The organism is Sphingobium xanthum (genome assembly GCF_019737615.1).
Classification (GTDB): domain Bacteria; phylum Pseudomonadota; class Alphaproteobacteria; order Sphingomonadales; family Sphingomonadaceae; genus Sphingobium; species Sphingobium xanthum.
The window spans coordinates 100,001-512,481 of sequence record NZ_JAHKKS010000003.1 but is presented as its reverse complement, the minus strand read 5'-3'; the positions used below and the strand labels follow the sequence as shown (position 1 = coordinate 512,481).

405 protein-coding genes, 1 tRNA gene and 1 pseudogene (1 of these 407 cut by a window edge) are annotated in these 412,481 nt (G+C 65.8%); 172 read left to right on the top strand and 235 right to left on the bottom strand.

The features are described from left to right. From KM135_RS19735 to KM135_RS08385, 5 genes are all read right to left on the bottom strand, one after another. A partial coding sequence (locus tag KM135_RS19735; protein WP_343228165.1) for an RHS repeat-associated core domain-containing protein occupies positions 1–452 on the bottom strand: 452 nt, incomplete at its 3' end. Further along, positions 449–703 (bottom strand): RHS repeat domain-containing protein, encoded by a 255-nt coding sequence (locus tag KM135_RS08400; protein ID WP_221713530.1) that lies wholly within the window; start codon positions 701–703, stop codon positions 449–451. The genes KM135_RS19735 and KM135_RS08400, both read right to left, overlap by 4 nt. Before the next feature lie 93 nt (positions 704–796). After that, entirely contained in the window at positions 797–1,546 is a 750-nt protein-coding gene (locus KM135_RS08395; protein ID WP_221713529.1) for a tetratricopeptide repeat protein, read from the bottom strand. After that, on the bottom strand, positions 1,546–1,863 hold the full coding sequence (locus KM135_RS08390) for a hypothetical protein (protein ID WP_221713528.1): 318 nt from the start codon (positions 1,861–1,863) through the stop codon (positions 1,546–1,548). The genes KM135_RS08395 and KM135_RS08390 overlap by 1 nt, the downstream gene beginning before the upstream one ends. Before the next feature lie 780 nt (positions 1,864–2,643). Continuing rightward, positions 2,644–2,982: a hypothetical protein gene (locus tag KM135_RS08385; RefSeq protein WP_221713527.1), complete on the bottom strand. Its 339-nt coding sequence runs from the start codon at positions 2,980–2,982 to the stop codon at positions 2,644–2,646. A 26-nt stretch (positions 2,983–3,008) separates the two neighbouring features. On the opposite strand from KM135_RS08385, the gene KM135_RS08380 reads away from it, so the two are divergent. Further along, positions 3,009–4,112, top strand: coding sequence for a serine hydrolase domain-containing protein (locus KM135_RS08380; RefSeq protein WP_221713526.1), 1,104 nt, complete (start codon positions 3,009–3,011; stop codon positions 4,110–4,112). 9 nt (positions 4,113–4,121) lie between these two features. Here KM135_RS08380 and KM135_RS08375 read toward each other — a convergent pair whose 3' ends face one another. The 3 genes from KM135_RS08375 to pdxH are packed head-to-tail and all read right to left on the bottom strand — an operon-like array spanning position 4,122 to position 6,507. Further along, positions 4,122–4,913, bottom strand: a complete 792-nt coding sequence (locus KM135_RS08375; RefSeq protein WP_221713525.1) for a PhzF family phenazine biosynthesis protein — start codon at positions 4,911–4,913, stop codon at positions 4,122–4,124. Next, the gene (locus tag KM135_RS08370) at positions 4,910–5,890 is read right to left on the bottom strand and encodes a cation diffusion facilitator family transporter (RefSeq protein WP_221713524.1); all 981 of its coding nucleotides are present in this window, start codon (positions 5,888–5,890) and stop codon (positions 4,910–4,912) included. Before KM135_RS08370 ends, KM135_RS08375 begins: the two co-directional genes overlap by 4 nt. Next, entirely contained in the window at positions 5,887–6,507 is a 621-nt protein-coding gene (pdxH, locus tag KM135_RS08365; protein ID WP_221713523.1) for a pyridoxamine 5'-phosphate oxidase, read from the bottom strand. The genes KM135_RS08370 and pdxH overlap by 4 nt, the downstream gene beginning before the upstream one ends. Positions 6,508–6,654: 147 nt before the next feature. On the opposite strand from pdxH, the gene KM135_RS08360 reads away from it, so the two are divergent. Continuing rightward, the gene (locus KM135_RS08360) at positions 6,655–7,362 is read left to right on the top strand and encodes a DUF4136 domain-containing protein (protein ID WP_221713522.1); all 708 of its coding nucleotides are present in this window, start codon (positions 6,655–6,657) and stop codon (positions 7,360–7,362) included. Between the two features lie 123 nt (positions 7,363–7,485). After that, a complete protein-coding gene (locus tag KM135_RS08355) occupies positions 7,486–8,424 on the top strand; it encodes a DnaJ C-terminal domain-containing protein (protein ID WP_221713521.1) in 939 nt (312 codons plus the stop codon). 297 nt (positions 8,425–8,721) lie between these two features. On the opposite strand, the gene acs is transcribed toward KM135_RS08355, so the two are convergent. From acs to KM135_RS08295, 12 genes are all read right to left on the bottom strand, one after another. Then, entirely contained in the window at positions 8,722–10,665 is a 1,944-nt protein-coding gene (gene acs / locus KM135_RS08350; protein ID WP_221713520.1) for an acetate--CoA ligase, read from the bottom strand. Between the two features lie 156 nt (positions 10,666–10,821). After that, positions 10,822–11,331, bottom strand: a complete 510-nt coding sequence (locus KM135_RS08345) for an MmcB family DNA repair protein (RefSeq protein ID WP_221713519.1) — start codon at positions 11,329–11,331, stop codon at positions 10,822–10,824. A gap of 64 nt (positions 11,332–11,395) precedes the next feature. Beyond that, a complete protein-coding gene (locus KM135_RS08340; protein WP_221713518.1) occupies positions 11,396–12,034 on the bottom strand; it encodes a cell wall hydrolase in 639 nt (212 codons plus the stop codon). A 174-nt stretch (positions 12,035–12,208) separates the two neighbouring features. Further along, positions 12,209–12,550 carry a DUF1491 family protein gene (locus KM135_RS08335; protein WP_221713517.1) on the bottom strand — a complete coding sequence of 114 codons (342 nt, stop codon included), beginning with the start codon at positions 12,548–12,550 and terminating at the stop codon, positions 12,209–12,211. Continuing rightward, entirely contained in the window at positions 12,543–13,094 is a 552-nt protein-coding gene (locus tag KM135_RS08330; RefSeq protein WP_221713516.1) for a PaaI family thioesterase, read from the bottom strand. The genes KM135_RS08335 and KM135_RS08330 overlap by 8 nt, the downstream gene beginning before the upstream one ends. Beyond that, on the bottom strand, positions 13,042–13,509 hold the full coding sequence (locus tag KM135_RS08325; RefSeq protein ID WP_221713515.1) for a PTS sugar transporter subunit IIA: 468 nt from the start codon (positions 13,507–13,509) through the stop codon (positions 13,042–13,044). Before KM135_RS08325 ends, KM135_RS08330 begins: the two co-directional genes overlap by 53 nt. A gap of 164 nt (positions 13,510–13,673) precedes the next feature. Next, positions 13,674–14,279: a ribosome hibernation-promoting factor, HPF/YfiA family gene (gene hpf / locus KM135_RS08320; protein ID WP_221713514.1), complete on the bottom strand. Its 606-nt coding sequence runs from the start codon at positions 14,277–14,279 to the stop codon at positions 13,674–13,676. 74 nt (positions 14,280–14,353) lie between these two features. Beyond that, a complete protein-coding gene (gene dnaQ, locus KM135_RS08315) occupies positions 14,354–15,052 on the bottom strand; it encodes a DNA polymerase III subunit epsilon (RefSeq protein ID WP_221713513.1) in 699 nt (232 codons plus the stop codon). A gap of 28 nt (positions 15,053–15,080) precedes the next feature. Further along, positions 15,081–15,686 carry a dephospho-CoA kinase gene (gene coaE, locus KM135_RS08310; protein WP_221713512.1) on the bottom strand — a complete coding sequence of 202 codons (606 nt, stop codon included), beginning with the start codon at positions 15,684–15,686 and terminating at the stop codon, positions 15,081–15,083. Positions 15,687–15,690: 4 nt separating this feature from the next. Further along, on the bottom strand, positions 15,691–16,515 hold the full coding sequence (locus KM135_RS08305; protein ID WP_221713511.1) for a shikimate dehydrogenase family protein: 825 nt from the start codon (positions 16,513–16,515) through the stop codon (positions 15,691–15,693). After that, positions 16,512–17,114, bottom strand: coding sequence for a Maf family protein (locus KM135_RS08300; protein ID WP_221713510.1), 603 nt, complete (start codon positions 17,112–17,114; stop codon positions 16,512–16,514). Before KM135_RS08300 ends, KM135_RS08305 begins: the two co-directional genes overlap by 4 nt. Continuing rightward, entirely contained in the window at positions 17,111–17,956 is an 846-nt protein-coding gene (locus KM135_RS08295; RefSeq protein ID WP_221713509.1) for a pyruvate, water dikinase regulatory protein, read from the bottom strand. Before KM135_RS08295 ends, KM135_RS08300 begins: the two co-directional genes overlap by 4 nt. Before the next feature lie 292 nt (positions 17,957–18,248). Here KM135_RS08295 and hemE point away from each other — a divergent pair, with 292 nt between their 5' ends. The 3 genes from hemE (at position 18,249) to KM135_RS08280 (ending at position 20,591) form a co-directional block, all read left to right on the top strand. Beyond that, positions 18,249–19,286, top strand: a complete 1,038-nt coding sequence (gene hemE, locus KM135_RS08290; RefSeq protein ID WP_425517012.1) for a uroporphyrinogen decarboxylase — start codon at positions 18,249–18,251, stop codon at positions 19,284–19,286. A 189-nt stretch (positions 19,287–19,475) separates the two neighbouring features. After that, positions 19,476–19,916, top strand: a complete 441-nt coding sequence (locus KM135_RS08285; RefSeq protein ID WP_221713566.1) for a CopD family protein — start codon at positions 19,476–19,478, stop codon at positions 19,914–19,916. 9 nt (positions 19,917–19,925) lie between these two features. Then, positions 19,926–20,591, top strand: coding sequence for a nitroreductase (locus tag KM135_RS08280; protein ID WP_221713507.1), 666 nt, complete (start codon positions 19,926–19,928; stop codon positions 20,589–20,591). An 8-nt stretch (positions 20,592–20,599) separates the two neighbouring features. Here KM135_RS08280 and KM135_RS08275 read toward each other — a convergent pair whose 3' ends face one another. Beyond that, complete coding sequence (locus KM135_RS08275; protein WP_343228163.1) at positions 20,600–22,210, bottom strand: peroxidase family protein; 1,611 nt, start codon at positions 22,208–22,210, stop codon at positions 20,600–20,602. A 38-nt stretch (positions 22,211–22,248) separates the two neighbouring features. Continuing rightward, entirely contained in the window at positions 22,249–22,422 is a 174-nt protein-coding gene (locus KM135_RS08270; RefSeq protein ID WP_221713505.1) for a hypothetical protein, read from the bottom strand. A 165-nt stretch (positions 22,423–22,587) separates the two neighbouring features. Here KM135_RS08270 and rho point away from each other — a divergent pair, with 165 nt between their 5' ends. The 8 genes from rho to KM135_RS08230 all read left to right on the top strand — a co-directional run bounded on the left by rho (position 22,588) and on the right by KM135_RS08230 (position 30,571). Next, positions 22,588–23,844, top strand: a complete 1,257-nt coding sequence (gene rho / locus KM135_RS08265) for a transcription termination factor Rho (protein WP_221713504.1) — start codon at positions 22,588–22,590, stop codon at positions 23,842–23,844. A gap of 15 nt (positions 23,845–23,859) precedes the next feature. Continuing rightward, complete coding sequence (locus tag KM135_RS08260; protein ID WP_221713503.1) at positions 23,860–24,537, top strand: YjbE family putative metal transport protein; 678 nt, start codon at positions 23,860–23,862, stop codon at positions 24,535–24,537. A 115-nt stretch (positions 24,538–24,652) separates the two neighbouring features. Beyond that, a complete protein-coding gene (locus KM135_RS08255) occupies positions 24,653–24,913 on the top strand; it encodes a DUF6489 family protein (RefSeq protein WP_221713502.1) in 261 nt (86 codons plus the stop codon). A 24-nt stretch (positions 24,914–24,937) separates the two neighbouring features. Continuing rightward, on the top strand, positions 24,938–26,233 hold the full coding sequence (gene mnmE / locus KM135_RS08250; RefSeq protein ID WP_221713501.1) for a tRNA uridine-5-carboxymethylaminomethyl(34) synthesis GTPase MnmE: 1,296 nt from the start codon (positions 24,938–24,940) through the stop codon (positions 26,231–26,233). Between the two features lie 84 nt (positions 26,234–26,317). Then, positions 26,318–28,180 (top strand): tRNA uridine-5-carboxymethylaminomethyl(34) synthesis enzyme MnmG, encoded by a 1,863-nt coding sequence (gene mnmG / locus KM135_RS08245; protein ID WP_221713500.1) that lies wholly within the window; start codon positions 26,318–26,320, stop codon positions 28,178–28,180. After that, a complete protein-coding gene (locus KM135_RS08240) occupies positions 28,177–28,878 on the top strand; it encodes a 16S rRNA (guanine(527)-N(7))-methyltransferase RsmG (protein WP_221713499.1) in 702 nt (233 codons plus the stop codon). Before mnmG ends, KM135_RS08240 begins: the two co-directional genes overlap by 4 nt. After that, positions 28,875–29,657: a ParA family protein gene (locus KM135_RS08235; RefSeq protein ID WP_221713498.1), complete on the top strand. Its 783-nt coding sequence runs from the start codon at positions 28,875–28,877 to the stop codon at positions 29,655–29,657. The genes KM135_RS08240 and KM135_RS08235 overlap by 4 nt, the downstream gene beginning before the upstream one ends. Further along, on the top strand, positions 29,654–30,571 hold the full coding sequence (locus KM135_RS08230) for a ParB/RepB/Spo0J family partition protein (RefSeq protein WP_221713497.1): 918 nt from the start codon (positions 29,654–29,656) through the stop codon (positions 30,569–30,571). Before KM135_RS08235 ends, KM135_RS08230 begins: the two co-directional genes overlap by 4 nt. A gap of 15 nt (positions 30,572–30,586) precedes the next feature. Here the strand turns inward: KM135_RS08230 and kdsA are convergent, their stop codons facing one another. Genes kdsA through KM135_RS08215 form a run of 3 tightly spaced genes read right to left on the bottom strand, consistent with a single transcriptional unit; the run spans position 30,587 to position 33,174 of the window. Continuing rightward, positions 30,587–31,417, bottom strand: coding sequence for a 3-deoxy-8-phosphooctulonate synthase (gene kdsA, locus KM135_RS08225; RefSeq protein ID WP_221713496.1), 831 nt, complete (start codon positions 31,415–31,417; stop codon positions 30,587–30,589). A 49-nt stretch (positions 31,418–31,466) separates the two neighbouring features. Further along, entirely contained in the window at positions 31,467–32,474 is a 1,008-nt protein-coding gene (locus KM135_RS08220) for a KpsF/GutQ family sugar-phosphate isomerase (RefSeq protein ID WP_221713495.1), read from the bottom strand. 16 nt (positions 32,475–32,490) lie between these two features. After that, a complete protein-coding gene (locus KM135_RS08215; protein ID WP_246605853.1) occupies positions 32,491–33,174 on the bottom strand; it encodes a class I SAM-dependent methyltransferase in 684 nt (227 codons plus the stop codon). A gap of 162 nt (positions 33,175–33,336) precedes the next feature. Here KM135_RS08215 and KM135_RS08210 point away from each other — a divergent pair, with 162 nt between their 5' ends. After that, complete coding sequence (locus tag KM135_RS08210) at positions 33,337–34,338, top strand: threonine aldolase family protein (protein WP_221713493.1); 1,002 nt, start codon at positions 33,337–33,339, stop codon at positions 34,336–34,338. Then, positions 34,335–35,252, top strand: a complete 918-nt coding sequence (locus KM135_RS08205) for a DMT family transporter (protein WP_221713492.1) — start codon at positions 34,335–34,337, stop codon at positions 35,250–35,252. Before KM135_RS08210 ends, KM135_RS08205 begins: the two co-directional genes overlap by 4 nt. On the opposite strand, the gene KM135_RS08200 is transcribed toward KM135_RS08205, so the two are convergent. Next, on the bottom strand, positions 35,190–36,020 hold the full coding sequence (locus tag KM135_RS08200; RefSeq protein ID WP_221713491.1) for a Rossmann-fold NAD(P)-binding domain-containing protein: 831 nt from the start codon (positions 36,018–36,020) through the stop codon (positions 35,190–35,192). The genes KM135_RS08205 and KM135_RS08200 overlap by 63 nt on opposite strands. 176 nt (positions 36,021–36,196) lie before the next feature. Beyond that, positions 36,197–37,921 (bottom strand): FkbM family methyltransferase, encoded by a 1,725-nt coding sequence (locus KM135_RS08195; RefSeq protein ID WP_221713490.1) that lies wholly within the window; start codon positions 37,919–37,921, stop codon positions 36,197–36,199. A gap of 359 nt (positions 37,922–38,280) precedes the next feature. Here KM135_RS08195 and pepN point away from each other — a divergent pair, with 359 nt between their 5' ends. Further along, positions 38,281–40,881 carry an aminopeptidase N gene (pepN, locus tag KM135_RS08190; protein WP_221713489.1) on the top strand — a complete coding sequence of 867 codons (2,601 nt, stop codon included), beginning with the start codon at positions 38,281–38,283 and terminating at the stop codon, positions 40,879–40,881. Between the two features lie 3 nt (positions 40,882–40,884). On the opposite strand, the gene KM135_RS08185 is transcribed toward pepN, so the two are convergent. From KM135_RS08185 to KM135_RS08170, 4 genes are all read right to left on the bottom strand, one after another. Continuing rightward, on the bottom strand, positions 40,885–41,523 hold the full coding sequence (locus tag KM135_RS08185) for an ABC-type transport auxiliary lipoprotein family protein (RefSeq protein WP_221713488.1): 639 nt from the start codon (positions 41,521–41,523) through the stop codon (positions 40,885–40,887). After that, positions 41,520–42,482: an MlaD family protein gene (locus KM135_RS08180; RefSeq protein ID WP_221713487.1), complete on the bottom strand. Its 963-nt coding sequence runs from the start codon at positions 42,480–42,482 to the stop codon at positions 41,520–41,522. Before KM135_RS08180 ends, KM135_RS08185 begins: the two co-directional genes overlap by 4 nt. A 71-nt stretch (positions 42,483–42,553) precedes the next feature. Next, positions 42,554–43,363, bottom strand: coding sequence for an ABC transporter ATP-binding protein (locus KM135_RS08175; RefSeq protein WP_246605822.1), 810 nt, complete (start codon positions 43,361–43,363; stop codon positions 42,554–42,556). Beyond that, positions 43,360–44,466 (bottom strand): ABC transporter permease, encoded by a 1,107-nt coding sequence (locus KM135_RS08170; protein ID WP_221713485.1) that lies wholly within the window; start codon positions 44,464–44,466, stop codon positions 43,360–43,362. The genes KM135_RS08175 and KM135_RS08170 overlap by 4 nt, the downstream gene beginning before the upstream one ends. Positions 44,467–44,581: 115 nt before the next feature. On the opposite strand from KM135_RS08170, the gene KM135_RS08165 reads away from it, so the two are divergent. Continuing rightward, the gene (locus KM135_RS08165; RefSeq protein ID WP_221713565.1) at positions 44,582–45,226 is read left to right on the top strand and encodes an HAD family hydrolase; all 645 of its coding nucleotides are present in this window, start codon (positions 44,582–44,584) and stop codon (positions 45,224–45,226) included. 23 nt (positions 45,227–45,249) lie between these two features. Here the strand turns inward: KM135_RS08165 and pgeF are convergent, their stop codons facing one another. Genes pgeF through lgt form a run of 3 tightly spaced genes read right to left on the bottom strand, consistent with a single transcriptional unit; the run spans position 45,250 to position 47,883 of the window. Further along, positions 45,250–46,014, bottom strand: coding sequence for a peptidoglycan editing factor PgeF (gene pgeF / locus KM135_RS08160; protein WP_221713484.1), 765 nt, complete (start codon positions 46,012–46,014; stop codon positions 45,250–45,252). Further along, positions 46,011–47,021 carry a class I SAM-dependent methyltransferase gene (locus KM135_RS08155; RefSeq protein ID WP_343228162.1) on the bottom strand — a complete coding sequence of 337 codons (1,011 nt, stop codon included), beginning with the start codon at positions 47,019–47,021 and terminating at the stop codon, positions 46,011–46,013. The genes pgeF and KM135_RS08155 overlap by 4 nt, the downstream gene beginning before the upstream one ends. Then, positions 47,011–47,883, bottom strand: a complete 873-nt coding sequence (lgt, locus tag KM135_RS08150; protein ID WP_221713483.1) for a prolipoprotein diacylglyceryl transferase — start codon at positions 47,881–47,883, stop codon at positions 47,011–47,013. Before lgt ends, KM135_RS08155 begins: the two co-directional genes overlap by 11 nt. 67 nt (positions 47,884–47,950) lie before the next feature. Between lgt and KM135_RS08145 the strand changes: the two genes are divergently transcribed. Further along, a complete protein-coding gene (locus KM135_RS08145; RefSeq protein WP_221713482.1) occupies positions 47,951–49,645 on the top strand; it encodes a class I adenylate-forming enzyme family protein in 1,695 nt (564 codons plus the stop codon). Positions 49,646–50,034: 389 nt separating this feature from the next. Here KM135_RS08145 and KM135_RS08140 read toward each other — a convergent pair whose 3' ends face one another. Continuing rightward, on the bottom strand, positions 50,035–50,559 hold the full coding sequence (locus tag KM135_RS08140; protein ID WP_425517009.1) for a sterol desaturase family protein: 525 nt from the start codon (positions 50,557–50,559) through the stop codon (positions 50,035–50,037). A 29-nt stretch (positions 50,560–50,588) separates the two neighbouring features. On the opposite strand from KM135_RS08140, the gene KM135_RS08135 reads away from it, so the two are divergent. Further along, entirely contained in the window at positions 50,589–51,365 is a 777-nt protein-coding gene (locus tag KM135_RS08135; protein ID WP_246605821.1) for a peptidylprolyl isomerase, read from the top strand. Positions 51,366–51,455: 90 nt separating this feature from the next. On the opposite strand, the gene KM135_RS08130 is transcribed toward KM135_RS08135, so the two are convergent. The 3 genes from KM135_RS08130 to sseA all read right to left on the bottom strand — a co-directional run bounded on the left by KM135_RS08130 (position 51,456) and on the right by sseA (position 54,580). Next, positions 51,456–52,172, bottom strand: coding sequence for a TorF family putative porin (locus KM135_RS08130; protein ID WP_221713481.1), 717 nt, complete (start codon positions 52,170–52,172; stop codon positions 51,456–51,458). Positions 52,173–52,511: 339 nt separating this feature from the next. After that, entirely contained in the window at positions 52,512–53,738 is a 1,227-nt protein-coding gene (metC, locus tag KM135_RS08125; RefSeq protein ID WP_221713480.1) for a cystathionine beta-lyase, read from the bottom strand. Beyond that, a complete protein-coding gene (gene sseA / locus KM135_RS08120; protein ID WP_221713479.1) occupies positions 53,735–54,580 on the bottom strand; it encodes a 3-mercaptopyruvate sulfurtransferase in 846 nt (281 codons plus the stop codon). Before sseA ends, metC begins: the two co-directional genes overlap by 4 nt. Before the next feature lie 76 nt (positions 54,581–54,656). Here sseA and queF point away from each other — a divergent pair, with 76 nt between their 5' ends. Next, the gene (gene queF / locus KM135_RS08115) at positions 54,657–55,103 is read left to right on the top strand and encodes a preQ(1) synthase (RefSeq protein ID WP_221713478.1); all 447 of its coding nucleotides are present in this window, start codon (positions 54,657–54,659) and stop codon (positions 55,101–55,103) included. A gap of 118 nt (positions 55,104–55,221) precedes the next feature. On the opposite strand, the gene KM135_RS08110 is transcribed toward queF, so the two are convergent. The 4 genes from KM135_RS08110 to hflK all read right to left on the bottom strand — a co-directional run bounded on the left by KM135_RS08110 (position 55,222) and on the right by hflK (position 60,712). Further along, entirely contained in the window at positions 55,222–56,838 is a 1,617-nt protein-coding gene (locus KM135_RS08110) for a helicase HerA-like domain-containing protein (protein ID WP_221713477.1), read from the bottom strand. Between the two features lie 288 nt (positions 56,839–57,126). Beyond that, positions 57,127–58,623, bottom strand: coding sequence for a Do family serine endopeptidase (locus tag KM135_RS08105; protein ID WP_221713476.1), 1,497 nt, complete (start codon positions 58,621–58,623; stop codon positions 57,127–57,129). Positions 58,624–58,775: 152 nt separating this feature from the next. Next, positions 58,776–59,621: a protease modulator HflC gene (gene hflC, locus KM135_RS08100; protein WP_221713475.1), complete on the bottom strand. Its 846-nt coding sequence runs from the start codon at positions 59,619–59,621 to the stop codon at positions 58,776–58,778. Continuing rightward, positions 59,618–60,712 carry an FtsH protease activity modulator HflK gene (hflK, locus tag KM135_RS08095; RefSeq protein ID WP_246605819.1) on the bottom strand — a complete coding sequence of 365 codons (1,095 nt, stop codon included), beginning with the start codon at positions 60,710–60,712 and terminating at the stop codon, positions 59,618–59,620. Before hflK ends, hflC begins: the two co-directional genes overlap by 4 nt. A gap of 138 nt (positions 60,713–60,850) precedes the next feature. Between hflK and KM135_RS08090 the strand changes: the two genes are divergently transcribed. Genes KM135_RS08090 through KM135_RS08070 form a run of 5 tightly spaced genes read left to right on the top strand, consistent with a single transcriptional unit; the run spans position 60,851 to position 66,172 of the window. After that, positions 60,851–61,870 carry an Mrp/NBP35 family ATP-binding protein gene (locus tag KM135_RS08090; RefSeq protein WP_221713473.1) on the top strand — a complete coding sequence of 340 codons (1,020 nt, stop codon included), beginning with the start codon at positions 60,851–60,853 and terminating at the stop codon, positions 61,868–61,870. Then, on the top strand, positions 61,863–64,148 hold the full coding sequence (locus KM135_RS08085) for a xanthine dehydrogenase family protein molybdopterin-binding subunit (protein ID WP_246605818.1): 2,286 nt from the start codon (positions 61,863–61,865) through the stop codon (positions 64,146–64,148). Before KM135_RS08090 ends, KM135_RS08085 begins: the two co-directional genes overlap by 8 nt. After that, entirely contained in the window at positions 64,145–65,158 is a 1,014-nt protein-coding gene (hemH, locus tag KM135_RS08080; protein ID WP_221713471.1) for a ferrochelatase, read from the top strand. The genes KM135_RS08085 and hemH overlap by 4 nt, the downstream gene beginning before the upstream one ends. 19 nt (positions 65,159–65,177) lie before the next feature. Further along, positions 65,178–65,900 (top strand): acetoacetyl-CoA reductase, encoded by a 723-nt coding sequence (phbB, locus tag KM135_RS08075; protein WP_221713470.1) that lies wholly within the window; start codon positions 65,178–65,180, stop codon positions 65,898–65,900. Continuing rightward, positions 65,897–66,172 (top strand): ribbon-helix-helix domain-containing protein, encoded by a 276-nt coding sequence (locus KM135_RS08070; RefSeq protein WP_281422143.1) that lies wholly within the window; start codon positions 65,897–65,899, stop codon positions 66,170–66,172. Before phbB ends, KM135_RS08070 begins: the two co-directional genes overlap by 4 nt. Positions 66,173–66,267: 95 nt before the next feature. Here the strand turns inward: KM135_RS08070 and KM135_RS08065 are convergent, their stop codons facing one another. Continuing rightward, complete coding sequence (locus KM135_RS08065) at positions 66,268–67,263, bottom strand: adenosine kinase (protein WP_221713469.1); 996 nt, start codon at positions 67,261–67,263, stop codon at positions 66,268–66,270. Between the two features lie 114 nt (positions 67,264–67,377). Between KM135_RS08065 and KM135_RS08060 the strand changes: the two genes are divergently transcribed. From KM135_RS08060 to rnk, 3 genes are all read left to right on the top strand, one after another. Beyond that, entirely contained in the window at positions 67,378–68,043 is a 666-nt protein-coding gene (locus KM135_RS08060) for an EI24 domain-containing protein (protein WP_221713468.1), read from the top strand. Positions 68,044–68,192: 149 nt separating this feature from the next. Continuing rightward, positions 68,193–68,573, top strand: a complete 381-nt coding sequence (locus tag KM135_RS08055) for a hypothetical protein (RefSeq protein ID WP_221713467.1) — start codon at positions 68,193–68,195, stop codon at positions 68,571–68,573. A gap of 271 nt (positions 68,574–68,844) precedes the next feature. Then, the gene (gene rnk / locus KM135_RS08050) at positions 68,845–69,207 is read left to right on the top strand and encodes a nucleoside diphosphate kinase regulator (protein ID WP_246605817.1); all 363 of its coding nucleotides are present in this window, start codon (positions 68,845–68,847) and stop codon (positions 69,205–69,207) included. Here rnk and queG read toward each other — a convergent pair. Beyond that, the gene (gene queG, locus KM135_RS08045) at positions 69,179–70,276 is read right to left on the bottom strand and encodes a tRNA epoxyqueuosine(34) reductase QueG (protein ID WP_221713465.1); all 1,098 of its coding nucleotides are present in this window, start codon (positions 70,274–70,276) and stop codon (positions 69,179–69,181) included. The genes rnk and queG overlap by 29 nt on opposite strands. An 88-nt stretch (positions 70,277–70,364) precedes the next feature. Between queG and msrB the strand changes: the two genes are divergently transcribed. Next, positions 70,365–70,859, top strand: a complete 495-nt coding sequence (gene msrB, locus KM135_RS08040) for a peptide-methionine (R)-S-oxide reductase MsrB (RefSeq protein WP_221713464.1) — start codon at positions 70,365–70,367, stop codon at positions 70,857–70,859. On the opposite strand, the gene KM135_RS08035 is transcribed toward msrB, so the two are convergent. The 6 genes from KM135_RS08035 to purH all read right to left on the bottom strand — a co-directional run bounded on the left by KM135_RS08035 (position 70,860) and on the right by purH (position 78,050). Then, positions 70,860–72,653: a hypothetical protein gene (locus KM135_RS08035; protein WP_221713463.1), complete on the bottom strand. Its 1,794-nt coding sequence runs from the start codon at positions 72,651–72,653 to the stop codon at positions 70,860–70,862. Next, positions 72,650–73,072, bottom strand: a complete 423-nt coding sequence (locus KM135_RS08030; protein ID WP_246605816.1) for a GtrA family protein — start codon at positions 73,070–73,072, stop codon at positions 72,650–72,652. Before KM135_RS08030 ends, KM135_RS08035 begins: the two co-directional genes overlap by 4 nt. Further along, the gene (locus tag KM135_RS08025; RefSeq protein ID WP_221713462.1) at positions 73,069–74,595 is read right to left on the bottom strand and encodes an NAD(P)/FAD-dependent oxidoreductase; all 1,527 of its coding nucleotides are present in this window, start codon (positions 74,593–74,595) and stop codon (positions 73,069–73,071) included. Before KM135_RS08025 ends, KM135_RS08030 begins: the two co-directional genes overlap by 4 nt. Before the next feature lie 111 nt (positions 74,596–74,706). Next, on the bottom strand, positions 74,707–75,456 hold the full coding sequence (locus tag KM135_RS08020; RefSeq protein WP_221713461.1) for a hypothetical protein: 750 nt from the start codon (positions 75,454–75,456) through the stop codon (positions 74,707–74,709). Positions 75,457–75,888: 432 nt separating this feature from the next. After that, a complete protein-coding gene (locus KM135_RS08015; RefSeq protein WP_221713460.1) occupies positions 75,889–76,242 on the bottom strand; it encodes a DUF6152 family protein in 354 nt (117 codons plus the stop codon). 218 nt (positions 76,243–76,460) lie between these two features. Then, positions 76,461–78,050 (bottom strand): bifunctional phosphoribosylaminoimidazolecarboxamide formyltransferase/IMP cyclohydrolase, encoded by a 1,590-nt coding sequence (purH, locus tag KM135_RS08010; protein ID WP_221713459.1) that lies wholly within the window; start codon positions 78,048–78,050, stop codon positions 76,461–76,463. Between the two features lie 164 nt (positions 78,051–78,214). Between purH and KM135_RS08005 the strand changes: the two genes are divergently transcribed. Then, entirely contained in the window at positions 78,215–78,376 is a 162-nt protein-coding gene (locus KM135_RS08005) for a hypothetical protein (protein ID WP_221713458.1), read from the top strand. 64 nt (positions 78,377–78,440) lie between these two features. Here the strand turns inward: KM135_RS08005 and KM135_RS08000 are convergent, their stop codons facing one another. The 3 genes from KM135_RS08000 to KM135_RS07990 all read right to left on the bottom strand — a co-directional run bounded on the left by KM135_RS08000 (position 78,441) and on the right by KM135_RS07990 (position 82,242). Next, positions 78,441–80,192: a heparinase II/III family protein gene (locus tag KM135_RS08000; RefSeq protein ID WP_221713457.1), complete on the bottom strand. Its 1,752-nt coding sequence runs from the start codon at positions 80,190–80,192 to the stop codon at positions 78,441–78,443. After that, the gene (gene rpe, locus KM135_RS07995; protein ID WP_221713456.1) at positions 80,189–80,851 is read right to left on the bottom strand and encodes a ribulose-phosphate 3-epimerase; all 663 of its coding nucleotides are present in this window, start codon (positions 80,849–80,851) and stop codon (positions 80,189–80,191) included. Before rpe ends, KM135_RS08000 begins: the two co-directional genes overlap by 4 nt. 77 nt (positions 80,852–80,928) lie before the next feature. After that, on the bottom strand, positions 80,929–82,242 hold the full coding sequence (locus tag KM135_RS07990; protein ID WP_221713455.1) for an RsmB/NOP family class I SAM-dependent RNA methyltransferase: 1,314 nt from the start codon (positions 82,240–82,242) through the stop codon (positions 80,929–80,931). A gap of 125 nt (positions 82,243–82,367) precedes the next feature. Between KM135_RS07990 and KM135_RS07985 the strand changes: the two genes are divergently transcribed. Both KM135_RS07985 and KM135_RS07980 read left to right on the top strand, forming a co-directional pair. Then, complete coding sequence (locus tag KM135_RS07985; RefSeq protein WP_221713454.1) at positions 82,368–82,532, top strand: DUF1674 domain-containing protein; 165 nt, start codon at positions 82,368–82,370, stop codon at positions 82,530–82,532. Between the two features lie 233 nt (positions 82,533–82,765). Beyond that, a complete protein-coding gene (locus KM135_RS07980; RefSeq protein WP_221713453.1) occupies positions 82,766–83,338 on the top strand; it encodes a hypothetical protein in 573 nt (190 codons plus the stop codon). A 9-nt stretch (positions 83,339–83,347) separates the two neighbouring features. Here the strand turns inward: KM135_RS07980 and ssb are convergent, their stop codons facing one another. From ssb to KM135_RS07960, 4 genes are all read right to left on the bottom strand, one after another. Then, positions 83,348–83,863 (bottom strand): single-stranded DNA-binding protein, encoded by a 516-nt coding sequence (ssb, locus tag KM135_RS07975; protein WP_221713452.1) that lies wholly within the window; start codon positions 83,861–83,863, stop codon positions 83,348–83,350. Between the two features lie 185 nt (positions 83,864–84,048). Further along, positions 84,049–85,914 carry a ferrous iron transport protein B gene (feoB, locus tag KM135_RS07970; RefSeq protein ID WP_221713451.1) on the bottom strand — a complete coding sequence of 622 codons (1,866 nt, stop codon included), beginning with the start codon at positions 85,912–85,914 and terminating at the stop codon, positions 84,049–84,051. Further along, the gene (locus KM135_RS07965) at positions 85,914–86,207 is read right to left on the bottom strand and encodes a FeoA family protein (RefSeq protein WP_221713450.1); all 294 of its coding nucleotides are present in this window, start codon (positions 86,205–86,207) and stop codon (positions 85,914–85,916) included. Before KM135_RS07965 ends, feoB begins: the two co-directional genes overlap by 1 nt. Before the next feature lie 106 nt (positions 86,208–86,313). Further along, on the bottom strand, positions 86,314–87,003 hold the full coding sequence (locus KM135_RS07960; protein ID WP_246605815.1) for a COQ9 family protein: 690 nt from the start codon (positions 87,001–87,003) through the stop codon (positions 86,314–86,316). A 211-nt stretch (positions 87,004–87,214) separates the two neighbouring features. Between KM135_RS07960 and KM135_RS07955 the strand changes: the two genes are divergently transcribed. Then, positions 87,215–88,285 (top strand): alkene reductase, encoded by a 1,071-nt coding sequence (locus KM135_RS07955; RefSeq protein WP_221713449.1) that lies wholly within the window; start codon positions 87,215–87,217, stop codon positions 88,283–88,285. Positions 88,286–88,446: 161 nt separating this feature from the next. On the opposite strand, the gene KM135_RS07950 is transcribed toward KM135_RS07955, so the two are convergent. Then, on the bottom strand, positions 88,447–89,529 hold the full coding sequence (locus KM135_RS07950) for an aromatic ring-hydroxylating dioxygenase subunit alpha (protein ID WP_246605814.1): 1,083 nt from the start codon (positions 89,527–89,529) through the stop codon (positions 88,447–88,449). Between the two features lie 60 nt (positions 89,530–89,589). Between KM135_RS07950 and KM135_RS07945 the strand changes: the two genes are divergently transcribed. Both KM135_RS07945 and KM135_RS07940 read left to right on the top strand, forming a co-directional pair. Then, positions 89,590–90,156 carry a TetR family transcriptional regulator gene (locus KM135_RS07945; RefSeq protein WP_221713448.1) on the top strand — a complete coding sequence of 189 codons (567 nt, stop codon included), beginning with the start codon at positions 89,590–89,592 and terminating at the stop codon, positions 90,154–90,156. Further along, positions 90,153–90,893: a hypothetical protein gene (locus KM135_RS07940; RefSeq protein ID WP_221713447.1), complete on the top strand. Its 741-nt coding sequence runs from the start codon at positions 90,153–90,155 to the stop codon at positions 90,891–90,893. Before KM135_RS07945 ends, KM135_RS07940 begins: the two co-directional genes overlap by 4 nt. Before the next feature lie 160 nt (positions 90,894–91,053). Here KM135_RS07940 and ribH read toward each other — a convergent pair whose 3' ends face one another. The 9 genes from ribH to gltX all read right to left on the bottom strand — a co-directional run bounded on the left by ribH (position 91,054) and on the right by gltX (position 98,767). Further along, positions 91,054–91,476 (bottom strand): 6,7-dimethyl-8-ribityllumazine synthase, encoded by a 423-nt coding sequence (gene ribH, locus KM135_RS07935; protein ID WP_221713446.1) that lies wholly within the window; start codon positions 91,474–91,476, stop codon positions 91,054–91,056. 25 nt (positions 91,477–91,501) lie between these two features. Then, on the bottom strand, positions 91,502–92,353 hold the full coding sequence (locus tag KM135_RS19995; RefSeq protein ID WP_221713445.1) for an EamA family transporter: 852 nt from the start codon (positions 92,351–92,353) through the stop codon (positions 91,502–91,504). A gap of 2 nt (positions 92,354–92,355) precedes the next feature. After that, the gene (gene ribB, locus KM135_RS07925) at positions 92,356–93,648 is read right to left on the bottom strand and encodes a 3,4-dihydroxy-2-butanone-4-phosphate synthase (RefSeq protein ID WP_221713444.1); all 1,293 of its coding nucleotides are present in this window, start codon (positions 93,646–93,648) and stop codon (positions 92,356–92,358) included. Positions 93,649–93,706: 58 nt separating this feature from the next. After that, positions 93,707–94,306: a YdeI/OmpD-associated family protein gene (locus tag KM135_RS19725; RefSeq protein WP_246605813.1), complete on the bottom strand. Its 600-nt coding sequence runs from the start codon at positions 94,304–94,306 to the stop codon at positions 93,707–93,709. Positions 94,307–94,320: 14 nt separating this feature from the next. Then, a complete protein-coding gene (locus KM135_RS07915; RefSeq protein WP_221713443.1) occupies positions 94,321–94,929 on the bottom strand; it encodes a riboflavin synthase in 609 nt (202 codons plus the stop codon). 134 nt (positions 94,930–95,063) lie between these two features. Further along, positions 95,064–96,041 (bottom strand): bifunctional diaminohydroxyphosphoribosylaminopyrimidine deaminase/5-amino-6-(5-phosphoribosylamino)uracil reductase RibD, encoded by a 978-nt coding sequence (ribD, locus tag KM135_RS07910; RefSeq protein ID WP_221713442.1) that lies wholly within the window; start codon positions 96,039–96,041, stop codon positions 95,064–95,066. A gap of 1 nt (position 96,042) precedes the next feature. Beyond that, the gene (locus tag KM135_RS07905; RefSeq protein WP_221713441.1) at positions 96,043–96,609 is read right to left on the bottom strand and encodes a hypothetical protein; all 567 of its coding nucleotides are present in this window, start codon (positions 96,607–96,609) and stop codon (positions 96,043–96,045) included. Then, the gene (locus tag KM135_RS07900) at positions 96,609–97,286 is read right to left on the bottom strand and encodes an energy transducer TonB (RefSeq protein WP_221713440.1); all 678 of its coding nucleotides are present in this window, start codon (positions 97,284–97,286) and stop codon (positions 96,609–96,611) included. Before KM135_RS07900 ends, KM135_RS07905 begins: the two co-directional genes overlap by 1 nt. A 128-nt stretch (positions 97,287–97,414) precedes the next feature. Continuing rightward, positions 97,415–98,767, bottom strand: a complete 1,353-nt coding sequence (gene gltX, locus KM135_RS07895; RefSeq protein WP_221713439.1) for a glutamate--tRNA ligase — start codon at positions 98,765–98,767, stop codon at positions 97,415–97,417. A 146-nt stretch (positions 98,768–98,913) separates the two neighbouring features. Here gltX and KM135_RS07890 point away from each other — a divergent pair, with 146 nt between their 5' ends. Next, positions 98,914–99,585 (top strand): hypothetical protein, encoded by a 672-nt coding sequence (locus KM135_RS07890; protein WP_221713438.1) that lies wholly within the window; start codon positions 98,914–98,916, stop codon positions 99,583–99,585. Between the two features lie 21 nt (positions 99,586–99,606). On the opposite strand, the gene KM135_RS07885 is transcribed toward KM135_RS07890, so the two are convergent. Next, complete coding sequence (locus tag KM135_RS07885; protein ID WP_221713437.1) at positions 99,607–101,271, bottom strand: NAD+ synthase; 1,665 nt, start codon at positions 101,269–101,271, stop codon at positions 99,607–99,609. 192 nt (positions 101,272–101,463) lie between these two features. On the opposite strand from KM135_RS07885, the gene KM135_RS07880 reads away from it, so the two are divergent. Next, positions 101,464–102,399, top strand: coding sequence for a ribose-phosphate pyrophosphokinase (locus tag KM135_RS07880; RefSeq protein ID WP_221713436.1), 936 nt, complete (start codon positions 101,464–101,466; stop codon positions 102,397–102,399). A 27-nt stretch (positions 102,400–102,426) separates the two neighbouring features. Here the strand turns inward: KM135_RS07880 and KM135_RS07875 are convergent, their stop codons facing one another. Together KM135_RS07875 and KM135_RS07870 are read right to left on the bottom strand one after the other, a co-directional pair. After that, positions 102,427–102,600 (bottom strand): hypothetical protein, encoded by a 174-nt coding sequence (locus KM135_RS07875; protein ID WP_221713435.1) that lies wholly within the window; start codon positions 102,598–102,600, stop codon positions 102,427–102,429. Between the two features lie 141 nt (positions 102,601–102,741). Then, entirely contained in the window at positions 102,742–103,431 is a 690-nt protein-coding gene (locus tag KM135_RS07870; RefSeq protein WP_221713434.1) for an NnrU family protein, read from the bottom strand. Positions 103,432–103,550: 119 nt separating this feature from the next. Here KM135_RS07870 and pabB point away from each other — a divergent pair, with 119 nt between their 5' ends. The 5 genes from pabB (at position 103,551) to msrA (ending at position 107,858) form a co-directional block, all read left to right on the top strand. Then, entirely contained in the window at positions 103,551–104,729 is a 1,179-nt protein-coding gene (gene pabB / locus KM135_RS07865; protein WP_221713433.1) for an aminodeoxychorismate synthase component I, read from the top strand. A gap of 58 nt (positions 104,730–104,787) precedes the next feature. Next, positions 104,788–105,393, top strand: coding sequence for an aminotransferase class IV (locus KM135_RS07860; protein ID WP_246605847.1), 606 nt, complete (start codon positions 104,788–104,790; stop codon positions 105,391–105,393). Between the two features lie 62 nt (positions 105,394–105,455). Next, positions 105,456–106,658 carry a pyridoxal phosphate-dependent aminotransferase gene (locus KM135_RS07855; protein ID WP_221713431.1) on the top strand — a complete coding sequence of 401 codons (1,203 nt, stop codon included), beginning with the start codon at positions 105,456–105,458 and terminating at the stop codon, positions 106,656–106,658. 165 nt (positions 106,659–106,823) lie between these two features. After that, complete coding sequence (locus tag KM135_RS07850) at positions 106,824–107,105, top strand: hypothetical protein (protein ID WP_221713430.1); 282 nt, start codon at positions 106,824–106,826, stop codon at positions 107,103–107,105. Between the two features lie 78 nt (positions 107,106–107,183). After that, complete coding sequence (gene msrA / locus KM135_RS07845) at positions 107,184–107,858, top strand: peptide-methionine (S)-S-oxide reductase MsrA (RefSeq protein WP_221713429.1); 675 nt, start codon at positions 107,184–107,186, stop codon at positions 107,856–107,858. A 6-nt stretch (positions 107,859–107,864) separates the two neighbouring features. Here msrA and KM135_RS07840 read toward each other — a convergent pair whose 3' ends face one another. The 6 genes from KM135_RS07840 to cobT all read right to left on the bottom strand — a co-directional run bounded on the left by KM135_RS07840 (position 107,865) and on the right by cobT (position 115,155). Next, entirely contained in the window at positions 107,865–108,944 is a 1,080-nt protein-coding gene (locus KM135_RS07840; protein ID WP_221713428.1) for a glycosyltransferase, read from the bottom strand. Then, positions 108,941–109,789, bottom strand: coding sequence for a polysaccharide pyruvyl transferase family protein (locus KM135_RS07835; RefSeq protein ID WP_221713427.1), 849 nt, complete (start codon positions 109,787–109,789; stop codon positions 108,941–108,943). Before KM135_RS07835 ends, KM135_RS07840 begins: the two co-directional genes overlap by 4 nt. 13 nt (positions 109,790–109,802) lie before the next feature. Continuing rightward, positions 109,803–110,612, bottom strand: a complete 810-nt coding sequence (locus KM135_RS07830) for a hypothetical protein (RefSeq protein WP_221713426.1) — start codon at positions 110,610–110,612, stop codon at positions 109,803–109,805. A 50-nt stretch (positions 110,613–110,662) separates the two neighbouring features. Then, entirely contained in the window at positions 110,663–111,649 is a 987-nt protein-coding gene (locus tag KM135_RS07825) for a polysaccharide pyruvyl transferase family protein (protein WP_221713425.1), read from the bottom strand. 44 nt (positions 111,650–111,693) lie between these two features. Further along, entirely contained in the window at positions 111,694–113,187 is a 1,494-nt protein-coding gene (locus KM135_RS07820) for a lipopolysaccharide biosynthesis protein (protein WP_221713424.1), read from the bottom strand. A 141-nt stretch (positions 113,188–113,328) separates the two neighbouring features. After that, positions 113,329–115,155: a cobaltochelatase subunit CobT gene (gene cobT / locus KM135_RS07815; protein WP_221713556.1), complete on the bottom strand. Its 1,827-nt coding sequence runs from the start codon at positions 115,153–115,155 to the stop codon at positions 113,329–113,331. A gap of 237 nt (positions 115,156–115,392) precedes the next feature. On the opposite strand from cobT, the gene KM135_RS19720 reads away from it, so the two are divergent. The 3 genes from KM135_RS19720 to KM135_RS07800 all read left to right on the top strand — a co-directional run bounded on the left by KM135_RS19720 (position 115,393) and on the right by KM135_RS07800 (position 117,854). Further along, on the top strand, positions 115,393–116,019 hold the full coding sequence (locus tag KM135_RS19720; protein ID WP_246605812.1) for a PEPxxWA-CTERM sorting domain-containing protein: 627 nt from the start codon (positions 115,393–115,395) through the stop codon (positions 116,017–116,019). Between the two features lie 263 nt (positions 116,020–116,282). Then, on the top strand, positions 116,283–116,900 hold the full coding sequence (locus KM135_RS07805) for a PEPxxWA-CTERM sorting domain-containing protein (RefSeq protein ID WP_221713423.1): 618 nt from the start codon (positions 116,283–116,285) through the stop codon (positions 116,898–116,900). A 591-nt stretch (positions 116,901–117,491) separates the two neighbouring features. After that, positions 117,492–117,854 (top strand): PEPxxWA-CTERM sorting domain-containing protein, encoded by a 363-nt coding sequence (locus tag KM135_RS07800; protein ID WP_221713422.1) that lies wholly within the window; start codon positions 117,492–117,494, stop codon positions 117,852–117,854. A gap of 103 nt (positions 117,855–117,957) precedes the next feature. On the opposite strand, the gene cobS is transcribed toward KM135_RS07800, so the two are convergent. The 3 genes from cobS to KM135_RS07785 form a co-directional block, all read right to left on the bottom strand. Further along, complete coding sequence (gene cobS / locus KM135_RS07795) at positions 117,958–118,965, bottom strand: cobaltochelatase subunit CobS (protein WP_221713421.1); 1,008 nt, start codon at positions 118,963–118,965, stop codon at positions 117,958–117,960. 69 nt (positions 118,966–119,034) lie between these two features. Further along, positions 119,035–120,333, bottom strand: a complete 1,299-nt coding sequence (locus tag KM135_RS07790; RefSeq protein WP_221713420.1) for an Hsp70 family protein — start codon at positions 120,331–120,333, stop codon at positions 119,035–119,037. Positions 120,334–120,536: 203 nt separating this feature from the next. Next, positions 120,537–121,160, bottom strand: coding sequence for a J domain-containing protein (locus KM135_RS07785; protein WP_221713419.1), 624 nt, complete (start codon positions 121,158–121,160; stop codon positions 120,537–120,539). Between the two features lie 51 nt (positions 121,161–121,211). Between KM135_RS07785 and KM135_RS07780 the strand changes: the two genes are divergently transcribed. From KM135_RS07780 to KM135_RS07765, 4 genes are all read left to right on the top strand, one after another. Then, positions 121,212–121,496 carry a BolA family protein gene (locus KM135_RS07780; RefSeq protein WP_221713418.1) on the top strand — a complete coding sequence of 95 codons (285 nt, stop codon included), beginning with the start codon at positions 121,212–121,214 and terminating at the stop codon, positions 121,494–121,496. Positions 121,497–121,626: 130 nt separating this feature from the next. Continuing rightward, the gene (locus KM135_RS07775) at positions 121,627–122,088 is read left to right on the top strand and encodes an NUDIX hydrolase (RefSeq protein ID WP_221713417.1); all 462 of its coding nucleotides are present in this window, start codon (positions 121,627–121,629) and stop codon (positions 122,086–122,088) included. Continuing rightward, positions 122,085–122,993, top strand: coding sequence for a tyrosine recombinase XerC (locus tag KM135_RS07770; RefSeq protein WP_221713416.1), 909 nt, complete (start codon positions 122,085–122,087; stop codon positions 122,991–122,993). Before KM135_RS07775 ends, KM135_RS07770 begins: the two co-directional genes overlap by 4 nt. Continuing rightward, positions 122,990–123,328 carry a GatB/YqeY domain-containing protein gene (locus tag KM135_RS07765; RefSeq protein WP_221713415.1) on the top strand — a complete coding sequence of 113 codons (339 nt, stop codon included), beginning with the start codon at positions 122,990–122,992 and terminating at the stop codon, positions 123,326–123,328. Before KM135_RS07770 ends, KM135_RS07765 begins: the two co-directional genes overlap by 4 nt. Positions 123,329–123,463: 135 nt before the next feature. Here KM135_RS07765 and KM135_RS07760 read toward each other — a convergent pair whose 3' ends face one another. The 4 genes from KM135_RS07760 to rsmI all read right to left on the bottom strand — a co-directional run bounded on the left by KM135_RS07760 (position 123,464) and on the right by rsmI (position 126,490). Beyond that, a complete protein-coding gene (locus tag KM135_RS07760; RefSeq protein ID WP_221713414.1) occupies positions 123,464–124,072 on the bottom strand; it encodes a DedA family protein in 609 nt (202 codons plus the stop codon). 69 nt (positions 124,073–124,141) lie between these two features. Further along, entirely contained in the window at positions 124,142–125,107 is a 966-nt protein-coding gene (gshB, locus tag KM135_RS07755; RefSeq protein ID WP_221713413.1) for a glutathione synthase, read from the bottom strand. Positions 125,108–125,282: 175 nt separating this feature from the next. Next, the gene (locus KM135_RS07750; protein ID WP_221713412.1) at positions 125,283–125,654 is read right to left on the bottom strand and encodes a YraN family protein; all 372 of its coding nucleotides are present in this window, start codon (positions 125,652–125,654) and stop codon (positions 125,283–125,285) included. Further along, a complete protein-coding gene (gene rsmI / locus KM135_RS07745; protein ID WP_221713411.1) occupies positions 125,651–126,490 on the bottom strand; it encodes a 16S rRNA (cytidine(1402)-2'-O)-methyltransferase in 840 nt (279 codons plus the stop codon). Before rsmI ends, KM135_RS07750 begins: the two co-directional genes overlap by 4 nt. 49 nt (positions 126,491–126,539) lie before the next feature. Here rsmI and KM135_RS07740 point away from each other — a divergent pair, with 49 nt between their 5' ends. Further along, positions 126,540–127,700, top strand: coding sequence for a penicillin-binding protein activator (locus KM135_RS07740; protein WP_221713410.1), 1,161 nt, complete (start codon positions 126,540–126,542; stop codon positions 127,698–127,700). Between the two features lie 16 nt (positions 127,701–127,716). Here the strand turns inward: KM135_RS07740 and KM135_RS07735 are convergent, their stop codons facing one another. Next, positions 127,717–128,079 (bottom strand): DUF7079 family protein, encoded by a 363-nt coding sequence (locus tag KM135_RS07735; protein ID WP_221713409.1) that lies wholly within the window; start codon positions 128,077–128,079, stop codon positions 127,717–127,719. A 128-nt stretch (positions 128,080–128,207) separates the two neighbouring features. Further along, positions 128,208–128,861, bottom strand: coding sequence for a fructose-6-phosphate aldolase (gene fsa / locus KM135_RS07730; RefSeq protein WP_221713408.1), 654 nt, complete (start codon positions 128,859–128,861; stop codon positions 128,208–128,210). Between the two features lie 125 nt (positions 128,862–128,986). Between fsa and KM135_RS07725 the strand changes: the two genes are divergently transcribed. From KM135_RS07725 to KM135_RS07710, 4 genes are all read left to right on the top strand, one after another. Next, positions 128,987–130,147: a low temperature requirement protein A gene (locus tag KM135_RS07725; protein WP_221713407.1), complete on the top strand. Its 1,161-nt coding sequence runs from the start codon at positions 128,987–128,989 to the stop codon at positions 130,145–130,147. Between the two features lie 119 nt (positions 130,148–130,266). Further along, positions 130,267–130,914 carry a cytochrome b/b6 domain-containing protein gene (locus KM135_RS07720; protein ID WP_221713406.1) on the top strand — a complete coding sequence of 216 codons (648 nt, stop codon included), beginning with the start codon at positions 130,267–130,269 and terminating at the stop codon, positions 130,912–130,914. 9 nt (positions 130,915–130,923) lie between these two features. Beyond that, positions 130,924–131,457: a helix-turn-helix transcriptional regulator gene (locus KM135_RS07715; protein WP_221713405.1), complete on the top strand. Its 534-nt coding sequence runs from the start codon at positions 130,924–130,926 to the stop codon at positions 131,455–131,457. A 41-nt stretch (positions 131,458–131,498) separates the two neighbouring features. Continuing rightward, positions 131,499–132,146 carry a VIT1/CCC1 transporter family protein gene (locus KM135_RS07710; RefSeq protein WP_246605845.1) on the top strand — a complete coding sequence of 216 codons (648 nt, stop codon included), beginning with the start codon at positions 131,499–131,501 and terminating at the stop codon, positions 132,144–132,146. 27 nt (positions 132,147–132,173) lie between these two features. Here the strand turns inward: KM135_RS07710 and KM135_RS07705 are convergent, their stop codons facing one another. Continuing rightward, complete coding sequence (locus KM135_RS07705; protein WP_221713404.1) at positions 132,174–132,866, bottom strand: DUF4197 domain-containing protein; 693 nt, start codon at positions 132,864–132,866, stop codon at positions 132,174–132,176. 117 nt (positions 132,867–132,983) lie between these two features. Here KM135_RS07705 and KM135_RS07700 point away from each other — a divergent pair, with 117 nt between their 5' ends. Next, positions 132,984–135,152 (top strand): primosomal protein N', encoded by a 2,169-nt coding sequence (locus tag KM135_RS07700; protein ID WP_221713403.1) that lies wholly within the window; start codon positions 132,984–132,986, stop codon positions 135,150–135,152. A gap of 109 nt (positions 135,153–135,261) precedes the next feature. Here KM135_RS07700 and KM135_RS07695 read toward each other — a convergent pair whose 3' ends face one another. The 3 genes from KM135_RS07695 to KM135_RS07685 all read right to left on the bottom strand — a co-directional run bounded on the left by KM135_RS07695 (position 135,262) and on the right by KM135_RS07685 (position 137,943). Then, a complete protein-coding gene (locus tag KM135_RS07695) occupies positions 135,262–136,332 on the bottom strand; it encodes a hypothetical protein (protein WP_221713402.1) in 1,071 nt (356 codons plus the stop codon). A gap of 79 nt (positions 136,333–136,411) precedes the next feature. Next, the gene (gene ada / locus KM135_RS07690) at positions 136,412–137,473 is read right to left on the bottom strand and encodes a bifunctional DNA-binding transcriptional regulator/O6-methylguanine-DNA methyltransferase Ada (protein WP_221713401.1); all 1,062 of its coding nucleotides are present in this window, start codon (positions 137,471–137,473) and stop codon (positions 136,412–136,414) included. 2 nt (positions 137,474–137,475) lie between these two features. Then, positions 137,476–137,943: a DUF1203 domain-containing protein gene (locus tag KM135_RS07685; protein ID WP_221713400.1), complete on the bottom strand. Its 468-nt coding sequence runs from the start codon at positions 137,941–137,943 to the stop codon at positions 137,476–137,478. A 138-nt stretch (positions 137,944–138,081) separates the two neighbouring features. Between KM135_RS07685 and KM135_RS07680 the strand changes: the two genes are divergently transcribed. After that, on the top strand, positions 138,082–139,656 hold the full coding sequence (locus tag KM135_RS07680; RefSeq protein ID WP_221713399.1) for a S1C family serine protease: 1,575 nt from the start codon (positions 138,082–138,084) through the stop codon (positions 139,654–139,656). Positions 139,657–139,674: 18 nt separating this feature from the next. On the opposite strand, the gene KM135_RS07675 is transcribed toward KM135_RS07680, so the two are convergent. From KM135_RS07675 to KM135_RS07655, 5 genes are all read right to left on the bottom strand, one after another. Beyond that, entirely contained in the window at positions 139,675–140,607 is a 933-nt protein-coding gene (locus KM135_RS07675) for a DUF808 domain-containing protein (protein WP_221713398.1), read from the bottom strand. 92 nt (positions 140,608–140,699) lie between these two features. Next, positions 140,700–141,428, bottom strand: coding sequence for a uracil-DNA glycosylase (ung, locus tag KM135_RS07670; protein ID WP_221713397.1), 729 nt, complete (start codon positions 141,426–141,428; stop codon positions 140,700–140,702). Between the two features lie 248 nt (positions 141,429–141,676). After that, complete coding sequence (locus KM135_RS07665; protein ID WP_221713396.1) at positions 141,677–142,066, bottom strand: flagellar export chaperone FliS; 390 nt, start codon at positions 142,064–142,066, stop codon at positions 141,677–141,679. A gap of 63 nt (positions 142,067–142,129) precedes the next feature. Then, a complete protein-coding gene (gene fliD, locus KM135_RS07660) occupies positions 142,130–143,506 on the bottom strand; it encodes a flagellar filament capping protein FliD (RefSeq protein WP_221713395.1) in 1,377 nt (458 codons plus the stop codon). 101 nt (positions 143,507–143,607) lie between these two features. After that, the gene (locus KM135_RS07655; RefSeq protein WP_221713394.1) at positions 143,608–143,976 is read right to left on the bottom strand and encodes a hypothetical protein; all 369 of its coding nucleotides are present in this window, start codon (positions 143,974–143,976) and stop codon (positions 143,608–143,610) included. 286 nt (positions 143,977–144,262) lie between these two features. On the opposite strand from KM135_RS07655, the gene KM135_RS07650 reads away from it, so the two are divergent. Then, positions 144,263–145,633, top strand: a complete 1,371-nt coding sequence (locus KM135_RS07650) for a hypothetical protein (RefSeq protein ID WP_221713393.1) — start codon at positions 144,263–144,265, stop codon at positions 145,631–145,633. 20 nt (positions 145,634–145,653) lie between these two features. Here the strand turns inward: KM135_RS07650 and KM135_RS07645 are convergent, their stop codons facing one another. The 16 genes from KM135_RS07645 to KM135_RS07570 are packed head-to-tail and all read right to left on the bottom strand — an operon-like array spanning position 145,654 to position 159,667. Continuing rightward, on the bottom strand, positions 145,654–146,799 hold the full coding sequence (locus tag KM135_RS07645; protein WP_221713392.1) for an EscU/YscU/HrcU family type III secretion system export apparatus switch protein: 1,146 nt from the start codon (positions 146,797–146,799) through the stop codon (positions 145,654–145,656). A 3-nt stretch (positions 146,800–146,802) separates the two neighbouring features. Beyond that, positions 146,803–147,579, bottom strand: coding sequence for a flagellar biosynthetic protein FliR (gene fliR / locus KM135_RS07640; protein WP_221713391.1), 777 nt, complete (start codon positions 147,577–147,579; stop codon positions 146,803–146,805). After that, a complete protein-coding gene (gene fliQ, locus KM135_RS07635) occupies positions 147,576–147,848 on the bottom strand; it encodes a flagellar biosynthesis protein FliQ (protein WP_221713390.1) in 273 nt (90 codons plus the stop codon). Before fliQ ends, fliR begins: the two co-directional genes overlap by 4 nt. A 16-nt stretch (positions 147,849–147,864) precedes the next feature. Further along, on the bottom strand, positions 147,865–148,713 hold the full coding sequence (gene fliP / locus KM135_RS07630) for a flagellar type III secretion system pore protein FliP (RefSeq protein ID WP_221713389.1): 849 nt from the start codon (positions 148,711–148,713) through the stop codon (positions 147,865–147,867). Further along, positions 148,706–148,978 carry a flagellar biosynthetic protein FliO gene (locus KM135_RS07625; RefSeq protein ID WP_221713388.1) on the bottom strand — a complete coding sequence of 91 codons (273 nt, stop codon included), beginning with the start codon at positions 148,976–148,978 and terminating at the stop codon, positions 148,706–148,708. Before KM135_RS07625 ends, fliP begins: the two co-directional genes overlap by 8 nt. Next, the gene (fliN, locus tag KM135_RS07620) at positions 148,975–149,304 is read right to left on the bottom strand and encodes a flagellar motor switch protein FliN (RefSeq protein ID WP_221713387.1); all 330 of its coding nucleotides are present in this window, start codon (positions 149,302–149,304) and stop codon (positions 148,975–148,977) included. The genes KM135_RS07625 and fliN overlap by 4 nt, the downstream gene beginning before the upstream one ends. A 13-nt stretch (positions 149,305–149,317) precedes the next feature. Continuing rightward, a complete protein-coding gene (locus KM135_RS07615) occupies positions 149,318–150,202 on the bottom strand; it encodes a flagellar motor switch protein FliM (RefSeq protein WP_221713386.1) in 885 nt (294 codons plus the stop codon). Positions 150,203–150,234: 32 nt separating this feature from the next. Further along, complete coding sequence (locus KM135_RS07610; RefSeq protein WP_221713385.1) at positions 150,235–150,861, bottom strand: flagellar basal body-associated FliL family protein; 627 nt, start codon at positions 150,859–150,861, stop codon at positions 150,235–150,237. A 12-nt stretch (positions 150,862–150,873) separates the two neighbouring features. Next, on the bottom strand, positions 150,874–152,853 hold the full coding sequence (locus KM135_RS07605; RefSeq protein WP_221713384.1) for a flagellar hook-length control protein FliK: 1,980 nt from the start codon (positions 152,851–152,853) through the stop codon (positions 150,874–150,876). Further along, positions 152,850–153,239: a hypothetical protein gene (locus tag KM135_RS07600; protein WP_343228161.1), complete on the bottom strand. Its 390-nt coding sequence runs from the start codon at positions 153,237–153,239 to the stop codon at positions 152,850–152,852. Before KM135_RS07600 ends, KM135_RS07605 begins: the two co-directional genes overlap by 4 nt. 35 nt (positions 153,240–153,274) lie before the next feature. Then, complete coding sequence (locus KM135_RS07595) at positions 153,275–154,603, bottom strand: FliI/YscN family ATPase (RefSeq protein WP_221713382.1); 1,329 nt, start codon at positions 154,601–154,603, stop codon at positions 153,275–153,277. Continuing rightward, entirely contained in the window at positions 154,600–155,265 is a 666-nt protein-coding gene (locus KM135_RS07590; protein WP_221713381.1) for a FliH/SctL family protein, read from the bottom strand. The genes KM135_RS07595 and KM135_RS07590 overlap by 4 nt, the downstream gene beginning before the upstream one ends. After that, positions 155,258–156,271 (bottom strand): flagellar motor switch protein FliG, encoded by a 1,014-nt coding sequence (fliG, locus tag KM135_RS07585; protein WP_221713380.1) that lies wholly within the window; start codon positions 156,269–156,271, stop codon positions 155,258–155,260. Before fliG ends, KM135_RS07590 begins: the two co-directional genes overlap by 8 nt. Continuing rightward, complete coding sequence (fliF, locus tag KM135_RS07580; RefSeq protein ID WP_221713379.1) at positions 156,264–158,021, bottom strand: flagellar basal-body MS-ring/collar protein FliF; 1,758 nt, start codon at positions 158,019–158,021, stop codon at positions 156,264–156,266. The genes fliG and fliF overlap by 8 nt, the downstream gene beginning before the upstream one ends. A 6-nt stretch (positions 158,022–158,027) precedes the next feature. Beyond that, a complete protein-coding gene (gene fliE / locus KM135_RS07575) occupies positions 158,028–158,384 on the bottom strand; it encodes a flagellar hook-basal body complex protein FliE (RefSeq protein ID WP_221713378.1) in 357 nt (118 codons plus the stop codon). A 17-nt stretch (positions 158,385–158,401) separates the two neighbouring features. Then, positions 158,402–159,667: a sigma-54 interaction domain-containing protein gene (locus KM135_RS07570; protein WP_221713377.1), complete on the bottom strand. Its 1,266-nt coding sequence runs from the start codon at positions 159,665–159,667 to the stop codon at positions 158,402–158,404. 382 nt (positions 159,668–160,049) lie between these two features. Between KM135_RS07570 and KM135_RS07565 the strand changes: the two genes are divergently transcribed. Beyond that, positions 160,050–160,877 (top strand): flagellin N-terminal helical domain-containing protein, encoded by an 828-nt coding sequence (locus tag KM135_RS07565; protein WP_221713376.1) that lies wholly within the window; start codon positions 160,050–160,052, stop codon positions 160,875–160,877. A 213-nt stretch (positions 160,878–161,090) separates the two neighbouring features. Here the strand turns inward: KM135_RS07565 and dnaA are convergent, their stop codons facing one another. The 8 genes from dnaA to KM135_RS07525 form a co-directional block, all read right to left on the bottom strand. Further along, a complete protein-coding gene (gene dnaA / locus KM135_RS07560) occupies positions 161,091–162,485 on the bottom strand; it encodes a chromosomal replication initiator protein DnaA (protein WP_246605811.1) in 1,395 nt (464 codons plus the stop codon). A gap of 435 nt (positions 162,486–162,920) precedes the next feature. Continuing rightward, positions 162,921–164,396 (bottom strand): efflux transporter outer membrane subunit, encoded by a 1,476-nt coding sequence (locus tag KM135_RS07555; protein WP_246605810.1) that lies wholly within the window; start codon positions 164,394–164,396, stop codon positions 162,921–162,923. Positions 164,397–164,401: 5 nt separating this feature from the next. Further along, entirely contained in the window at positions 164,402–165,517 is a 1,116-nt protein-coding gene (locus tag KM135_RS07550) for an ABC transporter permease (protein ID WP_221713374.1), read from the bottom strand. After that, positions 165,514–166,680 (bottom strand): ABC transporter permease, encoded by a 1,167-nt coding sequence (locus tag KM135_RS07545; protein ID WP_221713373.1) that lies wholly within the window; start codon positions 166,678–166,680, stop codon positions 165,514–165,516. The genes KM135_RS07550 and KM135_RS07545 overlap by 4 nt, the downstream gene beginning before the upstream one ends. Then, complete coding sequence (locus KM135_RS07540) at positions 166,677–168,431, bottom strand: ATP-binding cassette domain-containing protein (protein WP_221713372.1); 1,755 nt, start codon at positions 168,429–168,431, stop codon at positions 166,677–166,679. Before KM135_RS07540 ends, KM135_RS07545 begins: the two co-directional genes overlap by 4 nt. 5 nt (positions 168,432–168,436) lie before the next feature. Further along, positions 168,437–169,438 carry an HlyD family secretion protein gene (locus tag KM135_RS07535; RefSeq protein ID WP_221713371.1) on the bottom strand — a complete coding sequence of 334 codons (1,002 nt, stop codon included), beginning with the start codon at positions 169,436–169,438 and terminating at the stop codon, positions 168,437–168,439. 4 nt (positions 169,439–169,442) lie between these two features. After that, positions 169,443–170,069, bottom strand: a complete 627-nt coding sequence (locus KM135_RS07530; protein WP_221713370.1) for a CerR family C-terminal domain-containing protein — start codon at positions 170,067–170,069, stop codon at positions 169,443–169,445. Between the two features lie 120 nt (positions 170,070–170,189). Next, positions 170,190–170,339: a hypothetical protein gene (locus KM135_RS07525; RefSeq protein ID WP_221713369.1), complete on the bottom strand. Its 150-nt coding sequence runs from the start codon at positions 170,337–170,339 to the stop codon at positions 170,190–170,192. A 113-nt stretch (positions 170,340–170,452) separates the two neighbouring features. On the opposite strand from KM135_RS07525, the gene KM135_RS07520 reads away from it, so the two are divergent. From KM135_RS07520 to KM135_RS07505, 4 genes are all read left to right on the top strand, one after another. Next, positions 170,453–170,527: transfer RNA gene (locus KM135_RS07520), tRNA-Thr, on the top strand. 313 nt (positions 170,528–170,840) lie between these two features. After that, entirely contained in the window at positions 170,841–171,248 is a 408-nt protein-coding gene (locus KM135_RS07515) for a DUF4168 domain-containing protein (RefSeq protein ID WP_221713368.1), read from the top strand. A gap of 155 nt (positions 171,249–171,403) precedes the next feature. Continuing rightward, positions 171,404–172,381 carry a helix-turn-helix domain-containing protein gene (locus KM135_RS07510; protein ID WP_221713367.1) on the top strand — a complete coding sequence of 326 codons (978 nt, stop codon included), beginning with the start codon at positions 171,404–171,406 and terminating at the stop codon, positions 172,379–172,381. Between the two features lie 129 nt (positions 172,382–172,510). Continuing rightward, on the top strand, positions 172,511–173,665 hold the full coding sequence (locus KM135_RS07505; RefSeq protein WP_221713366.1) for an iron-containing alcohol dehydrogenase: 1,155 nt from the start codon (positions 172,511–172,513) through the stop codon (positions 173,663–173,665). A gap of 91 nt (positions 173,666–173,756) precedes the next feature. Here the strand turns inward: KM135_RS07505 and KM135_RS07500 are convergent, their stop codons facing one another. From KM135_RS07500 to KM135_RS07480, 5 genes are all read right to left on the bottom strand, one after another. After that, positions 173,757–174,332 carry a hypothetical protein gene (locus KM135_RS07500; protein ID WP_221713365.1) on the bottom strand — a complete coding sequence of 192 codons (576 nt, stop codon included), beginning with the start codon at positions 174,330–174,332 and terminating at the stop codon, positions 173,757–173,759. Continuing rightward, positions 174,329–175,603 carry a sensor histidine kinase gene (locus KM135_RS07495; RefSeq protein ID WP_221713364.1) on the bottom strand — a complete coding sequence of 425 codons (1,275 nt, stop codon included), beginning with the start codon at positions 175,601–175,603 and terminating at the stop codon, positions 174,329–174,331. Before KM135_RS07495 ends, KM135_RS07500 begins: the two co-directional genes overlap by 4 nt. A gap of 80 nt (positions 175,604–175,683) precedes the next feature. Next, complete coding sequence (locus KM135_RS07490) at positions 175,684–176,370, bottom strand: response regulator transcription factor (protein WP_221713363.1); 687 nt, start codon at positions 176,368–176,370, stop codon at positions 175,684–175,686. A 361-nt stretch (positions 176,371–176,731) separates the two neighbouring features. Next, positions 176,732–178,831 (bottom strand): malate synthase G, encoded by a 2,100-nt coding sequence (locus KM135_RS07485; protein ID WP_221713362.1) that lies wholly within the window; start codon positions 178,829–178,831, stop codon positions 176,732–176,734. Between the two features lie 15 nt (positions 178,832–178,846). Continuing rightward, positions 178,847–179,275, bottom strand: coding sequence for a GlcG/HbpS family heme-binding protein (locus tag KM135_RS07480; protein WP_221713361.1), 429 nt, complete (start codon positions 179,273–179,275; stop codon positions 178,847–178,849). A 220-nt stretch (positions 179,276–179,495) separates the two neighbouring features. On the opposite strand from KM135_RS07480, the gene dapD reads away from it, so the two are divergent. The 3 genes from dapD to KM135_RS07465 all read left to right on the top strand — a co-directional run bounded on the left by dapD (position 179,496) and on the right by KM135_RS07465 (position 183,525). Continuing rightward, a complete protein-coding gene (gene dapD / locus KM135_RS07475; RefSeq protein ID WP_221713360.1) occupies positions 179,496–180,338 on the top strand; it encodes a 2,3,4,5-tetrahydropyridine-2,6-dicarboxylate N-succinyltransferase in 843 nt (280 codons plus the stop codon). Positions 180,339–180,477: 139 nt separating this feature from the next. Further along, positions 180,478–180,924 carry a GNAT family N-acetyltransferase gene (locus KM135_RS07470; protein ID WP_221713359.1) on the top strand — a complete coding sequence of 149 codons (447 nt, stop codon included), beginning with the start codon at positions 180,478–180,480 and terminating at the stop codon, positions 180,922–180,924. A gap of 228 nt (positions 180,925–181,152) precedes the next feature. Beyond that, positions 181,153–183,525, top strand: a complete 2,373-nt coding sequence (locus tag KM135_RS07465) for a ribonuclease R family protein (protein ID WP_221713358.1) — start codon at positions 181,153–181,155, stop codon at positions 183,523–183,525. A 57-nt stretch (positions 183,526–183,582) separates the two neighbouring features. On the opposite strand, the gene KM135_RS07460 is transcribed toward KM135_RS07465, so the two are convergent. The 4 genes from KM135_RS07460 to KM135_RS07445 form a co-directional block, all read right to left on the bottom strand. Beyond that, positions 183,583–184,257 (bottom strand): hypothetical protein, encoded by a 675-nt coding sequence (locus KM135_RS07460; RefSeq protein ID WP_221713357.1) that lies wholly within the window; start codon positions 184,255–184,257, stop codon positions 183,583–183,585. 155 nt (positions 184,258–184,412) lie between these two features. After that, positions 184,413–185,321: a prephenate/arogenate dehydrogenase family protein gene (locus KM135_RS07455; RefSeq protein WP_221713356.1), complete on the bottom strand. Its 909-nt coding sequence runs from the start codon at positions 185,319–185,321 to the stop codon at positions 184,413–184,415. 4 nt (positions 185,322–185,325) lie between these two features. Continuing rightward, positions 185,326–186,450, bottom strand: coding sequence for a histidinol-phosphate transaminase (gene hisC / locus KM135_RS07450; protein WP_221713355.1), 1,125 nt, complete (start codon positions 186,448–186,450; stop codon positions 185,326–185,328). A gap of 111 nt (positions 186,451–186,561) precedes the next feature. After that, the gene (locus KM135_RS07445) at positions 186,562–187,335 is read right to left on the bottom strand and encodes a PEPxxWA-CTERM sorting domain-containing protein (RefSeq protein WP_246605809.1); all 774 of its coding nucleotides are present in this window, start codon (positions 187,333–187,335) and stop codon (positions 186,562–186,564) included. 296 nt (positions 187,336–187,631) lie between these two features. Here KM135_RS07445 and metX point away from each other — a divergent pair, with 296 nt between their 5' ends. The 5 genes from metX (at position 187,632) to KM135_RS07420 (ending at position 192,465) form a co-directional block, all read left to right on the top strand. Then, entirely contained in the window at positions 187,632–188,777 is a 1,146-nt protein-coding gene (gene metX / locus KM135_RS07440) for a homoserine O-acetyltransferase MetX (RefSeq protein ID WP_221713354.1), read from the top strand. After that, entirely contained in the window at positions 188,774–189,208 is a 435-nt protein-coding gene (locus KM135_RS07435; RefSeq protein ID WP_221713353.1) for a GNAT family N-acetyltransferase, read from the top strand. Before metX ends, KM135_RS07435 begins: the two co-directional genes overlap by 4 nt. Next, positions 189,205–189,795 carry a methionine biosynthesis protein MetW gene (gene metW / locus KM135_RS07430; RefSeq protein WP_221713352.1) on the top strand — a complete coding sequence of 197 codons (591 nt, stop codon included), beginning with the start codon at positions 189,205–189,207 and terminating at the stop codon, positions 189,793–189,795. The genes KM135_RS07435 and metW overlap by 4 nt, the downstream gene beginning before the upstream one ends. A gap of 143 nt (positions 189,796–189,938) precedes the next feature. Next, a complete protein-coding gene (locus KM135_RS07425; RefSeq protein ID WP_246605808.1) occupies positions 189,939–191,162 on the top strand; it encodes a multidrug effflux MFS transporter in 1,224 nt (407 codons plus the stop codon). 160 nt (positions 191,163–191,322) lie between these two features. Next, the gene (locus tag KM135_RS07420; protein ID WP_221713350.1) at positions 191,323–192,465 is read left to right on the top strand and encodes a 5-methyltetrahydropteroyltriglutamate--homocysteine S-methyltransferase; all 1,143 of its coding nucleotides are present in this window, start codon (positions 191,323–191,325) and stop codon (positions 192,463–192,465) included. 349 nt (positions 192,466–192,814) lie between these two features. Here KM135_RS07420 and KM135_RS07415 read toward each other — a convergent pair whose 3' ends face one another. The 8 genes from KM135_RS07415 to hisB form a co-directional block, all read right to left on the bottom strand. After that, complete coding sequence (locus KM135_RS07415) at positions 192,815–194,353, bottom strand: amino acid permease (protein ID WP_221713349.1); 1,539 nt, start codon at positions 194,351–194,353, stop codon at positions 192,815–192,817. Between the two features lie 126 nt (positions 194,354–194,479). Further along, positions 194,480–194,857, bottom strand: coding sequence for a histidine triad nucleotide-binding protein (locus tag KM135_RS07410; protein WP_221713348.1), 378 nt, complete (start codon positions 194,855–194,857; stop codon positions 194,480–194,482). A 2-nt stretch (positions 194,858–194,859) separates the two neighbouring features. Next, entirely contained in the window at positions 194,860–195,177 is a 318-nt protein-coding gene (locus KM135_RS07405; RefSeq protein ID WP_221713347.1) for a phosphoribosyl-ATP diphosphatase, read from the bottom strand. Between the two features lie 31 nt (positions 195,178–195,208). Continuing rightward, a complete protein-coding gene (locus KM135_RS07400; RefSeq protein WP_221713346.1) occupies positions 195,209–195,502 on the bottom strand; it encodes a hypothetical protein in 294 nt (97 codons plus the stop codon). Between the two features lie 78 nt (positions 195,503–195,580). Continuing rightward, positions 195,581–196,345 carry an imidazole glycerol phosphate synthase subunit HisF gene (gene hisF, locus KM135_RS07395; RefSeq protein WP_221713345.1) on the bottom strand — a complete coding sequence of 255 codons (765 nt, stop codon included), beginning with the start codon at positions 196,343–196,345 and terminating at the stop codon, positions 195,581–195,583. Continuing rightward, a complete protein-coding gene (hisA, locus tag KM135_RS07390; RefSeq protein ID WP_221713344.1) occupies positions 196,342–197,097 on the bottom strand; it encodes a 1-(5-phosphoribosyl)-5-[(5-phosphoribosylamino)methylideneamino]imidazole-4-carboxamide isomerase in 756 nt (251 codons plus the stop codon). The genes hisF and hisA overlap by 4 nt, the downstream gene beginning before the upstream one ends. Next, entirely contained in the window at positions 197,097–197,711 is a 615-nt protein-coding gene (gene hisH, locus KM135_RS07385) for an imidazole glycerol phosphate synthase subunit HisH (RefSeq protein WP_221713343.1), read from the bottom strand. The genes hisA and hisH overlap by 1 nt, the downstream gene beginning before the upstream one ends. A gap of 2 nt (positions 197,712–197,713) precedes the next feature. Next, complete coding sequence (gene hisB / locus KM135_RS07380; RefSeq protein WP_221713342.1) at positions 197,714–198,307, bottom strand: imidazoleglycerol-phosphate dehydratase HisB; 594 nt, start codon at positions 198,305–198,307, stop codon at positions 197,714–197,716. A gap of 137 nt (positions 198,308–198,444) precedes the next feature. On the opposite strand from hisB, the gene KM135_RS07375 reads away from it, so the two are divergent. Then, complete coding sequence (locus tag KM135_RS07375) at positions 198,445–198,924, top strand: SspB family protein (protein WP_221713341.1); 480 nt, start codon at positions 198,445–198,447, stop codon at positions 198,922–198,924. Positions 198,925–199,088: 164 nt separating this feature from the next. Here KM135_RS07375 and KM135_RS07370 read toward each other — a convergent pair whose 3' ends face one another. The 3 genes from KM135_RS07370 to KM135_RS07360 all read right to left on the bottom strand — a co-directional run bounded on the left by KM135_RS07370 (position 199,089) and on the right by KM135_RS07360 (position 204,578). After that, positions 199,089–201,941: a CHAT domain-containing tetratricopeptide repeat protein gene (locus KM135_RS07370; protein ID WP_221713340.1), complete on the bottom strand. Its 2,853-nt coding sequence runs from the start codon at positions 201,939–201,941 to the stop codon at positions 199,089–199,091. A 206-nt stretch (positions 201,942–202,147) separates the two neighbouring features. After that, entirely contained in the window at positions 202,148–203,440 is a 1,293-nt protein-coding gene (locus tag KM135_RS07365; protein ID WP_221713339.1) for a YceI family protein, read from the bottom strand. A gap of 256 nt (positions 203,441–203,696) precedes the next feature. Next, on the bottom strand, positions 203,697–204,578 hold the full coding sequence (locus KM135_RS07360) for an MBL fold metallo-hydrolase (RefSeq protein WP_221713338.1): 882 nt from the start codon (positions 204,576–204,578) through the stop codon (positions 203,697–203,699). A gap of 173 nt (positions 204,579–204,751) precedes the next feature. Here KM135_RS07360 and KM135_RS07355 point away from each other — a divergent pair, with 173 nt between their 5' ends. Then, positions 204,752–206,296 (top strand): tannase/feruloyl esterase family alpha/beta hydrolase, encoded by a 1,545-nt coding sequence (locus KM135_RS07355; RefSeq protein ID WP_221713337.1) that lies wholly within the window; start codon positions 204,752–204,754, stop codon positions 206,294–206,296. A gap of 297 nt (positions 206,297–206,593) precedes the next feature. Here KM135_RS07355 and KM135_RS07350 read toward each other — a convergent pair whose 3' ends face one another. After that, on the bottom strand, positions 206,594–208,309 hold the full coding sequence (locus KM135_RS07350) for a methyl-accepting chemotaxis protein (RefSeq protein ID WP_221713336.1): 1,716 nt from the start codon (positions 208,307–208,309) through the stop codon (positions 206,594–206,596). A gap of 447 nt (positions 208,310–208,756) precedes the next feature. Between KM135_RS07350 and KM135_RS07345 the strand changes: the two genes are divergently transcribed. The 8 genes from KM135_RS07345 to KM135_RS07310 all read left to right on the top strand — a co-directional run bounded on the left by KM135_RS07345 (position 208,757) and on the right by KM135_RS07310 (position 217,112). After that, entirely contained in the window at positions 208,757–209,311 is a 555-nt protein-coding gene (locus KM135_RS07345) for a F0F1 ATP synthase subunit delta (RefSeq protein WP_221713335.1), read from the top strand. 64 nt (positions 209,312–209,375) lie between these two features. Then, positions 209,376–210,905, top strand: a complete 1,530-nt coding sequence (gene atpA, locus KM135_RS07340; protein ID WP_221713334.1) for a F0F1 ATP synthase subunit alpha — start codon at positions 209,376–209,378, stop codon at positions 210,903–210,905. A 9-nt stretch (positions 210,906–210,914) separates the two neighbouring features. Continuing rightward, positions 210,915–211,535, top strand: a complete 621-nt coding sequence (locus tag KM135_RS07335; protein WP_343228159.1) for a LysE family translocator — start codon at positions 210,915–210,917, stop codon at positions 211,533–211,535. Positions 211,536–211,538: 3 nt separating this feature from the next. Further along, positions 211,539–212,411: a F0F1 ATP synthase subunit gamma gene (locus tag KM135_RS07330; protein WP_221713333.1), complete on the top strand. Its 873-nt coding sequence runs from the start codon at positions 211,539–211,541 to the stop codon at positions 212,409–212,411. A gap of 55 nt (positions 212,412–212,466) precedes the next feature. Then, entirely contained in the window at positions 212,467–213,915 is a 1,449-nt protein-coding gene (gene atpD, locus KM135_RS07325) for a F0F1 ATP synthase subunit beta (RefSeq protein WP_221713332.1), read from the top strand. Positions 213,916–214,239: 324 nt separating this feature from the next. Further along, positions 214,240–215,094: an FkbM family methyltransferase gene (locus KM135_RS07320; RefSeq protein WP_221713331.1), complete on the top strand. Its 855-nt coding sequence runs from the start codon at positions 214,240–214,242 to the stop codon at positions 215,092–215,094. 36 nt (positions 215,095–215,130) lie between these two features. Continuing rightward, entirely contained in the window at positions 215,131–215,385 is a 255-nt protein-coding gene (locus KM135_RS07315; protein ID WP_221713330.1) for an ATP synthase F1 subunit epsilon, read from the top strand. Positions 215,386–215,567: 182 nt separating this feature from the next. After that, entirely contained in the window at positions 215,568–217,112 is a 1,545-nt protein-coding gene (locus tag KM135_RS07310) for a flavin monoamine oxidase family protein (protein WP_221713329.1), read from the top strand. Positions 217,113–217,123: 11 nt separating this feature from the next. On the opposite strand, the gene KM135_RS07305 is transcribed toward KM135_RS07310, so the two are convergent. Next, positions 217,124–218,704: a peptide chain release factor 3 gene (locus KM135_RS07305; RefSeq protein WP_221713328.1), complete on the bottom strand. Its 1,581-nt coding sequence runs from the start codon at positions 218,702–218,704 to the stop codon at positions 217,124–217,126. 93 nt (positions 218,705–218,797) lie between these two features. Between KM135_RS07305 and KM135_RS07300 the strand changes: the two genes are divergently transcribed. Next, positions 218,798–219,316: a hypothetical protein gene (locus KM135_RS07300; protein ID WP_221713327.1), complete on the top strand. Its 519-nt coding sequence runs from the start codon at positions 218,798–218,800 to the stop codon at positions 219,314–219,316. Between the two features lie 63 nt (positions 219,317–219,379). Here KM135_RS07300 and KM135_RS07295 read toward each other — a convergent pair whose 3' ends face one another. After that, entirely contained in the window at positions 219,380–220,249 is an 870-nt protein-coding gene (locus KM135_RS07295) for an aldose 1-epimerase family protein (RefSeq protein WP_221713326.1), read from the bottom strand. A gap of 129 nt (positions 220,250–220,378) precedes the next feature. On the opposite strand from KM135_RS07295, the gene KM135_RS07290 reads away from it, so the two are divergent. Both KM135_RS07290 and KM135_RS07285 read left to right on the top strand, forming a co-directional pair. Then, complete coding sequence (locus KM135_RS07290; RefSeq protein WP_221713325.1) at positions 220,379–220,678, top strand: hypothetical protein; 300 nt, start codon at positions 220,379–220,381, stop codon at positions 220,676–220,678. A 90-nt stretch (positions 220,679–220,768) separates the two neighbouring features. Next, positions 220,769–221,290, top strand: a complete 522-nt coding sequence (locus tag KM135_RS07285; protein ID WP_221713324.1) for a hypothetical protein — start codon at positions 220,769–220,771, stop codon at positions 221,288–221,290. 6 nt (positions 221,291–221,296) lie between these two features. Here KM135_RS07285 and KM135_RS07280 read toward each other — a convergent pair whose 3' ends face one another. From KM135_RS07280 to rpmI, 6 genes are all read right to left on the bottom strand, one after another. Further along, a complete protein-coding gene (locus tag KM135_RS07280; protein WP_221713323.1) occupies positions 221,297–221,734 on the bottom strand; it encodes a hypothetical protein in 438 nt (145 codons plus the stop codon). Positions 221,735–221,755: 21 nt separating this feature from the next. Further along, positions 221,756–224,155 carry a phenylalanine--tRNA ligase subunit beta gene (pheT, locus tag KM135_RS07275; protein ID WP_221713322.1) on the bottom strand — a complete coding sequence of 800 codons (2,400 nt, stop codon included), beginning with the start codon at positions 224,153–224,155 and terminating at the stop codon, positions 221,756–221,758. Then, on the bottom strand, positions 224,152–225,264 hold the full coding sequence (gene pheS / locus KM135_RS07270) for a phenylalanine--tRNA ligase subunit alpha (RefSeq protein WP_221713321.1): 1,113 nt from the start codon (positions 225,262–225,264) through the stop codon (positions 224,152–224,154). The genes pheT and pheS overlap by 4 nt, the downstream gene beginning before the upstream one ends. Before the next feature lie 86 nt (positions 225,265–225,350). Next, complete coding sequence (locus tag KM135_RS19715) at positions 225,351–225,980, bottom strand: choice-of-anchor C family PEP-CTERM protein (RefSeq protein WP_246605806.1); 630 nt, start codon at positions 225,978–225,980, stop codon at positions 225,351–225,353. Positions 225,981–226,169: 189 nt separating this feature from the next. Beyond that, the gene (gene rplT, locus KM135_RS07260) at positions 226,170–226,532 is read right to left on the bottom strand and encodes a 50S ribosomal protein L20 (protein WP_221713320.1); all 363 of its coding nucleotides are present in this window, start codon (positions 226,530–226,532) and stop codon (positions 226,170–226,172) included. Positions 226,533–226,545: 13 nt separating this feature from the next. After that, positions 226,546–226,749: a 50S ribosomal protein L35 gene (gene rpmI / locus KM135_RS07255; protein WP_014078133.1), complete on the bottom strand. Its 204-nt coding sequence runs from the start codon at positions 226,747–226,749 to the stop codon at positions 226,546–226,548. Between the two features lie 268 nt (positions 226,750–227,017). Here rpmI and KM135_RS07250 point away from each other — a divergent pair, with 268 nt between their 5' ends. Both KM135_RS07250 and KM135_RS07245 read left to right on the top strand, forming a co-directional pair. Then, on the top strand, positions 227,018–227,815 hold the full coding sequence (locus KM135_RS07250) for a universal stress protein (protein ID WP_221713319.1): 798 nt from the start codon (positions 227,018–227,020) through the stop codon (positions 227,813–227,815). 111 nt (positions 227,816–227,926) lie between these two features. Beyond that, entirely contained in the window at positions 227,927–228,496 is a 570-nt protein-coding gene (locus KM135_RS07245) for a nitroreductase family protein (protein ID WP_221713318.1), read from the top strand. A 189-nt stretch (positions 228,497–228,685) separates the two neighbouring features. Here the strand turns inward: KM135_RS07245 and KM135_RS07240 are convergent, their stop codons facing one another. Together KM135_RS07240 and mutS are read right to left on the bottom strand one after the other, a co-directional pair. Further along, positions 228,686–231,463, bottom strand: coding sequence for a [protein-PII] uridylyltransferase (locus tag KM135_RS07240; protein WP_221713317.1), 2,778 nt, complete (start codon positions 231,461–231,463; stop codon positions 228,686–228,688). Between the two features lie 6 nt (positions 231,464–231,469). Further along, complete coding sequence (mutS, locus tag KM135_RS07235; protein ID WP_221713316.1) at positions 231,470–234,088, bottom strand: DNA mismatch repair protein MutS; 2,619 nt, start codon at positions 234,086–234,088, stop codon at positions 231,470–231,472. 171 nt (positions 234,089–234,259) lie between these two features. Here mutS and KM135_RS07230 point away from each other — a divergent pair, with 171 nt between their 5' ends. Next, a complete protein-coding gene (locus tag KM135_RS07230) occupies positions 234,260–236,533 on the top strand; it encodes an NADP-dependent malic enzyme (RefSeq protein ID WP_221713315.1) in 2,274 nt (757 codons plus the stop codon). 70 nt (positions 236,534–236,603) lie between these two features. Here the strand turns inward: KM135_RS07230 and KM135_RS07225 are convergent, their stop codons facing one another. Both KM135_RS07225 and KM135_RS07220 read right to left on the bottom strand, forming a co-directional pair. Continuing rightward, positions 236,604–237,386 carry a Clp protease/crotonase-like domain-containing protein gene (locus KM135_RS07225; RefSeq protein WP_221713314.1) on the bottom strand — a complete coding sequence of 261 codons (783 nt, stop codon included), beginning with the start codon at positions 237,384–237,386 and terminating at the stop codon, positions 236,604–236,606. A 97-nt stretch (positions 237,387–237,483) separates the two neighbouring features. Continuing rightward, entirely contained in the window at positions 237,484–237,987 is a 504-nt protein-coding gene (locus KM135_RS07220) for an outer membrane protein assembly factor BamE (protein WP_221713313.1), read from the bottom strand. Positions 237,988–238,142: 155 nt separating this feature from the next. On the opposite strand from KM135_RS07220, the gene KM135_RS07215 reads away from it, so the two are divergent. Further along, the gene (locus KM135_RS07215) at positions 238,143–238,658 is read left to right on the top strand and encodes a ubiquinol-cytochrome C chaperone family protein (RefSeq protein ID WP_221713312.1); all 516 of its coding nucleotides are present in this window, start codon (positions 238,143–238,145) and stop codon (positions 238,656–238,658) included. A gap of 7 nt (positions 238,659–238,665) precedes the next feature. Then, positions 238,666–239,211 (top strand): YceD family protein, encoded by a 546-nt coding sequence (locus tag KM135_RS07210; protein WP_221713311.1) that lies wholly within the window; start codon positions 238,666–238,668, stop codon positions 239,209–239,211. A 36-nt stretch (positions 239,212–239,247) separates the two neighbouring features. Here KM135_RS07210 and KM135_RS07205 read toward each other — a convergent pair whose 3' ends face one another. From KM135_RS07205 to secB, 6 genes are all read right to left on the bottom strand, one after another. Further along, on the bottom strand, positions 239,248–240,867 hold the full coding sequence (locus KM135_RS07205) for an AMP-binding protein (RefSeq protein ID WP_221713310.1): 1,620 nt from the start codon (positions 240,865–240,867) through the stop codon (positions 239,248–239,250). 150 nt (positions 240,868–241,017) lie between these two features. Further along, a complete protein-coding gene (locus KM135_RS07200) occupies positions 241,018–241,500 on the bottom strand; it encodes a nuclear transport factor 2 family protein (RefSeq protein WP_221713309.1) in 483 nt (160 codons plus the stop codon). A 189-nt stretch (positions 241,501–241,689) separates the two neighbouring features. After that, positions 241,690–242,412 (bottom strand): hypothetical protein, encoded by a 723-nt coding sequence (locus tag KM135_RS07195; RefSeq protein ID WP_221713308.1) that lies wholly within the window; start codon positions 242,410–242,412, stop codon positions 241,690–241,692. Between the two features lie 28 nt (positions 242,413–242,440). After that, the gene (locus tag KM135_RS07190) at positions 242,441–242,854 is read right to left on the bottom strand and encodes a DUF6152 family protein (protein ID WP_221713307.1); all 414 of its coding nucleotides are present in this window, start codon (positions 242,852–242,854) and stop codon (positions 242,441–242,443) included. A gap of 94 nt (positions 242,855–242,948) precedes the next feature. Continuing rightward, positions 242,949–244,526, bottom strand: coding sequence for a murein biosynthesis integral membrane protein MurJ (gene murJ / locus KM135_RS07185; RefSeq protein ID WP_221713306.1), 1,578 nt, complete (start codon positions 244,524–244,526; stop codon positions 242,949–242,951). 30 nt (positions 244,527–244,556) lie between these two features. After that, entirely contained in the window at positions 244,557–245,039 is a 483-nt protein-coding gene (gene secB, locus KM135_RS07180) for a protein-export chaperone SecB (RefSeq protein WP_221713305.1), read from the bottom strand. A 349-nt stretch (positions 245,040–245,388) separates the two neighbouring features. On the opposite strand from secB, the gene KM135_RS07175 reads away from it, so the two are divergent. Genes KM135_RS07175 through KM135_RS07165 form a run of 3 tightly spaced genes read left to right on the top strand, consistent with a single transcriptional unit; the run spans position 245,389 to position 247,932 of the window. Continuing rightward, a complete protein-coding gene (locus tag KM135_RS07175; RefSeq protein ID WP_221713304.1) occupies positions 245,389–246,042 on the top strand; it encodes a Tim44/TimA family putative adaptor protein in 654 nt (217 codons plus the stop codon). A 53-nt stretch (positions 246,043–246,095) separates the two neighbouring features. Next, positions 246,096–247,403 (top strand): murein transglycosylase A, encoded by a 1,308-nt coding sequence (mltA, locus tag KM135_RS07170; RefSeq protein WP_246605841.1) that lies wholly within the window; start codon positions 246,096–246,098, stop codon positions 247,401–247,403. After that, entirely contained in the window at positions 247,378–247,932 is a 555-nt protein-coding gene (locus KM135_RS07165) for a Smr/MutS family protein (RefSeq protein WP_221713302.1), read from the top strand. The genes mltA and KM135_RS07165 overlap by 26 nt, the downstream gene beginning before the upstream one ends. A gap of 6 nt (positions 247,933–247,938) precedes the next feature. Here the strand turns inward: KM135_RS07165 and KM135_RS07160 are convergent, their stop codons facing one another. From KM135_RS07160 to dapE, 3 genes are all read right to left on the bottom strand, one after another. Continuing rightward, positions 247,939–248,310 (bottom strand): hypothetical protein, encoded by a 372-nt coding sequence (locus KM135_RS07160; RefSeq protein ID WP_221713301.1) that lies wholly within the window; start codon positions 248,308–248,310, stop codon positions 247,939–247,941. A 55-nt stretch (positions 248,311–248,365) separates the two neighbouring features. Continuing rightward, on the bottom strand, positions 248,366–248,755 hold the full coding sequence (locus tag KM135_RS07155; RefSeq protein WP_221713300.1) for a hypothetical protein: 390 nt from the start codon (positions 248,753–248,755) through the stop codon (positions 248,366–248,368). A gap of 61 nt (positions 248,756–248,816) precedes the next feature. Next, positions 248,817–249,971 (bottom strand): succinyl-diaminopimelate desuccinylase, encoded by a 1,155-nt coding sequence (dapE, locus tag KM135_RS07150; RefSeq protein WP_221713299.1) that lies wholly within the window; start codon positions 249,969–249,971, stop codon positions 248,817–248,819. 138 nt (positions 249,972–250,109) lie between these two features. Between dapE and KM135_RS07145 the strand changes: the two genes are divergently transcribed. Both KM135_RS07145 and ruvA read left to right on the top strand, forming a co-directional pair. Next, complete coding sequence (locus KM135_RS07145) at positions 250,110–250,574, top strand: cupin domain-containing protein (RefSeq protein WP_221713298.1); 465 nt, start codon at positions 250,110–250,112, stop codon at positions 250,572–250,574. 131 nt (positions 250,575–250,705) lie between these two features. Continuing rightward, positions 250,706–251,314, top strand: a complete 609-nt coding sequence (gene ruvA, locus KM135_RS07140; RefSeq protein ID WP_221713297.1) for a Holliday junction branch migration protein RuvA — start codon at positions 250,706–250,708, stop codon at positions 251,312–251,314. An 11-nt stretch (positions 251,315–251,325) separates the two neighbouring features. Here ruvA and KM135_RS07135 read toward each other — a convergent pair whose 3' ends face one another. Continuing rightward, positions 251,326–251,832 (bottom strand): heme-binding protein, encoded by a 507-nt coding sequence (locus KM135_RS07135; protein ID WP_221713296.1) that lies wholly within the window; start codon positions 251,830–251,832, stop codon positions 251,326–251,328. A gap of 128 nt (positions 251,833–251,960) precedes the next feature. Between KM135_RS07135 and ruvB the strand changes: the two genes are divergently transcribed. The 7 genes from ruvB to pal all read left to right on the top strand — a co-directional run bounded on the left by ruvB (position 251,961) and on the right by pal (position 257,621). Further along, positions 251,961–252,980, top strand: a complete 1,020-nt coding sequence (ruvB, locus tag KM135_RS07130; protein WP_221713295.1) for a Holliday junction branch migration DNA helicase RuvB — start codon at positions 251,961–251,963, stop codon at positions 252,978–252,980. Between the two features lie 181 nt (positions 252,981–253,161). Further along, positions 253,162–253,620 carry a tol-pal system-associated acyl-CoA thioesterase gene (gene ybgC, locus KM135_RS07125; protein WP_221713294.1) on the top strand — a complete coding sequence of 153 codons (459 nt, stop codon included), beginning with the start codon at positions 253,162–253,164 and terminating at the stop codon, positions 253,618–253,620. Between the two features lie 22 nt (positions 253,621–253,642). Beyond that, on the top strand, positions 253,643–254,365 hold the full coding sequence (tolQ, locus tag KM135_RS07120; protein WP_221713293.1) for a protein TolQ: 723 nt from the start codon (positions 253,643–253,645) through the stop codon (positions 254,363–254,365). Then, positions 254,362–254,826 carry an ExbD/TolR family protein gene (locus KM135_RS07115; RefSeq protein ID WP_221713292.1) on the top strand — a complete coding sequence of 155 codons (465 nt, stop codon included), beginning with the start codon at positions 254,362–254,364 and terminating at the stop codon, positions 254,824–254,826. Before tolQ ends, KM135_RS07115 begins: the two co-directional genes overlap by 4 nt. A 9-nt stretch (positions 254,827–254,835) precedes the next feature. Beyond that, positions 254,836–255,642 carry a TonB C-terminal domain-containing protein gene (locus KM135_RS07110; RefSeq protein WP_221713291.1) on the top strand — a complete coding sequence of 269 codons (807 nt, stop codon included), beginning with the start codon at positions 254,836–254,838 and terminating at the stop codon, positions 255,640–255,642. Continuing rightward, positions 255,639–256,982: a Tol-Pal system beta propeller repeat protein TolB gene (gene tolB / locus KM135_RS07105; RefSeq protein WP_221713290.1), complete on the top strand. Its 1,344-nt coding sequence runs from the start codon at positions 255,639–255,641 to the stop codon at positions 256,980–256,982. The genes KM135_RS07110 and tolB overlap by 4 nt, the downstream gene beginning before the upstream one ends. A gap of 123 nt (positions 256,983–257,105) precedes the next feature. Continuing rightward, positions 257,106–257,621 (top strand): peptidoglycan-associated lipoprotein Pal, encoded by a 516-nt coding sequence (pal, locus tag KM135_RS07100; RefSeq protein ID WP_221713289.1) that lies wholly within the window; start codon positions 257,106–257,108, stop codon positions 257,619–257,621. A gap of 54 nt (positions 257,622–257,675) precedes the next feature. Here pal and KM135_RS07095 read toward each other — a convergent pair whose 3' ends face one another. Together KM135_RS07095 and KM135_RS07090 are read right to left on the bottom strand one after the other, a co-directional pair. Continuing rightward, on the bottom strand, positions 257,676–257,978 hold the full coding sequence (locus tag KM135_RS07095; RefSeq protein ID WP_221713288.1) for a hypothetical protein: 303 nt from the start codon (positions 257,976–257,978) through the stop codon (positions 257,676–257,678). Between the two features lie 28 nt (positions 257,979–258,006). Continuing rightward, on the bottom strand, positions 258,007–260,862 hold the full coding sequence (locus KM135_RS07090) for a M16 family metallopeptidase (protein WP_221713287.1): 2,856 nt from the start codon (positions 260,860–260,862) through the stop codon (positions 258,007–258,009). A 500-nt stretch (positions 260,863–261,362) separates the two neighbouring features. On the opposite strand from KM135_RS07090, the gene KM135_RS07085 reads away from it, so the two are divergent. Then, positions 261,363–262,319, top strand: a complete 957-nt coding sequence (locus tag KM135_RS07085) for a hypothetical protein (protein ID WP_221713286.1) — start codon at positions 261,363–261,365, stop codon at positions 262,317–262,319. A gap of 131 nt (positions 262,320–262,450) precedes the next feature. After that, positions 262,451–264,163 carry a M28 family metallopeptidase gene (locus KM135_RS07080; RefSeq protein ID WP_425517002.1) on the top strand — a complete coding sequence of 571 codons (1,713 nt, stop codon included), beginning with the start codon at positions 262,451–262,453 and terminating at the stop codon, positions 264,161–264,163. A 27-nt stretch (positions 264,164–264,190) separates the two neighbouring features. Here KM135_RS07080 and KM135_RS07075 read toward each other — a convergent pair whose 3' ends face one another. The 14 genes from KM135_RS07075 to KM135_RS07010 form a co-directional block, all read right to left on the bottom strand. Then, positions 264,191–264,727 (bottom strand): DUF4199 domain-containing protein, encoded by a 537-nt coding sequence (locus KM135_RS07075; RefSeq protein WP_221713285.1) that lies wholly within the window; start codon positions 264,725–264,727, stop codon positions 264,191–264,193. A 112-nt stretch (positions 264,728–264,839) separates the two neighbouring features. After that, positions 264,840–265,265, bottom strand: a complete 426-nt coding sequence (locus tag KM135_RS07070) for a response regulator transcription factor (RefSeq protein ID WP_246605804.1) — start codon at positions 265,263–265,265, stop codon at positions 264,840–264,842. Positions 265,266–265,403: 138 nt separating this feature from the next. Continuing rightward, on the bottom strand, positions 265,404–265,658 hold the full coding sequence (locus KM135_RS07065) for a hypothetical protein (protein WP_221713284.1): 255 nt from the start codon (positions 265,656–265,658) through the stop codon (positions 265,404–265,406). A gap of 34 nt (positions 265,659–265,692) precedes the next feature. Next, a complete protein-coding gene (locus KM135_RS07060) occupies positions 265,693–266,742 on the bottom strand; it encodes a chemotaxis protein CheB (protein ID WP_221713283.1) in 1,050 nt (349 codons plus the stop codon). 24 nt (positions 266,743–266,766) lie between these two features. Further along, on the bottom strand, positions 266,767–267,207 hold the full coding sequence (locus tag KM135_RS07055) for a chemotaxis protein CheW (protein WP_221713282.1): 441 nt from the start codon (positions 267,205–267,207) through the stop codon (positions 266,767–266,769). Between the two features lie 31 nt (positions 267,208–267,238). After that, entirely contained in the window at positions 267,239–267,601 is a 363-nt protein-coding gene (locus KM135_RS07050; RefSeq protein WP_221713281.1) for a response regulator, read from the bottom strand. A gap of 23 nt (positions 267,602–267,624) precedes the next feature. Further along, complete coding sequence (locus tag KM135_RS07045; protein WP_221713280.1) at positions 267,625–268,176, bottom strand: chemotaxis protein CheD; 552 nt, start codon at positions 268,174–268,176, stop codon at positions 267,625–267,627. Next, positions 268,173–269,228, bottom strand: coding sequence for a protein-glutamate methylesterase/protein-glutamine glutaminase (locus KM135_RS07040; RefSeq protein ID WP_221713279.1), 1,056 nt, complete (start codon positions 269,226–269,228; stop codon positions 268,173–268,175). Before KM135_RS07040 ends, KM135_RS07045 begins: the two co-directional genes overlap by 4 nt. Beyond that, on the bottom strand, positions 269,225–270,088 hold the full coding sequence (locus tag KM135_RS07035) for a CheR family methyltransferase (RefSeq protein ID WP_221713278.1): 864 nt from the start codon (positions 270,086–270,088) through the stop codon (positions 269,225–269,227). The genes KM135_RS07040 and KM135_RS07035 overlap by 4 nt, the downstream gene beginning before the upstream one ends. Beyond that, complete coding sequence (locus KM135_RS07030) at positions 270,085–272,400, bottom strand: chemotaxis protein CheA (protein ID WP_221713277.1); 2,316 nt, start codon at positions 272,398–272,400, stop codon at positions 270,085–270,087. The genes KM135_RS07035 and KM135_RS07030 overlap by 4 nt, the downstream gene beginning before the upstream one ends. A gap of 20 nt (positions 272,401–272,420) precedes the next feature. Further along, positions 272,421–272,678: an STAS domain-containing protein gene (locus KM135_RS07025; protein WP_221713276.1), complete on the bottom strand. Its 258-nt coding sequence runs from the start codon at positions 272,676–272,678 to the stop codon at positions 272,421–272,423. 27 nt (positions 272,679–272,705) lie between these two features. Beyond that, positions 272,706–274,154, bottom strand: a complete 1,449-nt coding sequence (locus KM135_RS07020) for a methyl-accepting chemotaxis protein (protein ID WP_246605803.1) — start codon at positions 274,152–274,154, stop codon at positions 272,706–272,708. Positions 274,155–274,347: 193 nt separating this feature from the next. Next, on the bottom strand, positions 274,348–274,689 hold the full coding sequence (locus tag KM135_RS07015; protein WP_221713275.1) for an energy transducer TonB: 342 nt from the start codon (positions 274,687–274,689) through the stop codon (positions 274,348–274,350). A gap of 125 nt (positions 274,690–274,814) precedes the next feature. Further along, on the bottom strand, positions 274,815–276,674 hold the full coding sequence (locus KM135_RS07010; RefSeq protein WP_221713274.1) for a methyl-accepting chemotaxis protein: 1,860 nt from the start codon (positions 276,672–276,674) through the stop codon (positions 274,815–274,817). Positions 276,675–276,880: 206 nt separating this feature from the next. Here KM135_RS07010 and KM135_RS07005 point away from each other — a divergent pair, with 206 nt between their 5' ends. The 6 genes from KM135_RS07005 to KM135_RS06980 all read left to right on the top strand — a co-directional run bounded on the left by KM135_RS07005 (position 276,881) and on the right by KM135_RS06980 (position 285,876). Then, on the top strand, positions 276,881–277,975 hold the full coding sequence (locus KM135_RS07005; RefSeq protein WP_221713273.1) for a cytochrome-c peroxidase: 1,095 nt from the start codon (positions 276,881–276,883) through the stop codon (positions 277,973–277,975). Positions 277,976–277,995: 20 nt separating this feature from the next. After that, positions 277,996–278,316 carry a cupredoxin domain-containing protein gene (locus KM135_RS07000; protein ID WP_221713272.1) on the top strand — a complete coding sequence of 107 codons (321 nt, stop codon included), beginning with the start codon at positions 277,996–277,998 and terminating at the stop codon, positions 278,314–278,316. Between the two features lie 4 nt (positions 278,317–278,320). After that, positions 278,321–280,489: a methyl-accepting chemotaxis protein gene (locus KM135_RS06995; RefSeq protein ID WP_221713271.1), complete on the top strand. Its 2,169-nt coding sequence runs from the start codon at positions 278,321–278,323 to the stop codon at positions 280,487–280,489. Positions 280,490–280,720: 231 nt separating this feature from the next. Next, positions 280,721–283,297: an ATP-dependent chaperone ClpB gene (gene clpB / locus KM135_RS06990; protein ID WP_221713270.1), complete on the top strand. Its 2,577-nt coding sequence runs from the start codon at positions 280,721–280,723 to the stop codon at positions 283,295–283,297. Between the two features lie 32 nt (positions 283,298–283,329). Beyond that, positions 283,330–284,829 carry a tetratricopeptide repeat-containing sulfotransferase family protein gene (locus KM135_RS06985; protein ID WP_221713269.1) on the top strand — a complete coding sequence of 500 codons (1,500 nt, stop codon included), beginning with the start codon at positions 283,330–283,332 and terminating at the stop codon, positions 284,827–284,829. A gap of 21 nt (positions 284,830–284,850) precedes the next feature. Further along, positions 284,851–285,876 (top strand): hypothetical protein, encoded by a 1,026-nt coding sequence (locus tag KM135_RS06980; protein ID WP_221713268.1) that lies wholly within the window; start codon positions 284,851–284,853, stop codon positions 285,874–285,876. Positions 285,877–285,960: 84 nt separating this feature from the next. On the opposite strand, the gene KM135_RS06975 is transcribed toward KM135_RS06980, so the two are convergent. From KM135_RS06975 to KM135_RS06960, 4 genes are all read right to left on the bottom strand, one after another. Then, complete coding sequence (locus tag KM135_RS06975; protein WP_221713267.1) at positions 285,961–286,200, bottom strand: hypothetical protein; 240 nt, start codon at positions 286,198–286,200, stop codon at positions 285,961–285,963. Positions 286,201–286,326: 126 nt separating this feature from the next. Further along, a complete protein-coding gene (locus KM135_RS06970; protein WP_221713266.1) occupies positions 286,327–286,590 on the bottom strand; it encodes a hypothetical protein in 264 nt (87 codons plus the stop codon). Positions 286,591–286,637: 47 nt separating this feature from the next. Further along, positions 286,638–287,834, bottom strand: coding sequence for an aspartyl/asparaginyl beta-hydroxylase domain-containing protein (locus tag KM135_RS06965; protein WP_221713265.1), 1,197 nt, complete (start codon positions 287,832–287,834; stop codon positions 286,638–286,640). 77 nt (positions 287,835–287,911) lie between these two features. Continuing rightward, on the bottom strand, positions 287,912–290,935 hold the full coding sequence (locus tag KM135_RS06960) for a TonB-dependent receptor domain-containing protein (protein ID WP_221713264.1): 3,024 nt from the start codon (positions 290,933–290,935) through the stop codon (positions 287,912–287,914). 528 nt (positions 290,936–291,463) lie between these two features. On the opposite strand from KM135_RS06960, the gene KM135_RS06955 reads away from it, so the two are divergent. Continuing rightward, positions 291,464–291,955: a hypothetical protein gene (locus KM135_RS06955; RefSeq protein ID WP_221713263.1), complete on the top strand. Its 492-nt coding sequence runs from the start codon at positions 291,464–291,466 to the stop codon at positions 291,953–291,955. 9 nt (positions 291,956–291,964) lie between these two features. Here the strand turns inward: KM135_RS06955 and KM135_RS06950 are convergent, their stop codons facing one another. From KM135_RS06950 to xseA, 3 genes are all read right to left on the bottom strand, one after another. Continuing rightward, positions 291,965–292,870, bottom strand: coding sequence for a M23 family metallopeptidase (locus KM135_RS06950; RefSeq protein ID WP_221713262.1), 906 nt, complete (start codon positions 292,868–292,870; stop codon positions 291,965–291,967). 61 nt (positions 292,871–292,931) lie between these two features. Then, positions 292,932–293,255, bottom strand: coding sequence for a DUF1905 domain-containing protein (locus tag KM135_RS06945; RefSeq protein ID WP_221713261.1), 324 nt, complete (start codon positions 293,253–293,255; stop codon positions 292,932–292,934). A gap of 8 nt (positions 293,256–293,263) precedes the next feature. Then, a complete protein-coding gene (gene xseA / locus KM135_RS06940; RefSeq protein WP_221713260.1) occupies positions 293,264–294,739 on the bottom strand; it encodes an exodeoxyribonuclease VII large subunit in 1,476 nt (491 codons plus the stop codon). On the opposite strand from xseA, the gene purD reads away from it, so the two are divergent. The 4 genes from purD (at position 294,738) to KM135_RS06920 (ending at position 297,987) form a co-directional block, all read left to right on the top strand. After that, positions 294,738–296,018 carry a phosphoribosylamine--glycine ligase gene (gene purD / locus KM135_RS06935; RefSeq protein WP_221713259.1) on the top strand — a complete coding sequence of 427 codons (1,281 nt, stop codon included), beginning with the start codon at positions 294,738–294,740 and terminating at the stop codon, positions 296,016–296,018. The two genes, xseA and purD, sit on opposite strands and share 2 nt — an antisense overlap. 116 nt (positions 296,019–296,134) lie before the next feature. Further along, positions 296,135–296,761 (top strand): OmpA family protein, encoded by a 627-nt coding sequence (locus KM135_RS20145; RefSeq protein WP_221713258.1) that lies wholly within the window; start codon positions 296,135–296,137, stop codon positions 296,759–296,761. 82 nt (positions 296,762–296,843) lie between these two features. Beyond that, the gene (locus KM135_RS06925; protein WP_221713257.1) at positions 296,844–297,500 is read left to right on the top strand and encodes a hypothetical protein; all 657 of its coding nucleotides are present in this window, start codon (positions 296,844–296,846) and stop codon (positions 297,498–297,500) included. Between the two features lie 28 nt (positions 297,501–297,528). Then, the gene (locus tag KM135_RS06920) at positions 297,529–297,987 is read left to right on the top strand and encodes a GNAT family N-acetyltransferase (protein ID WP_221713256.1); all 459 of its coding nucleotides are present in this window, start codon (positions 297,529–297,531) and stop codon (positions 297,985–297,987) included. 7 nt (positions 297,988–297,994) lie between these two features. Here the strand turns inward: KM135_RS06920 and KM135_RS06915 are convergent, their stop codons facing one another. Then, positions 297,995–299,311 (bottom strand): hemolysin family protein, encoded by a 1,317-nt coding sequence (locus tag KM135_RS06915; protein ID WP_221713255.1) that lies wholly within the window; start codon positions 299,309–299,311, stop codon positions 297,995–297,997. Between the two features lie 185 nt (positions 299,312–299,496). Here KM135_RS06915 and KM135_RS06910 point away from each other — a divergent pair, with 185 nt between their 5' ends. Continuing rightward, on the top strand, positions 299,497–300,177 hold the full coding sequence (locus KM135_RS06910) for a YiaD family glycine zipper/OmpA-like lipoprotein (protein ID WP_221713254.1): 681 nt from the start codon (positions 299,497–299,499) through the stop codon (positions 300,175–300,177). A 130-nt stretch (positions 300,178–300,307) separates the two neighbouring features. Here the strand turns inward: KM135_RS06910 and KM135_RS06905 are convergent, their stop codons facing one another. Genes KM135_RS06905 through KM135_RS06885 form a run of 5 tightly spaced genes read right to left on the bottom strand, consistent with a single transcriptional unit; the run spans position 300,308 to position 303,199 of the window. After that, positions 300,308–300,928 (bottom strand): MarC family protein, encoded by a 621-nt coding sequence (locus tag KM135_RS06905; protein WP_221713253.1) that lies wholly within the window; start codon positions 300,926–300,928, stop codon positions 300,308–300,310. Next, positions 300,925–301,689, bottom strand: a complete 765-nt coding sequence (locus tag KM135_RS06900; protein WP_221713252.1) for a Cif family virulence factor — start codon at positions 301,687–301,689, stop codon at positions 300,925–300,927. The genes KM135_RS06905 and KM135_RS06900 overlap by 4 nt, the downstream gene beginning before the upstream one ends. After that, complete coding sequence (gene folD, locus KM135_RS06895) at positions 301,686–302,579, bottom strand: bifunctional methylenetetrahydrofolate dehydrogenase/methenyltetrahydrofolate cyclohydrolase FolD (RefSeq protein WP_221713251.1); 894 nt, start codon at positions 302,577–302,579, stop codon at positions 301,686–301,688. Before folD ends, KM135_RS06900 begins: the two co-directional genes overlap by 4 nt. Further along, the gene (locus tag KM135_RS06890; RefSeq protein ID WP_221713250.1) at positions 302,576–302,899 is read right to left on the bottom strand and encodes a DUF167 family protein; all 324 of its coding nucleotides are present in this window, start codon (positions 302,897–302,899) and stop codon (positions 302,576–302,578) included. The genes folD and KM135_RS06890 overlap by 4 nt, the downstream gene beginning before the upstream one ends. A 3-nt stretch (positions 302,900–302,902) precedes the next feature. Then, positions 302,903–303,199: a YggT family protein gene (locus tag KM135_RS06885; protein WP_221713249.1), complete on the bottom strand. Its 297-nt coding sequence runs from the start codon at positions 303,197–303,199 to the stop codon at positions 302,903–302,905. 519 nt (positions 303,200–303,718) lie between these two features. On the opposite strand from KM135_RS06885, the gene KM135_RS06880 reads away from it, so the two are divergent. Further along, positions 303,719–304,081, top strand: a complete 363-nt coding sequence (locus KM135_RS06880; RefSeq protein WP_221713248.1) for a response regulator — start codon at positions 303,719–303,721, stop codon at positions 304,079–304,081. Positions 304,082–304,084: 3 nt separating this feature from the next. On the opposite strand, the gene argB is transcribed toward KM135_RS06880, so the two are convergent. Together argB and KM135_RS06870 are read right to left on the bottom strand one after the other, a co-directional pair. Next, a complete protein-coding gene (gene argB / locus KM135_RS06875) occupies positions 304,085–305,002 on the bottom strand; it encodes an acetylglutamate kinase (RefSeq protein WP_221713548.1) in 918 nt (305 codons plus the stop codon). Positions 305,003–305,034: 32 nt separating this feature from the next. Then, positions 305,035–305,598: a TetR/AcrR family transcriptional regulator gene (locus KM135_RS06870; RefSeq protein WP_221713247.1), complete on the bottom strand. Its 564-nt coding sequence runs from the start codon at positions 305,596–305,598 to the stop codon at positions 305,035–305,037. A gap of 94 nt (positions 305,599–305,692) precedes the next feature. Between KM135_RS06870 and KM135_RS06865 the strand changes: the two genes are divergently transcribed. Next, complete coding sequence (locus KM135_RS06865; RefSeq protein ID WP_221713246.1) at positions 305,693–306,355, top strand: glutathione S-transferase family protein; 663 nt, start codon at positions 305,693–305,695, stop codon at positions 306,353–306,355. Positions 306,356–306,502: 147 nt separating this feature from the next. Here the strand turns inward: KM135_RS06865 and KM135_RS06860 are convergent, their stop codons facing one another. Further along, entirely contained in the window at positions 306,503–307,159 is a 657-nt protein-coding gene (locus KM135_RS06860) for a queuosine precursor transporter (protein WP_221713245.1), read from the bottom strand. A 132-nt stretch (positions 307,160–307,291) separates the two neighbouring features. On the opposite strand from KM135_RS06860, the gene KM135_RS06855 reads away from it, so the two are divergent. The 3 genes from KM135_RS06855 to KM135_RS06845 all read left to right on the top strand — a co-directional run bounded on the left by KM135_RS06855 (position 307,292) and on the right by KM135_RS06845 (position 310,446). Next, complete coding sequence (locus tag KM135_RS06855; protein ID WP_221713244.1) at positions 307,292–308,614, top strand: amidohydrolase; 1,323 nt, start codon at positions 307,292–307,294, stop codon at positions 308,612–308,614. Positions 308,615–308,719: 105 nt separating this feature from the next. Beyond that, positions 308,720–310,048 carry a NupC/NupG family nucleoside CNT transporter gene (locus tag KM135_RS06850; RefSeq protein ID WP_221713243.1) on the top strand — a complete coding sequence of 443 codons (1,329 nt, stop codon included), beginning with the start codon at positions 308,720–308,722 and terminating at the stop codon, positions 310,046–310,048. A gap of 17 nt (positions 310,049–310,065) precedes the next feature. After that, positions 310,066–310,446 carry an MAPEG family protein gene (locus KM135_RS06845; RefSeq protein ID WP_221713242.1) on the top strand — a complete coding sequence of 127 codons (381 nt, stop codon included), beginning with the start codon at positions 310,066–310,068 and terminating at the stop codon, positions 310,444–310,446. A 16-nt stretch (positions 310,447–310,462) separates the two neighbouring features. Here the strand turns inward: KM135_RS06845 and KM135_RS06840 are convergent, their stop codons facing one another. Next, a complete protein-coding gene (locus KM135_RS06840; protein WP_425517017.1) occupies positions 310,463–311,170 on the bottom strand; it encodes an SIMPL domain-containing protein in 708 nt (235 codons plus the stop codon). Positions 311,171–311,290: 120 nt separating this feature from the next. Between KM135_RS06840 and KM135_RS06835 the strand changes: the two genes are divergently transcribed. From KM135_RS06835 to gloB, 4 genes are read left to right on the top strand one after another with little or no spacing between them, the layout of a single operon-like run. Further along, complete coding sequence (locus tag KM135_RS06835; RefSeq protein WP_221713547.1) at positions 311,291–311,722, top strand: VOC family protein; 432 nt, start codon at positions 311,291–311,293, stop codon at positions 311,720–311,722. A 5-nt stretch (positions 311,723–311,727) separates the two neighbouring features. Then, on the top strand, positions 311,728–312,135 hold the full coding sequence (locus KM135_RS06830; RefSeq protein ID WP_221713240.1) for a VOC family protein: 408 nt from the start codon (positions 311,728–311,730) through the stop codon (positions 312,133–312,135). 12 nt (positions 312,136–312,147) lie between these two features. Beyond that, the gene (locus KM135_RS06825; RefSeq protein WP_221713239.1) at positions 312,148–313,212 is read left to right on the top strand and encodes an NAD(P)H-dependent flavin oxidoreductase; all 1,065 of its coding nucleotides are present in this window, start codon (positions 312,148–312,150) and stop codon (positions 313,210–313,212) included. After that, a complete protein-coding gene (gene gloB / locus KM135_RS06820; protein ID WP_221713238.1) occupies positions 313,205–313,933 on the top strand; it encodes a hydroxyacylglutathione hydrolase in 729 nt (242 codons plus the stop codon). The genes KM135_RS06825 and gloB overlap by 8 nt, the downstream gene beginning before the upstream one ends. Before the next feature lie 26 nt (positions 313,934–313,959). Here gloB and KM135_RS06815 read toward each other — a convergent pair whose 3' ends face one another. Next, the gene (locus KM135_RS06815; RefSeq protein WP_221713237.1) at positions 313,960–314,385 is read right to left on the bottom strand and encodes a GFA family protein; all 426 of its coding nucleotides are present in this window, start codon (positions 314,383–314,385) and stop codon (positions 313,960–313,962) included. Positions 314,386–314,581: 196 nt separating this feature from the next. On the opposite strand from KM135_RS06815, the gene KM135_RS06810 reads away from it, so the two are divergent. Further along, positions 314,582–314,944, top strand: a complete 363-nt coding sequence (locus KM135_RS06810) for a c-type cytochrome (protein ID WP_221713236.1) — start codon at positions 314,582–314,584, stop codon at positions 314,942–314,944. A gap of 32 nt (positions 314,945–314,976) precedes the next feature. Here KM135_RS06810 and KM135_RS06805 read toward each other — a convergent pair whose 3' ends face one another. The 3 genes from KM135_RS06805 to KM135_RS06795 all read right to left on the bottom strand — a co-directional run bounded on the left by KM135_RS06805 (position 314,977) and on the right by KM135_RS06795 (position 318,133). Continuing rightward, on the bottom strand, positions 314,977–315,873 hold the full coding sequence (locus tag KM135_RS06805; RefSeq protein WP_221713235.1) for a VOC family protein: 897 nt from the start codon (positions 315,871–315,873) through the stop codon (positions 314,977–314,979). Positions 315,874–315,898: 25 nt separating this feature from the next. Continuing rightward, on the bottom strand, positions 315,899–317,812 hold the full coding sequence (locus KM135_RS06800; protein ID WP_221713234.1) for an outer membrane protein assembly factor BamB family protein: 1,914 nt from the start codon (positions 317,810–317,812) through the stop codon (positions 315,899–315,901). A 147-nt stretch (positions 317,813–317,959) separates the two neighbouring features. After that, the gene (locus tag KM135_RS06795) at positions 317,960–318,133 is read right to left on the bottom strand and encodes a hypothetical protein (RefSeq protein ID WP_221713233.1); all 174 of its coding nucleotides are present in this window, start codon (positions 318,131–318,133) and stop codon (positions 317,960–317,962) included. 155 nt (positions 318,134–318,288) lie between these two features. Here KM135_RS06795 and KM135_RS06790 point away from each other — a divergent pair, with 155 nt between their 5' ends. From KM135_RS06790 to KM135_RS06760, 7 genes are all read left to right on the top strand, one after another. After that, positions 318,289–321,504 (top strand): autotransporter outer membrane beta-barrel domain-containing protein, encoded by a 3,216-nt coding sequence (locus tag KM135_RS06790; RefSeq protein WP_221713232.1) that lies wholly within the window; start codon positions 318,289–318,291, stop codon positions 321,502–321,504. 256 nt (positions 321,505–321,760) lie between these two features. Continuing rightward, positions 321,761–322,282: a sigma-70 family RNA polymerase sigma factor gene (locus KM135_RS06785; RefSeq protein WP_221713231.1), complete on the top strand. Its 522-nt coding sequence runs from the start codon at positions 321,761–321,763 to the stop codon at positions 322,280–322,282. Beyond that, complete coding sequence (locus KM135_RS06780; protein ID WP_221713230.1) at positions 322,272–323,210, top strand: FecR family protein; 939 nt, start codon at positions 322,272–322,274, stop codon at positions 323,208–323,210. Before KM135_RS06785 ends, KM135_RS06780 begins: the two co-directional genes overlap by 11 nt. Beyond that, positions 323,192–325,660, top strand: coding sequence for a TonB-dependent receptor (locus KM135_RS06775; protein ID WP_343228158.1), 2,469 nt, complete (start codon positions 323,192–323,194; stop codon positions 325,658–325,660). Before KM135_RS06780 ends, KM135_RS06775 begins: the two co-directional genes overlap by 19 nt. Before the next feature lie 94 nt (positions 325,661–325,754). Then, positions 325,755–327,920 carry a TonB-dependent receptor gene (locus tag KM135_RS06770; RefSeq protein ID WP_221713229.1) on the top strand — a complete coding sequence of 722 codons (2,166 nt, stop codon included), beginning with the start codon at positions 325,755–325,757 and terminating at the stop codon, positions 327,918–327,920. A 16-nt stretch (positions 327,921–327,936) separates the two neighbouring features. Beyond that, positions 327,937–329,019 carry a PepSY-associated TM helix domain-containing protein gene (locus KM135_RS06765; RefSeq protein ID WP_221713228.1) on the top strand — a complete coding sequence of 361 codons (1,083 nt, stop codon included), beginning with the start codon at positions 327,937–327,939 and terminating at the stop codon, positions 329,017–329,019. Between the two features lie 180 nt (positions 329,020–329,199). Continuing rightward, positions 329,200–329,760, top strand: coding sequence for a YkgJ family cysteine cluster protein (locus KM135_RS06760; protein ID WP_221713227.1), 561 nt, complete (start codon positions 329,200–329,202; stop codon positions 329,758–329,760). A gap of 28 nt (positions 329,761–329,788) precedes the next feature. Here the strand turns inward: KM135_RS06760 and KM135_RS06755 are convergent, their stop codons facing one another. Further along, positions 329,789–330,340 (bottom strand): carboxymuconolactone decarboxylase family protein, encoded by a 552-nt coding sequence (locus tag KM135_RS06755; protein WP_221713226.1) that lies wholly within the window; start codon positions 330,338–330,340, stop codon positions 329,789–329,791. A 321-nt stretch (positions 330,341–330,661) separates the two neighbouring features. Between KM135_RS06755 and KM135_RS06750 the strand changes: the two genes are divergently transcribed. From KM135_RS06750 to KM135_RS06740, 3 genes are all read left to right on the top strand, one after another. Continuing rightward, complete coding sequence (locus KM135_RS06750; RefSeq protein WP_221713225.1) at positions 330,662–331,459, top strand: IclR family transcriptional regulator; 798 nt, start codon at positions 330,662–330,664, stop codon at positions 331,457–331,459. A gap of 134 nt (positions 331,460–331,593) precedes the next feature. Further along, positions 331,594–332,943, top strand: a complete 1,350-nt coding sequence (locus KM135_RS06745) for an MFS transporter (RefSeq protein ID WP_221713224.1) — start codon at positions 331,594–331,596, stop codon at positions 332,941–332,943. A gap of 150 nt (positions 332,944–333,093) precedes the next feature. After that, positions 333,094–334,866, top strand: coding sequence for a flavin-containing monooxygenase (locus KM135_RS06740; RefSeq protein ID WP_221713223.1), 1,773 nt, complete (start codon positions 333,094–333,096; stop codon positions 334,864–334,866). A 13-nt stretch (positions 334,867–334,879) separates the two neighbouring features. Here the strand turns inward: KM135_RS06740 and KM135_RS06735 are convergent, their stop codons facing one another. Further along, positions 334,880–335,587, bottom strand: coding sequence for a hypothetical protein (locus KM135_RS06735; protein ID WP_221713222.1), 708 nt, complete (start codon positions 335,585–335,587; stop codon positions 334,880–334,882). A gap of 197 nt (positions 335,588–335,784) precedes the next feature. Between KM135_RS06735 and KM135_RS06730 the strand changes: the two genes are divergently transcribed. After that, positions 335,785–337,116, top strand: a complete 1,332-nt coding sequence (locus tag KM135_RS06730; RefSeq protein ID WP_221713221.1) for an AAA family ATPase — start codon at positions 335,785–335,787, stop codon at positions 337,114–337,116. Here the strand turns inward: KM135_RS06730 and KM135_RS06725 are convergent. After that, positions 337,103–337,612: a phage regulatory CII family protein gene (locus KM135_RS06725; protein ID WP_221713220.1), complete on the bottom strand. Its 510-nt coding sequence runs from the start codon at positions 337,610–337,612 to the stop codon at positions 337,103–337,105. The genes KM135_RS06730 and KM135_RS06725 overlap by 14 nt on opposite strands. 126 nt (positions 337,613–337,738) lie before the next feature. Between KM135_RS06725 and KM135_RS06720 the strand changes: the two genes are divergently transcribed. Together KM135_RS06720 and lon are read left to right on the top strand one after the other, a co-directional pair. After that, the gene (locus KM135_RS06720) at positions 337,739–338,155 is read left to right on the top strand and encodes an Hsp20/alpha crystallin family protein (RefSeq protein ID WP_246605802.1); all 417 of its coding nucleotides are present in this window, start codon (positions 337,739–337,741) and stop codon (positions 338,153–338,155) included. Next, positions 338,155–340,551: an endopeptidase La gene (gene lon / locus KM135_RS06715; RefSeq protein ID WP_221713219.1), complete on the top strand. Its 2,397-nt coding sequence runs from the start codon at positions 338,155–338,157 to the stop codon at positions 340,549–340,551. Before KM135_RS06720 ends, lon begins: the two co-directional genes overlap by 1 nt. Positions 340,552–340,680: 129 nt before the next feature. Here the strand turns inward: lon and KM135_RS06710 are convergent, their stop codons facing one another. After that, complete coding sequence (locus KM135_RS06710) at positions 340,681–341,070, bottom strand: nuclear transport factor 2 family protein (protein WP_221713218.1); 390 nt, start codon at positions 341,068–341,070, stop codon at positions 340,681–340,683. Between the two features lie 85 nt (positions 341,071–341,155). Between KM135_RS06710 and KM135_RS06705 the strand changes: the two genes are divergently transcribed. The 3 genes from KM135_RS06705 to KM135_RS06695 are packed head-to-tail and all read left to right on the top strand — an operon-like array spanning position 341,156 to position 344,447. Further along, positions 341,156–342,778, top strand: coding sequence for a GMC family oxidoreductase (locus KM135_RS06705; protein ID WP_221713217.1), 1,623 nt, complete (start codon positions 341,156–341,158; stop codon positions 342,776–342,778). Continuing rightward, the gene (locus KM135_RS06700; protein ID WP_221713216.1) at positions 342,775–344,031 is read left to right on the top strand and encodes an MFS transporter; all 1,257 of its coding nucleotides are present in this window, start codon (positions 342,775–342,777) and stop codon (positions 344,029–344,031) included. The genes KM135_RS06705 and KM135_RS06700 overlap by 4 nt, the downstream gene beginning before the upstream one ends. Then, positions 344,028–344,447, top strand: a complete 420-nt coding sequence (locus KM135_RS06695; protein ID WP_221713215.1) for a DUF1810 domain-containing protein — start codon at positions 344,028–344,030, stop codon at positions 344,445–344,447. The genes KM135_RS06700 and KM135_RS06695 overlap by 4 nt, the downstream gene beginning before the upstream one ends. An 83-nt stretch (positions 344,448–344,530) precedes the next feature. On the opposite strand, the gene KM135_RS06690 is transcribed toward KM135_RS06695, so the two are convergent. From KM135_RS06690 to otsB, 3 genes are read right to left on the bottom strand one after another with little or no spacing between them, the layout of a single operon-like run. Next, positions 344,531–346,003, bottom strand: a complete 1,473-nt coding sequence (locus tag KM135_RS06690; RefSeq protein WP_221713214.1) for an alpha,alpha-trehalose-phosphate synthase (UDP-forming) — start codon at positions 346,001–346,003, stop codon at positions 344,531–344,533. Further along, the gene (locus KM135_RS06685; protein WP_221713213.1) at positions 346,000–347,796 is read right to left on the bottom strand and encodes a glycoside hydrolase family 15 protein; all 1,797 of its coding nucleotides are present in this window, start codon (positions 347,794–347,796) and stop codon (positions 346,000–346,002) included. The genes KM135_RS06690 and KM135_RS06685 overlap by 4 nt, the downstream gene beginning before the upstream one ends. Next, positions 347,793–348,488 (bottom strand): trehalose-phosphatase, encoded by a 696-nt coding sequence (otsB, locus tag KM135_RS06680; RefSeq protein WP_246605801.1) that lies wholly within the window; start codon positions 348,486–348,488, stop codon positions 347,793–347,795. Before otsB ends, KM135_RS06685 begins: the two co-directional genes overlap by 4 nt. Before the next feature lie 165 nt (positions 348,489–348,653). Between otsB and KM135_RS06675 the strand changes: the two genes are divergently transcribed. Beyond that, on the top strand, positions 348,654–349,145 hold the full coding sequence (locus KM135_RS06675) for a low molecular weight protein-tyrosine-phosphatase (RefSeq protein ID WP_221713211.1): 492 nt from the start codon (positions 348,654–348,656) through the stop codon (positions 349,143–349,145). A gap of 41 nt (positions 349,146–349,186) precedes the next feature. Here KM135_RS06675 and KM135_RS06670 read toward each other — a convergent pair whose 3' ends face one another. Then, positions 349,187–349,741: a nuclear transport factor 2 family protein gene (locus KM135_RS06670; RefSeq protein WP_221713210.1), complete on the bottom strand. Its 555-nt coding sequence runs from the start codon at positions 349,739–349,741 to the stop codon at positions 349,187–349,189. Between the two features lie 490 nt (positions 349,742–350,231). Here KM135_RS06670 and KM135_RS06665 point away from each other — a divergent pair, with 490 nt between their 5' ends. Next, positions 350,232–350,648 (top strand): DUF6491 family protein, encoded by a 417-nt coding sequence (locus KM135_RS06665; RefSeq protein ID WP_221713209.1) that lies wholly within the window; start codon positions 350,232–350,234, stop codon positions 350,646–350,648. Between the two features lie 114 nt (positions 350,649–350,762). On the opposite strand, the gene KM135_RS06660 is transcribed toward KM135_RS06665, so the two are convergent. Further along, positions 350,763–352,532, bottom strand: coding sequence for an AMP-dependent synthetase/ligase (locus tag KM135_RS06660; protein WP_221713208.1), 1,770 nt, complete (start codon positions 352,530–352,532; stop codon positions 350,763–350,765). Positions 352,533–352,767: 235 nt separating this feature from the next. Between KM135_RS06660 and KM135_RS06655 the strand changes: the two genes are divergently transcribed. From KM135_RS06655 to ggt, 3 genes are all read left to right on the top strand, one after another. Continuing rightward, the gene (locus KM135_RS06655) at positions 352,768–354,225 is read left to right on the top strand and encodes a PAS domain-containing protein (RefSeq protein WP_221713207.1); all 1,458 of its coding nucleotides are present in this window, start codon (positions 352,768–352,770) and stop codon (positions 354,223–354,225) included. Further along, complete coding sequence (locus KM135_RS06650) at positions 354,222–354,569, top strand: response regulator (RefSeq protein ID WP_221713206.1); 348 nt, start codon at positions 354,222–354,224, stop codon at positions 354,567–354,569. The genes KM135_RS06655 and KM135_RS06650 overlap by 4 nt, the downstream gene beginning before the upstream one ends. A gap of 112 nt (positions 354,570–354,681) precedes the next feature. Next, positions 354,682–356,418, top strand: coding sequence for a gamma-glutamyltransferase (gene ggt, locus KM135_RS06645; protein WP_221713205.1), 1,737 nt, complete (start codon positions 354,682–354,684; stop codon positions 356,416–356,418). A 3-nt stretch (positions 356,419–356,421) separates the two neighbouring features. Here ggt and KM135_RS06640 read toward each other — a convergent pair whose 3' ends face one another. Next, positions 356,422–357,453: a quinone-dependent dihydroorotate dehydrogenase gene (locus KM135_RS06640; RefSeq protein WP_221713204.1), complete on the bottom strand. Its 1,032-nt coding sequence runs from the start codon at positions 357,451–357,453 to the stop codon at positions 356,422–356,424. A gap of 381 nt (positions 357,454–357,834) precedes the next feature. Between KM135_RS06640 and KM135_RS06635 the strand changes: the two genes are divergently transcribed. The 12 genes from KM135_RS06635 to KM135_RS06580 all read left to right on the top strand — a co-directional run bounded on the left by KM135_RS06635 (position 357,835) and on the right by KM135_RS06580 (position 366,271). Further along, a complete protein-coding gene (locus KM135_RS06635) occupies positions 357,835–358,713 on the top strand; it encodes a helix-turn-helix domain-containing protein (protein ID WP_221713203.1) in 879 nt (292 codons plus the stop codon). 340 nt (positions 358,714–359,053) lie between these two features. Continuing rightward, positions 359,054–359,518 carry an RrF2 family transcriptional regulator gene (locus KM135_RS06630; protein WP_221713202.1) on the top strand — a complete coding sequence of 155 codons (465 nt, stop codon included), beginning with the start codon at positions 359,054–359,056 and terminating at the stop codon, positions 359,516–359,518. Further along, positions 359,515–360,990, top strand: a complete 1,476-nt coding sequence (gene sufB, locus KM135_RS06625; RefSeq protein WP_221713201.1) for a Fe-S cluster assembly protein SufB — start codon at positions 359,515–359,517, stop codon at positions 360,988–360,990. Before KM135_RS06630 ends, sufB begins: the two co-directional genes overlap by 4 nt. Before the next feature lie 120 nt (positions 360,991–361,110). Further along, positions 361,111–361,527, top strand: coding sequence for a hypothetical protein (locus KM135_RS06620; protein WP_221713200.1), 417 nt, complete (start codon positions 361,111–361,113; stop codon positions 361,525–361,527). 46 nt (positions 361,528–361,573) lie between these two features. After that, complete coding sequence (locus tag KM135_RS06615) at positions 361,574–362,017, top strand: hypothetical protein (protein WP_221713199.1); 444 nt, start codon at positions 361,574–361,576, stop codon at positions 362,015–362,017. A 20-nt stretch (positions 362,018–362,037) separates the two neighbouring features. After that, positions 362,038–362,784 (top strand): Fe-S cluster assembly ATPase SufC, encoded by a 747-nt coding sequence (sufC, locus tag KM135_RS06610; RefSeq protein WP_221713198.1) that lies wholly within the window; start codon positions 362,038–362,040, stop codon positions 362,782–362,784. Beyond that, positions 362,781–363,125 carry a hypothetical protein gene (locus KM135_RS06605; protein ID WP_221713197.1) on the top strand — a complete coding sequence of 115 codons (345 nt, stop codon included), beginning with the start codon at positions 362,781–362,783 and terminating at the stop codon, positions 363,123–363,125. Before sufC ends, KM135_RS06605 begins: the two co-directional genes overlap by 4 nt. Then, the gene (locus KM135_RS06600; RefSeq protein WP_221713196.1) at positions 363,122–363,877 is read left to right on the top strand and encodes a SufD family Fe-S cluster assembly protein; all 756 of its coding nucleotides are present in this window, start codon (positions 363,122–363,124) and stop codon (positions 363,875–363,877) included. Before KM135_RS06605 ends, KM135_RS06600 begins: the two co-directional genes overlap by 4 nt. After that, positions 363,874–365,094: a cysteine desulfurase gene (locus KM135_RS06595; protein ID WP_221713195.1), complete on the top strand. Its 1,221-nt coding sequence runs from the start codon at positions 363,874–363,876 to the stop codon at positions 365,092–365,094. The genes KM135_RS06600 and KM135_RS06595 overlap by 4 nt, the downstream gene beginning before the upstream one ends. Then, complete coding sequence (locus KM135_RS06590; RefSeq protein WP_221713194.1) at positions 365,091–365,576, top strand: SUF system Fe-S cluster assembly protein; 486 nt, start codon at positions 365,091–365,093, stop codon at positions 365,574–365,576. Before KM135_RS06595 ends, KM135_RS06590 begins: the two co-directional genes overlap by 4 nt. A gap of 11 nt (positions 365,577–365,587) precedes the next feature. Further along, positions 365,588–365,947 (top strand): HesB/IscA family protein, encoded by a 360-nt coding sequence (locus KM135_RS06585; protein ID WP_221713193.1) that lies wholly within the window; start codon positions 365,588–365,590, stop codon positions 365,945–365,947. Continuing rightward, positions 365,948–366,271: a low molecular weight protein tyrosine phosphatase family protein gene (locus KM135_RS06580; protein ID WP_221713192.1), complete on the top strand. Its 324-nt coding sequence runs from the start codon at positions 365,948–365,950 to the stop codon at positions 366,269–366,271. Between the two features lie 10 nt (positions 366,272–366,281). On the opposite strand, the gene KM135_RS06575 is transcribed toward KM135_RS06580, so the two are convergent. The 17 genes from KM135_RS06575 to KM135_RS06495 form a co-directional block, all read right to left on the bottom strand. Beyond that, positions 366,282–368,582 (bottom strand): S8 family serine peptidase, encoded by a 2,301-nt coding sequence (locus tag KM135_RS06575; RefSeq protein WP_221713191.1) that lies wholly within the window; start codon positions 368,580–368,582, stop codon positions 366,282–366,284. Positions 368,583–368,640: 58 nt separating this feature from the next. Next, on the bottom strand, positions 368,641–369,639 hold the full coding sequence (locus KM135_RS06570; RefSeq protein WP_221713190.1) for a DUF2891 domain-containing protein: 999 nt from the start codon (positions 369,637–369,639) through the stop codon (positions 368,641–368,643). Further along, on the bottom strand, positions 369,636–370,577 hold the full coding sequence (locus KM135_RS06565; protein WP_221713189.1) for a DUF979 domain-containing protein: 942 nt from the start codon (positions 370,575–370,577) through the stop codon (positions 369,636–369,638). The genes KM135_RS06570 and KM135_RS06565 overlap by 4 nt, the downstream gene beginning before the upstream one ends. Continuing rightward, a complete protein-coding gene (locus KM135_RS06560; protein WP_221713188.1) occupies positions 370,574–371,260 on the bottom strand; it encodes a DUF969 domain-containing protein in 687 nt (228 codons plus the stop codon). Before KM135_RS06560 ends, KM135_RS06565 begins: the two co-directional genes overlap by 4 nt. Before the next feature lie 89 nt (positions 371,261–371,349). After that, positions 371,350–374,952, bottom strand: a complete 3,603-nt coding sequence (locus KM135_RS06555) for a hydantoinase B/oxoprolinase family protein (protein ID WP_221713187.1) — start codon at positions 374,950–374,952, stop codon at positions 371,350–371,352. A 342-nt stretch (positions 374,953–375,294) separates the two neighbouring features. Then, positions 375,295–376,698, bottom strand: a complete 1,404-nt coding sequence (locus KM135_RS06550) for an RNB domain-containing ribonuclease (protein ID WP_221713186.1) — start codon at positions 376,696–376,698, stop codon at positions 375,295–375,297. Beyond that, entirely contained in the window at positions 376,695–377,612 is a 918-nt protein-coding gene (locus tag KM135_RS06545; protein ID WP_221713185.1) for a LysR family transcriptional regulator, read from the bottom strand. Before KM135_RS06545 ends, KM135_RS06550 begins: the two co-directional genes overlap by 4 nt. Before the next feature lie 443 nt (positions 377,613–378,055). Then, positions 378,056–380,506: a TonB-dependent receptor gene (locus KM135_RS06540; protein WP_221713184.1), complete on the bottom strand. Its 2,451-nt coding sequence runs from the start codon at positions 380,504–380,506 to the stop codon at positions 378,056–378,058. 104 nt (positions 380,507–380,610) lie between these two features. Next, the gene (locus tag KM135_RS06535) at positions 380,611–380,790 is read right to left on the bottom strand and encodes a YezD family protein (protein ID WP_221713183.1); all 180 of its coding nucleotides are present in this window, start codon (positions 380,788–380,790) and stop codon (positions 380,611–380,613) included. 362 nt (positions 380,791–381,152) lie between these two features. After that, entirely contained in the window at positions 381,153–381,593 is a 441-nt protein-coding gene (locus KM135_RS06530; RefSeq protein WP_221713182.1) for a nuclear transport factor 2 family protein, read from the bottom strand. After that, the gene (locus KM135_RS06525) at positions 381,590–382,039 is read right to left on the bottom strand and encodes a nuclear transport factor 2 family protein (RefSeq protein ID WP_221713181.1); all 450 of its coding nucleotides are present in this window, start codon (positions 382,037–382,039) and stop codon (positions 381,590–381,592) included. The genes KM135_RS06530 and KM135_RS06525 overlap by 4 nt, the downstream gene beginning before the upstream one ends. A 35-nt stretch (positions 382,040–382,074) precedes the next feature. After that, the gene (locus KM135_RS06520) at positions 382,075–382,575 is read right to left on the bottom strand and encodes a nuclear transport factor 2 family protein (protein WP_221713180.1); all 501 of its coding nucleotides are present in this window, start codon (positions 382,573–382,575) and stop codon (positions 382,075–382,077) included. Next, complete coding sequence (locus tag KM135_RS06515) at positions 382,572–383,165, bottom strand: nuclear transport factor 2 family protein (protein WP_221713179.1); 594 nt, start codon at positions 383,163–383,165, stop codon at positions 382,572–382,574. The genes KM135_RS06520 and KM135_RS06515 overlap by 4 nt, the downstream gene beginning before the upstream one ends. Then, positions 383,162–383,707 (bottom strand): nuclear transport factor 2 family protein, encoded by a 546-nt coding sequence (locus KM135_RS06510; protein ID WP_221713178.1) that lies wholly within the window; start codon positions 383,705–383,707, stop codon positions 383,162–383,164. Before KM135_RS06510 ends, KM135_RS06515 begins: the two co-directional genes overlap by 4 nt. Continuing rightward, positions 383,704–384,261 carry a nuclear transport factor 2 family protein gene (locus KM135_RS06505; RefSeq protein WP_221713177.1) on the bottom strand — a complete coding sequence of 186 codons (558 nt, stop codon included), beginning with the start codon at positions 384,259–384,261 and terminating at the stop codon, positions 383,704–383,706. Before KM135_RS06505 ends, KM135_RS06510 begins: the two co-directional genes overlap by 4 nt. After that, the gene (locus KM135_RS06500; RefSeq protein WP_221713176.1) at positions 384,258–384,839 is read right to left on the bottom strand and encodes a nuclear transport factor 2 family protein; all 582 of its coding nucleotides are present in this window, start codon (positions 384,837–384,839) and stop codon (positions 384,258–384,260) included. The genes KM135_RS06505 and KM135_RS06500 overlap by 4 nt, the downstream gene beginning before the upstream one ends. A 2-nt stretch (positions 384,840–384,841) precedes the next feature. Beyond that, positions 384,842–384,982: a hypothetical protein gene (locus KM135_RS06495; protein ID WP_221713175.1), complete on the bottom strand. Its 141-nt coding sequence runs from the start codon at positions 384,980–384,982 to the stop codon at positions 384,842–384,844. Positions 384,983–385,126: 144 nt separating this feature from the next. Here KM135_RS06495 and KM135_RS06490 point away from each other — a divergent pair, with 144 nt between their 5' ends. The 3 genes from KM135_RS06490 to KM135_RS06480 all read left to right on the top strand — a co-directional run bounded on the left by KM135_RS06490 (position 385,127) and on the right by KM135_RS06480 (position 390,155). Then, positions 385,127–386,131, top strand: coding sequence for an aldo/keto reductase (locus tag KM135_RS06490; RefSeq protein WP_221713174.1), 1,005 nt, complete (start codon positions 385,127–385,129; stop codon positions 386,129–386,131). After that, a complete protein-coding gene (locus KM135_RS06485; RefSeq protein WP_221713173.1) occupies positions 386,131–387,018 on the top strand; it encodes a hypothetical protein in 888 nt (295 codons plus the stop codon). Before KM135_RS06490 ends, KM135_RS06485 begins: the two co-directional genes overlap by 1 nt. Positions 387,019–387,257: 239 nt before the next feature. Further along, entirely contained in the window at positions 387,258–390,155 is a 2,898-nt protein-coding gene (locus KM135_RS06480; protein ID WP_221713172.1) for a TonB-dependent receptor plug domain-containing protein, read from the top strand. Positions 390,156–390,235: 80 nt separating this feature from the next. On the opposite strand, the gene KM135_RS06475 is transcribed toward KM135_RS06480, so the two are convergent. Both KM135_RS06475 and KM135_RS06470 read right to left on the bottom strand, forming a co-directional pair. After that, the gene (locus KM135_RS06475; RefSeq protein ID WP_221713171.1) at positions 390,236–391,558 is read right to left on the bottom strand and encodes a sensor histidine kinase; all 1,323 of its coding nucleotides are present in this window, start codon (positions 391,556–391,558) and stop codon (positions 390,236–390,238) included. Next, positions 391,548–392,948, bottom strand: a complete 1,401-nt coding sequence (locus KM135_RS06470; protein WP_221713170.1) for a sigma-54-dependent transcriptional regulator — start codon at positions 392,946–392,948, stop codon at positions 391,548–391,550. Before KM135_RS06470 ends, KM135_RS06475 begins: the two co-directional genes overlap by 11 nt. A gap of 149 nt (positions 392,949–393,097) precedes the next feature. On the opposite strand from KM135_RS06470, the gene KM135_RS06465 reads away from it, so the two are divergent. From KM135_RS06465 to KM135_RS06450, 4 genes are all read left to right on the top strand, one after another. Continuing rightward, the gene (locus tag KM135_RS06465; RefSeq protein WP_221713169.1) at positions 393,098–393,319 is read left to right on the top strand and encodes a hypothetical protein; all 222 of its coding nucleotides are present in this window, start codon (positions 393,098–393,100) and stop codon (positions 393,317–393,319) included. An 11-nt stretch (positions 393,320–393,330) separates the two neighbouring features. After that, entirely contained in the window at positions 393,331–394,635 is a 1,305-nt protein-coding gene (locus tag KM135_RS06460; protein WP_246605800.1) for an efflux RND transporter periplasmic adaptor subunit, read from the top strand. Positions 394,636–394,648: 13 nt separating this feature from the next. Further along, the gene (locus tag KM135_RS06455) at positions 394,649–395,329 is read left to right on the top strand and encodes an ABC transporter ATP-binding protein (protein ID WP_221713168.1); all 681 of its coding nucleotides are present in this window, start codon (positions 394,649–394,651) and stop codon (positions 395,327–395,329) included. A gap of 151 nt (positions 395,330–395,480) precedes the next feature. After that, positions 395,481–397,988, top strand: coding sequence for an ABC transporter permease (locus KM135_RS06450; RefSeq protein WP_221713167.1), 2,508 nt, complete (start codon positions 395,481–395,483; stop codon positions 397,986–397,988). 24 nt (positions 397,989–398,012) lie between these two features. On the opposite strand, the gene gyrB is transcribed toward KM135_RS06450, so the two are convergent. Then, positions 398,013–400,553 carry a DNA topoisomerase (ATP-hydrolyzing) subunit B gene (gyrB, locus tag KM135_RS06445; RefSeq protein WP_221713166.1) on the bottom strand — a complete coding sequence of 847 codons (2,541 nt, stop codon included), beginning with the start codon at positions 400,551–400,553 and terminating at the stop codon, positions 398,013–398,015. Between the two features lie 260 nt (positions 400,554–400,813). Beyond that, the gene (locus KM135_RS06440) at positions 400,814–401,200 is read right to left on the bottom strand and encodes a hypothetical protein (RefSeq protein WP_221713165.1); all 387 of its coding nucleotides are present in this window, start codon (positions 401,198–401,200) and stop codon (positions 400,814–400,816) included. Between the two features lie 197 nt (positions 401,201–401,397). Between KM135_RS06440 and KM135_RS06435 the strand changes: the two genes are divergently transcribed. Then, a complete protein-coding gene (locus tag KM135_RS06435) occupies positions 401,398–401,826 on the top strand; it encodes a hypothetical protein (RefSeq protein ID WP_221713164.1) in 429 nt (142 codons plus the stop codon). A 141-nt stretch (positions 401,827–401,967) separates the two neighbouring features. On the opposite strand, the gene ppa is transcribed toward KM135_RS06435, so the two are convergent. Together ppa and KM135_RS06425 are read right to left on the bottom strand one after the other, a co-directional pair. Continuing rightward, the gene (ppa, locus tag KM135_RS06430; protein WP_221713163.1) at positions 401,968–402,519 is read right to left on the bottom strand and encodes an inorganic diphosphatase; all 552 of its coding nucleotides are present in this window, start codon (positions 402,517–402,519) and stop codon (positions 401,968–401,970) included. 20 nt (positions 402,520–402,539) lie between these two features. Next, complete coding sequence (locus tag KM135_RS06425) at positions 402,540–404,507, bottom strand: M61 family metallopeptidase (RefSeq protein ID WP_221713162.1); 1,968 nt, start codon at positions 404,505–404,507, stop codon at positions 402,540–402,542. A gap of 204 nt (positions 404,508–404,711) precedes the next feature. Between KM135_RS06425 and KM135_RS06420 the strand changes: the two genes are divergently transcribed. Next, entirely contained in the window at positions 404,712–405,821 is a 1,110-nt protein-coding gene (locus tag KM135_RS06420) for an LLM class flavin-dependent oxidoreductase (RefSeq protein WP_221713161.1), read from the top strand. A 111-nt stretch (positions 405,822–405,932) separates the two neighbouring features. Here the strand turns inward: KM135_RS06420 and KM135_RS06415 are convergent, their stop codons facing one another. Continuing rightward, complete coding sequence (locus tag KM135_RS06415; protein WP_221713160.1) at positions 405,933–406,343, bottom strand: GFA family protein; 411 nt, start codon at positions 406,341–406,343, stop codon at positions 405,933–405,935. A 101-nt stretch (positions 406,344–406,444) separates the two neighbouring features. Here KM135_RS06415 and hisS point away from each other — a divergent pair, with 101 nt between their 5' ends. From hisS to KM135_RS19705, 4 genes and pseudogenes are all read left to right on the top strand, one after another. After that, the gene (gene hisS, locus KM135_RS06410; protein WP_221713159.1) at positions 406,445–407,686 is read left to right on the top strand and encodes a histidine--tRNA ligase; all 1,242 of its coding nucleotides are present in this window, start codon (positions 406,445–406,447) and stop codon (positions 407,684–407,686) included. A gap of 220 nt (positions 407,687–407,906) precedes the next feature. Further along, positions 407,907–408,986 carry a peptide chain release factor 1 gene (gene prfA, locus KM135_RS06405; protein ID WP_221713158.1) on the top strand — a complete coding sequence of 360 codons (1,080 nt, stop codon included), beginning with the start codon at positions 407,907–407,909 and terminating at the stop codon, positions 408,984–408,986. 184 nt (positions 408,987–409,170) lie between these two features. Further along, positions 409,171–410,025: a peptide chain release factor N(5)-glutamine methyltransferase gene (gene prmC, locus KM135_RS06400; protein ID WP_221713543.1), complete on the top strand. Its 855-nt coding sequence runs from the start codon at positions 409,171–409,173 to the stop codon at positions 410,023–410,025. A 277-nt stretch (positions 410,026–410,302) separates the two neighbouring features. Beyond that, positions 410,303–410,500: pseudogene (locus KM135_RS19705) on the top strand (DUF4167 domain-containing protein); the annotation flags it as partial. Positions 410,501–410,557: 57 nt separating this feature from the next. On the opposite strand, the gene KM135_RS19700 reads toward KM135_RS19705, so the two are convergent. Together KM135_RS19700 and KM135_RS06390 are read right to left on the bottom strand one after the other, a co-directional pair. Beyond that, complete coding sequence (locus KM135_RS19700; RefSeq protein WP_246605858.1) at positions 410,558–411,094, bottom strand: hypothetical protein; 537 nt, start codon at positions 411,092–411,094, stop codon at positions 410,558–410,560. A 172-nt stretch (positions 411,095–411,266) separates the two neighbouring features. Next, on the bottom strand, positions 411,267–411,581 hold the full coding sequence (locus KM135_RS06390) for a hypothetical protein (protein WP_246605799.1): 315 nt from the start codon (positions 411,579–411,581) through the stop codon (positions 411,267–411,269). 135 nt (positions 411,582–411,716) lie between these two features. Between KM135_RS06390 and KM135_RS06385 the strand changes: the two genes are divergently transcribed. Further along, on the top strand, positions 411,717–412,145 hold the full coding sequence (locus KM135_RS06385; protein ID WP_221713156.1) for a CBS domain-containing protein: 429 nt from the start codon (positions 411,717–411,719) through the stop codon (positions 412,143–412,145). Between the two features lie 22 nt (positions 412,146–412,167). On the opposite strand, the gene KM135_RS06380 is transcribed toward KM135_RS06385, so the two are convergent. Further along, positions 412,168–412,481 carry the end of a lipopolysaccharide biosynthesis protein gene (locus KM135_RS06380; protein ID WP_221713155.1) on the bottom strand. It continues 1,216 nt past the right edge of the window, so 314 of the gene's 1,530 nt are visible here — the last part of the coding sequence; its start codon lies off the right edge, out of view; its stop codon occupies positions 412,168–412,170.

Genomic DNA, 412,481 nt, shown 5'->3' with positions numbered 1-412,481 from the left:
CTCGACGTGGCGATCGGCCCGGCGGTCACGCCTTGAAGCTGCTCGCGAAGCTCGCGGCGCCACGTGAAAAGCTGCGACGGTACGATATCGTGCCGCCGGGCGACCGCGCTCACGCTCTCGAGGCCAGCCAAAGCTGATTTTGTCATTGATTGGATTGCGGGACCATAAGGTGTCAATACACTGACAGGTTTGATTGCTCCAACTGCACCAAGCATGTTCATCGCGACCTCGCCTACGGTCTGCTGCCGAACGGTATAGTTAGGATCAAAATACGGACTGGTCTGCTCGTAGAAGCCAGGAGCAGGAGCATTCCAAACCTTCCCGACCGCCTCGGCCGCCAGTCCCGTCGGGTCCGTTCGGTTACTCGGATCATTGCCGACATAGGCGTAGAGGTTCGAGCCGTCCGCGGTACCGATGGGATCGGTCTGGAGGAACCGTCCGAGCTTGGTCACCTGCAGGGCGCGGTTGTAGCGAACGCCTGGTTGATCGCCGCGCCGCCGCCCAAGGCATGGCCCAGCGTGTCCAGCGCTCCCGTATCCTCATAGCCATAGCTCGTGTTCGCCCCGCTCGGGCGGGCGATCGAGGTCAGCCGCGAGAGATCGTCATAGCTGTACGCCGCCAGCCGCCCGGTCGTGGTCGAACAGTCCGCCGCCTCCTTGACCTGCGTCACCCGACCCAGCGCATCGGTGCAGCTCAGCATCATCCCCGCCGAGGACGGCCAGCTCAGCGTGCGTGACAGGCCCTGTGCGGGCGTGCCGTAGCTGTAACCCTGCGAGGTCTGCCGGCCGATTGATCTCTACCGCTTTTTCAATCCGACCTCATGTCGTGCCAGATACCAACAAATGGAGTCGGTCTGGTAACCAAGAGCGAACACCTCTTGCATTCGAGCGATACAACTTAGTTCATTGCCATTGGCGCGGCCTATCACGCCATCGTGAAACAAGGCTTGTCCCAACGCCAATTTTATTGAACGATCTCTCTCGGCCACGCGATAAGCAGCAGCAAGAGTTCGCTCGCCGGTTGCTCCTTCCAGCGCATCCTCAAAAGATCGCTCGCCCAGAAGCTGTTTGACCGTGGCAACCGGGTAACGGAACAAGCTCGGACGCTTGTCATATTTGACATTGAGCTTTTGCAAATAGCTCAGCGCATAATCCCGCTCTGCCCCATCGCCTGCTGTCAACGCCATATAGTGCAGGATGAGTCCGAAAGTTGCGCCTCCCGCGAGATCCGGGGCCATACTCACCGTCCGGTTCAGAATTGCGGCACAAAGCCCATGAACTAGCTCAATAGCACGCTGGTGATCTTCAAGGCACCAATAGGCGGTCGAAAGATAAAGCTGTTGCCCGGGATGGTCGGGATTTTGCTTTTGATGTTCGTGAACACGCTCCATCAGGGGGATCGCGGCCGTGTAATTTCCAGTTGCTTGATAAGACTTCGACAATCCGTCGATTGATCCGATATCATTTGGATATTGGGACAGCTCAGCTTTATACGCGACAATCGCTTCCTTAAATTGACCAGCCATGAAAAAATCGAGAGCTGCCATCAGAAATCAAAACCCCAGCGAAGATTACCCTGTGCGTCATAGGTGACAGCGCTAACCGTTGCAGGGTCGTAACCCCAATTTTTCACCTGAGTGTTGAACGATTTCAAACCCGATGCAGTGTTGGGCTTAATCTCAATATGCTCAAAGCCTAGCCGATTAGCATAGATGGGATCGACGGAAATATCTACTCCGGTACGCCCAGGTGCAGTCCGATTTATGACGCCCCACGCGCCCAATTGTGTTTGCAGCCTCGCGCCGGCTTGCACATGCGCTTCTTGCCCGAAGGTCGTCGTGCCAAATTTCAGGTTGGAGGGCACAGAGATTCTGCCGAGACTGGCTGCGTGAAAAACGCGGCTTCAATTGTGAGTTCCATTCGCTTACCATTACCCTCGCCGGTTAGAGTTCGGGTCTTTCGTCGCTAATAGAAAGCCCGAAGCTTGAAATCGGCGAAAAACGCGATTTGCTGAATTTGATCACATCGAACCTGCGCGCAGACCGCAAAAAGCTCCTGTTTGATTGGAAAAAGAGCTTCCTGCCACTGCTCGAAAAGAGAGAAACACCCAAAGGGGTGGAGCATGGGACTCGAACTTTAAGGTGATTTCTAGCCCACCTTTTAGCCCACCTTCAGTTGAGTGAAAAGGCGAGTTAGTATGTTCTACCCTGAGAAGGCGCAGCACAGGAAATTCCCAGAATTCTGCCGAAAATGAGCCGCCATGTTCCGGCAGGAGCAGGCGACTTCCGGCACCTAAGCGGCACCATTTTCCTACTGCATCTTTCACAAGAAAAACTGCGGGCGTCCGACGAAGCGGCGGCCCGCAAATGGGGCCTGTCTGGGTCAGCTTCGGGCACTTCGGGGAACGGGTGGGGTGGCCCGCGCCATGCCCATTTGTATTGATGCCAATGGGCCCAAATGGATTTGCGCGTCATATTGATGGGGCCTTGATGATGCCGAATCGCCGCACCGCCCTCCGGCAATTCTGCCGGCTATGCGCCGAGCGATCTCCGCCGCTCCCGCGCATCCGCCGCCAATCCTGTGTCCGCATCACCGCGAACTCATCGCGCTGAAAATCTGCCGAAGTAGCCCCGGTCGGCACAGATCACTCCCGCTCGGGCAGGCAGCCGAAGCCATCCTTGAGCCGGGACGATCGCTCCGCGATGAGCGGGACGGAAGCGGTGACGCGGCGTGCCTGCGGATCGTCGGTGTAACGAACGAGGGCCATCCACGGCATGCCGGCCAGGTCCCCCGCGCAACTGCCAGGCGCGCGCCCCTCGACATAGCGGCAGGAGCAGGCGATGCGCGCGCCGAGGCCCGCGGCCTGCGCGGCCTGCCGCTGCCAGCCGGGCCAGTTCACCGCGATGGCGAAGGCGACGATCGCGCCGATCCCCCACAGTACCGGCCGGATCAGCCGAATCGCAATCTTGCCGTCCCCTTTCATGGTCGGGCGTGATAGGGCGAGGCTCGATGAAGATCAAAATGCTTTGCCGCTGGCTCGGGGTGCTGACGTCCGTTGCGCTGGTGGCCGGCGCGAGCGCGTCACAGGACGTGCCGGCAAGCCGCTATGCCGTGCTCAAGGACAGCGACGGCGTCTCCGCGCTCGCGCTGCGCGAGGCGATCGACCCGCTGTTCGACCCGGCTTTGGGTGAGACGCGGGCGGTGATCGTGATGCGCGGCGGGAGTATCGTGGCGGAACGCTATGCGCCGGGCTTCGGGCCGCAGAGCCGGCTGCACAGCTGGTCGATCGCCAAGACGGTGACCGGGCTGCTGGTCGGCATCCTCGTCTCGGACGGGCGGCTGGCGCTCGATGATCCCGCGCCCGTCCCTGCCTGGCACCAGCCGGGCGACCCGCGCGCGCAGATCACGCTGCGCCAGCTCCTCCAGATGCGATCGGGCCTGCAGCACCGTGAATACTGGATCTCGCCCGAGCCCAGCGACCTCGTTGACATGATGGTCGGCGAAGGCGCGCGCGATCAGGCGGCGTTCGCGCGCTCCAAGCCGCTGGTCCAGAAGCCGGGCAGCACATTCGGCTACAGCACGGCGACCAGCATGATCCTCTCGGGCATCGTCACCGACCAGATCGCCGGGGCGGTGCAGGGCGCACAGGCCCGGCGCGACGCGACCGCCCGCTTCCTCGCCGCGCGCTTCACCGGCCCGCTCGGCCTCACCGGCTTCATGCCCGAATATGACGAGGCCGGCACCTTCGAGGGCGGCGCGATGATGCACATGACGGCGCGCGACTATGCGCGTGTCGGTGAACTCATCCGGCTGCGCGGCAAGGCGGGCGAGCGCCGGCTCGTTTCGGACCAGTGGTTCGACGTCATGCTGGCGCCCTCGCCTGCCAATCCCGCTTATGGCGCGCATATCTGGACCAACCGGGCGAGCGACCACAGCGCGCTCTTCCCGGGGCAGGCGCTGCCGAGCGTCGTCGGCGCGGTCGGCCATCGCGGCCAATATATGCTGGTCTCGCCGCAGCAGGGCCTGACCATCGTCCGCCTCGGCGTCACGCGCGATGAGCAGATGGGGGCGTTGGCGAATGCGATGGCGCGGCTGGTGCGGCGGTTTCCGTGAGGAACACTCCTAAACCAGAAATCGCCCCTCGATCACCGTGCGGCACTGGCCGGACAGGACGGCGCGATCTCCCGCCAGTTGGCAGCCGACATAGCCGCCGCGAGCGCTGGCCTGATAGGCCGTGAATGACTCGCGGCTGAGACGTGCGGCCCAATAAGGGGTGAGCAGGCAATGCGCCGATCCGGTGACGGGGTCCTCGTCGATGCCGGCGCCGGGGGCGAAGACGCGGCTCACGACATCGGTCTCGGTCCCCGGTGCAGTGGCGATCGTCAGCACGTCACCGAGCTTCGCCAGCGCCGGGAAGTCCGGGGTGAGCGCGCGAACCGACGCCTCGTCAGCATAGGCCAGCAGCGCATAGCCGCCCTCCCGCCAGAGCATCTCGGTCGGGGCCGGGCCGCCGAGCAGGGCGGCGATGTCTGCCCGGTCGGCGGGCTGCATCGTCCAGGCCGGCAGATCGAGCGCATAGCCGCTGCCGGCGCGGGTCACGATGAGATCACCGGCCTTGCGCGTGCGGAAGCGGATGCTCGGCGCATGGCCCATCAACACGTGGCCGCTCGCCAGCGTGGCGTGGCCGCACAGCGCGACCTCGACGGCGGGCGTGAACCAGCGCAGCTCATAATCCGCCCCCGCGCCCTCCGGCAGCTTCACGGTGAAAGCCGTCTCGGCGAGGTTGTTCTCCTCCGCGATGGCCTGAAGCGTCGCATCGTCCAGCCAGTTCGCGAGCGGCATGACGGCGGCTGGATTGCCGGTGAATGGGGCATGCGCGAAGGCATCGACCTGCGTGAAGGGTATGGCGGTCATGCGGGCTTCTCCTCGGCAGTTTTCTGACCGACGACCAGATCTGCGACGAGCTGGACGGCATCCTGCTCCGCGATCGGATCGTCGGTGTCGATCTGTCCTTCGGGATCGGGATGGATGAGAATCTCGACGCCCGGAAATTCCTTGGCCAGCCGGGCCTCGACCTCGTCCATGATTCGGTGCGCCTGCGCGACCGTCAGGTTTGGATCGACATCGACGTGGAACTGCACGAAATCCTGCGTGCCGCTGGAGCGGGTGCGCAGATCGTGAATGCCCTTGAGTTCGGGATGGCGCGCGGCCACGGCGAGGAAATGTTCGCGCCGCTCGACCGGCCATTCCCGGTCCATCAGCTGATCGATGGCATGAGCAGCAGTGCGCCACGCGCTCCAGCCGAGCCAGACGCCGATGGCGAGGCCGAACAGCGCATCGGCGCCATGCAGGCGCAGCACCGTTTCCAGCAGCAAGGCGGCGATCACCGAGAGATTGAGCGCGAGGTCGCTGCGATAGTGGAGATTGTCCGCGCGGATCGCGACCGATCCTGTCGCCCGGATGATGCGGCCCTGATACCAGACCAGCGCGAGCGTCAGCAGCATGGCGAAAACCGACACGGCGATGCCATATTCGACATCGCCGGGCGCATTGCCTCCGCCGAAGCGTTGCACCGAGCGCACGATGATGCCCAGCGCGGCCATGCTGATCAGCAAGACCTGGAACAGCGCGGCGAGTGCTTCCGCCTTGCCATGGCCGAAGCGATGCTCCGAATCTGCCGGTTGGGCGGCGACATGCACGGCGATCAGCGTGACGATGCTGGCGACGAGATCGAGTCCCGTGTCTGCCAGCGAGCCGAGCATCGCAATCGAGCCGGTTCGCCACACGGCATAGACCTTGAGCGTGGCGAGGATGAGCGCGACGCTGACGCTGGCGAGCGCGGCTTTGCGATTGAGCGCCCCGCTCGCGGCGAGAGGCTCGCCGCCGGTCATGGGTAGAGCATCCCCGCGCGCCAGCCGCCCGCGCCGTCCGCCTCGTAGCGGCTGCGCTCATGCAGCCGGAAGGCGCGGTCGAGCCAGAATTCGATCGCGCGCGCCGTCAGCCGATAACCGGACCAGTGCGGCGGGCGCGGCACCGGGCTGCCGGCAAAGCGCGCTTCCTCCTCCGCGAAACGGCGCTCGAAGGTCTCGCGGCTGTCGAGCGGGCGCGACTGGTCTGACGCCCAGGCACCCAGTTGGGAATCACGCGCACGACTGGCGAAATAGGCATCAGCCGTCGCGTCATCGACGCGGCTCACCGATCCCTCGATACGCACCTGCCGGCGCAGCGACTTCCAGTGGAACAGCAAGGCCGCGTTCGGATTGCTCAACAGGTCGTTCGCCTTACGGCTTTCGAAATTGGTGTAGAAGATGAAGCCGTCCGGCCCGTGTCCCTTCAACAGCACCATGCGCACTGACGGGCGACCCATGGCATCGACGGTCGCCAGCGCCATCGCGTTGCTGTCATTGGGCTCGCTGGCCCGTGCTTGTGCGAACCAGATCCCGAACAACGAAAAGGGATCTTCCGTAACGGTCGTCGGCTCTGCCGGATCGGGAAGCGTGCTGGTCATGGCCGCCTCCTACGCGCGGACTCGCGGGCTGTCGAGCCGAGGTCCGCCGTGTGCGCCATTCATCTGCCATCAAGCCCGCTGAGCCTAGGCCGGACTCGGGCGGGCACGAGCAAGACCATGCACGACCGCGTGCCGAGGAGTTTCCCGATGCCGATCCACCCGCTTTCCCGCTCGCTCCTGCTGCTGACGGCGCTCTCCGGCGGCCTGTTGTCGGTCTCGGTGCCGGCCTCTGCCCAGCCCGGCTGGGGCCATAGCCGGCTCGATGGCTGGCGCTCGCCGCGCCTCTCGTCCTCGTCTTCCAGCCGGGACGACAGCCGCGAAGGCAAGGTGCAGGTCGAGCAATTCGCGGCCGACGATGCAGCCGGAAAGCTCGGCCATGGCCCGATCAGCGTCGCCTCGGCCCCCGGAACGACCAGCGATGCGAGCGATACGGCTGCCTATGAGGCGGCGGTCGTCGATCAGCTCGTCAAGGTGGGCTATGACACGGTAACGCCGGACCCTGACGGCGGGCAGATCGTCGAGCTGCGCATCGTGCGTGACGTACTGGTGCCGCAGGAGCAGAAGCGCAAGCCGGTGAGCGGCGAAGTGACGGTCGGCGCGTCCAACTACGGCACCTTCACGGGCATGGCTATCGCCGTCGATCTCACCAAGCCGCGCAAGGCCCTACTCTCCACACGGCTGGAAGCGCGCGTCAAGGACCGCGCGACCGGCGCGGCGCTCTGGGAAGGCCGGGCGACGATCGCGACGCGCGACGGCAGCGATCGCTGGACCGAACAGGCCATCGCGACGCGGCTGGCTGCAGCGCTGTTCGAGCATTTCCGCGAGAGTGCCGGGGCGAAGGTAGCGAGCCGATAAGGCCGCGCCGAAGGCACAGCGGCCTGCGCCACACGCACTGTAACCCAATGCGGCGTGATCGGGCGGCGCGTGGCGATGCGATCTCCCTTGCGGCGAGGCGCGACAATCGCCAGATGAACGAGCATGGCAGATCCCTATACCTTGCTCGGTGTGTCGCGCGGCGCGGACGATGCGGCTATCAAATCCGCTTATCGCAAGCTCGCCAAGGAGCTGCATCCGGATCGCAACAAGGACAATCCCAAGGCGGCCGAGAAGTTCGCCGAGGTGACGAACGCCTATGATCTCCTGTCCGACAAGGACAAGCGCGCCCGCTACGACCGGGGCGAGATCGACGCAGAGGGCAATCCGACGCATCCCTTCGGCTTCGGCGGCGGGGGTGGTGGCGGCCACACCTATACGCGCAGCGGCGGGCAGGGCGCCGAGTTTGATTTCGGTTCCGGCGGTGGGGATTTCGGCGATATTTTCGAAGGCCTGTTCGGTGGCGGGCGGCGCAGCGGTGGTCCGTTCGGCGGCGGTGGCTTCGGCGGGCGATCCGCCCCGCCCCAGCGCGGCGGCAACGTCACCTACCGACTCGCGGTATCCTTTGTGGATGCGGCGACGCTCGCGCCCCAGCGCATAACGCTCGCGGACGGGAAGACCATCGACCTCAAACTCTCGCCCGGCGTCGAAACCGGCACGCAGATGAAGCTCGCCGGCAAGGGTCAGCCAGGCCCTGGCGGCGCGGGCGACGCGATCGTCACGATCGAGATCGGCACGCATCCCTTCTACACACGCGACGGCGACAATGTGCGGCTCGACCTGCCGGTGACGCTGAACGAGGCCGTGAACGGCGCGCGGGTCAAGGTGCCCACTGTGGATGGGCCGGTGATGCTGGCGGTGCCGGCCGGGGCGCGTTCGGGCCAGACCCTGCGCCTCAAGGGCAAGGGTTTCACCCGCAAGGGCGGCGAGCGCGGCGACCAGCTCGTCACCCTGCTGATCGATGTGCCGGCGGACGACGCGGCGCTCAAGAGCTTCGTCGAGGGCTGGACGGACGTGCGGGACGTGCGGGGCAATCTGGTCTGAATAGTTCCTCTCCCCATTCTGGGGCGAGGATACGGAGCCTTGTCGCAAAGCGACCAGGCGACGTTGGAGAGGGGTGAGACCATTGCCCTCTCTCCGAGGTCCACCAGCCGACTAACGTCGGCAGGCTCCCCTATCTTCATCAGGCACACAGAACCCCGCGCTGTTTAGGTCATGCCGGGGGCATGACCGACCTGATGAACCCCAAAAGGGGAGAGGAACCCTCTGTCCTTCGTTATGGCTCTTCGACTTTGCTCAGCCCTTACTCAGGACGAACGGTGTCATCAGCGGATCGTTCGCCTACGCCGTCACCCGCTGCCGGTTCGCCACCAGATTATCGACAACGCTCGGATCGGCCAGCGTCGAGGTGTCACCCAGCTGATCTACCGCGTCCTCGGCGATCTTGCGCAGGATGCGGCGCATGATCTTGCCCGAGCGGGTCTTGGGCAAAGCCGGCGCGAACTGGATGATGTCCGGCGTCGCAATCGGCCCGATTTCGTGGCGGACCCACTGGACCAGCTCCTTGCGCAGCGCCTCGTTGCCGTCCTCGCCGGCATTCAGGGTCACATAGGCATAGATGCCTTGCCCCTTGATGTCGTGTGGCATGCCGACGACGGCGGCCTCGGCCACCTTGGCATGAGCCACCAGCGCGGATTCGACCTCGGCCGTGCCCATGCGGTGCCCGGAGACGTTGATGACGTCATCGACGCGGCCGGTGATCCAATAGTCGCCATCCTCGTCGCGCCGGCATCCGTCACCGGTGAAATATTTGCCGGGATAGGTCGAGAAATAGGTCTGGAAGAAGCGCTCATGATCGCCCCAGACGGTGCGCATCTGGCCCGGCCAGCTGTCGGCGATCACCAGATTGCCCTCGGTCGCGCCGTCCAGCACCTTGCCGTCGGCATCCACGATCTGCGGCACGACGCCGAAGAAAGGCTTGGTCGCGCTGCCGGGCTTGAGGTCGGTCGCACCGGGCAGCGGCGTGATCATGTGCCCGCCGGTCTCGGTCTGCCACCAGGTGTCGACGATCGGGCAGCGCGTGTCTCCGACCACGCGATAATACCATTCCCAGGCTTCGGGATTGATCGGCTCGCCGACCGATCCGAGAATGCGGAGCGTCGAGCGGTCCGTCTTCTTCACCCACTCGTCGCCCTCGCGCATCAGCGCGCGCAGCGCGGTCGGCGCGGCATAGAAGGTGCTGACCTTGAACTGGTCGACCACCTGCCAGAAGCGGCTGAAGTCGGGATAATTAGGCACGCCCTCGAACATCACGGTCGTCGCGCCATTCGTCAGCGGACCATAGACGATGTAGCTGTGGCCGGTGACCCAGCCGATATCGGCCGCGCACCAGTAGATGTCGCCGGGCCGGTAATCGAACACGGCATGATGCGTCAGCGAGGCCCAGACGAGATAGCCGCCGGTGGTATGCAGCACGCCCTTGGGCTTTCCGGTGGAGCCGCTCGTGTAAAGGATGAACAGCGGGTCTTCCGCGCCGATTTCCTCGGCCGGGCAATCGGGCGAGGCCGCGTCGCGCAGATCATGATACCAATGGTCGCGGCCGTCCCGCATGCTGATCGCGCCGCCAGTGCGCTTGACCACGATCACGGAGGTGACGGCGGGCGCTTGCAGGAGCGCTTCATCGACATTCGCCTTGAGCGGGATCTTCTTGCCGCCGCGCAGCCCCTCGTCCGCTGTGATGACGATCGTCGAATCGCAGTCAGTGATGCGGCCGGCGAGGCTGTCCGGCGAGAAACCGCCGAACACCACCGAGTGGATCGCGCCGATCCGCGCGCAGGCCAGCATCGCCATCGCCGCTTCGGGGATCATCGGCATGTAGATGGTGACACGGTCGCCCTTCTTGACGCCCTGCCCCTTGAGCGCATTGGCAAAGCGGCAGACATCCTCGTGCAGCTCGCGATAGGTGATCGTCCGGCTCTCGGACGGATCGTCGCCCGCCCAGAGGATCGCCGGCACGTCGCCGCGCTCGGCCAGATGCCGGTCGAGGCAATTGGCGGCGATGTTGAGCGTCCCGTCCGCGAACCACTTGATGCCGAAGCTGTCGGCATCGAAGCTCGTCTCCTTAACCTGCGTGAATGGCTTGATCCAGTCGATCCGCTGCGCCTGCTCGCGCCAGAAGGCATCCGGGTTTTCGACCGACTGCGCGTACATGCGCGCATAGTCCTCCGCTTTGACATAGGCGCGCTCGCGCCACTCGGCGGGGACGGGATAGACGGTCTGGCTCACGGGGACTCTCCCAAACTTGCTGGCCTAATCTTGCTTGGGATCAGTCCTTAGCGGGAGTCTTTGCGCCGTGCCAAGTCAGATGCTGGGAGAGACAATCGCGAGCTTTCCTGAGTCATATCCCAGGCTCATGCTGAACATGGGCAGCATCTGGTTCGCTCAGCGCTCGTCGCCCCACAGCACTTGCCCGTCCGGATCGGATATCTGCGAGAGCCGCCGGGCCGCGCGCCGGGCGAGGCGCTGGACCTCCGCCTTGCGTCGTGGGGCCGCCAGCGGCTCACTGGGGGCAGAGCGGACGATCTCCGCATCATATTGATCGGCCACGATGAGGCCCGTGCGCGCCGGCCACAGCGCATCGCTTTCGAACAGCGCCAGATCGAAGCCGGACGGCACCGCCCAGAAATAGCGATCGCAATAGTCGAAATAGTCCGGCCACTTGCCGTCGCCGAGCAGGTCGGCCTTGCTGCACTTGATCTCGACCGCGATGATCATGCCACGCGCATCGACCGCCATGATGTCCAGCCGCCGGCCATTGGGCAGCGGCACTTCCGCAACTCCGAAAATATCATGCCGGGCAAAGAGCCGCATGACGCCGCGCGTCACGGCAAGCGCCGTGCCGTCGCACAGCAGCGATCCGGGCGCGAGATCGGGAAGGGGCGACGACTCCATCACGTCACCCTAGAACAAGTCGTGAACGTGCTCAAGGGTCGGGACAGGCCTGACCCCGAAGCACTCACCGATAGAAGACGTGACCGCCGATGCGCGTCACGCGCGGACGGCCCCAACCGGGCTGCACACGCGCGGCATGGAAGTAGAGCGCGCCCTCGACCGGGTTTTCCCAGCTGCCGTCGAGCGCGATCTGGGCGATCGCGCGCGCCGTGCGCCACTGGCCAGCATGCGTCGGCGTGGTCGGCATACGGCCGCCGCGCACGAAGCTGAACTGGCCCGGCTGCGTCACGACGCCGCACAGGCTGCTCGGGAACCGGCCGGACTTGGCCCGCTGCAACACGACATGCGCTACCGCGAGCTGGCCTGCGAGGCTCTCGCTGCGCGCTTCATAATAGACGGCGGTGGCGAGGCATTTTTCATCGGCCGTCAGCTCGCCCACGTCGGATTCATCGACCAGCTCGGCGAGCGTGTCAGGATCGTCGATGATGGCGGCGGCATGCGGCGCACTTTCAGCGGACGGATCCATGGAATTCTGGGTGCCGGACTCGACCGCCACGGGAGCCGCGACGGACTCGACGACGACAGCGGGAGCCATCAGGGCTTTGGGATCGATAACAGAGTCTTCGGAGACTTCTGCCAGGGCTAGAGTGGAGGACAGCATACCGACCGTCGCGACCGCGGCGATCATAAGATTCTTCGACATTCTTTTTCTGGTCTGTGCGGTGGGTCGGTTGGCGAGGCACCAGCCGCATTGTCATGCGGTCATGCGGTGCTTCGGTCCGCCCCCCGTCTGCGTGTTTGCGTCAACGGACCCCCATGATCCGTCATGCGCAACCTGCGCGAGGTGGGGGGCCATTGGCCGCTCGGGAACTTTAAGTCAACCCGCGCAAAGCACTTCGGCGGCGAGTTGTTCCCCCTCTGCGACATCCAGTTCCAGGACCCAGATGTCGGGGTCTCGAGCGACTCGGCGCTCAATATATCGCGAATTTTCCGTATCTTGGTCCCTGGTTTGCGGACCGCAGGGCGCCAATTGCGCTGTGCCATTCAGGGCCGTAATGCGTTCGAAAAAGCCGAGATTCCGACCGCGTTCAAGCAGTTGCACGATGATGCTTCCGCCGATCGACTCGCCCTTGTGGAGCACCATGGCCGTGCCGCCCTGCGCCTGGGTGCGGCGGATCAGCGCGCCGACGAGCAGGTGACTCGTCAGCCGGTCACTCATGTCGCGTCGGGTCCCCTTCGCCCATCGCTCCGGCATAGCCGGGCAGTCCGCCAAGCGGGATGGTCGAGCGCATGAACGTGCCCGTCCCGCGCCCGACTTCCTCGCCATCGCCATCGATCAGACGCGCTTCGGCGACATAGACGCGGCGCTTGCCGCTCAGCCAGCGCCCCTCGGCGATGATCGGGCCGTTCTTGAGCGGCTTTGTGAACAACAGGTTGAATGCAGTGGTGAGCAGGAAGCGATCGCTCACCAGGCTGTTGGCCGCATAGAATGCGGCATCGTCCATCATCTTGAAATAGAGCGTGCCGTGCGTCGCGCCGGCCGCATGGAAATAGGCCGGCGCGACATCGAATTCGATGCGCGCTTCGCCTGGAACCGGGATATGCAGGCGCGAGGGGAAAAGCCGATTGATCGGCGCCGAGGCATAGAGCCGCTCGAGCGCCCGGAAATGCGCGGTTTCGCCTGACGGTGCGCCGTCGTTCACGTCATCCTCAAGCGGCGTCCCGCGTCTCGCCACCGGCAAGCAGCGCGTAAAGCGCCGCATCCGATCCGACGCCGCGGATCCGGGCAAGATTGCGCTCGTTACGCAGCAGGCGCGAGACCCGCGCCAACATCTTCAGATGCTCGGCACCACTGTCGGACGGGGAGAGCAGCATGAACACAACATCGACCGGCACATCGTCGATCGCGTCGAAGGCGATCGGCTCGGCCAGCAGAATGATGGCGCCATAGACCTTGTCGAGATTGTCCAGCTTGGCATGGGGGATCGCGATGCCGCCGCCAAAGCCGGTCGAGCCCAGCCGTTCGCGTTCGGTGATGCGCTCGATGACGTCCTCCGGCGCGAGGCCATAGGCATCAGCCGCGAGCTGGCCCAGCTTCTGAAAAAGCTGCTTCTTGTTCGAAACCGTCACGGCCGACGAAACAGCGTCCGCCGCGAGCAAGTCGCTGAAATTATCCATATTCTACCTGTATCCTGCGACCGCCTGCGGATCTGTTGCGTCTTGCGTGAAGACGCCCATTGCAATCGCCTGGAAAAAACCGTGGCGCCCCATAGGGCCAAAGGGGGACGCGGTCAACCAGCGACCCGTCCGGTTGCGCCACGCCGGCGCGGAAAAGCTGGCGTTTAACGCGGGGGTTCGACCCAGCCGATGGTCCCGTCATTGCGGCGATAGACCATGTTAAACGCCTGCGTGCCGCTGTTCACGAACATCAGCGCGTTGGTGTTGCGCAGATCGAGCATCATGACCGCGTCCGAGACGCTTGCCTTGGGAATATCGACGCGCATTTCCGCGATGATCGCGGGTGCGTCCGCATCGATGTCGCTGTCCTCTTCATAGCCGCTTCCTTCGAAGACGACATAATTAGCATTGTCGATGCCGTTGATTGCGACGTCGGGAACGTCGCGCTGGGCCTCGGCGGCCGCGCTCTGCTCGTGGCGATCCTTGAGACGGCGCATATAGCGCCGCAATTGCTTCTCGATGCGCTCCGCCGCCTGATCGAAGGCCACATGCGCGTCCTGCGCCGCGCCTGCCCCCTTGAGGATCAAACCCGACATCACATGGCAGACAATGTCGCAGCGAAAGGCACCATGCGGCGCGTGGCCGAAGGTCACATGCGAGGAAATGGCGCGGGAAAAATACTTGTCCGCAATCCCCTGCAGGCGCGTGGTGACATGCGTTTGGAGGGCTTCACCGGTCTCGACCTGGTGTCCCGATACGCGAATGTCCATCAGCTGATCTCCTTTTCTTGGGCCTTAGACCTATGTAGGCGACGCGATGCCCATTGCCAGTTTCGGCTGGCTTTTCAGGCTCGAGGATCGCGCCACAGTGGATTGTCGAGTTTCTCCACAAAGGCTGAATGGCGAGCGAGTTCCGCTACGCTGGGCGTGAAAATGCGCATGGGACGGACAGCCCGTGGCGCCGCGTCGATGACAGGCATATCGCTGACGTCCGCCATGACGACGATGTCGGCATCGAGCGTGAGGCCGATCTGCCGGCCACCGGTCAGCTCGATGTAAAGCTGGGCCAGCAGCTCCGCATCGAGCAAGGCGCCGTGCTTGATGCGGTGGCTGCGATCGATGCCATAGCGCGAGCAGAGCGCATCGAGGCTGTGCTTGGCGCCGGGATGCAGGCTGCGCGCGATGGTCAGGCTGTCGATCATCCGCCCCATATCGACGATTTCGAGGCCGCAACGCTCAAGCTCGGCATTCAGAAAGCCGAAGTCGAAGCGCGCATTATGGGCGACCAGCATGGCATCGCCGAGAAAATCAAGCAGTTCGCGCGCCTTCTCCTTGAAGCGCGGCTTGTCCGACAGGAAGCGATCCGAGAGGCCATGCACAGCCTCGGCCGCCGAGGGCATCGTCCGCTCAGGATTGAAATAGGCGTGGAACGTCGCACCCGTCGGGATGCGGTTCATGAGCTCGATGCACCCGATTTCGACCAGACGGTCCCCGGTTAGGGGGTCCAGCCCGGTGGTTTCGGTATCGAAAACGATTTCGCGCATCGTGGATCGTGACTCGCTCAAGGACTTATTATCGGACCAGCGACCGGCGAAGGCAAGTCACCAGGCGCTCGATTTCGGCAAATGTCTGCCATTTTGGACGGGCCGTGCCGATGATGACGTCCGCGCGCGCTCGTTTGACATGGTCCGGCATCTGACTGGCGCGCAGCCGGGCGAAGCGCTGCGACGTCATGCCCCGCCGGCGAAGTACCCGGCGCCGCTGGAGAAAGAGCGGTGCGGAGACCACCACCACCAGATCCATCTCGGCCTCGCCGCCCGTTTCGAACAGCAGGGGGATGTCAAAAAGCAACATGGCATGCCCGCCGTGCCGGCGCAGAAATGCCTGGCGCGAAGCCCGCACAGCCGGATGGACGATCGCTTCGAGCGCTTTCAGCTCCTCGGCTTTGCCGATGACCCGTCCGCCGAGCGCCGCACGATCCACTCCGGCCCCTCCCGTCGTGCCGGGAAAACGCGCCTCGATCGGCCCGAGCAGCGCGCCGCCCGGTCCCTGCAGCCGATGCACCTCGGCATCGGCATCGAACACCGGGACGCCCAGCCGCGCGAACATCCTGGCGGCCACCGATTTTCCCATGCCAATCGATCCGGTAAGGCCGATCCTGAGCGGGCGATGCGGCATCGGATCAGGCCGGCGCGAGCAGCAACTCGCGCAGCTCGGCGTCCTTCTCGCGCGGCGCCTGCGCATCGAAGAAGATATCGAACGCCAGCGCCGCCTGGCCGATCAGCATGTCCAGGCCGTCGATCGTCTCCAGCCCCCGAGCCTTCGCCGCCGCCAGCAACGGCGTCTCGAGCGGCGCATAGACGATGTCATAGACCATCGCGCCGCCCGGCAGAGCCGAGAGATCCGGCGCGTAGGCGGGCTGCCCCGTCATCCCGAGCGAGGAGCTGTTGACCAGCAGGTCCGCCGCCGGCAGCGGCGCGTCGAAATCCTGCACGATGCCGTCCATGCCGAGCTTGTCCAGCAAGGCGCGGCCCTTGGCGGCATCGCGCACCACCAGAGTCAGTTCGGTCACGCCGACCGAGCGCAGCGCGAAGCCGATTGCCTGCGCCGCGCCGCCAGCGCCCGCCATGATCGCGCGCGTGCCTTGCCATTTGCGCGCCATCAGCGGCTGGAGAAAGCCGCCGGCATCCGTGTTCGTGCCGATCAGCGGCCCGCCGGTCTCGCACGCGACCGTGTTGATCGCGCCGATGCGCTCGCGCACGCCGCCCGGATCATCGACATAATCCAGCGCAGCGATCTTGTGCGGGATGGTGATGTTGCAGCCCAGCCAGTCGGGGTCGGCGCGGCGCATCAGGAAATAGCCGGCAAGCTGGCCTGCGGTCACATGCGTCTTGCGATATTCCGCATCGATGCCGAGCTCTTCCAGCCAGAAATTGTGGATGACCGGCGATTTGCTGTGCGCGATCGGGTCGCCGATGACTTCGGCATAGGGGCGATTGTCACTCATGCCGGCAGAATAGAGCGCACGCGCAAATAGTCGAGCAAAGGCAGCAGAGGCAGTCCCTGCACGGCAAACAGGCTCCCCGTGATCCGCGCGAAAAGCTGCGCGCCCGGCCCCTCGATCCGGTAGCAGCCGACGCACCAGCGGCAATTCTCCCAATCGAGATCGAGATAATGATCGATGAACGCCGGGCTGAGCGGTCGCATCTGCAAGGTCACGCTCTCGATATGCCGCCAGATCGGCTCGCCGCCCTGCGCGATGACGGCGGCGCTGTGTAGCTTGTGAGAACGGCCGCCCATGCGCATCAGCAAGGCCGCGGCCTCGTCGCGCGTCTCCACCTTGTCGATCCGGCTGCCGTCGTCCAGCTCCAGTGTCTGGTCGCAGCCAAGCACCAGATCGGTCGGATTGCGCATGGACGGCTTCTTGGCTTTCCATTCCGAGAGCGCATCGGCGAGATCGCGCGCGCTCACGCCTTCGTCATCCAGCCCGGCCTTGATCGCGTCCTCATCGACCCCGGCATCAACCGTCTCGAACGGCACGGCAGCTGCGCTTAGCAAACGGCGACGGCTCGCGCTTTGCGAGGCAAGCAACAGACGCACGCTCATGCCGGCCGGCCGCTGCCAAGGCCGTTGGTGAGGCTCTTCAAACGCTCCTGATAGAGATGCACGATCGCCGCCGCCGTCTCCTCAATCGAGCGGCGTGTCACGTCGATGACCGGCCAGCCCTGATCGGCGAACATGCGCCGCGCATGCGCCACTTCGCTGTTGACCCGCTCCAGATCGACATAGGCAGTCTCAGGCGCCTGATTGAGCGAGAGCAGCCGGTTGCGCCGCACCTGCACCAGACGCTCCGCACCTGCGGTCAAGCCGACGACCATCGGATGCTTGAGATCGAACAGGCTGGTCGGCGGCGGCGATTCCGGCACGAGCGGGATATTGGCCGTCTTGAAACCGCGATTGGCGAGATAGATGCTGGTCGGCGTCTTGGACGTGCGCGAGACGCCGGCCAGCAATATGTCCGCTTCTTCCCAGTTCTCCCAGCCGACGCCATCATCATGCGCGATGGTGAACTGGATCGCATCGATGCGCGCGAAATAGGCCTCGTCCAGCACATGCTTGCGGCCGGGGCGATTGCGCGTTTCCTGACCGAGCAGGTTGGACATCGCATCCGTCACCGGATCGAGGGGCGCCACGAACGGAATGCCAAGTGCCCGGCAGCCATTTTCCAGCTTCTTGCGCAGCGACTGATTGGCGAGCGTGAACAACACCATGCCGGGATTGCGCGCTACTTCCTCCAGGATACGCTCAAGATGCTGCTCGGAGCGGACCATCGGCCAGAAATGGCGGATCGTCTCGACATTCTCGAACTGTGCGATCGCCGCTTTGCCGATATGTTCCAGCGTCTCGCCGGTCGAGTCCGAGAGCAGATGCAGGTTCAGCCGGTCCATCGGGATCGTTCTGTGGACAATTCACGGATAATTCAAGGGACAGAAGCGTGGACAAACGCAGAGACGGAATCCATGCCCGATCGCGTTCCGGAACCGGCTCCCTTATCCACAGAGGTGATGCTGTGCACACAGGCTGTGGGTAGCGTGGACAATGATCGGGACTCGCCCGCGTTTGTGTGACCGGCCCGGGTCAAGCTGTTGGCAAAATGATGACAAGGCAATAATGCCCAGCATCCACGCCCCCAACAGACTCCAACAATCTTCTATTAACTTCTTATTAGGATATTGGCCCGTGGACGTTTCCAGTGTCACTGCCCCGCTGCTTGGGGTCCTCCACGGTCATCGACCTGCACGCCCGCCATTGTGGCTCATGCGCCAGGCGGGCCGCTATCTGCCGGAATATCGTGCGTTGAGAGCCGACAAGGGCGGGTTCCTCGACCTGTGCTATGACAGCGATGCCGCAGCCGAAGTCACGCTCCAGCCGATCCGGCGCTTCGGTTTTGACGGCGCGATTCTCTTCTCGGACATTCTGGTGGTGCCTCATGCACTCGGCCAGACTCTGTGGTTCGAGACGGGCGAAGGACCGCGTCTGGCACCGCCTCTGGTCGATGCCAATCTCAAGGATCTGACACCTCAGCCTGATCGGCTGGCGCCTGTCATCGAGACGGTGCGCAAGGTCAAGGCTGCGCTGGCGCCGGAAACGACCTTTCTGGGCTTTGCCGGCAGTCCGTGGACGGTCGCGACCTATATGGTCGCGGGGCAGGGCAGCCGCGATCATGCTGCCGCGCGGCGCCTCGCTTATGGCGATCCGGTGCGCTTTGCCGGCATCATCGAGGCGATCATCGGCGCGACGATCGACTATCTCTGTGCCCAGATCGAGGCGGGTGTCGATGCCGTGCAATTGTTCGACAGCTGGTCGGGCTCGCTCAGCCCCGAGCAGTTCCGCCAATGGGTGATCGCGCCCAATGCCACGATCGTGGCGGGCGTGCGGGCGCGACATCCGAACACGCCGATCATCGGCTTTCCGAAGGGTGCCGGTGCCAAGCTGATCGATTATGCTGCCGGGACATGTGTGGATGCGCTCGGGCTCGACGAGACTTTGGACCCGGTCTGGGCGAACCGCGAATTGCCGAAGGACCTGCCGGTGCAGGGCAATCTCGATCCGCTCGCGCTCATTGCGGGCGGGGCGACTCTGGACCGGGCTGTGGACAATATCCTCGATGCACTTTCCGGCCGGCCGCATATCTTCAATCTCGGCCACGGCATCCTGCCGGACACGCCGATCGCGCATGTCGAACAACTCGTGGCGCGGGTGCGGGGCGAGCAGTAACCGACCGTTCGTGTCGAGCGAAGTCGAGACACGCGGAGCGCGGCGCTGAACACATCTCGACTTCGCTCGATATGAAAGGGGAACCCGCGAACACACCCCGTTCCAATTTCCAGAGCGCCCGCCTAAAAGGCCCCCAGTCGCGCACGGCTCAAGAACGAGGAATAGTCCCCCATGTCGATTCTGCCGGGCATCGGTTTTCTGGGCGCCGCTTATCCTTGGGTGCTCGCCGGCCATGTCATCTTCGTCATCTTCCTGATGGCCAGCCTGTTCATGATGCCGCGTTTCTTCGTCTATCATCACCAGACCGTGGTCGGATCGCCCGAGGATCTTGCCTGGATCGATCGCGAGAACCGGTTGCGGCGCATCATCATGAATCCTGCCTTGATCATCGTATGGATTTTCGGGCTGCTGCTTGCCTTTCACATCGGTGCGTGGAGCGAGGGCTGGTTCCATGCCAAGCTGCTGCTTGTCATCATTCTCTCCGGCTTTCACGGCTGGATAGTCGGTTATGCGAAGAAGCTGGCGCGCGGCGAGCGTCCCTGGCCCGAGAAGCGCCTGCGCATGATCAACGAAGTGCCGGCGCTGCTGGTCACTTTCGTCGTCATTCTCGTCATCGTCCGGCCGTTCTGATCCATGGATGTGAGCAGCGCACTCGCGCGCCGTCGTTCGACGCGCGCCTTCCGTCCCGATCCGGTCGATCCGGTCCTGCTGGAGACTATCCTCAAAAAGGCGCTGCAAGCCCCGTCCAACAGCAATGTGCAGCCTTGGCATGTCTGGCTCGTCACCGGGGCACGTCTGGCCTCTCTGCGCGCCGCAACGGCTGCACGCAGCACTGTGCCGCCCCAGTTCGACGAGCGGGAATATTCCGTCTATCCCGATCCGCTCGAGGAGCCCTATGCCGGACGGCGTTTCCAGTGCGGCGAGCGCCAATATGCCGCGCTCGGCATTGCACGTGAGGATCATGACGGGCGGCTGCGTTACGTCTACAACAACCATCAGGCGTTCGGTGCGCCGGCCGCGATGTTCCTGTGCATTGATCGCGCCGCTGGACCGTCGCAATGGGCGGATTTGGGGATCTATCTCCAGAGCGTGATGCTGCTCCTGACCGAAGCAGAGATCGACAGCTGCGCGCAGATCAGCTGGACGGCCTTCCACAGCATCGTGCGTCGGGAGCTGGCGATTCCCGATAATCTGATGCTCTATTGCGGTCTCTCGATCGGTTATGCGGTCCCGGACGCGCCGGTAAACGCCGTCATCGCTGACCGGGCGGACGCTGCCGACATACTCCACATATTGAACGACTGAGCTGTGCGTCAGGACTGGTTGCGCGCCCAGTCCTGACGCGTCATCCCCACGAACGCATCATCCAGCCCGGCGCTGTTGCGCCTAAGAATGTCGCGCAGGCTGTTGGTCTGCGCGATGATTGCGAGGCCTTCCGGCGAGAAAGCGACACGGCTGGTGGCATCGTCTCCATAGACATGCTGGGAGAGCAGGGGATTGGTCAGCGCCTGCGAGAAGGCGTCCATCGCGACCATCACCATCACCAGCCTCGGTAGCGGTCCGTTGGCGCCCGGCGCCTCGGCGAAGAGTCCGGTGAAGAACTCGACATTGTCGATGTCGCCGTAAAGGCGTTCCATTTCCGCGGCGAGGGCATCGCGCCGCTCCTGCTCGTCCTTGCGTTTCGACGTGCCGACCAGCTCCTTGAAATCGCGCAGCGGCTTCAGTTTCATTGCCTGGCGATAGTCATTGTAGGTGGCGACATTGTTGAGCCGGCCTTGTGCGATCGCGTGCGAGTCCGCGCGGACGAGGAAATCCGCGCTGTTCTGGAGGCCAAGCGCGGTCGCATGATTGCCGGAGACATCGATGAAGCTGCCGACCAGCCCGCGCTCGATCAGCAGCGTATTGTTGAGCGAGAGCGCACTACCATCGATGCGCTTGCCACCCCAGTTGAGGGTCTGCGGGATCAGCGAATGCCAACGGTAAAGCAGGCTGAACTCGGTGGTCATCCAGTTGGTGCGGTTCCAGCCCGCGTTCCAGCAGACGGTCGGATTGGCGGAGAAGGGGATGACCGCCGTGCTGATGTGATTGATATATTCCTCGACCACCAGCTTGATGAACATGACGATGATGATGTTGCGCGCCGTCTCGAACACGCGCTCGTCGTCCCAATGCGGATAAGCGAGCTCCAGCAGGCCGGCGAGGCGGTTATGCTCGCGCAGCCAGAGCGTGTTCATCATCGCCACATAGGGCGTCGCGTTCACCCGGTCGCCGCCGACGGCGAAGATATGATTGTACCGGTCGGAGCCGACCGGGAGATTGTTGATGCCGAGCGGGAAATCGAGGATCGGCCTGCCTGCCGCATCGCAGAATTCCTCTTTCACCTTGTGGGTCACCGGGTCGAACAGGAATTCGGGAAATTCTTCCTTGCCGATCCATTGCGACTTGAGCTTGCCCTTCTGGCCGGGCTCTTCACTCATCCGGCGCAGCACGCTCGTCTGCGCCGGCGTGCGGCCATAGAGCGGACTCATGTCGATGTCGTGATTGGACGTGGTGCGCCGCCGGTCCTCGGGGAAGCTGTCGAAGGGCGCCACATTGGAGACCTGTGTGCGCAGGAAGCCGTCGGTCAGATATTGTGCGAAGGCCGGGAACAGCAGCGTCGACTTGCGGCAGGGACGCTGACCACTGGCCGGCGCTGCGAAGAGCTGCGCCGTCTGGTCGAGTGGCGGGCGCCGGGTGCCGAGCTTTTCCTCCTCCGGCAGCGGCATAGCCGGGAGCAGCCGCGCGCTGTAGCTGCGGTCGGTCAGGCCGCTCCAGCTGATATAGTCATGCTTGGTCGACCAGGGATGCGGCCGGTTGCGGCCACTCTGCACGATCTTGTTGATCAGCAAGTCGCTGACCCGCGCCTTGCCGATAAAGAATGCCACCGCCTTGAGAGCGAAGTCTTCGAGCCATCCCGGCATATCTATGCCTCCCTGTGATCAGCATTGGATCCGGCGGCCCGCTTGTCTTTTCTTTGAGTTCCCATATCCCGCCCGGCGCGATCTTCAAAACCGTTAGTGACGTAACCGGAGAGGTCATCTTGAATTTTGCCGGGTACGCGATCATCTTTGACCCGGCTGGCGACTGGGCGGCTCATCGCCTGCGCCTTGACTCGGCTCCGGGCACGGCCTAATCCGGGCCATTCCCTTTCACCGGGGCGCATGACCAGCGCTTGCAAGCCTCGCCAGTGCGGCGGCCCCGGCACCATCTGACCATCACCGCATTCTCATGATAACACGCCAAGAGTCGGACTCGATTTTCCATGCATCTCAAAGAATTGAAGCGCAAAGCACCCGCTGACCTCGTCGCCATGGCCGAGGAGCTGGGCATTGAGAGCGCCTCCACCCTGCGCAAGCAGGACATCATGTTCGCGATCCTCAAGGTCGAGGCCGAGAACGGCACCGAGATCATCGGCGAGGGCACGATCGAGGTTCTGCCGGACGGCTTCGGCTTCCTGCGCAGCCCGGAGGCCAATTATCTGGCCGGTCCCGACGACATCTATGTCTCGCCCAATCAGGTTCGCAAATTCGGTCTGCGCACCGGCGACACGGTCGAAGGCGAAGTCCGCGCGCCCAAGGATGGCGAGCGCTATTTCGCGCTGACTCGCCTCGTCAGCGTCAATTTCGACGATCCCGAGGCCGTTCGCCACCGCGTCAATTTCGACAATCTGACGCCGCTCTATCCCGAGCAGAAGCTGAGCCTCGATACGCTCGACCCGACCGTCAAGGACAAGTCGGCCCGCGTGATCGACATCGTCTCGCCGCAGGGCAAGGGCCAGCGCACGCTCATCGTCGCCCCGCCCCGCGTCGGCAAGACGGTGATGCTGCAGAACATCGCCAAGGCGATCACCGATAATCATCCGGAAGTCTTCCTGCTCGTGCTGCTCATCGACGAGCGCCCCGAGGAAGTCACCGATATGCAGCGCAGCGTGAAGGGCGAGGTCGTCTCCTCGACCTTCGACGAACCCGCCACCCGCCACGTCCAGGTCGCCGAGATGGTGATCGAGAAGGCCAAACGTCTCGTCGAGCACAAGAAGGATGTCGTCATCCTGCTCGACTCCATCACCCGCCTCGGCCGCGCCTATAACACGGTCGTCCCCAGCTCCGGCAAGGTGCTGACCGGCGGTGTCGATGCGAACGCCCTGCAGCGCCCCAAGCGCTTCTTCGGCGCCGCGCGCAACATCGAGGAGGGTGGCTCGCTCTCCATCATCGCCACCGCGCTGATCGACACCGGCAGCCGCATGGACGAGGTCATCTTCGAAGAGTTCAAGGGCACCGGCAACTCGGAAATCGTCCTCGACCGCAAGGTGGCCGACAAGCGCATCTTCCCGGCGCTCGATGTCGGCAAGTCCGGCACGCGCAAGGAAGAGCTGCTCGTCGAGAAGGCCACTTTGTCCAAGATGTGGGTGCTTCGCCGCATCCTCATGCAGATGGGAACCGTCGATGCGATGGAATTCCTGCTGGACAAGATGAAGGATTCGAAGACAAACGAAGACTTCTTTGCTGCCATGAATCAGTAAGTTGGCCGGGGACGCATGACCGAAATCTGGGCGCACATCGTCAGCGACATCGGCAATCTGTTCACGGGCAGCACCAGCGCCTGGTTCGCGTTCGGCCAGGTCCTTCTGATCGATATCTTCCTGGCCGGCGACAATGCGATCGTAATCGGCGCGCTGGCGGCGGGCTTGCCCGCCGAGCAGCGCAAGAAGGTGATCCTCATCGGCATCATCGCGGCGCTGGTGCTGCGCATCGGCTTCGCGCTCGTCGTCACTCAATTGCTCCAGCTCATCGGGCTGATTTTCGCGGGCGGCGTGCTGCTGCTCTGGGTTTCGTGGAAAATGTATCGCGAGATCCGGCAAGGCGCGGATAACAGCCACGGCTCGCCGGAGATCGAGGGTGACGAGCATAGCGGCGTCAGGGCGGCCAAGAGCTTTGCCGGCGCGGCCTGGGCCGTTGCCGTCGCGGACGTCTCGATGAGCCTCGACAATGTCCTTGCGGTCGCAGGCGCGGCGCGGGATCATCCCGGCATCCTGATGATCGGCCTTGTCTTCGCCGTCGGGCTCATGGGCATCGCCGCGAACGTCATCGCCAAATATATCGATCGCTATCGCTGGATCGCCTGGATCGGCCTGCTGGTCATCATCTATGTGGCGTTCTCGATGATCTATACGGGCATTGTCGACAAGGATATCGGGCTTCTCCAGCTCGTCTGAGGCTGGGGCCCGATATCCGTCCCGGGGGGACATTCGTTCAAATCTGTGGCAAATGCGATCCCGATGCGGCATGGCAGGCCGGTCCCCGAGGGGATCAGCATGGAGAAGCGCCGCGATGAAATTCACAGTCGACGTCGATTGCACTCCCGAAGAGGCGCGGACCTTTCTGGGCCTGCCGGACATGAAGCCGATCCACGATCTCTACCTTCAGGCAGTGGCGGACACGATGAGCGGCCAGGCCAATCTTGAGCAGATGGAGCGCATGTTTCGCAGCATGTCGCCGCTCGGCGACGCAGGCATGAAGCTGTTTTCGAGCTTCATGGACCTCGGCATCAGCGCGGCAGGTGCTGGCGGGACGACCAAGAAAGACGGCTGAACATATTTCACGTGAGCCGATGATGTGAGCAATCCTGAAAAGCCGACCATTTTCGCCTTGTCGAGCGGGCAACCGCCGGCGGCGATCGCAGTCATTCGACTCTCCGGCCCCTCTGCGCTGCGTGCCGCGCGGGCGCTGACCACGCGGGATTTGCCCGAGCCGCGCCGTGCGGCCCTTCGTCGCTTCGTCGATCCCGAAGCCGGCGATCTTCTCGACGAGGGACTGCTCATCATCTTTCCCGGTCCGCGCACGGAGACCGGCGAGGACATGGCCGAACTGCATTGCCACGGCTCGCGCGCCGTTGTTCGGAGCGTCGAGGCGGCACTGGCCCGATTGCCCGGCATGCGGCTCGCCGAACCGGGCGAGTTCACGCGGCGCGCGTTTCTGAACGGTCAGATGGATCTGGCCGGCATCGAGGGGCTGGGCGATCTGCTGGCGGCCGAGACCGCGCTTCAGCGGCGCGCGGCCATGGCCATGATGGGCGGTGGCCTCAGTCGCCGGATCGAGGGCTGGACGACGGCGCTTCGCAAGCTGGCGGCGCAGGTGGAAGCGCGGATCGACTTTTCCGACGAGGGCGATGTCGAGGAATCGGGAACGATCGAAGGTTTGGCGGATGCCTGCGTCGAGATCGCGGCCGCCATGGAGAGCGATCTCGCCAAGCCAGGTGGGGAGCGGCTGAAGGACGGGATACGAGTTGCCATCGGTGGGCCGCCAAACGCCGGAAAATCCACCTTGTTCAATGCGCTCGTCGGTCGGGACGCAGCCATCGTCTCGCCGCATGCCGGAACGACGCGGGACGTGATCGAGGCGACGATCGCGATTCGCGGCGTGCCATTTCTTCTGTCTGATTCGGCCGGGTTGCGGGATGCGCAAGACGATGTCGAGCGGATCGGGGTCGATCGCGCCGAGGCCCTGTTGGCGCAGGCCGATATCGTGTTGTGGCTTGGTGCAGCTGATATGAAACCGCCCGTTCACGGGGAGCTGATCCAGCTTCACGCGAAGGCGGACGTGAATTCCTCCGGTCAGGGTCTCGCCATATCAGCGCGGACGGGGCAGGGGATATCGGACCTCGTCGACAGGCTCTGCATCGTCGCAGAATCACTGCTGCCGGTTCCCGGTGACTATGCTTTATCACAGCGCCAGAGGGCGGTCCTTCTGCGCAGCGCTGCCGCTGTACGTGATGCGGTAGACGAAACTGACGAAATCCTCATTGCCGAGAATTTACGGCACGCGCTGAGCGCGCTCGATGAACTCACCGGCCACGTCACGACCGATGCCGTTCTGGACGAACTTTTCTCCGGCTTCTGCATCGGCAAATAGCGTCGGCGCGCCGACGTTCCACGTGGAACACTCGCGCATCGAACAGGCTTTGACCACTTGGGGCGCCCGGAGTAGGGCGGGCCGATGAGTACATCCTATGATGTCATTGTCGTTGGCGGCGGGCACGCCGGTACCGAGGCTGCTGCTGCTGCTGCACGGCGCGGCGCTCAAGTCGCGCTCGTCACGGCTGACCCTGCGCGTATCGGCGAGATGTCCTGCAATCCGTCGATCGGCGGGCTTGGCAAGGGGCATCTGGTCCGGGAGGTGGACGCCCTTGACGGCCTGATGGCGCGGGCGGCGGATCGCGCGGCCATTCACCGGCGCATGCTGAATGCGAGCAAGGGCGCTGCCGTTCGCGGCCCTCGCGTTCAGGCGGACCGTACACTCTATCGCGCGGCGATTCAGCAGATGGTCCGGGATCAGCCTGGCCTCGACGTGATCGCCGGAGAGGTGGCGGCGCTCCGCCTCGGCGCGGGACACAGGATCGAAGGCGTAGAACTGACGGACGGATCGACGCTCCGGGGCAGGGCTGTGGTCCTGACGACAGGCACCTTTCTGGGCGGCATCATGTTCCGGGGCGAGGAGCGCGTTACGGGCGGCCGCATCGGCGAGCATGCTGCCAGTGCGCTGGCCGCGCAGCTCCGCGCGCTGGACCTGCCGATGGGCCGGCTCAAGACCGGCACGCCCGCGCGGCTCGATGGCCGCACGATCGACTGGGCACGACTCGAAGCGCAGCCGACTGACCCAACCTTCTGGAGCATGTCCTTCCTCGGACTGGCAGACCGCTCGCGGCAACCCCAACTTGCCTGTGCCATCACGCGCACCACTGCCGAAACACACGACATCATCCGCAGCAGTCTCGACCGGTCGCCGCTCTTCTCGGGCGACATCGAAGGGCGCGGCCCGCGCTACTGCCCGTCGATTGAGGACAAGGTGATTCGCTTTGGCGATCGGGACGGCCACCAGATCTTTCTCGAGCCCGAAGGACTCGATACGCCGCTGGTCTATCCCAATGGACTCAGCACGTCGCTGCCGGCGGACGTCCAGCTGACACTCCTGCGGACGTTGCCCGGTCTCGCGCAAGTCGCAATGATGATCGCGGGCTACGCGGTCGAATATGACCACATCGATCCGCGCGCCCTGGATCGCCGGCTCGCGCTCCCTGCCATGCCCGGTCTGTTCCTTGCCGGTCAGATCAACGGCACCACCGGCTATGAGGAAGCGGCTGCACAGGGGCTGGTTGCGGGCGCAAATGCAGCGGCCTGCGCACTCGATCTCGCGCCGCTCATCCTCGATCGCGCCGAGAGCTATCTCGGTGTGTTGATCGACGATCTCTGCCTTCAGGGGATTACTGAGCCCTATCGCATGCTGACCGCCCGCGCGGAGTTTCGGCTGCGGCTGCGCGCCGACAATGCCGCGACTCGCCTGACGCCGATTGGCCTGTCGTTTGGTCTGGTCGGGGAAGAGCGGGCGCATTGGTGGGAATTGCGGGAGCAGGCCCGCCAGTGGACGGAATCCGGCTGGGAGCGTGTCACGACCGGTGAGTCATTGCGCAACGTCGGCGCTGATGTGCGCGAGGACGGGGTGCGCCGCTCCCTGCGCGAATGGGCACGCTTTCCGGCGATCGTTCGGGAACATCTTGCGGCGCTGGCTCCGGAACTGGCGGGAGCCGACGATTCCGACCTGATCGCGGAACAACTGCAGGATGCCATCTATGCCCCCTATGTCGAACGGCAGGAGGCAGAGGTTCGGGCGCTGCGCGCCAATGAAGCGATTGCGTTGCCGCTCGCGCTCGACTTCGGATCGATCGGCGGCCTGAGCGCGGAGATGATCGAGCGTCTGAGCCTCGCGCGCCCGGAGACGCTGGGCGCCGCGGCCCGCATTCGCGGCATCACGCCGGCCGCCCTTGCGGCGTTGCTCGTGGCGACGCGGCAGCACGCGGCATGACCGAGGAGGAGGCCCAGGGCTGGCTGCGCGAGAGAGGCTGGTGGGAGGGGACCATCGGCAATCGCTTACGCCAGCTCGTCGGTCTGGTTCTCGAGGAAGCTGATCGGCAGAATCTGATTTCTGCTGCCAGTCGCGATTCGATCTGGGCACGGCACCTCGTTGATTCGGCGCAATTGTTCCCAATGATCGACGGTGCCCGGATCGACGAGGCAGCACCGTGGGTCGATCTTGGAACGGGCGCGGGCTTCCCTGGCTTGGTCATTGCGTGCCTGAGTAATCGGCCCATGAAGCTGGTCGAAGTGCGTCCGCTTCGCGTGGACTTTCTCGCGCGCTGTGTAGACGCGATGGGACTGACACATGTGGAAGTTTGCGGCGTGAAGGTCGAGAAGGCGTTGTTCGAGGTACCTGCCGGCATCATCTCGGCACGGGCCTATGCGCCGCTTGACCGTCTGCTCGCCAGTGCGAGTCATTTATCGGATGAAAATACCCTCTGGTTGCTGCCAAAGGGCCGTCAGGGCGAGAACGAACTGGAAATCGTGCGCCATGACTGGCAAGCTGTGTTTCACGTGGAACAGAGCATCACCAGCCCTGAAAGCGTGATCGTGACCATCCAGCAACTTCGCCGCGCCGCGCCGCCGAATCGCCAGGGCTCACACGCAGGAAGAAAGAGAAGTTTGCGCGCCAGGAACCGACCATGATCAGCATCGCCATTGCCAATCAGAAGGGCGGCGTCGGCAAGACCACGACGGCGATCAATCTCGCGACCGCACTCGCGGCGACAGGTCATCGCACGTTGCTGATCGACCTCGATCCCCAGGGCAACGCCTCCACCGGCCTCGGCGTGAGCCAGCGCGATCGCGCCAGGTCGAGCTATGATCTTCTGATCGGCGACTGCACGCTCGACGAAGCCGTAGTCCATAGCCTCGTCCCCGGCCTCGATATCATCCCCGCGACGCAGGACCTCTCCGGCGCCGAGATCGAACTCATCGACATCGAGCAACGCACCCATCGCCTGATCAACGCCCTTGCGACGGGTGGCGATCACCGCTGGAATGTGTGCCTGATCGACTGCCCACCGTCGCTCGGTCTTCTCACCGTCAACGCGATGGTCGCGGTCCAGTCGGTGCTGGTCCCGCTGCAATGCGAGTTCTTTGCGCTCGAGGGCCTCTCGCAGCTTCTCCAGACCGTCGAGCGTATCCGCGCCCGTTTCAATCCAGGCCTGTCCATTCTCGGTATCGCGCTGACCATGTATGACCGTCGCAACCGCCTGACCGATCAGGTTGCGGATGATGTGCGCGCCTGCCTCGGTGATCTCGTCTTCAAGACCGTGATTCCGCGCAACGTCCGCCTGTCCGAGGCGCCCAGTCACGGCGTTCCTGCTCTCATCTACGATATGCGCTGCGCCGGATCGGAAGCCTATATGGCGCTCGCACGTGAACTGATTGATCGGCTTCCGCGAGAAGAGGTGGCCGCATGAGCGACAATGACAACAAGGCACATGTCCGCCGCCCGCTTGGCCGCGGCCTCTCCGCACTGCTGGGCGAGGTCAACAGGGACGTGCCGACGGAGGCATCTACCGAGGTCGGCGTCGCCAACCCCAATCGTTCGGTCCAGCTCCTCGAAATCGCCCGCATTGCGCCGCATCCGGAGCAGCCGCGCCGTCAGTTCGACGAGCAGGCTCTGGAGGAACTGGCCGAGAGCATCCGTGCCCGCGGCGTGATCCAGCCGATCATCGTGCGGCCGTCCGGCGGCGAGCGGTACCAGATCGTGGCGGGCGAGCGCCGCTGGCGCGCGGCCCAAAAAGCGCAGCTTCACCAGATCCCTGCCATCGTCCGCGACTTCACCGAGGGCGAGACGCTGGAAATCGCGCTGGTCGAGAACATCCAGCGCGAGGATCTCAATCCGATCGAGGAAGCGCTGGCCTATCGCCGCCTGACCACGCAATTCCAACACAGCCAGGAAGCGCTGGCCCGCATCGTCGGCAAGTCGCGCAGCCACATTGCGAACCTCATGCGCCTGCTCGATCTGCCGGCCGACGTGCAGGACCTCGTCATGGAGGGCAAGCTCAGCATGGGCCATGGGCGTGCGCTGATCGGGGCACCGGGCAGCGTCGCGCTCGCGCAGGAAATCGCCGAGAAAGGGCTATCGGTCCGCGAGACCGAGCATCTGGTTCGCGTCGCGCGCGAAGGTAAATCGCCACGTGGCGCCAAGCCGGCATCGACCGGCTCGCGCGATCCCGATCTCGTCGCGATGGAGCAGCATCTGTCCGATCTGCTCGGCCTCAAGGTCGGCATCACTTTCGAGAGCGGCAAGGGGACGCTGACGCTGAACTATTCCAGCCTCGAACAGCTCGACATGATTTGCCAGAAGCTGACAGGCGGCGGCTTCTAGTCCGCCCGCAACAGTTCAGCCGCGCTTGGCGAGCGCGTCGAAATCCCGCAATGTTGAGAGCAGCGCCGGCAGTTCGCTGAGCGGCACCATGTTCGGCCCGTCACTCGGCGCATTGTCCGGGTCTTCATGCGTCTCGATGAACACGGCCGCTACGCCGATGGCGATCGCCGCGCGCGCCAGCACCGGCACGAAGCGCCGCTCGCCGCCCGAGCTCGTCCCCTGACCACCCGGTTGCTGCACGCTGTGCGTCGCATCGAACACCACCGGGCAACCGGTCTCGGCCAGGATCGGCAAGGCGCGCATATCGCTCACCAACGTGTTGTAGCCAAAGCTCGCGCCACGCTCGGTCAGCAGCACCTTGTCGTTGCCGGTGCTCATCACCTTCTTCGCGACATTGGCCATATCCCACGGAGCCAGAAACTGGCCCTTCTTCACGTTGATCGTCCGGCCGGTCTCGCCCGCCGCGAGCAGCAGATCGGTTTGGCGGCAGAGAAAGGCCGGGATCTGGAGCACGTCGACGATCTCGGCGACCGGCGCGCACTGGCTGGCCTCATGCACATCGGTCAGCACCGGGCAACCGAAGCGCTGCTTGATCTCCGCGAAGATATCGAGCGATTTGGCGAGGCCAATGCCGCGTGCGGCCGAAACGGACGTGCGGTTCGCCTTGTCGAAGCTGGTCTTGTAGATGAGCGGCATGCCAAGTGTGCCAGTCATCTCGGCAAGCGCTTGCGCCGTCTCCAGCGCATGATCGCGCGACTGCATCTGGCAGGGGCCGGCGATCAGCGTCAGCGGCCGGTCATTGGCGATGGCGATCTCGCCGACGGTGACGGTGCGGGGTGCGGTCATGGCCGCTGTCATAGACCCGCTGTGGCCTCACGGAAACCCGCCCCGGCCATCAGGAGATCCCGAGCCGGTCGAGATCGTGGATATGGATGAGGCCGACCGGCACGTCCGGCGCCTCCGCGTCCATGACGAACAAGGCCGTGATCCTGTTCACGGCCATGATTTCCAGCGCATCCTCGGCATAGATGCCGTCCGCAATCGTCTTGGGATTGACGGTCATGACGTCGCCCGCCGTGCGCGCGAGCAGCCCGTCGATTTTGCGGCGCAAGTCGCCATCGGTGATCGTGCCGAGCAGCTGTCCGGCCTCGTCGAGCACACCGGCAATGCCGAAGCTCTTCTCGGTCATCGTCACCAATACGTCCGGCATCGGCGTGTGTGCGGCGACGAGCGGAAGCTGATCCCCCTGATGCATGATCTTGCCGACCGGCAGCAGCCGCGATCCGATCGCGCCGCCCGGATGCAGCAGCTCGAGCTGCGTGCGCGAAATGCCGTGCGCCTGCATCACCGTGACGGCCAGCGCATCGCCCAGCGCGAGCATCAGCGTGGTCGAGGTCGTCGGCGAGATATTGGCCGGGCATGCCTCGCGCACGCGTGGCAGGGTGAGGCACACGGTCGCGACCTGGGCCATGGGCGATCCGCGCTGCGAGGTGATGCCGATCACCGGGCAGCCAAGCAGCTTCGCGTGGTTCATGATGGGCTTGAGCTCGGGCGTCGCGCCGCTGTTGGAAAGGGCGACGAGCACATCGCCCGGCGTGATCATGCCGAGATCGCCATGCGCTGCTTCGCCCGGATGGACGAAGAAGGCGGGAAGACCCGTAGAAGAGAAGGTCGCCGCCATCTTGCGCGCGATATGGCCGGATTTGCCCATGCCGCTGACGATGACGCGCCCGCTCGTGCCGAGCAGCAGCTCGATCGCGCGGGGAAAGGCGTCGTCCAGCGCATCGGCCAGCTGGGCGATGGCGTCGGCCTCGGTCTGGAGGACCGTGCGGCCATGCGCCAGCATCTGTTCGGGGCTGAGCTGGCGCTGAAGGCCGAGACGCTGCTTGACGTCCTGAAACATGGTGCTCGCGTCCCGCTCAGGGCTTCATCGCGAACCAGGTCGGATATTTGGAGTTCCAGCTGTCCGCCTCGCCGCAATCGATCACGTGAAGCTCCAGGCCGTTTTCGGCCACGAACCGGTCGACTGCCGCCACGACCAGCGGCCAGTCGGCATGATAGTCGTCGCCCGAGATGATCCCGCCGCTCTTGAGCTTGGGGAACCAGTCGCGGAAAGTCGCACCGTCCAGTTCGCCGTCATGGGCGTAGCCGTCGACATAGATGAAATCGAGGCTGTGGTCCGGGAAGAGCGGCAGGGCTTCGTCGAAGCGCATGCGCAGGATGGCGTTGCGGTCGCGATAGGCCGAGAGCCGCGCAATCGCCTCGCGATATTGCTGCATGTCGTGGCCGCGGTCGCCTTCCCACATGTCGATGCTGTAGAGATAGCCCACCTTCGAGCGGTTCAGGATGCGCTCGGAGAAGTCGCCGCCGGCAACGCCCAGCTCCACGCCGCTGCCGCCTTCGCGGAACAGAGTGGCGACATCGTCGCGCTTGGTGAAGGTCCCCGCGAGCAAGCGCAGCGCTTCGCTGATCTGCGCATCATACACATCGTTGATGATGTGCGTGGGGGCGGGCGAGGCGGAAACCGGCGCGTCCGGCGCGATCGTTGACGTCATGCCGGCCACTGCCGTGTCGGAGCGTCCGGTGTCGAAGCCCATAGCCATGTCGTTCAAAGTCAGTCTCCTGGCATTGGCCGGCTGCGCCCCTGTTCAGCGCAGCTTTACGCCATGAACGGGAAGTATCGGGATATGCCTAACAGAGTGTTAATCGCGTAATGCCATCCACGCCCGATTGACGGCGTTCACCAAGCTGGCCATGCGGGGCGCATGCAGTTTTTCTCGGACAATACGGCGCCTGTGCATCCTGCCATCTGGCAAGCGCTCGCCGCTGCCGACGGCGTGGATTCTGCTTATGACGGCGATGCGCTGAGCCAGGCGCTCGACGCGCGTTTCTCCGAGCTGTTCGAGCGCGAGGTCGCGGTCGTCTGGAGCTCGACGGGCACGTCGGCAAACGCGCTGGCGCTCGCTCTGCTGTGTCCGCCTTATGGCGGCATCCTCGCGCATGACGAAGCGCATATCGTTGTCGACGAATGCGGCGCTGTGGAGCTGGCGACCGGCGGCGCGCGATTGCTCACCTGCCCTGGCGACGGTGCGAAGCTCAATGTCGCGGAACTTCAGGCGCGGATTGCCCGGCTGGGCAAGGCCGTCCATCATACGAAGCCCTTCGCCGTCTCGATCGCTAATGCCACCGAATATGGTCTGATCTACCGCCCGGACGAGGTCGCCGCGATCGGCGCCTTCTGCCGGGAGCACGGCCTTTCGCTGCACATGGATGGCGCGCGCTTCGCCAATGCGCTGGTGCGCCTCAACGCGACACCGGCGGATCTGAGCTGGCGGGCGGGCGTCGATGCGCTGAGCTTCGGATTCACCAAGAATGGCGCGATGAATGCCGAGGCGCTGATCCTGTTCGATCCGGCGCGCGCCGACGAAGCCAAGCGCCGCCGTAAGCGCGCCGGCCATCTACTCTCCAAGGGGCGCTATATTGCTGCGCAATTGCATGCGATGCTGGAGGGCGATCTCTGGCTCGTCAATGCCCGCACCGCCAATGAGGCGGCCGTCCCGCTCGCGCAGGCGGCGGGCGATCGCCTGATCCACCCGGCCGAAGCGAACATGCTGTTCGTCCGCTTCTCGCCGGCCGAGGCGGCGCATCTGCGCGCGCAGGGCTTCGGCTTCCATGATGCCGGGCCAGGCGCCGCACGGCTTGTCACGAGCTGGCATCACCGCGTGGAGGACGTCGCCCCGTTCGCGGCCGCCATCGCTGCCTTATGAAAGCGAGCCAGCTCGCCAGCGGCGTCGTCATGCCGTTCGCGATCATCACGCTCATCTGGTCGTCGACCTGGATCGTCATTCGCGATCAGCTGGGCGTTGTCCCGCCGAGCTGGTCGGTCTGCTATCGCTTCGCCATTGCCGCGCTCGGCATGGCAGTGCTGGCGCGCATCAACGGCGTGTCGCTGCGGCTCGGGCGGCGCGAGGCGATCTTCTGCGGGCTGATGGGCATCTGCCAGTTCGTGCTGAACTTCAATCTGCTCTACCGGGCCGAGGCGCACATCACCTCCGGGCTGTGCGCTCTGGTCTATGCGCTGCTCATCATCCCCAATAGCCTGATGGCGCGGCTGTTCTTCGGCGAGCGCGTCACCGGCGGCTTTCTGGCCGGCTCGTTTGTGGCGATCGTCGGCATCGGCTGTCTGTTCGTGAACGAATATCGCGCGAGCGTCACCGCCGCGCCGGCGGATGTCGTGCTGGCGCTCGGCCTCTGCACGCTTGCCGTCCTGTTCGCGTCGATCGCCAACGTGATGCAGGCCGCGCCGATGGCCCGCACCATTCCCATGGCCACGCTACTCGTCTGGTCAATGGCGATCGGTGCGTTCGTGGATGGCGCCTATGCCTGGGCGACAGTTGGGCCGCCCTTGGTTGATCCGCGCTCCGGCTATTGGCTGGGAGTGCTCTATCTCGCCATCGCCGGTTCGGTCGTCACGTTCCCGCTCTATTTCGGCCTGATTCAGCGCATCGGCGCAGGTCCGGCCGCCTATACGAGCGTGCTGATCCCGATTCTCGCCATGGGCATTTCAACCATCTTCGAGGATTATCGCTGGACGCCGCTCGCCATCGCGGGGGTGGTGCTAGCGCTCGGCGGCATGGTCATCGCCATGCAGGCCCGTCTCCGCCGCAAGACAAGCAGCTAGGCCGCTGCGATAATCGGGATAGAGTGGCCGCCAGCCAAGCAGTCGCTTTGCCTTGCCGTTCGCGACCCGGCGATTCTCCGAATAAAAGGCCAAAGCGGCAGGCGAGAGATCGGCCTGCTCCAGCGTCTGCAGCGGCGGCGGTGCCACGCCAAGCAACGCGCTCGCACAGGCGATCACCTCGTTTTGCGGGCAGGGCCGGTCGTCGGCGAGATTATAGACGCCCGGCGGGCCATCCATGCCTGCCACCGCGCCCGCAACGATGTCGTCGATATGTACGCGACTGAAGATCTGCGCAGGCAGATCGATCCGTCGCGCCGCCCCCGCGCGCAGACGATCCAGCGCACTCCGTCCTGGCCCATAAATGCCGGGAAGGCGGAACACATGCACTGGCCGTCCCAATCCCTGCCAGGCGAGATCGGCGGCCGCCCGCGCACTGCGTCGCCCCAGCCCCACCGGCGCGCTCTCGTCCACCCACGCCCCGCCGGTATCGCCATAGACGCCCGTCGATGAGAGATAGCCGATCCATGCTGCAGGCGCCGTCGCGATCGCCGCGCCATAGGTGGTCAGCACCGGATCGCCGGACTCACCCGGCGGCACCGAGGAGAGGATATGTGTTGCGCGGCGCAACGCCGCTTCGACCGCCGCGCGATCGTCGAAGCGCATCGATCCTGCCGATCCTGTTCCCTCGATCGTCCATCCCTCGCCCGCCAGCCGCCGTGCCAGCCGTCCGGCGCTATAGCCGAGCCCGAAGATAAGAAGATGCGGCATGAGACATCGGCCTCGCTACGATCATGGATCGCGCGGCTTATCCTGCTTTTGATATTTTTCCGAGCCGTCATTCTCGAACCAGACAGGGCCTAGGGAGTGCGCTTGGTCAGCCCCGGATCGCCAGGGTTGGGCACGGGAACAGGAAAGGCGCCGTCGCCTTTGCCCGATCGACACTGTCAGGCTGCCCGCAAGGTGCCGCCATTCCGATCGAGCTGCATTTGCACGGGATGTGCCGGATGGACCGCCAATATTTCCCGTCCGAATTTCTCAAAGCGATATCCCAGATCGCTCAGGAACTTGACAGTCTTCTGCGCCTTTTCTTCATACCAGGGCATTCCTTCCCACAGTTCGAAAACAATGGGCGGAAAGCCATTATGTCTTATTGTTTCGACGGCGCCTTGGAAGAATTCCAGCTCATAGCCTTCCACGTCGACCTTTATGAAAGCGACGGATGAGAATATCTCCAGCATGTCGAGCGGAATTTTCTCCACCCGATACTGTTTGATATCATTCCTGCTATGATTGAGAAAATAGCCCTTCTTCAGGCAGGTTTCCCGCAGATTTTCCCTGATAGTTTCATCGATTGAGAAGCCACCAATATTCTCGCTCGTCCGGAAATCGAGTTCCGGTATCGAGAGTATCTCGCTTACCTCTCCGACAGCGGCATTATATGTATAGACGTTATTCAGCCTATTCATGAAAATATTCGCGCAGAGCTGCTGATGAACGATTCTCTGCGGTTCAAACGCATAGAGTGTGCCATCAGATTCCGAAAGTATTTTGGCGATGGGTATCGTGAACCCGCCAATGTTCGCCCCCGCATCGATCACGATACAATTGCTTCGGCCGGCTATGAACATTTTGCAGATGTCTGCTTCCGTCCGTCCCCAGAATCCGTTCTTCCGGATGAAATCCGATATATGGTCCGGGGAGTTCAGAAGCAGCCAATCGGCCTCTTCCGCTCTGATGATGTCCACCCGGGGCAACATGTCCGGCTGCATTGATCGGGCAGGTCGGTCGGTCTGCGCCTGGTCAACGCGCGACGGGCTGCCTGTGCCGATGTCCGTGTTTTCCCGCGCCTGGTGAAACCGGCTGTAGCGCCGCGCTTCCTTCAACGCTTCTGGGATTTCGGGTTTCGGCCGGGCCACGCCGCCGCTCACCAGCGCCTTATTCTCGCGCGAGGCCTGCCAATGGGTGATGACCGGGGCCGACTGCCCGACCTCGTCGAAAATGTGGAGATAGGATTCAGGCAGCCATTGGGTGATGAGTGGTTCGCTGCTGGCGATATCGGCCCAGGCCGCGTCGAGATGCATCTGGTCCCAGATCAGCGGATCGGCCTCACACCGCGCGACCCAAGAGTCGAGCAGGCGGCCGGCGGCCGGTGTGGCGTTGAAGAACAATGTGCCGGATCCGAATTCCCAGCCGTCATATTTGCAGACCGCAAAATCGGCGCCGCAATGGCGCAGCAGCACCGGATCGCTTTCGACCGTCGCGTCGGCGTCCAGCCAGACGATCGGCCGGCCGAGCGCATGCCACTGATCACGGACGAAGCGGGCCTTATAGGCGCAATTATGTTCCCAAGCGCCAAGACTGTCGATCCCGACGATCTGGTGATCGAGTCCGTGGGCATCAAGCGTGTCTCGCAGCCGCATTGCCAGCGGTTCATAAGCGGTGTCGCGCGTGTAGAAGCAGATGAAGACCGGTTCCTGCCCGCCGGTGTCGCCAATCTGCAGCTGTTCCTCGGACCCGATCCAGTAGGATGGATCGCCGCCGATATGGGCGACTTCGTGGAACTGGCGCTTGGTCTCGTCATGGGCGGGATCATTGGCATCCGCGATGGCGACAACCTCGCCCAGGGTCGCCACATAGGCGTCAATACGATCCATGTCTTCTTGTGCCATGCCCTCATATTGGAGCAAACATGGTTAAAGAATGGCTAAGGCGCGAACGGGGGACTGGGTTTGCCGAGCGCCGCGCGATCGTCGAAGCGCATCAATCCTGCCGATCCTGTTCCCTCGATCCCCGAAGATCAGGAGATGCGTTATCGGAATGCCGCTGTCCTACAGCATCCGGGCTATGGCAAGAGCGAGGCGCCATGCTCCGTTTTCCCGCCGAAACCCGAGTCGAACCCTTCAACATTTGAGCCGACCCCATAACCTTCATAACCTTCGTAAGAAAATTACGTCGGTATGAAGCGCTTAACGCCTTGCCCAGCCCCTGTGTGGTTGTGCCATTCCGCCCCGCACCCTAATTGAGAGCTATGGATACCCAGACCACTCAGGCCCCGGCCACGCCGCCCGCCATCCGCCGCGAAGATTATCGCCCGCCGCTCTGGCTGGTGCCGGAGATCAGCCTCGATTTCGATCTCGATCCGCAGGCCACCCGCGTGCGTGCGCGCCTGACCGTCGAGCGCGCCGGCAGCCATGACCGCCCCCTGCGCCTCGATGGCGATGGCTTGACGCCGCTTGCCGTGGTGGTCGATGGCCAGCCGCTTGCCGAAGGCGACTGGCGCCTCGATGACGGCGTGCTGATCGTCGCGCTCGCCGGCAATACGCATGTCGTCGAGACCGAAGTCGAGATCGCGCCTGCCGCCAACACGCAGCTCATGGGCCTCTATGCCTCGGGCGGCCTGCTCTGCACGCAATGCGAGCCCGAGGGCTTCCGCCGCATCACCTTCTTCCCGGACCGGCCGGATGTGCTCTCGCGCTTCGACGTGACGATGCGCGCCGACAAGGCCGCCTATCCCGTGCTGCTCGCTAACGGCGATCCCGTCGAGCAGGGCGAGGGCGCTGACGGCACGCATTGGGCGCGCTGGGTCGATCCGTTCCCCAAGCCCAGCTATCTGTTCGCCCTGGTCGCGGGTAACCTTGCCTGCAATGCGGACAGCTTCACGACGATGAGCGGCCGTGAGGTCAAGCTCGGCATCTGGGTTGCGGAGAGCGACCTGCCGCGCACCGGCCATGCCATGACCGCGCTCAAGAACAGCATGGCCTGGGACGAAAAGGCCTATGGCCGCGAATATGATCTCGACGTGTTCAACATCGTCGCCGTGGCCGATTTCAATTTCGGCGCGATGGAGAATAAGGGCCTCAACATCTTCAACTCGCGCTACATCCTCGCCGATCCGGAAACGGCGACGGACCCGGACTATGACGCGATCGAGAGCGTCGTGGCGCACGAATATTTCCACAATTGGTCGGGTGACCGGGTCACCTGCCGCGACTGGTTCCAGCTCTCGCTGAAAGAGGGCTTCACCGTCTATCGCGATCAGGAATTCTCGGCGGACATGGGCTCGCGCGCGGTCAAGCGCATCGAGGATGTCCGCGTGCTGCGCGCCGCGCAGTTCCAGGAGGATGGCGGTCCGCTCGCGCATCCGGTGCGCCCGGAATCTTATATGGAGATCAGCAACTTCTACACGGCGACGGTCTATAACAAGGGCGCCGAGCTGATCCGCATGATGGCGCTGCTGCTCGGGCCGGAGCGCTTCCGCAAGGGGACGGATCTCTATTTCGATCGGCATGATGGGCAGGCCGTCACCTGCGAGGATTTCGTGAAGGCCATGGAGGAAGGCGGCGGGATCGATCTCGCCCAGTTCCGCCTCTGGTACAGCCAGGCCGGCACCCCGCGCGTCACCGCGCGGCCGAACTATGATCCGGCGACGGGTAGTGTGACCATCGCGATCCGCCAGACGGTCCCCGCGACGCCGGGCCAGGACGACAAGGCGCCGATGGCAATCCCGCTCAAATTCGCCCTGTTCGATCCCGCGACCGGGACGCATCACGGTGAAGAGGTCTTCCTGCTGGAGCATCAGCAGGCCGAACTGCGCAAGGAGGGCTTCACGCAAGCGCCGGTCCTGTCGATCAACCGCAGCTTTGCAGCGCCGATCATCGTCGAGGCCGAGCAAAGCGCGGAGGAACTGGCCTTCCTGGCGGCGCGGGACGACGATCCGTTCAGCCGTTACGAGGCGATGCAGCAGCTCATGATCAACGGGCTGCTCGGCCATATCGCCGGCGGGCCGCTGGAGAGCGATGTCATCATCGACTCGATCCGCCGCACGATTGCCGATCCGTCGCTGGACCGGGCCTTCGTCGCCGAAGCCGTGCGTCTGCCGAGTGAAGCCTATCTTGGCGACCAGATGCAGATCGTCGATCCCGATGCCATCCACGCTGCCCGCGATTCGCTGCAACAGGCGATCGGCCAGGCCCTGGAGAGCGACTGGCGCACGGTGCATGCCGAGTGCGCGCGCAATGGCTTCTCATTGTCGGCCGATGCGCGGGAAGCGCGCAAGCTGCGCACGGTCGCGCTCAATTATATCGTGGCGTCCGGCGCACCGGATGGCGCCGCGCTCGCGTTCGACCAGTATGACCGCGCCGACAATATGACGGAGCGGCAGGCGGCGCTGGCGATCCTGGCAAGCGGCGCGAGCGACGAACGGGCGCAGGCGCTCGGCAAGTTCTACGATCGCTATGCCGGCAATGCGCTGGTCATCGACAAATGGTTCCAGACGCAGGCGCTGGCTTTCCATCCCGAGACGGTCGAGATCGTCGAGGCGCTGGAGCAGCATCCCGACTTCACCCTGACCAATCCCAACCGGGCGCGCGCACTGTTCGGCGCCTTCTCGGCCAATCAGTGGGCGTTCAACCGCAAGGACGGGAAGGGCTATCGCATGGTCGCGGACACGATCATCGCGCTCGACAAGCTCAATCCGCAGACCGCGGCGCGGCTGGTGCCGCCGCTCGGCCGCTGGCGCCGGTTTGATGCGGCGCGCGGCGCCCTGATGCGCGCGGAGCTGGAGCGGATCGCCGTCACGCCGAACCTCTCGAAGGACGTGCTCGAGCAGGCCAGCAAGAGCTTGGCCTGAAGGTCAGCCGGCGGATTGAGCCTTGACCCAGTCCGCCACGCTCTCGGCGACCTGATTGGCCGCCTTGCTGATCGCCGGGGCGACGCTCTCCGCGTCGATCGTGGCGACCGGCACGCTGGCGGAGAAGCGCTGCCGCTTCACGCTCTGGCCGTCCATCGACATGAGGCTGGCGTCGTAAGTGACGACGGCGCGGCGATTGATTGCATCGATGCCGAACTCAAGAAGATTGCCTTCCAGCATCTGGCCCCGACGTGCGAGATACTGGCCCGGATCGAGCACGAGGCGGCCGGCGCGCGTGCGGATCGTCTCGGCGAGCACGCCCTGGAACTGGCGGCCCGGCGTATCCGCCCAGAGCGCGTCCTTCACATAGGCAAAGCTGTTGTTGCTGTCCCGCACGGCGACACGCAGCGTCGCGATCGCGCGCGGCACGACCGGCATGTCGACGAACAGCGCGTCGCCCGTGGTGCCGGAAAGCATTTCGCCGGCCGGCGCCGGCGCCGCGCTTGATATGGTCAGCAGCCGCTCCGGAGGTTTGGCGCCAATCCGCACGCAGGCGGGGAGCGTGACAATCACGGCGGCGAGGCCCAGGCAAGGGATGATGCGGCGGACAGCATGCTGGCCCATGGTTTGGCTTTTCCTCATGGCTTGTAGTCCGGCAGTGCTGGCGATCCGATGAGCCCACTCGCGCCCTGCTGGTCGATCTTCTCGGTCACGGCGAGGATCGCGCGAGACATCTGGCGAAGGTCGCGGACGAGCAGGCCGATCTGCGGCATCGTGTCGCGCGTGAAGGTCTCGACGCCCGGCTTCGCATCCTTGAGCGTGGTGTCCAGGCTGTCGAGAGTCGTCTTCGCCGAGCGGATGGTCTGGCGCAGGTCGGCGATCAGCGGCTTGCCCTCGCTGTTGACCAGCTCGTTGGTGCTGTTGGCCGCCTGGGCCAGAGCATCGGCCGCCTTGGAGGCGCTTTCCAGCGTGACCCGCGCCTGCACGATCGTCGCGGCAAGCTCCGGACCGCGCGCGGCGAGATCGCGCGAAAGGCGGTTCACATTGTCGAGGATGCCCGAAATGTTGCGCTGATTGTCGTCATCGAGCAGTTCGGTCAGCCGCTCGGTGAGCGTGGTCAGGCGCTCGAGCAATTGCGGCGCATTGCTCAACAGCTCGCCGAGGGCGCCGGGCTTCGTGGGGATGACGGGCACGCCTTCGGGGCAGACCGCGTCGGCGTTCTCGTCGGGGCAGGCAATGGGCGGTGCGCCGCGCACGGCGCCGTCGAGCTGGATTTCGGACACACCGGTGAAGCCAACGCCGTTGATCGTGGCGGTCGTTCCCTGCAGGACCGGCGTTTCGCGCTCGACCACGATGCGCACGCGCACGAATTCGGGGTCCTTGCGCCATAGCTCGATCGACTGGACCTGGCCCGAAGGCACGCCCGAATAGGTGACGGCCGATCCCTTGGCCAGGCCGCTGACCGAGGTCTTGAAGAAGATGTCATATTCGCGCTTGTCGCCTTCACCGACGCGCGAAAACCAGAAGGCAGCACCGATGGTCACCGCCAGCAGCAAGAGGACGACCGCGCCTACGAACACATTGTTGGAACGTGTTTCCATCTATCCCCTGCACCCCCGAAACCCGTTTATGGCGGGCTGGTTCCAGCCTGTCCACGTTTCCCGACTGCACCTCATGCCGGTGCCTTGCCCGCCGACGCAGCGTGGCCATGCAGCATGCGCCCGCGCGGACCGTTGAAATATTCCTGGATCCACGGGTGATCGAGAGCGAGCAGCTCCTCGATCGTGCCGACTGCGATCACCTTCCTGTCGGCCAGCACGGCGACACGGTCGCAAATGGCGTGGAGCGTGTCGAGATCGTGCGTGATGAGGAAGACGGTGAGGCCGAGCGTCTGCTGCAGCTCGCGCGTCTGCTCATCGAAAGCGGCCGCGCCGATCGGGTCGAGGCCGGCGGTCGGCTCGTCGAGGAAGAGCAGCGCCGGGTCGAGCGCCAGCGCGCGCGCCAGGCCGGCACGCTTCTTCATGCCGCCGGACAGTTCGGAGGGGTATTTCGGCCCGGCATTGTCGGGCAGGCCGGTCATCAGGATCTTGTAGGAAGCGATTTCCTCGCGCAGGTGCGCGGGCATGTCCGGATAATATTCGCGCAACGGCACCTGGACATTCTCGGACACGGTCAGCGTTGAGAACAGCGCGCCGTTCTGAAAGAGGATGCCCCAGCGCTTCTGGACGGCGAGCAGGTCCGGATCACCCGGCTCCGCGTCCAGCATCGACTGATCGAATACGGTGATCGAACCGGCCTGGGGTTGCTGGAGGCCGATGATCGAGCGCATCAGCACCGATTTGCCGGTGCCCGAGCCGCCCACGACGCCCAATATCTCGCCGCGATAGACATCGAGGTCGAGACCGTCATGAATGGTCTGCTCGCCAAACCGGTTCACGAGCCCGCGGATCGTGATGACGGGCGGCGCCTCGCTGCCCGTCATGTCCACCCAATCCATGTGAAGAACACCGCAAAGATCGCATCGATCACGATGACGAGAAAGATCGCCTGCACCACCGCGGCGGTCGTGCGCAGACCGACTTCCTCGGCATTGCCACGGACCTGCAGACCCTGGAAGCATCCCGAAATGCCGATGATGAGGCCGAAGACCGGTGCCTTGACAAGACCGACGTAAAGATCGGTGATCGGCACCACTTCGCGCAGTCGCTGGACGAAGGTGACGGGCGGAATGTCGAGACTGACGGCACAGAGGAAGCCGCCGCCGATGATGGCGACGATCGAGGCATAAAAGCCCAGCAGCGGCATCATGATGACGGCGGCCAAGATGCGCGGCATGACCAGCGCTTCCATCGGCTGCACGCCGATCGTGCGCATCGCATCCACTTCCTCGTTGAGCTGCATCGTGCCGAGCTGGGCGGCGAAGGCGGAGCCGGAGCGGCCGGCGACCATGATCGCGGTCATCAGCACGCCGAGCTCGCGGAACGTCAGGCGGCCGACCAGGTTGACCGTCAGCACTTCCATGCCGAACTGCTGGAGCTGCACCGAACCCTGCTGCGCGATGACGATGCCGACAAGGAAGCTCATCAGGCCGATGATGCCGAGCGCCGAGACGCCGACCACTTCGAGCCGCTGGACGATGGCATTGATGCGGATGGATCCGGGGTGCCGGATGAGATGGCCGAGGCTGATGACCGTCGCGCCGAGGAAGCCCAGCATGCCGATGAGCGTCGTGCCGGAGAGCTTCGTGGCGGCGCCGATCTGATCGAGCACGCGGCTGATCGGATGGAGCGGTTGCGGGCGGGTGTCGATGGCCTGGTCGTTTCGAGCCACGACGTCGAGCAAGCGGTTGGCATCCTCGTTCGCTCCGACGACTTGCGCCTGCGTGCGGGCAGCGAGCCGGTGGACGATCCATGCACCGATCGTGTCGATATGATCGATGCCGGCAAGGTCGATGCTGGCGGCGCTGTCGATCGCGTCGATGCGCTGCGGCAGGTCGCCAAGATGCGCGAGCGACAGGTTGCCGGACAGGATGACTGTCCGCCCCGTCGCGTCGTCACGTTCGATGAGGTCGGCGGCCTGCGTCATCTTGCACGCACCCTGTGCCAGTTTGAATTGCGCGGCAAGCCGATTTGGCCCATGCGCCCACAACGCTAGAAGCGGGGGATGGATGCAGACGGGGCCGCGCATCGCCATTTACGACATGGATCGCACGATCACCGTGCGGGGCACCTATGCGGCTTTTCTCGTGCATATGGCGGTTTCTATCGCTCCGTGGCGGCTGATCCTGCTGCCGGTCGTCGGGTTGGTGATGCTCGGCTATGTGCTGCGCTTCGTGGATCGCAGGCGCGCCAAGGAGCTCAATCAGGCATTGCTGATGGGCCGGCGCGTGAGCCGGGCGCGAATCCTGCCGGCGGTCGAGGCCTATGCGGACAAGGTCGTCACGGGCAACATCCGGGCGGGCGCGCTGGCCCAGATCGCGCAGGATCGCGCCGATGGCTGTCAGCTCATGATCGCTTCAGCCTCGTACCGGCTCTATGTCGAGCCGATCGCGCGGCGGCTCGGTTTCGATCATGTCATCGCCACCGATCATTTCACGCAGGGCATGGATTATGTCCGCGCCAGGATTGCCGGCGAGAATTGCTACGATGTCGCCAAGCTGCGGATGATCCGGGCCTGGATGGCGGCGCAGGGCATCGATCGGGCACAGGCCTTTGTCCGCGCCTATAGCGATCATGTCACCGATGCGCCGATGCTCGACTTTGCGGACGAGGGCCACGCGGCCAATCCGCATGGGCCGCTTCGCGCCCTGGCGGCCGAGCGCGGCTGGCCGGTCCTCGACTGGTGAAAGTTGCGCGGCGCGACTGAGGGTCAGCCGGGCAGGCCGATAAGCGAGATCTGCCGGCCATAGCCCGGCTCGCCCTGATGGCAGGCGCGGCGATAGCTGTAGAAGCGGTCGGGCTGGTTGTAGGTGTCCTCGTCGAGCATCGTGATCGTGCCGACACCTGCCGCGGCGAGGCGCGCGGCGACATAGCCGGCGATGTCGAACTGGAAGTGACCGGGGCGCCCATCCGAGAAGAAGCGTGCATCCTCGGGATTGCGCTCCAGGAATGGGCGCTCAAAGCCGTGGCTGACTTCATAGCTTGCCCGGCCGATGCATGGGCCGATCGCGCAGGCGATCGCGCCGCGCTCTGCGCCCAGTGACGTCATGGCATTGATCGTCGCTTCGCCGACCCCGCCAAGCGCGCCTTTCCAGCCGGAATGCGCCGCGCCGACGACGCCGTGCGCCGTGTCCGCGAAGAGGATCGGCACGCAATCGGCGGCCAGCACGCCGAGCAGAAGGCCCGGCCGGTCGGTGACCATGGCGTCCGCCTTGGGGCGCTCGTCGAGCGGGATCGCCGCGTTGACGCGGATAACGTCGGCCGAATGGACCTGATGCACCGTGACGAGAGTCGAGCCGGGCAGGACGGCATCGCGGGCGAGATCGCGATTACGCAGCACGGCCTCCTGCTCGTCCTCGGAGCCGAGACCGACATTGAGGCCGGCGTGGATGCCGGTCGAGACGCCGCCGCGCCGTCCGAGAAAGCCATGCGGCACGCCTTCGAGCGGCCCGGCGCGCAGGACCTCGACGCTCATGCGAAACCTGCCGGCTCGGGCCAGACAGCATGGCGCAGAGCCAGCACCTTGAACAGGCGACCCATCTGCTCCGGCATGACGAGCCGGTCCCGGTCTGTCCGAAGGTCTTCCATCCGGGCTGGATTGGACCGCGCCAGCGACGCGACGCGCGCGTCGATGCCGAGGGCAGTCAGGAATGCGCCTTGCGTCACGCACGGGCTGGGGCGAAGGCCTCGTGCCCGGCCTGTGGCTGCGAGCATGGCGAAATCGACATGGGCGGTGAGATCCCGCGTGCCCGGCGCTTGGAGCGGATCGGCATAGCCATGAGCAGTCATGGCCTGCAGCGTATCGCCGGTTGCCGGGCCCTCATAGCCATAATCTACGACCAGAAATGCGCCGCCTTGCCGGGCTAGCCGCTCAGCCAATTCTGCCATGATCGCGTCGCCGACGGGGCAGCGCTCCACGATCGAACCGAAGGGGGCATCAGCAAGCTGCGCGGGGATCTCGTTGGCGCATTCGGCGTCACCCAACGCGAAGCACGCCCGACCCACCATCCGCTCGCGCCAGCCCCGGCCGGTGCGCTCATATTGGCGGATGGGGAGGGCGTCGAAAAACTCGTTGGCGACGATGATCAGCGGGCGATCGTCGGGCAGGTTGTCGATTGTGTCGTGCCAGTGCGCCTGTGGCACGGCTTCACGCTGTTTCTCGCGCAGGACCGGGCTGGTCTCGACGAAATGGATGGGCGGCGCGATCCGCGCTTGCGCCATGGCGCGCAGGGCGTCGGCAGCGAGCGTCCCGCGGCCCGGGCCGAGTTCGACATAAGCGAAGTCGGGAGCGTCGGCGCGCAAGGCGAGATCGGCGATCCACAACCCGATGAGCTCGCCGAACATCTGGCTAATCTCGGGCGCGGTGATGAAATCGCCGGCCGCGCCGAGCGGATCGCGCGAGGCGTAATAAGCGGCGTTGGCGGCCGCCATATAGTCGTGCAGCGATTGAAGTTCGTCGCTGCCTCGCGGCTCAGGAGACACTTTCCGTTCCGGCAATCGGCTCGACGCGGGTGCGGCGTCCCTTAGCGGTGATGACGAGATAGAGGCCGAGCACCAGCAGCGGAATGGTCAGCCACTGGCCCATATGCAGGCCGGTGCGCTGCGCGAACTCCATGAGCTGGGCGTCCGCCTCGCGGTAGAATTCGACATAGAAGCGTGCCGCGCCGTAGCTGAGCGCCGCAATGCCGAAGAGCTTGCCCGGCTCGTAGCGCGCATTGGTCTTCCAGAAGAAGAACGCCAGGATCGCGAACATGACCGGCCCTTCGAGAATCGCCTCGTAGAGCTGGCTCGGATGGCGCGGCAGGTCGCCGGGGGCGTTAGGGAAGATGATGGCCCAGGGCACGTCGGTCGCCTTGCCCCAGAGCTCGCCGTTCACGAAATTGGCGAGGCGGCCGAAGAACAGGCCGAAGGGAACGACGCAGGCGACATAGTCGCAGACGCGCAGAAAGCTGAGCTTTTCGCGCCGGGTCATCAGCCAGATGGCGAAAATGACACCGATCGTCCCGCCATGCAGCGACATGCCGCCTTCCCACAGCTTCAAGATGTCGAGCGGGCGCAGGAAGATGTCCGGCTGGTAGAAGATGATGTAACCGAGCCGTCCGCCGACGATGATGCCGAGCGTCGCATGGAAGATGAAGTCATCAGCGTGGCGCCGCGCCATCGGGGCGCCGGGCTGACGGGTCAGCACGGTCAGATACCAGTAGCCGATGAGGATCCCGGCCAGATAGGCGAGGCTGTACCATTTGATCGAGAAGAAACCGAGATCGAGGGCAACGGGGTCCAGGCCGAGGCTGTCGAACTGGATGGGCTGGGCAGTCGCGGCCGCAAGCATGCTGAGTATCAAGTCTTTTCCCCGGCGGTTTTGCGCTGCATAGTGCAAGTCGCAAGCGAGACCAAGGGCGGAGAGAATTGTGGCACATCCCTTTGACGAAGCTGTCGATGCCGTTCGTCTGGGGATCACGAGCGCCCCGGGCCTGCTGCATGTCGGCACGATCGAAGCGCACGGCGCGCGCTGGCCGGGGTTCGATTCCGCGCCGGCCGATCTGCCCGCGCTGTTCGAGGCCTGCTGCGCGCTCTACGCGGACCGCGAATGCCTGGTCGACGGGGCCGATCGGCTGACGTTCGCCCAAGCGCATGTCCTTGCCCGGCGCATGGCGGCGGGGCTGACCCTGACCCATGGCGTGAAGGCCGGCGATCATGTCGGCCTCGCCGCGCGCAACGGGGCGGGCTGGGTCGTGGCCTATATGGGTATCGTCATGGCCGGCGGCGTGGCTACGCTTGTCAACAGCTTCTGGACCGGACAGGAAATGGCGCAGGCCATAAGCGACGTGGATTGCGCGCTCGTCCTGGCGGATCGTTTCCGCCACGATGCATTGCGCACCCATTCCGACATGCAGGCGCGGCTGGTGCTGCTCGATCTCGATCTGCCGATCGATGCCTGTCTGGCGCCACTGCTCGGCGATCCGGACGCCCTGCCGCTGGTCTCGCCCGGCCCCGATGCGCCCGCGACCTTGCTGTTTACCTCCGGCTCGACCGGTCAGTCCAAGGGTGCGCTCTCCGATCATCGCGCCAAGGTGCAGGCCGCTCTGCATTTCGCCAGCGCCGCCTCGGCTGTGTCGGCGCTGGCCCAGCGGCAGGGTGCGCCCGAGCCGCCGCCGCCCGCGACCTTGCTCAATCTGCCTTTGTTCCACGTCACGGGCGAAGTCGTGGTGATGCTGCAGAGCTTCGTGATCGGCCGGAAGATGGTGGTCATGCGCCGCTGGGATGCGCTCGATGCGCTGCGGCTGATCGAGCAGGAGCGAATCACTTATGTGACCGGCGTGCCGCTGATGGGCATGGAACTCGCCACCCATCCCCAGCGCGGCGAGTTCGACCTCTCCTCGCTCAGCGACCTTGCCGCCGGTGGCGCACCGCGCCCTGCCGAGCAGGTCGAGCGGCTGCGCGCCGGCCTGCCCGGCACCTGGCAATCCTTCGGCTTCGGCCTCACCGAGACCAATGCGGTGGGCACGGGCATCATGCGCGACGCGGTCTATGCCTATCCCGGCAGTCCTGGCCGGCCGACACCGCCGCTGGTCGAACTGGCGATCATCGATGAGGATGGCGTGCCGCTGGAGGCAGGTCAGGAGGGCGAGATCGGCGTGCGCTCGATCAGCAACATCAGCGGCTACTGGAACCGGCCGGCGGACAACGAAACGCTTTTCTCCCCCGCCGGGCATGTGTTGACCGGTGACATCGGCTTTCTCGACGAGGATGGCTATCTGACCATCGTCGGCCGCAAGAAGGACATCATCATTCGGGGCGGGGAGAATGTTGCCAGCCCGGAAGTGGAAGCCGCGCTCTACGCCATTCCGCAGGTGATCGAATGCGCCGTGTTCGGCGTGCCGGATGTGCGCTTCGGCGAAGTGCCGATCGCCGTCATCCGCGCCGATGCCGACAGCGGACTCGATGAAGCGCGGATCGGGGAGGCCCTGGCCGGTCGTCTGGCTTCTTACAAGCGGCCGAGCCAGATCCTGTTCCAATCGACGCCATTGCCGCGACTCGGCTCGGAGAAGATCGACAAGCGCGCGATTCGCGACGCCTATCTTGCCGTGGACGCGACGGTCTGACGCGGTTTCGACCTTCAAGAGCGTAACCGTGACATCTTCCTGCCGTTTCCGGGCGAGGTGGTGGCCGAAGAAACGACGCATTTCTGTGGTTTTCGGACCTTATTTTCGCTAACTTCCCTCATATCGCGCATGGTAACATGTGAAAGCTAGCCGCATGCTGGTAGCAAGCTGCTGTTTTAAAAGAACTTTACGAGATCAAAGATCAACGGCGCGGGTGCGCGCCGTGCAATTGTCATGGCATTTCGGGCGGTCTGTAGGACAGGGCGTTTGAACAACGCTCCATTTCAAAATCGTCGTCATGCTGAAACCAGCTCAGCATGACGTGTGCGGGTGAGACGCGCCCCTCTGGCGCGGAATTTCGATGCAAGCCAAGGTTATGGGGCAACGGTCTAGCGCGGCCCGCGCGCATCGCGGATGCGGCCATGCTCCATCTCGGCGAGCTGGCGCTTGAGCACCTCCGGCGCCGGCGCGACGAGGAAGCCGAAGCTGACATTGCCTTCCCGCGTTTCCACCACATGATGCAGCCGGTGCGCCTGCACGATGCGCTTCATATAGGCCGAGCGCGGCACGTAGCGGTGATCGACCCGCTTGTGGACGATGATGTCGTGGAAGCCGAGATAGATGGCGCCATAGGCCGCGATGCCCGCGCCGACCGCCGTCGCCCAGTCGCCCCAGCCGAGCTGCACGCCGCCGAGCAGCAGCAGGATGGATGGCGCGGCGAAGATCACGAAATAGAGGTCGTTCCATTCCCACAAGCCCGTGCGCGGCCGGTGATGGCTCGCATGGAGGAACCAGCCGGGCCCATGCATCACCCAGCGGTGCATGACATAAGCGAAGCCTTCCATCAGTGCGACGGTCAGCAGGAACAGGACGAAAAGGCCGAACGGGGACATGGCGAGTCCGGCTATAGGCATGCCGGGCGGACGGCGCTAGCATGTGTGCCATGTCGATCTGGTCCCCAAGCCGCTTCGCCTTGCCCCTCGCTCTGCTGGCAGCGCCGCTGCTGTTTGTGGCGCCCAGCCAGGCTGCGCCGTCCGAGGCGGAAATACAGGCAAGGATCGAGGCCGAGCTTGCCAAGCAGGCCAAGGCCGACGAGGAGGCGCGCGCCGCCAGGGCCGCCGCCGATCTCGAAGCGCAGCGCAAGGCCGAAGCGGCAGCTGCCGCTGCCCCGCCGGCGCCGCCCGATCCGGCCTATCGCACCGTGATGGTGGTCGTCACTACCAGCCTCGGGCCGTTCACCCTTGCGATCGAGGAGGAGCGCGCGCCGGTCACCTCCGCAAATTTCCTTGCCTATGTCGATCAGAAGCGGCTCGATGGCACGGCCTTCTACCGCTCTTTCAAATGGGACAACGGGATGCCCGGCGGCTTCATCCAGGGCGGCACGCAGAACGATCCCAAGCGAATCCTGAAGCCCGTGCCGCACGAGCCGACCAGCAAGACCGGCCTCAGCCACACCAATGGCGCGATCTCCATGGCGCAGGCGGCGCCCGGCACGGCGACAGGTGATTTCTTCATCATCGTCGGTGAAATGAAGGGCTTCGACGCCACGGCCACCGAGCCGGGTTTTGCGGCTTTCGGGCGCGTCGTGCAGGGCATGGAGGTGGTCCGCCAGATCGCCGATGCGCCGCGCAGTCCGACCAAAGGCGAAGGTGTGATGAAGGGCCAGATGCTCGAGCCGCAAGTGAAGATCATCACAGCGCGGCGGGCGCTGGCTCAATAATCCCGCACAAGAAAAGGGGCCGCGGCATGTGCCGCAACCCCTTCAGACAACCTGCCCTTTCCCACAAGGGCGGTGTCTTGTCCGGTGGTTTTAGAAAGCCGCCGTGAGCGAGAAGACGACCGCAGCGTCCGAACCGCGGATCTGGCCCGGCTCGTCGGTGTCGACATAGGACACGCCGAAGGTCAGGTTCTTCCAGGTCGCGGTTGCGCCGAGCGACCAGTCCCAGACCTCGCCGTCGAAGCCGCCCGGGAAGGCGTCGCTGCTGGCATAGCCGAGGTGACCGTTGAGGCCGAACGGCGTGCCGGGAATCGCGATCGAAGGCTCGGCATGCAGGTAGATGGCGTCATTGTCGCCGAGCGCGCTCTGCGACCATGCGTAGTTGGCGCCGACCTTGATCGTCGCCGGACCGACCGTACCGATCAGGTTGATATAGGGCTCGAAGAAGTCGGTGTCGCCACCGCCATGCTTGGGATAGAGATAATAAAGCAGGCCGACATCGACGGTCATGCCCTCGGCAACCGCGCCGGACCAGCCGCCGAAGATATCGACTTCCGAGCTGCCGGCAAAGCTGATGCTCGAGCCCCAGGTGCCGACATAGAAGCCGCTCTCATGGGTTGCGGTGATACCCGCCTGCACGGCGACATTCTGGCTGGACTGCGAGAAGCCACGGAAGCGGTAGTCGGAAACGAGCGCGGCGGAGCCGGTGATGGTGATGGGCTCGGCGGCCTCTTCCTCCTGTGCGAGGGCGGGCGTCGACATGGACGCAAAAAGAGCGACGGCCGAGAGACCGAGAATGGACTTGCGCATTGGGAATTCCCCTTATCGAGACAAATCGGACAAAAAACCTTCGATCGTCCCATCCTGCGGTTGCGGCGATTGCGTCATTTTTCCGCTCTGGGCGGCCGCGCTACCTGTCCGTCAAACCAACAACAAACTGCCCGTGCATGGTGCGCCGCACAAGAGAAAATTGTTCGGTGTCTGTTGCGACGCGCAATCCTGTTGCAGCTTTGCAACGCAGGGGGAAACGATGTTCCGCTAGGGAAAGCTGCTCCATTGGGCTTGAAAGCCGCAGGAAACCGCCAAAGTGGGACGCGGTGCAGCATTGATCGATCCCGCGTCGCGCCGTCGATCAAAATGGGACAGGTTTCACGTCGTGCGGCTTTTTTGCCAGATTGCGAAGGCCCGATCGAGGTCGGCGATCAGATCCTCGGGGTCCTCAAGGCCGATATTGACGCGCACCAGCGGGCCGCGTCCGGACCAGCGCGTCGCGGAGCGCAGGTCCGCAGGATCGACCGGCAGGGCGAGGCTCTCGTAGCCGCCCCAGCTATAGCCGATGCCGAAGAGCGCGAGTGCATCGATGAAGACCGCGCGCTCCGCCTCGCCGCCGCCTGCCAGCTCGAAGGAGAAGAGGCCGGTCGCCCCCCTGAAGTCGCGGACAAAGGCGTCGTGCCCGGGGCAGGAGGGCAAGGCGGGATGCAGCACGGCGGTCACCTCCGGGCGCGTTTCCAGCCAGCGGGCGACGGTCAGCGCATTGGCGCCCTGCTCCTTGAGGCGGATCGCGAGCGTACGCAGGCCGCGCAGAGTGAGCCAGGCGTCGTCCGGGCTCACCATCTGGCCGAGCATATGGCCGCGCCGGGTGATGCGGGTCCAGAGCGCCGCATTGGCGCTGACCGCGCCCATCATGACGTCGCTATGGCCGCAGATATATTTGGTGCAGGCGACGATGGAGACATCGACGCCGAGACCGAGGCCGGGCAGCAGCAGAGGCGTGGCCCAGGTATTGTCGAGCAGAGTGATGATCCCGCGCGCTTTCGCGACCGCGACGATGGCGGGCACGTCCTGCACCTCGAAAGTGAGGCTGCCCGGGCTTTCGAGAAAGATCGCGCGAGTCTTGTCCGTGCAGAGCGCGGCGATGTCCGCGCCGATCAGAGGATCATAGTAGCGCGTGGTCACGCCGAAATCGCGCAGCAGCCCGTCGCAGAGCGTGCGGGTCGGCCCATAGGCGCTGTCGACCATCAGCAGCTCGTCGCCGGGCTTGAGCACGGCAAGCATGGCGCCCGCAATGGCGGCGACGCCGGAGGGAAAGAGCATCGTGCCCGCCGCTTCGGGCTCCATCTGCGTGATCGCCTCGGCCAGCGCCCAGCTCGTCGGTGCGCCGCGGCGGCCATAATAGAGCTTGTGCGGCGTGTGCATGTTGCCGGCGCGCAGATGGGCGACATCCTCGTAGAGGATGGTCGAGGCGCGCCAGACCGGCGGATTGACGATCGTGCCGGCGTCGCCCGGCATGCCGGTCCATTCGGCGCGGCGCCCGGCCTGGACGAGGCGCGTCGCGGGCTTCAGCGGCCGCTCGTCGTCGCTTCCCTGTTTGCTCATGCCGGACCCGTCGCCTTGGGCGTGTCCGGATCGGCGCCCCATTCCGACCAGCTGCCGTCATAGATGGTGACGTCATGCTTGCCGATCAGCGCCGCGCCGAACAGGAGATTGCAGGCGGTGACCCCGCTGCCGCAGGTCATGATGAGCGGCTGGTCGAGATCGACGCCAGCCTGCGCAAAGGTCGCGCGCATCGCTTCGCCGCGCTTCCAGAGGCCATCGGCGTCCAGCATCTTGCCGGTCGGCAGGTTGCGCGAACCGGGGATATGGCCCGAGACCATGTCCGGGCGCGGCTCGGGATCCTCGCCGGTGAAGCGCGTCGCCCCGCGCGCATCGACGACTTGCGCGGCGCAACTCTCGATATTGGCGATCAGGTCGGCCTTTGTGCGGACCTGCGCTTCATCCTTGCGGGCGGCGAAGCTGGCCGGTGTGGGCGCGGGTCCCTCGCCGCTCTCGGTCGGCCGTTGCTCGGCGAGCCAGCGCTGCATGCCGCCGTCGAGAATCGCGATCTGTGTCGCGCCGAACAGCCGCAGCAGCCACCAGGCGCGGCCGGAGCTGGTCAGCGGGCTATTGTCATAGACGATGATGCGATCGTCCTTTCCGACCCCGAGCTGCGCCATGCGCGCCGCGAACTGCTCGTTGGTCGGCACCATCGAGGGGCGCGGATCGGAATCGTCCTTGAGATTGGAGAGATCGAGGAACAAAGCGCCGGGAATATGCGCGGCGAGATACTCCGCTTGCGGGTCGCGCGGCGTGCCGGGCAGGAAGCTCGTGGCATCGAGAATGCGCAGATCGGGCGCGCCCAGCGCCTCGGCGAGCCAGTGCGTGGAAACGAGTTGGTCCATGGCCAAGCCCTCGCGCCAATCGACGGCCCATGCAAGGGGGTTCGCGCGGGCCCGGATTCATATTAAAGGCGCGGCCATGACACTCAAGCATCTCGGCCAGTCCAGCACGCTCCCCGCCAGTCCGGAAGAAGCGGTGCTCGATTATGTGCCCAATCCCCGCCCCGGCTCGCCCTATCTGATCCGCTTCTCGGCGCCGGAATTCACCTCGCTCTGCCCGATCACCGGCCAGCCCGATTTCGCGCATCTGGTGATCGACTATGTGCCCGGCGAGACGATTGTCGAATCCAAGGCGCTGAAGTTGTTCCTGAGCAGCTTTCGCAATCATGGCGCGTTTCATGAAGATTGCACGGTCGGCATCGGCCAGCGGCTGTTCGACGAGATGAAGCCGCTCTGGCTGCGCATCGGCGGCTATTGGTATCCGCGCGGCGGCATTCCCATCGACGTGTTCTGGCAGTCGGGGCCGCCGATCGAGGGCGTGTGGGTGCCGGATCAGGGTGTGCAGGGCTATCGCGGACGGGGGTAATTCTACTCCTAGCCCCTCCCCTTCAGGGGAGGGGTTGGGGTGGGGCTTGGGCCTCGCTCCGATCGCTTCGCGACACCCACCCCCAACCCCTCCCTTGAAAGGGAGGGGCTAAGGAACGCTATTTGAACAAACTCCCCAGTACCCCGCGCACGAGGCTGCCGACGATCCCGCCGCTCTTGCGGCTGGTGCCGCCGAAGACGGCGCGGCCGATCTCGTTGGCGACCTGACGGCCGACCGAGGAGGCGGCGGAGCGGGTCGCGGACTGGACGGCACGATCGAACGCGCCGGGCTTGGCGGCCTCACGCGCGGCGGCGGCATCGGCGCGGGCCTGTTCCTTGAGTTGCGCCTCGCGCTGTTTGGCCTCGACCTTGGCCTGCGCGGCGGCGGCCTTGTCGGCTTCGACCTGCGCCTTGGCGGCTGTCGCGGCGGCAGCGGCGGCTTCGCCGCGCGCGGCGAGGATTTCCTCAGCCGATTCGCGATCGATTTCCTCGTCATATTTGCCGTCGCAGGGCGAAATGGACTTGATGATGGCGCGCTCCTTGGGCTCGAGCGGGCCGAGCCGGGAGCGCGGCGGCGCGATCAGCGTGCGCTGGACGATCGAGGGTGAGCCGTCTTCCTGCAGTAGTGACACCAGCGCTTCGCCGACTTTCAATTCGGTGATGGCCGTCTCGACATCGATGTCGGGATTGGCGCGGAACGTCTCGGCCGCGGCCTTCACCGCCTTCTGGTCGCGCGGCGTGAAGGCGCGCAGGGCATGCTGGACGCGATTGCCGAGTTGCCCTGCCACTTCCTCGGGAATGTCGATCGGGTTCTGCGTGACGAAATAGACGCCGACGCCTTTCGAGCGGATGAGGCGCACGACCTGCTCGATCTTGTCGACCAGCGCCTTGGGTGCGTCGTCGAACAGCAGATGCGCCTCGTCGAAGAAGAAGACCAGCACCGGCTTGTCGGGATCGCCGATCTCCGGGAGCGTCTGGAACAGTTCGGAGAGCAACCAGAGCAGGAAGGTCGCGTAGAGCTTGGGACTCTGCATCAGCTTGTCGGCGGCCAGCACGTTGATATAGCCGCGGCCCTTCTCGTCCACCTTGATGAAATCGTGAATGTCGAGCGCCGGCTCGCCGAAGAACCGGCCACCGCCCTGGCTGTCGAGCTGGAGCAATTGGCGCTGGATCGTGCCGACGGTCGCCTTGGTGACGTTGCCGTACTTCGTCGTCAGCGCATCGGCATTCTCGGCGCAATAAGCCAGCATCGATTGGAGATCGTCGAGATTGAGGAGCAGCAGGCCCTGTTCGTCCGCGAAGCGGAAGGCGATGGTGAGCACGCCTTCCTGCACCTCGTTGAGGTCCATCAAGCGGGCCAGGAGCAGCGGCCCCATTTCCGAGATGGTCGTGCGGATCGGATGGCCCTGCTCGCCATAGAGATCCCAGAACATCGCCGGATTGTCGGCATAGGCATAATCGGTGAGGCCGATTTCCTGCGCGCGGGCGGTCAGCTTGTCGGCGTTCTTGGCGGTCGGCGATCCGGCCATGGAAATGCCGGCGAGATCGCCCTTCACGTCCGCCATGAACACTGGGACGCCGCGCGCGGAGAAGCTCTCGGCAATGCCCTGCAAGGTCACCGTCTTGCCCGTGCCCGTCGCGCCGGCGATGAGCCCGTGCCGATTGGCCCGGCGCAGCACGAGATTTTGCGGTTGCCCGCCACCCAGGCCGATGAAGATGCCGGTGTCGTCGCTCATGCTGATCTCCTTCGCGAGGGTTCCCGACGGGAAATACCAGCTTCCGCCGCGATGACGAGCCTTCTCTTTAGCCCCTCTTCTTCAGAGGAGGGGTTGGGGTGGTGCTTCGGCGTTGTAGATCGCTGCGCGACACCCACCCCGCATCAGGTAAACAGTGCCCCGCACTGTTTAGGTCATGCCGGGGGCATGACCGACCTGATACGCCCTCCCTCGAAAGGGAGGGGCGACTTAAAAAAAAGGGCGCGGATTTTACGCCGCGCCCTTCCTGTATTCGATTGTCGACCGGCCTTACTGGCCGCGCAAGCGGATCGGCACGAAGGCGGCCGGGGCGCCGCGACGCAGGACCTGCAGCAGCACGGCGTTGCGCTTGGCGTCCTTGGCCGCCTGCGCCGCCTTGCCGAGATCGGCTTCGCTGGCGACGGGCGCGCCATTGGCCATCATGACCACGTCGCCGCGACGCAGACCCTTGGCGCCTGCGTCGGTCGAAGGATCGACCGCCGAGATCACCACGCCCTTGGTCTCGGCCGGGATGCCGAGCTGCTGGGCAATCGTGGGCGTCAGCGCCTGCACGGCGAGGCCAAGCAGTTGCTGGGACGCCTGGCGCGTGCTCTGCGCATCCTGATCGGAGAAATCGTCCTCCGAGGGCTGCGCGAAATTGGCGAGCTGATCCTCGGGCGGCCGCTCGCCGATCAGCGCGCGGACGGTCATGGACTTGCCGTTGCGCATCAGCTCGATCGGCACGGTGGTGTTCACCGGCAAACCTGAGACGATGTAGGACAGCGTCTCGTCCGGCGTCACCTCGACATTGTTGACTTTGACGATGACATCGCCTGCCTTGATGCCGGCCTTGTCGGCGCCCTTGCCGGCCTCGACCGACTGGACGAACTCGCCGCGATTCTTGGGCAGGCCGAGCGAATCGGCCAGATCCTCGGAGACCGGGCTGATCTGGATGCCGAGATAGCCGCGCTTCACGCTGCCGCCGGAGCGCAGGGTCTCGATCACCGAGACGGCCTGCTCGGCGGGAATCGCGAAGCCGATGCCGACATTGCCGCCGGTGGGCGACAGAATCTGCGAATTGATGCCGATCACATTGCCATTCATGTCGAACATCGGGCCACCCGAATTGCCCTGATTGATCGAGGCATCGGTCTGGATGAAGCGCTCGGCGCCACCGGTGTTGCGGTGAAGCGCGGAGATGATGCCTGCGGTCACCGTGCTGCCGATGCCGAAGGGATTGCCGATCGCCACAACCCAGTCGCCGACGCGCGACTTGGTGGAATCGCCGAACTTGACGAACGGCAGCGGCTTGTTGGTGGTGATTTTGAGCACGGCAAGGTCGGAGCGCGGATCGGTGCCGACCAGCTTCGCCTCATATTCGGTGCGATCCGGCAGGGTGACGGTGATCGCATCGACAGATGCGCCGCGCGCGCCAGGCGCCACGACGTGATTGTTGGTCACGACATAGCCGTCGGCCGAGATGATGAAGCCGGAGCCGAGCGATTGCGCCTGGCGAGTCTGCGGCTGGTCACCGCCGAACAGGCCGCCGAACGGCGTTCCGGCGAAGGGATTCTGGACCTGCACGCGCTGGCGGGTCGAGATATTGACCACGGCGGGTTGCAGCTTTTGGACCATGTCGGCAAGGCTGACCGGGGCGCCGCGCGGAGCGGCGGCGGCCATGCCTTCATTCTGGGCAGTCTGGGCGATCACGCTGGTCGAATTGGACGTCAGGGCCAGCGTGGTTCCGCCGACAAGCAGGGCTGCTGTGATGGCGTAAGCGTAGCGCACGAAAAACCTTCCTCTCATCAAATGTCCGTCATCAGGCCCCTCGCGGTCCCGACCGGAAAATTGTCGCGACCTTGTCCGGGCCATGGCGCGTGCCGGATTAACCGGCATTGAATGAGCGGCGGCGCTGGACGTTCCAGCGCCGGCCCACGAAATCAGCGCCCCCTGAACTGGCGGAGATAGTCATTGTCCGCGGACAGCACCGCGCTCGTTTCGCCTTCATTCTGCTGGGCGAAGCTGATCCGATAGGACTGCATGGCCCGGTAGAAATCATAGAATTGCGGGTCCTTGCCGAAGCTGGCGGCATAGACGCGCGCGGCGTCGGCATCGGCCTGGCCGCGGATTTCCTGCGCACGCCTGGCGCCTTCTGCGCGGATGGTTAGCGCCTCCTGCTCGCGCGCCGAGCGCATGCGCTGGAAGGCGCTCTGCAGCGGGGCGCCGTCCGGCAGGTCTGTGCGCATGATCCGCACATCGACGATCTCGGCGCCATATTGCGCGGCGACACGATCGAGGCTGCGGCGAATGTTGGTCATCACCTCGCCCCGCTCGGGGCTGAGCAGCAGATCCGCGCGACGCTTGCCCAGCTCGTTACGCAGGGCCGAGCCGAGGATCGGGCGGAGTGCATCCTTGACGCGCTCCTCGTTCCCTGCGGCGATATACATGCGCTGCGGATTGACGATGCGGTAGCGCGCGAAGGCATCGACCTGCAGGCGCAGCTGATCGGTCGAGAGCACTTGCTGGCGCTCCATGGTGACCGACTGGACGCGCTTGTCGATCCAGACCACCTGATCGAAGAACGGGATGCGCACCTTGAGCCCGGCGCCGGTCGCGCCGAACACTTCGTTGGGCTTGTACGGATTATAGATGCGTTTCACTTCGCCGAGCCGCAGTACGACGGCCTGGCGCGTCTCGGGCACGATCGAGAAGGTGCTGCCGATCAGGAACAGCGCGATGGTCGCCAGAACGGCGAGCGCGATGGGGTTGCGGGCCGAGAGGTTCACTGGCCGCCTCCCTGCCGAGGCTGCGGCTGGGCTTCTACCGTGGTCGTGCGATTGGCGCGCACGGCGGGGAGCGGCAGATACGGCGTCACGTTACCGGTTTCGACGATCGTCTTGTTCACGCCGGAAAGCACCTTTTCCATCGTCTCATAATACATGCGCCGCCGGGTCACGTCGGGCGCGAGCCTGTACTGCTCATAGACCGCGTCGAACGCGGCCGCCTCACCCTGCGACTGGGCGGAGAGCTGCTGGGCATAGGCCTGCGCCTGGTTGATGTATGTTTCGGCCGCCTGCTGCGCGGCGGTCACTTCCTTGAAGGCGTCATTGACCTGATCCGGCGGGTCGGCCTGCTTGATCGCCACGCCCTGGATGCGGATGCCGGCGCGATAGGTGTTGAGGATGTTCTGCATCCGCTCCTGCACCTGGCTCTCGATCGCGTTGCGCCCGGCGCCCATGGCGTCGGTCAGCGACACGGTCGCGATCACGGCGCGCATGGCGGATTCGGCGACTTCATTGAGCGTCGCGTCCGGGTCGGCGATCTGGAAGGCATATTGCGTCGGATCGCTGATGTTCCAGCGCACCGAATAGCCCAGATTGATGATGTTCTGGTCGGCGGTCAGCACCAGCTTTTCCGCCTCGTTGCCGGCCGATCCGAGATCGATCGTGCGAATTTCCTCGATGTCGACCACGGTGACGCTTTCGAACGGTGCCGGCAGCGTGATGCCGATGCCCGGCTCGAGTGTCTTGCTGTAGCTGCCGAGCAGCGAGACGACGCCGCGCTCCTGCGGGCCGATGCGATGGAAGCTGGTCGTGCCGATCCAGATGAGCACGACGGCACCGGCGATGAACGGCCAGAGCGCGCGACCACGCGGGCCGTTCGGCAAGCCGCCGCCGAAGCTGTCCCGCGCGCGGCGCAGCAGTTCGTCGATGGCGCTGGGGCCGCGTGGGCCGCGTCCTCCCGGCTCGTCGCCGCGCGGCGGCGGGTTCCACGGATTGCGGGGGCCGCCTTCGCCCTTGCCGCCATTGTCCTCGTCCCTGCTGCCCCACGGGCCGCCTTCGCTCATCGCCGAGGCCTGGCCGGGGCGCTGCGTCATGTCAGTGTCCATGCCGCTTGTATAGGGACGCTATCCGAGGAAATACAGGGCCGTGCCCCCAATAATATCGCGCACATGTCACAAAAACCGCCTTGCGGCGCTTTGCGCGGCGGCACCGATCAGTTTAAAGCGCGCCCCATGAGTGACGCAGCGAGAGAGGCCGGGACGGCCGTGGATGCAGCTTTGGCCGCACGGATCGACGCCATCGCCCCCGGGCGTGTGAGCGGCCTGCGCCAGAAGGACGGGGTGCTGAGCCTCGTCCTCGACGTGAGCGAGCTGGAAGCGGCCGAGCGCGATGCCTTCGCGGCGCGCATCAAGGCGGCGGGCGAGATCGAGCCCGGCATATCCGACGTGCGCATCGCGATGACCGCCGAGCGATCGGCCCGGCCGCTGATCGTCGCGGTCGGATCGGGCAAGGGCGGCGTCGGCAAGTCCACGCTTTCGGTCAATCTCGCCGTGGCGCTCAAGCGCCTCGGCAAGAAGGTCGGCATGGTCGATGCGGACATTTACGGTCCTTCGCTCCCGCGCTTGCTCGACAGCGAAGGTGTCAAGCCGCAGGCCGAGGGCAGCCGGCTCATTCCCGTGCCGAACGAGCATGGCGTGCCGATGCTTTCCATGGGGCATCTCGCCAAGCCCGGCCAGGCGATCGCCTGGCGCGGGCCGATGGCGGGCAATGCACTCGGCCAGCTCATCGATGCAGACTGGCGCGGCACGGAGATCCTGATCGTCGATCTGCCGCCGGGCACGGGCGACGTGCAGCTGACGATGATCCAGAAGTACAAGCCGGCCGGCGCGGTGATTATCTCGACCCCGCAGGATCTGGCGCTGATCGATGCCGCGCGCGCGATCAGCTTCTTCGATCAGGCGAAGGTGCCGGTGATCGGCATGGTCGAGAATATGTCGGGCTATGTCTGCCCGCATTGCGGCGAGGTGTCGGACCCGTTCGGCAGCGGCGGCGCGGAAGCGGATGCGGCGCGGCTCGGCCTGCCGTTCCTTGGCCGCGTACCGCTCGACATCGCGGTGCGCACGGCATCGGACAACGGCATGCCGCCGGCCGCCGAAGATGGCGTGATCGGCCAACCCTTCCGCGCCATTGCCGAGCGCGTGGCGCGCTGGCTGGATGGCGGCGCGGGCCGCGCGAGCCCCGCCTTTGGCTGAGAGGCCGGACAGGTACCTTGACGAGAAGGGCGGCGGCCTGCGCCTGAGCCGCCGGACATTGCTGACGGGCGCCGCGGTCGGCGGAGGCCTTGCCCTCGCCTGGGCGCTCTGGCCGCGCAGCTACGATCAGCAAGCCGATACCGCCGAGGGCGAGACCGCGTTCGGCGCCTTCGTGAAGGTGGATCGCGGCGGACAGGTGATCGTGATGGTGCCGCAGGCTGAGCTCGGCCAGGGCGTCTTCACGCTGTTCGCGCAGATCGTGGCGGACGAGCTGGGTGCGGACTGGCGTGCAGTCGCCGTGCAGCCCGCGCCGCCAGGGCCACTCTATGCCAATCGCCTGCTCGCGCGGGAGTGGTTCGACGGGCCGGTGAAGCGCAGCTTCGGCAACTGGGGCGACCGCTTCATCGACGATCGCGCGCGCAGCTCGATGCTCATGCTGACCGGCGGATCGACCTCCGTGCCCAGTTTCTACGAGGATCTGCGCGCGGCGGGCGCAGCAGCGCGCGTGCTGCTCTGCATGGCGGCGGCGGCGCGCTGGGACGTGACCTGGGAAAGCTGTGACATCGAGAATGGCATCATCTCGGACGGCACAAACAAGCTGCGCATCGGCGAAGTGGCGCATGAAGCGGGCGCCTTCAAACCGCCGGTTGTATTGCCCTATCGCCCGGAAGGGCGCGACGAAGCGCTGATCGGCAGCGAAGTCACGCGCCTCGACATTCCCGCCAAGATCGACGGATCGGCCAATTATGCCGCCGACATTCGCCTGCCGGACATGATCTATGCGGCGATCCGGCAAGGCCCGGTCAACGCCTTGCGGCTCAAGTCGATCAACGAGGCGGCGGCGCGCAAGGTGCCCGGCATGATCGGCGTGATCCGCCCGGAGGGGACCGGCTGGGTCGCGGTGACGGCGCGCAACTGGTGGGCGGCCAATCAGGCGCTCGACCGGCTGGATCCGGTGTTCGAGCTGGCCGGCCCGGCGGTCAGCGATCGCTCGATCGCGGGCGCGCTGGACGCCGCTTTCGAGGGCGATGACGGCGGGCGCTATTTCAGCCGGGGCGATCTCGCGCCGGTGTTCGATGGCGCGCGGATCGTGCGCGCAGATTATGTGGTCGCGCCCGCGCTGCATCTCGCGCTCGAACCGATGGCGGCGACGGCACGCATCCGCGACAATGACATCGAGCTCTGGATGCCGACCCAGGCGCCGGTGCTGGCGCGCGAAGCGGTGGCCCGAGCGCTCGGCGTCAGCGAGACGTCGGTGACGATCTATCCACTGTTCGCGGGCGGCTCGTTCGGCATCAAGATGGAAGTGGATGCCGGCGTGCAGGCGGCGCTGATCGCCCGCGCGGCGAAGGCGCCGGTGCAGCTCATGTGGTCGCGCTCGGAAGATATCATTCGCGACTGTCCCCGACCCCCGGCGAAAGCGCGCATGGCCGCGCGGCTCGAGGCGGGCGGCTTTGTCGAAGGCTGGTCGGCCAAGGTGGCGACGCCGCCCGCGCTCGCGCAGCTCTGGCGCCGCATCGGCCATGGCGAGAGCCGGAAGGAAGCGCTGGTCTCGACGGCGGGGGAGACGGATGAGCTGGCGGTGGCGGGCATGGACCTGCCTTATGCCATTCCCAATTTCGCCGTGGATCATTTCCCAGCCGATATCGGCCTGCCGGTCGGCCGATGGCGCAGCAATGCGGCGAGCTACGGCACGTTCTTCTCGGAAAGCTTCATCGACGAGCTGGCGATCGTCGCCGGCGTGGAGCCGCTCTCCTTCCGCATCCAGATGCTCGGTGGCCATCCCCGGCTGGCGCAATGCCTCACGAATGTGGCGGCGCTCGGCGGTTGGTCGGGCGGCGTGCGCGGCAGTGGTCAGGGTATTGCCTGCTGCGCGATGAAGGGCGGTTACATCGCCGTGCTGGTGGAAGCGGGCTTTGCGGGCGGGCGGGTCGCGGTGAAGCGACTGGTCGCGGTCGCCGACCTCGGCACGATCGTCAATCCGGGCATCGCCCGCCAGCAGATCGAGGGCGGGCTGATCTTCGGCCTCGCCATGGCGCTTGGCGGATCGCCCAATTATCGCAATTCGCTGCCGGGGAAGATGCGGCTCGCCGATTATGGCCTGCCGCGCCTTGCCGATGTGGGTGACGTCATGGTCGAGTTTCTGGACAGCGCTGGCGGACCGGTCGGCTTCAGCGAGATGGGCGTGCCGGCCGTGGCGCCCGCGCTCGCCGGTGCGCTTTCGACCATTACCGGCAAGCGCTACCGTTCGCTGCCGATCCTGGGCGAAGCGGCATGAGCGCGGCGCTGCCGAGCGATCATCCGCCGGTCGTGACCGGCAAGGTCGCGGTGCTGATCGTCAATCTCGGCACGCCGGACGCGCCGACACCGGCGGCGGTGAAGCGCTATCTGCGCGAGTTTCTCTCGGACCCGCGCGTGGTCGAGATCCCGGCCCTGCTCTGGCAGCCGATCCTGCGCGGCATCATCCTCAACACGCGGCCCCGCAAGTCCGCCCATGCCTATGAGCAGGTCTGGACGCCGGACGGCTCGCCGCTCGCGGTCAACACACGCGATACGGCGCGCGGACTCGGCCGGGCCTGGGGCGAGGACATCACGGTCGACTGGGCGATGCGCTACGGCAATCCCGCCATTGCCGACCGGCTCGCTGCGCTGAAGGCGAGCGGCCATGACCGCATCCTGATCGCGCCGCTCTATCCGCAATATTGCGGGGCGACGACGGCGACAGCGATGGACGAGGTCGCCCGCGTGCTGGCGGGCATGCGCTGGCAGCCGGCGCTGCGCATGCTGCCCGCCTATCATGACGATCCCGCCTATATCGAGGCGCTGCGCGCCCGCACCGAGCGGCAGCTGGCCGCGCTCAGCTTCGTGCCGGATCGGATCGTGGCCAGCTTCCACGGCATGCCGCGGCGTACGCTCGATCTCGGTGATCCCTATCATTGCCAATGCTACAAGACCGCGCGCCTGCTTGGCGAAGCGCTGGGGCGCGAGGTCATGGTGACGTTCCAGTCGCGCTTCGGCCGCGCGAAGTGGCTGGAGCCCGCGACCGACGCCACGCTCGCCGCGCTTCCGGGTCAGGGCGTCGCTTCCGTGGCGGTGATGACGCCCGGCTTCTCGGCCGATTGCCTCGAAACGCTTGAGGAAATAGCCTTGCGCGGCAAGGAGACATTCCTGGCCGGAGGCGGGCGCAATTTCGCCTTTTTGCCCTGTCTAAACGCGGAAGGCGACGCTATCGTCCTGTACCGCCAGCTGCTCGGGCGCGAGCTTGCCGGCTGGGCGAACCTACGGTGAGTCAACAGGAGAGAGTTGCATGAGCAGAGTGGCGATCGTGACCGGCGGCACCCGGGGCATTGGCGAAGCGATCAGCCTGGCGCTGCGCGACATGGGCTATACGGTCGCGGCCAATTATGCGGGCAATGAGGAGAAGGCGAAGGCCTTCACCGACAAGACCGGCATCCGCGCCTATAAGTGGGATGTGGGCGATCATCAGGCTTGCCTCGATGGGTGCGCGCAGGTTGCCGCCGATCTCGGGCCGGTCGACATCGTCGTCAACAATGCCGGCATCACGCGCGACGGCGTGCTCATGAAGATGAGCTTCGAGGACTGGAACGAGGTGATGCGCATCAACCTCGGCGGCTGCTTCAACATGGCGAAGGCGACGTTTCCCGGCATGCGGGAGCGCGGCTGGGGCCGCATCGTCAATATCGGCTCAATCAACGGGCAGGCGGGCCAATATGGCCAGGTCAACTATGCCGCCGCCAAGTCGGGCATTCACGGCTTCACCAAGGCACTCGCGCAGGAAGGCGCCAAGTTCGGCGTCACCGTGAATGCGATCGCGCCGGGCTATATCGACACGGACATGGTGGCGGCGGTGCCGGCGCCGGTGCTCGAGAAAATCGTTGCCCGCGTGCCGGTCGGCCGCCTTGGCCATGCCGATGAGATCGCGCGCGGCGTCGCTTTCCTGTGCAGCGAGGATGCCGGCTTCGTCACCGGATCGACTATGTCGATCAATGGCGGCCAGCATATGTATTGAGCGCTCGGGCGGTGGAGTCTGAGCCGCCGCTCTATGCCGGGCCGGTCAAGCGCAGCATGACCATCGCCGGGCATACCACGTCGATCAGTCTCGAACCGGTCTTCTGGCGAGCGCTGGAGGACCGGGCGCGTGCCGAGGGCCTGCCGTACAGCGCGCTGGTCGCGCGCATCGATGCCGAGCGGATCGGGCAGGAAGAGCCGCCGAATCTGGCGAGCGCGATCCGCTGCTGGTTGCTGGTGGAGGCGGGGCGGGAGGATGAGCCTCGTTCTTAGCCGTCATCCCAGCGAAAGCTGGGATCTCGTGCGGTGGCCGCGCTACCTCGCCTGAGATCCCAGCTTTCGCTGGGGTGACGGGACGAAGGCCGGATTCAGTCCAGCAGTCCGCCCAACAACCCCTTTAAATCCTTCTCCGGCCGCGCGCCATAATGCGAGATGACCTCGGCCGCGCACAGCGCCCCCATTTCCAGGCACTGCGTCGGGGCCTTGCCGCGCACATAGCCCGCCAGGAAGCCGGCGGTGAACAGGTCGCCCGCCCCGGTCGTGTCCAGCACCTTCTCGACCGGTGCGGCGGTGACGGTGTGGCGCTCACCGTCCCGGATCGCGATGGCGCCCTTCTCGCTGCGTGTCACGACGAGCGTGCGCAGCCTGGGCGCGAAGGTCGCGATGGCCTTCTCGACGTCGTTCGTCCCGGCGAGCGCCGTGATCTCGCTCTCGTTGGAGAACAGGATATCGATCTGACCTTCCTCGATCAGCGCGCGGAAATCATCGCCATGGCGGGCGATCACGAAGGCGTCGGAGAGGGTGAAGGCGACCTCGCGGCCGGCCTCGCGCGCGGCGGCGATGGCGCTGCGCATCGCGGCGCGCGGCTGCTCGGGGTCCCACAGATAGCCTTCCAGATAGAGGATACGCGCCGAGCGGATCATGTCGAGATCGAGCGCCGAGGGCGGCAGAAACTGCGAGGCGCCGAGGAAGGTGTTCATCGTGCGCTGCGCGTCGGGCGTCACCATGATGAGGCAGCGCGCCGTGGGCGGGCCGTCAGTGGCCACAGCCGTCTCGAAGCTTATGCCGAGCGCGCGAATGTCATGCGCGAAGATGTCGCCAAGCTGGTCGTCGCGGACCTGGCCGATGAAGGCGCAGGAACAGCCGAGCGCGGCCATGCCGGCCAGCGTGTTGGCGGCCGATCCGCCAGAGATCTCAAGGCCGGAGCTCATCGCCGAATAGAGCAGCTCGGCCTGCTCGGTATCGACCAGCTGCATCCCGCCCTTGGTCAGCGCATGGCTGGCGATGAAGGCGTCATCCTCCTGCGAGATGACGTCGACAATGGCATTGCCGATGGCGACGATGTCGAGAATGGGCTCGGACAAGCAGGTTTCCTTTCGGGGCAGGGAAGTGGCGCCGTTCTATCGGCGGCGGCAGGGCGCGGCAAGCTTGGGCATGGCTGGCTTGACCCTCAACGGCCGGTGCGCGAGACGGGACGGATGATCGTCACGGCTTTCCTGCGCGCGTTGCCTCAGATCGCCTTGCCCAGCGTGCGCGGAGTCCTCTGGCGCACGCTGGCGCTGACGTTGCTGGTCCTCGCGGCGCTTGGCGCAGCCATGTGGTGGGGGCTGCATATGGCCTTCGCGTGGATGGGGCAGTGGCAACCGGACGGGCTGATCGGCGCGCTGCTCTCGGCGGTGGTCATCGGCATCGGCAGCTGGGTGCTGTTCCGCACCGTCGCGGTGGCCGTTGTCGGCCTCTATGCGGACCGGATCGTCGCGGCGGTCGAGGAAGCAAGCTATGGCGAGCGGCATGCGCTGGCGCGCGTCGTGCCGGTGACCGAGGGCATGCGGGTCGCGGTCCGATCGGTGCTGCGCGCGATCGGCTGGAACATCGCAGCCTTGCCTCTCTATCTTCTGCTGGTCGTCACCGGCATCGGCGCGCCTTTGCTGTTCCTCGTCGTGAATGCCTATCTGCTCGGACGGGACATGGCGGAGCTGGTCGAGGGGCGGCATCCCGATCTTCCGCCGTTCCGCGCGAGCGAGCGCTGGCAGGTCGGACTCGTTTCGGCGCTGCTTTTCCTGCCACCCGTCGTTAATCTGTTTGCGCCGATCTGGAGCGTGGCTATGGCCGCGCATATGTTTCACGGGCGCAAGACGGGCTAGGTTGTATGGACATTCAGCCCATGCCGGCCTGCAAATGGCGGTTTCGCGCGCTTCCGGTGCTCACGTACTGTGAGTACGCTGCGCTCCGGGTCACGCAAGACCACCATTTTCGGTTCGCCCTGATCTGAATGTCCACACAACCTCACGCCATGGCCGCCCGTTCTCCCATTTCCGCCGCGATCCTGTCGCTGGCGCTGCTGTCGCTCGGCGGTTGCGGCGCGAGCATCGTGCCGCCCGCGACGACGCCGGCCCCGGCGGCGGGTTTCACGCCGGCGAGTCGGCCCGAGCCGGTCGGCGTCATGGGCGCCGATGCGCGCGGTCTTGTCCGCCTGTTCGGCGAGCCGCGCCTCGATATACGCGATCCCGCCGCGCGCAAGCTTCAGTTCGCCAACGGCCAGTGCGTGCTCGACACCTATCTCTATCCGCCCGCTACCAATCGTGAGCCGATCGTGACGCATGTCGATGCGCGTAACAACGCAGGCACCGACATGGACTGGAATGCCTGCGTCAAGCTGCTGCGGGAACGATGAAAAGCGGGCATAACAGGCCCTGGTTGACTTGCCCGCCCGGGGGTGAGACTCTGGGTTCATGATCGAGCATTCCGGTCCTTCCCGGTTCAGATATCATGGGGGTCAACTTCTCGCGGGCATCTAGCCCCGGGGTTCGGCGCTTTATGCCCCGAACGCCGGGGTCACGCTTCGCTAGCTGACTGTCGCCGCCGCACGCCGCGACAACCCCATCTCTCGCGAGAAAGCCCGCACAATGACCGATATGATCGCCGCTCGACGGCCACCGATTCACATGATCGATACAGAAGCCGATGCGCTCGCCGCACTGGCGCTCAGCGTCGAGGACAAGCTGCCGGATGTCAGCGCCTTGCTGCTCGACGAAATCACGCGAGCAAGGCTCTATGCACATGATCGCATCGCCGAGGATGTGGTGACGATGATGTCGACCGTCGACTTCACGATCGAGGCGACGGGGACCGACCGGGTCGTTCAGCTCGTCTATCCGCAGGATGCCGACATCGCAGCGGGGCGTATCTCGATCCTCACGCCGGTCGGCGCGTCGCTGATCGGGCTGCGGGAGGGGCAGTCGATTGCCTGGCCCGATCGTTCGGGCAAGGAGCGGCGGCTCAAGATCCTTGGGGTGCGACAGGCCTGACAGGCGCCCGGCCGTCGTTTGCGCCCAGTTGCGCGAGCGCCCAGCTGGCCGCCTCGGCGACAATCGGATCGTCGTCATTCCTCAAACGCGCCAGTACCGGAATGAACGCGGTATCGCCGCTATTTCCGGCGGCGATGGCCGCGTTGCGCACCATACGATTGCGGCCGATGCGCTTGATCGGCGATCCGGCGAAGACCTCGCGAAACCCCGCATCGTCGAGCGCGAGCAGATCGGCCAGCGCCGGCGCGACCAGTTCCGCGCGCGGCAGAAAGGCCCGGTTGGCTCGCGCAACTTGCGCGAACTTGTTCCACGGGCAGACGGCGAGGCAATCGTCGCAGCCATAGATGCGGTTGCCGATGCCGGGGCGCAGCGCCTCGGGGATCGGGCCCTTATGCTCGATGGTGAGATAGGAAATGCAGCGCCGCGCATCGAGCTGATAGGGCGCGGGGAAAGCGTTGGTCGGGCAGGCGGCCTGGCAGACGTTGCAAGAGCCGCATCGGTCGCCGCTTGGGGCATCAGGCGCGAGTACAGCGGTCGTGTAGATAGCTCCGAGGAACAGCCAGCTGCCTTCGCTGCGGCTGACGAGGTTGGTATGCTTGCCCTGCCAGCCGAGGCCGGCCGCCGCCGCCAGCGGCTTTTCCATCACCGGCGCCGTATCGACGAAGACCTTGAGCTGCTCGCCTTCCTGCTCCGCCAGCCACCGGCCGAGCGCCTTCAGCGCGCGCTTGACGACGTCATGATAGTCCTGCCCCTGCGCATAGACCGAAATGCGGCCGATCTGCGGATGGTCAGCATGCGCCAGCGGATCGATCAGCGGCGCATAGCTCATGCCGAGCATGATGACCGATCGGACCTCGGACCAGAGTGCTTGCGGGTTGCCCCGCTGATCGGCGCGGCTTTCCATCCACCCCATCTCGCCATGGCGCCCCTCGGCGAGCCACGCATTCAGCCGCTCGGCGGCCTGCGGGATCGCATCGGCGCGCGTGATCGCACAGGAGGTGAAACCGAGCGCCCGGGCCTCCGCCTTGATCCGCTCTTCCAGTGTGGGTGATGATACCGCATCCGTCATTGCCCCGCGTGCGTATCTGAAGGGTACAAATCTTGCGAACCCGTTTTTCGCACCCACATCAGAGGCGGTTCGGGCAGAGGAGAGACCTATGACGACGATGTTCGACCGCAGAAGCCTGCTTGGCGGCGGTGCCGCGGCGGCGATTGCCCTGTGGATCGGTGCCGCGGAAGCCGGCGAAGGCGGGCCGCGCCCGAAAGCGCCTTTTCAACTGGCCGATGCGGAGTGGCGCAAGCGTCTCAGTCCGCAGGCTTATGCGGTTTTGCGCCAAGCGGCGACCGAGCGTGCGTTCACCTCACCGCTTAACAAGGAAAAGCGGCGGGGCACGTTCATCTGCGCCGGCTGCGACCAGAAGTTGTTCGATTCGCGGACGAAATATGAGAGCCACACGGGCTGGCCGAGCTTCTGGCGGCCGCTGCCCAAGGCGATCGGCACGAGCATCGATCGCGATATCGGCGTCGCACGGACGGAAGTGCATTGCGCGCGTTGCGGCGGGCATCTCGGCCATGTCTTCAATGACGGGCCGATGCCGACGGGCCTGCGCTACTGCATGAACGGCGTGGCGATGAAGTTCGTGGCGGCCTGATCAGTCGGCCGGGCGCACGATCCGGTAAACCCGGATGGATTCGCCGGGACGCATCGCCACCGGCTCCAGCCAGACAGGCGTGCGCCCCGCCGCCAGATCGGCCATGAGGCTACGCGGATAGAGGCGCGTATAGCGTGCGATCTCGTTCTCGCCCCGACAGAATGCGAGATAGCGCGCGCCCGATCCGGTCACGATGGCGCGGGCCTCGGCCGTCGGCGCCGTCAAGCCGGTCAGGACGGTCTTCATGCCGCCGGCGTTGCGGTGATGCCCCGTCGCGACGACGCTGTGTTGTGTGTAGACGAGGAGGTGGGCGCCTATGTCGAGGGGGGTGTAGATGAGTGTTGACGGCAGGGCATCCAGTCCGCGCAATGTCCCGGCCGTGGTGCAGCGATAGCGGTCGGGCACGGCCGATCCGGCGGCGTTGGCCGGCTCCTCGTCGATCAGGCCGGCGGTGATCCACGAGGCGCCGATCGGGGTCGCCAGCAAGCAGGCGGACGTGCCGAGCACGCGCGCCGTCGCCACTTTCATCCGTTGCGCGGCAGCGACCAGCATGACGACGAGCATCGTGTTGCCGGGCAGGGACATGAGGTGCGCGAACCCCATTGCGCGCATCACCGACAGCGCCACGAGAAACGCCATGACCTGCATGGCGAAGAGCACGATCCAGGCCTCCCGGACGCGCGGTTCGTCGGCGCGACGAATGGCCATCGCGGTGCCGACGAAGCCGAGTATGGCTGGCGCGATGATGATAGCCTGCAAGTCCAGTTTCTGCGCGGTGAGGGGCAGGCCTTCGCGCACGGCCAGATACCAGAGCTGATAGACGATCGGGTCCAGAGTCTCGAACGGGCCGGCGAGGCACTCGCGCGACAGGGCAATGAACAGGGCCGCGCCCGCGCCGCCGGCAATCGCCAAGGGGATGGCGCGAAGCAGCGGCGTCTTTCCGGGGCAGAGCTTCTGGCCGACCAGCAGGAGGAGCGACACGACGCCGAGAGGGCTGAGATAGGCCGGCGAGAAGGAATCGCACCAGGGAATCATCGCGTCGGCGGGATAGCGCGTGCCGACGAGCAGCGCCGCCGAGACCAGCGGCAGGGCGAGCATATAATCCTGGAAATCCGCCCAGCGCTCCGCCCGGTAGACATAGCTCGCGGCGAGGATGCCGCCGATGGCTACGGCATAGGGCAGGCCCTCGAACGAGATTTGAAGCCAGCAGGCCATCGCCACGCCGGCGATGAGCCCCCGCCGGCCGTCGCTGCGCGGCGCGCTCACCACGGCCAGCATCGCCGCCGCTCCGGCAATCATCTGCATCGCGTGATGATCGATGCGCAGCGGCGCGAACTGAATCAGGATCGAGAGCGTGCTGAACAGCATGGCAACCGCGAGCAGGGACGCCGCGCGGGACAAGGCGAGCGTGCGGTTGATCCTGTAGAGGAGGAGAGCGAGGATGAGGAGTGCGCCGAGTGGTACGGCGACGAGCACGATCCGCTCGGCCAGGGCCTGGCCAAGCAGCGGATTGAGCAGCCACAGCAGCAGAGCGACTGGCGCATCGACGAGGCGCGACCAATGCATCGGCACACCTTCCGGCGGATAGATGCGATGCTGGGTGAGATCGAACCAGCTCTGGCCGGCGAGAAGATCACGCACCTGGACAAGGCGCAGGGCATCGTCCGGATCGCGGAAATTGAGCGGAACGATGAAGTGCCAGGTCGTGGCGATCAGCGCCGCGCAGGTGGCGAGCCACAGGCCGAGCAGGATCAACCGGCTCGCGCGCTTCGAGATATTCGGTCCCGCCGTCATGGCGATGTCGCGAATACGATCGTCTTGCGCAGGATATAGGTCGTCTGGAAGCTCACCGCGATGGCAATCAGCTTGGAGGCGACCGGCACGAGGCCAAGGAAGCTGCCGAGCGCGACGATGCCGGTGGTGATGGCGAGCCCGATGATGGCCGAGCCCACGAAGAGCGCCTTCTGGCGAGTCCGCTCCGGCCCCTTGGGCGCGGCGCCTTCCGCAAAGACGAGGCGTGACGAAATGAGCCAGTGGACCAGGATGCCGACGCTGTAGCCGAGTGCGGAGGCGGGCGCGGGATCGAGCCCGGCGCTCATGAACAGCAGGAACAGGCCCATATCGCTGCCGAGCGCGACGGCGCTGGCAATGCCATAGCGGACGTAGCGCTGCCGGAGCAGCTCCATGCCCGCGGACCAGAGCGATGCAATCATGCGCGCACGGCCATGGGAACGGCGCGCTCGCTCTCAAGTGCCGCGCGTTCGCCCTCTGTCAGGGCGCCGTCATGGCCGGCCTCGTGATATTCGGCGTCCTCGTTGACGCCCCAGATGTCGTAGACGCGCGTGCCCGAGACGATGTTGCGGACGGTCAGCATCGCCGTCATCATCGCATGGTCCTGATTATTGTAACGGTGCATGCCGTTGCGGCCGACCAGATGCAGCGTCGGATATTTCTCTTCGAGCTCGGCGCGCATGACGGCGACATTCTGCGCATAGGTCTCGTCATAGACCGGATAGGCCTTTTCCTGCCGGACGACGGCGCCGCCGACGACCTGCTCGCCCTTGACCAGGCCCATCAGCTCCATCTCGCTGGTGGCGAGCTTGATCAGATCCTCGTCGCTCGATGCCCAGAGGCCATCGCCCTCGAAGCAGAAATATTCGAGGCCGACGCAGGCGATGTCGGGATCAGGCACCATTTCAGGCGACCAGCTGCGGAAATTCTGCACACGGCCGACCTGCACGCGCGGATCGTGAATGTAGATCCAGTTGTCCGGAAAGAGATCTTCCGAGCGAATCATCAGCGCCACCGTGAGGAAATCGCGATAATTGAGCGACAGCGCATTGCCGAGCGTGGCCGGCGCGGGATGCAGGCGGCCGGCAAGCTCGCGCATCGGCGCGGAACTGATGACGTGCGCGGCGCTGATCGAAAGAGTCTCGCCCGCTTCATCGGTCGCTTCCAGCGTCCAGCGATCGGTCACCTGGTCGAGGCTGAGGCGCTTGAGGCCATGGCCCATCAGCACCTGATTGCCGCCGGCGACGACCTGGTCGCGCGCGGCGTCCCACATCATGCCCGGGCCGAGGCGCGGATAGCGGAAATGCTCCAGCAGGGTCTTGGTGCCCATGCCGTCATTGGGCTTCTTGTTGAGGCCGAGGCTGCGCTTGAGGCCGTCGAGCACGGCGGCGCCGAGGCTCAGCCCCTTGATGCGCTGCGCCGCCCAATCCGCCGACATTGTGTCGCAGGGCATGCCCCACACCTTCTCGGTATAGGTCTTGAAGAAGATCGAATAGAGCTTGCGGCCGAACTGGTTGACCACCCAGTCCTCGAAGCTCTTCACCTCCTTGATCGGGAACAGCTTGGCCTGCGCATAGCTCAGCATGCACATGGCCGAGCGGAAGAGGCCGAGATTGCGCAGCGCCTCGAACGCGCGCAGCGGATAGCTGTAGAACTTGCCCTCATAATAGATGCGGCTCATCCGCGGCCGATCGATGAAATCGTGCGGCAGGATCTCGTTCCAGAGATCGACCACTTCCTTCGACTTGGAGAAGAAGCGGTGGCCGCCAATGTCGAAGCGGAAGCCCTTGTGCTCCACGGTTCGGCTGATGCCGCCGACATGCACCGGATCCTTCTCGATCACGGTGACGCTGTGACCGGCCTTGGTCAGCAGATAGGCAGCGGTGAGGCCGGCTGGCCCCGCACCGATGATGGCCACATCGACGGGCTGGTCAGGACGCGACATTCAGGCAGTTCCCCCGGGAGGTATGACTGCCCGAGGGAATGAACGAAGTCACCTAAAAAACCGTTAAACCAGCCGAGGTTCGGCCTCCTTATGAACGGGGCCGAACCCTCATCAGCTTGCTTCGTTAACCGTGCCGTATGTGATGCGGATGCGCACCCACGCGCCGATGACGGGACGCCCGTTGACGCGGGGCGGCAGCACCTGAAATTGCCACGCAGCTTCGCGCACGGCTCGGCCGAAGCCCGAGCCGGCCGGATATTCGCCGAGCGTGCGGCAATTATCGACGCGGTTGCGCGCGATGGTCTGGCAGGCGATCAAGCCCCAGCCTTCGCGTGGCATGCCGGCATTGAGATAGCCGCCCAGCTCCGTGCTGGTCGGACGGCGGAACCAGTCGGGATCGTAAAGCTGTGCGCCACCCGGCCCTTCGCCGGGGCCTTGGGCGGTGCTGCTGTTCGCGCCGTTGCCCTCATTGGCCCTGCTCTTGCTGTAGGATTGCATGTTGGCGATGTTCGAGGCGGCGAACTCCGCCCGGGTCATCGTGAGGTAATTGGGGGCGGTGACCACCGGCGGCTCGGGTGGCGCGACCGCCGGTGGCTGCTCGACGGGAGTCTCGCGCTCCTGCGGCGTTTCGCTGTCCTTCTCCCTGGGCTGCTCCTTGGTCTGCGCCTTGGCGGCCTCGGCATCCTCGGCCTGTTTGTCCGGCACGAAGAAGGTGCTGAGCGCTCGCTCGGCCTGACGCGGGATCGGCGATGACCTATAGAACACGAACAGCGCGACGACGAGCACATGCAGCGCGATCGTCAGCGCCAGAGGCCCGATCTTGACCCGCCGGTCCGCGCCGTAGCGGGCACGCCCCGTCATCGGCGCTGGTCCATCGGACGCGCGGAAAACGGAAAAGGGAAATGCACCTGCCAGCACGCCTCGCGGATTATCGCGTCAGCGACCTGAGCGCATCCCCCTTAACGCTGGATGAGCGGGGACGGATCGATAAATTCGGGATGGCTGTTTGCGACGACTTTCCCGACCTTCTCCCCCTGTGGGAGAAGGATACGCAGCCTTGGCGCCGGTAGGCGCCTAGGCGCAGTTGGATGAGGGGGGTGCGGATCAGAGATCCGCGCGATCCTGCGGATCGCTTACCCCTCACCCAGCTCCGACTAGGCAGCACGCTGCCAAGTCTGCGCAGCCCTCTCCCGCAAGGGGAGAGGGATTCAAGAATGTCAGCTCTCCACCCCAAATCGGCCATTGCGGGAGCGGCGCGTGTCGTCGATGTCGCAAAGAGAGTGACCGTCGAACTCAGCGCAATTCGTAGGTCTTGCCTTCGACGATCACGCGCTCGATTCGCATTTCGGGCGTGCCGTCGCTTCGGGGATAGCCGACGAGCGTGATCTTCCTGCCCGGCTTGATGAGCGCCTCGGAGAGGCCGCGCGCTTCCATGCGGGTGACCGGCGCGAGGATGACATCCCAGCTTTTGCCCTCGTGGCGCACCGTGGCGGCGCCATGGGGATTGGCCCAGCGCAGCGAGACGAGCGGGCCTTCGATGGTCAGGGTCCTGGCGGCATCATAGCTGCTCCAGCCATGATGGGATTCGGCCGGGGTTGTGGGCACGAGGCTGAGCAGCACGACAGCGGCAATCAAGGACAGGCGCATGGCAACGGACCCTCTCGCAACAGAGTGACTCGGCCCCCTTGAACACTGAATTTACCGTATTTTCCCGAAATGACCAAGCGCGCCTTCCATTTCTTCTCCATCTGACGATGGAGGCGGGCGAAGGCGGCGGAGGTGAAGTCTCTCTGGCGACCGGGGAGCGCTATTTCCCCTCCACCACTTGGTGGTCCCCTCCCCAAGTAAGCTTGGGGAGGAATATGTCAGTGCCGGAAATGCCGCATGCCGGTGAACACCATGGCCAGGCCAGCCTCGTCAGCCGCTGCAATGACGTCGGCATCGCCCATCGAACCGCCGGGCTGGATGACCGCCGTCGCGCCAGCTTCCGCCGCGGCGAGCAGGCCATCCGGGAAGGGGAAGAAGGCGTCGGACGCCACGGCGGAACCGACCGTGCGCGGCTCGCTCCAGCCTGCTGCTTCCGCTGCTTCGCGGGCGCGGATGGCGGCGATGCGCGAGGAATCGCGGCGGTTCATCTGCCCCGCGCCGATGCCGGCGGTGGCGCCGTCCTTCGCATAGACGATAGCGTTGGACTTCACATGCTTGGCGATAGTCCAGGCGAAGAGGCAATCGGCCAGCTCCCGTTGCGTCGGTGCGCGTTTGGTGACGACCTTGAGCTCTTCCGGTGTGATGCGGCCGTTGTCGCGCGTCTGCACCAGTACGCCGCCGGCTATGGTCTTGAGCGTCATCCCGCCGCGTGCCGGATCGGGGAGGTCGCCGGTCAGGATCAGGCGAAGGTTTTTCTTCTTCGCGAACACGGCCTTCGCGGCCTGGTCGGCATCGGGCGCGCAGACGACTTCGGTGAAAATCTCGGTGATCGCCTCGGCCGTGGGACCATCGAGCGGCCGGTTGACCGCGATGATGCCGCCAAAGGCCGACACGGTGTCGCACAGGAAGGCCGCGCGATAGGCTTCGATCAGGGTCTCGCCGGTGGCGACGCCGCAGGGATTGGCATGCTTGATGATCGCGACGGTCGGCGGGCCATCGCGGAAGTCGGCGATCAGCTCCAGCGCGGCGTCGGCATCGTTGAGATTATTGTAGGAGAGCTCCTTGCCCTGCACTTGCACATGATCGGCGATCGTGCGGCCGGGCGCGAAGGCAGGCAGGTAGAGCGCGGCCTGCTGATGCGGGTTCTCGCCATAGCGCAGGGACTGGCCCCGGCGCAGCGGCACGGAGAGCGAGGGCGGGAACATCTCGCCCTGATCGGCGGAGGCGAACCAGCTGGCGATCATGGCGTCATATTCGGCGGTCGCCGCATAGGCCTTGGCGGCGCACAGGCGGCGGAAATCATAGCTGGTGGCGCTGCCCTTGGCGTCCATCTCCTCGATCAGCCGGGCATAGTCGGCCGTGTCGGTGACGATCGTGACGCTGGCATGGTTCTTGGCGGCCGAGCGGACCATGGAGGGGCCGCCGATGTCGATATTCTCGATGATCTCTTCGCGATCCGCGCCCTTCGCCACGGTGGCCGCGAAGGGATAGAGATTGACGACGACGAGATCGATCGCGCCGATCCCGTGCTCGGTCATCGAGGCGACATGCTCCGGATTGTCGCGCACCGCGAGCAGACCGCCATGCACCTTGGGGTGCAGCGTCTTGACGCGGCCGTCCATCATCTCGGGGAAACCGGTGAGGTCGGAAATATCCCGCACGGGCAGGCCGGCGTCGCGCAGCGTCCTGGCCGAGCCGCCGGTCGAGACCAGTTCCACGCCATGCCGGACGAGTGCGGAAGCGAGATCGATCAATCCGGTCTTGTCCGACACGGAGAGCAACGCCCGCTCAATTTTCACGTCCTGCATGGTCTCGTCCCCGTGCCTGTTTCACGATCCTGGCGATGTCGCAGCCCCGGCGCTTTCGGCCTCGGTTCGACGGGCGGACCCCTCGACTGTCAGGCGAGTCCCGTCAAGCGGCAAACCGCTGTGGATATCTTGGTCGAGCGCCCCGCACATGCTAAATAATCGCCATGGAATGGCGCAATGCCGAGCATTATGCCGAGCTTGCCAAAGCGACCAGGCAACGAGCGGACACGAGCGATGATCCGGACCTGGCACGTCGTCTTCGCGAGGTTGCCGTCAAGCATGAGGCCCATGCTCGCAAGCTGAAAAGGCTCGCCACCAGTTCCTGAAAGCGGGAGCCGGAAGAAACGGCTCCCGTCACAAGAGCTTAGACGAGCGGCTCTGGCGCCGGCGCTATCCCGATTTCTTGAGCAGCCAGCCGATGTTCGTGCCGCCGGAGCCCGTCGTGCCGTTGACGACGAGCTGTTGCGTCGGGTGCGGACGGCCGTCGCCATCGACCCAGAGGCTGTCCTCGACACTGAGTTCTCCCGCGCCGACGCGGAATTGCCAGAGCGCCCCGTTGGAAAGGCGCAGCAGCGCGCCCTGCTTGTCGGCCGTCAGGGTCGGCTCGACCTCGACCCCGAGATGGAAGCGGATGGCATAGGGGCAATCCGCGATCTTGCGGCGCTTCTCGACCGGCAGCAGCACATCCTCACCGCGCAGTTCGCGGCCCTCGTTGCTCAGGACGAGGATGCGGCGGTGCTGGAAACCCAGCCGCTTTGCATAGCCGTCATGTGCCACGTCGAGCCGGCTGCCCTGCTCCAGCTCGTGCCGGTCCAGCTCGACTTCGCCGACACCGCGGCCGAGCGAGCCGTCCGGCATGATCGCCGTCGAATTGCTGTCGTCCAGAATGAGCGTCGAATGCGCAGCGGTCGTGCGCAGCCCCTGCGCCAGATCGGCGGGAAGCATGGATCCCGCGAGCGCCGCGCCGCCGCAATTGACGATCACGCGCGTCGATCCGTCCGACAGTTCCATGGCGCCGGTGGAGGCGCAGCCGCATCTGGCAAGGCGCGCGACCGGCGGCGGCGCCGCGTCGAGCTGGATGACGGTGGTGCCGGCGGACAGGCGCTGATAGCCCCAGTCGCGTGCCTGGCGCAACGGCCGGGTGCGGATGCCGGAGGCCGCGACGATCGCGGTGATGCGGGCCGGATCGACGGGAGCGCCGCCTTGCCAGCTCCCCGGCGCGCCATCACCATGCAGGACGCCGAGCAGGGCCGCGACGATGCGCTCCAGCGTCTGCGCGATGAAGCCCGGCATGTCCTCGCGGCGCACGTCATAGACGGCGCGCAGCATGGCGAGCAATGTGATCGCCTCGGTCTGTTCCAGCGGCGAGCGCGAAATGATGCCGCCATCGGCATAGAAGGCGCTCTCGAGCGCACGGCGCAGGCCCGCCTCCCCGAAGATGCGGCGCGGTTCGCCGCCCGGCAGCAGCAGGCTGGCCGCGACGATTCCGGCCCAGGCCGTGACGCGCGGCAGGCCGATCGGCGCCTTGTCGGCGCTGCGGTCGAGATGGCGCGCGGTGCGCGCGATGCCGTTGAGCACCAGGCTGCGATAGACGAGATCGCCGCTCGAGAGGATCAGCGGCGAGAAGGCCGTCCAGTGCAGGATGCGCCAGGCGGCGACGTCGGCACGCCAGGCCGGCTCGCTCACCGTCTCGGCATGGGCCGCGAGCCAGGCGCGCATCTGCGCTTCGGCGACCGGCACGGCATTGTCTCGGCTGGTCGCGACGGCGAGGTCGCGCAGCCAGCGGAAGCCGTGCAGATAATCGACGAAGGCATCGGGCTGGTCGATCTTGCGCCAGTCCAGCGAGGCGACCTGCTGGCGCATGCCGCGAAACAGGAAATAGCCGGCGCGCAGCGCCTTGCCCGCGCGGGCGTCACCGGGGATCGCATCGTCCGGCACGGCGAGCAGCTTGAGCGGATATTTGCCTTTGAGCCGCATGGTGTGGAACGGCGTGCCCCAGGTCATGCGATAGAAATGATTGGCGAGCTTCTGCGTGAGGCTGAGGCCGCGATCGTCCGACAGGCGGATGAGGCGCTTGCCCTGCTCGATGCCGTCTTCCTCGGGCGGTTCCGGCGTCATCATGGGGAGCGGCCGCGTGCTCATGCGCCGCGCAGCCTCGCGATATTGGCCGCATAAGCGCCTGGCCCGCCCCGGAAAGTGGCCGTGCCGGCCACCAGCACATCGGCGCCGGCCGCAATGGCGCGCGGGGCCGTGGTCGCATCGATGCCGCCGTCGACTTCCAGCGCGATCTCGCGGCCGGTCTTGTCGATCATCTTGCGCACCGCTTCGATCTTGCGGAGCTGGCTCTCGATGAAGCTCTGCCCACCGAAGCCGGGATTGACGCTCATGACGAGCACCAGATCGATATCGTCGATGAGATAGTCGAGCATCTTGGCCGGTGTCGCGGGATTGAGCGAGATGCCCGCCTTCTTGCCAAGGCCCTTGATGCGCTGGACGGTGCGATGCGTGTGGGCGCCCGCCTCGGGATGCACGGTCAATATGTCCGCGCCCGCCTCGGCAAAGGCGTCGAGGAAAGAATCCACCGGCGAGATCATGAGATGGACGTCGAACACCTTGGCGCTGTGCGGACGGAGCGCCTTCACGACCATCGGGCCGATCGTCAGGTTGGGCACGAAATGGCCGTCCATGACATCGACATGGATCCAGTCGGCGCCAGCTTCGTCGATCGCACGGACTTCCTCGCCGAGACGTGCGAAATCGGCGGACAGGATGGAGGGCGCAATACGGACGGATGGCACCATGAAATTCGCTTACCCTTGCGATTCAGGCAGATCAACCGCGCCGGGGATAAAGTTGTGGATGGATTCGGTGAGTCGCCTCAAACCGGCTCGGTTCGGGACAGAAGCGCAATGAAGAAGCCGTCGAGCCGTCCCAGGTCCGCCAGGAGATCCGGTCGGGTGCGGACCTGGCCGGGCGCCGTGACGGGAATGCCGGCCGGCAGGCATGCGGCGTCGATATCAACCGGCGCGATGTCGCGTCGATGCGCCAGCAGCGCCGCGATCTGCGCCTCGCCTTCGGCCGGTTCGAGCGAGCAGGTCGCGTAAACGAGCCGGCCGCCCGGCTTCAGCCAGCCGAGCGCGCGATCGAGCAGGGCAGCCTGTATTTCCGCCATCTCGGCGATCTGGCGCGGGCCGATACGGTGGATCACATCGGGATGGCGCCGGAAAATGCCGGTCGCGCTGCACGGCGCGTCGAGCAGGATGGCATCGACTGGCTCCTCGGGCGCCCATGACAGCAGATCGGCCTGGATCACCACGGCATCGAGCCCGGTCCGCGCGAGATTGGCGCGCATCCGCTCGGAGCGGCGCTGGGACTGATCGACCGCGATCACGTGCCAGCCCGCGGCAGCGAGTTGCATCGTCTTGCCGCCGGGCGCGGCGCAGAGATCGAGCGCGGTGCGGCCGTTCCCCGGGCCGAGCAGCCGCGCCGGCAGCGAAGCGGCGAGATCCTGCACCCACCAGTCCCCGCTGCCATAGCCGGGCAAGGCGGTCACATCGGCATCGGCGCCGATGCGCACATGGCCGGGCGCCAGCGAGACGCCGCCGAGACGCTCCGTCCAGTCAGCGGTCGCGTCCCGATCGCGCAAGCTGAGGTCCAGCGGCGGGCGCTCGGCGATCGCGGCGCTGGCGGCGGCGATCATCTCGTCGCCCCATGCGGCGCGCCATCGTTCTTCGGTCTCGCCCGGCAGTCGCGGCAGCGCGGGCAAGGCGGCGCCCTGCTTCAGCAGCGCGCTCAAAACGCCGTGGACCAGCTTGCGCGGCCCGCCATCCACCAGGGGCAATGCCGTCGCGACCGCGGCATGATGGGGCGTTTCCAGCAGCAGCGCCTGGGCAAGCGCCATCCGCAGCACCATGCGCGCCTTGGCGTCGTCGGGCAGGCGCTGCCGGGTCGCGCCGTCGATCAGCGCGTCGAGATCGACGAGATGGCGCAGGGTCAGTGCCGCGATATTGTGCGCGAGTCCGCGATCCGCCGGCAAGGCAAGGCCGCCTGCCGCCGCGCCCAGCGCCTGCTCGAGCGGCTGCCCCCGGCGCAGTACGGCATCGAGCAGGCGCAGCGCGGCGCGGCGCGCGGGAAAGCCTTGCGGTTCGGCCTCGCTCGGGCGGGGCCGGCGTCGGGTGGGCTGGTTGGTCATCGCGGGCCTATAGCAAGATGAACGGTGCAGGGAACCGCGCATGCGGTGGCCCGGATGGCTTGCAAACCGGCAGCGGGGAGCCAATAGCATGGAGCATCAGGCGCCAACTTTCGAAAGCCGCTCCGATGGGCAAACGTCCCGACCATGTGAAGCCACCGGCCTATCTCTCCAAGAGTCCGCCAGTCCCCGTGCCGGACGAGTCGGCAGCCGTTTTGCGGACGGATGAAAACAGGCTCGATCCAACACGTTACGGCGATTGGGAAAAGAACGGCATCGCGATCGATTTCTGATCCATGGAAACGCCTCGTCGCCTTTTTCGCACTTTTTTCGACGCCTGTCTCTTTTTGGATCACTTTTCGAATGCATTACCGTCATTTTTGCGTCATATAGTTGCCACACCACCCCGCAAAAGAGGGTGGAAACGAGAATCGGGACGCTTGGTCTTCGGGCTTGATGCGGTTTCGGATGGCTTGGTGCTCCCACCATCGGGCCATGACGCATCTCTGTTATCCGGACTTATGTGGTGACCGATTCTAACCGAACTTCTGCTTCGACCGAACTTCCCACATCGGTCGACGACGGAACGCCGGCCGGTCATCCCACGCCGGCCGGCGAACCGCCCACCCTCCCTCAGCCCGATCTGTTTCTTGGCGCCCATGAGCAGGCCGATGGCGATGCGCGGCCCCATAATCCCGCTTTGCTGGCCTCGATCGGCGAGCTGATCCTCGCCTGGGGTCATCTCGAACAGACCACGGCCGAGAAGCTTGCGGTCATGCGCAAGGCATTTGGCGACGTGCGTGCCGTCGGCGGGCGAACCCGCCCCACCATGCAGAAGTTGCTTGCCGAATTGCGGGCGCTGGTGGCGATGCGCGACCGGCATGACAAGCAGGTGCTGACCGTGATCGCGGAGATCGACGGCGCGCTTCAGCGCATCGCCCAGTTCCGGCTGCTCGTCGTCGAGGGTGCGCAGGACCTGGAGGACGATGCCGTGCTCTGCCGCGACACCAAGAACAGCGCGATCCGTATCGAACTCATGGAAATCGTGCGCGAAACCACACAGCTCGACCGCATTCGGCACCAGATCGCCGGGATCTGAGCGTCCCGTTCAGAACGGGATTTCGTCGTCGTCCAGATTGTCGCTGAAAGGACTGCTCTGGCGCGCTGCGCCGCCGGCCGACCTGCCACCACCGCCGCCGCCCATGTCGTCGCCGCCCGAGCCCCAGCCGCCTTCGTTGCGCCGGCCACCACCGCCGCCACCGCCGCCTTCACCACCGCCGTCGAGCATGGTCATGACCGCGCCGGGGCCGGAGAGGACGACTTCGGTCGAGTAGCGATCCTGCCCGTTCTGGTCCTGCCATTTGCGGGTCTGCAGCGAGCCTTCGATGTAGATCTTCTTGCCCTTGCGCAGATAGCGCTCGGCAATACCGATGAGACCGTCCGAGCGGATCACGACGCTGTGCCACTCGGTGCGCTCCTTGCGCTCGCCGGACGCGCGATCGGTCCAGTTCTCGCTGGTGGCGATGCGCAGATTGCAGATGCGTCCGCCATTACTGAAGCTTTTCACTTCAGGATCGGCGCCCAAATTGCCGACGAGAATGACCTTGTTGACGCTGCCTGCCATGGGGCTCTCCGGATATTCTGAATGGGTGGAATGAACCTGCGCTTATAGACCAGCGATCATCCCCGTCCAGCTTCGCATGACCCTCATTTTCCGTTCGTGTCGAGCATCGTCGAGACATGTTGATCACCGCGCGGGACGGTTCTCGACTTCGCTCGAACCGAACGGGGAGGGTCGTGTTTGCCGGCCTAAAGACCCGCTGACACCGCCGTCCAGTAGGTGGCGCCCGCAGCGAGCCATGCCAGAACGAACAGATAGCCGGTCATGAACAAAGGCCAGCGCCAGCTGTTGGTCTCGCGCCTTGTGACGGCGATGGTCGAGAGGCACTGCGGCGCGAAAACGAACCAGGCGAGGAAGGCCAGCGCCGTCGGGAGCGTCCAGCGGCCCTGGAGGCGCTCGCCGAGGGTCTGTGCGGTCTGTTCCTCGTCGTCGCTTTCCTCGATCGCATTGGCGGTGGCGAGCGCCGAGACGGCGACCTCGCGCGCGGCCATGGCAGGGATGAGGGCGAGCGCGATCTCGTGATTGAAGCCGATGGGACGGAGCACCGGCTCCAGCACGCTGGCGATGCGGCCGGCGGCGCTATATTCGACCAGGCTCTGATTGCTCCCCTGCGGCGGCTTGGGGAAGGACAGGAGCAGCCACAGGATAATCGTGGTGACGAAAATGATCGTGCCGGCGCGGCGCAGGAATATCCACGCACGTTGCCACAGGCCGATGATGACGTCGCGCAGCAGTGGCATCTGATATTTGGGCAGTTCCATGAGGAAGCTGCCCTGGCTGCCGCGCGTGACGGTGAGCCGCAGGACGACGGCCGCGATCAGCGCGCCGACGATCCCGGCGAGATAGAGGCAGAACAGCACGAGGCCCTGCAGCCCGATGCCGCCCCAGACCGCGCGATCGGGAATGAAGGCGGCGATGATGAGCGCATAGACCGGCAAGCGCGCCGAGCAGGTCATGAGCGGCGCGATCAGGATCGTCGTCAGCCGGTCCTTGGGATCGGAAATGGTGCGCGTCGCCATGATGCCGGGGATCGCGCAGGCGAAGCTGGAGAGCAAAGGGATGAAGGCGCGGCCGGAGAGGCCTACCCTGGCCATGAGGCCGTCCATCAGGAAGGCGGCGCGGGTCATGTAGCCGGTCGCTTCCAGCATCAGGATGAAGAAGAAGAGGATGAGGATCTGCGGCAGGAAGACCACGACCGATCCGACGCCGGCGATCACGCCCTGCACGATCATGTCGCGCAGGAAGCTATCGGGCAGGACCGCTTCGACGCCGGTCTGCAGCGCGGCGAACGTCTCCTCGATCAGGGCGACAGGCGCCTCTGACCAGCTGAACACGGCCTGGAAGATGACGAACAGCAGGGCGAGGAGGATGATCGGGCCGCTGACCGGGTGAAGCACGACCTTGTCGATCGCGCCGGTGAAGCGCCGCGTCGGCGTCTCGGAGACGATCGCGCGGCGGGCGATGCGCTGGGCCTCGCGGCGCAGTTCCGTCTCGCCGCGCTCGGCATGCGGCACGAAGACCGCGCGGGGCTGGCCATGGGCGGGCACGGCGGCTTCGATGGCCTCGCGCAGATGATCGAGGCCCCGGCGGCGCACGGCGACGGTCGGGATGACCGGCACGCCGAGATCCTTCGATAGCTGATCGGCGTCGAGCTCAAGCCCGTCGCGGGTGGCGAGATCGACCATGTTGAGCGCGACGACGCTCGGACGGCCGAGCGCGAGCAACTCGAGCGCGAAGCGCAGGTGATTGTCGAGATTGGCGGCATCGACGACGATGACCAGCATGTCCGGCTGCTGCTCGCCATCCTGATAACCGAAGACGACATTGCGCGTGACGGTCTCGTCCGGGCTCTTGGGATCGAGGCTGTAGGTGCCGGGCAGATCGACGATGTCGACGTTGCGCCCGTCCGAGAGGGCGAGCTTGCCGGCCTTCCGCTCGACGGTGACGCCGGGATAATTGCCGACTTTCTGCCGGGCGCCGGTGAGGGCGTTGAACAGGGCGCTCTTGCCGGCATTGGGATTGCCGACCAGCGCGATCAGGCCGCTATGGTCCATCAGGCCGCGCCCGCTTCATCGTCCGCCCCGGTGCGGACCTCGATCGCGGCGGCATGGGTGGCGCGCATCGCGACGATCATGCGGCCTACGCGGCAGGCATGGGCACCACGCCGCCGGATGCCGAGCCGGCTCAGCAGCCAGCCAAGCAAGCCGGCGCGGTGCAGCAGCTCGATGCTCGCGCCCTCGCACAAGCCGAGCTCGCGCAGGCGCTTTCCGTCTGAGTCGGACATGGCGGCCCAATCGACACGGTCGATATAGGCAGGCTGGTTGGGAGCAAGGGCAGTGAGGAGCAAGCAGGCTGGCTTTCGTCTTTGATGCGAGTGGTTATCAATAAGGTGCGCCGTGGGCAAGCGGGCATGATGCGCTATTTGCGCGGCGAAGCGATTGTCTTGTCGGGGGTTACCGGTTGGCGGCGCGGTAGCGCAGGCGGCCCAGAAAGCGCGGGATGCTGAAATGCTGGTCGCTATTGCCGGTGAAGCGCGCCTTGGCCTTTTCGAAATTCATGATGCCTTCGATGCGCCGGGCGAGGAAGGCGCGGGTCTCTGCATGGTCCTCGCTCTCGTCATTGACGAAGACGAACTGCGTCGCGGCATAGACGGCGCCCAGGGTCGCGCGCTTGGTATAGTGGTTATAATCGACGGCGGCGTCGCCGGCCGCGCGCCAGATGATGTCGGCCGCGCGCCAACCGAGTTGCGCCGCGCGACTCGCATAGCGCGGCATGGCGAGAATGGCCTGCGCCCGCCGCAAGGCTTCGCGATGCGGCGCGAGGATGGCGAGCCGCGCTTCGACCAGCGCGGTGATCCGCTCGCGGATTTTCATCGTGGCGAGCGCGTCTGGCGGAAAGCGGGTCAGCATGGCGACATCGACGCTGGCGAACCAGGCATCGATCATCGCCATGGCGCCGCCGTCGAAGGCAAGCGCGGCGACGTCGCGGTCGACGCCGGCATCGTCGGCCGCCATCGCGACGGCATCCTTCGACCATCCGTCGAACGCGGCGTTGGCAGCGACCAGCGGCGCGAGGCGCAGGCGCAGGCTGTCGAGTGTTTCGTCCTCGGACATGCCGGTCTCGGGTCGGGGCGGGGCGATCATCCGTCCGTCATAGGCGTGCGGCGGGGAAATCGGAACAGGCTTCTCCTCTGTAGGGGGCCTCTTGGTTGGCCTGCCCCTAAAGCCGCGCCGTCAAGGCAGGAAGATTATCTTGGGCATCCCCATCGGTCGCCCGGTTGCAAGCCTGCCTGCACGTGCCTAGCTCTGCGATCCAAGACAAGTTTCAAATCGCAATTGAAGTGGGAGCTATTTCATGACGACTCTCTTCGATCCCATCACGCTCGGTCCGGTCACGCTGTCCAATCGCATCATGATGGCGCCGATGACGCGCGGGCGCGGCACGGACAAGCATGTGCCGCTGCCGCGCATCGCCGATTATTATGCGCAGCGGGCCGGCGCTGGCCTCATCATCAGCGAGGCTATTCCGATCAGCGTGCAGGGTGCGGGCTGGCCTTATTCGCCGGGCCTCTGGAGCGACGAGCAGGTCGAGGCGTGGAAGCCGGTGACGCAGGCCGTGCATGAGGCCGGCGGGCGGATCGTGGCGCAGCTCTGGCATATGGGCCGGGTCGTGCATCCCGCCATGTCGGGCGAGCAGCCGGTCTCGGCGAGTGCGATCGCGCCGCCGGGCGAGGCCTTCACCTATGAAGGCCGCCAGCCGCATGTCGAGCCGCGCGCGCTGCGCGTGGACGAGATACCGGGGCTTATCGCCGACTATGTGAACGCCGCGAACAATGCGATCCGCGCTGGCTTCGACGGCGTCCAGCTCCATGGCGCCAATGGCTATATCATCGACCAGTTCCTGCGCGATTCGAGCAACCAGCGGACGGATGACTATGGCGGCTCGATCGAGAATCGGGCGCGGCTGCTGCTGGAAGTGACGCAGGCGCTGGTCGATTCGATCGGATCGGACCGTGTCTCCGTGCGCCTTTCGCCCAATGGCGAGGTGCAGGGTGTGATCGATTCCAATCCCGAGCCGCTGTTCGCCTATGTCGCGCGCGAGCTGGACAAGATCGGGCTCTCGTTCCTGGAGCTGCGCGAAGCCCGGAGCGACGCGCAGCCGGCACTTTCGCCGGTCATTCGGGAGGCCTTCAAGGGCGTGCTGGTGCTGAATGGCGATTATACGCTGGGCGACGGCAATGAGGCAGTGGCGTCTGGCCGCGCCGACGCGATCAGCTATGGGCGGCCCTACATCGCCAATCCGGATCTGGTCGATCGCTTCCGCGAGGGCTGGCCGCTGGCCGAGCAGAAGCCGGGGCCGGGGGCATATAGTCCGATCGATGAGGGCTATGCGGATTATCCGCGCTACGAGGCGGCGGTGGCGTAAGGGCGATTTCTCGCTCAGAGACCTGTCTGAGCTGTTCCCCGGCGAAGGCCGGGGTCCAGTCCCTGACGAGAAGCGCGCGATAGCGTGCATTCGGCGCTGCGCGCCGAGTCTGGACCCCGGCCTTCGCCGGGGAACAGTATGAGACAGGGCGATCCTGCTCGTTAAGCCGCGTCTCGCGCCGCACTGCTACCATCCTGCTCCGCTAGCTTCTTCACCAGCCGGTTGAACAAGGTCACGCCCCTGTCGTGGCTGGTCGGCATGATGCGCGGATCGACGGTCCCGTCGATCACGCGCTGCTGTGCTTCGATCATCACCTTGTCCTCGGCGAAGGCCATGCCGGCCATACCCATCATGGCGTCGCGCATCTTTTTGTCGCCATGGGCGCGGTGCGGTCCCCAGGAGAAGAAATAGCGCGATGTCTTGTCGGTCATCGGCGTGACCGCCTGGCTGGTGAAGTTTAGCCCGGCGATCGCATGCTCCATGGCCGGTGGGGCGAAACCGAGCTTTTCGGCGGTGCCGAGCGGATATTGCGCGCTCCACATCAGCAGCACGCCGGGCACCAGAAAGTCGTAGCTTTGCCAGCTGTCGATCGGCGTGTCCGATTTGCGGTTGGACATGCCCATCGTGTTGGGAATCCAGCGCTCGAAGCGCACGCCACGCTCCAGCGGGATGACGGACGGGGTCGATTGCGCGAATTGCGGGCCGGCGCCGAAGCTGTTGGCATGCACATAGGAGAGATGGCTGAAATCCAGCAGATTGTCGTTGATGAGCCGCGCCTCGGCCGCATAATCGAGATGGCCGTGGCCGAGGATATAATCCGGATCGTCGAAGCCCACGGCGGGCGGGATCAGCGCCGGATCGGCCGCATCGGCATCGCCCATCCAGACCCAGATCCAGCTGTGGCGATCGACTACCGCATAGCGCTTCACCCGGGCGTGATTGGGGATCAGCTCCTGCCCAGGGATCTCGACCACCTTGCCTGCCGCATCGAACAGCAGGCCGTGATACATGCAGCGCAGCTTCTCGCCTTCGCAGCGGCCGAGCGAGAGCGGTGCGAGGCGATGGACGCAGCGATCCTCCAGTGCGTGCAGCGCGCCGCTCGCCGTCCGCCAGATTACGACCGGTTCGCCCAGAATACTGATCGCGAAGGGCTTCTCGACCGTCAGTTCCTGCGACCAGGCGGCGACGTACCAGGCATTGCGGGCATAGTTCGACATGGCTGTGTTCGGCATATTGGCGCTCATCGTCTGTCTCTCCTGCCGACACTATTGACTTAACAGTGTTAAATAGTCAATCCGGTTCGCATGGCGCGCACCTCCCAGCTTCCCCTAGATCTCGACCGCGTGGTGAGCGCCGCCTTCGCGCAGCTGGAGGAAGACGGGCTCGAAGGTCTCAGCATGCGGCGCCTCGGTAGCCGGCTCGGCGTGCAGGCGCCGGCGCTCTATTGGCATATCGGGGACAAGGCCGAGCTGCTGGGGCTGATGGCGCGTGAAATCTATGCGGGTGCTTATGCCGCCGTGCCGCAGGAGACCGACTGGCGGGCCTGGCTGCTCGCCTTCGGTCGCGCGCTGCGGATCGCCTTTGCCGGGCATCGCGATGCCGCGCGACTCTGCGCCATCGCGCGTGGCCCCAGTGATCCGGATATCGGCGAGCATGCCAGGCGCATCGCCGCGCCGCTGGTCGCGCTCGGGCTGAATCAAGCACGCGCGCTCTCCTGTGAGGCATCGGTCATTTCCTTCGCGCTCGGCTGGGCGAGCTTCGAGGCCAACGGGCCGATGCACGACTATCTCGACGAGATGCTGAACTTCGACGAGAGTTTCGAGCGCGGGCTGAAAGCGCTGGTGCGCGGCTTCGAGGAGATGACGTCATGATGGTGCGCTCGATGTTCACGGCGTTGATGTTGCTGACCTTTTCCGCGCCGTCCCTGGCCGAGCCGACCGCCGTCACCGTGCGCGTGATCGCGCGCGATGCGAAATATATCGGCACGTCGATGGGCGGCGTGCGCGTCACCTTGCGGGATGTGGCGACCGGCGCAGTGCTGGCGCACGGCCTCACCGAGGGCGGCACCGGCGACACGCAGAAGATCATGCAGGCGCAGGGCCGCAGCCCCGATCGCGCCGGAGCAGACGCCGCCGCTTTCAACACGTCGCTGGATATCGCCGTACCGACGCATGTCGAGCTGATCGCCGAGGGGCCGCTCGGCTTTCCCGGCTCGGTCCTGCGCGTGACGCAGCAGCGCTGGATCATGCCCGGCCGCGCCGTCACGGAAGGCGAGGGCTGGGTGGTCGAGATGCCGGGGCTGGTCATTTCGCCGCAGACCAGCGTGGCGGACGGCAAGGTTGCGATCAGCGCGAAGGTGGAGCTGATGTGCGGTTGCCCGATCACACCGGGCGGCCTGTGGGACAGTGCCGATTATGCCGTCGAAGCCTCGCTCTGGGCGAGGAACGGGCAAGTCGCGGTGGCGCCGCTCGCCTTCGTCACCGCGCCGGGTGGCTATGAGGGGTCGGTCGCACTGCCGGGGCGGGGGAGCTACCGGCTCGTGCTGTTCGCGCGCAATATTCGCACCGGGAATAGCGGTGTGACGGAAGTGACGGTTAGGGCGGATTAGGGCCCCTCCAAAACCTCCGTTCGTCCTGAGTAGCCACTGAGCCTGTCGAAGTGGCATATCGAAGGATCGATGTCGCACACTGACCCTTCGATACGGGTCTTCGACTTTGCTCAGCCCCTACTCAGGGCGAACGGAAACTTTTTGGGGAGGCGAGTGCCCCTCAATCCCGGAACTGACTCGCGATCTCCAGCATGCGGAGCGCCGCCCTGGCCGCGCCGCCGCCCTTGTCGCTCTGCGCGGGGTCGGCGCGCACGAGTGCTTGCGCTTCGTTCTCGACCGTCAGGATGCCGTTGCCGATGGCGATGCCGTCCATGGTGAGCGCCATGAGGCCGCGCGCGCTTTCGTTCGAGACGACCTCGAAATGATAGGTCTCGCCGCGGATCACCACGCCGATCGCCACGAAGCCGTCATAGCGGCCGCTTTCCGCCGCCATGGCGACGGCCCCCGGCACTTCCAGCGCACCGGGCACGGTCAGCAGGTCCACCTTGTGCCCGCCTTCCTCCAGCGCGGCCCTGGCGCCTGCGATCAACAGGTCGTTGAGATGGTCGTAGAAGCGGGCTTCGACGATGAGGAACTTGGCCATGTGAGGAATCCTTTTGAGAGGGAAGTCAGACGAAGGCAGCGCGGACGATGACGCCGATGGTCCCGGCCGTCACCAGCAAGCTGCCGGAGAGGCGGCGCCAGCCGAGGCGTTCCTTGAGCAGCACGGCGCCGAGCAGCAAGCCGATGATGACGCTGCTCTCCCGCAGCGCCGCGACCGCGCCGACCGGGGCGAGGCCGAGCGCGAACAGGGCGGGCACGAAGGAGATGATGGCGAGGACGCCGGCAAGCACGCCTGCCTTGCGGTCCTCGACCAGCAAGCCGAGTGCGGCGCCCCTGTAGCGCGCGAAGAGGACGGCCGGCATGGGCAATGCGCCGAGCAGCAGGAACCAGGCGACGAAGGTCAGCATGTCCGGTGCCGCGCGGACGCCCTTCGCATCGACCAATGTATAGGCGGTGGTGAACAGGCCGGCCGTGGCGGCCGCGATGAAGCCGGCGCGCGTGATCGAGCGGCCGCCGGCGAGGCAGAGGATGCCGGCGCTCACCGTCGCGACGCCGATCAGCGCGATGCCATCCAGCCGGTCGCCGAGAAAGGCGATGCCGAGAATGGCGGTGAACACGGGCACGAAGCCACGCGCGATCGGATAGGCCGCGGTGAAGTCGCTGAGCGCATAGGAGACGGAGAGGACGAGCTGATAGGCGGCGTGAATGGCGACGGCGGCGATCAGCCAGAACCAGAGGCTCGCTGGCGGCAGGCCGACGATGAAGACCAGAGGCAGCGCGACCAGGAACTCGCACAAGCGAATCCAGGTGATGACCGCCAGCTTGTTGATGCCTGACTTCAGCGTCGCATGCGCGAAGGCCGAGGTGAAGGCAGAGAACAGGGCAAGGCCCAGCCCAAGCGCGACGGCCGGCGCCACGCTCAGATGCGCGTGATCGGACGTTCCTCGACGACCGAGAGGTCATAGCCGTCGAGCGCGATCAGATTGTGGCTGGTGTTGGTGAGCAGGATCATGTCATGCACGCCGAGCTCGGCCAGGATCTGCGCGCCCACGCCATAGTCGCGCAGTTCTTCGGCCGTCTTGATGACCTCGGGCATGCCGACAGTACGGGCGTGGATCGTGCGGGTGAGGCCGTCGGAAGGCCGCTTGTTGATGAGCACGACGATGCCGGCGCCTTCCTTGCCGATCATCTCCATCGATCCTGCCAGCAGGCCGGAGCGCGGGCCGTCCTCGCCGAAAATGTCGGCGAAGAGCGAGGTCTGGTGCATGCGCACGAGCGTCGGGGTCTCCGGCGAGACATGACCCTTCACCAGCGCGACGGTCTCCGAATCGGTGGCGCGATTGTAGAAGCTGATCGCCCGCCACTCGCCGCCCCAGCGGCTGGTGAAGCTGACTTCGGCGCGGCGCTCGATCATGTGATCGTTGCGGCGGCGATAGGCGATGAGATCGCGGATCGTGCCGATCTTCATCTTGTGCTTCTGGGCGAAGAGGATGAGATCATCGAGGCGCGCCATGGTGCCGTCGTCCTTCATGACCTCGCAGATCACGCCGGACGGATTGAGCCCGGCGAGCCGCGCGACGTCCACTGCCGCCTCGGTATGGCCGGTGCGCACCAGCACGCCACCGTCACGCGCGATCAGCGGGAAGACGTGGCCGGGCGTGACGATATCTTGCGGCCCCTTGGAGGCGTCGATGGCGACGGCCACGGTGCGGGCGCGGTCACCGGCGGAAATACCCGTCGAGATGCCCTCGCGCGCCTCGATCGAGACAGTGAAAGCCGTCTCGTGGCGGGTGCCGTTGTTCGGCGTCATCGGATGCAGGTTGAGCTTCTCGATCCGCTCGCGCGTCATGGCGAGGCAGATGAGGCCGCGGCCATAGGTCGCCATGAAGTTGATCGCGTCGGGCGTCGCCATTTGCGCGGGAATGCACAGGTCGCCCTCATTTTCGCGGTCCTCGTCATCGACCAGGATGAACATGCGGCCGTTGCGCGCTTCGTTGATGATCTCTTCGGCGCTGGCGAGGGCCGTGCCATGTTCGCGGGCCGACAAATAGCTTTCGAGCTTGCCGAGCGTCTCGGCCGTCGGGTTCCAGTCACCTTCGTCCATGCGGCGCAGGCTGTTGGCGTGGAGCCCGGCGGCGCGGGCGAGGCCGGAGCGCGAGAGGATGCCGTCGCGGACCAGTTTGCGGGCGTTATCGATCAGGGTGCTGCTCATGGCGGCGGCCACTATCACACTGCGGTGTGATCAGCCAAGCTCTATATCACACCTGGCGTCAGCGCTTCTTCTGCGGATAGATGGTCTCGCCGCGTTTCAGCATGTCCACGAAGGTCGCGACCTTCTTCGCCCGGCCCGCTTCCGTCTTCATGTTATGCGTTCGGAAGGCGATCGCGAAGCGGTTCTGCGCGCTCAGCGTCGCGAGCATTGCTCTGGCGGCGGGCTCCGCATCGATCGCGGCCTGGAGATCGTCGGGGATCTGCATTTCCTTGCCGGCGCCATAAGCGCGGTCCCAGCGGCCGTCTGCCTTCGCCGCTTCGACTTGGCGCAGGCCATGTTCGGTCATTCGGCCCTCGTCGATCAGCCGGGCGACATTATCGACGTTGATCTTGCTCCAGATGCTCTTCTTCGTGCGTGGCGTGTAGCGCTGGAGGTAGCTGGTGGCGTCGAGGCTCTTGCGCACTGCGTCGATCCAGCCCCAGCAGAGCACGACATCGATCGCTTCCTTGGGCGTGATCGAGGGAAGGCCGGATGCAACCTTGTGGATGCGGATCCAGACCTCGTCCTGCGTGGCGTGATGCTGGCTGAGCCAGGCATAGAAGCGGTCTTGGGTCTCGAATTCATGGACCTTGCTGGGATCGACCTTCACCGGCACCATGTCTGGCCTCTTCCTTACTGCGCGGTGGCATGCTCCCGCATGCGATGCAAATAGCGGGCAAGCACGTCGATCTCGAGATTGACCGGCTGCCCGACAGTCAGCGCGCCGAAGGTCGTAACCGACCAGGTGTGCGGAATGATGTTGAGGCCGAAGGTGGTACCGCCCGGCCCGTCGGTCACGGTATTGACTGTCAGGGAGACGCCGTCGATCGTGATCGATCCCTTGGGCGCGATGTATGGCGCGAGATCGGCAGGCACGCGGATCGTCACGCGGTGCGAATCGCCCTCGATCGCGATCGCGGCCACTTCGCCGATGCCATCGACATGGCCGGTGACGATATGGCCGCCCAGTTCGTCGCCGATCTTGAGCGCGCGCTCCAGGTTGAGTGCGCGGCCTTCGCCCCAGGCGCCCTGCGCGGTGCGCGAAACCGTCTCGGCAGACAGATCGACGGCGAACCAGTCAGGCCCCTTGTCGACCACGGTCAGGCAAACGCCCGAACAGGCAATGGAGGCGCCGATGGCGACCGTGACCATGTCGAAATGACAGCCGATGATGAGGCGCAGGTCGCCGCGCTGTTCCGCCGAGCGGATGGTGCCGATGTCTGTGACGATGCCGGTGAACATAAGAGCTGTCTTCGATCTCGAAAATCCGTTCGCCCTGAGCTTGTCGAATGGCTGCGCTGTCTTCTTCTGCTCGGAAGACAAGGACGGGGCTTCGACAAGCTCAGCCCGAACGGGCTGGAAAATCCGCTGAGGCTCTATCCCGCGCGCACGCGCTCGTAAACCTCGAGCCGATCGGGGGCGAAGCTGCGTGCATCGGTGAGCCGCCAGCGGCAATGCGCCTCGGTCAGATTGCCGAGGCCGATATCGCCGAGACCGGGCTTGCCGCCGCCGATCAGGATCGGCGCGCGATAGAGCAGCAACCGATCGACCAGATCGGCCGTGATGAACGCCGCCGCTGTCTGCGCGCCGCCCTCGACCAGGAGGCGATCGCCCGGCAGCGTCGCGATGTCGGCCGGACTTCCCACAGGGACCCAGCCGTCCGGTGCCGTACCGCTGCGGGTCAGCACACAGCGCGTCGGCGAACGCGCTTCGAGGCCCGGCAGCCGCACGTCGAGGCGCGGATTGTCGACCGCGAGCGTGCCGTGCCCGACGAGGATCTGCTCGTGGCGGGCGCGCTCCAGATGCGTGTGCGCGCGCGCTGCGGGGCCGGTGATCCACTGGCTCGTGCCGTCGGCCAGCGCGATGCAGCCGTCGAGCGACGTCGCGAGCTTCAGGGTCACGAAGGGGCGCCCGTGCCGTTGTCGGGCGAAGAAGCCGGTCATGGCGGCCTGCGCCTCGCGTTCCAGCGCGCCGACGTCCACCGCGATTCGGGCCGTTCGGAGCCGGGCGATGCCGGCGCCATTGGTGCGCGAATCAGGGTCGCCGGCGGCGATGACGACACGCGCCACGCCGGCATCGATGAGCAGGCCGGCGCAGCAGGGGCCACGCGCCGATTCATGCGCGCAAGGCTCCAGACTCACATAGGCCGTGCCGCCCCGCGCCGCAGAGCCGGCCTGTTCCAGCGCCATTGCCTCTGCATGGGGTCGCCCGCCCGGTTGCGTCCAGCCGCGCCCAACGACGCGGCCAGAGGGATCAAGCAGGATGCAGCCGACCGAGGGATTGGGCGCGGTACGGCCTTCGCCGCGCCGCGACAGCGCGATGGCGGCGGCCAGCCAGGCCGTATCGCTGGTCAAATCAGGGCGCCGCTGCCGTGCCGGGCGGCGTGCGCCCGCCGCCTACCGCTGCTTCCTTGGCCAGCGCGTCGTTCAGCCGCTCGTTGAGGCGCTTCTGGATGGCCGCGATAATGGCCTCGCGCCGCGCCTTGTTTTTGACTTCCTCTTCGCGCCATTCGATGCCGAGCCGGTCGGCGACCTTCTGGAACTCCTGCTGCTTCTTGCTGAGTGCCGCCTCATAAATGGCGATGTCCTCGATCTGCTTGCGGATGATGTCGCTGTCCTTGCGATCCGCCATCCAGTTTTCGACATAGAAGATCTCGCGCGGCTTTGGCGGCGTGCGCGAATCGAGCATGAAGCCCCAGAGCAGCAGCCCGGTCAGCGCGAAGGAGAGCGCGAGAATGCTCCAGCGATGCGGCCGATCCGGCGAAAACATGTCGCGCAGATCGGAGAGCGCGCTTTTCGGCGACACCGGGCGAGGGAAAATGGCCATGCCCGCAACATAGGCATCCCGCGCCCGGTTGGGAAGTGACGGGGGAAGCGGCGCGGGGATGACGGCCATCGCACCCCCGCCCGCCGCCTGTCCCATCAGTCCATGTCCTCCAGCCGGAAATGGACCGTCATCGTCTGTTCGCTGGTGGTGGCGACGCCATCGCGACGCGCGGGCTGGAAGCGCCAGTGGCGCAGGGCCTGCTCCTTCGTTTCCTCGAAGAAGCGCGGATCGGTCGCCTTGACCAGCTCGACCGTGATGACGCGCCCGCGCTCGTCGATGGTGACCCGGATCGTCGCGCTGCCTTCCAGCCCCTCGCGCCGCAAGGCCGGAGGATAATCGGGCTTGAAGCTTTCGGCGAAGCGTGGGTCGAGCTTCGCCTTGGTGAGAACCGGCGGTTTGGGCGGATCGATCGGCAATATGTCCCCGCCGGTCCCGACCGGGCCAAGCGGTTCGACGCCGGTGATGAATCCGCCGCCGGTCTCGACGATCGGCGGGACGACGATCGGATCGGACAGTGTCGGCTGTGGCGTCACCCGCTGCGTTCTGTTCGGTTCTACCTTTGCCTTTTCCTTCTCGACCGGGTTGGGCGGCGGCGGCGGGTTGATGGGAACGTTGATGACCTCGATACCAGGATCGACCCAGCGGATGACCTCGGCGGCCGGGATAGCGATGAGCGCTGCAAAAACGCCGCCATTGAGGACAATGGCGGCGGCAAAGGCGCTGGGGGAGCGATGGGCGGCATAGCCTTGCCGCGGCAGGGACGTGTCGGACATGAAACCTCTCCTGTTCAGCTTCAGTGATGATATACTATCACGTTATGATGTAACATCAATAGGCTGTCGGTGGAGTGGTTTTCAGGACGAACCGATGGTTCTATCTGTTTGAAATCGTGCCTGAAGGTTCAGGCGGACGCTGCAATTCCCGCCGCCGCGCGCAGCCGCGCCAGCGCCCGATCCTTGCCGATCAGCGGCAGAAGCGCGGCCATGTCGGGGCCATGATCCATGCCGGTCAGCGCGAGTCGCAGCGGCAGGAACAACGCCTTGCCCTTGCGCCCGGTCGCGTCCTTGAGCGCGCCGGTGAGCGCGTGCCAGGGATCGCTCTCGAACGGCACTGTGCCCAGCACATCGGCCGCCTGCGCGACGAACGCACGATCGTCCTCTTCGAGCGTCGCCACCGTGATCTCGCCGCCCAGCACGGGCAGCCAGTCGGCGGCCTCCGCGACAGTCGCGAGATTGGGCCGGATCACCGGCCAGACCTCCGCGCTGATCCCGGCAGGCACGCGGTCCGCCACGGCGCCATAGTCCAGCAGATGCACGATCTTCTGGTTGAGCCCGGCCAGTTCCTCGTCCGAGAAACGCGCCGGTGCCCGGCCGAAATGGGCGAAGTCGAAGCGCTCGATCAGCGGGGCCATGTTCGTCACCAGCTCGACCGGGTCGCTGGTGCCGAGCCGCGCCATCAGCGCGTTGATCGCCAGCGGTTCGATGCCTGCCGCGCGCAGATCGGCGACGCCGAGCGAGCCGAGCCGCTTGGAGAGCTTGCCTTCCGAGCCGGTGAGCAGCGCCATATGAGCGAAGCGCGGCAAGTCCGCGCCGAGCGCGGCGAACATCTGGATCTGCGTCGCCGTGTTGGAGACATGATCCTCGCCGCGCATCACATGCGTCACGCCCATGTCGATATCGTCGATCACCGAAGGCAGCATGTAGAGCCAGCTCCCGTCCGCCCGGCGAATGACCGGATCGGAGAGCAGATGCGGCTCGAAATGCTGCGGCCCGCGCACCAGATCGGCCCATTCGATGGCCGCGCCATGATCGAGCTTGAAGCGCCAGTGCGGGCGCTCCCCGGCGGCTTCCTTCGCCGCGATCTCGTCCGCCGTCAGCTTGAGCGCGGCGCGGTCATAGACCGGCGGCAAGCCCCGTCCGAGCAGCACCTTGCGACGCAGGTCCAGCTCCTGCGCGCTCTCGAAGCAAGGATAGACGCGGCCTGCCGCGCGCAACGCTTCGAACTTCGCTTCATAGAGATCGACCCGCGCCGACTGTCGCGCTTCGCCATCGATGTCGAAGCCGAGCCAGGCGAGATCGGCCCGGATCGCCTCGACGAACCGCTCCTCGCTCCGCTCCGTGTCGGTGTCGTCGATGCGCAACAGATATTTGCCGCCCATCTTGCGTGCCCAGAGCCAGTTATGCAGCGCCGCGCGGATATTGCCGACATGCAGATTGCCGGTCGGCGAGGGGGCGAAACGGGTGATGACGGTCATGGGAGCGCTCTACTCCCGAGGCTTGGAGATGCAAGCGGGAGCGGCCAAATGGACAAACGCGGGCTCATTGAAGATTGGGCGGCGCAGCTGGTACTTCCTCATCTTCGTGCGCAAGATATGCTCAAACGCTGAAAACCGGAGATCATATGAAGCTTCGAAAGCCTCTTCTCGCCTGCATTCTGGGCGCCTCGATCATATCCGGCGCCGCCGGCCAGAGACGCAGCGGCGAAGAAATTACGCCGCCTTCGGGCAGTGACGTGTCTGCCGTGACGCGCGCACGGATTCTCGTTCAACGCTTCACGAAATGCGTGGTTGAGGCGCAGACGGCGCGAGCATTGGCTTATATCGATGCAAAATATGACCGACCGGGGGAGGATGGTAAAAAGGCCAGGCGTGCGCTCATCAACGATTTGCCCTGCGCGTTTGACGGAAAGATGGAACTGCCGGTCTTCCTCTTCCGGGGCGAAATGTTCCGGGTCCTGTATCTCAAGGAAGACGTTGCGGATCGGCTGGTAGAACCGGCGATCGACTATAAGGCATTCGTGATTGACCCCCAGGCACCAAACTCGGTCGAATATCTGAACATGATGGCACTGGCGGGCTGTGTCGTGCGGTCCAATGTCGGCGTAGCGCGTGCTTATGTCGTTCCCGACCCAGGGACTGCCGCCGAGACGGAAGCCCTTTCTGCGTTGCAGCCTCTGCTCGGCTCGTGCTTTCCGGCAGGCGCGTCAATGAAAGTCTCCCGGCCGTTCCTCACCGCGATCTTGTCCGAAGCGCTGTATCGCGAACATGGACTCGGCTTGACGGCTCAGCCCTGAGCGATCGTCAAGTGAATCCCCTCACCCCGTCCGGAAGGCATTGGTGATCGGGTAACGCCGGTCGCGGCCGAAATTCCGCCCGCCGAGCTTCACACCCGGAGGCGACTGGCGGCGCTTATATTCCGCAACATAGAGCAGCCGCTCGATGCGGGTCACGGTCGCACGATCGAAGCCGGCAGCGACGAGCTGATCCACGGCCTTTTCCTGCTCGACGAGGCCGTAGAGGATCGGGTCCAGCACCTCATAGGGCGGCAGGCTGTCCGAATCCTTCTGGTTGTCGCGCAGCTCCGCCGTCGGCGGCTTGGTGATGACGCGCTCGGGCATCACCGGAGCGTCCGGGCCGAGCATGAGCGAAGAGTGGTGCTCGTTGCGCCAGCGCGAGAGATCGAACACCGTCGTCTTGTAGGCGTCCTTCAGCACCGAATAGCCGCCGGCCATGTCGCCATAGATGGTCGCATAGCCGACGCTCATCTCGCTCTTGTTGCCGGTGGTGAGCAGCATGTGGCCGAACTTGTTGGAGAGCGCCATCAAGGCCACGCCGCGAATGCGCGACTGGATATTCTCCTCGGTGATGTCGACGTTCCGGTCGGCGAAGCTGTCCGCCAGCATTGCGTCAAATCCTTCGATCGCCGGTGAGATCGGGATATTGTCAAGCCGGCAGCCGAGCATCCGCGCACATTCCGCGGCGTCGTCGAGGCTCTCCTGGCTGGTGAAGCGCGAAGGCAGCATCACGCACCAGACTCGGTCGGCGCCGAGCGCATCGACCGCGACGGCGGCGCTGAGCGCGCTGTCGATGCCGCCCGAGAGCCCGAGCACGACGCCGGGGAAGCGATTGCGGTTCACATAGTCGCGCAGGCCGACGAGCATGGCATGGTAGATGTCGGCGGGATGCGCATCGAGCTCATGGACTTCTCCCGGCTTGCAGAACCAGCTGCCGTCCGCCTCGCGCACCCAGTCGGTGACGACCAGCGCTTCGTCCCAGTCGGGCAGGCAATGCGCGATATCACCGTCAGCATTGAGGATGAACGACGCGCCGTCGAACACGAGTTCGTCCTGACCGCCGACGCGGTTGAGATAGAGTAGCGGCAGGTCGGTCTCTTCGACTCGCTGGGCGCAGACGCCCTTGATGCGGAAATCGTCCTTGGCGACTTCATAGGGGCTGCCGTTGATCGAAATGAGAATTTCCGCGCCTTGTTCGGCGAGATGCGCCGTCACGAAGGGGAACCAGATATCCTCGCAGATCGGCAGGCCGAGCTTCACGCCGCGAAATTCGACCGGATCGGGCAGCGGGCCGGGCGCGAACAGGCGCTTCTCGTCGAACGTGCCGTAGTTGGGGAGCTCGCGCTTCTGGCGGATGGCGACGATCTCGCCGCCGTCGAGCAGCACTGCGCAATTGAACAGCGCGCCCTGGTTGGCGATCACCGTGCCGACCAGCATCGCCGGGCCGCCGTCCGCCGTCGCGTCGGCGAGGCGGTGCAATTCCGTCTCGGCGCGCGCGACCAGCGCCGGCTTCAGCACCAGATCCTCGGGCGGATAGCCGATCAGCTGCAGCTCGGGAAAAACGACGAGATCGGCGCCCTCGGCCGCTGCATCGGCGCGCCAAGCGAGCATCGCATCGGCATTGCCGAGGAGGTCGCCCATGCTCTGGTTGAGCTGGGCCAAGGCGATGCGGAGGCGGTCGGTCATGGGCGCGGCTCTAGAGCATTCTGAAGTCGGCTGGAACAGGCGACGACTCGCAGAATGCGAAAACGCCAAACGCGCGATTTGGCGGCTCGGGCAAATCGCGCGATGTCCTGTCGCCAAACCGTCATAAGCGGCTTTTCAGGGGGCCATCGCGCCGCTAGAGGGGCGCGGGGCAAGGCGGCAAGGGCAGCGATCATGAAACTCATCTCGGGCAACGGCAATCTGCCGCTGGCACAGGCGATTGCGAGCTATGTCGAGCTGCCGCTGACGCAGGCGAGCGTCCGCCGATTCGCCGACGAGGAGATCTTCGTCGAGATTCACGAGAATGTGCGCGGCGAGGATGTGTTCGTCCTCCAGTCGACCAGCTATCCCGCCAACGACAATCTCATGGAACTGCTGATCATGATCGACGCGCTCAAGCGTGCGTCGGCGAAGCGGATCACGGCCGTGATGCCCTATTTCGGCTATGCGCGGCAGGACCGGAAGCCCGGTCCGCGCACGCCGATCTCGGCCAAGCTCGTCGCCAATCTCATCACCGTCGCGGGCGCCAACCGCGTCCTCTCGGTCGATCTCCATGCCGGGCAGATTCAGGGCTTCTTCGACATCCCCACGGACAATCTGTTCGGCGCGCCTGTCATGTCGGCCGATATTCAGGCGCGCTTCCCGAATGAGAATCTGATGGTCGTCTCGCCGGACGTCGGCGGCGTGGTTCGCGCCCGCGCGCTTGCCAAGCGCCTCGACAACGCACCGCTCGCCATCATCGACAAGCGCCGCGAGCGCGCCGGCGAGTCGGAAGTGATGAACGTGATCGGCGACGTGAAGGGACGCTTCTGCATCCTCATCGACGATATCGTCGATTCGGCCGGCACGCTCTGCAACGCAGCCGGTGCGCTCAAGGCGGCAGGCGCCACGGATGTCGTTGCCTATGTGACGCATGGCGTGCTGTCGGGCGGCGCGGTGGCGCGAGTCGAAGGCTCGGAGCTGCGCGAACTGGTCATCACCGATTCGATCCTGGGGACGGACGGCGTCACCGCGTCTTCGAAGATTCGCCAGCTGCCGATCGCACCGCTTCTCGGCGAAGCGATCCGGCGCATCGCGGACGAGAGCTCGGTCAGCTCGCTGTTCGACTGAGGCGGTCGCTGCCAGTCTTCGGTTACGTCAGGAGCGTGCGTCGAGCTGATGCAGGCGCAGGGTCGCGCCGATGAAGCCCAGCGAGCAGATGAGCAGTGCCCAGCGCACCGCCTCGGGCACCGTTTCCAACAGCGACGCCACGGCCAGCGCCGCAATCACGACGGTCGTTGCTCCCGCAATCCTGCCATAGCCGGACATCATTGCCGCCGCTCCCACTGCGTCTGGCCCCAACCGCGTCCGATCTATGCGTCGCAATGCTGAACGGCCAATGACAAAGCCTGTCATCAGTTGGGTCGGCTGTTCAGTTTTGGAGCAGTACCGTCGGTTTTTCGCCGGACTGTGTCAGCCAGTCCACAGCCACGGGCCGGTGGGCATGGGATGCAGCCAGCTCGCGACCAGCCAGAGGACCAGGCCGCCGATCAGGGGAATGGCGCCGGGCATCACCGCGCTCCATTGCGCCCTGCCGCCGAGCAAAGCGGCGAACGGAATGAAGCTGGTCCGTGCCTGCCAGTCCTGCCAGGCGGCGCCGATCGTTTTCGCCTTCTTGGCGTCCTGCCCGAGCGCGCCGATCAGCGAGAGACCGCCGATGCCTGCCGCGATGATCAGGGTCTTCGGCGTGCCCCAGAGCGCAGCATGCACGATCGCCCAGAGGATGAAGGACCACATCATCGGGTGCCGCGTGATCGCATAGACGCCGCGTGCCTGCGCCGGGAATTTCGGCTGGCCGGTCGGGTCGACCATGGCCGGATTGCCGATCAGCGAGCCAACCAGCAGGATCGTCGCGATCAGCATGACGAGCGTCGCGACATGCCAGCCCCAGAGCGGCGCGACCCAGAGCGGCGTCTGCGCGGGCGAGCGCCAGATAATATAGATCACCCAGCCGAGGGTCGCGAAGGAGATCAGGCTGTAAAGCCCGAGAAATCCCTTCTCGCCCAGGGCGCGAACAGTGGGCGCGCGCAGCGGGTGCGAGAGCAGCAGATGCGTGCCGACGAAGCTGGCCATGGCGAGGGCGAGGCAGGTCGATTGTCCCATCGGGCGACTCCCGCGAAAGGCACCGGTCGCGGTGCCCGCCTGTTGTAGCGGAGCGCGCCGCTTCTGTCGCCGGTTCCGAAAGGCTGGCCTTGTCCGCCCCGCGCTGCCAATAGAGCGCGATGAGTCTTGCCCAATTGCCAGAGGGTGCGGACGCACCCTTCGTCCTGCTCGATGATGCGAGCGTGGATGGAGCGGGGCGCAGCATGTTGTTTCGCGATCCGGTGGAGATCGTCCAGGCCGACCGGCTGGACGATGTTCTGCCCGCGCTCGCCCGCATCGAGGCGGCGACGGAGGGCGGTCTGCATGCGGCGGGCTATCTGAGCTATGCGGCGGGCCATGCCTTCGAGCCGCGCCTGACGCGCTTCCAGCCGCGGGACGGCGACAATGGGCCGTTGCTCTGGTTCGGTCTTTTCAAGAACGGGCAATCGCTCACGCCCGCGGAGGTGCCGGACTTGCTGCCGGCGCCGGATCGGGACGCCGTGGGCGTGGTCGAGCCGCTAGTGTCGCGCGCGGACTATGACACCGCCATCGGCAAGGTGCTGGACTATATCCGCGCCGGCGACATCTATCAGGCGAACCTGACCTTTCTCGCCAGCCTGCCGATCACCGGCGATCCGCTCGCGGCCTATGCCGCGGTCCGGCCGCAGGCCGCCGCCGGCTATGGCGCGCTCATCCGGCATGACGGGCGGCATATCCTTTCCTTCTCGCCGGAGAGCTTCTTCGCGCTGGAGGACGGGCGCATCGAGACCCGGCCGATGAAGGGCACGGCGCGGCGCCTGCCGACGGTGGAGGAGGATGCGGCGGCGATCGTCGAGCTTGCGACCGATCCCAAGCAGCGCGCCGAAAATCTCATGATCGTCGATCTGCTGCGCAACGACATATCGCGCGTGACGCAGGCCGGCAGCGTCAAGGTGCCGCAGCTTTTCAAGGTCGAGACCTATCCGACGATCCACCAGATGATCTCGATCGTGCAGGGCCGCCTTCGCGATGGCCTCGGCTCGGTCGACGTCATCCGGGCGCTTTTCCCCTGCGGTTCGATCACCGGCGCGCCCAAGCTGCGCGCCATGGAAGTGATCCGTGAGGTCGAGCGGTACGGTCGCGGCCTCTATACCGGCAGCATCGGCCATATCGGCCCGGATGGCAGTGCGCGGTTCAATGTCGCCATTCGTACCATTTCGCTGGAATCGGGCGCGCAGTCGGGCATACTCGGTCTTGGTTCGGGGATCGTCGCAGACAGTCAGCCCGATGCGGAATGGCAGGAATGCCTGGACAAGGCCCGCTTCGTCGCGGTGCGCTAGAGGGACGGTGGCGGTGGGTCTGGTCGAGGAAGCGTTACGGTTCGATCTGATCGAGACCATGGCTTTCGACCCGGCAATTGGCCTGCCGATGCTCGAGCTGCACATCGCCCGTCTCCAGAAAAGCGCGGATTTGCTTGGCTTTCGGCTCAACCGTCATGCGCTGCGCAACGAGCTGCAGGCCGCGACGTTCGGCTTCGTTGAGGCCAAGCGCGTGCGCGTCCTGCTCGCCAAGGGCGGTGAGATCGCCGTCGAGGTGCGGGGCGCCTCGCCCTGGCCGCAGGCGATCATGCAGGTGGCGATCGTGCCGCGCTCACTGCCCGGCGACGACCTGCGCATCCGCAACAAGACGACCGACCGCCGCCATTACCAGGAAGCGCTGCGCAAGGGCGGCACGTTCGAAGTGCTGCTGACCGATGCGCAGGGCTATCTGACCGAGGGCTGCTTCTCGTCCATCTTCGTGGAGCGTGGCGACCGGTTGCTGACCCCGCCGCTTTCGCGCGGCCTCCTGCCGGGCGTGCTCCGCCAGAGCCTGCTCGATCTGGGCGAGGCGGAGGAAGCGGATCTGCGGCCGCATGATCTCGACAAGGGCTTCTTCATCGGCAATGCGGCCCGCGGTCTCGTAGCGGCAACGGTGGTTGCCCCCAAGGTTGCACCGGGCGGCTGAGCGCGCTACGGGCTGCGCCGTCCGGGACCCCGGACATGTCCCTGACCGCCAGGAGTGACTTCATGCCCCGGACTTCCGCTGCCCTCGGCCGCATCCAGCCCAGCGCCACGCTCGCCATGACCGATCGCGTCATCGCCCTGAAGCGCGAGGGCAAGGATATTATCGGCCTTTCGGCGGGCGAACCGGATTTCGATACGCCCGATTTCGTCAAGGAAGCGGGCATTGCGGCGATCCGCAATGGGCAGACCAAATATACCAACGTTGACGGCACGGCCGAGCTCAAGGAAGCGATCGCCGCCAAGTTCAAGCGCGACAACGATCTGAGCTACGAGCTCGGTCAGATCAGCGTGAACTCGGGCGGCAAGCACACTTTGTTCAACGCGCTGCTCGCGACGGTCGAGGCTGGCGACGAGGTCATCATCCCCGCGCCCTACTGGGTGAGCTATCCCGACATCGTGAACTTCGCGGGTGGCACGCCGGTCATCATCTCGGCCGGTGCCAACCAGCTCTACAAGATTCTGCCCGAGCAGCTCGAGGCGGCGATCACGCCGAAGACGCGCTGGGTGCTATTGAACTCGCCCTCGAACCCGACCGGCGCCGCCTATTCGGGCGACGAGCTGATCGCGCTCGGCGAGGTGCTGCGTCGCCATCCGCACGTCATGATCCTGACCGACGATATGTATGAGCATGTCTGGTACGCGCCGACGCCGTTCAAGACGATCGCGCAGGTCTGCCCGGATCTTTACGAGCGCACGCTCACCGTGAACGGCTGCTCTAAGGCCTATTCGATGACCGGGTGGCGCATCGGCTATGCCGGTGGCCCGCAGTGGATCATCAAGGCGATGGCCAAGCTGCAGTCGCAGTCGACCTCCAATCCCTGTTCGATCAGCCAGGCGGCGGCCGCGGCGGCGCTGAACGGCGATCAGGACTTTCTCGCCGATCGCAACGAGGCGTTCCGCAAGCGCCGCGATCTCGTCGTTGCCATGCTGAACGACGCGCCGGGCCTCAATTGCCCGACGCCGGAAGGCGCCTTCTACGTCTATCCGGATGCCTCGAGCTGTATCGGCAAGACCGCGCCGGACGGCCGCAAGATCGCGACCGACGAGGATCTCATCAATTATTTCCTCGAAGCGGGCAATGTCGCGGCCGTGCATGGCGGCGCCTTCGGCCTCGCTCCGGCCTTCCGCGTCAGCTACGCGACCTCGGACGAGATCCTGAAAAAGGCCTGCACGCGCATCCAGGAAGCTTGCGCCGCGCTCAAATAGGCTGGCGAAACAGGGTTAAGATCGCGGCAACCAGCCGCGTTCTGCCCTCATCAACCAGAATCGTTGATCATGCTCTTGTTCGAGGAACGAGGGCCAGCGACGATGCAATTCATCCGTGTTTGCGGGGCAGGCCTATGTGCCTCCTTCCTGCTCGCGCCGCCGGCCATGGCCGCGCCGAAGACCGCCGCCTTGCAGAGCCGGACCATGGCGCAGTTCGTTCTCGCGCCCGAGCGGCGCAAGGCACGGCTGGGTATCCCGCTCGACACGCGGGACGCACCGGCGCTGCAGGCGCGCGCCGAGGCATCGACGGCCGCATTGTCCGATTTGCCGAGCCTCGACGAAATATTGTCGCTGCGGGAGGATTTGCGCTTCCTCATCAACGCTTCGGTGAAGGACGCACCCAAGGAGCGCATGACGCTCGGCCTGCACTTCGCGCGCACTTTCTGACGCCCTGGCCGCTTGACGAAGCAGTCTTGCGCCACCAGCTTTCCTTCGGGTTCGGGATAGCCCGCGAAGGATAGCGATATGCGTTCCCTGTTTTTCAGTCTCTGCCTGTCTGTCACCGCCCTTGGTGCCGGTTCCGCCTATGCCGCCGAAGAAGCGCGGCTCGCGCCCGTCCCCGCCGTTGATGAGCCGGCGTCCGGCGCACGCACCGCCACGGCCTATTTCGCCGGTGGCTGCTTCTGGGGCGTGGAAGGCGTCTTCTCGCATGTGAAGGGCGTCAAGAGCGTGGTTTCCGGCTATGGCGGCGGCCCGCCGGAGCTGCGCGTCGATTATGATCGCATCGGCACCGGGCGCACCGGCTATGCCGAGGCCGTGCGGGTCATCTACGATCCGAGCCAGGTCAGCTACGGCACACTGCTGCGCGTCTTCTTCTCGGTGATCGCGGATCCCACGACGCTCAATTATCAGGGGCCGGACCACGGCACCCAGTATCGCTCGGCCCTGTTTCCGCAGAGCGCGTCGCAGGAGAAGGTCGCCAAGGCCTATCTCGCCCAGATCGGCAAATCGGGCCTGTGGAGGGACCCGATCGTCACGAAGATCGAGGCCGTCGGCCGCTTTCAGCCCGCCGAGGACTATCATCAGGATTTTATGAAGCACAACCCGAACCACGGCTATATCCGCCGCTGGGACGCGCCCAAACTGGTCGCATTCAAGGCGCTGTTTCCCAAGCTGTACAAGAACGCGCCATCGACCTGACGGGCTTCAGGACGGGGCGGGGAGGCCTTTCGCTTTCGCCGCCTCGATGACGCGGGGCCACAGAAAGTCGAGAATATTGCCCCAGCCCATCCGGGTCATATGGGCGAGATTGGCAGCGCGCGTCTCGTCAGCGGGCTTTGCGGCCTGCCGTTCGATGGCACGGGCGAAGGCCGTCGCATCGCCGGGCGCATAAAGTTCGTTGGCGGGCAGCGGGATGATCTCCCCATTGGGGCCGTTGTCCGGCGCGATCACGGCCGTGCCGAAGGTGAAGGCGAGCGGTACGAGGCCGGAGTTGAGATGCTGGCCAAGGCGGGGCACCAGCACCGCGTCGGCCGCTTCGAGCAGGCGCACCAGCCCCGCGTCATCGGGGTGAAAGCCGGGCTGGACGATGCGCGGATCGCGCAGCCACAGCTTGCGCCGCACTTTGCCGATAATGCGCTCAAGCCGGCCGACACCGGCCCAGTTCGGGCGGGAGGCCAGCAGCAGCCGCGCGTCCCGTCGCTTCACGTTCGACCAGGCCTTCTGGAGCAGCGCGGCTTCCGCCTGCTTGCGCAGCGCGCCGAAGACGGCGAAAACCGGCTCGTCCGGTCCCAGGCCCAGCGCCTGCCGCGCCGCCGCGCGGCCCGTGCCGAGCGGCAGGAGATGGGCGAAGCTGTTGAGTGGCTGGACCACCTGCTTGCCGGCATCGAGCGATGGATAGACTTCGGCATAGCGCCGGCGCGAATAGCCCGAATAATGGCAGATTAGGTCGATGCGCTCGTAAAAGTCCCGAAAATAGGCGGCCTCCGGCCCGTCAATGCGTTCGGTGTTGTGCGGCACGAGATTGTGGACTGTGGCGACCAGCACGGCATGGGCGCGCCACCGATCAAGCTTTTCGAGCGCCGCCCGGGTCCGCGCCGGATCGCTCGCGCCGCTGCGCCAGCCGACCAGCTCCTCGGGCCAGTGCAGATGCACCACATCATAAGCGTCGGGCTGCGCATCGAGGCCGTCGAGACCCACGGTGACGTCATAGCCGCGCGCTTGATAGGCCTGCGTCAAAGCCGGCGCGAAGGTCAGGTCGTTGGAGCACATGAGCACGCGGGTCATGCCGCGGGCTGCTCCCACAGGTCGAACGGAAAGGCCGCCTTGAGCGGCGCGGGATCCCAGTCGATCGGCGCCATGCCGCCCATCTCCAGCCCTTGCGGAATGGACGTCGCATAGTCCAGGCCGGATCGGCCGGTGCCGAATACATAATCCTCGAACTTGAACAGCGCCTCGCGTTCGGACAGGCGCACATAACGCGCCGGAATACCATAGGCCTCGGCGATGATCAGGCCATGCAGCGAGCTTGCCAGCACCAAATCGGAACGCAGGATGCGCTCGACGACATGGTTCCATCCGCGCAGCGGCGAGATGAGAGGCAAGTCCGTCGCGACCTCGCCGAGATCGTTCAGATTGGGTACGAAGATCGGGCCTCCGCCGCCGGTCCGGCGAAAACGCGATCCGAACAGATCGGGCAGCAGCAATGCCGGGTCGCCGAAGACGTCCGGCACGGTGATGCCCCGCTTGCGTAGATATTCCGCGGTCCTGGGGCCACGCACGGCGCGCACGTCGAGCGTGGCGAACTGGTGATGCTCGTCGCCCATCTTGCCGTTGATGCCGCTGCCCCAGACCGTGTCGCCGCTGCTCGCGAAATGCAGAACCGATCCGATGCTGAACAGCCGCGTCGCCCGCGTGACTTCTTCCTCACGGTCGAAGCCACGTTCGGCCAGCATCCGGTCGACCACGACATGGGCGAGATGGTCGCCGAAATTGATATGATCGCCGACGCGCGGCCGCCACGCAAAGGCCTCGACCTGCGGATAGACCTCATGCTGCGGGGGCGGCGGCGCAGCCGGCGGCTCGCCGCCGATGGCGCGCTTCAGGCGCGCGCGCAGGCCGAGACCTAGCATGACGGGACGCTACTCATCCTGCCGCACCGAAATAGTCGCGCTTGAGTCCCGCCGTGATCGGGCGAAGCTTCAGTACCTGCCGCGCGGTCCCGCGCACGCGCCGCGCCCAGCCGGGCGTGAAGACGAAGCGCTGGAGAATCCCCGGCGTCTGGCTGTGCGAGCCGGCATGGCCAACCCGATAGACGGCGCCGCGAAACGGCAGCGGAACGAGCGGCGTGCCGCGTTGCTCCAGAACCTTGTCGACGCCGTGATGGCTGCCGAGCATCTCCATCACCCAGCGCCGATCGGCGGCCTCCATGCTGTCGGGTAGCTCATAGACGTCCGAACGGATGATGAGCGAGGTGCCGCAGATATGGTTGAAGTCGTCATGCTCGTAGAAAAGCGATCCGCCGTCGGTCCAGGCATAGCCGCGGTCGATCTTCCAGCCGATCGTGTCGGCATTTTGCGAGACATGGGCGACGATGTCCCGGCTGACGAAGTCGTCATCGTCGCAGATCATGAAATAGCGGCTGTCGCGCGCGCCGAGCATGCCGGCCAGCACACGCTGGCCCTTGTCGATGCGGAAGGCGTCAAGAAAATCGTCCCTGGTCGCGTCGCCGCGCTCGTGAATCCGGTTCGGTGGAAAGGCCACGCGCTCGACGCGGAAGCGCTTCGGCAAGGGTGGCAACTGCGCGCCTTCATTGGCGACGACTACGCCTTCCCAATCGTCATGCGTCTGCGCGGCGATGGATGCCAGAGTCTGCGAGAGATTGGCGCATAGCCGCCCCCAGTCCGGCGAATTGTCCTGATGGCGGACCGGTATGACGAACGTCAGCAATGGCATTCAGGTCTCCGTTCCCGCTCGCCGCAGAGAGAAAGCTCCTCGCATGTGTGTCAGCTCCGCTGCTTCGCCCACGCCTCGGCATCCTCATAGGACGTTGCGGCATAAGTCAGGCCGGGCGGCTCGGGAAAGGCCGCCCGGAACCGGCCGATCTTGCCATAGCTGTTGTCCAGCACGGCATGTTCCTTGCCCAGCAAGATTGAAATGATGTGAACGTGGAGCCGGTCGGTGATGACCGTCCGCGCGCGCGACAACTGCCGCACGCCGCGCTGGACGCGCTGCAGCGCCTTCGCCTGATATTTGCTGACGCGCACGCGATGCCGGTCGAGGGTCGGCAGGCCTTTCAGGATGCCGCAGAGCGCCGCCATCTGGACGGGGCGCTTGTCTTCGGTGATCCAGTCCTCAACGGGTATGCCCTCCGCGACACCGGCATCGTTTGCGTCCGTCTGCTCCTTGTCCTTGCGCAGCATGGCGAGGATCGGAAAAATCGGCTCTCCCACGGCCGGTATCGATCCGATCGCGAAGGCCATGTCCGGGCAGAGGATCGACCGGCAATTGAAATTCTTCTGCGCCAGCTCCAGCGAATATTCGTCGCGCACCAGCAGGACGAAATTCCTGTGCGCATCGACGATGCGCTTGGCCTGTTCCAGTCGCTCGGGCGAATTGAACTGAAGCGACTGCGGCAGCTGGATGACCAGACGATCCCGCCAGTTCTGGAGCACATGCTCGCGGAAATTCTGATGGCCTTTCCAGATGTCGCCGAAATTGCCGCCCCCGTGCAGGAAGATCGGACCGTCGCCGATCGCCTGATCCATGCCCCGCCGCGAGAGATTGTCGAGCGTGCAGGTGTACGCCGGCGTGCGGTTCAGGAAGTTCCGGAAATAGGCATATTCACCGACCCATATCGCAGAATCGCCGACATTCTTGATGTCGGGAAAATCGAGGATCGCAAAGCGCCCCTCGGGAACCAGCGGCGCAAGGATTCCGTGAATCCTCTCCTGCATATCGGCGATGTAGGTCGATGCAGCGCTGTTGGTCATGTCAACTTTCTTCATCCCAAAGTGAGGCGAGGATTTGGCGGCAATCAGCGTTGCATCACCAATCTGACGCGCGTCAAAATCTTGTTGAACACATGCAGGGCATCGGTTTCCGGCCCGGCCGGGCGGCCTGCGATGGTCCAGAGCAGATAACTGCTGGCGCAATAGACCACGGCGCCGAGCGCCGACAGCTGAAGAATCTGGAGGATGAGCGCGAAGGTCGCCAACGAATGGGGCGTGATCGTCTGTGCGGCCAGGACGCAGCCCGCCATGATCGCCGTGCTGGCAATGGCGCGTTCATTGGCGCGTAGCTGACTCCAGATGGACAGGCCGAGCAGCCGCTTGACCATCCGCAGATTGATCCCGATCGCGATGATACCGGCGATGAGCCGCGCCACCACCATGCCCTTGATCCCCGCGATATAGAGACCTGCAACGACGATCGGCAGCCGGATGAACAGCAATTCGAGGCTGCGGCGGAAGAGCATGCGGGTTTCGCCCATGGCCATCGCCAGCGGCCCGACCTGAGTCCCGAGCGTCTGGATGGAAAAGATCAGCGAGAGCGTCTGCACGATGAAGATGGCGGGCAGCCAGCGCTCGCCCAGCAGCACGCGCACGATCGGATCGCCGAGCAGGGCGACGCCGACGCCGACCGGCAGGGACACGGCGGTCACGAAATTCTGCGCGCGCGAATAGGCGGACCGGAGCCTATCAGGATCGTTCCTGATGCTGGAAAAGCCTGGGAACAATGTCTTGGTCAGCGGCGTGATGGCTTCGCGCGTCGGCAGCAGGGCCAGGTTGCTGCCCACGGTATAGTAGCCGATGTCATGAACATTCAGGAACTTGCCGATGAGCAGGGCGTCGATCCGCCAGTTCAGCGTGTTGACGATCTCGCCTAGCGAGGCCCAGGCTGAGAACGAGAAGATCTCGCGCCCATGTTTCAACGTGAAGCGGGGAATGAACGGCGCGATGACATAGGAGATCGCCATGGTGACCACCGAGGCGGACAAGGTGCCGATCACCAGCGCCCAGTAGCTCTTGTAGAGGATCGCGATCACGATCGTCACGATGACGCTCACCAGCTTCTGCGAGACGTTGATCAGGACCTGCTGGCCGAACTGCAGCTGCCGCTGGAACAGGGCGATCTTTGGGCTGACGAAGCCCATGAGCATCCATCCCGCCGCCAGCGCGATCAGGACGTCCGTCAGCCGCGGATCGTCGAATGAGGCGGCGATCAGGGGTGATAGGAGCATCAGCCCGATGCCGATGGGTACGACACGCAGGAAATTGAGCGTCCAGGCCGTGTTGACGTGATCGTCATCGACTTCGTTGCGCTGGATCAGCGCCTGGCCGATCGACCAGTCCGTCACCGAGCTCAGGATCGCGATGACCGTCGCGCCGATCGCGAAGATGCCGTAGTCGGCCGGCGTCAGCAGACGCGCCAGGATGATCGTGCTGAGGGCGCCGAGGATATTCGCGGTGACGCTGCCAAGCGTGAACAGCAAGCTGCCCTTGATCATGCGGCCGAAAGTGTTGCTCATCGCCAGCTCATCTTTCGCGCACGCACCGCCGTCTCAAGCCCGGTTTTGGCCAGTAGATCATGGGCATGGGTGCGTCAACGCGACCACCCTCGGGCATGCCCGCCTTAGGACAGCCGATCCTTCAGACCGGTAAACATGGCCTCAATCCTTGTCGAACAATGCGGCGAGCTGCTCCACCATGGCACCGCCGAGCTGCTCGGCGTCCATGATCGTCACGGCGCGCTTGTAGTAGCGCGTCACGTCATGGCCGATACCGATGGCGATCAGCTCGACCGGCGAACGCCCCTCGATCCAGGCGATCACCTGGCGCAGATGGCGCTCCAGATAGGTGCCGTTGTTGACCGAGAGCGTCGAATCGTCGACCGGCGCGCCGTCCGAGATCACCATCAGGATGCGACGCTCCTCGGTGCGGGCGAGGAGGCGGTTGTGCGCCCACATGAGCGCCTCGCCGTCGATATTCTCCTTGAGGAGGCCCTCGCGCATCATCAGGCCGAGATTGGCCTTGGCGCGTCGCCAGGGCTCGTCGGCCTTCTTGTAGATGATGTGGCGCAGATCGTTGAGGCGGCCAGGCTTGGGCGGACGGCCTGCGGCGAGCCATTGCTCGCGGCTCTGCCCGCCTTTCCAGGCGCGCGTGGTGAAGCCGAGCACTTCGGTCTTGACCCCGCAGCGCTCCAGGGTGCGGGCCATGATGTCCGCGCTGATCGCGGCGATGCCGATCGGCCGCCCACGCATCGATCCCGAATTGTCGATCAGCAACGTCACGACCGTGTCGCGGAAATCCGTGTCGCGCTCGACCTTGTAGCTGAGCGAATGGGATGAATCGATGACGATGCGCGCCAGCCGGGCCGCATCGAGCAGGCCTTCCTCCTGATCGAAATCCCAGCTGCGATTCTGCTGGGCGAGCAGGCGGCGCTGCAATCGGTGCGCCAGCTTGGAGACCGCGCCCTGGAACGGCGCGAGCTGCTGGTCGAGGAAACCGCGCAGCCGCGCCAGCTCGTCGGCGTCGCACAGCTCCAGCGCGGTCACTGTCTCGTCGAACTTGGTCGTATAGGCGCTATAGTTGAAGTCGGGCGGCAGGTCCGAGAAGGGCCGGTTCGGGCGGACCGGGAGGATGCCGTCATCCTCCTGCGAATCGCCGTCGCCATCGTCCTCGGAGTCGGTCTCTTCGTCCTGGCGCTCCTCGGTCATGTCCTCGGTCGGCTCGCCCTTGTCCTCGCCGCGCGTTTCGGCGCGGGACTGGTCGTCCTCCTCGGGTTGCTCGTCCTGATCCTGATCCTGCTGCTGGTCCTGCTCGCCGTCCTGCTCGTCCTCGTTCTCGTCGGGCGATTCGGGCGGCACTTCGGCGCGGACGAGCTCTAGATGCTCGAGCATCGAGATCACCTTGTCCTGAAACGCCTGCTGGTCGTCGAGGCAAGCGGCCAGGCTCTCGAAATCGGCGGAGGCCTTCTCGTCGATCCATTCGCGCAGGAACTCGAGGCCCTTCAGCGCTTCGGCGGGCGGGGTCTGACCGGTCAGCTTCTCGCGCAGCAGCAGCGCGACGGCGCCCTGGATCGGCACTTCGCTGGCCGACTGGGCGCGCGTGATCGGGTCGCTGTGCGTACGCATCTCGAGCGCGGCCGCCAGATTGGCGCGCATGCCGGGATAGTTTTTCGATCCCAGCGCCTCATAGCGGACCATCTCCACGGCATCATAGACTGCACGTGCGGCCGGCTCGCCCGGTGCGCGCGCTGCGTGGATCTTCGCATTGTGATGGCGCAGCTTGAGCGAGAAACTGTCGGCGAAACCACGCGCCAGCGCCACTTGCTCGGCCGGCAGCCCGCGTGGCGGCGTCGGCACCTTGATCTGTTTTCCGGCCAGATGCGGCGCATCGGCGGTGAAGCCCAGCTCCACCTCGGCATCGTGAGAGATGGCGCGCGACGCACCGGCAAGTACGTCCTTGAAGCGATCGAGAGCAGAGCGGTCGGCCATGACGCGAACGGGCTGGGGCAGCACCGCCGCGCTGTCAAGCCTCTCGCCGACCCCTGCAAGTCGCCCGGCTGACCGTGTTAACCTTTGCCCCTGCGATTGTCTCGCTGCGGGACGCGCGCGGAAAGTCGCCGCTTTTCGTGGTTAAATGCGTTTGATGACAAGCTTTTGCGGCCTATCTGCCGGTTCGGGGACGCCGTCGCGATATGTGTTGCGGCCACGTCATGGGAATATATGTTGATGATCCGCTCCGCTTGTCTCGCCGTCCTCGCGACCGGTACCATGCTGATGGCCCAGAGCGCGAGCGCGACGGTCAACGTAAACGGCCGTGTCAGTCAGATCGTCAACGGCCTGCGCGCCAACGCGGACTTCTCGCAGCGCGCCTACTCGCTGACACTCAAGGGCAGCAAGACGATCCGCCTGTTCTCGGGGATCGAGGATCTGCGCACGCTGGCCGAGACGGACTTCAAGCTCCTGAACGACTGGGCCGCCGCGCAGCCGTCCTCGGGCGACGTGTTCAATGGCGCGCCTTACAAGTTCACGCACAGCGTCCTTGGCAATTTCTTCGATCATGACGAGGAAAGCGGTGACGAGAGCGGTGATGCGGGCAGCGAAGGCGCCGGTCCGGTCCTGGGCGGCGCGCCGTCCTACAAGTTCACGCACAGCGTCCTCGGCAGCTATTTCAGCACCCTGCCGTCCTCCACGCCGGCGATCATCAGCGCGGCCGTGATCGAGCCGGAGTCCGTCATCGTGGCAGCGCCACTGATGCCGGTGCCGGAACCCGCCAGCTGGGCCATGATGATCGGCGGCTTCGCGCTGACCGGCGCCGCCTTGCGCCGCGGCAGAATGATGGCTCGCCTGGCCTGACAGTTTTCCAGTCCCGCTTGACTTGAAGGCGGCCCGGCGACGGGTCGCCTTTTCTTTTGCGTCACCGCCTCCGTCACTCTCGAAGAAGCGCTGCGCTCGCATTCATCTTCGGGCCTCGTCCTGTCCCGAACCCGGACGGTCCCGATCCGGCACACTATGACAGGGTTAACGCCGTTTAACTTCTCGAGCCAATCGGTAAGGAAGGGACATCCGGCGCCTGGGAGGGGCATCGGATCATAGGGATTTTTGTGGGAGGTTTTTTCATGCGTAAGATGGTTCTCGCCGCACTCGTTGCCGGCACGATGTTCTCGGGCACGGCTCAGGCCGCCGCCACCTATACCAGCCTGGCCGCCTGGCAGACCGATGCTGGCACTTACACCAACGACGTCACCTATGGCGCGGAGCTGAGCACGATCTCGGCTCTGACGCTCGACGACGGCACGGACCTGAGCTTCGGTTCGTCGGTTCAGGTGCGCAACGTCGGCTCGACCTGGAGCACCTGGTCGGGCACCTATTCGGATGACATCCTCTACACGCAGGGCGCCACGAGCCTGACGATCAACTTCGACACGGCGGTTGGCGGCTTCGGCTTCTTCTCCGAGCCGAATCCGTTCTCGGTGCATAACTTCACCCTGTTGCTGTCGGACGGTTCGTCGGTCGGCGGTGCCTTCTCGGGTTCGGCGGGCGCCGGCTTCCTCGGCTTCATCGGCAATGGCATCGTTTCGGCGACGATCTCGTCGGACGTCGATTTCGCGATCGGCGACTTCTACGTGACGTCGGGCGCGGTTCCGGAGCCGGCCACGTGGGCCATGATGATCGGCGGCTTCGCGCTGGTCGGTGCCTCGATGCGTCGTCGCAGCACGGCTGTCAGCTTCGCCTGATCGCATCGCGACAAAGCGACTTTGGAAAGGCGGTCCGGCAACGGGCCGCCTTTTTCCGTGCCTGACGGCACGGAAACCGCCTGCCGCAGGCAGAGCGTCGGTCTCCTTGCTTTTCCTGCAATCGGCACGACTGCAATGATTGAGAAAATGGTGCCCTGCAAAACAAGTCGCAGGAATTGATGCACAGCTTGTCGGAGCTTTGCGATTGCGCGAATCGTTCGCCTGTCTTCGCAACTGCATGAAATACAATCGAAATGCATTCGACGGGCGCGATTCCCGATCTCCGAAACCCTAGCAATTCAGCCAGTTCTGCTCGATTCCTGCGGGAGCCATTCGCGCTTCTCCGCGTTCTTCCGCCGTGCCCGTTCCGGGCCGTCCGGCCGAATCCGCCTCATTTGTCAGAGGGCGGGCGGTGTGCGACAGTCGCTTTGCTGCATTGCAATGCGAACGCGGAGCGGGCGCCCTTTCGACGGTAACATGCCGGGTGGAGCGAAAGGCAAGCGTGCAGTTCGGACCGAGCGGGTGACGCCGATCGGTCCGAATGAATGACCGGACCAATTTGGAGCCGGTCGGGAAGAAGTGGGAGATCGCATGTTGAAAACTGCGCTCAAACTGGCGGCAATTCCTGCCGCACTGCTGGTCGGGACGCCGGGTTCGGCGGCCGTCCAATTCAACACGGGCTTTGCATCGGCTGTTTCCGCCGCCGACGCCCAGAGCTACGCCTATAGCTGGCGGGACTCGGCTGGGGGATTGCTTGTCATTTCCTCAAATCCGCTGTTTCCGTTCGTCGCTCGTGGCGGTCCCGAAAGCATCACCCCCCTGCCGCCGGAAAGTCTGGCGGTCGCGGCTCCCGAGCCGATGACCTGGGCGATGATGCTGGTGGGTATGGGGGTCGTCGGCTGGACGCTGCGCGACCGGCGAGGCCACTCGCTGCGGAAAGTTTCGTTCAGCTGAGCGAACCACCGCATGCGGACATGATCGAAAGGGCGGCCTTCGCGGGCCGCCCTTTCTTTTTGGCTGAAGCTGTTTTGTGCGGTTGTCGGAGAGGGTGAGCCGATCAGCCGGCCTTGCCGACCACGCTTTCGGGCAGATCCTTGCCGAACACGCGCTGATAATATTCGGCCACCAGGGCCCGCTCCGCCTCATCGCACTTGTTGAGGAAGGAAAGGCGGAAGGCGAAGCCGACATCCTTGAAGATCAGCGTGTTCTGTGCCCAGCTGATCACCGTGCGCGGGCTCATGACGGTCGAGATGTCGCCGTTGATGAAGCCCTGACGGGTCAGTTCGGCGACGCGGATCATCTTGTTGACCTCGTCGCGGCCGCCCTCGTGATCATATTCGCCGGACTTGGCGAGCACGATCCGCGCCTCGGTCTCGGCCGGCAGATAATTGAGCGTCACGACCAGGTTCCAGCGGTCCATCTGACCCTGGTTGATCTGCTGCGTGCCATGATAAAGCCCGGTCGTGTCGCCAAGACCGACCGTGTTGGCCGTGGCGAACAGGCGGAACCAGGGGCTGGGGCGAATCACGCGGTTCTGGTCGAGCAGGGTCATCTTGCCGTCGGCCTCCAGCACGCGCTGGATGACGAACATCACGTCCGGGCGGCCGGCGTCATATTCGTCGAACACCAGCGCGACCGGGCGCTGGAGTGCCCAGGGCAGCAGGCCTTCCTTGAACTCGGTGACCTGCTGGCCATCCTTCAGCACGATGGCGTCGCGGCCGACCAGATCGATGCGGCTGATATGCGCGTCGAGATTGATGCGGATGCACGGCCAGTGGAGGCGTGCGGCGACCTGCTCGATATGCGTCGATTTACCGGTGCCGTGATAGCCCTGCACCATCACGCGGCGATTGTGCGCGAAGCCGGCCAGAATGGCGAGCGTCGTGTCCGGATCGAACACATAGGCCGGGTCCAGATCCGGCACGCGCTCGTCGGATTCGGAGAAGGCGGGAATCTCCATGTCGATATCGACGCCAAACACCTCACGCGCGCTCACGACCTTGTCGGGCGCATCGAGCAGCACTTCGCTGCGCATGTCGGCATTGGTGTTCGGAATATCGGTCATGGCACTTTTCCAACGGAGTCGTGTCAGCCCCTAACCGATCGCGGAAGGCAATGTCGATAGACTGGCGTGTCAGACGGCCCAATCGGCAAGATTGTCTTCCTGTCCGATGATGGCGAGGCCATGGGCGATGGACGTGAGCTCGCCGCCGGTCGCGATCCGGTCGGCGCCGAAGCGCCGGTCGAACAGCGCGCGGATCGCCGGGATGAGCGAAGAGCCGCCGGTCAGGAACACGCGCTCGATCGCAGCCTCGTTCACACCGGCGGTTGCGAGCGCCTTGTCCACCGTCGCCTCGATCCGCGCGATGTCTGGCGCGATCCATCGTTCGAAGTCCGCGCGCCGGACGTCCGCTTCGATCACCAGCTCGTCGGCGGCGAAGCGGAATTGCGCCTGCTCCTGCGTCGAGAGCGCGCGCTTGAGGCTGCCGACCGCATCGTAGAGCCGATAGCCGAGCTCGCGTTCGATGATCATGATCATTCGCCCGATCGCGGCGGGATCGGCCGCCGCCCGCTGCAGCCGCTCCAGCTCGGCCAGCGTGCGCCGATTGCGCATGAGGGCAAGGCGCGACCAGTCGGCGAAGTCCGCGAAATAGCTGCGCGGGATCTCCAGCATCTTGTCGAACGAGGCGTAGCTGCCGCCCTTGCCGAGCATCGGCAGTACGAGATGATCGACGATGCGATAGTCGAACGTGTCGCCGGCAATGCCGATGCCTGCCGATCCCAGCGGCTCGCAGCGCCGCTTCGCCCCGGGCGCCGCCACGCGCACGATCGAGAAGTCGCTGGTGCCGCCGCCAAAGTCCGCGACGAGGATGGTCGCCGGGCGCGTCAACCGGCGCGCATAGCTGAACGCGGCGCCGAGCGGCTCGTACACATAATGGATGTCGGTGCCGAAGCTGCGGAACATGGCGTCATAGCGTTGCCGCGCCAGCGCTTCGTCCGGCCGCGATCCGGCGTAGCGCACCGGGCGGCCGACGACGATTCGCTCAGGCCGCGTGGCGAGGGCACTCCCCGCATGATCGACCAGATGATCGAGGAACAGGCCGCCCAGCTCCTCGAAGCGCAGGCGCTTGTCGAAGATCGTCGCATGCTCGAACACCGGGCTGGCTGCGACCGACTTGAACGACTGGATGAAGCGGCTGCCCTCGGGAAAGTCGAGATATTCCGCGATCGCCCACGGCCCGGCTTCATGCGCGATCGCATTGCGGCGTGTATCGTCCTGCCAGAAGCAGAGTGCCGAGCGGAACACCGCGCCGGTCGCCTTCGCGCCTTCGAACTCGACAAGCGTCGATTCCGCGCCGTCCGCTATCGCGACGACGCTGTTGGTCGTGCCGAAATCGAGGCCCAGCGCCCGGGCCGGCGTGCCGGTCGTCATGATGCTGCCTTCGGGAGAATGGAGGGGCGGCGCCTATGACACCGGGCAGAGGGGATGGCAAGCCCGGCCAATTCCTCCCCGGAACGGGGAAGGGGACCGCTCGCTTGGCGAGCGGTGGAGGGGGCTTTCGACTTGGTGCAGTGTTGATGCCCCCTCCGTCAGCCCTGCGGGCCGCCACCTCCCCGTGCCGGGGAGAATTCAGGCTAGGCGAAGGCCGGCGCCTTCCTCAGATGCGCATAGGCCGCGATGACTTCCTGCAGCGCCTTCTCATGCGCGCGGTCGCCGCCATTGTGATCCGGATGAAATTTGCGGACGAGCTCGGTGTAGCGGGTGCGCAGCGCCTTGCGGTCGGCATCGGTCGAGAGGCCGAGCGTGCGGAGCGCCGAGCGATCCTCGCCCGAGAGCGGCTTGCCGTCCTGACGCTGCGCCGCCTCGGCCATGCGCGCCTTGAAGCGCGCGCCGATGGCGTCGAGCGGATCGGCGAAGTCGGCCCAGCGCGGCGGCGGCGTCCCGCTCGCGGCATTGGCGGAGAAGGCGCGCGTCTCGCGTTCCCAGCCGGCATAGGGCCGCTGCGCCTCGTGGATCTCCTCCGCGCTCATGTCCTTGAAATAATTATATTGCTGATTGAACGTCCGGATATGCTCCAGGCAGAACCAGCGCCATGCCGGCGGGCCATCGGGGGCGCCGCGGCGCTCTTCCGGCGGCGCGCGAAACTCGCCCGCTTCCTCGCAGCCGGGGAAGGAACAGACGTGGCGCGTCCCTTCCACGCGCCCGTGAAAGCGCGTGTGGCGGCGCGGTCCGTCTTCATTGGGCCCCGTCCCTGACAAGGCTTGGCGATCCCTTCTGGCTGCAAAACGCAAAGCGTTTATATAGGAGCAATGGTTGACTCTTCGCTAGGCCCGGTCGGGCAGGAAATCGCGGCGCGGCTGGAAGCGGCCCTGACGCCGGAACGGCTCGCCGTCATCAACGACAGCGCGCAGCATCGCGGCCATATGGGCGACGATGGCAGTGGCGAGAGCCATTTCACGGTCGAGATCGTCGCTGCGGCCTTTGCCGGCCAGTCGCGCGTCGCTCGCCAGCGGCTGGTCAACAGCGCGTTGGGCGACATGATGCGCGAGAAGGTCCACGCGCTTGCCATCAAGGCGCGCGCGCCCGGCGAATGACCCGAGGGGGCCGGCATTCCGCCCATTCGGGCCTGCGAAGCGCGCTTTGCTCCGCTTCGGTGCTCACGTGCCGGAAGCACGCTGCGCGCCGATGCTCGCAAATCACGCTTCTCGGCTCCGCCTGGGCAAAATGACGGCCCCCTCGGTCCGCCGCGCGAAGCGTCCCCCCGCGCGCCTGCTGGTCACCGATCCGCAGGGGCGCATGCTGCTGTTCCGTTTCACGCCGGACGACCGGCCGCCTTTCTGGGTGACGCCCGGCGGCGCGGTCGATCGCGGTGAGAGCTTCGAGCAGGCGGCGCGGCGCGAATTGCTGGAGGAAACCGGGCTCGATCGCGATCCGGGGCCGTGCGTCGCCGTCCGGCATGTGACCTTCGTGACCTTGCAAGGTATCGAGGTGGATGCCGAGGAGCGCTTTTATGCGGTGCCGGTCGAGGCGCTGGAGATCGACACCGCCGGCCATACCGAGCTGGAGCAGCGCGTCATGCTGACTCATCGCTGGTTCACCCCGGCCGAGCTGGACGCGCTGGACGAGGCCTGGTTTCCCATCGACCTGCTCGATATCTGGCGCGATCTGCTCGCGCCCCAGCCATGAGTGCCGAGACACCAGCGGCGCTTGCCGAGAGCTGGCGCGCCCATCTCGCCGAGGGCCGCCGCCGCTCGCTGCACACCGTCCGCGCCTATGTGACCACCGCCGAGCGGCTGATGGCATGGATGGAAGAGACCGAAGGCCGCGCCCCAAGCCGCGCCGCGCTCGGCAAGCTCACCACCAGCGATCTGCGCGCCTATCTCGCTTCCCGCCGGGTCGAGGGCATCGGCAACAGCTCGGCGGCGCGAGAACTCTCCGCCCTTCGCGGCTTCCTGCGCTTCGTCGGCGGCGAGGGCAGCACGATCCCCGCGATGCGCGGCCCGCGCGTCAAGCCCGGCGTGCCGCGCCCGATCAGCCCGGACGAGGCGATTGCCCTCGCGCAGGACATCAGCGAGAGCGCGCGCGATGCCTGGATCGGCGCGCGCGACTGGGCCGTGCTGCTGCTGCTCTATGGTGCGGGCCTGCGCATCAGCGAGGCGCTCGGCCTCACCGGCGAGGTGCTGCCGCTCGGCGAGACGATCCGCGTGCTCGGCAAACGCGGCAAGACGCGCATCGTCCCGCTGCTCCCGCAAGTGCGCGAGGCGATCGAAGGCTATCTGGCGCTCTGCCCGCATTCGGCGTCGAAGAGCGAGCCACTGTTCCGCGGCGCACGGGGCGGGCCGCTCTCGCCCGCGCTCATCCGCCGTGCCGTGCAGGGCGCGCGCGGCCGCCTCGGCCTGCACGAGCGCACGACGCCCCATGCCTTGCGCCACAGCTTCGCGACGCATCTGCTCGGGCGCGGCGCGGACCTGCGCTCGCTGCAGGAATTGCTCGGCCATGCGAGCCTCAGCTCGACGCAGATATACACTCAAGTCGATGCCGCTCACCTCCTCGACGTCTATCGCAACGCGCATCCCCGGGCGGGCACATGAGCGACGCGGCCCAGACCCTGAAGCTGCGCCTTGCGCGCCGATCTCAAGGCGGCGATGCGGTCGAGATCAGCGTCCTGCGGGGCCTGATGGCCGCCATCGACAATGCGCAGGCCCAGCCCGTCGATCTGAGCGGCCCGGCATCGGCGATGCGCGCCTTCGGTGACGGCACTGGCGAAGTGGAGCGCCTGACCTTGTCGGCTGAGGATCTTGCCCGGCTGATCGAAACCGAAGCCGAAGTGCGGGACGAGGCTTCTGCCGAAATGCGGGCGCTGGGCCGTGTGGACGCCGCCGACCGCCTGAGAACCGAAGCTGCCATCGTGCGGCGCTACGCCTGAAGCGTCGTCGATCGCGAAGCGATCAAATTTGTTCGCGCGGAGACGCAGAGAACGCGGAGAAGAGAGCGCTGAAATCTCTGCGTCTCTGCGTCTCTGCGTGCATCTCAAGATAGCTGCCGCGAGACGAAACCGGGCCTATCTCTCCGCCTTCTCGCTCTTCCACGTCACCAGCCGCCAGATATAGGCGACCACCATGAACCCCACGGCGACATTGGTGAGCGGGCCGAGCCAGTCGTCGATCTTCTCGAAGCGGTAGCCGAGATAATAGCCGCAACCGGCCAGGATGATGTTCCAGATGAGTGCGCCGCCGGTCGTCCAGAGCGTGAATTTCCATGGGCTCATGCGGAACAGTCCGGCCGGCAGCGAGACGATGGTGCGGAAGGCCGGCATGAAGCGGAAGATGAAGACGATCTTCTCGCCATGCGTCTCGAAGCAGCGGTCCAGCCATTCCACATCGCGCCAGCGCAGAGTCAGCCATCGGCCATGGCGGTCGATCAGGGGCTTCAGCCGCTTGAAGCCGAGGCGATAGCCCAGCAGGTACCAGGAAAAATTGCCGATGGTCGTGCCGATCGTCCCGGCGACGAGCAGCGGCAGCATCTCCATGCGCCCCTGGCCGACGCGGATGCCGCCAATGCCCATGATCAGCTCGGACGGGATGGGCGGGAAGACATTTTCCAGCACCATCAGGAACGCAATGCCCCAATAGCCGCCGGCGTCGATGAGTTGTACGACCCAGTCGCTCATGGCGTCGACCGTGAAACCAGACGGATGATGGGGCGATCCCGCAAAGTGTAGGCAGTCAGCAAAAGCAGGCTATCCAGCTGCCCGCTCCGCGAGCCGGCGCTCGACGGCATCCCAGATGAGCCCGCCCGTGTCCGTGCCGTTGAAGGCGTCGATCGCCACGATGCCGGTGGGCGAGGTCACGTTGATCTCGGTCAGCCACTTGCCGCCGATCACGTCGATACCAACGAACAGCAGTCCGCGCTTCTTGAGCTCGGGACCAAGCGCGTCGCAAATTTCCTGCTCCTCCGCCGTCAGCTCGGTCTTGGCTGCTGTGCCGCCCGCCGCGAGGTTGGAGCGGATCTCGCCCTTGCCGGGGATGCGGTTGATGGCGCCGGCCACTTCGCCGTCCACCAGCACGATCCTTTTATCGCCCTTGGCGACGTCCTTGAGGAAAGCCTGTACCATGAAACTCTCGACCCACATCTCGCCGAAAAGTTCCACCAGCGCCGCAAGATTGCCGCCGTCAGCGCCGATGCGGAACACCGCCGAGCCTGCATTGCCGTAAAGCGGCTTCACCACGATCTCGCCATATTCGGCCAGGAAGGCGCGGGTCTCGTCGAGGCTGCGCGTGATCATCGTCGGCGGCATGAAGCGCGCATAATCGAGCACGAACAGCTTCTCGGGCGCATTGCGCACCGATCCGGGGTGATTGACGACGAGCGTCTCGTCGGTGACGCGCTCGAGCAGATGCGTCGCCGTGATGTAGTTGAGGTCGAACGGCGGGTCCTGCCGCATCCAGACGACGTCGATATCCGTGCCGAGATCGAGCTTCACCTGCTCGCCGAAGCGGAAATGATCGCCCGCCACGCGCTGGACCATCGAGACTTCGCGGGCCTGCGCAAAGAGTCGCCCACCGCGCCAGGTCATGTCGTCCGGTCGATAATGATAGAGCGCATGCCCGCGCGCCTGCGCCGCCAGCATGATGTGGAAGGTCGAATCGCCATTGATATTGAGCGATTCCATCGGGTCCATCTGCAACGCGACTTTCAGGGACATGTTCCGTCTTTCCTCCCATTGCTGGCCGCGCACTCTCCTCCGTTCGCCCTGAGTAGGGGCTGAGCTTGTCGAAGACCCGTATCGAAGGGTCGGCCCAGGCTCGCGGTCCTTCGATACGTCACTTCGACAAGCTCAGTGACTACTCAGGACGAACGGTGAAAAATGCAAATAAGGGCTAACCCCCGTGCCAGACATTCTCCAGATGGCGAGGCGGACGGCCCGGCGCAAGGAGCATGACGTCGATACGCATGTCATCGCCCGGTTTCAGATACATTGCAGCCACCGCTTCCGCCGCAGCGGCAACCCGGCCAAGACGTCTCTCATCGATCGCCTCGTTCAGCGCGACTCCGCTCTTGCGCGCCTTCACCTCGATGAACGCCACCATCGCGCCGCGCCTTGCGATGAGGTCGATCTCGCCCACCGGCGTCTTCACGCGCCGGCCGAGGATCGACCAGCCCTTGAGCCGCAGCCACCAGCCCGCAATGCGCTCGCCCTGCCGGCCGCGCTTCTCGGCGGCGAGACGGGCAGGCGCGGCGGGGCGCGTCATGATTTGCCCCTGAGCTCCATGGCGCGGGCATAGAGTGCCTTGCGGTCGGCGCCGAGCGTGCGCGCCACTTCGCTCGCGGCTTGCGAGGCGGAGAGGCGACTCAAAGCCTCGACCAGCGCCGCCTCGACGTCTTCCTCTGCGGCCTGCGGTCGCTCGCCGGGCGGACCGACGACGATGACTATCTCGCCCCTGGGTTCCTTCGCCGTGCAAGCAGCCGCCAGTTCGCTCAGCGTACCGGTCAGCGTCTCCTCATAGGCCTTGCTGATCTCGCGGCAGAGCGCGGCCGGCCGGTCGCCAAGCACGGTCGCCATGTCGCCGAGCGAGGCGGCGCAGCGTGGCCCGCTTTCATAGAAGACGAGGCTCGCCCGCAGCGTCGCCACTTCAGTGAGCGCATCCGTCCGCGCCTTGGTCTTGGGCGGCAGGAAGCCCATGAAGCAGAAGCGATCGCTCGGTAGGCCGGACAAGGTGATCGCGGCGATCGCGGCGCTCGGGCCGGGAATGGTGGTGATCGCCCGTCCGGCGGCGCGTGCATCGCGCACCAGCTTGTAGCCGGGGTCGGAGATGAGCGGCGTTCCCGCATCGGACAGGAGCGCAATCGCCTCGCTCGCCATCCGCTCGACCAGCCGCAGGCGGACCCGCTCGTCGCTATGGTCATGATAGGGCACCATCGGCCGGTCCGATTCGGCGTGGCGCAGCAGCTTCGCGCTCACCCGTGTGTCTTCCACGGCGATCAGGTCCGCGCCCCGCAGGATTTCTGCCGCGCGGCTCGATAGATCGGACAAGTTGCCGATCGGTCCAGCAACGATATATAGGCCGGGCGAAAGCGAAGCGGACATGAGGATAGCCATGGCAGAGAGGAGCCTTGCGGGGCAAGTGAGGTTCGGCATGGCGACAGGCCGTTTGTGGCAACGCCTGGGATTGTTCGGCGTGCTTTTGCTGGCTGCGTGCGGTCGCGTCGTGCCGCCTGCCGCGCCACCGCCACCGCCGCCGCCGACCGTTCAGCAGCCCGATGTGACGCAGGGTCTGCCGACCGATACGGCGCGTCACCGCGTCGCGCTGCTGGTGCCGATGACCGGCGCCAATGCCGGCGTCGGCCGGTCTATTTCCAATGCGACGACCATGGCGCTGCTCGACACCAAGACCGAACGGCTCCGCGTCACCACCTATGACACCGGCAAGGGCGCGGCGATTGCGGCGCGTCAGGCCATCGCGGAAGGTGCCAGGCTCATCCTCGGCCCGCTCACGGCCGATGAGGTCCGGGCCGTGGCGCCGCTCGCGCGCGCCGCCAGCGTGCCGGTCATCAGCTATTCCAATGACGAGAGCGTCGCCGGAAACGGGGTCTATCTGCTCGGTTACAGCCCGGAGCAGTCGGTCGAGCGCGTGGTCGGCTTTGCCCGCCAGCGCGGTCTCTCCAATTTCGCGGCGCTCGTGCCCAAGGGTGTCTATGGCGAGCGCGCCGGCAAGGCCTTCCTTGCCAAGGTGAACGGCGTCGGCGGCACCGTCGTCGCCATGGAGACGTTCGATCGTTCCGCCGGCTCGGTGCAGGCGGCGATCAAGCGACTGCAGACCCGCTCCAGCTATGACGCGCTGCTCATCGCGGATGTCGGCCGCATCGCGCTGCAGGCCGGGCCGCTGGTCCGTGCCAATGGCGGCGCGAGCGCCCGCATTCTCGGCACGGAGCTGTGGAACACCGAGACCGGCCTCTCGGCCAGCACCGCCCTGCGCGGCGCCTGGTATGCCAGCGTCTCAGACGGGCTCTATCGCACGCTCGCGACCAAATATCGCGCCTCCTATGGTGCCGCGCCCTATCGCCTGGCCTCGCTCGGCTATGATTCAGTGCTGCTCGCCGTGCGCATCGCGGCGGACTGGCGGCCGGGCACGGCCTTCCCGGTCGCGCGGCTCGGCGATCCCGAGGGATTCGCCGGCATCGACGGCGCCTTCCGCTTCGACCGCGCCGGCATCGCCGAGCGTTCGCTCGAAGTGCAGGAGATCAATGCGGCTGGCGCCAGCGTGGTGGATGCAGCGCCGAGGGGCTTCGGGAAGTAGGCGGAACAGGACGAGGTCATTCCAGCAGATCGGCGATCGGATACCAGTCATTGGGGATCATCCGGGGTGCGATGATCCGCCAAATCCGCGCGCGCCAAGCTCGGGCCGATTGAGTCTCGATCCAGCGCTCCATGAGTTGCCGGACCTCGTCCTCGCACCAGCGTTCCCATTCGCCCGCGATGGAATAGAGGTTGGTGCCGAACACCGGTGCGACCTCGTTTCGCAGAATATCCTGCAACGCCTCGCGCCGGTACGGCGACCGCCTCAGGACATCCGCGATCCTGCGATGATCCGCCTCGTCGAAAGACGAGTCCAGGAATAGCTCGCTGAGCGCCGTCCAGACCGGCAATCGATCCCGCATGTCGAAGGGCAGGGGCATGGTGCCGACGCTGCCAAAACCGTCGCCTGTCCGCAACCGGCAAAGGCGAGGAGATAGCCCTGTCCTACAGCCCCATCGCCATGGCACGCACACTCACCATGCGCGATACGAGGGAAGTTTGCGAAATTTCAGAGGATCGACTGCCCCGTCGCTTCCCAGTCCTTGGCGAAGGAGGCGAGGCCCTTGTCGGTCAGCACATGGTTGAACAGCGACTTGATGACCGCCGGCGGCGCCGTGATGACATCCGCGCCGATCTTGGCACATTCGAGCACATGGATCGGGTGGCGCAGCGATGCGGCCAGGATCTCGGTGTCGAAGCCGTAATTGTCGTAGATGATGCGGATGTCCTCGATCAGCTTGATGCCGTCGAAGCCATTGTCGTCATGCCGGCCGACGAACGGCGAGATGAAGCTGGCGCCCGCCTTGGCCGCGAGCAGCGCCTGATTGGCCGAGAAGCAGAGCGTCACATTGACCATGCAGCCATCCTGCGTCAGCGCCTTGCAGGTCTTGAGGCCGTCGATGGTCAGCGGCACCTTGATCGTCACATTGTCGGCGATCTTCCGCAGCACCGCCGCTTCCTTCATCATCGTCTCATGATCGAGCGCGACGACTTCGGCCGAGACCGGCCCGGGCACGATCGCGCAGATCTCCGCGATCACTTCCATGAACTTGCGGCCGGACTTGTGGATCAGGGTCGGGTTGGTCGTCACGCCGTCCAGCAGCCCGGTCGCCTCAAGCTCGCGGATTTCAGCGATATCGGCGGTGTCGACGAAGAATTTCATGGCCGGTTGTCCCTCTTGTCCGGTGAGTCTGTCGCTGGCCCTATAGCCGCGCGCGCGGCGTGGCGTAAGGGACGTTGCGCGGCTGCGGGTGCAGGTCTAGCGTCGAGGCTCATTCGGGGGTGAACATGGTCGGATTGCTGCGCGAGCGAACGGGTCACGAGGCGCGGGTCGGCACGGTCGAGCTGTTCTTCGACCTGATCTTCGTGTTCGCCATCACCCAGCTCTCGCATGGCCTGCTTGCGCATCCGAGCTGGATGGGCGCGCTGGAGGCATTGCTTCTGCTGCTCGGGGTGTGGTGGGTGTGGATCTACACCGGCTGGGCGACCAACTGGCTCGATCCTGAGCGGCCCGGCGTCCGTCTGATGCTGTTCGCGCTCATGGGCGTGGGGCTGGTTCTCTCCATGTCGATTCCCGACGCCTTTGCCGAGCGGGGACTCATCTTCGCCGCCGCGCTGGTGATCATGCAGGTCGGCCGCAGCCTGTTCACGGCGCTCGCCCTGCGCCCGCACAACCGGACAAATTATCGCAATTTCGTGCGCATCACGCTCTGGTTCGTCCTCTCCGGTCTTGCCTGGATCGCGGGAGGTCTCGCGCATGGGCAGGAACGGCTGGCGCTCTGGGCGCTCGCGCTGGGCATCGAATATCTCGGTCCATTCGCCAATTTCTACGTGCCGGGGCTTGGCCGTTCGCGCACCGACGAATGGGATATCGAGGGCGGCCATCTCGCCGAGCGCTGCGGCCTGTTCATCATCATCGCACTGGGTGAGACGATCCTCGTGACCGGCGCGACCGCCGCCGAGACTGCCTGGACCGTGCCGATGCTCGCGGTGCTGGTCAGCGCCTTCGTGACGACGCTCGCCATGTGGTGGATCTACTTCAACATCGGGGCCACCCGCGCCAGCCATGTGATCGCGCATCATGCCGATCCCGGCCGTGTCGCCCGCCTCGCCTACACCTATCTCCATTTGCCGATCGTCGCGGGCATCATCGTCTCGGCCGCGGGCGACGAGATGGCACTGGCGCATCCGGTCGGTCATCTTGACGGCGCGACGCTCGCCACAAATCTCGGCGGGCCGATCCTCTTCCTCGCGGGCAATCTGCTGTTCAAATGGGCGACCTGGCGGCGCTGGCCGTTTTCTCACGCGGTCGGCATCGCGCTGCTGCTCGCGGGCGTCCTCGTCCCGTTCCACAGCGGCCTCGAAGTCAGCCTCTGGGCTTGCGCCACGCTCCTGCTGGTCGCGATCTGGGAATCGCGCTCCCTGCGCTCGGCGAGCGACCGGGCCTGACGCCATAAGCAGCTGCGTATCGGGCCATGCTTATGCGCGGCGCTGATGGCGGATTGTACTGCTGATCGTCATGTTCTGGGGGCTGGTGATGGTGCCGGCGGATTCGAGGAAGTGTCATCGTGAGCGTACAAACAAAGCCGCGCCGCTGGGACCCCGTCGTCAAGCTGACGCACTGGTCGATCGCGCTGGCGGTGCTGGCCAATGCCATCGTCACGGAGGAGGGCTCGGCCGCGCATGTCTGGGTCGGCTATGCGCTGGCGTCGATCCTGGGTCTCCGGCTGCTATGGGGCCTTGTCGGACCGGCGGAAGCGCGTTTTTCGGCTTTCCCGCCCAGTCCGCGCAAGGCGCTCGCGCATGTGAGCGAGATTCGGGCACGGACCGCGAGCGAGCATGCCTCGCACAATCCGCTCGGCGCGCTGATGGTCTATGCGATCTGGTCGTGCCTGCTGGTCATCATCGGCACGGGCATTGCCATGGCCGGCCTTCCCGGCGCGGACGAGCGGCAGGACGAGGGCGGGCGCGCAGCCTATGCCGCCTCCTTGGTCGATGTAGCCCAAGGCCGTGACGAAGAAGCCGACATTGGCGCGGAACAGGCCGAGCACGCGGAAGAAGAAGGCGAGCATGAGGAAGGTCCGCTGACCGAAGTGCATGAGGTGGCCGCGAACCTGCTCTACCTGCTCATCCTCCTGCACATCGCCGGCGTCGTCTTCGAGACGCGGCGCAGCGGCCGGCAGGTTGTTCTGGCGATGTTGCCCGGCCGCCGATAATCACGGCCTATGATCTCAAGAGCGCGCAGACTCGACCGAAGAGCCGCCGCGACCACGGTCGTGGTGACGCTTCAGGCCCTGGCGGCGATGTTCTTTCTGGTCGATCTCGCGGGCGATGTGGCGGCCGAAGGCTGGGGCACGCACCTCGCGATCGAGGGGCTCGCGGCGGTCGCCTTGCTGATCGCGGTGGTGATGGGCGCGCTCCAGATCCGCGCGCTGCTGGCTATGGCACGGCGCGACGAGGCGGCGGTCGCCGTGGCGAAAGGCGCGCTGGGCGATCTGATCCAGCTCCGATTCGTGCAATGGCAGCTGACAGCGGCAGAGGCCGATGTGGCCTTGTTCGCCCTCAAGGGCTGCGACATTTCCGAGATTGCGGCGCTGCGCGGCGCGGCTGCGGGGACAGTGCGCGCGCAGCTTGCGCGCATTTACGCCAAGGCGGGCGTGACATCGCATACCGCGCTCGTCGCGACCTTCATCGATGAACTGATGGACAGGCCGATGCCGACGGCGGTGCCGGCCCTGCCCACGGAGAGCAAATCATGAGACCGCATCGCGAGCAACATCTTGTCTCCCGCATCGGCTGACTGCGGGCCGTCGTTCTGGGAGCGAACGACGGGATCGTTTCCACCGCGAGCTTGCTGCTCGGCGTCGCGGCGGCCGGCGCCGAACGTCCGGCCATCCTGATCGCGGGCGTGGCGGGTCTCGTTGCCGGCGCCATGTCGATGGCCGCAGGCGAATATGTCTCGGTCAGCTCGCAAGCGGACACCGAGCAGTCCGACATCAGCCGCGAGCGCAGGGAACTCGCCAGCGCGCCGGAGGCCGAACATGCGGAGCTGGCGGCGATCTATGAAAGTCGCGGCGTCGATCCTGATACGGCGCGGGCCGTCGCCGAACAGATGATGGCGTTCGATGCGCTCGGCGCTCATGCCCGCGACGAATTGCACATCACCGAGCTAACGACCGCCCGCCCCGTGCTCGCGGCGCTGACCTCGGCCGCGACGTTCACCGCGGGCGCGGCCTTGCCGCTGCTGCTTGCGGCACTGTTGCCAATGGCCCTGATCGTTGTCGGGGAAGTGGTCGGATCGATCCTGTTCCTCGCCCTTCTGGGCGCGGTCGGTGCCATTGCCGGTGGTACCCGACCCTGGAAACCGGTCGCGCGCGTCGTCTTCTGGGGTGCGCTCGCCATGGCCTTGACGGCCGGCATAGGCAGGCTGGTGGGAACGAGTCTCTGATCCGTCCGAGGGAATCGGCCCGCCGCTCTAGCCGCCCGCAAGCGTGAGCGCGCCGATCAGCAGCGCATCGTTGGTCTCGCGTGGATTGGCGCGGATCGCCGCTTCCTCCCGCGCGATGGCGCCGTAGATGGCGTCGGCGGTCTTGCGGGTGACGTCGTCGCGCAGGCCGCTGAAGTCGATCCCGGTCCAGGCCTGCAGCGCGATGGTCACGATCTCGTTGTCGAACAGGCGCAGGCCCTCGTCGACGCCGGGCAGCACCGCGCCGACCAGCGCATTGCCCATCGAGGCGCGCAGCAGGTTCGTCGCCGCGCTGCCGCCGCCACGCAGGATGCCGACGGCATCGCTCACCGGCATGTTGCGAATGGCATCAGCGAGAATGGGTGCCGCCCGCTCCGCGCCGCGCTCGGCCGCGCGATTGACCTGCCGGGTGAGCCGGTCGCGCACGATGGCGGAGGTGAGGATGGCGGTCAGCACGCGTCCGCCCGGCGCATCAAAGCGGTCCGGCGGCGCGATGCGGGCGATCTGGCTGTCGTAGAAGCCGCCCGGCGCCATGAGCTGAGCCATGGCCCGCTGCGAGCTGAGGCTGAGCAGCCGGCGCACGGCCTCGGTTAGGCTGAGACCGGATTGGGTGCAGCCGGGGAGCAGGAGCAGCGGCAGGGCGATTCCCGCCGAGACGATGGCGCGGCGGGCGATCGCGGTGTCCATGACGAGTTCGCGCATCTGTCTCTCCCTTGCGTTGATGGCAGCCCTTCCTAGACCCGCATCCGATCGTGCGAAAGCGGAAGCAGAACACGCAGGGGGATTCCAACTGCCCGTCGCAATCACTAAGTGCCGTCCATGACCCGCGCCCGGCTCATCCTTTTGAACGCTGCCCTCGGGCCGCTCGATTATCGCGTGCCGCAGGGCATGACGATCGAGCCGGGTCAGATCGTCGTGGCGCCGCTCGGGCCGCGTCCGATGGTCGGCGTCGTGTGGGACGAGGAGAGCTTCCCCGATGTGCCGAGCGTGGGCGACAATCGCCTGCGCCCGCTCATGGGCATGCTGGATGCGCCGCCTTTGCCTGCGTCATTGCGGCGGCTGATCGAATGGACGGCGGACTATTATCTCGCGCCGCACGCGGCCGTGCTGCGCATGGCGCTGGCCTCCATGTCCGCGCTCGAGGGTGGCAAGACCGTCATCGAGTATCGCCAGAGCGGCGTCCTTCCCGAGCGCATGACGCCACAACGCTTGCAGGCGCTGGAGCGGATCGGCGAGCGGCAGGGGCTGGTGCGCGAGCTGGCGGCGATCGGCGGCGTGACCGATGCCGTGATTCGCGGCCTTGTGAAGCAGGGCGTGCTGGAAGCCGTCGAGGTCTCGACCGACCTGCCTTTCCCGGAGCCCGATCCCGACCATGCGCAGGTGGACCTCAGCGACGAGCAACAGGCTGCGGCCGATCGGCTCGTCGCGCTCGTCGCGCAGCGTGGCTTTCAGGCCGTGCTGCTCGATGGCGTCACCGGATCGGGCAAGACCGAAGTCTATTTCGAGGCCATCGCGCAGGCGCTGAAACAGGGCTCGCAAGTGCTCGTGCTGCTGCCCGAGATCGCGCTGACCGAGCCGTTCCTCGATCGCTTCGCCGCGCGCTTCGGCCATGTGCCGGTCGCCTGGCATTCGGGCCTCAAACAGTCCGACCGGCGCCGGGCCTGGCGCGCAATCTCGCGCGGCGAGGCGCGGGTCGTGGTGGGTGCGCGCTCGGCGCTTTTCCTGCCTTATGCGAAGCTCGGCCTGATCGTCGTCGACGAAGCGCACGAGACCAGTTTCAAGCAGGAAGAGGGCGTGCGCTATCATGCCCGCGATGTCGCGGTGATGCGCGGGCTCATGGAGGAAATCCCGGTCGTGCTCGCCTCGGCCACGCCCGCCATCGAGACGCGCCATCAGGTCGAGCTTGGCCGCTACGAGGAGATCAAGCTGCCCGCCCGCTATGGCGGCGCCGAGTTGCCGGAGATCGTCGGCATCGACCTGACACAGGACCCGCCGGATCGCGGCCGCTGGCTGGCGCCGCCGCTTGTCGCCGCGATGCGCGAGACGCTGGAGCGGAGCGAGCAGTCGCTGCTGTTCCTCAACCGGCGCGGCTATGCGCCGCTGACACTCTGCCGGCATTGCGGCTACCGCTTCCAATGCCCCAATTGCTCGGCCTGGATGGTCGAGCATCGGCTGACGCGGCGCCTCGCCTGCCATCATTGCGGCCACGCCGTCGCAACGCCCGATGCCTGCCCGGAATGCAAGGAGCCCGATGCGCTCGTCGCCTGCGGGCCGGGCGTTGAGCGCATTGCCGACGAGGTGAAAGCGCTCTTTCCCGAGGCGCGGACGGCCATCGTCACGTCGGACACGCTCTGGTCACCCGCGCGAGCCGCCGCCTTCGTGCGGGACGTGGCGGGCGGCGCGGTCGATATCATCATCGGCACGCAACTCGTCACCAAGGGCTATCATTTCCCCGAGCTGACCCTGGTCGGTGTGATCGATGCCGATCTCGGGCTCGATGGCGGCGATCTGCGCGCGGCCGAGCGGACCTTCCAGCAGATCACGCAGGTTTCCGGGCGGGCGGGGCGCGGGGAAAAGCCCGGCCGCGTCTTCATTCAGACGCGCGCGCCGGGCGTGCCGGTCATGCAGGCCTTGCTGAACGGCGACGAGGCGGCTTTCTATGCGGCGGAAACGGCGAGCCGCCGCGCCGCCAATGCGCCGCCTTTCGGCCGCTTCGCCGCGATCATCGTGAGCGATACCGATGCGGCGCTGGCGCAGGAGACGGCCCGCCGGATCGGCAAGGCCGCGCCACATCAGGAGGGGCTGGATGTCTATGGGCCCGCCGAGGCACCACTGGCGGTCCTGCGCGGTCGGCACCGCTGGCGGCTGCTCGTGCATGCCCGCCGCGCCGTCGATCTTCAGGCCATCATGCGTAACTGGCTTTCCAGCATAGACTGGAAAGCCAGTACGCGCGTTGGCGTGGACGTCGATCCCTACAGCTTCGTCTGAGGCTGCCCCTTCGGAAAAGTTGCAGCCGCCCGGCGGGTGGGAGGGGGTTGGTGCCGGGCGACTGCTGCGACCGCGACGGGGCGGGTCGTTCTTGTTATATGGTGAACTCTCAGGTCGTGGCGGGCTTCCATCCTTGCGGACGGAACGATACGGGCTTCCTGTTTCCGAAATCGTACACCGCGGATCGCTGTTCCGACGTGCGCGCAGCCACGGCGGCGGCTACTGGAACGGTCTCGGCAACCATGGCCGGCCCTTCCGGCGCATGACCATGATGCATCAGGAACTCGGCGCGACGCAGACGCTTGCGGCGCGTCAGGAACGGGTTCTCAGCGGACGGCTCCTCGGCGACCATCGCTTCGAGATTGCTGAAGCGCTCGCCAGCAGGCGCCGTCTTCACCGTGGGCGTTGCCCAGGCGGCAGGCGTCACGGCGACAGGCTCGGCAACGGCCGGTTCCGGATCGGCGACGCGCGGCGTGGCGACCACGGGCGCGATGATCGGATCGGCAATCACCTCTTCACGAGCGACAACCGGGGCCGGGGCACGAACGAGCTCTGCATCATAAGCATTCTCGCGACTGTCGCGGCGACGCAACATCGCGAACGCGGCAGCACCGAGTATCAGCAGGGCGCCGCCGCCGCCGAGGACCCAATAGACGCTGTTATCACTGCTCTGGGCGCTGGCCGGAGCAGCCTCGACCGGTGCCGCTTCGACAGGCATCGTCTCGGAAGGCGTGATCGTCGGCAGGCTGGACGTCGATGCGACGCTCTCGCTCGGAGCCGGCGTCACGATCGGCGCTGCGGCAGGAGCCTGCGCGGCGACTCGCGGCTGGCGCTCGACAGGCGCGGCACGGGCCTCACGCTGCGGCGTGGCGCGCTCCGTCCGCTCGGCGCTGCGCACCGGCGCAGGCTCGCTGGCGGCCGGCACATCGGGCAGCGTCGGCGCGGCCACGATGGTCGGAGCCGGGCTCGGCGCGGACACCGGCGGCGCTACGCTCGGAAGCGGGATTGCCGGCGGCGCGACCGTTGCCGGAGCAGCGGGCGCAACCGGCGCCGGATCGGCGGCAACCGGGGGTGCAGCAGCCGGATCGGCAAGCTGCGCGATGGCAGGGGTTGAACCAAGCACCAGGACGGCGGCAATCGCCGTCAGCGCGGGGCGGGAGAGGGTGATTTGTTTCGTCATAGCCACCGGGAAATCCGCGACTCGGACGGACGGTTTCCCCGAAAAGGTCTGATTTCGGCGGTTCGTTTCTCTGGAGCGATCAGTTGACGTTCCCGGAAACCTCCGATTCGCGGCTCAAAAGCGCCTTTTTCCGGGCCAAACCATAGGCATAGCCGCCCAGACTCCCATCGCTGCGCAAAACGCGGTGGCAGGGGATCAGAACGGCCAGATTGTTGTCGCCGCACGCCGTTCCAGCAGCGCGGACCGCACCCGGCTTGCCGACGGCGCGCGCAATATCCTGATAGCTCCGGGTCTCGCCGGCCGGGATTGCCCGCAGCGCGGCCCAGACGGCTTGCTGAAATGCGGTGCCCGCGACATCGATCGGCAAGTCGATCGCGCGGGCGGGGTCGTCGACTAGCGCGACCACATCGGTCACCAGTGCGGCGAAGTCCTCGTCGCCGCTGTTGATCGTCGCCTTGGGAAAGCGCTCACGCAGCGCAGCCTCGTCCTCGTCGAAGGCGATACGGCAGAGGCCCTTGTCCGTCGCGGCGACGAGCAGCGGCCCGAGCGAGCTCTGTGCGACCGCGAAGCGGATCGCCGTGCCTTCGCCGCCCTTGCGCCATGCCGAGGGGCTCATTCCGAGATGGGCTGCGGCATCCGCATAGGCCCGGCTCGGCGCTTCATAGCCGGCGTCATAGATCGCGTCGGTGATCCGTCCATCGCCTTCGAGCGCGTCGCCCAGGCGCCTCGCACGAAGCGCGCGCGCATAGGCCGCCGGCGAGACGCCGAGATCGCGCGTGAACAGGCGCTGGAAATGGTGCGGGGCATAGCCGACCGCCTCGGCGAGCTCGGCCAGGGCCGGGATGCTCTCGCCCTGCTCGATCAGCGCCACGGCCTTGGCGATCGCCGCGCGGTCACGGCTGATCTCGTCCGGCTTGCAGCGCAGGCAGGGGCGATAGCCGGCATCGCGCGCCGAGGCGGTATCGGGCAGCAGCTCGACATTCTCGCGCCGGGGCCTCCGGGCCGGGCAACTCGGGCGGCAGTAGATGCGCGTGGTCTTCACCGCGACGACGAAACGGCCGTCCATCGTCCGGTCGCGAGCCTCGAAGGCGGCATAGGCCGCATCTTCGCTGAGCTGGGGATCGGAAAAGGCAGTGGCCATGATCAGTTCCTGTCGATCCGCGCGGCGAAGCAGCCGTGCGCGGCATTATGGGCATGTATATAGGTGACGTCGTCGCGGGCGAACAGCGCGCGGATGGCCGGATCGGCCTCGCCGGGCGCGGCGAGCTTGGCGTCGCGCAGCATGCCGTCGGCATCGAAGCCGCGCAGGGCGAGCGGACGGCCCTCGAACACCGGCGGCGTGCAATCGACGAACGGGCCGGTCGGCTCCGCGTCGGCGCGCACATAGATGGCGTAAGCCGATCGATACGGCGTGGCGACGTCATGGCTGACATGATGGACGAGCATCAGCGTCTCGCCTTCCCGCGCATCGACAAGGCTCACCCGGCAGGGCCAGCCGCGATCCGCGCCGGCGACGACGCGCTTCGCCCGCATCGTCGCCAGGGTTTCGTCATCGAGATCGAACAACGCCGCGAAAGGCGCGAGGGGAAGGCCGGAAATGCGGTAGGTCATGATTGCTCTCGCCATGCTGTTGCGATGAGGCGCTTATGCCCCGGCAGCCGCCGCGCCGCTTCCCGTGGCTTGCGCTCAAAGCGAGCCCGCTGCGAATCCCCCTGTCGGGACGCTGCCGGGGCCGCTAAGAAGCGTGCCATGATTCAGTGCCGTCTCCGGCTGTTCGCCCGCTTCTCAACCCTTCTCCTGCTCGCGGTCACGTCCCTGATCGCGGCGCCGGCCCATGCGGACGGGCAGGATATCGCCGCTGCCTCGCGCAGCGTGGTGCGTATCGCGCTGGCCGCGACGGACGGCGAGAATGCCTATTTTGTCGGCCATGGCAGCGGCGTCGTCATCGCGCCGGGCCGCGTGCTCACCAATGCCCATGTTGTCGAGCTGACACGCAGCGAGCCGAATATCGTCATCGGCGTCATCCCCGCCGAGGGCACGAAGAGCTATGGCGGCCGTGTCATCGCCTATTCGCCGGGCAATGATCTTGCGCTGATCGCGGTCGACAATGCCGAGCTGCCGGTCGCGACCTTCTTCGGCGGTGCGCCCGGCGACGGCGAGCGCGTCACGGCGATCGGCTATCCCGGCTCGGTCGATCGGGCGCAGGGCATGAGCATCGAGGACATCATCAAGCCGATGACGGCGGTGCGCACGTCCGGCACGGTCTCGGCCGGGCGCGCCTCCAAGCAGTTCGACACGGTGCTGCACACGGCGCCGCTCGCCTCTGGCAATAGCGGCGGGCCGCTGGTCGATGATTGCGGCCGGGTGATCGGCGTGAACAGCTTCGGTTCCTTGTCCGAAGGCAGCGACGCCGAATATGGCTTCGCCGTCTCCAATCGGGAGATCGCCAGCTTCCTGCGGCAGGCCGGCGTGCAGGTGCGCCGATCGAGCGAGCCGTGTCGTTCCATGGCGGAGATAGAGGCGGCGCAACAGGCCGCCGATGAGCGCGCGCGTGCGGAAGCCGAGCGCCGCGCCGGCGATGCGGCGATCGCGCAACGCGAAAAGGCGCTCGATGCGCGCGAGGAAGCGCAGCAGCAGGTCATTGCGAAACGCGAGAACATGATGGCGCTGGCCGCGCTGCTCCTGGCAGCCGCGGCCGTGGCGGGCGGCGCGGCTCTGCTCGGACAGAACAAGGGCGATAGCGGGCGTGCCCGCAAGCTGGGAGCGCTGGCGGGCGTGCTGCTGCTCGGTGCGGTGATCGCGTTCGCGCTGCGGCCCGGCTTCGGCGACGGCGAAGAGGTTGCCGACAACGGCGCCGGCAACAGTGCAGCGGAAGCGGCGGTGCCGGATGGCGCGGGCGACAAGCTTTGCCGGATCGACACGTCGCTCAGTCGTGTGACGATGTCCGAGACAGCCGATGTTCCGTTCAGCTGGACCGCCGAAGGCTGTCTCAACGGACAGACCCAGTTCGTGCAACAGGCGGCAGGCGCCTGGACGCGTGTCCTCGTGCCGTCTCGCGAGCCGACCATCTCGGTGCGGCATTTCGATCCGGTGATCGGCCGCTATCGCACCGACAATTATCTGGTCGATGCCGAACTGGCCGCCACCGCTCGCGCGGCGCGGGATCGCGTGACATGGTCCGGCTGCACGGCCGATCCCGAGCGCCTTGCCGAACTGACCCGCGTGCAGTCGGAGATCCGGGCGATCTTGCCCGCACAGCCCAACGAGCGTCTGGTCTATCAGTGCCGGGACGCGAAAGCCGACGCGGCAGCTGCGCCGCGCTGAGCGGACTGTCGATCCGCCCTAGTGAGCCGGCTTGCCGCGCGCTCTGGCGACCGCATGGACGATCCCCACGATCACGAGACCGACGAGGAAGCCGAAGATCGCCGAAAGCAAGGCGCCGATCGCCCAGACCAGCAGAGCCGCATGGCCGAACACCTCGCTCGCGCCGTGGACCAGATGCGGCAGCGCCTCGAGCGGCGTGCCTTCCAGCCCGTGGATGATGATGCCGCCACCCACCCAGAGCATCGCCCCCATGCCGATCGTTTCCAGGAAGCCGAGGATCATCGGCATCGCCTTCACCATTCCGCGACCCAGATGCTGCAAGGCGGCCGAGGGCTTTCGCGCCAGATGCAGGCCGATATCGTCGAGCTTCACGATCAGCGCGACCATCCCATAGACGCCGACCGTCACCAGCAGGCCCACGACGACCAGCACGGCCGCTTGCGTCACCAACGGACGGTCCGAGACATCGGCCAGCGCAATCGCCATGATCTCGGCCGAGAGGATGAGGTCTGTGCGGATCGCGCCGGAGACTTTCTCCTGCTCCAGATGGGCGGGGTCGCCTTCCTCCATGGCGTCGCCTTCGCCGTCAGTGGCGGCATGGAACAGCTCCAGGATCTTCTCCGCCCCCTCGAAGCAGAGGAACGCGCCGCCGATCATCAGCAGCGGCGTGATCGCAACTGGCAGGAACGCGCTCAGCAGCAGCGCCGCAGGCAGCAGGATGAGCAGCTTGTTGCGGAGCGATCCGAGCGCGATGCGCCAGATCATCGGCAATTCGCGCTCGGGCGAGAAGCCGGTGACATAGGTCGGCGTGACGGCGGTATCGTCGACCACCACGCCCGCCGCCTTCATGCTCGCCTTGCCGGCGGCGGCGGAGACATCGTCGAGCGAGGCGGCGGCCAGCCGCGCGATGGCGGCAACGTCGTCGAGAAGGGCGGCAAGGCCGGAAGCCATGAGGAGGGTCCATCCGAATCAGGGGCTTTCCGACACTTGCCGCAACTGCGAGCAAGTGGGAAGCGCGACGACCCTAAAACGCTGGACCCGCCCTAAATCCCGGGATCATTCGGCAAAGCCCAGTCGATCGTCCCGCGACCCTGCGCTTCCAGAAAGGCATTGGCCCGCGAGAAATGCCGGCAGCCGAAGAAGCCGTTATAGGCCGAGAGCGGCGAGGGATGCGGCGAGCGCAGCACCAGATGCCGACCGCCCTGCGCCGCATCCTGTACGAAGCCGGCCTTTTTCTGCGCATAGGCGCCCCAGAGCAGGAAGGCGACCGGCGCCTCCTGCGCCGCCACGCGCGCGATCACCGCGTCGGTGAAGCGCTCCCAGCCCTTGCCGGCATGCGCGCCGGCCTGACCCTGTTCGACCGTCAGCACGCTGTTGAGCAGCAGCACGCCCTGCTGCGCCCAATGCGCCAGATAGCCGTGACCGGGCGGCGTGAAGCCGATGTCCTCGCGCAATTCCTTGAAGATGTTGACGAGACTGGGCGGCGGCGGCACGCCCGGCAGTACCGAGAAGCAGAGGCCATGCGCCTGGCCGGGTCCGTGATAGGGATCCTGTCCGAGGATGACGGCGCGCACGGCGGGCAGCGGCGTCAGCGCCAGCGCGTTGAACCAGTCGTTGCCGCGCGGGAAGATGCGGGCGCCGGCCGCCTTGCGCTCCACCAGATACTGCCTGAGCTGGCTCATGTAAGGCGCGACGAACTCGTCGCCGAGCGCGTCGCGCCAGCTCGGGTCGAGAGCGGTGGGGATCGCGGGCGTTTGGGTTGGGGCGCTCATGGGCGATGCCTATCGCCCGGGCGCACCCCCGCCAAGCGGGAAAAGGGGTGGCGGCCCCCCGGGGACGTTGGGGGGCCGCCGGTGCTGAACAGGATTGTATCGGCGCGATGCCCTGAAAGAGCGGAATGTCGATACAATCTTGGGTTTGGCGACTCTCTTGGGGACGTTGGGGAGCCGCCGGTGCTGAACCAGGGTTGGCGGTCCCCGGGGACGTTGGGGACCGCCGTGCTGAACCTGGGTTGCTGAACTCAGCCGATCTCCGTCCAGGCGGCGGCGATATCGGCGATGAAGCCGCGGGCCGCTTCCATCGGCGCGGGGTCGCTGACGGTGGTGGCGGTCAGCATGCGGCGGCGCACTTCGCGATAGACGGTGGCGAGGCTCGTGGCGACATCACCGCCACGGTCGAAGTCGAGGCTGGTCTCCAGCGCGTGGAGGATGGTCAGCGCACGGGTCTGGCGGTCAAGCCACTTGTGACGGTCGCCGGTCTTGAGCGCGACGAGGGCCGTGTCCAGGCAGAGCAGCAGCTCGTCATAGAGAATACGCACGAGCTGGTGGGGCGTCGCGCCTTCCACGCGGCTGCCAGTGTCGATCGCCGCATAGCGCTTTGCCGCCTTGATCGATTGCTGACCCATGTACATTGCCGTTCTTCCTTATCTCTCTGGTCCGAAAAGATTGTATTCTGGCCGCTCAGGCCCTCGTCATCAGTCGCCGCCGTTCCAGGCGGAGATCTGCTGATCGAGATAGGATTGCGTGCTCTTGAGGCGCAGCAGCTGCGTCTGCATGGCCGAATAGGTCTTGGTCAGGCGGGCTGAATAGTCGGCGCGATCGTCGGTCAGCTTGTCGAGCTGGTCCTGCAGGCTGGTCTTCAGCTTGTCATAGACCGCCTTGGAACTGGCGAGCGGGCCGCTGGTGCCGTTCAGATAGTCGGTGATCCCCTTGAGCGCGCCGCCGAGGCCCGGCTTCGTCGTGCTCGATACGGTCGGGTTCAGCAGCTGGGTGACGCCTTCCGGATCGGCCGCGAGCGCCGCGTTCAGCGTCTTGGTGTTGAGGGTCAGCGTGCCGTCGCGCTCGGTGCGAACGCCCAGGTCGCTCAGCGTCTTGTAGGTGCCGGTGTCCGAGAGCTGCATCGTGGCGAGTGTCGCCAGGCGGCGCGACATTTCGCGGGCGCCGGTGTCGGAGGAGAGCAGGCCGGCGCTGCCACTCGTGCCCATCGAGGTGTTCAGGGCCCTCTTCAGATTGTTGTACGCCGCGACGAACTCCTGGACGAGATCGCTCATGCTGCTCGTCGGCTGGTCGGTCGCCAGCGTGACCGTCGTGCCGATCGCCGCCTTGTTGAGGTCGATGCGCACATAGGGGATCGCGGTCGTGATTTCGTTCGAGGCGAATTCCATATCGACATTGTCGAGACGGATCTTGGCATTGGCGGCCGTCTGGCTGCGCGTCATCGATCCGGCCGAGCCGTCCCAGGTGAAGCGCTGCAGGTCGGTGTCTGCATTGGGCTCCGCAGTCAGCGTGAACGCCTTGTCCACGCCGCTCTCGCCCTTGAGGACGAGCCGCGCGCCGGACTGGTCGGTGACGACCGTGGCGGTGACGCCGGCGCCGGAGGCGTTGATCTTGGTGGCGAGGTCGGCGAGTGTCGCGCCAGCCGTCAGCGAGATCGTCTTGACCGTCGAGCCGACGGTCAGCGTGAGGTCGCCCGTGCCGGCGACGGCCGTGGCGCTCGTCAGAGTCGACGACTGCAGCACCTGGGCGGCAGCGAGCTGACGCACTTCGAGCTGGGCCGGCAGGCCCTTGGGGATGCCGCCCGCAATCAGGCTGACCGTTGCGATGGAGGCATCGTTGGAGACGGGCTGGCCGTTGTAGCTGCTGCTCTTGAGCAGCTCGGTCAGCGCGTTGGAGAAGGTGTCGAGCGAGCTCTTGGCCGAGGCAAGCGCGGAAATGCGCGCATTCGCCGTCGTCATCCGCGTGCCCACCGCGTTTTCGCGCGGGTCGAAGCTGGCGCTGGTCAGATCCGCCACGAGCTGAGCCGTGTTGATACCCGATCCAACCCCCAGAGTAGATGCAATATCGATTGCCATGATGCGTCGTCCCTTCAAGGCTCAGAACGGCGGCACGCGCGGAACCTTTAGGTGGCCCGCCCAAAAAAGATTCGATTCCGGCGCCGGCCGTTCGCTGCCGTTCAGGCGGCGGCAGCCTCGATCATCAGGGGCGATGGATTGGCCTGCGCCGCCCGCGCCTGCGCGACCCGCGCGGCGACCGACTGCGCGACCTGCGCGACGAAGGCGACCATCTGTGGATCGGCCGGCGGCAGCGGCAGGATGACGACGGGATTGGGCATCAGCGCCATGAGGCTGCGCTCGGCCGAACTGACCTTTTCATCGACCTTGTTGGCCGTCGGCTCGATACGCGCGAGCACATCGGCGATGTCGGCCTTCAGCTTGGCGTAGTCAGCCGCTCCGGCGGACCGCGGGGTCACGCTCGGCTGATGGGCCTTGTCCGCTTCGGTGCTGCTGGACGCCGTGTCCTCGATCGGGAGGACACGTACCACGGGACTGCGTTCAGTCGCGTTCGGCACCGGAGCCACCGGACCCGTCCGGGGCAGAAAGTCGTTCATGACACACCATTTCTAATGTGTCCCCGTAACCAAGATACGGACGAAACCGATGAACCTTTAATTCACGATCTTTTGCCGTCGTGACGGGTGAGTCGCCGGAGTCGAGTCGACGGCGGTCGTGCCAATATCCGGCGCGTTGTGGACAGGCTTCTTGCTGGACTGCCAAAGCAGGCAATGGTATCTATTTGCAAAATGCAAAATCGTTGAATGGAGAGGGATTATGCTGGGACAGTATATTATCTCTGCCTCATCGGCGCCTGTCCAAGATAATTTCAGGACAGTTGACATAGGTCACGAATTATTTCTTCAATATAATGAAGATATTGACCTGATTTCTTGTCATTCCAATTCCGTTCACGTCAAAATCCTCGGGCAGATACTTGATATAGAAAACAATGATTTGCCCATGACTGCCGAGAACTTCGAGGATTATATTTATGCCTTTGCCGGGCGCTTCATTGCCATCGTGAACCTGTTCGACGAGATCCGTGTGTATCTCGACCCGGGGGGGGTTCTGCCATTCGTCTATTCATCGGCCCACAGGATCGGCGCTTCGGGTCCGGGCTTGATCGGGGCGCTGCCCTATGACGAGGATCGCAAGCAAACAGTTGAACGATGCGAGTGGCTGCCCTTCGGCCTCACCGCCAAAAAAGATGTCCGGCGCCTCCTCCCCAACCATTATCTCGACCTGAAGACTTGGTCCGCGCACCGGCATTGGTCCGTTCCGGAGGAAGTCGAGACCCGCTCCTTCGACGAGAATATCGAGATCATCGCCAGCACCGTCTCCCGCACGATCGACGCGGCCGCCGCGCGCTGGCCGCTCGTCCTGCCGTTAACCGGCGGCTATGACTCGCGCATGCTGCTATCCTGCGCGCTCGCTCAGCGGGACCGGCTGCTTTGCTACACAACCGGCGGCGGTGCGGGATCGTGGGATGCGCAATCGGCCGCGAAGATCGCCGGCACGATGGGGATCGAGCATCTCATCGTCCAACGGACCGATGCCACGCCTGCGGAGCGGGCCGATTGGCGGGAGAAGACGGGGTATAGCGTGGCCGGATCGGCATCCCGCACATCGAGAAGCGCGTGGACGCATCTTGACGGAAAAGCCAGCCTGGTCGGCTTTGCGGGCGAGGTGGGCCGCTGTTATTATGGCTATGGCTATAATGAGCAACGTCCGCTGACCGGCGAAGCGCTGCTACAGGTGCTGAACATCACGCCATTCGAGGACGCAGTCGCCGCGGCGAATGCGTGGCTCGCGCCGTTCTCTCGGTCCAGCCACCGGCGTGTGTTCGACGCGGCCTATATCGAGCAGCGTCTCGGTTGCTGGGCCGGGCCGCAGTCAGCGGGAGGACAGCGAGCGCTGGCGAGCATCGTGCCGATGAATCACCGGTCGGTTTATCAGGCGATGCTGGATGTCCAACCCGGCCTGCGACATCGCAATGCCATTCACGCCGCGATCGTCGCCCGGCGCACGCCAGAGCTTGCGCGCATCCCATACCGGCCGCCGGAACCGTTCAAGGCCAAGGCTCGGCGGGTCGTCACGGCGGCGAAGCGTGGCCTGAGAGACCTCGTGCAACTTTCGGGTCGCTGACGTTCCGGTGTTTGCGCGTCTTAATTGCTGTCCATCTTCCTGCCGTCCGAGTCGAAGCGCATCTCGCCGGGCAGGTCGATATGCGGGCGGTCCATTTCGCTCGCCATCCGGTTCTCGACACGGAAGACGAAGGCGAGGACAGTCGCGACGGCCCTGAACAGGCGCTCGTCGATTTCCTGCCCCGCGCGCGAGGTGAAGTAGATGGCGCGGGTGAGCTCCGGATATTGCAGGACCGGCACGCCCTTGTCGTTGGCGAAGGCGCGGATCGCGGCGGCGACTTCATCCACGCCGCGCGCCAGCACGACAGGCGCGGCATCGCGGCCGGGATGATAGCGCAGCGCCACCGAGAAGTGGGTCGGGTTGGTCAGGATGACCGAGGCTTCCTCGACCGCCTTGCGCACCGATCCGTTCAGCACTTCATATTGCTTGCGGCGGATTGCTGCCTTGGCCTCGGGTGAACCTTCGGTTTCCTTGTGCTCTTCCTTGACCTCGTGCTTGCTCATGTTGAGCCGCTTGGTGCGTTGGTAGATCTGGGCCGGCACGTCGAGGCCCGCGACGACGAACAGCGATCCGGCGAGGGCCAGCGCGACGAGGATGAACATCGAGCCCATCTCGTTGATCGCCGGCTCGATCCCGAGCTTGGCCATGTTCCGGATCGCGCCCATCCGCTCCCAGAGCAGATAGAGGCCGAGCGAGCCGATCATCACGATCTTGACGATGGACTTGACGAGTTCGATGAGCCCCTGCGGGCCGATGATGCGCTTGAACCCGGTGATCGGGTTCATCTTGTTCGGCTTGAGCGAGAAGGCGTTGGGCCGGAAGCCGAGCGATCCGAGCATCGCGGGCGCGGCGATGGCGGCGGCGAGCGTCACCATCAGCACGCCGGCGAGCGGCATCATGACGACCGAGATGAGCTGGGCCGCGCGCTGGGCCGGTGCGAAGGAGGCGATGTCCTTGCTGTCGAAGCGCAGGCCGTCGGCCAGCATCTGCCGCGTGGCGTCGACCAGCTCCGGGCCTGCCACGGCGAGCCAGGCCACGCCCGCCATGACGACCAGGGCGGTGGAGAGTTCACGCGACTGAAGGATGTCACCTTTCTTGGTGGCTTCCGACAGCCGCTTGGCTGTCGGTTTTTCTGTCTTTTCGCCGCCACCGGCTGCCTCCGCCATGGCTCAGCTCCCCGCCAGTATCCGGACGAGGTCGAGGCTCTGGCGCAGCGTCTCGCTGATCGCCTCGCCCATGACCGGCGCGCCGATCGCGAGCAGGACGAGTCCGGCGAGCAACGTGGCGGGCATGCCCACCGAGAAGAGGTTGAGCGCGGGCGCGGTGCGCGCCAGCATGCCCATGACGAGCTGGACGAGGATGAGCGTGAAGGCGACCGGCAGCGCGATGATGACGCCCGAGGCGAACATCGTGCCGCCGAAGCGCGCGATCGCCTCGAAGGCGCCGGCGGGCATCAGCTCGCCGGGCGGCAGCGCCCGGTAGCTCGCGACGATGAACTGGATCAGCAGCAGGTGTCCGTCCATGGCGAGCAGCATGAAGGTCGATATGACCGAGAGGAACTGGCCGACGACGGGCGTCGGGTTGCCGGTCAGCGGATCGACCATCGTGGAGAAACCCAGGCCCATGGCGTTGGCGATCGTCTCGCCCGCGATGAAGGCGGCGGCATAGCCGATCTGGAGCGCGAAGCCGAGGGCAAGCCCGGCGACGACTTCGGCCATGATGAGGGCAATGCCGGCCACGCTGGCGAGGCCATCTTGCGGCATTGTGAAGGGCACGCTGTTCATCGCCGCGATGCCGATGGCGAGGCTGAGGATGATGCGCAGCTGCAGCGGCACCGAGGCAGCGCCGAAGATGGGCGCGGCGATGAAGGCGGCGCCCGGGCGGATCATGGCGAGCAGCCAGATCCAGAGCTGCGCCTCGACGCCGGCGAAGCCCGGAGCGATCATGAGAGAAGGTCCGGGATCCGCTCGAAGATCTCGCGCGTGAAGTCGGCGACCAGCATGAGGATCGAGCTGCCGAACAGGATCAGCGTCGCGCCGACCACGATCAGCTTGGGCACGAACGAGAGCGTCTGCTCGTTGATCGAGGTAGCAGCCTGGATCATACCGATGATGACGCCGCAAATCAAAGCAGGCAACAATATCGGCGCCGTCGCGAGGGCGGAGACCCAGAGCGCCTGCTGCGCGATGCCGATGAAGAAATCGCTGTTGTCCATGGTCCGTCGGGCTCCGTCAGGTGGCGAAGGAGCCGGCGAGGCTGCCCATGGTGAGGGCCCAGCCATCGACGAGGACGAACAGCAGCAGCTTGAACGGCATCGAGATGATCGTCGGCGAGAGCATCATCATGCCGAGCGCCATCAGCGTCGAGGCGACGACGAGGTCGATGATGAGGAACGGCAGGAAGATCATGAAGCCGATCTGGAAGGCCGTCTTGAGCTCGCTGGTCACGAACGCCGGAAGCAGGATCGTGAACGGAATGTCGTCTGGCGAATTGAACGCCGGCGCATTGGCGAGGCCCTGAAACAGCGCGAGGTCGCTCTGGCGGGTCTGTTTGGCCATGAAGCCGTGAAACACCTTGCCGGTGCGGCTGATCGCTTCCTCGATGCTGATCTGGCCCTGGCCATAAGGCGTGTAGGCCGTGGTCGAGATCTGGTCGATCGCCGGGCGCATCACGAACATGGAGAGGAACAGCGCGAGGCCCACGAGCACCTGGTTCGGCGGCGTCTGCGCGAGGCCGAGCGCCTGGCGCAGCAACGACAGCACGATGATGATGCGGGTGAAGCTGGTCATCATGAGGACGAGCGACGGCAGCACCGTCAGCAGGCTCATGAGGATCAGGATCTGCAAGCTCAGCGAGAGCGGGCGCCCCTCGCCGGAGACGTCGTCCAGCGCACGGCTGAGGCCGCCCGACGCCAGTTCGGCACCCGGGGACACTGTGCCGGTTGCGGGCGTCTGTGGTGCGGGAGCCGGGGCGGTCGCCGGCGCGGCTGGCGCGGCCTGGGCAAGCACAGGCGCAGCAGGCGTGAGCGCGCTCAGCGCCAACGCAAGCGGCAGCAGAAAGGAGCGCAGCGACTTAGCCATGACGCGTATCGGTCTCCGCGACTTTCTCAACCTTGCCGCGCGAAACGGAGAGCAGCAGCTGTTTGCCGCCGAACTCGACGACGGCGAGCTTGCCGAGTGTGCCCATCGGCAGGACATCGATCAGCTTGACCGCGCGGTCGCGCTGGCCGGCGCCGAGCATGCCGGGCTGATATTTGCGCCACAGCCACAGCGCGCCATAGGCCATGCCGCCGACCATCGGCAGCAGGACGAGAAGCTTCAGGAAGTACCAGCCAAGCGCGCTCATGCGCGGCGCTCGATGCCGGCGAGGCGCGCCTCGGCCGAGGCAATCTCGACCACGCGGATGCCATAGCGGCCATTCACGGTCACGACTTCGCCGCGCGCGACCAGCGTACCGTTGACCATGATGTCCAGCAGTTCGTCGGCCTGGCGATCGAGCTGGACGACACTGCCCTCGCCAAGATTCATGATCTCGGCGAGGCGAAGCTGGGTGGAGCCGACCTCTACGGACATGCGGACCGGTATGTCGGCCAGCAGCCGCATGTTGCGGCCGAAGCCGGCATCGGCTTCGGTGGCTCCATCGAGCTTGGGCGTATCGCTCATGTCAGTCATTTCTGTGCGTCCCTCAGGCCAATTTTTCGATCATGAATGCCGCGCAGCCATCCTGCTCGCCGATCGAGCCGTGCGCGAACACGCGGTCGCCGATCAGCAGCGGGAGATGCCGCGCGATGTTGATGGGGATCACGTCGCCGGGCTTCAGCGCCACCAGCTCCGAAATCTTCAGGTTGGGCCGCGCCAGCACGGTGCGGGCCGGAAACCGGACGTCGTCGAGACAGTTGCCGAGGCGCGTCTGCCAGACCGGATCGGTCGGGCGCAGTTCCTCGTTGCCGCCCTTTGTGGCGCTGCCGCTGATCTCCAGACCGGCGAAACCCTCCTGGGGATAGACGATCTCGACAAGGCGCGCGTCGCGGTCGCCCAGGTCGATCTCGAAGCTCTGGACGATCACGTCGCATTCGCCAGACATGATCTCGGCCTGGGAGGTGTTCGTCTCGCGACTGACCAACACCGCTTCGACCGGCGTGATGTCGGTCCAGCAATCGACGAGCACCGCCATGATGCTCTCTGCCAGGCGCATGGCCAGCCTGTTTTCGGTGGGTGTGAATTCGTAGCGCTCGGCCGACGCGCGCTGACTGGTGGTGCCGCCGTAGAAGCTGTCGACGAGCCGCGAGACGAGCTCGGCATCGATGCGCAGCGTCACCAGCCCCTTGATCGGGTGCAGCCGATAGAGCGACAGGCTCACGAACGCGGGGACGCAAGCATCCCACATCATGAACATCGTGGTGTCGAGCGGCTTGGCGGTTACGACCGGTCGGCCGCCGCTATAGGGCTCGATGATCGCGCGCAGTCGCTTGGCGAGCCGGTCGCCCAGCTTCTCCAGGCCGCCAATGGCGGCGGTAGGCGCGTTGCCATGCTGCCCGAAGGCATAAGGTTGCACGTCATTCATCAGCATCAGTCCCCGCCGGACCCCCGTCCGGCTTGACGCTATTGAATAACGAAATTGGTAAAATAAACGTTATCGACCCCGCTGTAGCCGGTCTTTGCCTTCAGCGTATCGTTAATGATCTTGAGCAGTTTTCCCTGCAGGGCTTCCTTGCCTTGAGGGGTGCCGAGCGCCAGCTCGTCCTCCTGCGCGAGCATCATCAATATGGACGAACGAATCGCCAATTCATGCGCCGTAACGGCCTGAATCACGCGGTTGTCGTAATAGGTCGAGACCGCGATCGAGACCTGCGCGAAGGCGTCGCTGTCCGCCAGATTGGATGTGAACGGCGCCGGGATCTGAAAATAGGTCGCCTGATAGGCCGCGCTGTTTTTCGGGCGCGGAAGATCCACCCCCTTGCCGTGATTGGGGACCTCGCCGCTGACGCCTTCTTCCTTGGCCTTGGCGGCCCAGGTCGTTGCGATTTCCTCAGGATTTTCGCCCTTCAGCACAAGCTTAGGCTTGTTCGGATCCTCATGCGGACCCTCCTCCTTGTGCATCGAGCCGGCGGCATAAAAGCCCGCTGCCGCGCCGCCACCGCCCAGCAGGACGATCGCGCCGACAAGCATGATCAGCTTTTTTTTGCCGCCCCCCTTCTTTTTCGCATCTTTATCCGGTGCATCGCTCATCGATCTGCTCCTTTACGCGAATCGGACCCGCCCGTTCGCAGCCCGCGTGGGCGCGCGACTCGAGTCGTCATCTTGCTGATTCGGTTCGTCTCCAGCGATTCGGCCGACCCAATCGCTGCCATTTGCTCGCGCGTTGTTAGCGCGCGACTGTCCCTGTCCCTCGGGCTGCTGCTGCTGCTGCTGCATCTGGCCGGAGAGATCGCTGCCCTGACGCTGACCACCCTGGTCGCGCGGTGCCGTGTCGAACGCGCCGCTGGCCTTCTCGACCGTGATCGAAGCGAAGCTGAGCGCCGCGACGCGCGCATCGCCCTGGAGTGCCGTGCGGCCCTCCTGGAGGCGCTGTGCGGCCTCGTCCGTCTCGGTCAGCATGCGAATGCTGGTTGCGCCCTCCTCGCGCCACAGATCGATCTGCAGCCGGCCGAGATGCGGAGGGTTAAGGGTGAAGCGGCTATGCCCGGTCCCATCGGCGAGACCGGCGATCTCGCGGGCCATGCGATCGATCCACTGGCCCGAGACGCCCATGTCGATGACCTGATCGCCCAGCACCTCGCCGGTCGAAGGACCGGCCGCGGCCCGCACCGAAGGTGCGCCAAGCTCGGACTGGATGACTGGCGGCAGCGCCTCAACAATGGAGCGCAGCGGAGCGCTCAGCGCCTGCGTAGCATCGACGGGGGAAGATGTGCTCGCCGCCGTGGTCTGCAGCTTCTCGCTCGCGCCCAGCGACAAAGCAGAGAGCGCTTCCACGCTGTTTGCGTCGCGCGAGGTCGCCGCCGGGGTCGCGATATTGGCGGTTGTGCCGTCGATCGCTTCGGAGGTCGAAGCGCGCGGACGCGGGGCAAGCATGCGCAAGGCGGCCGTCAGCATGCCGGGCTTGGCCTGCGACGTCATCTCTCCGACGGTCTGGGCGCCTTCGAGCCCGGTGGGTGCCTCGGCTGCCGGTGGGGCGGGGGCAATCGCGGCGTCTTCTGCCGGCGACTCGACCCGCGTGGGGCGCGACGAAGCGATCATGGCGAGCCTCAGCGCCTCTTCCGGCGTGGCCGTCACCTTGCCGATGGGATTGGCCGCGATCGGCGAAGGGAGGGTGGCCTGGGTAACGACCGGTGTCTTTTGCTCGGCCGGGGTGGCCGGCGCGGCAACCGTGTCGGCACCATTCGTCGGGAGGGCATCCGTCAGCGTCGGGGCGACCGGCGTGGAAGGCACTGCCGGACGTGGCATGGTCGCGATCATCATGGAGGATAGCGCGTCGGGCTGCGTGGCGGCCGGCGCTGTCGCAACGGGTGAAGATGGGGTCGCGAGAGGCGCCGCGGCGACAGGTGTCGTGACCACGGGGGAGACGGTCGCCACGGGCATGGCGGCGACGGGCAGGGTCGCGACCGGTGCGGTGGCGCCGGGCGATACCGTGACGGAGGCAACCGCAATCGGCATCGAGCGCATCGCATCCGGCAGCGTTGCAACCGGCGGCGGCGCACCGGGCACGGCTACAATTGGAGCGGAAGTTGCGGTCGCGAGCGGCACGGTCGCAACGGACGCGGTAGCGAGACGCGCATTCACGATGGGCGCAGGCGCAACGGGCGATGTCGTGACCGGGGTGGCCGCGATCGGTGCGGGCGCGACGCTGAAGAGCGGTGGCGCGATGATCGTGGACGGGTTCTGTGCCGGCACGGCGAGCGTCTCCGGTGCGGCGCTTTCCGCCTCGCTCTCACCATCCAATACCGGCGCCGTCTCGGTGGCGACCGGCGCAAGCGCGCCGTCTGGGTTGAGGCTAAGACCCTGGAGCGCAGCGCTCGTCACTTCCGGCATGGCGCCATTGTCCACGACCAGGCGCAGATTGCCGGGACCGCGGCTTGCCTCGATCTGCGTCGCCAGGCGAACGAGATCCGCGAAGGCGCCGCCCGTCGCGACGCCGGTTTCGCCGGTCGCAGCAGCCTTGCCATCGGTCTGGCCGGGCAGCTTGCCCGTGATCTTGCCGACGAGACTCGCGAAATCGATCATTGTTCATTTTCCTTGTTCTGCATCCGGCGGTAGCTCGGGAGCGCCGCCAGACGGGCCTCTCGCTGCGCCTCACGGGCAGCATGGGCCTTGTCCTTCAATCGTTCGGCAATCTCGCGGTCGCGATCGGCGACGATGCGCTCGGCATCACGCTGGTCGATCCGGCGGTTTGCGTCATAGAGCGCGCCGTCGAGTTGCCGTCCGGCACGCTCGAGGCGACCGGCCAGTTCCCGCTTGGAAGCAAGAAGCGCGCCATTTTTGACCTGCTCGCCGCTGAACAGCTCTTCGCGCACCGACGCGATGCGGCGGGCATTGTCCTCGATCTGGTTTGCTTCGTCGCGCGCTTGCATCAGCGCACCCACGGCCTGGGTGTGCTGGACGTCGCGCACGCGCAGCAGGCGCTTGCGGGATGCAATGAGCCGGCTCATGCGCCGAACTCCGCGACGAGAGCGGCGGCGCTGGCGTCGCCGTCGATCGTCGATTTGCTGCTCTGGCGCAGGAAGTCGAGCAGCTGCTGGCGCCGCTGCACGGCTTCGTCGATGATCGGATCGTTGCCCGGGCGATAGGCGCCCATCAGGATGAGATCGCGATTTTCCTCATAGGCGGCCCAGAGGCGACGGTAGGTGGATGCCGCCGCCAGATGCTCGTCGTCGACGATGTCCGCCATGACGCGCGAGAGCGAGCGGCCGATGTCGATCGCCGGGAAGATGCTCTGCTCCGAGAGCTGGCGTGAGAGGACGATATGCCCATCGACAATGGCGCGCGCCGTATCGACGATGGGGTCGTCGTTGTCGTCGCCGTCGGCGAGCACCGTGTAGATCGCCGTGATCGAGCCGCCCGAGCGCGTATCGACGCCGGCACGCTCGCACAGGCGCGGAATGAAGGCGAGGGCCGAAGGTGGGTAGCCCTTCATCGCGGGCGGCTCGCCGAGCGACAGGCCGATCTCGCGCTGGGCATGGGCGCAGCGCGTAAGCGAGTCGATGAGCAGTAGCACATTCTTGCCGCGCGCCCGGAAATATTCTGCGATCGCCGTCGCACGGGCTGCCGCGCGCAGGCGCAGCACCGGCGGATGATCGGCCGGCACGGCGACCACGACGCTCTTGTGCATCTGGCCCTTGAGCTTGATCTCGAGGAAGTCGCTGACCTCGCGACCGCGTTCGCCGATCAGGCCCACGACGACGATGTCCGCTTCCGCGCCCATGATCATCTGACCCATCAGCACCGACTTGCCGACGCCCGAGCCCGCCATGATGGCGATGCGTTGACCACGCCCGGCGGTCAGCAGCGCATTGACGGCGCGCACGCCGAGATCGAAGCGCTTCAGCACCCGGCCCTTGTCCAAAACGTTACCGCGAACGCCGTTGAGCGGCCATTGTCCATTGGCGAGAACTGGCCCCTTGCGGTCGAGCGGCTGGCCCATGGCATCCACCACGCGGCCGATGAGGCCATCGCCGACCTGCACCATGTTCGCGGCGCTGTCCGGCTCGACGCGGGCGCCGTTTTCGAGCGGCGCGTCCTGATCCAGCGGCACGAGGATCGCGCGGCTGCCGCGAAACCCGACGACCTCGGCGCGGATGGAATGTCCGTCGGCCGCGCGAATCCGCGCGCCGGCGCCGATCGGCCGGGAGAAGCCGGTGACTTCCAGCATGCCCGCATCATGGCCCACGAGGCGGCCGACATGGCGCGGCGCCTGATTCGTGACCTGCATATGGTCGAGAAGCTTCGCCGCCTGTGCGACATGGGCCTGCATCATATGCGACCCTCCATGTCGTCCATGAGGGCGCGGAGCCGATCGAGCCGCACGTCCGGGCCGTCCTCGACCCAGCCTTCGCTGGTGGCGAGCCGCACGGAGCCGCGCGGCAGATCGGGATTGGCGGCCAGAGCGACGCCGACCTGCTCCATTTCGAGCAACGGCAGATCGTCTGGGCTGACTTCGAGCACGGTGCGCGCATCATCGCTCTCGATGCAGGCCGCAACCGCCTGACAGCGCTCGGTGAGCAGATGCTCGTCGATCGGCACTTCGCCCATGATCTGCGTCACCAGTCGGATGACGGCCTGCGACAACATGGTCGCCAGCGTGCCTTCACCGCCCTGCGCCAGCAGGGCGATCGCCTGGGCGAGCTCGGTGCGTATGGCATTGTCGAGCTCGGCGGCCTCGCGCGCCACGCGCTCGCCTTCCTGAAAGCCCTGGACGAACGCCTCCTGGGCCGCCTGCTCGATCGGATCGATCGGGTCAAGCGTCCCCGGCGCATGCGTCGGCTGACCGGGATGAGTCACATTCCAGGCGCGGCTGCCCTGGTCCTCGCTGTAGAGGCTACGGAAGCCCCGGCCATTCTGGCCGACACTGCCGAATGCACCCCAGCCCGAAATCGGCTCGGCAGCGCCGATCTTTTCGCCCGACCAGATCCTAGACATAGTCGTCGCCCTTGCCGCCGAGCATGATCGTGCCTTCTTCGCCCATGCGGCGGGCCTCGGCGATGACCTGCTTCTGCGCTTCCAGAACTTCCGCGAGACGCATCGGGCCGCGCTCCTCCATCTCGTCCGCGATGGACTGGGCGGCGCGCTGCGACATGCAGCCGAGGATCTTGGTGCGCAACATGTCGCTCGCGCCCTTGAGCGCCACGACCAGCACGCTGCTGTCGATCGAGCGCATGACCGTGCCGAGATCCTTGTCGCTGAGTTCCAGCAGGTTCTCGAAAATGAACATCTCTTCCTCGATCGAGGCGGAGACGACCTTGTCGCGCTTGTTCAGCGCCTTCATGATGCGTAGCTCATGGTCCTTGCGGATATTGTTCATGATGGCGGCGGCTTCGCTCGTGCCACCACGCTTCGTCACGCCGCCCGCTATGGCGCGCTGGCCCGAGCGGCTGTTGATCAGCTGCTCGAGATCGTCGAGCGCCTCGGCGCTGACCGGACCCAGTGTAGCGACGCGATAGACCACATCGTCCTGCATCTCCGGAGGGAGCAGCTGCAGCACGGACGCAGCCGCCGCGGCATCCAGATGCGCGAGCACGATCGCCATGATCTGCGGATGCTCCAGCTCGATGATGCCCGCGATCTCGACCGGCTCCATCCATTTGAGCATGGAAAGCTTGGTCGAGCGGGTCGGCGGCGTGATCCGCGAGAGCATGTTGTCGGCGCGTTCCGGGCCGAGCGCCTTCGTCATCGCGCCGCGGATATGCTGGCTCGCGCCATAGCCGATGGTCGTGCGGCCCTTGGCCTTGCCGACGAACCGATCAAGGGCGGCATTGACTTCATCGACCTCGACATCGGCCACGTCATACATGGCATAGCCGAGCTGGCGGACTTCCTCGGGCTCGAGACGCGAGAGGATCTGCGCTGCCTCGTCCTCGTCGAAGAGCATCAGGAGCACGGCTGCGGCGGCGCTGCCGGAAAGCGGCTTGGGATCGGCCTCAGCCATCTGCCTTGGCTCCGTCCTTGAGGAGATCGCGCACGACCAGCGCGGCGCGGTCCGGGTCCTGCTTCACGAAGTTGCGGATGAGGGCAGCGCGGTCGGTATAATCGTGCGTCGAGCTGATCATGTCGATGGTCACGCGCTTGTCCGGATCGGCGACGGCCGCACGGCCGAGCTCGGCCTGGATCTCGGTGCCGAGCTGCTTCGCCACTTCCGGGCTCGGCGGCGCGGCGGCGGTTTCCGCCCTGGAATTCGCCCAGCGCTTGAGCAGCGGGCGGCCGATGCCGAGCAGCAGGACCAGCGTCACGAGCAGCGCCGAGACGTTGCGCGCCAGCAGCGAGACCCAGCTCGCCTCGTACCAGGGTGTGGCGGCGGCCGGATCGACAGCGGCATCGGCGAACTTGCGGCCGGACAGGGCGACCACGTCGCCGCGCGCCTGATCGAAGCCGATGGCGCCCTTCACGAGCGCTTCAAGCGCGGCGATTTCCTGTGGGGTACGCGCCTTGCCATCCGCCCCGTTGTCGAGCGCGACGGCGATCGACAGGCGCTTGACGGTGCCGACGGCATCGCGCGTCACCGAGACTTCGCGGCCCAGCTCGAAGCTGCGGTTGAAGGTCTCCGCCGTCTTGAACGGCGGCATGCCGGGCGCGGCGGGCGTGGCAGCGGCCGTGCCCTGCGCAGCCTGCGCGGCGGTCGGCGGCGGGGCCCCCGGATTGGCGAGGTTGACCGGCGGTGCCGCCTGGAGGGCGCCGGGCACGCCACCGGCGGTCGCGCCGGCGGCCTGACCCTGCGCGTCCGTGTTCCAGCTTCCCTCTTCGGCGCGCAGCCGCGCTTCGTCCTGCGGATAGGTCTCGCGAGTCGCCTGGCGCTCCGCGAAGTTGACCTCGGCATGTACTTCAGTGGAAAATTTGCCGGCGCCGACGATCGGCGTCAGCAGCGCGGTCACCGCCTGGCGATAGCGATCCTCGATGCGCGTCTGGATCTCGATCTGCCGGTCGGTCTCGCCGCCCGCATTCTGGCTGAGCAGACGGCCGTTCTGATCGACCACCGACACCGATTCCGGTGTCATCTCGGGCACGGACGATGCAACCAGATGCACGATCGCCTCGACCTGCTGCTGGGAGAGGGCGCGACCATTGGCGAGTTGAAGCATCACCGACGCCGTGGGCCGGCTCCGCTCGCGCACGAATATGCTGGGCGGCTCGACCGCGAGGTGGACGCGCGCCTTGTTGACGGCATCGATCTGCTCGACCGTCCTTGCGAGGTCCATCTCGCGTGCCGTGCGCAGCTTTTCGCCTTCGACGGCGCGGCTGGCGCCCATCGGCATGGTGTTGAGCAGCGTGTCGCCATCCGGCGCGCTCTTGGGCAGGCCTTCGCCGGCCAGCTTCATCTTGGCGTTGAAGTAGTCGTTTTCTGAGACGGTGATCGCGCCGCTCGACTTGTCGAAGTCATACTGGATGCCGCTCTTGGTAAGCACATCGGCTACCGCCGCCTGATCGGCATCGGGCAAGCCGCGAAACAGGTCGCGCTGGGGCGGTTCGCGCAGCGTGAGCCAGGCAATGCCGGCCAGCGCGGTCACCCCGATGAGGCCGGCCATGGGCAGGGCGCGCTGCACGGCGGGCTGGGACAGGAAGCCGGTCAAGCGCAACCTGAGGCCGTCCGTCCCGCCGCCGAGGCCCCGTCCCGCCAGCGTCGGCAGGCCCGATTGAACTGCGGCCTGGCCGCCCGTCGTGGTCGTGATGTTTGCATCGCTCATCTTGTCTTACACCGGCATGCTCATGATGTCCTTGTAGGCGGACAGCAGTTTGTTGCGGACCTGAAGGGTCGTCTCGAAGCCGATCGATGCCTGCTGCTTGGCAAGCATCACGGCGGCAATGTCGGTGGTCTCGCCACGCTCGAACGCGGCCGCGGCCTCGCCGGACTTTGCCTGAAGATTGTTGACCTCGCCGATCGCGCTGCGCAGCGCATCGGTGAAGTCGGATGCGCTGCCGCCGGCGGCGGGAGAGCCGGCCGCGCCGGCCGTGCCGGACGCGACGCCCTTGGAAACGTCCTGAAGCGCGCTGTTGCGCTGGAGAATGGCCTGACGGAGCGCCAGCACATTATCGACGGAAATGGCCATCGTCTCTGCTCCCGCGCTCAGCCGGCCATCGCCAGGTCACGCATTTCCGCGAGACGATAGCGAAGGGTACGCTCGGAAATGCCGAGCAGGCGGGCAGCGCGGGCGCGATGCCCGCCGGTGTCGCGCAGCGCGGCACGGATCGCGTCCATCGCGGAGGCGCGCGCCACATCCTGCAGCCGGGCAGGCGCCTGCGGCTCGGGCATGCTCACCGGCGCGGATGCGCCGGCGATGCTGAGATCGCCGGTCTCGATGCGGTCACCCTCGCGCAGCACGATCGCGCGCTGGAGCACATTGCCTAGCTCGCGGGCATTGCCCGGCCAGGCATGGACCGCGAGGCGCGCCATCGCGGCCGTGGTCGGCCAGGCGAAGCCGGTCAGCGCGGCCATGCCCTGGGCCTGGCCCTGGTGACGCAGGAGGAAGGCAGCCGTGATCGCCATGATGTCGCCGGCGCGCTCGGCGAGCGGGCGCAGGTGCAGCGGCATGACATTGAGGCGCCAGTAAAGGTCCGCCCGGAACCGGCCGGCCTCCGCCTCGATCGCCAGATCGCGGTTGCAGGCGGCGATGACGCGGACGTTGACCGGCACCGGATGCGTGGCACCGACGGGAAGCACTTCACCTTCCTGCAAGGCGCGCAGGAGCTTGGCCTGCAGCGCCAGCGGCAGCTCGGCAATCTCGTCGAGGAACAGGGTGCCGCCATTGGCGGCGAGGAACAGACCGTCGGACGAGGCGCCAGCACCGGTGAAGCTGCCCTTCTTGTGACCGAAGAGCATCGCTTCCATCATCGTCTCGGGCAGGGCGGCGCAATTGACCGCGATGAAATCCTTCTCGGCGCGCGGGCTGTTGTCGTGCAGGAAGCGTGCGATGCCTTCCTTGCCGGTGCCGGTTTCGCCCTGGACGAGCACGGTCGCGTCGCTCGCGGCGATGCGGGCGGCGAGACGCATGAGCATCGCGCTGGCGTCATCGCCGACCGCGGGCATGCGGGCGGGGCGTAGCAGCTCGGCGATAAGCGCATAGGCCATGGTGGCATCTTCAGGACCGAAGGCGATGCGCGCGGGGAAGCCGTCGGCGGCGGGCATGAGGCGCGGGGCGCCTTCGCGCCACTCGATCAGGATGTCCCGGCAGGTTGCGTGCGCGATTTCCTCGGCAAGGAGGATGCGCTGCGTGGTCTTGCCGCGCGGCGCATCGGCGGGGCCGATACGAACGGTGTAGCAGGCAGTGTCAAGCCATGCGCCCAGGTCCGGCAACAGCCGGTGAACGCGCTGGCTCATGTCGACAGGCAACATGCGTCAGTCCCCAATATGGCGGGCCCTACTCCCCCGAGCGGAACCCTCTTTCGATGAAGGCAATCTGACCGGAATTGCTTATCATCTGGTTAAGCACGGCGATCGGTTGCCGGACGGCGGCAAGTTTCTGCCGGGGTCGATGCAGGGGCGGCCGGCTGATGAAATCGCCCGGAAAAGCAGAGGTTTTGCCCTGCGTCCGGCGACCTGCCCCCATCGCACAAGAAGGAACCCGCGCGCGAGGCGGGCCGAAAAAATGCCGCCCCGAAGAAACTTTTTGCGGTGCCCCTTAAAAATGCTCCGAGATCGACCGTTCTGGTGCTTCGAGGCCGCAACCACCGTTTGGGGCACGCGCCCTCGCTCAAAGCGGGAAAGGAAAATTCCGATGTCTGTTATTGCGTCCAACGTCTCTGCCATTCGCGCCCAGAACGCCGGCACCAAGGCCAATATGGGTCTCTCGGTTGCCATGGAGCGTCTCTCCTCGGGCAAGCGCATCAACTCCGCGAAGGACGACGCCGCCGGCCTCGCCATCGCCACCAAGATGACCTCCGAAATCCGCGGCCTCACCGCCGCCGTCCGCAACGCCAACGACGGCATGTCGCTGACGCAGGTCGCCGAAGGCGCCATGGGCGAAGTCTCGAACATTCTGCAGCGTATGCGCGAGCTGGCCGTTCAGGCTTCCTCGGGCACCGTCAGCACGAATGACCGTACCTCGATCCAGGCGGAAGTCGCCGAGCTCAAGACCCAGGTCACCAACATTGCTTCGCGCACCAGCTTCAACGGCATCTCGCTGCTGAACGGCTCGGCCGCGACGACGACGAGTGTTCAGGTCGGCAACAATTCGGGCGAGACCGTCGACGTCTCGACCGCTTCGATGACGCTGGCGGGCCTGGGCCTCGGCTCGATGGCGACCTTCGCCGACGCGGACGGTTCGGGCGCCACGGCTGCTCTCGCTCTGATCGACACCGCGCTCGACACCGTTTCGTCGGCTCGTGCCACCCTCGGTGGTCAGCAGAGCCGCCTCGAAGCGACGGTCAACAACCTGAACACGACCATCACGAACCTGTCGGACGCCCGTTCGCGGATCGAGGATGCCGATTTCTCGACGGAATCGACGGCGCTCGCCAAGAATCAGATCCTCTCGCAGGCTTCGACGGCGATGCTCGCCCAGGCGAACCAGAGCCAGCAGGGCGTGCTGAGCCTCCTGCGCTAAGCGCAGCCAGGCAAACGAGCTTCGGTCGGCGCGGGTACTGGTCCACCTTCGCCATCCGATGACCCCCGGCACCCAACAGTCCCCATCGTGCCGGGGGTCAAGACTTTCGATAAGGACCGGACAAACGAAAACCCTCGCTCCCCCGGGCGAGGGTTTTCTGCTTCCGGAAGCTTCGCTGCGGCCCCGCGTTCCCAAGAACGCCGGGCGCGCGCGTCAGCCTTCCAGCTGCTTCTGCAGGGCGCGGATGTCCGCGTCCATGTCCGGATTGTCGAGGCGCATCGCTTCGATCGTGCGCACGGCGTGGATCACGGTCGAATGGTCCCGCCCGCCGAATACCCGGCCGATCTCCGGCAAGGAGCGCGGCGTCAGCTTCTTCGCAAGATACATGGCGACCTGGCGCGGCCTTGCCACGGCCCGCGCCCGGCGATGCGAGCGCATCTCCGAGGCGTCGATGCGATAATGCGCGGCGCAGACCTTCTGGATCTCGTCGATGGTGATGCGGCGGTTGCTGGCGCGCAGCGCCTCGGCCAGCATCGACTGGGCCAGATCGACGGTAATCGCCTTGTCGACGAGCTGCGCATAAGCGACCAGCTTGTTGAAGGCGCCCTCGAGCTCGCGGATGCTGGTGCGGATCGACCGCGCCAGCAAGGTGACCACATCGTCCGGCACGCTGATCGGCGCCACGGCTTCGCGGCGCGCGGCAAGGATCTTGAGCCGCAGGTCGAGGCTCGCCGGCTGGATGTCGGCGACCAGCCCGCCCGACAGGCGCGAGAGGATGCGCGGATCGACGGCGCCGAGCTGCTGCGGCGGACGATCCGCCGTGATCGCAATGCGCGCACCGGAATCGATCAGATCGTTCAGCGTGTGCAGGAATTCCTCCTGCGTCGGCCCCTTGCCCGCAATGAACTGGATGTCGTCGATCAGCAGCATCCGCGCCGCGCGCAGCCGTGCCTTGAACGCGAACGTGTCATTGACCCGGATCGCCGCCACAAACTCGTTCATGAAGCGCTCGGCCGACATGTAGAGGATCGTACCCTCTGCCGTGTCGCGGCCCTGACCCTCGCCATAGGCGCGGGCAATGGCGTGCAGCAGATGCGTCTTGCCGAAGCCGGTCGGTCCGTGGAGGAACAGCGGATTGAACCGTGGCGTCACGACGCCAGCCATCGCCTTGGCCGCCGAGCAGGCAAGCACATTGCTCTCGTCCGTCATGAAGCTCGCGAAATCATGGCGCGGCTCGAAGCGCGGTGCGCGCCCGCCCGTCTCGCGGGGACGCATCTCCGGCGCATGCGGCGCGGCGATGACCGGCGCGATGGTCACGCTCTCGGCGGCACCGCTGGCACGCACGACGCGAACATCGCGCACGTCCAGTGCCGCCGCGCGCCAGGCAAGGCTCAGGCGCGAGGCGAAATTGCTCGACACATAGCTCGCCGAAAATTCCGACGGCGCTTCCAGATCGAGCGTGCCGGACAGCGCGCAGAACGTGCCCAGCCGTAGCGGCCTGATCCATTGATCGAATACGCGCACGCCGACGGCGCGGCGCAAGCCCGAGCGAATCTCATCCCAGTTGCGCTCAAGCGCAACGCGATCCGGCTGTTGCTCGGATGGCATCGGGTCTGTCCGCTCCATCGTATCGTCATATCGTTGCTGGCCCACTTGCTGCCCCATGTTCCGTGCCACGACCCCTCTATTCTTCTTCGTCCGCCAGACTGCCTTGAACTCCCCTTGCGACGGGCATGACCGACCCTTCATGAGAAGCGCGTTCTCATGCTCAATGCCCGATCTCGTTCGCTGTGACGGGGCCGCGATTCGGGCCTCGCCGGATGGAAAGTACTGACAGTGCCGCGCCCCCCGATCAAGGGCGCACCCTGTCAAAAATATGAAATAAATGACTTGACCAAGGATTCCCGAGACATAGGTTTGTTAACGTCATAAAGCATTGTTATAACGCTATTATCTTCTCGGTTTAATGGCCTTGCATCAAGCGCATTCAGCGCGAATCGGTGGGAATCCTGCCTTCGCGTTTCTTGTCACAGAAATGTAAAATCAGCGGGCGCTCGATCCGGCATCGGAGCGCCCCGACGAGCGGGCATCCTCGACGGCACCGGCGAGCCGCGACTCGGGTCGCCAGCCGCCGCCGAGAGCCTTGTGGAGGGCAATCGAGGCTTCCGTAGCGGAAGCCAGGGCCTGCATTTCCTGACGCGCGGCGGCGAGGGACGCGAGACGGCCCTGGGCCAGGACGAGCTGATCGTCCTCGCCGCGCCGCGCCCGCTGCTCCGCCAGTCCATAGGCTGCCCGTTCCCGCACGGCGGCGGCGCGTGCCGCTGCCAGCGCGACAAGACTGCGATCGAAGCGGTTGATCGCAGCTTCGCTGTCCGCCAGCGCGCCGATCACGGCGGCATCGTAGCGCGCGGCAGCACCCTGCGCGCGCGCATCCGCAGCGCGCACGAGGGCTCGTGCCCGGCCGCCGTTGAAGATCGGCCAGAACAGGCCGCCACCGGCCTGAAGCCGCGTGCTGTCCCCATCGACCAGATCGCCCAGCGCCCGCGCCTGCTGGCCGAGTGCCAGGCTGAGCGACAGGCGGGGCAACAAATCCGCCCTGGCCACGCCGATATCGGCCGTTGCCGCCGCCAGATCGCGTTCGGCGCCCAAAATGTCCGGCCGGCGGCGCAGCAGATCGGCGGGAAGACCGGCAGCGATGGCAGCCGGCGGCTCGGGGAGAGCGCCCGGCGCCTCGAGGCGCGCGAGCATCTCCGACGGCGCCTTGCCGACCAGCACGGCGACCGAGAGTGCGGCGCCCCGCACCGCCGCCTGCGCGCCGCTCTGCGCCACACGCGCCGATTCGAGGTCGCCATAGGCGCGGTTCGCCTCGATCGCGCTCGCTTCTCCGGCCTTGGCGCGCAGGTCGGTCAGATCGGCGAGCCGCTGGCGCGCCGCGAGGACGTCGCTCGCGAGGCCCAGCTCAGCCTGCGCCTGGCGCAGATCGACATAGGCGCGGGCCAGCTCGGCAATGAGCTGCAGACGCACACCCTCGACCGACAGACTCGCCGATTGCAACCGGGCATCCGCCGCCTCATTCTCGCGCACGCGCTTGCCCCAAAGATCGACTTCCCAGCTCGCATCAAAGCCGAAATCGAACAGGGAGAAGTCGCGCGCGAAGCCTGGAATCGAGCCGATTGGCAACTGGCCGTTCTTGCTCAGTACATTCTCGCTGCCCGTGGCGCTGACCGACGCCTGCGGGAGCCGCCCGCCGCGCACGGCATCGCGATTGGCCCGCGCCTCGGCCAGCCTTGCCTGCGCCTCGCGCAGCGAGGGATTGGTGGCCAGCATCTCGTCGATCAGGCTGCCGAGCATCGGATCGCCCAGATCTTGCCACCAAGGCGCGTCCGTCACCTGCCCGGCACCGGCCTGCGCCACCCAGGCGTCGGCGATGCGCGGCTCGGGCGCCTTATAATCCGGCCCCTGCACGCAGGCCGAGAGCAGCAAGGCGGCGCCAAGGGCGGAAAAACGACGAGCGGTCATGAGCATCACTCCATACGGGCACGGAACAGCCAGGCGGCCGCGACGAGCGAGATCACCGCGATGATCGCCATGGGCCAGAGCTGGTGGAAGACGACGGATGCCGGCATGGCCTTCAGGAAGAGGCCCTGCACGATGATGAGGAAATAGCGGATCGGGTCCGCATAAGTGACGACCTGCAGCCAGTCCGGCATATTGTCGATCGGCGCGGCATAGCCCGACAGCAGCATGAGCGGGATCGTCACCACGAAGGAGCCGAGAAAGGCTTGCTGCTGCGTCATCGACAGCGAGGAGACGAGCAGCCCCATGCCGATCAGCGCGAGCTGATAGATGAACATCGCCAGCAGGAATAGCAGGAAGGAGCCGGTGAACGGCACGCCGAACGCGAATTTCGCGACGACGAGGAACAGCACGCCGTTGAACATGCCGACCAGCATCGGCGGCACCATCATGCCGATCAGGATCTCGTGCACCCGCATCGGCGAGACCATGAGCTGGTCGAACGTACCGAGCTCCCGCTCGCGCGCCACCGCCTGCGAGGTGATGGCGAGGCCCGCGACCGAGACGATGATCGCGACCAGCGAGGGCAGGGTGAACCATTTGAAGTCGAGGCTGGGATTATACCAGTGGGTGACCTCGCTCCCGCCCGAGCGCCGCGCCATCTCCGGGCGCAGCTCGGCGCCGTAGCCCATGGCGATGCCGTTCACATAGCCGGCGAGGATCTGCGCGGCATTGGAGCGGCGCCCGTCCAGCACCAGCCCGACCCGCGCGATCTCGCCGCGCGCGATCGTCTGGTCGAAATCGCTCTCGATGATGAGTGCGGCGATCACGCGCTGTTCGTCAATCGCTTCTTCCATCGCGCGCAGCGACGGCAAGGCGATCACGTCGCGGAACTGCGGGCTGCCCTGGATGCGCTGTACCAGCTCCTGCGCATGCGCGCCGCCGGAGCGATCGATCAGCCCGATATCGACATTCTTGACGTCGAGCGTGGTCGCGAAGGTGAAGATGAGGAGCTGCACCAGAGGCGGCAGGATCAGCACCATGCGCGACTTGGGATCACGCAACAGCGCCCAGATCTCCTTGACGATCATCGCACGCAGGCGCGTCGGGTTAAAGCGGGTCATGCGTCGAGGCTCCGCCGGGTCGCGCGGAAGCACAGGAAGAAGAAGAAGAAGCCGAACAGCAGCATGATGCCGACATTGGGCAGGATGATCGCCCAGACGTCGCCCGCCATGAACACGGTCTGCAGCGCCGGGATGAGATAGCGCGCCGGCACCGCATAGGTCAGCGCCTGGATCGGCCAGGGCATGGACGCGATCTCGAAGATGAAGCCGGAGAGCAGGAAGGTCGGGAGGAAGGAGGCGAATAGCGCCATCTGGCTCGCCACGAACTGGTTCTTGGTGGTGGCCGAGATGAACAGGCCGAGGCCGAGCGCCGGCAGCAGAAAGGCCGAGGCGATCAGCAGCAGCGCGAGGATCGAGCCGCGGAAGGGCAGGCCGAACATGACGACCGCGATCAACGTGCAGAGCGCCATGGAGGCAAGGCCGAGCAGGAAATAGGGCAGTACCTTGGAGGCGATGAACTCGGTCATGCGCATCGGCGTCGCCATCAGCGCTTCCATCGTGCCGCGCTCCCACTCGCGCGCGACCACCAGCGCGGTCAGCAAGGTGCCGATCATCGTCATGACGATCGCGATCGAGCCGGGCACCAGGAAGAAGCGGCTTTGCAGGCCGGGATTGAACCAGACGCGCTGCGAGACGTCGATCGGAGGGCCGATGTTCCTCAGTCCTCGCGCCTCCATCTCGCTCATCGCCCAGTTGGCACGCACGCCTTCGGCATAGGAGGAGATGAAGGTCGCCTGATTGGGCTGCGTCCCGTCGGTCACGACCTGGATCGGCCTTGGCCTGCCCCTGGCCATGGCCACGCCGAAGTCCGGCGGCAGGACGATGAAGCCGCGTATCTCGTCCTTCATCATGAGGTCGCGCGCCGGCTGCACGGAACGCAGCACCCGCACATGGAAATAGGGCGAGCGCGCATAGGCCTGCGTCAGTCGTGCCGCTTCCGCGCTCTCGTCCTGCACGACGAGCGCGATCTTCGTCGCGCGCGGATCGAGCGAGACCGCATAGCCGAACAGGAACAGCAGCAGCATCGGCATCGCGAAGGCGATGACGAAGGTCGAGGGATCGCGCCGGATCTGCGCATATTCCTTGGCCATGAGCGCGAGCAGGCGGCGAATCGGCGTGCCCTGCGGCTGCGCGGCCTCGATGGGGAGGGCTTCGTCGCTCATGCCGCTTCCGCCTCTTCGCGATCGGCATCCGATGCCTCGATGAGCGCGATGAACGCATCTTCCATCGTGGGGTCGGCCGCGCCGGTCAGTTCCCCCGCCCGCGCTTTGAGCGCATCCGGCGGACCGCTGGCGATCTGCTGCGAGCGGTAGATGAGCGTCACCTGGTCGCAATATTCCGCTTCATCCATGAAGTGGGTGGTGACCAGCACGGTGACGCCCCGGCGCACCAGGCCATTGATATGCGTCCAGAATTCGCGGCGCATGACCGGATCGACGCCCGAGGTCGGCTCGTCGAGGAACAAGACGCTCGGCTGGTGCATGACCGCGCAGGCGAGCGCGAGACGCTGCTTGAAGCCGAGCGGCAAGGTGCCGGCATTGCGCCTGAAATGGGTGCCGAGCTCGAAAATCTCGGTGACGCGCTCGATCGCCTCGCGCGCATCGCTGCCGGAGAGGTCATAGGCGCCTGCAAAGAAATCCAGATTCTGCCCGACCGAGAGATCGCCATAGAGCGAGAATTTCTGCGCCATATAGCCGAGCGCGCCACGCGCCTGCGCGGCCGAGTGGCGCAGATCGAACCCCGCGACCGATCCGCTGCCGCTGGTCGGCGTGAGCAGGCCGCACAGCATCTTGAACGTGGTGGACTTGCCCGCGCCATTGGGGCCGAGCAGGCCGAAGGTCTGGCCGCGCGGTACGGTGAAGCTGACGTCGCGTGCGGCTACGAACTCTCCGAACCGCCTCGTGAGAGCCCTGGCCTCGATGGCTGGCGCATCGCTCGGCGGGATCTCGCGATAGCTCGCCGCCAGCACGCTCGTGCCGTCCGGTCCGCCGCCGAGCTTCTCGATGAAGCCGTCCTCGAACCGGGCGGGGGCGGGGGCGACCTTCGTCTCGGGGCCGAGATCCAGCGCGGCGGCATCGGGGACCGGGTGCCCCGCGCCGATCAGCAGGCGGATGGCGCGGCCCTGCAGCGTGCCGTCGATGACGTCATCGCGGTCCAGCGCCCTGGTGAGAGCGAGGCGACGGCGATCGGCAAAGCCGGTGACGCTGATGACGCGGTCGGCAATCGCGCCCGTAAGGTCGGCCGGCGGTCCGGAGAAGAGCAGTTCGCCCTCGCTCAGCAGATAGACGCTGTCGCACAGCTCCGCCTCGTCCAGATAGGCGGTCGACCAGAGTACGCCGATGCCTTCCCTGGTCAGCTCGGCGACCATGGCCCAGAGCTCGCGGCGGCTGATCGGATCGACGCCGACGCCCGGCTCGTCGAGCAACAGCAAAGGCGGCGTCGAGACGAGCGCGCAGGCGAGGCCGAGCTTCTGCTTCATGCCGCCGGAAAGCTTGCCGGCCGGGCGGCGCTGGAAACGGGCGAGATCGGTGAACTCCAGCAGCCGCTTGAACACCGGCTCCTGAGCGTCCTTCGACAGCCCGCGCAACTCGGCATAGAGAACCAGATTCTCGCGAACGGTGAGGTCTTCGTAAAGGCCGAAGCGCTGCGGCATGTAACCGATCGAGTCGAGCCGCTGCGCTGGGGCCGCGCCGAGAATATCGACCGTGCCTTGCTTGGGCGTCATCAGGCCGGCGAGGATGCGGATGAGCGTCGTCTTGCCCGCCCCATCCGGCCCGACAAGCCCCGTCACCTTGCCGGAGGCGACGAGGATGTCGACACCGCCGAGCGCCGGCTTCTCACCGCCGAAATCTTTGACGATGCCGTCGGCGCGGGCGACGATGCCAACATTGGGGCCGGTAGCGGGACCGGACATGGCGGTCACTCCGCCTTGGGCTTGGGATTGCTGATCGCCACGGTAACGGGCTGCCCCTGACGAAGCGCGCCATCGGGATCGTCCACGACGATGCGCAGGCGATAGACCAGATCCGTGCGCAGATCGCTGGTCTCGACCGACTTGGGCGTGAACTCGGCGCGCGGGGAGATATAGCCGATCGTCCCGGCATAGCTCCTCGGGTTGCCGTCGGCCTTGACGGTCACTTTCATGCCCGGCGCGACGCGGCTGAGATCGCTCTCGGCGACATAGGCGCGCACGCGCAGCGGCCGGTCGATGGCGAGGGTGAACACGGTCTCGCCCGGCGCGACGATCGCGCCCGGCTCGCGCGCCCGCGTCACCACCGTGCCGTCGATGCTGGCGACGAGGCGCGTGTCGCCCAGATCGGTGCCGATGCGGCCTCGTGCGGCCTGGGCGGCCTTGAGCGCAGCCCTGCCCGCCTCGATGTCCTCGCTGCGCGGTCCCGTGCGCACCAGTGAATAGGCAGCGCGAGCCTCGGCCAGCTGCGCCTGCGCACGGTCGCGCGCGGCGACGGTCGCGTCCCAGATATCGCGGCTGATCGCGCCCGGCTCAACCAGCGGCTGGCGGCGGGCATAGTCCCGCTGCGCGTCTCCGGCGGCGGCCTCGGCCGCGACGACACGCGCCTGCGCTTGCGCGATGTCCTGCGCGCGGCTGCCACGTTCCAGCTTGCTGAGCTCGGCGCGGGCCTGCGCCACCTGCGCCTCGGCCTGCGCGACCGAACTGTCGATCGAGGCCTTGTCGAGCTGGGCCAGAAGGTCGCCTTTCTTGACGCGCACGCCTTCCTCGACCGGGATGTCCGCGATCCGCCCGCCGACCTGGAAGCCGAGATCGACCTCGCGAATGTCGACATTGCCATAAAGGCTGAGCGGCCCGTCCGGCTTGGGCAGCAGACCGAAGCCGCGCGTCAGGAATGCCGCGACGACAAAGCCGAGGACGAGAAGGATGGGAATGAGGCGCTTGGGAGTCATGCAGTCACTCCTGCGTGAGCAAGGTCTGGGCGGAGGCGCGCAACGTCGCGATGAGCAGCGCGCCCGTGGGTTCGTCGATGTCATCGACCTGCATGACGCGCGCGACGGTGGCGCGCGCTATGCGCAACACGATGGACATGCCGATGAGATTGGTGACCAGCGCGCGCCGGGCGCGCTCGTCGCGGTCCGGCAACGCGATTGCGAGCAAAGCGGTGGCCGTCTCCAGCACCGGCCGCATGACATGCTCGTAAATGCGCTCGAACGCCTCGGTGGGGTGCTGCTGCTCGCGCACGATGAACTGGCAGTGGATTTGCGATTCCGGGGCGAGCATGAAGCGCGCGAAATTCTCGAGCAGCGCCAGTACGCCCTCGCGCGCCGCCTCGACGGTTTCCGGCGGATAGGCCTTCAGCGCCTCCATGAGCGGCGCATGGACGCCGCCGATCACGACCGCGATATGATCGGCGCAGGCCAGATACAGGCCCTGCTTGCCGCCGAAATGATACGTGATGGACGACATGGCTACGCCGCTTGCCTTCGCGATGTCGCGCGTACTCGCCGCATCGAAGCCCAGCCGCCCGAACTGATCGAGCGCCGCCAGCATGATGCGCTGCGAGAGATCCTGATTCGCCATACCGGTCTACTGTTCGATCGAACGAACAACGTCAAGTCCGTTCAGAAATACACGCGGACATTCCGATGCTCGTCGATGATCGTGCGCGCCGGGCAGCGGCGTGCCTGGGCGCTCAGTCCGTCAATCGGCCCGCGGTTCTGCCGGCGGCGGCGGCTCGTCGCGCGGCGCATCCCGCGCCGCCCATTCGCGCGCTTGCCCCTTGCGCCGGCGCAGATTGGCGCGCAGTGCCTCGGCGAGGCGCTGTTGGCGGTCGGGCTTGTCGCTGTTCATCGCGCGACCCTAGCGAATCCCGCTTCGAGACCGCAAGTCGCCTTGACAGCCCGCCCGCCCAAGGCCATAGGCGCGGCCTTGCTGACGCGGGGTGCTCCCTGCGAGCGGCTTGTGCTGCCGTAGCTCAGTGGTAGAGCGCATCCTTGGTAAGGCTGAGGTCGCGAGTTCAATCCTCGCCGGCAGCACCATTTTTCCCGACATGATCGACACCCGCCGTTTGGCGGCCGACCGCGCGCCGGGCCGGATTGAACCGCGCCTTGCGCAGGGGCCGGGCCGACGTCGAGCGGCCGGCTGGCGTTTGCGGGCGAACTGCGACGGCGAGACGAAGCGCCGATGGGCAGTGTCTCAAGCGCGACAAGCAGTGCGGAGCTAAAGCTCTCTATTCGCATTCCTATTTTCGACCCGCCCCATCATCTGCCCGGGCGGTCGAGCAATATTTGTCACCGATGGATCAGAGCTTAGCTTTTGCAGACGGTTCGCCAACAGACAGAAAGGTACCTCATGAAAAACGCGCTTCTGCTCGGCACGGCCGCCGCGCTGCTGACCGCGATCACGCCCGTGAACGCCCAGGAGACGACGTCCCCGGCCCCCGCCACCAGCCAGCCTGCGCCCACGACGGCGCCGGCCGATCCCGACGCGCCCGCAGAGGCAGGCGCCTATAGCGACGCCGACCTCAAAGCGTTCGCGCGCGCGGCGATCGCGGCCAACAAGATCCAGCAGGACACGGCCGTGCCTGCGACCGAGAAGCAGCCCAAGATGCTTGCGGCCGTGCAGGCCGAGGGGCTGGACCCGGTAAAGTTCAATGCCATCGCGCAAGCATCCCAATCGGACCCGGTGTTGAAACAGCGTGTGCAGGCCGCGGCGGCCTCCGAACAGCAATCAACAGCTCCGGCAACGCCGACCCCCTGAGCCTTGCCCGGGTCATTCCACTGCGCTCCCGGAGAGGGCCATCCGGCCCGCGCCGGGAGACGCGCTTGGGGCTGTTCCCATCGGTGCAGTAGCTGATAGGACGGCGGCACCGTCCGCTTCCCCGGGCGGCGTTTGGTACCGTCGGTGGAAAAGTCATGATCGAGATGCATCGCGTGCCGGCCGGTCCAAAGGCATCGCGTAGCCGCGTCTGGACCGAACTTTATTCCACCCGGATCGAGCGAGCCATCGCCATCGTGACCGATCCGGAGTTCGCGCCCATCCTGACGCAGGCGCCGCTCGGTCCTGTCTCGATGCTCCGGCTCGAAATGGGTGCCGGGTCGATCCAGCGCACTGCCGAGCAGATCGGCTACGCCACCGAGACCGGCTATGCCTTCCTGCTCCAGCTCGAAGGCACGGCGACCTTGTCGCATTATGGCCAAGATTCGATGCTGCGCCCGGGCGACTTCTCGCTGTGGACCAGCGCCGTGCCGTACAGCTACGCGCATGATGGTCCCGTCACTCTGATGCTTATCCGCGCTGGCGCCAGCACGATCCGCGAGCATCTGCCCTCTCCCGAGCAGTTTTGCGGACGCCATCTGCATGCCGGAGACGGACTTTCCGAAAGCGCGGCCGAGCTGTGCCGCAGCGTGTTCGAGCAACTGGTCGAGGATCTGCCAGAAGCGGTCCACAATCGCGTTGCGCGCAACCTGCTGGATGCCGTGGCCACCGCCTTCGCGATCAGCTTCGACGATCTGATCACCTCGTCGGCGGTCCTCACCGGCCGTCACGCCCGCGTGCGCCTGTTCATCGAGGAGAATTTGCGCGACCCCGATCTCAGTCCCCGCTTCATCGCCGCGCGGCTCAAGCTTTCCGCCCGCTATCTGCGCATGATCTTCGCCGCCGGCAACGAGACCGCCTCGGCCTATGTGCTGCGCCGTCGTCTGGAGGAATCTGCGCGGCAGATGGCCGATCCCGCCTTCGCGCATCTCACCATCACGGACATCGCCTTCGGCTGGGGATTCAACAGCGCGCCCCATTTCGCCCGCAGTTTCCGCGAGCGCTTCGGCCTTGCCCCGCGCGTCTATCGCCGGGAGAAGCTGCCGGCGCGCACCGCCGAACCATTGCGGGACTGAGCGCGCTTCGGCGGCGTCTCGAGCCGACGGCCATCCGTTCAATGCGTAGTTCCGCTTTGTGCAAGCGGTTGCGGCCCTTCGCTCGCAAATGTGGCGGCCATCGCAATTCGTTCGATGGACGCTCCAGAAATGACGCAAAACCGCCCGGTCACGATCCACAATGTCGGCACCGTCCGGATCGGCAAGGGGGTCGTCCTGCAATGCGCCGACGATCTTGCGACGCGCGGCGTCACCTCCGTTTTCCTGGTCACGACACCGCCCACGCGCCCGCTCTGCGACAACCTCATCGAGGCGCTGGCGGCGAAAAAAATGCGCGTCACTATCTGGGACGCACTGGCTGGTGAACCGACGATCGAGGATTTCCATGCCGCAATGGCCGCAGCGAAGGATTGCGGCGCGGACGCGGTCGTCGGCCTCGGGGGCGGCAGCGCAATGGACGTTGCCAAGCTGGTCGCGGGGCTCTTCGACGGGCGCCAGCCGCTGATGGAGACGATCGGCGTCGATCTGCTCAAGGGCCGGGCACTGCCGCTCGCCTGCATCCCGACCACGGCCGGCACCGGCAGCGAAGTCACGCCGATCGCCATATTGGGCGACGAGGACGAGGAACTGAAGAAAGGCGTCGTCAGTCCCTGGCTGGTGCCGGACTTCGCCTATCTCGATCCCGAGCTGACCGTCACCATGCCGCGCGCCGTCACGGCCTCGACTGGCGTGGACGCGCTGACGCACTGCATCGAGGCCTATGCCAACCGCCTGGCCCATCCTGTGGTTGATATCTTCGCGCTGGAAGGCATGCGGCTGATCGCGGGGCATATCGAGCGGGCCTGTGCGGACGGCAGCGATCTCGTCGCGCGCGAGGCGATGCTGCGGGCGAGCTATTATGGCGGCCTGTGCCTCGGACCGGTGAACACGGCGGCCGTGCATGCGTTGGCCTATCCGCTCGGCGGCGAGTTCCACATTCCGCACGGCGTCGCCAATTCGATTCTCCTTCCTCATGTGCTGCGCTTCAATCTGGAGGCGGCGCCCGCCCGCTATGCCGACATTGCCCGCGCCATGGGCGTGACCGATGCGGGCAGCGATCAGGCGACGGCGCATGCCGGCATCGAGTTCGTCGCGCGCCTCTCCGAGCGGATCGGCATTCCGGCGGGCCTCTCCGGCATGGGCATCAGCTCCAACGCGATCCCGCGCATGGCCAGCTCGGCTATGAAGGTGACCCGGCTCCTTGAGCGCAATCTACGCGAACTGACCGAGGAAGACTGCGCCCGTATCTACGAAGCGGCGCTGTAGAACCACCCCAGCTCACTTGTTCTCCTGCTTTCGCGGAGTCTTGGTCAGAGCTTGATCAGGACGTCCCTAGACGGAACAAGGCCACACGCCGTCAGTCGATCACCAGATAATATGCCGAGGGTGCGTCGCCGGCATTAGTGACGATGATCTGGTGGCGCCCGCTGAACGGCGGCACCCAGCGGCAGGCGCCGCGTGGTGCGACATGATCCGGGCAAACCGCCTTGCCGCCATCATCCAGCACGGCCATGCGGAGCGGCATCGCTCCCGCCGCCGCGACAGCGACGCGCGCCTGCCTGCCGCCGTCGAAGAGCTGCATCAAGGTCATGCTCGCCCCGGCCGCCAGCGTACCGCGCCGATAGGCCGGGCCAAGCATGCGCCCACGCAGCGGTTGCGCCACTTTGGAGGGCAGTGCCTCGCGCCAGCCGGGCAGCGGATCGGCGGCCGGATCGGCCGGGCGCGCGCCCAGCTGGTCCAGCGCCGCGAGCGTATCCGAGAGGCGCTGGCCGTCGCGCTTCGGGTCGCGCGCGGCATGATCGGCCATGGCGAGAAGATCGGCGACGGCCTGCGTCGGCTCGGCGGACACATTATCGGCCATCGGCGCCGCGTCGGGCCGCGCACAAGCACAGAGCAGCAGCAGGCCCGCATATCCCGCCCATGCACGGCTCATGCCTCCGGCTCCACCATGAAGCAGGCGCCCCGCGGGCTGTCCGCGAGGCGCAGCACCAGACCGTGACGCTGCGCGATCGCGCGCGCCAGCGCGAGGCCAAGGCCATGGCCCGGCTGCGAAACCTGTCCCGCACTGCGGGCAAAGCGCTCGAAGATGCGCCCGCGATCTTCGAACGGGATACCCGGCCCGTCGTCCGCCACCATGATGCGCGGCCCTTGCGAGAGCTTCAGCGAGACCGTGCCGCCGGCGGGGACATATTTGATGGCATTGTCGAGCAGGTTGGAGACGAGCCGGACGATCTGCATGCGCTCCCCTAACATGGTGACGCCCGGTTCGATGGCCGTTTCTAGCGTCAGCCCCGCTTCCTCGACACTGCCTTCATAGAGCGCCGCGAGATCGCCGAGCAAGGCCGAGAGATCGAGCTCGGCGAGCCCGGCCAGATCGCCGCGCCGCCCCTCGTTGGACGCGATGTCAAGCAGCGAGTCCAGCATGGCGACAATGCTGCGTATGTCGCCCCGCGAACGGGTCAGCGCGCCTGTGCCGCCCGGCTCCGGCCGCTCCTGCAACGCCGCGGCCAGGCGCCCATCGAGATGCATGAGCGGCGTGCGGATTTCGTGAGCAACATGGTCCGACATATTTTTCTGCAGGCGCACCAGATTGGCCTGCCGCGCCAGGAGCCGGCCGCCCTGCCGCGCCAGCTCGTCGATCTCGTCGCCCGGTCCGCTCGGGCTTTCCAGGGCGGCCGGATAGCCCTCGGCCGCGTTGCGCAGCCCTTCCTGGATCCGGTCTATGCGCTTGGCCAGCCCGCGGGCGGTCAGCACCGCGATGAGAGCGACGGCGATGATGATCGCCGCCCCGACCCCCAGGAAAATTTGTGCGAGGCGTTTGAGCGTCGCGCGGTCCTGCGCATATTCGCGTGCCACCAGCAGCTGAAGATCCGGCCCGAGCCTGGCCGCGCGCGCATAGACCGGCGTCCGATCCGGCAAGGTCACATAGCCCTCTGCCGAGAGCGCCGCCGAAAGAGGCGGCCAGACGTGCAGGTCTCCCCCGATCGGGCGCCCATTCGTCCGCGCGACCAGATAATGGGGTCGGCGCCCATCCTCCAGATTCACCACGTCCCGGCGATCCGCCACGCGGCGCAGCAGTTCCGCTTCGCCGCCGCTCGCGTGAATATCGATCAGCCCGGCAAGGTCGGTGGTGACGGTGGCGGCCAGTGCCTCATGCGTGCTGCGCTCCACCGTCGCATAGGAGGCGGCGAACAGCAGGGTCACGGCCAGGATCGCGACGAGCAGTGAGGCCGTCGCAATTCGCCAGACAATCGATGCACCACGCCGGGACGTCACGCCTGATGTCATTCGCAAGCCGTCAACCGATAGCCCGCACCCCAGATCGTCTCGAGCGCTGGGGTCGTGAAGCCGTCCTCCAGCTTGCGGCGCAGGCGGCCGATATTGACATCGACCACATTGGTCTGGGGGTCGAAATTCATGTTCCACACATCGCGCAGCAGCATCTCGCGCGTGACCGTCTCGCCGGCATTTTCCATGAAGTAGCGGAACAGCTCGAACTCGCGCGGGCTGAGCGCGATGTGCCGGCCGGCGCGAAAGGCGGTGCGCGCCTTCACATGGCATTCGAGCGCGCCGTAGATGATGACGGCGCCATGCACCTTGCCGGAAGCGCGCCGATGCAGCGCCTTGACGCGCGCGATCAGCTCCTGCGGCTCGTAGGGCTTGGCCAGATAGTCGTCGACGCCCGCGTCCAGCCCCTCGATCCGGTTCTCGCTGCGGCCAAGGGCGGAAAGCATCAGCACCGGCGTCTCGACGCCCGCCGCGCGCAGTCGCGTGACGACCGAGAGCCCGTCGAGATCGGGCAGCATGCGATCCAGGATGATGACGTCGAACTGGTCGGCGGCGGCGCGCTGCAAGCCGGCGCGGCCGGACTGCTCCCAGGCCAGCCGGTCCCCGCCCTGGCCGACGAGCGCCTGCACGGCCGATGCCGCGAGCGGATCGTCTTCGACATAGAGGATATTCAGGCTACTCATCCCGCCCCCAATTTCACCGTGTCTGCCTCACCACATTCCTTTTATCCGCTTGGGCGGACCGCACAATGATCGCGCATGATGGGGATCACACAAGGCCGGGTCGGCCGGACGGCGCGCAGGGTCGCAGGCACGCGCCGCCCGACCAATTGCCGCCGGCCTTCCCACCGAAGCCGGGCGACACGCCGCTCCTTGTCAGCCGGTGCATCCGTCGATGCCGCCGGCTGACCCCACGCGGACTGATCTTCTGCGTGCGATCCTAGGCGAGGGCGCGCCATCCGTCCGATGACAATGATTGTTAGCTTTGTGACAAGCGCTGTGGCCGCCACTTTCCTCGCCCCGAAATGGGGAGAGGATAAGTGGATCAGCCCGCCTTCACCTTCAGCCGCCAGGCATGCAGCAGCGGCTCGGTATAGCCATTGGGCTGCGCAACACCCTCGAACACCAGCGCCCGCGCCGCCTGCCAGGCCTTGCTCTCGGGACGGCCGGCCATGCGCTGGTAGAGCGGATCGCCTTCATTCTGCGCGTCCACCTTGGCCGCCATCTTGTCGAACGCGGCATTCACCTGCGCTTCCGAGCAGACCCCGTGCAGCAGCCAGTTGGCGATATGCTGCGAGGAGATGCGCAGGGTCGCGCGGTCTTCCATCAGGCCGATATCGTTGATGTCCGGCACCTTCGAACAGCCGATGCCCTGATCGATCCAGCGCACCACATAGCCGAGAATGCCCTGCGCGTTGTTCTCCAGCTCCTCGCGCACGTCCTGTTCGGACCAGTTGATGCCCGGTGAGACCGGCACGGTCAGCAGCGCACTCAACGCCGCAACCGGCTCCTTCGCGCGTTCGGCCTGCCGCGCATAGACATCGACATCGTGATAATGCGTCGCGTGCAACGTCGCGGCCGTTGGCGAGGGTACCCAGGCGGTGTTCGCGCCGGTCCTGGGATGACCGATCTTCTGTTCCAGCATGTCCGCCATGCGATCAGGCGCCGCCCACATGCCCTTGCCGATCTGCGCGCGGCCGGAGAAGCCGGCGGCCAGGCCGATCTGCACATTGCGGTCCTCATAGGCCTTGATCCAGTCGGACGCCTTCATGTCGCCCTTGCGGATCATCGGCCCGGCCCGCATCGATGTGTGCATCTCGTCGCCCGTGCGATCGAGGAAGCCGGTGTTGATGAATACGACGCGGTCCTTCACCGCATGGATGCAGGCCGCGAGATTGGCGGAGGTCCGCCGCTCCTCGTCCATCACGCCGACCTTGAGCTGATGGCGCTTCAGGCCCAGCAGATCCTCGATCGCATCGAACAGATCGTTGGTGAACGCGCATTCCTCCGGCCCGTGCATCTTCGGCTTCACGATATAGATGCTGCCGGTCGTGCTATTCTGGAAGCGGCCGAGCCCCTTCAAATCATGCAGGGCGATCAGGCTCGTCACGATGCCGTCGAGAATGCCTTCCGGCGCCTCCGATCCGTCCGCCAGCGCCACCGCCGGCGTCGTCATCAGGTGCCCGACATTCCGCACGAACAGCAGGCTGCGGCCCTTGAGCGTGACCTGCGAGCCGTCCGGCGCCGTGACGGTGCGATCCGCCTCCAGCGTGCGCGTCATCGTCTTGCCGCCCTTCTGGAAGCTGGCTTCCAGATCGCCCTTCATCAGGCCCAGCCAATTCTCATAGGCCGCGACCTTGTCCTCCGCGTCCACGGCCGCGACGGAATCTTCCAGATCGACGATGGTCGAGAGCGCCCCCTCGAGCACGACGTCGGCAATGCCCGAGGGATCGTCCTTGCCGATCGGATGCGCCCCGTCGAACACGACCTCAATATGCAGGCCGTTGTTGCGGAACATCCGGCCCTTTTCCGTCTCGCCGACATATTGCGACGGATCGGCGAGCGCGATGCCGCCCGAGGGATCGCCCAGGTCCGCCCAGCTGCCCGAAGCCAGCGGCACCGCCTTGTCGAGAAACGCCTTGGCCCAGGCGATCACTTTGGCGCCATGCTCTGCATCATAGCCGCCCGGCTTGGCCGCGCCGATCGCGTCCGTGCCGTACAGCGCATCATAGAGGCTGCCCCAGCGGGCATTGGCGGCATTGAGCAGGAAGCGCGCATTCAGCACCGGCACGACGAGCTGCGGCCCGGCCATGGACGCCAGCTCGGCATCCACATTGGCCGATCCGATCGTGAAGGCGCCCGGCTCCGGCACCAGATAGCCGATCTCCTTCAGGAACGCCTGATAGTCGTCCTGATCGATCGGCTTGCCCGTCCGCGCGCCGTGCCAGGCGTCGATCTGCGCCTGCAGATCGTCGCGCTTGGCGAGCAGCGCCTTGTTGCGCGGGGCGAAGCGGCCGAAAATATCGGCCACGCCTTGCCAGAAGGCGCCCGGCTCCAGCCCGTTACCCGGCAGGGCGGCGCCGTCGATGAAGTCGGCCAGTTCCTGCGCGACCTTGAGGCCTGCGCGATCCACCATGTCCGTCATCGTCTGCTCTCCTGATCAGCCCTGCGCCGCGAGACCGGCGGCCGCGATGCCGGCGAGCGCCGCGATTTCGTCATTGTCCGACGTGTCGCCCGTGACGCCCACGGCACCGAGAAACGCGCCGCTATCATCCACCACGATCACGCCGCCCGCCGCCGGGATCACCGGATGCGGCGCGCCCGCCGCGAAAGCGCCGACGAACCACGGACGCTCCTCCGCCATGGCCCCCACCTTGCGCGACGACACCCCCAGCGCAAGCGCAGCAGCCGCCTTGCCGGTTGCAATCTGTGCACGCGCGAAGCTGGCGCCATCGCTGCGCTGAAAGGCGATGAGATGCCCGCCCGCATCCACGACCGAGACGCTCAGCGGCTTGAAACCGGCTGCCGCGCCTTTCGCAAAGGCGCCCGCGATGATGGCATTGGCTTGAGCAAGCGTGATCTGGGTCATCGATCTCTCTCCTGATCGGATCGCGGCGCGGGAGGGTCCGCCGCCGTCGGAATGGCCCGGCCATAGCGCTCCCTCGGCAAGCGGGCAATCGTTCGAATTCTCATTATTATCGGCGCCGCGTCCCATCCGCGCCGGTTGACGTCATAGAGGCTGCACAAGCCGCGCAAATGTGACTATGGCGCGGCCAACTTCACGAAGACCTAAGTCAGAAGAGGACGCCATGACCGACACGACCCTGATCGCCACCATCGACGCTGCCTGGGACGACCGCGCCAATATCGGCCTCTCGACCATGGGCGATGTGCGCGTCGCGGTGAACAAGGCGCTCGCCCTGCTGGACTCGGGCGAGGCGCGCGTGGCGGAGCCGACCGCGAATGGCTGGCAGGTCAATCAGTGGCTCAAGAAGGCGGTTCTGCTGAGCTTCCGCCTCAATGACAATGCGCTCATCGACAATGGCCCGGGCGCCGGCCATTGGTGGGACAAGGTACCGAGCAAGTTCGCTGGCTGGACCGAGGCCGAGTTCCGCGCCGCTGGCTTTCGCGCGGTCCCGGGCAGCGTCGTGCGCGCCGGCTCCCATGTCGCGAAGAATGTGATCCTCATGCCGAGCTTCACCAATATCGGCGCCTATGTCGGGGAAGGCACGATGGTCGATACCTGGGTGACGGTCGGCAGCTGCGCGCAGATCGGCAAGAACGTCCATCTTTCCGGCGGCGTCGGCATCGGCGGCGTGCTGGAGCCGCTGCAGGCCGATCCGGTCATCATCGAGGATGATTGCTTCATCGGCGCCCGCTCGGAAGTCGTCGAGGGCGTGCGAATCGGCAAGGGCTCGGTGCTCTCCATGGGCGTGTTCATCGGCCAGTCGACCAAGATCGTCGACCGCGCCACCGGCCAGGTCTTCATGGGCAAAGTGCCGCCCTATTCGGTCGTCGTCCCCGGCTCGCTCCCCGGCAAGGCCTTACCGGACGGCACGCCCGGCCCGAGCCTCTACTGCGCCGTGATCGTCAAGACCGTCGACGAGCAGACGCGCAGCAAGACCGGGATCAACGAGCTGCTGCGGGATTGAGGTCCTCCGCGACCCCCCCGCCATTCGTCATCCCAGCTTCCGCTGGGATGACGAGTAGGGGTCAAGCGTAGAGTCCTCCCCAAGCCGTCATCCCAGCGAAAGCTGGCATCTCAAGCAGGCGCGACTAAACATCCCACCCATGCACATCCACCAAGCCATCCTCACCGATCTCGACCAGCTAGCCCCGCTGTTCGACGCTTATCGCCAATTCTACAAGCAGCCCGCCGATCTTACCGGCGCTCACGCTTTCCTGACCGAGCGCATCGAGCGCAACGAGTCCGCGATCTTCCTCGCGCGAAGCAAGGACGGCGAGCCGCTCGGCTTCACCCAGCTCTATCCGAGCTTCACCTCGACCGGCATGAAGCGCATCTTCGTACTCAACGATCTCTTCGTGGCGCCCGCCGGACGCTGCCAGGGCATCGGCAAGCTACTCCTCCACGCGGCGGCCGATCATGCCCGCGCGCAGGGTGCCGCCCGGCTCACTCTTTCGACCGCGATCGACAATCACACCGCCCAGTCGCTCTACGAAGCCAATGGCTGGCTGCGCGACACGCAGTTTTTCAGCTATAGTCTGAGTCTCATATAGGCGCCGGCGTCAGCCCCGAACCGCCACATAAAAGCGCTGTCTACAGGCCACCCGGTGGCAGCTTCGCGCTGCTCCTTCTCATCACTGCCACGACAAGGCGCGACGGCCCCGGATCGCACTTCCAGGAACACACGCGATAGGGTGACCCTGGTGTGACCTTTGGCCGAAAATAGTCGGTCAGAGCGGTGCCGCTGTCATTCGCTCACCGCCTTGCCTATACCCATCGCCATGGCATCTCCCCAAAAGCCCAAGCGCATCAAACCGGCCGGCATGCCGTCCCGCCAACAGGTGCTCGATTTCATCACTCAATCCGATCAGGCCGTCGGCAAGCGCGAGATTGCCAAGGCCTTCGGGCTCAAGGGCAATGAGAAGATCGCGCTCAAGTCCCTGCTCAAGGACATGGCGGACGAGGGCCTGCTCGACATCGGCCCGGCCCGCGCCTTTCACAAGATGGGCGGCCTGCCCAAGGTGACGGTGCTGCGCGTCGTCGATGTCGATGGCGGCCAGACCATTGCCGTACCCGAACGCTGGGAAGCCGATGGCGTGCCGATCCCGCGCCTGCGCGTCATGGAGAAGGGCAAGCGCGGCGCGCTCGGCGTCGGCGATCGCATCCTCGCGCGTACCGAGGAAGCCGGCCGCGGCTGGCTCGCGCACCCGATGAAGAAGCTCGCCGGGGCCGCCGAGCAGCTGCTCGGCGTCATCGCCAAGGACGAGCGCGGCAAGCCCATCCTGCGCCCGGTCGACAAGCGCATCCGCAAGGAGACGTCGATCAGCGACATGGGCGATGCGCAGATCGGCGATCTCGTCCTCGCCGAAAAGAGCGGACGGCCACCCAAGATCACCGCGCGTGTGACCGATGTGCTGGGCGATCCCTTCCAGCCGCGCAGTTTCAGCCTGATCGCCATCCACAAATATGGCATCCCCAACGAGTTCCCGGACGAGGTCGAGATCGAGGCCGCCAAGGTCCACGATCTGCCGCTCCATGCCGAGAGCCGCGAGGATCTGCGCCATCTCCCCATCGTCGCCATCGATCCGGTCGACGCGCGCGATTTCGACGATGCGGTCTGGGCCGCGCCGGACGAGGACCCGGCCAACGAAGGCGGCTTCCGCGCCATCGTCGCCATTGCCGATGTCAGTTACTATGTCCGCCCGGGCTCCGCGCTCGACCGGCAGGCGCGCAAGCGCGGCAACAGCGTCTATTTCCCGGACCTCGTCGTCCCCATGCTGCCGCATGCACTCTCGTCCGACATGTGCTCGCTGCGCGCCGGCGAGGATCGCGCGGCGATGGCCTGCCATCTGACCATCGACAAGGGCGGCAAGGTCACGGCGTGGCGCTTCACCCGCGCGCTCATCCGCGTCGCCGCCAACATCCCATACGAGCAGGCGCAATTCGCCATCGATCATGCCGAGGGCAAGTCCGGCCCGACCATCGCCGATCCCCGCTTCGATCCGCTGCTGATCAACCGGCTGGAAGCCGACAATCTCGTCGAGATGGCGCTGAAACCGCTCTGGGCCTGCTGGCGCCTGCTCGCGAAGGCGCGCGATGCCCGCGATCCGCTCGACCTAGACCTGCCCGAGCGCAGCGTCGTGCTGGACGAAACCGGCCGCATCGTCAGCATCGCGATCAGGGAACGCCTCGATGCGCACCGGTTGATCGAGGACTACATGATCGCCGCCAATGTCGCGGCCGCCAAGGCGCTGGAGGCGAAGAAGGCCCCGGTCATGTACCGTATCCACGAGCCTCCGAGCCGCGAGAAGCTGACGTCGCTTAAAGACTATCTCGACACGTTCGACATCAGTCTCGCCCTCGGTCAGGTCATCACCACCAGGACCTTCAATCGCCTGATCGCGCAGATCCCGGACGATGCCGCTGCCCGCCCGCAGATCATGGAGCAGATCCTGCGCAGCCAGATGCAAGCCTATTACGGCCCGGCCAATCTCGGCCATTTCGGCCTCGCGCTCGGCAGCTACGCGCATTTCACCTCGCCGATTCGTCGCTATGCGGACCTGCTGGTCCACCGCGCGCTGGTCGGCAGCTACGGGCTCGAGCAGCCGGCCCCCAAGGACAAGGTGATCCCGAAGGACAGCCGCCTCGCTGCCGAGGACGCCGCCGATCTCACGCCCATCGCCGAGCTCATCAGCCGCTTCGAGCGCCGCGCCATGGAAGCCGAGCGCGAGACGGTCGATCGCTATGTCGCGGCCTTTCTTGCCCAGCATATCGGCGAGATTCTGGCCTGCCGCATCACCGGCGTACAGAATTTCGGTTTCTTCGCGACGGTGGTCGAGCTTGGCGGCGACGGCCTCGTCCCCGTCTCGACCCTCGGCGCCGAGCGCTTCCTCTATGACGAGGTGACGCAGGCGCTCGAAGGCGAGCATTCGGGCGAGCGCTATGCGCTGGGCGACAAGATCGACCTGCGGCTGGTTGAGTCCGATCCGATCAGCGGCGCGCTCCGTTTCGAGCTGCCGGTCGGCGCCAGCCATCTGCCGATGCGCGGCGGCGACCGCCGCCGACCCGGTGCGCCGCGACCGCCCAATCGCCCGGGCCGGCCCGGCAATTTGCGTCACAGCGGCTCCAAGCGCGGATCCGTCAAGCGGCGCTGATACGCGAATGGGCGCGAACCTTGCGGTCCACGCCCACCCTGTTTCCCGTCGATGGGATCAGAATGCGTAGAAGATCGAGAGCTGCACGACCGGGTAGAACTTATAGTCCTCCATATCCCGGTTGACCTTCTGGCGCTCCTTCTCGAGCTCGGCGAGGAAGGCGGCATTGGTGGCTAACGTGCCGGTCGCGACGAGGTTTTGCGCCTCGGGCTTGCCCTGGAACATAACGCCCGCATCGATGCCGAACTTGAGGCCCCTGGTGAGGCCGCCGGCATAGCCGACCGTCAGCACCGGCACGAACTCGTCGGCATCGACCTGACCGGACAGCGTACCGATCTGCGCGGGCGTGTAGGCGATGTCACCGACCGTCACGCTGGTTGTCGGCGTCGCGGTAAGGTTCACGCGGTTCTTGTCGATGCGGAAACCGCCCGAGAAACGGAAGCCGCCCTTGAACGGATAAAGGTCCAGCATCGCACCATAGGATTCGAGCTTCACCTTGCCGTTGTAATTGATGTCGTCGATGTCGAAGTCGCGGCTGACGTCCAGGAAGGACGCGCTGGCGCGCACGCCGAACATCGGGCTGGCGCGGAAGCCGACTTCCGGGCCGACACCGAGCGTGCCGCCGGTCACGCCGACCGTGAAGCCCGATGCGTCGTCCTGCGCCCTGGCCGGTGCCGTCGCGAGCAGTGCCGCTCCGCCGATGGTCCCAAGAAAAAGAGATCTGATCGTCATGTCCGCCCTCCAAATAAACTGGTAATGGCCCTTTCGATCAAAGCCTCCGCTTCGCCATCCCCCAAATGGGATAGGAAGACGATCGGCTGCAATACGTTCAAGGAGCCGGGTGGTTCCGCGAGATGCGGGCGGCTAAGGACTTGTCGCCGAAGCGATTATTCGTGATGCCGGCCGAAATCGGGTGCGGCATCGTCCTGTCCCTGCTCGATGATCGAGCGGCGGACGGCGCGTGTCTTGCTGAAATGGTCGAACAACTTGTCGCCATCGCCCCAGCGGATCGCGCGTTGCAGCTGGGTCAGGTCTTCGGTGAAGCGCTGGAGCATCTCCAGCACGGCGTCCTTGTTGGCGAGAAAGACGTCGCGCCACATGGTGGGGTCGGAAGCGGCGATGCGGGTGAAGTCGCGGAAGCCGCCCGCGGAGAATTTGATGACTTCACTGGCTGTTACATGCTCGAGGTCGCTGGCCGTGCCGACGATCGTATAGGCGATGATATGCGGCAGGTGGCTGGTGACGGCGAGGACGAGATCGTGATGGGCCGGGTCCATGATCTCGATATTGGCACCGAGCCGCTTCCAGAGGTCTTCGACCCGCGCGATCGCGACCGGGTCGGTGCCTTCGGGCGGCGTCAGGATGCACCAGCGATTGTGGAAGAGCGTCGCGAAGCCCGCTTCCGGGCCGCTATTCTCCGTGCCGGCCACCGGATGCGCCGGCACCATCTGGACATCGGGCAGGATCTCGCGGATCGCCGCTATGATACTCGCCTGGCAGGACGCCACTTCGGAGAGGATCGCCTCGCGCGGCAGATCGTCCTTGATGGCGCTCGCCGCCGCCGCCATCGCGCCCGGCGGCACGCAGAGCACCACCAGATCGGCATCGATCACCGAAGCGCCAGCCGTGTCGGTGATGTCGTCGCACAGGTCGATCCGCCGGGCGATCTCGCGCACCTCCGGGTTCGCATCATGGCCCGTCACCCGCACCGTCGGCAGATACGCACGGATGGCATGCGCCAGCGATGAGCCGATCAGACCAAGGCCGATGATAGTGACGCGCGAGAAAGGCAGCATTTTTCTAGACCTCTGCGCCGACGATCTTGCGCAGGGCCGCGATCAGTCCGGTCATTTCCTCCGGTGCGCCGATCGTAATGCGCAAGCCGTGCGGCAGGTCCTGTCCCGGCAGCCAGCGCACGATATAGCCATGATCCATCAGCGCCTTGTAGGCGGTCTCGGCACTCGTCTCGCCCTCGAACAGCACGAGACTGAAGTTGGCCTTGGACGGCACGGCGCGCAGCCCCTTGTTGCCGAGCGCATTGATCTCGCTTTCGAAGTGGGCGAGCCATTGCTTGTTGTGCGCCCGGCTGCGCTCGACGAAGCCCTTGTCCTTCAGCGCCGCCACCGCCGCCTGACCGGCGCCGATGCTGAACGAGAAGGGCTGACGGATGCGGTTCATTGCATCGATGACCTCCGCGCTCGCATAGCCCCAGCCGACACGCGCAGAGGCAAGGCCGAAGATCTTCGAGAAGGTGCGCGTGACCAGCACGTTCGGCGCCGTGCGCGCCAGCTCCAGCCCGCCATCGTCGTCCTCGGGGTCGAGATATTCGGCATAGGCTTGATCGAGCACCAGCAGCACATGGCGCGGCAGCGCCGCATGCAGCCGCGCAATCTCGCTGCGCGCCGTGTAGGTGCCGGTAGGGTTGTTCGGGTTGGCGACGAAGACGACGCGCGTCCGCTCCGTCACCCGCGCCAGGATCGCATCGACGTCGGTCGCATAGTCCTTGTCCGGCGCCACCACCGGCGTCGCGCCGACGCGCCGCGTCGCGATCGGATAGACGGTGAAGCCGTAGCGCACATAGATGATCTCGTCGCCCGGCCCTGCGAAGGCGCCGGCCGCCATGTGCAGCACTTCGTCCGATCCGGTGCCGCAGGTGATGCGGGTCGGATCGAGATCATAATGCGCCGCCAGCGTCTCGCGCAGTTCGACTGCCGCGCTGTCGGGATAGCGCTCAAGGCACTGCGCCGCGGAAGCGAAGGCCGCACGGGCCGTCTCCGATGTCCCGAACGGATTCTCGTTCGAGGAGAGCTTGATCACGGACCGGCCATCGTCCGTCTTGGACTTGCCGGGAACATAAGGCGCAATGGCCATGATCCAGTCCTTGGGGACCGGTGCCTGTGCGGTGAGGGTATCTGTGTCTGTCATGGCGGCGCTTTAGCGCCATGCACTCGCCTTGGCAAAGGCAGCGGCGCTTGCACGAAAAACGCCGCCGCCCTTCCGGGCAGCGGCGCTTCAATCGTCAGATCCTGACTTGGCTCAGGCGAACGAGACCGACACGCGACGACGGCGCATCATCGCGCCCGTCAGCGCCATGCCGGCGATCATCATCGCCCAGGTGGTCGGCTCAGGCACGCCACCGACCGGGGGTGCGCCCGTCTTGCCTTCGACCAGATTGTCGAACATCACTTCGTTGTCGAAGCCGCCCCAGAGCGAGCCCGCGCCATCCCAGACATTCTGGTCCGTGATGAGGAAGATGCTGCCCGGGCCAATGTTCTGATAGGCCATCATGACAGAACCGGGCACGTCTTCGCCTGTCATCAGGATCTCGCCGGTGCCCGAAACCGTCAGCGGCGCGTAGGCTGCATATTGGTAAGTCTCGACGCCGTCGGTCAGCGCGTGCGTCTTGATCTGGCCGTCGAGCTTGCTGGCCGAACGGAAGCCGCCGTCGAGCACCTGATCGAACTGGATCGAGATGGTCGAACCGAGGAACGAGAGCGCGGCATTGATCCGGAGATTCTCGTTCGGCGCGATTTGGCCGTGCTCGCCCATGAACGCGATACGACCGCCACCAGCGAGGAAGCCCGCCATCGTGTTCAATTCAGCCGCGGTGTAGGAATCCGAAGGCTGGATCGCCCAGAGCAGGTCCACGCTGCCCAGATCGATCGTGTTGAGCTGGCCCGCCACGATCGACGAGGTGTGGCCGCCATAGGTGTTGTAGAAATTGTTGATGCCCGCCAGGCTCACGCCGAACGGCGATTCACCCCAGACGGCGACAGTGCCAGCCTGCGCCATACCAGCCGAAGCAAGCATGGCAGCAATAGCGGCGCCACGCGCCACTTTCCCAAATTTAGCCATTTTCTTCATCCCACTATTTGCGGGCCAACACGGCCCAACCAGATCGCGCCGTACGGAGCATCTACCCAACGCGCAGCACACCACGATCTTGGTCAATGCTCTCACCACAGAGCCGGGGTGTCAACGGTTCGTTAACCATTTGTTAGCCGCTCGTCGCAACTCCACGTCCGGCGCAGTAGGGCGCGCCCACCAATCCCACAAAAGTGCCCACCGATTGACAAGACTCCCGCTACAGCCCAATCGCTTGCCCCATGTCCGCGCACAGCGAAATCGCAGCGCCCTCCACCGACCAGCGCTTCGGCCTGCGCCGCTCCGTGCGCCTGCCCGGTCCGCTCCGGCTCGATAGCGGCGCGAGCCTCGCTCCCGTCGATATCGCTTATGAGACTTACGGCACGCTCAATGCCGATGGCAGCAATGCCATGCTCATCTGCCATGCGCTGACCGGCGACCAGTTCGTCGCATCGGACCATCCCGTCACCGGCAAGCCCGGCTGGTGGGTGCGCGCCGTGGGGCCTGGCAAGCCGATCGATACCGATCGCTATTTCATCATCTGCGCCAATGTGCTGGGCAGCTGCCTCGGCTCGTCCGGCCCGGCGAGTGTCGATCCCGCCACCGGCGTGCCCTGGGCGATGCGTTTCCCGGTCATCACCATAGCGGACATGGTCCGTGCGCAAGGCATGCTGCTGGACGCGCTCGGCATCGGGCAGCTCGCCGCGGTGATCGGTGGCTCCATGGGCGGCATGCAGGCGCTGCTCTGGCCGACGCTCTTCCCCGATCGCGTGCGCAGCGCGATCGTCATCGCCTCGACGTCACGTCACAGCGCGCAGAACATTGCTTTCCACGAAGTCGGCCGGCAGGCGATCATGGCCGATCCGCGCTGGCGCGGCGGTGATTATTATGCCGATGGCGATGCGCCGGCCGCCGGCCTCGCCGTGGCGCGCATGGCGGCGCACATCACTTATCTCTCGGAAGCCGGCCTGACCGAGAAGTTCGGACGCAAGCTGCAGGCGCGCGAATCCAAAACGTTCGGCTTCGATGCGGACTTCCAGATCGAGAGCTATCTGCGCCATCAGGGGATCAGCTTCGTCGAGCGCTTCGACGCCAACTCCTATCTCTACATCACGCGCGCGATGGACTATTACGACATGGCCGAGGATCAGGGCGGCAGCCTCGCTTTGGCCTTCGCCAGGACGCGCGCGCGCTACTGCCTGATCAGCTTCGATACGGACTGGCTCTACCCCACGGCGGAATCGCGCATCATCGTCCACGCGCTCCATGCCGCCGGGCGCGAGGCGAGCTTCGTCGAGCTCTCCAGCCCGTTCGGCCATGACGCCTTCCTGCTCGACGCGCCGGAGATGAACCGCGTCATCGATGGATTCCTGCGGGCCGGCGAATGATCGAGCTCAGCGACGACAAGACGCGGCTAGACGTGGCGCGCATCCATGGCTGGCTCGCTTCCAGCTACTGGTCGCCGGGCATTGCCCGCGATGTGGTCGATCGCGCCATTGCCGGATCGCATTGCCTCGGCGCTTATCGGGACGGCGAACAGATCGGCTTCGCGCGGATGATCACCGATCATGCGACCTTCGCCTGGCTCGCCGATGTCTGGATCGACGAGCCGGCACGCGGGGAAGGCCTCGGCCGCCGCATGGTCGGCTGGTTCCTCGAGCATCCAGGCTATGCGGGCCTGCGCCGGATCGGCCTCACCACGGCGGACGCGCATGGCGTCTATGCCGCGCTCGGCTTCCATGCGCTGCAGCGGCCGGATCGCTATATGGAGCGCCTTGCCCCCGATTTCCTCGCCATGCTGGAGAGGGCCCCGCAATGACGGACGTGCGTCCCGATCTCGCGCTCATCGCGCGGCATGTCGCGCGCGGCGCCCGTGTGCTCGATGTCGGCTGCGGCGATGGCGCGCTGATGGCCGAGTTACGCGCGACGGCAAACGCGGACGTGCGCGGCCTGGAGCTGGACCCGGCCAATGTGGCGGCCGCCGTGGCGCGCGGCCTCGCCGTGGTACAGGGCGACGCCGATACCGACCTGCGCTATTATCCCGACGCCAGCTTCGACTATGCGATCCTCAGCCAGACCTTGCAGACCACGCGGCGGCCGGATCTCGTCGCTGAGGAGCTGCTGCGCATCGGCAAGCAGGCCTTCGTCTCCTTCCCCAATTTCGCGCATTGGCGCGGGCGCGTCTCGCTGCTGTTTGGCGGGCGCATGCCGGTCGTCAAGATCCTGCCCTATATGTGGTACGATACGCCCAACATCCACCATGTCACCATCGATGATTTCCGCGCGATGGTGCGCGATCGCGGGTGGAAGATCGACGGCCAGTGGTTCCTGAACGGCGGGCGCGAAACCGGATCGGCCAATGCCAATCTCTTCGCCGAGCATGCGGTGTTCCTGCTGCGCGGCTGACGCTCTTGGAGGTTGGACCTGCCATCCTATGCTAGGGCTGGCCAATCAGGCTTCCCGCGTGCATAGCGCTCCCAGTCGCTCGGATAGCAAGCGAACGACCGACGCGAAAACAGATCATGGCCACAGAAGCACCTCCCTTTTCGATGAACGACCGCGAGTTCGTCGCGCTCATGGCCTCCACCATGGCGCTGAATGCGCTCGCCATCGACGCCATGCTGCCGGCCTTCCCGGCGATCCGGGAGTCGCTGCACGTCGCCGATCCCAATCGGCTGCAGTACATGATCTCGACCTATATGCTGGCCAATGCGGTCGGCTCGCTCGTTGCGGGGCCGCTGGCGGACCGGTTCGGGCGACGCCCGATGCTGCTGATCAGCATCGCCTTTTCGGCCATCGGCGGGATCGCGACCGGCATCGCGCCGACTTACGAGATCCTGCTCATCATGCGCACCTTGCACGGCTTTTTCGCCGCCGGGCTCGGCGTGCTGGCCGTGTCCGTGATCCGCGACCGCTATGCGGGCGACGCGATGGCGCGTGTGATGAGCATCATCATCATCATCTTCATGCTGGTGCCCGTGCTGGCGCCCTCGATCGGCCAGCTCGTGCTGGAAGTGGCGAGCTGGCGGAAGATCTTCCATGTCCAGGCCGTCGCCGCCGCCGCCGTCTTCGTCTGGACCTGGTATCGCCTGCCCGAGACTCTGCCCGTGGCCTATCGCCAGCCGATCGCGCTGCCCGTCATCGCGCGCAACTGGGTCAGCTGCGTGCAGGACCGGCAGGGCCTCGGCTACATGATGGCCGCCGGCGTCATGATGGGCGGCATGTTCGGCTTCCTGAACAGCTCGCAGCAAATCTTCTTCGACGTGTTTGACGCGGCCGACATCTTCCCGATCGCCTTCGCCTGCGTGGCCGGGTCCATGGCGCTCGCCAATTTCTCGAACAGCCGCATCGTCGAGCGCTTCGGCGCGCGCCGCGTGTCGCATGCCGCCCTGTTCGGCTTCATCGTCATGAGCGTCCTCCAGTTCGGCGCCAGCCAGCTTCATCCCGAGCCACTGCTGCTGTTCATGGTATTGATCGCCATCAACATGGGCATGGTCGGCTTCACCGGCTCGAACTTCGGTTCGATCGCCATGGAACCTTTCGGCCACATCGCCGGGTCGGCGGCGAGCTTCCAGAGCTTCGCGCGCATGGCGCTCGCGACGCTGATCGGTGCGATGACCGGCCAGCGCTTCAACGGGACGACCGCGCCGCTGGCCGAGGGTTTTCTCGTCACCGGCCTCATCGCGCTCGCTTTCATTCTCTGGGCCGAGCGCGGCAAGCTGTTCACCCGCCCGCGCCGCGCCGCGCTCCGGCCGAAAAATCCGCCGACCTGAAACACGCACATTTTCGTTACCTCTGATCGTTAAGGGCCCGGTTCACGCTGGGCCTTTTCCGTTTCTGCAGGGTCCGGCTTCCGATTTAAGCAAACATAAAGCTTCCTATATATAAAGAATGCTTTATATCACGCTTCATCCTTATGTCTGGAGAGAGACGATGAAACACGGACGGATTGACTCGACGGGCACGAGCCGCGCCCCTTTCCATGCTGATCATGTCGGCAGTTTTCTGCGGCCGCCGGTCCTGATCGAGGCGCGCGATGCCTTCGCGGCCGGCAAGATCGACGCGGCCGCGCTCCGCGCGATCGAGGATGAAGCGATTCGCGGCGTCGTCGCGCTCCAGGAAGGCGTTGGCCTCAAGGCGATCACCGACGGCGAGTTCCGTCGCAAGTTCTTCCACACTGATTTCCTGCTCCAGCTCGACGGCATTGAGGAGAAGGGCGGCATGGAAGTCGCGTTCCAGAACGCGACGGGCACGGATGTGCATTTCGCGCCGCCCAAGATGATCGTGACCGGCAAGATCGCCCATGCCAAGCCGATCCAGCGCGCCGACTTCGAGTTCCTCGCGAGCGTGACGAAGGAGACCGCCAAGGTCACGATCCCGTCGCCGACCATGCTGCACTTCCGCGCCGGCCGCGAAGGCATCAGCGAGGAAGTCTATCCCGACATGACCGACTTCTTCGCCGACGTGGCCTCCGCCTATCAGGACGAGGTCGCCGATCTGGCCGACGCCGGCTGCCGTTATCTGCAGCTCGACGACACCAACCTCGCTTATCTGTGCGATGGCCAGCAGCGCGAGAATGCCCGCAAGCGCGGCCTCAATCCGGACGATCTGCCGCGCCATTATGCCAAGATGATCAACGACGCGCTGGCCACGGCCCCCGCAGAGATGTTTACCGCCATGCATCTGTGCCGCGGCAATTTCCGTTCGAGCTGGGCGGCCGAGGGCGGCTATGAGCCGGTCGCGGAGATCATGTTCAACGAAGTCGCGATCGACAGCTTCCTGCTCGAATATGACGATGCGCGCTCGGGCGATTTCGCGCCGCTGCGCTTCCTTCCCAAGGGCAAGCAGGTCGTGCTCGGCCTCGTCACCACCAAGCTCGGCGAGCTGGAGACCAAGGACGAGATCAAGCGCCGCATCGACGAGGCTGCCAAGTTCGCCCCGCTCGACCAGCTCGCCCTCTCGCCCCAGTGCGGCTTCGCCTCGACGGTCCACGGCAACGACATTGCCGTCGAGCAGCAGAAGGCCAAGATGGAGCTGGTGATGGAAGTCGCCGCCGAAGTCTGGGGCGCCGACTGACGTCAGGCCAGAGCGCTCTTCCACGTCGTCATCTCAGCGAACGCTGAGATCTCCTCCGGGAGAGTGCGCTGCTACTGCCTGAGACCCCAGCTTTCGCTGGGTGACGAAATAGAGAAAAGGCCGCCGGGGAAGCCCAGGCGGCCTTTTTCATGTCTCAGGTACGGAAGGCTCTTTCCTACAGCGCCCATTCGATGGCAGCCCATTGGAGGCTCTTTCTCATCGCAGGGCTGATCGTTTTCCTCGATCAAACCCGATTAAAAATTGGGGGGCAGGGCAGAACTTTCAGAACCTTCGCAAGAATATTACGCATTTTCGATCGACCCAGTCGATCACGCCAAGGGTCCGCCGGTCAGGTGACCGGCGGCACCGGCTGCGGCGGGATACCGGGATCGTCCTCATGCACCTCGACATGGCCAAGGCCGACATGGCTGCGGCTGCGGCTGTAGCCGAAATAGACCGCGAAGCCGATGACCGCCCAGATGAGGAACAGGATGATGCTCTTATGGTCGAGCATCACGAACAGGTAGATGCAGCCCAGGATCGCGATGGGCGCCGTGATGAACACCGCCGGCGTGCGGAACGGGCGCGCCCGGTTCGGATCGGTCTTGCGGATGACCATCACCGCGATGGAGACGGCTGCGAAGGCGAACAGCGTGCCCGAGTTTGAGATGTTGGCGAGCTGGCCGACCGGGAAGAAGGCCGCGAACAGTGCCACCGCGATACCGGTGATGATCGTGATGACGTGCGGCGTATTGTACTTGGGGTGGATCTTCGAGAAGGCGGCGGGGAGCAGGCCGTCGCGGCTCATCACGAAGAAGATGCGGGTCTGGCCGAACATCATCATGAGGATGACCGACGGCAGCGCCAGACCGGCGGCGAGACCGAGCAGGTTGCCGATCTGCGGCCAGCCGATTTCGCGAAGCGTGTAAGCGAGCGCTTCCTTCGAGCAGACCACATCCTTGAAGCCTTCGGCGGCGCGCGCGGCGCATTGCGTGGCGAGCTCGCGGCTACCCGGCTCCAGTGCCAGACCGGCCGCATCGCGCACCGGCTGGCTGCTGAGCCCCGGCGCGCCGATCACGCCGGCGGCGACCAGCAGGTAGAAGATGGTGCAGATGGCGAGCGAGCCGATCAGGCCGATCGGCATGTTGCGCTGCGGGTTCTTGGTTTCTTCGGCCGCGGTCGAGACCGCGTCGAAACCCACATAAGCGAAAAAGATCGAGGCGGCGGCCATGCCGATGCCGAGGAAGCCGGTCGGCGCGAACGGCGAGAATTGCTCGCTGTTCATGACCGGGAGAGCCAGCACGCAGAACAGGGTCAGCGCGCTCACCTTGATCGCGACGAGGATCGCGTTGACAGTGGCGCTCTCGCGCGTGCCGATCACGAGCAGCCAGGTGACGAGGCCGGCAATGGCCATGGCAGGAAGATTGATCGCGCCACCATCGAAGGGTCCCGCCACCAGCGTGTCCGGTATGTCGATGCTGAGCGTATGTTCGAGCAAGCCGACCACATAGCCGGACCAGCCGACCGAAACGGCGCCCGCCGCCACGGCATATTCGAGGATCAGCGCCCAGCCGACCATCCAGGCGATCAGCTCGCCCATCACGGCATAGCTATAGGTATAGGCCGAGCCGGACACCGGCACCATTGCCGCCATCTCCGCGTAGCAGAGCGCCGCGAAGGCGCAGACGACGCCAGCGATGATGAAGCTGAACATCATGCCGGGGCCAGCCTTCTGGGCAGCCTCGGCGGTTAGAACGAAGATGCCGGTGCCGATCACCGCGCCGATGCCGAGCATGGTGAGCTGGAAGGCTCCCAGGGATCGATGCAGCGATTTCTTTTCGGCGGTGGCGAGAATGGCGTCGAGCGGCTTGATGCGTCCGAAGATCATGCGCTTGGTCTCTTTCCCTGATGCAGCGTCATGCGCTGCTTCCCCCTTTGGAATGGCGGGCAGACTATCGACTAAATGCGGCCGCGCAAGTGCGGAAGCGGCGGGCGACTCGCGCGGCGAGCGGTCTCAGCGGGCCAGCATCGGCCCGAGCGGTGCGCCCGCGAAAATGTGGATATGCAGATGTGGTACTTCCTGCCCGGCATGCTGGCCGATATTGGCGAGCAGCCGATAGCCGTGCTCGACCAGCCCTGCCTCGCGCGCGATCTTGCCTACCGCCCGGATGAAGCCCGCAATCTCCGCCTCGCTCGCCCGCACCGAGAAATCGTCCCAGCTCACATAGGCGCCCTTGGGGATCACCAGCACATGCGTCGGCGCCTGCGGGTTGATGTCGTGGAAGGCGAGCACATGCTCATCCTCATAGACGGTGCGGTTCGGGATCTCGCCGCGCAGGATGCGCGCGAAGATGTTGCTCGCGTCATAGGGCAGGGTCGCGTCGATCGGCATGGTCACTCTCCCGGTCGGGATGCTTTTTCGTCCAAGCCCGAGACCCCCTCGCGCCGGTCGAGCTCCGCGCAGACATCGGCGAGAGTCACGTCGCAATCGGCGAGCAGCGCGATGAGGTGGAAAAGGAGATCGGCCGCTTCGCCGGTGAGCTCCTTCTTGTCCCCGCCGAGCGCCGCGATCACCGTCTCGACGGCTTCCTCGCCGAGCTTCTGGGCCATTTTCGGTCGGCCCCTGGCGCGCAGCTTGGCCACATAGGAGGTTGCTGGGTCCGCGTCGCGCCGCGCGATGATGGTGCGTTCGAGGCGAGCGAGGCTGTCCATGGCCACCTCCTTGCCGCTCGGGCTGCGGGCGTCAATGGCTTTTGGTGGAAGGCGCCGGCGTCGTCGCTTGTGTTTTCGTCCGGGCGCGGCGGTACACCACCGTGCGGCCGACAATGAGCGTCACGCACGCCACGGCGAGCAGTGCCCAATCGGGGCTGTCCGAATCGTCCTGGGTCGTCGCAGTCTGGCTGGCGCGCGTGTCCGCCATTGCGGCGGCGGGCAAAGCCGCCGTTCCCACCAGCAATGCGGCCGTTGCGGCCACGCGCGCCACCGTCCTTGTCATCGTCACCGTTTGTCCTCCCACATGGACAGCGGACTTTTTCATGGTCCCACGCATAGCGCCCGTCGAGGACGGCGCGATGACAGTGCTCCTGCGTCTGACGGCCGGGGCGCTCGGGGTCCCTCAGACCCGGCGCACCGCGATGCCTGCGTTCGCAAGTGCAGCGCGAGCATCCTTAATACTATGCTTGCCGAAGTGGAAGATGGAGGCGGCCAGAACGGCGCTCGCATGACCAGATTTTACACCTTCGACGAGATGATCGAGCGTGCCCACGCCGCCCGAGGCGATGACGGGGACGCTCACCGCATCGGCGATCGTGCGGGTCAGCTCCAGATCATAGCCCGCCTGCGTGCCGTCCCCGTCCATCGATGTGACGAGCAGCTCGCCCGCGCCCAGCTCCGCCAGCCGCACCGCATGCGCCAGCGCATCGATCCCGGTCGGGCGACGGCCGCCATGGGTGAAGATCTCCCAGCGCCCCTCGCCGGTACGGCGCGCATCGACCGAGCCGACGACGCACTGCGCGCCCATGCGGTCCGCAATCTCGCCGACCAGCTCGGGCCGCGCCACGGCCGCGCTGTTCACCGCCACCTTATCCGCCCCGGCCAGCAGCAGCGCGCGCGCATCCTCGACGCTGCGCACCCCGCCGCCGACGGTGAGCGGCATGAAGCAGACCTCGGCCGTGCGTGCGACGATGTCGAGCAAGGTGCCGCGCCCTTCGTGCGTGGCGCTGATATCGAGAAAGCAAAGTTCGTCGGCACCGGCAGCGTCATAGACCCGCGCCTGCTCGACCGGATCGCCCGCATCGCGCAGATCGACGAAGTTGACGCCCTTGACCACCCGGCCATTGGCGACATCGAGGCAGGGAATGATGCGGGTGCGGACAGTCATGCCGCACTGGCGACGGCGATCGCCGTCCTCAGATCGAGGCGGCCATCATAGAGCGCCCGGCCCGTCACCACGCCTTCGATGCCGTCTCCGGCATGAAGACTGAGGATACGGATGTCGGAAATGCCCGCGACGCCGCCGCTGGCGATGACCGGGATATCGACGCTGCGCGCCAGATCGACCGTCGCATCGACGTTGCAGCCTTTGAGCAAGCCATCGCGGCCCACATCGGTGAAGAGCAGCGAGGCAACGCCCGCATCTTCGAACCGGCGCGCCAGATCGACCACCGGCATGTCCGACTTCTCGGCCCAGCCGTCCGTCGCGATCATGCCGTCGCGCGCATCCACCGCGACCACGATGCCGCCGGGATACTCCGCCGCCATATCCTTCACGAATTGCGGGTTCTTGAGCGCCGCCGTGCCGATCACCACGCGCGAGACGCCGGCCGCGAACCAGCTCTGCACCGCCTGCGGATCGCGAATGCCGCCGCCGAGCTGCACATGGCCGGGAAAGGCCTCGACGATCGATGCGATGGCCGCGCCGTTGACGGCATGGCCTGCGAAGCTGCCGTCGAGATCGACGACATGCAGGAAGTCGGAGCCCTGCTCGGCCCAGATCCGCGCCTGCGCCGCCGGATCGTCGCCATAGACGGTGGCACGATCCATATCGCCCTCGGCCAGGCGCACGACCTGCCCGCCCTTCAGATCAATGGCCGGGAAGACGATGAAAGGGGGAATGCCGGCAGCCGGGCTCATCAGGGTTTCCAATCCAGGAAGCGAGCGAGCGTCGCGAGGCCATAAGCCTGGCTCTTCTCGGGATGGAACTGGACGCCGAGGATATTGTCGCGCCCGATGGCGGCGACCAACGCCCCGCCATGATCGGTGGTCGCGACGATATCGGCCGGATCGCCGCCGTCGACATGATAGCTATGCAGGAAATAGGCCTCACCCGCCTCGATCAGCGGATGCGGCCTAGCCGGAACGACATCGTTCCAGCCCATATGCGGCACCTTGATCGCCGGATCGTCCCGCTCGATCAGCCGCACCGTGCCAGGCAACCAGCCAAGCCCTTCATGGCGTCCGAACTCCTCGCCCGCCTCGGCCAGCAATTGCATGCCGACGCAGATACCGAGAAACGGCCGTCCGGCGTCGAAAACAGCCTCGTGCATCGCCTCGACCATGCCCGGGATTGCCCGCAGCGGCTCGATACAGGCGCGGAACGCGCCGACGCCGGGCAGCACGATCCGGTCCGCCCCGCGCACCGCCTCGGCATCCGCGGTGATCACGACGTCGCCAGCGCCCGCCGCACGGAGCGCATTATGCACGGAGTGGAGATTCCCCGCGCCATAATCGATGAGCGCGATTGTCACGGTCAGCCGCCCAAAGTGCCTTTGGTGGAGGGAATGGCGTCGCTCTTGCGTGGATCGATCTGCACCGCTTGGCGCAGCGCCCGCGCCAGCCCCTTGAAGCAGCTTTCCACGATATGGTGGTTGTTGCTGCCGTAGAGATTTTCGACATGGAGCGTGATGCCCGCCGACTGCGCGAAGCTCTGGAACCAGTGCTCGATCAGCTCGGTGTCCCATTCGCCAAGCCGCTGCATGCCGATCGGCACTTTCCAGACCAGCCAGGGGCGGCCCGAAATGTCGAGCGCGACGCGCGTCAGCGTCTCGTCCATCGGCGAATGCGCCTCGCCGAACCGCGTGATCCCGCGCTTGTCGGCCAGCGCCTTGGCAACGGCCTCGCCGATCGCGATGCCGGTGTCCTCGGTCGTGTGATGCTGGTCGACATGCAGGTCGCCGACCGTCGTCACCTCGAGATCGATGAGCGAATGGCGCGAAAGCTGCTCCAGCATATGATCGAGGAACCCGATGCCGGTCGACACCTCATAGATGCCGGTTCCGTCCAGATTGACCTTCACGTCGATCGACGTTTCCGCCGTCTTCCTGCTGATTTCCGCGGTGCGCATGGCTGCGGCCTATAGCGCGCCCTGCGCATGCCGCAATGCGATTCTCCCGCGAAAAGGCGGCCGGATCATACGCATGCCGCACCGTCGAACGGCGCTCAGCGCTTGACCGGCCGATCCCCCGCGCTAGGACTGTCCTAATGACGGACGAAGCGCCCGACAGTTTGATTCCCTATGACGAGATCGTCCAGGAGGCCCTGCGGGCCATTCCGGGCCGGGTTCTGAAGGATATCGAGGCGACCGGCGTGCTGCCGGGCACGCACCATTTCTACATCACGTTCAAGACGCAGGCGCCCGACGTCTCGATCCCGCCGTGGCTGGTCGAGCGCTTTCCGGATGAGATGACAATCGTCCTCCAGCATAAATTCTGGGATCTGAAAGTCGGCGAGGACATCTTTGAAGTCAGCCTCACCTTCAATCAGGTGCCGGCGCATCTGGTGATTCCCTTCGCGGCGATCCGCTTTTTCGTCGATCCGGCGGTCAACTTCTCGCTGGAATTTCAGGTGCAGGACACAGGCGACGAGCCAGAGCCGCATGACGAAGCCGAAAATGACGAGCCCGCAATTCCGATGGAGGATGGCTCGAACGTCGTGACCGTGGACTTCGGCAAGAAGAAGTAAGGCCTCGGTTTCGATCGCCTTTCCCCAACATCCGTTCGCCGTGAGCCTGTCGAAGGGCAGGGCTAAGCTCGTCGAAGCCAACCTCTTCACCACTCCGGACGTTGCCTCCGCTCAGGAGTGGGTTCTGACAAGCTCCGCCCGAACGGGTTTGGGCGGCGAGCGCTCTACCGCGAAAACAGCTCGAACGGTGCCCACAGGGCCGGATGATCGGCCGCGACCTCGCCATCCTTGCCGTTCCGCACGGCACGAATCGCATCGCGCAGCGCCGTTGCCGGGTCAGCGCCCGCCTGCATCCCCTTGACCGTGCCGACCGACAGCCGCCGCGCTATGTCGTCGCGCACCGGCCAATGGCTCGCCATGACTCGCTCGGCCCCGGCAAGGAAGAAGCCCTGCACCAGTCCCGATAGCTGCGGCCGATCCTCGTCGGCCGCACTCGCGGTATTGCAGGCCGAGAGAATGACGAGGCGCGCAGGCAGGCTGAGGCCGCCGATTTCGCTCGGCTTGAGCAAGCCGTCGTCGCCATCGGCCGCCGTCAGCAGAAGCGCCGGCTCGTCGAGCCCATCCAGCTCCCCTGACACCAGCCCGTGCGTCGCGAAGGCGAGCACCGCGCCCTGCTGCACCTTGGCGGCGCGCAAGCGCGCTTCGGTCGCCTGATCGCCGAGCAGCAGCTGGGATTGCGCGCCGATGGCCTGCGCCAGCGCCGCCAGTTCTCTGCGTGCATCCGGCAGGGCCGGCAGATCCTCTATCGCTCTTGCCGTGCCGGCCGATCGCATCGCCATGAGCGTGCTGGCAGAGCGCGCTTCGACATCGCCAAGCGCGACGAGGCTTTCGCCTAGCCCGGACTCGTTCCGCTCGGCATCGCGCGCGCGCGGCGCGCGCACCAGCCGCGTCACCACAAGGCGATCCATGAGATGGTCCTTGCCGCGCGCATCCACGGTGAGCAGGCCGAAGGGCAAGGCACCAAGCGAGCCATTGGCAATGACGGCAAGGCGCCGGGCGGGGCGCAGAAGGGCGCTGAGATCTCCGGGGAACAGAAGCGCATGAAGCTGCGAGGCTGCCACGCGATCGAACGGCGCGGCTGCGCCGGCATTGAGCGATCCGCGAAGGCGCGCCACGAGCGGCCCGACCGGCGCATCGGCGGCGAGCACATGCTGCTTCGCGGTCTTGCCGCTGACCGCTGTGACGAGCCACCGGCCGCCGAGGTCCGTGATCATCACGGTCGCCGTGCGATCCGCGCTGGCCGCTTCGACATCGGCGAGTACCGACGGCAGGAAGAAGAGGCGCGTACGCTGCTCTTCGTCGAGCGACGCATCGAGCGCCGCGATCTCGGTGCGGTTGGCCGTGAGTTGCGCCGTCAGGCCGGCGAGGTCGAATGCGGCATCCGGCTTGATGAGATTGGCATCGAGGCGCGCTTCCATGCCCTGGCGCGCGGCCAGCAACTGCCGCCGCTTCACGACGATGGCGGCGAACGACGGATCGGTCACCGTCGCCTGCTCGGCTTCGGCGATGGCGAGCACGTCATCCATCGCGCTGCGTGCGGCCCATTGCTGGGCCTTGAAGGCATCTTCGATTGCGCCGCGACCAGCGAAAATCTCTGCCAGCCAGCCATAGGCCGGCCGTTGGCGCTCTGCCTGCGCCGATCCGCGCTGCAGATTGGCGTTGGCGGTCAGCGCCTCGAAAAGACGGCGCGCCTCGTCGACCAGATCGGCGCTCGCGCGCGTTCCGGCACGATCCTGAACACGCAGCAGCAACGCGCGACCGAGCAGAGCGTCAGGATGATCGGCCGGCAGCATCCGGCCGCGGATCGCCACCGCTTCCCTGGCGGCCATCTCCGCCACCTGCCAGTCGGCATTGGCGAAGGCCGCCTTGGCCAGATTGTCGCGCACATTCGCACGATCGCGATGCCCCTCCGGCAGACGCTCGTCGCGAATCTTGAGCAGTTGTTGCGCGAGCGTCTGCGCCTCGCGACTCCTACCGGTCGCGATCAGCGCGATCAGCAGCGTGTCGCGGGCGTTGAGCGCGCGGTCGCTCTGCGCGCCGAGCTGGGCATCGATGATCGGCGTGGCCGTCCCGAGAAAGGCCACGGCATCGGCATGCTGCCCGGCCCGGATCAACGCCTGGGCAAACTGCACGCGCATCGTCGCGCTGTTCTGGTTGGGTCCACCGGCCGTCTTCTCGATCAGCTCATAGGCACGCCGGATCATCGGCATCGCGTCATGCGGCCGATTCACACGGAACAGAATGGCGCCGAGATTGGCATAGAGATTGGCCATCATCGGATGATCCGCGCCGATCGCGGGGGCGACCCGCGCAATGGCCGTTTGTGCCGTCGCGATCGCCTCATCGGTGCGCCCGGCACTATAGAGATAGACCACGCGATTGGCGTTCCAGATGGCGACGTCGCCCGGAACAGGATCGAGCGTCAGCGCGATGTCGATCGCCTCGGCATTGCGAGCCAACGCATCGTCCAGCCGGCCATGCTCCAGATAGGCGGCCGCGAGATTGGAGAGGGTCGTCGCCTGATCCTTGCGGCTCGTGAGACCAAGACCGCGCGCATAGTCCGCGACGATTTGCTCGTTGATCGCGAGCGCACCGGCATGATCGCCCTTGAAGTTCAGGACATAGGCGCGCGTGCTGAGCGCGTTGCGCCAGGCGGCGCGGTGGACGGGATTTCTGGACGCCCGGGCCAGGATCGGGATCACGGCGTCGATTTCCGCCAGCGCCTTGTCCATCTCGCCGGCAGCGGCCTGCGTCTGCGCGACATTCAGGCGGCCCAGCGCGACGTCCGGATGATTGGCGGGGTAAAGGCGCTGCGCCTCGGCGAGCGTCTCGGCGGCCAGCGTGCGATAGGCGGCAGGGTCTGCTTCTGCATTGGTGGCTTCGAACTGCGCGAACAGCTGATCGAGCCGGCTGCGATCGACCGCCTTGCCCTGTGCCCCGATCGGTATAGCCTGACAGGCCAGCACCAGCCCGAACAACGCCAGCCGCGCCGTCCGGCGCGTCCTCACCCCACTCATGCGACCCCACCTCTTGTTTTCAGTGCCCCGGCTGCATCTTGGGAGCGCGACAGGTGAATCCGCAAGGCTTTTTGGCGGATTGCCTGTCCCGCAGCGGATCAGGCGCGCTGCCAGATGTCGTTGCCGGGCGAGGCGTGCTCGATATCGTCGGCGGCCCGCAGCGCATCGAACCAGCGCCCTTCGACCAGTCCCGCCACCTGCCTGTCCTATTTTTGGCGCTTGGCCTTGAAGCTGAAGGTGACCGTCACGCCATCCTTGATCGTGTTCGTATCGCTCCATTCGCCGGTGCCGACACTGAAGGCCGTGCGGCTGAGCGGAGCGGACCCGCTCACCGTTGCATCGTCGCCCTTGATGTCCAGCGTGAAGTCCAGCGTCACCGGCCTGGACACGCCGTGCAGCGAGAGCGTGCCCGCCGCGCGATAGGCCTTGCCGCCGCGCTGGGTGATCCGGGTCGAGCGGAACGTAGCGCGCGGATGCGCCGCGACGTCGAAGAACCCGTCGCCCTTGAGCGAATCGTCGCGCTGGCCGTCCGCCGTATCGACCGAGGCGAGATCGACGGTCACGCCGATTTTCGATCCGGCCAGATCATCCGGCGAGAACGTGATGTCGGCGTCCCAGCGCTTGAAGCTGCCATCCACGGGTGAGCCGGAATAGTCGGCCCTGAATCCGAGCTGGCCCCCGGCCTGCACCTGCCACGGCGCGGGCGCTGCCTTTTCGTCCACCGACTCATTGGTCGCTTCGTTCGCGGTTGCCGTCTCATTGATCGCTGTCGCCGCTTCATTGACCGCATTGTCGGTATCGTTGAGCGCGAGCATCTCATTGGTTGCGACAGCGGCATTGTCCGGCTCGGCCGGCGCCGGCGTGCCGCCGAACGGCAGCGCCTTGGCGAGGAACATCGCGCCGAGCAGCGCCGCGATCCCCACGACGGCCGCAGTGCCGATGCCGCCCCAGCTGCGGATCGCCCGCGGCATCATCCGCCCGATCAGATCCTCGCGCATCACATGATGCTTGAACGCGCCCGCCACATGCAGCACGACGAGGCCAACGAGCAGCCAGCCGATCAGGCTGTGCGCTGCCTCCGCGGGTTCGTTCCAGCCCGGCCCGAGCGGCAGATGCGGCCAGTGGATGACGCCGAAGACCATGGTCTGCACCTTGATCTTCGCAGTCGATACGATGATCCAGCCGGTGATCGGCCCGCCGATCATGACGACATAGAGCAGCCAGTGGACAGCCTCGGCCAGGAAGGCGAAAGGCTGCGGCTGCGGGAAGGGCGCCGGGCGCGGCACGAACAGCCGCACGCCGAGGCGCACGAGGCTCAGCAGCAGGATCGAAATGCCGACCGTCTTGTGCAGCTGATAGGCCACGAATTGCGGAAGCCCTGCGAGCTCCTCCAGGCGCCAGCCGAGCGAGAGCTGGAACAGCAGCAGGAAGGCCAAAGCCCAATGGAGAAAGATCGCGGCACTCGAATAGCGGGCGGATGGCGGCCGGGATGCGCTCATGGATCGTTGGTCCTCCCTCGCGGCCTACTGCAGGCTCTGCGACGGAACGTGAGTTGCCAGCCGGACGGGAGATTGGCAAGCGCCGTCGGGACGCGCGGCAGATGCGGGCAGAAGGGGGTTGTGACGCAGCAAATCACCCAACCAAGGCAAAGCTCGCTACGCCACGGCAAGGCTTAGAACATTGCCTGCCTTAACAGCACCTTACAGGTGCAATAATTTCATCTGCGTCCGCGTCATTCGCCAGTAGCCGCCCCGGTCACTCCAGGAAGCGATAGCGATAGACGTCGCCATCGCGCAGCACCCGGCCGGCCGAGGGATCGCGGAAATGGGCGGGGAAGCAGACCATTTCCTCGTCCGCCGCGCGGCCCAGCGTGCGCAGCCGCACATCGCGCGCCGCTTCCGGATCGCCATCGAAGATCATCGTCAGCTCGGGGCGGACCATCTGGATCGGATGATGGACGACATCGCCCCAGAACAGGGCCTGCTCCCCGTCCGCCCGCGCCAGCACCGAGAAATTGCCGGGCGAATGGCCGAAGGCCGGCTCCAGCCACACGCCATTGCCGATTTCGCGATGGACGGCGATGTCTGCCTCGACCAGCTCCGCGCGCCCGGCCTCATAGACCGGCAGCACCGAATCGCGGAAGGCGCGCAGATGATCGTCCTCGAGATCCTGCTCGCCGAAATGCTCGAAATCCGAGCGCGAGAAGAGATAGCGCGCATTGGCGAAGGTCGGCACCCATTTGCCGTTCTCCAACCGCGTGTTCCAGCCGACATGATCGAAATGCAGATGGGTGCAGAGCACCAGATCGATATCGTCCGTCGTCAGGTCGAGCGCGGCGAGATTGGCAAGGAACGGCGTCTCGACCCGGTCGACATCGGGGATCGAGCGATGCTTGTGATCGCCGTTGCAGGCATCGACGAGGATGCGCAGCCCGTCCAGCTCCAGCACATAGCTGTGCATGCTCATCGTGAAGGCGGACTGATCGGGCGTGGCACCGAGCGTGTCGTCGACGTTCCAGGTCGCGAGCCGGGCGAGGTCCTGATCCGTGACGCCCTGCAGGATCATCGAGAAGGGCGGAGCGCTTTCCATCTCGAACAGCTTGCGCACCCTCATGCGTCCCAGCGTCACCGGCTTCATAGCACTCTCCCTTTGCTTTTCGTTTGCCTAGCAGGCGATCCGTGACCGGGCCAGCCGGAGCCGCTGCCCGTAGGACCATGTTTCGTTTCTGCGCCGCGCGCGCATCGCTTGTTGACTTGGTCTGCAATCTCCTCACCAATCGGCACAGGATTTCGGGAGAGGAGAGGCCCAGGATGATCCGCACGACTCTGTTTGCCGCCGCCAGCGCGCTCGCGCTTGCTATCGTCAGCCCCGCCGCCGCCAAGGATTGCGGCGAGCTTGCCGCCCTCGCGCTCGACAAGGGCAAGGTCGATTCGGCGGAGCTCATCGCGGCCGGCGCATTCGCGCCGCCGCCATCGCCCTTCGGTCCGCCGCCTGGCGTCGCTCCGCCGAGTTACAAGACGCTGCCCGCTTTCTGCCGCGTGCGCGCCACGCTGACCCCGACCCCGGATTCGGACATCAAGGTAGAAATCTGGCTGCCGGCCACGGGCTGGAACGGCAAGTTCGCCGGTATCGGCAACGGCATCTGGGCAGGCCAGATCAGCTATTCCCAGATGGGCCAACCGCTCGAGCGCGGCTATGCGGTGGCCTCGACCGATACCGGCCATGTCGGCAGCGGCCTCACGGCCGAATGGGCAGTCGGCCATCCCGAGAAGCTGGTCGATTTCGGCCATCGCGCCGTCCACCTGATGACGGTCGCGGCCAAGCAGGCCGTTCAGGATTTCTACGGAAGGAAAGCCTCGCTTTCGCTCTGGAACAGCTGCTCGACCGGCGGCCGGCAGGGCCTCATGGCGGCGCATCGCTATCCCGAGGATTATGACGCGATCTCGGCCATGGCCCCGGCCAATCCGATGACTGACCTCATGACGCAGACTATGTGGGCCGGCTTCCAACCCAAGCGCTGGCCGGCCGCGGGTCTTGATCCGGCGGTGCTGGGGCTGGTCCACAAGGCCGCCGTCGCGCAATGCGACGCCGGGGACGGGCTCAAGGACGGCCTGATCGGCCAACCCCAATCCTGCACGTTCAAGGCGGCGCAGCTGCTGTGCAAGCCGGGCCAGGGCAGCGATTGCCTCAATGCCGATCAGGCAGCCGCGATTCAGGCGCTCTATGACGGCGTGCGCGACAAGGATGGCAAGGTGCTCCTACCCGGCTGGCCGGTCGGCAGCGAAATGGAACTTGCTGTCCTGCTGATGGGGCCTGAGCCATTCCCGGTTGCCACCGACTATTTCCGGCTGCTGGTGCATGGCGACAAGAAGGGCTGGGACTGGCGCAAGATGGACTATGCCAGCGAGTTGCAGGCGGCTCGCGCTTTCGGCAGCGCGATCCTCAACATCCCGCCGGACGGATTGGCCGCCTTCTTCGCGCGCGGCGGCAAGCTGTTGCTCAGTCACGGCTTGGCCGATGGACTCATTCCCGCAACCAACACGCTCGCCTTCCATGCCGCCCTCAAGGACAAGGCCCCGGCCGACCAGCTGCGCCTCTACATGGCGCCGGGCATGAACCATTGCGCGGGCGGCGAGGGGCCGTCGGCCTTCGATACGCTGGGCGTGATCGATCGCTGGGCCAGCGACGGCAAGGCGCCGGACGCCATCGTCGCGACACGCATGCCAGGGCCGCCCGGCGCGCCCGCCCTGCCGCCGATGAGCCGCCCGCTCTGCCCCTTCCCGCAAGTCGCGACCTACAAGGGGAGCGGCAGCACGGACGAGGCAGCGAGCTTCATGTGCGCGGCGGCGAAATAAGGCAGGTTTGCCATACAGGGCCGGCGCGTGCCTTCGCGCCGGCCTGACATGTCGCATGAGACGAAAGAAATGATGCCCGAAAGGCACAAAGCCGATCCTGAGCACGTCCACCGGTTCGCGAAGACCTCGCGCCCCGGTACCCGGCTGTTAATGCGGTTTTGCTGACAACCGGTCCGGTCGCTCGGCGGATTCATGCGGCGATATATGGGCGACTGCCGCCGCGGCATGCGAAATCCGGATCCGAGCTGGCGTATCTTCAGCCTCCGGCAAAATGGGAATTCTGAATCCCCCATAACCCTATGCCGCTTCGCTCAGATTCGTCCGCAGCGCCGTGAATTCGCGATTGAGGTCGGCAATCTGTCCGGCCACCGTGTCCGCTGTCTCGAGCAGCTTGCGCGCGGTGATGACCAGTTCGGCTGAGCCCTGCCGTGCCTCTTCCGTCGCGGCGGTGATCTCGCGCATCTCGGCCCTGGTTTCGGTGATCGAGCCGGCCATGCGCTGGCTGGCGCCCGCCTGCTGCCCGGCCAGCGCATCGACGGAATCGGCCTGTTCGCCGACGCCGCTGGCGAGCCGTTCGACCAGTTCGGCACTGTCGAGGAAATCGGCTGCCGTTTCCTTGATTCGGCCCAGTTGCCGGGAAATCTCGCCCGCCGCTTCGCCCGAATCGACCGCGAGCGCCTTGATCTCGCGTGCGACCACGGCAAAGCCGACGCCCGCCTCGCCGGAGCGATGCGCCTCGATATTGGCATTGACCGAGAGAAGATTGGTCTGCGCCGCGATGCGCGTGATGAGATCGAGCGCGCGGGCGATTCCGGTTACCAGTTCCGATAGCTGCTGCGCGTGCGCGCGATTGCGAACCGATTCCTCGATCACATCGTTGCTGTGCGCCCGTGTCTTCGCGGCGGTTCCACGCACGACCGCGACCAGATCGAGCAGGCCCCGGCTTTCGCGCTGGGCCTCGTCCACGCGAGCAGCGGCCACGGCCACGCTCTGGGCGACCGCATGGGCGCGATCGCGCGACTGGGTGGAGGAGCCCGCGAGCGCCGTGGCCATGTCGCGCATCGTCGTGGCCGCCTGTGCCAGCGCGGCAACGAGCTGGCTCAGCACCGCATCGAAGCGGCCGAAATGTGAGTCGATGACGCGAGCACGGACCTGCAGGGCGCGCGCATCTTCCTGCTCCCTGGCGCGCAAGGCGTCTTCCAGCTCGCGCCGCCGCAGTGCGGCCTGCTCGTCGGCGCGCTGTCTTTCCCGACGCGCCTGCTCTGCCGCGTGCGCATTCGCTTTGGCTTGCGCGAGCGCCTGAGCAATGGCGCCGATCTCATCACCGCGATCCATGTCCGGCACCGCCATGTCGGCCGAATCGCTGCTGGGCCCGCTCGCGACATGGGCCGCGATAGCGGCGAGCGGCCGCACGATGCGTCGTTCACCGAGTTGCACGATGACCCAACCGCCGGCAATGGCGCCGAGGGTGACCGCGACGAGCAGCAGTTCCGCCGCGAAGTTCACCCACCGCAAGACGAGACGGTCCTGTCCCGCCGTGGCGCCAAGGTCGGTCGTCGATTGGGCGATGCGGCCGAGCAGCGGATCGACACCGCCATAGAACTGGCCGGACAGGAAGAAGTCGAGCCGATCGCGATCACCCTTGGCAAGCAGGGCCGTCAGCCGATTCAGAGCCTCGTCGGCATCGGGTCGATGCATCGCGAAATCGGCCGCGATGGAAGGCGCCGTCGCGTCCAGTTCTTGCCAGTCACGCGCCAGCCGGGCCTGAATATCGCGGAGCGCTGTGACGCCCCCGGTCGCGTCGATCGTGCCGATCCTCACCTTGTCGGCGATGGCCCAGCTGGTCTGATAGGCAGATGCGATCGTCTGGAGCTGGTTCATTGGCACGATGCGCTGCTCGACGAGTCGGGCCGAGATCATCCGGTTGACGGTGAGCGCCCCGAGCTGGGCAATGATGAGCAACGCCAGAAGCGAACCCGCGGCAAACAGCAGCCGCGCCAGCTGGCCAGACAATGATGCCCCGCTCTGCGCCGCAAGCAGGGCGCGGAAAGTCGGCAGGGGGCGACGTGGCAATCGCATCGATTCTCGTCTCGTCATGATCTGTCCGGTTTTGACCGGTTGTCGCTCGCCGGATAGTGAAGGACGCATTGACGAAAGGTTACGGGAACTCAATAAAACCAAACAGAATCAATGTCATAATTCTGCAACGAGTGTGTCACATTCTATCTTGCAAGTGCGATCCGGGGCGCCGCCCACGCCTGTCCGGCGCGGATCGACCACGCGGCGACGGACGCTAAGTTACGGCAGGGCATCGGATTTCATGAGGGCTGGCGGAGTCCGCCCCTCGCGGCTTGCATCACGGGGCGACCCCTGCTAACCGCGCCGCGTGTCAGGGGGGCGGCCATGCTGTCTCCCCTTTTCTGGCGCATTCTAACCGGCGATGAAGAGGCATAGGCGCGCGTGGAGACTTCCAGCGGTATTCAGGCTAGCTTGGCGGGGCGTTACGCGCTTGCGCTGTTCGAGCTGGCACGTGACGGCAAGGCGCTCGACTCGGTCGCAGCCAGCCTGACGACTCTCAAGGCGGCGCTGGCCGAATCGGCTGAGCTCAAGGCGCTGACGCAGAGCCCGCTGATCGGGCGCGAAGCTGCCGCCAAGGCGATCGATGCCGTCGCCAAGTCGCTGGGCACCGATCCGCTGACCACCAAGACGCTCGGCGTGCTGGCGAGCAATCGTCGCCTCTCGCAGCTTCCCAACGTCATTCGCGCGTTCGACACGCTGCTGTCCGCGCACAAGGGCGAGACTCGCGCCGAAGTGACCTCGGCCTTCCCGCTGACCAAGACGCAGCAGACGGCGCTCGCCAAGCAGCTCAAGACCCGCACTGGCCGCGACATGGCCCTCGATCTCACCGTCGATCCCGCCATCATGGGCGGCCTCATCGTCAAGATGGGCAGCCGGATGATCGACAGCTCGCTCCGTACCCGATTGAACAAGCTCGCCCAGGCGATGCGCGGCTGAGGCCGCGCGTTACCCGAGCGATCGCGGCTGAGGCCGCTCCAGAAGATCCGATGAAAGGCTGACCATGGATATCAACGCCGCAGAAATTTCGAAGGTCATCAAGGACCAGATCGCCAATTTCGGTACGGAAGCCGAAGTCAGCGAAGTCGGCACCGTGCTGAACGTCGGCGACGGCATCGCCCGCATTCACGGCCTCGACAATGTCCAGGCAGGTGAGATGGTCGAGTTCGCCAATGGCGTGCAGGGCATGGCGCTCAACCTCGAGGCTGACAATGTCGGCGTCGTGATCTTCGGCTCGGACGCCGAGATCAAGGAAGGCGACACAGTCAAGCGCACCGGCACCATCGTGGACGTGCCCGTCGGCAAGGGTCTGCTCGGCCGCGTGGTCGATGGCCTCGGCAACCCGATCGACGGCAAGGGTCCGATCGTCGCCGACAAGCGTTCGCGCGTTGAGGTGAAGGCGCCGGGCATCATTCCGCGCAAGTCGGTCCACGAACCCGTGCAGACCGGCCTCAAGGCGATCGACGCTCTGGTGCCGATCGGCCGTGGCCAGCGCGAGCTGATCATCGGCGACCGTCAGACCGGCAAGACCGCCGTGGCCATCGACACCTTCATCAACCAGAAGGGCGTCAACGCAGGCGATGACGAGTCGAAGAAGCTCTATTGCATCTACGTCGCCGTCGGCCAGAAGCGCTCGACTGTGGCGCAGATCGTTCGCCAGCTCGAAGAGAATGGCGCGATGGAATATTCCATCGTCATCGCTGCGACTGCTTCGGAGCCCGCTCCGCTGCAGTATCTCGCGCCTTATACCGGCGTCGCGATGGGCGAGTATTTCCGCGACAACGGCATGCACGCCGTGATCGTCTATGACGACCTCTCCAAGCAGGCCGTCGCCTATCGCCAGATGTCGCTGCTGCTGCGTCGTCCTCCGGGCCGCGAAGCCTATCCCGGCGACGTTTTCTATCTGCACAGCCGCCTGCTAGAGCGCGCCGCCAAGATGAACGACGCCAATGGCAACGGCTCGCTCACCGCGCTGCCGATCATCGAGACGCAGGCCGGCGACGTGTCCGCCTATATTCCGACCAACGTGATCTCGATCACCGATGGCCAGATCTTCCTCGAGACCAACCTCTTCTACCAGGGCATCCGCCCCGCCATTAACGTCGGTCTTTCGGTGTCTCGCGTCGGCTCGGCCGCGCAGACCAAGGCGATGAAGAAGGTCTCCGGCTCGATCAAGCTGGAGCTGGCCCAGTATCGCGAGATGGCGGCCTTCGCCCAGTTCGGTTCGGACCTCGACGCCTCGACGCAGAAGCTGCTCAACCGCGGCGCGCGCCTGACGGAGCTGCTCAAGCAGCCCCAGTTCTCGCCGCTGCCCTTCGAGGAGCAGACGATCTCGATCTTCGCCGGCACGCAGGGCTATCTCGACAGCGTCGCGACCGCCGATGTGGTCCGCTACGAAGCGGCGATGCTCGCGCACTTCCGCGCGCATCATGCCGACATCCTGACCGCGATCCGCGACAGCCGCGATCTCGGCGACGATGTCCGCGCCAAGGTCAAGGATGCGCTCGACGCATTCGGGAAGACCTTCGCCTAAGGACGCGATGTGAGTCCCGACCACGGCCTTCTTGCCTGGACGATCCTCGCGATCGCGCTGGTGCTGTCTCCCGGACCGGACACGATGCTGGTCGCGGGGCAGTCGGCGCGTCGCGGCTTCCGGGCGGGCATGGCGGCGGCGGGCGGCATTTTCGTCGGCGGCATCTTCTACATGCTGCTCTGCGGCTTCGGTTTCCTCGCGGTGCTCAATCTGGTGCCCGGCCTCTTCACGATCGTGAAGGTCGCCGGCGCGCTCTACCTCGCCTGGCTCGGCATCCAGCTCCTGCGCGGAGCGATCAAGGCCAGGACGGCGGAGGAGAAGCAGGTCACGCTCGGCGCGCCATTCCGTCAGGGCTTCTGGAGCACGGTGCTCAATCCCAAGGTCGCGGTGTTCTTCCTCGCTGCCCTGCCGCAGTTCGTCGGCACGGGCCCGGGCGCGCCGCTCACCGGCGCGGGATTGATCGCGATCGTCTATGGAATCGGCGCCGTCTGGTGTCTGGTCATCGCGACCGTCGCGACCCATGCCGGTCGCAAGGTTGGTCAGAGCAGCGCGATGCGCTGGTTCGAAGGCGCGCTCGGCGCGGCCTTCATTGGTTTGGCGGGCCGTCTGGCCCTGGCTCGGAACGCATAAGACATGGCAAGCCTCAAGGAACTCAAGGGCCGCATCGTCTCGGTCAAGTCGACCCAGAAGATCACCAAGGCCAAGCAGATGGTCGCTGCGGCGAAGCTGCGCAAGGCGCAGGCGGCCGCCGAGGCCGCGCGGCCTTATGCCCAGCGTCTCGAAGGCGTCGTGGCCAGCCTCGCCGGCAAGGTCACTGGCGACAATGCGCCGCGCCTGCTTGCAGGCACCGGCAAGGATGACACGCACCTGCTGCTGGTCGCGAATGGCGACAAGGGCCTCTCCGGCGCGTTCAACGCCAACATCGTCAAGGCCGCCATCGCCAAGGCGAATGCGCTGATCGCGCAGGGCAAGACGGTGAAGTTCTACCTCGTCGGCCGCAAGGGCCGCGCGGTGATCAACCGCCTGTTCCCCGGCAAGATCGTCGGCCAGTATGACACGACCGACGTGCGCACGCCCGGCTTCGACGAAGCCAGCGCCGTCGCGCACGACGTCTCGAACCGCTTCTTCGCGGGCGAGTTCGATGTCGCACATCTCTTCTATTCGGGCTTCAAGTCGGCGCTCCTGCAGATCCCGACCGAGCAGCAGATCATCCCGGTCAAGATTCCGGCCGATGCGCCTGCCTCTTCGGGCGCTGCTGTCGAGTATGAGCCGGACGAGGAAGCGATCCTCGCCGATCTGCTCCCGCGCAACATCACCATCCAGCTGTTCAAGGCGCTGCTCGAGAATATGGCCTCGGAGCAGGGCGCCTCGATGACCGCGATGGACAATGCGACGCGCAACGCGGGCGATCTCATCAAGAAGCTCACCATCGAGTATAACCGCAGCCGTCAGGCTGCGATCACCACCGAGCTGGTGGAAATCATTTCGGGCGCCGAGGCGCTCTAGGAACTGGACCCCGGCCGCGCCGGGATGACGAATTGAGAAGGCAAGGAACGGAACCATGGCAGCAACCAGCAACAATGTCGGCAAGATCAGCCAGATCATCGGCGCCGTCGTCGACGTGATCTTCCCGAACGATCTCCCCGCCATTCTCTCGGCTCTGGAGACCAGCAACAACGGCCAGAAGCTGGTGCTCGAAGTCGCCCAGCATCTTGGCGAGAACACCGTGCGCACGATCGCCATGGACTCGACCGAGGGTCTGACCCGTGGTCAGGAAGTGACCGACACGGGCGCGCAGATCTCGGTGCCGGTCGGCCCGATGACACTCGGCCGCATTCTCAACGTCGTTGGCGAGCCGATCGACGAGCGCGGCCCGGTCGGCCACACGCAGACCGCCCCGATCCATGCCAAGGCGCCGGACTTTGTCGATCAGTCGACCGAGACTGCGATTCTCGCCACCGGCATCAAGGTGATCGATCTGCTCGCGCCTTATGCCAAGGGCGGCAAGATCGGCCTGTTCGGCGGTGCCGGCGTGGGCAAGACCGTGCTCATCCAGGAACTGATCAACAACATCGCGAAGGGCCATGGCGGCACCTCGGTGTTCGCCGGCGTCGGCGAGCGGACCCGCGAAGGCAATGATCTCTATCACGAGTTCCTCGACGCGGGCGTTATCGCCAAGGACGCCGACGGCAACCCGACGCCGGAAGGCTCCAAGGTGGCGCTGGTGTTCGGCCAGATGAACGAGCCCCCGGGCGCCCGCGCGCGCGTCGCGCTCTCGGGCCTGACGATCGCCGAATATTTCCGCGACCAGGAAGGCCAGGACGTGCTCTTCTTCGTCGACAACATCTTCCGCTTCACGCAGGCGGGCTCGGAAGTGTCGGCTCTGCTCGGCCGTATTCCTTCGGCCGTGGGCTATCAGCCGACGCTCGCGACCGACATGGGTGCGCTGCAGGAGCGCATCACCTCGACCAACAAGGGCTCGATCACTTCGGTGCAGGCCATCTACGTGCCTGCGGACGACTTGACCGACCCGGCGCCTGCCACGTCCTTCGCGCACTTGGACGCGACGACCGTGCTCAACCGCGCCATCTCCGAGCTGGGCATCTACCCGGCGGTCGATCCGCTCGACTCGACGAGCCGCGTGCTGACTCCGGCTGTCGTCGGCCAGGAGCATTACGACACGGCCCGCCGCGTCCAGGAGACGCTGCAGAAGTACAAGTCGCTGCAGGACATCATCGCCATTCTCGGCATGGATGAGCTCTCGGAAGAGGACAAGCTGACCGTCGCGCGCGCGCGCAAGATCCAGCGCTTCCTCTCGCAGCCGTTCCACGTCGCCGAAGTCTTCACCGGCATCTCGGGTAAGTTCGTCCAGATCGAGGACACGGTGAAGAGCTTCAAGGCTGTGGTCGACGGCGAGTATGACCATCTGCCCGAGTCCGCCTTCTACATGGTCGGCGGCATCGAGGAGGCCATCGAGAAGGGCAAGAAGCTGGCTGCCGAAGCGGCATAAGGCTCCGGATGTGCCGGACCGACATCGAAAGACCGCGGCGGCTCTCAGGAGCTTGCCGCGGTTTTTCTATTTCCTCGCCCCTTTCGGGGAGAGGATATGGAGCCTTGCCGCTGAGCGGCTAGGCGCAGTTGGAGAGGGGGACGGCGCGGCTTCCGCCCCCTCTCCAAGCTTCGCTAGGCCGCCCTACGGACGACCAAGCTGCACTATCCTCTCCCCAAGGGGCGAGGAGTAAGAACCGCTCACGTCCCGAAAGCTGACAGACCCTCCTCGCCAATATGGTTAGCGCCGCTCGACGGCCCGCTTACCATCCGGCAAAAGCCCATCATGGCAACCACCGCTCTCAACTGGCTTTCCGCTCCTGCCCGCTGGCCCTGGCTGCCCGGCACGCTGCGCGCAGGCTATGCGCTGGTCGTGAAGCGTCTCTGGTCGCTGGTGAAGGTGCCCGTGATCGCCGATATTCCGCGCCTCGGCCGGATGCGGCTGGAGCCCTGGGATCTCATCGATTCCCGCATCTTCTTCTTCCATGTCTGGGAGCCGGGCGTCACCGCCTTCCTGCGCGAGACGATCCGCCCAGGCGCTGTCGTGGCCGATATCGGCGCCAATATCGGCTATGATACGCTGCTGATGAGCCGGCTGGTCGGCCCGGACGGCCATGTCTTCGCCATCGAGCCCGGCCCGGCCATTCGAGAACGGCTCGAGGCGCAGATCACACTCAATGCGCTCAGCAACGTGACGGTCGTCGCCTACGGCATTTCCGACCGCAGCGAGCGCCGCAGTTTCCATGTCTCCGCCGCGAATCTCGGCGCGAGCCGCTTCGGCGATCCGGTCGAGGGCGATCCGGACGCGCTGGAGCTGCGCCGTCTCGCCGATGTCGTGCCGTCCGCGCTGCTGCCGCGCATGAGCTTCGTGAAGATCGACGTGGAAGGCATGGAGGCGCCCGTGATGCGCGACATCATGACGATGTTGCCCGATCTGCCGCACGATCTCTGCCTCTGCGCCGAGCTGCGCGTGGACGATGATCTGCGCCCGATCATGGCCTCGCTCGCAGAGCAGGGCTTCGTCACGCTGGCGCTGCCCAATCATTATTCGACCTTTGCCTATCCCGCCCATCCGACGCAGGCCGAGCCCAAGGCGGATTTCCCTGACGGACAGGTCGACATCGCGTTCAAACGCGGCTAAACGCGGCCCGATTTTAGCGATTCACAAGGTCCGCCCATGGCACTGCATTTCGAACTGGTCACTCCCGAACGCCTCGTCCTCTCCGAAGAGGTCCATATGGTGGTCGTGCCGGGCACAGAAGGCGAGTTCGGCGTGCTGGAAGGCCATGCGCCGTTCATGTCGACCGTGAAGGACGGCGCGCTCAAGGTCTATGACCGCGACGGCGCGGAGCCGCGCATCATCCAGGTCGAGGGTGGTTTTGCCGAAGTGAGCGAGACCGGCCTCACCGTACTCGCCGAAAAGGCGCACTGAGCCAGCGCGCCCGGCGATACGTAAGCGCCGCTATCCTCCCGCGAGGGAGGGGTTCGCCAGAAATCGTATCTGCCGCCCGATGCGCCAGCCGAAGCGGGCAAGGCGCGCGACGGGTCGCGCGTCCGGCGAATATCGTCCCGCCTCGGCTCCCGCTATCCTGCGAGCGGGGGAGGCCGATCAGCATGCAACTTTCGACACTTGTTCGCCGGGCGTTGCAGCAGGCACGCCGCATCCAGCGCGCGCAGGACGGCCTGCCGCCGCCGCGCTCCGGCCCGGCCGGGATCAGCCGGCGTTCACTCATCAAGGCGCTGGGTGCCGGTGCCGTCGTAGCGGGCGCACCGCTCGCCCAGGCGGCCGGGCCCAAGCCGCGCAGCGTCGCGATCGTCGGCGGCGGGCTCGCCGGTCTCGTCGCCCTCGACCGGCTGACCGAGGCCGGGATAGCGGCGCGTATCTACGAAGGGCGCAACCGCACCGGTGGCCGTGTCTTCACCCTGCCAGACGCCGCTAATCCCGGCGGCTGGCTGGAAATCGGCGGGCAGCTCATCAACAGCGATCATGAGGACATGCTTGCGCTCGCCAAGCGCTTCGACATTTCCCTGATCGACCGCACCGGGATCGACGGTCATGAGCAAATGCTGCGCGAGATGCAGCTGCTCGACAACAAGGCCCTCGCCGCCGCGCTGGCGCCGATCGCGGGGCAGATCGCCACAGACAGCGAGCGGCTGGACGGTGACTATGAGACCGTCGTCAAGGAGCTGGATACGCTCTCGGTCGGCGCCTATCTCGACAAGCACGCCCAACTCATCCTCGATCCCACCGTGCGCAGGCTCCTCGAGCAGTCAGTCCGCACCGAATATGGCGCCGAGCCGCATGAATCGAGCGCGCTGCAGCTCATCTTCAACCTGCCGACCGTCCATGGCGACGCGTTCGAGGTGCTTGGCGACGGCGACGAGCGCTACATCGTCTCGGGCGGCTCGGCCCGCATCACCGACGCTTTGGCCAAGGTCCATGCCGAGCGGATCGAGACGAACCGCAAGCTCGTCTCCATCACGCGCGGACGCAGCGGCGTCACCCTGCGCTTCGACAAGGGACCGCCGGTGCAGGCCGATCGCGTGATCCTCGCCATCCCCGCACCGGTGCTCGGCACCATCCCGCATGGCGGGCTCTTCTCCCCGGACTGGGCGGCCTTCGCGAAGGAAGTGAAGCTCGGCCGCAATGCCAAGCTCAATGCCGGCTATCGCGCCAAGCCCTGGACGCAGACGCCGATGGGCGCCGCGGGCGCAACCTGGGATCTCTCCGCCCGTCCGGTCTTCGGCGAAGTCTGGGAAGCGACCATGGGGCAAAGCGGCCCCGGCGGCACGCTCACCTGGTTCCTCGGCGGCGACCAGACGGCATCGCGCGATCGCCTTGTCATCCGCCGCGCCGTCGAGCCGGTTGTCGGCAGTTTCATGGGCGATCTTGTCGGCGCGGCAAGCCCGGATAGCATGCTCACCGGCTGGATCGACGACCCCTTCACGCGCGGCGCCTACACCAATTTCCGGCCCGGCCAGTTCATCAAGTTCGGCAAGCTGCTCTGGCTGGAGGAAAATGGGGTGGCGAAGCAGGTCGCGCGCTCCGGGCCGATCTTCTTCGCCGGCGAGCATGTCTCGGACGCCTTTCCCGGCTTCATGAACGGCGGCGCGCAGACCGGAAGACTGGCTGCGCAGGCGATCATCGACGGAGTGTAGCGGAGGCGCCCTCAGCGCTCCTTGGTCGCGCTGAATGCGATGTCCGGATTGCGCTCCGACTGATAGCCGACATCCCAGGCCGATCTGGCGAGGAACACCGGATTGCCATCGCGATCCTTCGCCATGTTGGCCCGGTTAATCCCGCCGAAGTCGTCGAGCTTGCGTGCCTCGCCCGAGAGCCAGCGCGCCGTGTCGAACGGCGCCGGCTCCAGCACGGCCTCGACCTTATATTCCGCCTCCAGGCGCGAGATCAGCACGTCGAGCTGGAGCTGGCCGACCACACCGATGATCCACTGGCTGCCGATCTCGGGATAGAAGACCTGGATCACGCCTTCTTCGCTGAGATCGTCGAGCGCCTTGCGCAGTTGCTTGGTCTTGGTCGGGTCCTTGAGCGCGATGCGGCGCAGGATTTCGGGCGCGAAGTTCGGCAGCCCGGTGAAGCGCACATCGGCCTTCTCCGAGAGGCTGTCGCCGACGCGCAACGTGCCGTGATTGGGAATGCCGATGATGTCGCCGGGGAAAGCCTCATCGGCAATCTCGCGGTCCTGCGCGAAGAACAGGATCGGCGAATGGACGGCGATCGGCTTGCCCGTGCCGGACGGGGTCAGCTTCATGCCGCGTTTGAACTTGCCCGAGCAGAGCCGCATGAACGCGATCCGGTCGCGATGCTGCGGGTCCATATTGGCCTGCACCTTGAAGATGAAGCCGGTGACGTCGCCGCGCTCCGGCTCGACCGGTGTCGGTTCGGCCGGCTGCGGGCGCGGCGGCGGCGCATGCCGGGCGAGCGCCTCGATCAACTCGCCGACACCGAAGCGCTTGAGCGCGGAGCCGAAGAAGACCGGCGTCAGGTCGCCATGGCGATAACCGGCGAGATCGAAGCTCGCATAGCCGCCCTGCGCCAGCTCCGCCTCGTCGCGTAGCCGCGCGAGGCCGTCTGCCGACAGCACCTCCGCGAGCTTGGGATCGTCCAGCCCGGTGAACTGGCGATAGCTGTCGTCATATTCCTTGCTCGGCCCGCTCGGCTGGAACAGCCGGTTGGTCGCGAAGTCGTAAATGCCCTCGAACTCGCCGCCCATGCCGACCGGCCAGCTCATCGGGCAGACGTCGAGCGCGAGCTTGTCGGCCACTTCATCCAGTATCGCGAAGGCGTCGCGGCCTTCACGATCCACCTTGTTGACGAAAGTGATGATCGGCACTGAGCGGAGGCGGCAAACCTCGAACAGTTTCAAAGTCTGCGGCTCGATGCCCTTGGCGGCGTCGATCACCATCACGGCCGAATCGACCGCCGTCAGCGTGCGATAGGTGTCCTCGGAAAAGTCCTCGTGGCCCGGCGTGTCGAGCAGGTTGAAGGTCACTTCGCCGAGGCCCTCGAAGGCCCGCTCGAAGGTCATGACCGAGCTTGTCACGGAAATGCCGCGCTGTTGCTCGATCTTCATCCAGTCCGAGCGTGCGCGCCGATTCGCACCGCGCGCCTTGACCTCGCCGGCCAGGTGAATGGCGCCACCGGCGAGTAGAAGCTTCTCGGTCAGGGTGGTCTTGCCCGCGTCGGGGTGGGAAATGATCGCAAAAGTGCGGCGGGACGGAATCGTCATCTCGTGCGGGGATCCTGGATCGCAAAGGCTCGGACGGCGTTGACTCTCGCAGCCGGGAGCGTGAAATTTGCGCTCCTATACGGAAGGGGACCGATGGATCGCAAGTTGCGCCTTGCCCGCGTGCCCCGTGGCCGCGCCATGGCCGGATTGGTTGGCATGCTGATGCTCGCGCCGGTGGGCGCGCAAGCTCAGCAAGCGCAACCCCGCTTGCCTTATCCGTCCAATGCCGGAAGTTATCGCTCCACCCCACAGCCGGACCAGCGGACGGACGAGGAGAGGCGGATCGAGACGGCCGGGGACATCGCCGTGCAACCGGTCCGCGATGTCGGCCTCACCAGTTCCGGCATCCATCCCGCGCTGCGCGACGCGGTTGTCGCGCCCTACAAGGTGCCCAAGCGCATGGACTGCCGCTGGCTGAACTGGGAGCTTGCCCGGCTCAATCAGGCCCTCGGGCCGGATTTCGACATCGAGGACAAGCCGCAGGAGGACAAGGTTGAGCGCCTCGCCTTTGCCGGCGGCGAGATGGTGGTCAATTCGCTCATTCCGTTCCGTGGACTCGTCCGCGAGATCAGCGGCGCGGCGCCGGCGACCGGCGCAAGGCAGCGGCGGTGAATGCCGGCCTCGCGCGCCGCGGCTATATCCGCGGACTGGCGCAAACCAGAAGCTGCCCGCCGGCTAGCTATTATGCTGCAAAGTGACCCGCATCCAGTGTGACAGCGACTCGCCCGGCGCGAGGCGATGCATCCCCGGCTTGGCCCAGATGTCGCTGTCGAAATCGGCGCTGTCGGCAATGCCCGCCCAGGGCTCGATGCAGACATAGGGCGCGCCCGGCTTGGTCCAGATGCCGAGACTCGGCATGTCGCTCCAGTCGACGCGCAATTGCGGTCCGGCATCGGCGCCATAGAGACAGCCGCGACTGCGCAGAGTGCGCCAGATCAGAGCATCGTCCTCGAACAGATCGTCGCGCAGCAGCAGATCGCGCCCTTCGACCGGGCTTGGCCGATCTTCCGATACGATCAGGCCGTCACCCAGCAGCGCGAGCCTATCCGGTTCCTCCTTGTCGAACCGGATGCAGTGCGCCGCGCGATCCTCGCCATAAGGGAGCGGCCAGACAAAGGCCGGGTGATAGCCGAGGCTCACCGGCATGTCGGTCTCGCTTATGTTGGTCGCGGTCAGCGTCATGGTGAGCGCCGCGTCCTCGATTTCGTAGTCGGCGTCGAAGCGGAAGGCGAAGGGATAGGCGGCGCGCGTCTCTTCACTGTCCGTCAGCCGGAAGCGGACACGATCGCTCGTCTGCTCGGCAACCTCGAAAGTCTGTCGGCGCGCCACGCCATGCCGGAGCATCGAATAAGACGTGCCGTCCAGCCGGTAGCTGTCACCCCGCAGGCCGCCGACGATCGGGAAGAGCAAAGGCGCCCGGCTCGCCCAGAACGCCGGATCGCCATCATGCAACAAGTCACGCCCGTCCGCATCGCGCAGGATCGAAAGCTCGGCACCGAGCGGATTGATGGCGGCGGAGAGCAGCGGGCTTTCAATGCGGATCATATGCGCGACTATGCGTCGGCCGCCCGAACCGCGCAACCGCACGACATCGTTAGCACTCTAAGCTTGCGCTCCGGAGCATCGCGGATAAGGTCGCCGCACAGTAGCAAGCCCCGCGACGGAGAGACTCGAATGGCCGACCTCAAGACGAGCATCAAGGACGTGATCCTGCAGCGGCTCGAGGACCTCGCCGGAGACGCGCCGCATCCCGTGCCGCCGGAAAGCTATCTCATGTCGAGCATCGAGATCTCGGCGATGAGCGTGTTCGAGAGCAATGGCCGGCTGACCCAATGGATGGTCGAGCGCGGGCTCGATCCGCAGAAAGGCCAGGATGCCGTGCTCGGTCTCGGCCTGCTGGTGACGATGGACGACAAGATCAATCCGCGCCCGGAATATGAGCATTTCGAATATCCGGACGATCACGACCACTGAGCAAATAGGCGGGCGCGGAACCATCGGCCCGTCCCGCTGGTTACACGGGTGATCAAGTCGCGCGACACCAGCGCGATCAGGAGACCCGTCATGATCATCCGCGCAACCGCCGCTCTCCTCCTCTCGCTTGCGCTCGCCGGCACGGCCATCGCGCAGGAAGAGAAGAAGGATGACGACAAGACGATGAAGAAGGCCGGCGAGATCGCCAGTCAGCCGGCCAAGGATGTCGGCATCACCAAAACCAAGATTCCGGAAATACTCGCACAGGCCGTCTCCCAGCCATATGCCAATCCGGCGGGTGGCAGGACCTGCAAGGCGCTCTCAGCCTCGATCAGCGAATTGAACGACGTACTCGGCGCCGATTTCGGCACCAGCAGCGCCTCCAACGAGAACAAGTTCGGCAAGCTCGCCGCAGCCGGGGGCGAAGCGGTGGTGAACTCGCTCATCCCGTTTCGTGGCCTCGTGCGCGAAGTGAGCGGCGCGGCCCCGGCCGAGCGGCGACTGGACGCGGCGGTCAACGCCGGTCTCGCCCGGCGCGGCTATCTGCGCGGGCTGGCGGTCAGCAAGGGTTGCAAGCTGCCCACCAACGGCACGCAGATCGCCTCGCGCTGAGAGGCTTCAATCGCTCACTTTCGTGACGATCACGTCCCAATGTTCCTCCAGCATGGAAAATCGCTGGGTTTCCTCAGCGTCCAGCTTGGCCTCGTCCGGATAGAGCTTCTTGCGGGCGGCCGCCATCGCCTTGTCGAGATCGCCGCCCATCTCCACCGCCGCGGCGCCGTCGCGCCAGGTGATCGTCACGCGCATGTCCCAGCGCTCGCCACCGGCCATATGGGTGAAGGGCAGGTCGGTCCGCATCGCCACGATGAAGCCCTGCTTCTGAAGCTCCTTCAGAATCGGCTCGTGGTTCTTGCGGTAGAGCTGCTTGAAGGCGATCTCCTGCCCCCATTTGATGCGGTAATAATATTCGAAGGTGACGGACCGATCCGGCGTTTGCGCTATCGCGGCCGGCGCGGAAAGGCTCGACAGAACAGCAATCGCAACGAGGCATTTCATCGCATTCCCCTTCGGTTCGAATTACCCCCGCAGCACCGCTCCCAGCTTGCTCGCGGCGGTGACCACCCGGTCCGCGACGGCCTTGAGCTCCTCGTCGGTGAAGCTCTTGTCGTCCGGTTGCAGCGTCACCTCGATGGCGAGGCTTTTCTGCCCTTCCGGCACGCCCTGTCCGGCGAAGACATCGAACAGCCGCGCATCGACGATCCGCTCCTTGTCCGCGCCGCGCGCGGCACGCACCAGCGCCTCGGCTTCCAGCGCCTCCGGCACAAGGAAGGCGAAGTCGCGCGTCACGGCCTGCAACGCCGGCGGCGCATAGGGCGCGCGCATGAAGCCGCTCTTCTTGGGCAGGGGAATGGCATCGAGATAGAGCTCGGCTGCGACGACCGTCCCATCGAGATCGAAGGTGCGGGCAAGGCTCGGGTGCAGCACGCCATAAGCGGCCAGCACCGTCTTGGGGCCGAGGCGCAGCGTGCCGGACTGGCCGGGATGATAGGCCGAGCCGGCCTCCCCCATCATCTGCAGCTTGGCGACCGGCGCACCGGCCGCGGCGAGCAACGCGATCACTTCGGCCTTCGCATCGAACGCATCGAAGCTCTGCGCCTTGCCGCCCTGCCAGCCACGCGATCGCTTGTCGCCCGCCATGACAAGGCCAAGCGTCAGATGCTCGCTGCTGGCGCCGTCCGCACCGCGAAAATAGCGCCGCCCCAGCTCGAACAGCCGGATCGCGGAGGCGCCGCGATCGGCATTGCGCCGCGCGGCCGAGAGTAGCCCTGCCAGCAAGGTCGGCCGCATGACCTTCATGTCCTCGCTGATTGGATTGGCCAGCGTCCAGTCCCCGCCACCGAAGGGCGCGGCCTCAGCCTCCGAAATGAAGGACCAGTTGATCGCCTCGTTTAGCCCGCGCGCAGCCGCCGCACGGCGGGCACGGCGCTCGATCATCTGCAGCGGCGTCGCGGTCGGGCGAGCGACGCCCGGCACGCGCGGGAGCGGCGTCGAGGGCACGTTGTTCAGCCCCTCGATACGGATCACTTCCTCGACGATGTCGGCCGCGCCCTGAACGTCGCGGCGCCAGGTCGGGACGGTGATGCTCCAGTCCACAGAGACCTCGAAGCCGAGCCGTTCCAGGATCGCGCGCTGGCGGTCCTGCGGAATGGCGAGGCCGCCGAGGTACCCGGCGAGATCGGGATCGTAGCCGACACTGCGCTTCTCCACCGGCGGCGTGCCCGCGCGCGTGATCGCGCTTGCCGTGCCGCCGCAATGGTCGAGCACCAGCTTGGTCGCGATGGCGAGGCCATCGTCGAGGAACGCCGGATCGACACCGCGCTCGAAGCGCTGGCGCGCATCCGAAGTGAGGCCCAGCTTCTGGCCGGTCCGCGCGATATGCGCCGGATCGAAATAGGCGCATTCGATGATGACGTCGGTCGTGCCGTCAGACACGCCCGAATGCTCGCCGCCCATGATGCCGCCAATGTCGTGGACCGCTTCGTCATCGGCGATGACGGTCATACTGCTGTCGAGCGTATAGGTCTTGCCGTTCAGCGCCAGCACCTGCTCGCCGTCCTTGGCCTTGCGCGCGACGAGGCCGCTTTTGAGCGTCGCCTTGTCATAGACGTGCAGCGGCCGGCCGAGATCGACCGAGACGAAATTGGTGATGTCGACCAGCACGGAGATCGGCTTCTGGCCGATCGCCTTCAGGAAGCGGCTCATCCACACCGGGGCGGCGCCGTTCTTCAGGCCCGAGACGCCCTGCGCATAGAAGGCTGGGCAACCCTCGGCGTCGTCCGTGCGTACGTCCGGCGCCGGACCATCGCCCGGGATCGGGGCCAGGCTCGTCATACGATAGACAGCCCCGAGTGGCTTCAGCGTGCCGAGACCCTTGGCCGCCAGATCGCGCGCAATGCCGCGCACGCCCATGCAATCCTGCCGGTTGGGCGTGATCGAGACGTCGATGACCGGATCGTCGAGCTGCGCCCATGCCGCATAGGCCATGCCGACCGGCGCATCGTCCGCCAGCTCGATAATGCCTTCATGATCGTCGCCCAGTTCCAGCTCGCGGCTGGAGCACATCATGCCGTTCGATTCGACGCCGCGGATCGCCGCGACGCGCAGGACCATCCCATTGGCGGGCACTGTCGTCCCGGGCGAGCCGAACACGCCGACAAGGCCGGCGCGAGCATTGGGCGCTCCGCAGACGACCTGCAGCGGGCCGTCACCGGCATCGACGCTCAGCACCTGCAGCTTGTCCGCCTGCGGATGCGGCGCGGCGGTCAGCACCCTGGCGATGCGGAAGCCGGCCAGTTTCTCGGCCGCATTCTCGACACCTTCGACCTCAAGGCCGATGTCGGTGAGCGCGACCAGGATCGCGTCGAGCGCGGCGTCGGTTTCCAGATGCTCCTTGAGCCAGGACAGGGTGAACTTCATGCGCCCACTCCTCCGCTCAAGGTCGGCACATCCAGCGCCGAGAAGCCATAATGCCGCAGCCAGCGCAGATCGCCGTCGAAGAAGGCGCGCAGGTCGTTCATGCCATATTTGAGCATGGCGAGGCGATCGACGCCAGTACCGAAAGCGAAGCCCTGCCACTCATCGGGATCGAGCCCGCAATTGCGGATCACGGCCGGGTTGACCATGCCGCTGCCGAGCACTTCCATCCAGCCGCCATTCTCCGCGTCGCCGCTGCCACCGATCACGCGCTGGCCGTTCTCCAGCGTGTAGCCGACATCGACCTCGACCGACGGCTCGGTGAAGGGGAAATAGCTGGGGCGCAGGCGCAGGACGATGTCCTCGCGCTCGAAGAACGCCTTGAGGAAGGTCTCCAGCGTCCATTTGAGGTGGCCGAGATGGATGCCCTTGTCGATGACCAGGCCTTCGATCTGGTGGAACATCGGCGTGTGCGTCGCGTCCGAGTCCGATCGATAGACGCGGCCCGGCGCGATGATGCGGATCGGCGGCTGCTCGCTCATCATGGTGCGGATCTGCACGGGCGAAGTGTGGGTGCGCAGCAGCATCGCGCCGGTCTCGCCATTGCCGCCGGCCGCCTTGTAATTGTCGCCGAAATAGAAAGTGTCGTGCATCGCGCGCGCTGGATGCGTCTCGGGAATGTTGAGCGCGGTGAAGTTGCGCCAGTCGTCCTCGATCTCCGGGCCGGTCGCGACCGAGAAGCCGAGATCGGCAAAAATTTCCGCCAGCTCGTCCATCACCTGGCTGACCGGATGCACGCTGCCCTGCAGCGGCGCCTCGGCCGGCAAGGTCATGTCGATCCGCTCGGCGGACAGGCGCGCATCCAGCGCCGCCGTCTCCAGCGCAGCCTTGCGCGCAGCGATCGCGCCGGTCACGGTTTCGCGCAGATCGTGGATCGCGGGACCCTTGCTCTGGCGCTCTTCCGGGCTCATCGCGCCCAGCGTTTTGAGCAGGCCGGTCACGACCCCGCTCTTGCCGAGCGCGCCGACGCGCAGCGCCTCGACGGCGTCCAGAGTGTCCGCCGCCGCGATATCGGCCAGCAGGCCGTCCTTCAGGGATGTGATCTCGCTCATGGGGCGGTCCGCTAGCCTAATTCGGGACAAACGAAAAGGGCGCCGGAGGATGTCTCCGGCGCCCTATCTATTCTTGGGCTGTTGGATCAGGCGAAGCTGACCGCCGTCTTGCGGCGGCGCATCGAGGCGCCGACGAGGCCGAGGCCACCGATCATCATCGCCCAGGTCGCCGGCTCGGGAACGGCCGTGACCGACACGCCATCCAGCGCCGGGCCATAGAAGGCGCCCGGAGTCGTCGAGGCGAAGGTGAGCGTCGTGGACAGGCCGGTCGCCGTGAAGAGATAGGTCTTGCTTTCCCAGCCCATCGCGGCACGCGAAATGCCGGCCGTCGAGAAGCTGTAGCCGACCGTGCTGCCGCCGGTCGCCGAGACGTCGAGCGTCTTGAGCGTCGGCGCGCCGTCCGGATTGCCCGAGAGCAGGAACTTCACGGTATAGGTCATGCCGATGACGGTATCGAACGTCTGGGCGATCGTGCCGATCGAGTTGCCGTTCAGATCGATGCTGCGCGACCCTTCGCCCGGCTGCCAGTGGCTGCCGATATAGTCGATGCTGCCGCCGGTAACGGTCCAGCCGGTGATCGCTGCCGAGGGAGCGCTCAACGTTGTGAAGCCGCCGGGATTGGGACCGATCTCAAAGCCGCCATTGGTGAAAGCCGTCGCATTCGCGGCGGTCGGCAGGGCCGCGAGCGCGGCAAGAGCCAGAACACACTTCTTCATGCGTAATTCCTTCCCACTCAGGAAACTGCATCTCCCACGGGAAGAGCATATGCCGCAGTCGCGAAAAGCTTGCAAAACCGTTTACGACGCCTTTCGCCCGAGTTCCGGCCCGTGTGTCCCGCAACGGTACAAAAAAGGGCGCCGGAACAATGCCCAGCGCCCTTTTGTAAAATCTTGGATCGCGTTCGATCAGGCGGCGGGCAGCGCAGCCCGAGCCTGAGCGATGATGCCCTTGAAAACGTCGCCTTCGTGCATCGCGATGTCGGCGAGGACCTTGCGGTCCAGCTCGACGCCGGCAAGCTTCAGGCCATGCATGAACTGGCCATAGGTGAGGCCTTCCATGCGGACCGCAGCGTTGATGCGCTGGATCCAGAGCGCGCGGAAGCTGCGCTTCTTGACCTTGCGGTCGCGATAGGCGTACTGGCCGGCCTTCTCGACGGCCTGACGCGCGATGCGGATGGTGTTCTTGCGACGGCCATAATAGCCCTTCGCCTGTTCCAGAATCCGCTTATGCTTCGCCTTCGTGGTCGTACCACGTTTCACACGTGCCATGTCGCTCTACTCCTTACTTCAGGCCGTAGGGCGCCCAGAGGCGCACATGGGCGACATCAGCATCCGACAGCACTTCGGTGCCGCGGTTCTGGCGGATATATTTCGCGTTGTGCGAGATCAGGCGGTGGCGCTTGCCGGCCACACCATGCTTGACCTTGCCGGTAGCGGTGAACTTAAAGCGCTTCTTCACACCGCTCTTGGTCTTGAGCTTGGGCATTTTCGTCTCCTTGTCTTTGGCGCGAAACCGCTCGAAAACGGCCCGCAGACGTTTGCGGACGAACACGGCAGCCCTACTGGCCGGCCCGTCCCTGATTGCTCCATGGGTGCATGGAAGCGCGCGCCTATAGTAAGACAGGCTGCGCAAAGCAAGGGAAAATGCCCGCTGCTTCTTGATCCGCATCAAGGAAAACTCGCTGGCCTGGCGACAATATGCGATGAGGAAAGCGCGGGCCGTGCCCGCCAGCGACGCAAGAGAGGAAACGGCAATGAAGACGATCATGGTCCTGATCCACGACGACGTTTGCCAGGAGGCGCGGCTCCAGTGCGCGCTCGATATCGTCCGGGCGGTCGAGGGGCATCTGGTGTGCCTCGATGTTGTGCCGATGCCTGTGATGGCCGATGGATTCGGCGTCGGCGGCGGAGTCGGCGTGCTGCTGATCGACGAGCGCGAGCGCGAGGACAACAACGTCACCCGTCTCGAGCAGCGCCTCTCTCAGGAAGACGTGAGCTATGAATGGGCGCGCGTCCTCAGTCACTCGGACGTGGCGATCACCGACAATGCCCGCCTCGTCGATCTTATCGTCGTCGGCAAGCAGGGCGTGGGCGACATGAGCGAATCGGGCGACACCGCCGCGCGCCTCGCCGAGCTCACCTCCGCGCCGGTCCTGCTGGTGCCCACCGATCAGCGGCGCATCGACCTCTTCGGCAAGGCTCTGGTCATCTGGAATGGCGGCGCTGCCGCCGACGCAGCCGTCCGCGCAGCCGTGCCGCTGCTCAAACGTGCCAGCGAGGTCGAGGTCCTGACGATCGGTCAGGAAGACGGCGATGGCAATCCCAATGAGGTCGCCGCCTATCTCGCCCGCCATGGCTGCAGGGCCACCGCGCGCACGCTGCCCAAGACCGGCGATGTGAGCGCTCAGTTGCTCGATGCGCTGCACAACTCCGGCGCGGCCTGGTGCGCCATGGGGAGTTATGGTCACAGCCGGCTGCGCGAGCAGCTGTTCGGCGGGGCGAGCAAGACCCTGCTCGCCAAGTCGCCGATCCCGCTGTTGCTTTCGCACTGAGGGACTCGGCGGTCGCGTCGAGCATAAGCGAGGCAAGGCAAGCTTCCGGTCGGGGCTGGCATCGGAGCGGGGCTTGTCTATGCATGGCGGACCCCTTTCCTGGAGCCGCCCATGACGCGCACGACCGACACCAAGCTCGATCCCCTGTTCCTCGATCGCTGGTCGCCCCGCGCGTTCGATGCGTCGGACCTGCCGGAGGACGATCTTCAGACGATCCTCGACGCCGCGCGTTTCGCGCCCTCGGCGATGAACCACCAGCCCTGGCGGCTGCTCTATGCCCGGCGCGGCGACGAGAACTGGGAGCGTTTCCTCTCCTTCCTCGTGCCGGGTAACCGGATCTGGGCGGAGCATGCGTCAGTACTCATCTACATCGCCTCCGACCGCTTCATGGGCGAACGCGGACCAAGCGGCACGCACAGCTTCGATGCCGGTGCGGCCTGGGGCATGCTGGCGATGCAGGCCCTGATGCTCGGCTATCACACGCACGGCATGGCCGGTGTGGACTTCCAGGCGGCGGCCGAGAGCTTGGGCGTGCCGGACAGCTTCAAGCTGGAGGCCGCGATTGCGATCGGTCGCATGGGCGACCCCGCGAACCTGTCCGAGGCGCTGCGCGCCCGCGAGATCGTGAGCGGCCGCAAGCCGCGCGAGGACGTCGCTTATCCGGGCAATTTCCGGAGCTGAGCCAAGACCGCCCTGCGGTCGCCTGCGATCCCGGTGGCGAAAGGTCACACTGAGGTCACACTATCGCGCATGGTTTTCCGCTTCGGCACCGGGGGGCCGGGAGGGATTTCCGGACGCGAGAAGGAACCCGGTCCGGGTGCCGTGAAGCCGGGTCGTAGGACGGCGCTTCCTTCACGGCTCTGCCCGAATTCAGCTCGATATGGCGAAGGTGCGCGCGTCGAGCAGTTCGCCCGCCGTGTTGGTCGCCGCCTCCACCAAACGTCGCTCCAGCGTTGCCAGACGCGCCTTGCTCTCCAGTTTCCCGCCAAGCAGGTCGGTCACGTAGAAAGTGTCGACGGCCCGCTCGCCATAAGTGGCGACATGGGCGCTGTGGACCATGGTCTTGGACTGGAACAGGGCGAAGGCGAGGCTGAGCAGCAACGCGGGACGGTCGCGCGCCGCCACTTCGATGACGGTGAAGCGGTTCGATGCCTTGTTGTCGATCAGCACTTGCGGCACGACCTCGAACGCCTCGGCCCGCGTGCGCGAGAGCGGGCGCTGGTCGAGCTTGGTCATCAGCTTCTGCCGGTTGGTGAGCGCATCCTCGATATAGGTTTTGATGCGCTGCAACTGCTCGGGCGCGTCGAAGCGACCGCCGAGCGGATCCTGCACCAGGAAATTGTCGAGGGCGCTCCCGTCCTTGAGCGTGTGGATGCGCGCGTCGATGATGTTGCCGCCGGCCAGATGAATGGCGCCGGCGATCCGGTAGAACAGGCCGGGATGGTCCGCCGCATAGACGGTGACCAAAGTGGCGCCGCGCTCGGGATAGGGCTGCGCATCGATCGAGAGATCGGAGCTGCCCGCCGCCAGCAGGTGATGGGCATTGCGCTCCAGAATATGATCAGGCTCGGCGATCCAGTATGAGTCCGGGAAGCGCTTCACCAGCTTGGCGAACGCCTTGGCATCGATGCCCAGCCGTTCGTTCAGCACCACGCGCTTGGCCTCGATCCGCTCCTGTCGCCCGCGCTGCTTATGGCCGGGACGGACGACCTCCTCGGCCGAGTCGTACAATTCGGTCAGGAGCTGGCGCTTCCAGCTGTTCCAGACGCCTGGGCCGACCGCGCGGATATCGACCACGGTCAGCAGCAGCAGCAGCCGCAACCGCTCGGGACTCTGCACAACTTCGGCGAAGTCCAGGATCGTCTTGTAGTCGGACAGATCGCGCTTGAAGGCGGTCGCCGACATCAGCAGATGATAGCGCACCAGCCAGGCGACGGTTTCGGTCTCGGCCGCGCTCATGCCGAGGCGCGGGCAGAGCGTTTCGGCGATCTCGGCGCCCAGGATCGAATGATCCCCACCGCGCCCCTTGGCGATGTCGTGCAGCAGCACGGAGACGTAGAGAACCCGTCGCGAGACGATCTTTCCGATGATCGCGCTGCCTAGCGGATGGTCCGCCTTGAATTCGCCCTTCTCGATCTTCGCGAGCAGGCCGATCGCACGGATCGTATGCTCATCGACCGTGTAGTGGTGATACATGTCGAACTGCATCTGCGCGACGACACGGCCGAAGTCCGGCACGAAGCGGCCGAACGTGCCCGCCTCGTTCATCCAGCGCAGCACCTTTTCCGGATCGCGCGGCGAGGTCAGCACGCTCATGAACAGCGCATTGGCTTCCGGATCGTCGCGCACGCGCCGGTCGATCAGCACCGCATCGCGATTGAGCGCGCGCATGGCATTGGGGTGGATCTGGAGATCGTGCTTGTCCGCCAGCGCGAAGATCTCGATCATCCGCACCGGCTTCTCGCGGAAGAAGTCGTCTCCCGGAATGGTGATCCGCCCGCGATCGAGCACGAAGCCGTCGAGCTTCTTGGGCCGCGAGAAAATCGAGGCAATGTAGCGCCGGCCCTTGCTGGCCATGGCATCGTCCAGATGGGCGAGGAAGACGCCGGTCAGGTCGCCGACGGTCTTCGCCATCAGGAAATAGAGATGCATGAAACGCTCGACCGAGGAGCGGCCGCGCTTCTCGGTAAAGCCCATGCGCCGGGCGACCTCGATCTGCAGGTCGAATGTCAGCCGGTCCTCGGCGCGGCGCGAGACCTCGTGCATGTGGCAGCGCACGGCCCATAGGAAGTTCTCGGCGCGCTGGAACTGCGACAGTTCCGCGCGCGTCAGCAGGCCGACGCCGACCAGTTCGGACACCGAGCGCACGCGGTGGACATATTTGCCGATCCAGAACAGCGTGTGCAGGTCGCGCAGGCCGCCCTTGCCTTCCTTCACATTGGGCTCGACGACATAGCGGCTGTCGCCCATCTGCTTGTGCCGGGCGTCGCGCTCGGCCAGCTTCTCGGCAACGAAGGTGCGGGCCGTGCCCTGCATGATGTCCTTGTCGAAGCGGGCGACGCACTCTTCATAGACGCCCCGATCGCCCCAGATGAAGCGGGCCTCGAGCAGCGCGGTACGGATGGTGAGATCCGCTTTGGCCATGCGCATGGTCTCGTCGATCGATCGGCTCGAATGGCCGATCTTGAGTCCGAGATCCCACAGCGCATAGAGCATGGATTCGATGACCTGCTCGGTCCACTCGGTCGGCTTGTAGGGGGTGATGAACCCGATATCGACGTCGCTATAGGGCGCCATTTCGCCACGCCCGTAACCACCTACGGCAATCAGGGTCAGGCGTTCTGAAGCGGTCGGGTTGCTGATCGGATAGAGGTGCGTGATCGTCGCGTCGAACAGCAGACGGATGATCTGGTCCATCAGGAAGGCCTGCGCCGTCACCGCATCGCGCCCGCGTGTCGGATTAGCCGCGAGCCGCCGCGAGACTTCCTCGCGTCCCTCCGAGAGGGCCGTCCGCAGTGCCGCGACGATCGTCTGGCGCCGCGCCGCGACATCGGTCAGCGCGGCCAGCTCCGCGTTGAGCGCGTCCGCAAGGGCGCGGCGATCGATGATCGCACGCCGGCCGGGGAGGATATCGGGAACCTTGTTCATCGGCGTCTATATAGGGCCAGAGTCTGACAAAAGCTTGAGCGCATAGATAAGGTCGAGCGCGTCGCGTGGCGAGAGGCTGTCCGCATCGATGGCGGCAAGTTTTTCTCTCAGCGGATCAGCCGCCTTTTCCGGCTCGGCGGTCAGCGTGGCGGCGAACAGGGGCAGATCGTCGAGGCCCGCCGCGATCCCGCCGGTCTGCGCCTTGCCGGCCTCCAGCTTGGCGAGAACGGACTTGGCGCGTGCCAGAACCGCCGGCGAAAGCCCCGCAAGCCGCGCCACAGCGATACCGTAGCTGCGGTCGGCCGGCCCTTTCGCCAGCTCATGCAGCAGGACCAGGTCGCCATTCCATTCCCGCGCGCGGACATGATGCAGCGACAGCGCATCGAGCCGCTCCGCCAGCCGTGTCAGCTCATGATAATGCGTGGCGAACAGGCAGCGACAGGCATTCACGTCATGGATCGCCTCGACCACAGCCCAGGCGATGGCGAGGCCGTCATAAGTCGATGTGCCGCGCCCAACCTCATCGAGGATGACGAAGCTGCGCGCCGTCGCCTGCGCGAGGATGGCGGCGGTCTCGATCATCTCGACCATGAAGGTAGAGCGCCCGCGTGCCAGATTGTCCGAAGCGCCCACCCGGCTGAACAGCCGATCGACCAACCCAAGCGTCGCGGCGCGCGCGGGGACGAAGCTGCCCGCCTGCGCGAGGATCACAATCAGCGCGTTCTGCCGCAGGAAAGTCGACTTGCCGCCCATATTCGGCCCGGTCACCAGCCAGAGCCGGTCACGTTCGGACAGGGCGCAGTCATTGGCGACGAAGGCCGTGCCGCTCTTGCCCAGCGCCGCCTCGACCACGGGATGACGCCCGCCCGCAATCTCCAGCATGGGCGACTCGCTGAAGCGCGGCCGCGCCCAGCCGCTTTCGACGGCCCGATCGGCCAGTGCCGCGCTCACATCGATCCGCGCCAGCGCATCGGCCGTGCGGCTGATCGCATCGCGTCGGTCCATGACCTGCGCCACCAGATCCTCGAAATGCGCCGCTTCGGCCGCCAGTGCATGCGCACCGGCCTGCGAGACGCGCCCGGCCTCTTCGTGCAGATCGATCGAGTTGAACCGCACCACGCCGGCCAGCGTCTGGCGATGTGTAAAGCCGCTGTCCTGCGCCATCAGCGCATCGGCATGACGCGCGGGCACCTCGACATGATAGCCGAGCACGCCATTGTGACGGATCTTGAGCGCGGCGATGCCGGTCTCGTCACGATAGCGCGCTTCCAGAGCGGCAATGGCGCGGCGGCCATCGCCGGCCAAGCGCCGCAGCTCGTCGAGCGCGGCATCGTAACCGTCAGCGATATAGCCGCCATTGGCCGTCTCGGTCGGCGGGGTGGGAACGAGCGCGTTGAACAGAAGATCGACCAGCGCACCATGACCGTCGAGCGCAGGCAGCAGCACATCCAGCAGCGCCGGCCGGTCGGACAGGCGGCCGATCTTCTCGCGCAGGCTGCGCGCGGCATCGAGCCCGTCGCGCAACTGGCCGAGATCGCGTGGCGAGCCTCGTCCGATGGCGACACGGCCGAGAGCGCGGCCAACGTCCGGCAAGGCCCGCAGGCGCGCACGGACATCCTCGCGCAGCGGCCCGTCATCATGGAACCATTGCACCAGATCGAACCGCGCCTCGATCACTGCCCGGTCCATCAGCGGCGCAGAGAGATCGGCGGCCAGCGCGCGCGCGCCCGCGCCCGTTACGGTGCGATCGACCGTCGCGAGCAAGCTCCCGGCGCGCTGGCCGCTTGCCGTCTGCACGATCTCGAGGCTCTCGCGCGTCGCCGGATCGATGGCGAGATGGTCGCTCGTCCCGGCGCGCACCGGTGCTGCCAGGAACGGCATCCGCCCCTGACCGACATGCTCCAGATAGGCGAGCAGACCGCCCAGCGCCGAAAGCTCCGGGCGCGAGAAGGTGCCGAAGCTGTCGAGCGTCTTGACGCCGAAATGCCGGCAGATGTCGGTCTCCGCCCGCCCGCTGTCGAAACCGCGGCTCTCGAAGGCATGGGCGGTGCCGATCCGCTCGGCGAGTCCCGGGCGCGCAATGACTTCGCTCGCGCCGATCCGCGCCAGCTCCGCCTCGATGCCGCTGCCTTCGAGTGCGACGACCTCAAGACGCCCGGTCGAGATATCGGCGGCGGCGATGGCGATCTGCCCGCCTGCCTCGCCGATCGCCGCCAGCAGATTGGCCCGCCGGCTGTCGAGCAGCGCATCCTCGGTCAAGGTGCCGGCCGTCACGAAGCGCACGATCGCGCGACCGACCAGCGCCTTGGAGCCCAGGCGCGCGCGCGCCTGCTCCGGTGTCTCGGTCTGCTCGGCAATGGCGACGCGGTGCCCCGCCCGGATGAGCCGCGCAAGATAGCCGTCGGCGCTGTGAACGGGCACGCCGCACATCGGGATCGCCTCGCCCTGATGCTCGCCGCGCGTGGTCAGTGCGATGTCGAGCACCTGACTCGCGATCTTCGCGTCGTCGAAAAACAGCTCGAAGAAGTCGCCCATGCGATAGAACAGCAGATCGCCGCCCGCCTCGGCCTTGAGCCCGAGATACTGGGCCATCATGGGCGTGGGGGCGCTGGCGGCTTTGGCCATCGGAGCGGGTGGGCTGTTCACGAGCCGAGCGTTAGCAGGGCATCAAGCCAACCTCCACTGTCATTCCCGTCCCGTCGGATGATGCAATCCAAGGAAACGCTGCCCTGCCCCCTTGTGAAGGGGACAGGAATGTCGTTAGGGCTGCGCCTGTATCGGAGAGGACCACTCCCAATGAGCGATCAGCCTGCCGACAAGGCATCTGTTGAATTTTCCGAGCGCGAGGCGCTCCTGTTCCATAGCTTCGGCCGGCCGGGCAAGATCGAGATCATCGCGTCCAAGCCGATGGCGACGCAGCGCGACCTGGCGCTCGCTTATTCCCCCGGTGTCGCGGTGCCGGTGCGCGCCATCGCGGAAGACCCGTCCAGGGCCTATGACTATACCGCCAAGGGCAATCTGGTCGCGGTCATCTCCAACGGCACGGCGATTCTCGGCTTGGGCAATCTCGGCGCGCTGGCGTCGAAGCCGGTGATGGAAGGCAAGGCTGTCCTCTTCAAGCGCTTTGCCGATGTCGACTCGATCGATCTGGAGCTGAACACGGAAGACCCGCAGGCCTTCATCGACGCCGTAGCGCTGCTCGAGCCCAGTTTCGGCGGCATCAATCTCGAGGACATCAAGGCGCCTGAGTGCTTCATGATCGAGGCGGCGCTCAAGGAGCGCATGAACATCCCGGTCATGCATGACGACCAGCATGGCACGGCGATCATCTGCGCGGCGGGGCTCATCAATGCCTGCTTCCTCACGGGGCGCGACATTCGCAATGCGAAGATCGTGGTCAACGGCGCCGGCGCCGCTGCCATCGCCTGCACCGAGCTGATAAAGGCGATGGGTGTCCCGCACGAGAGCGTCATCATGTGTGATCGCGAGGGCGTCATCTACCAGGGCCGTGCCCATGGCATGGACCAGTTCAAGTCCGCCCACGCCGTGCGGACCGAGGCGCGCACGCTGCACGATGCGCTCAAGGGCGCCGACATCTTCCTCGGCCTCTCGGCCAAGGATGCGCTCAAGCCCGAGTGGATCACCGAGATGAACGGCACGCCGATCATCTTCGCCATGGCCAATCCCGATCCCGAGATCCTGCCCCCGGTCGCCAAGGCCGCGCGGCCCGATGCGATCATCGCCACGGGCCGTTCGGACTATCCGAACCAGGTCAACAATGTGCTGGGCTTCCCGTTCATCTTCCGCGGCGCGCTCGACGTGCGTGCGACGGCGATCAACGAGGCGATGAAGATCGCGGCGGCCACTGCCATCGCCGAGCTGGCGCGCGAGCAGGTGCCCGAGGAAGTGGCGCTGGCTTATGGCACCAAACACAGCTTCGGCGCCGATTACATCATCCCCGCACCGTTCGATCCGCGCCTGATGGAGGTCGTGCCGGCCGCCGTCGCGCAGGCGGCGATGGACAGCGGCGTGGCCCAGCGGCCGATCGAGGACATGGCGGCCTATCGGCATAGCCTCAAGAGCCGCCTTAATCCGACCACTTCGGTGCTGACGCTCGCTTATGAAGGCGCCAAGGCCGCGCCCAAGCGTGTGCTGTTCGCCGAGGCCGAGGAAGAGGTGGTCCTGCGCGCCGCCATTCAGTTCCGCGACGGCGGCTATGGCATTCCCGTGCTGGTCGGCCGGCAGGACGTCTACGACCAGCTTCGCGCGCTCGGCGTGCGCGATCCGGAGAGCTTCGAGCTCTACAACAGCGTCAATCATCCGCTGGTGCCGAAGATGGTCGATATGCTCTACGAGCGACTCCAGCGTCGCGGCTACCTCCGCCGTGACTGCGAGCGCATGGTCAATCGCGACCGCAATGTGTTCGGCGCGCTGCTGCTCAAGATGGGCGAGGCGGACGCGATGATCACCGGCGTGACGCGCACCTATGCCCAGTCGATGCGCGAGCTGCGCCGGGTCATCGACCCCGCGTCGGATCGCACCTGCTTCGGCATGCACATCCTGGTCGGCCGCAGCCACACGGTGTTCATGGCCGACACGACGGTCAATGAACGCCCGAGCGCGACGGAGCTGGCCGACATCGCGATCGAGACCGCCGCCGTCGCGCGCCGCATGGGCCATGAGCCGCGTGTTGCGTTCCTCAGCTATTCGACATTCGGCAATCCCTCCGGCAACTGGCTGGAGGGCATCCGCGAGGCGGTTCACCTGCTCGACGAGCGCGGGGTTGATTTCGAGTTCGAGGGCGAGATGGCCCCGGACGTCGCGCTCAATCCCCGCGTCATGCGCAACTATCCGTTCTGCCGCCTGTCCGGCCCGGCCAATGTGCTGGTGATGCCCGGCCTCCAGTCCGCCAATCTCTCGGCCAAGCTGCTGCGCGAGCTCGGCGGGGATTCGGTGATCGGCCCGATCCTGCTCGGCATGTCCAAGCCGGTGCAGATCGCCGCCATGGCATCGACGGCGTCGGAGCTGGTCACGCTGGCCGTGTTGGCGGCTGGTGGTATCGCGCGGTAGTTCAAAGGCACCGTCATTCCCGCGAACGCGGGAACCCAGGGACGCAAAAGCACTGCGGTTGGGTTCTGGCCTAAAGACAGCGCTCGAACGTCTGCGTCCGCCCCTGTGCCGACCCGTCGCGCAGCAGCACGGTGCCCTGGCGGCAGGTCTTGCCATCCTTGGGCGCGGCATCGCCCATCACGACAATGCCGTGATAGCCGCCTGCCGCCCAGTTCTGCGCCTCGCCGTCGGTCATCGCCAGCGAGACGGCGCGGGCGACGCCGGGGATGAGCAGGAAATTGCCGGACGCGACGATGGCTTCGTCCGGGGCAGGCGTCGCCTTGCCGCCGTCGGCGGCCGGTCTGGGTTCGATGGCGCGACCCTCGGCAATCGCCACGGCAGCGCGCGGCGCGGGCGCGACGGCCGGGGCCGGCTTGCCCTGTTCGATCACTGCGGTGAGGTGCGCGGGCTTCACGCCCGGCGTCGGGATCACCAGCGGCGGCGGGGTGACGGCGAGACTGGCGCTTGGCATGGCGTCGCCGCGGTCGATGATCGAGGCCGAGACCGTCTCCCCGCCGATCAGCGAGCCGCGCGACGACCAGAGCCATCCAGCCAGCGCGACGACCAGCAGCGTGGTGGTGACCGTGCCCATCAGGATCAGGAGGCGGTGGCCGAAGTCACTGCGCGGCGCGGCGGCCGGCGCCGGGCGCGATGTTTCGGCCTCGAGCGCCTCGCTGGCGCGATCGAAGCCCACTTCCAGCGAGCCGACGGCGAAACGCCAGCGGCTCCGCTTGGCGCTATAGCGGCCAAGTGGGGCATGGTCGGCTAGGAAATCTGGCTGCCTCAGCGGCTGCAGATCGCCGAGATGCTGCATGGCGGCTCTCCCTCGATGGACAATCTGAATCCAAAGTCAGGGAAATTGCAAGGAAAACCGCGTCCGACTCGCGCGGACGCGACGAAGCGACCGGGCTTCAGCTGCCGTTCGGACCAGGGCCTGCCGGGCCGCTACCCCCGCCCACGCCACCCGCGCCGACCGCGCCGATATTGCCGAAAATCTCGTCGAGCAGGCTGCGCTTGCGGCCGAGGGTCGGCGTCTTGTCGCCCACCGGCGAGATGTTCGCGACCTGGTCGAGCGTCTTGTTGCGATCAATGCTGGCGACATTGCCCTTGTCGTCGAACTGCACGGTGACGAGCAACTGATCGGTCGGCCGAGGCGAGGCGAAGGCGAGCGCGCGGGTGTCGCGTGCCACATAATACCAGCGCTCCGGGCCGAACTGCGAGACGAAGGTCGGGCGGCCGAGCGCCCCTTCGACCGAGGCGCGATTGTCGACGCCGGGCAGCACCGAGTCGACGATGAGCTGGTCGACGAGGAAACCCTGATGCGCCCGGATGCGACTGCAGCCGCCGGCCAGCAGGAGCACTGCCGCCGCGCCCGCGACCATAAGCGGCCGCCCAATGCCACGCTGCATCCTCATCTCCTGCACATAGTCCTTCGCAAAAACGCTCGCGCCAAGTGGACGCCCATTGCATTGCCAGCCGCCGCAATCAATATGCAAGTGCCGATGGCCGCATCCGAGCGCGCCGGCTCGTCGCCCGAAACCTCCTGTGCCGCCACAAAGCTGAACCGAGCATGTCTCTTCTCTCCTCCCTCTTCGCCCGCAAGGATGCCCGCGCCGAGCAGCGCCCGCTCTATGATGCCGTCGTCGCCACCGCGCGCGAACCGCATTGGTATCTGGAGGGCGGCGTCGCGGACACGCTGGACGGGCGCTTCGACATGGTCGCGGCGATCCTCTCGCTCGTCCTGCTCCGGCTGGAAGCGCTTGAGGCGAAACCCGAATCCGTGCGCCTGACCGAAATCTTCATCGACGATATGGATGGCCAGATCCGCCAGATCGGCTTCGGCGATCTCGTCGTCGGCAAGCAGGTCGGCCGCATGGTCGGTGCGCTCGGCGGGCGCCTTGCCGCCTATCGCGGGGGCCTCTCCGGCGAGGCGTCGCTGGCCGAAGCGCTGGTGCGCAATCTTTACCGTGGCGAAGCGCCCGCCGCCGACGAGCTGGCTTATACCGAGGCCCAGCTGCGCGCGCTGGCGACGGCGCTGGACGGGCAATCGCTCGACGCGCTGCTCGCCGGGCGCCTGCGCGGCTGAGGCGACGATGACCGCACCGGCACCGAGCGAATTTTCCCGCTGGCTGCGCGCCAACGAGTTTGGCGATGGACGCGAGCGCGAGATCGAGGCGGACGAGGCCGAGCGCACCGCGCTGGCCCGCCGCTTCCGCCTGCGCGCGCTCGATCGGCTGGAGGCGCGGCTCAGCGTGACGCCGGAAGCGGCCGGCGCGCTCGTCCGTGGCACGCTCGTCGCCGATCTCGTCCAGGCCTGTGTCGCGACCGACGAGGATGTGCCCGCGCATATCGACGTGCCATTTGCCGTCCGCTTCGTGCGTGGCCTCGATGACGACGAGCAGGACAGCGGCGAGGAGGGCATCGAGCTCAGCGACGAGGATTGCGACGTGCTGCCGCTGGAGGACGAGCGCATCGACCTCGGCGAAACGGTCGCCCAGACGCTCGCGCTCAATCTCGATCCCTATCCCCGCATCCCCGGCGCCGACGAGACCCTGCGCAAGATGGGCGTGCTGAGCGAGGAGGACACCAGCCCCTTCGCCGCGCTCAAGGGCCTGAAGCTGGGGAAAGGCGAAAGCTGAGCGCCCTACATCCCATTCATCGTACGGCGACTTCGTCTATCCTGCCGATTGCAGCGCAAACTCCCCCGCCACGAATTGCTCGCGCAGCCTGAACTTCTGGATCTTGCCCGATCCCGTCATCGGCCATTGCTCGACCCACACCCAGTGCTGCGGCGTCTTCTGGGGCGAGAGCCGCTCGCGCACGAACGCCTTCAGGTCCGCGTCGCCCGGCCGCGTGGCGCCTGCGGGGCGCAAGAAACAAGCGACCGTCTCGCCCCAGGTCTCATCGGGAATGCCGACCACCGCCACTTCGGCGATGGCGTCATGCTCCAGCATCGCATTCTCGATCTCGACCGGAAACAGATTCTCGCCGCCTCGGATGATCATCTCCTTCACGCGCCCGGTGATGCGGACATAGCCGCGCGCATCCATCGTGCCGAGATCGCCGGTGTGCAGCCAGCCTTCGGCGTCGATCGTCGCCGCTGTCGCTTGGCGGTTGTCGTTATAGCCGAGCATGAGCTGATAGCCCCGGCAGCAGATCTCGCCCTGCGCGCCGATAGGCACGACGTCATTGGTCCTGGGGTCGCGGATCGAGACTTCGGTATGCGGCGCCGCCCGGCCGACGGTCTGCGTCATGTCCTCCAGCGAGTCGTCGGCGGTGCAGCGCGTGATGATCGGCGAGCATTCGGTCTGGCCATAAGCGATCTGAACCCTCGCGCCGAAGGCGTCCCAGGCCTTGCGCCACAGCTCCGGCGCGACCATCGCACCACCGGCGAGAATATGCTCGATCGAGCGCAGATCATGGCCATCGCGCGCGGCGGCTTCCATCACGGCGATCATCATCGTCGGGATGAATAGCGCGAAGCTCAGCTTCTCGCGCGCGATCAGCCGCGCGGTCAGCGCCGGATCGAAGGCCGGCGGCAGCAGCATCGTCGCGCCGACGGCGAGGCCGCCCAGCACCTGCACCGCGCAGCCCGTCGTGTGAAAGAGCGGCGTACACAGCACGAAGACGGCGCCCGGGCCGACCCCGCCGTCCTGCAACAGGTCCGCCGCGTTGCGCACCAGCCCGCCATGATGCAGCAGCGCCCCCTTGGGCTGGCCCGTGGTGCCGGATGTGTACTGGATTTGCGCCGCATCGTCGGGCCGGGGAGCGCGCAGAGTGCCGGTCTCCTCGCCCTCGAACAGCGACGCATGATCGCTCAACAGCATGCAGTGACGCACCGCCGGCACGTCCGCGCTCACCGCCTGCGCGATCTGCGCCAGCGGATTGCCGCGAAAGTTTTCGACGCAATAGATCGCCTCGGCCCCGGACTGCTCCACGATATAGCGCAGCTCGCGTTCGATCGAGGCGGGATTGACGGTGACCAGCACTAGCCCCGCCATCGCCGCGCCCATTTCCAGCAGCACCCATTCGGGCGCATTGTTGGCATAAACGGCGATGCGGGCGCCCGGCGCATGACGGCTGGCGAGCGCTCGCCCGAGCCGCTCGGCGTCGTGCAGCAACTCCGCATAGGTCCAGCTGCGGGTGAAAGCCCCCCCGGAATCGACTTCGCAGAGCGCGGGCACATGCGGCCAGCGTGCGGCAGACTTGCGGAGCATCGCGCCGATGGTGACCGGCGGTGGCAGCGGCCCGCCTTGCGCGGGATAATAGCTCTGCATGAGACCAGGCTCGCCCATGTCGCACCCCTCCCTCGAATAGAGGGATCATAGCGCGCGACCTTACGGCAAGCTAGGCTGCGTTCTGCTCTGGTTGCACCATCTTATTCTCCTGCTTTCTCGGAAGCATTGCTTGAATTCGATCAAACAGGCTCTGGAAATTCTGGCGCGTCAGGAGTCGGTCTTGAGCGAGAACAGCTTCTCCCACTCGTCATGCGTCGGGAGGACTTCGATGGCCTCGCGTCGCTTGATCTTCCAGCCATTCTCCAGACGCACGAATTCGTCCTGATAGAGCCCGGCCAGTGCTGTCACCGGTTGGCGTGTCTTGCTCGGGAAGATGAAGAGATAGCGGCAGGTCGATTTCGCCGTGTCGCCGTCGATGTCGATCCGCTCGTTGGTGATGATGTGGAAATTGTTGCGATTGGGCGCGCCGTCCACGCCCACATCATCGAGCAGCATCTGGTAGATCGCATCCTGCCCCGTGTAGCTGCCCACCGCATTGGTCCAGTTGCCGTCCGGCGCGAACAGGCTGACATAACCCTTGAAGTCGCGGCCATCGAGAAAGGCGGCATAATCCTCGATGATCCGCCGGATCGCGAGCTCGTCTTCCACCCGCTGTAGCCGCGCCTCGATCGACCCTGTTCCGCTCGTCATGTCATCCACTCCGTCGCTCGTCATTCTGTGTGACGAGTCGTTCGATAACATTTAACATGTTGTGTATCTAGGTGGCGCAACTGCCCGGTTCGTGGATCGACGATCAAGCCTTGCAAAAACAACCGCCGTCATCCCGATCAAGTACGGGGCGACCTGGATTTTGACGTCAGAATGGCGTGGTCGCGCCTGCTACGGCTTGATCTTGTGCCGGACATTACCGTCCTGGTCGATATAGTCGCGATTGTCCTCGCAGACATATTCCTGCAGCTTGTAGCCCTTCATGCGCCGGAACGAGTAAGTGTAGGTCCACGGCTTTTCGAGATAGCTGTCCTCGATCGTGATCTCGTCCTGCAGGATGTCCGGCGAGAGCAGGCGGATGCGCTCGGTGATCTTCATGTCTTCCGAATGCGGGGTCCAGCGGAAGGTCACATTCTGCTTGATGCCGGTCGTCTCTATCACCAGCGTATCGCCTTCCCAGCGGCCGACCGCCTTGCCGTAGAAGCTGGGATCGACCTCGTCCCATTTTGGCAGGGGCTCGTTCATGTAGATGCGGCGGGTCTGGCTGAAGGCTTCCTGCGTGATGTTGATCTGCTCGGGGCGCTGGAAGATCTCCATCGGGAACATGCCCATCATCATCGAGGGCATGCCATCCGGGATACAGTGGATGTAGTTGTCGCCCGCTGGCTGACCTTCTTCGAGGCGTTCCTTGAGGATCTTCTGCCCGCGTTCCCACTCGGCGCGATATTGCGGTTTGAGTTGGGGGTCGGGGATGACAGAGGGCGCATAGCGCGGGTCGGCCGTCTCGCCCGGCGGGGGATAGCGCTCCCATGTGCCGCTGAAATTGGGCTGGGCGATCGCCGCCATCGCCGATCCGGCGAGGCAGGTGCCCATGAGCAAGGCTCTTGTCGTCATCCTCATCCCGAGTTCCACGGCCGTCCCCTTACGAGGTGATCTTGTAGCGATGCGCATTGGGCACGCCGGGGAGCATCTTCCTGCCGTTGGGCAAGGTAAGCTCCAGCAACAGACCGCCCGCCTGCCCATCCTTGAGCGGGGAGACCACGGCCCGGACCATGTCGCCCGGCTTCACCGTGCGTGAGGACCAGCCGCCGCGACTCAACATGTTCGGGCTCGTCATCTCCAGCGCGTAATGCTTGATGTTGCCCCCGCCGGTGTCCGCATCGATTTCCAGAAAGGCATGCGGATTGGTCCACTGATAGACCGTGACCTTGCCCTGGATCGTGATCGATCGGCTATTGTCGAACATGGCGAAGCTGTGATGCGCGCCGGCCGATACGGCCAGCAAGGCAATCGCCGTCGGCAAGGCGGCAAGACTTATCCCGTGCAGGATTTTCATCGGTATCCTCTCCCCACTGGATGCTCGCTGCGGGAGTATCTCGATGGTCATTGTCAACTTAGACCGAGGGTTCGGCAGTCGGCAAGCGGGTTGATCAGCGCCGCCGGCGAAGCTGGCCCTTGAGCTCGGAGAGGCGATAGGCGCCGAGGCCGATCGTTGCGATGCCATAGACCGTCGCGCCGCCGCCGCAGAGCAGGGCGAGGGCGGCGATGCGCTGCCAGAAATGCCCGCTCATATGCGCGTCGAGCAGGTCATTGCCGATGTAGAGCGCAACGCCCATCAGGACGCCGGCCGCGACGATGCGTAGCACCTTGCCGCGGAAGCGGGCGTCCAGCGTCAGATGATCGGCGCGCTTCAGTGCGATGTAGAGCAGGATGACATTCACCCAGGCCGATATGGCGGTGGAAAGCGCGATGCCGACGGGACCGAGCGACCAGATGAGCGTCAGATTGCCGACCAGATTGACCAGCATAGCTATGAAGGCGATGCGCACCGGCGTGCGCGTGTCCGAGCGGGCATAGAAGCCCGGCGTCAGCACCTTGACGAGCACATAGGCAGGGACGCCGGGCGCGAAGGCGGCAAGCGTGGCGGCGCAGCCGAAGGTGTCGACCGCGGTGAAGGCACCATGCTGGAAGACGCCGCGGATGAGCGGCGTCGCTGAGACGAACAGCGCGATGGCGGCGGGCAGGGCCAGGAACAGCGCCAGCTCCAGTGCGCGATTCTGCGTGTCGTTCGCTGCTTTTGCGTCGCCCGAGCCGATCTGGCGCGAAAGCAGGGGCAGGATCGCCGTGCCGACGCCGATGCCGATGAGGCCGAGCGGGAGCTGGTTCAGCCGGTCGGCATAATAGATCCAACTCACCGAGCCTTGCGGCAGGAAGCGCGCGGCGAGCGAGGTGGAGATCAGCAGATTGATCTGGATCGCGCCTTGGCCGATGGCGGCCGGGCCGATGACGGCGAGCATGGCCTTCACTTGCGGCGAGAGGCGCGGCAGGCCGATGCGCAGCACGACGCCGATGCGCCGGCACGACCAGATGAGCCAGAGCAGCTGCATCATGCCGGAGACGGTGACGGCGATCGCCTGCGTTTCGGCGGTCTCGATCGGGCTGTCGCCGCGGAAGAACAGGATCGCCACGATCATGCAGATGTTGAGCAAGGTCGGCGCGGCGGCATTCACCCAGAAGCGGTTGAAGCTGTTGAGGATGCCGCCGAGCAACGATGTGAGCGAGACCAGCGCCAGATAGGGGAAGGTGATGATCGTGAGGTGGCGGGCGAGTGCGAATTTGTCCGGGCCGCCATCGGGGAAACCGCCGGTCATCGCCCAGACGACCGGGCCGGCGGCCAGCATCATCAGGATGGTGAGAATGACCAGGATCGGGAAGAGCACGGACAGCACTTGCCCGGCAAAGGCAATCGCGGCGCGGCGCCCGGCCTCGGCATCGTCCTGGCCTTCGCGCGCCATGATGCGATTGAACATCGGCACGAAAGCGGCGGAAAAGGCGCCCTCGGCAAAGAGGGCGCGGAACAGGTTGGGCAGCCGCCAGGCGATCAGGAAGGCGTCGGACGCGAAGCCCGCGCCCACGAAGCGCGCCATCAGCATGTCGCGCACCATGCCGAGCACGCGGCTGACCAGCGTGAGCGCTCCGATCGTCCCGGTCGAGCGGAGCAGGCTCATCGCGTCGCTATGCCGATGGGGTTGTGCGAATCAGGCGTTGCCGATCGGGGTGCCCGCCGCCGCAGCATCCATCTGGCCCTGCTGCTGCATGTAGAGCGCGCCGAAATCGATCGGATCGAGCAGCAGCGGCTGGAAGCCGCCGTCCTGTACGGCATCGGCCAGGATACGGCGGGCGAACGGGAAGAGCAGGCGCGGCGCCTCGGCATAGAGGAACGGGCGCATCTGATCCTCGGGCACGTTGCGGATGCCGAACAGGCCGGCGAAGACCAGCTCGACCGCGAAGGCCGTGCCCTGATCGCTGGCGGCGGAAGCCGACACCTTGAGCGCGATCTCGAACACGTCCTCAGCGATCTGGTTGTTGCTGATGTTGAAATTGATGTCGATCTGCGGCTGCTCCTGCCACTGATAGACGGCCGGGCTGTTCGGATTCTCAAAGGAGAGGTCCTTCACATATTGCGCGATGAGGCCGATCTGCGGCAGGTTGTCGGCGCCATTTGCAGTCGTGTCGGTCATGTCGTTCGGGTCCTTCAGGGCTATGGCCGCCATGCCGCCGGCATCGGGCCGGGGCGCGGGGCAGAATGTCTCTGGACGGCGGCATGTCCGGGCGCGACTGCCCGCTCCACGTCCTTGGGCGGGGCGCTTAGCAGGCGGGCCGGGGCAGGGCAATCATTAGGACCAGCTCCCGCGACAGGCCGCGCGTCCCGTGCTGGTACCCTCGAAAAGCGGTTCCCGGGCGACGAGAAGTGCTTTTTTTCGCTCTTTTGCGCAGCGTTGACGCGAGTTTAAGCGTTGCGGGTTTGAATGTTCCGCCGAACGCGCTTATGTCTAGCGGGTTCCGGCTTGTTTGAAGGATGCTGAACTCGTGACCGTCATCGTCGTCCTGGCCATGATCTTTGCTTTGCTGGCGCTGCGGCTCTTCGCCGTTCTGGGGCGCCGGACGGGGCATGAGCAGCAGCGGCAACTGCCGACACCCGTCGATGGCCCGGTCGCAAACCGCGCGCCTGCGGGCGTTCCCAATGATGGCCGCGCCGCTGGCCAGCGTGCGGCGGAGAGTGCCGTCAGCGTTCCTGCCCAGGCTGGACTGCGCGCGCTGATCGCGGCGGATCGCACATTCGACGTCGGCCAGTTTCTCGGCGGTGCCCGCTCTGCCTATGGCCTCATTCTCGAAGCCTTCTGGAAGGGCGACCGCGAGACGCTGAAGACCTTCTGCGAGCAGGACGTCTATGATGCCTTCGAGGCAGCGATCACGCAGCGCGAGGCCGATGGGCTGGTCCTCGACAACAAGCTCGTGCGCATCGACAATGCCAATATCGTCGATGCCCGTGTCGATAACGGCGTGGCCCATGTCGCGGTGACGTTCGAGGCGGACCTGTCCGCCGTGACGCGCGACAAGGACGGGCAGGTCGTCGCCGGGTCGCTGGACGATGCCATCACAACGGTCGAGACATGGACGTTCAGCCGGGATCTGCGCAGTCGCGATCCCAACTGGCAGCTCGCGGAGACGGACGAGGGCTGACCGGACAAGGTCGCCGCGCCGTGCAAAATTTTCGTCAATCCCTCGCGCCCTGGTTGCTGACCGCTATCGGCGTGCTTGCGCTGGCGGGTTGCGGCCGGGTCATCCCGCCTAATTCCGCAGGCGCGCCCGCTCCGTCTAAAAGGCCGACACAGCCGCCCCGCGAATCGGCGGTCAGGCCCCAGCCGGCAACGCCGCGCCCGCCGTTGCCCGCGCCGAGTTCCTCCCCGGCGCCCCTTCCATCCCCCACGTCCGGCGCGACGCCGACGCCCACCGGCCCCGGCCCCGCCGTAGCTGCCGGCCTGACGCTCGGACCCGATCTCGATACACTACTGCCGAACGGCGACGAGCGCACCGCGCGGGCACTGCGGGCATTCCGTCTCTCCTGCCCGTCGCTCGTGCGGCGGCGCGACCAGAGCGGCCTCACCAGCGGGTCGGACTGGCAGGCCGCCTGCGCGGCGGCAGCGAGCTGGAGCGAGGCCAATGCGCGCGAATTCTTCCGCCGCAATTTCGAGGCGGTGCAGGTCGGCGACGGCAAGGCTTTCGCGACCGGCTATTATGAACCCGAGATCGCCGGCTGCCGGGCGAAGGCCCCCGGCTGCGAGACACCGCTCTACAAGCGACCGGCCGATCTGATCGAGGTCGATCTCGGCCTGTTCAGCGAGTCGCTCAAGGGCCGGCGCATTCGCGGCAAGGTGCAGGGCAGCAATCTCGTCCAGTATGACGATCGCGCGGCGATCACGGCCGGGTCGCTCGACGGCAAGGGGCTGGAGCTGGCCTATGCCAATGATCCGGTCGAGCTCTTCTTCCTGGAAGTGCAGGGCAGCGGGCGGCTGCGCCTGCCGGACGGCGGCGTCATGCGCGTCGGCTATGACGGGCAGAACGGGCGCGACTATACCGGCATCGGCCGCGTGATGCGCGATCGCGGCCTGATCCAGATCGGCTCGATGCAGGACATCATGAGCTATCTGCGCACACACGCGGCCGAGGGCGTGGCGATCATGAACGAGAACAAGAGCTACGTGTTCTTTCGCGAGCTGACCGGCGCCGGGCCGATCGGCGCCATGGGGCTCGCGGTGACGGAAGAAGCGACTGTTGCGGCGGACCCGACCTTCGTGCCGCTCGGCGCGCCGGTGCTGCTTTCGCTAGACCGGGCTGAGCCGAACGGCGTGTGGGTCGCGCAGGATACCGGCGGCGCGATCAAGGGCTCCAACCGCTTCGATACCTTCTGGGGCGCCGGCGAGCGGGCGCGACCGCTGGCGGGCGGCATGTCCGCGCGCGGCAGTGCGCTCCTCCTGCTGCCGATCGGCACTTACGCCCGCCTGACAGCCCAGCAAAATGCCGTCCCGCCTCCTCTCCCCTGAGGAGCGCGATCTCTGGCAGAAGCTGGCGCGCACGGTGACGCCGCTGCGCCGGACCCGTCCTAAGGCGGTGATCGCGGAGGCGGAGGGAGCACCCTCTCCCGAATCATTCGCCAAGGCGCTGAAGGTCAAAGGCCGCGTGCCACCCGAGCGCACGCCCGCACCCATCGCCCCGGCCCGTCCGGCGCCGGTCCCGGTGCTGGATGGAAGCTGGGAGAAGAAGATCCGCTCCGGTCAGCTCGCCCCGGACATCAGCATCGACCTGCACGGCCTCAATCTGGCGGCGGCGCAGATGCGGCTGGAGCGGCTGCTCGGCGATGCCGCGGTGCAGGGCTGGCGCGTGCTGCTCGTCGTTACGGGCAAGCCGCGCCCGGCGCCCTTGCCAGGCGAAGCGCGCAAGCGGGGCGCGATCCGGGCGGAGATCGGCGACTGGCTGGTACGCAGCGCGCATGCGCATCGCATTGCCAGCGTCCGCCAGGCGCATCCCCGGCATGGTGGAGACGGCGCGCTTTATATCATCCTGCGACGCTGAGCGGGATCATGCTTCGTCGAACAACCAGGCCTCGGCGGCGGCTGCATCTGTGAAGTAGCGGGCGCTGCCCTGCATACCCGCGCGATCCGACTGGAGCTTGTTGAGCGTGCCTGCGACAAGGGTCGCGGTGCGTGGCGCCATCGTGCCATAGGACGCGGCGATCAGCGCGCCGAATTTATCGGTGATTTCGACGGATTGTACGGCGAATTCGTGTGCGTCGACGAAGGCGAGGCGCGCGCCGCCATGTAAGGCGAGCTGGCCGAGCGCCCTGCGGAAATCGTGGGCAAAGAGATCGAAAGTGGCCGTGTCCCAATAGCCGCACATGGTCATGCGCAGCAGGCGTCGATCCAGCTCGATCGAAATGTCGTAAGCGTTCATCTGGATGCAACCCGCTGATTTTCCTTTGGTTGTATCCATTTATAGCACGTGCCAGTTAACCTGGCGTTTGCGCTCCACCCGGCCAATCGAGCCAGGCACACGCCTCGTCGATATCCGTGAAATACTGCGCGGTCAGCTCGCCGCCCGCGCGCTCGGCCTGCAGCTTGTTGAGATGCGCGGGAACGACGGTGGCGGTGTGCTTGGTGAGATAAGGCAGGTTGCGAGCAATGAGCGCCCGGAATTGCTCGGAAATCTCCTTGGCTTGCACGGCGAATTCGCGTCCATCGACCAGCGCTTTTGCAAGGCCGCCGGCAGCATGCATGCTGCGGACGGCCTGCTCATACTCGCGCGCGAACACGTCGAACGTCGGCTGGTCCCAATAGCCGCGCATCACAATGTGCAAGGATCGGTGGCCGGCATCTGTCTGAATGGAATAGGCAGCCATGGCGGCAGCAACTCCCCTCGTACAAGTTTCTGGAATTGCGCGCCGCTTTAACAGGCGTTGGTTAAGATCGCGTTGGAATGGCTGCGATGATGCGGCCATAGATTCGCGTGAGCTGCTCCAGATCGGGCAGGGCGACCGCCTCGTCCAGCTTGTGCATCGTCGCGTTGACCAGGCCAAACTCGACCACGGGGCACAGGCGGCTGAGGAAGCGAGCATCGGACGTGCCGCCGCTGGTCGACAACTCGGTCGCGATACCGGTTTCCGCTTCGATCGCCTCGCTGATGAGCGAGGAGAAGGCGCCCGGGGGAGTCAGGAACGCCTCGCCGCTGATCTTCGCTTCCAGCACGCCGCCTTCCGGCTCGACGATCGCGCGGATGCGCTCGACCAGCGCCTCGCCGCTGTGCAGATCATTGAAGCGGATCGAGAGCCGCGCGCTCGCCTTGCCGGGGATCACATTGGTCGCCGGATTGCCGACATGCAGATCGGTGATCTCGATATTGCTCGGCTGGAACCAGTCGGTGCCGGTGTCCAGCTCGATCGCCTCGATCGCGCTCAGGATGTGCAGCAGCGGCGAGATCGGGTTATGGGCGAGGTGCGGATAGGCGACATGGCCCTGCACGCCCGGCACGGTGATCCACATGTTGACCGAGCCGCGCCGGCCGATCTTGATCGTGTCGCCGAGGCGGTTGACCGAAGTCGGCTCGCCCACAAGGCAGAGGTCCGGCTTGACGCCGCGCTCGGCCATATGCGCCATCAGCGCTCGGGTGCCGTGGATGGCGTCGCCTTCCTCGTCACCAGTGATGAGCAGGCTGATCGTACCCGGCTGCGCCTCGGCGCGCGCGACGGCCGCGACGAAGGCCGCGATCGATCCCTTCATGTCGACGGCGCCGCGGCCGTAGAGCAGTTCGCCGCGTGTCTGCGGCGCGAAGGCGTCGCTCGTCCAGCCGTCGCCGGGCGGCACGACATCGAGATGGCCGGCAAAGGCGAAATGGGGACCGTCACCGGCACGGCGAACGGCGAGCAGGTTCTCGACCGGCCCTTCCGGCGCCTCGCCATCCAGGAAACGCTCGACCGAGAAGCCGAGCGGCGCCAGCATCGCTGCGAGGCAATCGAACACGGCACCGGTCGCTGGCGTGATGGACGGGCAAGCGATCAGGGCGCTCGCCAGCGCGGCAGGATCGGTCAGGGTGAGGACGGGAGCAGGCTGCACGGTCATTGCCGCCGCGTTAGAGCATTTGCGCCCTTCTGATCCAGCGTCATCGTTCGTTACCGGTCGCCGGCTCTCCCTTTGATCGCCGGCATCCGCTACAGAGAGGCGTGGCCGTGCCGCCGTCCCCTCGCGAAGGCTCCATATATGCCCAAGATCGATCTCGATGCGTTCGCACAGCTCAATTCCACCGGCTATCCGCCGCCGTTCGACGAGCCGGTGGCGGGGCGCTGGCAGCGGCGCGTCGGCGCGCGGCTCGGCCTCACGGCGCTCGGCGCCAGCCATGTGGTGCTCAAGTCCGGGGCATGGTCCTCGCAACGCCACTGGCATGCGGGTGAGGATGAGTTTCTCGTGATGCTCTCGGGCGAGGCGGTGCTGGTCGAGAATGCGGGCGAAACGCTTCTACGCGCGGGGGATTGCGCGGCATGGCCGATGGGGCTGCGTAACGGGCATCATCTGGTCAACCGCAGCGAGGAGGATTGTGCGTTTCTCTGCTTCAGCGCGGGGGACCGTGAGGCGGGCGGGGCTTATTCCGACATCGACATGATCTTCACGACGGAGGGCTATAAGCACAAGGATGGGACGCCTTATCCGACGCGGCGGTTGCGATAGGGAGATGTTTCTCCCCGTCATCTTGCGGGGGGAGTAGTAGGCCATGACGGCAAAAGGCTCATTTGCCGCTGCTTTCTCCTTTCCAGATGGAAACAGTGGAAACGAAGCGGGAACATCGCTAGACCCACTGCATGATCGCGCATTTGAAGGGCCTGCTCGTTTCTACCGGACTGGATAGCGCGGTCATCGACGTTGGCGGCGTCGGCTATCTTGTTGGCATGTCCAGCCGCAGTCTCACGGCGCTCAGCGGCATCGGCGAAGCCGTCACCGTCCATACCGAGATGCTGGTGGGCGAAGATTTCCTCCGGCTGGTCGGCTTTGCAAGCGAGACGGAGCGGGACTGGTTCCGCCTGCTGACCGGGGTCCAGGGTGTGGGCGCCCGTGTCGCGCTGGCGATCCTCTCCGCGCTCGATCCGACCGACCTTCAACGCGCGATCGCGGCGCAGGACAAGGCGATGGTCGCGCGCGCCAATGGCGTCGGCCCCAAGCTTGCCGAGCGCATCGTGCGCGAGCTCAAGGACAAGGTCGGCCTGATCGCGACATCGCCGCTGGCGATCGGCGGGGGCGTCGGCGCGCCGGCCGCGAGCGGGGCGCAGGTCGATGCGCTGGCGGCGCTGGCCTCTCTGGGGTTCAAGCCTGGCGAAGCCTCGGCGGCCGTCAGCGCCGCGCTGGACGAACTCGGCGATGGCGCGAGCCTCGACGCGCTGGTGCGGATGGCCCTGCGGAAAGCGGCGAAGTGACGCCGCGCGCCTTATTTCAGACGCCCGGCAATCGCCTTGATCGCCGGCTCGGCGCAGGCCTCGTCCTTCTCGCCGCCCGGCGCGCCGGAGACGGCGATGGCGCCGATCTGCTCGCTGCCGGCCATAAGCGGCAATGCGCCGCGCCACGGGAACGGCATTTTCGGATCTGCCTTCACTTCGGCATCGAGCTTGGCGTCGGTCTTCATCCGGTCGGCGATCGTGCCGCTGGAGACCTTGTATTTGATCACCATCGCGGTCTTGCTGGCGACGATCGCCTGCGTGCGCGCGCCGACGCCGTCGGCCGAGAGCAGGGCGACAGGAATGCCCTCGCTGTCGCTCACCTGCACGGTCGTTTTGTAGCCATTGGCGAGGCAAGTCTTGATCGCGATCTGCGCGGCCTCGACGGCAAACTCCAGCGCCGGACCCTTGGCGCGGGGCGGAGGCGGCGCGGGCTGGGCGAGCACGGGCGCGGCGATGGCGCTCAGCAGCAGGGTCTTGGCGATCGTCGAAAACTGCATGGTCCGGCTCCTCTTCCCGTTGACGCTGCGTCTCGCAGGGCTCTCGATGCGAGGGCGTATCAAGCCGCCTCGCCCTGCGCAATCACGAGACGGATGGAAAAGCGCCCGCATGCGGATATGAGACGGGCATGAGCTCCTCGCCGCTCCTCTCGCCCAATCGCGCGGCCGACGATGCCGATGCCGCGCTGCGCCCCAAGACGCTCGATGAATTCGTCGGGCAGAAAGTGGCGCGCGAAAATCTGCGCGTGTTCATTGCCGCGGCCAAGGCGCGGGGCGAGGCGCTCGATCATGTGCTGTTCTTCGGCCCGCCGGGTCTCGGCAAGACGACGCTGGCGCAGATCGTCGCGCGCGAAATGGGCGTCGGCTTCCGCTCCACCTCCGGCCCGGTGATCGCCAAGGCGGGTGATCTGGCGGCGCTGCTCACCAATCTGGACGAGGGCGACGTGCTCTTCGTCGACGAGATTCACCGGCTCAATCCGGCGGTCGAAGAAATCCTCTATCCGGCGATGGAAGATCGCGCGCTCGATATCATGATCGGCGAAGGCCCCTCCGCCCGATCGGTGCGGATCGACCTGCCGCACTTCACGCTGGTCGGCGCGACGACGCGGCAGGGCCTGCTGACGACGCCGCTGCGCGACCGGTTCGGCATTCCGGTGCGGCTGAATTTCTATGCGGTGGACGAGCTGGAACAGGTGATCGCGCGCGCCGCGCGGCTGCTGGCGCTGCCGATCGCGCCCGATGGCTGCTCGGAGATCGCGCGGCGGGCGCGGGGTACGCCGCGCATCGCCGGGCGGCTGCTGCGCCGGGTACGGGATTTCGCCCATGCCGCCGGGCACGACATTGTCGATGCGGCCGCAGCCGACCATGCGCTTTCGCGGCTCGACGTCGATCATCTCGGCCTCGACACGATGGACCGGCGCTATCTGCGCATGATCGCCGATATCTACAAAGGCGGGCCGGTCGGCGTGGAGACATTGGCGGCAGGGCTTTCCGAGCCGCGCGACACGATCGAGGACGTGATCGAGCCGTTCCTCCTCCAGCTCGGCCTCATCGCGCGTACGGCGCGGGGGCGAGTGCTGAACGGCCCGGGCTGGAAGCATCTCGGCCTCAATCCGCCCGAGGGTGGCCAGGACGGTCTGTTCGACTGACGTTGCGTCGCGGATTTGGTGTTTCGGTGTGAAAAGATACGGATCGTCCCGTCCTCCGAAAGGGTCGGCTCGTCGGCGATCGTCGGTCGAGGGGCGGTATAAGTCCCTAAATTACTGCATCTTTTCGACGAAACGAGAACAGGGGTTTCCTCCGCGACTCGGCTCGTTTAGGGTTCCCGCCATGGCGGCGCCAACGGAACTTCTACCCGCCTCGGGTTTTTTCGAGAGCGGGGAGCACCTGTTTCCTGTGCGCGTCTATTATGAGGATACCGACCTGTCCGGCGTCGTCTATCATGCCAATTTCCTGCGCTATATGGAGCGCGCCCGCTCCGACATGCTGCGCGTGGCGGGCATCGATCAGCGCGCGGCGCTGGAGGAAGGGCTCGGCAATTATGCCGTGGTCGAGGTCGATATCCGCTATCGCGCGCCGGCCCGCCTCGATGATGCGCTCACCGTGCGCAGCCATGTGACGGCGGTGAGCCCGGCGCGCTGCGTCATTGCACAGTCCGTGCAGCGCGGGGAAACCCTTCTCACACAGGGCAGCGTGACCGTTGCATTCGTGGATCCCGCCGGCCGTCCGCGCCGGCAGCCGGCGCAATGGGTGGAGAGGTTCCGCTCGCTCGCGCCCGGCATCGCCTGACTTTCGGAGACCAGTCGCACTCATGACCTTGCCGCTTTTCCTTGCCGCCGCCGTGCCGCCCTCGACGCCTGCCGCCGGGCCGATCACGCTCTCGCCGGTCAGCCTGTTCCTCGAGGCGGACATCGTCGTGAAGATCGTCATGATCGGCCTGCTGCTCGCCAGCGTCTGGACTTGGGGTATCATCGTGAGCTTCACCGCGCGCCTAGGCCGCGCGCGCAAGCGCAGCGAGGAATTCGAGCGAGCCTTCTGGCAAGCGCAGGACATGGACGCCTTCGTCAAGGATCGCGGCAAGGACGATGCGCCGAGCGCGGCCGTTTTGCAGGCGGGTATTTCCGAATGGCGGCGCTCGACGGCCAAGCGGGGCCTCAGCGCCGAGGGCACGCGCGATCGACTCGCGACGGCGATGGGATCGGCCGTGGCCACCGCCATCGACAAGATTTCGGACCGGCTGAACGTCCTCGCCACCATTGGATCGGTGGCGCCCTTCGTCGGCCTGTTCGGCACGGTCTGGGGCATCATGCGCAGCTTCACCGCCATTGCCGGCGAACAGAACACCAGCCTTGCGGTCGTCGCGCCGGGCATTGCGGAAGCGTTGTTCGCGACGGCGATCGGCTTGTTCGCGGCCATTCCGGCGGTCATTGCCTATAACCGCCTCAGCCATGGCGTGAACCGGCTCGAAGCGCGGTTGCAGCGCTTCGCCGACGGGCTCTACACGACCTTCAGCCGGGAGCTCGAAGGCGCATGAGCATGGGCCTGCCTTCCAGTCGTCGGGGCGGACGTCGCGCGCCGATGGCGGAGATCAACGTGACGCCGCTGGTCGATGTCATGTTGGTGCTGCTCATCATCTTCATGGTGACGGCGCCGCTTCTGGTGACCGGCGTGCCGATCAAGTTGCCGGAATCGCGGGCCAAGGCGCTCGATCAGGACCAGAAGCCGACGATCCTCTCGATCGACGGCGAGGGCGCGCTGTTCGTCAATGACGAGCCGGTGCCGATGGACCAGCTGCCCGAGCGCCTCGTCGATCTGCGCAACCGGCTCGATCCTTCCGAGCAGCTGTTCCTGCGCGCCGATGCCTCGCTCGACTACGGCTCGGTCATGCAGGTCATGGGCGAACTCAATCGCGCCGGGCTCGATCGGGTCGCGCTGGTGACGACGGGCATGGGTGGCACCGGCTCGTCCACCGCGCGTTCATCTGGCGAAGAATAGGCGGGTTCCATGGACCGCAGCGAACGCCTCGGCCTCGGTGTCTCGACAGCAGGGCATGTCCTGCTGTTCGGAGCGCTGTCGCTCGGCCTGCTGCAGACGAGCGTCACGTTGCCGCCGCCGCAGCAGACGATCGACGTCTCAATCGCCGACGATGTCGCGCTCACCAGCATGACGCCCAATCCCTCGACCGCCGAGCCGGAAGCGGCTCAGGCACCGGAAATCGGCGCCTATGAGCCCGATGCCGCGCCGTCCGAGCCGGTCGAGGCTGCGCGCGTCGTCGAGCCCGAGCCGGCGCCCCGCGCGATCGAGCCGAAACCAAAGCCGCAGCCGCGCCAGCAGGCCAAGCCCACGCCCGCCAAGGTCACGCAGCCGCCCAAGCCTGCGCCCAAGCCGCAGCGGGCCTCGCGCCTCGGTAATGACTTCCTGAAGGGCCTCGACGATGCGCCGCCTGCGCGCAATCCCGCGCCTGCGGCGGGGGCCAATGCACCGATGGGTCAGGCGGCCGTCCGCGCCCTCAATGCCGAGATAAACCGGCAGATCAGACCGTTCTGGCGCCCGCCTTCCGGCGCGGACGCCGATCGGCTCGTCACGCTGCTCAGCGTGCATCTCGATCGCAACGGCGGTGTCGTGGGGCAGATCGAGGTCGTCGGGCAACAGGGTCTTACCGCGAGCAACCGCGCCCAGGCCGATCTCCATGCCGAGCGCGCTGTTCAGGCTGTGATGCGCGCTTCCCCGTTCAGGAACCTGCCACCCGAATATTATGACGAGTGGAAGTGGCTTCAGCCCCTCAGATTCGACGCGAGACTTGCCCAATGACCAATTCAGCGATCCGCCGCTTGTTCCTCTCCGCTGTGCCAGCAGTCGCGGTGTGGTTCTCCGCTCCCGCCGCTGCGCAGCTCAGCGTTGACGTCACGGGCCAGATCGAAAACGAAACCCGCATCGCGATTCCAGCCATGCCCACGCAGCAGAATGTCGAGACGCCTGCCGGATCGACCGACCTGCTTGGCCAGAAGATCGCCGAAGTGATCGCCAACGATCTGCGCGGCAGCGGCCTGTTCGCGCCGGTCGGCCCGGACGGATTGCAACGCCCCACCATGGCGGAAGTGACCGCGCCGGCCTTCGGCACATGGCGCGGGCGCAATGTCGAGGCGCTGGTGCAGGGCTTCGTGCGCTCCTCGGGCGGCGATGCGCAGATCACGGTCGGCTGCTATCTCTACGATGTCGCGCTCGGCACCGAACTGACCCGGCAAGGCTATGTCGTGGCGCCGCGCGACTGGCGCCGGGCCGCGCACCGCTGCGCCGACCTCGTCTATTCGCGCCTGACCGGCGAGAGCCCGTTCTTCGACAGCCGCATCGCCTATATCGCCGAGACGGGCCCCAAGGATGCGCGCGTCAAGCGTCTGGCGATCATGGATTCGGACGGCGCCAATCACCGCTTCATCACCAATGGCCAGTCGATCGCGCTGACGCCGCGCTGGTCGCCCGACTACAAGCAGATCGCCTATGTGAGCTATGTCGGCCGCTCGGTGCGCATCTATACCTATGATGTCGATCAGGGCCGCCAGCGCGCAATCTACGAATCCACCAACGCCACCTTCGCGCCGCGCTGGTCGCCGGACGGGCGGACCTTGCTGTTCTCTATGGCGAGCGGCGGCAATACCGACATCTACAAGATACCCTCGACGGGTGGCACCCCGGTGCGCCTCACCAACACGCCGGGCATCAATGTCGGCGGCTCCTTCTCGCCGGACGGCACCAAGATCGTGTTCGAGAGCGATCGCTCGGGCGGGCAGCAGATCTACACGATGAATGCCGATGGGTCGGATCAGCGCCGCATCAGCTTCGGCGGCGGACGCTATGCGACGCCGGAGTGGAGCCCGCGCGGCGACCTCATCGCTTTCACCAAGATTGCCGGCAATTTCCGCATCGGCGTGATGAACACCGGCGGCGGGGGCGAACGGCTGCTGACCAATGGCTGGCAGGATGAGGCGCCGACATGGTCGCCCAATGGCCGCGTGCTGCAGTTCTTTCGCACCAGCGAGGGGCGCGGAGGGCGCTCGTCCGTCTGGCAGGTGGACCTGACCGGCGTCAACGAACGGCGCATCGGCACGCCCGTCGACGGCTCGGATCCCAGCTGGGGACCGCTCCTACAATGATCATTTGGGAACGGACGTTAATCTTGGGTGTTGACTAGACGGTAAGATGCCCCAAGCATGAGATGAACCGTTCGTCGCAGAATTTCACTCAGAAGAATGAGCCAGAAACAAGGAGAAGCCCCCATGCGCAAGATATCCGCGATATTGCTCATTTCCAGCGCCGCCCTCGCCCTGTCCGCCTGTTCCAAGAAGGCGCCCGAGGATATTCCCCCGCCGCCGGCCGATACGGCTCCGCCGCCGACCACGCCAACAACCCCGACGCCGACCGGCCCGGCAGCGGGCAGCCAAGCCGACTTCCTTGCCAGCGTCTCGGCCGACCGCATCTTCTTCGATACCGACAAGAGCGATATCGACGATGAAGATCGCGCCACGCTGCGCAGCCAGGCCGAATGGTTGCTGCGCTATCCGCAGAAGCGTATCACCGTCGAAGGCCATGCCGACGAACGCGGCACGCGCGAATACAACATCGCGCTCGGCGAGCGCCGCGCCAACTCCGCGAAGAACTATCTCGCCGCGCTCGGCATCGATCCGGCCCGCATCTCGACGATCAGCTACGGCAAGGAGCGCCCGGCGGCGCTCGGATCGGACGAGGCGAGCTGGGCGCAGAACCGCCGCGCCGTGACCGTCACGGTCGAGTGATATGAGAAGGGGCGGCCAGGGCCGCCCCTTTTTCGTTCCGGCTTTTTCGGCGGTTCAGCCCCGCCGCGTTCCCGACATGGTAAGCTGACCGAACGCACCGGCATCGATCGTGCCGGTGATGGCGCCGTCCGTGACGACGGCTTCGGCCGTCAGCGTCATCGGCATCGGCATGGTCATTTCCATCACCCAGGTCAGGCGGTTGCCGTCGACCTTGCCTTCTTTGACGTCCAGCGAGCCGAGCGGGCCGGCATTGGTGCCGTTGAACCGATCGCCATCGCTGATGACGGTGAAGACGCTGGGCTGATCGCCCATCGGCGTCTTGGTGATGATGTCATAAGCGCCGTCGACTTTGGACATGGCTCTCTCCGTTGTGCGTTGATCCGTCCTATTTCGCGGGTGCGCCCGTCGAGTCAATCTCCGTCACCGGCATGCCCAGCTTGTCGAGCTGTCCCTTGATCTGCGCCTTGTCGCCGACGACGATCCAGCTGAGCTTGGCGGGATCGATGAGCGCGCGCGCCGCCTTGTCCATCTGGGCGGGCGTCAGCGTGCTGAAGCGCGGGCCGAGCGTCTCGACATAGGTGAACGGGCGGCCATAAAGCGCGTCCGACTGCATCTGGCCCAGCACCGATCCGGTCGTCTCGAACAGAGCGGGAAGCTGCGCGATCTCGCCCTTCACGACGCGGGAAAACTCCGCGGGCGTGACGCCCTTGGCGCCGAGGAACTGGACTATGTCGTCGCGCATCGCGGCGATCGCGGGGCCGGTCTGGTCGGCCTGCACCGGTGCCGTCACCACATAGGGGCTGCGCTCGGCGCGGCTGATCAGATAGGAGCGCACGCCATAGGACCAGCCCTTGGTCTCGCGAATGTCGGTGTTGAGGCGCGAGAGGAAATCGTCGCCGAGCACGGTGTTCGCGGCGTTGAAGGCGATGAGGTCGTCGCCGCCTTTGGCCGTGGTGACGAAGCCGCCGACGATCATCGATTGCGGCGATTGCGGGCGGTCGATCAGATAGATGCCGGGCTTTGCGGGCGGGATCGCCACCGAGAAGTCCTTGCGCGGTTTCATGCGGCGATTTTCCGCCCAGGCGCCGAAGCGCGCATCGAGCAGCGGCTTGATCTCGTCCATGGTGACGTCACCCGCGACGAAGATCTCGGCCTTGCTGGGGACCAGCCAGTCGCCATGATAACCGACGAGGTCCTCGCGCGTGATCGCCTTGACCGAGGTCTCGTCGCCCCGACCGCTGCCCGGGTTCCCGTAAGGATGCGCCGGGCCGTAGAGCAAAGGATAGATGGCGCGATTGGCGAGGCCCGAGGGCTGCGTCTTTTCCGATGCGATGGCGGTGAGCTGCGCCGCGCGCAGGCGTTCGATCTCGCCGGGCGCGAAGGCCGGGTTGCGGATCACGTCCTGCAGCAGGTCGAGCGAGGGCTGCAGGTTGGCCTTGAGCGCGAACAGCGAGACCGAGGTGCGGTCCATGCTCTGGCCGGTGGAGATATTGGCGCCGAGCCGCTCCTGCTCCTCGGCGATCTGGATGGTCGAGCGCGTCGTCGTGCCTTCATCGAGCAGGCTCAGCATGAGCGATCCGGTGCCGGGGCGGTCCTTGCGGTCGCTGGCGATGCCGGCATCGAAGCTCACCGCGATCTGCACCGTCGGCACGGTCGTGCGGCGCGCGAGATGCAGCTTCACGCCGTTGGAGAGCGTCGTCGTCTCGACGGTCGGGAAATCGAGCGCGGGATTGGCCGTGACACCGGGGAGCTTCAGGGTCGGCGTGGGCGGCGTCTCGGCCTTCGCGCTGTCCTGGCTTCCGGGAGCGCTGACGGCAGCATCCTCATAGGCCTCGCGCTCGCCCGGCTCGACCTTCAGCGCATAGACCGGGCGGGTCAGCCAGCGCTTCATGGCGTCGGTCACGGCGGCGGGCGTCGCCGATGCGATGGCGGCAAGGTCCTTCTTGTACTGCGCCGGATCGCCCGAATAGAGCAGGCCCTCGGCGAGCGTCACCGCCTTGCCGCTGAAGCCACCGACGACTTCAAGCCCGGCGAGTTCGCCCGAGACCTGCCGCGTGGCGACGCGGGTCACTTCGTCGGCAGTCGGGCCGGTCTTGATGAAATCGGCCATCATCTCGTCAAGGCGCTTCTCAACGAGCGCGGGATCGACGCCCGGCTTCACGTCGGCGGTAACTTCGACAAAGCCGATCTGCTCGAACTGCTGGAGACCGGCCGTCACCTGCACGGCGATCTGCTCCTTGCGCACCAGCTCATTGTCGAGCCGCGAGCTGGCGAGGCCGCCGAAGACGGAGGCGCCGACCGCGAGCAAGGTCGAATCCTTGTCGTTGCGGCCGGGCGTCACCCACATGCGGAAGATGCGCGTGGTAGCGACGCGGTCCTTCATCACCTGATCGATCCGCTTGGGCAGCGTCGGCACCGGCGAGACCACCGGCTTCACCACCGGCCCGGCGGGGATCGCGCCGAAATATTTCTCCACCTTCGCCTTGGCGGTCGGCACGTCGATGTCGCCGGCGAGGACGAGAATGGCGTTGTTGGGACCATAATTGTCGCGGAACCAAGTCTTCACGTCGTCGAGGCTGGCCTTGTCGAGATCGGCCATCGATCCGATCGTGCTGTGCGCATAGGGATGCTCGGGCGGGAAGAGCGCGGCGAGCTGGGCATATTCGACGAGGCCATAAGGCTGGTTGTCGCCCTGGCGCTTCTCGTTCTGGACGACGGCGCGCTGCGCATCGAGCTTGGTCTGCGTGACCGCGCCGAGCAAATGGCCCATGCGGTCCGCCTCGATGAACAAGGTCATGTCGAGCGCGCCGACCGGGACCGTCTCGACATAATTGGTGCGATCGAACCAGGTCGAGCCATTGGTGCCGCTGGCGCCCGCTTCGCTGAGCGGCTGCTGGAATTCCGGCACATTCTCCGATCCGCCGAACATCAGATGCTCGAAGAGATGCGCGAAGCCCGTCTTGCCCTTGGGCTCGTTCTTGGAGCCGACGCGATAATAGACGGTGACGCCCACGACCGGGGCCTTGCGATCGGTATGAACGATGACGCGCAGGCCGTTCGACAGCGTGAACATCTCATAGGGAATATCGACGCGCTTAACGAGCTCGGACAGGGGGGCGGGCTTGACGACGCTCGCCGACTGGGCGCCGGACTGCGCCGTGGCCGGTATGGCGGTCGCGAATGCGAGGCTGCATGTGCCGGCGAGAATGAGGAAGGTGCGCGTCCGGGCGAAGGAAAGCATGCAAATCTCCAAGAACATAGTCCGACAGGCCGCTAGCGGCGCATCCATGAATATCCGCCGAACATAGCCGCCTTGCGCCCGCGCGCAATGCGGCACCGATGCATCTTTATGGAGACGGGACTCGGGAGTGCTCCGGCGCGCATGTTGGACCCGCGTCGCCGACCCAGGGCGTAGGTGTGCAGCAAAAAGGTCTAATCCCAACAGCTTAGAATGGCTCCGATCTATATTTGAACGCTTTTGTCCCAGTATGAAACATGATATTATTGGGCAGCGTTAGATCTGTCTCTCTCCACTCGGGAATGGAGGTTGCTATGGTCTGGAAGCTTTCCGATATAAATCGCACAATTTTCAGGAAGAAACTAATTGCGTTTGCTCTGGCTGGGCTATTTTCCGGGCCAGGATACGCTGATCCTTCCTTCAATTTCTTCAAGAATAGTTATGAATATTATGGACCGGGAGATGTTCTTCTCTGGAGTTCGGTGTCATCTGATTGGGGTTCGGTGACGGTGACCTATGAAGGGACGTCGCTGCCGCAATATCTGAACCTGTCGATCAACGGCTCCTGGAAGATCGCCAATATGTCGCTGGGTGCCTATCAGGGTATCGGCAGCGAGACTTCCGTCACATTCAATTTCGGAATCGACGGACCGGTCGGCACCTCGATCGACTATGGCTTTTCGATTACCGACACGCCGATGGGCGCCCCGGTCGATGCTTTCGATGCGATCCTGCAGCCGCGCGACATGATCGGCAGCCAGAATCAGGGCGGTGTCGCATGGCTTCTTGGCATCGCGCCGGGGCTTCTGATCGGCGGGCCGCTTATGGACGGCGGGCTGCACCAGCGCTTTCCCAATCAGGACTGCGACACCATGCATTGCTCGCCGGCGTCTGTGTCGAACAGCCTGCAATGGCTGAACAGCAAATATGGCCTGAAGATGCCGGCCGACAAGATCACCATCGATGCGCTGGCCAAGGTGTTCGGCACTACCAAGAACGGCACGCCGCTGCCCTGGTGGGACAAGAAGGAGAAATATCTGAAGGACGAGAAGCTGCCCGTTTATCAGGTGGTGACGACCTCGATCGAGGAAGCGTTGAAGGCGATCAAGGCCGGCAAGGATCTGGAGCTCAATACCCAGCCGCATGCCGCCGCGGTGGTCGACATCAAGAAACTCGATGACGGCCGCTACGAGATCGCCGTTGCCCATGACACCAAGCAAGGGCCTTCAGGCGCCGGCCAGTCCGGCGCGGGCGGCACGGTCATCGAGAAAGGCATCTTTGACCCCAAGACCGGCAAGATCAACGGCATCACCTGGATGGACGGACAGACGCTGACCAATTTCGTCGTGGAGGCTCCGATACCGGAACCGGCGACCTGGCTCATGCTGGTGACAGGCTTCGGCTTGCTCGGGTCGCGGTTGCGCGTCTCGCGCGGACGGCAAGGGCTTTCGTTCTCCTAGAATTGCCGAATGAGCTGGGACTGGGCGTCGGGTGCCGCTGTGCCCCGGCGCCACTTCGTCTGTCATGGGGTGGACAGCCGAGAGAGGGCGGCTAATGTCGCATGCAGCCTCCCTTTCGGACACTTTCGCTTATGATCTGGCGCCGTTTTCCGCTTCTGTTGCTCGCTTGCCTTTCCACTTTTCCGATCGCCGCGTCGGCTCAGACCGCGCCCGCCCCACCGGCGCTCGTCGCCGAGAAGGACATGCCGGCCGATCCGCGCTTCTCCGCTGATCGCGTGAAGGCAGATGTCGCGTTTCTTGCCGATGATCTGCTCGAAGGGCGCGATACCGGCAGCATCGGCTACGAGATCGCCGCGCGCTATGTGGCGCAGCGCTTCGCCTCGCTCGGGCTGACGCCGCTCGGGGATCGCAAGGACGGCAAGTCCGACTGGCTACAGCGCGTCACGTTCCAGAAGACCGAGCGGCTCGACGTGCCGTCGGGCATCGCCGTCACCGGCCCGGCGGGCAGCGCTAGCTTCGCCCATGCGGTCGACAGCTTCGTCGGCGTCAGCGCCAATGAGCCCAGGCTGGACGTCTCCGCGCCGCTGGTGTTCGTCGGCTACGGTTTCAAGAACGACCGCCTCGGCATCGACGATTACAAGGGCCTTGACGTCAAGGGGAAGATCGTCGTGATGCTGCGCGGCTTCCCGGAGGGTCTGCCGAGCGAGCCGGCCGCCTATCTGGTGAACAGCAAGTACAAGTTCGCGCAGGCGCATGGCGCGATCGGCGTGATCCAGATCGACACCGACCAGTCGGCGAAGATGCGGCCCTGGGAGCGGCGGATCAGCTCGGCCTTCCAGCCGAGTTTCTCCTGGGTCGGGCCGGACGGCAGGGCGTTCGACGAGACGCCGAACATTCGCGTCGGTGCGAGCGTCAGTGACAAGGCCGCGCAGGCCATGTTCGCCGGCGCGGCCCGATCGCTGGCGCAGGTCCGCAAGGAAGCCGGCCGCAAGGGGGCGCGGCCCACGGGTTTCGCGCTCAAGACCAGCGCGCGGATCTTCGGCGAGAGCAAGAGCAGCCGCGTTACCAGCCCCAATGTCGTGGCGATGATCCCCGGCAGCGATCCCGCGCTTGCCGGCGAATACGTGATCCTCTCGGGTCATCTCGATCATATCGGCGTCAGCCCGGCCAAACCCGATGATGCGCCCGGCAAGGACCGGATCAACAATGGCGCGCTCGACAATGCCGCCGGCGTCGCGACCTTGATGGAAGTCGCCCATGTGATGGCGAACGAGCAGAACAAGCCGCGCCGTTCGGTCATTTTCCTCGCCTCAACCGCCGAGGAGAAGGGCCTGCTCGGCGCCGACTATTATGCGCGGCATCCGACCGTGCCGATCGAGAAGATCGTCGGTAATGTCGATCTCGACATGCCGGTGCTGACCTACAGCTTCGTCGATGTCACCGCTTATGGCGCCGATCATTCGACGCTGGGGGCGCTGACGGCGCAGGCCGTGGCGCCGATGAAGGTGACGGTCGCGCCCGATCCGATCCCGGAAGAGACGGTGTTCGTGCGGTCGGACCATTATATGTTCGTGCAGCAGGGGGTCCCTGCCGTGTTTCTCGCGACCGGTTTCGGCAATGGCGGCGAGGCCGCCTATCGCCGGTATGACGGCGACAATTATCATCAGGTCGGCGACGACATGAACCAGCCGATCGACTGGCGGGCCGGCGCGCGGTTCGCCGAAGCCAATTATCGGATCACGCGCGCCATGGCCGATGGCGACACGCCGCCGCTCTGGCTCAAGGGCGATTTCTTCGGCGATCTCTTCGCACCCAAGGCGAAGAAGGCCGAGCCGGGCAAGTAAGTCCGGCTCAGCCCGGAATGCGGTCGCTTAGGATGCCGGCTTGCGTCCCGGCAAGAAGCGGGGATTGTGCAGCAGCGCGGCGCTGATCAGCGAGACGAGCACGCCGACCGGAAAAATCTCGGTGAAGGTGATCGGCAGGCGAAACAGCGGATTGGCATAGTCGCTCTGGAGTTTCCGCATCTCCGCCGTGAATGTCGCAAGCGCCTCGGCGCTCACGCCCTTCGCCTTCTCGGCGGCAATGGCACCGTTCACATAGTCGCCGATGAAGTCGCCCGGCAGCAGCGGCCGGAGCACTTCCCAGGACAGCACATAGAGGATGCCGGCAACGATGCTGATGCCGAGACCCAGACCGAAGCCTGCCCAGAAGCCGATGACGCCGCCCTGCTCGTCCCGCCGACGCTTGATCGCGACGAACACCGTGCTCAGCGCGATCAGCATCGTCGAATAGCCGATCGCCATGCCCCAGGCGCCACTGAGGTCCTTGGCGAAGGGAATGGTCATGGCCATCAGCACGCCGACGATGACGCCCCCGATGATTCCGTATTTTAGTATGTCGCGCAGCATGTTCCTGTCTCCTGTCCTCTGCTGATGGCGCGAAGAGGCGCATGAAGCCTTGCGAAATCAATCGCCCGAAAGGGTGATTCTGCAGCGCTAGCCCATATGGCGGACGCGATTTTCAGGGAATGATGCCGAGCTCGCGCGCCCGCTGGATTGCGTCCGTGCGGCGCCTGGCGGCCAGCTTCTCGAAGAGGCGACCGACATGACTCTTTACCGTGTGCGGCGAGACATGCAGCCGGTCGGCAATTTCCTTGTTGCTGTGCCCGGCCGCCAGCTCCTTGAGAACGGCAAGCTCGCGCGGGCTGATGCCGAGACTGGCGAGTGCCTGCGGATTACCGTCGAAAGGAAGCGGCGCCGGCCGGCGCAGCGCGCTCGCGCCGACCGCGACGCCGATGCCGAGGAACAGGGCGGCGATCAGGAAGATGTAGATGGCGAGGCTCTGCGTGCGGGCGAGCCAGAGATAGTCGAGCCCTTGCAGGACGAGGGTGCCGGCGGCGAGCAACGCTCCATAGCCCGCCATCCGCCAGATCGTCGTTCGCCCCATGCGCGCCTGTTTATCAAGCGACAGGCGTCCCGACAAAGGGCTGCGTGCAAGTGCAGCGCATGAAACGAGAGAGCGCCGCCCGGCTGGCGTCGGGCGGCGCGCTTCGAATATCAGGCGTGCGAGACGCTGTGTCTCGGATCACATGTTCTGCGACTGACCGGGCTCGGCCAGACGCAGGGCGAGATCGCCAAGCGGACTATTGGCAGCGGCATCCCAGAAGTCCGTCGCTCGCAGCACGGCGGCAATGCCCTGCTGGCGCTGCATGAGCAGGTCGAGTTCCTGCAGCGTGTCCATATGTCGCGATGCGACTGCCGGATCTCCGCACAGCAGTGCGCCCATCCGCTCGACATCGTGGCACATGCGATCGAGTTCGGCGGCAAGCCGATCCCGCATATCCATACACATCACTGGAGTGCCGACGAAAATCTCAGGCGGCGACGGCTTCATCGTCGCCCCGAATGATGTAGCGACCGAGCGTTTCCGCGGGGAGCGTCCTGGTCGCGGGGCACTTTATCCGGGCGGCATCGATCCGTTCGCTCACCAGCGCGGTTTTGGGATCCTGCGCAAGCGCACGGCCCTTGATGGCGTTGATCGCGCCGAGGCCGGCCGCGCCGTCCTGACCGCCGCCCGAGAGCATGACGGCCGTAGCCTTCGCGCCGGCGGTTTTCGCGACGGAGGCGAACAGCAGGTCGCCCGACGGCCGGTGGCCATTGACCGGATCGCGATCGACGAAGCGGATCGCTCCGTTCGGCCAGCGGTCCACGACGATGTGCTTGGTCGGATCGGCCGCGACATAGACGGTGCCCGGCTGCAACTCGATGCCATCGGTGGCGACCTTGACTTCCGGTGCGATCTGCTTGGCGAGACGCGCTGCGAACGGCACGCCGAGGCCTTCGTCCACCTCGAGCATGAGGATGGTCGGCGGGCAATTGGCGGGGAACGCCGTCAGCATCTCCGAAGCCGCCTCGATGGCGCCCATCCCGCCGACGATCGTCACCAGCGAACCGTCCCAGCGATAGGGCTGGGGTTCGCCGGAGTTGATGGCCGCCTTCGCGGTCGGCTTGAGCCGCGCTTCGAGGTTCGACTTGGCGGCGGTCAGCACGACCTTGCGCAGCTTGCCCGAGATCGCCTCAAATTCCTCCATCGAGGTCTTGGTCGGTTTGGGGAAACAATCGACCGCGCCCATTTCCAGCGCCATCAACGAAACTTCGGCGCCTTTCTGGGTCAGCGTGGAGAGCATCACGACCGGCAGTGGGTCGGTCGACATGATTTCCTTCAGAAACTCGATCCCGTTCATGCCCGGCATTTCAATGTCCAGGGTGATGACGTCGGGCTTGTATTCCTTGATCATGTCGCGCGCTTCGTCCGCGCCATTGGCAGCGCCGACGACCACGAGATCCTTGCCGTTTTCGAGCGCGTTCGTGAAGAGTGCCCGCATTGTGATCGAATCGTCGACCACGAGTACCTTGGTAACCATTGTTTTTGCGTCCCCGTTCTAGGTTTAGGCTGCCTCGCGCAGATCGAAATCTGTCGTCAGCGACGGCAGGTTCAGGACCATGACCATGCGCTCATCGATGGCGACCAGGCCTTCCAGGAACGGCACGACCGAGTCCTGGCTCGTGGCCGGCGGCGGCTGCAGCGATTCGCTGTCGATGGTGGCGATGTCGCTGACGGCATCGACGGTCAGCCCGCGGAATTGCTCGTTCACCTGCGTGACGATGATGACATGCCGCGCCGTGGGTTCGGTCGTGCGCCAGCCCAGCCGGGCGGCGAGGTCGAACACCGGCAGCACCGTGCCGCGCAGATTGACCACACCGGCAATATAGTGCGGTACATGCGGCAAGCGCGTCGTGGGCGTCCATGCGCGAATTTCGCGGATCGCCATGATGTCGATGCCGAAGATCTGGTTTTCGACCTCGAACGTGATCAATTGCCTGTTCATCTCTTTGCTCCGGCCAATGGGGTGATGATGTTCAATGGGAGACGCGCCGCACGGCGCTCGCCAGCTTTTCCGCGTCAAAGGGCTTCACGATCCAGCCCGTCGCCCCGGCAGCGCGCGCACGCGCCTTTTTCTCGTCGGAACTCTCGGTTGTGAGCACGAGGATCGGACGGTCGCGATGGCGCTCGTCGGCCCGAAGTTTCTCGATCAGGCCGAAGCCGTCCAGCTTCGGCATGTTGATGTCGGTGATGATGACATCGGGCTCATTGTCCTTCAGCCACTCGAGCGCGGCCAGCCCGTGCTCGGCCTGATCGACCGCGAACCCGTGCCCCGTAAGCGCGTGAAGCAGAAGCGCACGCATGCTGGCGCTGTCATCGACTGTGAAAACTTTGATCATGCCTAACCCCTACCCGGAAATGGTTAAAAAAGTTCAACATCGCCACGATCAGTCGCAGGCCGCTGGAGCACCGGACGCGCGACTTCGACCTGTTCCTTGAGAACCCGGCAACGGACCCGGCCTTGCGCGGGAATGAAGTCCACGCGCCGCGCCGTCGTGCCGCCAAGATCCATATGAAATAGCTGAATATTTTCCCGCGCGAGGAAGTCCTGGGCGAACTGCGCATTGGCCGAGCCGATCTTCTGCATGTTCGCGTGCAGATTGGCGCCGCCATAGAGGTGCGCCTTGATGCTCTGCTTGCGTACGCCCTGGCTCAACATGCCGTTGATCAGCACTTCCATCAGATACACGCCATAATGCTCGTCGACCTTGACCGAGCCTTCGGCCGGTCCCGGCTCGGAAAGCAGGAAGTGGTTCATGCCGCCGACGCGCATGACCGGGTCGAACATGCAGCATGCCACGCAGCTGCCGAGCACCGTCGTCATCATGACGTCTGTGGCGCGGCTGATCTCGACATTGCCCTGCATGACGCTGAGCCGCTTCAGGCCGTCGCTGACGGGGCGCTGAATGGTCATGCGGTCACCATGGACAGCACGCGCGAGGCGATCTGCGTGAGCGGCAGCACTTGCGAAGCCGCGCCGAGCGCGATCGCCGCGCGCGGCATGCCGAACACCGTGCAACTCGCCTGGTCTTGCGCGATCGTGAAGGCGCCGGCGCGATGCATGGCGAGCAGGCCGTTCGCGCCATCGCTGCCCATGCCGGTCAGCAGGATGCCGACGGCGCGAGCGCCCGCCACGTCTGCAACGGATTGGAACAGGGCATCGACGCTCGGCCGATGACCGGAAATCGGATCGCCCTGGCGCAATTTGGCGACGAAGCCGGGATTGCCGCCCGTGACGCGGAAATGCAGTTCATTGGTCGGCGCGAAATAGATATGGCCCTGCCGCAGCGGCAGGTCCGCGTCGGCAAGCTGGACGCGCGGACGGCAGAGGCCATCCAGGCGGCGTGCGACGGCGCCGGCGAAATTGGCGTTGATGTGCTGGACGATCACCGTCGGCGGGCAATCTTCCGGGAATTCGGTCAGCAGCGTTTGCAACGCTTCCACGCCGCCGGTGGAGGAACCGATGGCGATGAGGTCCGTCTTGCCGTGGCGAACCGCGCTCGGTGCGGCAACGCTCAGCGCGGCAACGCTCGGCGCGGCAGAGAGCGGCGCGGTCGGGGTGCGACGGCGGCTGGAAGCCGCGACCCGGATCCGGCTGGCGAGCTCGCCATTGTCACCCTTCAGCAAGGCGCCCGCGCTGCCGTCAGGCTTTGCGTAGCAGTCTATGGCACCGATCGCGAGCGCCTGCGCGGTGGCGTCGGCGCCCTTCTGCGTCAGGCCCGAAACGATCACCACCGGCGTCGGGCGCAGGCGCATCAGCTTCTCGAGGAACTCGAGGCCGCTCATGCCGGGCATCTCGATGTCCAGGGTCACGACGTCCGGATCGAGTTCCTTGATCTTGACGCGAGCTTCCATGGCATCCGCGGCGGTCCCAACCACCTCGATGTCTCGCTCTCCCCCCAGCAATTGCGTGAGGACGGCGCGCATCGTCGCTGAATCATCGACGATCAGGACGCGAATGCTCATTTGGTCCCCCTGACGTAAATCGTGTTGCCGGCCGGCTCGAGCATCGCGCTCGCTTGTCCGGTCACGCGCTCGCTATGGCCGATGTAGAGAAAACCGCCGGGCCGCAGGGCCTCGGCGAAGCGCGCCACGAGGCGCTCCTTGGTCGGCTGATCGAAATAGATCATCACATTGCGGCAGAAGATGATGTCGAACTGCCGCTTCATCGGCCACGGTCCGAGCAGGTTCAGCGGCAGGAATTTTGCAAGATCGCGCACTTCCTGCTTGATCTGGACGGCATTGCCGTCGCGCTCGGTCCACAAGTTGCGCAGCGCCTCGGGCACCGGATCGACCGCATTGGCCGCATAGCGCGCGGCGCGCGCGCCTGCGACGGCATGATCGGCCAGATCGGTGCCGAGCATCAGGAAATCGCTGTTGAAGATCCGCCGCGCATCGGCCTTGTCCGGGCCGAGCAAGGTCATCAGGATCGAATAGCCTTCCTCGCCGCTGGAGCTGCCGGCCGACCAGATGCGCACCGGATCGCCATGGGCGATCTGCGACATCAGCATCGGCCGCGAAACATCGCGGAGATGATCGAAATGATGCGCTTCGCGATAGAAGAAGGTGTGGTTGGTCGTGAGTGCGCAGACGGTCTGGTGCCGCTCCGTCGCATCGGACTCGATCAGCTTGATATAGTTCGCAAAGGTCGCGCTGTTGGATGAGCGCACCAGCGGGGCCAGCCGGGAATAGACCAGCATGGCCTTGCTGCGCTCGAGCGCGATGCCCGCCTCGCGGTGGATGATCGCGCGGATCGCCTCGAAATCAGCTTCGCCGTAGATTTGCGAACTGACGCCGGGCGGACTCTGGAATGCGGGCGCGTTCATGCGGCAAGACGCCGGGTCGCGACGGCATCAGCCACCAGCGAGTCGACATCGAGGATGAGCGCGACGCGCCCGTCACCGAGGATCGTGGCGCCGGCAACGCCGTTGACCGGGCGATAATGCGTATCCAGGCTCTTGATCACGAACTGGCGCTGATCGCGGATATTGTCGACCAGCAAGGCGGCCTGGCCGGCGGATTCGGTATCGACGATGACGAGCACCGCCTCCGTCGGATCGGTCTGCGCGCCGATCGCGCCGACATTTTCCAGGAGTGGCAGGATCGGAATGAACTTGCCGCGCACGTTCAGCATCTGACGCGAGGCGCCCATGCTGGCCACTTCCTCAGGGCGCGGACGCAAGCTCTCGACCACATGGGCCAGCGGCACGACCAGCGTCTGGTCGCCGACCGACACGATCATGCCATCCGAGATCGCCAATGTCAGCGGCAGCGCGAGCGTGAAGCAGCTGCCCTTGCCGGGATGCGATTCAATGCTGATGCGGCCGCCCAGATCCTTCACATTCTGGCGGACCACATCCATGCCGACGCCGCGGCCGGAAATGTTGGAAATGGTCGCCGCCGTCGAGAAGCCGGGCGCGAAGATCAGATTGTCGATATCCTCGTCGCTCATCTGCGCCTCGGGCGAGACCAGCCCGCGCTCGACCGCCTTGGCCAGCACGCGCTTGCGATCGATGCCCTTGCCGTCGTCGCTCACCTTGATGAGGATCCGGCCGCTGCGCTGTTCGGCGGAGAGCGTGAGGACGCCCTCGCCGGGCTTGCCGGCGGCAATGCGCTCCTCGGGCGTCTCGAGGCCGTGATCGACGGCGTTGCGGATGAGGTGTGTCAGGGGCTCGCCGAGCCGCTCGATCACCGTCTTGTCGAGTTCGGTGGCTTCGCCCTGCATTTCGAGCCGCACGCGCTTGCCGGTGGAGGTCTGCAGTTCGCGCAGCATCCTCGGCACGCGGCTGAACACCGAGCCGATCGGCTGCGCGCGGATCGCCATGGCGCTTTCCTGAATGTCGCGCGTCAGGCTTTCGAGCGTCGCCAGTTCTTCCACTGCGGCCGTGCCGGCCCAGGCGAGGCGCTGGGCCATCATTGCCTGCGCGATCACCAGCTCGCCGACGGTATCGATGAGGCGGTCGAGCTTGAACAGATCGATGCGGATCGACTGAGACGCACCCGTTGCCGCCGCAGGAGCCGCGCCCTTGTCGCCGGTGGCAGCTTCGGCGGCCGCGGCAGGCGCGGGCGCGGGTTGCGCCGCGACGGGCTCTGCCTGGGCGGCGGGCACGGGCGTCACGACCGGTTCGGGGGCAGGCGCAGGCGCAGGCGCCGCCGCTGTCGGCTTGACCTCAGCAACCGGTTCAGCCACCGGCGCAATGGCGACGACCGGTGCTGCCTCCGCGACCGGCGCGGGCGCTGGCGTTTCGATCGTCTCGGCGACATCGATCGTCGATGCCGCTTCGGCCGAGAAGCCGGCGGGCACCGGCACGTCCCAGCTCAGCTGGAAGTCGTCGCCCACGAAGTCGAACACTTCCTCGACCTTCTTGCGATCGAGCGCTTCGGGGAACAGGAAAGTCCAGGCAAGGCTGGACTCGGTGGTGTCGATCTCATCGACATGCGGCACCGCCTGCACATCGCAGTGGATGCACTGGCCGCCCAGACGCTCAAGCTCGCGCAGAAGCAATATGGGTTCGCCGCCATTGGCCATGGCCGCGTCCAGCGGACGAATGAGCAATGTCCAGCCCGGGACCGTCTCCTGCGCCGCTTCCGGCGCGGCAGCGGCCGCCTCAAGATCGACATCGTCGAGGGCCATGCCCGCCAGCATGCTGTCCAGGTCGAAATCCAGGTCGTCCCCGGCGGCCGGGGTCTCGGCCACGACGGGCTCAGCCACGACCGGCTCGGCGGCGGGAGCCGCCGGCGTTTCCTCGGCAACGTCCGGAGCCTGGACAAGAACCGCTGCCAGCTCGGCGAGCAGCGCGGCGTCGTCCGGAAGCGGCGCGCCGTCGCGCACGGCCAGGAAATGGTCGTTCAGCATATCGAGCGCACGCAGCAGCAGATCGACGAGGCTGTCCTCGATCGGCAGGATGCCGTCGCGGACGTCCGACAAGGTCGTCTCGAAGCCGTGCGTGAATGCCTGCAAGGCAGTGAAGCAGAAGGCGCCCGCGCCACCCTTGATGGAGTGGACCGCGCGGAAGACGCCGTTGACGGTGTCGTCGTCATGCCGGCCTTCGCGGCATGCAGCGAGGCCCGCCTCTGCGGCGGTCAGGGCTTCCTCGCACTCGAGAAAGAAAATCCCCTGAATTTCTTCGTTGGTCACCGAAGCGGCCTCCTCAACTCTTAAAGAATGTGCTGTTCGAGCGCGGTCATGCGGCAGATGCGGCGCATCTGATCCGAAGCCGTGATGCTCAGCTTTTGCTCGGCGTGGCCGGCGGACAGGCGTGCGCTGACCAGGGTCTGCAGCATTGCCTGACCGACCTGACGCACGGCCGTGCCGTCGATGGTGATATCACCCTGGCCGATCAGCGGCCGAAGCTGCTGTGCGAGGTCATGGGCTGCCACTCTGTCGCATTTCTCGGGAAGCGAAACGACGTGCATCGCGATTATACCTTCCGTTCAGAGCGATCAGAATTCCGCCCAGTCCTCTTCGTCCCGCACCTCGGCCTTCACGGCGAGATTGCCGCGGACCACCGGGGCGGACACGGCCGCGCGGCGCGGCGCGGGCGGTGCGGACCGCGGCGCGGCGAACCCGCCACTGCTGCCGCTGGCCTTGAACCGCGCGACGATCTTCGTGAGGTCCGTGGCATTGCCGGCGAGGCTGTGCGCCGCGGCTGTGCATTGTTCGACCATCGCGGCGTTCTGCTGCGTCATGCGATCCATCTCGGAAACCGCCGCGTTGATCTGGTGCAGGCTGCTGGCCTGCGAGAGCGACGAGTCGTTGATCGAGCTCATGCGCTCACCGATATTGGCGATGCGCTGAACGATCTTGGCAAGGCAGGTGCCGGTCTCGGCGACGAGCGCAACGCCGCCGCTGACCTGCTGCGTGCTGGCCGTGATCAGTTCCTTGATGTCCTTGGCGGCATCGGCGGAGCGCTGCGCCAGGGCGCGCACTTCGTTGGCGACGACCGCGAAGCCCTTGCCGGCATCGCCGGCGCGCGCGGCTTCCACGCCGGCATTGAGCGCCAGCAGGTTGGTCTGGAAGGCAATGCCGTCGATCACGTTGATGATCTGGCCGATCTGCTCCGACGACTTCTCGATCGCACCCATCGCCGTCACGGCACGCTGGACGACCTGACCGCCTTCATCGGCTTCGCCCTGGGTCTCCGCGATCGTTGCGCGCACATTGGCGGCGTTCGAGGCCGTTTCCTGCACGACCGCCGTCACGTCCTTCATGGCGCCGGCCGCCTGCTGCAGAGCGGAGGCCTGTTCCTCGGAGCGGCGCGCAAGATCGTTCGAGGCGTCGCGAATCTCCGAAGATCCCGACTGGACGGTCGATGCCACGTCGGTGAGGCTGGAGATCACGTCGCCAAGTTCCTGCACCGCGGTATTGAAGCTGGTCTTGAGCTGAGAATATTCCGCCGGGAAATCGGCCTTCAGGCGGTAGGTCAGATCGCCCTCGGCAAGCTTGCCCAGGCCCTGTTGCAGATGGCCGATCACGGCTTCCAGATCGTGGCCCGACTGACGCAGCGTACCGCCATTCGCGCGAAACACTTCCATCGCCTTGATCATTCGGCCGACGCAATCCTCGTGATCGCTGAAGTCGAAGCGCTCGGCGAGATTGCCTGCGGCGAGGGCCTCCATGCGCAGGACGGTCTCCACATAGGGGTCGCAGATCATGCGCTTGGCGGAGGTCATGACGATCAAGGTCAGCACCGCGCCGGTCGCGACGATCCCGCCGAGGACGGCGGCGCCATAACCCATTATCGAAGCGGCAATGATCGATCCGCCGACCACGCCCGCAATCACGAGATGCGCGATCAGCAAGGCGTCGAACTTGCTACGGATCGGCGCCTTTTTCTCGAACCATTCCAGCATGAGATCGTCTTCCTCTTCAGACTTTGCGAACGGGTCCATCGGGACGCGCCGTGCGCTTTTTGAATTCCGGTCAGACCGGCATAGCGCGATACCGCTAAAGGACGGTTAACGGTGTCTAGCCCCGGTATTCCGGGGCTTTCCGTTCGGCGACGACGGCGTTCCGGGCTAAAAAAAAGGCCGCCCGAAGCGTTGCTTCGAGCGGCCGGAACCTCTCCGATCGGCGACTGCCTGATTACATCAGTTTCCAGGTCAGCGGCAGGACGACGGTCGTCGCGCCTCCGGGCGGCGGCGGCAGCGTGGCAATGCGACGCGGCAGCTCGAGCGCTTCCTTGTCGAGCACCGAGGAGCCCGAGGGGGCCACCATCTCGACGTTCTTGACGGCGCCGGCTGCATCGACCGAGACGCGGACCTTGGCGGTGCCTTCGTCACCGCGCATCTGGGCGACGCGCGGATAGGTCTGCTTCGAGGCGACGATGCCGAAAACCTTCTTGGTCCAGTCCGCGGACTGGGAAAATGCCGGGGTGGCGGCGAGGGCGATGGTCGAAACCATAGCGAGCTTCAGGAGACCCTTCATAGTAACTAGTCCTTCCTTAGTTGTTGCCGAGAGAGGCTGAAGTGAACAGGGGCGCTGTAAGGGAAAGTCGGCGAATTTACCGTTGATCGCTGTGGTGAATCACATGCTAACCAACGGTAATTTCGTCAGAATTCTTTCCAGTCTTCCTGCTCGGCCGCGAGGGCGAGGTTGCCCGAAAAGGCCGGCAGGGAAGCGGGGGCGGCAGGCCGGCCGGCCGGCACATAAGCGGGCGCCGAGTGACCACCCGACTTGGGGCGACGGCCAAGATCGAAGAACTTGACCTGATCGACGAGGCGCTCGGTCTCGTTGGAGAGGTTGCGCGAGCTTGCCGTGCTTTCCTCGACCATCGCGGCGTTCTGCTGCGTCACGAGATCCATGTCGGAGACCATTTCGGTGATCTCCTGCAGGCCGGCGGCCTGGATCGCGGAGGCATTGGCGATCTCGTCGGCCAGAGCGGCCACTTCGATCACTTCTTCCACGATGTGCCGCAGTTCCTCACCCGAATGCTCGACGAGGATCACGCCTTCGCTGATCTGCGCGGTCGACTTGACGACCAGATCGCGAATGCGGCTCGCGGCATCGGACGAGCGCTGCGCCAGAAGACGCACTTCGGTCGCGACGACCGCGAAGCCCGCGCCCGCCGAACCGGCACGCGCCGCCTCGACGCCGGCGTTCAGCGCCAGCAGGTTGGTCTGGAAAGCGAGGCCGTCGATCGTCGAGATGATCTCGTTCATCTCGCGTGAGGAAGCGCCGATGTTGCGCATGGCCTCGACCGTCTGCTTCGCGGTGGCATCACACTGCTCGGCCGAACGGCGCGTTCCGACCAGCTTCTCGCTCGTCTGACGGGCATTGTCGGCCGCGACCTTAACCGATTCGTTGAACTCGCCGAGCGTGCGCGAGACGTGCGCCAGCGTGTCCGCCTGCTTCTCGGTGCGCAGCGAGAGATCCGACGAGGCCTGAGCGATTTCCGCCGTGCCGTTGCAGATCACGTCCGTGCCCTCGACGATCTGGCGCAGGGTCTGGCGCAGCTTGTCGACGGCGGCGTTATAGTCCGTGTGCAGCTGGGCGAGCGGGCCATCGATATCCTCGCTCACATTGTGCGTGAGGCGACCGCCGGCCATTGCCGCGAGGCCCTCGCCAATGGCTTCGATCGTCGCCTTCGTCTCGGCGGCGCGACGGGCTTCCTCATGAGCGCGCTGCTGGTCGGCGGCGAACAGCTCCTTGAAGCTGTCCATGGCACGCGCCAGGCTACCCAGTTCGTCGTTGCGCTTGAGGCCCGGGATCTCGACGTCGAGATCGCCGGCGACGAGCCGCTTCACATTGTCGCTCATGCGGGCGATCGGACGGGCAATGCCGCGCATCATCAGGACCGAGAGCAGGACGCTGAACAGGATGCCGACACTGACCGCACCGATCATCAGCGTGCGGCTCTTGGCGTAGATCTGGGTCGACGTGGAAGCATTGGCCTCGCCGCCCTTCACGTTGAGGTCGATCAGCTGAAGGATCGCGTCCTCGATCGTGTAGAACATGTCGAGCGATTCGCCGTCGAACAGCTCGGCCGCGGCCGGATCGCCCGCGGCGACCAGGTCGGCGAGGCGATTGGTCAGGCCGGTATAGTGCGTCCAGTCCTTGCGGAGCTGATCGAACAGCGCGCGCTGCTCCTGATTCTGGATGAGGGGGCTATAGTCGTCGAGCGCGCTCGAGATCGCCTGCTGCTGATTCTTGAGCTGGATCTGCGCCTTGCGCTTCTGGCCTTCGCCGGGCGCGGTCACGAGCGTGCTCTGCGCGATGCGATATTGCGACGTATAGGCGTGGATGTCGCCGAGCAGCTGCGTGGCGGGGAGCCAGCGCGTGCGCATCTCCAGCGACAGCTGGTTGACCTCGCCGAGCTTGAGCACGCCGATGCCGCCGGTCACCGCGATCGTCGACAAGAGGATCGCAAGCGCGAACAGCATCTTGCCCGCTATACCAACACGTTTCTTCATGGGTTTCCCCCTCATTCGGACCTTCCGTTGGGGGGCTTCAATAACGCCGAAGATTTTACGAATGGTAAGCGCGCTGAAAAGCAAACATTTATTTTGTGAAGAGTCGATCCGGCGCCCGCCCGATCCCGCGCCGATCGTGGTTTACTCAATCTTAGTGCCGAACCGGTATCACTGAGCGGATACATCCATTCAACGGGAAGCACGGGATGACTGACGCAACATCGAAGACGCGGCGCACGTCCGGCGCCGGACTCGGCTTGGTGCAATCGATCGCGCTCGCCGGTGCTCTGTTCGCGGCAACGGCGGGCGCCGTCGCGCAGACCGCGCCGGTCTCGATCGCCGGCATCCTGGGCGTCGATCCGACCGCGCTCAAGACGATGATGGCGGGCTATGCGCGCCCGAGCGACATCCCCTCGCCGGAGCACAACCCCACGACGGCGGACAAGGTGAAGCTCGGCAAGATGCTGTTCTTCGACCCGCGCCTGTCCGGCTCGGGCGCGATTTCCTGCGCGACCTGCCACAATCCGTCGCTCGGCTGGCAGGATGGCCTGCCGACCGCGGTGGGCGACAAGGGCGGTATTCTCGGCCGTCACACGCCGACGATCCTCAACGCCGCATGGATGGAACCTCTGTTCTGGGACGGCCGCGCCAACACGCTCGAAGAGCAGGCGCTCGGCCCGATCATGGCGCAGGCCGAAATGGCCGGTTCGCCCAAGAAGGTGCTGGAGACGCTCAACAACGTGCAGTTCTATCGCGAGGAAATGGCCCGCGTCTTCCCGCACGAGCCGCTCTCGCTGGAGACCGCGGCCAAGGCGATCGCCGCATATGAACGCACGGTCGTCTCGGGCGAAGCGCCGTTCGATCGCTGGATCAAGGGCAATGACGCCGCCATCTCCGACTCCGCCAAGCGCGGCTTCGTGCTGTTCAATACCAAAGGGAATTGCGCCGTCTGCCATGCCGGCTGGCGCTTCGCCGACGACGGCTTCCACGACATCGGCCTGCCCGGCAACGATATGGGCCGCGCTGCCGTCCTGCCCGGCATCGTGCAGCTCGAGCGCGCATTCAAGACGCCGACCTTACGCAACATCGCCGAGCGTGGCCCTTACATGCACGACGGCTCGATCGCGACGCTCGAAGGCGTCGTGGATCATTATGATGAGAGCTTCGTGCGCCGTCCCTCGCTGGACGCGGAAATGAAATCGCTCAAACTCACCGATCAGGAAAAGGCCGACATCGTCGCCTTCATGAAGACCCTGAGCAGCGACGATGCTCCGGTCGACATGCCGATCCTCCCCCGCTGAAGCAGAAGGTTCAAGTCAACATGCGCAAGACACTCATCGCCACCGCTGCCGTCGTCACGCTCTCCGCGAGCGCTGCCTGGGCCGCCGGCATCGTCGCCGTCGATCAGAAGGGCATGGCGTTCAACACGGGCGCCCTGTCCATCGACAAGGGCACCGTCGTCAGCTTCAACAACAGCGACACGACGTCCCACAACATTCTGGTGACCGGCAATGGCGTCAACCTGAACAGCGGCCTGCAGGCCCCGGGCGTCGCCTTCAAGGCGCCGTTCCTGAAACCCGGCGTCTATGGCGTCATGTGCGGCATTCATCCCAAGATGAAGATGACCGTGACGGTCAAGTGATCCCATGAGCAGGACCAGCCCATCGCACGAGGTTGCGCGCTATCCGCGCGTGCTGCGCTTCATCCACTGGAGCTTCGCGCTGCTGGTGCTGGGCCAGTTCGGCCTGATCCTCGTCCTGCACAGTCTCAAGTCGCTTGAGTTCGGCAAGATCGTTCTCGACCTGCATCGCCAGTGCGGGACATTGGTGCTGCTGCTCATCCTCGCCCGTTTCGGCCTGTTCGCGGTGAAGCGCGCGCCAAAGAGCGAGGAGGGCATGCCGTTCTGGCAAAAAGCATCAGCGGTGCTCGTGCATCTCCTGCTGATGGGCACGCTCGCCGCGCAGCCGATCATCGGCATGATCGTCGCCTGGTCGCGCGGTGACGACGTCACCTTGTTCCACGCCGTGACGCTCCCCAAGCTGCTGGTGCTGACGAACGAGCAGGGCGTCGTCATCGGCGAATGGCACAAGTGGCTGGCCTATGCGATGATCGCATTGCTCGCCGTCCATATCGGCGCCGTCGTGTTCAATCATGTCTTCCGCCGCGTGCCGATCGTCGAGCGCATGCTGGCCGCGCCGCGTGCGGACCAAATGACGAACCGGGTTCCGCTTCAGGCGCAGCTCGGCTTCTGCTGCATGGCGATCCTGTCACTCACGCTCGCGGCGGGCGTCTACAGTGCCCATAAATATGCGGAGTTCAACGAGCTCCAGTCCGCATTCGATCAGGGCGAGGCCGCGATGCTGGAGGAGCTTCGCGCCGCGCAGCTCGCCGCCCATTCGCTCGGCGCAACGCCGACCCCGGAGGCCATCACCGGCGTGTCCGGCAGTCTCGACACCCTCCTGCCCCGCCTCACCGACGCGACCGTACGCGGGGACGCAGAGAAGGCTGCGCAGGGTTTCGCCGCGGGCGATCTTGCCGGCGCCACGACCTCGCTGGACAGCGCGACGGACGGCATGGCGATGGTGGTTTTCCAGCGCAAGCTCGACCTCACCGAGATCGCTTCGCAAGGTCATGACCTCATCGTGCTGACCCTGGCGCCGACAGTCTTCATCAGCGCGCTCATCGGCTTCCTCCTGTCGCGCTCCATCCTCCAGAAACTGGGGCAGGCCCGCCGCATGGTGCGCGCGGTCGGCGCATCGGCGCAGGAAGACGATATCGTCGTGCGCGGCGCGGGTGCCTTCGCGCAGCTGGTGCGCGAGATCATCGACATGCGCCATCAGGTGCAGATGCGCGAGCGCGACCGGCACGAGCAGGAAGCCGAGCTCGCGCGCGAGCATGCCGAGCAGCAGGCGCTTGTCGTCGAGCAGATGGGTGCCGGCATGGCCGCGCTCTCCACCGGCAATCTGACCTTCCGGATCGACACGCCCTTCGATGGAGCGAGCGACCAGATCCGCGTGCATTTCAACGAGGCGATGGAGTCGCTCGAAGGGCTGATCGGGACGATCGTCAATTCGTCCGGTACGATCAATTCGGGCTCGATGTCGGTCGTTTCGGCCGCCGAGAGCCTGGCCGAGCGCACGGAGCGTCAGGCCAACAGCCTCAACCTCACGGCCGGTGCGATCGAGCGGCTGACCAGCGAGATCCAGCAATCCTCCGACGGGACTGGCCTCGCCGCCAACAGTGTGCGCTCGGCGCGCGCCGTCGCGGACGGATCGCGCGTGATCATGGCCGACACGATCGCCGCCATGTCGCAGCTTGAAAATTCGGCGCGAGAGATCATGAACATCGTAGTGGCGATCGATGCGATCGCCTTCCAGACCAACATGCTGGCGCTCAATGCCGGTGTCGAGGCGGCACGCGCCGGTCAGGCCGGTGCCGGCTTCGCCATCGTCGCGCAGGAAGTCCGTGCGCTGGCCAAGCGTGCCGGGGAAGCATCCGATTCGGTGCGCACGCTCGTCACCGAGTCCACCGGTCAGATCACCACCAGCGTCGATCTCGTCCGCAAGACCAGCACGGCGCTCCAGCAGATCATCGAGGATGTCGGAAAGATCGACGGCGTGGTCCACACGATCGCCGGCACGATCAGCAAGCAAGCCGACGAGATCGGCCAGATCAACGGCGTCATCCACGACATGGACAACGCCGTGCAGCAGAATGCCGCGATGGCGGAAGAAGCCACGGCCGCGGCGAGCATGATCTGCACCAACAGCAGCAAGCTGGATTCCCTTGTCGGTCACTTCCGGGTGCGGGGGTAGCCAAGATTAGCCCCTCCTCTTCAGAGGAGGGGTTGGGGTGGTGCCTTGCGACGCCGGGCATCGGCGCGATGTTACAAATCGCTGCGCGACACCCACCCTCGAACAGAGTCACGTGCCTCTGTTCGACCCCTCCCTTGAAAGGGAGGGGTGATTTAGTGCCAGAAAAATTCGCCCCCGCTCTTGTGTGGCATTTCGGCAACATTATCTGGGAGGCTCCGAAGGGGAGAGCCTATGAACCTCGAAAAATTCACCGACCGCGCCAAGGGTTTCCTCCAGAGCGCCCAGACCGTGGCGATCCGGATGAATCACCAGCGGATCGCGCCGGAACATCTGCTGAAGGCCTTGCTCGAGGATGAGCAGGGCATGGCGAGCGGCCTCATCAAGGCGGCTGGCGGCCACGCGGCGACCGCGCTGCGCGAAACCGATGCGGCACTGGCCAAGGTGCCCTCCGTCTCGGGCAGCGGCGCGCAGCAGACGCCGGGCCTCGACAATGATGCGGTGCGCGTGCTGGATCAGGCCGAGCAGGTCGCGCAGAAGGCGGGCGACTCTTACGTGACCGTCGAGCGCCTGTTGCTGGCGCTGGCGCTCTCCTCGACGACGGCGGCCGGCAAGGCGCTGGCGGCGGCGGGCCTCAAGCCCGAGGCGCTGAACGCCGCGATCAACGAGCTGCGCAAGGGCAAGACCGCCGACACGGCGTCGGCCGAGGATCGCTATGATGCGCTCAAGAAGTTCGCGCGCGACCTCACCGAGGCGGCGCGCGACGGCAAGCTCGATCCGGTGATCGGCCGCGACGAGGAAATTCGCCGCACCATCCAGATCCTCGCCCGGCGCACCAAGAACAATCCGGTGCTGATCGGTGAACCCGGTGTCGGCAAGACCGCGATCGCCGAGGGTCTCGCGCTGCGCATCACCAATGGCGACGTGCCGGATACGCTGAAGGACCGCACCCTGATGGCGCTCGACATGGGCAGCCTGATCGCGGGCGCCAAATATCGCGGCGAGTTCGAGGAGCGCCTCAAAGGCGTGCTTGACGAGGTGAAGGCCGGCGAAGGCCAGATCGTGCTCTTCATCGACGAGATGCACACGCTGATCGGCGCGGGGAAGAGCGAAGGCGCGATGGACGCCTCCAACCTGCTCAAGCCTGCCCTTGCGCGCGGCGAGTTGCACTGCATCGGCGCGACCACGCTCGATGAATATCGCAAGCATGTCGAGAAGGACCCCGCGCTCCAGCGGCGCTTCCAGCCGGTGTTCGTGGGTGAGCCGACGGTGGAGGACACGATCTCGATCCTGCGCGGGCTCAAGGAGAAATATGAGCTGCACCACGGCGTGCGGATCACGGACGGCGCCTTGGTCTCGGCCGCGACGCTTTCCAATCGCTACATCACCGACCGTTTCCTGCCGGACAAGGCGATCGACCTCATGGACGAGGCCGCCTCGCGCCTGCGCATGGAAGTCGAGTCCAAGCCCGAGGAGATCGAAAATCTCGATCGGCGCATCATCCAGCTCAAGATCGAGCGGGAGGCGCTGAAGAAGGAGAGCGATCAGGCGAGTAAGGACCGTCTCCACGCACTGGAAGCGGACCTCGCCAATCTGGAGCAGCAATCGGCCGAGCTGACCACGCGCTGGCAGGCGGAGAAGGACAAGATCGCGGGCGAGAGCCGGCTCAAGGAGCAGTTGGACGCCGCGCGCGTGGCGCTGGATCAGGCGCAGCGCACCGGCGATCTCGCGAAAGCGGGCGAGCTGCAATATGGCACGATCCCGCAGCTGGAAAAGCAGCTGGCCGAAGCCGCGACTGCGGCCGAGGGCGCGATGCTGCGCGAGGAAGTGACCAGCGAGGACATTGCCTCGGTCGTGTCGCGCTGGACCGGCATTCCGGTCGATAAGATGATGGAAGGCGAGCGCGAGAAGCTGCTTGCCATGGAAGAGATGCTGGGCAAGCGCGTCATCGGGCAGGCCGATGCGGTTAAGGCCGTCTCGACCGCCGTGCGCCGCTCGCGTGCGGGCCTGCAGGACCCGAACCGGCCGCTCGGCTCGTTCCTGTTCCTAGGCCCCACGGGCGTCGGCAAGACCGAGCTGACCAAGGCGCTCGCCGGCTTCCTGTTCGACGACGACAACGCGATGGTGCGCATCGACATGAGCGAATTCATGGAGAAGCACTCGGTCGCGCGGCTGATCGGCGCGCCTCCGGGCTATGTCGGCTATGAGGAAGGCGGCGTGCTGACCGAGGCAGTGCGGCGGCGGCCCTATCAGGTCGTGCTGTTCGACGAGGTGGAGAAGGCACATGGCGATGTGTTCAACATCCTGCTCCAGGTACTCGACGACGGGCGCCTAACCGACGGGCAGGGCCGCACGGTCGACTTCACCAACACGATCATCGTGCTGACCTCGAACATCGGCAGCCAGTTCCTGACGGGGCTGGCCGATGACGAGCCGGTCGAGAAGGTCGAGGATCAGGTGATGGAGCTGGTCCGGGCGCATTTCCGGCCGGAGTTCCTCAATCGTCTCGACGAGGTGATCCTGTTCCATCGGCTGGGCGCCGCGCATATGGCGCCGATCGTGGACATTCAGGTCGGGCGGGTGAGCAAGCTGCTCAAGGACCGCAAGGTGACGCTGGACCTGACCGATGCCGCGCGCGCCTGGCTGGGCCGGGTCGGCTATGATCCGGTCTATGGGGCGCGGCCACTCAAGCGGGCGGTGCAGCGCTATCTGCAGGATCCGCTGGCCGATCTCATCCTGCGCGGCGAGGTACCGGACGGGACGGTCGTGCATATCGACGAGGGCGACGGAGGCCTCAAAATCTCCGCTTGACGCTGCTTTGCGTGCCGTTGAGGGAAGGAGCGATGCAGTCATCCCTCGACAATGCGATCGCCGATGCGCTGGCGGCACAGGATGTTCCGGGAGCGACCGCGCTCCTGGAGCAGCTCCTGCGCCAGACGCCGGGTGACGTCGAGGCGCGACTCGTGCTGGCGACCCTTTATCGCGAGGCCGGGCGGCTGCGCGATGCTGTGCTCGCTTGCGATGCGGTGATCGAGGCCTATCCGAACCATGCCGATGCCTGGCTGCAGAAGGCGTTCACGCTTTCGGCCGGTGCGTCCTTCGACAATGCGCGGACCTGCTATGCGCGCGCGGCGGAGCTCGATCCCCGGCAGGCCGAGGCCTGGGCCGGGCTGAGCGCGATCACGGTCGTGCGCGGCGAGCATGAGGAGGGACGGGCGCAGGCCGAGCGGGCGCTCGCGCTCGATCCGGGCAATCTGGTCGCCGCCGCCGCGATCGGGCAATCGGCCGTCGAGCAAAGGCAGGCCGAGCATGCGCGCGCCCGGCTGGAGCGCGCACTGGCCGGCAATCGCGAGGAAGGGCCGCCGCGTGTGACGGCGCTGAGCGTGCTCGGCGACATGCTGGAGCAGCTTGGCGATTACGACGGTGCCTTCGCGGCCTATAGCGCCTCCAAGCGGCTGTTCCGGACGCTGTTCGAGCGGCGCTTCCGCGACAAGACGCCGGCGCAGATCGCGCTGATCGAGCAGATCGACCGAAGCCTGCGCGATGAGGACGTGACGGACTGGGCGCTCCCGGCCGATGCGCAACCATCCTTCGATCGCCATGTCTTCCTCACTGGCTATCCGCGCTCGGGCACCACGCTCGTCGAGAATATCCTCGCCAGCGCGGACGGCATCGTGGCGTTGGAGGAGCGTCCGACGCTCATGCATGCGGACGAGCGCTTCCTGCTGCCCGAGGACGGCCTAGCAGTGCTGCGTGCGCTCGATCAGTCCGGTGCCCGCCCTTATCGCGATGCCTATTGGTCGATGGTCATGCAGAGCGTGTCCGCACCGGGCGGAAGCATGTTCGTCGACATGGACCCGCTCAAGGGCATGCGCCTGCCGATCATCGCACGGCTGTTCCCCGAGGCGCGCGTGCTACTGATGCGGCGTGACCCGCGCGAGATCGTCTGGAGCTGCTATCATACCAATTTCGCGATGACCGCCGCGACCTACGACTATTCCGACCTCACCAGCACGGCGCGGCACTATGATGCGCTGATGCGGCTAACCGAGCAGTGCGTCGAGCGGCTACCGCTCAACACGCATGTGGTGCGCTATGAGTCGCTTGTCACGGACTTCGATCGTGCGACGCAGGCGCTGTGCGGGTTCCTCGGAATGGACTGGACCGCCGATCTCAAGCGCTTCGACCGCACGGCCCAGCGCCGCGGGGTGGCCACGGCGAGCGCGACGCAGGTGCGCCAGGGCCTTTATGACGGGCGCCGGCAATGGGAACCCTATGCCAGATATCTCGAGCCGGTCATGCCGATCCTCGCACCCTGGATCGAGCGGTTCGGCTATGCGTGAGGCGCAGGAGATGAGGGCGGCATGAGCGACATCACGACCATCATCGGCAGCGCCGAATGGCTGGCGCATCGCTATGATCCGACCGGCGACACGATCCACTTTCGCCATGTGCCGCGCGACGTCCATGCCAGGGCTACGTTCATCACAGAAGAATATCTCCCCAAGGATGCGCAGACCGTCGTGCTGCGCCGGCAGGATTGTCTGGAGGCGCTCGCGGCGGGGCCGGGACCCGCGCCCGTTCAGTTCGTGTTCCACTCGGCCTATTGCTGCTCAACACTCGTGGCCCGCGCCTTCGATGCGGCAGGTATGGCGATGGGTCTCAAGGAGCCTGTGATCCTCAACGACATCGTTGGCTGGCGTCGTCGCGGCGGCCAGCCGGACCGGGTCGCTGGCGTGCTGGATTCGGCGCTCACTCTGCTCGCGCGGCCGTTCGGGCCGGGCGAGAGCGTCATCGTCAAGCCGTCCAATGTCTTCAATGGCTTCGCGGCGGCGACGCTGGGGCTCCGTCCCACCGCGAGTGCGCTGATGCTCTATGCGCCGCTGACCTCGTTCCTGCGATCGATCGCGAAGAAAGGCATGTGGGGCCGCCTCTGGGTACGGGAGCTTTTCGCGGGACAGCTGGCCGACGGCATCGTGGATCTCGGCTTCGCGCCGGCCGACTATATCAAGCTGACCGATCTGCAGATTGCCGCAGTCGGCTGGCTGGCGCAGCACGCCATGTTCAACAAGCTGAGCCAGCGCTTTGGCGCGCGCGTCGCGACGCTCGACAGTGAGACCCTGCTGGCCCATCCCGAGGCGGCGATTGCCGCGCTTGCATCGCTCTACGCCATCCCGATGGATGCGCGGACGATCGCGGCCATTGCAAGCGGGCCGGCCTTTTCAAGCCATTCGAAATCCGGCGAGGCCTTTTCCGCGAAGGAGCGCGATCTCGAACAGGCAGAAGCCGCGGCTACTCATGCCGAGGAAATCGACAAGGTCGCGATCTGGGCCGAGGCAGTCGCGGGGAATGCAGGTGTTCCGATGAAGCTGCCGAACGCCCTCTGTTAGAACGCTCGCGGGACCGGGCTGCCCGTCGAAGTCAATGCAATCGGCATCCGAGGCCCGCGCACCGGCAGGCCTCGGAAATCCCGATCAGTTGCTTTGGGTCGCCGCGCCCGGCTGGATGATACGGCGCGACTCGGTCTCGGCGTTGCGGCGGATGGCTTCCCACTCGCGCAGCGTGTGGCAGACTTTCTGCTTGCGGGCGATCGATCCGATCACGTCCTCGCGCACGCACTTGACGGTATCGCGCGGATCGACCTGCGGGGGCTTGGCTTCGCCGGCATCGGTGGCCGCGGCGGCGAGAAGAAGGGGGAACAGAAGAACGGACATGAGAAAACTCCGAAAAGCTTGATGACCTCTCCAAATATGGGAGGCAGATTGGTCCAATTTCGCAACACGGTCAACATCTTGGGCCGTACCAATACGGGCCTGTGGCGATGATGGCGTACGCGAAAATCAGACCCCGGAGAGGGCCTTTTCCCGCTCCTCATCCTGCGGCTGCCAGCCGGGCTGTGTGATGCGGCGCGATTCGTCCTGTGCATTGCGCCGGATGGCTTCCCACTCGCGCAGCGTATGGCAGACCTTCCGTTTACGAGCCAGGGATCCGATGACGTCTTCCCGAATGCATTTCAGGACATCCAGAACGTCCACCGGTTCCTTCGGCGCCGCTGCTTCGGTCCCGGCCGAAGCGAGCAGGAGGGACAAGAGAATAGTCGACATGAACGCACACCCACTCTGCGTTTAACAATGCAACCATATTTTCCAGTTTAGCTCGAAACGTCAAGCATTTGCGGCCGGTGACCGCTGGCGTCGGCGACCTCGTAGAACCGGGCGATCAGGTCGCGCTCTTCCTGGCTCAGATGTGGGTTCCAGACGTCGAGAATCAGCACCGCACGCAGTTCGTCGCTGCCGTTCCAGGCTTCATGCTCGATCGTGTCGTCGAACGCGAAGGCCTCGCCGACGACCCATTCCCGGCGCTCGCCACCGACGCGGAACGCGCAGTCCGGCGGGACGATCAGCGGCAGATGGACGATCGTGCGGGTATTGGTGACGCCCGTGTGCGGCGGGATATGGCTGTGCGGCGCGAGTACCGAGAAGAAGGCAGTCGGCGCCCGGCCCGGCAGTGCCGCGCTCGGCACGGCGGCGATCGCGGCGGCCGTCGCGGGGCAGGCATCGCACACCGGCTGGTTCGGCACGCCATATTTCCAGAGATAGAGCGAACTCCAGTCGGTCGAGCCGTCGAGCTGCGTCCAGCGGTTCTGGGGCGTTCCCGCCGGTTGTTTGACATAGGGCGCGAAGCCGGCATCCGGCCGGCGATAGATGGCGAGGAATTCCTCGGTGATCGCCTCTGTCTGACCCTCAAGCGCCTCGAACCACGGGAACAGCTCCCGGTCGAAATATTCATCCGCCGGCAGGAACGGGTAGTAGAGGCCGCTGCACTCGTTGGCGTAGATGCTGCGACGCCCGAGCGCGAAGTCCATCGCCGCACCGAAGCGGCGGCGCGCCGATGGCGCTGCCCCGTCGATCGCCTCCTTCATCTGACTGTCCAGCACCGCTGCGAGCGCGCTATGTTCCTGCGCGATGTAGGTCTGTGCATGATCGAGCAATGCCTGCAATTCCGGGCTGCGTTGCTCGACGGCCGGGGCAAGGGCGATGACCCCGCGCCACCGTGCGGCCGCGTCGGCGCTTTCGCCGCGGCGCTCATGCCATTGCGCGAGGCGCAGGTTCGCCATGAAGTCAGTCTGATCGAGCGCCAGCACCTGATCGAGCGCGGCGCGCTCGGCGGCCTCCGCGCCGAGCTGACGCTGCGCGGTCGCGAGGTTGATCCACAGGACTTTGGCGGTTGGGTCGAGCCCGGCTGCCTGCTCGAAGAAGCGAGCGGCCTGTGCAAAGTCGTGCCGGGAGAGGGCTGCCATGCCGTGGCTGTTGAGCGCGATGGGATCGCCGGCTTCGTTCGGTTGCATGCCGCTCTATGCCATGGCGGGAAGCCAAAAAAAAGGCGGGCCGAAGCCCGCCTTTCTCCATTTTCCGATGCCGAGGATCAGAACTTGACCTTGGCGCTCACAGCGAAGGCACGGCCCAGCGCGTCGTAGGTCGACGGATAGGTGTTGCCGCTGTTGTAGGTCGTCGTACCGATGGTCGAACCGACGATCGGCGGCTTGCGGTCGAACAGGTTGTTCACGGTCACGACGAACTCGAAGTTGCGGGTCACGTCGAAACGGGCCGCGAGATCGAAATAGTCGTAAGCCTTGATGTGCTGCGCATCCATGAACGAACCGTCCGGCAGCGTACCGATGAAGCCGGGGCCGTTGCCGTTGGCGATATCGTCGGGCTCCTGCTGCATCTTGTCGATGTGGCGCCACTGGAGCGACAGATCGAACATCTTGAAGCCGAGCGTCGTGCGCTGCGTCCACTGGAACTTCGGCTGCGGATTGCAGTTGATCGAGTAGTAACCAACGCAATCACGGTCGAGACCGGCAGGATCGGCAGCGTTCGACTTGAACTTCGAGCTGAAGGTGTAGTTACCCACAACGCTGAAGCCGAGCGTAGCGAAGCCGATGTCACGCTTGTAGTTGAGCATGACGTCGAGACCATCGGTCTTCAGCACGCCCTGGTTCGAGAGCGAGAGGAAGAGGCCGGGGGTCGTCGCCGGATCGCCGTCGAGCGCACCGGTGGCCGGGTTACGACGGATGATCGTGCAAGCCGGGTCCGAAGCGCTGGATGCCGAGAGGTTCGCGAAGCACGAAGCGATCGCGTCACCCGGCGTCGGCTGCGTGATCGCACCCTCGACCTTGATGTTGTAGTAATCGACCGTGAGCGACAGGCCCGGGATGAAGCTCGTCGGCGTGAACACGAAACCAACCGTATAGCTGTCCGAGGTTTCGGGCTTCAGCGCGAGGTTGCCGCCGCCGGTTGCGTTCGCCTGGCCAGCCGTCGGCTGGTTGATCGAACCGATCGTGCCGGCCGGCGCGCCCTGTGCGAGACAGACGGCACGCAGGTTCGCGTTGGTCGTCGGAGCAGCACCGGCGCAGGGATCGACTGCGAGGTTGGTGAGGCCCGTGGTGACCGGCGAGAACAGCTCGAAGATGTTCGGCGCACGGACGGAGTGAGCGTACATGCCGCGCACCTTGAAATCCGCCACCGGAGCCCAGCTGCCGCCGACCTTGTAGGTCGTCGTGTCGAACTGCGGCGTGGTCGGGGCATCGACCTTGTAGTGCGACTGGCGGATGCCGGTCTCGAGGACCAGCGAGTCGAAGCCCGGCTTGTCCTGGACGAGCGGGATGTTCAGCTCGGCCACGCCTTCATAGACTTCATAGCCACCGTAGATGTTCGGCGCGGCGCCGCCGGCGCCGCCGAGTTCACCCGCCGTCTGCGACAGCGAGTCGGAGGCTTGTGCCGCGGTATACTTGCGGAACTCACCGCCCACGGCGAAGCTGATCGCATCCGAAGCAAACGGGATCGTCACCGGTGCCTCACCGCTGATGATGCCGCGCACCTGAGCCAGCGAGGTGCGATTCGACGTCGTCGCATTGGCGGTCAGGTAAGGGATCATCGCGGACGTGATGCTGCCGGCCGGGCCGAAGATGTTGACCGGAACGCAGCCCGTGGATGCGCCCGGATCGGCACCGCCGGGAGCGCCGGCAAGGCAGGAGGTCGTGTTGGTCGCATAGACGGCCGTGCGGATGCGCGACTGCAGCGTGTAGTTCTGCTGCGTCTGGGTATTCTCCGATTCGCCATAAGCGCCCGACACGTCGAACCCGATCGAGTCGGTGATGTCGCCCCTGATGCCGGCGCGATAGTCGAAGATCGTCGTCTGGAAGTCGCTGATACGCGGTCCGACTTCGACGGCACGACGGTTCAGCGTAACGGTGACCGAGCGGAACGCCGGGTCGGTCGGGCTCGTCGCGGTAGCGGCAGCGGCGCACTCGGCCGGCGTGAAGCGCGGCGTGTACGTGCCAGCCGCGCCGACATTGAATGCGCAGAACTGGTTGCGCATGGCAGCCGGGAGATAGGGGTTCGACAGCGGGATCGTGACGCTGCCGCCGAACGAACCGGACTCTGCGATGATCGTATCGACATGCTGCTTGGAGAACAGCGCGCGCGAATAGACCTCGATGCCATCGGCGACTTCATAGCGTGCCGTGCTGAACACGTTGAAGCGACGGAACGGCGTCTGGAAAATGTTCAGCGGGTTGAAGTTGTAAAGCGCGAACGTCGGGACAGCCTGGCCCGTGGCCGGGTTGACCTGGCGAACGCCGCCATTGGCGACGGTCGGGTCCGTGCTCGGCAGGCCGGTCGCGGTGTCGATCGGGCGCGTGCCCGAGAAGCGCGAGGGAACGCCGGTGCCCGAGCCGCCGAAGGTGCCCGAGAACGAGCTGATGTTGTTGATCGAGAAATCGCGCTGGCCCTGATAGACCGGGTCGGAGTTCTGATAGCCGATCGACAGCGTGGCATTGCCGCGGTTGTCGTCGAAGTTCGCACCGATGGTCAGGTCGCTGCGGAAGTAGTTGCCGTCGCCCTGCTCGGTGATCTTGTTGCCGAGCGACAGCTCGACGCCGGCGAAGTCCTTGCGGGTCACGAAGTTGACGACGCCCGATACGGCGTCGGCGCCGTAGGTCGTGGACGCGCCGCCGGTCAGCGACTCCACGCGCTCGACGAGCGCCAGCGGAATGTTGTTGAGGTCGACGCGACCGACCAGACCCGAGGGTGCGATGCGGTTGCCGTCGAGCAGCACGATGTTACGGAACGAGCCGAGGCCACGAAGGTCGACATAGGACGCGCCGCCGTTGCCGTTGTTGACGGCCGAGCCGATGCTCGGGACGACGCCCGGAATGTCACGCAGCACTTCTTCGGCCACGTTGTTCTGACGCAGGGCGATGTCCTCGGCCGACGTCACGTTGACCGGAGTCGACTGGACGAGGTTCGGGTTGCGGATCAGCGAGCCGGTGACGATGATGGTCTCATCGCCAGCCTCGGCTTCCGCGTTCTGCGGCTCTTGCGCGAACGCCTGCGTCGAAAGAAGTGCGAGGCTCAGCGCGGCCGGTGCCGCCGCGGCCCTCAGCATTGTCTGCGTGGAAAATTTTTTCACGGATCCAGTCCCTTGCTCTGGAATGATGAATGAACGCCGGTCATCCGGCGCCCAACGCGCAAGGAAAAAGACTGCACGCCTTATATTCCCCTGCACGTGCTGCATCGCAACCTGCGCGGGCTGCAAACGCCTGTAAAGCTTGTGTCGCAAGACAGGCGCCGATTTCGAACGGGTATGTCACATTGATGCAACAGCCCGGAGAAGCCCGGATTCCGGTGAGTTGCGCCACTCCGCACAACTTTGGTTCAAGAATGACCGTGATATTTGAAGCATTGTGACATCCATACCGCATTATACGTAGTTTTCAGGCGCTTGAGCCGGCGATCCGGGCTTGCGGCGGTGCAGGGCCGGCCCGCGCAGCGCTTGACGGCGCGCGCGGCTTCTCCCACCATGCCACCATCCGGTCACAGCGAGAGTCACACAAAGCCCATGTCCGCGCCGACCAAGTCTCGCCCCGCCAAACGTCTGCTCTTGCTCGTCTGTGCGTGCGTGGCATCCACGCTGATGCCGGTCGCAGTCAGTGCGAAGGATGAAGGGAAACCCATCATCTCGTCGATCGATCCGCTGATCGCCTGCCGCAGCATCGCCGACGTTACCGCGCGGGTGAGCTGTTATGACGAGCAGGTCGATAAGCTGCAGCAAGCGACGGCCAAGAACGAACTCGTCATCATGAACAAGGATGACATCAAGCAGACCAAGCGCTCGCTGTTCGGCTTCACCTTGCCGCGGCTCTCCATCTTCGGGCGGTCGGACGGCAACGAGGAAGAACGCCGGGCCGATACGCAGATCACCGCAAAGGCGGTTTCGCTGCGCAGCATGGGCTACGGGAAGTGGTCGTTCACGCTCGAGGACGGCGCGCATTGGGAAACGACGGAGGCCGTGCGCGGCCCCCAGCCGAAAGGCAATGACACTGTCGTGATCAAGCAGGGCGCGCTCGGTAGCTATATGGCGGAGTTTGACGGCGGCCGCGCCGTCCGGGTGAAGCGCGTCAACTGAGCGCGGCGGTCAGTCGCGCTGTTGCAGCAACAATAGCGGGTCGATCCGCGCCGCCTGCCACTTCATGCTCCAGTGCAGATGCGGGCCGGAGACGCGTCCCGTCGCGCCGATGATGCCGATGGGCTGACCCTGCTTCACCACATCGCCATCCTTCACCAGCAGGCGCTGGCTGTGCAGGAAGGCGCTGTTGAGCCCCATGCCGTGATCGATGATGAGCAGATTGCCTTCCAGGGTGAAGGGCTGCGTCGCGGCCAGCACGACGACGCCGTCGGCGGGGGCAACATAGGTCGTGCCCGCGCCGCCCGCGAGATCGAGGCCGCTATGATAGCTGCCGGGCGTCCCGCGATAGATGCGCTGCGATCCGAAAATGCCGGAGATGCGCGCCCGGACCGGCCAAACGAAGCGTTGCCGCCAGCCGTCGCTGCTTTCGTTGCGGGCGCGAGCGGCGGCGATCTGCGCAAGCTCGCCGGAGCGGCGCGCGCGAAATTCCTCTGTCGAGGCGCTGCCGGTGATCGAGGCATTGACGCGCTCGATCCGCCACTCGCCTGGCGCGACGTCGATCGTCACGCTTTGCGCTGCCCCGCGCGCCAGCGTGGCGACCAGCACGGATTCAGCCGCAGCATCGCGGTCGAAGGCGATGATGAAATTACCCTCGCCATCGAACGGCACCGGCGCGCCGTCCAGCGTCAGCGCTTTCGTTCCGCCCGGCGCAAGTCCGCGCAACAGGCCGCCCTGCCGCGCTGCGCCATCGAGTGTCAGCGATGCCGGGCCGGTCGGGACCGGCTCTTCCGGGGCGGGGGGCGGAGGGGGCGGTCGTGTGACGGGCGCGGGCGGCGCCGGAATTGCGCAACTGCCTAGCAGGAGGGCGACGACGCTGCCGAACGACAAGAGGGAGCGGGGGCGCAGCGCGATCATGCTTCGACAATGGCCAGCGCGTCCGGCCGATGCAAGGCCGCTCGGGGCGAACCGCACGCTGTCAGCGTTTGCGGCGCGGCACGACCGTCATTTCGACGGTGACACGATCGCCGATCGCGATATCGGCCTTGAGGCGCACCGCGTCGCGCAGCGGCAGATAGTAAGTGCCGTCCTTGGGAAAAAGCGAGGTCTGGAACGCCGCCTCGCCGATCACAGCCTCGACCGGGATCATGCCCCAGCCATAAGTGACGGCCCGCGCGGCATCCCTCACCTCCTCGGCCAGATCGGGCGGTAGGACGAGGAAGAAGTACGGCGACGGTCCGCGCCAGTGGAGGACGTCCGCCGTGAAGCCGAAGCTCGGCAGAGGGAGGACATCGCCGTACATCACGGCCGTCAGTCGAACAGGTCGGTCTGGCCCGGGGGGGCGGGCGCGACCTTGCGCGCCGGCCGGGGCGCAGGCGGTGCCGGCGGCTCCGGTCGCGTCTCGCCCGTGATCGCGGCAACCTCGCCATCGGCGAACTTCAGTGTCACCTGTCCGGCCGCCCGCGCCGCGTCCGCCGAGCGGACTAATACGCCGCTCGCCATGACACGCGCGAAGCCGCGCGAGAGCGGCGCATCCGGATTGAGCGACTGGGCAAGGCGCCACAGCCCGTCGAACTGGCGCTGCGAATCCGCTAGTAGCCGCTCCAGTAGCACGGGCGACAGGCGCACTGCCGCAAGCTGTTGACGCCCGCGCGCGACCTTGGCGTCGAGCAGGGCCGGTCGCAGGGCACCGCCTGCATCCGCGAGCTCGTGCCGCGCTCGCGTCAGCCGATGCGACAGCCCGCGACGCAGGCGATCGCCCAGATCGTCGGCCCGTTGCCGCGCCTGCCCGAGCAGCACGTCCGGCTTGGGCAGCAATCGTCTCTGGGCTTCCAGGCGCTCGCGTGAGCGCTCCACGCCGCGCGCCAGGCACCGCCGCATGCGCGCATCGAGCTCCGCGACATTGGCCATGAGCTCGGCGCGCACGGGCACTGCCATCTCGGCGGCAGCCGTCGGTGTCGGAGCGCGCAAGTCCGCGGCGAAATCGCACAGCGTCGTATCGGTCTCGTGCCCGACGGCGGAGATGATCGGGATCGGCGAGGCCGCGACGGCCCGCACCACGATCTCCTCGTTGAACGTCCAGAGATCCTCGATCGAGCCGCCGCCGCGCGCGACGATCACGACATCGGGCCGCGGGACCGGCCCATCGACGGGCAGCGCGCCGAAACCACGCACGGCATTCGCCACCTGCGCCGCTGCGCCGTCGCCCTGCACCAGCACCGGCCAGAGCAGCACGCGGCTCGGGAAGCGATCGCCGAGGCGATGCAGGATATCGCGAATGACCGCGCCGGTTGGCGACGTCACCACGCCGATCACGTGCGGCAGCATCGGGATCGGCCGGCGCCTGGCGGGATCGAACAGGCCTTCCTCGGTCAGCTTCGCCTTCAGCTTCTCGAAGAGCTGCATGAGCGCGCCTTCGCCGGCCAGCTCCATGCTTTCGATGACGATCTGATATTTGCTGCGGCCGGGATAGGTGGTGACCTTGCCGGTGACGATGACATCCAGCCCGTCCTCCGGCGCGAAGGCCAGCCGCCCCGCCGTTCCCTTCCACATCACGCCGTCGATCAGTGCCGCATCGTCCTTGAGCGCCAGATAAGCATGACCCGACGCGGCCCGCTTCCAGCCCGAAATTTCGCCGCGCAGCCGCACATGGCCGAAGCGATCCTCGACCGTGCGCTTGAGCTGCGACGACAATTCCGAGACGCTGACCGGGGGCTGATTGTCCCCCTGCCGTTCCTGCGCTAACAGGCGGCCGGACGCATCGAACCGGACGGGACCCTCTTCCATGAATATCCTTCTGCTCGGCAGTGGCGGCCGCGAACATGCCCTTGCCTGGAAGCTGGCGCAATCGCCACGCTGCTCGGCGCTGTTCGCCGCGCCGGGCAATCCGGGCATAGCGGCGCATGCCGTGCTGGTCGACCTCGACTTGGCCGATCATGCGGCCGTCGTGGGCTTTTGCCAGGTGCAGCAGATTGGCCTCGTCGTCGTCGGTCCCGAAGCGCCGCTGGTCGACGGTATCGCGGACAGCCTGCGCGCTGCGGGCTTCGCCGTCTTCGGCCCGGGCAAGGCGGCCGCGCAGCTCGAAGGGTCGAAGGGCTTCACCAAGGATCTCTGCCGCGAGGCGGATATCCCGACCGCGGGCTATATCCGCTGCACGCAGGCCGATCAGGCACTGGCTGCGCTCGCCGACTTCTCGCTGCCTGTCGTCGTGAAGGCGGACGGGCTTGCGGCCGGCAAGGGAGTCATCATCGCCCAGACCCGCGAGGAGGCGGAAGCTGCGATCACCGACATGTTCGGCGGCAGCTTCGGCGCGTCCGGCGCAGAAGTGGTAATCGAGGAGTTTATGGACGGCGAGGAAGCCAGCTTCTTCGCCCTCACGGACGGGACGAGCGTCGTCCCCTTCGGCACGGCGCAGGATCACAAGCGGGTCGGCGATGGCGACACCGGCCCCAACACTGGTGGCATGGGCGCCTACAGCCCCGCCTCGGTGCTGACGCCCGCCATCGAGACCGACATCATGGCGCGCATCATCACGCCGACCGTCGAGACGCTCGCGGCGCGCGGCACGCCCTTTTCCGGCGTGCTGTTCCTCGGCGTCATGCTGACCGCGCAAGGCCCCAAGCTCATCGAATATAATTGCCGTTTCGGGGATCCCGAGTGCGAAGTGCTGATGCTGCGGCTGGAGAGCGATCTGGTCGATCTGCTGCTCGCCGTCGCGCAGGGCCGGCTCGCCGGTGCGCCGCCCGCGGTCTTTTCGAAGGACGCCGCGCTGACCGTCGTGATGGCAGCCAAAGGCTATCCCGGCACGCCGGAGAAGGGTGCGCCGATCACCCTGCCGGATGCACCGAAAGGCTCCGTCATCTTCCATGCGGGTACGGCCGAAAAGGGCGCGCTCATCGCCAATGGCGGCCGCGTGCTGGCGGTGACGGCGCTCGGGCGCCGCGTGACCGATGCGCAGGACGCCGCCTATGCGCTGGTCGATCGTATCGACTTTCCGGGCGGCTTCTGCCGGCGCGATATCGGCTGGCGGGAAGTGGCGCGCGAGGCGCTCGCGCAGGCCGACTGAACCGCCGTCCGTCGCCCGAGTCTCATATCGGAACGACCTTCGCGCGCGGGGGTTGATGGTAAACGCCGAAACTGTCAGCTTCTCTCCCCGGGTGAAATGTGGGGAGAAGCGTCATCGTGCATGACGGTCTCAAAATTGCGGTCGGTGCTGGCGTCACGGCGCTGATAGCCTTGGGATTACATGGCCCGCTCGGGCAGGGCGCTGCGTTCGAGAGGATCGCCGGCGACGTCGAGGTCGCATCTCAGGGAACAACCGCCGCAACGGCGGACCTGCCGCCGGCCAATGCCGTCGCGCTCGCCGTGAAGACGGACGTGCCACCGGCCTTGGTCAACAAGCCCTTGCCGCCCGTACGGATCGCCACCGGACCGGTGCCGTCGGGCCAGTGCCAGCAGGCAGTGGACGGTGCGGTGGGCGGTCGCGTGATGAGCTTCCAGCCCGGCAGCGCCTGGCTCAACGCGACGACGCGCGCGATCGTCAAGGACGTTGCCGCGACGCTCAAGCATTGCAGCGGCTATGCGCTTGAAGTGGCTGGTCACACCGACAATCAGGGCGATGAGGGGATCAACCGCATCATGTCCGAAGAGCGGGCGAAGCGGGTACGAGACGAGCTCGTTGCCAGAGGCGTATCGGACAAGCTGCTGAGTGCGCGGGGCTATGGTTCCAGCCGTCCCGTCCGCGCCGGTCAGGCAGGCGATCCCGCCAATCGCCGCATTACCTTCACCGTCTCGGCGGGAGGCGCCTGATGCTGCTTCTGAAGACCCTGCTGCTGTTCGGCATCGCCTTCGCGCTCGGCCTGGGCGCGGCCGCGGCGATCTGGAGGCGCTCATGATCGCGCTGATCGGCTTCTACTGGTACGGACTCCTCATCGTGCTCGGCATCGGCTTCTTCACCGGCTGGCATATCTGGCGCCATCAACCGGTGCCGGCGCCGATCGTGCTTGGGCTCGACGACGAGCTGATCGATTGGCCGAAGCCGGACTATGCGCCTCCGCCTTCTTCCATTCGGCCCCCCGCGCTTGTTACCGAGCCAGAGGTTGCCGATGGGGCGTCACTCTCCGAGAAGATCGCTCCCGATGCCGCAGGGAGCGAGGAGGGAGGAGAGACCGCGCCGGCGCTGCTCACCGATGTGCCGGGGAACGAGACGACTCCCGAACAGGATGCGACGGCTGCCGATGCAGCGCCCGCACATCAGCCGCCGATGGACGAGCTCGGGCCGGCCATTGCCGCGCAGCAGGACGAGGTGCCGGACGATCTGACGATGATCAAGGGCATCGGTCCGGAGATCGACGCGGCACTGCGCAGTCTGGGCGTGCAGCGCTTCGGGGACATTGCAGGCTGGATGCCGGAGGATATCGAGCGGATCGACGGCGAACTCGGTGTCTTCAAGGGCCGGATCCTCCGTGACGAGTGGATCGCGCAGGCCCGGCTGCTGGCGCGCGGCGACATGGAAAGCTTCGAGCAGCGCTACGGCCATCTTTCCTGAGCGGGCGCATTGATGCCATGAGGGCGTCATGAGGATCGAACCCGTCACGACCGCGCTGGAGCCGGTGCGCGCGCTGATCGCGCTGCATCTGGCCGGCATGCATGCCAGTTCCCCGCCGGAGAGCGTCTTCGCGCTCGATCTCTCGGGCTATGCCAAGCCCAATCTCACGCTCTGGGGCGCCTGGCGCGGCGAAGCGCTGGCGGGAATGATCGCGCTGCAGCGGCTCGACGCCCGGCACGGCGAGATCAAGTCGATGCGCACGCATCCCGACCATCTGCGACAGGGTGTCGCGAAGGCGCTATTGCTCCATCTGCTGGCGCAAGCCCACATCGAGGGGCTGGCAATATTGTCGCTGGAGACCGGCAGCGCGCCGGAGTTCGAGCCGGCGCTTGCGCTCTACCGTGCCAATGGCTTCGTCGAGGGCGAGGCGTTCAGCGACTATCAGCCGAATGCGTTCAGCCGCTTCTTCCATCTGCCGCTGGCCTGAAAACGGCTCAGTCCGTCTCCGCGCTGATCAGCAGCTTGTCGATCTTGCGGCCGTCCATATCGACGATCTCGAAGCGCCAGCCCTGCTCACTGAAATGGTCGCCTTCCTCGGGCAGGCGGCGCAGCACCGCGAGCGCGAAACCTGCGACGGTCGCATAGTCGCGGTCTTCCGAAAGATCGAGGTCGAGCTTCTCCGCGAGCGCGTCGACCGGCATCTGCCCCGACACCAGCAGCGAGCCATCCTCGCGCTCCGTCACCATCGGGTGTGCGTAGAGATCCTGATCGGATACGAACTCGCCGGCGATCGCCGACATGAGGTCGGACGGGGTCACGATCCCTTCGAAATGGCCATATTCGTCATGGACCATGACCATGGGCACGTCCGCTTCCCGCAGCCGGTTGAGCGCATCCATCGCATCGACCTGATCGGGCAGGATCGAGACCGGCGACAGCAGCTTTTCCAGATCGATCGTCTCGCTGCGCAGCAGCGCCGACATGACGTCCCGTGCCTGGATGACGCCGATGATGTTCTCGACCGTGCCGCGGGCGACGGGCAGGCGGGTGTGCGGGGTGTCGAGCAGCCGCGCGCGCGTCTCTTCCGGCGGTGCGTCGGCATCCAGCCAGTCGACATCGCGGCGCGGCGTCATCACTTCGCGCACCGGCCGGTCGGCGAGACGCACCACGCCCGAGATGATCGCGCGCTCGCTTTCCTCGATCACGCCATGGCGGCTTGCCTCGGCGACGATGAGCTGCAGCTCCTCGGCCGTGACATGATCGGCTGTCTCCGGCTTCATGCGGAACAGGCGGAAAATGAGCGCGCTCGAGCCATCCAGCAGCCACACCAGCGGCGCGGTGATCTTGGAGAGCCAGATCATCGGCGGTGCGACCAGCGCCGCTAGCGGCTCCGGATTGCGCAGCGCATATTGTTTGGGCACGAGCTCGCCGATGATCAGCGACACATAGGTCGTGAGGATGATCGCGACGGCGAAGCCGGCATTTTCCGCCGTCTCGGGCGAAAGGCCGAACAGCTCCAGATATTTGCCCAGCGGTCCGCCGAGCTTGTCGCCGGAAAAGGCGCCCGACAGGACGGAAATGCCGGTGATGCCGATCTGTACCGTGGAAAGGAAGCGCCCCGGATCGGCCGAGAGTGCCAGCGCGGCATTGGCGCCGCGCTTGCCGACCTTGGCCATGGCCTGAAGGCGCGGACGGCGCGACGAGACGATGGCAAGCTCCGACATGGCGAAGACGCCGTTGAGCGCGATCAGGGCCAGCACGATGGCGGCATCGATCCAGGGAAAGGCGGGCAGGGTTTGGGAAAGGGGCATCGAACCGCGCCCTTCTTAGCCGCCTTTTGCCGTCCGCCACAAGGCTCGTGCGCCATGCGCCCGTGAGAAGATGTGACAAAACTGAACGCAGGACGACGGACCGTTCAGGGAACGATCAGCGCCTCCGATCCATTTTGAACAGACAGGCTCCGGTTCGGGGCAGAATAGCCGATGGGAGACAAGAGATGAATTTCCGCAGCCACAGCAGAGCCGCACTGGCGGCAACGATGATCGGCGCGCTGGCCCTTGGCGGCTGCGTCACCGATCCGGAGACCGGCAACAAGCGGATTTCCAAGGCCGCGATCGGCGGCGTCGGCGGCGCGCTGGGCGGCTATCTGCTGGGCGATCTGCTCGGCGGCCGCAACGACCGCACGGAGAAGATCGTCGGTGCCGGCATCGGTGCGATCGCGGGCGCGGGCGTCGGCGCGTACATGGACGCGCAGGAGAAGAAGCTCCGAGAACAGACCGCAGGGACCGGCGTGGACGTCGTCCGTCAGGGTGACGAACTGCTGCTCCGCATGCCGTCGGGCATCACATTCGCGACCAACCAGTCGGCCATCCAGCCGCAGTTCCAGTCGACGCTCGATCAGGTCGCCCAGACACTGTCGGAATATCCCAAGACCGCGATCGACGTGCTTGGCCACACGGATTCGGACGGCACGGAAGCCTATAATCAGACGCTCTCGGAGCGTCGCGCGCAGAGCGTGGCAGGCTATCTCTCCAGCCATGGCGTCGCCTCGGTGCGCATGGCGACCATGGGCTATGGCGAGACCCGCCCGATCGCGAGCAACGAAACGATCGACGGCAAGGCGCAGAACCGCCGCGTCGAGATCAAGATTGTGCCGGCTGTTGAGGGTGCAGGCTAATCCCCATCAACCGTTCCCCGGCGCAGGCCGGGGTCCAGTCCCACAAGGAGGCATGCGGGAGCATGCATTCGGCGCGCCGCGCTGAGCCTGGACCCCGGCCTGCGCCGGGGAACAGCAAGTTCTCAACGAGCTAGAGAATGCTGCCTTCCAGCCCGTCCAGCACGAACTGGACGGCGAGCGCGGCGAGGATGACGCCGAGCAGGCGCGTGATGACGGCTTCCACCTGATTGCCGAACAGGCGCATGAGCGGCCCGATGGTCAGCATCGCGACAGCCAATATGACAAGGTTTGCCGCCAGCGCGCCTAGCACGACAAAGCTTTGCTCCATGCCCTGCGCGCGCGCCATCAACAGCATGACCGTCGCGATCGAACCGGGCCCGGCGATCATCGGCATGGCCATGGGGAAGATCGAGACATCCTCGATCTCCGGCGTTTCCTTGATCTTCTGCGCACGATCCTCGCGGCGCTGGGTGCGTTTCTCGAACACCATGTCCATCGCGATGAAGAACAGCATGATGCCGCCGGCGATGCGGAATGCTTCCAGGCTGATGCCGAGCAGGCGCAGGAAATCCTCGCCCACCGCCGCGAAGGCCAGCAGGATCAGCGTCGCCACGATCACCGCGCGGATCGCCATGCGGCGGCGCTGCTGCGTGCTCGCGCCGGTCGTCAGGCCATAGAAGATGGGTGCGCAACCCGGCGGATCGATGACCACGAAGAGCGTGATGAACGCCGAGATGAACAGCTCCATCATGAGGCCGCTCCGGGCGCCGTTTCGTTGAGCACGGTCTGCTCGCCGTTCTCGGCGCGCAGCGTGACGACGAAGCTGGTGTCGCGCTCGCTTTTGGTCCAGCGCCAGCGCAGCGAGCCGTCATTGGACTGGCCGTCTCCGCTCGCCGGCGGGGGGTTGGGAATCAGCACGACGTCCTGCCGGGACTCACGCTGGCCGTCCCCACGCTCGCCGCGCGGCGGGCGGCCGTCGATGCCCTCATCGGGACCATCGGCGGAGCGGCGCATGCCTGGCCCACATTTGGCGATCCGGCCCTCGATCATCACTTCTTCCTGCGGCGGGATCTGCGTGCCGCTGCCGAAGTCGATGACCCATTTGTAGCCACCGTCCTTCTGGCGCCGCCAGATCGTGCTGAACGTCCCGGTCGAGCCGTCCGGCCGCGTCCACGGCCCGGTCGAGAGCGCATAGCTACCGTCGCAGGAGACGAACACCCGATAGGGTTGCCAGGCGATGGCCTTTGGCGGATCGGCGCGCTTCTTGAGCCAGGTCTGCGCATTGACGGCATCCGGCACGAACATGACCGCGTCCTTGTCCGCGGTCTCGCGGAAGGCGGTCCATTGCCCCTTTTCCTGCGCGAGCCGGGCGAAGCCGAGTTCGGCCGAGACGATCGCGCTCGGATTGGCGCTCATCGGTCCGCCGCGCATCGGCCTTCGCGGCTGGGCATCGGCGAGCGAGGCGCTGAGCAGCAGCGCGACGCTCGCAGTCAGAGTGGCAAGGCGGCTCAAAGGCCCTCGGGGGCCGGCAGGCCAGCGCGCAGATGCGCGGCGGCCAGCGTGTTGCGCATGAGCACGGCGATGGTCATGGGACCCACGCCGCCCGGCACCGGCGTGATGCCGGCGACATGGCTGATCGCGCCCGCCGTATCGACGTCGCCGACCAGCTTGGTCTTGCCTTCTTCCTCGGCCGGCACGCGGTTGATGCCGACGTCGATCACGGTCGCGCCGGGCTTTATCCAGCTGCCCTTGATCATCTCGGGGCGGCCGACGGCGGCCACGACGATGTCCGCCTGATGCACGACGCTGGCGAGATCCTGCGTGCGGCTGTGCGCGATCGTCACGGTCGCGTTGGCGTTCAGCAGCAGCTGCGCCATCGGCTTGCCGACCAGGATCGAGCGGCCGACGACGACGGCATTCTTGCCGGAAAGATCGCCAAGCTCGTCCTGGAGAAGCATGAGACTGCCGAGCGGCGTGCAGGGCACGAGGCCGGGCAGGCCGAGCGCGAGGCGGCCGGTGCTGATCGGGGTCAGACCATCGACATCCTTGTCGGGATTGATGAGCTCGACCACTGCCTGCTCGTCGAGATGCTTGGGCAGCGGCAACTGCACGAGGATGCCGTCCACGCGCGGATCGCCATTCAGCTCCTCGACCAGTTCCATCAGCTCTTCCTGGCTGATGCTGGCCGGGCGCTTGAACTCGAAGCTCTCCATGCCGAGCTGGATCGTCATCTTGTGCTTGGAGCGGACATAGACGGCGCTGGCCGGGTCTTCGCCGACGAGCACGACCGCGAGACCCGGCTTGCGACCCTGGCTCTGCGTGAACTTGGCGACGCCTTGCGCTACCTTGTCCTGCACCTTCGCCGCGAAGGCCTTGCCGTCGATTGTCTTGCCCAGAGTCATCTCTCGTTCCGTTCCTGTTTTGCGATCGTCTTCAATAGCGCCTCGGCCGCGTCGCCGCCGCCGGAAATTCGCAGGCGCTTTAGCCGGTTGGTATCGCCTGTCTCCAGCAAAATCGACGCGCGCGGGAACCCGAGCCGGGCGGCAAGCAGCGCGATCAGCGCTGCATTGGCCTTGCCCTTCTCGGGCGGCGTGGCGACGCTCGCCTGCAGCCAGCGCTGGCCGGCCGAATCAGTGAAGGTGCCACCGATCCGCTCACGCGCGGATTTCGGCGTCAGGCGGATGGCAACGAGAAGGTCGGCTCCGTCGCGGCGGACCGGCACGGCTCAGGTCAGCAGCAGCGAGGACAATGCGGTGAGGCCGGGGCCTTGCAGGATGATGATGATGATGAGTACGACCATCGGCGAGAGATCGAGCGCGCCAAGATCCGGCATGATGCGGCGGATCGGCCGGTAAAGCGGCTCGGTCAGCCGATCGAGCGCGACCCAGATGCTGCGCACGATGTCGTTGCTCGTATTGATGACGTTGAAGGCGATGAGCCAGCTCAGGATCGCCTGCACGATGATGATCCACCATGCCACGTTAAGCAGGATCGCCAGCGTCTGGAGAAGGGCAAGGGCCATGAAATGTCCTGTGGAAAGAAATCCCGGAGAGTCTAGCCCAGCTAATACACCTCTCGCAAGCGCTTAGGGTGGTTGGGCGAATTCGGAACGACCGGTTGCGACGATATTGCCGCCGCTGCCACCCCACAGCTGCCGTTGCAACGGCATGAGCACAGATTTGGGCGCCCGGTCGCATCGGAACCGTTTCCGGAACCATGCATTGGTTTGCCGCATGTTGACAGACACGCTTCCGCCGTCGGGTCAGATCGAGAATGGGGGCGATCTTCTCCCACAAGATCGCCCCCAAGCCTCAGCATCAGGATGCGAGACATATTGGGCCAAACTCGGACCTTTGTATCAAGTTCCCCGGCGCATCGCGTCGCGACGGCTTGCGCTGCACCAATTTGAGACAGGCTCTCCCCTTGCACGCCGCGATAGACGACTTGGGACGCCTTGCGGCCAAAGCACGATCGGGAAACATCCCGGCCTCGCAGCGTTCCATCGCCCGCCACGAAGAAGCCATCCAAGCGCGCCGCGCCCATGCATGTTCTGATCATCGAAGACGACACATTGCTCGCGATGAGCGTCCAGGCTCTGATCGAGGATCTCGGAGCGGTGAGTACGATGATCGTCTGTTCCGAGCAGGCGGCCATCGCGCAGGCCGAGCGTTATCGCCCCAATCTTATCATTTCGGACCTTCATCTGGGCGACGGGCTGGGACATGCCGCAGTGCAGACGATCCGATCGACGGTCGGCACCATTCCGGTCGTCTATGTCACAGGCGATCCGCAGGAAGCCAGACGACTGGATCCGACCGCGCTGGTCCTGAGCAAGCCGCTCAAGGTGACCGAGCTGATCGCCGCGATCGAACGGCTCAAGCCGCTGATCATCGACGCGGCGTGAGCCTCACATATGAACGAGAGTGCCCGCGCCTTCATGGGTGAAGATTTCGAGCAGCATCACATGCGGCACGCGGCCGTCCAGGATGACCGCCGCATCGACACCGCCCTCGACCGCCTTCACGCAGGTCTCGACCTTGGGGATCATGCCGCCGGAAATAGTGCCGTCCGCAACGAGGCCGCCGATCCTTTCAGGATCGAGATCGGACAGCAGCTCCTTGTCCTTGCTGAGCACGCCGGGGACGTCGGTCAGCAGGAAGAAGCGCCGTGCCTTGAGCTCGGCCGCGATGGCGCCGGCCATGGTGTCGGCGTTGACATTGTAGGTATGTCCATCGGCGCCGATGCCGACCGGGGCGACGACCGGGATGATGCCGTCGCTCGAGAGACTGTCGAGAATGCGCCGGTCGACCTTCACCGGATCGCCCACGAAGCCGAGATCGACATTGCGCTCGATCCCGCTGTTGGGATCGGGCTCCCGCTTGTCGCCGACCTTTTCGCAGAGGACGAGGCCCGCATCCTTGCCGGAAATGCCAACCGCGCGGCCGCCCGCGCCGGCGATCCAGCCGACGATCTGCTTGTTGATCGATCCGGCGAGGACCATCTCGGCGATCTCGGCCGTCTCGGCATCGGTGACGCGCAGGCCGTTCACGAACTTGCTCTCGACGCCGAGCTTCTTGAGCATCGCGCCGATCTGCGGGCCGCCGCCATGGACGACCACGACATTGATGCCGACCATCTTCATGAGGACGACATCCTCGGCGAAGTCGCGCGCCGCTTCCGGATCGCCCATGGCATGGCCGCCATATTTCACCACAAACGTCTCGCCCGCATAGCGCTGCATATAGGGCAGGGCTTCGGTGAGGGTCTCGGCCTTGGCGAGCAGGGCAGGGTCGGGCGCGTAGCGATCGGTCATGCGCGGGCGCATAGGCGCTTCTTGGGTTGCCTGCAAGAAAGCGGTCAGGCGGGGATCAGCCCCGTGCTGCAATAGCTCGCGATGATCTCGTCATAGAGGGCGATGTCGTCGCGACTGCGAGCGATGAGCTGTGCCCCGCTGATCGCGGCGAAGATGGCGCGGGCGCGGCGCGCCTTCGCACGCGGCGTCGCGCCGAGCTCGGCCTCGGCAAGAATGCGCGAGAGCCAGTCGATATTCACGTCCGCAAAGGCCTGTACCTGCGCCTTCACGGCGTCGGGCAGATCGTCATGTTCGGCGGCCATGAAGCCGCACAGGCACATGCGATTGCCGTTGGCCAGCGCGACGCGGAAAATGCCGGCATAGCGCCGCAAACGGATCCCGAGGTCGCCGGTTTCCTGCTCGATCGCGTCGAGCCTGGCGCGTGCATCCTCCGTGTAACGCCGCGCCAGCGCGGCGCCGAGATCGCCCTTTGTCGGGAAATGATAATGGATGCTGGCGCTCTTGATCCCGATCGCGCTGGCCAACTCGCGGAAGCTGAGGCCGCCATAGCCATGCGCCTGCGCCATCCCGCGCGCCACCGTCATGATCGTTTCGCGTGTGTCGCTCATGCTCACCTGCCTGTCTATCGATAGATAGGCATTGACAGGGTCGGCGTGCAACGCTCTTTTGCATATCTATCTACCAGTAGATAGGGAGTGAGTCGTGAAACTGTATGACCGTCAGGGAACACCCAATGCCGCCCGCATCCGTATTGTGCTTGCAGAGAAGGGGCTGGACGACAAAGTCGAGCTCATCCCCATCGATCTCGTCAATGCGCAGCAGAAGGAGGATTGGTTCCTGACGCTGAACCCGATCGGCAAGACGCCGGTGCTGGTGCTGGATGACGGGCTGGCGCTTTCGGAATCGCCAGCGATCACCGAATATCTCGATACGCTCGACGGCAACCCGACCCTTACCGGCCGGACCCCGCGCGAGCGAGCGCTGATCCAGATGATGCAGCGGCGCGTCGAGATCATGCTGCTCGATCCGATCGACGATTATTTCCATTACGGGACCAAGGGTCTCGGCGAGAAGCTGCGGCCCTGGCGCATGCCGGAGTGGGACGCGGCGGAGAAACAGGCCTGGGGCGCTCGGCGCGGGGCGCTGGCGGTGGCGAACCTGCCCTATTTCGACGGCGTGTTACGGGAACGGCCCTATCTTGCCGGGGACAGCTTCTCGCTGGCGGATATCTCGCTGTTCGCTGCCATCGCCTTCGCCACGGGTGCGGGTCTTGAGGTCGCGCCGGAACTGGAAGCGCTGGCCGACTGGCACGCGCGGGTCGATGAGCTACCGAGCGTCAAGAACCGGACCGGCAAGACCTTCTGAGACAGCCACTATCCTTCTAGCTGTTCCCCGGCGGAGGCCGGGGGCCAGACTCGGCGCGAAGCGCCGAAGGCACGCTGGCGCGTGCGTCTATTGTAGAGGACTGGACCCCGGCCTTCGCCGGGGAACAGAAAAGGCGGAAGGTCGAACCTACCCCCGCGCGTCGAGCTTCCTGCCCAGCACCACGAACGCCGTGATCAGCGGCGGCACAAGGATGACCGACAGCACCACCTTGGTGATCATCTGTCCGACCATCAGGTCCATGATCGGCCGCTCGCCATAGAAGCTGATCGTGATGAACAGCAGCGTGTCGATGATCTGCGATATGACGCTGGCGATCATGCCCCAGAGCCAGACCAGCTTGCCTGTACCGCCCGAGAGCTTCGAGAAGATCGTCACGTTCAGCGTCTGCGAGATGCCGTAGGAAATGAGACCCGCCAGCATCATCCGCGCGCCCTGGCCGACGATGATCGGGAAGGCCTCGATCGCGGGTGGGTACATGCCCTCGTCATGCGGCAGCGCGATCACGATCTGGATCAGCAGCGCCGAGACGATCAGCGGAATGAAGCCGAGGCGCACCAGCAAGGTACCGATGCGCTGCCCGTGCAGCGCCGTGACTGCGCTCGACAGGATCACCAGCAGCAGGAACGCGAAGATGCCGGCTTCGACTGCGAGCGGCCCGAGCGCGACCTGCTTGGCGCCCAGCACGCCGGCGATGCAGACCATGCCGCCGTAGAGCACCGAGAAAACGAAGAGCGACCAGGAGAGCGGCGTTTGCGCGGATGCGCTGGGAGCAGGTTCGGCCATCGAGCTGGTCTATCGGCTTTGACCGGCCGTGGAAAGAGGCGGGCGAGCGGCGGATGCCCGCATGAAATATGTTGTGCTTTGCGCGGCCCTCTGCCGATAGTGCGCCTCATATCTGAGCGGAGTCACCTGTCCATGCGCATCGTCTTTCCGGCCGCCGTCGCCCTGCTGTTCGCGAGCACCGCCGCCATCGCCGAACCGGATTACGCCGCCGCGATCCGCGCGGACTATGCGAAGGACCTCGGCAAGATGTGGGAGGATTTCCACCGCAATCCCGAGCTCTCCTTCCGCGAATATCAGACGGCGGCCAAGATGGCCGCTGCGCTGCGGGCCGTGCCTGGCATCGTCGTCACCGAGAAGGTCGGCGGCACCGGCGTGGTCGGCGTGCTGGAGAACGGCGCCGGGCCGACGGTGATGCTGCGCGCCGACATGGACGGGCTGCCGCTGGAGGAGAAATCCGGTCTCGCCGTGATGAGCAAGGCGCGGCAGGTCGGCATCGACGGCGTCGACTCCCCGGTCATGCATGCCTGCGGCCACGACACGCATATCACCGGCCTCATCGCCACCGCGCGGCGGCTGGCCGCGCTCAAGGATCGCTGGTCGGGCACGATCGTCTTCATCGCGCAGCCGGCCGAGGAGCGCCTCGGCGGCGCCATCGCGATGATCAAGGACGGGCTCTACACCCGCTTTCCCAAGCCCGATTATGCGATCGGCTGGCATGTCGATGCCTCGCGGCTGGTCGGCACTGTCTCGGCGGCCGAGGGCACGCAATATTCGTCGGGCGACGCCATCGACATCACGGTGCCTGGCATTGGCGCGCATGGCGCCGCGCCGCATCAGGGCAAGGACCCGGTCTATATGGCCTCGCAGCTCGTCATCGCGCTGCAGGGCCTGATCAGCCGCGAGCGCCCGCCGCTCGATCCCGGCGTCATCACCGTCGGCAGCTTCCATGCCGGCGCCAAGCACAACATCATTTCCGAGGAAGCCAGGCTGCAGGTGACCTTACGCGCCAACAACGAGGAACGACGCGCCGAGCTGATCGCGGGCGTCAAGCGCGTCGCGGCAGGCATTGGCGAGCTCAACGGCATGCCGAAGGACAAGATGCCGGTCGTCACCATCCCGGAAAGCACCCCTGTCACCGCCAATGATCCCGCGCTCGCCCGCCGCCTCAACGCGGCGCTCGCGACAGCGCTTGGCGCCGACCACGTCACGCCGTTCGAGCAGACCACGATGGGCTCGGAGGACTTCGCCTATTTCGTGACGGCGGACACCGGCGTGAAAGGCTATTTCTTCGCGGTCGGCGGCGCGGAAAAGGCCGCGATCGATGCCGAGAAGGCCGGCGGCCCGGCCATCCCCTCGCATCACTCGCCCTTCTTCCGGATCTCGCCAGAGCCCGCCGTCGTCACCGGCGCCACGGCGATGACCGCCGTCGTGCTGGACCTGCTGAAGAAGAGCTGATCCCACGCTCCACCCCCACCGCATTGCCGCTGCGCCGCTCGGCTGTATAAGGACTCCCCGTGCGCCAGCCGCTCGGGCGGCGCGAAGGGGATCGCTACCAGCTTCATGCCTATCCTGATCGGCCTCGGCGGCATTTTCGCCATTCTCGCCATCGCATTCCTGCTCTCGAACAATCGCCGGGCGATCCGCCTGCGTGTCGTAGGGGCAGCGTTCGCGCTGCAGGCGGGCATCGCCATTCTCGTGCTCTATGTTCCGGCCGGCAAGGCGGTCATCTCGGCCATGTCGCGCGGCGTCTCGAATCTGCTGGGCTATGCGCAGGCTGGCACGGACTTCATCTTCGGCCCGCTCGCCAGGCCCGAGATCGGCGGCACCAGCTTCGCCATCGCCGCGCTGCCGGTCATCATCTTCTTCGCGAGTCTGGTCTCGATCCTCTATTATCTCGGCATCATGCAGCAGATCGTGCGCTGGGTCGGCGGCGGTATCGAGAAGGTGACCGGCGTCTCCAAGGTCGAGAGCCTGTGCGCGGCCGCCAATATCTTCGTCGGCCAGAGCGAAAGCCCGCTGGTGATCAGGCCCTATCTGGCGGGCCTCACGCCCGCGCAGCTCTTCACCGTGATGACCAGCGGCATGGCCGGCGTCGCGGGCACGATCCTCGCAGCCTATGCCTCGATGGGCATCAAGATCGACTATCTGCTGGCGGCGAGCTTCATGGCCGCGCCCGGCGGCATCCTCATGGCCAAGATCATCATGCCCGACGACCGCACCCCGGCGCAGGGCGTTCTGCCGCTCGAGACGCCCGGCGATGCCAACCTGCACCTCCCCGAGACGCGGATCAGCGGCAAGGGACCGGCGGCGCTGCTGCCCGAAGGCACGCCCGGCGAGCCGATGCCGGAAGCCAGCCATGACGAGGAGAAGCCCGCCAACATCATCATGGCGGCGGCGCAGGGCGCGCAGACCGGCGTCAAGCTCGCGGTCGCAGTCGGCGCCATGGTGCTCGCTTTCGTCGCGCTCGTGGCGCTCGCCAATGGTCTGCTGGCAGGAATCGGCGGCTGGTTCGGCTATCCCGATCTCAGTTTCCAGATGTTGCTCGGCAAGATCTTCTCGCCGGTCATGCTACTGCTCAACATTCCCTGGAACGAAGCGCAGATCGCCGGCGGCCTGTTCGGCACCAAGGTCGTGCTCAATGAGTTCGTCGCCTATATCGAGCTGGGCGCGGTGCAGGGCAGCCTCTCGCCGACCAGCGTCGCGATCATCACCTTCGCGCTCTGCGGCTTCGCCAATTTCTCGTCGATCGCGATCCAGATGGCGGTCACCGGCAATCTCGCGCCCAATCAGCGCCCGATGATCGCCAAGCTCGGAATCAAGGCGCTGGTGGCGGGGAGCTTGGCCAATCTCATGAGCGCGGCCTTGGCGGGGTTGCTGCTCAGTCTTTGACAACAAGGGGTAAGCATATGTTGCCGATCACGAGTTTGACTGCCGCCATCGCGACCCTCGGGCTGATTGTCCTCAGCTTGATCGTCAGTATGGGACGCGGAAAAGCGGGTGTGAACCATGGTGACGGCGGCAATGCGAGCCTGTTGCTGCGAATCCGGGCGCAAGGCAATTTCATCGAATATGTGCCCATTGGCCTCATCGTGATCGGGCTTTGCGAAATGGCCGGGATCAGCGCGACCTGGCTTTGGGCGTCATCATTGCTGCTTCTGCTCGGCCGACTGAGCCATGCGGTCGGTGTGCTCAGCGGTTCGCTGCCGCCGCGCGCGGCAGGCATGCTGATGACTTACGCTTCCCTACTGATCGGCACGGGTCTTCTGCTGGCCGATTACTTCGCCTGACTGTCAGCGCTGGGCCTCAGTCCAGATAGAAATCCACCGTCGTCACCACGCGCACTTTCTTGAAGGGCGTGTCGGCTGCGCCGTATCCGCCCGATTGCTCGCCGTCGCGCGGCTCGATCGAGAAATAGCCCTGCGTCGCGCTCTTGATGCCGCCGACAGCCGTGCCCGAATCCTTGGCGAACTGCTCGGCGGCGGCGCGCGCATCCTTGGTGGCTTCCGCGACCATCGGCGGCTTGATGTCATTGAGCTTGGTGAAGCTGTAGCTCATCGCCGATCCCTCCTGGAGGGTGACACCGCGCCGCACGAGATCGAACTGGCTCGCGACGGCGCGCTGGGCGCGGGGGATGTCGCTGGTGCGCAGCTGCATGCGCTGCGTGATTGTGATGTTGGGGATGCCGTTGTTCATGAACTGGTTGACGCCTGCGCCCGTCGCCACCAGCGCATCGGCCGGGAAACCAAGGTTGCGGAAATAGCCCTTCAGCGCTTCGGTATTGGCCTCGATCTCGGCGCGCACGCTCGGCAGATCGGTGCCGGTCGCCGAATAGGCGATGGTCCAGGTCGCGAGGTCGGCCGTCACATTGCGCTCGGCGAGGCCGCGCACCGTGACGGATCGCTCGGCGGCATGGGCGCGGCGCAGGCCGTCGCCCAGCAGATAGCCGCCCACGATCAGTCCGCCCGACAGCACGACCGCACCGGCGAGCGCGATCTTGTTCATGTCCTGCATCCACCCCATCGGAAAAATCCTCTCTTTCCCACGCAACGACCTGAGCTTATCTCAGCGAAGGCGATTTGCCACCAATGAGATGAACCGTTGCTGACGGGCGACGAATGGAGCGACGAGTCGATGCCCAAATATCTCCACACCATGATCCGCGTGACTGACATCGATGCGACCCTGCGCTTCTTCGAGCTGCTGGGCCTCAAGGAAATTCGCCGCTTCGACAGCGAGCAGGGCCGTTTCACCCTGGTGTTCGTCGCCGCGCCCGGCGACGAGGAGGCGCAGGTCGAGCTGACCTACAACTGGCCGCCCGAGGACGGCGAGGCGGAGGCTTATGACGGCGGCCGAAATTTCGGTCATCTCGCTTACCGGGTCGAGAATATCTACGAGACGTGCCAGCGCCTGATGGACGGCGGCGTCACGATCAATCGGCCGCCGCGCGACGGCCACATGGCCTTCGTGCGCACGCCGGACAATATCTCGGTGGAACTGCTGCAGGACGGCCATCTGGAGCCCGCCGAGCCGTGGAAGTCGATGCCGAACACCGGCGTCTGGTAAGTCCCATGCCCGGCCTGCTGCTCAACATCGACGTGCCAGATGTCGCTGCGGCCGAGGCCTTTTATTGCGCGGCCTTGGGGCTGAGGGTCGGGCGGCGCTTCGGCACGGATTTCGTCGAGCTGCTCGGGTCGGACGCGCCGATCTACCTGCTGACCAAGAAGTCGGGCACGTCGATCGGCCCGGCCGGCGGCGACACGCGGCGCTATGAGCGGCACTGGTCGCCGATCCATGCCGACTTCGTGGTCGAGGATATGGACGCCGCCGTCGCCCGCGCACTGGCCGCCGGTGCCGTGCAGGAAGGCGACATATGCGACGCGCCATATGGCCGCCTCGCCATGTTCGCCGATCCGTTCGGCCACGGCTTCTGCCTGATCGAGTTCAACGAGGTCGGCTATGACGCCATTGCGAGCTGAGGCGGCACGGCCATGACCCGTTGGCCTGCCGCAGCCGAGCATTTCCTCGCCATGACCGGCGCACAGGCGCCGATCGTGCAGGCGCCGATGGCCGGGTCTGGCGGCGTCGCCATGGCCATCGCGGCGATGCGGGCAGGTGCGGTCGGTTCGCTCCCCGCCGCCATGCTCTCGCCCGATCAACTCCATGCCCAGATCGGCGAAGTGCGCGTAGCCGCGACCGGCCCGCTCAATGTCAATTTCTTCTGCCACACGCTGCCCGATCCGCCGGACGACACGGCCTGGCGTGCGCTGCTGGCGCCTTTCTATGCCTCGGAAGGCGTCGAGCCGGGCCCACCCGCGCCGCTGCGCCGCCCGTTCGACGATGCCCTATGCGCCGTGATCGAGGAGCAGCGTCCGCAGATCGTGAGCTTCCATTTCGGCCTGCCCGAGAAAGCCTTGCTGGACCGCGTCCGCGCGGCTGGCGCGCTCGTTTTCGTCAGCGCCACCACATCGGAGGAAGCGCATTGGCTCGCCGGGCAGGGCTGCGATGCGATCATCCTGCAAGGTGCTGAAGCCGGCGGGCATAGCGGCTGGTTCCTCGGTGCCCGGCACAAGCCGACTCCGCTCGGCGCGCTGCTCGCCGATCGCCCGGACGTCCCGGTGATCGCGGCGGGCGGTATCGTCGACGGCGACGATGTGGCGCAGGCGTTGCGGGCCGGTGCAAGCGCCGTGCAGATCGGCACGGCCTATCTCGCCACGCCGGAAAGCTTCGCCATCCCGGCCTTTCGCGCCCTGCTGGGCACGGCGGCCGCGAGTGACGCTGCCTTCACCAATCTGTTCACCGGCCGCGAGGCGCGCGGCATTCGCAACCGACTGATCCGCGATCTCGGCCCGCTCCGCGTCGAGGCCCCGCCTTTCCCCTATGCGTCCGATGCGCTCGCCCCGCTGCGCGCCGCGGCCGAAGCGGACGGGCGCACCGATTACACGTCGTTGTGGGTCGGCACCGGCGCGGCGCGTGTGCGGCCGCAGAATGCCGAGCAATTTACCCGAAATCTGGCGCAGGATGCGCGCACCCTGTTGGAGGCAAGTCATGGCTGAACTCGAGATCCTGCGCGTGCCCGTGCTGAACGACAATTACGTCTGGCTGGTGCATGATGGCGCGAGCGGCGAGACTCTGGTGGTCGATCCAGCCGTGTCCGAGCCGGTGCTGGCGGCGGCGGACGAGAAGGGCTGGACGATCAGCCAGATCTGGAACACCCACTGGCATGGCGATCATATCGGCGGCAATGCCGGCATCGTCGCAGCGACCGGCGCCCGCGTCACCGCGCCGCAGGCCGAGCTTGCCAAGATTCCCGATGTGGATCGACCGGTGGGCGAGGGCGATCGCGTCCGCATCGGCGCGCATGAGGCAGCGGTCATGTCCGTCCCCGCCCATACCGGCGGCCACATTGCCTATCATTTCGCGGAGGATGAACTGATCTTCGTCGGCGACACGATGTTCGCCATGGGTTGCGGCCGGCTGTTCGAGGGCACGGCCGAGCAGATGTACGCCAATATGCGCCGGTTCGAGGCGCTGCCGGACGACACCCGCGTTTATTGCGCGCACGAATATACGCTCTCCAACGGCAAATATGCCCTGCGCGCCGAGCCGGAGAATGCGGCCGTGCAGGCCCGTATGGCCAAGGTGGAGGCGATGCGCGCACGGGGCGAAGCAACCGTCCCCACCACGATCGGCGAGGAGCGCGCCACCAATCCCTTCCTGCGCGCCGACAGCGTCGAGGAACTCGCCTGCCGCCGGGCGGAGAAGGACAAGGGGTAGGGTACTGTCCTCGGATACTGCGTCGGCTAGGACGCGCTGTCCGTTCCCGCCGGAAACAATGGCCTCACCCAGTCGAGCGCACTCTCGGTGAAGAAATGCCGCTCCGGCACCACCCAGCTTGTATCGTCGAGCGTGCCCGGCTTCAGCGTCTGTCGCCCGTCATTTTCGTGGCGGCGATGGATCAGGCGCGATCCGCAGTCGCAGCAATAGAGACAGTCGAGCCAATGGCCGGATTCGGCTTGCCGCGTCCAGGAGCCCGGGTCGCCCCGAGTGAAGACGAGCGCATCGAGCGCGACACTCATGGAAAGGCCGAAGGCGCTGCCGCTCTGCTTGCGGCAGAGCGAGCAATGACAGGCCCAGATGCCCAATGGCGGTTCGCGCAACTCATAGCGAACGGCGCCGCACTGGCAGCCGCCGGTCTGCGGGAAAGTCGGTTGGGCGTGGTCTGGCATGCACTGTCTCCTGTGCAATCGTCATAGCGAGGGGCGGTCGCGCGGTCAGCCCGTCGCGCGAAAATCGTCATGGCGCGTTCAGGCGAAGCGAGGCATGGAGCCGCTGCGGCGTGCTGGACATATTGGATCGGCCGCCTAGAGAATATTGGTTGATCGACACAACGATTAATCTGGGATTTATTCGGAAGGAGCGGGCGTGATTTCGGCAAAGGCAGCGGCAAAATGGGGCGTTCCGGCGCTGGCGGTCGGTCTGGCGATAGCGCCGCTGGGGAATTTGTTGGCCCAGGCTGCGGCACCCGCGCCCGCCGCGACGGGCAATGCCGACAAGGGCAAGGCGCTGTTCGAGAATTCCTCTTGCGGTGCCTGTCATGTGCTTGCGGCCGCGGGCGCTTCGGGCGAGATCGGCCCGTCGCTCGACAAGAATGCCCTTCTGACCCACGATCTGCTCGTCAGTCGCATGAAGAACGGGCAGGGCGCGATGCCGCCTTATGCAGGGCAACTCAGCGATGCCGATATCGAGGACGTGACCGCTTATGTGCTGAGCGTCGCGGCGAAATAGGCTTCGTCGTGAATTGGGGCATGCGGCCGTGCCTATTGGCCGGTCGCCGCCGTCCTTGGCCCCTGTTGCGCGAAATAGTTGGTCACGCCGTCCGGATCGTTCAGCCAGACGAATCGTATGCTGAAATTGGGCAGGCCGCCAAGCGGCTCCTCGACCGCCACATTCTGCGCCAGCGCCCGCGCATTCACCGCATCGACATTGCCGATCACATATTGGATGCCCGCGCTCCCCGTGTCGGCGGGCAGGTTCTTGCCTTTCGACCAGAGGCTGATCGTCGTCTCGCCATTGCGGAACGGATATTTGGTGACGCCGAGCAGCTTGTCCTCGACCGGCGGCAATTCCTCCAGACCTACGAACTCGCGATAGAAAGCGCGGCTGCGCGTCAGGTCCGAGACATTGACGCCGACATCGACGCCCGGCGTGGCCTCGGTATCGATGACGAGCTGGATCGTGAAGCCGGCGGGATCCTTGACCAGTGCGCCGCGTTTGCCGCCGCCCATGTCCTTGAAGGCGGGCGCCATTTCGCCCGCTGCCCTGAAGCGCGCGACGAGTGCGGCCTCGTCGGGATAGGACAGCGCGAAGAGACGGATGCCGGTCGCCTCGTGGACGCCGCCCAGATGATAGCTGCGCCCGTCCTTGAGGCCGGCCGCGAGCTTGATCTGCCCGCCGCCAATGCCAAACAGGATCATCTGCTGGCTGGCGTTGAGCTGGATCGGGCTCAGCGACTTGAGGCCGAGCGCCTTGTCGTAAAAGGCGACCATCTTCGCGGTATGGGCATGCTCGAAACGGCGATAGACGTTCATGCCGTCCATCGCGAACGCCGGCCTGGCAGGCGCGACGGCCGGGGCCGCTGCATCGGGCTGGGCCGGCGCCGGACCGCTCATCGGCAGCGCGATCGCGAGAAGCCCGAGGGCAAGTCTGGCGTGCATCTTGTCTCTCTCCTCATCCGGCCCGTCACTTGGGCAGGGCAAACACGATCAGCGCTTCATTGTTGGCCGGCTTGCCGCCTTCGCTGCGCGCACCGGCCGCGTCGGACCAGCCAGCCGCGACCACGGCGACATATTGGCGCCCATCGCGGCCACGATAAGTGATCGGCACGGACTGCGCATTATAATCGAGCATCGCGGTCCAGACCTCCTTGCCGGTCTTGGCATCGAACGCGCGGAAGCGGTGGTCGTCGGTCGCGCCGATGAAGACGAGGCCGCCGGCGGTGACGATCGGCCCGCCGAAGCTGTTGCCGCGACCGGTCTCCTTCTTGCCGTCTTCCAGTGAGTCGCTGACGCCGAGCCGGGTCGCCCATTTGATCTCGCCGCTATGACCGTCGACCGCGATCAGCCGGCCCCATGGCGGCCGGATGCAGGGCAGGGTGATCGACTTGCCGGTCGCGTCCTTGTAGCTCGCGTTGAACAGGGAATAGGCGCCGGGGCCGGAGAGGCTGGCGCGGTCGTAGAGCTGGCCCGATCCCGCCGTGCCGCGCCCATAGTCGGCGCCGTCCTTGCGCTTCTCGACAAAGCCGATGCTGCCGCCTTCGCTCATGTTGATGTAAATGAGCCCGCTGGTCGGATCGGCCGCGCTGCCGCCCCAGTTGGAGCCGCCATTATTGGGCAGGTTGATCGAGGCCTTAACGGGCCCGCCTTCCTCATGCAGGAAGAAGGGCGTGAACGGGCCGCTATTATAGAAGCCGCCATATTGCGCGAGCACCGCCTGACAGGCGGCGGCATGCGCTTCATTAGTGTCGGCGGCGGTCACGACATCGTCCGGCGTCCAGTGATTGCGCACCAGATCGCGCGGTTTGACCGGGATCGGCTGGGTCGGCGCATACCATTCGCCCGGCACGTCGCCCTTGGCGACCGGCTTCTCCTCGACGCCGAAGACCGGCTTCCCGGTCGTCCGGTCGAGAATGTACATGAGGCCGGGCTTGCCCGTCTCCGCAAGCGCGGGGATCGTCTTGCCGCCCATCTTCACGTCGAGCAGCACTGGCGGCGCGGGCAGATCGGAATCCCAGAGATCGTGGTGGATCGTCTGGAAGTGCCAGCGATATTTGCCGGTGAGCGCATCGACCGCCACGAGCGAATTGCCGAACAGATTATTGCCCGGCCGGTCGCCGCCATAATAATTGGCCGAGGGACCACCGACCGGCATGTAGAGCGTGCCGGTCTTGTCATCGAGGGTCATGTACCAGACCCAGACATTGGTGCCGGAGCGGCCTTTCCAGCCATCGTCGAGCCAGCTCTCATGGCCGACCTCGCCCGGCTGGGGCACGCTGTTGAATTCCCAGATCTTGGCGCCGGTGATGGCGTCATAGGCGCGGCTGTTGCCGGGTTGCCCCACCGGCATCTCGGCCGTGTTGGCGCCGACGATCAGCACGTTGCGATAGACGGTCGGCGGGCTGTTATAGGGCACGCCGAGCGCGAGCGCGCCGTCCTTGCCGAAGCTGGTCACGGGCTGGCCGGTCTTCGCGTCGAGCGCGAACAGGCTCGGCCCGTTGCTGTAGTAGATGCGCGGCGCATGCGCCTTGTCGCCCGGCCAGTAGGAGACGGCGCGGCGGGCGAGGCCGCCCTTCACCGGATGGCGCCAGACCTCCTTGCCGGTGTCGCCTTCGAGCGCGACCACGGCGTTGCCGAGCGGCAGGTAGAGGAGATTGCCGACCACGATGGGCGTCGCGCTGCCGACGATCGCGCCGCCGCCTTCCGGCCGCACGCGAAACGACCAGGCCTGCTCGAGCTTCGTCACGTTGCGCGTGTTGATCTGCTTGAGCGGCGAATAGCGCGTGCCGGCGAGATCGCGGGCATAGCGCGGCCAGTCGCCGGCGTCGGACTGAGCATGTGCGGCCGGCGTCGCCCCGCTCGTCACCAGGGGCACACTCATCAACAGCGCAATTGCCAGCCGCATTCAGCACTCCCCTCGGCCGCCATGCCGAAAGCGGTCATGGACGGTTACCGAACTATCGAGAGGCTGTGTATGCGGAGTTTCGTTCGGCCTGCAACAGTAGGAACAATAAACCTTTTCATTTTCCTACGATTGATGCTCGTCCCTTGCGATCTGATGCGCGAGCCTGCGCGCGACCTCGGCCGGGTCGAGGGACAGCAGCGTGACCGAGCGCGGTTGCGCCACCGCGCGGGCGAGCGTGCCCCAGGCACGGAACAACGCCGGCAGGCCGGTGCGCAAAAGGGGCTGAGGCTCGCTCATTCTCTATGCAATCAGTCATAAAGAAGCGCCGCGCAACGAAGTTATCCTTTCAGCACAACAATCCGCATGCGGGCCAAGGGCGCGGCGCGAGGGCTCCGTCAAGGTCAGCAAAGGGGGCGGGAAAGCCCCGGGTCAAAACCCTCAACGGAGTTTTCATGCGCTATTTCCTGCTGGCCTCGACTTGCTGTTTCGCCCTCGCCTCTGCCGCTTCCGCCGAGACCGAGATCACCACAAAGCAGACAAACCCGGTGCGTACATCGACGATCAAGAGCGGCACCGCCGACGACATCAAGATCACTTCCGCTGGCTCCGTGGAGCTGACGGTGCCGGGCGCGGCCGTGACGGTCGACAGCAATCACAAAGTCACCAACGAAGGCCTGATCCAGGTCAGCAATGCCAACAATTCCACCGGCATCTTCCTCCTCGGCGGATCGACGGGTGGCATCGTCCACAGCGGCAAGATCATCGTCGATGAGGCTTACACGCCGGTTGACGGGGATAATGACGGCGATATTGACGGCCCCTTCGCCGTCGGCTCCGGCCGGACCGGTATCGCGACGACGGCAGCGCCGCTGACCGGCAACATTACGGTGAAGGCGGGCGCGACGATCCAGGTCGAAGGCAATGACAGCTTCGGCATCCGCATCGTCGGGCCGCTGACCGGCGTGCTCTCGCATGACGGCACGACCAATGTGCTCGGCGACCGTGCCGTCGGCATCCAGACCGGCAGCGTCAGCGGCAATGTCCGCCTCGCCGGCACGGTGAACGCGCAGGGCGTCAATGCCGTCGGGGCCAATTTTCTAGACAACATCGGTGGTACCCTGACCATTCAGGGGTCGATCTCGGCGACAGGCTATCGCTACACGACCGTGCCGACCGACACGTCGAAGCTCGATGCGGACGATCTGCTGCAGGGCGGCTCGGCCGTCATCGTCGGCGGCGACGTGGCGGGCGGCATCATCCTCGCTGTCCCGCCCAAGGACAACAGCACGACCGACAATGACGAGGACAAGGACGGCATCACCGACAGCGCGGAAGGCTCGGCGAGCGTCCGCAGCTTCGGCGCGGCGCCGGCCATGCGGATCGGATCGGACACACGCAGCATCACGATCGGCGCGGTCCCCGGCACGGGCACCGGCTACGGCCTGGTGATCGATGGCGTCATTGCCGGCGCGGGCACGTATAATGATGCGGCCGGCCGCGGCCTCTATATCGGCGGCGGAGTCGGCCAGACCGTGACCATCGCGGGCGGCATCGGCATCAGCGGGACGGTCTCGGCCGGGTCCAACAATGTCTCGGCGACGGCGATCCGGCTCGGCGCGGGCAGCGCGACCCCGCTGCTCCATGTCACCGGCACGGTGCAGGCGAGCGGCAGCAATGCCGCCAACACGATCGCGACCGCCGTTGCCATCGATCAGAATGCGTCTCTCCCGACGATCCGCCTCGCCGGCACGATCAAGGCGACCGCGACCGGCGAGAACGGCACGGCCATCGCGATCTTCGACATGAGCGGCTCGCTCGGCCTGATCGAGAATAGCGGCGCGATCTCCGCGAGCGGCGCCAAGGCGGACTCCGGCCGCAACATCGCGATCGAGCTCTCCGACAACGTCTCGGGCGTCACGGTCAAGCAGACGCAGGTGGGGGCCGGCATCACGGCCCCGAGCATCACCGGCGCGATCAATTTCGGCGCTGGCAGCGATCTCCTCGACATCGCCGACGGCACGGTGACGGGCAACACCAGCTTCGGCGCGGGCGCCGATACGCTGCGGCTCTCGGGCGATGCGGTCTATGCGGGCGACGTCAATTTCGGCGCGGGCACGGCGTCCATGTCTCTCGCCGGCACCTCGCAGTTCAAGGGCAAGGCCGACTTCGCGGGCAATGCGGCGACGTTGTCGGTGGGCACGGGCTCGGCGTTCATCGGGAGCCTCGCAGGCAGCAGCCAGCTTGCCGTGACACTGGCGGGAGGCAAGCTTGACCTCACCGCCGCCTCGTCGGTCGGCAGCCTTGCCGTCACCGACAAGGGCGTGCTCGCGGTGACGCTCGGCCAGGCCGGCAATACGACCCCGATCCTTGCCGTTGCGGGCACGGCCAGCTTTGCGGCGGATTCGAAGCTCGCCATCAGGGTGACGGACGTGACGAACGCCATCGGCAATCATCTGGTGTTGAGCGCCGGCACGCTGAGCGGCGGCGCCAACGTCTCCGCCGACGTGGCGCTGGTGCCTTTTCTCTACAAGGCGACGCTCTCGACCTCGGGCAATGCGCTCAATGTCGCGCTGGCGCACAAGACGACGAGCGAACTCCAGCTTAACCGATCCGAGGCGGCGGCGTTCGACGCGGTCTATGCGGCGCTCGCCAAGGACACGAAGGTCGCCGGATCGTTCCTTTCCATCGCCAATGGCGAGCTCTTTCGTGCCACCCTGCGCCAGATGCTGCCCGATCATGCCGGCGGCACCTTCCAGGCGGTGACCCAGGGCGCACGCACCTTCGCACGCATGCTCGACGATCCGACCGGCCCGTTCAAGGACGAGGGAAACTGGGGCTATTGGGTCAGCCAGATCGCCTGGGGGGTCGAGAAGGGGCGCGCCGACACGCAGGCCTATGAGACGTCCGGCTGGGGCATTGGCGGCGGCGCGGAGATCAAGACCGGCCTTGGCAGCTTCGGCGGATCGCTGGCTTATTATTGGGGCCGCAATCGCGACACCGAGACGGCCAATCGCGTCAATGCCGGGACCTATGAGGTCGCGGGTTACTGGCGGCTCAAGCGCGGCGGCCTGCGCGTCACCACGCGCGGCAGCTACGCGCTGGTCGATCTGGAAGGCACGCGCAGCTTCGAAGGCGTGAACGGCACGGAGAAGGTCTCGCTGACCGCCCGTGCCGATCGCACCGCACGGCTTACCTCGGGCATGGGCACCGTGTCCTACGACTGGGTCTCGCGCAGCGGCCTTTCGTTCCGCCCGGTCGTCTCGCTCGATTATTATCGCCTGCACGAGAAGGGCTATACCGAAACGGGCGGTGGCGACGCCTTCAACCTGGCGGTCCGCGCGCGCACCAGCGACGAGCTGGCGGTGACGGGATCGGCCGTCGTCGGCCTCGACATGGGCGGTCAGGATCAATGGTCGGGCTGGTCGCGTATCGAGATCGAAGGCGGCCGGCGCGAGATAGTGAGCGGCAACCTCGGCAAGACCGTGGCCCGTTTCGCCGGCGGCAACGAGTTCATGCTGCTGCCGGAAGATCGCGAGAGCGGCTGGATTGGCCGTCTTCGTGGCATGGCCGGAAATTCCGGTTTCCAGATCGGCGGTGAAGTCGGCGCGGAGCAGCATCAGGGCAACTGGGCCCTGTCTCTTCGCGCCAGTCTCCGCATCGGCATCTGAGTTAGCCCCCAGATGTCGATGCATGGGCAAGAGGGAGATCGAAAGTGCCCCCCACCACCCGCCTCCCTCTTGCCCAACCCGGATTCGAACCAGAATGTCTGCACAATGCCTGAGGCTGTCCATGAAGCGAGACCGATCCCGATCCGGCCCGCCCTTGCGCCTGACCAGCAACGCGCTGTATGGCCCGGCGGCTGCGACCGCGCCGGGGGGAACGGGCGCCGGCAGGACCAGACGCGAAAGCCCGGGCAGGCAGTCGATGAACAGCGAACCCGCACAGGGGATGGATGCCGTGTTGCTGGCGCATCGCGCCCAGCTCGTGCGCTTCCTGGAATCGCATGGCGCCGGCGACGCGGCCGAGGATCTGTTCCAGGAACTCTGGATGCGGGTGACGCAGCGGCCGAGCGGTCCGGTCGCCAATCCGCTGGCCTATCTCTATCGCGCGGCGAACAATCTGATGGTCGATCGCTATCGGGCCGAGCGGCAGGCGCGGGTGCGCGATCACGCCTGGACGGAAGCGCGCGGCGCAGTAGAGGACATGGCGCCCGAGCCGACCGCCGAGCAGACGCTGATCGCGCGCGAGGAATTGCGGCGGATGGACGCGGCGCTGTCGGCACTGGGCGACCGGGTCGCACGCTGCTTCCGGATGTTCCGGCTGGACGGCACGCCGCAGAAACGGATCGCCGCGGAGCTTGGCGTGAGCCTCAGCACAGTGGAGGCAGACCTGCGCCGCGCCTATGCGGCGTTGCTCGCCGTCAGGAGGCAGTCCGATGACGCATGAACCGATCGAAACGGTGGCGCTCGACTGGGTGGTCCGCCAGCGCGACCCGGCCTTCGAGGCGTGGGAAGAATTCGCGCAATGGCTGGACGAGGATCCCGGGCATGGCGACGCCTATTATGCGCTGGCCGCGCTCGATGCCGACCTGGCCGATCTGCCGGCCGAGACGGCCGCGCCGGTCGAGTCTGAGGAGGCGGGCACGGTCGTTCCCTTCGCGCCCCGCCGCGTCAGCCGCCGGATGTGGCTGACCGGGGCGCTTGCCGCCTCGCTGGTCGGTGTCGTCAGCATCGGCCTCATGCAGCGCGGACAGGATAATTACCGCATCGAGACCGCCATGGGCGAGACGCATGTCGTCACGCTGAAGGACGGCAGCAAGATCGCCGTCAATGGCGGCTCCTCCGTGCTGCTCAGCCGCGACGATCCGCGCCGCGCGACCCTGGAGCGCGGGCAAGTCCTCTTCACCGTGGTTCATCGCGACGATGCGCCGTTCCGCGTCGCGGTCGGCAAGGCGGAGCTGGTCGATGTCGGCACGGTCTTCGATGTGACGCGCACCGGGAGCCAGACCGTGGTCGCCGTGTCCGAGGGCGCGGTCGTCTACAATCCCGGTGCCGACAATGTGCGGATCGACGCGGGCCGGCGCCTCGCCGTGCGGGATGGCGGCGCGGCGGAACTGCGCGCGATCAGCCATGAGGCGGTCGGCGGCTGGCAGGGCGGCCAACTCGTCTATGACGGCGTGCCGCTCGGCGATGTCGCGGCCGAGGTCGGCCGCACGACCGGCATCTCCATTCGCACGGCGCCCGGTGCATCGGCGATCCTGTTCCGCGGCGCGTTGCAGACCGGCGGCGAGCCGTCGCGGCTGGTCAACGATCTGGCTGCGCTTTCCGGTACGCGCGCCACGCAGGATGCGGGAGGGTGGACGCTCGCCAAGTGAAACGGCCGTTGCTCGCCTGTGCCATGCCGCTCGCGCTCGTCTGCGCCGTGGCCCCCGCATATGCGCAGCAGGCCCGCCCGATCGATCTCGCCAACGGCACGCTCTCGGAGCGGGTGCCGCAGCTTGCGCGCCAGACCGGCATCAGCATCAGCGTTTCCAGCGAGGCGCTCTGGCGCACGAAAGTGAAGGCCGTGCGCGGCACGATGACGCCGGGCGAGGCGCTGGCCCGCATGCTGGCCGGCACGCGCAGCCGCGCGGTGCAGCTCAGCGCCACGAGCTGGCGGATCGAGGCCGCCGCGCCTGCCATGCAGATCGTCCGTCGCCATAAGGCGCCGAAGTCCGAGCAGCCGCTGCCGACCGTCTCGGAAGATGGGGATCAGGAGCAGATCGTCGTCACCGCGAGCAAGATGGATCAGTCCTACGAGGATTTTCCCGGCACTGCGCATCGTATCGGCGGGACGGACATCAATTTCGGCGGCGAGCGGGGCACGGATTCGGTGCTGTCGCGCCTCGCCAGCGTCGCCTCGACCCATCTCGGCCCGGGGCGCAACAAGCTGTTCATTCGCGGCATTGCCGATTCCAGCTTCACCGGGCCGACCCAGTCGACGGTCGGGCAATATCTCGGCGACCTGCGGCTTTCCTATAATGCGCCCGATCCGGACCTGCGCCTCTACGACATGAAGGCGGTCGAAGTGCTCGAAGGCTCGCAGGGCACGCTCTACGGCGCAGGGTCGCTCGGTGGCATCATCCGGATGATCCCCAACGATCCCGATCCGCGCGGCGTCATGCTCGAGGCGACCGCCGGCATCAGCGCGACGCAGCATGGCGATCCCGGCGGGGATATCGCCGCGACGGTCAACCTGCCGTTCGGCGCGGGCGGGCATGCCCTGCGCCTCACCGGCTATGCGGTCAGCGACGGCGGCTATATCGACAATCCGCTGCGCGGTGAGAAAGACATCAACCGCACGCGCATCGCCGGTGGCCGCGGATCCGTGCGCCTCGACCTCGGAGACCGGTGGACCGTCGATATCGGCGGCATCTACCAATCGACCACCGTCGATGACAGCCAATATGCCGACCGGAAGGGCGATGCGCTGACCCGCGGCAGCCAGGTGGTCGAGGGGGCCGGCGCGGACTATGGCATGGCGATGCTCGTCGTGCGCAAGGAATGGGGCAATCTGCGCTTCCAGACGAGCAGTGCGTGGGTGCGGCACAGCCTGGAGGAGCGCTTCGACGCGACCCAGTTCGACATTCCCAGCCTGTTCAAGCAGCACAACCGCACGCGCATGTGGGTGAACGAGACGCGGCTTTGGCAGCCGATCGAGAACGGGTTCGGCTGGGTGCTCGGCTTCTCGGCGATCGACAACAGCACGGAGCAGCGCCGCGCCTTCGAGCGCACGAATTTCCGCGCCACATCGACCGGCGTTACCAATTCGATCACGGAATTTACCGGCTATGGCAAGTTCAGCGTCGAGCTGCGGGACTGGCTGCTGCTGAGCGGCGGCGGGCGCCTCACGCACAGCCGCCTTTCCGGCATGGGGCAGGACGTGCTGCCCGTCTTCAAGCTTGCCGGCGCGGATATCGAGGCGGAGCGGATCGAGACCGAGCTGCTGCCCTCGGTCGAGCTGCTCGGCCATGTCGCGCCCGGCGTCACGCTCTATGCGCGCTATGAGGAAGGCTTTCGCCCCGGCGGCCTCGCGATCGAATCCGATTTCGTGCGCCAGTTCCGCAACGATCATATCGAGAGCTGGGAAGCCGGCGCCCGCTTCGGCTTGCCGCGCGATGGCATCTCGGCCAGCCTGTCGGTGGCGCATGCCTTCTGGCGCGACATTCAGGCGGATTTCATCGACGGGCGCGGTCTGCCCAGCACCGCCAATATCGGCGAAGGCAAGATCACCTCGATCGCAGGCACGCTCGCCTTCGTGCCCGCGCCGGGCCTGCGCATCGACCTCAATGCCGTCTATAATCACAGCCGGGTCACCGCGCTCACGCCGGAAGTCGCCCGGCTTTCCTCCGCCTCGACGATCAACCTACCGGTCGCCGGGTCTGCCATCGGTCTCGCGCCGATCGGCACGATCGGGCAGTTCGGTCCCGGCGCCGAATTCGGCCGTATCCCGAATGTCGCCGATTATGCGATGCAGGCCAATATCGACTATCGCGCGCCCGTCGGCCGCAACGAGCTGCGGCTGGGCGCCTGGCTCAAATATATCGGCCCGTCCCGGCTCGGCATCGGCCCGGTGCTCGGCGACGAGCAGGGCGACTATCTCGACACCGGCCTTGCGGCGCGCCTCGGCGATGCGCGGCGCGGCATCTCGCTCTCGATGACCAACCTGTTCGACGCCAAGGGCAACCGCTTCGCGCTCGGCACGCCGTTCGAGATCGGCAATGGCGGCTTCGTCACGCCCCAGCGCCCCCGCACGATCCGGATCGCGGTGGATTATCGATATTAAGGCCGGCTGGTTCGTTTTGCATCGGTAATGATAATCACTTGCAACAATAGCGCGCATTCGCTAGCGGGAGCCTCAATCAAAAGAAGGGGTTTCGATGCGCTTTTCCGCCGCTTTCCTGCTGTCCGCCGTGTCTCTGCTGGCGACGGCGCCTGCGATCGCCCAGACCGGCGATGCGCCGGAGGATGCCGCACCGGACATCATCGTGGTCACCGCCGCGCGTACCGCCCTACCGGCGAGCGCCCTGCCGCTGACCATCGACATCGTGGGCGGCGAAACCCTGCAGCAGCAGATCGCGATCGGCGGCTCGGTGACCGATGCCATCGCGACGCTGACCCCGTCCTTCTCGCCGACGCGCCAGAAGCTCTCCGGCTCGGGCGAGACGCTGCGCGGCCGCTCGCCGCTCTATGCGATCAACGGCATTCCGCAGTCGACGCCGATGCGCGACGGCAGCCGCGACGGTTTCACGATCGACGGCTTCTTCGTCGATCGGGTCGAGCTCATCTACGGCTCCAATGCGCTGCAGGGCATTGGCGGCACCGGCGGCATCGTCAATCAGGTGACGGTCGGCGCACCCAAGGCGGAGGGCCTCTCCGGCCGCGTGCTGCTCCAGGGCACGGTCGACAATCATTTCCACCGTGACGGCCTCGGCGGCAAGGCGGGCGGGCTGGTGCAGTACAAGGCGGGCGCGTTCGATGTCTCGGTGGGCGGCGTGTTCGAGAAGCGCGGCGCCTTCTATGACGGCAGCGACCGCCGCGTCGGTCTCAACCTGACGCAGGGCGAGACGCAGGCCTCCAACACCACCAATGTCTTCGCGCGCCTCGGCTATCAGCTCGGCGCCACCGGCCGCATCGACCTGATCGCGAGCCGCTTCGAGCTCAAGGGCGACGGCGATTATGTCGCGATCGCCGGCAATCGTGCGACCGGCATCCCGACCAGCTCGGTCCACGGCAAGGCGCCCGGCAAGCCCGCGACCGGCCGCACGGAGAGCGTCGCGCTCAGCCTGACCGACACCAATCTGCTGGGCGGCAATTTCGTCAGCCAGATCTTCTGGAACCGCACGCACGACACGTTCGGCGGCGAGATCAACCCGATCGCGACCTTCCAGGATGTACGGATCGCGCCGATCGGCACCTTGTTCGACCAGTCGGAGAACCGCTCGCGCAAGATCGGCGCCAAGATCAGCTATGAGCGCGCCGTTCCCGGCTTCGAGGATCTGACCCTCATCGCCGGTTTCGACGCGCTGTTCGACGAGACCGAGCAGCGCCTGATCGCCACCAATCGCGTTTGGGTGCCGCCCAGCGAGTTCACCAGCCTCGCGCCGTTCGCTCAGGCCAATCTCAAGCTGTTCGATGGCCTGCTGCGCCTCGCCGGCGGCGCGCGGTGGGAGAATGTCACGATCAAGATCGACGACTACCAGACACTCGCCTCGACTACCATCCCGGCAGGCGGTGTCGCGGTCTCGGGCGGTAAGCCCAAGTTCGACGATCTGCTGTTCAACGGCGGCGTGATCCTCGAGCCATGGTCCGGCATCCGCGCCTATGCGAGCTATGCGGAAGGGTTCACCGTGCCCGATATCGGCCGCATCACGCGCGCCGTCAGCCGGCCCAATCAGGATATCGACACGTTCCTCGACATCGCGCCGGTCATCTCGAACAATCGCGAGATCGGCTTCGAGCTCAAGCGCGGGCCGCTCGATGCGAGCGTCACCTATTTCTGGTCGTCGAGCGACAAGGGCCAGCTGCTGATCGCGGCGGGCAACGGCATCTTCAACGTGCAGCGCCAGCGCGTCGAGATCGAGGGTCTGGAAGTCTCGCTGCGCATCCAGACGCCGCTTCCGGGGCTGCGCGTCGGTCTCGGCTATGCCGATCTCGCCGGCCGCTACGACAGCGACAATGCGAACCCCGATGGCATCGTCGATACCGATCTCGACGGCGTGAACATCTCGCCGGATCGCTTCAACGTCTCGGCGACCTATGACAACGGCCCGTTCTCGGCGTTGTTCCAGACGCAGTTCTTCCTCTCGCGCAGCTTCCAGGGCAAGACGAGCCCGGATCAGCGCAACAATTTCGAGGGCTATGCCGTCTCCGATGCGAGCCTGCGCTATGCGAGCAAATGGGGCGCCTTCACGCTGGCGGCGCAGAATCTGTTCGACAAGTTCTACATCGACTACAGCAGCGACACTCGTCTCCCGAACGACAATTTCGCCTATTTCGCCGGGCGCGGCCGCACCTTCACCTTGAGCTGGGACTATCGTTTCTGATGGATTGGCGTTTCCGATGAAGCTGCTCGATCTGCTGCATCGCTGGACGGGCGGGCTGGTCGGACTCATCCTGGCGATGCTTGGCCTCACCGGCGCGATCCTCGTGCATCGCGACGCCTGGGTGAACCTGCCGCATGCCGGCGATGCGCGCGTCACCAATGTCGATATGCTCGCCGACGCGACGCAGCGCCTGATGAGCGATCCGGCCGGCCAGCCGCTCAGCATCATCTACGCGAGCGACAGCTTTGGCCTCGATCGCCTGACTCTGCCGAAGGGCGCGGGTGCCTATAGCGATCAGACGGGCGGCATCGTCACGCGCTGGGCCTCGCAATGGGAGCGGCCGGAAATCTGGCTGTTCGACCTGCATCATCATCTCTTCGCCGGGGATGTCGGCGAGACGATCCTGGGCATCGCCGCGCTCTGCGGCCTGTTCTTCGTCGTCTCCGGCCTGTTCCTCTGGTGGCGCACGCGCGGCACCTTCAAATTCCGCCTGCTGCCCAAGCGTCTCAGCCGCCCGTCGATCGTCTGGCATCATCGCGATCTCGGCATCATGATGGCGCCGCTGCTGCTCCTCTCGCTCTACACCGGCTCGGTCTTCGTGTTCCGCCCGATGGCGGGCCTCATCCTGGGGCCGGGCACCGAAGCCGCGCTCAAGGAAGCCTTGAAGGCGCCGACCTACAAACCGGCCGAGCTTTCCCCGACGTTCGACTGGCGCGCCATGATCCGCGCCGCGCACGCCCGCTTCCCCGAGGCCGAGCTGCGCATCGTCGCGCGCCCGCGCGAGGAGTCCGGCATGGTGACGGTGCGTATGCGCCAGCCCGAGGAATGGCTGCCCAATGGCCGCACGATGCTGTGGTTCGCGGCGGACACCGGCGAACTGCTGGGCGCGCGAGACGCCCGCGCGCTCTCGACCCGGGCCGGCATCTACAATCGCTTCTATCCGCTGCATGCAGCCAAGGTCGGCGGACTGCCCTGGCGGCTGGTGATGACGCTGAACGGCCTCGCGCTGTTCCTGCTCGGCACGCTGGCGGTCTGGACCTTCTGGTTCCGGCGACCCAGGGCGCGGCCGATGCCGAAGCCGCGCGTGGCGATGACGTAGGGCTGGTCGCTATCAATTAGCAGTAGTGCTCCTGCGAAGGCAGGAGCCCAGGGCGGTTAAGTTCGTCGGTTGGGCCCTGGACTCCTGCCTTCGCAGGAGCACAAGTCGGTGAGTTCGTCACACGGACCTATTCCCTCGCATGCTTGCAATAGCGCCGAGGTCGAGGCAGTCCCTGCGTCGATGGCCGCCGAGACCGATCTTGAAACCACCCTGCTGGGACCGGTCCTCGCAGATCGCGCCTGCGGCGACTGCACGGCGTGCTGCACCGTCCTCACCGTCGATACGCCCGATTTCAGGAAGCCGGCCGGTACGCCCTGCACATGGCTCACCGTACAAGGTTGCAGCATTCATGCTGCGCGCCCGCATATCTGCCGGACATGGTTCTGCGCCTGGCGCCGCATGGCGGATCTGCCGGATGACGCGCGGCCGGATCGCTCCGGCCTGCTGGTCTCGCTCAATTTCGTGCGGGAGCCGCGCAACGTCTTCGAAGCCGTGTCGCTCAACGTCCGCCTGCTCCCCGGCAGCGAGGCGATCGGCAACGGGATGGCCAAGACCGTGCTCGACCGGCTGTGCAACCAGCTCATCCCCGTCTGGTTCAGCGACGGATCGCGGAAAATGCTGATGCATCCCGACAAGGAGGTCGCCGCATTGGTCGTCTCGGGAGACCCGGCGCCGGCGCATCTCGCGGATGAGGTCGCCGCATGGCGCGAGCGCTATGAGGTTTTCTCGGGAGGCGGCTAGATCTGCCGGGAGGCCCGGCCCGCTGCCCCTACCGAGCCTGCTCCTCCGCATTGGTCGGCAGATGTTGCAGCGCTTCCTCGTCCGGCTCGATGCCGGTGACGCCGATGATCCGCGCGACCGTGCCATAATGGCCGATGCACATGACGAGGTTGATGACCACGCGGTCGCTCACATGCTTGCGCAGGTCGGCGAGCGTCTCGTCGCTCGGCGCGACATTGCGCACGACGTCGTCGGTGAAGCGGGCGACGGCGGCGAGCCGGGGCTCGAGGCTTTCATATTGCATGACGCCGATCGCCTCGATCTGCTCGTCGGTGAGGCCGACGGCCCTGGCGATGCTGAGATGCTGGTGCAGCTCATATTTGCTGTTGCAGAGATGGCCGACGCGCAGGATCGCCGTTTCGCGCAGGCGCGGGTCGAGATTGTCCGGCGTGGAGATGCCGTAGCCCAGTTCCCCGGCCGCCTTGAACAAAGCCGGCGAGGCATGGGCGGCCATCCGCACGATGTTGAGCGGCGTCCCGGCGAGCATCTTCTGCACCATGGGCTCCAGCGTGGCGGTCTCGGGATAGGGAATACGCGGCATAGCCTCTCCATGATGTTTCGTTGTTAGAAATAATGTTTCAAAAATTCGGCAATACCGCTCGACTCGTCTGTCAGTCCACCTTATAAATTCCGGGCGGCCAGGCGCCAGACGCCCGGAACCGGAAAAATGGCGGAGGCACCAGCACCATGATCCAAGATGCGCCTGCCTGTTCACTTCCGCCCGGTGCGCCGCATCATGCTGCGCTGCATGCCGTCACGGCGAGCGGGCGCCGCGCAAGGTCCAGGTCATCCGCCGCGGCAAAATACCCGCCGCGTCACTCCGCTATTCCCAGCCCTGCAAGATCATGGCACATCTGCGCGGATGACGATTGCAACCATGATCAATGAGGAAAAAGACGTGACCAACAGCGCCGGCGGCGTGATGGCCATACGTCTTGTCCTCGAGATCCTCGAAGCGCTTGCGACCCGCGAGTCCGTCGGGGTGACCGAGCTCTCCAAGGCCCTGGACACCACCAAGGCCCGTGTCTTCCGGCACCTGCGCACGCTGGTCGATCAGCGATATGCCATCCAGAACGAAGCGAGCGAGCGCTATGCCGCCGGGCCGCGCCTCATCGCGCTCTCGCGTGCCGCCGCGCTGACACCGCATGACGGCCTCATCCGCCTTGCCCGGCCGACACTGATGCGCCTGCGCGACGCCTTCGGCCACACGGTCAATCTCAGTCTCGTCTATGGCGACAGCGCGTCGATCGTCGAAACGGTGCCGGGCAATGCGCTGATCGGCGTGGTGATGCACGTCCACACGCACATGCCGCTGCATTGCACAGCGGCGGGCAAGCTGCTGCTGGCCGAGCAACTCGCGGTGCAAGGCAAGCTGCCCAAGGAACCGCTCAACAAATATACCGACAACACGATCACCGACATCGAGTCGCTGCGCATGGAATTGCAGCGCATCAGCGAGCAGGGCTGGGCCGGCGCGCCCGAAGAAATCGTGCTCGGCATCAATGCGCTGAGCGCCCCGATCCGCGATCATCGCGGCGAAATGGTCGCGATGGTCTCGGTACTGAGCTCCATCCAGTTCATTCCCCGCCAGCCGGCGCGCGAACTGATCGAGGCCGTGAAGGGCGCCGCCGCCGAGATTTCGAGCGAGCTGGCTTTCTAAAGTCCGGGCTGTCCGCTCGCCAACTTTCTTCACCGCCTAAGACACGTCCGTGTTGACAAACGAAACACTGTCTTGCGACACGAAACATGTGTGCGCGGTAACAGCATCGCATCGCGAGTTGGAGGGAGAGAGCAATGGCGGGCGGTGTTGCTGCGGATGTCGAGACCGGCCCCAATTGGGTCGGCCGGGCGCTGGATGGGGGCGGCGAGTGGAAGGTCCGATCCGTCGCGCCGTATCTGCTCGGGCTGCTCATGCTGTTCGACAGCTGGGACAGCATCGTCATCGCTTATGCGCTTCCGGTCATCATCGCCGAGTGGAAACTCTCTGCGCTCGCCGCCGGGGCGCTCGTTTCTGCGGGCTATGGCGGGCAATTTCTCGGCGCTATCTTCTTCGGGACCGTTGCCGAGCGCTACGGCCGCCTGCCGGTGCTGCGCTGGCTGGTCGCGATCATGAGCGTGCTCGCGGGCGCCTGCGCCATCGTCGACACCTATGACCATCTGATGATCATCCGCTTCGTCCAGGGTCTCGCCATCGGTGGCGCATTGCCGGTCGCGATCAGCTATGTGAACGAAGTGGCGCCCACGGCTACGCGCGGCCGCTTCTTCGGCAGCTTCCAGTTCCTCATGGTCGCCGGCTTCGGCGCGGCCTCGGTCGCGAGTGCCTTCATCGTGCCCGTTTATGGCTGGCGGCCGGTTTTCGCGGTGGGCGCCGTGCCGCTGGCGATCCTGCCTTTCACCTTCATACTGCCGGAGTCGCCGCGCTGGCTCGCGGCGAAGGGGCGCATTGCCGACGCGGTGAGCGCGCTCGCGCGCCTCGGCTGCGGCAAGGGGCAGGTGCGGATGCCTGCAGAAGCCGAGGTGCAGCCGCCGAGCGAGCGCGTGCCCTTCGCCTTGCTGGTCGCGCCGGGCCGTCGCGGCACCTTCTTCACCGCCATCGCGCTCTGGTTCCTCACCTATCTCGTGTCGTTCGGTCTCACGACCTGGACGCCCTCTCTCTACATCAGCGTCTTCAAGATTCCGCTGGCCGACGCGCTGCGTTACGGCATCATCAGCGCCGCGATCATCTTCATCATTCCGCTGATCCTGCGGGCGACCATCGACCGGTTCGGCCGGCGTCCGCCGGCGATCATCGGCATGGCGATCGGCGGCCTGGCGCTGTTCGTCATCCCTTTGCTCGATCCCGCGATGATCCCGGCCGTCGTCACATTCTCGATTCTGGGCGCGGTCGGCATTTCGTTCGGCGCGATGGTCCTCTGGCCCTATTCCGCCGAGATATTCGAGACGCGCATCCGCAGCCTCGCGCTCGGCGTGATGAGCAGCACGGCGCGGGGTGCGTCCATGCTGACGCCGGTCGTCGTCGGCGGCATCCTCCAGGCCACGGGATCGGTCACGCCCGTTTTCCTGATCTTCGGCGCGGCGTCCATCATCGCGGTCCTGCTCTGGCTGTTCGGCACACGCGAGACGGCCGGGCGGGAAATCGGCTGATCGCGCATCTGGCTGATGGATGGCCCGCGCACGATACGCCGCACGACCGTGCCATGCCGGAAGCTTATTTGATCCGCGCCGGCAGCATGGGCCATCTCGGCTCGCTGCCACGGCCTCGGCGCCCCGCGCCGGTAAATGAAGGAGAAAGAGATGACGCGAACGGTTGGTGAGTGGCTGGAGGCATTTGCGGCAGCGCTGGCAGCGCCGGAGAGCGCGGACTGGCCGGCGCTGTTCGTCGAGGATTGCTACTGGCGCGATCTGGTCGCCGTCACCTGGTCGATCGAGACGATCGAGGGGCGCGACGCCATCGCCGCCTTCGCGCGCCGGCAGATGCCCGCCATCGCGCCGACTGCGTTCAGGCTCGACGATCCGGCATTGCAGCTGACCGACGAGAAACAGGGCTGGTTCACCTTCGAGACCGGGACGGCGCGGTGCCGCGGCCATGTGCAGCTCGAAGAGGGGAAGGCGAAGATCGTCCTGACCGCGATGGTCGAGCTGATCGGCTTCGAAGAGCCGGGCGGCGCGCGCCGTCCACTCGGGCTGGAGCACAAGGCCGCCAAGGGCCGCACTTTCTGGCCCGATCACCGCATCGAGGAGGAGCAGACCCTCGGCCATAGCGTCCAGCCCTATTGCCTGATCGTGGGTGGCGGGCAGAACGGGCTGCAATTGGCGGCCCGGTTCAAGCGCCTCGGCGTGCCCGCGCTGGTGGTGGATAGCCTGCCGCGCCCGGGCGATTGCTGGCGCGTGCGCTACAAGTCGCTGCATCTCCACGATTCGATCTTCATGGATCACTTTCCCTATCTGCCTTTTCCGGACCATTGGCCGCTCTACACGCCGGCGGCGAAGATGGGCGACTGGCTGGAAATCTATGCCAAGGCGATGGAGCTCAACATCTGGAGCAGCACGACCTGCACCGGCGCACGCTATGACGAAGCGGCCGGCGAGTGGGTAGTGACGCTGGTGCGCGACGGACGGGAGGTCACGTTGCGACCCAAGCAGTTCGTACTCGCGACCGGTCTTTCCGGCGCCAAGAACATGCCGCGGATCAAGGGCATGGAGCGCTTCCAGGGTACGCTTTGCCACAGCGCCGACCATAAGGCGGACGGCGGCATGGCCGGCAAGAAGGTGGTGGTGATCGGCGCCAACAACAGCGCGCACGATATCTGCACGGACATGTGGGAGGCGGACGCCGACGTGACCATGGTCCAGCGCTCGCCGACGATCATCGTACGGGCCGAGACGATGCGCGGCATGTCCGAGCGCCTGCCCTATGCCAATCCGGCGATCCCGACCGATTTCGCCGATCTCGTCATGGCGGCGACGCCGTTCCGCCTTCAGGATGCGGGCGATGTCGGCCTCACCGAGCTGCTCAAGGAGATCGATGCGGATTTCTACGACAAGCTGGAAAAGAGCGGCTTCATGCTCAGCCATGGCGAGGACGGCACCGGCTTCCTCGCGGCCTATCGCCGCACGGCCTCGGGCTATTATATCGACGTCGGCGGATCGGAGCTGATCGCCAATGGCGAGGTGAAGCTCGCCAAGGGCGAGATTGCCGAGATCACCGAGGGCGGCGTGCTCATGGAGAGCGGCGACTATCTGCCGGCCGACATCATCGTCTGCGCGACCGGCTATCGACCCATGAACGAGTTCGTCGGCAAGCTCATCTCGCCCGAGGTGGAGCGCGCGGTCGGCCGCTGCTGGGGCCTCGGCTCCGGCACGGAGGGCGATCCCGGCCCGTGGGAAGGCGAGCTGCGCAACATGTGGAAGCCGACCGCGCAGGAAGGGCTCTGGTTCCAGGGCGGGAATCTCATGCAGTCCCGCTTCCACTCGCTGCACCTCGCCTTGCAGATCAAGGCGCGGATGGAAGGGCTGGACACGCCGGTCTATCGCGCGGCGGCGGAGAAGGTAGCGGAGCCGGTCTAACGCGCGATGTGCCCTAGCCGAACCAGCGCAGATCGTGCTGGCACAGCTCGCGGGCCAGCGCCTTCTCGTCGATGTCGATCCGCTCGTCGTCTTCCATGTCGACACGTCCGTCCACATGGATCCGCATGCGTGCCTTGAAGGCGTTGCGCTCGTAGAGGATGAGCGCCTCACCGATGAAACAACCGGGGCCGGGCTGGAATTGCAGCGGGACGATGGCGGCGCGCAAGGCCTGCTCGACGGCTTCGCGCTCCTCCAGGCCGCGCCTGAAGCAGCTGTCGTCGATCTCGGTAATCACCCGAAAGCGCCCTCCCGATCCGTGGATCGCGCTGCAGAAGAAGTGCAGATAGGCCTCTGCCTTGCCGATATCGGTTACGGGCGTGCGCAGCTTTTCATTCAGCTCGTGCCATTGGGCACTTTGTCCATCGACTCGCGTGCAACCGGTTGGACCGATGACCATGTCGGCCGCGCCGATGCGCCCTTTCGCGTCCACCACCGCGGCCTCTACCAGCATGTGGCCAGCATAGAAGGGCAAAGGCAGCCAGCGCAGCTCGGCTACGTCATGCTTGAGGAAGAAATCGTGCTTGCCGAGCGCGCGGCTCCATTGCGCCACGATCCAGTGCTGCGCGGCATTGTCGGGGACTGTCCAGGCCCCCGGCACGAGCGGCACGGGGAACAGCGTGGAAGGGGTTGGCGCAGGCGCGGGGACTCGAGTCTGATACATGCACCCAATATGACGATGCCGGCCGATCGGCGCGATGTCGGACCTTGCAAAATCATCCATCGATTTTTGCGCTGATCGATCCTTGGCGAACGACGCCCGCGACATATGTCGGAGGGATGGACCAGAATGATCGCCCCTCCGCTGTCGACATCACGAGCTGGCGGCACGACCCCGAAAGGCCTGCGAGGTTGCGCGCCGTGGGCTTGCGCAGAGCAGCCGCGAAGGCACTTGCCGGTCGGCCCGAGCTGGCGGCGCTACGCCAGGCGCTCGACGCCGATCCGTTCGATGCCGAGGCGGTCGGCGAGATTGTCGCGTGCGCTGGCGATGGCTCGACGGAGCGGCACGACGCGGCCATGACGCTGGTCAGCCTGACGGCCTGGGACCGGGACTGTGCGGCACAGGTGATAGCGGAGCAGCTCAGCGTGGCAGCACGGAACGAGATGCCCGGCACACCTGCCTGGCAGCGGCTCGTCCGCCTCGTCGCGCAGTGGGAGAGGCGCTGCCCGCCGAACGCGGACACCGGTATCCCGTTCTTTCTGGATCGCCTGAACACGCCGGATGCCGATGCCGCTTCACCGCCAGCCGCCGTCGAACCGGCAACCGAGGAGGTGCCGGCTTCTCTTGGCGATATTGCGGCGGCCGAGCGCCATGTGCCGGTCCTCGATCAGATCTCGCCGCGCAACAGCGAGAAAATGGCCGATATTGAGGCATTCGGCGCGCTGATCCAGGGCTTGCCGTTGCGCCGTTTCGATGAGCCGATCAGCCGCATCATTGCGATCCTGCGGGAAGAGTTCCCGTGGTTTGATCCGCTGATCGACGCGATCGAGGCCGAGTGGCGCCTCAGTGCGGCGTCGGCGCGCGATTGGGTGTGGGTGCGGCCGATGCTGATCCACGGACCGCCGGGTATCGGCAAAAGTCGCTTCATTGCGCGCCTTGCCGAGCTGGCAGGCGTGGGTCACGGCTTCCTCTCGGTGGCCGGCGCCAGCGACAATCGCGCCTTGCTCGGCACGTCGAGCGGCTATGCCACGGCATCGCCCAGCTGGCCGGCGCATATGTTCCTGAAGCTGAGATGCGCCAATCCCGTCCTGATGATCGACGAGATCGACAAGACGAGCGAAGAACGCCGCAACGGGCGGGTGATCGACGCGCTGCTGACCATGATCGAGCCGGTGACGGCCCGCATGTGGAACGACGATTGCCTTGGCGGTGCGTTGGACTTGCGCCATGTGAGCTGGCTGCTCTGCGCCAATGACATTTCCCGCGTCGACGAGACGCTGCGCAGCCGCACGCGCTGTGTGGCGATCGACCTGCCGGAGGCGGACCATTATCCGCAGATCATGCGTGCGATCGCGCGCGATGTGGCGGGCGATTACGGCATGGACCCGCCACTGCTGCCGCAGCTCGACGACAAGGTGGCGCAGGCGCTGGCCGACGGCTTCGCGCGGACCCGCTCGATCCGGCGGCTGCGGCGCGCCTATGAAGTGGCGCTTGGCCAGCAGCTCGGCATGGAAAGCGTCATGCCGAACTGAAACCGTCGCGCATCGGAGACTGCGGTGGCTGGGTAGGCGGATCGAGCAGCAGGGTGCGGACGCGGGCAACCGCCTGTTCCGCTTCCCGAACTTCGTCGAGCATCTCAGCGCGTTCGGCCTTTGTCAGCGTCTGGAAGTCGCTGCATTCGACCAGTTGTTCCCACATGTCGATCGTCTGGTGCATCGCGTCGGTGACGGCCTTGACCATATTGCCCGAAGCGGCGGTCACGGAAGGTCGCTCGACCGCGATGTAGGGGCTTTCCTCGAGGAACCATTGCGCGACCCGGCCGTCCGGACAGGCGCCGATGAAGCGGCGCAGCTCGTCCGGCTTCCACATCGTCTCGCCCTCGACACGGCGATAGAGGAGATGATAGCCCCAGCCGATCCGCTCGGCGATGCGGACGCGCTCGCCATGCTCATAGTCCTCAAACAGCCGGGCGAGAAACTTGAAGAAGTCGCGCTCGTCGAGATGGGGCTGGGGTGTCTTGTCTGCCATGGTTTGGCCAGCCTAGCGCGCGCCGCATCGGGGGTCGATGCATAATGCCTTGAAAATCCTCCGCGCAACTTCCTTATAGGATCCGTCGGCTTCGCACTCCCGTGCGTGCCCGGAGAGGACGCGCATATGAACGGTCGATCAAAGCACTGGATGTGGGCGGATGCGGTAGACCTGATCGATCGCATGCAGCGCATTCACCAGCAGAGCTTCGCGCCCTCGCGCCCGGCCGGCGGCGTGCCCAATTGGGAGCCGCCCTGCGACATGATCGAGACCGCGACCGAGCTGCTCGTGCTGGTCGCCTTACCGGGCGTCGATCTCGACCAGACCGATGCGTTCATCGAGGAAGGCGTGCTGGTCGTGCAGGGCCATCGCGTCCTGCCGCCGGAGCTGCGCACCGCGCGCATCCACCGCATGGAATTGCCGCAGGGCCGCTTCGAGCGTCGCCTGCCGCTGCCGCGCGGCCAATATGACAATGTGCGCCGGTCGAGCCAGCATGGCTGCCTGCTGGTCACGCTTCACAAGGCGAATGGAGGGCAGCGCTGATGGCGACGATCACCGATCAGGACAAGCCCGCCGCCGAGGCCCCGCAGTTTCCCGAGCTGCCGGAGGACGCGATCATCGTCGTGCCCGTCCGCAATTTCGTGCTGTTCCCCGATGTCGTGATGCCGCTCTCGATCAATCGGCCCATCTCGGTCGCGGCGGCACAGGCGGCGGTGCAGGGGAGCCGCCCGATCGGCGTGCTGACCCAGCGCGACGCGGGCATCGACACGCCGACCGGCAACGACATGCACCGCATGGGCACGCTGGCCAATGTGCTGCGCTATGTGACGGCGGACGAGGCGCATCATCTGATCGTGCAGGGCGAGAGCCGCTTTCGCGTCGTCGAGTTTCTGGACGGCTGGCCGTTCCTCGTGGCCCGCATCGAGCAGGTGGCGGAAGTCGATCCAAAGACGCCGGAGATCGAGGCGCGGATGATCAACCTGCGCAAACAGGCGCTGGAAACCGTCGCCCTTCTGCCGCAGGCGCCGCAGGGCCTGTCCGAGGCGATCCAGAACATCCCGACCGCCTCGACGCTCGCCGATACGGTCGCCGCCTATATCGACATCGATCCCGCCCAGAAGCAGGAATTGCTCGAGACGCTCGCGCTCGATGTGCGGCTGGAGAAGATTTCGCGCCATCTGGAGCAGCGCCTGCAGGTGCTGCGCCTCTCGGCCGAGATCGGCAAGGATGTGCAGGAGACGCTGAGCGAGCGCCAGCGCGAGCATATTCTGCGCGAGCAGATGGCGGCGATCCAGCGCCAGCTTGGCGAGGATGACGGCAAGTCCGCCGAGATCGCCGAGCTGACCGAGAAGATCGCCAAGGCCGCGATGCCGCCCGAGGTCGAGAAGGAAGCGACCAAGGAACTGCGCCGTCTGGAGCGCATGCCCGAGGGCGCGGCCGAGCATGGCATCATCCGCACCTATCTCGACTGGCTGACCGAATTGCCCTGGGCGCTGCCCGAGGCAGAGACGGAAATCGACATCAAGCGGGCGCGCGAGATCCTCGAAGAGGATCATTACGGCCTCGACAAGATCAAGCGGCGGATCATCGAATATCTCGCCGTGCGCAAGCTCGCGCCCGAGGGCAAGGCGCCGATCCTGTGCTTCGCCGGACCTCCGGGCGTCGGCAAGACCTCGCTCGGCCAGTCGATCGCCCGTGCCATGGGCCGGCCGTTCACGCGCGTCAGCCTCGGCGGCGTGCATGACGAGGCCGAGATACGCGGCCATCGGCGGACGTATATCGGCGCGATGCCGGGCAATATCATCCAGGCGATCCGCAAGGCGGGCACGCGCGACTGCGTGATGATGCTGGACGAGATCGACAAGATGGGCCGCGGCATACAGGGCGATCCCTCGGCCGCGATGCTCGAAGTGCTCGATCCTGAGCAGAACGGGACGTTCCGGGACAATTATCTCGGCGTGCCGTTCGATCTCTCGCGCGTGGTCTTCATCGCCACGGCCAACATGCTGGACACGATCCCGGGGCCGCTGCGCGACCGCATGGAGATCATCACGCTGGCGGGCTACACCGAGGAGGAGAAGCTCAACATCGCGCGCAAATATCTCGTGAAGCGCCAGCTGGAAGCCAATGGCGTGAGCGCGGAGCAAGTCGAGATCGACGATGCGGCGCTGGCCGCGATCATCGAATATTATACGCGCGAGGCGGGCGTCCGGAACTTGGAGCGCGAGATCGGGAAGACCATTCGCCATGCCGCCGTGCAGATCGCGGAAGGATCGAAGACGCATGTCGCGATCACCGAGGCGGATCTTCAGGAGACGCTGGGCGGTCGCATCTTCGAGGACGAGGTGGCGCAGCGCACCAGCGTGCCCGGCGTCGCGACCGGCATGGCCTGGACGCCGGTCGGTGGCGATATCCTGTTCATCGAGGCGACCAGGATGCCGGGCGGCGGGCGGATGACGCTGACCGGCCAACTGGGCGACGTCATGCGCGAAAGCGCCCAGGCCGCATGGAGCCTGCTGCGCAGCCGCGCCGAGACGATGGGCATCGATGCCGAGGCGTTCGAGAAGCATGACGTTCATGTCCATGTTCCCGCCGGCGCCACCCCCAAGGACGGGCCGAGCGCGGGCGTCGCGATGTTCATGGCGCTCTCGTCGCTGTTCCTCGGTCGCACCGTCCGCAGCGACACGTCCATGACCGGCGAGATTTCGCTGCGCGGCCTCGTGCTGCCGGTCGGCGGCATCAAGGAGAAGGTCGTCGCGGCGGCCGGAGCGGGCATCAAGCGCGTCATGCTCCCGGCGCGCAACAAGCGCGACTATGACGACATCCCCGCCAGCACGCGCGAGAAGCTGGAGTTCATCTGGCTTGAGAAGGTCGAGGATGCGCTGGAGGCCGGGCTGGACCCGGAGCCGATCCCGGAAGGGGAGCATCACCAGAGCTGACGAACCTTCGCCCCTCCCCTTCAGGGGAGGGCTGGGGAGAGGGGGACGCCCTTTCGCGCCAGCGCTGCCCTCGGTCGATAGGTCCAGCACCACCCCAACCCCTCCTCTGAAGAGGAGGGGCTAAAGTGATTAAAACATCCCGTTCACATTCGGCCCGTCCGTCACCACGTCCTGCGACACGTCCCAATGCTCGGCGATGAGGCCGTCCTCGATCCGGAAGATGTCCATCACCGCGAAGCCTGCATCGCCCGGCCAGCGGCGGACATGATAGTGGACGATGACATGGTCCGCGTCGGCGAACATGCGCTTCACGTCATGCACGGCATCCGGACTGGCGTCCTTGATGAAATCCAGGAACGCCTTCAGCGGCTCGCGTCCGTCCTCGACTGTCGGGTTATGCTGGATATAGCCGGGCGCGATGAAGCGATCGACCGCGCTTGAGTCCATCGGGTTCAGCACCTCGTCGAACAGGCCGCGCACCAATGCGAGATTGACTTCCTCCTCCGCGGTGTAACGCATGTCCTCTCCTCTTGCGCTTGGCGATGCGCTCCTTCAGACCAGCTATTGGAGGGCCGTGCAAGGCCGGGAGAGGGTTGCAAACAGAATGAACGAAGCGGATTTCATCATCGTGGGCGCGGGCAGCGCCGGTTGCGTGCTCGCCAATCGCCTGAGTGCCGATGCCGGCGCGCAGGTCGTGTTGCTGGAGGCCGGCGGCGAATGCCGGCACCCGATGATCGACATGCCGCTCACCTGGATGCAGGCCTCGACGATGGACCGCTTCATCTGGGGCAATCAGAGCGAGCCTGACCCGCACCGCGACGGCCGCTCCGAGCCGATCCCGCGCGGCAGGCTGCTCGGCGGCTGCTCCTCGATCAACGGCACCATGTATGTGCGCGGCCACCGCGCCGATTATGACGGCTGGCGCGACATGGGCCTGCCGGGCTGGGGCTATGACGAGGTGCTGCCCTATTTCAAGCGATCGGAGACGCACTGGCGCGGCGAAAGCGCGATCCATGGCGGATCGGGCGAGATGCATGTGACGGCGATGGAGCCGGATCCGACCCTCTTCCCGGCCTTTCTGGAAACGGCTCAGCAGCTCGGACACAAGCCGGAGCCGGATTTCAACGTGCCCGAGCCGGAGGGCTTCGGCATGCCGGACTGCACGATCCGCAAGGGACGCCGGCACAGCACCGTGCGCGCCTTCATCGATCCGGTGAAGAAGCGGTCCAATCTCCGCGTCGAGACCGGGGCGCTCGCGACGCGCATCCTCATCGAGAATGGCCGGGCCGTCGGCGTCGAGTTTCGGCGCGGCAACGCCCTGCATCAGCTGCGCGCCCGGCGCGAGGTGATCGTCTGCGGTGGCGCGATCAATTCTCCGCAGATCCTCATGCTCTCGGGCATCGGCCCGGCCGCGCACCTGCGCGATATGGGCATCGACGTCGCGCTGGATTCCCCGGGGGTCGGTCAGAATTTGCAGGATCATCCCATCGCGCTCAGTTTCTGGAGCGCGTCCGGCCCGATCGCGTTCGATGACAAGCTGCGGCTCGATCGCCTGGCGTGGAACGCGGTGCGCTGGCAGCTGTTCGGCACCGGCACCATGGCGCAGAGTCCGATGTCCGTGCAGGGCTTCCTGCGCTCGGGGCCGGAGCAGGAGCGGCCGGACCTGCAATTCCAGATCGTCCATTCGAGCTATGAGGCGCGGCCCTGGTTCCCCGGCTGGCGCAAGGGCGCCGGGCATCAATATTCGGTCGGCGCGCTGCTCCTCAATCCCGAGAGCCGGGGCGCGATCACGCTCGGCGCGCGCGATCCGGCGGCTTTGCCCAAGGTGCTGCTCAACTTCATGGCGGCGGAGGGCGACCGGCTGCGCCTGCGCAGTTCGATCCGCTTCATGCGCCGCTTCTTCGACACGCTGCCGGCCCGGATGCTGGCCGGTGCCGAGCTTGCTCCGGGTCCCGCGGCGCAGAGCGACGAGGCGATCGACGGCTGGCTTCGCGCGACGGTGATGAGCGGGGGGCACCCGGTCGGGACATGCGCCATGGGCAACGGCGCCGATGCCGTGCTCGATGCCGAGCTGCGCGTGCGCGGGATCGAGGGGCTGCGCGTGGTCGATGCCTCGTCCATGCCGCTGATCATCCGGGGCAACACCAATGCGCCGGTGATCATGATGGCGGAGAAGGCGGCGGACCTGATCCTGGGAAAGCGGGTTCTGGCGGCGCAGGCGGCATGAGCGAAACCGGGGCGATCTCGCCGGTCAGCAAGGGGCAGGCGCTGCTGATCGGCATCCTCTGCTTCGCGATCATGATCGTCGATGGCTATGATATCGGCGCGATGCCGATCATCGTCGTGCATCTGGCCGAGCGCTGGCAGGTCGATCCCGCAAGCTTCGGCCCGGCCTTGTCGGCGGTCGTGATCGGCCTCGGCGTCGGCGCCTTCTTCTTCGCGCCGCTCGGCGACAAGCTCGGACGGCGGCTGACCGTGGTCGGCTCGCTGGCGATCATCACGGCCGCGACGCTCGGCACGGCATCGGCCGGCAGCGTGAGCGCCCTGTTCTGGTGGCGGCTGCTGACCGGCACGGCGCTGGGGGCCTGCCTGCCCAACGTGCTGGCGGTGCTCACCGAGATCGTGCCCGCCCGTCGCCGCGCCAGCGTGATCGCGCTCGTCTCCTGCGGCATTCCGATCGGTGCGGCGTCCGCCGGCGGGATCGGCGCACTCATCATGGTCGCGCAGGGCTGGCAGGCGGTGTTCGTCATTCCCGGCCTGCTGATGCTCGCGCTGACGCTGGCCGTCGCGTTGGCGCTGCGCACGCTTCCCGCTGCGCCCAAGGCAGTGAAAACGGAACAGAAGGCCGGCTGGCGCTGGACCGACATCCCCGTGCTGGCGCCGCTGGGCCGGGGCTATGCGCTGCGCACGGCCATCTTCTCGGGCCTGTTCTGCTTCAATGCGCTCAGCATGTATATGCTGACGAGCTGGCTGCCGACCGTGCTGCAAAAGAGCGGTTTCACCTTCATCGCGGCCTCGATGGTCGCCGCGATCGTGCAGCTGGGCGGGCTGTTCGGCGGCCTGCTGCTCGCGACGCAGATCGACCGGCAGCGGACCAGCGGCGCCCTGTTCGCCGGCTATGCCGTCGTCGCCCTGGGCTTGATCGGCCTCACGCTGGCGCCGCCAAGCCCGGCCGTCTGGGGCACGATCCTCCTGCTCATCGGGATGGGCGTCGGCGGCGCGCATATCGCGCTGCCCGCCGTCGCCGCAAACATCTATCCCACCACGATGCTCTCGGCGGGCATCGGCCTCGCTGTCACCGTGGCGCGGATCGGCGCGATGGCGGGACCGATGCTCGGCGCCGCGCTGATCGCGCGCAATGTCTCGGCCGGGGCCTTCTTCCTCACCTTGCTCCTGCCGGTGGCGGGCTGCGCCTTGTGCGTTCTGGCCTTCGCGCGGGCGCGCCTTGTCGATCGCCCGGAGGGGCGGGAGACAGCGTGAGCGGCGATCCCTTCTATCTCGCCCGGTTCGTCGAGGCGCAGGACGGGATTTACGAGCGCGCCCTGGCAGAGCTTCGTGCAGGCGCGAAACAAAGCCACTGGATGTGGTTCATCTTCCCGCAGAATGCCGGCCTCGGCCGCAGCCCGATGGCAATACGCTACGGCATTCGCTCGATCGAGGAAGCACGCGCCTATCTCGCGCACCCGTTGCTCGGCATGCGGCTGCGCGAGTGCCTGGCTGCGCTGGAGGACGTGCCGGTGGCCGATGCCGTCGCCGTCTTCGGGGCGATCGATGCGGTGAAATTGCGCTCCAGCCTGACCCTGTTCGAGCAGGCTGGCGGCGGCGCGGTGTTCGATGCGGCGCTGGAGCGCTGGTTCGACGGGAAGCGCGATCCGGCGGTTCTGGCGCTTCTGTAGCCTGACCCCAGCCGGGTTGAATCCGATCCGCCGTGATCCGTTCGTCCTGAGCTTTTCGAAGCCCTCCCGAACCGGGCCGGACCTCAAGCGAAGCTGCGCGCCTCGATGCCTTCGGGATGCTCTGCATCCTGCTTATTCTTGCCCTGATGGCGCGCCTCGTCGAACGAGATGACGTCCGCCCCCTTGCCGCTCAGTGCCTTGAGGAAGCAGCGCAGCCAGCAATGCACGTCCTCGCGCTCGACCGATTCGCGCAGCGGCTGCCAGCGCGCCTTGCGTTCCTCCAGTGGCATGCTGAGCGCTTGTGCCAGAGCGTCGGAGAGTTCCTCCGGGCTGAACGGATTGACCAGCAGCGCGCTCTGCATCTGCTCGGCCGCACCCGCGAACTTGGAGAGGATCAGCACGCCGGGATCCTCGGGATCCTGTGCCGCCACATATTCCTTGGCGACGAGGTTCATGCCGTCGCGCAGCGGCGTCACCAGGCCGACGCGCGCGATGCGGAACATGCCGGCGAGCGATGTCCGGTCATAGCCGCGATTGACATAGCGCAGCGGCACCCAATGCACTGTCGCAAACTCGCCGTTGATGTGGCCGGACAGCGCGTCGAGCTGCTTGCGGATGTCCTGATAGCTGACGACGTCGGCGCGCGAGGGCGGCGCGATCTGGAGCAGCGAGACAGTTTCCTGATAATCCGGATGATCGAGCAGCAGGCGCTCATAGCCATGGAAACGCTGCTCCAGTCCCTTGCTGTAATCGAGCCGATCGACGCCGATGATGAGCGAGCGCCCGTCGAGGCTCTTAAGCATCGCTTGCCCGGCCTTGGCCGCTTCCGCGCTGTTGGCGCCGGCGATGAACTCCTTGGCATCGATGCCGATCGGGCAGGAGACGACGCGGACATCGCGCCCGCCGACGCGGATATTGCCCTTGGCGTCGATCTGCGCTTCCGGAAACTGATCGCGGACATATTCGAGGAAGCTGTCGAGCCAGGCCTGGCACTGGAAGCCGAGCAGGTCGTAGTCGAACAGGGCTTCGACGAGCTGGCGATGATGGGGCAGCGACAGCAGCAGGCGCGCGACCGGCCAGGGCGTGTGCAGGAAGAAGCCGATGCGGTTCTTGACGTCGCGCTGGCGCAGCTCGCTGCCGAGCGGAATGAGGTGATAATCATGCACCCAGACCAGATCGTCCGGCGTGATGAGCGGCAGCATCGTCTCGGCAAAGCGCGCGTTGACCCGCTCATAGCCGCCCGCGAACGTCCGCTCGAACTCGGCGAGATCGGTCCGGTCGTGGAACAGCGGCCAGAGCGTCCGGTTGGCGAAGCCGTTATAATATTCGTCGATATCCTGCGGCTCGAGGTCGATGGTCGCGCTCGTCACCCCGCCCGCGCGCGCCATGTTGATCTGGCCGGTGAACTGCTCGATCTCGTTGCCCGACCAGCCGAACCAGATGCCGTTTGTCTCGCGAAGGGCCGAAGAGAGCGCGACCGCCAATCCGCCCTGGTTTGCCTGTCCTTCCCCGACGGGCGGACTGACACGATTGGACACGATGATTAGGCGGCTCATCTGATGGCGCTCCAGGGTTTGCTGAGCAGGACTGCGCAGTTGATCAATCCTACCAACGAGTAGGTCTGGGGATAGTTGCCCCACAGCTCCCCGGTAACCGGATCAATATCCTCGGAAAGCAGACCAGCCGACGTTCGGCGGTGCAGCATTTCCTCGAACAGCACTCGCGCCTCGGCAAATCGGCGCGTCGCGTGCAGCGCCTCAATCAGCCAGAAAGTACAGACGTTGAAGGCCGTGCTGGGCAGGCCGAAATCGTCCTCCGTCGCGTAGCGCAGCATATGACTGCCCCGACGCAGGCCCTCCTCGACGGCGTCCAGCGTGCTGCAGAAGCGAGGGTCTTCCGGCGAGAGGAAGCGCAAGTCCAGCAGCTGGATGATGCTGGCATCGAGATCGTCCCCGCCGAAGGTCGCGGACATGCGCCTGGTCTCCTCACGCCAGGCCGACGTCTCGATCGTCGTGCGGATCGTGTCGGCCCGTGCCTGCCAGAAGGCAGCGCGCTTGTTGAGGCCGAGCGAGGCTGCGGCATTGGCGAGCCGGTCGCAGGCCGCCCAGCACATCGCGGCCGAGTAGGTGTGGACATGGCTGCGGGTGCGCAATTCCCAGAGGCCCGCATCGGCGACGTCATGCACGGCCCAGGCGCGCTCGCCGACTGCTTCGAGCGCTTCGAAATCGTCGATGCCGCTCATCCGGAACAGGCGCTGATCGAAGAAACTTTGCGTGTTGGAGAGGACGATCTGGCCATAGGCGTCGTGCTGGATCTGCTCGGCGGCCTGGTTGCCGACACGCACCGGTCCCATGCCGCGATAGCCGCCGAGGCCTTCCGCCATCCATTCGGTCAGCATCGCCTCGCCGCCGACGCCATAGAGCGGCTGGATGTGACCGCCCTTGGCATTGTCGACGATGTTGCGCAGATACTCCAGATAGCTTTCCAGCACGTCGAGCGCGCCGAGGCGGTTCAGCGCCTGCACCGTGTAATAGGCGTCGCGGATCCAGCAGTAGCGATAGTCCCAGTTGCGCCCGCTGTCGGCATGCTCCGGAATGGATGTCGTGAGCGCGGCGACGATCGCACCGGTTTCCTCATGCTGGCAGAGCTTGAGTGTGATGGCGGCCCGGATCACGGCTTCCTGCCACTCGACGGGGATGGCGAGGCCGCGCACCCAGTGCTGCCATTCGCGTATCGTGCGGTCGAGCATCTGATCGAGCGCCGGAGCGAGATCGTCGGAAAAGCTCTCGTCGGGCCCCAGAAAGAAATGCAGCGGCCGCTCGACGCGGAACAGCCGCTCATCCTCGATCCAGCCGATCGGCGCAGTCGTCGTGAGGCGCAGGGTCATCGTGCCGAGCAGATAGCGGATGTGGTTGGTGCCGCGTGTGTGATCCGGATCGCGCGATCCCCAGTCGCGCGAAGGGCGCAGGCGGACGCGGATGCGCGGGCTCCCTTCCACCGGCCGCACGATGCGCGCGAAGGCGACCGGGCGGAACATCCGGCCATGGCGATAGAAGCGCGGGCAGAAATCGATGATCTCGACGGCATTGCCGGCCCGGTCGCGATGCCGCGTCACCAGCACCGGCGTGTTGCGCATATAATGCTGGGTCGTATCGACGCAGTCTTCCAGGTCGATCTCCCAGAAGCCGCGCGCTCCGGCCGCAGCGCGCGGGGCGGGGTCCAGCAGAGACGAAAAGGCGGGGTCGCCGTCCACGCGAGGCACGCAGCCCCAGACGAAGCGCCCATTGCGGTCCACGAGCGCGGAGACCTGGCAATTACCGATCGGCCAGAGATCGAGCGTGGCGGTCATGCGGCGAGGCTGTCGAGCCACGCGCGCACGGCGGTGGGATCGGCGAGGCCGTAGAGCGCAGCCGTGGCCTCCCGCTCACCGACCAATATGCCCGCGCCGCCAAGCTCGCGTGCCGCGATAAACGCTGCTTCGTCCGTCTCGTCGTCGCCGACGAAGACGGGGAGCGTGCCCGCCATCGGCGGCCGAGCCATCAGCGTGCGCACCGCCTTGCCCTTGTCGCCGCCGGGCAGACGCAGCTCGGTCATCATCTTGCCGGGCTGGAGATGGAGGTTGAGCGTTTCGGCCAGTGCACGCGCCAGAGACAGCGCGTCCTCTTCCAGCGCCGGTGCCTTCCGATAGTGCAGCGCCACGCCATAGCTCTTGTCCTCGATGAGGACGCCGGCATGGGCATCCGCGAAATCGCGGAACCGCTCGAAAGCCTCGTCAAGTTCCGCCGGGCGGACCGGTTGCGCCGTGACGCCGCGCCAGCGATGCTCGCTGCCATGGCTGCCGGAAACGGCGACCTCATGTGCGACGGGGCCGACAATCTCGTCGATCTGCACGATGGAGCGCCCGCTCACGATGGCCAGCCTGCCGTCGAGCCGCCTCGCCAGCCGCGCGAGCAGTGCGCGCAACGCCGCGTCCGCGATCACCTGCTCGGGCTCGTCGATCAGATCCAGCAATGTGCCGTCCAGGTCCAGGAACAGGCTCATCGTGTCGGGATCGGCGAAATAGGGGGCGTCGAGGCCCTGGCGAGACAGAACGATAATGGGTCTTCCCCTGCTTTGGATGAATGACCTCTCCCGACTGGTCGAACGCATGCCACCGTGCCTGAGTTCCCGTCGTGACAGTGTCATGCCGGGCTGCTAGCGGGCGTCATGGCCACATCCTTTCGACCCGCCGTCCTGTTCGTCTGTCTCGGCAACATCTGTCGTTCGCCGCTGGCGGAAGCGGCGCTCCGGCGCGCGGCGGAGGAGGCCGGCATCGACATCGAGGTGGAATCGGCCGGTACCGGAAACTGGCATATCGGCGATGCCCCGGACCCCCGGGCGCAGGCCGTGGCGCTGCGCAACGGCGTCGATATCTCGCGCTACCAGGCCCGTCAGGTCGAGCCGGCGGACTTCACGCGCTTCGATCATATCTTCGCGCTGGACCGGGACAATCTGGCGGCACTGCGCGCCTTGCGCCCGGCCGATGCCACCGCGCGGCTTGGCCTCCTGCTCGATGTCGTGACCGGGCGCGAAGGGCACGCCGTGATCGATCCCTATTATGGCAATGATGCCGGTTTCGACCTCACCTGGCAGGATGTCGCTGCCGCCGCGCAGGCTCTCGTCGCGCGATTCGCGCCACTGGAAGCGCAAGTGGAGTGACGGCCGTTCTTCGCGTGCCGGAAAGTGCGGCCCGCGGAGATTCAAATCTTATCGTTCAAGCGGATACAGCCCGCCTCCCGCGCCCTCGCCGCCTTGATGTTCTGATCCAGTATCTGGCCCCGCGCGCGAAGCACCGGGCCATATTCCTCTGCGGTCGGGATCGTCGGTATGTCGGTGCGCCGCAGGATCTTCCACGTGCCGTTCTCCCGGATGAACTCGTCCTCATAGCGGCCGAACAGCACGGGCACCGGATTGCCGCCCGGCGCGCGGCGGAAGGCGACATGGCCTGAGCGCATCTTCGCCCGGTCGCCGTTCAGTTCGATGCGCGGATGGAAGGTGATCTCGAAGCTTTCCAGATTTACCAAATCCTCCGTCCTGCTGCGGAACAGCCCATCGACCAGCGCGCGGATCTCGTCCTTGCCCTTGCGGATCATGCTGCCGATCGCCCATTCGCCATCGTCCGCGAACAGGCCGACATAGCTATCGGCATCCTGTTCATCGAGCGCCGAGGCATAGTCGATGATGATCTGGCGAATGGCTTCCTTGTCCTCCAGGATTTGCAGCCGCTGCTCGATCGAGAGAGATGGTTCGCTCATGGGCATCCTCCGGTGATGGTCTGTCCCGGCGCGCAAGCGCATCGGGCAACAGATACACTTGTGTAGCTTTGATGGCGCCTGTCCGCGACCGAAATCGTCGGCCTTGCAAAAATCCTGTCCTACATGGCGGCCGCATGGCAGCCTCGCCGGCTGACGCAGGTCATGTCACGCGACGCCGCTCCTTCTCATCGTCCGACAATCTGGAAGATTTGCGCGCCTCCCTGCGGCCGGGAGCGGACTTTTGCGCGTTTCTCCATGGCGCATACGCGCGAACATGGAGAAGTTAAGAGGCTAAGTATCCGAAAAGCGTAACAGGATTTGGGCCGCCGCCGCAAAAAAAGGAGTCATTTTCGCTCCCAATAAGGTGAACTTTGCCGCTGTTGCAGGCCACCAAGGGAAAGGCGGCGCAGCATCGTCAGAAGGATGCGAGAGCGGGCGAAAGCTGCTAGTCTGGACATGAGAAGCGGGGAGGGGGGTGAAAGGAGTGACGATGATGAGGAAATATAGTCTCGCCCTGGCGCTGCTGCCGCTGGCGAGCGCCTGCACCCAGGGTGCGCCTGTCGAGCGCCAGTTGAGCGCGCGCGAGACGGCGGAACTGGCGAAGGCGCTGGAGGGCAAGGTGGCCGGCCAGCCGGTCTCCTGCATCCCCTCCTACAGGAACGATGCCCTGCGCGTGATCGGCAACAACACGGTGCTGTACCGCGTGAACAAGGATCTGGTCTACAAGGCCGATCTGCAGGGCGGTTGCAATGGCCTGTCCGCCGGGGATGCGCTGGTGCTCAATCGCACCACCTCCAGCCAATATTGCCGGGGCGACATGGCGCGCTCGGTCCATCTGCCGACCGGCATGATGAGCGGCGCCTGCGCGTTCGGCGATTTCGTGCCGTACCGGACGGCGGGGAAGTAAGGTCGGGTAGATTTGAGCGCGCCTCACCCGGAAACCGTCATGCTGAAACAAGTTCAGCACGACGAAGAGGGTGGATGAGGCGCACCCGTTCGACATCGTGACTATAGATGCGGTTCAGTCCTCCGCCCGCGCACCATAGAGCGCGTCGAGCCGGTCCTGATATCTGGCGCGGATGATATGCCGGCGGATCGACTGCTTGGGCGTCAGCATCTCGTTGTCGATGGTGAAGGGCTCGTCGGCCAGCGCGAAGCGGCGGACTTTCTCGATTACCGAGAGATCGGCATTGACCCGATCGACAGCGGCACGGATCGCGGCAAGGAAGCCGGTGTCGTGCCGCAGGGTGTCGAGGTCGACCTCCTTGCCATTGGCGGCCGCCCATTCCTTCATCCATTCCGGGTCCGGCACGATCAGCCCGACGATGTGGGGCCGCCGGTCGCCATAGACCATCACCTGGCCGATCGCCGGCTGCAGGGTCAGCATGCCTTCGAGCTTGGCGGGCGCGACATTGTCGCCCTTGTCGTTCACGATCAGGTCCTTCTTGCGGTCCGTGATCTTGAGCCGGCCCTTCTCGTCGAACTCGCCGATGTCGCCGGTGTGCAGCCAGCCATTCTGGAGCGCCTTCGCGGTCTCGGCCGGGTTGTTCCAATAGCCTTTCATCACCAGCTCGCCGCGCACGAGGATTTCGCCATCGTCAGCGATCCGGATCTCGACATTCTTGAGCGGCGGGCCGACGGTGTCCATGCGCAGGCCCGCGGAGGGCCGGTTGCAGCTGATCACCGGCCCCGCCTCGGTCTGGCCATAGCCCTGCAGCAAGGTGAGGCCGAGCGCGTCGAAAAACGTGCCGACATCGGGATTGAGCGGGGCACCGCCCGAGACCAGCGCCTTCATCCGCCCGCCAAACCGGTCGCGCATCTTGGGCACGATCGTGCGGTCGAGCAGCGCCTGGAGCGGCCAGTCCCAGACCGGCAGCTTGCCGCCATTGGCATAGCGCTTGGCGCCGAGGCGCTGCGTCTGCTCCAGCAGCCATGTCGGCATCTTCCCCTGCTTCTCGATGGCCTTCGAGACGCGCGTGCGCAGCAGCTCGAACAGGCGCGGCACCACGACCATGAAGGTCGGCCGCGTCTCGGCGATGTTCGCGGCCAGCTTCTCCAGGCTTTCGGCATAATAGATCTGGCCGCCGAGAGCGATCGGCAGGAATTGCCCGCCACTATGCTCATAGGCGTGGCTGATCGGCAGGAAGGAGAGGAACACTTCCTCGCCCCAGCCGAAATCGCCGACGATGACGTCCATGCAGCCTTCTACATTGCACAGGATCGAGCCGTGGTGGAGCATGACGCCGCGCGGCGCGCCGCCGGTGCCGCTGGTGTAGATGAGGCAGGCTATGTCCTCGCGCGTCGCGGTCAGCGCGGCGGCGGCTTGGGCGGGATCGGCCGGATGCTCGGCGATCAGCGTGTCCCAGTCGCAGATCTGCACGGTCGAGTTCTGCATCGAACCGAGCGGCTCCATGCTGATCGCGAGATGGATGGGCGAGCGCACGACGGCGGGCAACAGTGCCTTGGCGATCTTGGCGGTCGAGAAGATGACCGCCCGCGCGCCGCTATTGGCGATGATATGCTCGTGATCGCGTGTCGTGTTGGTCGTGTAGGTCGGCACGGTGATCGCGCCCGCCGTCATGATCGCGAGATCGGCGAGGCAGAATTCCGGCCGGTTCTCGGAGACGAGCATCACCCGGTCGCCGGGCTGCACGCCGAGTTCGGTCAGCGCCCGCGCCAGAGCCGCGACCCGCCGCGCCGCCTCGGCCCAGCTGATCGATTGCCAGTTGGCGCCCTGCTTGCTCCAAAGGAACGGCCGCTCGTCCCGTTCCGCCGCTCGTGCGAAAAACATGGCCGTGAGGCTCTGGAAATGCTCGAACGCGCGCAAACAGGCTCTCCATCATGCGATAGCGCCGTCGTCTGCGGCGTTTGAACCAGCCTCTATAGGGCTGCAATTCCCTAAGGGCTATCCTGGTTGCAACGTCGCGCGCTTTCCTGCGTTTCGTGACTTGTTGACAGCGTGAGAGGCAGCTTCCATTCTTCGCGGCGGGGAGTATGGACCTCTCATTTCAGGGAAGGGTGAGGTCGTGCCAGTCGATTTCGAGGCGCTCCTCGCAAAATCTCCAAATCCCTATGTCCTGCTCGATCGGGAGCTGAGGCTCGTCTGGATGAACGAGGCTTATCTGCGCACGACAATGCGCGATCGCGCGGAACTTGTGGGCAAGGGCATATTCGAAGCATTTCCCAGCGCACCGGATTCGGAGAGCCACAGGCTGCTGGAGGGCTCGCTCCGGCGCGTGTTATCGACCGGCGAGGTCGATGAGTTGGCGCTGATCCGCTATGACATCTCCAGGCCCGACGGCGGTCTGGACGCACGCTACTGGAGCGCCACCCATACACCCCTCAAGGCCCCGGACGGCGCCGTGCGCTATATATTGCAGCACACGGTGGACGTGACCGAGCTGCACGACCTGCGCGCGTTGCGAGACGAAATGGTGCGCGACGAGATGGGCATCGTCCGGCGCGCGCATGCCGTGCAGGCGCGCAATCTCGATCTTGCGGAAGAGACCGAGCAGCTGCGGAGCTTGCTCGAACAGGCGCCCGGCTTTGCCGCGGTCACGACTGGGCCGGAACACCGGTTCCAGATCGCGAACCGCGCCTATTCGCGGCTTGTCGCCGGGCGCGACGTGATCGGCAAGACGATTGCAGAAGCCCTGCCCGAAGTGGTCGAGCAGGGCTTCATCACGCTCCTCGATGAGGTGATGCGAACCGGTGAGCCCTATGTCGGGCGCCACGCCAAGGTCATGCTGCGCAATGCCGAGGGGAATGCGATCGAGGAGCGGTATCTCGATTTCATCTATCAGCCGATCATCGGCAATGACGGTCGCCCCACGGCCGTGTTCGTCCAGGGGCATGATGTCACCGAGGAAGTCGAGGCGGAAGAGCGCCAGAAGCTGCTCATCAACGAACTCAATCACCGCGTGAAGAACACGCTGGCCGTCGTCCAGGGTCTGTCGCTGCAGACGTTCAAGGATGTCGCGGGTGCCGGCGCGGCTCTTGGCGTGTTCGATGCGCGGCTCAATGCGCTGGCGGCGGCGCATGGGCTGCTGACCGCCAGCAACTGGCAAGCGGCGAGCCTCATCGAGACCGTCCGCACCGCGATCGGCGCCACGGCCGGATCGAGTCTCGCGCGCGTTCATGTTTCCGGCGCGGATTTCACGCTCCAGCCTCAGGCCGCCCTGTCGCTCGCCATGCTCGTTCACGAGCTCAGCACGAATGCGATTAAATATGGAGCGCTTTCGAACGACACGGGCAGGATCGATGTGGTCTGGACCATCGAAGACGAGGAGGATCGCGTCGCATTGATCATGAAATGGGTCGAACGCGACGGGCCGTCCGTCACGCCGCCGACCCGGCACGGTTTTGGAACGCGCCTCGTCCAGCGCGGTATCTCCAGTGATCGGCGAGGAAATGTGACGTTCGATTTCGCGCCCGAAGGCCTCCGGTGTACGATCACCGCGACATTGCCCAAGGTGCGCGCATGAAGCTGGAAGGTCTTACGATTCTTGCCGTCGAGGACGAGCCGGTCATTTCCCTCGTGCTTGAGGACTTGCTCGAAAGCTGCGGTGCCCTGGCGCTGGTGGCCGAGACGATCGATCAGGCCGAGGCGCTGCTGGATTCGATGGCGATCGACGCGGCCATTCTCGACGTGAATCTGCAAGGTCGGGACAGCTATCCGCTGGCGGCGCTGCTGGCCGCGCGCGGCGTGCCGTTCATCTTCGCGACCGGCTATGGCGACGCGCTGCATCCCGATGCGTTCGCCGGCGTGCCGACGACGGCCAAGCCGTATAATCTCGTCGATCTGCGGGCGGCTTTCGCCAAGCTTTGACCGCATGGTGCGTCATCAGTGCATTGTCTTGGCCCCTTGCACTTGCTCGGCTGACATCGCACTGTCGGGCCAGGACGCCGGAACCGCGGCGCATTTCCACACAGGGGATATCATGACGCTCATCCGTCCTTTCGTAGCGATGCTGCTTGTCCTGGCGCTGGGCGCGTGCGGAGCCGGTGCTGGCACGGCGCCGCAGAGTGCCGCCTCGACCGTGCCCGCAGCGGCGCCGAAGCAATATTTCGTGGTCGCCGCCAATCCGCTCGCGGTGGAGGCCGGCCTTGCGGTCCTGCGGCGCGGCGGCAGCGCGGTCGATGCGGCCGTGGCCGTGCAGGCGATGCTCTCGCTGGTCGAGCCGCAAAGCTCCGGCCTCGGCGGCGGCGCCTTCATGACCTATTTCGACGGGGCCAGCGGCAAGGTCATGGTCTATGACGGGCGGGAAGTGGCGCCGGCCGGTGCAACCGAAACCTTGTTCTACGATGAGAATGGCAAGCCGCTTCCCTTCGGTCAGGCCGTGGTGAGCGGCCGGGCGACCGGCGTGCCGGGCGCGGTCAAGATGCTCGGCGTGGCGCATGCCGAGCGCGGCAAGCTGCCCTGGAACAGCCTGTTCGACGATGCCCAGCGTGTCGCGCGCGAGGGCTTCGTCATCACGCCGCGCCTCGGCCGCTTTCTGGGCGGCAGCTTCCCCCAGATCAGCCAGCCAGATGCCAAGGCCTATTTCTCGCATCCAGACGGCACGATGAAGAAGCCGGGCGACCGGCTGGTGAACGCGCCTTATGCCGATTTCCTCAAGCGTCTCGCCGTGCAAGGGCCCGATGCGCTCTACAAGGGCGAGACGGCGCAGCGGATCGTCGCGAAGGTCGGTGCCGGCCCGCATGCCGGCACGATGACGCTCGCCGATCTCGCCGCCTATCAGCCGGTCAGGCGCCAGGCGCTGTGTCGGCCCTATCGCGTCTATCAGGTCTGCGTGCCGCCGCCGCCGTCGAGCGGTGTGGGCTTTCTCGAGCTGCTGGCGCTGCTCGAACGCACCGATATCGACAAGCGCGGCCCGGCCGATCCACAGGCCTGGTATCTCTTCGGCGAGGCGAGCCGCCTCATGTATGCGGATCGGGACCGTTATGTCGGCGATCCGGCCTTTGCGCAGGTGCCGGTCGCTGGCCTGCTCGATCCCGCCTATGTCGCGGATCGCGCCAAGCTCATCGGCGCAACCGCCGGGCCGGCGCCCGTCGCCGGCACACCGCCGGGCGCGGCGCTGGCCGCCGCCGATGCCACGCTGGAGCCGGGCGGCACCTCGCATTTCATCGTCGGCGATGCGCAGGGCAATGTCGTCTCGATGACGACGACCGTCGAATCCATCTTCGGCACCGGCCGCATGGTCGACGGCTTCTTCCTCAACAATCAGCTTACCGACTTCTCGTTCGTCGCGCGCGATGCCGGAGGGCGTCTTGCCGCCAATGCCGTCGCGCCGGGCAAGCGTCCGCGTTCCTCGATGATCCCGCTGGTGCTCATCGATGCGCAGGGCAAGTTCGCCGGTGCGTTCGGCTCGGCGGGCGGCAATTCGATTCTCGCCTTCGTCGGCAAATCCTTGGTTGCCGCGGTCGATTGGAAGATGCCGGTTCAGGAAGCGCTGGCGCTGCCCAACCTTGTGGCACGCGGCCCCTCCTTCCAGGGCGAGGTCGGCAAATTCGCGCCGGAGATCGTCGCGGGCCTGAAGGAGCGCGGTGTCGAGCTTCGCCCCGGCCAAGGCGAAGACTCGGGCGTCCATGGCGTCATGATCCGCGAAGGCGGCCGGTTCGACGGTGGCTATGATCCCCGGCGCGAAGGGCGCGCTATCGCTGAGCCGGCACGCTGACGATCAGGCGTCGATGCCGATCGCCTCGCTGATCGAGGCGAAGCCGTCCCGCTTCAGCAGCGCGGCCAGCCCGGCATTGATACGAGCCGGCAGATAAGGGCCTTCATAGACGAGCGCCGAGTAGAGCTGGACGAGGCTCGCCCCGGCGCGGATGCGCGCATAGGCCTGCTCCGCCGTGCGGATGCCGCCGACGCCGATCAGCGGAAGGCGCGTGCCGAGCCGGCTACGAAAGTCGCGCAGCCGGGCGAGCGCGAGATCATGCAGGGGCGCGCCGGAGAGACCGCCCGTTTCGCCCGCCTGTGCCGATCGCAGCGCCGGGCGGCTGATCGTGGTATTGCTGACGATCAGCGCGTCGATGCCATGCGCCAGGCTCAGCTCGGATATGTCGTCGATGTCCGCCGGTTCGAGATCGGGCGCGACCTTGAGGAAGATCGGCGGTCCGCCTGCTTCGCGCGCCGTCATCACGCGGCCGAGCAGCGCGTCGAGCGCGCCCCGGTCCTGCAATGCGCGCAGCCCCGGCGTATTCGGCGAGGAGATATTGACCGTCAAATACCCGGCGAGCGCCGCCATTGCCCGCACGCCCGCCTCGTAATCGGCGATCCGGTCGATCGCATCCTTGTTGGCCCCGATGTTGATTCCGAGGATCAAATCCTTCGGTCGCTCATGGCGCTTCAGGCGCTCGATCGCCGCTGCCTGCCCACCATTGTTGAAGCCCATGCGGTTGATGACCGCCTCGTCCTCGACAAGACGGAAGAGGCGCGGGCGCGGATTGCCGGCCTGGGCCAGCGGGGTCAGCGTACCGAGCTCGGCAAAGCCGAAGCCGAGCGCCCCCATGCGATGCGCCACCTCCCCGTCCTTGTCGAAGCCGGCCGCGAGACCCACGGGGCTTGCGAAACGCAGCCCGAACAACTGCTGGGAAAGGATCGGGTCCGGCGCGGCGGCGCGGGGCAGTGGCAGCTTCAGCGCTGCGATCGCGAGGCCGTGGGCCGTCTCCGCCTCGAAGGCGAAAAGCAGGGGACGCAGGAGGCTGTACATGGTCGGCCTATGCCAGCGCGAATCGTACCGGTCAAAGCCTGCCGAACCGGGGTGCGGCGCAGCGTCGTCGTGATTGCTTCGCAAAAAACGCATGTGACGATTCCGTCCAATCAACCCCGCGCGAATCGGTCTATTCCACCCTTGCGACCCGAAGGGCTCTCAGTCGTCCGGCTTAGAGACCTTGAACTTAGGCGGTCTGGCTGGCTTTTGCTGGCTGGACCGCTTTTTTCGTTCCAATTCCGGGCGAATCATGCGAAAAGTCGAGATATCAGATGGGGGGACGGCGCAAAGCAGCAGTCTTGCCGCCTTTCCGGGAAACACGAATTCGGGACATCCGCGGGTTCGATTGTCACCGATCGTGGAGAGTGGTCAGGGTCGCTTATGCGTCACAGATTCTCCGTCGCCGATGCGGCCAATATGGTCGCGCTCAGCTATTTCGTGCCGCCGGCCGATCTGGCGAGCTATTTCGGCGCGATGTACCTGTTCACGGCTGATCAGCCGCGCGTCGCGGATCACACCCGCGCCGATTTCGCGCAGATCCGTTTCATGCTCGCCGGCGCCGGCGTCTATCATTTCAGCGATGGCCGCACGGTGGAAACGCCGGAATGCTGCCTTCTCGGGCCGACGAGCATGGCAACGCATTTCGACGTTGTCGGGCCGATGCAGGTTGTCGGCGTCACCGTGCTGCCGCTCGGCTGGGCCGCGCTGCGGGCCGGCGAGGCCGATGTCGCGGCGGACGATGCCTTCGATCTGACGGTCCGTTTCGGCTCGGCCTGGCGCGATATGCTGCTGCTGCTCCGCTCGATCGAGGATCCGAACAAAGCGGCCGAGAGCTTCTGGACCTTCATTCGTGGTCATCTCCATTCCGTATCCGAGACCGAGCGCGCCTTCGTCGAGGAGACCGACCGCTGGCTCGCCGACGAGCAGTCGCCGCGCGTGGAGGTGCTGCAGCAAGCGACTGGATTGTCCGCCCGGCAGCTCGCTCGCTGGTGCAACCGGCTCTATGGCGCGCCGCCGAAATATCTCGCCCGCAAGTATCGCGCACTGCGCTGCGCGCAGGTGCTCGCGCGCGAGGTGCTCGATTGGTCGGAAGTCAGTGGCGAGGCCTTCTACGATCAGTCGCACTTCATCCGCGAGATGAAGCATTTTACGGGTCTCACACCCACCGAACTGCGTGAACGCGCCAGCATCGTCATACGTCTTTCGATGAATCGCGCGGATCTGGTCGGCGAGATCTCGAAGCTCAGCCAGATCAGCTGAGGTCGCCGAAATCGCGGAGGCGGTCATTCCTGCGGTCGCCGCTTTGATGCGCCACGCTCCATGTACGGGAAACCAGCGAGGACCACTCTCTTCGTCACCCCGGACTTGATCCGGGGTCCCGCTGCCTTCTCCGATGCCGCAAAAGAAGCGAGACCCCGGGTCAGGCCCGGGGTGACGTAAGGAAAGAGGTCGATAGTTCCGCGCCTCCAGACGTCATGGCCAAACTGCCACAATAGTTTTCCTTCTGCGCATCTGCCCTTTTCGGGGTTGATTTCTCGCGGCCCCCGGCCCATTTGCGCCCAATCAGACTAAATTACTCCGATTTGAGAATCGTTCGCAGATGCGCCTGTCCAGCCTTGCCGATTATGCCGTTCTGATGATGCGCACGGCCGCGACCCATTGCGGCGGCGCGCGCGCCAATGCGGCGAGCCTTGCGCAGGAGGCCGGCATTCCCGTGCCGACCGCGCAGAAGCTGGGGAGCCTGCTCGGCCGCGCCGGCCTCATCAAGGCGACGCGCGGGAGCGGGGGCGGCGTCAAGCTGGCGCGGCCGGCGGCGGCGATCACGCTGGCCGACATCATCGAGGCAGTCGATGGGCCGATCGCGCTTACCGGCTGTCTCGACGCGAACGGCTCGGACTGCTGCGCGCTCGAGCAGCCCTGCGACATCCGTCCGCACTGGATCGGCGTCAATGCGCTGGTGCGCGACGCGCTGGCGCAAGTGACGCTGGCGCATCTGATCGCCGCGCCGCAGATCATACCCGGGGCCGCATCGGGCCCCGCCCGTGAACTGGAGGCGCTGTCATGAGCGCGCCCGTCAAGAACGCAGAGGCGCTCGCCGCCGCCAGCAAGGCCAGCGACTATGAGTGGGGCTTCGTCTCCGACATCGAGCAGGAGTTCGCGCCCAAGGGGCTCGACGAGGACACGGTCCGCTTCATTTCGGCGAAGAAGAACGAGCCGGATTGGATGCTCGACTGGCGCCTGAAGGCCTATCGCCACTGGCTGACGATGGAATCGCCGGACTGGGCCAAGCTCGACGTCCCGCCGATCGACTATCAGGACGCCTATTATTACGCGGCGCCTAAGAAGAAGGTCGAGCTTGGCAGTCTCGACGAGCTCGATCCGGAGATTCGCCGCACTTACGAGAAGCTCGGTATCCCGATCGAGGAGCAAAAGGTGCTCGCCAACGTCGCCGGCTCGCGCAAGGTCGCGGTCGATGCGGTGTTCGACAGCGTCTCGGTCGCCACCACCTTCCGCAAGGAGCTGGAGGAAGCCGGCGTCATCTTCCGCTCGATCAGCGAGGCGATCCGCGAATTTCCGGAGCTGGTGAAGAAGTGGCTCGGCAAGGTCGTGCCGATGCACGACAATTACTTCGCCGCCCTCAATTGCGCGGTCTTTTCGGACGGCACCTTCGTCTACATTCCGGAGGGCGTGCGCTGCCCGATGGAGCTCAGCACCTATTTCCGCATCAATGCCGAGAATACCGGCCAGTTCGAGCGCACGCTCATCGTGGCGGACAAGGGCAGCTACGTCTCTTATCTGGAAGGCTGCACCGCGCCGCAGCGTGACGAGAACCAGCTGCATGCCGCCGTGGTCGAGCTGGTTGCGCTGGACGATGCCGAGATCAAGTACAGCACCGTGCAGAACTGGTATCCTGGCGATGCCGAGGGCAAGGGCGGCATCTATAATTTCGTGACCAAGCGCGCGCTCTGCCAGGGGCGCAACAGCAAGGTCTCGTGGACGCAGGTCGAGACCGGCTCCGCGATCACCTGGAAATATCCGAGCTGCGTGCTGAACGGCGAGAACAGCGTGGGCGAATTCTACTCCGTCGCCGTGACGAATAACCGCCAGCAGGCGGATACCGGCACGAAAATGATCCATAACGGTAAAAACACACGCTCGACGATCGTGTCGAAGGGGATCAGCGCCGGCCGCTCGAACGGCACCTATCGCGGGCTCGTGCGCATGGCGGCCAATGCCGAGAATGCGCGCAACTTCACCCAGTGCGACAGTCTGCTGCTGGGCGATCAGTGCGGCGCCCACACCGTGCCCTATATCGAGGTGAAGAACCCGAGCGCGATCGTCGAGCATGAAGCGACGACCAGCAAGATCAGCGACGATCAGCTCTTCTATGCGATGCAGCGCGGCCTCGATCAGGAGGCGGCGGTCAGCCTCATCGTCAACGGTTTCGCCAAGGAAGTGCTGCAGCAGCTCCCGATGGAGTTCGCCGTCGAGGCGCAGAAACTGCTCGGCATCAGCCTCGAAGGATCGGTCGGATGAGGCGCGATCCGACATTCGTGCTTAATGCCGTTGTAACGAATCTTACTTCCCGCTTACCAATCGGGCAGCCGAGCAAAGCCGCAAGCGATGCCGGTCCGGTTTTTGGGAAGGATGCTGACCGTGAAGGCACTGCTCGCGACGATCGCCATGGCCACTCTGGGCCTCAACGCGCTGCCCGCACAGGCGCAGACGCCGGTGTCGGTGCAGAGCGGCGCGACGGCGAGCGCCGACCTTCCCCTGACGCCGCGCTTCGCCGCGCTGCTTTCCAGCTATCGCGACTGCGTGCTGCACGAGGTGGACGAGAATATTCCGCTGGGCGATCATCAGAGCATGGCGCGTCAGGCGCTGACGGCTTGCGCGCTCTCGCGTGGCGAGATGCAGGCGCAGCTCCTCTCCGACATTCTGCGTCAGAGCCCGGCGCTGAGCCCGGCGATCGCCGCGAGCGTCGCGGACAATGGCATCGATCAGATCGAGCCGATGATCGAGCAGGCGGCGATCGACTGGGCGCACGTCCGCTACGCGCGCATCATGGACTGATCCGGGAGATCGTTTCCTGCGCTCCTGACCAGCGTCGGGAGGCGGCATGACGATCGCCCTTGCCCTCATTGCCCAATTGAGCGCCGCCGCGCTGGCCGGCCCCGATCTCGTCGAGGTCGAGCGCGCCGTGGCCAAGTGCGACGGCGGCGCGATGACCAGGATCTTCGGCGCCGAGCCCCAGCGTCGGCGTGCGGCGCTGATCGCCGTCTTCAACGAGCAGCAGGCGATCGTGTCGGCCCGGCAGGCGCTGGCGCAGCGGCGCGTCGAAGCAGCCGGTAAGCCCGCATCGCCGCCGGACGTTGCGCCGGTCCCGGCACCGAATTTCGATCTCGAAGCCCAGGCCCTCGCCGATCGCCAGCAGCGGCTGGACGACAGCCGTATGCTCGGCGGCCTGCGGGACAATGCGCTGGACATGATGCGCCAGCACTATCTGACCGGCTGCAATGGCGCGCTGACCGGAGCCGGCGGCGCGGTCAGCTCGACGAAATGACAGAACAGGAAAGCAATTTGATGCTGGTTATCTCCGATCTTCGCAGCGAAGTTGACGGCAAGGCCATCCTGAAGGGCCTCTCGCTGACGCTGAACGCGGGTGAGGTCCACGCGATCATGGGGCCGAACGGCGCGGGCAAGTCGACGCTGGCCTATACGTTGGGCGGCCGCCCCAATTATGAGCCGACCGGCGGCAGCGTCGATTTCCTCGGTCAGGACCTCCTCGAGATGGCGCCGCATGAGCGCGCCGCGGCCGGGCTTTTCCTGGGCTTCCAGTATCCGGTCGAGATTCCCGGCATCTCCAATGTGCAGTTCCTGCGCGAGGCGCTGAACAGCCAGCGCAAGGCGCGCGGTGAGGAGCCGCTCTCCGCTGCCGACTTCCTGCGTCTGGCGCGTGAGAAGGCCGGGCTGCTCGGCATGGACATGGACATGCTGAAGCGACCGGTGAATGTCGGCTTCTCGGGCGGCGAGAAGAAGCGTGCCGAAATGGTTCAGATGGGCATTCTCGATCCCAAGCTCGCCATTCTCGACGAGACTGACAGTGGCCTCGACATCGACGCGCTGAAAACGGTCGGTGCGGGCATCAATTCCATCATGCGCGCGCCCGACAAGGCCGTGCTGCTGATCACCCATTATCAGCGCCTGCTCGATTATGTGCAGCCGGATTTCGTGCACATCCTTGCCGATGGCCGCATCGTGAAGTCCGGCGGTCCCGAGTTGGCGCTGGCGCTGGAGCGCGAAGGCTATGCCGAGGTGATCGCGGCATGATCGCGCTTGCTGCCTTGATGCTGCTGCAGGGCGCTGCCCCTGCCGGGCCGCCGGAAGAGGATTTCGAGGAAGTCCAGGAAATCACGGTGATTGCGCAGCGTCTGCGGCAGATCGGCGTGCATGTCTCGCGCGATGCGCAGGGCAAATATCAATGCGGTCTCGAAGAGACGACGGGCCTCAAGACCCTCGACTCCGCGCTGTGCAAGGCGGTGACGGGCTGTGTCCGCAAGGGCAAGGACAGCCAGGACGATGTCCGCGCCTGCGTCGAGAAGGCCCGGCCGTCGCTGCTCGCGCGGATTCGCGATTATCTAATCGCCGAACGGGCGGGAGCCGGCGCATGAGCGCGCTCGCTCCCCTCCCCACGCGCCGCGACGAAGCTTGGCGCTACAGCGACCTTGATGCCGCCGCGCGGACATGGCCGATCGATGAACCGGATCGGTTCGTCGTCGCGCCGGGCGAGCAGCGCGCGATCAGCCTGCTGCAGGATGCGGGACCGGCGGAGACCGTCATTCGCGATCATCGCATCGAGATCGGCGCAGGCGGGACGCTCAGCGTGCATTTGCTCGATGTCGGCGGCGCGCTTGGTCGGGTGACGTTCGATGTCACGCTCGCCGAAGGCGCGCATTTCGAGCTCAAGGCCGCGCTGATCGGCGGCGGCGAGCAGACCATCGAGCTGGTGACGACCGTCACCCATGCCGAGCCGAACGCGACCAGCGCCCAGACCGTGCGCGCCATCGCCGCCGGCAAGGCGACGACCAGCTATCTCGGCCAGATCCGCGTCGCGCGCGGCGCGCAGAAGACCGATGCGGCGCAGAGCTTCAAGGCGATGCTGCTGGATCGCACCGCGACCGCCAATGCCAAGCCCGAGCTGGAAATCTTCGCCGACGACGTCAAATGCGCCCACGGCGCGAGCGTCGGCGAGCTCGACAAGGCCGCCCTGTTCTACATGGCCTCGCGCGGCCTGGACCCCGCTCGCGCCCGCGCGCTGATGCTGCAGGCGTTCATTGCTGGCCTGTTCGACGACATGGCCGACGAAGGCGAGCGCGACCGGTTCGATGCCATCGCCTTGGCCAAGCTGGAGGCGCTGGGATGAACGTCCATGCGCCCCTCACCTCGATCCGGTCGGACTTTCCCGGTCTCGTCACTGCCGAAGGCCAGCCCTGGCATTATCTTGACACGGCCGCGACCGCGCAGAAGCCGCAGGCTGTCATCGACGCCACGATCCGCGCGATGGGCGCCGATTATGCGACGGTCCACCGCGGCGTCTATGCGCGCTCGGCCGACATGACCCTGGCGTTCGAGGCGGCGCGGATGCGCGTCGCGAAATTCCTCAATGCCGAGCGTGTCGACGAGATCGTGTTCGTGCGCGGCGCGACCGAAGGCATCAATCTCGTTGCGCAGAGCTGGGGCGGGGTGAACCTCGAGCCCGGCGACCGCATCCTGCTCTCGCAGCTGGAGCATCACAGCAACATCGTGCCTTGGCAGCTCATCGCCGAGCGGACCGGGGCAGCGATCGATGTCGTGCCGCTGACCGAGGACGGCCGCATCGATCTCGATGCCATGGCGGCCATGATCCGCCCGGAGCACAAGCTTGTCGCGCTGGCACATGTCTCGAACGTGCTCGGCTCGGTGCTCGACGTGAAGCGTGCCGCCCGGATCGCCCATGATGCCGGCGCGCTGCTGCTGATCGACGGCTGCCAGGCCGCGCCGCGCATGCGGATCGACGTGCAGGCGCTCGGCTGCGATTTCTATCTCTTCTCGGGCCACAAGCTCTACGGCCCGACCGGCATCGGCGTGCTCTGGGCGCGTCACGCGATCCTTGCCGACATGCCACCTTATCATGGCGGCGGCGCGATGATCGACAAGGTGACGTTCGAGCGCACGACTTATGCCCCGCCGCCCGCGCGGTTCGAGGCAGGCACGCCGGCCATCGTCGAGACCATTGGGCTGGCGGCGGCGATCGATTATGTCGATGCCATCGGCTTGGACCGGATCGCCGCACATGAGGACGTGCTGGTGGCGCGTACGCGCGATGCCTTGCGCGGTATCAATTCGGTGCGGCTGCTGGGGCCGGAGGATGCCGCCGGCATCGTCTCCTTTGCGATGGATGGGGTGCATCCGCACGACATCGGCACCATATTGGACGAGAGCGGCGTGGCGATCCGCGCCGGCCATCATTGCGCGCAGCCGCTGATGACGCATCTGGGCGTCGAGGCGACGGCGCGGGCGAGTTTCGGATTGTACAGTGATGAAAGCGATGTCGAGGCACTGCTGAAAGGCCTCGATCGCGTGAGGGCGATATTCGGATGAACGAGGAAGCGAAGATCAGGACGGAAACGGTCGAGAGCGTCGAGGCGCCGCCGCGGGCGCGCGTGAGCGATGTCGACGACGCGTCGGAGACGGCGGGCGAGAAGCTCTCGCGCAAGCGCGATTATCTGGAGGGCTTCCTCAGCCAGCAGGCAACCGACGTGGCCGCGGGCGAGCCGGGTGGCGCGACCTATGATGCGGTGATCGAGGCGCTCAAGGATATTTATGATCCCGAGATACCCGTGAATATTTACGACCTCGGCCTTATCTATGGTGTCGAGGTGAGCGAAGGCAGCCATGTCGTGATCACCATGACGCTGACCACGCCGCATTGTCCGGTCGCCGAGTCCATGCCCGGCGAGATCGAGATGCGGGTCGGGTCGGTGCCTGGTGTCGGCACGGTGGACGTCAATCTCGTCTGGGATCCGCCATGGGATCCGCAGAAGATGAGCGACGAAGCCAAGCTCGAACTCGGCATGTTGTAAGGGTTGAGACGATGAACGCACCGACCACCACCCGCGCCCGCCCCGCCGCCGTCACCTTGACGCCGAATGCGGAGCAGCGCGTCGCGGACCTCATGGCCAAGGCGCCGGCCGACGCGATCGGCGTCAAGCTCTCGACCCCGCGTCGTGGCTGCTCAGGCCTCGCTTATTCGGTTGATTTCGTGACCGAGGCTGGCAAGTTCGACGAGAAGATCGAGACGCCCGGCGGCACGTTCTTCATCGATGCGGCCTCGGTGCTGTATCTGATCGGCTCGACCATGGATTGGGTCGAGGACGATTTCGCGGCGGGCTTCGTGTTCAACAATCCCAATGCCAAGGGCAGCTGCGGCTGCGGCGAGAGCTTCACGGTCTGAGTGAAGCGCTACCTGTTCGTTTGCGGACGAAACCGGCTGCGCAGCCCGACCGCTGAGCAGATCTTCGCGCAGATCGACGGGCTGGAAGTGGCATCCGCCGGCACCGGCCATGACGCGGACAATCCGATCTCCGACGAGCAGATCCGCTGGGCGGACACGATCTTCGTCATGGAAAAGCCGCAAGCCGCCAAGATCCGCACGCGCTTCCGCCGCGCGCTTGACGGCAAGCGCATTATTTCGCTCGATATTCCGGACAAGTATCGGTTCATGGACCCGGAGCTGATCCGCCTGCTTCAGGAGCGCATGGCGCGCTTTCTGCCCTGACGGGCGTCGCTCAGAAACCCATCGACCAGCGCAGCGCCATGCCGACATCGGCCGGGATAGCGGCGATGTTGCCGCTTTGCTCGCGCAGATAGAGATTCGCACCGAGCCAGCCCGGGCCAAGGCCGCGTCCATAGCTCAGCTCATAGTCGCGCTGTCGGCCACGCGGCACGAGATCGAGCGGGACGACGCGATGTGTCGCGACGGCGCTTTCCCAGTCCCATTCGTTGGGCAGCACGAGCGGGAAGGCGCTGGCGATGACCCGCAGCGGCTGCGCAATGCGCAGGCCGAGCAAGTCGCCGTCGGTGAAGAGGCCGCGCTTCGCGAGGTCCGCCGACCAGCTCTGGCTGGTGAGCGATCCGCCGTCGCGCAAGGCGCCGCCTGTTGCGGCGCGCGTCCAGCCGCGCTGCCAGCTTGCGGAAAGCCTGAGACCGTCGGCCGGTGCGAGGCTTGTCCCAATCCGCGCGAACAAGGAACCCGCCGATTGCGCCCCGAAGGCCGGTGCGAACCGGGCGCCGAGCGCACTTGCCGGCTCGTCGAGCAGGCTGAGGCTACCGGTAAGGCCGAAGGCCCGCCGTCGCAGGCCGAGCGACAAGGATACCGCATGATAGGGCGCCGGCCGGTCGAGCACCGGATCGGGCAGGCCGGCACGCCGCGCGGCGGTCACGTCGCCGGTTTCGAACCCGCCGCTCAGTTGCAGGCCATGTCCGAGATCATGCAGCAGTGCGAGCGCCGAGCGCGCACGCATCTCGAAGCGCTGCCCCGAAAAGCTGCTTTGCGCGATCAGGAAGCTCGGCGCCGGACCGGTGTCCGACGCTGTCTCCAGCGCGCCAAGTCCGCTGTTGATGCCCAACGCGACGCTCGAACGGGTCGAGAGCCGCACGCGGATCGTGCCGGACAGGAGATGCGGCCGGTCCTCGTCGCGCGACATTGGCCCCGATGTGCTGACATGCTCCTTGCCCGGTGCGATGGTGAGCGAGAGGCGCAGTGCGTCCGTGCCGGTCGCGACATGGCGCTGCGCCGTGTCGAGTGCAGAGGCGAGCGTCCGGATGGGGCCGTGGCCGAAGAAGCGCGGCGTCAGATCGACGCGATAGGCGCGTTGCAACTCGTCGAGCGCTACCGTGCTGATCGCCGTCGGCGTGACATCGCCCATCGGCGTGGAGAGGGTTGTGCCCGGCGTCGGCGTCACGAGCGTTCCGCTTCCCGGCAGCGACAGCGAGCCCATCGGCGCGAAGGCGGCGGCGATGTCGAGCACGCCCACGCCATAGCGCGCATCGGCGCCCGGCGCGCCGACATCCCGCGCCGTCGCCAGTAGCCGGTCGACGATCTGCTTGCCGGTGAGATTGGGGAAGGCCTGGGCGAGCAGGGCGGCCGCGCCCGCGATCTGCGGCACAGCGAAGGAGGTGCCGGTATAGAGGAAATCCGCGCCGGTCTCGTCGATGGTCAGCACGCGATTGCCCATCGCCGCCAGGCTCACCGTTTCGAAGCCTCGCACGCCGGCCGAGAAGCTGCTCACCGTGTCATCCTCGTTGACCGAGGGGGCGATGATGACGAGGCCGTGGCCATAGTTCGGGTCGGCGATGGACTGGGCGAGTCCGTCCGGCGCGACCAGCGGGCTTCCGCCATCGGGATTGTTCCCCGCGGCGATGACGATCATGGTTCCCGCGCTCGTCGCGCGGCTCACGGCCTGGAGGATGGCGGTCGAGCCGGATCCCCCGCCGAGCGAGATGTTGATGATCTTCGCGCCATTCTGCCAGGCGTGATCGATGGCGGCGGCGATGTCGGCGGTCGGGTGCGTGCAGCCGTCGTCGTCGCAGTCGCTCTGGTCGTCGGTGCGCAGCGCCATGATCGTGGCGCCCCAGGCGACGCCCATCGCGTGGCGCTCATTGCGTGCAGCCGCGATCACGCCGGAAACGGCTGTGCCGTGGCCGGTCACGTCCGCATAGGTCGTGTTGTTGCCGAAGCCGCGCGACGCCGCGCTTATCCGGCCGGTGAACTCGCCCTGCGGGTCCGAAAGACCGCTGTCGATGACGCCGACGATGACGCCCGCCCCGCTCGTGCCCTGCTGATAGGCCGTGATCGCCTTGTGGAACACGGCGCCGTTCGAGCGGCGATATTCGGCCGTGTCGAAGTCGATTGAAGGGAGCGGCGTTGGGGTTGGCGTTGGCGCGGGAGCCGGACTCGGCGTGGGTGTCGGGCTCGGCGTGGGTGTCGGCGCAGGTGTCGAACTCACGCCGCCGGAGCCTCCCCCGCCACAGCCTGTCAGTGCCAGCATGAGCGCCAACGTGGCGCAATATCCGGTCTGGCGCTTCATGCCGTGCGAGTCCCCCTGGTCTGAGCGCGTTTGATAGCGCCCCGTGGTTAACGAACGCTCAGTCTCCCGCGATGGCGAGCAGGGCGAAGCTCGCCAGCCAATGCTCGCCCATATAGTCGCCAGCGACATGCGGCAGGCTCGCCGCGACGTGCCGCTGCGCCAGCGTCTCCGCGATGCTCGTCGCTTCCGCGCCCGGCCCGAGCGCCGCCGCGATCCCGCGCAAGCACCAGGCGCGCGAGAGATTGAGCCCGTCCAGATGCGCGATCTTGCCGTCGCTGCGGTCCGAGACGGCCGCGGGCGTGAACAGGCTCATTGGTCGCCCGTCCGCCAGATGCGGCAGGAAGGTACTGAACCACGCCGCGAAGTCCGTCGCGGGAAGGAGTCGGCTCATCAGCAGCGCCTCGGTCAGCGCGGAGGAGAGGAACTCGTCGCCGCCCGGCTCCCAGGCCTGGCAATCGCGGTCCTCGCCGAACCAGTCGAGGCTCCGCTCGCGGATAAGGTCGATCAGCGCCGGATCGCGGCCCTCCGCCCAGCGCAGCGTGAGGACCAGCGCGAAGGCGATGTTGAAATGCGTGCCGACGCGCAGCGGATAAGTGAGCTTGGGCAGGAAGGCGTGGAAGCGCGCCGCGAAATCCAGCGCCAGCGGCTCAAGCGCCGCTGACCATGAGTGGCCCTCATGCCGCGACAGTTCATGATGCAGCGCCAGCAGCCAGCCCCAGCCATAAGGCCGCTCGAAACCCGCAGCGAAGGGCCGCATCAGGAAAGCCCGCTCGCCCGCGACCTTCTCCGGCACCAGCATCGCATCGGCCCGGGCGCGAATGTCGGCCGCCTGCGGCATGTCCGGAAAGAGCCGCGCAAGCCGCATGACCTGCCACCAGCCATGCACGCAGCTATGCCAGTCGAAACTGCCGTGGAAGATCGGGTGATGCGCGATCGGCGGCTTCGCATCCTCCGGGCCATTGAGCACGAGGTCCATCTTGTACGGATATTGCCGCCCGAGATGGCCGAGCGTGAGCCGCGCGAAACGGGCGGCGAGGTCGTGCGTGAGTTCGGTCATGGGAAGGCCAGCCAATAAATCAGCGCGATGTTCACCGCCAGCAGCGGCAGGGCCGTGCCGATCTGGCGGCGGATCACGCCATACTCGTCCTTCAGCTCCAAGAGCGCGGCGGGGACGAGATTGAAGTTGGCCGCCATCGGGGTCATCAGCGTGCCGCAGAAGCCGGCGAGCATGCCGATCGCGCAGATGATGGTCGGGTCGCCCTCATAGCGCTGGATGAGCAGGGGCATGCCGATGGCGGCGATCATGACCGGGAAGGCCGCGAAGGCATTGCCCATCACCATCGTGAACAGCGCCATGCCGAGGCCATAGGCGATGACCGCGCCGAGCAGGCTCCCCTCGGGAATGCCGAGCTGGATGATGCCGCCGACCGCCTCGCCCACGCCCGCCATGGCGAAGACGGCGCCGAGGCTGGCGAGCATCTGCGGCAGGATCGCGGCCCAGCCGACCTGATCCATCAGCCGCCGCCCCTGCTCCAGCGGCAGCATGGGCGCTGCGCGCAGGACCACATAGCCGACGCCGAGCGCGATCAGCACACCGAGCGCGAGGCTGATAAGGGTTACCTGTTTCACGTCGAACAGCGCCGGGAGATGCTTGAAGACGAGCGTGCCGAGGAGCGCGGTCGCGGGGATGATGAGCGCGATGAGGAACAGGCCATTGCCCAGCCGCGCGGCGTGCGCGGCGCGGACCTCCGGCGCGATCTCGCTCTTCGTCCCGCGCCCGAGGCCGCCCAGCCCGGCAATGGCGACCAAAGCCAGCACGAGCAGGCCATTGCCGAAATCGCCCAGCGCATCCCCCGCCCACATGCTGAGCGCGAGCAGCCCCCAGAAGGCGGTATTGCGAAAGCGCTTCGGGTTGCTCTCGTCCTTGAGGCCCAGCAGCGCAAAGGCGGCGAAGGCCGCGCCCGCCAGCATATAGACCCAGCCGAGCGTGATCATTCCGTGGGTCCCCCACTCGCCGTCGGCCCCGCGCGCATCCGGCGATCGAGCCGCCAGAGCCGGAAGCCGTGGATGAGGAAGGCCGCGATGGCGGTGGGGATCGCCCAGACCGAGAGCTGGAAGGGCTGGAGGTGGATGCCATATTGATCGAGCAGGCCGACGATCAGCAGGATCGAGCCGATCGCGAGGAAGATGTCCTCGCCGAAGAACAGCCCCACATTGTCCGTCGCGGCGGACCAGGCCTTGATCTCCTCGCGCTCCGCCTCGCTGATCTCACCGGCCTGCGTCTCGGCCGCCGCCTGCGCCATTGGGGCCACGAGCGGGCGGACGGTCTGCGCATGGCCGGCGACTGATGTGAGGCCCATGGCCGCCGTCGCCTGCCGCAGCAGCAGATAGCCGGCGAGCAGACGGCCAACGGTCGCGCCCTTGAGGCCGCCGATCACCCCCTTCGCCCGCTCCTGCAGGCCGAATGCCTCGAGCAGGCCGATCACCGGCAGGACGATCCAGACGATACTGACATAGCGCGTGTCATTGAACGCCTTGCCGAATGCCGAGACGATCGCGACCGGATCGAGCCCGGCGGCAAGGCCCGTCGTCAGCACCGAGGCCATAATGACGAGCAGCGGATTGAAGCGCAGCATGAAGCCCGCGACGATCACCGCAATGCCAAGGAGAACCCACATTGTTTAGCTTGCCCCGTCGATCGTCACCCCAGATGCTGGGTCTCATTGCTCCTGAGATACCAGCTTTCGCATGTATGACGAGAGGCGGATCATGCGACGGCGAACCCCCCGCCACCGGGCGTCTCGATCACGAACACATCGCCCGGCCCGACCTCGACCGCCGCCGTCGCGCCGAGCGTCTCCGCCGAGCCGTCCGCGCGCTCGACGCGGTTGATGCCGAGTGCCCCCGGTTCACCGCCAGCGAGGCCGAAGGGGGCGATGCTGCGGCGGTTCGAGAGGATTCCGGCGGTCATCTTCTCCAGGAAGCGGATGCGGCGGATCGCGCCGTCGCCGCCCTTGCGCGCGCCCGCGCCGCCGGAGCCGGTGCGGATGGCAAAGGCTTCGAGCAGCACGGGGAAGCGCGTTTCCAGGATTTCGGGATCGGTGAGGCGGCTGTTGGTCATGTGCGTCTGGACGACATTCGTACCGTCGAAATCCGGCCCGGCGCCGGAGCCGCCGGCGATCGTCTCATAATATTGATGCCGTGCGTTGCCGAAGGTGAAGTTGTTCATCGTGCCCTGCGCCGCCGCCATGGCGCCGAGCGCGCCGAACAGAGCGTCGGTCACGACCTGGCTGGTCTCGACATTGCCGGCGACGACGGCGGCGGGATGGCGGGGATGCAGCATGGATCCTTCCGGTACGATCAGCGTGATCGGCCGCAGGCAACCTTCGTTCATGGGGATGGGATCGTCGAGCATGGTGCGCAGCACATAGAGCGCGGCGGCGCGGACGACGGGCAGCGGGGCGTTGAAATTGCCGGGGAGCTGCGCGCTGGTGCCGGTGAAGTCGATGGTCGCGGCGCGGGCTTTGCGATCCACGCGGACCGCGACGGCGACTTCCGCGCCATTGTCCATCGCATAACGGAAGCTGCCGTCCTCCAGCCGCGAGATCAGGCGGCGGACGGCCTCCTCGGCCTGGGCCTGGCAATGGCCCATATAGGCGGCGACGACATCGGCGCCCTGCTCCGCGCTGATCCGGCGTAGCTCCGCCGCGCCCTTGGCGCAGGCAGCGACCTGCGCTTTCAGATCGGCGAGATTCTGGGGGATGTTGCGGGAGGGATAAGGGCCGGACGCGAGCAGGGCGGAGATATCCGCATCGAGGAAGCGGCCGTCGCTGACGATCAGCACATTGTCGAGGAGGACGCCTTCCTCTTCGACCGATATACTGTCCGGCGGCATCGAGCCGGGCGTGATCCCGCCAATGTCCGAATGGTGCCCGCGCGCGGCGACGAAATAGGCGGGGGCCGGCGCCACCTTGTCGAGGAAGACCGGCATGACGACGGTGATGTCCGGCAGATGCGTGCCGCCTTCATAGGGGGCATTGAGCGCATAGGCATCGCCGGGCTTGAGACCGCGCCCATCGCTGCCGTCGCCCCGCCGGCGCAGGATCGTGCGGACGCTCTCGCCCATCGATCCCAGATGCACCGGCATATGCGGCGCATTTGCGACGAGATTGCCCTGCGCATCGAACAGCGCGCAGGAGAAATCCAGCCGTTCGCGGATGTTGACCGAGGAAGCGCTGTGCTGGAGTGCGGCGCCCATTTCCTCGGCAATGGCCATGAACAGGCCGCCCATGATCTCGAGGCGGACTGGGTCGGCGTCGGTGCCGCCGGTCGCCTCACTCGCGCGCGGCAGATGGCGGGTGAGGATGAGATTGCCCTGCGCATCGACTCGCGCGCGCCAGCCCGGCTCGACGATCGTGGTCGAGACCGGATCGACGATGATCGCGGGGCCTTCCGCCTCGAAGCCGATGGCGAGCTTTGCGCGGACGTACAGGGGCGTCGGGCGGGCCTCGCCGGCCATGAAGCAGGAGAGTGTTTCGACCGGCGGGCCGGATGTCGATGGCAGGGGCAGCTCGAGCAGCGCGTCGGTCTCGCCGGGCGCGATGGCCTCCACCCGGATCGTCTCGGCAATGAGCGGCGCCGTCCCCACGAAGCCGAAGCGCTCGCGATAGGCGGCCTCGAACGCGGCTTTCATCGTAGGGAGCGGGCCGTGCGGGACTTCGATCAGGCTGTCGGTGCCTTCGAGGCGCAGCAGCACGGCGGCCTCGCGGCGCAGTGGCGTCTGCACGCCTTGCGCGCGCATCGCGGCGTCGGCGGCGAGGCCCAGCGCGGTGATCGAGGCGTCCAGCTCCGCCGGTCCGGTCGTGGTGTCGAGCGAGAGCGCCACGGTCAGCTCGCGCAACTCGCGCCGGTCGGCGAGGCCCATGCCATAGGCGGAGAGCACGCCGGCGAGCGGGTGGATCATGACGCGGTCCATGCCGAGTGCGTCGGCGACGAGGCAGGCATGCTGCCCGCCCGCGCCGCCGAAGCAGGCGAGCGTGTAGCGCGAGACGTCATGGCCGCGCTGGACCGAGATGGTCTTGATCGCGTTCGCCATGTTGGCGACGGCGATGGCGATGAAGCCCTCGGCGATCTGCTCGGGCGCGAGGGTGCGGCCGGTCTTGTGCGCCACCTCGTCGGCAAGCGCGGCGAATTTCCCGGCCACGACATCCGCATCGAGCGGCTGATCGCCGGCCGGGCCGAACACGGCCGGGAAATGATGCGGCACGATCTTCCCGAGCATCACGTTGCAATCGGTGACAGTTAGCGGCCCGCCGCGCCGGTAGCAGACCGGGCCGGGGACCGCGCCTGCCGATTGCGGCCCGACGAAGAAGCGCGTGCCATCGAACCCGCAAAGCGACCCGCCGCCTGCCGCCACCGTGTGGATGCGCATGATCGGCGTCCGGATCCGCGCCCCCGCGATCATCGTATCGCTGTCGCGCTCATAGCGGCCGGCAAAATGCGACACATCGGTCGAGGTGCCGCCCATGTCGAAGCCGATCACATGGGCGAATCCCGCCGCTTTCGCCGTCTGCGCCATGCCGACAATGCCGCCCGCCGGGCCGGACAGGATCGCGTCCTTGCCCTGAAAGGTCGCGGCATCGGTCAGGCCGCCGTTCGACTGCATGAACAGCGCCCTCACGTCGCTCCCGGCCTCCGCGCGCAGCGCCTCGACATAGCGACGCAGAACGGGGGAGAGATAGGCGTCGATGAGGGTCGTGTCACCACGCCCGACCAGCTTGATGAGCGGTGCGACCTCATGGCTCACCGATATCTGCGGAAAGCCGATCTCGCGCGCGATCTGCGCAAGCCGGGCCTCGTGCGCGGGGTAGCGATAGCCATGCATGAGGACGATGGCGACGGCGCGCAGGCCCCGGTCGAACGCGGCTTGCAGGCCGGCGCGTGCGGCGTCGATGTCCAGCGGCAGGATCACATCGCCTGCCGCCGTCACGCGCTCGGCGACTTCCATCACGGCGGCATGCACCGGCTCGGGCTTGACGATGTGCCGCGCGAACAGGGCCGGCCGCTCCTGATAGCCGATTCGCAGCGCATCGCCGAAGCCGCGCGTCGTCACCAGCAGCGCCGGCTCGCCCTTATGCTCCAGCAGCGCATTGGTCGCGACCGTCGTGCCGACGCGCATGTCGGCGGCCGGCAGTGGGCCGTGCGGCACGTTCATGATCTGCCGCATCGCCGCGACGGCGGCATCGCGATAGGCTTCGGGGTTCTCCGACAGCAGCTTGGCGGTCACGATCCTGCCGTCCGGCGCACGCGCGATCACGTCGGTAAAGGTTCCGCCGCGATCGACCCAGAATTGCCAGCGCTCGCTCGTCACCCTCGCTGCCTAGGCACTGTTTCGACCGCTGGCAAAAAATTTCTGGGGCGCGAATTTTTTGGGAACCTATCGGGCGCTTGGGGGTTGTCTCCCATTAGGGCGGACAAATCGCGCTAGGGAGAAGCCAGAAAAGGGGGCGAATCAGCCAGTTTCGCACCGGCCGGGGGAGGGCCACGCGATAGCGTGAACGTTTCCGATCGGCACTTGCTCTACTTGTTCCCGTGATTTTGTTGCCACCGCGCCGATGCGATGTGGGAATCGCGTCCGGCATGCGGAGGAGCTGACGAGTAGCTCGCGCGAGTGGACCGCGCGCCTTGTCGCCGTCGAGGGGTGCCGGGCAGGCTAGCCCGGTACCCCTTTTCCGTTTTCGGCAACGAAGCGAGCCGTGCGGGCACGCAGGTCCGTTTCGATCAGTTTCGCGCGCAGGACAGCGCCCGGCAGCAGTCCATCGACCGCGAGACGTGTGACGATCGGCAGGTCGCGCAGCTGGATGCGCGCACCACGCTCGTCGATATCGGTGACGAGGGCGGCGAACGTCTCGCCCTCGCGACCCTGCAGCAGGGCCGTTTCGGCAAGATCGACCACGGCGCGGTCGATGCGCCCGCCGATCGCGTCGGCCCGCGCCATGACCTTGGGCAGCGCCGCAAAGGCCTCGGTCACGCTTGGCGGAACGGTCCGGCCATTGGCCAGCGCCAGCGCGGCGGTCACGACATAGCGGTCGGCCAGACGGCGCAACGGTGCGGTCGCATGCGCATAAGGCGCGGCGACGGCGGCATGCCAGGGCAGAAGGTCAGGCTCATAAGGGGCATAGGCCGCGCCCGTGCCGGCGCGATGTACGGCCTGGCCGAAGGCAGCTTGCAACGGCACATTGGGATCGAGCATGCGCTGGAATTGCGCCAGCGTGGCTTCGCGCGGCCAGCGCAGGCCGTAGGCGCGCGCCGTATTGCGCAGCCTTTGCTCGGCGCGCACATCGGGACCGGCCATGACGCGGAAGAGCCCGGTGCGGTATTCCAGCAGCAATTGCGCGATAGCGAGATTGGTCGCGAGCGACAGGGTGGCATTGCGATCCTCCGCCACGCGCCGGGGACGAAAACGCAATTCGTAGCGGCCGTCCGGCCGCCGCTCCACTTCCTGCTCCGGCACATCGAGCCGCGCGGCGCCGCGCCGGTTTTCGGCTGCCCACACGCGCTGCGCCAGTTCCGGGAACAGCGGCGGCAGCTCGTCGTCGCGCATCGCCTCGTAACCCAGCTTGGCGCGGCTGCGGACGATCGCGCGCTCGACGCCGTCCAGCCGCGCGATGCCCGCCTGATCGATCCGGACGGAAAAGACGACGGCCGGACGCGGTCCGTCGGGCAGCAGGCTCGCCGCCTGTTCGCTCAGCACCGGCGGGTGCAGGTTGACTTTGCCGTCCGGCAGATACTGGCTCGTTCCGCGTTTCCATGCCTCGCGGTCGATCGGATCGCCCTCGCTCACGAACCAGCCGACATCGGCAATGGCATAGTGCAGCAGGATGTCGCTGCCCGCGCGCTCGATCGCGAAGGCCTGATCGAGGTCGGTCGAGCTTGCCGGATCGAGCGTGACGAAGGGCAGATCGGTGCGATCCGCATGCTCGCTCGGCGTGCGCCGTGCTGCTTGCTCCGCTGCGGCCAGCACCTCGACCGGGAAATCGACGGGCAATTGCATCTCGCGGCGAATGTCCGCGAGTCCCTCGGTCAGGGCATGTCCGGGATCGGCCAGAATCTTCATGTCGTTCGCGTCCGGTTGGTGATTTCCGCTATCAGCAATCGTTCTAGCGCTTCGGTCGCTCGCGGTGCGAGCGGAGAGCGGGCGATGATCCGGCGCATCGGCTCCAGCTCCGGGCCGAAGCAGGCGAGCCGCCCTTCGGCGAGGGCGGGGGCGATCTGCTCCTGCGGCAGGATGGAAACGCCGAGGCCTTCCTCGACGATGCCCTGGATCACGTCGGCAAATTCCAGATAGCGCACCGGGCGGCGGGGGCGGATGTTATGGATGGCGAGTTGCCGCTCCAGCCATTGCTCCGTGATCGGGCCAAAATCCGGCAGGATGAATTGCAGGTCCTCCGTCGAGAGCGTGCCCGCTTCCAGCAGCTTGGCCGTCTCGGGCGCCGCGACCAGATGGATCGGCACGTTGCCGAGCAGGTGGATGTTGGGCAGGCGCAATTGCGGCCGCCCCACGGTGTAAAGCAGCAGGTCGATCTCGCGCTTCTCGAACGCCTCGGCGATCTGCGCGGCCGAGAGGGCCGGGAGGAGCTCCAGCTCGACATGGGGCAGCTCGGTATAGATGCGCGCGAGCAGCGGCTTGAGATAGGCGTCGCGCGAGCGATTGCCGATGGAAAGGCGAATGCGGACCTTCTCTTCGCTGCGCCGCGACCGTTCCTCGCCGCGCATGGCCTGGCTGGTCGACAGCATGGCCTCGGCGCGGTGCAGCATGTCGATGCCTTCGCGCGTCAGGGTCGGTCGGGTCCCGCGGCGCCGGTCGAAAAGCTTGTGCCCAAGATGGCGCTCGAGGGACGTGATATGGTCGCTGACTGCGGGTTGCGATATGCCGAGCTGATCGGCTGCCAGCGCGAAACTGCCGGAGCGTGCTGCAGAGACGAACGTGTCGAGTTGTCGCAGCGTGAAGTCGCCCGCTCGCTTCCTCATCAGTGCCCCTCCCGATTTTGAATAAGCCAAAGCTTATATCTTTAATAAGCTGTCTATCGGTTGCTTTGGCAAGCTTAAAACCGCCTAATGGTGTCAAGCTTATACGAAGCGGGAACGCATCCCGCCGGAAAGGCCCCTGTGAAACAGCGCTGTCAGACTGATTACAATCTGCTTTCCGCCGCGCCTTGTGGCGCTTGCTTCGCGCGTTACCCCAGTTTTCAGCCAGATCTGGCTACCCAGTCCCACGTCAAGACGCACATGAGAGTCCGGCGCTGACGGGTCGCACGGGCCGCGCCGGGTCCACTCCGGCGCGGCCCACTTCCTGATTGTTTCAAATCCTGCATCGCCTTCCAGCCCGCGACTCGACATGCGTGACGGCGAAAGGAGGCCATTGTCGAAACAATGACCCCTTCCCGTGACGCCCTGGTTGCAGGCTTGGGCGGTCAGAAATTGAACTTGATCGTACCGCCGAAGGTGCGCGGATCGCCGACCGTGCCGGCGACCAGACCGACGTTGCTCGGCGCGAGCTGGAGCTGCTCGAGATATTCGACGTCGAAGGCGTTGCGCACCCAACCGTAGATATCGATGCTGTCCGTGCGGAAGCCGGCGCGGAAGTTGGTCAGCGCATAGCCCTTGATCCAGCTATAGGCCGAGGGCGACGGGTTGGATGAGAAGTTGGAGCGGTAGTTGCCGTCCACGCCGGCATAGAGTTCGCCGTCGTGCGCCAGCAGATTGACCGGCACGTTTGCTTCGGCGCCCCACGACCAGGCCCATTCCGATACGCCGGGCAGGCGCTGGCCGGAAATGTCGCAGTTCTGCGGGCTGAGCGCGCCAGGGACGCCTGGCGCACTCAGCACCTGTGTGCCTGTCACCGTGGTGCCGCCGGACAGCTCCGGCGGGCAGGGCGCATCGACGAAGCGCACATAACGGGCGTCGGTGTAGGCGCCGTTCACATAGGCAACGAAGCGATCATTGGGCTTGAAATTGAAATCGGCCTCGATGCCTTGCGTGCGGACCTTGCCCGCATTGGCAAGATAGCCGCGCAACACGCCGAGCTGGCCGTTGTTCACATTCGCCTGGAAGTCCTTGATGTCCGTGCGGAAGGCGCTGACGTTGAAGGTCGCCCGGCGATCCAGGAACTGGGTCTTGATGCCGACCTCGAAGTGATTGACGTTCTCGGGCATGATCGTGCCGGCCGAGGCGATCGGATTGCCCTGGGCGTCGGTCGGCAGGCCGTTCTGGTTGATGCCCACCGTCTTGAAGCTCTTGGCATAGGTCGCGTAGACGAGGACGTCCCGCGCGATCTTGTAGTTCACGTTGAAGTCGTAGCTGAAGTTCCAGTCGCTGACCGAAGGCGCACTGGTCTGTGGTGAATAGACGCCGCACTGCGCCGCGAGGACAGTGCCCGCGGTTGGCGCCGGGTTGAAGCAGCTGATTTCGACGCCGGCCCCGTTATAGACCCGGCGCCGGTAGAAGCCCGACTTCTTGTCATAGTTGAGGCGCACGCCCGGTTGGATGGTCAGCGCATCGTTGATCTTCCAGCTCAGCTGCCCGAACAGCGCCAGGCTGGTGCTCTTGAGCCACTGCGTATTGCGCGCCGTCAGGCCGTTAAGGACACTCGGGTCGGCGGCCAGCGCACCGGTCAGGTTCCATCGGCTGGCGGCGGCGCCCTGCGCCTCGGTGCCCTGCGTGTCGATCCGCTGATTGAACGCGAAAGCGCCGACGACGAAATGGAACTGCTTGCCCGAATAATTATAGCGGAACTCCTGCGAATATTGATCCTGCTGCGAGGGATTCTGCGACTTGGAGACGATCGGCAGACCGGTGAAGTCGCGGTCATTCTCAGGCTTCCAGTCCCAGAAGCGCCAGGCCGTGATCGAGGTCAGCGTGCCGGGGCCGATATCCCATTTCGCCTTCAGCGAGACGCCGCCGATCTTGTTGCCGGCCTGGAGACTGGCATCGATGTCGGTCAGTCGGTCATAGGGATTCCGGCTGACGACGACATAATTCTGCGCGGCGGCCAGCGCGTCATATTGACGATTGAGCGCGCGCTGCGTGAGGCCGGTGCGCACGAAAACGGTGCCGCAGCATTCGGGATTCTGCTGGCTGTAATCGCCGGCAAGCGTGAGGCTGAGATCGTCGGTCGCGCGGAACAAGATCTGGCCGCGGAAGCCGAGATTGTCCTGCTCGTTGATGGTGCGATCGGTCTTCACGTTGAAGATGGTGCCGCGGCGCGTGGTTGTGGCGACGCCGAAGCGCACGGCGACCCGGTCCGACAGCGGGCCGGAAATGGCGGCCTTGCCTTGTTTGAACGCGAGATTGCCGAAGGTCACTTCTGCCTTGCCCTCGAAATCGAAGGTCGGTGCATTGGAGGTGATGTTGATGGCGCCGCCGGTCGTGTTCTTGCCGTAGAGCGTGCCTTGCGGGCCGCGCAGGATTTCGACCTGCGACACGTCGAGGAAGTCGAACGTCGCGGCGGCGATGCGCGCATTGTAGACGTCGTCGACATAGATGCCGACGCCCTGCTCGAAGCCGTCGCTGGTGAGGCCGAACGGCGCGCCGATACCGCGAATGTTCACGAAGGTATTGCGAGGGTTGGACGAATAGACCTGCAGCGTGGGCGTCAGCTGCTGCAGTTTGTTGATATTGAAATTGCCGGTGCTCTCGATCTGCGCGGCGCCGAGCACCGATATGGCGAGCGGCACGCTCTGCGCGGTCTCGGCGCGGCGGCGCGCGGTCACGACGATGTCGCCGGCGCCGGCGAAGCCATCGGCTTGCGGAACGGTCAATGGATCGTCCTGCGGGATTGGCTGGGCGTCCTGCGCGGACGCGGGCAAGTGAAACAGAAAAGCGGCAGCGAGCGCGCTCGTGGAAAGGATGGACCTGCGGACCATGTGAGTATCCCCTTGTAAGAAAAAGAGGATGCCTCCGGTGGTCCGGTCAGCATCGAAAGCTCTGGATGTTGGATGGTAAAGCGATGCCGGTGCCGGCGAGAAAGTCAGGCGGTCAGCCGGGTCTTCTCGGTAACCTCGATCTGCACAAGCCGTCCTTCATGGACGGTGAGATGGACCGCTCCGAATTTGAGCTTCTCCAGCGCTTGCCGAACGAGCGCGAGGGCGCTCGCATGTTGGTCGATCCGGTCCGTTGCAACGGCCGACTTTGGCGATGACTGCGACATGGTTCCTCCTCGTACGCGGTCGTGTGACTCGCACATTTGTGCGCCGAGAAAACTTAACTCAATCAATAGAATTGACAATTGGATTGGAGCGAAGATTTGCTTCTGCGCGAGGAACCCCAGCTTGAGGTGGCTTTTGAGGTCCGCTGAATTGTCGCGAATGAGGGCGTAGCGCCTCGAATGAGGGCTGTCCTACAGCGCTCGGGCCATGGCACCCCTGACCCGGCTCTTTCTCAGGTTCGAAAATGCCTTCCTCCACCATCGATGCCGGCGAGGGAAAACAAGCTCGATAGTGTGACCTTCGTGTGACCTTTGGGTAAACTTTCGCCCCGGCCTGTGTCGATCGCCAGGACAGCTTGGGCAGCCTAGCCCACCGCGCCGTTTCGGATCGGATGAAGCGTCCGCCGCTTGAACCGCCAGCCGCCGTCGTCGCGCACGATCTCGTCGTCATAAGTCGCGGCGACCATGACCGAGAGCTTGCGCGTCTCCCGGTCCGGCGTAGACATGAACATGCAGGCCGAGGTGGAACGGGCGCGATCCGGTGTCTCGAACCAGATAAGCTCATTGTAGAACAGGTGGAAATTGGGCTCCTGGACGAAATTGTCCCCGGCCTCGTATAGCGCGCGCATCATCCGGCCCGTGTCAGGTCCAGCGGCGCTTTCCAGTTCAAGGATGGTATAGTGCCCGTCTGCACCGAACAGCTTGGCAAAGCCTTCGAAATCGTGCCGGTCGAGCGCGGCGCCATAGGCCAGCAGCAGCGCGTGGATGGCGGCGCGGTCTTCCATCTCGGTCGGATGGCCGGTCATGGCTTCACTGTCGCCGGGCCGTTGGACAGGGGCTTGAGCGTGCGCCGCTTGAACCGCCATGTGCCGTTTTCGCGGATCAGCTCATCGTCATAGGTCGCCGCGACCGCGACGGAGAGCTTGCGCGTCTCCTGATCCGGCGTGGTCATGAACAGGCAGGCAGACGTGGAGCGGGCGAGATCGGGCGTCTCGAACCAGATCAGCTCGTTGAAGAAGAGATGGAAATTGGGAACGGCCGTGGCATTCGGCCCGGTCGCGAAGATCTCACGCATCATCTCGCCCGTCTTGGGTCCGATCGTCGCCGCGCCCGTGCTCAGCTGATAGGCACCATCCTCGCCGAAGAGCTTCGCGAAGCCGTCGAAGTCGCGCCGGTCGAGCGCGGCGCCATATTCGATCAGCAGCGCGTGAATAGCGACGCGATCTTCCATCTCGGTTGCATGGCTTGTCATGAGTTCAGTCCCTCCAGACTAGGGTGGGCGCGGGCCTATTTGGCCTCGGGCGGGCGGTTGGTGACGGATTTGACGACGCGGCGCGCGAACAGCCACTTGCCGTTCTTGCGGACGAGCTCGTCCTCGTAGCGGCCGGCGAGCAGCGGCGTCGGCCGCTTGGTCGCCTGATCCGGAACCATCCACAGCGACATGGACGTCGCGCGGGCACGGTCCGGGCCATCGAAGGTGACGACTTCATTGTAGAAGAGATGGAAGTTGGGTTCGCCCACGCCATTGGGATTGTTGGCGAAGACCTGCCGCATCATCTCGCCGGCCGCCGCGCCCTTCGCCTCGCGCCCACCGCCGCCGACATAGACCCCGTCCTCACCGAACAGCTTGCCGAAGCCATCGAAATCGCGGCTGTCGAGTGTCGCGCCATAGGCCATGAGCAGGGCGTGGATATCGGCGCGATCGCGCGCCTCGTTGCGCTGGGCGTGCGCGGGGATCGCGCCGATGGCGAGCAGGGCGAGGGCCAGGAAGCGAAGAAAGCGCGTCATTTAGGCTCCTTTGGCCTCTCGGCGGTGGCTGTGGCCGCGCGGCGGGCCTGCATGATCTTGCCCCATTCCTCTGCGGTCGGCAGCACGGGATAGTCGACGCGGCGCAGGATCTTCCAGTGCCCGTCCTCACGGATCAGCTCGTCCTCGTAGCGGCCGGCGAGGGTCGGTACGGGACTGCCGTCCGGCCCGCGCTTCACCAATAGATGCCGCGAGCGCGCCGTCGCCCGGTCGCCATGCAGGTCGATCTGGATGTTGGTCGTGTGCGTATAGCTCTCGGTATTCACCCAGCCCGGCGGCGTGTTGCCGAACAGGCCGGTCAGCAGTTCGCGGATCTGCGCGGGCCCCTTGCGGACGAGGCTGCCGTTCACCCACTCGCCGTCCTTCGCGAACAGCGAGACATAGGCACCGATGTTCCGGCTATCGAGATAGGCGTGATAATTGATGAGGATGCGCTGAATGGCGAGCTGATCCTCCACGCGCTGGAGCCGCTGCTCGATGCTCAGCCCGGCGGTCTGCGCCGGGGCCAGCGCCGGCATCGCGGCGACGAGGGTCGCGAGAGCGAAGCGGTTGACGATGCGTGTCATCCTCATTGCCCGGCGCGCTCCGCAGCAATGATCTTCGCCCATTCCTCGCGGGTCGGCATGACGTCGTTGGCGACGCGGCGCTGGATCTTCCAGCCGCCGTCGCTCTGGCGCACGAGTTCGTCGGCATAAAGGCCGGCGAGGGCGGGGCGCGGGCTGCCATCCTTGCCGCGCATGACGAAGAGATAGCGCGAGGTCGCGGTCGCCCGATCCCCGTTCACCTCGACGCGCGGATTGCTGACCAGATGATAGTTGCTCGTGTTGGTCGCGCCCTCGGGGCCAAGCGTGGTGAGCATCTTGCGGATCGCTTCCGGCCCCTTGTGGGAACCGATGCGGTTGGACCATTCGCCGTCCGGGGTAAACAAGGCGACATACCCCTTATAGTCGCGTGCATCGAGCCGCGCGGCATAATCGACGATGATGCGCTGGATGGCGAGCTCGTCCTCGGCGCGGCGAAGGCGGGCCTCGATGGAGGCGGCGGATTGCGCGACGGCGGTGGCAGGGATGGCCGCCAGCAGGGCGAGCGCGGCGGCGCGGAGGACGAGGCTCATTTCTTCTCCTGTTGCTGCGCTGCGCGGCGGGCCTGGATCACTTTGCCCCATTCCTCGGGTGTCGGCATGACGGGGTAATCGACGCGGCGCAGGATCTTCCAGTGCCCGTCCTCGCGGATCAGCTCGTCCTCATAGCGGCCGGCCAGAGCGGGGAGAGGCGCACCATCGGGGCCACGCCAGACGAGCAGATGGCGCGACTTCGCCGTCGCGCGGTCGCCATGCAGCTCGATCCGGGGATTGGACGAGATGTGATAGCTCTCCACATTCACATAGCCGGGTGGCGGAGCGCCATAGAGCGCGACGAGCATCTTGTGGATGGCATCGCGGCCCTTGTGGACCTGCTTGCCATTCACCCATTCGCCCTCCTTGGCGAAGAGATTGGCGTAGCCCGCATAGTCGCGCGCATCCTGCGTCGCGGAATAGTCGATCAGGATACGCTTGATGGCGAGTTCGTCCTCGACGCGCTGCAGGCGCTGCTCGATGGTGAGGCCGGTCTGGGCCTGTGCCGGAGCGGCCGCGAGCAGGGCGACCAGCAGGAGGCGCCGCGCCATCATTGCTGACGCCCTTCGCCGGTGAAGGCTTCGCGCAGGCCGGGCGGCGGAGGCGGGGTCGGGCCGTTGCCGTCGCGATAGGGGATGATGCCGTTGGTGACGCGCTTCACGATCTTCCAGGCGCCGTTCACGCGGACGAGATCGTCCTCATAGCGCCCGGCCAGTAGCGGCACCGGGCGGTTCTGATCCTCCGGCTTGGTGAGGAAGAGATATTTGGAGGTGACATGCGCCTTGTCGCCGTCGAGCTGGATCAGCGCGTTGGAGAGCAGATGATAGCTCTGCTTGTTGATCCAGCCGGGCTCCGCCTTGCCGAGCCGCTCCTCCAGCATCGCCTGGATCACGTTGGGTCCCTTGAACCGGCCGAAGCCGCCGACCCACTCGCCATCATCGGCGAACAAGGAGGCGTAGGACGCGAAATCGCGCGCATCGAGATAGGTGCCATATTTGACGAGGATCTGGCGGATCTCGGACTCGTCCTCCATCCGCTGGACGCGCTGTTCGAGCGTGAGCTTCTTCGGTGCGGCGGCAGCCGCGACAGGCAGCGTGAGCAGCGCGCCAGCCAATATGACTCGCATGAGCATGATCATCCCCTCCATTTCACGCGCGCCGATGCGGCGTCGCGGCGCCGGTCTATTGTGCGCAGGTGGAAATGAAAATGGACGGGCAGGCTCAGGAAGAGGGACGGGAAAGGCAGGGCGGTCGCAGACGCGCGCAGCTTGTCCATGCTCCTGATCCTCCCTCTTTTTCATCTTGTGGACGATACTTAACATGATGTCTATTGGCCGTCTCGCTTTTTCGGCATCGCTCTGGTCGAGCTCCGATGAGTCGGGTTAAGGCAGCGCTCCCAAGGGAAGAGGAATCGTCGATCATGGACTATCGCTATCTGGGCCGCAGCGCCCTCAAGGTCTCGCCGCTCTGCCTGGGCGCCATGATGTTCGGCGATGCCACGGACGAGCCGACCTCCAAGCGGATCATCGACAAGGCGCGGGATCATGGCTGCAATTTCATCGATACGGCGGACGGCTACAATGGCGGCCTGTCCGAGGAGTATGTCGGTCGCTCGATCAAGCATGGCCGCCATCACTGGGTTGTCGCGACCAAGTTCGGCCATGCTATCGACGCCGCGCCCAATCATGGCGGCCAGTCGCGCAAATGGATCATCGAGGATGTCGAGAACAGCCTGCGCAAGCTCGGCACCGACTATATCGACCTGCTCTATTTCCATAAGGCGGACGTGAACGCGCCCTTCGAGGAAGGACTGCGCGCGATCGACGACCTGATCGAGCAGGGCAAGCTGCGCTATTATGGCGTCTCCAACTTCAAGGGCTGGCGCATCGCCGAGATCTGCCGCGCGGCGGACGCGCTGAACATGGACCGGCCAGTCGCGAGCCAGCCGCTCTATAATATGGTCGATCGCCTCTCCGAAGTGGAGCAGTTGCCGGCCGCCGGTCATTACGGCCTCGGCGTGGTCCCCTACAGCCCGCTGGCGCGCGGCGTGCTCAGCGGCAAGTACAAGCCAGGCGCCGAGCCGCCTGCGGACTCGCGCGTGGCGCGGGGCGACCGGCGCGTGCTCCAGACCGAGTGGCGCAACGAGTCCGTCGAGATCGCGCAGGCGGTCAACGATCATGCCGCCGCCAAGGGCGTCAGCACCGTTGCCTTCGCCATCGCCTGGGTGCTCAGGAACCGGTTCGTCAGCGCGGCCATCGTCGGCCCGCGGACCGAAGAGCAGTGGGACAGCTATATCGAGGCCCTGTCGGTCCAGCTCGGGCCGGAGGATGAGGCCTTCGCGGACAGCCTTGTGCGACCTGGTCATGCCTCGACGCCGGGCTATACCGATCCGGCCTATCCCATCGAAGGCCGGCAATTGCGCTGATGTACAGCGATCCGCCCCCGACGATCGATGCGTTGCACGAGGCGCTGTTTGCGGGGGCGATCGTTCGCTTCGGCGATCTGCCGGAGATGCAGGCGCTGGCGCAGTTCGCGCAGGCCTTCCTGACTGACGCGCTGGCGCCGTACGATCCGGTGACGATCCATCGCCATTTCGATCGCGATGCGCTGGCGACGCGGCTCGATGCCGTGCAGCGTGCCTTCTCCAATGCGACCGAGGCCAAGGCGCTCTGGCGCGCCTTGTTCGAGGGCATCGGCTTCGATCCGCACGAGACGGTGCGGGACCGGCTTCTCCTGCGCTTTCAGCCGCCGATCCCGGACGATGGCGCGGCGCATCGGGCGCGAAGCACGGCGACCGTGGGCTTCCATCGCGACAGCTGGGGCACCAATCTCTACGCGCAGGTGAACTGGTGGGCACCGGTCTTTCCGATCTCGGCCGGGCGGACCTTCGCTTTCCTGCCCGAATTGTTCGACCGTGCGCTGCCCAATGACAGCGCGGATTTCGATCTCGCCGCCGTGATGGCACATAATCGCAAGGCCGATCCGACGGCCGAGCGCCCGAAAATGGCGCCGCGCCCGTTGGAGCAGATCGATCCGGCGCGCGGCCAACCGGTCGTGATCGCGCCTGGCGAGATCATCGGCTTCGCCGCGCAGCACGCCCATGTCGGCGTACCAAATCACACCGCGCTCACACGCATCTCGCTCGAAACGCGGACCTTGCGCCTCGCCGATCATCAGGCCGGGCGGGGCGCGCCCAATGTCGACGGGCGGGCGCCCTGGATCGCCTACAGCCTGTTTCGCAGCGTCGCCGACGGGACGCCATTGACCGATCTGCTGGGCGTAAAGCCGCTGGAACCCTTCGTTCCCGGCTGACTGTTGCTCAAAGGCAACAAGATCAGATAGTAATCATTTGACCCGGAATTGCTATCAAGCTAGCCACTGCGCCGTTCAGTCCCGCACAGTCGGACGAAGGCCAGCGCGATAGATTTGTTACCGCGCACTTCGAGCCGATTGCGGAGCGCCAGCGCCCCAGGGGGGTGAGCGCGGGCCAGGCTGAACCAAGGACCGTATGCCGGTTCACATATGCTGACCTTCTCAGGGAGAGACTTTACATGAAGCGCATTTCCTCGGGCCTCGATCGCGGCCTCAGCCTGTTCGCCGTCGCTGCCGCGCTGGCGATCACCACCCCCGTTCACGCTCAGGATCAGGAAGCCGCCGCTGCTCCCGCCGACGCCGCAGCCGCCGAGGAAGCGCCGGCAGAAGAGGCCATCGTCGTCACCGGTTCGCGCATTGCGCGCTCGGGCTTCAACACGCCGACGCCGGTCACCGTGGTCGGCTCCGAACGCCTGCAGCTGCTCGGCGTCACGAACGTCGCAGACGGCCTCAATCAGCTGCCGAGCTTCCGCGCGTCCGGCTCGCCCAGCAACGTGCAGGCAGCCGGCGGCAATGTCGGCGCGCGCATCCTCGACCTGCGCGCACTCGGCGCGCCGCGCACGCTGGTGCTCGTCGATGGCCGCCGCTTCGTGCCGAGCACGGGCGAGGGCACCGTCGATATCAACCTCATTCCCTCCGGCCTCGTGCAGCGCACCGAAGTCGTCACCGGCGGCGCATCGGCCGTCTATGGTTCGGATGCTGTTGCGGGCGTGGTCAACTTCATCCTGGATCGCAAGTTCCAGGGTCTCAAGGTCGAGTTGCAGTCCGGCTTCTCGCAGCGCGCGGACGATGTGAACTGGTTCGGCAGTGTCACCGGCGGCTTCAAGATCGGTGATCGCGGCCATTTCGTCATTGCCGGCGAATATGAAGACAATAGCGGCCTCGGCGGCTGCTACGAGGCGCGCGACTGGTGCGCGCAGGAGCGCTCGATCGTCGGCAACACGCCGGCCGGCACGCGGGGCCAGCCGTCCAGCATCATCACCTCGGACGTTCATGTCTCGACCATGTCGCCGACTGGCCTCATCAATCGCTCGCTGAATGCCGCGGGCCAGGCGATCGGCACCGTCGCCAACGATCCGCTGCGCGGAACGACCTTCACCAACAGCGGTCAGCCGACCAAGTTCAACTATGGCGACTTTGCTGGCCCGCTGTTCATGATCGGCGGCGACGGGCACGGCTTCAACCCGTTCCTCTCCAGCCTGCTGCTCAAGGTGCCTGTCGAGCGCCAGAGCATCTATGGCGCGCTCAGCTATGAGCTGGCAGACACGGTCGATGCCTATATCGACGTGTCCTATGGCAAGGTCGTGGGCAAGACCCAGTCCTCGACTTTCCGCGATTTCAACGGTTCGATCATCGGTAACATCAAGATCGACAACCCGTTCATCCCGGCCTCGGTTCTGACGACGATGCAGCAGAACGGCATCGCGCAGCTCCAGCTCGGCCGTTCGGGCTTCGATTTCGGCAGCCCGGTGCTGATTGCGCGCACCGAGACGTTCCGCATCGTGACCGGCCTCAAGGGCCAGCTTGCCGGTGGCTGGAACTGGGATCTCTATTATCAGTATGGCAAGACCAATTACCGGGGCGACACGTATAACAACCCGATCAACGCGCGGATGCGCAACGCGGTGGACGCCGTACAAGTCGGCAACAGCATCGTCTGTCGCATCAATGCCGACGTCAGCACGGCCAATGACGACCCGGCCTGCGCGCCGCTCAACCTGTTCGGCTCCGGCCAGTGGAGCGAAGCTGCGCGCAACTATGTGACGGGCTCGGGCTTCCAGCGGACGGTGAATACGCAGCATGTCGTCGCGGCGAACATCAGCGGCGATCTGTTCAGTATCACGAGCCGTCCGGTGGCGATCTCCGTGGGCGGTGAATATCGCCACAACAAGATTGCGGGCCAGACCGACGCCATCTCGCAGAATCTCGGCTTCTGGGTTCTGAACGGCCAGGCCGTGGCCGGCACGCAGTCCGTGAAGGAAGCCTATGGCGAACTTGTCGTGCCGCTGCTGGCCGACATGTCCTTCGTGGAAAATCTGGAAGTGAACGGCGCGTTCCGCGTCACCGACTATAGCGACAGCGGCCAGGTCGAGACCTGGAAGGTCGGCGCGACCTACGAGCCGGTGCCGGGCATTCGCTTCCGTGTTACCCAGTCGAAGGACATTCGTGCGCCGAACCTGACCGAACTGCGCGGTCCGCAGCAGAAGTCGACCATCGGCCTCACCGATCCGGTCACCGGCCTGCAGGCCAATCCGGTCGTCATCCGCGGTTCCAACCCGAATCTGCGCCCTGAAAAGGCGGACAGCTTCACCGCTGGCATCATCATCGCGCCACGCACGGGCGGTGCTCTGGGCCGCATGCGCCTGTCGGTCGATTATTATAACATCCAGGTGAAGGAAGCGATCGGCCAGCTCGGCGCGCAGACGCTCGTTCAGCGCTGCAAGGACGGCGCGACCGAATTCTGCCCGCTGATCACGCGCGATGCGAACAACAACGTCATCCAGGTCAACGACGTGCTGGTGAACGCCAACCAGCTCAAGACCCGCGGCATCGACGTCGAGTTCGACTATCGCCAGCCGATCGGCAATCTGGGCGATCTCAACCTGCGCGTGCTGAGCACCATCTATATGGACCTGATCACGATCGACAGCGCCGGCGCACAGGAACGTGCGGGTCAGACCGGTTCGCGCGCCGGCACGCTGCTCGGCGTGCCCGACTATACGATCGACGGCACGCTGGCCTGGACGAAGGGCCCGCTGACCATTGCCGGTCAGGGCCGCTACATCCCGTCGGGCGGCTTCAACGTTGCGTTCATCGGGCCGGACGACTCCCGTTATGCGGTCACGCTGCCGACGAGCGTGAACAATAACCGGGTGCAGGGCCGCTATTATCTGAATCTCTCGGCGACCTACCGCATCTCATTGCGGGAAGGTCAGGATCTGGAGCTGTTCGGCGCGATCAACAATGTGTTCGATCGTGATCCGCCGGCCATCCCGTCGGGCAATCTCGGCACCAACCAGGTGCTGTTCGATCCGATCGGCCGCGCTTTCAAGATCGGTGCGCGCATCAAACTGTGATCGAACATGGAAAGGGCGCGGCCGGATGGTCGCGCCCGTTTCGTGAGGGGGGGCGCCTGCGGGCGCCCTTTTTGTTGCGGCTAGATCAGCAGTTCGAATCGTGCGCCGCCGAGCTCCGAGCCGTGGACATCGACGGTGCCGCCATGGGCCACGGCGATCTGGCGGACGAGATTGAGGCCGACGCCGGTCCCCTTCGCCCGCGTCGTGAAGAAGGGCAGGAACACGTCGCGGCGCAAATCCTCGGGCACGCCCGCGCCATTGTCGCGCACGGCGATCAGCACCTGCGCATTGGCCTGCCGCTCCATCGAGAGGATGACGCGCGGCGTCTCGCTATGGCTGCTCGCGGCTTCCCCGGCATTGCGCATCAGGTTGATGACCGCCTGCGCCAGCAGATCGGGATCGGCATCGATGATGAAGGCGGGCGGCGTCAGAGAAAGCTGGATATCGACGGCCGGCCATTCGGCCGCGAACAGCCGGACCATCTCGCTGGTGAACGGCGCCGCCTCGAACCGCTTGCGCTCGACGTGCGGTTCGGACGCCACCTTGCGATAGCTGTTGATGAAGCGGGCAAGGCCCTCGGCGCGGCGCTCGAGCGTCTCGATGGCCAGCCGCGCGTCCGCCACGCGCGGATCGTCGATCTCGCGCATCAGGCCGGACGCGGTGGCGGCCAGCGAGGTGACGGGTGTCAGCGAATTCAGGATCTCGTGGGTGAGTACCCGGACGAGATCGGTCTGCGCTGCCATCTCGACGGCGTTCAACGTATCCTGCACCGGCTGGACAATCACGGCGCGGGCGCGCGTGCCGAGCCGGGTCAGGCCGGCAGTGTTCACGATGGCGCGATGAGCGCGTCCATTGAGATTGAGGATCAGCACTTCGGCGACCAGCGGCCCGTCGAGATCGAGCCGGCTCGCGAAGGTGGCGCCGTAGACCGCGAAGTCCTCGGCGCGCACGCCGTCATGTGCGGTGAACAGCCTGCGCGCGGCCTTGTTGGCGAGCGACACCTGACCGTCGCCGCTGACAGTCAGCAGCGGCACGGGCACGTCATTGACCAACGCTTCGAGAAAGCCGAGCTCGTCGCTGGCCGCGCGTCTCTCCTCGCGCAACCGGCGGATGGCGCTATCGAAGGCCTTGCCCATCTGCTCGAAGCCGGAGCCCGGCCTTCCCTCGAAATGCGCGGAGAGGTCGCCATGGTGGAGTGCCTCGACGAATCGCGCGACGTCCATATTGGTGCGGAACACATGCGACCAGAGCAGCGCGATAGCGCCCATCGCGACGAGGCAAGCCATGATCCGCGTGGCACCGAGGCCGGGCGTCAGAAACGCCCAGCCGACGCCGACCAGAGCAAGCTGGAGCAGCGCGAGGCGCCAGATCAGCCCGACGGTGAAATTGCGGTCAAAGCCCATATTTTTCCATGCGCCGGTACAGCGCGGCGCGCGAGACACCGAGTTCGTGCGCGGCGAGCGAGATATTATAGCCGTGCTTGCGCAGCGCCGTCTCGACGATCCGGCGCTCGACCCGATCGAGATTGAGATCCCCGGCGTCTTCGGAGGTGCTGACGACCGCATCGGGTGCGAAGCGCGCCTTGGCATTGGCGCCGAGGCTGAAGTCGGCGGCTTCGAGCCTGTGGGGATCGCCCAGGATCAGCGCGCGCTCGATCGCGTGGCGCAGTGCGCGGATATTGCCTGGCCAGTCGTGCGCGATGAGGGCGGCGAGCGCTTCCTCCGATAGCTCGGGCGCCGGACGCGCATAACGCCGCGCGTAGAATTGCAGGAAATAGGCGGCTAGCTCGGGAATGTCTTCGCGCCGTTCGCGCAGTGGCGGGAGCAGTATCTCCACGGTGTTCAGGCGGAACAGCAGGTCCTGCCGAAAATGCGCCTCGTCCTGCAGCCGCTCGGGCGTCATGTTGGTAGCGGCAATGACGCGGATATCGACCGGGACGGTCGCGTTGGAGCCGACCGGTGTGACGCGGCGCTGCTCCAGCGCGGTCAGCAGCTTGGGCTGAAGCCGGAGCGGCAGATTGCCGATCTCGTCCAGAAAGAGCGTGCCGCCGTCCGCCGCCTGGATGCGGCCGATGCGATCGGCCTTGGCATCGGTGAAGGCGCCCTTCACATGGCCGAAGAGCTCGGAATCGATCAGGTCCTCGACGACGGCGCCGAGGTCCACAGTCAGCATCGGCCGTTCGGCACGCAGCGAATGGCGATGCAGGGCGCGTGAGACCAGTTCCTTGCCGGTGCCGTTCTCGCCGAGGATAAGGACATTGGCATCGCTGGGGCCGGCTCGTTCGATTAGCGAATAGACGCGGGCCATGGCGGGCGAGCGGCCGAGCAGAGGCGGCCCTTCGCCGGATGCGCTGCTGGCAACGGCAACCTTGGCGCGCTCGGTATCGACGGCGTGGCGCGACTGGCGCAGGGCGGCGGCGGTGCGCACCGTCGCGAGCAGGCGCTCGTTGGACCAAGGCTTGGAGACGAAATCAGTCGCGCCATGCTTCATCGCCTCGACCGCGACATGGACACCGGCATGCGCGGTGATCATCACCACGACGATGTCCGGATCGATCGCGATGATCCGGTCGAGCAGGGCGATGCCCTCGCGCGCATCGGTCGCGCCGCGCGCGAAATTGGCGTCGAGCAGCACGACGTCGGGCGGGCGCTTGCCGATTGTCGCGACGGCCTCGCCCGGCGTGCCCACCGTAATCACCTCGGCAAACAGGCTCTTCAGCAGCAGTCGCGCGGCGAGGAGAATGTCCTCATCATCGTCCACCACCACGCAAAGATCGAATTCCGGCCGGCTCATTGTTCACCCCCGTACAGAAGCTGTCCGATATCGGACAATCAATTTGCGTGCCAATTGTGTGGCTCGCCCGGAAATCCGCGTTTTTTCGATTTGGCACGGACCCTGCTTAGTGAGGAGCGGACAAGCGACCGCAAACTGGGAGGTCAACGATGCGCAGCCAGAGGAACAGCGAGAGACAGGGGGCGAACATCCTGTTCATAGCCGCCATTTTGCTCGCTTGCCTCCTGCTTTGCACGCAGTCTTCCGGCCTCAAGCTGGTCATCGACAGTGGTGTGATCTCTGTTGAGATGAAGCTTGCCTTCCTCGAAATGACGTTCGATTTCGGACAGCTGCGTTCGAAAACGAACAGTCTTCTGGTGATCGTCGGATGAGCATCGTCCGCATGCAACGCCAGGCACAGTCCGACGGAGCCGTCAGCGGCAGCGGCATGGACCGCGTCGTCGAGCGCAAGCGTCTGCCGCTCGAGCTCAAGATCGCGGCCGGTGTCGGCGCGGTGCTGCTCGTCGCGGGCAGCTTCTACTGGTTCGCACCGCGCGGCGACAGCCAGACGGTCGCGGCCGGGCGCTTGACCGTCTCGGACGTGCGCAGCGGTACGTTCGATGACTTCATTCCTCTGCGCGCGCGCGTCACGCCGCTGCTCACCGTCTATATCGATGCGGTCGAGGGCGGCCGGGTCGAGGAGATGCTGGTCGAGGATGGCGCGACCGTCGTCAAGGGCCAGCTCATCGCCGTCCTCTCCAATGCCGAGCTGCAGCTCTCGACGCTCGCCCGTCAGACCGAGGTCGAGCAGCAGATCAACAATATGCGCAGTCAGGAGCTGTCGCTCGCGCAGACCCGCCTCTCCAACGAGCGCGCGGTACTGGAGGCCGAGCTCGCCCTGCAGAAGGTGCAGCGCCAATATGAGCGCGAGCGCCCGCTGGCCGATCAGGGCTTCGTCTCGGGCAAGCAGTTCGCCGACACGCGCGACGAGCTGGCCTATCAGCAGCGCCGGCTCGCGGCGATCCGCCGCGGTCAGGCGACGGACGCGCGCCTGCAGGGCAGTCAGCTCTCGCAGCAGCAGCAGGCAGCGCAGTCGATGCAGTCCGGCCTTGGCATCGCGCGCGCCAATCTCGAGGCGCTCAATCTGCGCGCGCCGGTCGCGGGGCAGCTATCCGGCTTCTCGGTGCAGGTCGGCCAGTCGCTCCAGCGCGGCGAGCGTGTCGGGCAGATCGACAGCCCCGGCCGCAACAAGCTGATCGCCGGGGTCGACGAATATTATCTCGGCCGCGTGCAGCTCAAGCAGAAGGCGGAGGTCGACGTCGGCGGCAAGCGCTATTTCGGGCGGGTCACCAAAATCTACCCGCAAGTGCAGAACGGCCAGTTCCAGGTCGATCTCCAGTTCACCGGCGAGGAACCCAAGGAGTTGCAGCGCGGCCAGACGCTGTCTGCGCGCCTGACCCTGGGCGACTCCTCGCCCGCCAAGCTTGTTCCGAACGGCGCCTTCTTCAATGAGACCGGCGGCTCGTGGATCTTCGTGGTCGCGCCCGATGGAAAGACGGCGGTAAAACGCCAGGTGCGTCTCGGCCGCCGCAATACCGACTGGATCGAAGTGCTCGACGGGCTGGATCCCGGCGAGCGCGTGATCACCAGCCCCTATACCGGTTTCGCCGACAAGGACCGGCTCGACCTCAGCAAGACAGACCAGTGAAAGGCACTTGAATATGCTCCAGATGCGTAATCTTTCGCGGGTCTACCGCACCGACACGGTCGAGACGACCGCGCTCGATTCCATTGATCTCGACATCGTGAGCGGCGAGTTCGTCGCGATCATGGGGCCTTCGGGCTGCGGCAAGTCGACCCTGCTCAACCTCATCGGCATGCTCGATAGCCCGAGCAGTGGTTCTTATGTGTTCAACGGTCAGGAAGTGGCCGGCCTTTCCGAAGGACAGCTGTCGCAGACCCGCAAGGAGAATATCGGTTTCATCTTCCAGAGCTTCAATCTGGTCGATGAGCTCTCGGTCCGTGAGAATGTCGAGCTGGCTTTGCTCTATCACAACGTGTCGGCCGCCGAGCGCCGCAGCCGCGCCGACGAGGTGATGGACCGCGTCGGCATCGCGCACCGCGCCAAACATCGGCCGAGCCAGCTTTCCGGCGGTCAGCAACAGCGCGTCGCGGTGGCGCGCGCGCTGGTCGCGAGCCCCAAGCTCATCCTTGCGGACGAGCCCACCGGCAACCTGGACACGCAGCATGGCGAGGAAGTCATGCACATGCTCCAGCAGCTCAATGCCGATGGATCGACCATCGTCATGGTGACGCACTCGCCCGCGCATGCCGACTATGCCACGCGCGTGGTCAACATGCTCGACGGACGCATTTTGCAGGAGCGGCGCCGGGCTGCCTGAGGCAGCAGAGCCGTTCCTGCTGCCGGGCCTGTCGAAGTCCGCCTTCCTCCGAAATCCCTTGCTCGGAAGCAGATCGGACCTTCGGCAGGCTCGGCCAGAACGATTGATGGACTGACGCACGGCGACAAGCCCGGGTTCAGGGAGAAAGACTATGTGGCGTAACTATCTTGTGGTCGGGCTGCGGGCGCTGATGAAGAACCGCACCTACGCCTTCATCAACATTCTCGGCCTGGCGATCGGCATGGCCGCCTGCCTCATGATCCTGCTCTTCGTTCGGTACGAGCGAGGCTATGATGCCTGGCTGCCGGACAATGACCGGATTTACCAGTTCCAGAGCGACTTCCAGAGCCGCACCTCTTCCGACAGCTTCCAGAATCAGGGCGTGCCTTATGCAAGCAAGGCGGCGTTGCTCAAGGACTTTCCGCAGATCGAGAGTGCGACCTATTTCGGCGGCGGCATACGTGTCACGATCCTCAAGGACGACCGGGCCCTCTCGCCGGAGGACGCGAAGCTGGTCGATAGTCCGTTCTTCGATGTCTTGCCGCTGCCTATGGCTCGGGGCGATCATCGCGCACTCGTCAAGCCGGGGACGGTGGCGCTGAGCGAAAGCGAGGCAGTGCGTCTGTTCGGCACGACCGACGTGATCGACCGCAAGCTGACCGCCTCCGTAATGGGGGTGAAGTCGGATTATCGCATCACGGGAGTGTTCAAGGATATTCCCAAGAACTCGCATATCGCTCTCAATCTGCTGCTACGCGCGGATTTTCCGAGCCTCTATGCGCAAGGGCGCAACGATGACTTCCTCACTGCCTGGGGCTGGACCGCCGGCTGGGTCTACGTGAAGCTGCGTCCCGGCGCTGACGTCGCCACCCTGAACCGTCAGTTCGACGCATGGAAGAAGCGCAACATTCCCGACGAGTTCGACAACGGGCGCCGCTACAATCAGGGCGACACCCGCACATTCCGCATGGTCAACGTGCGGGACGTCCATCTCGGCAAGGCGCAGGGATCGGCGATGACTCCCGGCAACGACGCAACAACGATCGCGACCTTCTCGATCATCGCGCTGCTCATCCTTGCCATGGCCTGTATCAATTTCACCAATCTTGCCACCGCCCGCGCCGGTCAGCGCGCGCGGGAAGTGGCGCTGCGCAAGGTGCTAGGCGCCTCGCGCAGGCAGTTGATCGGCCAATTTCTCAGTGAGTCGGTTCTGCTGACGGCGATCGCGATGCTGATTGCGCTCTCGCTGGCGGAACTCGCACTGCCCTGGTTCGCGCGCTTCCTCGATGCCGATCTCTCACTCAGCTACTTTGGCAGCGATGGCCTGATCCTGCCGATTCTCGGTCTGGTGTTGATCGTCGGTGCGGTTGGGGGCCTCTATCCCGCCTTCTATCTCTCGCGCTTCCAGCCGGCGCGCGTCCTCAAGGCCAACAAGTCTGCGGCGGATGCAGAAGGGTCGGGCCGGCTGCGCAGCGTGCTGGTCGTTACCCAGTTTGCGGTTTCGATCGGTCTGCTGGTCTGCACCGCGGTGATCTATGGTCAGACGCTCTACGCACGCTCGATCGATCCGGGTTATGATCGCAACGGCCTCATCCAGGTCAGCCGCGTGACTGCGCGCGCCTTCAGCGGACGCCAGGATGCCTTGCTGCGGCAGATCGAAGCATTGCCCGGCATCGAACGCGCTGGCCGCACCGGCATGGGCGTCAACACGGGCAATCAGTCGAGCACGTCCGTGACCCGCGCCGGCCACCCCGATCCGATCGACATTGGCGTCTATGGCGTGGACGACGGCTATTTCGCGACCATGGGCATTCGCACCGTGACGGGCCGCGTGTTCGAGCGCGGCCGCCTCATGGACGATGCGACCACGCCCGACCCGGAAGATCTGGCTGCGGAGCGTGCGCTGGCGGCACGTGGCGCGAACATCGTCATCAATGAAGCGGGTGTGAAGCGGCTCGGCTTCGCCAGCGCCCAGGAAGCGCTCGGTAAGGTGCTGACCTACGGCGTCGAACCGCGCTTTGGTCAGTCGATGAACCTGACGATCATCGGTGTGGTGAGCGATTCTCGCTTCCGTGGCATCGACACGCCGGTCGAACCGATCATGTTCTTCCACAATACCAACACCGCCTTCTGGCTCGTTGCCCGCTATACGGGCGATCCGGCCGCGGCCAGGGCAGGCATCGAGCGTGTGTGGCGCAGCTTCAGCACCGAGGTGCCGTTCGATGGCGAGTTCAGCGATGAGATCATGGCGCGGACCTACAAGCGCATCGATGCTCGGGCGCAGATGTTCGGCGTCTTCGCGCTGCTTGCCATCGTGATCGCCTGCCTCGGGCTGTTTGGTTTGGCGGCCTTCACGGCCGAGCGGCGGACCAAGGAGATCGGCATCCGCAAGGTGCTGGGGGCGCGGACGCTCGACATCGTGAAGCTGCTGGTCTGGCAGTTCTCCAAGCCGGTCGTCATCGCCAACCTGATCGCCTGGCCGGTCGCCTGGTGGGTGATGCGCGACTGGCTCAACGGCTTCGACGCGCAGATCCCGCTCAACCCCATCCCCTTCCTCGGGGCCGGGCTGCTGGCGCTGGGCATCGCGGTCGCCACGATCAGCGCGCATGCGATCCGCGTGGCCCGCGAGAATCCGATCAAGGCGCTGCGCTACGAGTGAGCGCGGCGCCTCCCGGCCCCGCCCTCAGACGTCGAGATTGGCGACGTTGAGGGCGTTGTCCTGAATGAACTCGCGGCGGGGCTCCACCACATCGCCCATGAGGCGCGTGAAGATCTCGTCGGCGACGTCGGCCTGCTCGATCTCGACGCGCAGCATCGAGCGGTTGTCGGGATCGAGCGTGGTTTCCCAGAGCTGCTCGGCATTCATCTCGCCAAGGCCCTTGTAGCGCTGGATCGATAGGCCCTTGCGCCCCGTGGCCAGCACAGCATCGAGCAGTTCGGACGGGCGCGTGACGAGCGCGCCGCGGCTCGCAGCCGGGCTCGTCGCGGCGGGCAGCTCCTCGCCGTCCTCGTCGGTCTCGGCAGCGGCTTCGGCCTGCTGCTGCGATGCGATGTTGCGTGCCGACAGGAGCCGGCTTGCCGTCGCATAGGCATCGGCCTGCTCGCGGGCGAGGGCATCGAGCTTGCGGGCCTCGGCCGAGGTCAGGAAGGCACCCTCGACGATGTGATGATCGGTCACGCCGCGCACCAGCCGCTCGAGATGATAACCGCCCTCGGCTGACATTTTGCCGCTCCAGCTGCTTTCGCTGTCCACCGAATCCAGCCAGGCGCCCGTGCGGGCAATGGCCTCGGCGCGGCGCTCGGGCGTCAGATCGGGCGCGAGGGCACCGGCGAGCGCCAGCGCCTCGACGATGCCGCCATCATAGCGGCGCGGCACATAGCGCATGAGCGCGCGCATGCGGCGGGCATGATCGATGAGACCACGCAGGTCCGCACCGGTGCGGGCGCCCGCGCTCGTCTCCAGCACCATCGTGTCGACACCGGCATCGACCAGATACTGATCGAGCGCCGCCTCGTCCTTGAGATAGACCTCGCTGCGGCCCTTGGCGGCCTTATAGAGCGGCGGCTGGGCGATATAGAGATGCCCCGCCTCGATGATCTGCGGCATCTGGCGATAGAAGAAGGTGAGCAGCAAGGTGCGGATATGCGCGCCGTCGACGTCGGCGTCGGTCATGATCACGATCTTGTGATAGCGCAGCTTCTCCAGATTGAAGTCGTCGCGGATGCCGGTGCCCATCGCCTGGATGAGCGTGCCGATCTCGCGGCTGCCGAGCATGCGATCGAACCGCGCGCGCTCGACGTTCAGGATCTTGCCGCGCAGGGGCAGGATCGCCTGATTGTGCCGGTTGCGGCCATTCTTGGCCGAGCCGCCGGCCGAGTCACCCTCGACCAGGAACAGTTCCGACTTCGCCGGGTCCTTCTCCTGGCAGTCGGCGAGCTTGCCGGGCAGGGACGCGATGGTCATCGATCCCTTGCGGGTCATCTCGCGCGCCTTCTTGGCCGCTTCGCGCGCCGCGGCGGCATCGACCACCTTCTGGATGATCGCGCGGGCGTGCCCCGGATTTTCCTCCAGCCACTCCGCCATCTTGTCGGCCATCAGGCTTTCGAGCGGCTGGCGCACTTCGGATGAGACCAGCTTGTCCTTGGTCTGGCTGCTGAACTTGGGATCGGGCAGCTTGACCGAGACGATGGCGGTAAGGCCCTCGCGCATGTCCTCGCCGGTGAGGGAGACCTTCTCCTTCTTCAGCGTGCCCGACTTCTCGGCATAATTGTTGAGCGTGCGGGTCAGCGCGGCACGGAAGGCCGCGAGATGCGTGCCGCCGTCGCGCTGCGGGATGTTGTTCGTGAAGCAGAGGACATTCTCGTAATAAGAGTCGTTCCACTCCAGCGCGACGTCGATGCCGATGCCGTCGCGATCGGCCGAGATGGCGATCGGATCGGGCATGAGCGACGCCTTGTTGCGGTCGAGATATTTGACGAAGGCCGCGATGCCGCCCTCGTAGAACAGGTCGTGCTCCTTGATTTCCTCATGCCGCGTGTCGCGCAGCAGGATGCGGACGCCCGAGTTCAGGAACGCGAGTTCGCGATAGCGATGCTCCAACTTTTCGAAGTCGAAGTCGGTCACGTTCTTGAACGTGTCGGTCGAGGCGAGGAAGGTGACGCGCGTGCCATTCTTGGGCTTGCCGTCGATGACGGGCGCATCGCCGCGCACGATCAGCGGGTTCTCCGCGTCGCCATGGCGGAAGCGCATCCAGTGCTCCTTGCCCTCGCGCCAGATGGTGAGCTCCAGCCATTCCGAAAGCGCGTTCACCACCGAGACGCCTACGCCGTGCAGGCCGCCGGACACCTTGTAGGCATTGTCCTCGCTCGTGTTCTCGAACTTACCGCCGGCGTGGAGCTGAGTCATGATGACCTCGGCGGCGGAGACGCCTTCCTCGGCATGGATGCCGGTCGGGATGCCGCGGCCATTATCCTCGACGGAGACGGAGCCGTCCGGATTGAGCTCGATCAGGACGAGATCGCAATGACCGGCGAGCGCCTCGTCGATCGCATTGTCGCTGACCTCGAACACCATATGGTGCAGGCCCGAGCCGTCGTCCGTATCGCCGATATACATGCCGGGGCGCTTGCGCACGGCATCGAGGCCCTTCAGCACCTTGATGCTGTCCGCGCCATACTCGTTTTCGTTCTGCTGGGGGGCCGTGTTCGGCGTCTCGTCCGTCATAGCGAGTATATAGGAACAGGGTGCCGGAAACGGAAGCGAAATGCACCACGGTGCGGCATTTTGGGCGGTCTGTTCGTTGCTCTCCGGCGTAAGATTCTTACGAAGGTTCTGAAAGTTCGGGGGTCGGCCCGAATCTTTTTCGGAGTTCGACTCGGTTTCGGGTTTCGGGCGCATGGTCCGGGGCTGCCATGGGGGCAGGGCTGTAGGACAGGGGAAATTTTGGTGGGAGCGTCGTTCCGGACGGATGCGGTCTCAGACGATCAACGCAGTGCCGGCGCGCGTCGGGCGGTCCACTCGGCGAGGATCGCAAACAGCGTGGCCAGCAGGAGGACCGTGATGCCGAGCGGCACGGAGGCGGATCCGCTCCATCCGAAGACCCATATCCAGTCGATCACCGTCCCGAGCCACGACAGCCAGAGCAGCGGCCGCGCCCATCTGGCCAGCATCGCCAGGCCGATCGATCCTGCGACGCCAGCGAAGACGCCGACCGCGAAGCAGGCGGTCACTGCCGCCGGCATCGTCACCTCGCCCGCCGGTGGACCACCGATGCTGATGACGCCGACATGGGCGAGATAATTGAGAACGCCGATGGCATTCCAGAGCGTGGCAAGGACGCCGACGGCGCGTACCCATTTGAGACCGGTCATCTCTGTCCCCTCTCTGAAGGGCCTCTGTACCACAGGGTTGGAGGAAGGGGTGCGAAAAAGGGCGCCATCCCGAGGGAATGCCCATCGACTCCGTCTCAGGAACAGGAGGCCGCGAGCGCGATTTTCGCTCATGGCCGGTTCAGGCGTTGTGCGCTATCATGACGTCAATAATCGAGACATGCATGAGGAGTAAGGTCATGCGTACCCTATCTGCCATCGTGGCCGGCGTCGCTCTGCTCGGCGCGATGCCTGTGATTGCCAAGGGCGAGGATTGGCGGGCGGCGCGTGCGGCGAAGGCCGAGGCGAAGCTTGCCAAGAAGCTCGAAGGACGGGTTGCGGGAACGCCGGTGCGGTGCATCAGCCTGCAGACAATCCGCTCCAGCACGGTTATCGACGGGAAGGCCATCATCTATGATGCCGGCAACGTGATCTACGTCAACATACCGGCCAATGGCGCCTCGACGCTGGACGACGACGATATCCTGGTGACCAACACGACGGGGTCGCAGCTTTGCGATCTCGACATCGTGCGGCTGGTGGACCGGTCCTCGCACTTCCAGACCGGCTTTGTGAGCCTCGACAAGTTCGTGCCGTACAGGAAGGTGAGCGTCGCCGCGTCGAATTGAGGGGAGCAATCTCCTCCTTCCTCCCTGTGAGAGGAGGTCGCAGCGCGTAGCGCTGACGGAGGGGTGTTACCCCTCCGATAGCTGGATACCCCTCCACCGTCTTCGACGGTCCCCCTCCCCTTGCAGGGGAGGATTTGCGGGTCAGGCCGCGTTCCTGGCCTTCTTGCCCTGCTCGTAGCGCTCGATCGCCTCGATCGTGACGCGCGCGGCTTCGGCGGCGTTGCCCCAGGTGCCGACGCGGACCCACTTGTCCGCCTCGAGGTCCTTATAGTGGGTGAAGAAATGCTCGATCTGCGCGAACACGATGTCGGGCAGGTCCTCTTTCTCCAGCACGTTGGAATAATAAGGGAAAGTCTTGTCGTCCGGGACGCAGATCAGCTTCTCGTCGCCGCCATGCTCGTCTTCCAGGTTCAGCACAGCAATCGGCCGGGCGCGCACAACGCAGCCGGGCACGAAGGGCGAGCGCGCGACGACCAGCGCGTCGAGCGGGTCGCCGTCGGGCGAGAGCGTGTGCGGCACGAAACCGTAATTGGCCGGATAGCGCATCGGCGTGTGCAGGATACGATCGACGAACAGGGCGCCCGAAGCCTTGTCGAACTCATATTTGACGGGTTCGCCGCCGGTCGGCACCTCGATGATGACATTGAGGCTTTCCGGCGGATTTTCGCCGACGGGAATGAGATCGATGTTCATGATTGTCTCACAGCAAAAGGTTAGCCCACGGGAGCCTCGCTCGTCCGCTCCATGAGCAGACGATCCAGACTCGATTCTCCCTCTCCCTGTTTTTCGAGCCGCGGATAGCGGAGCCCGCCCGAATAATCGAGAGAGATCGTGCTGTATCGTTTGTCTTGCTTGACGATGAGTGAAAGCGGGGCGCGCTTCTCCGCGGTCGCGCGGAGCGCCGAGCGCCACAGATCGGCCGAATATTCGACGCCGTTGACGGCCACGATGCGGTGGCCGATCGCGAAGCCGGCCTTGAAGGCGGGGCTGTCCCACACGACGGTCTGGACCAGGCCGTCATTGCCCACGACCATGCCGACGCCGAAGCTCTGATCGACATATTTGCCGGTCGCCTCGGTTGCGGCGACAGCGCGGTTGCGTGCGGGACCATAGACCAGCCGGTAGCCGCCGAGGGTGATACCGGCCTTGGTCACTTCCTGAGTGGTGCGGTCGATCCGCTCGCGCAGGAAGGCGTCCCAGCCATAAGCGACGACGCTGTTCAGCGTATCGACAATGTCCTGCCGGCCGTAAGTGAGGACGCCCCAGTCGCGATCGTTCATGCCGAAGAAGGCGCTGGCGAAATCGTCGAGGCTTTTCGTGCCGTTGGTCTCGCGGCGGATGATCGCATCGGCCTCCAGCCAGATCATCAGGCCTTCATTATAATAGTCCTCCGAGCGCTGCCAGCTCGACCAGCCCTTGGGCCTGCGCGCGGCGACGATGGGGTCGTGTGTCGTGTCGTCGAGCGGGCGCCACTGGCGGCCCTTGGTATTGTCGAGCCGCGCGGCGATCGCGGCGAGATTGTCGAGCGTCTCCTCCTTGCTCAGCATACCCGAGCGGGCGGAGAGGACATAGCCCCAGAACTGCGTCTGGCCTTCGTAGAGCCAGAGCAGATCGTCCTGCATCGGCGTCGCGAAGTCCGGCGTCCAGAGCAGCTCCGGTCTGCGATATTTGCCGTTCCAGCTATGCGTGAACTCGTGCGCGAGCAGATCGCGATCGCCGATCGCGGCGTCCCAGCGGGTGAAATAGCCGGGGTCTACGCCATTCTCGCTCTCGCGATGATGCTCGAGGCCGATGCCCCCCAGAGTGTCCGAGATGGACAGCAGAAAGTCGTAATGGTCGTAGTGCCGCGCGCCGAACAGGGCGACGGCCTGCGCAACCATCTTGCGGTGGATGGCGATCTGCTCGGGCGTCGCCTGCAGCTCCTCGGGGTTGTCGGCGAAGACGTTCAGATTGACATCCGGTGCCAGTTCGATCGTGCGGCTGTAGCGGCCCGCGAAGATGGGGGAATCGACCAGCGTGTCGTAATCGGTCGCCTCGTAAGTGACCGTGCTACCGCTGTGCGTGCCGCGCAGGGCCGTGGCCGCTTTCCACTCGTCCGGCAGCTTGACGCTCGCCTGGATCGGGAGGCGGCGCGTATAATAGCCGGCCGGATAGAGCGAGACGCTCGGAAACTGGAGATTGAGCAGGCTGTCGGTGAGGATGATGCGGCCCTGATTGGACGCGGTGGGCGCGAGGAACTGGAAAGTCGCGACGATTTCCTTCGTCCCGGCGGGGACGGAGAGATGGAAGGCATAGACGTCTAGCGGGTCGCGGTCCCAGGCGAGCGGCTTGCCGTCCGCGGTGAAGGCGAGGCCGGCGAGCTTCTCGATCTCGCCGCGCGGAGCATGCTTGCCGGGCAGCCACTCGGGGAACAGCAGAGTGAGCGGGCCGCTGCCGGCGACGGGAATGGTTTGGCGCACGCGCAGGATTCGGCGGACCGTGTCGGTCGCGTCGACCTCCAGCCGCATCGTCCCGCCGGCCCAGGCGATGTCGCGCGCCTCGGGCACGGTGCGCACCACCGGGAGCGCGCTGGGCGCCGAGCGTGGCGGCGGGGCAGGCGCTGCAACGGGATCAGTCGCCGAAACCTGCGCAGCGGCCAGGCCGGGCAGGAGAGCGAGGGAGAACAGGCCGGTCAGGGCCATGCGCGAAAGGCGGTGTCTTTTCGAGAAATGCATCCTCCAAACATGGCGGGATTGGCGAGCCGCGTCCAGTGACCGGTTTCGTCCTGTGGCGAGCAGGGCGCTCTCGCGATCTGGTTTCGCGCGGTCGAACGCGCTAGGATGATAAGCAAGGCAATGATCCCGCCCCGGCAAGGTTCGCGGCGGACAGGGCACGAGGAGAGAGACATGCATATCGGACTGGCAAGCGGCTTCGCGCATCAGCGCGGCAAGGGATATCCCGACCAGCAGTTCGTGCAGGAGGAGGTGGAGAACCTCGTCCTCGCCGAGGAACTCGGGTTCGACTCGGTCTGGATCACCGAGCATCATTTCTCCGACTACTCGATGTCCAACGATCCGCTGCAGCTGCTTACCTATATCGCCGGGCGGACAAAGCGGGTGAAGCTCGGCACGCAGGTCATCATCGTGCCCTGGCACGACCCGGTGCGGCTGGCCGAGAGCATCATCAATCTCGACATTCTCTCGCGCGGCCGGGCGATCCTCGGTTTCGGCAACGGCCTTGCGCCACATGAGTTCGAAGGGCTGCGGATCGACCAGACCAAATCGCGCGAGCTTTATGCCGAGATTCTCGACATGGTCATCCCGGCGCTGGAGACCGGCGTGATCGAGGGCGACGGCAAGCACATCCAGCAGCCGCGCCGCGAATTGCGCCCGGCGCCGCTCAAGAGCTTCGAGGGCCGAAAATTCTGCGGATCGCTCTCCGGCACGTCGATGCACACGGCCGCACGGCTCGGCTTCGGCAATATGGTGCTGATGCTGCCCCAGCGCGGCAAGGAGATGCCGCCGGACATGTATGCCGGCATCTGGGGCCAGGTGCATGCGGACGGCAGCGCGCCGCCTCCCCCGATGGTCAGCGGCAATTATTATATCGACGAGAGCGCCGACTATGCCGCGGAGCAGGGCCACAAATATCTCGGCAACACGATGCGCGCGGCGATCAGGAACTACAGCCTCGACAAGCCGGGCACCTTCGCGAGCATCAAAGGCTATGAGAGCTACGAGAAGATGACGCTGCAGCCCGACGAGATCGAGCCCTATGTCGACAATTTCGCCAAGGGGGTCGTCACCGGCACGCCGCAGATGATCCTCGACCGGATGTGGGAACTCAAGGAAATCTACAAGCCGCAGGGCTTCTTCCCGCACGTCCATTTCGGCGGCATGCCGCAGAGCGAGGCGGTGAAGAATATCCGTCTGTTCGCCGAGAAGGTGCTGCCGGAAATCAAGAGCTGGCAGGCGGATGCCTCGATCGACGATCGGTTTCTGGAAGCGGCGGAGTAGCGAAGCTTGGTGAGGGGATTTGGCGCAACGCTGCCGCCCCCTCTCCAACTGCGCCTAGCCGCTGCGCGACAAGGCTCCGTATCCTCTCCCCCTGAAGGGGGCGAGGGAAGGTCAGCCGCCGCTGGGATAGCGCTCGAACTTGGGCAGGGCATCGGCCGCATCCATCCAGGCGACGCGCTCCGCGGTCTGGACATGGATCTGCGGCGGGAGCGCCGTGGCGTCGTCCAGCGTCGCAGCCTGGATATCGACGATACCGGGCAGCACGGCCGGATTGCGATAGAAGAGGCCGGTGCCGCAGGTCGGGCAGAAATTGCGGCTGGCATGTTCGGACGAGCGATATTCCTTCGGTTCGCCGGCGATGAGGCGGAACTGCGCCTCGGTGAACGCGGCCCAATGGACGGCTGGCGCGCCAGCGGACTTGCGGCAATCCTTGCAATGGCAGAGCGCCGCATAGACCGGCTCTCCGGAGACGCCGTACCGCACCGCGCCGCATTGGCAGCTGCCTTCGAGTTCCCTGGTCATGACTGCTCTCCTCAAGACTCTGTGAGATGGAACGTATCAGGAACATCGCTGCACGGCAACGTTGTTCCCTTGCGGGATGAATCCCGCTAGAGGCGCTGCCCATGGCGAAGATCCAGACACCCCGGCCCATTCGCGGCACGCAGGACATGCTCGGCGATATGGCGGATCGGTTCACGTATGTGGTCGAGACGTTCGAGCGCGTGCGCAAGCTCTATGGCTTCAAGCGGATCGAAGTGCCGGTGTTCGAGCAGACCTCGGTCTTCTCGCGCTCGCTGGGCGAGACCACGGATGTCGTCTCCAAGGAGATGTACACGTTCGAGGATCGCGGCGGGGATTCGGTGACGCTGCGGCCGGAGTTCACGGCGGGGATCGCTCGCGCCTATATCACCGAGGGCTGGCAGCAGTTCGCGCCGCTCAAGGTGGCGACGCACGGCCCGCTGTTTCGCTACGAGCGGCCGCAAAAGGGGCGCTATCGCCAGTTCCACCAGATCGATGCCGAGATCATCGGCGCGGCCGAGCCGCTGGCCGATGCGGAGTTGCTGATCCTCGCGGATCAGTTGCTCAAGGAACTGGGCATCAGCGAGGGCGTGACCCTGACGCTTAACACGCTGGGCGACAGCGCGACACGCGATGCCTGGCGCGAAGCCTTGGTGGCGCATTTCGAGGGGCATCGCGGCGATCTCTCGGAAGAGAGCCAGGAGCGGCTGCTCAAGAACCCGCTGCGCATCCTCGACAGCAAGGACCCGCGCGACCGGCCGATCGCCGACGCGGCGCCGGAGATCGACGCTTATATGTCGAGCGAAGCCGGCGCCTTCTTCGAGGGTGTGACCAAGGCGCTCGACGCGGCCAGTGTCGCCTGGACGCGCAATCCGCATCTGGTGCGCGGGCTGGATTATTATCGGCACACGGCCTTCGAGTTCGTGACCGACCGGCTGGGCGCGCAGGGCACAGTGCTGGGCGGCGGGCGCTATGACGGGCTGATCGAGGCGCTGGGCGGCCCGCACACGCCGGCGGTCGGCTGGGCTGCGGGGATCGAGCGGCTGGCGATGCTACTGGATCAGGCGCCGAGCACGACGCTGGACGCGGTTATCGCGGTCGAGGACGATGGCGCGCGGGATCAGGCGATCAAGGCGCTGAACGCGCTGCGTCGCGCGGGTCTCTCGGCGGACATCGTCGCGACCGGCTCGCCGCGCAAGCGCTTCGACAAGGCGGCCAGGATTCCGGCGCGCGTGCTGGTCTCGTTCGTGATGGAGAATGGCAAGCCGCTGGCCAATATCCGCTCCGGGCCGGGGACGCCGCAGCATGATATGGTCACCGCCATTTTTCGCAGCATCGCGCCGTGAGGCATGCTCTTATTTCGAACCCCTCCCTTTCAAGGGAGGGCGCATCAGGTCGGTCATGCCCCCGGCATGACCTAAACAGCGCGGGGCGCTGTTTACCTGATGCTGGGTGGGTGACGCGCGTGAGCGCGTTCTCAGCCCCGCCCGCTGCTTTGATGCCGCTGCGCGGCAACCCCACCCCTTGCACCTCCCCTGAAGGGGAGGGGTTAAAGAAGAAAAGCTGATGGCGGCCATCTCCCCCGACCGGATCGCTGCGATCCTGCGCCGGCAGGAGGAAGTGCAGGCGCAGATGGCGCGGCCGGATCTCGATCCGGCGGAGTTCGTGCGCCTGTCCAAGGATTACGCCGAGCTGGAGCCGGTCGTGAAGGCGGCGGCCGAGGTGGAAGCGCTGCGGGCAGAGCAGGGCGAACTGGAAGCGATGCTTGCCGATCCCGAGATGAAGGCGATGGCGCAGGAAGAGCTGGAAGCGCTGCGTGCGCGTCTGCCCGAAGCCGAGCATGCACTGGCCATCGCGCTGCTGCCCAAGGACGCGGCCGATCAACGCCCGGCGATGCTGGAAATCCGCGCGGGCACCGGTGGGGACGAGGCGGCTCTGTTCGCGGGCGATCTGCTGCGCATGTATCAGCGCTATGCCGAGACGCAGGGCTGGCGGGTCGAGATCATCTCGGCCAGCGCGTCCGAGCAGGGCGGCTTCAAGGAAGTGGTCGCGTCCGTGACCGGCGCCGGTGTGTTCGCGCGGCTCAAGTTCGAGAGCGGGGTGCATCGCGTGCAGCGCGTGCCGGTGACCGAGAGCGGCGGGCGCATCCATACCTCGGCGGCGACGGTCGCGGTGCTGCCGGAAGCCGAGGAGGTCGACGTGCAGATCAACGAGGCGACGGACCTGCGCATCGACGTCTATCGCGCGTCCGGATCGGGCGGGCAGCATGTCAACACGACGGACAGCGCGGTGCGCATCACGCATTTGCCGACCGGCCTCGTGGTGACGCAGCAGGACGAGAAGTCGCAGCACAAGAACAAGGCCAAGGCGCTCAAGGTGCTGCGCACGCGGCTCTACGAAGCGGAGCGCGAGCGCACGCAGAGCGAGCATGCCGGCGCGCGCAAGGCGATGGTCGGATCGGGCGACCGCTCGGAGCGCATCCGCACCTATAATTTCCCGCAGGGGCGGGTGACGGATCATCGCATCAACCTGACCCTGCATCGGCTGCCCGAGATCCTAGAAGGGCCGGGGCTGGACGAGGTGATCGGGGCGCTGGTCGCCGAGGATGAGGCCGCGCGGCTGGCCCAGCTCGATATGGCGGCGTGAGGCGGTTCTTCCTACTTCGTCGCCCCTCCCTTTCAAGGGAGGGGTTGGGGGTGGGTGACACGCGCAGCGTGTTCCTGAAATTTAAGCTTTCGCAGATGCCGCTGCGCGGCAACCCCACCCCTTCCCCCTCCCCTGAAGGAGAGGGGCTTAAGGAAGTAGCGTGACGGAACTCGCCGGCAACGGAATACCGCTCGCCGACTGGCTACGCGATGCGACGGCGCGGCTTGCGAGCGTCGGCGACACGCCACGGCTCGACGCCGAGCTTATCGCGGCGCACGCGCTCGGCCTGCGCCGCGAAGACATGATTCTTGCGCTGCCGTCGCTCCACGCGCCGGAAGCGGCCGACACCCTGCTTGCCCGCCGTCTGGCGCATGAACCGATCGCCTATATTCTCGGCGAGCGCGACTTCTGGACGCTCACGCTCAAGGTCACGCCGGATGTCCTCGTGCCGAGGGCGGACAGTGAGACGCTGATCGATGCGGCGATCAAGCTGTTCGGCCATCGCGCGCCGCCGCGACGCATCCTCGATCTCGGCACCGGGTCCGGCGCGCTGCTGCTGGCGGCGCTCGACATGTGGGGTGAGGCGAGCGGTGTCGGCATCGACAGGTCGGCCGCCGCGATCGCGGTCGCGCGCGAAAATGCCGCCCGATGCGGCATGGCCGATTGCGCGACGTTCCGGCTGGGGGATTGGGGCGCGGGGCTGGACGAGCGCTTTGACCTCATCCTGTGCAACCCGCCCTATATCGCGACGAGCGCAATGTTGCCGCCGGATGTCGCGCGCTATGAGCCGGCAAGCGCCCTGTTTGCCGGGCCGGACGGGCTGGACGACTATCGGACCCTGGCCGGGCAATTGCGTGGGCTGCTGGCGCCGGGCGGCATCGCGATCTTCGAGATCGGCTTCGATCAGGCGGCCAGTGCCGGTGCGCTGTTCGTCGCACAGGGCTTCAGCGTGAAGGTCGCGCGCGATCTGGGCGGCAGGGCGCGGGCGCTGCTCATGAGCGCCGATGACGCGATCGAATCGCATTTCGGGCAGGCCTGAAAGTTCCTTTTTAACCCTTGCATGCGATTTTCTCTTGGTTTGGAGTGCGGGAGCGACTATCTGCGACTTACAGAGCTGCTCCAGTCCCTGCGCATGGCGCCAGGACCAGCGGCCTGCTCCCACAGTTTTGGCGGCGTTCTGAGATGGAGCCGTTGGCCGAAGCGCGGGGCGCAGCGGTCATTCGTGGCCGCTCCGCCATCGAGGTGATTCACGAGCGTTTCAGGCCTTCTCATGGCGAAGGCGCCGAGGTTTTGGTTGAGAGCATAGGGACGAACCTTTGATCAACAATCGTCAGGCCGGTCGCCGTCGCGGCCGGAACAATAACCCCCGCCAGAATGGCGGCGGTGGTGGCAATCGCGGCAATGGAGATTCCGGCAACCGGATCGACAACCGCGCCCGCGGCAATGCGGCGCAGCTGCTCGAAAAATATCGCAACCTCGCGCGTGATGCGCAGATGGCGGGCGATCGGGTGAACGCCGAATATTATTTCCAGTTCGCCGACCATTATTTTCGTGTGCTGGCCGACAATCGCTCACGGCAGGAAGAGCATCAGCAGCGCTTCCGCCGCAACGATGAAGGCGATCAGGACGGCGGCGACGATGCCGATGACATGATCGACACCGGCGACGAGTCGGACGAGTTCGCGCCGCAGCCCCAGCAGCAGTACGAGCAGCGCCCGCGCCGCGACCGTGACAACAACCGCGATCGTGACAATGGTCGCGATCGTGACAGCAGTCGTGGTCGGGGCGAGCGTGCGGATCGCGGCGAGCGTGGCAATGACCGCGGTGGCAACGACCGTGGCGCCAACGACCGTGATCGTGGCGAACGCGGCCAGGATCGGCAGCAGCAGAATTTCGCCAACGACGATAATGACGCCGATGGCGACATCGGCCTGCCGGGCCTTCCGCCCTCGATCGGCCGCATCGAGGTCGATGACGAGCCGGCGCGCAACGCAGCGCCCGAGGAAGTCGTGGAGGCCGCGCCCAAGCCGCGCCGTGGCCGTCGTCCGCGTCAGCCGGAAGCGGCCGAGTAAAAGATACGTCCGCCTTCGGGCGGGCCGAGAAAGCAAGAGCGCGATCCACCGGCGTGGGTCGCGCTCCTTTTCATTTGGGCTTTTGGGAGCGGCTGGGTCGCAGGCTCAAGACAGCCGCCTGTCCGGATGCGAGCGATTGCTGCCTTTAGCCCCTCCTCTTCAGAGGAGGGGCGACAGCGGCCACCTCGCCAATTCACCAACTCAAGCCCTATTCCTCGTCGCCGAGGACGTCCTTGCTGACCCGGTCATCGACTTGATGGTCATGACCCGTTCCGCTGGAAAGGAACATGAGTCCCATCAGCAGGGCCGCCATCATGATGGTCGCCCAGACGCCGGCGACGATCATCACCACGAAGATCCAGGGCACGGGGCCATTGGTCCACCAGATGAGCGCAGCGACGGCGAGACCGGCCGCCAGCGAGAACGCCGCCATCGCCCACAGGATGCTGCGGAAGCGCGACCAGGCGAATTGCGCCTGGTGCGGATCATCGAGGCCGGGTTTGGGCACCATGGACATCGCCATATTGGGGCACTCCGTGCCGATCAACGCCTTTGACGCTTGCCGCGGACAGGCGCATAGTCGCGTCTCCACTCAGGCCGCTCGCCGGTCCGCACACAGATGTCGACCGGCCCGGTTCAATGAGAAGCGGAGGGTAAGATGACGGTCAGCGCATTTGTCAGCGATTCGCGGGGGGCGATCGTATCGGCGAAACGCACGGACAGCGTCGCACATGTTGTCGCATTGCTGGCGGACAAACGCATAGGCTGCGTGCCGATCCTGGAGGACGGGCGGGTGCTCGGCATTTTTTCCGAGCGTGACGTGCTCTACGGACTGGCGCGCGAGGGCGCCTCGCTGCTCGAGCGGCCGGTCGGCGAGGTGATGACGGCGCCGGCGGTGACGATCCCCGGCGACACGCCGATCATCTCAGCGCTTTCCCTGATGACGAAGCGGCGCATCCGCCATCTGCCGATCGTCGAGGGCGGGCGGATGGTCGGGTTCGTCAGCATCGGCGATCTCGTCAAATGGCGCATGGACAAGATCGAATCGGAAGCCGAGGCGATGCGCAGCTACATCCAGAGCGCCTGACGCCGAATCAGGCAGGTCCGGGTCAGGCGGGTTCCGCCTCCGACGCGGGTGGCCTGCGACGGATCACGAGCTCGATCAGCTCGCGGATCGTCTCGCGCGAGACAAGAGCAAGCAGGCCGACAAAGCTGCCGGCGCCGACGGCGACGAGAATGGTGAGGCGAATCGGCGCGGCGAGCGGCGGGAGCAGCGAATCGACTCCCATCACGACCAGCGCCATCGCCGTCGCCGAGATGAAGCCGGGCGCGACGGACGCGGCGAGTGTGCGGAAGCGCAGGCCGATGAGGCCGCCGGCGATGCGCGCGGTGACGAGTGCGAAGGCCGGATAGGCACAGAGCC

Excerpts from the sequence above, each read along its gene's own strand:
- KM135_RS08400 (WP_221713530.1), bottom strand. The coding sequence starts at position 703 with ATGATGCTGAGCTGCACCGATGCGCTGGGTCGGGTGACGCAGGTCAAG.
- KM135_RS08395 (WP_221713529.1), bottom strand. The coding sequence starts at position 1,546 with ATGGCAGCTCTCGATTTTTTCATGGCTGGTCAATTTAAGGAAGCGATT.
- KM135_RS08385 (WP_221713527.1), bottom strand. The coding sequence starts at position 2,982 with ATGAAAGGGGACGGCAAGATTGCGATTCGGCTGATCCGGCCGGTACTG.
- KM135_RS08380 (WP_221713526.1), top strand. The coding sequence starts at position 3,009 with ATGAAGATCAAAATGCTTTGCCGCTGGCTCGGGGTGCTGACGTCCGTT.
- KM135_RS08375 (WP_221713525.1), bottom strand. The coding sequence starts at position 4,913 with ATGACCGCCATACCCTTCACGCAGGTCGATGCCTTCGCGCATGCCCCA.
- KM135_RS08370 (WP_221713524.1), bottom strand. The coding sequence starts at position 5,890 with ATGACCGGCGGCGAGCCTCTCGCCGCGAGCGGGGCGCTCAATCGCAAA.
- pdxH (WP_221713523.1), bottom strand. The coding sequence starts at position 6,507 with ATGACCAGCACGCTTCCCGATCCGGCAGAGCCGACGACCGTTACGGAA.
- KM135_RS08360 (WP_221713522.1), top strand. The coding sequence starts at position 6,655 with ATGCCGATCCACCCGCTTTCCCGCTCGCTCCTGCTGCTGACGGCGCTC.
- KM135_RS08355 (WP_221713521.1), top strand. The coding sequence starts at position 7,486 with ATGGCAGATCCCTATACCTTGCTCGGTGTGTCGCGCGGCGCGGACGAT.
- KM135_RS08345 (WP_221713519.1), bottom strand. The coding sequence starts at position 11,331 with ATGGAGTCGTCGCCCCTTCCCGATCTCGCGCCCGGATCGCTGCTGTGC.
- KM135_RS08340 (WP_221713518.1), bottom strand. The coding sequence starts at position 12,034 with ATGTCGAAGAATCTTATGATCGCCGCGGTCGCGACGGTCGGTATGCTG.
- KM135_RS08335 (WP_221713517.1), bottom strand. The coding sequence starts at position 12,550 with ATGAGTGACCGGCTGACGAGTCACCTGCTCGTCGGCGCGCTGATCCGC.
- KM135_RS08330 (WP_221713516.1), bottom strand. The coding sequence starts at position 13,094 with ATGCGGCGCTTTACGCGCTGCTTGCCGGTGGCGAGACGCGGGACGCCG.
- KM135_RS08325 (WP_221713515.1), bottom strand. The coding sequence starts at position 13,509 with ATGGATAATTTCAGCGACTTGCTCGCGGCGGACGCTGTTTCGTCGGCC.
- hpf (WP_221713514.1), bottom strand. The coding sequence starts at position 14,279 with ATGGACATTCGCGTATCGGGACACCAGGTCGAGACCGGTGAAGCCCTC.
- dnaQ (WP_221713513.1), bottom strand. The coding sequence starts at position 15,052 with ATGCGCGAAATCGTTTTCGATACCGAAACCACCGGGCTGGACCCCCTA.
- coaE (WP_221713512.1), bottom strand. The coding sequence starts at position 15,686 with ATGCCGCATCGCCCGCTCAGGATCGGCCTTACCGGATCGATTGGCATG.
- KM135_RS08305 (WP_221713511.1), bottom strand. The coding sequence starts at position 16,515 with ATGAGTGACAATCGCCCCTATGCCGAAGTCATCGGCGACCCGATCGCG.
- KM135_RS08300 (WP_221713510.1), bottom strand. The coding sequence starts at position 17,114 with ATGAGCGTGCGTCTGTTGCTTGCCTCGCAAAGCGCGAGCCGTCGCCGT.
- KM135_RS08295 (WP_221713509.1), bottom strand. The coding sequence starts at position 17,956 with ATGGACCGGCTGAACCTGCATCTGCTCTCGGACTCGACCGGCGAGACG.
- KM135_RS08270 (WP_221713505.1), bottom strand. The coding sequence starts at position 22,422 with ATGAGCCGCCCAGTCGCCAGCCGGGTCAAAGATGATCGCGTACCCGGC.
- rho (WP_221713504.1), top strand. The coding sequence starts at position 22,588 with ATGCATCTCAAAGAATTGAAGCGCAAAGCACCCGCTGACCTCGTCGCC.
- KM135_RS08260 (WP_221713503.1), top strand. The coding sequence starts at position 23,860 with ATGACCGAAATCTGGGCGCACATCGTCAGCGACATCGGCAATCTGTTC.
- KM135_RS08255 (WP_221713502.1), top strand. The coding sequence starts at position 24,653 with ATGAAATTCACAGTCGACGTCGATTGCACTCCCGAAGAGGCGCGGACC.
- mnmG (WP_221713500.1), top strand. The coding sequence starts at position 26,318 with ATGAGTACATCCTATGATGTCATTGTCGTTGGCGGCGGGCACGCCGGT.
- KM135_RS08240 (WP_221713499.1), top strand. The coding sequence starts at position 28,177 with ATGACCGAGGAGGAGGCCCAGGGCTGGCTGCGCGAGAGAGGCTGGTGG.
- KM135_RS08235 (WP_221713498.1), top strand. The coding sequence starts at position 28,875 with ATGATCAGCATCGCCATTGCCAATCAGAAGGGCGGCGTCGGCAAGACC.
- KM135_RS08230 (WP_221713497.1), top strand. The coding sequence starts at position 29,654 with ATGAGCGACAATGACAACAAGGCACATGTCCGCCGCCCGCTTGGCCGC.
- kdsA (WP_221713496.1), bottom strand. The coding sequence starts at position 31,417 with ATGACCGCACCCCGCACCGTCACCGTCGGCGAGATCGCCATCGCCAAT.
- KM135_RS08220 (WP_221713495.1), bottom strand. The coding sequence starts at position 32,474 with ATGTTTCAGGACGTCAAGCAGCGTCTCGGCCTTCAGCGCCAGCTCAGC.
- KM135_RS08215 (WP_246605853.1), bottom strand. The coding sequence starts at position 33,174 with ATGGCTATGGGCTTCGACACCGGACGCTCCGACACGGCAGTGGCCGGC.
- KM135_RS08210 (WP_221713493.1), top strand. The coding sequence starts at position 33,337 with ATGCAGTTTTTCTCGGACAATACGGCGCCTGTGCATCCTGCCATCTGG.
- KM135_RS08205 (WP_221713492.1), top strand. The coding sequence starts at position 34,335 with ATGAAAGCGAGCCAGCTCGCCAGCGGCGTCGTCATGCCGTTCGCGATC.
- KM135_RS08200 (WP_221713491.1), bottom strand. The coding sequence starts at position 36,020 with ATGCCGCATCTTCTTATCTTCGGGCTCGGCTATAGCGCCGGACGGCTG.
- KM135_RS08195 (WP_221713490.1), bottom strand. The coding sequence starts at position 37,921 with ATGGCACAAGAAGACATGGATCGTATTGACGCCTATGTGGCGACCCTG.
- pepN (WP_221713489.1), top strand. The coding sequence starts at position 38,281 with ATGGATACCCAGACCACTCAGGCCCCGGCCACGCCGCCCGCCATCCGC.
- KM135_RS08185 (WP_221713488.1), bottom strand. The coding sequence starts at position 41,523 with ATGAGGAAAAGCCAAACCATGGGCCAGCATGCTGTCCGCCGCATCATC.
- KM135_RS08180 (WP_221713487.1), bottom strand. The coding sequence starts at position 42,482 with ATGGAAACACGTTCCAACAATGTGTTCGTAGGCGCGGTCGTCCTCTTG.
- KM135_RS08175 (WP_246605822.1), bottom strand. The coding sequence starts at position 43,363 with ATGACGGGCAGCGAGGCGCCGCCCGTCATCACGATCCGCGGGCTCGTG.
- KM135_RS08170 (WP_221713485.1), bottom strand. The coding sequence starts at position 44,466 with ATGACGCAGGCCGCCGACCTCATCGAACGTGACGACGCGACGGGGCGG.
- KM135_RS08165 (WP_221713565.1), top strand. The coding sequence starts at position 44,582 with ATGGATCGCACGATCACCGTGCGGGGCACCTATGCGGCTTTTCTCGTG.
- pgeF (WP_221713484.1), bottom strand. The coding sequence starts at position 46,014 with ATGAGCGTCGAGGTCCTGCGCGCCGGGCCGCTCGAAGGCGTGCCGCAT.
- KM135_RS08140 (WP_425517009.1), bottom strand. The coding sequence starts at position 50,559 with ATGCCTATAGCCGGACTCGCCATGTCCCCGTTCGGCCTTTTCGTCCTG.
- KM135_RS08135 (WP_246605821.1), top strand. The coding sequence starts at position 50,589 with ATGTCGATCTGGTCCCCAAGCCGCTTCGCCTTGCCCCTCGCTCTGCTG.
- KM135_RS08130 (WP_221713481.1), bottom strand. The coding sequence starts at position 52,172 with ATGCGCAAGTCCATTCTCGGTCTCTCGGCCGTCGCTCTTTTTGCGTCC.
- metC (WP_221713480.1), bottom strand. The coding sequence starts at position 53,738 with ATGAGCAAACAGGGAAGCGACGACGAGCGGCCGCTGAAGCCCGCGACG.
- sseA (WP_221713479.1), bottom strand. The coding sequence starts at position 54,580 with ATGGACCAACTCGTTTCCACGCACTGGCTCGCCGAGGCGCTGGGCGCG.
- queF (WP_221713478.1), top strand. The coding sequence starts at position 54,657 with ATGACACTCAAGCATCTCGGCCAGTCCAGCACGCTCCCCGCCAGTCCG.
- KM135_RS08110 (WP_221713477.1), bottom strand. The coding sequence starts at position 56,838 with ATGAGCGACGACACCGGCATCTTCATCGGCCTGGGTGGCGGGCAACCG.
- hflK (WP_246605819.1), bottom strand. The coding sequence starts at position 60,712 with ATGACGCAGCGCCCCGGCCAGGCCTCGGCGATGAGCGAAGGCGGCCCG.
- KM135_RS08090 (WP_221713473.1), top strand. The coding sequence starts at position 60,851 with ATGAGTGACGCAGCGAGAGAGGCCGGGACGGCCGTGGATGCAGCTTTG.
- hemH (WP_221713471.1), top strand. The coding sequence starts at position 64,145 with ATGAGCGCGGCGCTGCCGAGCGATCATCCGCCGGTCGTGACCGGCAAG.
- phbB (WP_221713470.1), top strand. The coding sequence starts at position 65,178 with ATGAGCAGAGTGGCGATCGTGACCGGCGGCACCCGGGGCATTGGCGAA.
- KM135_RS08060 (WP_221713468.1), top strand. The coding sequence starts at position 67,378 with ATGATCGTCACGGCTTTCCTGCGCGCGTTGCCTCAGATCGCCTTGCCC.
- KM135_RS08055 (WP_221713467.1), top strand. The coding sequence starts at position 68,193 with ATGGCCGCCCGTTCTCCCATTTCCGCCGCGATCCTGTCGCTGGCGCTG.
- rnk (WP_246605817.1), top strand. The coding sequence starts at position 68,845 with ATGATCGATACAGAAGCCGATGCGCTCGCCGCACTGGCGCTCAGCGTC.
- queG (WP_221713465.1), bottom strand. The coding sequence starts at position 70,276 with ATGACGGATGCGGTATCATCACCCACACTGGAAGAGCGGATCAAGGCG.
- msrB (WP_221713464.1), top strand. The coding sequence starts at position 70,365 with ATGACGACGATGTTCGACCGCAGAAGCCTGCTTGGCGGCGGTGCCGCG.
- KM135_RS08035 (WP_221713463.1), bottom strand. The coding sequence starts at position 72,653 with ATGACGGCGGGACCGAATATCTCGAAGCGCGCGAGCCGGTTGATCCTG.
- KM135_RS08030 (WP_246605816.1), bottom strand. The coding sequence starts at position 73,072 with ATGATTGCATCGCTCTGGTCCGCGGGCATGGAGCTGCTCCGGCAGCGC.
- KM135_RS08025 (WP_221713462.1), bottom strand. The coding sequence starts at position 74,595 with ATGTCGCGTCCTGACCAGCCCGTCGATGTGGCCATCATCGGTGCGGGG.
- KM135_RS08020 (WP_221713461.1), bottom strand. The coding sequence starts at position 75,456 with ATGACGGGGCGTGCCCGCTACGGCGCGGACCGGCGGGTCAAGATCGGG.
- KM135_RS08015 (WP_221713460.1), bottom strand. The coding sequence starts at position 76,242 with ATGCGCCTGTCCTTGATTGCCGCTGTCGTGCTGCTCAGCCTCGTGCCC.
- purH (WP_221713459.1), bottom strand. The coding sequence starts at position 78,050 with ATGCAGGACGTGAAAATTGAGCGGGCGTTGCTCTCCGTGTCGGACAAG.
- KM135_RS08005 (WP_221713458.1), top strand. The coding sequence starts at position 78,215 with ATGGAATGGCGCAATGCCGAGCATTATGCCGAGCTTGCCAAAGCGACC.
- KM135_RS08000 (WP_221713457.1), bottom strand. The coding sequence starts at position 80,192 with ATGAGCACGCGGCCGCTCCCCATGATGACGCCGGAACCGCCCGAGGAA.
- rpe (WP_221713456.1), bottom strand. The coding sequence starts at position 80,851 with ATGGTGCCATCCGTCCGTATTGCGCCCTCCATCCTGTCCGCCGATTTC.
- KM135_RS07990 (WP_221713455.1), bottom strand. The coding sequence starts at position 82,242 with ATGACCAACCAGCCCACCCGACGCCGGCCCCGCCCGAGCGAGGCCGAA.
- KM135_RS07985 (WP_221713454.1), top strand. The coding sequence starts at position 82,368 with ATGGGCAAACGTCCCGACCATGTGAAGCCACCGGCCTATCTCTCCAAG.
- ssb (WP_221713452.1), bottom strand. The coding sequence starts at position 83,863 with ATGGCAGGCAGCGTCAACAAGGTCATTCTCGTCGGCAATTTGGGCGCC.
- feoB (WP_221713451.1), bottom strand. The coding sequence starts at position 85,914 with ATGGACCATAGCGGCCTGATCGCGCTGGTCGGCAATCCCAATGCCGGC.
- KM135_RS07960 (WP_246605815.1), bottom strand. The coding sequence starts at position 87,003 with ATGATCGCCCCGCCCCGACCCGAGACCGGCATGTCCGAGGACGAAACA.
- KM135_RS07955 (WP_221713449.1), top strand. The coding sequence starts at position 87,215 with ATGACGACTCTCTTCGATCCCATCACGCTCGGTCCGGTCACGCTGTCC.
- KM135_RS07950 (WP_246605814.1), bottom strand. The coding sequence starts at position 89,529 with ATGAGCGCCAATATGCCGAACACAGCCATGTCGAACTATGCCCGCAAT.
- KM135_RS07945 (WP_221713448.1), top strand. The coding sequence starts at position 89,590 with ATGGCGCGCACCTCCCAGCTTCCCCTAGATCTCGACCGCGTGGTGAGC.
- KM135_RS07940 (WP_221713447.1), top strand. The coding sequence starts at position 90,153 with ATGATGGTGCGCTCGATGTTCACGGCGTTGATGTTGCTGACCTTTTCC.
- ribH (WP_221713446.1), bottom strand. The coding sequence starts at position 91,476 with ATGGCCAAGTTCCTCATCGTCGAAGCCCGCTTCTACGACCATCTCAAC.
- ribB (WP_221713444.1), bottom strand. The coding sequence starts at position 93,648 with ATGAGCAGCACCCTGATCGATAACGCCCGCAAACTGGTCCGCGACGGC.
- KM135_RS19725 (WP_246605813.1), bottom strand. The coding sequence starts at position 94,306 with ATGGTGCCGGTGAAGGTCGATCCCAGCAAGGTCCATGAATTCGAGACC.
- KM135_RS07915 (WP_221713443.1), bottom strand. The coding sequence starts at position 94,929 with ATGTTCACCGGCATCGTCACAGACATCGGCACCATCCGCTCGGCGGAA.
- KM135_RS07905 (WP_221713441.1), bottom strand. The coding sequence starts at position 96,609 with ATGGGACAGGCGGCGGGCGGGGGTGCGATGGCCGTCATCCCCGCGCCG.
- KM135_RS07900 (WP_221713440.1), bottom strand. The coding sequence starts at position 97,286 with ATGTCCGACACGTCCCTGCCGCGGCAAGGCTATGCCGCCCATCGCTCC.
- gltX (WP_221713439.1), bottom strand. The coding sequence starts at position 98,767 with ATGACCGTCATCACCCGTTTCGCCCCCTCGCCGACCGGCAATCTGCAT.
- KM135_RS07890 (WP_221713438.1), top strand. The coding sequence starts at position 98,914 with ATGAAGCTTCGAAAGCCTCTTCTCGCCTGCATTCTGGGCGCCTCGATC.
- KM135_RS07885 (WP_221713437.1), bottom strand. The coding sequence starts at position 101,271 with ATGACCGACCGCCTCCGCATCGCCTTGGCCCAGCTCAACCAGAGCATG.
- KM135_RS07880 (WP_221713436.1), top strand. The coding sequence starts at position 101,464 with ATGAAACTCATCTCGGGCAACGGCAATCTGCCGCTGGCACAGGCGATT.
- KM135_RS07875 (WP_221713435.1), bottom strand. The coding sequence starts at position 102,600 with ATGATGTCCGGCTATGGCAGGATTGCGGGAGCAACGACCGTCGTGATT.
- KM135_RS07870 (WP_221713434.1), bottom strand. The coding sequence starts at position 103,431 with ATGGGACAATCGACCTGCCTCGCCCTCGCCATGGCCAGCTTCGTCGGC.
- pabB (WP_221713433.1), top strand. The coding sequence starts at position 103,551 with ATGAGTCTTGCCCAATTGCCAGAGGGTGCGGACGCACCCTTCGTCCTG.
- KM135_RS07860 (WP_246605847.1), top strand. The coding sequence starts at position 104,788 with ATGGCTTTCGACCCGGCAATTGGCCTGCCGATGCTCGAGCTGCACATC.
- KM135_RS07855 (WP_221713431.1), top strand. The coding sequence starts at position 105,456 with ATGCCCCGGACTTCCGCTGCCCTCGGCCGCATCCAGCCCAGCGCCACG.
- KM135_RS07850 (WP_221713430.1), top strand. The coding sequence starts at position 106,824 with ATGGCCGCGCCGAAGACCGCCGCCTTGCAGAGCCGGACCATGGCGCAG.
- msrA (WP_221713429.1), top strand. The coding sequence starts at position 107,184 with ATGCGTTCCCTGTTTTTCAGTCTCTGCCTGTCTGTCACCGCCCTTGGT.
- KM135_RS07840 (WP_221713428.1), bottom strand. The coding sequence starts at position 108,944 with ATGACCCGCGTGCTCATGTGCTCCAACGACCTGACCTTCGCGCCGGCT.
- KM135_RS07835 (WP_221713427.1), bottom strand. The coding sequence starts at position 109,789 with ATGCTAGGTCTCGGCCTGCGCGCGCGCCTGAAGCGCGCCATCGGCGGC.
- KM135_RS07830 (WP_221713426.1), bottom strand. The coding sequence starts at position 110,612 with ATGCCATTGCTGACGTTCGTCATACCGGTCCGCCATCAGGACAATTCG.
- KM135_RS07825 (WP_221713425.1), bottom strand. The coding sequence starts at position 111,649 with ATGACCAACAGCGCTGCATCGACCTACATCGCCGATATGCAGGAGAGG.
- KM135_RS07820 (WP_221713424.1), bottom strand. The coding sequence starts at position 113,187 with ATGAGCAACACTTTCGGCCGCATGATCAAGGGCAGCTTGCTGTTCACG.
- cobT (WP_221713556.1), bottom strand. The coding sequence starts at position 115,155 with ATGGCCGACCGCTCTGCTCTCGATCGCTTCAAGGACGTACTTGCCGGT.
- KM135_RS19720 (WP_246605812.1), top strand. The coding sequence starts at position 115,393 with ATGATCCGCTCCGCTTGTCTCGCCGTCCTCGCGACCGGTACCATGCTG.
- KM135_RS07805 (WP_221713423.1), top strand. The coding sequence starts at position 116,283 with ATGCGTAAGATGGTTCTCGCCGCACTCGTTGCCGGCACGATGTTCTCG.
- KM135_RS07800 (WP_221713422.1), top strand. The coding sequence starts at position 117,492 with ATGTTGAAAACTGCGCTCAAACTGGCGGCAATTCCTGCCGCACTGCTG.
- cobS (WP_221713421.1), bottom strand. The coding sequence starts at position 118,965 with ATGACCGATATTCCGAACACCAATGCCGACATGCGCAGCGAAGTGCTG.
- KM135_RS07790 (WP_221713420.1), bottom strand. The coding sequence starts at position 120,333 with ATGACGACCGGCACGCCGGCCCGGGCGCTGGGCCTCGATTTCGGCACG.
- KM135_RS07780 (WP_221713418.1), top strand. The coding sequence starts at position 121,212 with ATGGTTGACTCTTCGCTAGGCCCGGTCGGGCAGGAAATCGCGGCGCGG.
- KM135_RS07775 (WP_221713417.1), top strand. The coding sequence starts at position 121,627 with ATGACGGCCCCCTCGGTCCGCCGCGCGAAGCGTCCCCCCGCGCGCCTG.
- KM135_RS07770 (WP_221713416.1), top strand. The coding sequence starts at position 122,085 with ATGAGTGCCGAGACACCAGCGGCGCTTGCCGAGAGCTGGCGCGCCCAT.
- KM135_RS07765 (WP_221713415.1), top strand. The coding sequence starts at position 122,990 with ATGAGCGACGCGGCCCAGACCCTGAAGCTGCGCCTTGCGCGCCGATCT.
- KM135_RS07760 (WP_221713414.1), bottom strand. The coding sequence starts at position 124,072 with ATGAGCGACTGGGTCGTACAACTCATCGACGCCGGCGGCTATTGGGGC.
- gshB (WP_221713413.1), bottom strand. The coding sequence starts at position 125,107 with ATGTCCCTGAAAGTCGCGTTGCAGATGGACCCGATGGAATCGCTCAAT.
- KM135_RS07750 (WP_221713412.1), bottom strand. The coding sequence starts at position 125,654 with ATGACGCGCCCCGCCGCGCCTGCCCGTCTCGCCGCCGAGAAGCGCGGC.
- rsmI (WP_221713411.1), bottom strand. The coding sequence starts at position 126,490 with ATGTCCGCTTCGCTTTCGCCCGGCCTATATATCGTTGCTGGACCGATC.
- KM135_RS07740 (WP_221713410.1), top strand. The coding sequence starts at position 126,540 with ATGGCGACAGGCCGTTTGTGGCAACGCCTGGGATTGTTCGGCGTGCTT.
- KM135_RS07735 (WP_221713409.1), bottom strand. The coding sequence starts at position 128,079 with ATGCCCCTGCCCTTCGACATGCGGGATCGATTGCCGGTCTGGACGGCG.
- fsa (WP_221713408.1), bottom strand. The coding sequence starts at position 128,861 with ATGAAATTCTTCGTCGACACCGCCGATATCGCTGAAATCCGCGAGCTT.
- KM135_RS07725 (WP_221713407.1), top strand. The coding sequence starts at position 128,987 with ATGGTCGGATTGCTGCGCGAGCGAACGGGTCACGAGGCGCGGGTCGGC.
- KM135_RS07715 (WP_221713405.1), top strand. The coding sequence starts at position 130,924 with ATGATCTCAAGAGCGCGCAGACTCGACCGAAGAGCCGCCGCGACCACG.
- KM135_RS07705 (WP_221713404.1), bottom strand. The coding sequence starts at position 132,866 with ATGCGCGAACTCGTCATGGACACCGCGATCGCCCGCCGCGCCATCGTC.
- KM135_RS07700 (WP_221713403.1), top strand. The coding sequence starts at position 132,984 with ATGACCCGCGCCCGGCTCATCCTTTTGAACGCTGCCCTCGGGCCGCTC.
- KM135_RS07695 (WP_221713402.1), bottom strand. The coding sequence starts at position 136,332 with ATGACGAAACAAATCACCCTCTCCCGCCCCGCGCTGACGGCGATTGCC.
- ada (WP_221713401.1), bottom strand. The coding sequence starts at position 137,473 with ATGGCCACTGCCTTTTCCGATCCCCAGCTCAGCGAAGATGCGGCCTAT.
- KM135_RS07685 (WP_221713400.1), bottom strand. The coding sequence starts at position 137,943 with ATGACCTACCGCATTTCCGGCCTTCCCCTCGCGCCTTTCGCGGCGTTG.
- KM135_RS07680 (WP_221713399.1), top strand. The coding sequence starts at position 138,082 with ATGATTCAGTGCCGTCTCCGGCTGTTCGCCCGCTTCTCAACCCTTCTC.
- KM135_RS07675 (WP_221713398.1), bottom strand. The coding sequence starts at position 140,607 with ATGGCTTCCGGCCTTGCCGCCCTTCTCGACGACGTTGCCGCCATCGCG.
- ung (WP_221713397.1), bottom strand. The coding sequence starts at position 141,428 with ATGAGCGCCCCAACCCAAACGCCCGCGATCCCCACCGCTCTCGACCCG.
- KM135_RS07665 (WP_221713396.1), bottom strand. The coding sequence starts at position 142,066 with ATGTACATGGGTCAGCAATCGATCAAGGCGGCAAAGCGCTATGCGGCG.
- fliD (WP_221713395.1), bottom strand. The coding sequence starts at position 143,506 with ATGGCAATCGATATTGCATCTACTCTGGGGGTTGGATCGGGTATCAAC.
- KM135_RS07650 (WP_221713393.1), top strand. The coding sequence starts at position 144,263 with ATGCTGGGACAGTATATTATCTCTGCCTCATCGGCGCCTGTCCAAGAT.
- KM135_RS07645 (WP_221713392.1), bottom strand. The coding sequence starts at position 146,799 with ATGGCGGAGGCAGCCGGTGGCGGCGAAAAGACAGAAAAACCGACAGCC.
- fliR (WP_221713391.1), bottom strand. The coding sequence starts at position 147,579 with ATGATCGCTCCGGGCTTCGCCGGCGTCGAGGCGCAGCTCTGGATCTGG.
- fliQ (WP_221713390.1), bottom strand. The coding sequence starts at position 147,848 with ATGGACAACAGCGATTTCTTCATCGGCATCGCGCAGCAGGCGCTCTGG.
- fliP (WP_221713389.1), bottom strand. The coding sequence starts at position 148,713 with ATGGCTAAGTCGCTGCGCTCCTTTCTGCTGCCGCTTGCGTTGGCGCTG.
- KM135_RS07625 (WP_221713388.1), bottom strand. The coding sequence starts at position 148,978 with ATGAGCGCGCTTGGCTGGTACTTCCTGAAGCTTCTCGTCCTGCTGCCG.
- fliN (WP_221713387.1), bottom strand. The coding sequence starts at position 149,304 with ATGACTGACATGAGCGATACGCCCAAGCTCGATGGAGCCACCGAAGCC.
- KM135_RS07615 (WP_221713386.1), bottom strand. The coding sequence starts at position 150,202 with ATGCTGATGAATGACGTGCAACCTTATGCCTTCGGGCAGCATGGCAAC.
- KM135_RS07610 (WP_221713385.1), bottom strand. The coding sequence starts at position 150,861 with ATGAGCGATGCACCGGATAAAGATGCGAAAAAGAAGGGGGGCGGCAAA.
- KM135_RS07605 (WP_221713384.1), bottom strand. The coding sequence starts at position 152,853 with ATGATCGATTTCGCGAGTCTCGTCGGCAAGATCACGGGCAAGCTGCCC.
- KM135_RS07595 (WP_221713382.1), bottom strand. The coding sequence starts at position 154,603 with ATGATGCAGGCCCATGTCGCACAGGCGGCGAAGCTTCTCGACCATATG.
- KM135_RS07590 (WP_221713381.1), bottom strand. The coding sequence starts at position 155,265 with ATGTCTAGGATCTGGTCGGGCGAAAAGATCGGCGCTGCCGAGCCGATT.
- fliG (WP_221713380.1), bottom strand. The coding sequence starts at position 156,271 with ATGGCTGAGGCCGATCCCAAGCCGCTTTCCGGCAGCGCCGCCGCAGCC.
- fliF (WP_221713379.1), bottom strand. The coding sequence starts at position 158,021 with ATGAGCGATGCAAACATCACGACCACGACGGGCGGCCAGGCCGCAGTT.
- fliE (WP_221713378.1), bottom strand. The coding sequence starts at position 158,384 with ATGGCCATTTCCGTCGATAATGTGCTGGCGCTCCGTCAGGCCATTCTC.
- KM135_RS07570 (WP_221713377.1), bottom strand. The coding sequence starts at position 159,667 with ATGTTGCCTGTCGACATGAGCCAGCGCGTTCACCGGCTGTTGCCGGAC.
- KM135_RS07565 (WP_221713376.1), top strand. The coding sequence starts at position 160,050 with ATGTCTGTTATTGCGTCCAACGTCTCTGCCATTCGCGCCCAGAACGCC.
- dnaA (WP_246605811.1), bottom strand. The coding sequence starts at position 162,485 with ATGCCATCCGAGCAACAGCCGGATCGCGTTGCGCTTGAGCGCAACTGG.
- KM135_RS07555 (WP_246605810.1), bottom strand. The coding sequence starts at position 164,396 with ATGACCGCTCGTCGTTTTTCCGCCCTTGGCGCCGCCTTGCTGCTCTCG.
- KM135_RS07550 (WP_221713374.1), bottom strand. The coding sequence starts at position 165,517 with ATGACCCGCTTTAACCCGACGCGCCTGCGTGCGATGATCGTCAAGGAG.
- KM135_RS07545 (WP_221713373.1), bottom strand. The coding sequence starts at position 166,680 with ATGAGCGACGAAGCCCTCCCCATCGAGGCCGCGCAGCCGCAGGGCACG.
- KM135_RS07540 (WP_221713372.1), bottom strand. The coding sequence starts at position 168,431 with ATGTCCGGTCCCGCTACCGGCCCCAATGTTGGCATCGTCGCCCGCGCC.
- KM135_RS07535 (WP_221713371.1), bottom strand. The coding sequence starts at position 169,438 with ATGACTCCCAAGCGCCTCATTCCCATCCTTCTCGTCCTCGGCTTTGTC.
- KM135_RS07530 (WP_221713370.1), bottom strand. The coding sequence starts at position 170,069 with ATGGCGAATCAGGATCTCTCGCAGCGCATCATGCTGGCGGCGCTCGAT.
- KM135_RS07525 (WP_221713369.1), bottom strand. The coding sequence starts at position 170,339 with ATGAACAGCGACAAGCCCGACCGCCAACAGCGCCTCGCCGAGGCACTG.
- KM135_RS07515 (WP_221713368.1), top strand. The coding sequence starts at position 170,841 with ATGAAAAACGCGCTTCTGCTCGGCACGGCCGCCGCGCTGCTGACCGCG.
- KM135_RS07510 (WP_221713367.1), top strand. The coding sequence starts at position 171,404 with ATGATCGAGATGCATCGCGTGCCGGCCGGTCCAAAGGCATCGCGTAGC.
- KM135_RS07505 (WP_221713366.1), top strand. The coding sequence starts at position 172,511 with ATGACGCAAAACCGCCCGGTCACGATCCACAATGTCGGCACCGTCCGG.
- KM135_RS07500 (WP_221713365.1), bottom strand. The coding sequence starts at position 174,332 with ATGAGCCGTGCATGGGCGGGATATGCGGGCCTGCTGCTGCTCTGTGCT.
- KM135_RS07490 (WP_221713363.1), bottom strand. The coding sequence starts at position 176,370 with ATGAGTAGCCTGAATATCCTCTATGTCGAAGACGATCCGCTCGCGGCA.
- KM135_RS07485 (WP_221713362.1), bottom strand. The coding sequence starts at position 178,831 with ATGACGGACATGGTGGATCGCGCAGGCCTCAAGGTCGCGCAGGAACTG.
- KM135_RS07480 (WP_221713361.1), bottom strand. The coding sequence starts at position 179,275 with ATGACCCAGATCACGCTTGCTCAAGCCAATGCCATCATCGCGGGCGCC.
- dapD (WP_221713360.1), top strand. The coding sequence starts at position 179,496 with ATGACCGACACGACCCTGATCGCCACCATCGACGCTGCCTGGGACGAC.
- KM135_RS07470 (WP_221713359.1), top strand. The coding sequence starts at position 180,478 with ATGCACATCCACCAAGCCATCCTCACCGATCTCGACCAGCTAGCCCCG.
- KM135_RS07465 (WP_221713358.1), top strand. The coding sequence starts at position 181,153 with ATGGCATCTCCCCAAAAGCCCAAGCGCATCAAACCGGCCGGCATGCCG.
- KM135_RS07460 (WP_221713357.1), bottom strand. The coding sequence starts at position 184,257 with ATGACGATCAGATCTCTTTTTCTTGGGACCATCGGCGGAGCGGCACTG.
- KM135_RS07455 (WP_221713356.1), bottom strand. The coding sequence starts at position 185,321 with ATGCTGCCTTTCTCGCGCGTCACTATCATCGGCCTTGGTCTGATCGGC.
- hisC (WP_221713355.1), bottom strand. The coding sequence starts at position 186,450 with ATGACAGACACAGATACCCTCACCGCACAGGCACCGGTCCCCAAGGAC.
- KM135_RS07445 (WP_246605809.1), bottom strand. The coding sequence starts at position 187,335 with ATGCTTGCTTCGGCTGGTATGGCGCAGGCTGGCACTGTCGCCGTCTGG.
- metX (WP_221713354.1), top strand. The coding sequence starts at position 187,632 with ATGTCCGCGCACAGCGAAATCGCAGCGCCCTCCACCGACCAGCGCTTC.
- KM135_RS07435 (WP_221713353.1), top strand. The coding sequence starts at position 188,774 with ATGATCGAGCTCAGCGACGACAAGACGCGGCTAGACGTGGCGCGCATC.
- metW (WP_221713352.1), top strand. The coding sequence starts at position 189,205 with ATGACGGACGTGCGTCCCGATCTCGCGCTCATCGCGCGGCATGTCGCG.
- KM135_RS07425 (WP_246605808.1), top strand. The coding sequence starts at position 189,939 with ATGAACGACCGCGAGTTCGTCGCGCTCATGGCCTCCACCATGGCGCTG.
- KM135_RS07420 (WP_221713350.1), top strand. The coding sequence starts at position 191,323 with ATGAAACACGGACGGATTGACTCGACGGGCACGAGCCGCGCCCCTTTC.
- KM135_RS07415 (WP_221713349.1), bottom strand. The coding sequence starts at position 194,353 with ATGATCTTCGGACGCATCAAGCCGCTCGACGCCATTCTCGCCACCGCC.
- KM135_RS07410 (WP_221713348.1), bottom strand. The coding sequence starts at position 194,857 with ATGCCGATCGACGCGACCCTGCCCTATGACGCGAGCAACATCTTCGCG.
- KM135_RS07405 (WP_221713347.1), bottom strand. The coding sequence starts at position 195,177 with ATGGACAGCCTCGCTCGCCTCGAACGCACCATCATCGCGCGGCGCGAC.
- KM135_RS07400 (WP_221713346.1), bottom strand. The coding sequence starts at position 195,502 with ATGAAAAAGTCCGCTGTCCATGTGGGAGGACAAACGGTGACGATGACA.
- hisF (WP_221713345.1), bottom strand. The coding sequence starts at position 196,345 with ATGACTGTCCGCACCCGCATCATTCCCTGCCTCGATGTCGCCAATGGC.
- hisA (WP_221713344.1), bottom strand. The coding sequence starts at position 197,097 with ATGAGCCCGGCTGCCGGCATTCCCCCTTTCATCGTCTTCCCGGCCATT.
- hisB (WP_221713342.1), bottom strand. The coding sequence starts at position 198,307 with ATGCGCACCGCGGAAATCAGCAGGAAGACGGCGGAAACGTCGATCGAC.
- KM135_RS07375 (WP_221713341.1), top strand. The coding sequence starts at position 198,445 with ATGACGGACGAAGCGCCCGACAGTTTGATTCCCTATGACGAGATCGTC.
- KM135_RS07370 (WP_221713340.1), bottom strand. The coding sequence starts at position 201,941 with ATGAGTGGGGTGAGGACGCGCCGGACGGCGCGGCTGGCGTTGTTCGGG.
- KM135_RS07365 (WP_221713339.1), bottom strand. The coding sequence starts at position 203,440 with ATGAGCGCATCCCGGCCGCCATCCGCCCGCTATTCGAGTGCCGCGATC.
- KM135_RS07360 (WP_221713338.1), bottom strand. The coding sequence starts at position 204,578 with ATGAAGCCGGTGACGCTGGGACGCATGAGGGTGCGCAAGCTGTTCGAG.
- KM135_RS07355 (WP_221713337.1), top strand. The coding sequence starts at position 204,752 with ATGATCCGCACGACTCTGTTTGCCGCCGCCAGCGCGCTCGCGCTTGCT.
- atpA (WP_221713334.1), top strand. The coding sequence starts at position 209,376 with ATGGATATCAACGCCGCAGAAATTTCGAAGGTCATCAAGGACCAGATC.
- KM135_RS07330 (WP_221713333.1), top strand. The coding sequence starts at position 211,539 with ATGGCAAGCCTCAAGGAACTCAAGGGCCGCATCGTCTCGGTCAAGTCG.
- atpD (WP_221713332.1), top strand. The coding sequence starts at position 212,467 with ATGGCAGCAACCAGCAACAATGTCGGCAAGATCAGCCAGATCATCGGC.
- KM135_RS07320 (WP_221713331.1), top strand. The coding sequence starts at position 214,240 with ATGGCAACCACCGCTCTCAACTGGCTTTCCGCTCCTGCCCGCTGGCCC.
- KM135_RS07315 (WP_221713330.1), top strand. The coding sequence starts at position 215,131 with ATGGCACTGCATTTCGAACTGGTCACTCCCGAACGCCTCGTCCTCTCC.
- KM135_RS07310 (WP_221713329.1), top strand. The coding sequence starts at position 215,568 with ATGCAACTTTCGACACTTGTTCGCCGGGCGTTGCAGCAGGCACGCCGC.
- KM135_RS07305 (WP_221713328.1), bottom strand. The coding sequence starts at position 218,704 with ATGACGATTCCGTCCCGCCGCACTTTTGCGATCATTTCCCACCCCGAC.
- KM135_RS07300 (WP_221713327.1), top strand. The coding sequence starts at position 218,798 with ATGGATCGCAAGTTGCGCCTTGCCCGCGTGCCCCGTGGCCGCGCCATG.
- KM135_RS07295 (WP_221713326.1), bottom strand. The coding sequence starts at position 220,249 with ATGATCCGCATTGAAAGCCCGCTGCTCTCCGCCGCCATCAATCCGCTC.
- KM135_RS07290 (WP_221713325.1), top strand. The coding sequence starts at position 220,379 with ATGGCCGACCTCAAGACGAGCATCAAGGACGTGATCCTGCAGCGGCTC.
- KM135_RS07285 (WP_221713324.1), top strand. The coding sequence starts at position 220,769 with ATGATCATCCGCGCAACCGCCGCTCTCCTCCTCTCGCTTGCGCTCGCC.
- KM135_RS07280 (WP_221713323.1), bottom strand. The coding sequence starts at position 221,734 with ATGAAATGCCTCGTTGCGATTGCTGTTCTGTCGAGCCTTTCCGCGCCG.
- pheT (WP_221713322.1), bottom strand. The coding sequence starts at position 224,155 with ATGAAGTTCACCCTGTCCTGGCTCAAGGAGCATCTGGAAACCGACGCC.
- pheS (WP_221713321.1), bottom strand. The coding sequence starts at position 225,264 with ATGAGCGAGATCACATCCCTGAAGGACGGCCTGCTGGCCGATATCGCG.
- KM135_RS19715 (WP_246605806.1), bottom strand. The coding sequence starts at position 225,980 with ATGAAGAAGTGTGTTCTGGCTCTTGCCGCGCTCGCGGCCCTGCCGACC.
- rplT (WP_221713320.1), bottom strand. The coding sequence starts at position 226,532 with ATGGCACGTGTGAAACGTGGTACGACCACGAAGGCGAAGCATAAGCGG.
- rpmI (WP_014078133.1), bottom strand. The coding sequence starts at position 226,749 with ATGCCCAAGCTCAAGACCAAGAGCGGTGTGAAGAAGCGCTTTAAGTTC.
- KM135_RS07250 (WP_221713319.1), top strand. The coding sequence starts at position 227,018 with ATGAAGACGATCATGGTCCTGATCCACGACGACGTTTGCCAGGAGGCG.
- KM135_RS07245 (WP_221713318.1), top strand. The coding sequence starts at position 227,927 with ATGACGCGCACGACCGACACCAAGCTCGATCCCCTGTTCCTCGATCGC.
- KM135_RS07240 (WP_221713317.1), bottom strand. The coding sequence starts at position 231,463 with ATGAACAAGGTTCCCGATATCCTCCCCGGCCGGCGTGCGATCATCGAT.
- mutS (WP_221713316.1), bottom strand. The coding sequence starts at position 234,088 with ATGGCCAAAGCCGCCAGCGCCCCCACGCCCATGATGGCCCAGTATCTC.
- KM135_RS07230 (WP_221713315.1), top strand. The coding sequence starts at position 234,260 with ATGAGCGATCAGCCTGCCGACAAGGCATCTGTTGAATTTTCCGAGCGC.
- KM135_RS07225 (WP_221713314.1), bottom strand. The coding sequence starts at position 237,386 with ATGCAGCATCTCGGCGATCTGCAGCCGCTGAGGCAGCCAGATTTCCTA.
- KM135_RS07220 (WP_221713313.1), bottom strand. The coding sequence starts at position 237,987 with ATGAGGATGCAGCGTGGCATTGGGCGGCCGCTTATGGTCGCGGGCGCG.
- KM135_RS07215 (WP_221713312.1), top strand. The coding sequence starts at position 238,143 with ATGTCTCTTCTCTCCTCCCTCTTCGCCCGCAAGGATGCCCGCGCCGAG.
- KM135_RS07210 (WP_221713311.1), top strand. The coding sequence starts at position 238,666 with ATGACCGCACCGGCACCGAGCGAATTTTCCCGCTGGCTGCGCGCCAAC.
- KM135_RS07205 (WP_221713310.1), bottom strand. The coding sequence starts at position 240,867 with ATGGGCGAGCCTGGTCTCATGCAGAGCTATTATCCCGCGCAAGGCGGG.
- KM135_RS07200 (WP_221713309.1), bottom strand. The coding sequence starts at position 241,500 with ATGACGAGCGGAACAGGGTCGATCGAGGCGCGGCTACAGCGGGTGGAA.
- KM135_RS07195 (WP_221713308.1), bottom strand. The coding sequence starts at position 242,412 with ATGACGACAAGAGCCTTGCTCATGGGCACCTGCCTCGCCGGATCGGCG.
- KM135_RS07190 (WP_221713307.1), bottom strand. The coding sequence starts at position 242,854 with ATGAAAATCCTGCACGGGATAAGTCTTGCCGCCTTGCCGACGGCGATT.
- murJ (WP_221713306.1), bottom strand. The coding sequence starts at position 244,526 with ATGAGCCTGCTCCGCTCGACCGGGACGATCGGAGCGCTCACGCTGGTC.
- secB (WP_221713305.1), bottom strand. The coding sequence starts at position 245,039 with ATGACCGACACGACTGCAAATGGCGCCGACAACCTGCCGCAGATCGGC.
- KM135_RS07165 (WP_221713302.1), top strand. The coding sequence starts at position 247,378 with ATGCCGTCCCGCCTCCTCTCCCCTGAGGAGCGCGATCTCTGGCAGAAG.
- KM135_RS07160 (WP_221713301.1), bottom strand. The coding sequence starts at position 248,310 with ATGAACGCTTACGACATTTCGATCGAGCTGGATCGACGCCTGCTGCGC.
- KM135_RS07155 (WP_221713300.1), bottom strand. The coding sequence starts at position 248,755 with ATGGCTGCCTATTCCATTCAGACAGATGCCGGCCACCGATCCTTGCAC.
- dapE (WP_221713299.1), bottom strand. The coding sequence starts at position 249,971 with ATGACCGTGCAGCCTGCTCCCGTCCTCACCCTGACCGATCCTGCCGCG.
- KM135_RS07145 (WP_221713298.1), top strand. The coding sequence starts at position 250,110 with ATGCCCAAGATCGATCTCGATGCGTTCGCACAGCTCAATTCCACCGGC.
- ruvA (WP_221713297.1), top strand. The coding sequence starts at position 250,706 with ATGATCGCGCATTTGAAGGGCCTGCTCGTTTCTACCGGACTGGATAGC.
- KM135_RS07135 (WP_221713296.1), bottom strand. The coding sequence starts at position 251,832 with ATGCAGTTTTCGACGATCGCCAAGACCCTGCTGCTGAGCGCCATCGCC.
- ruvB (WP_221713295.1), top strand. The coding sequence starts at position 251,961 with ATGAGCTCCTCGCCGCTCCTCTCGCCCAATCGCGCGGCCGACGATGCC.
- ybgC (WP_221713294.1), top strand. The coding sequence starts at position 253,162 with ATGGCGGCGCCAACGGAACTTCTACCCGCCTCGGGTTTTTTCGAGAGC.
- tolQ (WP_221713293.1), top strand. The coding sequence starts at position 253,643 with ATGACCTTGCCGCTTTTCCTTGCCGCCGCCGTGCCGCCCTCGACGCCT.
- KM135_RS07115 (WP_221713292.1), top strand. The coding sequence starts at position 254,362 with ATGAGCATGGGCCTGCCTTCCAGTCGTCGGGGCGGACGTCGCGCGCCG.
- KM135_RS07110 (WP_221713291.1), top strand. The coding sequence starts at position 254,836 with ATGGACCGCAGCGAACGCCTCGGCCTCGGTGTCTCGACAGCAGGGCAT.
- tolB (WP_221713290.1), top strand. The coding sequence starts at position 255,639 with ATGACCAATTCAGCGATCCGCCGCTTGTTCCTCTCCGCTGTGCCAGCA.
- pal (WP_221713289.1), top strand. The coding sequence starts at position 257,106 with ATGCGCAAGATATCCGCGATATTGCTCATTTCCAGCGCCGCCCTCGCC.
- KM135_RS07095 (WP_221713288.1), bottom strand. The coding sequence starts at position 257,978 with ATGTCCAAAGTCGACGGCGCTTATGACATCATCACCAAGACGCCGATG.
- KM135_RS07090 (WP_221713287.1), bottom strand. The coding sequence starts at position 260,862 with ATGCTTTCCTTCGCCCGGACGCGCACCTTCCTCATTCTCGCCGGCACA.
- KM135_RS07080 (WP_425517002.1), top strand. The coding sequence starts at position 262,451 with ATGATCTGGCGCCGTTTTCCGCTTCTGTTGCTCGCTTGCCTTTCCACT.
- KM135_RS07075 (WP_221713285.1), bottom strand. The coding sequence starts at position 264,727 with ATGCTGCGCGACATACTAAAATACGGAATCATCGGGGGCGTCATCGTC.
- KM135_RS07070 (WP_246605804.1), bottom strand. The coding sequence starts at position 265,265 with ATGGGGCGAACGACGATCTGGCGGATGGCGGGCTATGGAGCGTTGCTC.
- KM135_RS07065 (WP_221713284.1), bottom strand. The coding sequence starts at position 265,658 with ATGCGGGATCGGCTTGCCGCCGAACTCGATCGCATGTGCCACGATGTC.
- KM135_RS07060 (WP_221713283.1), bottom strand. The coding sequence starts at position 266,742 with ATGGTTACCAAGGTACTCGTGGTCGACGATTCGATCACAATGCGGGCA.
- KM135_RS07055 (WP_221713282.1), bottom strand. The coding sequence starts at position 267,207 with ATGAACAGGCAATTGATCACGTTCGAGGTCGAAAACCAGATCTTCGGC.
- KM135_RS07050 (WP_221713281.1), bottom strand. The coding sequence starts at position 267,601 with ATGATCAAAGTTTTCACAGTCGATGACAGCGCCAGCATGCGTGCGCTT.
- KM135_RS07045 (WP_221713280.1), bottom strand. The coding sequence starts at position 268,176 with ATGACCATTCAGCGCCCCGTCAGCGACGGCCTGAAGCGGCTCAGCGTC.
- KM135_RS07040 (WP_221713279.1), bottom strand. The coding sequence starts at position 269,228 with ATGAGCATTCGCGTCCTGATCGTCGATGATTCAGCGACGATGCGCGCC.
- KM135_RS07035 (WP_221713278.1), bottom strand. The coding sequence starts at position 270,088 with ATGAACGCGCCCGCATTCCAGAGTCCGCCCGGCGTCAGTTCGCAAATC.
- KM135_RS07025 (WP_221713276.1), bottom strand. The coding sequence starts at position 272,678 with ATGCACGTCGTTTCGCTTCCCGAGAAATGCGACAGAGTGGCAGCCCAT.
- KM135_RS07020 (WP_246605803.1), bottom strand. The coding sequence starts at position 274,154 with ATGGACCCGTTCGCAAAGTCTGAAGAGGAAGACGATCTCATGCTGGAA.
- KM135_RS07015 (WP_221713275.1), bottom strand. The coding sequence starts at position 274,689 with ATGAAGGGTCTCCTGAAGCTCGCTATGGTTTCGACCATCGCCCTCGCC.
- KM135_RS07010 (WP_221713274.1), bottom strand. The coding sequence starts at position 276,674 with ATGAAGAAACGTGTTGGTATAGCGGGCAAGATGCTGTTCGCGCTTGCG.
- KM135_RS07005 (WP_221713273.1), top strand. The coding sequence starts at position 276,881 with ATGACTGACGCAACATCGAAGACGCGGCGCACGTCCGGCGCCGGACTC.
- KM135_RS07000 (WP_221713272.1), top strand. The coding sequence starts at position 277,996 with ATGCGCAAGACACTCATCGCCACCGCTGCCGTCGTCACGCTCTCCGCG.
- KM135_RS06995 (WP_221713271.1), top strand. The coding sequence starts at position 278,321 with ATGAGCAGGACCAGCCCATCGCACGAGGTTGCGCGCTATCCGCGCGTG.
- clpB (WP_221713270.1), top strand. The coding sequence starts at position 280,721 with ATGAACCTCGAAAAATTCACCGACCGCGCCAAGGGTTTCCTCCAGAGC.
- KM135_RS06985 (WP_221713269.1), top strand. The coding sequence starts at position 283,330 with ATGCAGTCATCCCTCGACAATGCGATCGCCGATGCGCTGGCGGCACAG.
- KM135_RS06980 (WP_221713268.1), top strand. The coding sequence starts at position 284,851 with ATGAGCGACATCACGACCATCATCGGCAGCGCCGAATGGCTGGCGCAT.
- KM135_RS06975 (WP_221713267.1), bottom strand. The coding sequence starts at position 286,200 with ATGTCCGTTCTTCTGTTCCCCCTTCTTCTCGCCGCCGCGGCCACCGAT.
- KM135_RS06970 (WP_221713266.1), bottom strand. The coding sequence starts at position 286,590 with ATGTCGACTATTCTCTTGTCCCTCCTGCTCGCTTCGGCCGGGACCGAA.
- KM135_RS06965 (WP_221713265.1), bottom strand. The coding sequence starts at position 287,834 with ATGCAACCGAACGAAGCCGGCGATCCCATCGCGCTCAACAGCCACGGC.
- KM135_RS06960 (WP_221713264.1), bottom strand. The coding sequence starts at position 290,935 with ATGCTGAGGGCCGCGGCGGCACCGGCCGCGCTGAGCCTCGCACTTCTT.
- KM135_RS06955 (WP_221713263.1), top strand. The coding sequence starts at position 291,464 with ATGCCGGTCGCAGTCAGTGCGAAGGATGAAGGGAAACCCATCATCTCG.
- KM135_RS06950 (WP_221713262.1), bottom strand. The coding sequence starts at position 292,870 with ATGATCGCGCTGCGCCCCCGCTCCCTCTTGTCGTTCGGCAGCGTCGTC.
- KM135_RS06945 (WP_221713261.1), bottom strand. The coding sequence starts at position 293,255 with ATGTACGGCGATGTCCTCCCTCTGCCGAGCTTCGGCTTCACGGCGGAC.
- purD (WP_221713259.1), top strand. The coding sequence starts at position 294,738 with ATGAATATCCTTCTGCTCGGCAGTGGCGGCCGCGAACATGCCCTTGCC.
- xseA (WP_221713260.1), bottom strand. The coding sequence starts at position 294,739 with ATGGAAGAGGGTCCCGTCCGGTTCGATGCGTCCGGCCGCCTGTTAGCG.
- KM135_RS06925 (WP_221713257.1), top strand. The coding sequence starts at position 296,844 with ATGATCGCGCTGATCGGCTTCTACTGGTACGGACTCCTCATCGTGCTC.
- KM135_RS06920 (WP_221713256.1), top strand. The coding sequence starts at position 297,529 with ATGAGGATCGAACCCGTCACGACCGCGCTGGAGCCGGTGCGCGCGCTG.
- KM135_RS06915 (WP_221713255.1), bottom strand. The coding sequence starts at position 299,311 with ATGCCCCTTTCCCAAACCCTGCCCGCCTTTCCCTGGATCGATGCCGCC.
- KM135_RS06910 (WP_221713254.1), top strand. The coding sequence starts at position 299,497 with ATGAATTTCCGCAGCCACAGCAGAGCCGCACTGGCGGCAACGATGATC.
- KM135_RS06905 (WP_221713253.1), bottom strand. The coding sequence starts at position 300,928 with ATGATGGAGCTGTTCATCTCGGCGTTCATCACGCTCTTCGTGGTCATC.
- folD (WP_221713251.1), bottom strand. The coding sequence starts at position 302,579 with ATGACTCTGGGCAAGACAATCGACGGCAAGGCCTTCGCGGCGAAGGTG.
- KM135_RS06885 (WP_221713249.1), bottom strand. The coding sequence starts at position 303,199 with ATGGCCCTTGCCCTTCTCCAGACGCTGGCGATCCTGCTTAACGTGGCA.
- KM135_RS06880 (WP_221713248.1), top strand. The coding sequence starts at position 303,719 with ATGCATGTTCTGATCATCGAAGACGACACATTGCTCGCGATGAGCGTC.
- argB (WP_221713548.1), bottom strand. The coding sequence starts at position 305,002 with ATGCGCCCGCGCATGACCGATCGCTACGCGCCCGACCCTGCCCTGCTC.
- KM135_RS06870 (WP_221713247.1), bottom strand. The coding sequence starts at position 305,598 with ATGAGCGACACACGCGAAACGATCATGACGGTGGCGCGCGGGATGGCG.
- KM135_RS06860 (WP_221713245.1), bottom strand. The coding sequence starts at position 307,159 with ATGGCCGAACCTGCTCCCAGCGCATCCGCGCAAACGCCGCTCTCCTGG.
- KM135_RS06855 (WP_221713244.1), top strand. The coding sequence starts at position 307,292 with ATGCGCATCGTCTTTCCGGCCGCCGTCGCCCTGCTGTTCGCGAGCACC.
- KM135_RS06850 (WP_221713243.1), top strand. The coding sequence starts at position 308,720 with ATGCCTATCCTGATCGGCCTCGGCGGCATTTTCGCCATTCTCGCCATC.
- KM135_RS06845 (WP_221713242.1), top strand. The coding sequence starts at position 310,066 with ATGTTGCCGATCACGAGTTTGACTGCCGCCATCGCGACCCTCGGGCTG.
- KM135_RS06840 (WP_425517017.1), bottom strand. The coding sequence starts at position 311,170 with ATGCAGGACATGAACAAGATCGCGCTCGCCGGTGCGGTCGTGCTGTCG.
- KM135_RS06835 (WP_221713547.1), top strand. The coding sequence starts at position 311,291 with ATGCCCAAATATCTCCACACCATGATCCGCGTGACTGACATCGATGCG.
- KM135_RS06830 (WP_221713240.1), top strand. The coding sequence starts at position 311,728 with ATGCCCGGCCTGCTGCTCAACATCGACGTGCCAGATGTCGCTGCGGCC.
- KM135_RS06825 (WP_221713239.1), top strand. The coding sequence starts at position 312,148 with ATGACCCGTTGGCCTGCCGCAGCCGAGCATTTCCTCGCCATGACCGGC.
- gloB (WP_221713238.1), top strand. The coding sequence starts at position 313,205 with ATGGCTGAACTCGAGATCCTGCGCGTGCCCGTGCTGAACGACAATTAC.
- KM135_RS06815 (WP_221713237.1), bottom strand. The coding sequence starts at position 314,385 with ATGCCAGACCACGCCCAACCGACTTTCCCGCAGACCGGCGGCTGCCAG.
- KM135_RS06805 (WP_221713235.1), bottom strand. The coding sequence starts at position 315,873 with ATGCACGCCAGACTTGCCCTCGGGCTTCTCGCGATCGCGCTGCCGATG.
- KM135_RS06800 (WP_221713234.1), bottom strand. The coding sequence starts at position 317,812 with ATGAGTGTGCCCCTGGTGACGAGCGGGGCGACGCCGGCCGCACATGCT.
- KM135_RS06795 (WP_221713233.1), bottom strand. The coding sequence starts at position 318,133 with ATGAGCGAGCCTCAGCCCCTTTTGCGCACCGGCCTGCCGGCGTTGTTC.
- KM135_RS06790 (WP_221713232.1), top strand. The coding sequence starts at position 318,289 with ATGCGCTATTTCCTGCTGGCCTCGACTTGCTGTTTCGCCCTCGCCTCT.
- KM135_RS06785 (WP_221713231.1), top strand. The coding sequence starts at position 321,761 with ATGAACAGCGAACCCGCACAGGGGATGGATGCCGTGTTGCTGGCGCAT.
- KM135_RS06780 (WP_221713230.1), top strand. The coding sequence starts at position 322,272 with ATGACGCATGAACCGATCGAAACGGTGGCGCTCGACTGGGTGGTCCGC.
- KM135_RS06770 (WP_221713229.1), top strand. The coding sequence starts at position 325,755 with ATGCGCTTTTCCGCCGCTTTCCTGCTGTCCGCCGTGTCTCTGCTGGCG.
- KM135_RS06765 (WP_221713228.1), top strand. The coding sequence starts at position 327,937 with ATGAAGCTGCTCGATCTGCTGCATCGCTGGACGGGCGGGCTGGTCGGA.
- KM135_RS06760 (WP_221713227.1), top strand. The coding sequence starts at position 329,200 with ATGGCCGCCGAGACCGATCTTGAAACCACCCTGCTGGGACCGGTCCTC.
- KM135_RS06755 (WP_221713226.1), bottom strand. The coding sequence starts at position 330,340 with ATGCCGCGTATTCCCTATCCCGAGACCGCCACGCTGGAGCCCATGGTG.
- KM135_RS06750 (WP_221713225.1), top strand. The coding sequence starts at position 330,662 with ATGACGATTGCAACCATGATCAATGAGGAAAAAGACGTGACCAACAGC.
- KM135_RS06745 (WP_221713224.1), top strand. The coding sequence starts at position 331,594 with ATGGCGGGCGGTGTTGCTGCGGATGTCGAGACCGGCCCCAATTGGGTC.
- KM135_RS06740 (WP_221713223.1), top strand. The coding sequence starts at position 333,094 with ATGACGCGAACGGTTGGTGAGTGGCTGGAGGCATTTGCGGCAGCGCTG.
- KM135_RS06735 (WP_221713222.1), bottom strand. The coding sequence starts at position 335,587 with ATGTATCAGACTCGAGTCCCCGCGCCTGCGCCAACCCCTTCCACGCTG.
- KM135_RS06725 (WP_221713220.1), bottom strand. The coding sequence starts at position 337,612 with ATGGCAGACAAGACACCCCAGCCCCATCTCGACGAGCGCGACTTCTTC.
- KM135_RS06720 (WP_246605802.1), top strand. The coding sequence starts at position 337,739 with ATGAACGGTCGATCAAAGCACTGGATGTGGGCGGATGCGGTAGACCTG.
- lon (WP_221713219.1), top strand. The coding sequence starts at position 338,155 with ATGGCGACGATCACCGATCAGGACAAGCCCGCCGCCGAGGCCCCGCAG.
- KM135_RS06710 (WP_221713218.1), bottom strand. The coding sequence starts at position 341,070 with ATGCGTTACACCGCGGAGGAGGAAGTCAATCTCGCATTGGTGCGCGGC.
- KM135_RS06705 (WP_221713217.1), top strand. The coding sequence starts at position 341,156 with ATGAACGAAGCGGATTTCATCATCGTGGGCGCGGGCAGCGCCGGTTGC.
- KM135_RS06700 (WP_221713216.1), top strand. The coding sequence starts at position 342,775 with ATGAGCGAAACCGGGGCGATCTCGCCGGTCAGCAAGGGGCAGGCGCTG.
- KM135_RS06690 (WP_221713214.1), bottom strand. The coding sequence starts at position 346,003 with ATGAGCCGCCTAATCATCGTGTCCAATCGTGTCAGTCCGCCCGTCGGG.
- KM135_RS06685 (WP_221713213.1), bottom strand. The coding sequence starts at position 347,796 with ATGACCGCCACGCTCGATCTCTGGCCGATCGGTAATTGCCAGGTCTCC.
- otsB (WP_246605801.1), bottom strand. The coding sequence starts at position 348,488 with ATGAGCCTGTTCCTGGACCTGGACGGCACATTGCTGGATCTGATCGAC.
- KM135_RS06675 (WP_221713211.1), top strand. The coding sequence starts at position 348,654 with ATGGCCACATCCTTTCGACCCGCCGTCCTGTTCGTCTGTCTCGGCAAC.
- KM135_RS06670 (WP_221713210.1), bottom strand. The coding sequence starts at position 349,741 with ATGAGCGAACCATCTCTCTCGATCGAGCAGCGGCTGCAAATCCTGGAG.
- KM135_RS06665 (WP_221713209.1), top strand. The coding sequence starts at position 350,232 with ATGATGAGGAAATATAGTCTCGCCCTGGCGCTGCTGCCGCTGGCGAGC.
- KM135_RS06660 (WP_221713208.1), bottom strand. The coding sequence starts at position 352,532 with ATGTTTTTCGCACGAGCGGCGGAACGGGACGAGCGGCCGTTCCTTTGG.
- KM135_RS06650 (WP_221713206.1), top strand. The coding sequence starts at position 354,222 with ATGAAGCTGGAAGGTCTTACGATTCTTGCCGTCGAGGACGAGCCGGTC.
- ggt (WP_221713205.1), top strand. The coding sequence starts at position 354,682 with ATGACGCTCATCCGTCCTTTCGTAGCGATGCTGCTTGTCCTGGCGCTG.
- KM135_RS06640 (WP_221713204.1), bottom strand. The coding sequence starts at position 357,453 with ATGTACAGCCTCCTGCGTCCCCTGCTTTTCGCCTTCGAGGCGGAGACG.
- KM135_RS06635 (WP_221713203.1), top strand. The coding sequence starts at position 357,835 with ATGCGTCACAGATTCTCCGTCGCCGATGCGGCCAATATGGTCGCGCTC.
- KM135_RS06630 (WP_221713202.1), top strand. The coding sequence starts at position 359,054 with ATGCGCCTGTCCAGCCTTGCCGATTATGCCGTTCTGATGATGCGCACG.
- sufB (WP_221713201.1), top strand. The coding sequence starts at position 359,515 with ATGAGCGCGCCCGTCAAGAACGCAGAGGCGCTCGCCGCCGCCAGCAAG.
- KM135_RS06615 (WP_221713199.1), top strand. The coding sequence starts at position 361,574 with ATGACGATCGCCCTTGCCCTCATTGCCCAATTGAGCGCCGCCGCGCTG.
- sufC (WP_221713198.1), top strand. The coding sequence starts at position 362,038 with ATGCTGGTTATCTCCGATCTTCGCAGCGAAGTTGACGGCAAGGCCATC.
- KM135_RS06605 (WP_221713197.1), top strand. The coding sequence starts at position 362,781 with ATGATCGCGCTTGCTGCCTTGATGCTGCTGCAGGGCGCTGCCCCTGCC.
- KM135_RS06600 (WP_221713196.1), top strand. The coding sequence starts at position 363,122 with ATGAGCGCGCTCGCTCCCCTCCCCACGCGCCGCGACGAAGCTTGGCGC.
- KM135_RS06595 (WP_221713195.1), top strand. The coding sequence starts at position 363,874 with ATGAACGTCCATGCGCCCCTCACCTCGATCCGGTCGGACTTTCCCGGT.
- KM135_RS06590 (WP_221713194.1), top strand. The coding sequence starts at position 365,091 with ATGAACGAGGAAGCGAAGATCAGGACGGAAACGGTCGAGAGCGTCGAG.
- KM135_RS06585 (WP_221713193.1), top strand. The coding sequence starts at position 365,588 with ATGAACGCACCGACCACCACCCGCGCCCGCCCCGCCGCCGTCACCTTG.
- KM135_RS06575 (WP_221713191.1), bottom strand. The coding sequence starts at position 368,582 with ATGAAGCGCCAGACCGGATATTGCGCCACGTTGGCGCTCATGCTGGCA.
- KM135_RS06570 (WP_221713190.1), bottom strand. The coding sequence starts at position 369,639 with ATGACCGAACTCACGCACGACCTCGCCGCCCGTTTCGCGCGGCTCACG.
- KM135_RS06565 (WP_221713189.1), bottom strand. The coding sequence starts at position 370,577 with ATGATCACGCTCGGCTGGGTCTATATGCTGGCGGGCGCGGCCTTCGCC.
- KM135_RS06560 (WP_221713188.1), bottom strand. The coding sequence starts at position 371,260 with ATGTGGGTTCTCCTTGGCATTGCGGTGATCGTCGCGGGCTTCATGCTG.
- KM135_RS06550 (WP_221713186.1), bottom strand. The coding sequence starts at position 376,698 with ATGAAGATTCTGGCCGATCCCGGACATGCCCTGACCGAGGGACTCGCG.
- KM135_RS06545 (WP_221713185.1), bottom strand. The coding sequence starts at position 377,612 with ATGAGGAAGCGAGCGGGCGACTTCACGCTGCGACAACTCGACACGTTC.
- KM135_RS06540 (WP_221713184.1), bottom strand. The coding sequence starts at position 380,506 with ATGGTCCGCAGGTCCATCCTTTCCACGAGCGCGCTCGCTGCCGCTTTT.
- KM135_RS06535 (WP_221713183.1), bottom strand. The coding sequence starts at position 380,790 with ATGTCGCAGTCATCGCCAAAGTCGGCCGTTGCAACGGACCGGATCGAC.
- KM135_RS06530 (WP_221713182.1), bottom strand. The coding sequence starts at position 381,593 with ATGACCGGCCATCCGACCGAGATGGAAGACCGCGCCGCCATCCACGCG.
- KM135_RS06525 (WP_221713181.1), bottom strand. The coding sequence starts at position 382,039 with ATGACAAGCCATGCAACCGAGATGGAAGATCGCGTCGCTATTCACGCG.
- KM135_RS06520 (WP_221713180.1), bottom strand. The coding sequence starts at position 382,575 with ATGACGCGCTTTCTTCGCTTCCTGGCCCTCGCCCTGCTCGCCATCGGC.
- KM135_RS06515 (WP_221713179.1), bottom strand. The coding sequence starts at position 383,165 with ATGAGGATGACACGCATCGTCAACCGCTTCGCTCTCGCGACCCTCGTC.
- KM135_RS06510 (WP_221713178.1), bottom strand. The coding sequence starts at position 383,707 with ATGAGCCTCGTCCTCCGCGCCGCCGCGCTCGCCCTGCTGGCGGCCATC.
- KM135_RS06505 (WP_221713177.1), bottom strand. The coding sequence starts at position 384,261 with ATGATGGCGCGGCGCCTCCTGCTGGTCGCCCTGCTCGCGGCCGCTCCG.
- KM135_RS06500 (WP_221713176.1), bottom strand. The coding sequence starts at position 384,839 with ATGCTCATGCGAGTCATATTGGCTGGCGCGCTGCTCACGCTGCCTGTC.
- KM135_RS06495 (WP_221713175.1), bottom strand. The coding sequence starts at position 384,982 with ATGGACAAGCTGCGCGCGTCTGCGACCGCCCTGCCTTTCCCGTCCCTC.
- KM135_RS06490 (WP_221713174.1), top strand. The coding sequence starts at position 385,127 with ATGGACTATCGCTATCTGGGCCGCAGCGCCCTCAAGGTCTCGCCGCTC.
- KM135_RS06485 (WP_221713173.1), top strand. The coding sequence starts at position 386,131 with ATGTACAGCGATCCGCCCCCGACGATCGATGCGTTGCACGAGGCGCTG.
- KM135_RS06480 (WP_221713172.1), top strand. The coding sequence starts at position 387,258 with ATGAAGCGCATTTCCTCGGGCCTCGATCGCGGCCTCAGCCTGTTCGCC.
- KM135_RS06475 (WP_221713171.1), bottom strand. The coding sequence starts at position 391,558 with ATGGGCTTTGACCGCAATTTCACCGTCGGGCTGATCTGGCGCCTCGCG.
- KM135_RS06470 (WP_221713170.1), bottom strand. The coding sequence starts at position 392,948 with ATGAGCCGGCCGGAATTCGATCTTTGCGTGGTGGTGGACGATGATGAG.
- KM135_RS06465 (WP_221713169.1), top strand. The coding sequence starts at position 393,098 with ATGCGCAGCCAGAGGAACAGCGAGAGACAGGGGGCGAACATCCTGTTC.
- KM135_RS06460 (WP_246605800.1), top strand. The coding sequence starts at position 393,331 with ATGCAACGCCAGGCACAGTCCGACGGAGCCGTCAGCGGCAGCGGCATG.
- KM135_RS06455 (WP_221713168.1), top strand. The coding sequence starts at position 394,649 with ATGCTCCAGATGCGTAATCTTTCGCGGGTCTACCGCACCGACACGGTC.
- KM135_RS06450 (WP_221713167.1), top strand. The coding sequence starts at position 395,481 with ATGTGGCGTAACTATCTTGTGGTCGGGCTGCGGGCGCTGATGAAGAAC.
- gyrB (WP_221713166.1), bottom strand. The coding sequence starts at position 400,553 with ATGACGGACGAGACGCCGAACACGGCCCCCCAGCAGAACGAAAACGAG.
- KM135_RS06440 (WP_221713165.1), bottom strand. The coding sequence starts at position 401,200 with ATGACCGGTCTCAAATGGGTACGCGCCGTCGGCGTCCTTGCCACGCTC.
- KM135_RS06435 (WP_221713164.1), top strand. The coding sequence starts at position 401,398 with ATGCGTACCCTATCTGCCATCGTGGCCGGCGTCGCTCTGCTCGGCGCG.
- ppa (WP_221713163.1), bottom strand. The coding sequence starts at position 402,519 with ATGAACATCGATCTCATTCCCGTCGGCGAAAATCCGCCGGAAAGCCTC.
- KM135_RS06425 (WP_221713162.1), bottom strand. The coding sequence starts at position 404,507 with ATGGCCCTGACCGGCCTGTTCTCCCTCGCTCTCCTGCCCGGCCTGGCC.
- KM135_RS06420 (WP_221713161.1), top strand. The coding sequence starts at position 404,712 with ATGCATATCGGACTGGCAAGCGGCTTCGCGCATCAGCGCGGCAAGGGA.
- KM135_RS06415 (WP_221713160.1), bottom strand. The coding sequence starts at position 406,343 with ATGACCAGGGAACTCGAAGGCAGCTGCCAATGCGGCGCGGTGCGGTAC.
- hisS (WP_221713159.1), top strand. The coding sequence starts at position 406,445 with ATGGCGAAGATCCAGACACCCCGGCCCATTCGCGGCACGCAGGACATG.
- prfA (WP_221713158.1), top strand. The coding sequence starts at position 407,907 with ATGGCGGCCATCTCCCCCGACCGGATCGCTGCGATCCTGCGCCGGCAG.
- KM135_RS06390 (WP_246605799.1), bottom strand. The coding sequence starts at position 411,581 with ATGGCGATGTCCATGGTGCCCAAACCCGGCCTCGATGATCCGCACCAG.
- KM135_RS06385 (WP_221713156.1), top strand. The coding sequence starts at position 411,717 with ATGACGGTCAGCGCATTTGTCAGCGATTCGCGGGGGGCGATCGTATCG.